Origin of the sequence: Halalkalibacter oceani (assembly GCF_023715605.1) — a bacterium.
Lineage (GTDB): Bacteria > Bacillota > Bacilli > Bacillales > Bacillaceae_D > Halalkalibacter > Halalkalibacter oceani.
This window is the reverse complement of record NZ_JAMBOL010000001.1, coordinates 57,672-516,604: the sequence shown is the minus strand read 5'-3', so window position 1 is coordinate 516,604 and position 458,933 is coordinate 57,672. Positions and strand designations below refer to the sequence as shown.

The 458,933-nt window shown below is 48.0% G+C and carries 452 protein-coding genes, 5 tRNA genes, 2 other RNA genes, 5 pseudogenes, 4 riboswitches and 2 other annotated features (1 of these 470 only partly in view); of the genes and pseudogenes, 112 read left to right on the top strand and 352 right to left on the bottom strand.

Annotated features, from left to right (window positions below; translation table 11 throughout):
* The first annotated feature begins 132 nt into the window (after positions 1-132).
* Entirely contained in the window at positions 133-999 is an 867-nt protein-coding gene (locus M3202_RS02605) for a sulfite exporter TauE/SafE family protein (RefSeq protein ID WP_251221793.1), read from the top strand.
* A gap of 61 nt (positions 1,000-1,060) precedes the next feature.
* Here the strand turns inward: M3202_RS02605 and M3202_RS02600 are convergent, their stop codons facing one another.
* The 3 genes from M3202_RS02600 to M3202_RS02590 form a co-directional block, all read right to left on the bottom strand.
* Positions 1,061-1,534 (bottom strand): spore coat protein, encoded by a 474-nt coding sequence (locus M3202_RS02600; protein WP_251221792.1) that lies wholly within the window; start codon positions 1,532-1,534, stop codon positions 1,061-1,063.
* A gap of 94 nt (positions 1,535-1,628) precedes the next feature.
* On the bottom strand, positions 1,629-1,946 hold the full coding sequence (locus M3202_RS02595) for a hypothetical protein (RefSeq protein ID WP_251221791.1): 318 nt from the start codon (positions 1,944-1,946) through the stop codon (positions 1,629-1,631).
* 222 nt (positions 1,947-2,168) lie between these two features.
* The gene (locus tag M3202_RS02590; protein ID WP_432805961.1) at positions 2,169-3,884 is read right to left on the bottom strand and encodes a BCCT family transporter; all 1,716 of its coding nucleotides are present in this window, start codon (positions 3,882-3,884) and stop codon (positions 2,169-2,171) included.
* A 178-nt stretch (positions 3,885-4,062) separates the two neighbouring features.
* On the opposite strand from M3202_RS02590, the gene M3202_RS02585 reads away from it, so the two are divergent.
* The 8 genes from M3202_RS02585 to M3202_RS02550 all read left to right on the top strand — a co-directional run bounded on the left by M3202_RS02585 (position 4,063) and on the right by M3202_RS02550 (position 10,175).
* Positions 4,063-4,272: a DUF1659 domain-containing protein gene (locus tag M3202_RS02585; protein WP_251194310.1), complete on the top strand. Its 210-nt coding sequence runs from the start codon at positions 4,063-4,065 to the stop codon at positions 4,270-4,272.
* Between the two features lie 41 nt (positions 4,273-4,313).
* On the top strand, positions 4,314-4,535 hold the full coding sequence (locus M3202_RS02580; protein ID WP_251194311.1) for a DUF2922 domain-containing protein: 222 nt from the start codon (positions 4,314-4,316) through the stop codon (positions 4,533-4,535).
* Positions 4,532-4,684 (top strand): YvrJ family protein, encoded by a 153-nt coding sequence (locus M3202_RS02575; protein ID WP_251221790.1) that lies wholly within the window; start codon positions 4,532-4,534, stop codon positions 4,682-4,684. Before M3202_RS02580 ends, M3202_RS02575 begins: the two co-directional genes overlap by 4 nt.
* 190 nt (positions 4,685-4,874) lie before the next feature.
* Positions 4,875-5,873 (top strand): DUF3231 family protein, encoded by a 999-nt coding sequence (locus tag M3202_RS02570; protein ID WP_251221789.1) that lies wholly within the window; start codon positions 4,875-4,877, stop codon positions 5,871-5,873.
* A gap of 3 nt (positions 5,874-5,876) precedes the next feature.
* Complete coding sequence (locus tag M3202_RS02565) at positions 5,877-6,347, top strand: hypothetical protein (RefSeq protein WP_251221788.1); 471 nt, start codon at positions 5,877-5,879, stop codon at positions 6,345-6,347.
* 92 nt (positions 6,348-6,439) lie between these two features.
* Positions 6,440-7,954 carry a spore germination protein gene (locus M3202_RS02560; protein ID WP_251221787.1) on the top strand — a complete coding sequence of 505 codons (1,515 nt, stop codon included), beginning with the start codon at positions 6,440-6,442 and terminating at the stop codon, positions 7,952-7,954.
* A 62-nt stretch (positions 7,955-8,016) separates the two neighbouring features.
* On the top strand, positions 8,017-9,102 hold the full coding sequence (locus tag M3202_RS02555; RefSeq protein WP_251221786.1) for a GerAB/ArcD/ProY family transporter: 1,086 nt from the start codon (positions 8,017-8,019) through the stop codon (positions 9,100-9,102).
* Complete coding sequence (locus M3202_RS02550; protein WP_251221785.1) at positions 9,099-10,175, top strand: Ger(x)C family spore germination protein; 1,077 nt, start codon at positions 9,099-9,101, stop codon at positions 10,173-10,175. The genes M3202_RS02555 and M3202_RS02550 overlap by 4 nt, the downstream gene beginning before the upstream one ends.
* A gap of 59 nt (positions 10,176-10,234) precedes the next feature.
* Here the strand turns inward: M3202_RS02550 and M3202_RS02545 are convergent, their stop codons facing one another.
* Positions 10,235-10,411: a hypothetical protein gene (locus M3202_RS02545; RefSeq protein ID WP_251221784.1), complete on the bottom strand. Its 177-nt coding sequence runs from the start codon at positions 10,409-10,411 to the stop codon at positions 10,235-10,237.
* A 141-nt stretch (positions 10,412-10,552) separates the two neighbouring features.
* On the opposite strand from M3202_RS02545, the gene msrA reads away from it, so the two are divergent.
* Positions 10,553-11,095, top strand: a complete 543-nt coding sequence (gene msrA / locus M3202_RS02540) for a peptide-methionine (S)-S-oxide reductase MsrA (RefSeq protein ID WP_251221783.1) — start codon at positions 10,553-10,555, stop codon at positions 11,093-11,095.
* On the top strand, positions 11,088-11,522 hold the full coding sequence (gene msrB, locus M3202_RS02535; RefSeq protein WP_251221782.1) for a peptide-methionine (R)-S-oxide reductase MsrB: 435 nt from the start codon (positions 11,088-11,090) through the stop codon (positions 11,520-11,522). Before msrA ends, msrB begins: the two co-directional genes overlap by 8 nt.
* Before the next feature lie 259 nt (positions 11,523-11,781).
* On the opposite strand, the gene M3202_RS02530 is transcribed toward msrB, so the two are convergent.
* Together M3202_RS02530 and M3202_RS02525 are read right to left on the bottom strand one after the other, a co-directional pair.
* On the bottom strand, positions 11,782-12,726 hold the full coding sequence (locus tag M3202_RS02530) for an SDR family NAD(P)-dependent oxidoreductase (protein WP_251221781.1): 945 nt from the start codon (positions 12,724-12,726) through the stop codon (positions 11,782-11,784).
* Between the two features lie 58 nt (positions 12,727-12,784).
* Positions 12,785-13,354, bottom strand: coding sequence for a TetR/AcrR family transcriptional regulator (locus M3202_RS02525; protein ID WP_251221780.1), 570 nt, complete (start codon positions 13,352-13,354; stop codon positions 12,785-12,787).
* A gap of 109 nt (positions 13,355-13,463) precedes the next feature.
* Here M3202_RS02525 and M3202_RS02520 point away from each other — a divergent pair, with 109 nt between their 5' ends.
* A complete protein-coding gene (locus tag M3202_RS02520) occupies positions 13,464-14,375 on the top strand; it encodes a DMT family transporter (RefSeq protein WP_251221779.1) in 912 nt (303 codons plus the stop codon).
* A 36-nt stretch (positions 14,376-14,411) separates the two neighbouring features.
* On the opposite strand, the gene M3202_RS02515 is transcribed toward M3202_RS02520, so the two are convergent.
* The 4 genes from M3202_RS02515 to M3202_RS02500 all read right to left on the bottom strand — a co-directional run bounded on the left by M3202_RS02515 (position 14,412) and on the right by M3202_RS02500 (position 18,103).
* Positions 14,412-15,416: an ABC transporter permease gene (locus tag M3202_RS02515; protein ID WP_251221778.1), complete on the bottom strand. Its 1,005-nt coding sequence runs from the start codon at positions 15,414-15,416 to the stop codon at positions 14,412-14,414.
* Entirely contained in the window at positions 15,406-16,281 is an 876-nt protein-coding gene (locus M3202_RS02510; protein ID WP_251221777.1) for an ABC transporter ATP-binding protein, read from the bottom strand. The genes M3202_RS02515 and M3202_RS02510 overlap by 11 nt, the downstream gene beginning before the upstream one ends.
* Positions 16,271-16,666, bottom strand: coding sequence for a GntR family transcriptional regulator (locus tag M3202_RS02505; protein ID WP_251221776.1), 396 nt, complete (start codon positions 16,664-16,666; stop codon positions 16,271-16,273). The genes M3202_RS02510 and M3202_RS02505 overlap by 11 nt, the downstream gene beginning before the upstream one ends.
* 216 nt (positions 16,667-16,882) lie before the next feature.
* Positions 16,883-18,103 carry a NupC/NupG family nucleoside CNT transporter gene (locus tag M3202_RS02500; protein WP_251221775.1) on the bottom strand — a complete coding sequence of 407 codons (1,221 nt, stop codon included), beginning with the start codon at positions 18,101-18,103 and terminating at the stop codon, positions 16,883-16,885.
* Between the two features lie 442 nt (positions 18,104-18,545).
* On the opposite strand from M3202_RS02500, the gene fumC reads away from it, so the two are divergent.
* A complete protein-coding gene (gene fumC / locus M3202_RS02495; protein WP_251221774.1) occupies positions 18,546-19,937 on the top strand; it encodes a class II fumarate hydratase in 1,392 nt (463 codons plus the stop codon).
* 220 nt (positions 19,938-20,157) lie between these two features.
* Here the strand turns inward: fumC and M3202_RS02490 are convergent, their stop codons facing one another.
* Positions 20,158-20,367: a helix-turn-helix domain-containing protein gene (locus M3202_RS02490; protein WP_251221773.1), complete on the bottom strand. Its 210-nt coding sequence runs from the start codon at positions 20,365-20,367 to the stop codon at positions 20,158-20,160.
* Positions 20,368-20,529: 162 nt separating this feature from the next.
* Here M3202_RS02490 and M3202_RS02485 point away from each other — a divergent pair, with 162 nt between their 5' ends.
* Entirely contained in the window at positions 20,530-20,850 is a 321-nt protein-coding gene (locus M3202_RS02485) for a helix-turn-helix domain-containing protein (protein ID WP_251221772.1), read from the top strand.
* Between the two features lie 85 nt (positions 20,851-20,935).
* On the opposite strand, the gene M3202_RS02480 is transcribed toward M3202_RS02485, so the two are convergent.
* The 5 genes from M3202_RS02480 to M3202_RS02460 all read right to left on the bottom strand — a co-directional run bounded on the left by M3202_RS02480 (position 20,936) and on the right by M3202_RS02460 (position 26,398).
* Positions 20,936-21,121 (bottom strand): hypothetical protein, encoded by a 186-nt coding sequence (locus M3202_RS02480; RefSeq protein WP_251221771.1) that lies wholly within the window; start codon positions 21,119-21,121, stop codon positions 20,936-20,938.
* A gap of 314 nt (positions 21,122-21,435) precedes the next feature.
* The gene (locus M3202_RS02475) at positions 21,436-21,987 is read right to left on the bottom strand and encodes a phosphatidylglycerophosphatase A family protein (protein ID WP_251221770.1); all 552 of its coding nucleotides are present in this window, start codon (positions 21,985-21,987) and stop codon (positions 21,436-21,438) included.
* 232 nt (positions 21,988-22,219) lie between these two features.
* Entirely contained in the window at positions 22,220-24,580 is a 2,361-nt protein-coding gene (locus M3202_RS02470; protein ID WP_251221769.1) for an FdhF/YdeP family oxidoreductase, read from the bottom strand.
* A gap of 128 nt (positions 24,581-24,708) precedes the next feature.
* Positions 24,709-25,071, bottom strand: a complete 363-nt coding sequence (locus M3202_RS02465; RefSeq protein WP_251194337.1) for a Na-translocating system protein MpsC family protein — start codon at positions 25,069-25,071, stop codon at positions 24,709-24,711.
* A 67-nt stretch (positions 25,072-25,138) separates the two neighbouring features.
* Complete coding sequence (locus tag M3202_RS02460) at positions 25,139-26,398, bottom strand: L-lactate MFS transporter (protein WP_251194338.1); 1,260 nt, start codon at positions 26,396-26,398, stop codon at positions 25,139-25,141.
* A gap of 439 nt (positions 26,399-26,837) precedes the next feature.
* Between M3202_RS02460 and fdhD the strand changes: the two genes are divergently transcribed.
* Positions 26,838-27,626, top strand: a complete 789-nt coding sequence (fdhD, locus tag M3202_RS02455; RefSeq protein ID WP_390189873.1) for a formate dehydrogenase accessory sulfurtransferase FdhD — start codon at positions 26,838-26,840, stop codon at positions 27,624-27,626.
* A gap of 227 nt (positions 27,627-27,853) precedes the next feature.
* Entirely contained in the window at positions 27,854-28,081 is a 228-nt protein-coding gene (locus M3202_RS02450) for a group-specific protein (RefSeq protein WP_251221767.1), read from the top strand.
* A 104-nt stretch (positions 28,082-28,185) separates the two neighbouring features.
* On the opposite strand, the gene mobB is transcribed toward M3202_RS02450, so the two are convergent.
* Both mobB and M3202_RS02440 read right to left on the bottom strand, forming a co-directional pair.
* Entirely contained in the window at positions 28,186-28,707 is a 522-nt protein-coding gene (mobB, locus tag M3202_RS02445) for a molybdopterin-guanine dinucleotide biosynthesis protein B (RefSeq protein WP_251221766.1), read from the bottom strand.
* Positions 28,671-29,951 (bottom strand): molybdopterin molybdotransferase MoeA, encoded by a 1,281-nt coding sequence (locus M3202_RS02440; protein ID WP_251221807.1) that lies wholly within the window; start codon positions 29,949-29,951, stop codon positions 28,671-28,673. The genes mobB and M3202_RS02440 overlap by 37 nt, the downstream gene beginning before the upstream one ends.
* Positions 29,952-30,215: 264 nt before the next feature.
* On the opposite strand from M3202_RS02440, the gene M3202_RS02435 reads away from it, so the two are divergent.
* Positions 30,216-30,950 carry an alpha/beta hydrolase gene (locus tag M3202_RS02435; protein ID WP_251221765.1) on the top strand — a complete coding sequence of 245 codons (735 nt, stop codon included), beginning with the start codon at positions 30,216-30,218 and terminating at the stop codon, positions 30,948-30,950.
* A gap of 42 nt (positions 30,951-30,992) precedes the next feature.
* Positions 30,993-31,415 carry a GNAT family N-acetyltransferase gene (locus M3202_RS02430; protein WP_251221764.1) on the top strand — a complete coding sequence of 141 codons (423 nt, stop codon included), beginning with the start codon at positions 30,993-30,995 and terminating at the stop codon, positions 31,413-31,415.
* Positions 31,416-31,579: 164 nt separating this feature from the next.
* Here the strand turns inward: M3202_RS02430 and M3202_RS02425 are convergent, their stop codons facing one another.
* Positions 31,580-32,644 (bottom strand): methyl-accepting chemotaxis protein, encoded by a 1,065-nt coding sequence (locus M3202_RS02425; protein ID WP_285890118.1) that lies wholly within the window; start codon positions 32,642-32,644, stop codon positions 31,580-31,582.
* 558 nt (positions 32,645-33,202) lie between these two features.
* Positions 33,203-34,309: pseudogene (urtA, locus tag M3202_RS02420) on the bottom strand (urea ABC transporter substrate-binding protein); the annotation flags it as partial.
* A gap of 241 nt (positions 34,310-34,550) precedes the next feature.
* Between urtA and M3202_RS02415 the strand changes: the two are divergent.
* The gene (locus M3202_RS02415) at positions 34,551-35,384 is read left to right on the top strand and encodes a cupin domain-containing protein (RefSeq protein ID WP_251221763.1); all 834 of its coding nucleotides are present in this window, start codon (positions 34,551-34,553) and stop codon (positions 35,382-35,384) included.
* A 213-nt stretch (positions 35,385-35,597) separates the two neighbouring features.
* Here M3202_RS02415 and M3202_RS02410 read toward each other — a convergent pair whose 3' ends face one another.
* The 4 genes from M3202_RS02410 to M3202_RS02395 all read right to left on the bottom strand — a co-directional run bounded on the left by M3202_RS02410 (position 35,598) and on the right by M3202_RS02395 (position 42,069).
* A complete protein-coding gene (locus M3202_RS02410) occupies positions 35,598-37,604 on the bottom strand; it encodes a peptidoglycan D,D-transpeptidase FtsI family protein (protein ID WP_251221762.1) in 2,007 nt (668 codons plus the stop codon).
* A gap of 24 nt (positions 37,605-37,628) precedes the next feature.
* Complete coding sequence (locus tag M3202_RS02405) at positions 37,629-39,632, bottom strand: penicillin-binding transpeptidase domain-containing protein (RefSeq protein ID WP_251221761.1); 2,004 nt, start codon at positions 39,630-39,632, stop codon at positions 37,629-37,631.
* A gap of 246 nt (positions 39,633-39,878) precedes the next feature.
* Positions 39,879-41,684: a BlaR1 family beta-lactam sensor/signal transducer gene (locus tag M3202_RS02400; RefSeq protein ID WP_251221760.1), complete on the bottom strand. Its 1,806-nt coding sequence runs from the start codon at positions 41,682-41,684 to the stop codon at positions 39,879-39,881.
* A gap of 1 nt (position 41,685) precedes the next feature.
* Positions 41,686-42,069 (bottom strand): BlaI/MecI/CopY family transcriptional regulator, encoded by a 384-nt coding sequence (locus M3202_RS02395; protein WP_251221759.1) that lies wholly within the window; start codon positions 42,067-42,069, stop codon positions 41,686-41,688.
* A 297-nt stretch (positions 42,070-42,366) separates the two neighbouring features.
* On the opposite strand from M3202_RS02395, the gene M3202_RS02390 reads away from it, so the two are divergent.
* On the top strand, positions 42,367-43,212 hold the full coding sequence (locus tag M3202_RS02390) for an AraC family transcriptional regulator (RefSeq protein WP_251221758.1): 846 nt from the start codon (positions 42,367-42,369) through the stop codon (positions 43,210-43,212).
* A 239-nt stretch (positions 43,213-43,451) separates the two neighbouring features.
* Here M3202_RS02390 and M3202_RS22525 read toward each other — a convergent pair.
* From M3202_RS22525 to M3202_RS02320, 15 genes and pseudogenes are all read right to left on the bottom strand, one after another.
* Positions 43,452-43,751 (bottom strand): annotated as a pseudogene (locus M3202_RS22525) (MTH1187 family thiamine-binding protein); the annotation flags it as partial.
* 78 nt (positions 43,752-43,829) lie between these two features.
* Positions 43,830-44,507, bottom strand: a pseudogene (locus tag M3202_RS22520) (DUF1385 domain-containing protein); the annotation flags it as partial.
* Positions 44,508-44,530: 23 nt separating this feature from the next.
* Complete coding sequence (locus M3202_RS02380; RefSeq protein ID WP_251221756.1) at positions 44,531-45,115, bottom strand: hypothetical protein; 585 nt, start codon at positions 45,113-45,115, stop codon at positions 44,531-44,533.
* 24 nt (positions 45,116-45,139) lie between these two features.
* Entirely contained in the window at positions 45,140-45,910 is a 771-nt protein-coding gene (locus tag M3202_RS02375; RefSeq protein WP_251221755.1) for an ABC transporter permease, read from the bottom strand.
* On the bottom strand, positions 45,910-46,620 hold the full coding sequence (locus M3202_RS02370; protein WP_251221754.1) for an ABC transporter ATP-binding protein: 711 nt from the start codon (positions 46,618-46,620) through the stop codon (positions 45,910-45,912). The genes M3202_RS02375 and M3202_RS02370 overlap by 1 nt, the downstream gene beginning before the upstream one ends.
* Positions 46,621-46,858: 238 nt before the next feature.
* Entirely contained in the window at positions 46,859-47,668 is an 810-nt protein-coding gene (thiD, locus tag M3202_RS02365) for a bifunctional hydroxymethylpyrimidine kinase/phosphomethylpyrimidine kinase (RefSeq protein WP_251221753.1), read from the bottom strand.
* An 18-nt stretch (positions 47,669-47,686) separates the two neighbouring features.
* The gene (thiO, locus tag M3202_RS02360; protein ID WP_251221752.1) at positions 47,687-48,799 is read right to left on the bottom strand and encodes a glycine oxidase ThiO; all 1,113 of its coding nucleotides are present in this window, start codon (positions 48,797-48,799) and stop codon (positions 47,687-47,689) included.
* A 24-nt stretch (positions 48,800-48,823) separates the two neighbouring features.
* Positions 48,824-49,603 (bottom strand): thiazole synthase, encoded by a 780-nt coding sequence (locus tag M3202_RS02355; protein ID WP_251194356.1) that lies wholly within the window; start codon positions 49,601-49,603, stop codon positions 48,824-48,826.
* A gap of 4 nt (positions 49,604-49,607) precedes the next feature.
* Positions 49,608-49,805: a sulfur carrier protein ThiS gene (gene thiS, locus M3202_RS02350; protein WP_251221751.1), complete on the bottom strand. Its 198-nt coding sequence runs from the start codon at positions 49,803-49,805 to the stop codon at positions 49,608-49,610.
* A complete protein-coding gene (gene thiE / locus M3202_RS02345) occupies positions 49,805-50,440 on the bottom strand; it encodes a thiamine phosphate synthase (protein ID WP_251221750.1) in 636 nt (211 codons plus the stop codon). The genes thiS and thiE overlap by 1 nt, the downstream gene beginning before the upstream one ends.
* Before the next feature lie 79 nt (positions 50,441-50,519).
* A riboswitch (TPP riboswitch) is annotated at positions 50,520-50,627 on the bottom strand.
* A 245-nt stretch (positions 50,628-50,872) separates the two neighbouring features.
* On the bottom strand, positions 50,873-51,985 hold the full coding sequence (locus tag M3202_RS02340; RefSeq protein WP_251221749.1) for a YqgU-like beta propeller domain-containing protein: 1,113 nt from the start codon (positions 51,983-51,985) through the stop codon (positions 50,873-50,875).
* A 172-nt stretch (positions 51,986-52,157) separates the two neighbouring features.
* On the bottom strand, positions 52,158-53,573 hold the full coding sequence (aspA, locus tag M3202_RS02335) for an aspartate ammonia-lyase (RefSeq protein WP_251221748.1): 1,416 nt from the start codon (positions 53,571-53,573) through the stop codon (positions 52,158-52,160).
* Positions 53,574-53,631: 58 nt separating this feature from the next.
* Positions 53,632-54,600 (bottom strand): ROK family glucokinase, encoded by a 969-nt coding sequence (locus tag M3202_RS02330; RefSeq protein WP_251221747.1) that lies wholly within the window; start codon positions 54,598-54,600, stop codon positions 53,632-53,634.
* Between the two features lie 12 nt (positions 54,601-54,612).
* The gene (locus M3202_RS02325; protein WP_285890116.1) at positions 54,613-54,798 is read right to left on the bottom strand and encodes a YqgQ family protein; all 186 of its coding nucleotides are present in this window, start codon (positions 54,796-54,798) and stop codon (positions 54,613-54,615) included.
* Between the two features lie 28 nt (positions 54,799-54,826).
* The gene (locus tag M3202_RS02320; RefSeq protein WP_251221745.1) at positions 54,827-55,339 is read right to left on the bottom strand and encodes a hypothetical protein; all 513 of its coding nucleotides are present in this window, start codon (positions 55,337-55,339) and stop codon (positions 54,827-54,829) included.
* Positions 55,340-55,475: 136 nt separating this feature from the next.
* Here M3202_RS02320 and M3202_RS02315 point away from each other — a divergent pair, with 136 nt between their 5' ends.
* Positions 55,476-55,889, top strand: coding sequence for a YueI family protein (locus M3202_RS02315; RefSeq protein WP_251221744.1), 414 nt, complete (start codon positions 55,476-55,478; stop codon positions 55,887-55,889).
* Between the two features lie 109 nt (positions 55,890-55,998).
* Here M3202_RS02315 and M3202_RS02310 read toward each other — a convergent pair whose 3' ends face one another.
* Positions 55,999-57,462, bottom strand: coding sequence for a spore germination protein (locus M3202_RS02310; RefSeq protein WP_251221743.1), 1,464 nt, complete (start codon positions 57,460-57,462; stop codon positions 55,999-56,001).
* Between the two features lie 142 nt (positions 57,463-57,604).
* Between M3202_RS02310 and M3202_RS02305 the strand changes: the two genes are divergently transcribed.
* On the top strand, positions 57,605-58,492 hold the full coding sequence (locus M3202_RS02305) for a hypothetical protein (RefSeq protein WP_251221742.1): 888 nt from the start codon (positions 57,605-57,607) through the stop codon (positions 58,490-58,492).
* Here the strand turns inward: M3202_RS02305 and M3202_RS02300 are convergent.
* The 11 genes from M3202_RS02300 to M3202_RS02250 form a co-directional block, all read right to left on the bottom strand.
* Complete coding sequence (locus tag M3202_RS02300; RefSeq protein WP_251221741.1) at positions 58,473-60,008, bottom strand: rhomboid family intramembrane serine protease; 1,536 nt, start codon at positions 60,006-60,008, stop codon at positions 58,473-58,475. The genes M3202_RS02305 and M3202_RS02300 overlap by 20 nt on opposite strands.
* 178 nt (positions 60,009-60,186) lie before the next feature.
* Positions 60,187-60,387 (bottom strand): sodium:proton antiporter, encoded by a 201-nt coding sequence (locus M3202_RS02295; RefSeq protein WP_251221740.1) that lies wholly within the window; start codon positions 60,385-60,387, stop codon positions 60,187-60,189.
* A 41-nt stretch (positions 60,388-60,428) separates the two neighbouring features.
* Complete coding sequence (locus M3202_RS02290; protein WP_251221739.1) at positions 60,429-61,070, bottom strand: hypothetical protein; 642 nt, start codon at positions 61,068-61,070, stop codon at positions 60,429-60,431.
* Positions 61,071-61,095: 25 nt separating this feature from the next.
* Positions 61,096-62,115, bottom strand: coding sequence for a ThiF family adenylyltransferase (locus M3202_RS02285; protein ID WP_251221738.1), 1,020 nt, complete (start codon positions 62,113-62,115; stop codon positions 61,096-61,098).
* A gap of 51 nt (positions 62,116-62,166) precedes the next feature.
* Positions 62,167-62,961, bottom strand: a complete 795-nt coding sequence (locus M3202_RS02280) for a DUF92 domain-containing protein (RefSeq protein ID WP_251221737.1) — start codon at positions 62,959-62,961, stop codon at positions 62,167-62,169.
* Positions 62,958-63,518 (bottom strand): 5-formyltetrahydrofolate cyclo-ligase, encoded by a 561-nt coding sequence (locus M3202_RS02275; protein WP_251221736.1) that lies wholly within the window; start codon positions 63,516-63,518, stop codon positions 62,958-62,960. Before M3202_RS02275 ends, M3202_RS02280 begins: the two co-directional genes overlap by 4 nt.
* A gap of 84 nt (positions 63,519-63,602) precedes the next feature.
* Positions 63,603-63,752: a 50S ribosomal protein L33 gene (gene rpmG / locus M3202_RS02270; protein WP_003323811.1), complete on the bottom strand. Its 150-nt coding sequence runs from the start codon at positions 63,750-63,752 to the stop codon at positions 63,603-63,605.
* 57 nt (positions 63,753-63,809) lie between these two features.
* Positions 63,810-64,532, bottom strand: coding sequence for a hypothetical protein (locus M3202_RS02265; protein ID WP_251221735.1), 723 nt, complete (start codon positions 64,530-64,532; stop codon positions 63,810-63,812).
* Positions 64,533-64,574: 42 nt separating this feature from the next.
* On the bottom strand, positions 64,575-66,728 hold the full coding sequence (locus tag M3202_RS02260) for a sugar phosphate nucleotidyltransferase (protein WP_251221734.1): 2,154 nt from the start codon (positions 66,726-66,728) through the stop codon (positions 64,575-64,577).
* 3 nt (positions 66,729-66,731) lie between these two features.
* Complete coding sequence (locus tag M3202_RS02255; RefSeq protein ID WP_251221733.1) at positions 66,732-69,527, bottom strand: 1,4-alpha-glucan branching protein domain-containing protein; 2,796 nt, start codon at positions 69,525-69,527, stop codon at positions 66,732-66,734.
* A 10-nt stretch (positions 69,528-69,537) separates the two neighbouring features.
* Complete coding sequence (locus M3202_RS02250; RefSeq protein WP_251221732.1) at positions 69,538-70,149, bottom strand: DUF4912 domain-containing protein; 612 nt, start codon at positions 70,147-70,149, stop codon at positions 69,538-69,540.
* A gap of 284 nt (positions 70,150-70,433) precedes the next feature.
* Between M3202_RS02250 and M3202_RS02245 the strand changes: the two genes are divergently transcribed.
* Together M3202_RS02245 and M3202_RS02240 are read left to right on the top strand one after the other, a co-directional pair.
* Positions 70,434-70,796, top strand: coding sequence for a hypothetical protein (locus M3202_RS02245; RefSeq protein ID WP_251221731.1), 363 nt, complete (start codon positions 70,434-70,436; stop codon positions 70,794-70,796).
* On the top strand, positions 70,796-71,257 hold the full coding sequence (locus tag M3202_RS02240) for a hypothetical protein (protein WP_251221730.1): 462 nt from the start codon (positions 70,796-70,798) through the stop codon (positions 71,255-71,257). Before M3202_RS02245 ends, M3202_RS02240 begins: the two co-directional genes overlap by 1 nt.
* 152 nt (positions 71,258-71,409) lie before the next feature.
* On the opposite strand, the gene M3202_RS02235 is transcribed toward M3202_RS02240, so the two are convergent.
* The 4 genes from M3202_RS02235 to M3202_RS02220 form a co-directional block, all read right to left on the bottom strand.
* Positions 71,410-73,500, bottom strand: coding sequence for a peptidoglycan D,D-transpeptidase FtsI family protein (locus M3202_RS02235; protein WP_251221729.1), 2,091 nt, complete (start codon positions 73,498-73,500; stop codon positions 71,410-71,412).
* Positions 73,501-73,588: 88 nt separating this feature from the next.
* Positions 73,589-73,770, bottom strand: a non-coding RNA gene (gene ssrS / locus M3202_RS02230) — 6S RNA.
* A 63-nt stretch (positions 73,771-73,833) separates the two neighbouring features.
* Positions 73,834-75,144, bottom strand: coding sequence for an MFS transporter (locus M3202_RS02225; protein ID WP_251221728.1), 1,311 nt, complete (start codon positions 75,142-75,144; stop codon positions 73,834-73,836).
* Between the two features lie 146 nt (positions 75,145-75,290).
* On the bottom strand, positions 75,291-75,899 hold the full coding sequence (locus M3202_RS02220; protein WP_251221727.1) for a superoxide dismutase: 609 nt from the start codon (positions 75,897-75,899) through the stop codon (positions 75,291-75,293).
* A gap of 236 nt (positions 75,900-76,135) precedes the next feature.
* Here M3202_RS02220 and M3202_RS02215 point away from each other — a divergent pair, with 236 nt between their 5' ends.
* From M3202_RS02215 to M3202_RS02205, 3 genes are all read left to right on the top strand, one after another.
* The gene (locus tag M3202_RS02215; protein WP_251221726.1) at positions 76,136-76,945 is read left to right on the top strand and encodes an undecaprenyl-diphosphate phosphatase; all 810 of its coding nucleotides are present in this window, start codon (positions 76,136-76,138) and stop codon (positions 76,943-76,945) included.
* A gap of 58 nt (positions 76,946-77,003) precedes the next feature.
* Positions 77,004-77,105: riboswitch (TPP riboswitch) on the top strand.
* An 89-nt stretch (positions 77,106-77,194) separates the two neighbouring features.
* Positions 77,195-77,971: an ABC transporter ATP-binding protein gene (locus M3202_RS02210; RefSeq protein WP_251221725.1), complete on the top strand. Its 777-nt coding sequence runs from the start codon at positions 77,195-77,197 to the stop codon at positions 77,969-77,971.
* Positions 77,968-78,720, top strand: coding sequence for an ABC transporter permease (locus tag M3202_RS02205; protein ID WP_251221724.1), 753 nt, complete (start codon positions 77,968-77,970; stop codon positions 78,718-78,720). The genes M3202_RS02210 and M3202_RS02205 overlap by 4 nt, the downstream gene beginning before the upstream one ends.
* Before the next feature lie 37 nt (positions 78,721-78,757).
* Here M3202_RS02205 and M3202_RS02200 read toward each other — a convergent pair whose 3' ends face one another.
* The 7 genes from M3202_RS02200 to M3202_RS02170 form a co-directional block, all read right to left on the bottom strand.
* A complete protein-coding gene (locus M3202_RS02200) occupies positions 78,758-79,330 on the bottom strand; it encodes a hypothetical protein (protein WP_251221723.1) in 573 nt (190 codons plus the stop codon).
* A 105-nt stretch (positions 79,331-79,435) separates the two neighbouring features.
* A tRNA-Ser gene (locus M3202_RS02195) sits at positions 79,436-79,528 on the bottom strand.
* A gap of 13 nt (positions 79,529-79,541) precedes the next feature.
* Positions 79,542-79,618, bottom strand: a tRNA-Ile gene (locus M3202_RS02190).
* A 5-nt stretch (positions 79,619-79,623) separates the two neighbouring features.
* Positions 79,624-79,699: transfer RNA gene (locus M3202_RS02185), tRNA-His, on the bottom strand.
* Between the two features lie 31 nt (positions 79,700-79,730).
* A tRNA-Met gene (locus M3202_RS02180) sits at positions 79,731-79,804 on the bottom strand.
* 4 nt (positions 79,805-79,808) lie between these two features.
* A tRNA-Asn gene (locus M3202_RS02175) sits at positions 79,809-79,883 on the bottom strand.
* Positions 79,884-80,311: 428 nt separating this feature from the next.
* The gene (locus M3202_RS02170; RefSeq protein WP_251221722.1) at positions 80,312-81,937 is read right to left on the bottom strand and encodes a Na/Pi cotransporter family protein; all 1,626 of its coding nucleotides are present in this window, start codon (positions 81,935-81,937) and stop codon (positions 80,312-80,314) included.
* A 235-nt stretch (positions 81,938-82,172) separates the two neighbouring features.
* On the opposite strand from M3202_RS02170, the gene M3202_RS02165 reads away from it, so the two are divergent.
* Positions 82,173-82,949: a DUF1189 domain-containing protein gene (locus M3202_RS02165; RefSeq protein WP_251221721.1), complete on the top strand. Its 777-nt coding sequence runs from the start codon at positions 82,173-82,175 to the stop codon at positions 82,947-82,949.
* Positions 82,950-82,970: 21 nt separating this feature from the next.
* Here the strand turns inward: M3202_RS02165 and M3202_RS02160 are convergent.
* The 6 genes and pseudogenes from M3202_RS02160 to M3202_RS02135 all read right to left on the bottom strand — a co-directional run bounded on the left by M3202_RS02160 (position 82,971) and on the right by M3202_RS02135 (position 89,365).
* Positions 82,971-83,947 (bottom strand): annotated as a pseudogene (locus M3202_RS02160) (ABC transporter substrate-binding protein).
* Positions 83,948-83,962: 15 nt separating this feature from the next.
* On the bottom strand, positions 83,963-84,997 hold the full coding sequence (locus tag M3202_RS02155) for a FecCD family ABC transporter permease (protein ID WP_251221720.1): 1,035 nt from the start codon (positions 84,995-84,997) through the stop codon (positions 83,963-83,965).
* Between the two features lie 3 nt (positions 84,998-85,000).
* Positions 85,001-85,993 (bottom strand): FecCD family ABC transporter permease, encoded by a 993-nt coding sequence (locus tag M3202_RS02150; protein WP_251221719.1) that lies wholly within the window; start codon positions 85,991-85,993, stop codon positions 85,001-85,003.
* A 365-nt stretch (positions 85,994-86,358) separates the two neighbouring features.
* Positions 86,359-87,006 (bottom strand): NfeD family protein, encoded by a 648-nt coding sequence (locus M3202_RS02145; RefSeq protein WP_251221718.1) that lies wholly within the window; start codon positions 87,004-87,006, stop codon positions 86,359-86,361.
* Positions 87,007-87,130: 124 nt separating this feature from the next.
* Positions 87,131-88,006 (bottom strand): DUF1002 domain-containing protein, encoded by an 876-nt coding sequence (locus M3202_RS02140; RefSeq protein WP_251221717.1) that lies wholly within the window; start codon positions 88,004-88,006, stop codon positions 87,131-87,133.
* A gap of 135 nt (positions 88,007-88,141) precedes the next feature.
* Positions 88,142-89,365 (bottom strand): MFS transporter, encoded by a 1,224-nt coding sequence (locus tag M3202_RS02135; RefSeq protein WP_251221716.1) that lies wholly within the window; start codon positions 89,363-89,365, stop codon positions 88,142-88,144.
* Between the two features lie 136 nt (positions 89,366-89,501).
* Here M3202_RS02135 and M3202_RS02130 point away from each other — a divergent pair, with 136 nt between their 5' ends.
* The gene (locus M3202_RS02130; RefSeq protein ID WP_251221715.1) at positions 89,502-89,861 is read left to right on the top strand and encodes a hypothetical protein; all 360 of its coding nucleotides are present in this window, start codon (positions 89,502-89,504) and stop codon (positions 89,859-89,861) included.
* Positions 89,862-89,969: 108 nt separating this feature from the next.
* Positions 89,970-91,079 (top strand): flavodoxin-dependent (E)-4-hydroxy-3-methylbut-2-enyl-diphosphate synthase, encoded by a 1,110-nt coding sequence (gene ispG, locus M3202_RS02125; RefSeq protein WP_251221714.1) that lies wholly within the window; start codon positions 89,970-89,972, stop codon positions 91,077-91,079.
* Positions 91,080-91,152: 73 nt separating this feature from the next.
* Here the strand turns inward: ispG and M3202_RS02120 are convergent, their stop codons facing one another.
* Positions 91,153-91,659 carry a DUF4190 domain-containing protein gene (locus M3202_RS02120; RefSeq protein ID WP_251221713.1) on the bottom strand — a complete coding sequence of 169 codons (507 nt, stop codon included), beginning with the start codon at positions 91,657-91,659 and terminating at the stop codon, positions 91,153-91,155.
* Between the two features lie 249 nt (positions 91,660-91,908).
* On the opposite strand from M3202_RS02120, the gene M3202_RS02115 reads away from it, so the two are divergent.
* Complete coding sequence (locus tag M3202_RS02115; RefSeq protein WP_251221712.1) at positions 91,909-92,481, top strand: hypothetical protein; 573 nt, start codon at positions 91,909-91,911, stop codon at positions 92,479-92,481.
* 160 nt (positions 92,482-92,641) lie between these two features.
* Here the strand turns inward: M3202_RS02115 and M3202_RS02110 are convergent, their stop codons facing one another.
* The 4 genes from M3202_RS02110 to M3202_RS02095 form a co-directional block, all read right to left on the bottom strand.
* Positions 92,642-92,866: a DUF1540 domain-containing protein gene (locus M3202_RS02110; protein WP_349775597.1), complete on the bottom strand. Its 225-nt coding sequence runs from the start codon at positions 92,864-92,866 to the stop codon at positions 92,642-92,644.
* Between the two features lie 73 nt (positions 92,867-92,939).
* The gene (locus M3202_RS02105) at positions 92,940-93,356 is read right to left on the bottom strand and encodes a Fur family transcriptional regulator (protein ID WP_251221711.1); all 417 of its coding nucleotides are present in this window, start codon (positions 93,354-93,356) and stop codon (positions 92,940-92,942) included.
* 12 nt (positions 93,357-93,368) lie between these two features.
* Positions 93,369-94,226, bottom strand: coding sequence for a metal ABC transporter permease (locus M3202_RS02100; protein ID WP_251221710.1), 858 nt, complete (start codon positions 94,224-94,226; stop codon positions 93,369-93,371).
* A 3-nt stretch (positions 94,227-94,229) separates the two neighbouring features.
* Positions 94,230-94,991, bottom strand: coding sequence for a metal ABC transporter ATP-binding protein (locus tag M3202_RS02095; RefSeq protein ID WP_251221709.1), 762 nt, complete (start codon positions 94,989-94,991; stop codon positions 94,230-94,232).
* Positions 94,992-95,201: 210 nt separating this feature from the next.
* Here M3202_RS02095 and ppx point away from each other — a divergent pair, with 210 nt between their 5' ends.
* Both ppx and M3202_RS02085 read left to right on the top strand, forming a co-directional pair.
* Entirely contained in the window at positions 95,202-96,761 is a 1,560-nt protein-coding gene (gene ppx / locus M3202_RS02090; RefSeq protein ID WP_251221708.1) for an exopolyphosphatase, read from the top strand.
* A 122-nt stretch (positions 96,762-96,883) separates the two neighbouring features.
* Entirely contained in the window at positions 96,884-99,004 is a 2,121-nt protein-coding gene (locus M3202_RS02085) for an RNA degradosome polyphosphate kinase (protein ID WP_251221707.1), read from the top strand.
* Positions 99,005-99,091: 87 nt separating this feature from the next.
* Here M3202_RS02085 and M3202_RS02080 read toward each other — a convergent pair whose 3' ends face one another.
* A complete protein-coding gene (locus M3202_RS02080; protein ID WP_251221706.1) occupies positions 99,092-99,793 on the bottom strand; it encodes a lytic transglycosylase domain-containing protein in 702 nt (233 codons plus the stop codon).
* A 325-nt stretch (positions 99,794-100,118) separates the two neighbouring features.
* The gene (locus M3202_RS02075) at positions 100,119-101,174 is read right to left on the bottom strand and encodes a two-component system sensor histidine kinase NtrB (RefSeq protein ID WP_251221705.1); all 1,056 of its coding nucleotides are present in this window, start codon (positions 101,172-101,174) and stop codon (positions 100,119-100,121) included.
* A gap of 213 nt (positions 101,175-101,387) precedes the next feature.
* On the opposite strand from M3202_RS02075, the gene M3202_RS02070 reads away from it, so the two are divergent.
* Positions 101,388-101,651, top strand: coding sequence for a DUF2624 domain-containing protein (locus M3202_RS02070; RefSeq protein WP_251221704.1), 264 nt, complete (start codon positions 101,388-101,390; stop codon positions 101,649-101,651).
* A gap of 242 nt (positions 101,652-101,893) precedes the next feature.
* Here the strand turns inward: M3202_RS02070 and M3202_RS02065 are convergent, their stop codons facing one another.
* Positions 101,894-102,805 (bottom strand): deoxyribonuclease IV, encoded by a 912-nt coding sequence (locus M3202_RS02065; RefSeq protein ID WP_251221703.1) that lies wholly within the window; start codon positions 102,803-102,805, stop codon positions 101,894-101,896.
* A gap of 24 nt (positions 102,806-102,829) precedes the next feature.
* Positions 102,830-104,185, bottom strand: coding sequence for a DEAD/DEAH box helicase (locus M3202_RS02060; protein ID WP_251221702.1), 1,356 nt, complete (start codon positions 104,183-104,185; stop codon positions 102,830-102,832).
* 416 nt (positions 104,186-104,601) lie between these two features.
* On the opposite strand from M3202_RS02060, the gene M3202_RS02055 reads away from it, so the two are divergent.
* From M3202_RS02055 to M3202_RS02045, 3 genes are all read left to right on the top strand, one after another.
* Positions 104,602-105,138 (top strand): YqfQ family protein, encoded by a 537-nt coding sequence (locus M3202_RS02055; RefSeq protein WP_251221701.1) that lies wholly within the window; start codon positions 104,602-104,604, stop codon positions 105,136-105,138.
* Positions 105,139-105,284: 146 nt separating this feature from the next.
* Complete coding sequence (locus tag M3202_RS02050) at positions 105,285-105,779, top strand: CarD family transcriptional regulator (protein WP_251221700.1); 495 nt, start codon at positions 105,285-105,287, stop codon at positions 105,777-105,779.
* A gap of 162 nt (positions 105,780-105,941) precedes the next feature.
* Complete coding sequence (locus tag M3202_RS02045) at positions 105,942-106,886, top strand: 4-hydroxy-3-methylbut-2-enyl diphosphate reductase (RefSeq protein ID WP_251221699.1); 945 nt, start codon at positions 105,942-105,944, stop codon at positions 106,884-106,886.
* Between the two features lie 55 nt (positions 106,887-106,941).
* Here M3202_RS02045 and M3202_RS02040 read toward each other — a convergent pair whose 3' ends face one another.
* The 29 genes from M3202_RS02040 to rpsU form a co-directional block, all read right to left on the bottom strand.
* On the bottom strand, positions 106,942-107,379 hold the full coding sequence (locus M3202_RS02040; RefSeq protein ID WP_251221698.1) for an NUDIX domain-containing protein: 438 nt from the start codon (positions 107,377-107,379) through the stop codon (positions 106,942-106,944).
* Between the two features lie 247 nt (positions 107,380-107,626).
* Positions 107,627-108,748, bottom strand: a complete 1,122-nt coding sequence (locus M3202_RS02035) for a Nif3-like dinuclear metal center hexameric protein (protein ID WP_251221697.1) — start codon at positions 108,746-108,748, stop codon at positions 107,627-107,629.
* Entirely contained in the window at positions 108,745-109,452 is a 708-nt protein-coding gene (locus M3202_RS02030) for a tRNA (adenine(22)-N(1))-methyltransferase (RefSeq protein ID WP_251221696.1), read from the bottom strand. Before M3202_RS02030 ends, M3202_RS02035 begins: the two co-directional genes overlap by 4 nt.
* A gap of 205 nt (positions 109,453-109,657) precedes the next feature.
* Positions 109,658-110,029 (bottom strand): cytochrome c550, encoded by a 372-nt coding sequence (gene cccA, locus M3202_RS02025; protein ID WP_251221695.1) that lies wholly within the window; start codon positions 110,027-110,029, stop codon positions 109,658-109,660.
* A gap of 145 nt (positions 110,030-110,174) precedes the next feature.
* Complete coding sequence (locus M3202_RS02020) at positions 110,175-110,729, bottom strand: hypothetical protein (protein ID WP_251221694.1); 555 nt, start codon at positions 110,727-110,729, stop codon at positions 110,175-110,177.
* A 101-nt stretch (positions 110,730-110,830) separates the two neighbouring features.
* A complete protein-coding gene (gene rpoD / locus M3202_RS02015) occupies positions 110,831-111,949 on the bottom strand; it encodes an RNA polymerase sigma factor RpoD (RefSeq protein ID WP_251221693.1) in 1,119 nt (372 codons plus the stop codon).
* A 55-nt stretch (positions 111,950-112,004) separates the two neighbouring features.
* Positions 112,005-113,804: a DNA primase gene (gene dnaG / locus M3202_RS02010; protein ID WP_251221692.1), complete on the bottom strand. Its 1,800-nt coding sequence runs from the start codon at positions 113,802-113,804 to the stop codon at positions 112,005-112,007.
* A 33-nt stretch (positions 113,805-113,837) separates the two neighbouring features.
* Positions 113,838-114,338 carry a YaiI/YqxD family protein gene (locus M3202_RS02005; protein ID WP_251221691.1) on the bottom strand — a complete coding sequence of 167 codons (501 nt, stop codon included), beginning with the start codon at positions 114,336-114,338 and terminating at the stop codon, positions 113,838-113,840.
* Positions 114,339-114,746: 408 nt separating this feature from the next.
* Positions 114,747-115,559, bottom strand: coding sequence for a pyruvate, water dikinase regulatory protein (locus tag M3202_RS02000; RefSeq protein ID WP_251221690.1), 813 nt, complete (start codon positions 115,557-115,559; stop codon positions 114,747-114,749).
* A 47-nt stretch (positions 115,560-115,606) separates the two neighbouring features.
* Positions 115,607-116,242: a transcriptional regulator CcpN gene (ccpN, locus tag M3202_RS01995; protein ID WP_251221804.1), complete on the bottom strand. Its 636-nt coding sequence runs from the start codon at positions 116,240-116,242 to the stop codon at positions 115,607-115,609.
* 96 nt (positions 116,243-116,338) lie between these two features.
* Complete coding sequence (gene glyS, locus M3202_RS01990; RefSeq protein WP_251221689.1) at positions 116,339-118,417, bottom strand: glycine--tRNA ligase subunit beta; 2,079 nt, start codon at positions 118,415-118,417, stop codon at positions 116,339-116,341.
* Entirely contained in the window at positions 118,410-119,297 is an 888-nt protein-coding gene (gene glyQ, locus M3202_RS01985; RefSeq protein ID WP_251221688.1) for a glycine--tRNA ligase subunit alpha, read from the bottom strand. Before glyQ ends, glyS begins: the two co-directional genes overlap by 8 nt.
* Positions 119,298-119,615: 318 nt before the next feature.
* Positions 119,616-120,371, bottom strand: a complete 756-nt coding sequence (gene recO, locus M3202_RS01980; protein ID WP_251221687.1) for a DNA repair protein RecO — start codon at positions 120,369-120,371, stop codon at positions 119,616-119,618.
* A 42-nt stretch (positions 120,372-120,413) separates the two neighbouring features.
* Positions 120,414-120,560 (bottom strand): YqzL family protein, encoded by a 147-nt coding sequence (locus tag M3202_RS01975; protein ID WP_251194211.1) that lies wholly within the window; start codon positions 120,558-120,560, stop codon positions 120,414-120,416.
* A 648-nt stretch (positions 120,561-121,208) separates the two neighbouring features.
* Complete coding sequence (gene era, locus M3202_RS01970; RefSeq protein ID WP_251221686.1) at positions 121,209-122,120, bottom strand: GTPase Era; 912 nt, start codon at positions 122,118-122,120, stop codon at positions 121,209-121,211.
* Positions 122,113-122,514 (bottom strand): cytidine deaminase, encoded by a 402-nt coding sequence (locus M3202_RS01965; RefSeq protein WP_251221685.1) that lies wholly within the window; start codon positions 122,512-122,514, stop codon positions 122,113-122,115. The genes era and M3202_RS01965 overlap by 8 nt, the downstream gene beginning before the upstream one ends.
* Positions 122,511-123,251: a DUF502 domain-containing protein gene (locus tag M3202_RS01960; protein WP_251221684.1), complete on the bottom strand. Its 741-nt coding sequence runs from the start codon at positions 123,249-123,251 to the stop codon at positions 122,511-122,513. The genes M3202_RS01965 and M3202_RS01960 overlap by 4 nt, the downstream gene beginning before the upstream one ends.
* Before the next feature lie 50 nt (positions 123,252-123,301).
* The gene (locus M3202_RS01955; protein WP_251221683.1) at positions 123,302-123,691 is read right to left on the bottom strand and encodes a diacylglycerol kinase; all 390 of its coding nucleotides are present in this window, start codon (positions 123,689-123,691) and stop codon (positions 123,302-123,304) included.
* Positions 123,675-124,145 carry an rRNA maturation RNase YbeY gene (gene ybeY / locus M3202_RS01950; protein WP_251221682.1) on the bottom strand — a complete coding sequence of 157 codons (471 nt, stop codon included), beginning with the start codon at positions 124,143-124,145 and terminating at the stop codon, positions 123,675-123,677. The genes M3202_RS01955 and ybeY overlap by 17 nt, the downstream gene beginning before the upstream one ends.
* On the bottom strand, positions 124,142-126,316 hold the full coding sequence (locus M3202_RS01945; RefSeq protein ID WP_251221681.1) for an HD family phosphohydrolase: 2,175 nt from the start codon (positions 126,314-126,316) through the stop codon (positions 124,142-124,144). Before M3202_RS01945 ends, ybeY begins: the two co-directional genes overlap by 4 nt.
* A gap of 34 nt (positions 126,317-126,350) precedes the next feature.
* Positions 126,351-126,473: a hypothetical protein gene (locus M3202_RS22270; RefSeq protein ID WP_285890064.1), complete on the bottom strand. Its 123-nt coding sequence runs from the start codon at positions 126,471-126,473 to the stop codon at positions 126,351-126,353.
* Between the two features lie 6 nt (positions 126,474-126,479).
* Positions 126,480-127,442: a PhoH family protein gene (locus M3202_RS01940; RefSeq protein WP_251221680.1), complete on the bottom strand. Its 963-nt coding sequence runs from the start codon at positions 127,440-127,442 to the stop codon at positions 126,480-126,482.
* 5 nt (positions 127,443-127,447) lie between these two features.
* A complete protein-coding gene (gene yqfD / locus M3202_RS01935) occupies positions 127,448-128,635 on the bottom strand; it encodes a sporulation protein YqfD (protein WP_251221679.1) in 1,188 nt (395 codons plus the stop codon).
* Between the two features lie 39 nt (positions 128,636-128,674).
* A complete protein-coding gene (yqfC, locus tag M3202_RS01930; RefSeq protein ID WP_251221678.1) occupies positions 128,675-128,965 on the bottom strand; it encodes a sporulation protein YqfC in 291 nt (96 codons plus the stop codon).
* A 212-nt stretch (positions 128,966-129,177) separates the two neighbouring features.
* Positions 129,178-129,720 (bottom strand): YqfB family membrane protein, encoded by a 543-nt coding sequence (locus tag M3202_RS01925; protein ID WP_251221677.1) that lies wholly within the window; start codon positions 129,718-129,720, stop codon positions 129,178-129,180.
* A gap of 38 nt (positions 129,721-129,758) precedes the next feature.
* Positions 129,759-130,754 carry a flotillin-like protein FloA gene (gene floA, locus M3202_RS01920; RefSeq protein ID WP_251221676.1) on the bottom strand — a complete coding sequence of 332 codons (996 nt, stop codon included), beginning with the start codon at positions 130,752-130,754 and terminating at the stop codon, positions 129,759-129,761.
* Positions 130,755-130,777: 23 nt separating this feature from the next.
* Positions 130,778-132,118: an NfeD family protein gene (locus M3202_RS01915; RefSeq protein WP_251221675.1), complete on the bottom strand. Its 1,341-nt coding sequence runs from the start codon at positions 132,116-132,118 to the stop codon at positions 130,778-130,780.
* 169 nt (positions 132,119-132,287) lie between these two features.
* Entirely contained in the window at positions 132,288-132,731 is a 444-nt protein-coding gene (locus tag M3202_RS01910; protein ID WP_251194224.1) for a GatB/YqeY domain-containing protein, read from the bottom strand.
* Between the two features lie 20 nt (positions 132,732-132,751).
* Positions 132,752-132,925, bottom strand: a complete 174-nt coding sequence (gene rpsU, locus M3202_RS01905) for a 30S ribosomal protein S21 (protein WP_003323311.1) — start codon at positions 132,923-132,925, stop codon at positions 132,752-132,754.
* 277 nt (positions 132,926-133,202) lie between these two features.
* Here rpsU and M3202_RS01900 point away from each other — a divergent pair, with 277 nt between their 5' ends.
* From M3202_RS01900 to M3202_RS01865, 8 genes are all read left to right on the top strand, one after another.
* Positions 133,203-134,132, top strand: a complete 930-nt coding sequence (locus M3202_RS01900; RefSeq protein ID WP_251221674.1) for a Na/Pi symporter — start codon at positions 133,203-133,205, stop codon at positions 134,130-134,132.
* A gap of 39 nt (positions 134,133-134,171) precedes the next feature.
* Positions 134,172-134,567: a DUF4395 family protein gene (locus M3202_RS01895; protein ID WP_251221673.1), complete on the top strand. Its 396-nt coding sequence runs from the start codon at positions 134,172-134,174 to the stop codon at positions 134,565-134,567.
* A 246-nt stretch (positions 134,568-134,813) separates the two neighbouring features.
* Positions 134,814-135,824: an ABC transporter ATP-binding protein gene (locus tag M3202_RS01890; protein ID WP_251221672.1), complete on the top strand. Its 1,011-nt coding sequence runs from the start codon at positions 134,814-134,816 to the stop codon at positions 135,822-135,824.
* Complete coding sequence (locus M3202_RS01885) at positions 135,821-136,612, top strand: ABC transporter permease (RefSeq protein WP_251221671.1); 792 nt, start codon at positions 135,821-135,823, stop codon at positions 136,610-136,612. Before M3202_RS01890 ends, M3202_RS01885 begins: the two co-directional genes overlap by 4 nt.
* Before the next feature lie 3 nt (positions 136,613-136,615).
* The gene (locus M3202_RS01880) at positions 136,616-137,401 is read left to right on the top strand and encodes an ABC transporter permease (RefSeq protein WP_251221670.1); all 786 of its coding nucleotides are present in this window, start codon (positions 136,616-136,618) and stop codon (positions 137,399-137,401) included.
* 291 nt (positions 137,402-137,692) lie between these two features.
* The gene (locus M3202_RS01875; RefSeq protein ID WP_251221669.1) at positions 137,693-138,361 is read left to right on the top strand and encodes a helix-turn-helix transcriptional regulator; all 669 of its coding nucleotides are present in this window, start codon (positions 137,693-137,695) and stop codon (positions 138,359-138,361) included.
* 374 nt (positions 138,362-138,735) lie between these two features.
* Positions 138,736-139,044 (top strand): PadR family transcriptional regulator, encoded by a 309-nt coding sequence (locus tag M3202_RS01870; RefSeq protein ID WP_251221668.1) that lies wholly within the window; start codon positions 138,736-138,738, stop codon positions 139,042-139,044.
* Positions 139,045-139,060: 16 nt separating this feature from the next.
* The gene (locus M3202_RS01865) at positions 139,061-140,248 is read left to right on the top strand and encodes a chromate transporter (protein WP_251221667.1); all 1,188 of its coding nucleotides are present in this window, start codon (positions 139,061-139,063) and stop codon (positions 140,246-140,248) included.
* 530 nt (positions 140,249-140,778) lie between these two features.
* Here M3202_RS01865 and M3202_RS01860 read toward each other — a convergent pair.
* The 25 genes from M3202_RS01860 to gpr all read right to left on the bottom strand — a co-directional run bounded on the left by M3202_RS01860 (position 140,779) and on the right by gpr (position 171,691).
* Positions 140,779-141,039 carry a metal-sensitive transcriptional regulator gene (locus M3202_RS01860; RefSeq protein WP_251221666.1) on the bottom strand — a complete coding sequence of 87 codons (261 nt, stop codon included), beginning with the start codon at positions 141,037-141,039 and terminating at the stop codon, positions 140,779-140,781.
* 147 nt (positions 141,040-141,186) lie between these two features.
* Positions 141,187-141,861: a deoxyribose-phosphate aldolase gene (deoC, locus tag M3202_RS01855; RefSeq protein WP_251221665.1), complete on the bottom strand. Its 675-nt coding sequence runs from the start codon at positions 141,859-141,861 to the stop codon at positions 141,187-141,189.
* Between the two features lie 214 nt (positions 141,862-142,075).
* Positions 142,076-142,591 (bottom strand): type 1 glutamine amidotransferase domain-containing protein, encoded by a 516-nt coding sequence (locus tag M3202_RS01850; protein WP_251221664.1) that lies wholly within the window; start codon positions 142,589-142,591, stop codon positions 142,076-142,078.
* 168 nt (positions 142,592-142,759) lie between these two features.
* Positions 142,760-144,028 (bottom strand): MFS transporter, encoded by a 1,269-nt coding sequence (locus M3202_RS01845; RefSeq protein ID WP_251221663.1) that lies wholly within the window; start codon positions 144,026-144,028, stop codon positions 142,760-142,762.
* A gap of 26 nt (positions 144,029-144,054) precedes the next feature.
* Positions 144,055-145,467, bottom strand: a complete 1,413-nt coding sequence (locus tag M3202_RS01840) for a M20 family metallopeptidase (RefSeq protein WP_251221662.1) — start codon at positions 145,465-145,467, stop codon at positions 144,055-144,057.
* Between the two features lie 40 nt (positions 145,468-145,507).
* Positions 145,508-146,812 carry a CapA family protein gene (locus tag M3202_RS01835; protein ID WP_251221803.1) on the bottom strand — a complete coding sequence of 435 codons (1,305 nt, stop codon included), beginning with the start codon at positions 146,810-146,812 and terminating at the stop codon, positions 145,508-145,510.
* Positions 146,813-146,846: 34 nt separating this feature from the next.
* Complete coding sequence (locus tag M3202_RS01830; RefSeq protein WP_251221661.1) at positions 146,847-147,833, bottom strand: ABC transporter ATP-binding protein; 987 nt, start codon at positions 147,831-147,833, stop codon at positions 146,847-146,849.
* Entirely contained in the window at positions 147,817-148,827 is a 1,011-nt protein-coding gene (locus M3202_RS01825; protein WP_251221660.1) for an ABC transporter ATP-binding protein, read from the bottom strand. Before M3202_RS01825 ends, M3202_RS01830 begins: the two co-directional genes overlap by 17 nt.
* Before the next feature lie 31 nt (positions 148,828-148,858).
* On the bottom strand, positions 148,859-149,791 hold the full coding sequence (locus tag M3202_RS01820) for an ABC transporter permease (RefSeq protein ID WP_251221659.1): 933 nt from the start codon (positions 149,789-149,791) through the stop codon (positions 148,859-148,861).
* Positions 149,792-149,810: 19 nt separating this feature from the next.
* Complete coding sequence (locus M3202_RS01815; protein WP_251221658.1) at positions 149,811-150,770, bottom strand: ABC transporter permease; 960 nt, start codon at positions 150,768-150,770, stop codon at positions 149,811-149,813.
* A gap of 98 nt (positions 150,771-150,868) precedes the next feature.
* On the bottom strand, positions 150,869-152,458 hold the full coding sequence (locus M3202_RS01810; protein WP_251221657.1) for an ABC transporter substrate-binding protein: 1,590 nt from the start codon (positions 152,456-152,458) through the stop codon (positions 150,869-150,871).
* 51 nt (positions 152,459-152,509) lie between these two features.
* Positions 152,510-153,760, bottom strand: coding sequence for a M20/M25/M40 family metallo-hydrolase (locus tag M3202_RS01805; RefSeq protein WP_251221656.1), 1,251 nt, complete (start codon positions 153,758-153,760; stop codon positions 152,510-152,512).
* A gap of 352 nt (positions 153,761-154,112) precedes the next feature.
* Positions 154,113-156,449 (bottom strand): RNA polymerase recycling motor HelD, encoded by a 2,337-nt coding sequence (helD, locus tag M3202_RS01800; RefSeq protein ID WP_251221655.1) that lies wholly within the window; start codon positions 156,447-156,449, stop codon positions 154,113-154,115.
* A 367-nt stretch (positions 156,450-156,816) separates the two neighbouring features.
* Entirely contained in the window at positions 156,817-158,166 is a 1,350-nt protein-coding gene (mtaB, locus tag M3202_RS01795) for a tRNA (N(6)-L-threonylcarbamoyladenosine(37)-C(2))-methylthiotransferase MtaB (protein WP_251221654.1), read from the bottom strand.
* 5 nt (positions 158,167-158,171) lie between these two features.
* Positions 158,172-158,924: a 16S rRNA (uracil(1498)-N(3))-methyltransferase gene (locus M3202_RS01790; RefSeq protein ID WP_251221653.1), complete on the bottom strand. Its 753-nt coding sequence runs from the start codon at positions 158,922-158,924 to the stop codon at positions 158,172-158,174.
* 17 nt (positions 158,925-158,941) lie between these two features.
* Positions 158,942-159,880 carry a 50S ribosomal protein L11 methyltransferase gene (prmA, locus tag M3202_RS01785; RefSeq protein ID WP_251221802.1) on the bottom strand — a complete coding sequence of 313 codons (939 nt, stop codon included), beginning with the start codon at positions 159,878-159,880 and terminating at the stop codon, positions 158,942-158,944.
* Positions 159,881-159,916: 36 nt separating this feature from the next.
* A complete protein-coding gene (gene dnaJ, locus M3202_RS01780; protein WP_251221652.1) occupies positions 159,917-161,023 on the bottom strand; it encodes a molecular chaperone DnaJ in 1,107 nt (368 codons plus the stop codon).
* Positions 161,024-161,356: 333 nt separating this feature from the next.
* Positions 161,357-163,198, bottom strand: a complete 1,842-nt coding sequence (gene dnaK / locus M3202_RS01775; protein ID WP_251221651.1) for a molecular chaperone DnaK — start codon at positions 163,196-163,198, stop codon at positions 161,357-161,359.
* Positions 163,199-163,242: 44 nt separating this feature from the next.
* Complete coding sequence (gene grpE, locus M3202_RS01770; RefSeq protein ID WP_285890061.1) at positions 163,243-163,806, bottom strand: nucleotide exchange factor GrpE; 564 nt, start codon at positions 163,804-163,806, stop codon at positions 163,243-163,245.
* Between the two features lie 175 nt (positions 163,807-163,981).
* Positions 163,982-165,013 (bottom strand): heat-inducible transcriptional repressor HrcA, encoded by a 1,032-nt coding sequence (gene hrcA / locus M3202_RS01765; protein ID WP_251221649.1) that lies wholly within the window; start codon positions 165,011-165,013, stop codon positions 163,982-163,984.
* Positions 165,014-165,109: 96 nt separating this feature from the next.
* On the bottom strand, positions 165,110-166,267 hold the full coding sequence (gene hemW, locus M3202_RS01760; protein WP_251221648.1) for a radical SAM family heme chaperone HemW: 1,158 nt from the start codon (positions 166,265-166,267) through the stop codon (positions 165,110-165,112).
* Between the two features lie 491 nt (positions 166,268-166,758).
* Positions 166,759-168,579, bottom strand: a complete 1,821-nt coding sequence (lepA, locus tag M3202_RS01755; protein ID WP_251221647.1) for a translation elongation factor 4 — start codon at positions 168,577-168,579, stop codon at positions 166,759-166,761.
* A 176-nt stretch (positions 168,580-168,755) separates the two neighbouring features.
* The gene (locus M3202_RS01750) at positions 168,756-169,094 is read right to left on the bottom strand and encodes a DUF3679 domain-containing protein (protein ID WP_251221646.1); all 339 of its coding nucleotides are present in this window, start codon (positions 169,092-169,094) and stop codon (positions 168,756-168,758) included.
* A 2-nt stretch (positions 169,095-169,096) separates the two neighbouring features.
* Positions 169,097-170,284 (bottom strand): stage II sporulation protein P, encoded by a 1,188-nt coding sequence (locus M3202_RS01745; protein WP_251221645.1) that lies wholly within the window; start codon positions 170,282-170,284, stop codon positions 169,097-169,099.
* A 285-nt stretch (positions 170,285-170,569) separates the two neighbouring features.
* Entirely contained in the window at positions 170,570-171,691 is a 1,122-nt protein-coding gene (gene gpr, locus M3202_RS01740; RefSeq protein ID WP_251221644.1) for a GPR endopeptidase, read from the bottom strand.
* Positions 171,692-171,907: 216 nt separating this feature from the next.
* Between gpr and rpsT the strand changes: the two genes are divergently transcribed.
* Positions 171,908-172,177 carry a 30S ribosomal protein S20 gene (gene rpsT / locus M3202_RS01735; RefSeq protein WP_251221643.1) on the top strand — a complete coding sequence of 90 codons (270 nt, stop codon included), beginning with the start codon at positions 171,908-171,910 and terminating at the stop codon, positions 172,175-172,177.
* Between the two features lie 74 nt (positions 172,178-172,251).
* Here the strand turns inward: rpsT and holA are convergent, their stop codons facing one another.
* Entirely contained in the window at positions 172,252-173,280 is a 1,029-nt protein-coding gene (holA, locus tag M3202_RS01730; protein WP_251221642.1) for a DNA polymerase III subunit delta, read from the bottom strand.
* Positions 173,281-173,727: 447 nt separating this feature from the next.
* Between holA and M3202_RS01725 the strand changes: the two genes are divergently transcribed.
* On the top strand, positions 173,728-173,865 hold the full coding sequence (locus M3202_RS01725; protein ID WP_251194249.1) for a YqzM family protein: 138 nt from the start codon (positions 173,728-173,730) through the stop codon (positions 173,863-173,865).
* Positions 173,866-174,013: 148 nt separating this feature from the next.
* Here the strand turns inward: M3202_RS01725 and M3202_RS01720 are convergent, their stop codons facing one another.
* The 4 genes from M3202_RS01720 to M3202_RS01705 all read right to left on the bottom strand — a co-directional run bounded on the left by M3202_RS01720 (position 174,014) and on the right by M3202_RS01705 (position 178,985).
* Positions 174,014-176,344, bottom strand: a complete 2,331-nt coding sequence (locus tag M3202_RS01720) for a DNA internalization-related competence protein ComEC/Rec2 (RefSeq protein ID WP_251221641.1) — start codon at positions 176,342-176,344, stop codon at positions 174,014-174,016.
* 30 nt (positions 176,345-176,374) lie between these two features.
* Complete coding sequence (locus M3202_RS01715) at positions 176,375-176,935, bottom strand: ComE operon protein 2 (protein WP_251221640.1); 561 nt, start codon at positions 176,933-176,935, stop codon at positions 176,375-176,377.
* Between the two features lie 79 nt (positions 176,936-177,014).
* On the bottom strand, positions 177,015-178,304 hold the full coding sequence (locus tag M3202_RS01710; protein ID WP_251221639.1) for a homocysteine synthase: 1,290 nt from the start codon (positions 178,302-178,304) through the stop codon (positions 177,015-177,017).
* A gap of 75 nt (positions 178,305-178,379) precedes the next feature.
* Complete coding sequence (locus tag M3202_RS01705; RefSeq protein WP_251221638.1) at positions 178,380-178,985, bottom strand: helix-hairpin-helix domain-containing protein; 606 nt, start codon at positions 178,983-178,985, stop codon at positions 178,380-178,382.
* Between the two features lie 66 nt (positions 178,986-179,051).
* Here M3202_RS01705 and M3202_RS01700 point away from each other — a divergent pair, with 66 nt between their 5' ends.
* Together M3202_RS01700 and comER are read left to right on the top strand one after the other, a co-directional pair.
* A complete protein-coding gene (locus M3202_RS01700) occupies positions 179,052-179,309 on the top strand; it encodes a DUF2533 family protein (RefSeq protein WP_251221637.1) in 258 nt (85 codons plus the stop codon).
* Between the two features lie 228 nt (positions 179,310-179,537).
* Entirely contained in the window at positions 179,538-180,362 is an 825-nt protein-coding gene (gene comER / locus M3202_RS01695; protein WP_251221636.1) for a late competence protein ComER, read from the top strand.
* 95 nt (positions 180,363-180,457) lie between these two features.
* On the opposite strand, the gene M3202_RS01690 is transcribed toward comER, so the two are convergent.
* Genes M3202_RS01690 through M3202_RS01650 form a run of 9 tightly spaced genes read right to left on the bottom strand, consistent with a single transcriptional unit; the run spans position 180,458 to position 186,398 of the window.
* Positions 180,458-181,198: a class I SAM-dependent DNA methyltransferase gene (locus M3202_RS01690; protein WP_251221635.1), complete on the bottom strand. Its 741-nt coding sequence runs from the start codon at positions 181,196-181,198 to the stop codon at positions 180,458-180,460.
* On the bottom strand, positions 181,195-182,055 hold the full coding sequence (locus tag M3202_RS01685; protein ID WP_251221634.1) for a CvfB family protein: 861 nt from the start codon (positions 182,053-182,055) through the stop codon (positions 181,195-181,197). Before M3202_RS01685 ends, M3202_RS01690 begins: the two co-directional genes overlap by 4 nt.
* The gene (gene rsfS, locus M3202_RS01680) at positions 182,055-182,408 is read right to left on the bottom strand and encodes a ribosome silencing factor (protein ID WP_251221633.1); all 354 of its coding nucleotides are present in this window, start codon (positions 182,406-182,408) and stop codon (positions 182,055-182,057) included. The genes M3202_RS01685 and rsfS overlap by 1 nt, the downstream gene beginning before the upstream one ends.
* A 45-nt stretch (positions 182,409-182,453) precedes the next feature.
* Complete coding sequence (yqeK, locus tag M3202_RS01675) at positions 182,454-183,023, bottom strand: bis(5'-nucleosyl)-tetraphosphatase (symmetrical) YqeK (protein ID WP_251221632.1); 570 nt, start codon at positions 183,021-183,023, stop codon at positions 182,454-182,456.
* Positions 182,992-183,588 (bottom strand): nicotinate-nucleotide adenylyltransferase, encoded by a 597-nt coding sequence (locus tag M3202_RS01670; RefSeq protein WP_251221631.1) that lies wholly within the window; start codon positions 183,586-183,588, stop codon positions 182,992-182,994. Before M3202_RS01670 ends, yqeK begins: the two co-directional genes overlap by 32 nt.
* A 14-nt stretch (positions 183,589-183,602) precedes the next feature.
* Entirely contained in the window at positions 183,603-183,896 is a 294-nt protein-coding gene (gene yhbY / locus M3202_RS01665) for a ribosome assembly RNA-binding protein YhbY (protein WP_251194259.1), read from the bottom strand.
* Positions 183,896-184,732, bottom strand: coding sequence for a shikimate dehydrogenase (gene aroE, locus M3202_RS01660; protein ID WP_251221630.1), 837 nt, complete (start codon positions 184,730-184,732; stop codon positions 183,896-183,898). The genes yhbY and aroE overlap by 1 nt, the downstream gene beginning before the upstream one ends.
* Before the next feature lie 31 nt (positions 184,733-184,763).
* Complete coding sequence (gene yqeH, locus M3202_RS01655; RefSeq protein WP_251221629.1) at positions 184,764-185,873, bottom strand: ribosome biogenesis GTPase YqeH; 1,110 nt, start codon at positions 185,871-185,873, stop codon at positions 184,764-184,766.
* A complete protein-coding gene (locus M3202_RS01650; protein WP_349775595.1) occupies positions 185,874-186,398 on the bottom strand; it encodes a YqeG family HAD IIIA-type phosphatase in 525 nt (174 codons plus the stop codon). It lies immediately after the preceding gene.
* A gap of 411 nt (positions 186,399-186,809) precedes the next feature.
* On the opposite strand from M3202_RS01650, the gene M3202_RS01645 reads away from it, so the two are divergent.
* A complete protein-coding gene (locus tag M3202_RS01645; RefSeq protein WP_251194263.1) occupies positions 186,810-186,950 on the top strand; it encodes a sporulation histidine kinase inhibitor Sda in 141 nt (46 codons plus the stop codon).
* Between the two features lie 78 nt (positions 186,951-187,028).
* Here M3202_RS01645 and M3202_RS01640 read toward each other — a convergent pair whose 3' ends face one another.
* Entirely contained in the window at positions 187,029-187,241 is a 213-nt protein-coding gene (locus M3202_RS01640; protein WP_251221627.1) for a hypothetical protein, read from the bottom strand.
* A gap of 344 nt (positions 187,242-187,585) precedes the next feature.
* On the opposite strand from M3202_RS01640, the gene M3202_RS01635 reads away from it, so the two are divergent.
* The 7 genes from M3202_RS01635 to mnhG are packed head-to-tail and all read left to right on the top strand — an operon-like array spanning position 187,586 to position 193,349.
* Positions 187,586-189,988 carry a Na+/H+ antiporter subunit A gene (locus M3202_RS01635; protein WP_251221626.1) on the top strand — a complete coding sequence of 801 codons (2,403 nt, stop codon included), beginning with the start codon at positions 187,586-187,588 and terminating at the stop codon, positions 189,986-189,988.
* Positions 189,988-190,413 (top strand): Na(+)/H(+) antiporter subunit B, encoded by a 426-nt coding sequence (locus M3202_RS01630; RefSeq protein ID WP_251221625.1) that lies wholly within the window; start codon positions 189,988-189,990, stop codon positions 190,411-190,413. Before M3202_RS01635 ends, M3202_RS01630 begins: the two co-directional genes overlap by 1 nt.
* The gene (locus M3202_RS01625; protein ID WP_251221624.1) at positions 190,413-190,754 is read left to right on the top strand and encodes a Na(+)/H(+) antiporter subunit C; all 342 of its coding nucleotides are present in this window, start codon (positions 190,413-190,415) and stop codon (positions 190,752-190,754) included. Before M3202_RS01630 ends, M3202_RS01625 begins: the two co-directional genes overlap by 1 nt.
* Positions 190,747-192,228, top strand: a complete 1,482-nt coding sequence (locus M3202_RS01620; RefSeq protein ID WP_251221623.1) for a Na+/H+ antiporter subunit D — start codon at positions 190,747-190,749, stop codon at positions 192,226-192,228. Before M3202_RS01625 ends, M3202_RS01620 begins: the two co-directional genes overlap by 8 nt.
* 6 nt (positions 192,229-192,234) lie before the next feature.
* A complete protein-coding gene (locus M3202_RS01615) occupies positions 192,235-192,711 on the top strand; it encodes a Na+/H+ antiporter subunit E (protein ID WP_251221622.1) in 477 nt (158 codons plus the stop codon).
* Position 192,712: 1 nt separating this feature from the next.
* Entirely contained in the window at positions 192,713-192,997 is a 285-nt protein-coding gene (locus M3202_RS01610) for a Na(+)/H(+) antiporter subunit F1 (RefSeq protein ID WP_251221621.1), read from the top strand.
* Entirely contained in the window at positions 192,975-193,349 is a 375-nt protein-coding gene (gene mnhG, locus M3202_RS01605; protein WP_251221620.1) for a monovalent cation/H(+) antiporter subunit G, read from the top strand. The genes M3202_RS01610 and mnhG overlap by 23 nt, the downstream gene beginning before the upstream one ends.
* A gap of 225 nt (positions 193,350-193,574) precedes the next feature.
* Here the strand turns inward: mnhG and M3202_RS01600 are convergent, their stop codons facing one another.
* From M3202_RS01600 to M3202_RS01585, 4 genes are all read right to left on the bottom strand, one after another.
* Complete coding sequence (locus M3202_RS01600) at positions 193,575-194,909, bottom strand: (Fe-S)-binding protein (protein ID WP_251221619.1); 1,335 nt, start codon at positions 194,907-194,909, stop codon at positions 193,575-193,577.
* Positions 194,906-196,318 (bottom strand): glycolate oxidase subunit GlcD, encoded by a 1,413-nt coding sequence (gene glcD / locus M3202_RS01595; protein WP_251221618.1) that lies wholly within the window; start codon positions 196,316-196,318, stop codon positions 194,906-194,908. Before glcD ends, M3202_RS01600 begins: the two co-directional genes overlap by 4 nt.
* Before the next feature lie 128 nt (positions 196,319-196,446).
* Complete coding sequence (locus M3202_RS01590) at positions 196,447-197,580, bottom strand: CdaR family transcriptional regulator (protein WP_251221617.1); 1,134 nt, start codon at positions 197,578-197,580, stop codon at positions 196,447-196,449.
* Entirely contained in the window at positions 197,577-198,365 is a 789-nt protein-coding gene (locus M3202_RS01585; protein WP_251221616.1) for a phosphatidylserine decarboxylase, read from the bottom strand. Before M3202_RS01585 ends, M3202_RS01590 begins: the two co-directional genes overlap by 4 nt.
* Positions 198,366-198,742: 377 nt before the next feature.
* Here M3202_RS01585 and M3202_RS01580 point away from each other — a divergent pair, with 377 nt between their 5' ends.
* The 4 genes from M3202_RS01580 (at position 198,743) to M3202_RS01565 (ending at position 202,821) form a co-directional block, all read left to right on the top strand.
* A complete protein-coding gene (locus M3202_RS01580; RefSeq protein WP_144450545.1) occupies positions 198,743-199,018 on the top strand; it encodes an HU family DNA-binding protein in 276 nt (91 codons plus the stop codon).
* A 369-nt stretch (positions 199,019-199,387) separates the two neighbouring features.
* A complete protein-coding gene (locus M3202_RS01575) occupies positions 199,388-200,824 on the top strand; it encodes a carbon starvation CstA family protein (RefSeq protein WP_251221615.1) in 1,437 nt (478 codons plus the stop codon).
* Between the two features lie 361 nt (positions 200,825-201,185).
* Entirely contained in the window at positions 201,186-202,064 is an 879-nt protein-coding gene (locus M3202_RS01570; protein WP_251221614.1) for an SDR family oxidoreductase, read from the top strand.
* Positions 202,065-202,325: 261 nt separating this feature from the next.
* Positions 202,326-202,412, top strand: a riboswitch (cyclic di-GMP riboswitch).
* A gap of 73 nt (positions 202,413-202,485) precedes the next feature.
* On the top strand, positions 202,486-202,821 hold the full coding sequence (locus M3202_RS01565; protein WP_251221613.1) for a hypothetical protein: 336 nt from the start codon (positions 202,486-202,488) through the stop codon (positions 202,819-202,821).
* A 106-nt stretch (positions 202,822-202,927) separates the two neighbouring features.
* Here the strand turns inward: M3202_RS01565 and M3202_RS01560 are convergent, their stop codons facing one another.
* The 6 genes from M3202_RS01560 to M3202_RS01535 all read right to left on the bottom strand — a co-directional run bounded on the left by M3202_RS01560 (position 202,928) and on the right by M3202_RS01535 (position 207,324).
* On the bottom strand, positions 202,928-203,488 hold the full coding sequence (locus tag M3202_RS01560; RefSeq protein ID WP_251221612.1) for an FAD-dependent oxidoreductase: 561 nt from the start codon (positions 203,486-203,488) through the stop codon (positions 202,928-202,930).
* A 258-nt stretch (positions 203,489-203,746) separates the two neighbouring features.
* On the bottom strand, positions 203,747-204,139 hold the full coding sequence (locus tag M3202_RS01555; RefSeq protein ID WP_251221611.1) for a YusW family protein: 393 nt from the start codon (positions 204,137-204,139) through the stop codon (positions 203,747-203,749).
* 143 nt (positions 204,140-204,282) lie between these two features.
* Positions 204,283-205,242, bottom strand: coding sequence for a methyl-accepting chemotaxis protein (locus M3202_RS22265; RefSeq protein ID WP_285890054.1), 960 nt, complete (start codon positions 205,240-205,242; stop codon positions 204,283-204,285).
* A 397-nt stretch (positions 205,243-205,639) separates the two neighbouring features.
* Entirely contained in the window at positions 205,640-206,248 is a 609-nt protein-coding gene (locus tag M3202_RS01545; protein ID WP_251221610.1) for an FMN-binding negative transcriptional regulator, read from the bottom strand.
* A 97-nt stretch (positions 206,249-206,345) separates the two neighbouring features.
* Positions 206,346-206,534, bottom strand: coding sequence for a hypothetical protein (locus tag M3202_RS01540; RefSeq protein WP_251221609.1), 189 nt, complete (start codon positions 206,532-206,534; stop codon positions 206,346-206,348).
* Positions 206,535-206,667: 133 nt separating this feature from the next.
* Positions 206,668-207,324, bottom strand: a complete 657-nt coding sequence (locus M3202_RS01535) for a potassium channel family protein (protein ID WP_251221608.1) — start codon at positions 207,322-207,324, stop codon at positions 206,668-206,670.
* A 78-nt stretch (positions 207,325-207,402) separates the two neighbouring features.
* Positions 207,403-207,549: riboswitch (cyclic di-AMP (ydaO/yuaA leader) on the bottom strand.
* Between the two features lie 279 nt (positions 207,550-207,828).
* On the opposite strand from M3202_RS01535, the gene sda reads away from it, so the two are divergent.
* Complete coding sequence (gene sda / locus M3202_RS01530; protein WP_251221607.1) at positions 207,829-207,993, top strand: sporulation histidine kinase inhibitor Sda; 165 nt, start codon at positions 207,829-207,831, stop codon at positions 207,991-207,993.
* 227 nt (positions 207,994-208,220) lie between these two features.
* On the opposite strand, the gene modB is transcribed toward sda, so the two are convergent.
* Positions 208,221-208,874, bottom strand: a complete 654-nt coding sequence (gene modB, locus M3202_RS01525) for a molybdate ABC transporter permease subunit (RefSeq protein WP_251221606.1) — start codon at positions 208,872-208,874, stop codon at positions 208,221-208,223.
* A gap of 1 nt (position 208,875) precedes the next feature.
* Positions 208,876-209,658: a molybdate ABC transporter substrate-binding protein gene (gene modA, locus M3202_RS01520; RefSeq protein ID WP_251221605.1), complete on the bottom strand. Its 783-nt coding sequence runs from the start codon at positions 209,656-209,658 to the stop codon at positions 208,876-208,878.
* Between the two features lie 176 nt (positions 209,659-209,834).
* Between modA and M3202_RS01515 the strand changes: the two genes are divergently transcribed.
* Positions 209,835-210,776 (top strand): substrate-binding domain-containing protein, encoded by a 942-nt coding sequence (locus M3202_RS01515; protein WP_251221604.1) that lies wholly within the window; start codon positions 209,835-209,837, stop codon positions 210,774-210,776.
* Between the two features lie 130 nt (positions 210,777-210,906).
* On the opposite strand, the gene M3202_RS01510 is transcribed toward M3202_RS01515, so the two are convergent.
* A complete protein-coding gene (locus tag M3202_RS01510; protein WP_251221603.1) occupies positions 210,907-211,122 on the bottom strand; it encodes a WYL domain-containing protein in 216 nt (71 codons plus the stop codon).
* 166 nt (positions 211,123-211,288) lie between these two features.
* Here M3202_RS01510 and M3202_RS01505 point away from each other — a divergent pair, with 166 nt between their 5' ends.
* The 3 genes from M3202_RS01505 to M3202_RS01495 all read left to right on the top strand — a co-directional run bounded on the left by M3202_RS01505 (position 211,289) and on the right by M3202_RS01495 (position 213,076).
* Complete coding sequence (locus M3202_RS01505) at positions 211,289-211,480, top strand: hypothetical protein (protein WP_251221602.1); 192 nt, start codon at positions 211,289-211,291, stop codon at positions 211,478-211,480.
* Positions 211,481-211,690: 210 nt separating this feature from the next.
* Complete coding sequence (locus tag M3202_RS01500) at positions 211,691-212,776, top strand: N-acetylmuramoyl-L-alanine amidase family protein (RefSeq protein WP_251221601.1); 1,086 nt, start codon at positions 211,691-211,693, stop codon at positions 212,774-212,776.
* Between the two features lie 132 nt (positions 212,777-212,908).
* The gene (locus tag M3202_RS01495; RefSeq protein WP_251221600.1) at positions 212,909-213,076 is read left to right on the top strand and encodes a hypothetical protein; all 168 of its coding nucleotides are present in this window, start codon (positions 212,909-212,911) and stop codon (positions 213,074-213,076) included.
* Positions 213,077-213,201: 125 nt separating this feature from the next.
* Here M3202_RS01495 and M3202_RS01490 read toward each other — a convergent pair whose 3' ends face one another.
* The 4 genes from M3202_RS01490 to M3202_RS01475 form a co-directional block, all read right to left on the bottom strand.
* Positions 213,202-213,828, bottom strand: coding sequence for an FMN-dependent NADH-azoreductase (locus tag M3202_RS01490; RefSeq protein WP_251221599.1), 627 nt, complete (start codon positions 213,826-213,828; stop codon positions 213,202-213,204).
* A 96-nt stretch (positions 213,829-213,924) separates the two neighbouring features.
* Entirely contained in the window at positions 213,925-214,368 is a 444-nt protein-coding gene (locus tag M3202_RS01485) for a MarR family winged helix-turn-helix transcriptional regulator (RefSeq protein ID WP_349775594.1), read from the bottom strand.
* A 146-nt stretch (positions 214,369-214,514) separates the two neighbouring features.
* Positions 214,515-216,221 (bottom strand): methyl-accepting chemotaxis protein, encoded by a 1,707-nt coding sequence (locus tag M3202_RS01480; RefSeq protein WP_251221597.1) that lies wholly within the window; start codon positions 216,219-216,221, stop codon positions 214,515-214,517.
* A 298-nt stretch (positions 216,222-216,519) separates the two neighbouring features.
* Positions 216,520-217,029, bottom strand: coding sequence for a hypothetical protein (locus M3202_RS01475; RefSeq protein ID WP_251221596.1), 510 nt, complete (start codon positions 217,027-217,029; stop codon positions 216,520-216,522).
* A gap of 133 nt (positions 217,030-217,162) precedes the next feature.
* Here M3202_RS01475 and M3202_RS01470 point away from each other — a divergent pair, with 133 nt between their 5' ends.
* On the top strand, positions 217,163-217,585 hold the full coding sequence (locus M3202_RS01470) for a VOC family protein (protein WP_251221595.1): 423 nt from the start codon (positions 217,163-217,165) through the stop codon (positions 217,583-217,585).
* Between the two features lie 614 nt (positions 217,586-218,199).
* Positions 218,200-218,907: an RNA polymerase sporulation sigma factor SigK gene (sigK, locus tag M3202_RS01465; RefSeq protein ID WP_251221594.1), complete on the top strand. Its 708-nt coding sequence runs from the start codon at positions 218,200-218,202 to the stop codon at positions 218,905-218,907.
* Between the two features lie 139 nt (positions 218,908-219,046).
* Here the strand turns inward: sigK and M3202_RS01460 are convergent, their stop codons facing one another.
* The 3 genes from M3202_RS01460 to M3202_RS01450 form a co-directional block, all read right to left on the bottom strand.
* Complete coding sequence (locus M3202_RS01460; protein ID WP_251221593.1) at positions 219,047-220,195, bottom strand: M20 family metallopeptidase; 1,149 nt, start codon at positions 220,193-220,195, stop codon at positions 219,047-219,049.
* 113 nt (positions 220,196-220,308) lie between these two features.
* A complete protein-coding gene (locus tag M3202_RS01455; RefSeq protein ID WP_251221592.1) occupies positions 220,309-220,845 on the bottom strand; it encodes a class F sortase in 537 nt (178 codons plus the stop codon).
* A complete protein-coding gene (locus M3202_RS01450) occupies positions 220,846-221,550 on the bottom strand; it encodes a DUF4397 domain-containing protein (RefSeq protein ID WP_251221591.1) in 705 nt (234 codons plus the stop codon).
* A gap of 425 nt (positions 221,551-221,975) precedes the next feature.
* Here M3202_RS01450 and M3202_RS01445 point away from each other — a divergent pair, with 425 nt between their 5' ends.
* Positions 221,976-222,599 (top strand): NUDIX hydrolase, encoded by a 624-nt coding sequence (locus M3202_RS01445; RefSeq protein ID WP_251221590.1) that lies wholly within the window; start codon positions 221,976-221,978, stop codon positions 222,597-222,599.
* Here M3202_RS01445 and M3202_RS01440 read toward each other — a convergent pair.
* The 3 genes from M3202_RS01440 to mtnN form a co-directional block, all read right to left on the bottom strand.
* Positions 222,596-224,095 carry an MDR family MFS transporter gene (locus tag M3202_RS01440; RefSeq protein WP_251221589.1) on the bottom strand — a complete coding sequence of 500 codons (1,500 nt, stop codon included), beginning with the start codon at positions 224,093-224,095 and terminating at the stop codon, positions 222,596-222,598. The two genes, M3202_RS01445 and M3202_RS01440, sit on opposite strands and share 4 nt — an antisense overlap.
* Before the next feature lie 222 nt (positions 224,096-224,317).
* A complete protein-coding gene (locus M3202_RS01435) occupies positions 224,318-224,557 on the bottom strand; it encodes a YrhC family protein (protein WP_251221588.1) in 240 nt (79 codons plus the stop codon).
* Positions 224,558-224,648: 91 nt separating this feature from the next.
* A complete protein-coding gene (gene mtnN, locus M3202_RS01430; RefSeq protein ID WP_251221587.1) occupies positions 224,649-225,344 on the bottom strand; it encodes a 5'-methylthioadenosine/S-adenosylhomocysteine nucleosidase in 696 nt (231 codons plus the stop codon).
* 114 nt (positions 225,345-225,458) lie between these two features.
* Between mtnN and M3202_RS01425 the strand changes: the two genes are divergently transcribed.
* The gene (locus tag M3202_RS01425) at positions 225,459-225,665 is read left to right on the top strand and encodes a DUF2536 family protein (RefSeq protein ID WP_251221586.1); all 207 of its coding nucleotides are present in this window, start codon (positions 225,459-225,461) and stop codon (positions 225,663-225,665) included.
* A gap of 66 nt (positions 225,666-225,731) precedes the next feature.
* Here the strand turns inward: M3202_RS01425 and M3202_RS01420 are convergent, their stop codons facing one another.
* The 29 genes from M3202_RS01420 to cymR form a co-directional block, all read right to left on the bottom strand.
* Positions 225,732-226,349, bottom strand: a complete 618-nt coding sequence (locus M3202_RS01420) for a YrrS family protein (RefSeq protein ID WP_251221585.1) — start codon at positions 226,347-226,349, stop codon at positions 225,732-225,734.
* Positions 226,350-226,563: 214 nt separating this feature from the next.
* Entirely contained in the window at positions 226,564-226,770 is a 207-nt protein-coding gene (locus tag M3202_RS01415; protein WP_251195037.1) for a hypothetical protein, read from the bottom strand.
* 74 nt (positions 226,771-226,844) lie between these two features.
* Positions 226,845-228,119 (bottom strand): CapA family protein, encoded by a 1,275-nt coding sequence (locus M3202_RS01410; RefSeq protein WP_349775593.1) that lies wholly within the window; start codon positions 228,117-228,119, stop codon positions 226,845-226,847.
* A 109-nt stretch (positions 228,120-228,228) separates the two neighbouring features.
* The gene (gene allB, locus M3202_RS01405) at positions 228,229-229,626 is read right to left on the bottom strand and encodes an allantoinase AllB (RefSeq protein WP_251221584.1); all 1,398 of its coding nucleotides are present in this window, start codon (positions 229,624-229,626) and stop codon (positions 228,229-228,231) included.
* Positions 229,604-230,563, bottom strand: a complete 960-nt coding sequence (locus tag M3202_RS01400) for a dihydroorotate dehydrogenase (protein ID WP_251221583.1) — start codon at positions 230,561-230,563, stop codon at positions 229,604-229,606. The genes allB and M3202_RS01400 overlap by 23 nt, the downstream gene beginning before the upstream one ends.
* Positions 230,560-231,345 (bottom strand): dihydroorotate dehydrogenase electron transfer subunit, encoded by a 786-nt coding sequence (locus M3202_RS01395; RefSeq protein WP_251221582.1) that lies wholly within the window; start codon positions 231,343-231,345, stop codon positions 230,560-230,562. Before M3202_RS01395 ends, M3202_RS01400 begins: the two co-directional genes overlap by 4 nt.
* A complete protein-coding gene (locus tag M3202_RS01390; RefSeq protein WP_251221581.1) occupies positions 231,345-232,604 on the bottom strand; it encodes a Zn-dependent hydrolase in 1,260 nt (419 codons plus the stop codon). Before M3202_RS01390 ends, M3202_RS01395 begins: the two co-directional genes overlap by 1 nt.
* 105 nt (positions 232,605-232,709) lie before the next feature.
* The gene (locus M3202_RS01385; protein WP_251221580.1) at positions 232,710-234,314 is read right to left on the bottom strand and encodes a PucR family transcriptional regulator; all 1,605 of its coding nucleotides are present in this window, start codon (positions 234,312-234,314) and stop codon (positions 232,710-232,712) included.
* Between the two features lie 30 nt (positions 234,315-234,344).
* A complete protein-coding gene (locus tag M3202_RS01380; RefSeq protein ID WP_251221579.1) occupies positions 234,345-235,616 on the bottom strand; it encodes a TRAP transporter large permease in 1,272 nt (423 codons plus the stop codon).
* Positions 235,613-236,101: a TRAP transporter small permease gene (locus tag M3202_RS01375; RefSeq protein ID WP_251221578.1), complete on the bottom strand. Its 489-nt coding sequence runs from the start codon at positions 236,099-236,101 to the stop codon at positions 235,613-235,615. Before M3202_RS01375 ends, M3202_RS01380 begins: the two co-directional genes overlap by 4 nt.
* 384 nt (positions 236,102-236,485) lie before the next feature.
* A complete protein-coding gene (locus M3202_RS01370; RefSeq protein ID WP_251221577.1) occupies positions 236,486-237,571 on the bottom strand; it encodes a TRAP transporter substrate-binding protein in 1,086 nt (361 codons plus the stop codon).
* 426 nt (positions 237,572-237,997) lie between these two features.
* Complete coding sequence (gene greA, locus M3202_RS01365; RefSeq protein WP_251221576.1) at positions 237,998-238,474, bottom strand: transcription elongation factor GreA; 477 nt, start codon at positions 238,472-238,474, stop codon at positions 237,998-238,000.
* 153 nt (positions 238,475-238,627) lie between these two features.
* Positions 238,628-239,263, bottom strand: a complete 636-nt coding sequence (udk, locus tag M3202_RS01360) for a uridine kinase (protein WP_251221575.1) — start codon at positions 239,261-239,263, stop codon at positions 238,628-238,630.
* Positions 239,263-240,525 carry a peptidase U32 family protein gene (locus M3202_RS01355; protein WP_251221574.1) on the bottom strand — a complete coding sequence of 421 codons (1,263 nt, stop codon included), beginning with the start codon at positions 240,523-240,525 and terminating at the stop codon, positions 239,263-239,265. Before M3202_RS01355 ends, udk begins: the two co-directional genes overlap by 1 nt.
* A 15-nt stretch (positions 240,526-240,540) precedes the next feature.
* Positions 240,541-241,473: a peptidase U32 family protein gene (locus M3202_RS01350; protein WP_251221573.1), complete on the bottom strand. Its 933-nt coding sequence runs from the start codon at positions 241,471-241,473 to the stop codon at positions 240,541-240,543.
* Between the two features lie 13 nt (positions 241,474-241,486).
* Positions 241,487-242,131 (bottom strand): O-methyltransferase, encoded by a 645-nt coding sequence (locus tag M3202_RS01345; RefSeq protein ID WP_251221572.1) that lies wholly within the window; start codon positions 242,129-242,131, stop codon positions 241,487-241,489.
* A gap of 246 nt (positions 242,132-242,377) precedes the next feature.
* Positions 242,378-243,517, bottom strand: coding sequence for an endolytic transglycosylase MltG (gene mltG, locus M3202_RS01340; protein WP_251221571.1), 1,140 nt, complete (start codon positions 243,515-243,517; stop codon positions 242,378-242,380).
* A 97-nt stretch (positions 243,518-243,614) separates the two neighbouring features.
* Entirely contained in the window at positions 243,615-243,902 is a 288-nt protein-coding gene (locus M3202_RS01335; RefSeq protein ID WP_251221570.1) for a DUF1292 domain-containing protein, read from the bottom strand.
* A gap of 16 nt (positions 243,903-243,918) precedes the next feature.
* A complete protein-coding gene (gene ruvX, locus M3202_RS01330) occupies positions 243,919-244,341 on the bottom strand; it encodes a Holliday junction resolvase RuvX (protein ID WP_251221569.1) in 423 nt (140 codons plus the stop codon).
* Complete coding sequence (locus M3202_RS01325) at positions 244,338-244,610, bottom strand: IreB family regulatory phosphoprotein (RefSeq protein WP_251195020.1); 273 nt, start codon at positions 244,608-244,610, stop codon at positions 244,338-244,340. Before M3202_RS01325 ends, ruvX begins: the two co-directional genes overlap by 4 nt.
* Before the next feature lie 79 nt (positions 244,611-244,689).
* Positions 244,690-247,329: an alanine--tRNA ligase gene (gene alaS, locus M3202_RS01320; RefSeq protein ID WP_251221568.1), complete on the bottom strand. Its 2,640-nt coding sequence runs from the start codon at positions 247,327-247,329 to the stop codon at positions 244,690-244,692.
* Between the two features lie 103 nt (positions 247,330-247,432).
* Positions 247,433-247,640: a binding site (T-box leader), on the bottom strand.
* Positions 247,641-247,687: 47 nt separating this feature from the next.
* Positions 247,688-248,749, bottom strand: a complete 1,062-nt coding sequence (locus tag M3202_RS01315) for an AI-2E family transporter (RefSeq protein WP_251221567.1) — start codon at positions 248,747-248,749, stop codon at positions 247,688-247,690.
* 346 nt (positions 248,750-249,095) lie between these two features.
* Positions 249,096-249,290 (bottom strand): YrzR-like zinc ribbon domain, encoded by a 195-nt coding sequence (locus M3202_RS01310; RefSeq protein ID WP_251195016.1) that lies wholly within the window; start codon positions 249,288-249,290, stop codon positions 249,096-249,098.
* Between the two features lie 11 nt (positions 249,291-249,301).
* Positions 249,302-249,769 carry a PRC-barrel domain-containing protein gene (locus tag M3202_RS01305; RefSeq protein ID WP_251221566.1) on the bottom strand — a complete coding sequence of 156 codons (468 nt, stop codon included), beginning with the start codon at positions 249,767-249,769 and terminating at the stop codon, positions 249,302-249,304.
* 441 nt (positions 249,770-250,210) lie between these two features.
* Positions 250,211-252,490 (bottom strand): SF1B family DNA helicase RecD2, encoded by a 2,280-nt coding sequence (recD2, locus tag M3202_RS01300; protein WP_251221565.1) that lies wholly within the window; start codon positions 252,488-252,490, stop codon positions 250,211-250,213.
* A 6-nt stretch (positions 252,491-252,496) separates the two neighbouring features.
* Positions 252,497-253,159, bottom strand: coding sequence for a tetratricopeptide repeat protein (locus tag M3202_RS01295; protein ID WP_251221564.1), 663 nt, complete (start codon positions 253,157-253,159; stop codon positions 252,497-252,499).
* 194 nt (positions 253,160-253,353) lie between these two features.
* A complete protein-coding gene (mnmA, locus tag M3202_RS01290) occupies positions 253,354-254,457 on the bottom strand; it encodes a tRNA 2-thiouridine(34) synthase MnmA (protein ID WP_349775592.1) in 1,104 nt (367 codons plus the stop codon).
* A gap of 11 nt (positions 254,458-254,468) precedes the next feature.
* Positions 254,469-255,629 carry a cysteine desulfurase family protein gene (locus tag M3202_RS01285; protein WP_251221562.1) on the bottom strand — a complete coding sequence of 387 codons (1,161 nt, stop codon included), beginning with the start codon at positions 255,627-255,629 and terminating at the stop codon, positions 254,469-254,471.
* Between the two features lie 280 nt (positions 255,630-255,909).
* Positions 255,910-256,329 carry a cysteine metabolism transcriptional regulator CymR gene (cymR, locus tag M3202_RS01280; protein WP_251195010.1) on the bottom strand — a complete coding sequence of 140 codons (420 nt, stop codon included), beginning with the start codon at positions 256,327-256,329 and terminating at the stop codon, positions 255,910-255,912.
* 322 nt (positions 256,330-256,651) lie between these two features.
* Here cymR and M3202_RS01275 point away from each other — a divergent pair, with 322 nt between their 5' ends.
* On the top strand, positions 256,652-257,920 hold the full coding sequence (locus tag M3202_RS01275; RefSeq protein ID WP_251221561.1) for a replication-associated recombination protein A: 1,269 nt from the start codon (positions 256,652-256,654) through the stop codon (positions 257,918-257,920).
* Between the two features lie 500 nt (positions 257,921-258,420).
* Here M3202_RS01275 and M3202_RS01270 read toward each other — a convergent pair whose 3' ends face one another.
* Entirely contained in the window at positions 258,421-259,191 is a 771-nt protein-coding gene (locus M3202_RS01270) for an SDR family NAD(P)-dependent oxidoreductase (RefSeq protein ID WP_251221560.1), read from the bottom strand.
* A 307-nt stretch (positions 259,192-259,498) separates the two neighbouring features.
* Here M3202_RS01270 and M3202_RS01265 point away from each other — a divergent pair, with 307 nt between their 5' ends.
* On the top strand, positions 259,499-260,122 hold the full coding sequence (locus M3202_RS01265) for an RsfA family transcriptional regulator (RefSeq protein ID WP_251221559.1): 624 nt from the start codon (positions 259,499-259,501) through the stop codon (positions 260,120-260,122).
* A gap of 78 nt (positions 260,123-260,200) precedes the next feature.
* Here M3202_RS01265 and M3202_RS01260 read toward each other — a convergent pair whose 3' ends face one another.
* Together M3202_RS01260 and ssrS (M3202_RS01255) are read right to left on the bottom strand one after the other, a co-directional pair.
* On the bottom strand, positions 260,201-260,962 hold the full coding sequence (locus tag M3202_RS01260) for a tRNA threonylcarbamoyladenosine dehydratase (protein WP_251221558.1): 762 nt from the start codon (positions 260,960-260,962) through the stop codon (positions 260,201-260,203).
* Positions 260,963-261,688: 726 nt separating this feature from the next.
* Positions 261,689-261,867: non-coding RNA, 6S RNA (ssrS, locus tag M3202_RS01255), on the bottom strand.
* A 147-nt stretch (positions 261,868-262,014) separates the two neighbouring features.
* On the opposite strand from ssrS (M3202_RS01255), the gene M3202_RS01250 reads away from it, so the two are divergent.
* Positions 262,015-262,320, top strand: a complete 306-nt coding sequence (locus M3202_RS01250) for a hypothetical protein (RefSeq protein WP_251221557.1) — start codon at positions 262,015-262,017, stop codon at positions 262,318-262,320.
* Positions 262,321-262,354: 34 nt separating this feature from the next.
* On the opposite strand, the gene aspS is transcribed toward M3202_RS01250, so the two are convergent.
* The 13 genes from aspS to M3202_RS01185 form a co-directional block, all read right to left on the bottom strand.
* Positions 262,355-264,142 (bottom strand): aspartate--tRNA ligase, encoded by a 1,788-nt coding sequence (aspS, locus tag M3202_RS01245; RefSeq protein ID WP_251221556.1) that lies wholly within the window; start codon positions 264,140-264,142, stop codon positions 262,355-262,357.
* A 1-nt stretch (position 264,143) separates the two neighbouring features.
* Positions 264,144-265,424, bottom strand: a complete 1,281-nt coding sequence (gene hisS, locus M3202_RS01240) for a histidine--tRNA ligase (RefSeq protein WP_251221555.1) — start codon at positions 265,422-265,424, stop codon at positions 264,144-264,146.
* 230 nt (positions 265,425-265,654) lie between these two features.
* Positions 265,655-265,877 (bottom strand) — a binding site (T-box leader).
* Positions 265,878-265,931: 54 nt separating this feature from the next.
* Positions 265,932-266,108 carry a hypothetical protein gene (locus tag M3202_RS01235; RefSeq protein WP_251221554.1) on the bottom strand — a complete coding sequence of 59 codons (177 nt, stop codon included), beginning with the start codon at positions 266,106-266,108 and terminating at the stop codon, positions 265,932-265,934.
* A 162-nt stretch (positions 266,109-266,270) separates the two neighbouring features.
* Positions 266,271-266,711, bottom strand: coding sequence for a D-aminoacyl-tRNA deacylase (gene dtd / locus M3202_RS01230; protein ID WP_251221553.1), 441 nt, complete (start codon positions 266,709-266,711; stop codon positions 266,271-266,273).
* A 21-nt stretch (positions 266,712-266,732) separates the two neighbouring features.
* The gene (locus tag M3202_RS01225; protein WP_251221552.1) at positions 266,733-268,919 is read right to left on the bottom strand and encodes a RelA/SpoT family protein; all 2,187 of its coding nucleotides are present in this window, start codon (positions 268,917-268,919) and stop codon (positions 266,733-266,735) included.
* 226 nt (positions 268,920-269,145) lie between these two features.
* Positions 269,146-269,661, bottom strand: a complete 516-nt coding sequence (locus M3202_RS01220) for an adenine phosphoribosyltransferase (protein ID WP_251221551.1) — start codon at positions 269,659-269,661, stop codon at positions 269,146-269,148.
* 83 nt (positions 269,662-269,744) lie between these two features.
* The gene (recJ, locus tag M3202_RS01215) at positions 269,745-272,093 is read right to left on the bottom strand and encodes a single-stranded-DNA-specific exonuclease RecJ (RefSeq protein WP_251221550.1); all 2,349 of its coding nucleotides are present in this window, start codon (positions 272,091-272,093) and stop codon (positions 269,745-269,747) included.
* Positions 272,094-272,207: 114 nt separating this feature from the next.
* A complete protein-coding gene (locus tag M3202_RS01210) occupies positions 272,208-272,561 on the bottom strand; it encodes a LapA family protein (RefSeq protein ID WP_251221549.1) in 354 nt (117 codons plus the stop codon).
* Positions 272,562-272,579: 18 nt separating this feature from the next.
* A complete protein-coding gene (locus M3202_RS01205; protein WP_251221548.1) occupies positions 272,580-273,530 on the bottom strand; it encodes a cation diffusion facilitator family transporter in 951 nt (316 codons plus the stop codon).
* Positions 273,531-273,626: 96 nt separating this feature from the next.
* Positions 273,627-274,574, bottom strand: a complete 948-nt coding sequence (secF, locus tag M3202_RS01200) for a protein translocase subunit SecF (protein WP_251221547.1) — start codon at positions 274,572-274,574, stop codon at positions 273,627-273,629.
* Positions 274,564-275,871, bottom strand: a complete 1,308-nt coding sequence (gene secD, locus M3202_RS01195) for a protein translocase subunit SecD (RefSeq protein ID WP_251221546.1) — start codon at positions 275,869-275,871, stop codon at positions 274,564-274,566. Before secD ends, secF begins: the two co-directional genes overlap by 11 nt.
* A gap of 177 nt (positions 275,872-276,048) precedes the next feature.
* Positions 276,049-276,330, bottom strand: coding sequence for a post-transcriptional regulator (locus M3202_RS01190; protein ID WP_251221545.1), 282 nt, complete (start codon positions 276,328-276,330; stop codon positions 276,049-276,051).
* 17 nt (positions 276,331-276,347) lie between these two features.
* Positions 276,348-276,833: a COG2426 family protein gene (locus M3202_RS01185; RefSeq protein WP_251221544.1), complete on the bottom strand. Its 486-nt coding sequence runs from the start codon at positions 276,831-276,833 to the stop codon at positions 276,348-276,350.
* A gap of 106 nt (positions 276,834-276,939) precedes the next feature.
* Between M3202_RS01185 and spoVB the strand changes: the two genes are divergently transcribed.
* On the top strand, positions 276,940-278,511 hold the full coding sequence (gene spoVB, locus M3202_RS01180; protein WP_251221543.1) for a stage V sporulation protein B: 1,572 nt from the start codon (positions 276,940-276,942) through the stop codon (positions 278,509-278,511).
* 202 nt (positions 278,512-278,713) lie between these two features.
* Here spoVB and M3202_RS01175 read toward each other — a convergent pair whose 3' ends face one another.
* Positions 278,714-279,358 carry a DUF421 domain-containing protein gene (locus tag M3202_RS01175; protein WP_251221542.1) on the bottom strand — a complete coding sequence of 215 codons (645 nt, stop codon included), beginning with the start codon at positions 279,356-279,358 and terminating at the stop codon, positions 278,714-278,716.
* A 125-nt stretch (positions 279,359-279,483) separates the two neighbouring features.
* Complete coding sequence (locus tag M3202_RS01170) at positions 279,484-280,854, bottom strand: ArsB/NhaD family transporter (protein WP_349775591.1); 1,371 nt, start codon at positions 280,852-280,854, stop codon at positions 279,484-279,486.
* Positions 280,855-280,968: 114 nt separating this feature from the next.
* Here M3202_RS01170 and M3202_RS01165 point away from each other — a divergent pair, with 114 nt between their 5' ends.
* A complete protein-coding gene (locus M3202_RS01165; protein WP_251221540.1) occupies positions 280,969-281,343 on the top strand; it encodes a TIGR04086 family membrane protein in 375 nt (124 codons plus the stop codon).
* Positions 281,344-281,568: 225 nt separating this feature from the next.
* Here M3202_RS01165 and yajC read toward each other — a convergent pair whose 3' ends face one another.
* The 12 genes from yajC to nadB all read right to left on the bottom strand — a co-directional run bounded on the left by yajC (position 281,569) and on the right by nadB (position 293,255).
* Complete coding sequence (gene yajC / locus M3202_RS01160) at positions 281,569-281,832, bottom strand: preprotein translocase subunit YajC (protein WP_251221539.1); 264 nt, start codon at positions 281,830-281,832, stop codon at positions 281,569-281,571.
* 32 nt (positions 281,833-281,864) lie between these two features.
* Positions 281,865-283,004, bottom strand: a complete 1,140-nt coding sequence (gene tgt / locus M3202_RS01155) for a tRNA guanosine(34) transglycosylase Tgt (RefSeq protein WP_251221538.1) — start codon at positions 283,002-283,004, stop codon at positions 281,865-281,867.
* Between the two features lie 29 nt (positions 283,005-283,033).
* Positions 283,034-284,059: a tRNA preQ1(34) S-adenosylmethionine ribosyltransferase-isomerase QueA gene (gene queA / locus M3202_RS01150; RefSeq protein WP_251221537.1), complete on the bottom strand. Its 1,026-nt coding sequence runs from the start codon at positions 284,057-284,059 to the stop codon at positions 283,034-283,036.
* Positions 284,060-284,140: 81 nt separating this feature from the next.
* Entirely contained in the window at positions 284,141-284,359 is a 219-nt protein-coding gene (locus M3202_RS01145) for a DUF2905 domain-containing protein (RefSeq protein ID WP_251195365.1), read from the bottom strand.
* Positions 284,356-285,357, bottom strand: coding sequence for a Holliday junction branch migration DNA helicase RuvB (gene ruvB, locus M3202_RS01140; RefSeq protein WP_251221536.1), 1,002 nt, complete (start codon positions 285,355-285,357; stop codon positions 284,356-284,358). Before ruvB ends, M3202_RS01145 begins: the two co-directional genes overlap by 4 nt.
* 43 nt (positions 285,358-285,400) lie before the next feature.
* Positions 285,401-286,000, bottom strand: coding sequence for a Holliday junction branch migration protein RuvA (gene ruvA, locus M3202_RS01135; protein ID WP_251195363.1), 600 nt, complete (start codon positions 285,998-286,000; stop codon positions 285,401-285,403).
* Between the two features lie 159 nt (positions 286,001-286,159).
* A complete protein-coding gene (locus tag M3202_RS01130) occupies positions 286,160-286,717 on the bottom strand; it encodes a BofC C-terminal domain-containing protein (RefSeq protein ID WP_251221535.1) in 558 nt (185 codons plus the stop codon).
* Between the two features lie 256 nt (positions 286,718-286,973).
* Positions 286,974-287,846 carry a YhcN/YlaJ family sporulation lipoprotein gene (locus M3202_RS01125; RefSeq protein WP_251221534.1) on the bottom strand — a complete coding sequence of 291 codons (873 nt, stop codon included), beginning with the start codon at positions 287,844-287,846 and terminating at the stop codon, positions 286,974-286,976.
* A 191-nt stretch (positions 287,847-288,037) separates the two neighbouring features.
* Entirely contained in the window at positions 288,038-289,483 is a 1,446-nt protein-coding gene (safA, locus tag M3202_RS22675) for a SafA/ExsA family spore coat assembly protein (RefSeq protein WP_432805960.1), read from the bottom strand.
* Positions 289,484-289,728: 245 nt separating this feature from the next.
* Positions 289,729-290,832, bottom strand: coding sequence for a quinolinate synthase NadA (nadA, locus tag M3202_RS01115; protein WP_251221533.1), 1,104 nt, complete (start codon positions 290,830-290,832; stop codon positions 289,729-289,731).
* A gap of 1 nt (position 290,833) precedes the next feature.
* On the bottom strand, positions 290,834-291,676 hold the full coding sequence (nadC, locus tag M3202_RS01110) for a carboxylating nicotinate-nucleotide diphosphorylase (RefSeq protein ID WP_251221532.1): 843 nt from the start codon (positions 291,674-291,676) through the stop codon (positions 290,834-290,836).
* A gap of 13 nt (positions 291,677-291,689) precedes the next feature.
* Positions 291,690-293,255 carry an L-aspartate oxidase gene (gene nadB, locus M3202_RS01105; protein WP_251221531.1) on the bottom strand — a complete coding sequence of 522 codons (1,566 nt, stop codon included), beginning with the start codon at positions 293,253-293,255 and terminating at the stop codon, positions 291,690-291,692.
* 116 nt (positions 293,256-293,371) lie between these two features.
* Here nadB and M3202_RS01100 point away from each other — a divergent pair, with 116 nt between their 5' ends.
* On the top strand, positions 293,372-294,508 hold the full coding sequence (locus M3202_RS01100) for an IscS subfamily cysteine desulfurase (RefSeq protein ID WP_251221530.1): 1,137 nt from the start codon (positions 293,372-293,374) through the stop codon (positions 294,506-294,508).
* A gap of 2 nt (positions 294,509-294,510) precedes the next feature.
* Positions 294,511-295,047 (top strand): transcription repressor NadR, encoded by a 537-nt coding sequence (locus tag M3202_RS01095; RefSeq protein ID WP_251221529.1) that lies wholly within the window; start codon positions 294,511-294,513, stop codon positions 295,045-295,047.
* 245 nt (positions 295,048-295,292) lie between these two features.
* On the opposite strand, the gene pheA is transcribed toward M3202_RS01095, so the two are convergent.
* From pheA to M3202_RS01075, 4 genes are all read right to left on the bottom strand, one after another.
* Positions 295,293-296,159, bottom strand: coding sequence for a prephenate dehydratase (gene pheA / locus M3202_RS01090; RefSeq protein WP_251221528.1), 867 nt, complete (start codon positions 296,157-296,159; stop codon positions 295,293-295,295).
* Between the two features lie 15 nt (positions 296,160-296,174).
* Complete coding sequence (locus M3202_RS01085; protein ID WP_251195353.1) at positions 296,175-296,621, bottom strand: ACT domain-containing protein; 447 nt, start codon at positions 296,619-296,621, stop codon at positions 296,175-296,177.
* 814 nt (positions 296,622-297,435) lie between these two features.
* Positions 297,436-298,719, bottom strand: coding sequence for a GTPase ObgE (gene obgE, locus M3202_RS01080; RefSeq protein ID WP_251221527.1), 1,284 nt, complete (start codon positions 298,717-298,719; stop codon positions 297,436-297,438).
* 11 nt (positions 298,720-298,730) lie between these two features.
* Complete coding sequence (locus M3202_RS01075) at positions 298,731-299,261, bottom strand: Spo0B C-terminal domain-containing protein (protein WP_251221526.1); 531 nt, start codon at positions 299,259-299,261, stop codon at positions 298,731-298,733.
* Positions 299,262-299,576: 315 nt separating this feature from the next.
* Here M3202_RS01075 and M3202_RS01070 point away from each other — a divergent pair, with 315 nt between their 5' ends.
* The 3 genes from M3202_RS01070 to M3202_RS01060 are packed head-to-tail and all read left to right on the top strand — an operon-like array spanning position 299,577 to position 302,147.
* Positions 299,577-300,422, top strand: coding sequence for an ABC transporter ATP-binding protein (locus tag M3202_RS01070; RefSeq protein ID WP_251221525.1), 846 nt, complete (start codon positions 299,577-299,579; stop codon positions 300,420-300,422).
* Positions 300,355-301,113, top strand: coding sequence for an ABC transporter permease (locus M3202_RS01065; RefSeq protein ID WP_251221524.1), 759 nt, complete (start codon positions 300,355-300,357; stop codon positions 301,111-301,113). Before M3202_RS01070 ends, M3202_RS01065 begins: the two co-directional genes overlap by 68 nt.
* Positions 301,114-301,136: 23 nt before the next feature.
* Positions 301,137-302,147, top strand: a complete 1,011-nt coding sequence (locus M3202_RS01060; RefSeq protein WP_251221523.1) for an aliphatic sulfonate ABC transporter substrate-binding protein — start codon at positions 301,137-301,139, stop codon at positions 302,145-302,147.
* 352 nt (positions 302,148-302,499) lie between these two features.
* Here the strand turns inward: M3202_RS01060 and M3202_RS01055 are convergent, their stop codons facing one another.
* The gene (locus M3202_RS01055; protein WP_251221522.1) at positions 302,500-303,486 is read right to left on the bottom strand and encodes an aldo/keto reductase; all 987 of its coding nucleotides are present in this window, start codon (positions 303,484-303,486) and stop codon (positions 302,500-302,502) included.
* 467 nt (positions 303,487-303,953) lie between these two features.
* On the opposite strand from M3202_RS01055, the gene M3202_RS01050 reads away from it, so the two are divergent.
* Positions 303,954-304,433 (top strand): hypothetical protein, encoded by a 480-nt coding sequence (locus M3202_RS01050; protein WP_251221521.1) that lies wholly within the window; start codon positions 303,954-303,956, stop codon positions 304,431-304,433.
* Positions 304,434-304,761: 328 nt separating this feature from the next.
* On the opposite strand, the gene hemY is transcribed toward M3202_RS01050, so the two are convergent.
* From hemY to hemE, 3 genes are read right to left on the bottom strand one after another with little or no spacing between them, the layout of a single operon-like run.
* Positions 304,762-306,153 (bottom strand): protoporphyrinogen oxidase, encoded by a 1,392-nt coding sequence (hemY, locus tag M3202_RS01045; RefSeq protein ID WP_251221520.1) that lies wholly within the window; start codon positions 306,151-306,153, stop codon positions 304,762-304,764.
* A gap of 6 nt (positions 306,154-306,159) precedes the next feature.
* A complete protein-coding gene (hemH, locus tag M3202_RS01040; protein ID WP_251221519.1) occupies positions 306,160-307,092 on the bottom strand; it encodes a ferrochelatase in 933 nt (310 codons plus the stop codon).
* Positions 307,093-307,104: 12 nt separating this feature from the next.
* Complete coding sequence (gene hemE, locus M3202_RS01035) at positions 307,105-308,163, bottom strand: uroporphyrinogen decarboxylase (protein WP_251221518.1); 1,059 nt, start codon at positions 308,161-308,163, stop codon at positions 307,105-307,107.
* Between the two features lie 267 nt (positions 308,164-308,430).
* Here hemE and M3202_RS01030 point away from each other — a divergent pair, with 267 nt between their 5' ends.
* Positions 308,431-309,666, top strand: a complete 1,236-nt coding sequence (locus tag M3202_RS01030) for an EAL domain-containing protein (RefSeq protein WP_251221517.1) — start codon at positions 308,431-308,433, stop codon at positions 309,664-309,666.
* A 480-nt stretch (positions 309,667-310,146) separates the two neighbouring features.
* On the opposite strand, the gene M3202_RS01025 is transcribed toward M3202_RS01030, so the two are convergent.
* The 7 genes from M3202_RS01025 to M3202_RS00995 all read right to left on the bottom strand — a co-directional run bounded on the left by M3202_RS01025 (position 310,147) and on the right by M3202_RS00995 (position 317,275).
* Positions 310,147-312,294, bottom strand: coding sequence for a transglycosylase domain-containing protein (locus tag M3202_RS01025; protein ID WP_251221516.1), 2,148 nt, complete (start codon positions 312,292-312,294; stop codon positions 310,147-310,149).
* A gap of 389 nt (positions 312,295-312,683) precedes the next feature.
* The gene (locus tag M3202_RS01020; protein ID WP_251221515.1) at positions 312,684-313,316 is read right to left on the bottom strand and encodes a response regulator; all 633 of its coding nucleotides are present in this window, start codon (positions 313,314-313,316) and stop codon (positions 312,684-312,686) included.
* Complete coding sequence (locus M3202_RS01015; RefSeq protein ID WP_251221514.1) at positions 313,291-314,367, bottom strand: sensor histidine kinase; 1,077 nt, start codon at positions 314,365-314,367, stop codon at positions 313,291-313,293. The genes M3202_RS01020 and M3202_RS01015 overlap by 26 nt, the downstream gene beginning before the upstream one ends.
* Positions 314,364-315,185, bottom strand: coding sequence for a cell wall-active antibiotics response protein LiaF (gene liaF, locus M3202_RS01010; protein WP_251221513.1), 822 nt, complete (start codon positions 315,183-315,185; stop codon positions 314,364-314,366). The genes M3202_RS01015 and liaF overlap by 4 nt, the downstream gene beginning before the upstream one ends.
* 26 nt (positions 315,186-315,211) lie before the next feature.
* Positions 315,212-316,072: a DUF4097 family beta strand repeat-containing protein gene (locus M3202_RS01005; RefSeq protein ID WP_251221512.1), complete on the bottom strand. Its 861-nt coding sequence runs from the start codon at positions 316,070-316,072 to the stop codon at positions 315,212-315,214.
* A gap of 136 nt (positions 316,073-316,208) precedes the next feature.
* Positions 316,209-316,853: a PspA/IM30 family protein gene (locus M3202_RS01000; protein ID WP_251221511.1), complete on the bottom strand. Its 645-nt coding sequence runs from the start codon at positions 316,851-316,853 to the stop codon at positions 316,209-316,211.
* Between the two features lie 23 nt (positions 316,854-316,876).
* The gene (locus M3202_RS00995; protein ID WP_251221510.1) at positions 316,877-317,275 is read right to left on the bottom strand and encodes a LiaF transmembrane domain-containing protein; all 399 of its coding nucleotides are present in this window, start codon (positions 317,273-317,275) and stop codon (positions 316,877-316,879) included.
* Between the two features lie 270 nt (positions 317,276-317,545).
* On the opposite strand from M3202_RS00995, the gene M3202_RS00990 reads away from it, so the two are divergent.
* Positions 317,546-318,262 (top strand): cytochrome c biogenesis CcdA family protein, encoded by a 717-nt coding sequence (locus tag M3202_RS00990; protein WP_251221509.1) that lies wholly within the window; start codon positions 317,546-317,548, stop codon positions 318,260-318,262.
* Between the two features lie 97 nt (positions 318,263-318,359).
* Here the strand turns inward: M3202_RS00990 and M3202_RS00985 are convergent, their stop codons facing one another.
* The 4 genes from M3202_RS00985 to M3202_RS00970 all read right to left on the bottom strand — a co-directional run bounded on the left by M3202_RS00985 (position 318,360) and on the right by M3202_RS00970 (position 321,880).
* A complete protein-coding gene (locus M3202_RS00985; protein WP_251221508.1) occupies positions 318,360-319,100 on the bottom strand; it encodes an EcsC family protein in 741 nt (246 codons plus the stop codon).
* A 41-nt stretch (positions 319,101-319,141) separates the two neighbouring features.
* On the bottom strand, positions 319,142-320,350 hold the full coding sequence (locus M3202_RS00980) for an ABC transporter permease (protein WP_251221507.1): 1,209 nt from the start codon (positions 320,348-320,350) through the stop codon (positions 319,142-319,144).
* On the bottom strand, positions 320,347-321,090 hold the full coding sequence (locus tag M3202_RS00975) for an ABC transporter ATP-binding protein (RefSeq protein WP_251221506.1): 744 nt from the start codon (positions 321,088-321,090) through the stop codon (positions 320,347-320,349). Before M3202_RS00975 ends, M3202_RS00980 begins: the two co-directional genes overlap by 4 nt.
* Positions 321,091-321,394: 304 nt before the next feature.
* The gene (locus M3202_RS00970; RefSeq protein ID WP_251221505.1) at positions 321,395-321,880 is read right to left on the bottom strand and encodes a PCYCGC domain-containing protein; all 486 of its coding nucleotides are present in this window, start codon (positions 321,878-321,880) and stop codon (positions 321,395-321,397) included.
* Positions 321,881-322,079: 199 nt separating this feature from the next.
* Here M3202_RS00970 and M3202_RS00965 point away from each other — a divergent pair, with 199 nt between their 5' ends.
* Both M3202_RS00965 and serC read left to right on the top strand, forming a co-directional pair.
* Entirely contained in the window at positions 322,080-322,505 is a 426-nt protein-coding gene (locus tag M3202_RS00965; RefSeq protein WP_251221504.1) for an HIT family protein, read from the top strand.
* A 266-nt stretch (positions 322,506-322,771) separates the two neighbouring features.
* The gene (gene serC / locus M3202_RS00960; protein WP_251221503.1) at positions 322,772-323,848 is read left to right on the top strand and encodes a 3-phosphoserine/phosphohydroxythreonine transaminase; all 1,077 of its coding nucleotides are present in this window, start codon (positions 322,772-322,774) and stop codon (positions 323,846-323,848) included.
* Positions 323,849-323,906: 58 nt separating this feature from the next.
* Here serC and M3202_RS00955 read toward each other — a convergent pair whose 3' ends face one another.
* The gene (locus M3202_RS00955) at positions 323,907-324,095 is read right to left on the bottom strand and encodes a hypothetical protein (RefSeq protein ID WP_251221502.1); all 189 of its coding nucleotides are present in this window, start codon (positions 324,093-324,095) and stop codon (positions 323,907-323,909) included.
* A 329-nt stretch (positions 324,096-324,424) separates the two neighbouring features.
* Between M3202_RS00955 and M3202_RS00950 the strand changes: the two genes are divergently transcribed.
* Entirely contained in the window at positions 324,425-324,982 is a 558-nt protein-coding gene (locus M3202_RS00950; protein WP_251221501.1) for an HTH-type transcriptional regulator Hpr, read from the top strand.
* 173 nt (positions 324,983-325,155) lie between these two features.
* Positions 325,156-325,698, top strand: coding sequence for a DUF3267 domain-containing protein (locus tag M3202_RS00945; protein ID WP_251221500.1), 543 nt, complete (start codon positions 325,156-325,158; stop codon positions 325,696-325,698).
* Positions 325,699-325,750: 52 nt separating this feature from the next.
* On the opposite strand, the gene M3202_RS00940 is transcribed toward M3202_RS00945, so the two are convergent.
* Positions 325,751-326,350, bottom strand: a complete 600-nt coding sequence (locus tag M3202_RS00940) for a YpmS family protein (protein ID WP_251221499.1) — start codon at positions 326,348-326,350, stop codon at positions 325,751-325,753.
* 151 nt (positions 326,351-326,501) lie between these two features.
* Here M3202_RS00940 and M3202_RS00935 point away from each other — a divergent pair, with 151 nt between their 5' ends.
* The gene (locus tag M3202_RS00935) at positions 326,502-326,681 is read left to right on the top strand and encodes a hypothetical protein (RefSeq protein WP_251221498.1); all 180 of its coding nucleotides are present in this window, start codon (positions 326,502-326,504) and stop codon (positions 326,679-326,681) included.
* A 103-nt stretch (positions 326,682-326,784) separates the two neighbouring features.
* On the opposite strand, the gene M3202_RS00930 is transcribed toward M3202_RS00935, so the two are convergent.
* Positions 326,785-326,871, bottom strand: a complete 87-nt coding sequence (locus tag M3202_RS00930; protein WP_251195374.1) for a YjcZ family sporulation protein — start codon at positions 326,869-326,871, stop codon at positions 326,785-326,787.
* Positions 326,872-326,938: 67 nt separating this feature from the next.
* Entirely contained in the window at positions 326,939-327,022 is an 84-nt protein-coding gene (locus M3202_RS00925; protein WP_251195373.1) for a YjcZ family sporulation protein, read from the bottom strand.
* 189 nt (positions 327,023-327,211) lie between these two features.
* Here M3202_RS00925 and M3202_RS00920 point away from each other — a divergent pair, with 189 nt between their 5' ends.
* Positions 327,212-328,123 (top strand): peptidylprolyl isomerase, encoded by a 912-nt coding sequence (locus M3202_RS00920; RefSeq protein ID WP_251195323.1) that lies wholly within the window; start codon positions 327,212-327,214, stop codon positions 328,121-328,123.
* Positions 328,124-328,398: 275 nt separating this feature from the next.
* Here M3202_RS00920 and M3202_RS00915 read toward each other — a convergent pair whose 3' ends face one another.
* The 9 genes from M3202_RS00915 to M3202_RS00875 form a co-directional block, all read right to left on the bottom strand.
* Positions 328,399-328,704: a sporulation YhaL family protein gene (locus tag M3202_RS00915; protein ID WP_251195322.1), complete on the bottom strand. Its 306-nt coding sequence runs from the start codon at positions 328,702-328,704 to the stop codon at positions 328,399-328,401.
* A 67-nt stretch (positions 328,705-328,771) separates the two neighbouring features.
* Positions 328,772-329,731: a 3'-5' exoribonuclease YhaM gene (gene yhaM / locus M3202_RS00910; RefSeq protein WP_251195372.1), complete on the bottom strand. Its 960-nt coding sequence runs from the start codon at positions 329,729-329,731 to the stop codon at positions 328,772-328,774.
* Positions 329,732-329,904: 173 nt separating this feature from the next.
* Entirely contained in the window at positions 329,905-331,293 is a 1,389-nt protein-coding gene (locus tag M3202_RS00905) for a sensor histidine kinase (protein ID WP_251195321.1), read from the bottom strand.
* Entirely contained in the window at positions 331,290-331,973 is a 684-nt protein-coding gene (locus tag M3202_RS00900) for a response regulator transcription factor (RefSeq protein ID WP_251195320.1), read from the bottom strand. Before M3202_RS00900 ends, M3202_RS00905 begins: the two co-directional genes overlap by 4 nt.
* A 447-nt stretch (positions 331,974-332,420) precedes the next feature.
* Positions 332,421-332,792: a hypothetical protein gene (locus M3202_RS00895; RefSeq protein WP_251195319.1), complete on the bottom strand. Its 372-nt coding sequence runs from the start codon at positions 332,790-332,792 to the stop codon at positions 332,421-332,423.
* A 150-nt stretch (positions 332,793-332,942) separates the two neighbouring features.
* Complete coding sequence (yidC, locus tag M3202_RS00890) at positions 332,943-333,704, bottom strand: membrane protein insertase YidC (RefSeq protein ID WP_251221497.1); 762 nt, start codon at positions 333,702-333,704, stop codon at positions 332,943-332,945.
* 30 nt (positions 333,705-333,734) lie between these two features.
* Entirely contained in the window at positions 333,735-334,004 is a 270-nt protein-coding gene (locus M3202_RS00885) for a hypothetical protein (RefSeq protein ID WP_251195317.1), read from the bottom strand.
* Between the two features lie 70 nt (positions 334,005-334,074).
* Positions 334,075-335,331 carry an ABC transporter permease gene (locus M3202_RS00880; RefSeq protein WP_251221496.1) on the bottom strand — a complete coding sequence of 419 codons (1,257 nt, stop codon included), beginning with the start codon at positions 335,329-335,331 and terminating at the stop codon, positions 334,075-334,077.
* Positions 335,324-336,223, bottom strand: coding sequence for an ABC transporter ATP-binding protein (locus M3202_RS00875; RefSeq protein WP_251221495.1), 900 nt, complete (start codon positions 336,221-336,223; stop codon positions 335,324-335,326). Before M3202_RS00875 ends, M3202_RS00880 begins: the two co-directional genes overlap by 8 nt.
* A 231-nt stretch (positions 336,224-336,454) precedes the next feature.
* Here M3202_RS00875 and M3202_RS00870 point away from each other — a divergent pair, with 231 nt between their 5' ends.
* Positions 336,455-336,634, top strand: a complete 180-nt coding sequence (locus tag M3202_RS00870; protein WP_251221494.1) for a YhzD family protein — start codon at positions 336,455-336,457, stop codon at positions 336,632-336,634.
* Between the two features lie 66 nt (positions 336,635-336,700).
* A complete protein-coding gene (locus M3202_RS00865; protein ID WP_251221493.1) occupies positions 336,701-337,177 on the top strand; it encodes a YobA family protein in 477 nt (158 codons plus the stop codon).
* Between the two features lie 547 nt (positions 337,178-337,724).
* Here M3202_RS00865 and M3202_RS00860 read toward each other — a convergent pair.
* Entirely contained in the window at positions 337,725-338,567 is an 843-nt protein-coding gene (locus M3202_RS00860; RefSeq protein WP_251221492.1) for a Cof-type HAD-IIB family hydrolase, read from the bottom strand.
* A gap of 161 nt (positions 338,568-338,728) precedes the next feature.
* Here M3202_RS00860 and M3202_RS00855 point away from each other — a divergent pair, with 161 nt between their 5' ends.
* Positions 338,729-338,914 carry a hypothetical protein gene (locus tag M3202_RS00855; protein WP_251221491.1) on the top strand — a complete coding sequence of 62 codons (186 nt, stop codon included), beginning with the start codon at positions 338,729-338,731 and terminating at the stop codon, positions 338,912-338,914.
* A gap of 89 nt (positions 338,915-339,003) precedes the next feature.
* Here the strand turns inward: M3202_RS00855 and M3202_RS00850 are convergent, their stop codons facing one another.
* Together M3202_RS00850 and M3202_RS00845 are read right to left on the bottom strand one after the other, a co-directional pair.
* A complete protein-coding gene (locus tag M3202_RS00850) occupies positions 339,004-339,357 on the bottom strand; it encodes a YlbF/YmcA family competence regulator (protein WP_251221490.1) in 354 nt (117 codons plus the stop codon).
* 105 nt (positions 339,358-339,462) lie between these two features.
* On the bottom strand, positions 339,463-340,602 hold the full coding sequence (locus M3202_RS00845; protein ID WP_251221489.1) for a DUF445 domain-containing protein: 1,140 nt from the start codon (positions 340,600-340,602) through the stop codon (positions 339,463-339,465).
* 129 nt (positions 340,603-340,731) lie between these two features.
* Here M3202_RS00845 and M3202_RS00840 point away from each other — a divergent pair, with 129 nt between their 5' ends.
* The 3 genes from M3202_RS00840 (at position 340,732) to M3202_RS00830 (ending at position 343,242) form a co-directional block, all read left to right on the top strand.
* Positions 340,732-340,899, top strand: coding sequence for a hypothetical protein (locus M3202_RS00840; RefSeq protein WP_251221488.1), 168 nt, complete (start codon positions 340,732-340,734; stop codon positions 340,897-340,899).
* A 230-nt stretch (positions 340,900-341,129) separates the two neighbouring features.
* Entirely contained in the window at positions 341,130-342,029 is a 900-nt protein-coding gene (locus tag M3202_RS00835; protein WP_251221487.1) for a PucR family transcriptional regulator, read from the top strand.
* Between the two features lie 115 nt (positions 342,030-342,144).
* Positions 342,145-343,242: an ABC transporter ATP-binding protein gene (locus M3202_RS00830; protein ID WP_251221486.1), complete on the top strand. Its 1,098-nt coding sequence runs from the start codon at positions 342,145-342,147 to the stop codon at positions 343,240-343,242.
* A gap of 136 nt (positions 343,243-343,378) precedes the next feature.
* On the opposite strand, the gene M3202_RS00825 is transcribed toward M3202_RS00830, so the two are convergent.
* From M3202_RS00825 to M3202_RS00760, 14 genes are all read right to left on the bottom strand, one after another.
* A complete protein-coding gene (locus tag M3202_RS00825) occupies positions 343,379-343,708 on the bottom strand; it encodes an NIPSNAP family protein (protein WP_251221485.1) in 330 nt (109 codons plus the stop codon).
* 73 nt (positions 343,709-343,781) lie between these two features.
* A complete protein-coding gene (locus tag M3202_RS00820; RefSeq protein WP_251221484.1) occupies positions 343,782-344,951 on the bottom strand; it encodes an iron-containing alcohol dehydrogenase in 1,170 nt (389 codons plus the stop codon).
* 71 nt (positions 344,952-345,022) lie between these two features.
* Positions 345,023-345,799, bottom strand: coding sequence for an SDR family NAD(P)-dependent oxidoreductase (locus M3202_RS00815; RefSeq protein ID WP_251221483.1), 777 nt, complete (start codon positions 345,797-345,799; stop codon positions 345,023-345,025).
* A 122-nt stretch (positions 345,800-345,921) separates the two neighbouring features.
* Complete coding sequence (locus M3202_RS00810) at positions 345,922-346,167, bottom strand: hypothetical protein (RefSeq protein ID WP_251221482.1); 246 nt, start codon at positions 346,165-346,167, stop codon at positions 345,922-345,924.
* Between the two features lie 64 nt (positions 346,168-346,231).
* Positions 346,232-346,444, bottom strand: coding sequence for an alpha/beta-type small acid-soluble spore protein (locus M3202_RS00805; protein WP_251195537.1), 213 nt, complete (start codon positions 346,442-346,444; stop codon positions 346,232-346,234).
* 194 nt (positions 346,445-346,638) lie between these two features.
* Complete coding sequence (locus M3202_RS00800; protein WP_251221800.1) at positions 346,639-348,516, bottom strand: AMP-binding protein; 1,878 nt, start codon at positions 348,514-348,516, stop codon at positions 346,639-346,641.
* Positions 348,517-348,591: 75 nt separating this feature from the next.
* Positions 348,592-350,115, bottom strand: coding sequence for an acyl-CoA carboxylase subunit beta (locus tag M3202_RS00795; RefSeq protein WP_251221481.1), 1,524 nt, complete (start codon positions 350,113-350,115; stop codon positions 348,592-348,594).
* Between the two features lie 11 nt (positions 350,116-350,126).
* Positions 350,127-350,906, bottom strand: coding sequence for an enoyl-CoA hydratase-related protein (locus M3202_RS00790; protein ID WP_251221480.1), 780 nt, complete (start codon positions 350,904-350,906; stop codon positions 350,127-350,129).
* Positions 350,903-351,814, bottom strand: a complete 912-nt coding sequence (locus M3202_RS00785) for a hydroxymethylglutaryl-CoA lyase (RefSeq protein ID WP_251221479.1) — start codon at positions 351,812-351,814, stop codon at positions 350,903-350,905. The genes M3202_RS00790 and M3202_RS00785 overlap by 4 nt, the downstream gene beginning before the upstream one ends.
* Positions 351,815-351,829: 15 nt before the next feature.
* The gene (locus M3202_RS00780) at positions 351,830-352,042 is read right to left on the bottom strand and encodes an acetyl-CoA carboxylase biotin carboxyl carrier protein subunit (RefSeq protein ID WP_251221478.1); all 213 of its coding nucleotides are present in this window, start codon (positions 352,040-352,042) and stop codon (positions 351,830-351,832) included.
* Positions 352,043-352,045: 3 nt separating this feature from the next.
* The gene (locus M3202_RS00775) at positions 352,046-353,395 is read right to left on the bottom strand and encodes an acetyl-CoA carboxylase biotin carboxylase subunit (protein WP_251221477.1); all 1,350 of its coding nucleotides are present in this window, start codon (positions 353,393-353,395) and stop codon (positions 352,046-352,048) included.
* A gap of 26 nt (positions 353,396-353,421) precedes the next feature.
* Positions 353,422-354,564: an acyl-CoA dehydrogenase gene (locus M3202_RS00770; protein WP_251221476.1), complete on the bottom strand. Its 1,143-nt coding sequence runs from the start codon at positions 354,562-354,564 to the stop codon at positions 353,422-353,424.
* A gap of 296 nt (positions 354,565-354,860) precedes the next feature.
* The gene (locus tag M3202_RS00765; RefSeq protein WP_251221475.1) at positions 354,861-355,106 is read right to left on the bottom strand and encodes a hypothetical protein; all 246 of its coding nucleotides are present in this window, start codon (positions 355,104-355,106) and stop codon (positions 354,861-354,863) included.
* A 90-nt stretch (positions 355,107-355,196) separates the two neighbouring features.
* Complete coding sequence (locus tag M3202_RS00760; protein ID WP_251221474.1) at positions 355,197-356,414, bottom strand: aminotransferase-like domain-containing protein; 1,218 nt, start codon at positions 356,412-356,414, stop codon at positions 355,197-355,199.
* A 378-nt stretch (positions 356,415-356,792) separates the two neighbouring features.
* On the opposite strand from M3202_RS00760, the gene M3202_RS00755 reads away from it, so the two are divergent.
* Positions 356,793-358,478: a DUF4127 family protein gene (locus M3202_RS00755; RefSeq protein ID WP_251221473.1), complete on the top strand. Its 1,686-nt coding sequence runs from the start codon at positions 356,793-356,795 to the stop codon at positions 358,476-358,478.
* Between the two features lie 641 nt (positions 358,479-359,119).
* On the opposite strand, the gene M3202_RS00750 is transcribed toward M3202_RS00755, so the two are convergent.
* From M3202_RS00750 to M3202_RS00700, 11 genes are all read right to left on the bottom strand, one after another.
* Positions 359,120-359,941: a PepSY domain-containing protein gene (locus tag M3202_RS00750; RefSeq protein ID WP_251221472.1), complete on the bottom strand. Its 822-nt coding sequence runs from the start codon at positions 359,939-359,941 to the stop codon at positions 359,120-359,122.
* Positions 359,942-360,348: 407 nt separating this feature from the next.
* Entirely contained in the window at positions 360,349-361,116 is a 768-nt protein-coding gene (locus M3202_RS00745; RefSeq protein ID WP_251221471.1) for a PepSY domain-containing protein, read from the bottom strand.
* The gene (locus tag M3202_RS00740) at positions 361,109-362,473 is read right to left on the bottom strand and encodes a HAMP domain-containing sensor histidine kinase (RefSeq protein ID WP_251221470.1); all 1,365 of its coding nucleotides are present in this window, start codon (positions 362,471-362,473) and stop codon (positions 361,109-361,111) included. The genes M3202_RS00745 and M3202_RS00740 overlap by 8 nt, the downstream gene beginning before the upstream one ends.
* Positions 362,470-363,168 (bottom strand): response regulator transcription factor, encoded by a 699-nt coding sequence (locus tag M3202_RS00735; protein WP_251221469.1) that lies wholly within the window; start codon positions 363,166-363,168, stop codon positions 362,470-362,472. The genes M3202_RS00740 and M3202_RS00735 overlap by 4 nt, the downstream gene beginning before the upstream one ends.
* Before the next feature lie 249 nt (positions 363,169-363,417).
* Positions 363,418-364,833, bottom strand: a complete 1,416-nt coding sequence (locus M3202_RS00730; protein WP_251195936.1) for a SpoVR family protein — start codon at positions 364,831-364,833, stop codon at positions 363,418-363,420.
* A gap of 115 nt (positions 364,834-364,948) precedes the next feature.
* Positions 364,949-366,685 carry a phospho-sugar mutase gene (locus tag M3202_RS00725; RefSeq protein ID WP_251221468.1) on the bottom strand — a complete coding sequence of 579 codons (1,737 nt, stop codon included), beginning with the start codon at positions 366,683-366,685 and terminating at the stop codon, positions 364,949-364,951.
* A gap of 132 nt (positions 366,686-366,817) precedes the next feature.
* Entirely contained in the window at positions 366,818-368,467 is a 1,650-nt protein-coding gene (locus M3202_RS00720) for a glycerol-3-phosphate dehydrogenase/oxidase (protein WP_251221467.1), read from the bottom strand.
* A 125-nt stretch (positions 368,468-368,592) separates the two neighbouring features.
* Positions 368,593-369,102 carry a FixH family protein gene (locus M3202_RS00715; protein ID WP_251221466.1) on the bottom strand — a complete coding sequence of 170 codons (510 nt, stop codon included), beginning with the start codon at positions 369,100-369,102 and terminating at the stop codon, positions 368,593-368,595.
* Between the two features lie 203 nt (positions 369,103-369,305).
* Positions 369,306-370,850 carry a bifunctional GNAT family N-acetyltransferase/carbon-nitrogen hydrolase family protein gene (locus M3202_RS00710; RefSeq protein WP_251221465.1) on the bottom strand — a complete coding sequence of 515 codons (1,545 nt, stop codon included), beginning with the start codon at positions 370,848-370,850 and terminating at the stop codon, positions 369,306-369,308.
* A gap of 351 nt (positions 370,851-371,201) precedes the next feature.
* Positions 371,202-371,660, bottom strand: coding sequence for a chemotaxis protein CheX (locus M3202_RS00705; RefSeq protein ID WP_251221464.1), 459 nt, complete (start codon positions 371,658-371,660; stop codon positions 371,202-371,204).
* A 23-nt stretch (positions 371,661-371,683) separates the two neighbouring features.
* Complete coding sequence (locus tag M3202_RS00700) at positions 371,684-372,382, bottom strand: DUF2225 domain-containing protein (RefSeq protein ID WP_349775590.1); 699 nt, start codon at positions 372,380-372,382, stop codon at positions 371,684-371,686.
* Between the two features lie 242 nt (positions 372,383-372,624).
* Between M3202_RS00700 and M3202_RS00695 the strand changes: the two genes are divergently transcribed.
* From M3202_RS00695 to M3202_RS00680, 4 genes are read left to right on the top strand one after another with little or no spacing between them, the layout of a single operon-like run.
* Positions 372,625-373,794: a glucose-1-phosphate adenylyltransferase gene (locus M3202_RS00695; RefSeq protein ID WP_285890083.1), complete on the top strand. Its 1,170-nt coding sequence runs from the start codon at positions 372,625-372,627 to the stop codon at positions 373,792-373,794.
* A 13-nt stretch (positions 373,795-373,807) separates the two neighbouring features.
* Positions 373,808-374,911, top strand: coding sequence for a glucose-1-phosphate adenylyltransferase subunit GlgD (gene glgD / locus M3202_RS00690; RefSeq protein WP_251221462.1), 1,104 nt, complete (start codon positions 373,808-373,810; stop codon positions 374,909-374,911).
* A gap of 22 nt (positions 374,912-374,933) precedes the next feature.
* Entirely contained in the window at positions 374,934-376,379 is a 1,446-nt protein-coding gene (locus M3202_RS00685; RefSeq protein WP_251221461.1) for a glycogen synthase, read from the top strand.
* The gene (locus M3202_RS00680) at positions 376,363-378,792 is read left to right on the top strand and encodes a glycogen/starch/alpha-glucan phosphorylase (RefSeq protein WP_251221460.1); all 2,430 of its coding nucleotides are present in this window, start codon (positions 376,363-376,365) and stop codon (positions 378,790-378,792) included. Before M3202_RS00685 ends, M3202_RS00680 begins: the two co-directional genes overlap by 17 nt.
* Here the strand turns inward: M3202_RS00680 and M3202_RS00675 are convergent.
* The 14 genes from M3202_RS00675 to M3202_RS00610 form a co-directional block, all read right to left on the bottom strand.
* The gene (locus tag M3202_RS00675; RefSeq protein WP_251221459.1) at positions 378,789-379,523 is read right to left on the bottom strand and encodes a glycerophosphodiester phosphodiesterase family protein; all 735 of its coding nucleotides are present in this window, start codon (positions 379,521-379,523) and stop codon (positions 378,789-378,791) included. The two genes, M3202_RS00680 and M3202_RS00675, sit on opposite strands and share 4 nt — an antisense overlap.
* 24 nt (positions 379,524-379,547) lie before the next feature.
* A complete protein-coding gene (locus tag M3202_RS00670; protein WP_251221458.1) occupies positions 379,548-380,165 on the bottom strand; it encodes a fumarylacetoacetate hydrolase family protein in 618 nt (205 codons plus the stop codon).
* A 335-nt stretch (positions 380,166-380,500) separates the two neighbouring features.
* Complete coding sequence (locus M3202_RS00665) at positions 380,501-381,292, bottom strand: SDR family oxidoreductase (RefSeq protein WP_251221457.1); 792 nt, start codon at positions 381,290-381,292, stop codon at positions 380,501-380,503.
* Between the two features lie 15 nt (positions 381,293-381,307).
* Positions 381,308-382,171 carry a fumarylacetoacetate hydrolase family protein gene (locus M3202_RS00660; protein ID WP_251221456.1) on the bottom strand — a complete coding sequence of 288 codons (864 nt, stop codon included), beginning with the start codon at positions 382,169-382,171 and terminating at the stop codon, positions 381,308-381,310.
* Positions 382,172-382,196: 25 nt separating this feature from the next.
* Entirely contained in the window at positions 382,197-383,153 is a 957-nt protein-coding gene (locus tag M3202_RS00655) for an NAD(P)-dependent oxidoreductase (RefSeq protein WP_251221455.1), read from the bottom strand.
* A 5-nt stretch (positions 383,154-383,158) separates the two neighbouring features.
* Entirely contained in the window at positions 383,159-384,217 is a 1,059-nt protein-coding gene (locus M3202_RS00650; RefSeq protein WP_251221454.1) for an Ldh family oxidoreductase, read from the bottom strand.
* 76 nt (positions 384,218-384,293) lie between these two features.
* The gene (locus M3202_RS00645) at positions 384,294-385,721 is read right to left on the bottom strand and encodes an SLC13 family permease (RefSeq protein WP_251221453.1); all 1,428 of its coding nucleotides are present in this window, start codon (positions 385,719-385,721) and stop codon (positions 384,294-384,296) included.
* Positions 385,722-385,811: 90 nt separating this feature from the next.
* Positions 385,812-386,495 carry a GntR family transcriptional regulator gene (locus tag M3202_RS00640; protein WP_251221452.1) on the bottom strand — a complete coding sequence of 228 codons (684 nt, stop codon included), beginning with the start codon at positions 386,493-386,495 and terminating at the stop codon, positions 385,812-385,814.
* Positions 386,496-386,606: 111 nt separating this feature from the next.
* Entirely contained in the window at positions 386,607-388,121 is a 1,515-nt protein-coding gene (locus M3202_RS00635; protein ID WP_251221451.1) for a tripartite tricarboxylate transporter permease, read from the bottom strand.
* A gap of 21 nt (positions 388,122-388,142) precedes the next feature.
* Entirely contained in the window at positions 388,143-388,589 is a 447-nt protein-coding gene (locus M3202_RS00630) for a tripartite tricarboxylate transporter TctB family protein (RefSeq protein ID WP_251194878.1), read from the bottom strand.
* 80 nt (positions 388,590-388,669) lie between these two features.
* Positions 388,670-389,689 (bottom strand): tripartite tricarboxylate transporter substrate binding protein, encoded by a 1,020-nt coding sequence (locus M3202_RS00625; RefSeq protein ID WP_251221450.1) that lies wholly within the window; start codon positions 389,687-389,689, stop codon positions 388,670-388,672.
* Positions 389,690-389,853: 164 nt separating this feature from the next.
* Positions 389,854-390,273, bottom strand: coding sequence for a PaaI family thioesterase (locus M3202_RS00620; RefSeq protein WP_251221449.1), 420 nt, complete (start codon positions 390,271-390,273; stop codon positions 389,854-389,856).
* 13 nt (positions 390,274-390,286) lie between these two features.
* A complete protein-coding gene (locus M3202_RS00615) occupies positions 390,287-391,072 on the bottom strand; it encodes an enoyl-CoA hydratase-related protein (RefSeq protein WP_251221448.1) in 786 nt (261 codons plus the stop codon).
* Positions 391,072-392,283: a CaiB/BaiF CoA transferase family protein gene (locus M3202_RS00610; RefSeq protein ID WP_251221447.1), complete on the bottom strand. Its 1,212-nt coding sequence runs from the start codon at positions 392,281-392,283 to the stop codon at positions 391,072-391,074. The genes M3202_RS00615 and M3202_RS00610 overlap by 1 nt, the downstream gene beginning before the upstream one ends.
* Positions 392,284-392,489: 206 nt before the next feature.
* On the opposite strand from M3202_RS00610, the gene M3202_RS00605 reads away from it, so the two are divergent.
* Positions 392,490-393,587, top strand: a complete 1,098-nt coding sequence (locus tag M3202_RS00605; RefSeq protein ID WP_251221446.1) for a polysaccharide deacetylase family protein — start codon at positions 392,490-392,492, stop codon at positions 393,585-393,587.
* Positions 393,588-393,726: 139 nt separating this feature from the next.
* Here the strand turns inward: M3202_RS00605 and M3202_RS00600 are convergent, their stop codons facing one another.
* Both M3202_RS00600 and nfsA read right to left on the bottom strand, forming a co-directional pair.
* A complete protein-coding gene (locus tag M3202_RS00600) occupies positions 393,727-394,914 on the bottom strand; it encodes a pyridoxal phosphate-dependent aminotransferase (protein ID WP_251221445.1) in 1,188 nt (395 codons plus the stop codon).
* A 395-nt stretch (positions 394,915-395,309) separates the two neighbouring features.
* Positions 395,310-396,050, bottom strand: coding sequence for an oxygen-insensitive NADPH nitroreductase (gene nfsA, locus M3202_RS00595; protein WP_251221444.1), 741 nt, complete (start codon positions 396,048-396,050; stop codon positions 395,310-395,312).
* 203 nt (positions 396,051-396,253) lie between these two features.
* Between nfsA and M3202_RS00590 the strand changes: the two genes are divergently transcribed.
* Complete coding sequence (locus M3202_RS00590; protein WP_251221443.1) at positions 396,254-397,432, top strand: DUF418 domain-containing protein; 1,179 nt, start codon at positions 396,254-396,256, stop codon at positions 397,430-397,432.
* Positions 397,433-397,581: 149 nt separating this feature from the next.
* On the opposite strand, the gene M3202_RS00585 is transcribed toward M3202_RS00590, so the two are convergent.
* The 13 genes from M3202_RS00585 to M3202_RS00525 all read right to left on the bottom strand — a co-directional run bounded on the left by M3202_RS00585 (position 397,582) and on the right by M3202_RS00525 (position 410,207).
* Positions 397,582-397,914, bottom strand: coding sequence for a DUF1048 domain-containing protein (locus tag M3202_RS00585; protein WP_251221442.1), 333 nt, complete (start codon positions 397,912-397,914; stop codon positions 397,582-397,584).
* Positions 397,911-398,264 (bottom strand): DUF1048 domain-containing protein, encoded by a 354-nt coding sequence (locus tag M3202_RS00580; RefSeq protein WP_251221441.1) that lies wholly within the window; start codon positions 398,262-398,264, stop codon positions 397,911-397,913. The genes M3202_RS00585 and M3202_RS00580 overlap by 4 nt, the downstream gene beginning before the upstream one ends.
* 208 nt (positions 398,265-398,472) lie before the next feature.
* Positions 398,473-399,222: an ABC transporter permease gene (locus M3202_RS00575; protein WP_251221440.1), complete on the bottom strand. Its 750-nt coding sequence runs from the start codon at positions 399,220-399,222 to the stop codon at positions 398,473-398,475.
* Complete coding sequence (locus M3202_RS00570) at positions 399,223-399,984, bottom strand: ABC transporter ATP-binding protein (protein WP_251221439.1); 762 nt, start codon at positions 399,982-399,984, stop codon at positions 399,223-399,225.
* Between the two features lie 185 nt (positions 399,985-400,169).
* Positions 400,170-400,508 (bottom strand): DUF1048 domain-containing protein, encoded by a 339-nt coding sequence (locus M3202_RS00565; protein WP_251221438.1) that lies wholly within the window; start codon positions 400,506-400,508, stop codon positions 400,170-400,172.
* Position 400,509: 1 nt separating this feature from the next.
* Complete coding sequence (locus tag M3202_RS00560) at positions 400,510-400,848, bottom strand: PadR family transcriptional regulator (protein WP_251221798.1); 339 nt, start codon at positions 400,846-400,848, stop codon at positions 400,510-400,512.
* Between the two features lie 426 nt (positions 400,849-401,274).
* Positions 401,275-402,033 carry an iron ABC transporter ATP-binding protein gene (locus tag M3202_RS00555; RefSeq protein WP_251221437.1) on the bottom strand — a complete coding sequence of 253 codons (759 nt, stop codon included), beginning with the start codon at positions 402,031-402,033 and terminating at the stop codon, positions 401,275-401,277.
* Positions 402,027-402,977, bottom strand: coding sequence for an iron chelate uptake ABC transporter family permease subunit (locus tag M3202_RS00550; RefSeq protein ID WP_251221436.1), 951 nt, complete (start codon positions 402,975-402,977; stop codon positions 402,027-402,029). The genes M3202_RS00555 and M3202_RS00550 overlap by 7 nt, the downstream gene beginning before the upstream one ends.
* Positions 402,967-403,920, bottom strand: a complete 954-nt coding sequence (locus M3202_RS00545; protein WP_251221435.1) for an ABC transporter permease — start codon at positions 403,918-403,920, stop codon at positions 402,967-402,969. The genes M3202_RS00550 and M3202_RS00545 overlap by 11 nt, the downstream gene beginning before the upstream one ends.
* Before the next feature lie 403 nt (positions 403,921-404,323).
* Positions 404,324-406,552 (bottom strand): YcdB/YcdC domain-containing protein, encoded by a 2,229-nt coding sequence (locus tag M3202_RS00540; protein ID WP_251221434.1) that lies wholly within the window; start codon positions 406,550-406,552, stop codon positions 404,324-404,326.
* A 110-nt stretch (positions 406,553-406,662) separates the two neighbouring features.
* The gene (locus M3202_RS00535) at positions 406,663-407,424 is read right to left on the bottom strand and encodes an SDR family NAD(P)-dependent oxidoreductase (protein ID WP_251221433.1); all 762 of its coding nucleotides are present in this window, start codon (positions 407,422-407,424) and stop codon (positions 406,663-406,665) included.
* Positions 407,425-407,556: 132 nt separating this feature from the next.
* Positions 407,557-409,059 (bottom strand): MFS transporter, encoded by a 1,503-nt coding sequence (locus M3202_RS00530; RefSeq protein ID WP_251221432.1) that lies wholly within the window; start codon positions 409,057-409,059, stop codon positions 407,557-407,559.
* A gap of 110 nt (positions 409,060-409,169) precedes the next feature.
* Positions 409,170-410,207, bottom strand: coding sequence for a LacI family DNA-binding transcriptional regulator (locus M3202_RS00525; protein WP_251221431.1), 1,038 nt, complete (start codon positions 410,205-410,207; stop codon positions 409,170-409,172).
* A 376-nt stretch (positions 410,208-410,583) separates the two neighbouring features.
* Here M3202_RS00525 and M3202_RS00520 point away from each other — a divergent pair, with 376 nt between their 5' ends.
* The 3 genes from M3202_RS00520 to M3202_RS00510 all read left to right on the top strand — a co-directional run bounded on the left by M3202_RS00520 (position 410,584) and on the right by M3202_RS00510 (position 416,106).
* Positions 410,584-411,186, top strand: a complete 603-nt coding sequence (locus M3202_RS00520; protein WP_251221430.1) for a YdhK family protein — start codon at positions 410,584-410,586, stop codon at positions 411,184-411,186.
* A 214-nt stretch (positions 411,187-411,400) separates the two neighbouring features.
* On the top strand, positions 411,401-412,879 hold the full coding sequence (locus tag M3202_RS00515; RefSeq protein ID WP_251221429.1) for a protein adenylyltransferase SelO: 1,479 nt from the start codon (positions 411,401-411,403) through the stop codon (positions 412,877-412,879).
* A 167-nt stretch (positions 412,880-413,046) separates the two neighbouring features.
* A complete protein-coding gene (locus tag M3202_RS00510) occupies positions 413,047-416,106 on the top strand; it encodes a hybrid sensor histidine kinase/response regulator (RefSeq protein ID WP_251221428.1) in 3,060 nt (1,019 codons plus the stop codon).
* Between the two features lie 383 nt (positions 416,107-416,489).
* Here M3202_RS00510 and M3202_RS00505 read toward each other — a convergent pair whose 3' ends face one another.
* On the bottom strand, positions 416,490-416,639 hold the full coding sequence (locus M3202_RS00505) for a hypothetical protein (protein WP_251221427.1): 150 nt from the start codon (positions 416,637-416,639) through the stop codon (positions 416,490-416,492).
* 307 nt (positions 416,640-416,946) lie between these two features.
* Between M3202_RS00505 and M3202_RS00500 the strand changes: the two genes are divergently transcribed.
* Positions 416,947-418,146 (top strand): trans-sulfuration enzyme family protein, encoded by a 1,200-nt coding sequence (locus tag M3202_RS00500; RefSeq protein WP_251221426.1) that lies wholly within the window; start codon positions 416,947-416,949, stop codon positions 418,144-418,146.
* Positions 418,147-418,175: 29 nt separating this feature from the next.
* Positions 418,176-419,597 (top strand): sigma-54 interaction domain-containing protein, encoded by a 1,422-nt coding sequence (locus M3202_RS00495; protein WP_251221425.1) that lies wholly within the window; start codon positions 418,176-418,178, stop codon positions 419,595-419,597.
* Between the two features lie 74 nt (positions 419,598-419,671).
* Here M3202_RS00495 and M3202_RS00490 read toward each other — a convergent pair whose 3' ends face one another.
* The 13 genes from M3202_RS00490 to M3202_RS00430 form a co-directional block, all read right to left on the bottom strand.
* Positions 419,672-419,809: a hypothetical protein gene (locus tag M3202_RS00490; protein WP_251221424.1), complete on the bottom strand. Its 138-nt coding sequence runs from the start codon at positions 419,807-419,809 to the stop codon at positions 419,672-419,674.
* Entirely contained in the window at positions 419,802-420,050 is a 249-nt protein-coding gene (locus tag M3202_RS00485; RefSeq protein ID WP_251221423.1) for a ferredoxin, read from the bottom strand. The genes M3202_RS00490 and M3202_RS00485 overlap by 8 nt, the downstream gene beginning before the upstream one ends.
* Positions 420,051-420,064: 14 nt before the next feature.
* The gene (locus M3202_RS00480; protein ID WP_251221422.1) at positions 420,065-422,302 is read right to left on the bottom strand and encodes a xanthine dehydrogenase family protein molybdopterin-binding subunit; all 2,238 of its coding nucleotides are present in this window, start codon (positions 422,300-422,302) and stop codon (positions 420,065-420,067) included.
* Positions 422,286-422,774 (bottom strand): (2Fe-2S)-binding protein, encoded by a 489-nt coding sequence (locus tag M3202_RS00475; protein ID WP_251221421.1) that lies wholly within the window; start codon positions 422,772-422,774, stop codon positions 422,286-422,288. Before M3202_RS00475 ends, M3202_RS00480 begins: the two co-directional genes overlap by 17 nt.
* Before the next feature lie 26 nt (positions 422,775-422,800).
* The gene (locus M3202_RS00470; RefSeq protein WP_251221420.1) at positions 422,801-423,760 is read right to left on the bottom strand and encodes a substrate-binding domain-containing protein; all 960 of its coding nucleotides are present in this window, start codon (positions 423,758-423,760) and stop codon (positions 422,801-422,803) included.
* 18 nt (positions 423,761-423,778) lie between these two features.
* A complete protein-coding gene (locus M3202_RS00465; protein ID WP_251221419.1) occupies positions 423,779-424,603 on the bottom strand; it encodes an FAD binding domain-containing protein in 825 nt (274 codons plus the stop codon).
* A gap of 13 nt (positions 424,604-424,616) precedes the next feature.
* Positions 424,617-424,928 (bottom strand): 2Fe-2S iron-sulfur cluster-binding protein, encoded by a 312-nt coding sequence (locus M3202_RS00460; RefSeq protein ID WP_251221418.1) that lies wholly within the window; start codon positions 424,926-424,928, stop codon positions 424,617-424,619.
* A gap of 2 nt (positions 424,929-424,930) precedes the next feature.
* On the bottom strand, positions 424,931-426,646 hold the full coding sequence (locus M3202_RS00455; RefSeq protein WP_251221417.1) for an FAD-binding protein: 1,716 nt from the start codon (positions 426,644-426,646) through the stop codon (positions 424,931-424,933).
* On the bottom strand, positions 426,639-427,433 hold the full coding sequence (locus M3202_RS00450) for a LamB/YcsF family protein (RefSeq protein WP_251221416.1): 795 nt from the start codon (positions 427,431-427,433) through the stop codon (positions 426,639-426,641). Before M3202_RS00450 ends, M3202_RS00455 begins: the two co-directional genes overlap by 8 nt.
* Positions 427,434-427,732: 299 nt before the next feature.
* The gene (locus tag M3202_RS00445) at positions 427,733-429,157 is read right to left on the bottom strand and encodes a UbiD family decarboxylase (protein WP_251221415.1); all 1,425 of its coding nucleotides are present in this window, start codon (positions 429,155-429,157) and stop codon (positions 427,733-427,735) included.
* A 9-nt stretch (positions 429,158-429,166) separates the two neighbouring features.
* Positions 429,167-430,207 (bottom strand): ABC transporter substrate-binding protein, encoded by a 1,041-nt coding sequence (locus M3202_RS00440; protein ID WP_251221414.1) that lies wholly within the window; start codon positions 430,205-430,207, stop codon positions 429,167-429,169.
* 22 nt (positions 430,208-430,229) lie between these two features.
* Positions 430,230-431,060: an ABC transporter permease gene (locus tag M3202_RS00435; protein WP_251221413.1), complete on the bottom strand. Its 831-nt coding sequence runs from the start codon at positions 431,058-431,060 to the stop codon at positions 430,230-430,232.
* A gap of 1 nt (position 431,061) precedes the next feature.
* On the bottom strand, positions 431,062-431,850 hold the full coding sequence (locus M3202_RS00430) for an ABC transporter ATP-binding protein (RefSeq protein WP_251221412.1): 789 nt from the start codon (positions 431,848-431,850) through the stop codon (positions 431,062-431,064).
* 420 nt (positions 431,851-432,270) lie between these two features.
* Here M3202_RS00430 and M3202_RS00425 point away from each other — a divergent pair, with 420 nt between their 5' ends.
* The gene (locus tag M3202_RS00425) at positions 432,271-432,624 is read left to right on the top strand and encodes a YhjD family protein (protein WP_251221411.1); all 354 of its coding nucleotides are present in this window, start codon (positions 432,271-432,273) and stop codon (positions 432,622-432,624) included.
* 362 nt (positions 432,625-432,986) lie between these two features.
* On the opposite strand, the gene M3202_RS00420 is transcribed toward M3202_RS00425, so the two are convergent.
* From M3202_RS00420 to M3202_RS00405, 4 genes are all read right to left on the bottom strand, one after another.
* Positions 432,987-433,448 carry a hypothetical protein gene (locus tag M3202_RS00420; protein WP_251221410.1) on the bottom strand — a complete coding sequence of 154 codons (462 nt, stop codon included), beginning with the start codon at positions 433,446-433,448 and terminating at the stop codon, positions 432,987-432,989.
* A gap of 183 nt (positions 433,449-433,631) precedes the next feature.
* On the bottom strand, positions 433,632-434,804 hold the full coding sequence (gene yhbH, locus M3202_RS00415) for a sporulation protein YhbH (RefSeq protein WP_251221409.1): 1,173 nt from the start codon (positions 434,802-434,804) through the stop codon (positions 433,632-433,634).
* Positions 434,805-435,195: 391 nt separating this feature from the next.
* Complete coding sequence (gene lepB, locus M3202_RS00410) at positions 435,196-435,732, bottom strand: signal peptidase I (RefSeq protein WP_349775589.1); 537 nt, start codon at positions 435,730-435,732, stop codon at positions 435,196-435,198.
* A gap of 241 nt (positions 435,733-435,973) precedes the next feature.
* Positions 435,974-437,869, bottom strand: coding sequence for a PrkA family serine protein kinase (locus M3202_RS00405; protein ID WP_251221408.1), 1,896 nt, complete (start codon positions 437,867-437,869; stop codon positions 435,974-435,976).
* A 208-nt stretch (positions 437,870-438,077) separates the two neighbouring features.
* Here M3202_RS00405 and M3202_RS00400 point away from each other — a divergent pair, with 208 nt between their 5' ends.
* On the top strand, positions 438,078-439,934 hold the full coding sequence (locus M3202_RS00400) for a transglycosylase domain-containing protein (RefSeq protein ID WP_251221407.1): 1,857 nt from the start codon (positions 438,078-438,080) through the stop codon (positions 439,932-439,934).
* A gap of 62 nt (positions 439,935-439,996) precedes the next feature.
* Here the strand turns inward: M3202_RS00400 and M3202_RS00395 are convergent, their stop codons facing one another.
* The 5 genes from M3202_RS00395 to queG all read right to left on the bottom strand — a co-directional run bounded on the left by M3202_RS00395 (position 439,997) and on the right by queG (position 444,600).
* Entirely contained in the window at positions 439,997-440,554 is a 558-nt protein-coding gene (locus tag M3202_RS00395; RefSeq protein WP_251221406.1) for a DUF5366 family protein, read from the bottom strand.
* A gap of 349 nt (positions 440,555-440,903) precedes the next feature.
* Entirely contained in the window at positions 440,904-441,377 is a 474-nt protein-coding gene (gene trmL / locus M3202_RS00390) for a tRNA (uridine(34)/cytosine(34)/5-carboxymethylaminomethyluridine(34)-2'-O)-methyltransferase TrmL (RefSeq protein WP_251221405.1), read from the bottom strand.
* A 278-nt stretch (positions 441,378-441,655) separates the two neighbouring features.
* On the bottom strand, positions 441,656-442,546 hold the full coding sequence (locus M3202_RS00385; protein ID WP_251221404.1) for an amidase domain-containing protein: 891 nt from the start codon (positions 442,544-442,546) through the stop codon (positions 441,656-441,658).
* A 314-nt stretch (positions 442,547-442,860) separates the two neighbouring features.
* Positions 442,861-443,391: a methylated-DNA--[protein]-cysteine S-methyltransferase gene (locus M3202_RS00380; RefSeq protein WP_251221403.1), complete on the bottom strand. Its 531-nt coding sequence runs from the start codon at positions 443,389-443,391 to the stop codon at positions 442,861-442,863.
* Between the two features lie 69 nt (positions 443,392-443,460).
* Complete coding sequence (gene queG, locus M3202_RS00375) at positions 443,461-444,600, bottom strand: tRNA epoxyqueuosine(34) reductase QueG (protein ID WP_251221402.1); 1,140 nt, start codon at positions 444,598-444,600, stop codon at positions 443,461-443,463.
* 117 nt (positions 444,601-444,717) lie between these two features.
* On the opposite strand from queG, the gene M3202_RS00370 reads away from it, so the two are divergent.
* Both M3202_RS00370 and M3202_RS00365 read left to right on the top strand, forming a co-directional pair.
* Positions 444,718-445,392, top strand: coding sequence for a B3/B4 domain-containing protein (locus M3202_RS00370; protein ID WP_251221401.1), 675 nt, complete (start codon positions 444,718-444,720; stop codon positions 445,390-445,392).
* 67 nt (positions 445,393-445,459) lie between these two features.
* Entirely contained in the window at positions 445,460-445,900 is a 441-nt protein-coding gene (locus M3202_RS00365; protein ID WP_251221400.1) for a Dps family protein, read from the top strand.
* A 93-nt stretch (positions 445,901-445,993) separates the two neighbouring features.
* Here M3202_RS00365 and M3202_RS00360 read toward each other — a convergent pair whose 3' ends face one another.
* Complete coding sequence (locus tag M3202_RS00360) at positions 445,994-447,400, bottom strand: NAD-dependent succinate-semialdehyde dehydrogenase (protein ID WP_251221399.1); 1,407 nt, start codon at positions 447,398-447,400, stop codon at positions 445,994-445,996.
* Between the two features lie 91 nt (positions 447,401-447,491).
* A complete protein-coding gene (locus M3202_RS00355; RefSeq protein ID WP_251221398.1) occupies positions 447,492-448,100 on the bottom strand; it encodes a DUF3298 and DUF4163 domain-containing protein in 609 nt (202 codons plus the stop codon).
* 190 nt (positions 448,101-448,290) lie between these two features.
* On the opposite strand from M3202_RS00355, the gene M3202_RS00350 reads away from it, so the two are divergent.
* Positions 448,291-449,100: a sensor histidine kinase gene (locus M3202_RS00350; protein ID WP_251221397.1), complete on the top strand. Its 810-nt coding sequence runs from the start codon at positions 448,291-448,293 to the stop codon at positions 449,098-449,100.
* A gap of 227 nt (positions 449,101-449,327) precedes the next feature.
* Here M3202_RS00350 and M3202_RS00345 read toward each other — a convergent pair whose 3' ends face one another.
* From M3202_RS00345 to M3202_RS00300, 10 genes and pseudogenes are all read right to left on the bottom strand, one after another.
* Positions 449,328-449,834 (bottom strand): ferritin, encoded by a 507-nt coding sequence (locus M3202_RS00345; RefSeq protein ID WP_251221396.1) that lies wholly within the window; start codon positions 449,832-449,834, stop codon positions 449,328-449,330.
* Between the two features lie 59 nt (positions 449,835-449,893).
* Positions 449,894-451,180 (bottom strand): MFS transporter, encoded by a 1,287-nt coding sequence (locus M3202_RS00340; RefSeq protein ID WP_251221395.1) that lies wholly within the window; start codon positions 451,178-451,180, stop codon positions 449,894-449,896.
* 35 nt (positions 451,181-451,215) lie between these two features.
* Positions 451,216-452,712, bottom strand: a complete 1,497-nt coding sequence (gene glpK / locus M3202_RS00335; protein WP_251221394.1) for a glycerol kinase GlpK — start codon at positions 452,710-452,712, stop codon at positions 451,216-451,218.
* Positions 452,713-453,009: 297 nt separating this feature from the next.
* Complete coding sequence (locus tag M3202_RS00330; protein WP_251221393.1) at positions 453,010-453,342, bottom strand: DUF3870 domain-containing protein; 333 nt, start codon at positions 453,340-453,342, stop codon at positions 453,010-453,012.
* Between the two features lie 81 nt (positions 453,343-453,423).
* Positions 453,424-454,683, bottom strand: coding sequence for a nickel pincer cofactor-dependent isomerase, group 22 (locus tag M3202_RS00325; protein ID WP_251221392.1), 1,260 nt, complete (start codon positions 454,681-454,683; stop codon positions 453,424-453,426).
* A gap of 237 nt (positions 454,684-454,920) precedes the next feature.
* Positions 454,921-455,904 (bottom strand): quinone oxidoreductase family protein, encoded by a 984-nt coding sequence (locus M3202_RS00320; RefSeq protein WP_251221391.1) that lies wholly within the window; start codon positions 455,902-455,904, stop codon positions 454,921-454,923.
* 199 nt (positions 455,905-456,103) lie between these two features.
* Positions 456,104-456,742: pseudogene (locus M3202_RS00315) on the bottom strand (ISL3 family transposase); the annotation flags it as partial.
* A 127-nt stretch (positions 456,743-456,869) separates the two neighbouring features.
* Positions 456,870-457,412, bottom strand: coding sequence for a hypothetical protein (locus tag M3202_RS00310; protein ID WP_251221390.1), 543 nt, complete (start codon positions 457,410-457,412; stop codon positions 456,870-456,872).
* 272 nt (positions 457,413-457,684) lie between these two features.
* Positions 457,685-457,972: a thiamine-binding protein gene (locus M3202_RS00305; RefSeq protein ID WP_251221389.1), complete on the bottom strand. Its 288-nt coding sequence runs from the start codon at positions 457,970-457,972 to the stop codon at positions 457,685-457,687.
* Positions 457,973-458,107: 135 nt separating this feature from the next.
* Positions 458,108-458,933: the 3' portion of an ABC transporter permease gene (locus M3202_RS00300; protein WP_251221388.1), read on the bottom strand. It continues 170 nt past the right edge of the window; 826 of the gene's 996 nt are visible here — the last part of the coding sequence; its start codon lies off the right edge, out of view; its stop codon occupies positions 458,108-458,110.

Below are 458,933 nucleotides of genomic sequence, written 5' to 3'. Positions count from 1 at the left end.
TCCCCTGTAAGAAATTTTAATTCGTTCTACTTCTATCCAGTAGTACTGGTGAGATTACTATTTGGTGTTAGTGAAATTTGGAGAATACACGAGTATTAGCGAGAAAATTAAACTTTATTGAGGGAGGTTTTTATGGACATTATTCTTTTTATTCTACTCGGCGGCCTGATCGGAATCTTTTCCGGTTTTTTCGGCATCGGCGGCGGGATCATTTTAACGCCGCTTTTGCTTTTACTCGGCTTCTCGCCAACCTTTGTAATCGGAACAAGCCTCATGCTTTCATTGGGAACGTCTATTTCAGGAGCGATTGCTCACTTTCGGATGGGGAATATTCAGTGGAAATACGTGGCGATTATTAATGTAATGGGAATTATCGGGACGCAGATCGCCCACCCGCTTATCACAAAATTGGAGTCGCTAGGCTATGCGGAAACAGCCATCTCTGTGTTTTACATAATGCTGCTCGGTTTTTTTGCCGTTACGTTATTAAAAAAGCAAAAAAACAAACAAGCAAGCAGACCGGCACCTGCTTTTCCCTTGTTGATCGCCGGACTTATCGGCCTTGGCGCAGGTTTTATTTCTTCCGCCTTAGGGGTTAGTGGCGGCTTTTTCATCGTTCCGTTATTAATCTCATTATTAGGATTAAAAGCGCCTCATGCCGTCGGGACGAGCCTGGCTTCTGTCGTCTTTATTGTCACGGCTGGCTTTATTTCATATAGTCTGTCGAGCACGTTGGATTACATTGCCGGCATTTCGTTGATTATCGGGACATTTCTTGGTGCTCCGCTCGGTGCTAAATCAACGCTTTTAGTGAAAGAGACGTTTATGCGGCTGTTGCTCGGAAGCCTTTATATTTGTATGATCTTGAGCGTTATCGTCAATCTCTTCCTCCCTTCCTTTATCGGCTTAATTATTATCGGCGCCTTTGCTTTGTTTTTCTTTACGACGCTTATTCGGCAAAAATGGCTCAGCAGAAAAGAGAAAGAAGCAGTCAGTTAATGTTTGACGTTCAAAAAAATGTCTCAACAGGTGAACGCCACCCGTTGAGACATGCCTGAGCTTAAAGGATATCGAGCCTCACAAGCAAAGCTAACAATATTTGCAGCAACAGTTGAATGTTAACGGCAATTTGTGTATCTGTTGTGCTGACATCGACATTTCGTGAATTTTCGACAACTGTTTTTTGATAGGTGATTTGTTTCATTTTCGTACTTTGCAGCAATTCCTGCGTAATCTGCTCCGCTCTTTCACTATCGGCAATCGAAATGCTGATCACGAGGGCGATCGCCGCCTGTAATGATGCCTGAAGCGACAATGCCGCTTTCGTATCGGTTGTATTGACCGTCACATCACAGGAATCTTTAATAAAAATATATTCCTCCGACAGCTGTAATGTTTTATTGACCTGATTTCCTTCCTGTGTCTCTCCCTCGGTGTTATTGCTTAATGGATGACAGGCCTGAGGATCGAGGGCTGACCACTTCGGCCTTTCTTCACTGCCTGCACTTGCTGAATAAAAGACATCTTGATTCATTGAATTTTTCCTCCCTTCCGTTCTACTTCACTGTATGCAAATTGTTCGCAAGTGCTTGGTCACTCGACCGATGGCTTATCATCCATTTTTTTCATTATCTCTTTTTATTAATAAACGTTTTGACATTGTGCACGTTGTTTGGACTTTGAACAAACGTTCTGCCAGGCTTCGCACCCCCGCTTTGACCAGGCTGTGGCTGCTCTTGCGACGGTGCTTCGTGAAAATCTTTATCGCTGATTTGCACGTTTTGATTAGCCAAAAAGTGTTCGACGTCCGCTTGCATTTTTTCAACGATTTCCTTCACTTTGTTACGCTCAGCTGACGTTAACTCCACCGAAGAGGTAACATTATACTTTTTTAATACTTTATTGACGACGATCTCCATTAACTGCTTCTGATATTGATCTGCCACTTTCCAACACCCTTTCCTTCTTTGATTCGTTTTTCGTAAATGGCATTACTACAATATGAAACAAGCACCACAAAGGTGTTAGGCAAGACAAAAAAATTAGAAGAGGCTGGTCGAAAGGTTTTTTTTACCTTTTGACCAGCCTCTAAGCAATGAGCGTAACCGGCGCGGGATTGTGTTAAGTGTTGTCTTTGCTACTTGCTACGCTCCACATTTCTACAATGCTTATTTTTTATCCTTATCAGAATTTAATTCGTCATAGAGGTCTTCCTTCAGTTCCTCATACATTTCTTCTTTCATTTCATCCTTCAGTTCCTCATAAACTTCTTCCTTCATTTCTTCGTATACTTCTTCCTTCATATCATCATAAAATTCGTCGCGTATTTCTTCCTTTAACTGCCTGATCCGCTTTTTGCGTGTTCGTTTGCCTTCTTTCTGATAATCGCTGCTAAACATGACGAGAATGGAAATGATCATTCCGATCATGATCGCCGCAAAAGGCAACGCGGCAATGATCGAAGCCGTTTGCAGGGCACTGAGTCCCCCGCCTCCGCTAACCAACAGGACGCTTGCCGTACCGGCAATCAAAAAGCCCCACAACATCTTAACAAATAAGCTCGGATGAAGACTGCCGTGTGACGTCATCGCTCCAAGGACGTAGGAAGCTGAGTCGGCTGACGTAATAAAAAAGATTAAAATGAGAATAACGGCGATAATACTCGTTATCGAGCTTAAAGGCAATTCCCCGAGCGTGGCGAACAAGGCGAGCTCGACATTTCCCATCACCAGCTCGCCAATGGGAGCTGCTCCGGCAATTTCCAGATTAAGCGCGGTGCCTCCAAAGGTCGTAAACCAAATTAATGCAAGCAACGAAGGGACGAGAAGCACGCCCGCCATAAATTCACGAATCGTCCGCCCTCGCGAAATTCTGGCAATAAACAGCCCCATAAACGGCGCCCAGGCAATATGCCATGCCCAAAAGAAAATCGTATTCGTACCAAGCCACGCACTTTCCGTAAACGGCGTCATCGTCAAACTCATCGCCGCCACATTCGTAATATAGCCCCCGAGTGTCGTCACAAAGCTTTCTGCAATAAACAGTGTTGGACCGACTGCGATGACAAAGACGAGCAACACAGCCGCAACAGCAAGGTTAATATTACTTAACACCTTGATTCCTTTATCAACACCCTTTGCTGCAGAAAACATAAACAGAAACGTGACAATAATGATGATCGTAATCTGGGTGAAAACAGAGTTCGGAATCGGTGAAATATAAGAGAGCCCGCCGGTAATCTGAAGAGCACTTAACCCGAACGTTGTCGCAACCCCGGTACATGTTGCAATAACGGCGAGAATGTCAATTGCCCGGCCGCCCCAGCCGTGAATCCGGTCTCCGATTAACGGATAAAAGGCGGAGCTGATCAACGCAGGCTGATCCTTGCGAAATTGCACATAGGCAAGCGTTAAACCGACAATCGAAAAGATCGCCCACGGATGAAGCGCCCAATGATAAACCGCATATCTCAGTCCAGCCACAGCGGCAGCCGGGGTTTCCGGTGTATAGCCTACAGGTGCATCATGGTAATACAATACCGGTTCAGCTACCCCCCAAAAAACAAATCCGACACCAATTCCGGCCGCAAACAGCATCCCGATCCACGAATACCATGTATACTCCGGCCGCTCATGCTGCTTCCCAAGCCTCAATTTACCGAATGGGCTAATGGCAATTACAAGGACAAACAACACAAAAAAAGCAGTGGACAGCATATAAAACCAGCCAAATGTTTCAATCATCCAGCCTAGTCCGACTTCTGCTGCACGCTCTAATGAACCTGGTGAAAGTGCCCCCCATAGAACAAATAATCCTACAATGATGGCGGAAATAATCAGCACACTTCCAGGACGATTTCTGTCTTTTTCTTCCATTTCAATCATTCTTTTTCTTCCCTTCTCTCCATCCTAGCTGACAGCTTTTTAGACAGTTTAGTTTACCCTCTTTTACCTCGGATTGAAACCTTTTTCTTGCAGGATGATTCTTTTTTCCTCCCCATGCTGACTTGTCCCACCTATTATGCTTCACTGCTTCTATTTATATAACGAAGGAGGTGATCATATGAACAATGAGCAGGAATCCCGTCTCACGTTAACATTTATTGTCGGGGTGAACGAGAATGGCGAGAACATCATTCGCCGAAAAGCGCTGGCCAATGTCAAAGGAGATGCTACGGATCAAGAGCTGATTGCGCTTGCCGAGGCCCTCGTCTCTTTGCAGGCATACCCGCTCGCCGAAGCAACACGAACGAATCATTATTCCCTTATGTAAGACCCACTGACAAAGACTAATCAAAAAAAGGAGTGAAACAAGTGAGCAAGCAACTTGAACTTTTGTTTGAAAACGAAACAGGACGCCAGGTGACCATCTCGCTTGATAATCCGCTTGAACCGGTGGATTCTGACGCCATTATTGAGGCCATGACAGCGATTGTCGAAGGAAATGTCTTATTCTCAAGCGGAGGAGATGTCGTCGCCATCCGCGGCGCCCGCCTCGTGGAACGCAATGTCGAGGACATTGAGCTTCCGCTATGACGCCCGTCGATCTATGGATTCCACTGCTCGCTGAATATGGCTTTCCTGTTGTGGTCACATTTTATTTGCTTCATCGTTTAGAGAAGAAGCTCGATAATGTCACAGTAGCAGTCGAACAGCTGCCGAGCAAGCTCAACCTATCAGACTGAACGTTGGAAGAGCCGCATCCGGTTTGGGAAACCAGACCCCGGATGCGGCTCTTTCTTGTAAAAAATAAGAATGCGTCGGCGCTGTGATTCAATAAAAAAATGATTCTTCCTGTATTTTACTGTTTTAGAAAAGGAATGTTCACGCACACTATCGATATGGAACTTCTATTACGATGACGGAGGAAGAGTGATGACGACAACTAATGTAAAACTGACTTCTTCAGAAATAAGCCTGCTATGGAATGATCGTCACAGTAATGATTTGACCAGCACCATGCTCAGTCAATTTTTGCAGCATGTGGAAAATCCGGTAATCGAACAGTTGCTTCAGGCGGCGAAAAGCAATTGCGATCATCAACTGTCAGAGCTTAACCAGCTCTATGAAGCAGAAGGCTTACCCGTTTCCGAAAGCTTGCAGGCGGAGCTGCATGACCATACTTCCAAATTATACTCCGACCAATTTTATTTGTTTTATTTGAACAACATCGCCAAATTTTCGATGCAAACCTATTCTTTAGCTTTAAGCAACGCTTATCGCCAGGACATTCGCCAGCTGATGCACCAGGCTTTGAACAAAGGTATCGAATTGCATGATCAAGTGGTGAAAGCGATGGCTGAAACCGGTGAGCTGATTCGTCCTCCTGCCATCGAGCCACCAGCCTCGATTTCCTATGTGCAAAAAGATACTCTTGTCGATCGTTGGACGAATGATAAACGCCCATTGACGGCGTTGGAGATTTCTAATTTTTTTAGCAATATTCAAAACAATGTGCTCGGACGCTCACTCCTGATCGGCTTCAGTCAAGTCGCCCAGGATACAGAAGTCCGCGACTATTTTATTAAAGGACGCGACATCGCCGAAAAACATTTGAAAATCTTTCGCGCCTTTTTGGACGATCATCATTTGCCAACTCCGGAAACATGGGATTGTGAAGCAACCTCTTCTACGAAGCCGCCATTTACCGACAAGCTGATGATGACTCATATTTTATACTTAAGTGCGACAAGTATTTCCAACTATGGTCTTGCCATTAGTAGTGAGGCGCAGAAAGAGACGATCGCCGCTTATACAAGACTCGCTGCGGAAGTTATGAAATTTGCTCAAGAGGGCACCAAATTGATGATAAAGCGAAATTGGTACGAGCAGCCGCCGGTTGGTCCTGATCGGAACCGATTTGCGAAACGTTAGCCTATGGAAAACGAACGCAAAGTGGAAGCGATTTTATGGAGTATTGCTTTTCCTGGCTTCGGCCAGCTTTTAAATAAGAAATACGTCAAAGGATTTATTTTTGTCACTCTTGAATTTGCCGTTAACGTTCAGGCGAGATTGAATGCAGCGATTATTCCCAGTTTTTACGGGCAAGGCCAGGCGGCTAATGACACCGTTAATTATCAGTGGATTATGTTTTACCCCTGTTTATATTTATTCTCGATGTACGATGCTTACCGTGATGCCCCGGGAGAGAGAATGCGCTATGCCGCCATTCCCTTTGCGGTGTCCGCCTATTGTGGAACCATCGGGGTGATTTATTCTCATCATTTTAAAATTGTCGGCTTTTTGCTTGGGGTCATATGGTCGCCGATCCTCTTTCATTTGACCGGTTTCCTCATTGGATTAGGGATACGTTTGATCGTCTTGACACTCGTGAAGCCACAGTCATGATCCTTCACCGCATGCTGTGGTTTTCGTTTCATACATAGTTTCCAGCTTCGAACTCATAATACTAGCAGGTTAAGTATCGGGAGGGAGATTTCGTGTCTTGGTTCACTCTAAAAAAACGGTTGGCGATTCCGACAAAGCAGACGGATCCCGAAGAGCCGATTACAACGATCATTCAACAAGCTATCTCTTCCAGTGACTTTTCCCATTACCAATTGCTCACACCATCACGTTCCGTGTGGCTGTCATTTTACCATACGTTAGTTGATAAGGATTCCTTACACGAAGAATTAATCAAAAAACTGCAGAGCAACCCGTTTTCCACATTGGAAGAAATCAAAACATTTGTGACATTAGGCACGCTGCAGCTGTCATCGGATGCCAAGCAGGTCAGCGACGCGTTAATGAGAGGACATGTCTGTCTTCAGTTTGAGGAATGTGATCCGCTCTGTTTGCTCATTCCAATTCCGACCGATACAAAGCGGGACATCTCGATTCCGGAAGTTGAATTCAGCGTTGTCGGGCCGAAGGAATCCTTTGTTGAATCACTTGATGTCAACATTTTTTTAGTACGGAAACGAATTCCCGTGCCGGAATTACGGACAACTGAATTTATCATCGGGAATCTATCAAGATCAAGAGTGTGCGTTCTTTATATTGAATCCATTGCCAACGAAGAAAATGTAAGGACGATGATTCAGCGGGTCAGTGACATTCAGTTCGATCAGGTGATCGACAGCTCCTTCATCAATCAGATGATTGAGGACAACTCAGCAAGCCCCTTTCCCCAATTTATTGATACAGAACGTCCTGACCGGGTGGCCGCCGCTCTTTCGGAAGGGAAAGTAATCGTCCTCGTTGACGGCTCTCCGCAGGCGATCACCGGTCCAACGACACTGATCGAGTTTTTCGCTGCTTTTGAGGATTACTTTATGTCCTGGCATATCGCAAGCGTCTTACGGTCGATTCGTTTGTTTTCCGTATGGTTCTCAATTTTCGCGACTCCGCTTTATGTATCTGTGCTTACTTATCATGCCGAAATCGTTCCACAGGATTTGCTGGCGACAATTATTCTTTCACGAAGCGCGATTCCGTTTCCGCCGATTTTAGAGGCACTCTTTCTTGAAGTAACGATTGAGCTGCTGCGCGAGGCGGGAGCCCGGCTTCCGACAAAGGTCGGGCAAACAATCGGTATCGTAGGCGGGATCGTGATCGGGACGGCGGCAGTCGAAGCCGGACTGACAAGTAACATCCTGTTAATTATTGTCGCCCTGGCCGCGCTGGCCTCCTTTACGACTCCCGTCTACCGGATGGGTAATACGATCCGTCTCCTCCGATTCCCGTTCATTATCGCCGCCCAGCTTTGGGGATTAATTGCCCTATCGGTACTGTTCTGCTTTTTGTTAATCCATTTGCTCACTTTATCTTCGCTCGGCCGTCCTTATTTAGCGCCGCTTTATCCACCAAGGCTCGCTGATTTCAAGGATGCCTTCTATCGCCTGCCGTTCAATTTTCAATCAGAACGGCCGCAACAACTACAAACGAAAAAGTCGAAACGCTTTAATGCAAAAAAAGCGAAAAAGAAAAAGGATATCGATGAAGGGCTGTAAATTAAAAAAGGACTGCCGTGAGCTGCGATCATGCTGACTTGCAGAAAAAAGGGGGAAAGGAAATGACTGAACACGCCAAACAATCCTTGCTTATCTCGCCTTTTTTGGTGTTTTATTTGATTCATTCGATGCAAATCGGGGTCGGCATCCTCGGATTCGCCCGCTACATTGCCGACGCGGCGGGTTTTCGGGCGTGGATCGCCGTCATTCTGACCGGCCTGATCTATCATCTCATCATTTGGATGATGTATTGCATTCTAAATGGCAGACAATCGCAAATCATTGAGATTAACCGCTTTTTATTCGGCACGCTATTCGGCCATGTCCTCAGCTTTCTTTTTATGATTTACCTGCTGTTTCTGTCAATTACTGTACTGCGAACGTACATTGAGGTCGTGCAGACGTGGGTTTTCCCCGATTTGCCGACCTGGGCGCTTTCTCTCAGCCTGCTTGTCGTTGTTTATTATGCGGTCACTCATGGCTTCCGTGTCGTTGCCGGCGTTTGCTTCCTCGGTGTCGTCGTGCCGCTATTCTTATTTTTAACAGCATTCTCTACGTTTGAGTTCGCTACTTATCGCAACCTGCTGCCATTATTTGATACATCCTTAAAAGTTCAGCTTGATGCTGCGATGACGATGACATTAAGCTATCTCGGTCCGGAAATTCTGCTCGTCTTTTATCCCTTTATTAAAGACGGTCAAAAGTCGCAAAAGTTTGCTCATTTTGCGATTCTGTTTACGACGTTTATTTATTTATTAATCGCCATTTTAACGTTCATTTTCTACAGTGAAAACCAGCTAAAAACGACTGTATTTCCTACATTGAGTGCATGGAAGGTCGTCGAGCTTCCCTTTATTGAACGATTTGAATATTTAGGGATCGCCACATGGATGTTCGTCATTCTGCCAAATATCACGCTTGGCATCTGGGCTGCGAGCCGCATGCTTAAACAGCAGCTGAATATCGCCCATCGCCTCACGCTCCCGGTTGTAACGATTGTTGCCTTTGCGATTTCCCTGCTCTTTGAAACCCGCGTGCGGATCGACGGCTTAAACAATGCGGTTGCGCTTGCGGGCAGATATGTGACCTATCTCTATATACCTGTCTTGTTTATTCTGATGAAATGGAGGACAAGGAAGAAAACATGAAACTCCGATTGATTTTATTATTTTGTCCGCCTCTCCTCTTAACCGGATGTGTCGAGACGTTGATCCTCGATGAGCTGCAGTTTATTCATTCAGTCGGCTACGACTATATTGATGAAGATAGGGTCGAAGGAACAGCGAGTGTACCGATTTATAAGATGGAGGAACAGGTTGGCAGTGAGACGATTTCCGCGGTTGCCTCGACAAGCCGTGATATCCGGCTGGAGCTGAATGCAAGATCATCAAAGCCATTGCACAGCGGGAAGATATCCTCGATTTTGTTCAGTGAGGAGATGGCACAAAAAATGGGAATCATGCAGATCCTTGATTCGTTTTCCCGCGATTCAGCAGTCGGGATGCGGAACTTCATCTGCATCACCAGGGATTCTCCGAAAAAAATGCTGGAGCTGTCATCCCCCTTGGAGATTGATATTGCTGTTTATATTAAGGAATTAATTGAACAGAATATTGAGCGGCAGAACATTCCGCAATCTAATTTTCATTTGTTTTTAAAGCGGTATTATGAGGACGGGCAGGATCCATTTTTGCCTTATTTAAGCTTAAAGGGAAACACGATTCAAATTGAAGGGGTCTCGCTCTTTCAAGGCGACCGTTATGTAGGTAAATTGAACTTAAAAGAAGCGTTTATGATGAAGATTCTGCTCGAACCGTTCGCAAATGGAACCTATGAAGTTTCGCTTCCCGAAGAAGGAGAGTATGCCGTACTCCGCAACATCCATTCAAAGGCCCATTATCATATTGAGCGGAATACGAATACGCCCGCAATCAAGATCGTCATTAATTTCACCGGAAAATTAAATGAATACTCCGGCGAAAAGCTTAATGAACAAAAACTCACTGAAATTGTCGAGACGTTAAAGCAGCAACTGGAAAATGATATTGTGGCGACAATCGGCCTGTTTCAAGAAAAAAACATTGACCCGCTCGGGATCGGCAGCCGGGTGAAAGCGCGTAATTACGGCTTTAAGCTTGACGAGTGGAAAGCGTATTATCCAAATGCTAAGGTTGATGTCACCGTAAACGTCAAAATTAAAGAAACCGGGATTCGCCAATAACAAAGCAAGTCAGACCCGGTCCGGAGTTTGTCTTACCGCTCTCCCGGCTACTTCTAGCCTTATCTTTGATCGGTTTCTTTTTCAGCAAGAAGCCGGTCAAGTTTTTTATTAATTTCAACGAGCTGCTCCACTTGTCTTTTGCGGTTACCAAAAAACGAGATGATGGCGGCGATAATCAGGACAAAAATAAGCAAATTGACCAGCTGATAAATGGCCGGCCCTATAGTTATATCCATGTGCGTTCACCTCTTTTCTTAGATTCATCATACCAATCTCGGTCAAAATGTGTAAACCTTAATCAGCGAATGCATATCAAGGAAAGATACCGGCGACGCGTGGTATACTACAAATAAGAAGCGGAAAAAGAGGTGAGAAAAATGACAGAGCCTGTTTATGAAAAAGCGACCTTTGCCGGAGGCTGCTTCTGGTGCATGGTCAAACCATTTGATCAATATGACGGAATCGTCTCAGTCATTTCCGGCTATACCGGCGGACATACGGAAAACCCGACCTATAAAGAGGTGTGCTCGGAAACGACCGGCCATTACGAAGCCGTGCAAATCACCTTTGACCCTGATATCTTTTCGTATCAAAGGCTGTTGCAAGTTTTTTGGCAGCAAATTGATCCGACCGATGCGGGCGGACAATTTTATGATCGCGGCTCTTCTTATCGGACGGCGATTTTCTATCATTCCGAGGAGCAACGAAAACAAGCGGAGCAATCCAAAGAAGAGCTAGCAGCAAGCGGACGCTTCACCAAGCCGATTGCAACGGAGATTCTGCCGGCTAAACCGTTCTACCCCGCGGAAGATTATCATCAGGATTATTACAAAAAGAATCCGCTTCATTACAACCGGTACCGCATCGGTTCAGGACGCGAAGCATTTATTCAAACACATTGGAGGTCTGATGATGAGTAAAGAAAGCAAAGAACAATTACAGCAGCGTTTAACGCCAATGCAATATAAAGTGACACAGGAAAACGGGACCGAGCCGCCGTTTCAAAATGAATACTACGACCTTGAAGAAGAAGGAATCTACGTCGACATCGTTTCCGGGAAGCCTTTGTTTTCGTCCCGCGATAAATACGATGCCGGCTGCGGCTGGCCAAGCTTCACCAAGCCGATTGCCGATGAAGAAATTTTGGAAAAACAGGACCTGAGCCACGGCATGCGCCGGATCGAAGTGAGAAGCAAGGAAGCGGACTCCCATCTCGGCCACGTCTTCCCGGACGGCCCCGGACCAAACGGCTTGCGCTACTGCATCAACTCAGCCGCCCTCCGCTTCATCCCAAAAGACCAGCTCGACGAAAAAGGCTACAGCGCCTATAAAAAGTTATTTGAATAAGACTTGTCCCAAAAGGTCGAGAGACAAAACTAGCTTTGGACCTACTGGCAATGGCTTCACACGCCACAAGCTCGTTGTGAGAAACCCACTCACAACGGGCTTTAAAAGATCGTGGCGGTTCCGCTCATTGCTTAGAGAGACTGGGAAAAAGGTAAAAAAACAACCTTTTGTCCCATCCCTTTTTGTGCAGAACGGAACCACCGTCTCATGTCTAACAGCCTTTTAAGTGGGGAATGACCGCCCCTCTTCCCTGCTCTCCTCACTTCTTCTGAAGCTGTTCACTTTCTACAACCGCCTTCAAGCCGGCTGCGAGCTTTGTTTTAGGCAATGGCCCGATTTTCTCCTCATATTTCGCGCCATTTAAATAAACCGGCTTTTCGGTCAGGACCATCATTTCGCCGACCTCGCGCATGAAGCCTGAAAACAACCCTGAAATTCGAATCATTTGACTGGTAATAACAAATGGCTTTTTCTTATTTCCTGTCAGCTCGCGTAAAATGTGAATGATCTCCTCCCCACTCGCCAGTTCTCCTCCTGGGATGTTCCAGCATTGCTGATAAGCATCGTGGTGCCTGGCCAGTGTAATCAATGCCTTTGCCCCGTCCGGTGTATAAATAAATTCACGCTTGTTCTTCAGCGGTCCGACAAACAGCGGCCGCTTCCCGCTCAGCATGGAGGTAATCGTCTGCTGAAGAATCGTATGATCCCCATAGGGACCGTAAAAATCAGAAAAATGAGCGATCAGAATCTCCGTTCCTTTGTTCTGCCACGCTTCCGCTTCCTGCAACAGCTGCTTTCGAAGCTGCCCTTTTTTCGTAACCGGCTCACGCGCTGTCTCTTCAGTCAGCCATTGGTCTTCCATGCTGTAGCTGTAAATATTATCGACAACCGCCAGCTTTGTTCCGGCTGCCTGTGCCGCTGAAAAAACATGGCCAAACAATGGAAGCAGCTCATCTTTCCAGTTTTGATAAGGAATATTAATGCTGATAAAAGCGACATCGACCTTTTCAAATATGTGCTGCAGCCGCCTCTCATCGCGCACATCACCTTTGACAATCGTCACATTTGTCATTCCTTGAAACAGCTGATCCGCCTTTTGTACGTTGCGGCAAACGGCGAAAACCTCCACCCCTTCCCGCTGCAATTCACTAACTAACGCATACCCCATTGCTCCTGTTGCTCCAATTACCGCTGCTTTTTTCATCCTTATTCTCCTCCTCATTTAAATTAACCACTGGTCAATTTTAACCGGACAGCTTGCTTTATGTTAAGCTGTCCGCAAGAAATTGCGCATGATGGTCGATCATTACCTTCAGCTCCTGAACGGTCTGCCCTCTCCGTTGGAAAAATGTCACAAATCCATGTAAGGCAAAGAGAGAAGACCAGGCATCCCGTTGAGAAATTTGCTTGACGGCAAGGTGTTGAATCGCTTCCCCAAATAGTTGAAAGCTTTCGTACGAAGCATGTACGGTATGCCTGAGTTCATCATCTTTCAGATGAAACATCGCTTCATAATGATGGGGGTACTCAATCCCAAACGTGAGAAAACGCCGAAATAGTTCAATCAATTTTTCCTCTTTCGTCAGCGACGTCTCTTCCATCACAGCTGTAAGCCGGGCATTCAAAAGCTGAAAGCCGCTCTCAATAAAAGCTGTGAACACCGCCGCTTTATTAGAAAAATGATAATAGATTGCCCCATGACTGCAGCCTAACTCCCTTGCCATACTGCGCATGCTGACCTGGTGATAGCCTTTTTCAGCAAAAAGCTTTTTCGCCGCATCAAGAATTTGAGCTTTCGTTAATTCATCCTCTGCTTTCCGCCTCGGTGCCATCTTTCGCTCTCCTTTATTAACCACTGTTCAATTAAAGAATACTGCTTCTTCCTTCCGAAGTCAAGAAGATGTGTTACGATTATTTTATCTTGCTATCGTGGAGGTTATTATGCGTTTGACTCATCCTTATCTTTTACTGACATTGGCGATGGTTTTCTTTTCGGGAAATTTCATCGTCGGAAAAGCCTTCGCGGGCGAAGTCCCCCCTTTTACGTTGGCGTGGGCTCGTTTTTTGATCGGCACCGTCGTGCTTTTGCCGCTCTGCTATAAAACGTTGATCCGCAACCGTCAGCTTTGGCTCGACAAATGGCTGCCGCTCACCGGAATCGCTTTCTTCGGCGTTTTTCTTTTTAATGTCGCCTTGTATGTATCCGTTCATTATACAACGACGATCAATGCTTCAATCGTCGATGCGCTCACTCCCGCCGTGGCGGCCGTTCTCGGTTATTTCTTTTTGAAAGAGCGGCTCACCCTGATCCAAATCAGTGGCGTCATCCTGTCATTTTGCGGAATCCTGCTGCTTCTGTCAGGAGGTTCACTGGCAGTGCTCCGCTCATTATCCTTTAATATCGGCGATTTAATTATGCTCGCCGGCATCATCTGCTGGGCCATTTATTCGATTTTAATTAAATTGTATGGTCATGAGTATCCTGTAATTGCCGGCTTAGTGATGACGTTTATCATTGGCGTCCTGATGCTTTTTCCATTTGTCTTATATGAATGGCGTGCCGGCCTGCCTTTTTCTTTCGAGCTGGCAACGATAGGCGCCTTTTTGTACGTTGGCATTTTCCCCGGCGCTCTCGCTCTATTATGTTGGTATCGCGGGGTAGCTGCCATCGGGCCGTCGAAAGCGTCTATTTTCTTTAATCTGGTTCCTGTTTTCACGACTCTTTTCGCGATTGTCCTGCTCGGCGAATCGGCAGGCTGGTTTCAATTGTTCGGCGGCACGATCGTCTTAGGCGGCGTCTATTTATCGACGATTCAGCCGAAAAAAGAAGAGGCGTCTGATCTCGTTACATAACCGATCAGACGCCCGCTCGTTTGGAAGCTGCTCTCTTTATTTGCCTTTAACCGTAATATTCATCCTAAACAATCGTTTTGTAAAAAAGAAGCTTAAAACAAGGAAAAGAAAAAACCCGAGCCAATAAAAGATGATCTTCGTCCCGACACTTAAGGTAAACGGAACGAGCCCTGAGACGATCATTCCGCCAAGTAGAGAAAAGCAAGTGACGATGCCAATCCTAAACAGCGTCTCCAAGTGTTTAAACAACAGAAATTCACCGTTATATTCACTTGGATTTCGCTCATAGATCCAGGCACCGATCCCGAGGAAAAGCACAATCGCAACTGCCGGAATCCAAAGATTCATGCCGTCATCCACACTGGCCAGCCCGGCAAAGTTGTAAATCGGCCAGACGAACTGCTGAAAGAAGAAGATGTCGAGCTTCTCGGGAAACACACCAGTATGAGTGGAAATAAAATTGGCCAGCAACGCGATAAAACCGATTGGGAAAATCGTAAAAATAAACGTTAACACAATTTGCGAAACCATTTCTCCTGTAATCGTGCCAATAAACAACGTAAATGAATACATCGCCACATAGCCAAGCCACGGTGTCAAAAACATTCTCCAGAACTGATAGCCTTCAAGATAACCGGCAAATTCAGAGCCCATAATGACCGCATAGGCAATCGTAAACGTGACAAGCATCGCCACCGTCACCGTCCCGACGCCAAGCAGCCATTTAACAAAGAACATCGTCCGTCGCTTGAATGGCAGGGCAAAGGCGAAATCATGCCGGCGTGTATTCCGTTCCGTACCAAGAAACTGAACCGCAAGCAATACAAGAAAAATCAGAATCATGATGCCGGTCATACTCACTCCGAAGATCGCCGGTACCTCATGCTGCGGAAAGAAATATTCATCGTTTATCCGTTCCCGCCAATCATTCAATCCTAAAAAAGTCCGCATCGGATATAAAAAGACAAACAATAACGTAATCATTGTCAGCAGAACCCACGACTGCTTCCATTCTTTCCTGAACAATGCTTTAACCGACAAAATCATCACCTCCCAATTTGGCAACAAACAGATCTTCGAGCGCAAGCGGCAGCTCTTCATAATACAGCGGTTCCGTCGCGCGGATTGCTGCCGTCTGCGACGCAAGATCTCCTTCAAGAAGCAGGATATACACCTTGCCTGTTTGCTGAAGCAGGACGCTGCATTCTTTTACAGAGGCCGGCAACCCTTCCGGAAAGACAACCTGAACCTTCTTGTAAGATTCTTTTAAGGACTCCAGTGAATAGTGTTCTGTGACGACCCCATCCTTCAGCATGATGATCGAATCAGCAAGAAACTCAAGCTCATCGAGCCGGTGCGAGGAAATAACAACAGCAACATGAAAATCAGCAACCGCCTCGATAATAAACTGCAGGATGCGTTTTTTCACGATCACATCAAGGCCGTCTGTCGGTTCATCAAGCAAAATATAAGCCGCTTTCGTCGAAAAGGCGAGAATCAGCGCAAACAGCGCCTTCATTCCCTTTGAAAAAGCACCGATTCTTCCATTGTGCGGCAATGAAAATTTATCAATCAGCTCATAAAACAACACCCGGTCAAAGCGTGGATAAATATCGCCATACAGTTTCTCAATCTCATTGACGCGGTAGCCTTTGAGCGCCTCGGTCGAATCCGGGACAAAAACAATGTCCTGCTTCAGCTCTGGATGCTGGTAAATGCTTTTTCCATCGAGCTTCACATCGCCGGCTGTCGGCTGAAGGATGCCGACCAACAAGCGCAGCAGCGTCGTCTTCCCGGCTCCATTCCGTCCAACTAATCCGGTTACCTTCCCCGGCTCAATCGTCAAACTAACATCCGTCAAGATTTTTTTCTGATGAATCGTTTTACTCAACTGCTCAATCTGCATGTTCCGTCCCTCCTACTTTCGCATATTCCTCTCTCACCCAGCCGGCAAAGGTCTTTTCCTGAATGCCCGCATAGGTCGCTTCAATGACAAGCTGCTGTATTTGCTGCTTAATCCGTTCCTGCTGCTTCGGGTCGACGACATAATCCTCCCTTGCGGCGACAAATGTTCCCTTCCCCCTCAACGTGACAATCACGCCCTGCCGCTCCAGCTCTTTATACGCTTTGCTGACCGTATTAGGATTGATCACGACTTGCGATGCCAGTTCACGTACGGACGGCAATTGTTCTCCCTCTTGCAGAATCCCTTTCGCAACCAGCTCCTTAATTTGCTGGGTAAGCTGCTCATAAAGGGGCGTGGTGCTTCTTTGGTTAATTTGAATGTACATGACTGAACCACCTCCCTTAATTGTATTATGACAAATAGTACAGTTCATTCAAACAAAGTGTAGCAAACTTTCCTGCCTTTGGCAATAGATCATCACGACAAAAAAGGCGAGGCCAAAGGTTCATTTTTTTCACCTTTGGCCCCGCCGCTAAACAATGAGCGTGATCGCCGATCAGTCAAATTCAATTTTGTCTCCTCCTCTTTCATTGAGACAGCATTACATCATCATTCCGGCAATCGCCGCGCTTAATAAGGAAGCGAGCATTCCGGACGCCACCGCGCGCAAGCCGAGCTTGGCAATGTCCGGACGCCGATCCGGTGCCAGCTTACCTAAACCGCCAAGCAGGATGCCGAGCGAGGACAGGTTGGCGAAGCCACACAGGGCAAAGCTGATCACCAGCACCGCTTTGTCACTTAATTGATCAATCGTTTCACTGAACGATAAATAAGCGACAAATTCATTCAGCACGAGCTTTTGCCCGATAAATCCGCCGGCGACGACAGCCTCACTCCATGGCACGCCGATCACAAAGGCAAGCGGTGCGAAAAGAAAGCCCAGTATCAGTTCAAGCGAGAGCTGTTCAAATTGGAACAAGCCGCCGACAAAAGCGAGAATTCCATTAATTAACGCAATGAGAGCGACGAAGGCGAGCAGCATCGCTCCGATATTGAGGGCTAGTGTCAAGCCGGTGCTCGCCCCGCGCGCCGCCGCATCGATCACATTGGCCGACTCTTCGTCCTTTGTTAATGTAAATTCACTGTCGACATCGGTTGTTTTCGCCACTTCCGGCACGATCATTTTCGCCATAATCAAGCCGGCCGGCGCCGCCATGAAGCTTGCAGCCAGCAAGTATTCCAGCGGTACACCGAGCAGCGAATAGCCGATTAACACCGAACCGGCAACTGAAGCGAGCCCTCCTGTCATGACCGCGAACAGTTCGGATTCCGTCATTTTACTTAAATACGGTTTCACGACGAGCGGCGCTTCGGTCTGACCGACGAAAATATTGGCCGCGGCCGACATCGACTCGGTTTTCGATGTACCGAGCAGCCAGGAAAGACCCCCTCCGATGATCTTAATAATCCATTGCATAATACCTAAATAATACAACACAGAAATCAAAGCCGAGAAAAATATCACGACGGAGAGTACATTGATTGCAAACACATACTCAATTCCGGTTCCTTCTTCAAAAAAACCGCCAAAGACAAACTGAATGCCTTCATTGGCCGAATTGATCACCCACTGCACCATATTCGTCAGCCCTTGCAGCAGCTCCTGCCCCCAGTATGTTTTCAAAATAAGCAAAGCAAACAGCATTTGGATCGCCAAGCCGCCAAGTACGGTGCGCAAGCGGATCACCCGCCGGTTCGCGGAAAGAGCAAAAGCGACAGCGAACACCGCGACAACACCCATCAGGCCCCATAAAATATTCATCTTCATTCACCTCAATTTCAATATGTATCGACGCGAAGCACCAACCATTCGAGTCATCCAATTTGTCCACTTTCCTACTAGCATGCACCATTTTGCGAAAAGATACCCACTCAGTCATGAGCGGAGCACCTCTTCTTGGAAGCAGCCCGTAAGCCGTTTGATGGAGGTAAACTGGTTTCTTTCAGACAGCTGCGTAACGCGCAAAGCCAACGTCTTTCCTCGCCTTAGCCCGAACATTTTCAAAGCTGCTTTGTAATTTTTAATGTCAGACGTCTTACTTCTCCGTAAACTATAACAAGCTTAATTTTAAAAGTAAATAGGGTTTATTTCTTCGCGAATCCGTGAATGAGACTCGTAGAGACAACGAAAAATAGATAAGGATACGTTGACTGCATCATTGTTCCGTTCCCTAAAAAATTGTAAATGAAACAGAGGTGCTACGATGAAAACAAGAGTGGAACGAGATACGTTAGGTGAGGTTCATGTCCCGGCCGACCGCCTGTGGGGCGCACAAACAGAGCGAAGCTTAACAAACTTTGCTATCGGCGAAGAAAAAATGCCGCAGGAGGTCATTCGGGCCTACGCTCATATTAAAAAGGCCGCCGCCTTCGTCAATCAGCAAAACGGCGATATGGCGAAGGAGAAGGCAGACGCGATTATTGCCGCCGCCGAACGCGTGCTGCGTGGTGAATTGGCCGATCACTTCCCCCTCGCTGTCTGGCAGACGGGAAGCGGCACGCAAACGAATATGAATGTCAATGAAGTGTTGGCCCGCGTAGCAAACGAACTGTTGGAAAAACAAGGCTCTGCCGAAAAAGTCCATCCAAATGATGATCTTAATCATTCGCAAAGCTCAAACGATACGTTTCCGACTGCGATGCATATTGCGGCAGCACTTGCGACTACCGAACAATTACTGCCCGTCCTTCAGGAATGCCGCCAAACGCTGGCGCAAAAAGCAGAGACATTTTGGGAGATCGTGAAAATGGGACGCACCCACATGCAGGATGCGACCCCGCTGACGCTCGGTCAGGAAATAAGCGGATGGTTGAGAATGGCTGAGAAAAGTGAAGAATTGATCGAGGAAGGGCTGAAGCATCTTTATCCATTAGCGATTGGCGGCACCGCCGTCGGTACCGGAATCAACGCCCGCCGGCGCTTCGGCCAACAGGTCGCAGCAAAGCTTGCCGAAGAACTCGCGCTTCCTTTTACCGCGTCGCCAAATTACTTCCATGCGCTGACAAGTCATGATGAGCTTGTTTATTTTCACGGAGCGTTAAAGGCGACAGCGGCTGATTTCTTTAAAATCGCCAACGATGTCCGGCTGCTCGCAAGCGGCCCGCGCTCCGGTATTGGAGAGATTACGATCCCGGCCAATGAACCGGGAAGCTCCATCATGCCAGGGAAAGTCAATCCGACCCAGAGCGAAGCGCTGACGATGGTCGCTGCTCAAGTTTTCGGAAATGACGCGACGATTGGCTTCGCCGCCAGTCAGGGGCATTTCCAATTAAATGTGTTTAAGCCGGTCATTATTTACAATACACTCCAGTCGATCCGGCTGCTTGCCGACGCGATCAAAAGCTTCCACGACCGGACGCTGCTCGGTCTCGAAGCAAATGAGCCGGTCATTAAGGAGCATCTTCACAACTCGCTGATGCTCGTAACTGCTTTGAATCCACATATCGGCTACGAGCGGGCCGCGGAAATTGCCAAGCTTGCCTTTAAAGAAGGTCTTACCTTAAAGGAAGCTGCCATTCGCAGCGGACATCTGACCGAAGAACAATTTGACCAGTTCATTGATCCTAAAGCGATGGCCTTTCCGAAGAAAGAGTAAAGGCCCCTACAACCGGAGGCTGGGACAAAAGGTTGTTTTTACCTTTTGCCCAGTCTCTAAGCAATGAGCAGAACCGCCACGATCTTTTAAAGCCCGTTGTGAGAAACCCACTCACAACGGGCTTTTGGCGTGTGAAGCCATTGCCAGTAGGTCCAAAGCTAGTTTTGTCTCAAGCTCTTTTTTCGTCTTTCTCTCTATGACGATGACCCAGTCTGAAGCTTTACTTTTCTCGGCGGGCAAAGCGAGTTGCTACAAAGATTTCTTCGCATTCACTATTGTAGATATGAGCAATTTGTTCCGCTCTATCGGCACTAATATGCCGCTGGCCATTTTCAATTTGTGAAAGGTACCCTGCTGAAATTCCAATTTTCTGGGCTGCCTGATCTAAGCTGTATCCCATCTTTATTCGCGCTTTTTTCGCTAAGCTCATCCCATCACACCCTTTTGAAGAATTTCTACATATTCTGTTATGATTTTACAACGCATATTGCATAATCGTCAATTCATTTCGCGTAAATTTTCGTTAGATGCTGACTGCTTGCATTACGCAAAGTATAATAGAAGCAGAATGCACGGAAATGAGGGAGTTAGCATGTTTTCACAACGCCTGCGAGCATTGCGATTAAAGCATGGATTAACGATGAAGGCGCTAGGAAAACAACTAAATGTCGCACCATCAACGATTTCTGGGTATGAAAATGGCAATCGCAAGCCGGATATGGAAACATTGCAAAAGCTGGCGGACTTTTTTCACAGCTCGACAGATTATTTAATAGGCCGAACAGACAATCCGGCACCATTAGAGCATCCAGAAGAGCTTAAGCTTTTTTATTCTGATACGATCACCGATGAAGAGATTAACTACTTGAAAGAATCACTGGCTGTCTTTCGAAAATATCGCGCGAAACAATAACGGGGATGTCCGAGCAGGTCTGATCATGACCTTTAGGACATCCCCGAAGCCGTTGGCCTTGGTTATAGTAATAGAAATGATTTGCTTACGTTAGTTCATCATACGTATAGCGCACGACATAGCGATTTGTTTTCAGCTTTTTAATTTCGACGACCGGCCCGATTTCGTAGCCATTGATCCAGTTGTCTTCGATTTTCGCTTTGACGCAGCCTGCCTGAAACTTCGATTGAAACACTTGCTTATAATAGACCCACTTCGGCAATTTCTTCATATCCGGCCCTTTCCTTTCCACTTTTTCGTTGTTCTGCTTGTCATTTGTGAATATATCAGGTAGAGATAATGGTATTATACTGGAATTTCATTAACAGCTTACAGCTATGATGGTGCACTGATTATAATTATATTTATTTTCAGCTTTTTTACAAATTATTCTCTTTTTTAAGCAAATGTTAATGATCAGAAAAGGATCGCGCTGTTCAGATATAAGGCTTGGCCAGAAACCGGGCTTGAGATAAAAACATCTCATGCTTTAAGCCCGGGCCAGGTGAAAAATCACCTGTTGACCCGGGCTCTCTCTTTTCCCTTTTATCCAATTAATTCTTCGTTTTCCCGTTGCTTGATATCCTCCAGGCGGCGGTTCTCTTCACGATCGCGCTGGCGGTGGGCCAGTCTGGCTGCGGCGCTCGCCGCGATACTTGCGACAAGATCGTCAAGGAACGTATCAATTTTCGGTTTCCGCTTGTCCAGTTCATCAATGATTCCGACCTTTTCCTTGTCAAGATAGCCGAATGTCGTCACAGCGATGCTGCCGAAGCCAAATACCGAACCGAGCGCGATCGTCTCATCTACACCGAACAAGCCTTCATCTGATTCGACGAGCGATTGCAGCGGCTCGGACAGCTTCTTTTGTTCAGCCAATGTATCCAATTCAACCCCAACGAGGATCGCATGCTGAATTTCGCGTTTGCGAAGAACGGCATCTGCGCTTTCGTAGCATTCCTCGATCGTTAATTCGGGATTATATTTCACTTGCAGATCATACACAATATTCGCAATATCCTGGACGGTGACGCCCCGTTCTGTTAACTTCTCTCGTGCGGCTTTCTCTACTGCTTCGCATGGCACTGGTTTCTTCATTGATTTCCCTCCTCTATCTATCTTATTTTACCATACCCGCCCTCACCCGTCTGGTAACAGGAAAAAAGAAGTCTTCTCGCCTATTTAAGATAAAAATAAACTACATCGACAAGGCTGGGAAAAAGGTAAAAAAACAACCTTTTGTCCCAGCCTATGGATCGTTGGCTTTTTTGTCCTTCTACTTGAAACGGTCAGGATGGTTCTGCCACAAGCATCCCGATCCTGCTGTTCATCAGCCTTCTGCTGTCTCTTCTAAATCTTCTATTCTTCTTTCGAGGTAGCTGACATCTTTGCGGGCGTTAAAGCGCTCGGCTTTTTCAACCTTGACGGCGATGTTGTAGCTCGGGATTTTCGCCAGATCCTCGTACACACCTTTTGGCAACAAGAAGTTTCCTTCAGGGAAATACAATTCAATATTGCCTCGGGCAATGTCGATAAAACGCGCCTTGCCGCTGAACACACCGTACTGGTTGTAGACGACGATATTTTCCCGTTCTGTGATGCTTAAATCCTTCGCGTCCTCCGCATTCATGAGCACGTCGTAGCGATCCGCATCATTATTCGGATCATTCTCGCTGTACACCATTGAGTTAAATTGCTTGCCTCGTCTTGTTGTGATATAAAAATCACCGGCTGTTTTGTTCAAGTCGGGAATGTCGACAGCGATTAAATTTCCTTTGCCGTCCGGTGTCGGACAAACGCCGTCCTCACAGAGCCAGGCTCCTCCCCATTGGAACACATCACCCTGCTCCTTTAAATGCTGAATGCCATCATAATTTGGATTCGCCAAAGCAATTTCGTCGCGGATCGCCTGACCGTCCGCAAAGTCGATCAACTCGGCATCTTCCGGTCTGACCCGCTTCGCAAGATCAAGATAAATTTTCCACTCGGAACGTGCTTCTTCAATCATCTGTTTGTTTCCATCAATCGGCGGAGAAAAGTAGACCATTCGTTCCGTTGAGGTTGACGTACCCCCGCCATCCTGTTCATAGCGCGTTTTCGCCGGAAGAACAATGACAGCCTCCTTCGCGTCGACGAGCGTCGACGTATTAAAAATAATATCCTGATGGACGCGGATTTCAAGCTCGGATAATGCTTTTTCAACAAAGACAGGATCAGGCATCGTTTCAAGGAAATTACCACCCGATAAATAATACAGCTTGATTTTCCGCTCATGGTCTTCAGGCAGTAAAATATTTTCAAGCGATACGCCGATTACATCACCCTGCCATTTCGGCAGTTCAAATTTCCAAAGCTTTTCGATTCGCTCGATATTGGCCGGTTCAAAGTCCCCTCCCGGAAGCACGAACGGATCAGCGCCCATCTCACCGCTTCCCTGAACGCCGGAATGACCGCGGATCGGCATGACACCGCAATGTTCTCTGCCTAAAAATCCGCGCAGCAAAGCAAGGTTTGCCACCTGGGAAATATTATCTGAAGCGAAGGTGTGCATTGTCAGTCCCATTGACCAGACAAACACCCCAGACTTGCTCTTGGCAAGCAGCTCAGCCAGCTCCGCGATTCTTTCCTGTGTTACCCCGGAAGAGGCAACAATCGCTTCCCAGGACTGCTCGGCGACCTTCGCCTTTAGTTCCTCATAGCCATTGACATGAGCCTCCACGAAAGCATGGTCAATCGCTGAACCCGGTTCTGCTGCTTCCATCTCAAACCAATGCTTCATAATCCCGTGCATAAAGGCAATATCTCCGCCAATATTCACCTGGTAAAAATCATCCGCGAGCTTTGTGCCAAATAAAGCCGACTCGCCAATGGACGGAATCCAGTATTTCTCCATCGATGGTTCGCGGTACGGGTTAATGCAAATGATTTTCGTTCCTTTTCGTTTCGCCGCGTACATGTATTTCGTCGACACCGGCTGATTATTCGCTGCGACCGAACCCCAGAAGACGATCACATCTGAACCGATCCAGTCTTTGTAGTTACAGCTTGAGGCCCCGATGCCGAGCGAGCGCTTAAGCGCTGTTTTCGATGGTGAGTGACAAATCCGCGACGCATTGTCAATATGGTTCGTTCCAAGAAATCTCGCTACCTTGGCAGCGACATAATAGGATTCATTCGTAATGCCTCGCGCCGTTAAATAGAAGGCGTAGTTTTTCGGATCGAGCTTCTTCATTTTATCAGCAATGAGGTCCATCGCTTCATCCCACTCAATTCGCGAAAAGCGACGCTCGCCCGGGCGACGGATGAGCGGATACGGAATTCGTCCCAGCTCGCGCAGCTCGGCGCTCGAATACTTGCGCAACTCATCAATATCAGCGTGGACAATCTCTTCCTTCATCGCCGGCATCGTATTGAGCCGCAGCACATTTAAACGGGTCGTGCAAAGATGCGGCCCGGCCAGCGTCTGATCATACAGCCCAGCAACGCCAAGGGCACAGCCGTCACAGACCCCTTTTGTAATAATGTTCTTCGCATATTGCAAATTATCTCGATTATTCCAGACGACCTTCATCGTATCGCGAATATGCTTCGGCTTAACCTTTCCTAAGCCGAATGGTACCTTGCTTGCCCACAGCTTCGGTGCCGGCGTATGCGGCAGTTTGATCGGTCCTGAATGCTTTGTTTTCCCCATAAACAGATCACTCCTTCTTGCATTTTCAGTCATTCTCGCAAAAAACCACCGCTTCTCCTTGCCAGAATCCAGGTAAGGGTAGACGGTGGTTGAGTCTTTTGCAGGTGCGCTACTAAGTGCCAAACCAATTATTTTTTTGAAAACTTCTCTTCTATATTATCATCAAATACGAAGATCGACATGCCAAAATCGCGTTCAATATCAATATCGACAAATAAATCAACAAACTTCGCCTGCAAAAACTCCTCCATTTCAACAGGACGGTTTTTGCGATACATCTCTTTCACCATTTCCGTACGCGCCGCACGCAGCATTTGCTTGCCTTCGTCGGCGGTCGCAATGAATTTCTCTACCGGAGAAAGGTTCCCCTGCATTTCGCAAATCGCCCAATTCTTACAAAATGTCGTATTAATTTGACTCGGTCCCTTTCCCATATGCTTTTTGCGAAAGGAACGGACTAAATTACTGAATTCCGCTTCGTATTTATTCATGTCTGTGGCCCTCGTTTACATGTTCTCTCTTAAAAGAGTAGAATGCCGCCATGAAAATGTCAATAAACTAGCTTGCTAAATTCGTCACAGCATTCTTTTTCTTAAGCTGCTTAATATCAATGCGAATGACAAGGGAGACAACCAATGCCACAATAAACATAAAGCCGAAAATATACAATGTGCCGGCATAGCTGTTTGTCGTTTCCCGAATCCATGAAGCAAGGATCGGGCCAACCAGACCAGCTCCCGCCCAGGCGGTGAGAATATAGCCATGTATCGCTCCAAGCTGCTTCGTGCCAAACAGATCACCGATGTAGGCCGGAATTGAGGCGAATCCCCCGCCATAGCAAGTCAGGATTAAAAACAATACGACTTGGAACAATACGGCATGGGTAATGCTCGGCAAGGCAAAAAAGGAAACGATCTGGATCAAAAAGAACAGCGTATACACATTGGCGCGTCCAAGATAGTCGGAAATCGAGGCCCAGCCGATACGGCCGAAACCATTGAAGACGCCCATAATCCCAACCATCGTCGCAGCGGCTGCGGCGGACAGGCCGGCAATTTCCTGCGCCATCGGCGAGGCAACGGACAAAATCGCAATCCCACAGGTAACATTGATAAAGAGCATCAGCCATAAATACCAAAACCGTCTCGTTTTCACCGCTTCGTTGGCAGTCAGCTGAGAAAGATCTGTGCTGACACGCTTCTCACCCGTTTCCACCTCTTCCATATACCCTGCTGGCGGGCGCTCAATGTATAATGCCGAGGCAAACATAATGACGAAATAGGCAATGCCTAATGTGAAAAACGTGTTGGCGATTCCGACTGACTGAATCAGACTGGCCATGATCGGACTGGCAATCATCGCCGCAAAGCCGAAGCCCATAATGGCAAGCCCCGTCGCAAGCCCGCGTCGGTCCGGGAACCATTTGACCAGCGTCGAAACAGGTGTAATATAGCCGACCCCCAGGCCGATCCCGCCGAGTGCTCCATACGTTATGTATAGCAGAATCAGGGAATCGATCGAAATGGCAAAACCGGCCCCGACAAGTCCAATTCCAAAAAAAGTCGCCGCCACTAAGCCGGAAACGCGCGGCCCGTACTTCTCAACAAAATGACCCATAAAAGCTGCTGACAAGCCGAGAAAAGCGATGGCGATACTGAATGTCAACGAAACGGCGCTTAAATCCCAGCCGTGCTGCTCGATAATCGGGTTCGTGAACACGCTCCACGCATAAACCGACCCGATTGAAATATGAATCCCCACAGCAGCGAGCGCGATTAACCAACGATTTTTTACTTTTTTCCCTTCCCCCATCTTCATCTCTCCTTTTTTCTGATCAAAATAAAAATCGCCGTGACTCGCTCAAAGGAACAGACAGATTCCTTTAAGAAGCACGACGATTAGTCTCAAGCAGGATTCGCTACTTTCGCACCAATAGTAATCGCTTTCATTACAACACTTAACACCGACGACAGGGTCGCTGCCTCGATCATTAAATGTTACAATTTATTGAATTCTATTCAATCATAACGTGTTTCTTGCTTCTTTTCAATATCTTTTCTCATACAAATTTCAAAAAATTGCTAACCTGAGCCAATTTAATCGCTTACAACAAAGGACGCTTCTTTCAAGCGGTATTTGTCAGTTCAACTTTTTTTATTCTCAAATAACAGTTTCTTTCCTCTTGTCAGTTGCCAAAGAGTGTGGTTATATGATAGTCATAAACGCAACAGATGGGAGAAAAGGAGGAGGGAACATGTTGACAGAGTCATTAAGCTTGAAGGAAGAGATTGTGAAGTATAAGGACAATACATTTACGTCCTGTGTCGATGAAATCGCGGTCGAATTTCCGTTAACGATTTTTATTAACCAGGTGGAATTTGCGACAATGGTCTGCAGCCCGGAGAATCTTGATGAATTGGTGCTCGGCTTTCTGGCCTCTGAAGGAGTGATACGTTTCAGAAAAGAGATCAAGGATATGACGATTGACCGCGATCAAGGCTTTGCGTATGTCGAGCTTTATAAGGACGACTTCATCAACCAGCAGTCCTTTTCAAAGCGCTTTATCGGCTCCTGCTGCGGCAAAAGCCGTCAGTTTTATTTCCAAAATGATGTCCGTACCGCGAAAACATCGATGGTCACGACGACCGTCACCGCCGCACAGTGTCTCAGCTTAATGAAACGCATGCAAGCCGACAGCCTTGTCTTTCAGAACACCGGCGGCGTTCATAATGCGGCGCTCTGTTCAACGGAAGAGCTGCTCGTCAGCCGCTCCGACATCGGCCGCCACAATGCGCTCGACAAGCTGTACGGGTATTCCCTCCTGAACGGCATCCCCGTCAAGGACAAAATTCTCGTTTTCAGCGGTCGAATTTCCTCTGAGATTTTGACAAAAGCCGCCAAAATCGGCGTCGGCATCGTTCTGTCCAAATCAGCGCCGACCGACCTGGCAATCCGCCTCGCTGAAGACTTAAACATTACGGCTGTCGGCTTTATCCGCGGCACGTCCTTTAACATTTATTCAAAGCCCGAACGGATTATTTTATGAGGATGGGCAAAAAGGTTGTTTTTACCATTTTGCCCATCCTCTAAGCAAAGAGCGGAGCCGCCACGATCTTTTAAAGTCCGTTATGAGTGGGTTTCTCATAACGGACTTGTGGCGAGCGAAGCCATTGCTACTGTATGCTACCGAGTTTTGTCTAAGCTCGGTAAGCGTCCTGCGAGCCGTTATATTCTTTTTATGAAATCCACTTAAACTAAAGGAGGAACCGACAAATGAGTTCATGTAAACTGGATCACCCGCCAGAAGATGTGCGAAAAAAACTGGAAACGCAAAAGCCGTTTTTGCCAAACGAGCTTTATCAGCAAAGCGCCGCCTTTCTCGCCGTAGAACCAACCCAGCCTGAGCTGAATGAACTGTTTCATCTCTTAAAAAAATACGACCTCGCTTCGGCTGAGGAGCAGCAGGAGCGGAATGAAAAGCTGGAGAAGCTTGTTTCTTAAGGCCTGAACAGAAGCTGGATTTAAGGTAAGATGACATATCCAGCAGCGGCTCTGCACAAAGCCCGCGTCATTAGGTGAAAATCAACCTTTTGACACGGGCTCTTTTATGTTGGCAGAACGAAATGAATGAATGAAGCGAGCTGTCGATCCGCCTCTTCCAGCGAAAAAACAGGATATGGCTTTGGCCCAAGCTGCAATCGTTGCCACGTAATGACCGCCCGGACATTCGTCAGCTCCTGTACTAGCTCCAGATCCTCTTCGCCCCGAAGCAGAACAAGTTTTGGATAAGGGGCTTTTTTGTAGCCTTCCACGACAATCAAATCGGGGGAAAACTGCTCGTAAAGAGCGAGAATCCCGTCCAGAGACCAGCTTTGGTTCTGGATATGAAGTTGCAGGGAGCCGCCGCCTTCCACTGCCGTAATCGCTGCACCCGCCTGCCTGTGCCGCTCACTATCCTTCAGGCCGGCTTCTGGTTTTTGCGGCGTATTGTGGCCGTGATGCTTAATCGTTGCTACGTCCAACCCAAGTTCAATTCCTGTTTTGATTAGCTTTTCCGCGAGAGTCGTCTTGCCGCTATTTTGAAAGCCGACTACTTGTAAGATCGGACGATGTCGTTCCACGGCCATTCACTCCCCTCGTCGTCTTCGAGTAACAGCACATCGACAACCATCCCTTTTTCGTATCCGCGTGTCCCGCTCGGAAGCACAATGAAGCAATCGGTTTCCCCCAACGAACTGACAATCCCTGATTTGTCTTTGCCGGAAGGAGCCGCGACCAGTTTTTCCGCCTGATGGGACAGCCGGGCGCGGACAAAGCGCATAAACGGGTTCGGCTTTGGAAAATCAGTACCGAGCACCGCCTGAACTTTGCGCAAATGAAGCTTGTCAGCTAATAATGCTTTGCGGATCATCGGCCGGACAAAGAGCTCAAAGCCGACATAGCAGGCAGACGGATTGCCCGACAGTCCGAAAATCAGCTTTTCCCCAACCGTCGCCGCCGTTGTCACACTTCCCGGTCTCATCCCGACCTTGTTAAATAGCACGGATGCTTTAATTTCCTGCAAAATCGCCGGCACATAATCGTAATCGCCGACCGACACACCACCGGAGATGACGAGGAAATCAACCTCAGTCAGCGCCTGCTTTACCGCTTTCAAACAGGCTTCAAACTCATCATCAAGCTTGCCGAAATACACCGCCTTTCCGCCGGCCCGTTCGATTTGGGCGATCAGCATATAGGCATTGGAGTTACGGATTTTTCCCGGAGTAAGAGGCTCGTCGACATCGACCAGTTCACTTCCTGTCGCCAAAATGCCGATGAGCGGTTTCACGGCAACCTTAACATGCCTGTAGCCAAAAGTCGCAAGCAAAGCGACGGCGCCCGGATTGATCGTCATCCCTCGTCTGACGAGCACCGTCCCTTTCTTCGTGTCTTCCCCCTGCCGGGAAATATTGGCGCCTTGCGGGAATGCGCGCTTAATCTCGATTTCGTCCCGGCTTATTTCCTTCGTCAGCTCGAGCATCACGACGGCGTCGCAGCCGGCGGGAATCGGTGCTCCGGTCATAATTCGCACGGCTTGAAGCGGTTTCACTTCTCCTGTAAAAAGCGAACCGGCGCCAATTTCACCGACCACTTTGAAACGAACCGGCTCGTCCTGGCTCGCATTTTGCGTGTCCGCGGCCCGCACGGCAAAGCCGTCATAAGGTGAGCGATCAAAGGCAGGCACATCGTGAGAAGCGTAAATATCTTCAGCCAGAATTCTGCCGAAGGACTGTTCAAGCGGAATTAACTCTGTTTTTCCAGACACATTCTGCGTGCTCAGGCGATGCACAGCCTCCCCTACCGGGACCGGTGTTCTCTTTTCAACCATCATGCTCACTCCGTCCTTTATGTATTGAAAATTGCTAGCTCTATAATTTCATAGATGAACAAGACAATGCAAGGACAATCTCTCGGCAGTCTCTCAATTGTAGCAATCTTTACTGGAATTAGGTAGAATGGAAATTGGATCTGTTACCTTGTTCGCGATTGTCAGAAAGTGTCGAAGTTTTTCATTGGAGACAATCTGAAGCGGCTCTATTTCACAGGGCTGTGTAACCGGCAGAGCCACTATCATAGAAAGGATTTGACCGCTATGACAAGACGTAACCTGAAGGGAACCGTTCATGACCATGTGATCAAAAGCCGGGAATTGCAGGAAGACATCCCTCTGCTTGTGTACACCCCTCCCGAGTTTACACCTTTGAATACATATGACGTCCTGATCTGTCAGGATGGCAACGACTATTTCCAATTGGGGCGAATCCCCCGCCAGGTTGAGTCCTTAATTGAAGAAGCAGACATCCGCGAAACGATTGTCGTCGGGATTCCATATCCTTCTGTCGATGAACGGCGCAGGCGCTACCATCCACAAGGAGAGAAAACAGATGCGTATATCCGTTTTCTCGCTCATGAGCTATTGCCGTTTCTCGATCAGCACTATCCAACCCATCAGCTTGCCTCAGCACGGACCCTTGCCGGGGATTCTCTTGCGGCAACCGTCTCGTTAATGACCGCCTTACTGTACCCGAGCCTGTTCGGGCAGGTGATGATGCACTCGCCTTATGTCGATGAACGCGTGCTTGCGGCGGTTGAGAACTATAACAAACCGACAGAACTGGCGATTTATCACGTGATCGGTCTGGAAGAAACAGCCGTAAAAACGACCGACGGACAAACGCTTGACTTTTTAGAACCGAACCGCCGGCTTCACCAGGCATTGCAGGAAAAACGATTTTCTTATTTTTACGAAGAGTTTGATGGGGATCATACGTGGAAATATTGGCAAAAAGATTTGCCACGGGGACTTATGACTCTTTTACCCTACTAACAAAGTTTTGGAACCATCTCATCTCAGAAAGGAATTGGAACAATGCAAGTGATGAAAGTCGAAACAAAGCAGCAATTAGACGATGCATTCCATATTCGTACCGAAGTTTTCGTCAAAGAACAAAAGGTGCCAATGGAAGAAGAAATTGATCAATACGAAGAGGAAGCAACCCATTTCGTCGTTTATGACGACGAGCAGCCCGTCGGCGCAGGCCGTTTACGCTTCGTGGACGGGTATGGCAAAGTGGAACGAATTTGCATCGCCGAATCAGTACGGGGCAAAGGAGTCGGCCGCCTCCTGATGGAAAAGATCGAAGCAACCGCACGGGGTGAAGGAGCCAAGAAAATGAAGCTCAACGCTCAGCGCCAGGCAGAGCGCTTTTACGAAAAGCTCGGCTATGAAACGGTCTCGGGAGAATTTCTTGATGCCGGCATCCCGCATGTTACGATGGTGAAGGTGTTTTAAAGAAAAAGAAATAGCAGCCTTCCGTTGAAGAGGCGCTGAGACAAAGGCTTCACTCACTACTACCCGTTGTGAGTGAAGCCTTTCGTCAGTATTTAAGTTTCAAGCGCGAAGCCGGCTTCCAAAGGATCGCTTGGCGCGGGCGAACTTGCCGAGCTTCACCTGCGTTATGTGCGGAAAGACGTCACCGTTTGTTGCAGCTTCTCGGCGATCCGGTACAAGGTGTTCGCGCTTGTCGCGATTTCTTTGATCGTCACGCGTTGCCGCCCGGCATTTTCAGCAACCTGGACAAAGGAAGCGGAGGCCTGTTCAGCATGGGTAACTTGATGCTCAGTCACGAGCAACACCTGGTCGGTTCCTGCCGACATTTCTTCAAAGGTAGCAGAGGCGTCTTCGATTTGCTGCGAGACTGAGCGAATCGAGGAGGAAATCGAATCAAACATCTCCCCTGCCTCGTTTACCGAAGCGACCGTTTCCTCTACTCCTTTATTAAGAACTTCCGCCACTTTTTCCGTATTCGTTCGTAGTAACATAATTAAATCATCAATCCGTTCCGCGGAAGTTTTCGACGTTTCGGCCAAGTTGCGAATTTCTTTGGCAATGACGGAAAACCCCCGTCCTTTTTCACCGGCGCGACTCGCTTCGATCCCGGCATTTAACGCTAAAATATTCGTCTGCTCCGAAATTTGATTAATTCCAGCGACAATTTCACTAATTTCTCCGGCTCTGTTTCGCATCGTCGTCACAAGCTCATTTAAGTCATCTGTCGCGCGGTTGACCTCATTGACCTGCTCGGTTGCGCGAGAAATGATTTTATGTCCTGAATCTGCCAAACTGGCACTTGCATTCGAGCTATGATTCACCTCACTGAGCAGATTGGCGTTCCGGTGAATGCCTGAAGCTATTTCCTTGATCGTAATCGCCGTTTCCTTCGCGCCAGTTTGCTGCTCCTTCGCCTGCTCCGCTGTGCTGCTGATGATCATGTCAATGTCGAGTGCTGCCTCCATTGTTGAAGTGGCTTCCTTTGATAAACGATGCGATTCGGCTGTCAGCTTCTCCGACGCTTCGGCAATTTGTTTGATCATCTCTTTTAGATGAGCGGTCATCCTGTTCACTGCACTTGCCAGTTCCCCGACTTCTGCCGCGTCTGAAACCGATAATGGGTTGGCATCTAAATTGCCGTTGGAGACATTGTTCATATAGCGGAGCAGCTTTTCAAGGGAACGGCTCATTCGTTTATCGTGAGTAACAGCGAGATAGCCGGCGATGAGCGCTGTAAGGAGGAACAGCAGCAAAAGAAAAATAGTTGTTACAGACTGAATCGTCTTGCCACTGTCCGGCTGCCCTTGAAGCTCAAGGATCAACGTATCAATCGCTGAGGATAATTCTGCCGCAGCAGGCCTGATCGACTCACTGTTGACAGTAGCCTGCCCGAGTAAAGCCGCAACGCTTTCTGCCTCGTCCTTTATCGCCTGAAGCAATGCTGGCTGTTCACTCGCCGCTTTCTCCACTAAAGCGATTTGCTCAAGCAATTCTTCCACCTCGTTCATCACCGTTCCCCCTCCTGCCGGCAAACCAAGCGAAAGCGCTTCAAGCCTCGTTGCACTTTGCTGCAGCTGATAGCCTGCTGTCAGCGCCGAATAGGATGTTTCATGCGCGCTGTTCATCCGATTCATTCCCACAATCGAAGCGAGCGAAGAAAGGAGCAGCGCGGCAATCAGCGCGAAGCTTAGAGTCAGCCATGCTGAGCTCATTTTTCTTTTCTTCTCCCGGGTGGCGGCCTCCTGATCACTGTTTGCCCAGGCATAGCTTTTTAAATAGGGGTCAGGCGCAATCGCTTCTTCTGTCCGCCACAGCTCGCGGATCATTCCGTCACGATTAATCTCGCCAACACGTGCTTTTTTATAAATGTGCTGTGTGTTTCGGTCAACAGACACCGTCCCTTCCGGAGCTGCCAAATCGATTTCACCGGCGATGCTGCGCAAAGCGTTTGTTTCCGTCGTTCCAGCTTTCTCTACCATTTTCGCCCATAAGTGAACGGCGACATAGCCGGCCTCGATTGGATCGGAAGTGACGCGGTCTTTTCCGTACGCGGCTTTATATTTTTTGACAAATGCTCTGTTTTCCGCTGTATTCACCGTCTGAAAATAATTCCACGCCGTTAAGTGGCCGGCTACTAACGGCGGTCCGATGCTGCGAATTTCTTCCTCCGCGACGCTGACGGATAAAACAGGAATATCATCCGGAGTAATGCCGGCTTCTTTCAGCTGTTTAAAAAAAGCAAGATTGCTGTCGCCGTTCAGCATATTGTAAATCACATCAGGACGCTTCGCTTTGATGTCCTTAACAATTTGCTGAAATTCCGTATGACCGAGCGGCGTATATTCTTCCTGCACAAGCTCACCGTCAAAGGCCGCAAGCTGTTTCTTGATAATCGTGCTTGCGGTTTGGGGAAAGATGTAGTCGGAGCCGACAATAAAAAAACGCCTTCCTTTGTTTTCTAATAACCACGTAACCGAAGGAATGATCTGTTGATTGGTTGTCGCTCCGATGTAAAAAATGTTCGGTGACATTTCCATCCCTTCATATTGAATTGGGTAAAACAGCAGACCATTCAATTCTTCAAAAACGGGAAGCATCATTTTGCGGCTGATCGATGTCCATCCACCAAAAACGACGGAAACCTGGTCCCGCTCCAACAGCTTTCGTGCTTTTGCGGCAAAGGTCGGCGCATCAGAAGCGCCGTCTTCTATCACTACTTCCAGCCGCTTATTCAGCAAGCCACCGGCGGCATTAATTTCTTCAATCGCAAGCATTTCAGCATCCTTCACTGGTGTCTCACTACCTGCCATCGTCCCGCTAAGCGAGTGTAAGATTCCTATTTTTATCGTATCACCAGCCATAAAGACCCCCTCCTTTTGTAATAAAGGTAACATAACCTAGTGCTTTTTATGGGTTTCATGTTAGATACGTTGACAACCGAAATGAGAAACCTCACGCTTCACAGAGGGGATCTCGTGATATGGCAGTAAGCAGCCAAGAAAACAGTTTTTTTTAAATCACTTGGAAAATAGCAGCATTTCTCCTGTATAGGCATATGATAGGGGGAGCAACTTTCAGAAAGGATGAACATGTAAGATGACCTACTCTTTTTCACCTGCGGACGTTAGCGCTGAAAATCAATCCCATTTATCTTTGCTTTCCGCCTTAAGCAAAAAGGCTTCAACCATTGATTTATACAGGCGATTAGCTGCTTCCGCTCCTAATAAGGAGCATCAAAATGAAATTCTACGTTTGGTAGAAGATGATCATGCTCAGCTGCGTCACATGCTGACCCTGTATGTCAACATGAGCGGATGCCAGCCTATCTATGATGTGCCGATCATTCCTTTTCAAAGTTATCGAGAAGGTTTGCAAAAGGCTTATCAAACTATGGTGCCGACCTACGAGCATGATACTCATTCTTCACTTCGGCATTCTTCCTACAATGGCTTGCCGAATGAACAAGAAAATTTGGCACGAATTCGCTTTTTATATGAGGATGCTTTCAAGCGAATCACCGACTTTGGACCGGAGCCATTTGCGGTTCAAATTGAAGAAGCGACTAAACAAAATCAGACGTTCCGTACGGCGTTGTGGACGGGGAAACATTTGCAAATTACGTTGATGAGTATTGAAGCAGGTGAGGACATCGGTTTAGAAATTCATCCGACACATGATCAATTTATCCGGTTGGAAGAAGGACAGGGGCTTATTCAAATGGGGGAGCGCAAGGATCATTTACCCTTTCAGCAAACGATTTACGAAGATTATGCGACCGTAATCCCCGCTGGAACATGGCATAATTTAACGAACACAGGAGACAAACCACTAAAACTGTATTCCATTTACGCGCCACCTCAGCACCCTCACGGAACAATCCATGAAACGAAGGCGATCGCGATCGCTGCTGAGGACCATCATCCTTACTAAAGCAAAGGAACGGAAGACGAGCTTGAGACAAAACTAGCTTAGAGGCTGGAGCAAAAGGGAAAAAACCTTTTGTTCCAGCCTCTCGATTTTTATTTACAGGACGGTTTTGACAGAAGTCTGAAAACCATTTTTACGACGATTGTCAGCAGACTGATCAACAGCAGTTCTGAGAGGGCCACGGTCATACTAAACATTCAGCATTCGTCTCCTTTCTCAGTCAAAATAAGCTTTGACGATTTCTCTGGCAATATGCTGCGCCATACCCGGTCTGGCGCCGTGGCGGTCAAGCTTGGCGTGCGGAACGACAACGGCAAAGGCAATTTCAGGATCGCTGTATGGCGCAAACCCTACAAACGTTTGCGTCTCACCATCGATGACTGTCTTTCGTTCTTCGCCAACGGCGATCTTCACTTGGGCAGTGCCTGTCTTCCCGGCCACTTCATACTGCGGTATCTCTGCAAATCTCGCGGCGGCATTTCCGTGCGTGACGACCCGGCGCAGGCCTGCCTTCACCCGTTCGAGATGCTCGTCGCTCATTTCAATTCGATTTAAGACAGCCGGTTCAAATTGCTGGATGACAGCGCCCGGCTCCTCAGGGTTCGTTGTCGGCTCGCGGACTTCCTTCACGAGAGTAAGTTTCATCCGGTAGCCGTCATTGGCAATCGTCGCGATATACTGGGCGAGCTGAAGCGTCGTATACGTATCATACTGCCCAATCATTAAATCAAGCAGCTTCCCACCATTCGTATTCTCCCCCTCCATACCGTTAAAATAGGTTGGGAGGTCGATTCCCGTATCGGTGCCAAGTCCGAATTGTGAAAAGCTATTGCGCACGGTTTGATAGGCTTCCGCGATCGTCTCGCTCGTCCAGCCGCATGGCGTATGAGGCGCACTGTAATAGCAATTAGCAAGTCTCATTCCGATTTCAAACATATACACGTTTGAGGATTGCTCAAGCGCATAAAGATCATCAATCCAGCCAAAGCCGGTTTTATTCCAAGTGCTTTTCGGCGGGGTCGACGGCAAATAAATCGTCCGGTCGTTAAACTGTGTCCCAGGCTGGGCAACCCCTTCATGAAAGCCGGTTAAAACCGAGGCCGCTTTAATCGAGGATCCCATTTCAAATCCTTTGTTGACCACCCCTAAATGATCGGCGCTGTTTGTCCCGTCTCCTGAATCGAGAAAGCCGGCCAGCGCCAGCACATCGCCGGACTTCGGATTGAGGATCACCGCATAGGCGGAGCGGTCCTCGATAAATGAATGACGGCCCGCATTGTTCATTTCATCTTCTATCATCTTCTCAAGCTTTTGCTGAAGCTCCATATCGATGGACAGAATCAAATCATTGCCTCTCTGCCCGGAGTGCTGTTGTCGCTTGCCGGCTTCACTTTGCGTACGAACCGCTTTTATTCCCTTCAGCATCTCCTCATACTGCGCTTCGAGATAGCTGACTCCTACGATCTCATTCCGCTGATAGCCTCGCGCGATATAGCCGTCGACCTTCTCGCCCGGTATGAAATTGACACTGCCGAAAATACTACGCAGCGAGCTGCCATACGGATAGGACCGCCGTGAATCAAGCTGAATATCAACCCCTGGCAGTTCAGCTAAATGCTCGATAATCAAATGCGCTTCTTCCTCCGTCACATTGCGCTTAATCCGCTGCGGTGCGGTAGCCGTTCCTTGACTCATTTCACGATAAACGGCGATGACCGCCATATCCTTTTCACTTAGCGCTTCCAGCTGCTCCTCTGTGATGGCGTCCAGCTCTAATTGATAGACATCCGCATTGCTCAGCTCATTATTTCGTTTGTCAGAGTCAAGCAGCTGGCGTCGCTCTTTTTCATCCATCGTAAGCAAAAGATAGTCCTTCTTATCCCGTTCAGTTACGTTGGACGTGTCAATCTCAAGAAAGGATTCCAGCTTTTGCGCGACGTCCAGTAGCACAGCCGAACTCGTATTGGTTGAAGGCATCATATACGTTAACGAGAATTCCACTTCATTATCGACGACAACCTTGCCGTATCTGTCGAGCATCAATCCTCTGGGCGCATCCGTTTGAATCGGCCGCTCCTGGGCCGAAGCTAGTTGCGCTTCAAATTGTTCCCCATGCAAAATCTGAACGTAGCCAAGCCGTACAATCAACAACGTGAATAAGAGAAAGACCGTGACAAACAAAATTTGCAGCCGCTGCTGATAATGCACTTTTCTTTTTTCCATTTTCGTCTCCTCTTCCTTACACCGCTATTGTTGGAACTGCTGTTCAAAAATCGCTCTCACCTTCGGCACGACATAGGAGCTGCCTCCGCGATTTTCGACATTTTCAATCATCATTAGCACGAGCAATTCCGGATTGTCCGCATGAAAGGCGATAAATCCACCATTTTCCTTTCCCGCTTCATCTTGAGATAATTTATATTCCGTCGTTCCGGTTTTTCCGGCAAGCGTAATAGCCGTCAGCCTGGAAGCAGCTCCTGTTCCTTCCGCGACAACCGCCGTCAAGTCTGCGACAATTTTGCCGGCATCCTCTGTTTCTATGACATCATCCTTCCAAACGGAAGGCCGTTCGTCCTTGAAAAGGAGCGGCTTAGGCATCTCTCCTGTTACAAACGGAGCATACATTAGCGCAAGATGCAAAGGAGTGACGAGCAGTTCTCCCTGGCCATAAGCGGTGTCCGCCAATTGAATGTCCGAGTTGATTCCGTTGTTCGCCACGGTCGACATCGCCATCCCGTACGGAAAAGGAATCTCTTCATTAAATCCAAAGGAGTCCAGCCCGCTGAGAAATGCTTCAGCTCCGAGCTCCAGTGCCATCTGGGCAAAGTAAATATTGTCAGAGTGGACGAGGGCATCGGTTAAATCAACATGATTGACTTCTTTGACGCGCGTAACTGCGTAATTTCCCCATGAGGAATCCTTCTGCCACTGCTTCCTGCTAATCTGTTTCTTCTCATTACCGTCCCAGTTATGAGCAAGCCCGATCGCCGCTGTCACCGGCTTCATGATTGATCCCGGCGCATATCTTTGGGTAAAGCGGTTCAGCAAAGGTTTAGCTTCAGCTTCATTGAGCTGTTGCCATGCTTCTGCCGTTAAACCGTGGATGAATTCGTTCGGATCATAAGCAGGAGAGCTGACAAGTGATAGTACTTCTCCTGTTTTCGGATTCAAGGAAACAGCGGTTCCCGGTTCATTGGAAAATTGCTCGTAAATCCTTTGTTGCTGACTGGCGTCAATTGTTAATTGGATACTCTCGCCATCGACCGCTTCCTTTCTGGCAATCTCGGCTTTTGGATTCCCCTGTTGATCAACAATGTAAATGACGCTGCCATCCTCGCCGCGCAGCCGGTGCTCCAATATTTTTTCAAGCCCTGCTTTGCCAATTTGATCGTGAGCTTGATAGCCCTTACTCTCCAATTGTTCTAGTTCTTCAGCTGAAATCGAACCTATGTAGCCAGTTAGATGAGCCGTCGCCTGTTTAAACGGGTAAACTCTGGCGCCGACCTCTCGGTAAGTCGCTCCGGCAATGTCCTGAATCTGCGCCACTGTTTCCTGCTGCTCCACCGGAATGGAGAGAATGGGTACAAACATGTCCGGCTTAATCCAATCCTGCTGCAGCGCCTCTTTCACCTGCTGCTGCGAGAGACCGAGAATATTTGCCAGTCGCTCGACTGTTTCCTCCACTGACTCGATCCGTTCCGGTACAATCCCGATTTCATACATCACACCGTTAACAGCTAGGCCGGAACGGTTTCGATCAAACAGTTCTCCCCGTTTCGCAGACAGCGTTTCGACCCGTACTTTATCTCCCTCCTCCAGCTCGGGAAAAATGAGCCCGGGAGTCCAATCGATCTTCCATGTTTTTGTCTCGTCATGAAAAACCAGTTCTGCCACGGCATCAGTTGTCACCTCTCCTGCTCTTGTCAGCATCCTCTGTGTAAAGGCAAGCGGGTAGCGTTCCGCTTTTGATCGTTTCGTTTCCTCGTCTATTTGATCAACTGTAATTGTTACCTCTTTTGCCTCAATACCCAGGTAAATCTTTTCGTACCGCTCAACAAACGCATTCGCCGAAATCACTTCTTTCGCAGAGTCTGTCAATAATTCATACATCTTTTCATAATTTCCTCGCTGCAAATGCGCGGCGAATTCGTTAAAAGCTTCCTCTGGTGTTTGCTCCTCTTTGCTGCAGGCGAAAAGCGAGAGACAAAGAAGAATTGATACACATCCGAGCATGATTTTTTTCGCATCCATTTTTTGAACCTGCCCTTCCATTCAGTAAGAAAGCGGCACGAGAGGACCGCCCCACCAATTTCTACGCTTTCTCAACCACAAAAAAGATTACACATGTAATATTTATTAATATTACATGTGTAATCTAAAAAGTCAAGACGGATTCAAAGAAAATGAGACTTCACGTAACGCAAGCTTTAGCAGATAGCTTAGGGGCTGGGCAACGGTTAAAAATAACCTTCAGGCCCAGCCCCTTTCACTACCGGTCTATTGCTCAACTGATTTGTATATCCCTTCCTGCTCCAAAATAGAGAGCGCGATTTCAGTGGCCGACCTTCCACCGGCCTCGGTCTCTCCTTCAATATGAACGGCAAAGAATTGCGGGGCTTCGTTCGTTTCGACAAATCCGATAAACCAGCCGCTAATATCCTCTCCGTCAAAAGAAAGCGTCCCGGTTTTTCCGTACAAGCGGGCATCCCCTGACTGCTCCAGCAGGATGGCGTCTTTTACTGTTTCAATATGTTCCTGCGCGAAGCCGGGCTGATTCTCATACAGCTTTCTCAGCATCTCAATCTGTTCTACTGGCGAGATCGTAAGCGAGGAATCGGCCCAGTAGTTTTCAAGGCTGCTCGATAATTCCGCATTGCCATAATGAAGCTGCTCAAAGGAACGCTGGAGGCTCTCTCGGCCCAGCTGCTCGTCAAGTCGCTGAAAATACCATGAAGCTGAGCTGGCCATCGCCGTGAACAGGTTGTGATCGCGATTCCACTCGTCGTATTGATACGGGGTCCCGTCCCACGCCATGTCTGAATCGTTTCTCGTAATCAGTCCCGCTTCAAGCGCCAATAAGGCACTGAAAATTTTATAAGTCGAGGCTGGCGCGTATCTCGTCGTGCTGACGTCCCGATTATAAACGGTATATTGGCCTGTAGCGGCGTCAAATAGCACGGCGCCGCCTGACACATTGGCAAAGAAGCGGCTGTAATCTTTATAAACTGCCTGTTCACCGGAGAAATCATATTGATCGGCGTTCACCGCGAACACCGAAAGTGTCGGCGTACTTAGTAACACAAGCGCTGTTATAGCCGTAAAAACAAGCGAGCTTTTCCGTTTAAGCTGCCGTGACTCCTGTTTGAAATCGACAATCGTTACAATTCTTCGTTTTACTTCTTTATAGGAACTGCTTATTTCAGAAGCGACAGCGAGCGGGGACGTCCGCTGCGAAAGCGAAGCGAATTTCAGAATCACCTCGGCATAGTGAAGATGCGCTTCCTCGTCGCCCTGCTTCAACACGGCATAATCACAGGATATTTCCATCTCTGTTTTCATTTCCTTTAAAAAATACGAGACGAATGGATTAAACCAGTACATCGTCCGAAACAGACAAATCAAATAATTGATGAGCATATCCTTCCGTTTACTATGAAACAGCTCATGCAGCAAAATGTATCTCAGCTCATCCTTTGTTAAGAGAGAACTATCTCTTGGCAGAACAATGTAAGGACGGATGAGACCAAAGGTGATTGGTGATGTAATTAATGCCGAATGTCCGAGCACGACCTTTTTATGAAAGCCGATCTTTTGCTGACAATGATCCAACAGATTGGACAGCTGTGGATCGTCGACGGCTTGCAGGCTTTTTTTAATGCTGAACATACGCCTGTTACTGTACAACGTCAGCAGCAGCATCACCGTCATACCGGCAATCCAGATCAGCAACAAGACAAAGTCGACTTGACTGAAGGACGACTGCTCCACCGTAACCGAGAAATCCTGCAGCCAGTTTCCGTTCTGCCATTCTCCTTCCGTTTGCGTGGTCGCAGCCTGGCCCCCGGCTGAACCAGGGTTAAACGCACGGTAACGGCTAACCCAATCAGCAAACGAGTTGATTTTCAAAAGATGAACGGGAAAAAATGGCGCCAGCAGAAGCAGGAAAGAGACTACACTGATCCGGTACAGCGTGTTGACCGTGACATGATGTTTCACCAATTTTTTTAAGCAGATCACGACAGCGAGCAGGAGGGAAATAAGAAGATTGCTAATAAGAAAAAGAGTAAAGAAAGAATGTTCCATGTTATTCCTTCTTTCTCTTACGTTCTTCTAAAATATCATATAGTTCATTAATCTCGTCTTCGGACAGCTTATCCTTTTCTAAAAAGTTCAACACCATTGAATTAAGCGTCCCGTTATAAAAACGATTTAAAAAGCTTTGGCTCTCGACTTCAATGTAGTCGCTCTCTTCCACATTCGGCACATAGACGAACACGCGCCCGTCTTTATAATGGTGCAGCGCCCCTTTTTTAATTAAGCGTAGCAGCATCGTCTGAATCGTCTTCGGACTCCATGTACTCGTTTTTGACAGCTTTTCAATGACCTGTTTCGTATTGCTGTGCGGATGCCGCCAGATGATCTTCATAACCTCTAGTTCTGCTTCGGAAATTTGCGGTAACTTTTTCATCTCTTACCCACCCTTAAACTTACCAATGTAATAGTTCAATTATAGGACCGCCCGCTGAGGAAGTCAACAGAGGAGAAAGCAGGCGAAGCCCTTGTCCGATTGTAAAAATTTTGTCCGGAGAGGATAAAGATAATAACATTTTCAGCAATCCGAACAGACTGCCGAAGCACTCATTTTTAAAATAAATGGTTATTTATAAGAGATACTTACACTGTCACCGACTGATAAAAGCATAAAAAGTCGGGTTGGCTGCCGATTCACCTGTTATGATAGGACAGGAGAAAGGGAGGTACATTCATGGAGATGTTAAAAGGAATGAACGAGGCATTAAATTATATTGAAGAAAATTTGAGTAACCACATTGATGTAAAGGAGGTAGCTAAAGTTGCCTTGTGCTCTGAATATCAATTCAAACGCCTTTTTGCTCTTTTATCAGGTATTACCATCTCAGAATATATTCGGAGAAGACGTTTGACATTGGCGGCATTGGAATTGAAGGATCCAAGGGTAAAAGTGATTGATGTAGCACTCAAATATAGGTATCAATCACCGGATGCCTTTTCACGCGTATTTCAAAACTACCATGGCGTTACTCCTTCAGCTGTCAGAAATACAGAACAGAACGTAAAAGCATTTCCAAGAATGAGCTTTCAATTAACGATCCAAGGAGGAACCGAAATGAATTATCGTATTGTTGAAAAAGACCCATTTACCGTGGTGGGGGTTAAATATGAAGTTGAGATGGTGAATGAGTTACTAACACCGACTTACGAAAGTATGATAGCTGCAATCAGTGATACCGAGATGAAAGAGCTGGAGTCCATCGCAAATAAAGAGCCTCACGGTATCATTCATGTTTCAGTAAATTACTCAGAAAATGATGAAGGGAAGGCAAGCTTTGACCAATATATCGGGGCAGCCACGTCACAAGAGCCGTTAGAAAAGTATTCCACTTTAGAAGTACCTGCCTTACTATGGGCAATTTTTGAAATAGATGGAGACTGGGAGCAGGTTGAAGGACATTGGCAACGGATCTATTCAGAGTGGCTTCCTTCATCATCCTATGAATTGGCAGAAGGTCCAGAAATACTAGCCAGTAAAGATCAAAAAAGTCAGATCTGGATCTCTATTCAGGAGAAGTAAATAAACGTGGATTATCTTCATGCTTTCCATGAAGGTTTCATTTAAAGTGGATGTCGGCAGCCATTTTTAGGGCTGAGACAGAAGGTTGTTTTTACCTTTGTCCCAGCCTTTGCCTTGTCGTATACATCCTCTTCACGTTTTGAATCCTGTGTATCGGGCTCCCGATCTCATTTTTGGAGTGGCGCAACGCTTTCTTCTGTCTGGTTTTTTTCAATGGCAGCCGGCTCGGTTTTCTCCGCCAGTTTTCCTTGCACGGCGGCGAGCTTGCCGTCCATCGTCGATACTTTGTCCCGTCTGTCGTCGATCCGGATATTGGTCGCGACGCGCTTCACTCCATGCTGGAACGGCACTTCATGAATCGCCTGAATCACCTCGAACAAAACAGGCAGCTCCCCTTCGATCAGCGTGCTCATCGGCGTCAGCTGATAAGTAATTTTTCCTTCGTATTGCTTCAGCACCTGGTGTACCTCAGCGACATGCGCGCTGACGCTTGGATCCTCTGTGCCAATTGGAATAATCGTTACATCGACAATCGCCATATGCTTCTCCTCCTTTATGCGGATTGGCCGCTTGACAACGAGCCTTTCCGGAAACTCTTTCGCAGCCAGCTTGCGATACGACTCGATCGAAGCAAGCAGGTGCTGATGCTCAGGCTCGGCAGTCGTGATATGAATCTGGAGCCAGTAGGAAATCCGCAAAATCAGGTTTTCAAGCCAGCGGAATCCTTTCTTCGTCATCAATGTCGCGACGACCGGAATCGCAGCGACCGCCATATACGAAGCAAGCGCCAATGACGGTTCCCCGACTCCATTAAAGCATGAAATCACAATCGTCAAAACGAGCACGCTGCTAAAATAGATGACTACCGTATTGGTCGAGCAATAACGGTTCGTGATCGCCGCCCGTTTGATTCGCGGCATCCCCGCCCGGCGAATGACGCCTTTCGTGCTGAACACTTTATGCTCGGCGCCATGGTAGCGGCGCAATTGCGCGGGGAAGATAAAGTGGGTGCCAAACATAAAATAAAGCAGCACATAATAGGGCAACCCTTCCCATCCGGCAAAAGAAGCCGCAAGCAGCTTTGGAATAAAGACACTGCCGAGCACGACCAGGCTGAGCAGCTTAAACCAGAGCGGCATTGAAAAGAAAATCTGCTTCCCCATAAGGAGCAGTGTTTTGGCGCTTAAAGGCTTCAGCCAGCTTTTCAGCCGTGACTTTTCATGATAGGCGCAGGCCACGTGCTGCTTGCCAATATAGAAGATTCCCTTTTGATAGGACAGCCCTCTTACCTTCATCGCGACATCCTTCCTTTTCTATGCTAGTAGCTCGTTACCCAATACGGCACATTCGCCGCTCCATCAAAGACGGGTTTTGTAAAAGCGGCATCCTCTTTTACGAGCGGGCTGTGCTCCACCCATGTATGCAAAAAGTGAAGCTCAATATGCTCCGGCTCAATCCCCGCCCCCAGAACTTCAACTGAAACAGAGCCGAGATTGCCATAGCTCATATTTTCCTCAACCTTGTTCGGAAAAGCAAAAATGATGCCATTATCGACGGCAACGCCCTCCGCTTCTTCAATCACTTGATCGCCATAGCGCAATTCAAGCAGTCCCTCTGCGAAGCTGAGATCATACCGCGGTTTGCCGGTTGCCGGATCGGTGACGGTTATCCCGATATAGTCCTCGCCATACATCCCTTCCTCCGGCATGGTCGTCCAATCCCAGTTCGCTTCAACCCGCACGCCATCGTCTGTCGGGGTCTTGTCAACCTCCATCTCCATCACTTCCGGAAGCTGTTCATTCGTAATCATCTCTTCCTGCTGCAAGAAATGATAGCCGCCGAGTATCATGACAACCATCAAAATTCCTGGCAATATTAAAACCGGTTTATTTCCTCGAAACATGTACAGCCGCTCCTTTATCGTCGATCAATCTGTTTCCATCCGGATCAATTGCATTTGCTGTGTATAAAAAGCCCGGTATGTAAAAACGGTCACAAGCATCGCGCTGATCGAGACCGCCACAAAAATACTAAGCGAAATCACAATCTGATAGCGAATCGCCACGTGCGGCGATACCCCGGCTAAAATGAGCCCGGTCATCATCCCCGGAAGCTGAACGAGACCGATCGTTTTTAATCCGTCCACATTCGGAATCATCGCTGCTTTGACGATTTTGCGGATCAGAAGCTGCGAAGCCTCCTTCGGTGTCGCTCCGAGGGCAAGCGCCGCCTGCAGCCGGTCGTGGTTTTGCCGAAACTCCTGCTTCATCCGCTCAAGCGCCAGCCCGATTGCGACCATGCTGTTGCCGATGATCATCCCGCTCATTGGAATAACCTGCTCCGCGGTGAAGGAAATCATATCGAAGCCGAGCCACATCGTCAGGACGACGGCTTCCACCGCACAGAGAATCAGCAGCACAACCGCCTGGACCGACGGAATACCGCTCCCTTTTTTTGCCGCATGTATGCCGGCCACCGTAATCATGACAAGCAGCATAAGCGGAATGCCGACGATCGGCTGCAAACCGAAGAGAAAGGTCAGCAAATATCCGATCAAAAACAGCTGGATCACGCCGCGCACGCTCGACCAGGTGATGCTTTTTTCTAATCCCAGCGAATAGAGATAGGAGAGCGAGAGAGGAATAAGAACAAAAACAATCAAAAATAGCATCGACGTATTCGAAATCTCCGGTGCCATCAGGCGCTCCCTCCTTCTTCATCCCGATAGAGAAACCGCCGTGCTTCCAGCGTCTCCGGATTGGCGAAAAAAGCAACCGACTCCTTTTGCTCAACGAGGCGTCCATTGTCGATGAAAAACGTCAGGTCGCCAAGCCGCTCGGCCTGCTCGAGATCATGCGTCACCATCAGAATCGTCTTCCCCTGCTTTTGCAAATGCTTGATCAGCTCCTCTACAACAGCGGCATTGCGCAGGTCCAAGGCGCTTGTCACCTCGTCCAGCAAGAGAACTTCGGGCTCATTGGCGAGCGTTCGCGCCAATGAAACCCGCTGCTGTTCACCGCCTGACAGCTCCTCGACCGGCTTCGCCAAAAAATCCTCCGTCAGGTGAACCGCTTCAAGCAAATCAAGCAGCCTGGCTTTAGACCAGTTGAGATTATGTAAGCGCGGTCCGTATAAAATATTGTCCTCGACCGTTCCTTCAAACAAAGCCGGGCTTTGAAACGCCATGCCGATCCGTTTGCGCAAATCCTTGATCGCATAGTCGGTGATTGGCTTGTCCCGATAATAAATCATTCCGCTCTTTCGTTCTTCCAGACGGTTCATCAGCTTTAGCAGGCTGCTTTTCCCCGCCCCGGAAGGACCGATGATCGTAACAAGCTGGCCCCCTTCAATTGAAAAGGTCATATCCGTCACCCGGTCGCTTCCGACGTTCTCCCACCGTATGTCCAAATTGCCACCCCTTTAGCTCTTGCTCCTGTTTTTTTATTATACAGGATTCGCCCCGTGAACGAAATGAAGAGGCGGGGATAAAAGGCTGTTTTTCCCTTTATCCCCGCCTCTAAGTAATAAGCGTAGCCGTTGCCTGATTTTGAAAGGCTTGCTACGAGTGGGGTTTCTCATAATGAGATTATGGCGCGTGAAGCCATTGCAAAAATGTCAAAGCCGGCTTCGTCCCAAGTCCACTGTGTTACGCTTCTCCCGCCAGTCGGCGGTAGGCCGCGTGATTCGTCGGGCCGATGCCGCCGCCGATCGCAAGTGAATGAGTAATCGCCGCTGTAATAAAAGCCTTCGCCGTTTGAATCGCTTCAAGCGGGGCAGCTTCTTTCGCAAGCTCGGCAGCAATCGCCGCGGCAAATGTACAACCGGTACCGTGCGTATGCTTTGTCGCAATCCGTTCTGTCTCCAGCTCGTGAAGCTCATGCCCATCATAGACGAGATCGATCGCCGGGCCGGACGGCAAATGACCGCCTTTCAGCACAATGTAGGCCGGCCCGAGCTGATGGAGCTTGACAGCCGCCTCCTTCATCTCGGCGAGCGTCTGCGGTTCCTCGCAGCCGACAATCTTGGCCGCCTCCGGCAAATTCGGGGTGATAACCATCGCCTGCGGCAGCAGCTCTTTAATCAGCGCTTGTACCGCTTCCTCCTGCAGAAGGGAAGCGCCGCCTTTGGCAATCATTACCGGATCAACGACGAGGCGCTTTACTTCATACTGCCGCAGCTTTCGGGCGACAAGGGTAATAATCTCCGCTGAAAACAGCATCCCCGTCTTCGCGGCGTCTGTGCCAATATCAGACAGGACGGCATCGAGCTGCGCTTCGACCGCTTCGAGCGTTTGCGGAAAAACGCCGTGAACACCGAGTGTATTTTGGGCCGTTAGCGCCGTTATGACGCTCGTCCCGAATGTATCAAGTTCTTGAAATGTTTTTAAATCGGCCTGAATGCCGGCTCCGCCCCCGCTGTCCGAGCCGGCAATCGTCAATGCTTTTGCAAGCGTCATCTTCCATTCCTCCAATTCCTAGTAACTAAAGCGTTCCGGTCTGCATGAAACGAGCGGCGCATAATTCTGCTTGCCATCAAGAATATCAGCGACAGCTTTAGCTGTCACCGGGCTGAGCAAAATACCGTTGCGGTAATGACCTGTCGCAAAGATGACATGCGGTGCTTCAAGCAGCGCTCCCAGTAAAGGAAAGCCGTCCTGCGTTGCCGGCCGCAACCCCGCCCATGTATGAAATGGCGTCATCTCCTGCAAAAAAGGGAAGATGTTTTTATTCCAATTTGTCAGGCGGTCAATTCCTTTTTTCGTCACCTCTGTTTGAAAGCCGGCAATATCCTCTGAAGCACCGTTGACGAGCGTTCCATTCGCCTTAGGCACGACGTAGCCCTGGCTCGTGTACACAATATGGTTGATCCGGCCAACCGGCAGATCATAGGCGCAGATTTGGCCGCGAATCGGATAAACAGGAATCCGGAGATCAAAAACATTCTCAAGCTCCTGCGCCCACGCCCCCGAACAGACGATCAGCCTGTCCCCCTGAAAGGTCCGGCCGGCCTTTGAGCGGAGAACGATCTCTTCCCGCCACCGTTCGACCGTGACTTCTTCAAGCTGCTCGGCAATCGTCACGCCCTGGCGCAAACAGGCTGACTCAAGCGCTTTGACATAATCGGGGGCAAACAAATGGCTTTCCTCCGGGTAATGCATCGCGGCGATCATCTGCTCCGATAAATCCGGCTCAAGCTGACGCAGACGATCTCCCGTAATGATCTCCGCCTCTACTCCGAACTGGCGCTGCCACGCCTGCCGTGTCTCCAGGCCGAGCAGCTCAGCCTCGTGATAGACCGCGTGCAGACTTCCACTTTCCGAATACTCGAAATCCAGCCCGCTTGCTTCCTTCACGTCTCTCTGCCAGCGTGGATAAAGGCGCAGGCTGTCAAGACAAAGCTGAAAAAAGTCATCCGGGTCCTCGCCAATTTCGGAAAAAGGAGCAAGCATCCCGGCTGCTGCTCCAGATGCTTGCCCACCGCATGACGCTTTCTCAACTACGGTTACGTCATACTCGCGGCGGCTCAGCTCAAAGGCCGTCGCAAGCCCGATTACCCCTCCCCCAAGAATGAGGATTTGCTCCTTCACATTGATTCCCCCTCGTTGTCTTTGCTAGTTTGAAATCAAGGATGTCAAACCGCTGCTTGCCGTCGCATATTTCTTTTTCGGAATGCGCCCGGCTTCATAGGAAAGTCTTCCGGCAGTGATCGCATGCTTCATTGCCAGCGCCATTTTCACCGGATCCTTCGCCTTGGCGACAGGTGTATTCATCAACACTCCATCAGCACCGAGCTCCATCGCCTGGGTGACATCCATCGCCGAGCCGAGCCCGGCATCGACGATAATCGGCACGGTCGCCTGCTCGACAATCAGCTGTAAATTGTACGGATTCAAAATGCCGAGCCCCGTTCCGATCGGCGCCCCGCCCGGCATCACGGCCGCCGCTCCGGCATTCTCAAGCTTTTTGCAAAGCACCGGATCGTCCGACGTATATGGGAGAACGACAAAGCCTTCAGCGGCCAGCACTTCCGTTGCTTTTAACGTTTCAATCGGATCAGGCAGCAATGTTTTTTCGTCAACGCTGATTTCGACCTTAATCCAGTCGCTTAAGCCTGACGCCCGGGCCAGACGGGCAATCCTGATCGCCTCCTCTGCCGTTTTCGCCCCCGACGTGTTCGGCAGGTACGTAAAGCTCATCCCGTCAAGATGCTGCAAAATCGCATCCTCATTTGGCGCCTCCAAATTAACGCGGCGAATCGCGAAAGTCAGCACTTCCGCCTCCGAAGCGCGAATCGCTTCATTTTGGACAAACGGGTTCGGGTAGCGGCCCGTCCCAAGAAAAAAGCGCGAGGACAGCTCCTTGCCGGCAATCGTTAATCGACTCTCCTTCATCTTCTCATCCCCCTCCGACAAATTGTACAAGCTCAATTTTCATCCCGGCTTCAAGCGTGGTCGTCTCCCAATCAGCCCGGTCAATGATCTGACCGTCCAGCTCTGTCACGACAAGCTGCGGCTCTAATTGAAAATGCTGAACGACATCGGCAAGCGTCGTTGCCGCCAGCTCATGTTGTTCTCCATTAATGATCAGCTTCATCAGACTTCCTCCTTATGCCGTTCAAGAATCGCCGTAAACTGCTCGCAGACAGCTTTTACATCCGCGGCGCCGACAATTTCACTAATCATGCAAATCCGGCTCGCCCCGGCCGCCAGCACCTGCTCGACGTTATGGAGCTTGATCCCGCCGATCGCGACAAACGGAATCGTAATTTCAGCGGCCACCTGCTGAATATAGGCAGTGGTCACCGGATCAACGACATCAACCTTGCTTTTCGTTTCAAAAATCGGCCCGACGCCGATATAATCGGCCCCTTCCGCTTGCGCAGCACGCGCCTCCTCGATCTGATGAGTGGAAATACCGATGATTTTATCCGGTCCGACAATCTTACGCGCCTCAGCGAGTGGAAGATCATCCTGTCCGAGATGAATCCCATCAGCATCTACCGCCAGCGCCACATCGATATGATCATTGACGATAAACGGGACACCATATTTCTTCGTCAGTTCGCGCAGTGCTTTCGCTTTCTGCAAAACGTCGCGCTTGCTGCTCGTTTTATCGCGAAGCTGGACAATATCAACTCCGCCGCGAATCGCTTCCTCCATGACCTCAATAAGATCACGGCCCGGGTGAAACGTTTCTCCTGTAATCGCATATAGCTGAAAGTCTTTCATTCAACCTCACCTTTCTTCCTTGCTTAGTCTGCAGAAAAGCCGTATCCCAACGAACGTGGAATACGGCTGCAATATAGATGATGAATTGCATCGACTTCCCTACGCTGGTATGAGCCAGATCAGGTACAAGGGTAAAAGGAACACCTTTTTCTCAGCCCGCTTTACGCAGACACCCCTAGTCTAAACATGCTGATTCTCTTTTCACTACTTTCATTATGACAGATCCACTTAAAAAATCAATTAAAAAAACCGCTGTGTGGTTTTTTTAGAAGCAGCGTGCGGAGCCGTTACAATCATTTAAGGCTGTCTGAAAACGGGGTTCTTTCAGACAGCCGCGTAACGTGCGAAGCCGCTGCCCCCTTGAACTCCCCCGTGACTTTTGTGCTTAGTAGCTATGCCAAAAGGTAAAAATCGACCTTATGGCATAGCTACTTATTCAAAAAGCTGGACAAGCACTTCCTGCTCTATGTCAAAAACCGATTCATAGCGGCTGCCAAGTAACAAATAGTTGCCATCCGGCGCAATTTGCATTGGCTCGTGGCTTTCTAATTCAGCCAGCTTATTCTCGGCATTCGTCCCAACATCATATGCGATTAATTCAAAGCCGTCAGTATAGCTTAAGAAGTCTCCGCTGTATTTGGGCCGGGCATAATAAAAAATCTCCCCTGCTGCATCATAGCTGTAAAACGGAATCCACCACTGCTCCGAATATGTGTTCAAAATCGGCATTTCAATCTGCTGCGCCAGCTCGCGTTCCCGAAAAAAACTGTACTTCGAATACAGATCATAGACGCTGTCAACCGTAACCATCAGCGACAGCCGTCCGGGAAAGCTCATGAAAGAAATCACGTTCTCCCGCCAAAGCTTCTTTTTGCCGTCCTCAAGATTGGCAATGTATAAAGGCGCCTGATAATTCGGTTCCAATTCATCCCATAACAGATAAGCAACCTCTGTTTCCGAGAGCCATTGAACGTAAGGCTGCTCCAGTTCCACCGGCTTCACCTCATTCGTCCCTACATCGACAAGGTAGCCGGCATACTCCCAATCAGGTAAAAACGCGACAGCAAGCATACGGTTCTGCACGTATGGATTCCAGAAAACCGAATAATCATCGCCAAGCCCCTCGATCGTCATCTGCGGCTCGCCTGCTGCGTCGAGAATCACTACTTCCGCCTCATGCTCCGGTGTGACCAGCTGAACAGCAAAGAGCGTGTAATCAACGTTGGGGGCGATATTGACAACCCAGCCGTCACGTTGAAAAAAATCAGCAGACTCCCCGGTAAGCAGATTATACGTATGTACGCTGGAATGCTCGCCATCTTCCTGCAAGTAAAAAACCGCGTCTTCCCTATACCAGCCTGTCACCTCTGTTATTTCCGTCTCTGAAAGGGGTACAACAGGGGAGCCGGTGAAAAAAGAATTAGGAACGTCGCGTTTTTCGGGCAGCTCTGTCAAGCGCTCCGGTGAAGGATGACTTTCCAGCTGCCCGGACGTACAGGCTGACATCATCAAGAGCATCATAAGACACAAGCATATTCTTTTCAAGCGGCTCTCCCCCTTTCCACTCATCATCATAAAACGCTCTCTCTATAAGACGTTCCAACTGGAAAAATGTTTCACCTTTCTCAAGAAAAATTTTAGTGAAGCGATTCACTAAGGGAGAGGGGGTGAGCCAAAAGGATTCCCTTCTTTTGACCCACCCCTGATAAGCAAAACATTATCCGTAAATAAAACGGGCTCCCGCTATCCCTGGATTCGTCATCTCCTTAGGATCGAGAATTTCATTAAGCTCCTCTTCTGATAAAATTCCTCTTTCCAGGCAAATTTCCCGAACCGGGCGCCCCGTTTGAATTGCTTCTTTGGCAATTCTAGTGGCGACCTCGTAGCCAACATGCGGATTAATCGCCGTAATGATCCCGACGCTGTGCTCGACAACATGGCGGCAATGCTCAATATTAGCCGTAATTCCTTCAATCGCGTATTTCCGGAAAACATCGATCCCGTTTTTGAGAATCGATAAAGACTGAAGCAGATTAAACACGAGGACAGGCTCCATCACATTCAGCTCAAGCTGGCCCGCCTCTGAAGCAATGCTGATCGTATGGTCGTTGCCGATGACCTGGAAGGAAATCTGGTTGACCACTTCGCACATAACCGGGTTGACTTTTCCCGGCATGATTGACGAACCCGGCTGGCGCGCCGGCAAATTAATTTCATTTAAACCGGTTCGCGGTCCCGAACTCATCAGACGCAAGTCATTCGCCATTTTCGAAAGATTGATCGCCATGATCTTCAATGCGCTTGAAACCTCTGTATAGGCATCGGTATTTTGCGTCGCATCGACCAAATCCTCCGCCGTCTTAAACGGATACCCTGTCAGGTCGGCTAAATACGTCGCTACTTTTTCAATGTATTCCGGCTTCGCATTCAGTCCGGTTCCAACCGCCGTCGCTCCCATATTGATTTCATAGAGGTGATCGACAGAGCGGCTGATCCGGCGCAGATCGCGGGTCAGCACGCGGCGATAGGCGCCAAACTCCTGGCCCATCCGAATCGGCACGGCGTCCTGCAAATGCGTCCGCCCCATTTTTAGCACATCATCAAATTCGATTTCCTTATCCTTCATCGCCTGAATTAAACGCTCCAGTTCTTCACGAAGCCCTTTAGCCAGTGAAAGGCAGGCAATATGAATCGCTGTCGGGAAGGCATCATTCGTTGATTGCGCCATATTGACATGCGTATTTGGGCTGACGCGCATATACTCTCCTTTTTCACCGCCGAGAATCTCGATCGCCCGATTGGCAATGACCTCGTTGGCATTCATATTGAAAGACGTTCCGGCGCCTCCTTGAATCGCGTCGACAATGAATTGATCCTGCAGCTTTCCATCAATGATCTCATCCGCCGCGGCCATAATCGCGTCGGCAATATTAGTCGGCAGCACCCCAACATCACGGTTGGCCATCGCCGCCGCCTTCTTGACATAGCCAAATGCCCGAATCAGTTCGGGATGGGGTGGATATCCCGTAATCGGAAAATTCTCTCGCGCCCGCATCGTCTGAATGCCGTAATAGGCATCCTTTGGTACTTCCTTCTCACCAATCAAATCTCGTTCCGTTCGATATGTTGACATCATCTTAGCTCCTTCATCTATATCAATGATTGTCCTTGCATTATCATATGTGAATCCATTATATCTGTTGACGGCTCTCTCGTGCCAGCCAAGCCCCGCCAATCACTCCGGCATCGTTTCCAAGCGTCGCTATTTTAAAACGCACGCCTTCCTTTACCCGCTTTAACGCGTAACATGAAAAATAATGTTCGATCACTGCAAGCAAAGGCTCTCCCGCTCGGGAAACACCACCGCCGATCACGATGATTTCAGGATTGAGCGCGTTGGCCAGGTTGGCAAGCGCCAATCCGAGATGAAAGCCGACCTCTTTCACAACTTTCTCCGCGGCTTCATCTGCTTCGGCATACGCCTTAAATACTTGCTTTGCCGTAAGCTTACCCGTTTCTTGCAAATGACGATGGAGCACGCTATCAGGTGCTGAAGCGACTTGTTCAATAGCCAGTCTGGCAATACCGGTCGCTGAAGCAATCGTCTCGAGGCAGCCTGTTTTCCCGCAGTTGCAAGGCGCTCCCCCTTCAGGTACAGCGGTAATATGACCAATTTCACCGGCCATGCCATTGACACCGTGAAGAATGCGGCCATTCGCGATAATTCCGCCGCCAACACCAGTACCGAGGGTCACACAAAGCAGATTTGCCGCCCCTTCGCCAGCACCGCGCCACATTTCACCGAGCGCCGCCATATTCGCATCATTGTCTACTGTGACAGGTAAGCCTGTCTTTTGTTCGAGCTCATCTTTCAAGGGAAAATTACGCCAGCCGATGTTCACCGCCTGATAAACAAATCCCGTCTCCATTTCAAAAAAACACGGAGCACCGAGGCCAAGGCTTGTGAGCCTGACATCCTGTTGTTTGTGTTTTTGCCATTTTTGCGCGATCTCATTCGCAATGTCCGTCGTAATATACTTGCCTTCCTCCTGTTTGTTTGTAGGTATCTCCCATTTCGTCACAATTTGACCCGTTGCTGTGATAAAAGCCATTTTAATCGTCGTACCACCAACGTCGATACCTACATACCACTCTTCCATTGTCGTCACCTTCTATTCCTTTCGTCCTGACGCTTCCTGCCGCAAGATGAGCAACGCTTGTTGAAATACTGTCTGATCAATCATTTTCCATTCATAAAGCTCCCGAAGCTCGTCTTCCATCAACGAAAGATCCAGGCCGCGATCTTTTGTATAAATGATCGTACCGTGTTTTTTCAGGAGCTGCATGACATCAAACATTGTTCTCACGATCCTCACCTCACCCTCATTATAACAGCTTCATAACGGTTACGAAAAGGAGCCAAACTAAAGGAGTGAAGGCAATATACGAATAGCGCCAGAGAATCTGCCGAATTTGAATTTGTATGAAAACTCCGAGAATAAGAGCAGCTGCAAACAGAGCGCTGACAAACAGTGTGAAAAACGTCCTAAGCTCTATTAATCCCCACTCGACCCCCATCAGAAAAAACAGCAACGCGAGCAGCGAGACGACAATCCGGTCCTCCGGATGAAAAAAGCCGAGCGTCGGATGAAAGCGCCTCATGCTTGCGACGATAAACAGGAGGGCAACGACAGCAACGAGATAATCCAGTAGCCATAAGCTAATCCATCCCGTTAAAAACATCCCCGTAATCATACCGAGATAGCATAAAAAAGTAAAACAGACCGTCAGCAAAACGAGTTGAACCGGCCGCACCTGTTCCTTCGGCGCAACGAGTAATCCGCCAATCGTAACTCCGATTGTGACGATAAAGATCAAAATGGTGAGAATAAACCACATGCTGATCTCCACCTCTCTTTATACTTTAATTTCTTCTGTCTCAGCCTTGTCAACAGATTCTTATGGTATGATATGTACGAATGGACAAATTAAGAAGAGCCGGATCAGCAGCCGATGGCACAAAAGGAGACTGAGCATGGAACAAAAAATGAAAGAAGTCATTGACCGGGCGTTGTACGGGGCGCCGGAAATCAAACCGGAGGAGCGGAATCTTTTTCTCTCCACTTTATTGGAACGGATCCACCTCGCCCTTACAAAAAAGCAGGTGATTAATAAAGGAATGTACAAAGAAGCCGTTGAGCTGATGAAAACGAAGCGCAACCTGCATCTTTATTTAAACGGCAACCTCGGCTATACTCATTTTTCCAACTATATTAAAGAAGCTGGAGCGCATGGCGTCAGCTTTACGTTTGTCACGCCGAAAAAGCTGACCCCATTCGGTCTGATCGTCGCCAATCAGACTGAGGCCATTGAAACGAAGCAGCTTTTCATTAAGGATGAACTGTTTGAGCTTGATATGGAGGAAAGTGGCGCCGATTTCTTATCGTAAGAGCACAGTGCTGTGCATAAAGTGCTTGAGACAAAACCAGCTTTGCCTGGGGGCTTGGCAAAAGGTAGAACAAAACAACCTTTGCTCCCAGCCCCGCTTTGCTTCCGCGCTAGCGATCCGGATCGTTCGGATGAATCGCGACCGGCCGGCGGTTTTTTAGTGGCATTGGCGCGCGGAAAATGACGTCCCGCAACGCGCGTCCGTTAAAGGGCAAAAACGGCCACATATAGGGTGTTCCAAGTACTTGAAGACGAACGAGCATTAACAGCCAGACCGTAATGCCGCCGACGAAGCCGGCGAGACCGAACAATGCGGTCGACAGCAGGAGGGCGACGCGGATCAGACGATTGGCGAGACTTAACTCATAGCTTGGCGTCGCAAATGTCCCGACGACGGCCACCGCCAAGTATAACACCACCTCCGCCGAGAACAGCCCGACATTAATCGCCACCTCACCGATTAACAGCGCGGAGACGAGCCCCAGCGCGGTCGCAAGCGGGTTCGGCGTATGGATCGCCGCCATCCGTAGCATTTCGATCCCCGCTTCAGCCACGAGAAACTGGGCGAACAGCGGAACAGCCCCTTCTTTTTCTGCGCCGATAAAGGACAGTAGCTCTGGAACAAACTGTTCATTCGTCGCGAGCAAGTACCAAAGCGGCAGTAAAAATAATGACGCCCACACCGCGCCGAAGCGCACGATCCGCAGGCTTGCCCCGACGACCGGCTTTTGCCTGTATTCCTCCGCATGCTGAAGATGGTGCCAGAACGTAGTCGGCACAATCATCGCACTCGGCGAACCGTCGACAAGCAGCAAAATATGCCCTTCAAACAGATGAGTCGCGGCCACATCGGGCCGTTCCGTATAACGAATTAACGGATAAGGCTGATAATGATGGCCGAAAATGAACTCTTCAATGCTTTTATCCGCCATTGGCAAGCCGTCCGTATCAATTTGATCAAGGGCTTCCTTCATTGCCTCGACATATTCCTGATCGGCAATATCAGCGAGATAAACAAGCGCCAGATCCGATTTCGAGCGCCGTCCGACTTTGTTATATTCGACGCGCATACTGCGGTCACGGACCCGGCGGCGGATCAGCGCCGCATTCATTACAAGCGTCTCGACGAAGCCATCTTTTGAGCCTCTGATTACCTGTTCCGTATCCGGCTCCTCCGGCCCCCGAACGGGATATTCCCTTGTATCTAAGAGGATGACCTGGTCAATCCCTTCAACGACCAAAGCCGCCGGGCCGGCGAGCACCTCATCAATCACCTCATCCAAATCGTCACTTTTCGCGATCTCGACATAGGGAATTTGATGCTGCATCAACGTATCAAGCGGATTTTCCTTTAATCCGTCCTCAGGCAGCCGGTTCAGCTCACGCTGAATTTGCGTTAATGCCGCGTCCTTGCCGAAGCCATCGACAAGAAAGAGCCCCATCCGCCGGCCGCCATGCTTTAGTTCCAAATGAATTAAGTCAAAGCTCGCCTCAACTCCGAGCTCGTCTTTTAAAAAAGCGATGTTCTTCTCAAAATCGCCCGAGACAGGGTGCTTTCTTGACTTCTCCTGCATGAAATGACCTCCATTTCACAATCCGTTGATTCCTTTCAAGTATTCGCCTGCGGCTCGATTTCCATGCATTCGCCAAGCATAAGATCAAGGCCGGCTGCATATGATCAAGCAACGGTTGTCCACGGAAAGGAGGGAAGGACGGATGAGAACATGGAAGCTAGCGCTCGCCCTGCTTGTCGGCTCATTTTGTGTTGGACTTTTTCTCGTTTTTCAAATTAAGCCTGAGCCATTTCGCGATGCGCTGATCTTTTTTCCACTTGATCCGACAGCATCGTTTTCTGAAGCAAGCTCAAATATTGAATTTCAAAAAATTGAAGACGAGGACGAATACATACTCAACTGGTCAGTCAGCTCCCTTTTAAATCAACAGGCCTATTTGCGCCAGGATGTTTCGCTATTATTTGAAGACGGTTATTTGAAGGATATGCTTTCAGCCTGGCGGGAAAACACTGACACGCTGCAGCTGGAAAAAGAGGTTCGCTCTGATGATAGCGGGCATTATCAGGTGATAACCTTTCATCACGCAGAGCTTCATTATCCCGATGATGTGATTAAAAGTGCGCAAACATTGAGCGTCGATGAGCTTTATGTCATTGATTCTCCCTTGCATCCGCTCCACTCGTTTACGATTCCGGCGACGGAGGAGGACGCTGAAAGCAAACGCATTCTTGACTATATTTTGTCACAGCAGCAGCTGTATGAATGGGAGTCCTTGCTTGAGCATTACCAGCTGGCAAAAGAAAACTACAGCCTGATCGCGCTGACAGACCTCGCCAAATATGAGCATGAACCTTTGCCCCATCTGACAGAAGAAGAGACCAGCCGTTTTCTCGGAGGTCTCTGGGAAGGACTTTATAAGCATTATGTATTGGGCATCGCCCGCCAGGACGGAGCGCCCCTGTCACCGATCGGTAGTACCGTGCCGCTCATTCTGCTTCCGCATACCGGTGATCATTTCTTTATTTTATTCCGCACCGCCGATGGCAAGCCTGTTCAGCTTCTGCAAACGATTACGTTGGAGGATCAGTAATTTGCTCGTACAAATCTTCGTACATCGGTTCATTCGGCTCTAATTGAATGGCGCGCTCTACTGAGGCTCTCGCTTCCTCTGTCTCTCCCAACTCCAGGTAGATGAGCGCCAGATTGTAATGAGCCTGATGAAAATCAGCCCGCTGTTGAATCACCTCAAGCAGAAGCTGTTTCGCCTCTTCGTAATTGCCGAACATCGCTTCTGCATAAGCAAGCAGGAATGGGGCCTCCGGCATGTCAGCTCCATTTTCGACCGCCTGCTGCAAGAAAGGATAGGCTTTCTCAAGCTCCTCCTGCTGCAAATATTCCTGCCCGATTTGTAAGGAAAGCAGGGCGGACGGGGCCTTTTGCTCATTAATCATTCCGTACCAGAGCAGCCCTCCAATACTAATAACGGTTAGGACAAAAGCGCCCAGCTGTCTGGCCGACTTCGCGTGCTTTGGCAAGTGAACGATGGCAGAAGCGAAAAAGCCGCCGATCAGTCCGCCGACATGGGCGCCATTGTCGATCATCGGCACCGTCAGACCAAAAATCAAATTCAGTCCGAGAACAAACAGCACGCTTTTCCCCATAGTCCGGAAAAATAATTTTTTGTGAATCGTGCCAAAATAGAGGAGAGCGCCAAAACAGCCAAAAATCGCCCCTGACGCCCCGGCCGCGACCTGTTCATTAAAGGCAAAGCTGGCGGCTGAGCCAAACACTCCGGCGATAAAGTAGATCACTAGAAAGCGGCCAGTGCCGTACATCCGCTCTACAGCGCCGCCTAAGTAAAACAAAGCAAGTGAATTCATGAAAAGATGCAGAAAGCCGATATGGAGGAACATCGCCGAGACGAGACGCCACCATTCCCCTTGGATAATTAACGGATTATACTTTGCGCCGAATTCAATTAATGTTAAGACGGACGTACTGCCGCCGTTCTGTTCCACCAGCCAGTACATCACAGCGATCAAAGCGAGCAGCACATAGATCATCCGCGGCTTTCCAAATAAAAAAAGCTGCCGCTCCTCGCGCTCGCGGCTCTGCGCCCTTTCGACCACTTCCTGCCGCAGCTGCTTGACGGTCAATTCGATTTCCTCAACCGAATTCATAGCCGTCGCTGCCGGCAGCACCAGTTCACGGACAGCCACCTCGCCGCCGGCAGCCGCTTCTCTAGTGACAAGTGATGTATAAACGGTTGTTTTCTTTTGTTTATTCGCTACAAAAGGCTTTTGCAGCTCCTCCCAGGAATCAACCGGCGGGTAAACACTTATGTAGAGATTTTCGCCGATCAGCTCATTAAGGCGGAGCTGACGCCGCAACAGCTCGAACCGGCTTACAGACGCTACAATATCGCGTTTTAACCAGTTCGCCCAATCGACATCCGCTCTAACAATTCGCAAAATTCGCCTCGGCTTCGACTCCTCGTCCTCCAGCCATGCCTCGTTTTCCTGCTGCTGAAGCAGGCGATAGCCTCGATTAACAATCAAATGGTGGATCACCTTCCAGTAATACGCATCGTGCTGTTCCGCTTCCACGATACCCCTCCCTCCAGCAGGCGCTTTTTCTTATAAGAAGAAGCCTGAACCAGTAAAAACAAGACCCGTTTTTGGCCTGGCCAGACTCCTCTTATCACTGAAGCTGCTGAAAAAGTACGATTTTCCCTTCTTCAAGTTACGAAAAAGGAAGTTTCTCAGTGGCCTCTTATCACTGCGCCTATTGATGTTGCGGCTGACGGCTTGATAAGACAGATCCCAATACTTTATCACGGATTGCCGGAATCTGCATCGCCATGCTGATCGCAACTTTTCTCAGCCAACGCTTTCCTAAAAAAGCGTTAATGACCCGATAACGGTACTTATACAACAAGTAGCAAGAAAAAACGAACGATACCATCGTAACGAAACGCTGTAACATCGTATCCCTCCTTTTTCTTACTATACGTCAGTGAAAAGAATTTATCCGAATGAATCTGATCTTGCCAATACTTGCAAGTATTGATCAATCTCCATGTACTTCCGTTTGCTTCCATAGGCTTCCGTTACCCCGTAAGGCCGCTCGGTCAGCCGGTTAACATGGACATCCAAATCGTGAACGAGCTGATACAAATACGTTAGCGCTGTTTTTTCCTGAAACACATAAGTGATACGGCTGAGCACAACCATTTTTTGCACATCATTCATCAGTTCATACGGCACCTGTTTCCCGTAAAAAAGCTCATTAACAGACTTTTGAAACAAGCGCCATTCTTTCGTTTCCAATAGTTCGATCCATTGATCGCTGTCCGCCTGCTCCACCATTGTCTCCAGGTATGTACGCTGCTCCCGGATGCTCGCTTTCATTTTTTCTCTTAATTCATGTAACGATTCTTCTGCAAATAGTTCTTCAAAATCAGGGAGCTCCCGTTCGGCGGCCTGCTCGGGCGGCTTCTCGTTCACAGCAGCTTCTTCCGGTTCGGTTGCTGCTTCTTTCGCCGCCCTCTCCGCTTCTGCCACTTGTATTCCTTGCTCGGGTGGTTGAATTTCTGCGAATCCAATTAGCGCTACTACTATGACTATGCCTGACAAGCCAATAAATAATCGCTTCTTTCCCCTAAACAAAGAGCGTTGTCCCTCCCTTTACCGATTAATCTCCAATATATTTGCTGTAAAGCGTCCTTGCTCTCGTCAAATCCTCCGTTCCCTGCACGAGCGCTCTTCCGTCAGGGAATAAGACGATCCGCTCTCCTTCTTCAAGCTCAATTCGTAAAAGAAACGGCGTTGCCTTCACTTGGGCGCTTCCGATCAGCCTCTTCTCCCAAAGCGCCAGATCAAACGGCTTTTGTCTGTTGATCTGCACCGTTTCCCGGCCACAGAGCGTCGTCACTTCCGTTTCATCGGCCGTTAAAGCCGGGAAGCGGCGCTGCTGACAGGTCGGACAATCGGCCTTCGCTTTTTCCATTTTCAAATCAAATTGATGGTTGCCCCACAGATCAAAGCTGCGTAACGTCCCACGTAACGCCCCAGTTTGCCCGACTAAATATTTCATTACCTCGACAACCTGATAAGAGGCAACAATATCGACAACCGGACTGATCACACCAACGGTATCACATGTTTCTCCACTGCCGCTCCCCTCGTTGATTAAACAACGGAGACACGGGGTTTTCCCCGGGATAAACAGCGCCGACATCCCCCGCGCACTCACCGCTCCGCCGTAGGCAAACGGAATTCCTTTTTGAAAACACATATCGTTTAATAGAAACCTGGTCCGAAAATTATCGGTTCCATCAAGAACAATATCAACATCTTCCATGAGGGCCGGCAAGGTTGAAGCCGTCACATCGGCAACCGTCGCCTCAATTTGCACAGCGGAATTAATTGCCCTCAGCTTTCGTTCAGCGGCGATCGCCTTCGGAAGACTTTCATTGACATCGCTTTCATCAAAAAGCATCTGTCTTTGCAAATTGCTCATCTCGACATAATCGCGATCCACAATCTTCACTTTGCCGACTCCGGCCCGCACTAAGTGGTTGGCCAGCACGGTTCCAAGCGCTCCGACGCCGACAATGAGCGCGACTTTTTCGGCCAGCGTCCTCTGCCCCTCTTCTCCTATCGGAGCGAAGCGCATCTGTCTTGAATAGCGTTCTATTGAATGTTTCTCCATCTCGATCCACCTTCAAACCTATTTTAAATCCATCCGCGGCTCACTTCCAGCTTAAAGAAGCAGCAAGCCGGAAATAAGACCGAGGATAGCCCCTGTAAAGGTACAGATTATATTAACACTATCATTATCGAGCCATTTCACGCCATATTTATGCTCTGTCGGCCTGTCGCAATGAATCGTCCGTTCGGTTTCCCTGCCGCATTGCGGACAATGGTAAACAACCTGACAGCTCGCCCCCATTAACGTATCAAAAAAGTTGCCGACAAACCCTGAGACAATCAGGGCAAAAAGAAGCAGATGGCTGTTATAATAACTGCCCCACCATAAGAAAATCGCCAGCACGACGATGAGAAAACTCCCGGCAAAGGCCGCCGCCAAGCCGAGCAGCGTCACCGCGCCGGAGGTTCCTGGGTCAACGCGCTTCCACTTGACAACATGAAACGGATGCTGCTTACTGAGCGAGCCGATTTCCGTCGCCCATGTGTCTGCAGTTGCCGCAGCAATGCTGGCTACAAAACCGCAAAGCAGCAATTCACTAGGAACGAAAAGGTAGGTCACGGCCAATAGCGCCGGAACGCCGCCATTGGCGATCACTTGCATCGCGTCGCGACAGTCGCTTTTTTCGACAATCTGATCGTCCTCTCGCCCCTGCTTTTGCTTGAATTTCCCTAATAATGTTGAGCTGAAAAAGAACAACGACAATAGCAGCAGACCTTGCAGCCCAAAGCCGAGCGCAATAAAGCCGCCGACGCCGACAGCCGCCACCCCTCCAGAAACAGTCAGCGCCCTTGCCTTTACCGCAAAGAAGGCGATCAGCACGACCCCGATTAACAGCACGGCGATCATCGAACAAACCCATCCGTTGTCACAATATGGTCAACTAGCTGATCGTGGGCTTCTGTCAGCAGCCGTGGATAGAGCTGACACGAAAAAGCGAGGGCCACCGTTTTCGTCCCAACGCGGGCCAGCAGCCGATCATAAAAGCCGCCGCCAAATCCGAGACGCGCGCCGCTCTGGTCGAAAGCCAGCCCCGGAACGATGATCAAATCAAGCTGTTCCTCCGCAACCGGCGTGCATGCTTCGGGCAACGGCTCCATTAAATCACTATATCTCTTTTCAAGCTGGCTGAAACTGCTCAGTTCGTAAAAACGCATTGATTTCTCATTTACATTCGTCCGCGGCACGGCTACTCTCTTTTTTTCCTTCCATGCCTGATTAATAAGTTGATATGTATCGACCTCTCTATGGCGTGAAATCGTCAAGGCAATCAGTTGTGAAGCCTGCCAATAAGAGGAGTTGACAAGATGTTCTGCAATTTGCCGGGAATCCCGAATATAGTCCTGATCGGACATCGCTTCCAACGCTTCTTTCGTCTTTGCTCGAATAAAATTCTTCTGATTCACAACACTCTCTCCCTTCCCCGAACGCCCCGGATGTGTCATGGCCATCTGTCAAAGAAAAAAGAAGCAGTGGAAAAATCCAGCTGCTTACTTTGTTTCGCGGTGAAGCGTGTGACGCTTCAATCTTGGGCTGTATTTCTTTAATTCAATACGCTCAGGATTTGTGCGCTTGTTTTTTGTTGTAATATAGTTACGGTCGCCTGTCTCAGTGCAAGCAAGAGTGACTTGTACGCGCATTCGTTATCCCTCCAAACTGTGCTTTCTTCATACTTGATTATGATAGCAAATCTTCCCTCAGTGATCAAGTGTTTTTTCTTTACAGTATGAATTGGCAAGAATTTGGCGCTGGTACGATGCCCAGACATCCTCTTCCGACTTCGCTTCCAGGTTCCAAAGCTGACCGCATGCTTCCTCATATCCGGTCATGACAAGCGGCATCAGCATCATACATTCTCCGCTCGTCTTTGAGAGCGGAGAAATCGCCAGCTTCCCGCTTTCCCCTTCCCAAATATCATCCTTGACTCCGACGGAAACCTGCGGCGCCGCCTGTTGAAAAAAGCGGGCTCCAACTAAACTTACCGCTTCCTTGCTATATTGCAAAATCACATGCTGGGACGGAGAAACGAAACTGAGCTCCGGTGGTGCGCCGGCTTGATCCGGCAAGTGAATCAGAAAACGCAGCTCCCTTATTTCATGCGATTGATTTTTCAGTGAAATCGTCGAAAGCGCAGCGGACTCCTCCGAATAGAGCAGAGTAATCTGCAGCTCCCATCTTGGGTGGTACGCCATAATATGAAGAGACTTAAGCGCTTCACACGGCAACATAAATACCTCCCATTCCTCTTCATGAAGCCAGATGCACTCCCCCTCCTTCCAAATAGCAAAGCGATATGGCAAGCCCAGCAATAAGCCTTTTGTCTGCTCACTTTGACGTTTTTGCGATGCTCGTTCAGCAAACATGCGCTGTCCTCCTTTTTTACTGCCAGGCTGTTGATTGGTGATTGAATACACTGGCATTACGCCTCCTTCATGATTGTCTTGTTTTTATGAAGCATTCAGTTACATAACGGATTTTCCGACTGTCGGCGGATAGACCAGCTCCGCCTGCAGCGTCTCTGTTAAATCAGTCAGAGAATAACCGGATGTGCTTAAATAATAGAGCGTCGAAAGGATGGCAAACGGCGCATCGTAGGCCATAACCTGCACCGTGCCTTCCGCTTCCATCATCGCCCTTGTCGACGGCTTCGTCCGCACAATCGTCCCGCCAAAACGGGCGGCAAGCATCTCAAGCTGGGCCCCGCCGAATAAAGGAGCGGCGAGCTTCGGATTTTGTTTTAACGCCAGCTGCACTTGTGCTGCCTGGAGCAGCTGCTCTTCATCTGAAAGAAGGAACCCCTCTTCCGTCATCCAGCTGACAAATTCTCCACTTTCCCCGATTAAGATGCCGAGGTCGGCCTGCTGATTGCGGACAAAGCTCTCCATCTGTTCAATATCCTGTAGATCGCGAACCTCCATCCATTCACACTGCAAATAATCAAAGAGAAAGGAAATCACCGGAAACTGTCCCTGTGTTTCATCATAAAGCGCAATCTTCCATTTCCGCTGACGAATCGCTGCCACATCAATCCGGGCAAGAAGCTCAGAGAGATAAGATGATTCTTGATCGCTCCTTGTCCGGTGCATGCCGCTCTGCCCATCTGGAACAAAGCGCCGGCAGCGCATGGCCAGATACTGCTGCAGCCGCTGCTGCCATTCTTTATTTATCGGCATCCCGCGCTCATCAAACAGCTCGATTATCAGTTTCTTCTTGCCATTACGCTCCGACTGGCGGATGTACAAACCGCCGGCCGGCTCATTCCTTTCGAGGCTGAAGCGGAAAACCGGCAGCAAAGTTGACTCGATTTCCACGACATTCACTCCCGTCGCCCGTAAGCATCGAAGCGCAATCTTCTTCAGCACGATCGAGCGGGGCTGATGGTCACTGGACAGATAAACAACCTGCCCGTGCCGGAGTAAGCTTCCATACGCCGAGGCAAGAGCGGCGGTCTGCTCCTCCGCGTTCGCAAAGGCAGCCGAAAGTCTGGCGCGGTGTCCTTTCAAGGCAGGACCCCACTCAACTGGTTGTCCAATCCTTTGGCCGGCTGCAGCCGCCCGAGGCGAAGAAAGAACCACTTCTTCCACAACAGTTCCGCTCGCAATCACAAGCGGCTCCTGAATCGTCATTCGTTCTTTGACGATAACCCCGTCTGCCAGCACCGCCCCTTTTAGTGTACTCCCCTGCTGAAGCACTGCCCGCGGCCAGGCAACCGTGCCTTCGACTGACGCCCGTCCGGCTACGGTAGAAGCGGCACCAACAACCGCTCCCGGGCCGATCGAAGCACCACGCTGTACCACTGTTCCAGAGCCGATGACGACAGGGGCTTTCAAGCTGACACCGGCTTCGATCATCACATCTTCCCCGACCCAGATGCCAGGCGCAACCTCGGTGCCGCTTATTTCCGCGCTCACATGGCCGTGGAGCAAATCCAGCTGTGCCTGATAATAGCGTGGCAGCGTGCCAATATCGGCCCAATAGCCCTCTGCCGGATAGCCATTCAACTGCTTACCGAGCCGGAGCAGCCGCGGGAAAATGTCGCGGCCAAAATCCGCCTTCTCGCCTTTCTCGATAGAAGCCAAGATCTCCGGTTCCATCAGATAAATCCCGCTGCTCACCGTCTGACCAAAAATTTCTTCTTCTTTCGGTTTTTCTAGAAAACGCGTAATCTGCCCCGCGTCATTCATTTGCACAACAGCGAAGTCAAGCGGAGACTCGACCTCTTTCACAAAGATCGTTGCAAGCCCACCCATCCTTTCATGGGCCGCGATGCCTTCTCGCAAATGAAAATCGCTCAACACATCGCCGCTCATCACGAGAAAAGGTTCATCTAAAAAAGCTTCAGCCTCCTTTACACTTCCAGCCGTGCCAAGCGGATTGCTTTCTTTAAAATAAGTCAAACTGACACCGAGGCCGCTCCCGTCACCGAAATACGCTTCAATTTTTTCCGCCATGTACCCGACCGTCACCGCTATCTCCGTAATGCCATGTTTCTTCAGCAGTTCAATGCCGTATTGCATCACCGGTTTTTCCGCCAGTGGGGCCATCGCTTTTGGCCTCTGCGCCGTTAAAGGCTGAAGCCTCGTCCCTTTTCCGCCTGCGATAATCACTGCTTTCATCGATCAAGCCTCCTTTTCGATCTTCAGTCCGTCATCCTTTTCCGTATAGCATCGTGAATATTCCTCTTCCGTTTGCCTGGCGATCGCCGGCCAGCTGTACGTCGTTTGCACATCCTGTCTTGCCTGCGCAGCCAGCCTCTCTCTTTTTCCGGGATTGCTGTATAGATCAAGAACTTCTGTCAACAGGCCTTCGGCGTCTTCAGGACGAAACGTTAACCCATTTATCTGATCGGCTATGATTGTCGCCAGACCCCCGGTCTCAGCAACAATTGTCGCGACGCCTGCTGCCATTGCCTCAAGTGCGACGATGCCAAATGGCTCATACAAGCTTGGGAATACCGCCGCATCACAGCGCTGCAACCACTCATTCCGTTCCTCATCACAAATGAAACCGAGAAAGCGGATATACTCCTCCAGGTTATTCGCCAATACCTGCTGTTCATACTCATGCAGCAGTGGCCCTTTCCCGGCGATCACAAACCGGATATCGAGCTGGCGTTCTTTCACGAGCGCCGCTGCTTCAAGCAGGGTGTGAAATCCTTTTTCCTTCACCATCCGCCCGATCGAGAAAACCGTAAACGGCTGCCCGCCGGCAAGGACATTTTCGGTTTCCGTCCGAATCAGCGCCTGATCGACCCCATTTGGGATGACGGTCAATTTTTCCGCCGGCAGACTGAAAATCGTTTGAAGCTCCTGCTTCATAAATTCACTGCAAACGATCACGCGGTCGGCGGCCGCGGTCAGCTCTTGTTCCTGCTCGTTAATCCGCTTTTGCAAATCAGTATGAATGCCGTTGTTGCGCCCATGCTCGGTCGCATGAATCGTCGCCAGCAGCGGAAGAGAGAGACGGGCTTTTAACGCAGTTGCGCATAGACCGACAAGCCAATCATGAGCATGAATCAGCGTAAAGGGATGGTTGCGGGCGAGCTTTCGCGCGTACTCGTACATGGCGATATTTAAGCTGCCGACCCAGTCGTAGAAGCTTTCGGCTCTTGGTTGAGCGCCCTTCACCCGGTGGACATGGACACCCTGATTGACCTCATAAGCAGGATAGCCGGGAAGATCAGCGGTAATCACATGAACGTCATTCCCCGCCTGCTGCAGCATTCTCGAAAGGTCAAACACATGCCTGGCAAGTCCGCCGACAATCAGCGGCGGAAATTCCCAGCTGAGCATCATAATCGTCTGCTTCCCCTGTCGTTGCTGGTTTCCGTACTGCTCTTCGATATAAGCATCATGAGGAGAATAGAACAAATCAGCATTTACATCAGCAAGAAATGGAAAGTCCTCCTCAATTTTCGTCAGCCATGTCTCCTCTACGGTCTGCTGCTGAAGTCTCTCCTTAATTTCATCGAAGCGCCGCAAATGGGTCAGGAAGCGCTCTTCGGCGTATTGTGAAGCTGTTTCACCGTCAAGGATAAAGGCCCAATCACTGCTCACCGCCAGCATCCATTCACGTACAAGCTGTTTACGCGCTCTTTCTTCAAGGGCGCCCTGCTTTCGGTAAAGCGCGCTGACTGAGGCAAGATCGCGTTCCATCCGGTGATGAGCGCGATACAGCATTTCATTTTTTTCATTTAACCAGACCGAGCCGTAGCCTTCTCTCCCCCATGTCGAAAACGAAACATGAACGGTTTCCAAATCGCGATAATGGCGATGGACATACGTTTCAGCTGTCAGTAATCTGTAGCCGGCTTGTTCTGCCCGCAGCACCGCTCCAAGCCATTCCGGCCCTTCAAACCACCAATGACCAAATAATTCGGCATCAAACGGCGTTACCATCATATAAGGAGGATCGGACTGGCCGCCATGTTGCGCGACCTCCGCCTGAATCGCTTCGACAAAGTCGGCGGCATGGCGGTGAACCTTTCCTTCGGCCCATTCACGTACATAGGTGGCCTTCTCTTCCTGCTGTCCGGTAATCCGCCTATGCTTAATGCCTGTATCGATGCGAATTCCTTCCGGATGGATGTAGGGCAGAATATAGCTTTCGTCCCGCTCGTAGGCAATATCGCGATAAAACTCACGATAATCAGCATCTCCGGGATAACCGAGCGTTGAGCTCCATACTTTGCCCGACAGTCGCGTATGTCGCGGAAAAAGCACAAGGCCGTGCGGCGAATAGACCGGCGCCCCGCTGCCTTTACCCGGCTGCGGATCAGCATAGAGCAGGGCATGCTCATCAACGAATGTATAGCGCACACCTTCCTCGACAAGGATCCGATCAATCCCCGGTGCAAAGGCGCATTCCGGCAGCCAGAAACCGGTTGGCCGATGGCCGAAGTGGCGCTCAAAGCAGGAGAGCGCCTCAACAATTTGCGAGCGGACGGCGGCTTTTGTTTTGACATATGGCAGGAACGCATGCGTTGCCGCGCTCGTGATGCAACGGATCATGTTCTGATCCTGCAGGGCGCGAAAACCGTTCAGAACGTTTTTATCCCAGCGGAGATAAAAACTCGTAATCTTCTGAAATCGCTTCTGATAGAAAGACGTGAGATCGCGTTCTTCCTTCGTGGCGGACGTCCGCTTCGCTTCCTTAACGAGAAGCTCTTCCGTTCGCGCAAGGTATTGCTCATAGCGGGTTTGCAGCAACGGATCGGCGAGCATTTCCATCACGGGAGGTGAGATGGAAATCGTCAGCGCTTCTTGAACCTGTGCAGCTTCAAGCTCCCAAAGCATGGGAATGTACGATTCTGTCAACGCTTCAAACAGCCAGCGCTCTTCCAGACGATCAGGCTCCCGGTGGCGCACATAAGGCAAGTGAGCGTGTAAAACGAGTGAGAAATACCCTTCTTTCACAAACTCCCTCCTATCGAATAACCTCGTAATAAGAATACGCACAAAACTGTTCAAGCCAGCTCGGCTCTTCGGCGCTGCCGTTCTTCCATTGCTCGACAGCTTCCGAATATTGGCCGGCATCGGGCGGCTGACAGCGCGCTGTACCGATCGCATTGGAACGAAGCAAGGTGAAAAATGTCCCTTCCCTCGTCCAGATGCCGAAATCGACAATATAGGAACGGTTTTCTTTCATCCCGCGAATAAACCAGTTATTCGTCATTTCCGGCAGCGGTATATCCTGTTCGTAATGGGCATTATGTCCATCAAAAAGCACGTCGGTACAATCATATATCCGTAAATACTTCTGCTGCTTCGCCCATGGCTGCCTTATATGCTGTTCGCTCATATTTCTTAGCATTTCACTTATTTCCCAGTAGGCATAGATGACATGCGGCCCTTCAGCAAGGAGTGTGATTTCATCTCTCTCTTCCTCTGTCGGGATAGCGGGTACCGCCGAACCAGTACATTGATCCTGCGCGTTTTGCCAACACGATCGAACCTGGCCGACGGTCGTATTCAGTTCTCTCGCAATTCTTTGAAAAGAGTGACCTCTGCGGCGCAGCATGACGATCTCTGACTTCATCTTCCATTCCCTCCCTGCCGATTCGCTTTGGTTTTATCATACATTCAGCCAACATTTGGAACAAGCAGACGTTTTTGTCTCTTTTTGTCAAAGTTGCGTCACTGCTCTTTTTATTCGCTGAAAAAAATCGTTCGTCTTTTTTCGCTAAGCTTTCTTGTCGTTACGATGCTGTCGAACGTTGAAGATCGGCATCGCACAAGCTTCCTTGCTGAAAAGTCTAGTAAAGAAGTCGGAAGTGGAGGTATAATGAAAAGCATGAGTTTTGTCGAAAGAGAGGGTTGCTTATGGAGGTTGCCATTATCATTTTATTTTCACTGGCGATTGTTTTATTTTTACTGTCGTTTTTTCGAAAAGACAGCAGCAAGAAGCTAGAACAGGAGCTTGAGACGTTATCGCTTACCCACCTGCAGGACATGTATCAGATCAAAAAACGGCTCGCCGTGCTCGAAGACGAATTGCTGATCAGCCAGCAGCGCTCACCATTTCAGAAAAAATCCCGCTCTCATCAGCTGATGCAGGAGGTCATTGCCCTTTATGAGCAAGAAATGTCAAGTGAAGAGATCGCCACAGCGACCGGACTGACCGCTGATGAAGTCGAACGGCTTCTCATCCCTTATTTGCAGGCGGAGAAGGAAGGTGGACAGTGATGGGCCACAAAGGGCTTCAAAGCTTTGCGGGCGGGTTATTTTTGGCTACGGCGATCCTCGGCGGAACCTATTACTATTCACATCATACGGCTGAAGAATCATCGCCTGAGATGATCGAGCTGTCGACAGAAGAAATGATGACGCGACTGACGGCTGCAGGCTATGCGGTGCTGACAGAGGCTGAACTTGAGGCTGTGCGGGACGAAGCAGCCTCCGCCACTGAACAGCCGGAAGATGGGCAAGAAGAACAGCAAATCATCTATCAAATGGTGCTGACGATTTCATCCGGAATGACGAGTCATCAAGTAGCCGAACAGCTCGCAGCCGGTCAAATTATCGAGGAAGTCGAGCCTTTTCTTGAATACCTCCAGAGCAATGGACTGACCCAGTCGATTCGCACCGGGCAATTTCTTCTGAGCAGTGAGATGACGGTGGAAGAAATCATCGCAGTGATTACGTAATTGAAAAAGCCTGGCTGCTTCCAGCGCATAAAAAAGGCCGGTCTCGCAAGGATCGTTTTCCTGGAGACAGGCCTTTTGCCTTGAGCAGATTTCGTTAAGCAGGAAGAAAGACACCCTTCTGCGCTCACCTTTAACACCAATCCGCACTATTCTTAGTTTTCTTCCGTATCCGGATCTTCGAGTACAGGGCTGTCGACCATTTCCGGACCATTTCGCTCTTCCTTCATATCAAAATATGCATCGAGCATCCGCTGGGCAATATTTTGCGCCATACCTTGTCTTCCCCCTCGTGACTCAAGCTTGACGTTAGGAACGACAACGGCAAATGCCACCTCCGGATTGTCAAATGGAGCATAGCCGACGAACGTCTGGTTATTTCCCTCGACTTCGTTCACCGTTACCTGAGCTGTCCCTGTCTTAGCAGCAAGCTGATATGGCCGGTCAATAAAGCGTGAACGCGCCGTTCCTCGTGTTCCGGTTACGACATCACGCAAGCCCTGCTGGACACGCTGAATATGGGCATCGCTCATATCAATCCGGTTCAGGACGGTCGGCTCAAATTTTTGGACGACCGCCCCCTGTTCATCCTTATCGGAGACAGGCTCGCGAATTTCTCTGACGAGTCTCGGCTTCATCCGGTAGCCGTCGTTGGCAATCGTCGAAATATATTGAGCAAGCTGCAATGGTGTATACGTATCAAACTGGCCGATCATCAAGTCAAGCAGGTTTCCCCCCGCCTGATAGCCTCCGTCCACTCCGAGCGCGGTCGAAGGCAGATCAATGCCTGTCTCTGTTCCTAGCCCGAACTGGCTGAAATTAAAGCGGGCCTCATCATACGCGGCATTAATCGAATTTCTGTTCCAGTTACAATTATTCGGGTAATGACAGCCGGCCATCAGCATCGCGATTTCAAACATATAAACGTTTGAGGACACCTCCAGCGCTTTTCTGTCATCGACCCAGCCGAAGCCGCCCGGGACGTATGATCTCTTGATCGGCGTTCCCGGAAGATCGATCGGCCGATCATAGAACGAATTTCCCGGCCAAGTAACGCCGGTTTGAAAACCGGTTAAAACCGAGGCTGCCTTAACAGCTGAACCCATTGCAAAAGCCTTAGTGACATTGCCGATATGGTCGGAATAATTGCCGCTGTCCTGTCCGGCAGGATCATTAAAACCGGCCATGGCCAGAATATCGCCCGTGCGTGGATCCATCATAACGGCGTAGGCCGAACGGTCAAGAATAAAGGAATTTCCGGCAAGGCGCATTTCCTCTTCAATGCTTTCCTCGACCTTTTGCTGGAGCTCCATATCGAGTGCGAGCACAAGGTCATTTCCACGCTGACCGAGCTTTTCATTAACCGAACGTTCAACGGTCTGGCTTCCGTGCGAGGTCGTGATGCTTTCCATCACCGCCTTTTGTCCACGGAGTACATCCTCATATTGCTCTTCTAAAAAGCTCGTGCCGACATAATCCGAGCGCTCGTATCCGCGCGACAAATAATAGTCCAAATGCTCCCGCGGGATCGGGCCTGTTGAGCCAAAAAGACTGCGGAACGAATCACCGTAGACATAGGACCGCCGTGAGTCACGCAAAATGTCGACTCCGGGTAGACGGTCAAGATTTTCACTGAGGCGGTGCGCCTCTTCCTCGGTTATACCGCGCTTAATTCGCTGCGGAGAGTTGGCATATCCGCGAGCCATTTCACGATAAATCGCCAAAATTCGCAAATCCTGCTCAGAAAGGCTGTTAATCGCCGACTCCGGCACCCGATCCACCTCGGCCCGGTATTCCTCGGAAGGATCATCGAATTGAGCCCGCTCTTCCTTCGACATAAGCTCATAGCGTTCTTCCTCCGTCATAGTCAGAAGAATATAGTCCTGCTTATCACGATCTGTAACACTGTCCGTCTCGACATCAATTAACTTTTCAAGCTCAGTGGCGACTTCAAGCATATGGGTGCTGCTTGTCGCTCTGGACGGATTCGTATAGGTAACGGATAATTCAAGCTCATTATCGACGACGACATTTCCGTAACGGTCATACATCAACCCTCTCGGGGCGTCAATTCGCGCCGTCGTATTGCTTGTCCGCTCAAGCTCCTTCACGAATTCTTCTCCCTGGACAATCTGCACCATCCCAAGCCTTAAAATCAAGGCCGAAAAAAGAATGAAAACGGCGAAAAACAGCACATTCAGCCGCGCCGGTAAATGATGCTTCTTCTTTGGTCGCGCTTTGCTCACAGCCTCTCCTCCTCCCTGTTCACCTAACGTTTCTATGTAAAATACATTAGAATAGGCACCTACAAGAGGTGCCTAGAAACATTCGCATTCATAACCCGCGTATGCCGTTGCTTCAGTTGTTTCATGAACCTACTCTCGTAGGTGGGTGTTCGCAGATTCCCGTTCAACGTCCAGAACAATGCTGGCATGTTGGCAGAGACTCAATGTAGAACTCCCTGAAAAAATGCAAGGTTCGAAACAAGGAGAAGCTGACTAACACGGCAGGCAAGCTTCGTTTATTTGTAAGCTTATTATATCATATCAGCGCTCTTTGTCAAAGCGAACCTTTTTCGCTTAGACGGATGTCTCGCCTGTGTCGCCTTCCCCTTTTTCCTGTCTGGCAAAGCTGTAGCTTTCCCCTCCTTTTTCTTCTTGAAAACGGATTCCCCTGACGAAAAAATAAATCAGAAAGTGGCCGCCTCCAAGCAGCATCAGAAGAATTGGAATCGCTTTATCTTCGGGAAAGAACGTAATCGTGAAAATAAACGTCAGCACCGAAAGAATACGCCCGCTATTTAAAAACAATTCACGGACGACGATATATTCAATTCGCATCTCCGCCGCCCGCCAGCTTTTGCCGATGACATCATAAGTTAAAGAAACATACGGCACGAGCAGCATCGGATAGGCAATGGAAATGACAATCCCATACATGATTAACTTGGCAAACGAAAGGTCGAACACAATTAAGAAAATAGCGGCATATAAAATCGTTCCGCCAATCAGAATCGAGGTTTTGCGAAAATGGGATTTCACCAATCGTGTCACCGTATAATAGCCGACAAACTGGACAGCAGAGGCGACGAGCCCGTATGTTCCAATCGCCAGCTCACTGCCTGTTGCTATGTATACCCAGACAACGATCACAAAAACAAACGTCCCTTCACGCAGCCCCTGAAAAAAGTGGGCATGAAGAACGCGCCGCCAGTTAATATTGCTTTTTCGTTCCTCGAGAATGCGGCGAAAATAGAACCTCCCCTCCGCCGATCTTCGCTGTAGCATGAAGCTGAGCAGCACGGCGACGACAAAGAGCGAAAGTGAAATCGAGAACATCACCGTGTAACCGGCGAACTTTTCCATTCTGGTGATCACGAGTCCGGATACAATCGGCCCGATCATCCCGGCAAAGGACGTTAGCAATCCGAGGAAACCGTTAAAGAAATCTCTCGTGTCCGGCTCTGTAATTTCAAAGGTCAGCACATTAAACGCCAGCCAGTAACAGCCAAAGCCGATGCCCAAAATGGCGCCCAGCACGAGCAGAAAGCGGTTTGCATTATCTCCCAAAAGCAGCACCGTACAGTAAAAGCTGGATAGAGAAATGACACCGAGCCTTAGCACGATCACGCGATCAATCCGTTTCGCCCATCTTCCGGCAAGAATAAAAGTAATTGGCTGCAAAATAACCGCAGCCAAATTGTAGAGAGCCAGATCAATAAATTGACCCGATTGCTTCCAAAGGTAAACATTTACAAATGTATTTGATAAGGCGACACTCAACGCATAGAGACCGCCGATCAATAATAAGATTGTCAAATCTCTTGTTAATTCCACATCTCCAATGACTTTTGAAATAAGCGATTTTTTCACCGACTCCACCACCCTCATCAGTAGTGTGTCTCTTGAAAATATCGTTATTCAAATTAATTCGCATCATGCTTGCAGAACGGAACAGCTCCGCTTGCTGTCCGAAGGCAAAATAAAAAAGAGCGGCAAAGAAAACTCGCTCCTTTTGCCACTCTTTTCCTCAGTTCTTATTTTGCTGCATCGTAACGCTTTGTCACTTCATCCCAATTGACTACATTCCAGAATGCGTTGATGTAATCAGGACGACGGTTTTGGTAATTTAAGTAATAAGCATGCTCCCAAACGTCAAGGCCAAGAATTGGCGTCTTGCCTTCCATTAAAGGAGTATCTTGATTTGGAGTGCTTGTGATCGCCAGCTTGCCGCCATCAACGATAAGCCAAGCCCAGCCTGAACCAAAGCGGTTAGCTGCGGCATTTGCAAATTCTTCCTTGAACTTGTCGAAGCTGCCGAATGCTTCGTTAATCTTGTCCGCTAATTCTCCTGTTGGCGTTCCGCCGCCGTTCGGGCTAAGAATTTGCCAGAACAAAGTATGGTTAGCATGTCCACCACCATTGTTGCGAACCGCGCCACGAATGTTCTCAGGAACAGCGTCTAAATTAGAAACAAGATCTTCAATGCTCTTACTTGCTAGCTCATCATGGCCTTCAAGAGCTGCATTCAGCTTTGTCACATACGTGTTGTGATGTTTACCATGGTGAATATTCATTGTTTGCTCGTCAATATGAGGTTCTAGTGCGTTTGCTGCGTAAGGTAATTGCGGTAATTCGTATGCCATCTTCAATCTCCTCCTAATTTGAATTGCCAGCGACTTTACCAACAGAAATGTTTAGTAAGTCCGCCAATACCTACATTACCAAAATTTACTCGAGGTTGCAATAAAGAAGCTTGTTCTTTTTTACGTCGGGCTCCAAAATTTAATGTACCCTTCCTACCCGCTATTCAAACCTCTTCTTCGGCATATTGATTCCTTTTTTTCCATACATATGTACAAACCATCAAAGGAGGGACAAAATGAACTGGTGGGAAGCATTGCTTATTGGCTTTATCCAGGGAATTTCTGAATTTTTGCCGATTTCCAGTACTGCTCATCTGCTGCTTGCCAGGCAGATTTTCGCTTTTGAGACGCAGGCTGACACCGAGCTTGTGCTTGAAGTTTTTTTACATGCCGCCTCCCTGCTGGCGGTCATTCTTTATTTTTCGCGTGATCTGCTGCGGATTGGAAAGGACTTTATCCTCTATCTCACAAATAAACAGCAGAAACATTACAACCATTACCGTTTCGGCTGCTTGTTGCTCCTGTCGACCTTTGTCACGATGGGCGCAGGAAAAGGGCTTGAGTATGTTCTTGGTGAGCAGCTGACGACAATTGCCCTGATTGGCGCCTCTTTGATTATTACCGGGATTTTTCTCGTACTGATTGAGCATGGTGTCGACAGAGGCATGCGAAAGGAGCTGACCTGGCGGGATGGCGTTCTGATCGGTCTCGGGCAAGCCCTCGCCGTCATCCCCGGCATCTCCCGTTCCGGCAGCACATTAATTGCCGCTCTTTGGTGCGGACTCAGCAAGGAGGTCGCCCTCCGCTATTCTTTTCTTCTCTCGATTCCGATTATTCTCGGAATCAGTATCATTAAGCTGCCGGAGCTCGCTCAAGGATTGTACAGCGATCAATGGCCTTCCTTGATGCTTGCCTTTCTTTCAGCATTTTTCTTTGCCTTACTCAGCATTAAATGGCTGATTGCGATGGTACAGAACAGCAAATTAACATACTTCGCCTGCTATTGTATCGGCCTCGGCCTGTTTTCATGGATTTTTCTCGCATAGGAAATCATTGATCTTACTTGGAGAGTATGCTATCGTAAACCAAAAGCAATTGAATCAAAAACACCACTAGGGGCGCTTTGTAGCTGAGAGAGGTTCCACCTCAACCCTTACTTGACCTGACCTAGGTAATGCTAGCGGAGGAAAGTGGCTGTTCTGACAAATGATGAGGATCGTAACCTGTCATGGCGCCACCTTTCTGCCGAATGGTGGTGTTTTTTCTTTTGCGGCGTAAATTCGGAGGCACATTCCATGACCAAGGTTTCACAGGAACTATTGCGTTTGAAGGAGCTGACCTTTCACTATTCCGACGATTTGGCTCCTGTCATCAAACAGTTAACTTTATCGATTGACAGCGGGGAAATCCTCACTGTCATGGCCCCAAGCGGAACGGGGAAAAGCACGCTGTTCAAATTGATTACCGGACTGGCCGAGCCAACTTCCGGCTCGATTGAGCTGTTGCAGGAAGGCTCAGCCCGGCGTGAGATTGGCTACATGCCGCAGCAGGATCTTTTATTTGAATGGCGTACCATTTTGGATAATGTGGCTCTCCCGCTCGAACTACAAGGAATCGGGCGGAAAGAGCGCTATGAGCGGGCAAGGGAACGAATGAAGACGTTTGGCCTTGCCGGAACAGAGCAGTCCTATCCTCATCAGCTCTCGGGCGGGATGCGGCAACGGGCCAATTTCCTGCGGGCAACGCTTTCCGGTGAAAGACTGCTCTTACTTGATGAGCCATTCAGCTCGCTTGATGCGATGACCCGTCTGTCGATGCAGTCCTGGCTGCTCAGACAATGGGAAGAGGCGACAGAGCGGCCGACGCTGCTCTTTATTAGTCATGATGTCGATGAAGCGCTCTATTTATCGGATCGGATCGCTGTCTTTTCAGGCTCTCCTTTATCGAACTATACCCTTTTCACCGTCCCTTTTTCCCGGCCGCGTTCACATGAGCAGCTTCTAGAAGCCGAGGGGGCTTCCTTAAAAAGAGAGATTCTTCGTCATCTTACGAAGGAGGTGACGCCGTCATGAAACGGATCACCAATTGGCTCTATCCATGGCTTTTGCTTTGTGTGCTGCTGCTTGTCTGGCAAATAAGCGCCATCGCAGTCGGGCAGCCGTTTCTTTTTCCGGCACCGACACAAGTACTGGCGAAAATGGTTGAGCTGAATGAAGCGCTGCTTTTTACTCATTTGCCGGCCACGCTCGCGATTATTGTAACAGGGCTTTCCATTTCCTTCGTGCTCGGCGTCGTGCTTGCGATTGCGATGTACAAGCTGCCGCTCGTCGAACGGGCTTTTTATCCGGTTTTAATCGCTTCTCAAACAATTCCGATTATCGCCCTGGCTCCATTGTTCGTCCTTTGGTTCGGCTACGGGCTAACGAGCAAGGTCGTCGTCACCGTGTTGATTACCTTCTTTCCAATTACCGTCAGCACGTTCGATGGCTTTCGTACGACGAAGAAAGACTATCTTGAGTTGATGAAAACGATGGGAGCGAGCAAGTGGCAGCTATTTTGCAAGGTCGAGGTGCCATCCGCTCTCCCTTCTTTCCTCTCCGGCATGAAGGTCGCCGTGACGCTGAGCGTGATTGGCGCGGCGATCGGTGAATGGCTCGGCGCCCAAGCCGGCTTAGGCTATTTCAGCCGGAGAATGATGACGCAATTTGACGGCGCCGGTGTGTTTGCCCCGATTGTCTGGCTGTCGCTGATCGGCATCGCGCTCTTTCTGCTGATCCGCCTGCTGGAAGCTTCGCTGCTGAAATGGCGGCAGACGAAATGAGTTAGCCGAATACTTTTGGCTAACTCATTTTTCGTTTTCACTCGAATTGGCCTTCCGCTGCCCGGGCAAATAACAGCTTATCTGCTAAGACATCGAAATAATATAAATCACGGTCAAATTGATGATTTAATTCAGTAACGGTAATCCCTAATGCTGCCGCATATTCCTCCTGCTCTTCAAAATAATGAGGGTCAACCATCTCTTCAATATAAGCCGTAACCTCTTCTTCCGTAACAGTTATGTCGTATTCATCCTGTGCTTCCGCTAGCAGTTTTTCAAACTCCCGCTTCCGTTCATTTCTTGCTTTGATTATTTCAGCCGTTGGACGGTTCGTACCGAATAAGTGATTATTAATCAGCGATCGGAATAGCATTTTTTCTTCATGAATTGGCTTATACTCATATAACACCTCAATACTTTTGGATGAAGAAAGCTCAGCAAATTGATCCAAGGCGAGTGTTACCGCTGTTTTTACATCCGTTTGGTAGCTGTCAATCTGATAGCCGTTATCACCCTCCTCTAGAGTTTCCCTCTCGCCCTCACCATACATGCATCCAGCTAATAGCACCAGACTACATGCCATCACCACACTGATAAACTCTTTTTTCATCCGTCTTCCCCCTGATTCGTTTGATCCGGATCAATCCCTTTATTTTCCTAATACCACTGTAACACAAAAAAAACTACCATGCTTGGTAGTGTGAATTTCGTTATATGGCGGAGGAAGAGGGATTCGAACCCCCGCGCGGTTTAACCCGCCTGTCGGTTTTCAAGACCGATCCCTTCAGCCGGACTTGGGTATTCCTCCATCAAATGACAGTTGGTGGACCCTGTAGGACTCGAACCTACGACCGATCGGTTATGAGCCGACTGCTCTGACCAACTGAGCTAAGGGTCCTTACATGGGGCGGCTGATGGGAATCGAACCCACGAATGTCGGAACCACAATCCGATGCGTTAACCACTTCGCCACAACCGCCACAAGATTGCCACGAATATGTAAAAAAAGATAGCGGCGGAGGGAATCGAACCCCCGACCTCACGGGTATGAACCGTACGCTCTAGCCAGCTGAGCTACACCGCCATATTGGCTCCACAGGTAGGACTCGAACCTACGACCGATCGGTTAACAGCCGATTGCTCTACCACTGAGCTACTGTGGAATATTCATTGTTGTTGTTCATTCGTACGCTTGTGGTACCTGTCTCTTCCTCTTACTAGCTTCGCTCCGTTGCCGGCTGCGTCGAGACAACTCGTTGCTTGTTCGACCAGGCTTTGGCTCGTCACTGAGCTACTATGGAATATTCAATGAAATTCTTTATTCGTTCACTTGCAGCAGCCCCATAAATCGATAAAGACAAGAATGATAATAACATTTCTTCACCTTCGTGTCAATACATACTTTCCCTCAGCCACTAAGCAAGCACTGCTTTCCCAACTTATCATATTTAGCTCTATTAGACAAGCCATTTTCTGTTAATAGCGGGGGCTTAGGACTAGGGGGGCAGCAAGCCTGTTCCTCGTTTTAAAAGCCCATGCCGAAATGAATTCGGCATGGGCTTTTCTCTAATCTTAACTTTCTTTTATAAAATCAATGGTCTTCGCTAATGACCGCTTCCGCAATATTAACAGCATGGTCACCGATTCTTTCGAGATTGCTGACAATGTCGACAAAGACGATGCCGGCAGAGCCTGAACATTGACCTTCATTGACACGCTGAATATGCTGCTTTCTCAGCTTTCGTTCCATCCGGTCAATCATTTCTTCTTTCTCGATCACGGAACGCGCCATGTCGCCATCGACTTTATCCAGGGAGAGAACAGCTTCTTTTAAAGTGGAAATCGTTAAATCAAACATCTCTTGCAAATCGGACATCGCGGTCTCCGATAAATTAACCTTGTTCGCTTTTTGATAATCCTTCAATTCAACAATGTTTTCGATATGGTCGCCGATTCTTTCAATATCTCGAACCGTATCCATCAGCATCGAGTGCATTTTTGAATCCGGACCTGACAGGGAGCGTGACGAAATTAAAATTAAATAGTCTGTAATTTTGCGATCTAAATTATTAATCGCCTCTTCAAACTGCACGGCCATTTCAGCATGGCGCTTCGTGCCGTTACGAAGATATTGACTGACCTCAAAAAGCCCTTTTTCCGAGAAATCAGCCATTCGTAATACTTCCTGCTTTGCCTGACCAAGTGCGATTGCTGGTGAACTACCAATAAATCTCGGGTCTAAATGCTTCGTCTTGTATTCAATGCTATATTCCTCACCCGGGACAAGCTTAGTTACAATCATAGCCAGTACAGCAATAAACGGCAACTGAATGATCGTATTCGATACGTTGAAGATCCCGTGGGCAAAAGCAATTGTCATTGGACGATTTAAGCCTAACTCGACCGCTAAAAATTCAATAAAATTCAAAAAGAATGGAAAGATAATTAAGACAAGTACGGTCCCAATTAAATTAAAAATGACGTGCGTTAAAGCTGCCCGTTTAGCAGCAACCGATGCCCCAATAGCAGCTAAAACCGCTGTTATCGTTGTCCCAATATTATCACCGAACAATACAGGCAACGCGGAATCCAACCCTATCGCACCTTGCTCATAAAGCTGCTGTAAAAGCGCAATCGCCGCACTGGAACTTTGCACGAGCACGGTAAATACCGTACCAATCAGTACCCCAAGCAAAGGCGTTTCACTCATGCTAAGTGTTAATTCTGTAAAGGCTTCAAGTTCACGTAATGGTTTCATTCCTTCTCCCATTAGCTCTAGTCCATAAAAAAGAGCACCGAAGCCAAAAATAACTTGTCCATAATTGTTGAATTTCTTATTTTTCAAAAAGAAAATCAAGGCAGCTCCGAGGGCAATAATCGGTAAAGAATAGGCAGATATATCGATCCCGATAATAAACGCTGTTACCGTCGTTCCGATATTCGCTCCCATAATGACACCGATCGCCTGCTTTAATGTCATAAAGCCGGCATTTACTAATCCAATTGTTAATACGGTTGTGCCGGAACTCGTTTGCAAAAGCACCGTTACAAACAGACCAGCTATCACCCCCATTAACGGGTTGGTCGTAAATTTATCGAGAAGATCCCGCAGGCGCTCCCCGGCAACCTTCTGTAATCCATCCCCCATGAATTTAATTCCGAACAGGAAAATCCCCAGACCCCCAAAAAACATGAACAAGAGTGATTGTAAATCCACAAATCCTCATCCCTTCATTTTCATAAGTCATCGTAAACTTTTGTCAAATTCGACAAAGCTCAACATCGACACCCTGTCTATTATTATTCATTTATGAACGGTTTGTAAATATGTATTTCGTATTTTTTCATATACGCTCTTTCTTTTAGTGATTCTTCCCTGAAATACATGGATCATACTCATAGTATTTTCTAGCGACATTCGTTAAAATAGGGAAGGGAAAAAGGAGGCAGTCATGAGTTTCTGGAAATGGTTTACAAAATGTTATGATCGGAAGGTAGTCGCCTATAGCCGGCTCCGCCCTATTACTTCGACAATTTGGCATGTTCTTTTTGTCATGCTTTTGGCCAGCTTTCCATTTGTCCTTTCGACAATGATAAGCGCAGTCGCTAATGTTGAACATCTGCAAGAGACGTTACAAGCCGATCTTCCCGATTTCCAGCTTGTTAACGGGGAATTAAGCATGGAACATGAAGAAGTCTATATCGCTGAACATACAAATGATTATCTTTTTGTGATTGATCCAAATCTCACCTATCCAAAGGAGGAATTGCCGGCACTTCACAATGGGGTCGTCCTGCAAAAACAGGAACTGATTATGATCGACGAAGGTCATCTCCAAACAGTCCCTTATCTTCTTCTTGGCGGCCAGCAGCTCTCTGGTGATCAGCTCAAAGCTCGGATTGATGACCTGGCCGGCTTTTTGCCAATTTTGCTCGGAGTCGTGAGCATCCTGATGTATGCGGCATTAGCAGGAACAGCCTTTCTCGGCATTACGGCCCTCGCTTTCATCGGCCTGGCCTTTCGTCAAAAGCAGCGTTTTCTTACTTACCGTCACTTATGGCTGATGACCGCTCATGCTTTCACGTATCCGGCAATTGTGCTATTTTGGATCGACACATTTTTATGGAAAGTTCCATTCACTGCTTTTGTACTAGCGACTTTTGTCTATTTATTGCTGGCAATGAAATCAATTCCGCTGCCAAAACAAAAGAAGCGAGTCGCTCCTTAGCGCTCGCTTCCCAAGATAATGTTATTGCTCCGTAAAGAGCTTCTCCGCATCATCCAATGCCATGTCCTGTCCGAGTGCGGAATAATCAAGCCATGTTTGGCCGTCGAGCGTGTAGACATGATTGTTCTTTACCGCTTCGAGATTATTCCAGACTGGATTTTTCGCCAGCTCGTCAAAACTTCTCTTCGCATCATCATCATTGTTGACGATCAAAAAGATCGCATCTGCCCCCAAATCAGGCAGCACTTCTTTTGAAATAACGGCAAATGGCTCGTCCCCCGTCATCTCTTCCAATCCATCAATCGGCGTTAACCCGAGGTCATCGAACATAATCGGCCCCATCGGACGGTTCATACTCATTACCCTCATTTCCTTGGCCGAGACGCGGATCGCCATCACTTTCGCCTCTTCACCAAGTTCATCGTGGATGAACGACTTCACCCGCTCTGCCTTTTCTTCGTATGCTTCGATAAACTGTTCTGCGACCTGCTCGCGTCCGACATATGAAGCCGTCTCCAGCAAATGATCGCGCCATGTCCCTTCATCGATATCCGTGCTGATGACCGGGGCGATTTTTTCCAATGTGTCGAGCGACTCCGCGCCGAAATGCGCATCCGTAAAAATGTAATCCGGCTCCAGCGCCAAGATGGCTTCCATATCAGGACTTGTTACAACGCCCAGCTTTGCGCTGCCCTCAAGCAAATCCGCGACATGCGGTAGAAAATCACCTACGCCCCACCAATTGCCGAACCTGCCGGCTTAATCCCGAGCGCCAGCAGATTATTCGTCATATGAATCGACATCGAGGCGATGACCGAATCCGGATCAACCATCGGCTCACCTTCGTCCGCCTCCGTTTCGTTGCCATTTTCCGTCACAACTGCGTCCTCGCCGGCAGACGATGTCTCGACGTCAGCTGTCGTTTCCCCTGTTTGTCCGCAAGCGACAAGCAGCATGATGAAAAGAAGCAGCAATAAAGGTTTGATAATAAATTTCATTGGTTCATTATCCTTTCATGATTCAAATTTATTTTTTCGCAGCAGCAAATAAAGAAAATAAGGACCACCTAAAGCAGCGACAATGACACCGGCAGGAATTTCATTAGGGCGAAAAAGCGAACGGCCGGCTGTATCGGCCATCACGAGAACCGCCATGCCGATCAATGCCGTTATAAGCAAAGAGCCGCTATGCTTTGGTCCGACAAGGCGACGCGCAATATGGGGAGCAGCCAGACCGATAAAGCTAATCCCTCCGGCGACTGAAACGCTTGCGCAGGACAAGGCGACCGCGAGCAGCAGCAACAGAAATCTGTTTTTTGTCGGTGAATTGCCGAGCCCTGTGGCGATCTCGTCGCCGAGACTGAATAAATCAAGCTTTCGCGATTGCATATAGATTAGCGGAAAGCAGAGCACTACCCACGGCAAAAGCGCCCAAACATGCACCCACTCTCTTCCCCAGACATTACCGGCCAGCCAGCGTGCGGCAAACGCATAGGTCGTGTCATCGAGCCTGAGCGACAGCAGCAGCGTTAAAGCGCTGAATCCAGCCGCCACCGCAATGCCGACGAGAATTAGCCGGATTGGCAGAAGACCGCGATAGCGATCATAGGAAAGCAGGAAAACAATAAAGGCCACAAGCAAGCCACCGGCAAAGGCAAACAGTGGAATCATTAGTGACATCGGTCCGTTCATTTCTAAAAAAAAGCTAATGTAGACGATTAAGCCAAACGCCGCTCCAGTATTCACACCAAGGATGCCGGGGTCGGCAAGCGAGTTGCGCGAAACGCCCTGAAAAACCATCCCTGCCACCCCAAGACCTGCTCCTGCAAGCATCGTAACGAGTATGCGCGGCAGCCGAAATTCGTACAGGGCCATCGTCTCGTACGGGGTGCCATAACCGAACAGCGTTTTCCAAACCCCTAGTGGAGAAATCGGCATCGAGCCAGTATGTAAGCCAATGAGAATGATAAGCAGAACAATCAAGACAAAAACAAGCGAAACGCCAAGGAGACGTTTTCTCCTGCTCCTGATGATTTCCTCCAGCTTCATCTGCTACAGCTCCCTCCTTTCCTTTCGTGCGATGTAAAGAAAGAAAGGAACACCGACGAGAGCAACCATCGCCCCGATCGCAAATTCCCTTGGCGGATTGACCATCCTCGAAGCAAAATCAGCCCAGACGAGTAAAGTCGCCCCAAGCAGGGCCGACATCAAAATTCGCTTCCGGTAATCGATCCCGACAAGCCAGCGGGCAATATGGGGGGCAACCAGACCGACAAACCCGATCGAGCCGGCGACTGCGACCGCTGAGCCTGCCAATAGAACGGCGGCCGTCATCCCTTGCAGCCTGACGGCATTAAGGGAAACGCCCAAGCTTACCGCCGAATCATCACCAAGAGACAAAAAGGTGATCGGGCGCCCTAGCATGACCGCCCAAACCGCGACGATGAAGACGATCGGCGCGAGGAGCCGCAAATGCTCCCAGCCAATTCCGCCTACTCCCCCCGCATACCAAAACGCCAGATCCTGACTCAGTTGAAAATAGATGGCGATTCCTGTGCTCAACGACTGCAAAATCGCCGCCACAACGGCCCCGGCGATCGTCAGCCTCAATGGCGAGTGAACGGAACCGAGCAGCATAATAAAGATAGTCGTCAGCCCCGCTCCGAAAAAAGCAAGTACAATTAATGTGCTGTATGAGACCGATGGGATAAATGCAAAGCTGAGCGCAACAACAAAGGCCGCTCCCGCGTTCACCCCCAAAATCCCGGTGTCCGCCATCGGATTACGCGTTATCCCTTGCATAATCGCTCCCGCAATGGCAAAGGCCATCCCCGTAACAGCCGCTCCAAGTACTCGCGGAAGGCGGATATCATGGACGACCTGGTGGGTCGTCCATTGTTCATCATAGTGGAAGACTGCAGCCCACACCGTCTCCAGTGTGACATCCTTAGCTCCATAGGAGACGCTGATAAAAAGGGTTGCCGCCAATCCAGTCAGGGCCGCAACAAACCATACTATTGTAATCAACCGCTTCGATCCAGCCATGACGATGTCTACTTCCTTCCCAACCCATTAATAATGATCATCATTCTCACTAAAAATCGAAAAAAAAAGCTGCGTGACCGCTTCCCCTTTGCCCCCTAGCAAACAAGAGGCCAAAACCTCCTCCTTTTTCCAGTGGAAATTGCTCATTATCCAAACAACCACTGATAATGATTATCAATATTAACAAAACTATGTACGCCTGTCAATTTCCATACCTCGGACTGGACCGAGCAATCCCGACAAGAATGAAAAGGTGAGATAAAACTAGCTTTGAGCTATTGGCGATCGCAGATTGTAGCAATTCCGCTCATGCTTAAGGGCTGGGCAAAAGGTAAAAAAACAACCTTCTGCCCAGCCCTCATACATTACTCGCTTTCCTTGTTTTCTTCGCGCTTCTTAACGACAATCCGCGTTCCGTCAACGGAAACAACTTCAATCGGTGCGCCCGCTTCAATCCATTGACCACCGCTTGTCGCGCTGTACTGGGCCCCGTCAATCTCAATCGAGCCAGTCGGGCGGAATGGCGTTAACGTTTTGCCTTCCTTGCCGACTAATGATGTGTAGCTCTCATTGATTGAGTTATAGCCGAGATCTCCCGTTAAACGATCCTTCAAGGTCATTTTCGCCCACAAATTACGCGATGGAAACACCTTCAGAAAAAGGGCGGAACCAAACCCTCCCAAGAGGAAGCCCATTGAGACAAACACTCCGTAAAGAAACGTTGGTGCAGGTACGGCCAAGCCAATAATCATCAGGATAATTCCGAGTAAAGCGACGGTACCATCCGTAATCACCTTGCCATCAATGATAATCAAAGCAAGCCCTACTACATAAAGAATGACAACCCAAAAACCGACTTCCCCTGACAAATGATAGGAGAAATACATCGCCATAATCGCGATCCCTAATAGTGCAAAAAGGCCCTTCGCCCGTACGAGCAGTTCGCCAATTAAAAATAACGTTCCGAGAAACACAACTAAAAATCCGATACTAGCTGAATCTAACCATTCCATAACCCCGTCCCCCTTTCCTATACATACGGCTAACCCCCATCACTTGGTTTCAGCAAAACGGAAAAAAGCATAAAATTCACTTTTATCCGTTTTGCCGGCGCCAGCGTGCACGAATCAGGTCCGGTTATGAACTGAAAACACCGCGCAGTGAATCAATCAGGCTGTTAATAAAATCAAGGAAGCTGCGAATAAAGCCTTGCGTCTCTTCCCGATTTAAAAATTCGCCAAGATTGTCGCGCACATTTGTAATTTGTTCCTGCACCTGATTCCAGTCAATGTTTAAGTCCTTCATTCGCATAAACAATGAGACAAGTCCATTCAGTTCTTCATCAGTCAACGTAATGCCAAGCTCCTCTGCAATCCGACGAATCAATTCACGCAGATCATCCTCTGTCTCCACAGGGTTGTTCGCAATTTCTTCTTTGACCCGGTTCATTAATTCCGTCGCCTGCTCTATACCAATTGACTCACTCAGTTCGGCAGTCGTCACCATTTCTTCATTGGCGATTTGCTTCTGTTCTTCAGGAATTTCAATCTCTGTTGCAATTTCATACGCCTTGATCAGACCGGTTAATGCCGCCGTTCCCGATACTTCGACCGGCGCCGTCACATAAATATCGGCATCCTCCACGCCGGCTGTAATCAGCGCATTGGCATACATCGCTTCCGACACCCATTTTATATTATGCGTTTCTACATTAATTCCCGCTCCACTTTCCTGCAACGTAATTTTCGAGGAGGAAAGCGCGCGTGTCCCAATTTGACTCGCACTAATATAGTCTCCTAAATATTGATGCTCTTCTTCATTTGTCACATATACAATCGGATCATTCTCCGTTGCTCCCATTTCATTTAGCAGTGCCTGCCGCTGTTCCGCGGAAAGAGAATCTCCAAGGGTCACGATCACGTCACCTGGAGCTGCGTCAGCGAAAACAAGCATCGGCATGAACAAACTAAAAACAAGTAAAAGCACCCAGCTTCTTTTTACATTTTTCATCATAATCGACTCCTTTTTTTGACGAGCTTTCTTTGATTTCTCTAAGCGCTCTGTCAACACTCTATGTAACGAGTGTTCTATACACAAGGAAACACATTTATTGAATAAAAGAAAAGGGCCTTTTGTCTCATTTACCGATCAGCTTAAAGGAAATGGGCGACAGCTTTTCCCAATTGGCAAACAAGACCAGCTGCTCATGAACAGAAGACCGACCAATGTTACACAAAAAAATGAAGTATACATCATTTGCTCAACATCGGCAACCCATTGAGCATATAACACCGGGCCAAAAGCCACCCCTAAAAAGCGCAGCATCGCATAAAAAGCAAAGACCGTCCCCCTTTCCTGCTCCGAGACAATGGAAGCGAGCGCTGCATTGGCGGAAGGAAGAACAATCCCAAAGCCCGCTCCAAATAGGAGAAGACCGGCGAGTACAACGGATAGCTCTGTTGAAAAAATCATACCGAAAATGCTGAGAATCATCAAGGCCGCGCCAGACAGCATCCCTCTTTTATAGCTGTCCTCCCTGCCGTGCAGCTTCTTTCCGGTCGTATAGGAAGACAGCGTCAAAGCAAGCAGCGGGATCGCCAGAAAAAGCCCGGCCCAGATCGGCGATGCCCATTGCTGTTCTTCTAACCGAAAGGACAAATAAAACAAAAAACCAAACAGCATGAACATCCCGAATGCACCAGCCGTAAAAATTGGCAGAAGCCAGCGCCACTCCCTTTGGAACAAAGACCGTAAACGCCGAAATTTAACCCAAATCGCCTCTTGGCCGCGGGCCTGATTTTTCTTACCCGGTAAAAAGAAGGCGATCCCGACAAATGCCAGCAGGGCAAATGCGAACAGCACAACGAAGCTGAGCGACCATGAATAGAGCAAAAGCAACGCCCCGATAATCGGGCTGACGACCTTCCCCGCGCCATTAAATACTTCAATTAACCCAAACGCCTGGTTGCGCTGCTGCCCCTGATACAAGTCACTGACGAGAGCCATTGCCAGCGGCGTGATGCTTCCCGCTCCGATTCCTTGCAGCACTCTGGCGACAAGCAGTAAAGCAAAGGAAGTTAGCGCACTGCTCGTCGCCACTGACGCAAGCAGCGCTCCTCCCATAATAAAGGGAAGTGCGGTCAATGCGACCTGCTTCCGGCCATAGCGGTCGGAAAGAACACCGCCTAAAGGGACAAACAAAGCAGCCGGAATCGAAAAGCTTGTCAGCAGCATCCCGCCCTGGAACGTGGTAATCATTAAGTCTGTCTGCATCATCGGCAGAAGGGGAATAAACATCGAATTCCCAATCACCATAATAAAAGGGAGCAACCCGATAAAAACAATCAAATAGACAGGCTGGCGCTCATTCATCCGAAAAAACCTCCTCAACGTTCAAGCAAAGTTGTCATAATTATTCCTTGTCCACATATACTGGATAATAGTAGAAACGGTAAAACGGCAGATGGCGTCTTCCATTACAGGCAGGCGCTAAAAGGAGGACAAGCTAATGAAACGACTCGTGACGATCGCGATAGTGTTGATGATTTTATACTGCACTTATTATGATCTTTCGATTGGAACTTTACCCAATGGGTTAACGAAGGCGGCTGAAGCCGAGCAGGAGGCACAGATCCAGCGAGAAGCCGAACAACCTTTGCCTCCTCCTTTAGCGCAAGCGCCTTATCAGGAGGTCATCGTTGAACCGGGCCATACCGTTTTGTCGATTGTTGAACATCTTCATGAAGGTCCAATCCCGGCTTCGATCCAGGAAATTGTCTATGATTTCAAAGAGCTGAATCAAGGACTTGAGCCGGAGGATATGCAAATTGGCAAGGTTTACCGATTCCCGCTTTATCATTCGCATTAAGTGAGTTTATCCTTGCCAAACCGTAAAGGTCATTGATAGAATGAAGACGATTGTCTAATCTGAGATTAGAAGAAGAGACTGTCTCTTCGATATAAAGGAGCGAGGTCAATGACCGAACGAACACATCGTACAAAAACCCGGCCGGTTAAGGTAGGTAATTTGACGATTGGGGGAAACAATGAGGTTGTCGTGCAAAGTATGACAACAACGAAAACACATGATGTTGAAGCTACCGTTGCAGAAATAAAACGATTAGAAGAGGCAGGATGTCAAATCGTGCGGGTGGCATGTCCCGATATGCGCGCCGCGGAAGCAATTGCGGATATTAAGGCGCAAATCTCGATTCCGCTTGTTGTTGATATCCATTTTGATTATAAGCTGGCTTTAAAAGCGATCGAAGGCGGCGCTGATAAAATCCGGATCAACCCGGGGAATATCGGCAAGCGTCATAAAGTGGAGGCTGTCGTCAAAGCGGCGAAAGAAAAAGGCATTCCGATCCGGATCGGTGTTAATGCCGGCTCGCTTGAAAAGCGGATATTAGAAAAATATGGCTATCCGACCGCTGACGGGATGGTCGAAAGCGCCCTCCATCATATCAGCATACTTGAGGAGCTGGACTTTCACGATATTATCGTTTCGATGAAGGCGTCCGATGTCAATTTGGCGATCGAAGCTTATGACAAAGCATCTCGTGCCTTTGATTATCCGCTTCACCTCGGGATTACCGAATCAGGCACACTGTTCGCCGGAACGATCAAAAGTGCGGCTGGACTTGGAGCCATTTTAAATATGGGCATCGGCAACACGTTGCGGATTTCTTTGAGCGCCGACCCGGTTGAGGAAGTAAAGGTTGCGCGCGAGCTGCTGAAGTCTTTCGGCCTGGCAGCCAATGCGGCGACGCTTATTTCCTGCCCGACATGCGGCCGGATTGAAATTGATTTGATCAGCATCGCCAATGAAGTCGAGGATTACATCGCCAAGATCAAAGCACCGATCAAGGTGGCCGTCCTCGGCTGTGCCGTCAACGGACCAGGCGAAGCGCGTGAAGCCGATATCGGCATTGCCGGCGCCCGCGGTGAAGGACTGCTGTTCCGCAAAGGAGAAATTGTCCGCAAAGTTCCAGAAGAGATCATGGTCGAAGAACTCAAAAAAGAAATTGACCAGATCGCCGAAGAATATTTCGCCAAGCAACAGGCTGAGCTTGCGTCAAAGGCTTGATTTTTTAAAAGAGGAAGGGGCTGGACAAAAGGTAAACTTTTGCCCAGCCCTTTTTTGTTCCCCGCCCTCCCCGTTAAAAAAACGGCGAGAAGAAGACGGTCATGAGAATCGAAACGGCCCCGATCCCAATCGCCCAGTTCCCGAGCGAAGTGGCGCCGTTACGACGTGATACAAAGCCAACTACGATCCCGGCTGCTCCAAGCAATACCGGGAGGAAAAACAGTGAGAGTATGGAAAGAACGATGGCGAATGTGCCGACGCCGCGACCTGCTGTCACGTCATCTTCGTTCATCTCCGCCGTCTCTTCGCTTTCAGCATCGCGCGCTCCACCAAGACCGCGGACTCCTGCCATTCCTTGAACAGGTGCATATTCTGCTGCGCTTTCCTCTTGGAAATTTGATGGAGGTGTATCAACGGTTGGCTGGTTCGACGGCATTCCCTCAGCTTCTGCTTCTCCTCTTAATCCGAGGTTGCGATCATCATCTCGCCCCTCAACGTGGTTATTGACAAGCGTCAAAGAACGATCGTCTTCATCCAATAACCTGATGGGTTCATCTTTTGGTTTTTGTTCATCTGCCATATGAATCCCTCACTTTCTTTATTTCGGGGAACAGTACTAGTATGACGCTTCCGCTTTGAATTATAGGTGACAATCATTTCTTCATCAGGAAAACTGACGTTGACCAGACTGCTGAAAAAAGATGGCGTTCCCTTTTGCAGCAGCCTCACGTTATCGGGAAGAACTTTTTTCAATGTCTTGACTAGACCGATATTCTAATTTCGTGTATGGTAATAAGATAAGTTTTGTTTTAATTTTGAGGTGATTTGAATGACAACAAAAAAAAGAATCGGACTGGATATCGATGGTACGATTACCGCTCCGGATACTTTTATTCCTTACTTAAACAAGCATTTCAATAAATCACTGACTTTAGATGATATTGTTGAATATGACCTGACCAATATTTTGGAGATAAGTGAGCAGCAGTTTTGGGAATGGATGGGGAAGCATGAAGGTATCATTTACGAACAGGCGCGCCTGGCCGAATATGCCGAACAGACGTTACATGAATGGACGGAGCAGCATGATCTGATTTACATTACGGCCAGAAGGGAACACTTGGCTTCCGTTACGAAAAAGTGGTTCACGAGCAGGTCGTTGCCGTTTGACCATATTGAATTAGTCGGAAAACACGACAAAATCGAGGCGATTCGCAGCCACCGGCTTGATATCTTTTTTGAGGACAAGCATGACAACGCCGTGGCGATTGCCGAAGAATTTAAAATTCCGGTTATTCTGATGGACACACCATATAATCGCCTGCCCGTACCTTGCAATGTGATTCGCGCTACAAACTGGCTTGAAGCAAAAGCATGGGTCGACAAATGGCTTGCGGAATGAGGCTGGGACAAAAGGTTGTTTTTTTACCTTTTGCCAGCCTCTAAGCAATGAGCGAAACCGCCACGATCTTTTTAAAGCCCGTTGTGAGTGGATTTCTCACAACGGGCTTGTGGCGTGTAAAGCCATTGCCAATAGGTTAAAAGCTAGTTTTGTCTCAAGCTTATTCATCCTTTGGCCGGAAGGTATGGCAGCATGTTTCTTTTTTCTGTGTTGCTTCATGATGGTATTCCGCCTCGCCGTAAGGTTCAGCTCCCGCCTCCATGTTGAAATCAGCCGTTGAATTGGCGTCAATCTCAACAAGGATCGCTTCGGCTTGACATTTGTTTCCTTCTCCCCAAAAGGTACAGTTTGCCACATTACATTTCACAAGTGGTTTTGCCATCATTCATCCCCTCCTACTGTTAGGATGGATGAATTCGCCACCGCCTACCCGAGCCAACACTTGGGATTTTAAGAAGCTATTCTTGACACTGTTCACATCTTCCATAGATTTCAAACTTATGGCCCGTCACCTCGAAATCAGGAAATGTCGCCTTTAGCATATCCATCGGACAATTGTGAATATGCTTCGTCGCACCACAATCGAGGCAGATTAAATGATGATGATGCTCGTCGGTCGAACAGCTGAACCGGAACCGTTTCTCCCCTTCGAGTTCAGTCGCTTCGAGAATTTCCATTTCTGTAAACAGCGATAAATTGCGATAAATCGTATCAAAGCTCATCCCCGGGTAATCTCCCTGCATCGACTCCAGCACTTCTTTTGCCGATAAATACCGCTTCTCATCAGCAAACAGCTTCAGCATATCCTCGCGCTTCCCTGTATGCTTGTATCCTTTTTCCTTCAATCGTTCCATTGCTTCATTCACATTCTTCATGTCCAAACCTCCCTACGAGCTGTACAAATGGCTGCTGAGCTTTCTCCAGGCCTTTTGCGCATAAATGGTCACCAGCAGAATGATCACCGCGATCATGACGATCATTCCTCCGGGAGCAACGTCCAGCTGAAAAGCCGAAATCAGACCACCAATGACTGCGATCTCGCCAAAAATGACCGAATAGATAAACATTTGCTTAAACCCTTTCGCGAGGCGCATCGCCGCGGCCACAGGTAACGTAATTAATGACGAAACAAGTAAGATGCCGACAATTCTCATCGAAGCCGCGATCACAAGCGCGACCATCACAATAAAAATAAAATGAATCAGTCTTCGGTTCAAGCCGGCGACCACCGCCTGCTCCTCATCGAATGACAGAAAGAACAGCTCTTTATAAAACAATAGTAGCACAATCAGAACGATAACTGTAATAACACTGATCGTCCAAAGGTCTGAACGGCTGACAGCAATCACGCTGCCAAATAAATAATTGAATAAATCATTATTAAAGCCGTCGGCCAGAGAAATGAACACGACGCCAAGTCCGATACCCGCCGACAAAATAATCGGGATCGCGATTTCCTTGTAGTACTTGTACACGCTCCGCAGCTGCTCAATCAAGAGAGAACCGCCGACTGAAAAGACCATCCCCATATACAATGGATTCATCCCTTGAAAAAAAGCAACATGCTTGCCGAGCAAAAGGCTTGCGGCGATGCCCGAAAGCGTAATATGCGACAATGCATCAGCGATCAGAGCCAGCCGTCTGACCATTAGAAAAACACCGAGCATCGGCGCAAGAAGGCCGATCATCATTCCTGTAAATAGCGCATTCTGAAGAAATTCATATCGTAAAAACGCATCAAGCATTTGTTAATGACCTCCATGACTATGATTATGGGAGAGCAGATGGACATCATGGCCGTAAAAGGAGGACAAATCCTGGTTTGCAGTGAATTCAGCTGTATTCCCGTGAAAATGCAAATGCTTGTTCAAGCAGGCTACATCCGTCACATGATCAGTCATCGCGCCAATATCATGGGTAACCATAATCAGCGTCATGCCTCTAGCCCTGTTTAATTCCTCAAGCAACCCGTAAAACTGGCGGACATTCGACACATCGACACCGACAGTGGGCTCGTCTAAAATAAGCAGCTCCGGATCGCTCACCAAAGCACGCGCGATAAACACACGCTGCTGCTGCCCGCCTGAAAGCTCGCCAATATTTTGATGAAGGTACTCTGTCATGCCGACCTGCTCGACGGCTTCGTACACTTTTTCCTTATGATGCTTATTCAAAAAACGAAACAAGCCGACCTTTCCATATAACCCCATCGAAACAACCTCATAAACGGTTGCCGGAAAACCGGAATTGAAGCTGTTCGCTTTTTGTGAGACAAAGCCGATCTTATCCCAATGCTTAAATTTATCGACACGCTTGCCAAACAGGCGCAGTTCACCTTGTTGCGGCTCAAGCAAACCAAGCATCAGTTTGATCAGCGTCGACTTTCCCGATCCATTCGGTCCGACAAGGCCTAAAAAAGCCCCTTTCTCAACCGTTAACGAAATGTTTTCCAGCACATTCCGATTTCCATAATGAAAGGAAACATCGTGAATCGCTACGACTTCCTCCATAGTACCACCCTCTTTATTTCCATTCTGATTCTCATAAGAATCATTACGATTTAAACGAATATCTTTTCTCATTATAATCGAATTTCTCGTTCTGTCCAGTCAGCCGCACATGAATTGCTGTTTTTGTTATAATGAGAGAAGAAGTTACCTCTTTTATTAATGGAACACATTGCTCTTTGTAACGTGATCTCAGTTAGGAGATGAAATGGTGTGATTGAAAATGATTTTGCCGTTATTGATATCGGCTCGAACTCGATTCGGCTCGTAATTAACCAAATCGATCATAACGGCTGCTATAAGGAATTACATAACTACAAAACCGTTGCCCGTCTAAGTGCCCATATGGATGAAAAAGGAGCATTTACGACGGAAGGAACCAGGATTCTGCTTGAAACCTTAACCCGCTTCAAGGAAGTTCTGCTCTTTCACCAGGTCCAGAAAGTCACGGCAGTCGCGACGGCCGCCATGAGAAAAGCGACCAACCGGAAAGAAATCACCGAGCTTGTCTACGAACGGCTCGGCTTCGAAATCCGCATTCTGTCAGAATATGAGGAAGCCTTTTACGGCTACTTAGCCGTCGTCAACTCCACAAACATTACCGACGGCATCACGATTGACATCGGCGGCGGAAGTACAGAAATCACCTTGTTTCAAGACCGTGAACTGCGCCACTATCACAGCTTCCCGTTCGGGGCGATCACGTTAAAGCAGCAGTTCATTTCCGGCTGTGAAGCGACGGAAGAAGAGCTGCAAACGATCAAGGCGTATATCCGCTCCCAGCTTTCCAGCCTCTCCTGGCTGCACGAATACCCCGACTATCCAGTGATCGGGATTGGCGGCAGCGCCCGGAACTTATCGTTGATCCATCAACGGCAAAAAGAGTACCCGCTAGCCGGCCTGCACCAATATGAGCTGCCGACGAAGGAACTGCGCCAACTAACGGACGCACTCGCTACCCTTTCGTATCAGGAAAGGCTGACGATCGATGGCCTCTCGAAAGACCGCGCTGATATTATCGTCCCGGCGGCTGAAGTCATTGCTTCGCTCGTCGAGCTCGTTCAGGCAAAAACATTTGTCATGAGCCGGAAAGGGCTGCGTGACGGAATCTTTTATGAAGAACTGCTGCGGACGATGGATACGGCCTGTTTTCCGAACGTCGCCGAGGAAAGCTTTTATCAATTGTCCCATAGCTATGAGGTTAATCTTGACCATGCCAACCATATTTCTTATTTGGCAACAAGGCTGTACGCCGAGCTTGCGGATCAATGTCAGGTGAGTCACCAGCGCAACGAAGCGCTGCAGCTCCTGCGTCAAAGCGCGCGCGTGCTGTATATTGGAGAATTTATCAACAGCGAAGCAAGCAGTCAAAATACGTTTTACTTATTAACAAATATGACAATTGAAGGTCTGTCCCATCAGGAGCGGCTGGCGATTGCCTTTATTTCGTCCTTCAAATCAAAGTCGCAGCTGTTGAAATACGCCAAGCCGTTCAAAAATCTGCTCGATAAAAAGCGGCTGAAGCTGTATGAGTTTTTAGGAGCGATTATGAAGCTCGCTTTTTGCCTCGATCGTACAAGAAGAAAAACGATTGTCGAAGTCGGCCGGCGCGCCGATGAAGACGGGCAGCTGGCCCTTCCCCTCTTCTACCAGGAGGATGCCCATTTTGAACAGCTTCAAGCGCAGAAACATAAAAAACATCTCGAAAAAGCAATTCGCCGACCATTAACGTTAACGTATCTCTCTAGTGATGCATTGAAAGCCGAATCTTAACATAAAATTTACAATCAACTGTTAAAATGAAAGGGTAAGACATTAGTCCCGTACGTCAATCACAGGACTTGTCTTCCCTTACTGGCAAAGATGAATTTAGAGAGTAGAGAGGTTGAATGCGAATGACAGAGCAAACAAACCAAAACCCGATTGACCTCAACAACCCCAATTATTACAACAATCGTGAATTAAGCTGGCTCGCCTTTAATGAGCGCGTGCTTGAAGAAGCGATTGATGAACGTAATCCTCTCTTGGAACGGCTGAAATTTCTGGCCATTTTCAGTTCAAATCTCGATGAATTTTTTATGGTACGGGTCGCCGGCCTGAAGGATCAGGTTAAAGCCGGCTTCAACCGCCCTGAAAATAAAGCAGGCCTCACACCGAAGCAGCAGCTGAAGAAGATCTCTGAAAAGAATCATGAGCTTGTCCGTCTGCAGGATTCTGTCTATACGGAAACGATTGTGCCGATGCTATATCATGCCGGCTTTCAGTTCCTCTCGATTGACGAATGCACGCCGGAACAGATTGAATTCCTGCGCGATCGTTTTCATCATTATATCTTTCCCGTGCTTACGCCGATGGCGATTGACGCGTACCGCCCTTTCCCAATGCTGTTAAATAAAAGTCTCAATCTCGCCGTTGTCCTTAGTAAATCAGAGGATAGCAAACGTCAGGAAAAGAACCAGCTGGCGATTGTCCAAGTCCCTGCTGTCTTAAACCGTTTTATCCAACTGCCGTCAGCGGAAGGTGTTGAACAGCTTATTTTACTGGAAAATGTGATCAGCCATTTTATCGGTGAGCTTTTTACCGGCTTTCATGTAAAATCCGTTTCTTCATTCCGGATCACAAGAAATGCCGACTTAACGATTCATGAGGAAAGCTCACGGGACTTGCTGCTGGAAATAGAAAAGGAATTGAAGAAGCGGAAATGGGGAGCGGCCGTCCGCCTTGAAATGCAAGAAGGGATGATGGACCCCAATGTCCTTAACCTGCTGCTTGATGTGCTTGAAATTCATAAGGACGACGTCTATTCCTTTAAAGGGCCGATCGATTTGACGTTCTTGTTTAAGCTTTACCAAAAGCTCGCCGCCTGGCATGAGCATCTCGCCAATGAAAACCTGATTCCGCAAACACCGGAGGATTTAATTGGGGAAGAAAATATTTTCCAGGCTATTTTGAAAAAGGATATTTTTTTACATCATCCATATGAATCGTTCCAGCCTGTCGTTGACTTTATCTCCCTTGCGGCTGAAGATCCGCAGGTGCTGGCGATTAAGCAGACGCTTTACCGTGTCAGCGGCGACTCGCCAATCATTCATGCCCTGGCGCTTGCCGCCGAAAATGGCAAGCAGGTGACGGTACTCGTCGAGCTGAAGGCGCGCTTCGATGAGGAAAATAATATTCAATGGGCGAAGAAGCTTGAAAAATCAGGCGTTCATGTCATCTACGGCATCACCTCGCTCAAGACCCACAGCAAGATCACGCTTGTCGTCCGCCATGAGAACGACCGGATTCAGCGCTTTGTCCATCTTGGCACAGGTAATTACAATGATTCAACAGCCAAGCTCTATACCGACATGGGGATTTTTACCGCTGATGAGCAGTTCGGCATTGATGCGACAAACTTTTTTAATTATTTAAGCGGATATAGTGAAAAACCCGCCTGGTACCATTTATCGACCGCTCCTTTTGAAATCAGGGAAAAATTTCTCGAATTGATTGACCGGGAAATTGAAGTGCATCAGGAGCGTGGCCAGGGAAGGATTATGGCGAAAATGAATTCACTGACCGATAAGCCGATTATTTTGAAGCTCTATGAAGCCTCCCAGGCCGGTGTCCAAATTGACTTGATTGTCCGCGGTATATGCTGCCTCCGTCCGGGAATCCCCGGTGTCAGTGAAAACATCCGCGTCCGCAGCATCGTTGACCGCTTTCTTGAGCATAGCCGGATCTTTTATTTCCACCACGGTGGAGAGGAACGGATTTTCCTCTCATCGGCCGACTGGATGACGCGCAATATGGAAAAGCGGATTGAAATTTTGTTTCCGGTCCTCAATGAACAAAGCAAAAAGCGCATCAAAGAAATCTTTAAAGTCACCTTGCAGGATAATACGAAAGCGCGCGAACAAATGAAGGACGGCACCTATCAATACATCAAGCGGCTCCCACATGAACAGCCGATCCAGAGCCAGCTTTACTTCTACGAACAGGCCGCCCGCTTCAGCGAAGGAGAAGACGACTGAAAAGAGGGTGACCTAAGATCTTTTAGGTCACCCTCTCTAAGCAGTGTGCGAAGTGCGCGCCTGATTTTATAAAAGCCGTTGCCTTCCTTAATTCACATACGCGACCCAATTGAACTTATCGGCCTTTTCCTGAATTTCAACCGCATACCAGCTTTCGGCATGGCCGTTTTCGCTCAAATACTTTTCCAGGCCGTACATCCCGCGATGATAGGCCGTTAAAGCGTGGTCCCAATCCTCGTATTCATGATAAAGAAAGCTCAAATATTCAACTGATAATTCAATTGAATACAAAGGATCAAATAATAGCTCATCCTCATACGGCAGCCCCGCCATTTCCGCAATCCACGGTGCTGTATTTTTCATAAACTGCGCCATTCCGTAGGCATGTCCGTAACGCGTTTCCGGTCCGACAAGCGTCGGATCAAATGTCCCGCCTGTTTCGGTTCGCAACAACTCATAGACAAGAAATGGATCGATATCACGCTGTTGGGCCATCTCTCCAAGAAAGACGCCCCATTCTTTTTTGAATTTCCCTTCACTGTCCTGATAAAGCTGATCGGCAACCTCTTTTGACCGAAGCCATGTGTCATAATTGGCCGGCGGCACTTCTGTTCTAGGCTGCTGCAAATAATAGAGCTGGATCTGTTCCATTTCCTGAACGGTACGAAGCTCTTCGTAAGCAAGCTCGTTTTCTGATATTGTATGATGAAGCTGGCGGTTTTCGACATAAAAAAAGCCAGCCGTGATCGTTAGTATCACAATAAGACTAGTCAGAAAGATGCGTTTCATCTCTCATTCCTCCTTTTGTTACCCTTGCAATTTCAACGAGAACTATCGTACCGAAATCAAAAGTCGAACACAACCAGGACCAATCGATAAATTTTGACATTTACCGTGTTTAGCGGATTTTGAAAGAACTGACCCCTGATTCTTCTTACCATTCCGCCTGCTTTTCTCCCTTTTCCTCTCAATTACGAAAAATGAAATGGAAGCAAATTTCAAGCATAGGTAAGATTATCCCTTTCTCTGCCACTTATCACCATTTTGATCTCCGCCCTAAATGGATACGTCACAAGAAAAAAAGCACCCTCTCAAAGGATTGAGAAGCTGCTTTTCAATGAAGGGGAAGCGTGACCGTCACGGTTGTTCCGACATTATATGTACTTTCAATTTTAAAACTTCCTCCATGATCTTCAATAATCTTCTTACAGAGCGGAATGCCAATACCTGTCCCGCTCTCTTTCGTCGTGAAAAAGGGCTTGCCGATTTGCTTCAATACCGACTCCGGCATTCCTTTTCCATTATCTTTGACGTAGACAACATAATGATCATTTTCCATTTTCGTACCGATCCAGAGCGTGCGGTTCTTATTGGCTTCCCCGTAAGCTTCAATCGAATTGCGCAAAAGATTGAGCATCACCTGCTTCACCATTGATTCATTGACATGAACGAGCCTTGTCGTTTCCGTTAATTCGATATTCAGTTCAACATCATGAAGCAAGCATTCCGCTTTAATAATTTCAATTAGCGATTCCATAATCTGAACCGGGGATTGCCTTTTCCTGTCAATCTTCTTCCGCGAAACGGAAAGAAAATCCTCGATGATGCCGTTCATTCGATTCAGCTCGGATAAGATCGTATCATAGTATTTTTCAAATTCATTCGTTAATTTAGCCAGTTGTAAAAATCCCTTTATAACAGATAAAGGGTTTCGTAATTCATGCGCTACTCCGGCAGCAATATGGGAAACGGCTTCCATTTGATGATGAAAGGTTAATAAATGCTCAAATTGCTTCTGCAGCGACCGGTCTTCGAGGATGATATAAAGGCTTTCCTCTGCGACATAAGGGGCGACCCGTATTCGATAATTCGCTTCCTCATCCTCGTAGTCATCTTCCTGCCGCTTTTTCGTCTGGATCGTCTCTTCAAGTAAATCAAGACAAAAAGCGAAGAAAGGTTCCCGCTCCGCCAACTGATCAAGTGTATAAGTTAAATCAGCCTCCTGTATCTTCGTTGCTTCAAGAAAGGCATGGTTCCACTTTTGTATATGTAGCTCCTCATCAACTTTCAAGTAGGGTATCCCTAATTCTTCTATTAAAAAAAACTGTTCAGCCAGGTCCTCCTGCTTCGAGGTTTGATAATTTATTTGTGATTGATAAACTGTATCCATCGAATTTCTCCCTTTGGGGCTTGGGGCTGTTTGTCTATTTATATCCTTCTCTCTCAATGCGCCCCACTCCTTTTGTTAAACTGCCTTTTCTGCATATTATCTCACCTGTGAACCTTATTTCGATAAGAAATGAAGGATTTCCTTTTTTTCTGCACATTTTCTTCCTGCGTTCATATACTGTCAGCATCTCACTTTGGAAAAAGGGGTGCTTCCATGAATGTCATCATGCAGCAATTAGTCAATAATAAGGTGAATTCACTGACACCATCAGAGCTTCTCCAACTCGCTAAGCAATATCAGATCCCTCTAACATCGGAACAAGCAGACAAGGTGATTGCCGTCCTTCGCTCTGAAGATATTGATGTGGCAAATCAAGCCCAGGTCAGCCGGATGATTCACCGCCTGCAGACAGAAGTTGACAGTCATGTTTCCGGCGTCATTCAACAGCTGCTCCAGCAATTCAGCCATTATCTTTAAGAGGATGAGTCTAACGTATGTTTGCCTGCATGAAGAGCCGAACAAATGAAAAATCAGTTGCCGGCTCCTGAGAGGAAACTCCGCTTTCCGCCGGATGACGGCGCCTTCCTCAAATCAGACCTTTAAAAAAAAGCCAGTAAGGAAAGCGCACTTTCCTACTGGCCGGCGCAACCTGATGGCACGCCCCTGCGGCGCCTCGTTACGAGAAATGTTCTCCCGACAGGCGGGCAGAGGCGGCTATTTTAGTTGATGCTGCTTTCGTGCGATGCTATTTTGTCCACTAATTCCGGGTCGAATTGTCCGCTGCGAAGCATGGCGATCTCATGCTTATACGGCGGCTTTTTGTTCTTTTTGTCTTCACCGACGAACGGCGTTTCCAATATCTTTGGAATGTTCGTTAGCTGCGGATGATGGGCGATCGCATGAAGCGTATCAAAGCCAAGATGACCGAAGCCGATATTCTGGTGACGGTCTTTCGCTGCGCCACGTTCATTTTTACTGTCATTCAAGTGAACGACCTTCAGGCGATCAAGGCCGATTATCCGGTCAAAACTGTCGAGCACCCCGTCGAAATCTTCGATCAGATTATAGCCGGCGTCATGAGTATGGCACGTATCAAAGCAGACAGAAAGACGCTCGTTATGCGTCACCCCTTCGATGATCGCTGCCAGCTCTTCAAATGTCCGCCCGCATTCAGAGCCTTTTCCGGCCATCGTTTCAAGGGCGATTTGCACATCCCGTTTTTCTTCAAAAACGAGGTTCAGGCCTTCGATGATCTTCTTAATTCCAGCTTCAGCCCCCGCGCCGACGTGGGCCCCCGGGTGCAAAACGATTTGCTTTGCACCGAGTGCTTCCGTCCGTTCGATTTCCGAGCGTAAGAAACGAACGCCTAATTCAAACGTTTCCGGCTTAGTCGTGTTAGCAATGTTAATAATATAAGGCGCGTGGACGACGATATCGGCAATTCCGTTTTCGGCCATATGAGCGAGACCTGCTTCAATATTCAATTCCTCTATCGCCTTACGTCGCGTGTTTTGCGGCGCACCGGTGTAAATCATAAACGTGTTCGATCCGTACGACGCCGCTTCTTCACTAGCTCCGAGCAGCATTTTTTTCCCATTCATTGACACATGAGAACCTATTTTTAAATCCATTTTTCCTCTCTCCCTTATTTATCGTTACTTCTTATTCTTCGCCGCGCTGCGTCGTTGCCTTTTCGCTTCCTTCTCCTGCTTGAAACGAGCTTTCTTTTTATAAGCCGGCTTTACTTTCTTCGCTTTGGCGACAGCCTTGCCTCCGGTCCGCTTTTGCGCAGGCTTCACACCGCTTTCCGCTGGTGCTTCTCCTTTATTGCGGCGCGGCTTGCGCTGTCCCGGCACTCCAAGCGGCGCTTTATCAAGCTTCGTCCATTTATTTTGTCTGAAATCATAAAAAGTAAAGTGAATGCCGCGCTTCTGCAGCTTGGCAACAGCATTTTGATCCTGCTCCTCATAAATCGTATAGGCGATGCCATCAGCTCCGGCCCGGCCTGTCCGTCCTACGCGGTGAATATAGAAATCCAAATCCTGCGGCAGCCCGTAGTTGATAATATGGCTAACCCCCTTCACATCAATCCCGCGCGCGGCGAGATCGGTCGCGACAAGGTATTGCACCTTGACATCGTTAACGAGCTTCATCACCTGTTTACGCTGTCTCGGCTGCAAGCCGCCGTGAAGTCGTTCAACATTCAGGTTAGCGGCAAGCATCGCGTCAGCGACTTCATCGGCCTGCTCCTTCGTATTCGTGAAAATAATCGCCAAATACGGATTTAACGATTGAGCAAGCTCGACGATGAAGCTCAGCTTCTCACGATGGCGGAGCGGGACGATCCTGTGCTCGATTTTAACAGCTGTCACATGCTTCGGTTCAACGTGCACATGGCGCGGATCCTGCATATATTTCTTTAAAAATGGCTGAAGCTTTTCCGGCACGGTCGCCGAGAAGACCATCATTTGCAGCTGTTCAGCCATCCGTGACGCTACCCGGTCAACCTCTTCGATAAAGCCCATATCAAGCATTTGATCAGCTTCATCGACAACGAGCATGTCTGCCGTATAAACCTTTAACGCGCCCTCACCGACGAGGTCGGCCAGTCTGCCGGCTGTCCCGACAACGAGCTGCGGCTGGGACTTTAAGCTTTCAATCGTTCGCGCCCGGTCGGTTCCGCCAACGAGCAGCTTCGCCTGAATGCCTGCCTGATCAAATTCAAGCAGCTTCTTTACCTCCTGAAACAGCTGAGAGGCTAGCTCACGCGTCGGCGCGGTGATGACGGCTTGTACTTCTGCTCTCTCCGGATCAATCCGATTTAACATCGGCAGTAAAAAAGCAAGCGTTTTTCCCGTTCCCGTCTGTGATTGTCCGATGACATCCCGCTTGTTCGCAATCGCCGGAATCAGCCTTTCCTGGATTTCCGTCGGCATGGAAAAGCCTTGCGCATCGAGTGCTTCTATTAAAAATGGCTTTAATTCAAATCGTTGAAAATTTTTTGAGATCATGTACCTTCCTACTTTCATTCATCATTTCGATGTTCCTTCCAGCTAAAACCGTAGCGAAATATACTGTTTGCAATGGTTCATTTTATCATAGTTTGCCATACTGTGGCTAATTTACTTATGAAGAGGCTTGTTTTTACCTTTTGGCTGGCCCCCGGGCAACGCTCGTTTTGTTTCGAGCCCTTTCCTTTTCTCATTTCCCTCACCACTTGAAGGGCTCGTGCATATGACTAGAGTGTAGACGTTTATAGCAGAAAAACCATGTAGCGTCCTTTCTAAGAAGCGGTGTGTGGAGCCGTTACAAGCTCTTTTGACATTGACCTGCGTAGCGCACGAGCCGGCACGTTTCTTCACATCAACCTGATATTTTCTTATATTTTCTGACCTTATAAAAAATGACGAAAGGAGGAAGGATCAGTATGCAGCAAGTTTTTGGTCCTCCTTTTGGCCCGATTCCAATGCAGCCTCCGCCTGCGATGGGCGGCATGATGTCACAGGCAGGCTCATTCGCGCCCGGCGCCGGCCAGTTCGGACAGTTCCCCGCTGCCGGTCTGATGGGAGGCGGGCAGGCCGTTAGAGGCGGCTTATTGGCGCGCTTATTCGGAGGTGGCGCGGGCGGAATAGGCGGAGCGGTCGGCTTAGGTCCAGGTTCTGCCGCAGCCGGGGGAATTAACTGGACGACGATGCTGACGAATGCGCAGCGCGTTCTCGGCCTGACCCAGCAAGTAGTGCCGATGGTGCAGCAATACGGCCCGCTCGTTCGCAACCTGCCGACCATTTGGCGAATTATGAGAAGCTCCTCTGATGAGCAGGAAACCGCTGCCGAAGAGACGACTTTACCGCTGGCGGTCGAAGAAGAGAAAGAAGAAACAGTACCCGTTACGCCGGAGCCAGCACCCAAGCAGCCGGAAAAGAAAACGATTGAAGGAATGCCGTTACCGAAGCTCTATATTTAGCGATTGACGGCAATTTCAGCTTCCTCTGAAATTTTAGCCCATTTTGCTTACTTTTTTATTGACAACCTTCAACCCGGAGTAGTAAAATTTTATTTTTGCTTTTTTTTGTGGTATACTATAACTACTACTCGATTGGAGGAATGCTCATGTTTAAAGTTGGTGACCATGTTGTCTACCCATATCACGGTGCCGGTACGATTCAAGATATTGAAGTGAAGGATGTCTTAGGTGAGACACATTCATATTTCGTTCTTGATTTCCCGCTCGTGGATGTAAAGCTTATGCTGCCGGAAAATCGCATTGGGGATTCCGGATTGCGTAAAGTCATAGATCCTTCGGAATTAGATGCACTTGTAGAAGCGCTGCAAAACGGACCGGAAATTCCGCCATCTACAAGTCACTTTTCACGTGATACGGAGAACCTTCTTAAAAGCGGCAGCATTATCGACGCCGCCCATTTGATTTCCTCTCTATCCAGAAAGCAGACTGAACGGGCAAACGGCCTCCATATTCAAGATCGAAACCATATGCAGAAAGCAAGACAAATGATTGCCAGTGAACTGATTCTGATGAACGATATGACCGAAGAGCAGGCCTACGAATTTATTGACTCGGCCCTGCAGGAAGTCAAACAAGCGTAATCATTGTCACGAAAAGCAATCTCTATTATACTAATTGAAGAAGACATAATAGACACCATTCGTTATCATAACGGATGGTGCTGTCATGTTCAGGGAATTTCTTAATGAACTGAACAGTCACAAGTATGCCCTGTTACGAACAGAGCGACTAGGAGGCCTACAATGAAAGTAAAAAAAATATCCCCGCGCGGCTATTGCTATGGTGTTGTTGATGCAATGGTGCTGGCACGTCAGGCTGCGGCCAACCTGGATCTCCCTCGTCCGATTTATATTTTAGGGATGATTGTTCATAACCAGCACGTGACTGATGCCTTCGAAGAAGACGGGATTATTTCACTAGATGGACCAAACCGGGTCGAAATTTTGAAGAAGGTTGAAAAAGGGACCGTGATTTTTACCGCTCACGGCGTATCGCCGGAGGTGCGGAAGCTGGCACGGGAAAAGGGACTGACCGTCGTCGACGCAACCTGCCCCGATGTAACGCGTACGCACGACCTCATTCGAGACAAGCAGGCTGAGGGGTATCAATTTATTTACGTCGGGAAAAAAGGCCACCCTGAGCCGGAAGGGGCGATTGGTGTAGCGCCGGATGCCGTCCATCTCGTCGAATCTGTCGCTGATGTCGAACAGCTCCAGCTGACAACCAACAAGCTGATTATTACCAACCAAACGACGATGAGCCAGTGGGATGTCAGTGAAATTATGAAAAAGGCGATGGAACGCTTTCCAACGGCCGAGGTGCATAATGAAATTTGCCTCGCAACCCAGGTGAGGCAGGAGGCCGTAGCGGAACAAGCAAAGGATTGCGACCTTGTGATCGTCGTCGGCGATCCAAAAAGCAATAACTCAAATCGTCTGGCGCAGGTGTCGGAGCAAATTGCCGGAACGACCGCATACCGGATCGGCGATGTGACCGAGCTGCAGCTCGAATGGCTCGAAGGCGTCGAGACCGTCGGCGTGACATCAGGTGCCTCAACCCCGACTCCGATTACAAAGGAAGTCATCAGCTTTCTTGAAAGCTATGACGAACATGACCCTTCAACATGGGTCCGTGAACGCAAAGTAACCCTTCAGAAAATTCTTCCGAAGGTAAAAGCGAAAAAATAATAATAATTTCAGAGATAGCGCACATCGTCTTTTTCACCTTGTGCGCTATTTTTTTTCAGCGGATAAACGCCGCTTCTTTGTTGGCGAGAGCGTCGCTGAGCCATTGTGGATGCATCGTCAGCAGCTGTTGAGGCAGCGCATCAGTTGGAAAATATGTTGCATCAATCGTCTCTTCCCCGTCGCCTTTCAGCTTTCCGCCGACAACCTTTGCTAAAAAGCAGACGGTAACAAAATGAACAGCCCGCTGATCCGGATAAACGAATACTTGAGATTCCGGCTCCGAATAGACACCGATCAGCCTGACAATTTCCACCTCAAGATTCGTTTCTTCTTTCATCTCCCTGATCGCCGCTTCCTCCACCGTTTCTCCGCGCTCGACATGTCCTGAAGGCAGCCCCCACAGGCCTACATCTCCCCGCTTCTGCAAAAGAACCTCGTTTTGCTCGTTGAACACGATCATCGCCACTCCCGGTCTAATATCGTCTATTCTCATCCTTCTCCTCCTCTGTCTCCCAATGATTCCACACTTCCTGCAAGCACGTTTTTGACACGACAAAAAAGGGGAAAGATCCCAGCGCATCACAAATACACTGAACCTTTCCCCTCGGACCTTTTATGTCAATAGGTGCCTTTTACGTTTTGCAAAAGATGCAGCCCTCGGTCACAGACCTTTCATCAGCGGAACCCTAGCTGCAGTTTTCCAGTTCGCTTTCATTATACATCATCCAGTCCTCATTCGACTAGACAAATGTAAAAGGATCGGTATTTCGGCTTGAGGCGATGACCGTCGTCTGATAGCCTTTCTCAGCAATGAAGCGCTCTAAATAGCGCTTGACGCCTTCCTTCATCACCTTCTCGACATTATGACCCGGATCGACAATCGCCAGCCCGTCCATCATCGCATCGTGGGCGACGTGGTAATACACGTCACCGGTTACGATGACGTCAGCTCCTTTAAAAATCGCATCCTTCATATACTTGTTGCCATCTCCGCCAAGCACGGCGACCTTTTGCACCGGCTTCGCCAAATCACCGACGACGCGAGCGCCGCTCACCTCAAAGGCTGCCTTTACCTGCTCCGCAAATTCACCGAGGCTGACCGCTTCCTCCAGCTTGCCAATCCTTCCAAGCCCGAGCACGTCTCCCTGATTATCGAGCGGGTAAATATCATAGGCAGGCTCCTCATATGGATGGGCTTTGATCAGCGCCTGAATGACGCGATTCTGACGCTCAGCGGGCACAATTGTTTCCAGCTTTAGCTCTTCGACATACTCCAGCTTGCCCTGTTCGCCGATAAATGGATTTGTCCCTTCCAACGGCTTGAAGGTACCGGTGCCCTCGCTTTGGAACGTACAATGGCTGTATGCGCCGATATGCCCTGCCCCAGCTTGGCTAATCGCCTGCCGAACTTGTTCAATATGGGTTTTCGGAACAAAGACGGCGATCTTTTTCAGCTGCTGGGTCTGAGTCGGGGCAAGCACATCTGTTTCCTTCAGGCCAAGCGCCTCTGCCATCATATCATTGACACCGCCCTTGGCAATGTCCAAATTTGTATGGGCGGCATAGATCGTAATGTCATGCTTAAGCGCCTTCTCAACGATCCGGCCATGCGCGGTCGTCAGATCAATTTTTTTCAACGGCCGGAAGAGTAACGGATGATGAGCGATAATGAAGTCAACCTGCTCTTCAATCGCTTCATCGATCACGTCTTCCAGCACATCGAGCGCGACCATTACTTTATGTACAGGCTTGTTTAACGTGCCGAGCATCAGGCCGATTTTATCTCCTTCAACGGCATATGCTTTTGGCGACCACGCTTCAAAATGCTGAATCAATGCTTGTCCATTAACTGCTTTTGTCATCCAAGAACCTCCTCTACTATGTTAATTTGGTTTTGCAGCTGCTTTTGCCTTTGCCGCAGCTCTTCGGTTTCGGTCGCGCGAGCCTGCTGGTCGAGAATTCGTTTCCAGTTCGTCAGCTCGTGACGCCATTTTTTTTGAAAGGCTTCGTTTTTCTGCTTAAGTAAATAAGGGCCGAGCAAAAGCTTCTTTTCGACGTCCCCGGCGTATAGGCCCGCATCATCGCCCCGTTCCGCGACAAGGATCTCGTACACCTTCTCATCTTCCTCTAAAATTTCCTCAGCGGTCAAAACCCACTGATTCGCTCTTAGCCAGGCCCGGATCACTTCCGCGGCGACGTTCGGCTGCAAAACGAGACGTGACACGCCTTCAAGCTTCTCCTTGCCCTCTTCCAAAATCGAAGTGATTAAACTGCCTCCCATGCCGGCAATCGTAATGACATCGGCTTCTCCGGGCTCAATGACTTCAAGTCCGTTGCCTTTGCGGACATCAATCCGTCCGCTTAAGCCCGTACGCGCCACCTGCTCCTTCGCCGATTGAAACGGCCCTTCATTCACTTCCCCGGCAATCGCTCTCGTGCCGGCATGCTGCAGGCATAAATAGCATGGCAAATACGCATGGTCAGAGCCGATATCCGCTACGGTTGCTCCTGGCGGGACATAATCAGCTACTTTAATGAGCCTATTTGATAATTGTCTTTCATTCATAGCATCACCTGTTGCTTTACTTGTTTTTTAAAAACAGAAAGGAATACTCCTCTCCTCCATTGTACTTGCTGTCTGGCCGTTTATGCAAAAAGGGATGTCTCAAAAGGCTCTCGTCCTTTTAAAACATCCCTGAGCAGGAATCTGTTTCTAACCGGGTACAGCAGCAAACAGCCTGCTCCGTATGACATTCGCCTTGCCGCAACCCTTATTCAGAAATTGATAATAGATATTGCGCGACCGCATCTGCTTCAACTTCGTTTAAACCAGTTGCAGGCATGCTTCCTTGTCCATTTTGAATAATGTTCGCAATCTCTTCAACCGTGTATGTCCCTTCAAGCGAGGTTAAAGCCGGACCTGCGCCACCGCTCAGGTCGCCGCCATGACAGGCGATACATGATTGTTCAGCCAACACTTGACCTTCTGCAATCGGATCTTCAAATTCTTCTATTTCTTCTGCTTCCTCACCGTCAGCGTTCATTTCAGCCCGCTCGTTTAGCCCGATGAAAGAGAGCGACACCATAAGAAGAATCCCGATAATGGCTGTGATCGCGAAAGGCATTAATGGTCTTCCCTTCATTCTTAAATCCTCCTTTAATCACCATACGTTCAACGCTTGTCGTCAAACAATTTTATGTAGACGCTTAAGATTACCCTTCTCATTTTACTTGAATTTGATTCCAAAAGAAAGGGCCTGCGGCAGATTTGCGTTTTTTGTCACTCTTTTAACGAAATATAAAGTAAAGCAGGAGCAGACCGCCAAGCAGGCTGGCAATCGTAAAGAACCGAAGCTTCCATTTCCAGCCGATCATAAACCACGCCAGGCAATGAATAAAGGTCGCCAGCGCAATGTAGAGCGTTTCCCCGGCAAACATTGTCACGACCGCGTGAATCGTCAGTAAAAAGAGAAGCACAGCGGCCTCCAGCAAATACAAATACGAAAGAGCAAGGGTCTGCCGTTTCGTTCGATTAGCCAGCAGAATAATGGCGATTGTAAAAAATATCCCAGTGGAAATTTGCAATCCCAATGGAAACTCTGTAAAATAAATGACAAGAAGAGCCAACAAGAACAACGCTTGCACCATGATACATATGAGAAGCGTCCGACTCGGCTGAAAGCGCAGGTGAAGCGAGCGTTTCTGTTCCGGCTCCGGTTCAATATCGTGCTCTCCTTCTGTGTAAAGCGTGAGTAAATAATCACAATACTGGTCCGGTAACAGCTTTGACTTTTTCCAGTATTTGATTTCATTGATAATCGTTGTTTTTCTTTGCTCGTTCATCCCTTCTCCTCCCAAGCCTTACCTGATAAGGGAACAAAAAAGGGCCGACTCTGACACTGCATTAGTCGGAATCTGACCCTTTTTACACAATTAGCAACATTCTATTCAAGAAAATCCTTCAGTCTCTTACTTCTGCTCGGGTGACGAAGCTTGCGTAAAGCCTTTGCTTCAATTTGTCTGATTCTCTCCCGTGTCACGCCGAATACTTTTCCGACTTCCTCCAATGTCCGCGTCCGGCCATCATCAAGCCCGAAGCGCAGGCGCAGTACATTTTCTTCTCGGTCGGTCAGCGTATCAAGTACATCTTCCAACTGTTCTTTCAGGAGTTCATAGGCCGCCGCATCAGAAGGAGCGAGCGCTTCCTGATCCTCGATAAAATCACCAAGATGGGAATCATCTTCTTCCCCGATCGGCGTTTCCAAAGAGACAGGTTCCTGAGCAATCTTCAGAATTTCACGCACTTTCTCAGGCGTTAATTCCATTTCCGCCGCCACTTCCTCCGGCGTCGGCTCTCTGCCGTAATCCTGGAGAAGCTGACGTTGAACGCGGATCAGCTTATTAATCGTTTCCACCATGTGAACCGGAATCCGGATCGTTCTCGCCTGGTCCGCGATCGCCCGCGTGATCGCCTGACGAATCCACCATGTTGCGTATGTGCTGAATTTGAAGCCCTTCTCAAAGTCGAATTTTTCAACGGCTTTGATCAGACCCATATTTCCTTCCTGAATCAGGTCAAGAAACAGCATGCCCCGGCCAACGTAACGCTTGGCAATCGAGACAACGAGACGGAGGTTCGCTTCCGCTAAACGGCGCTTCGCTTCCTCATCGCCCTGTTCGATCCGCTTTGCCAATTCAATTTCTTCTTCGGCAGAAAGCAATGGAACCCGTCCGATTTCTTTTAAGTACATCCGAACCGGATCATTTATCTTTATCCCTGGAGGCACGCTCAAATCATTCAGATCGAATTCTTCTTCATTTTTGACCGCCTGCTGAATATTCGGGACGTCATCTGATTCATTTAGTATTTCCACACCCTGTTCGCCAAGGTATTCAAAAAACTCGTCCATTTGGTCGGAGTCCTGATCAAACGCCGCCAGTTTCTCTGTAATCTCGCTATACGTTAAAACTCCTCGCTTCTTTCCTGTCTCGACTAATTGTTCTTTCACCTGATCGATCGACAACTCACCTTCCGCTAGTGGGCGTATTGGTTTATCTGCCATTCGATCCCCTCCTTCCATTGTTCACAACTAAAGCTACATGCCGGGGTCGATTCTTTTAATGAAGCTCCTGCTTCAGGCGATTGATTTCCATAAGAAGCCTGGCTGCTTCTACAGGATCCTCCAGCCGCTTCATCTCCAATTCCTTTTGCTCTATTTGTACCCTTTTTGGGTACTTTTCAATCTGAGCCATATAATCAAGCAATTCCTGCTCCTGGCAATTCTCATTTACAGGGAGCATGGCAAGCTCAGTTACGATGCGTTTCAGCCGCTCATCGGCCAGCTCTTGAATAAAGTGACCCGGATTCGGCGGATGGCCTTCTCCGTAATAAGCAAACAGGTACGCTGCAATTGCCTGGTGATCATCAATATTAAATTCACCGCCGATCCGTTCCTGGACGCGCTCGGCAATCTCAGCATCCCTCAGCATATGAGCCAACAGAAGCCGTTCGGCATTATGATAGGCCGGCAGCAGCTTTTTCTTTTCAAAATGCTTTGGAACAGGCTTTCTCTGCTCCGTCCGGTGCGCCTGCTCTTTCCTGCGTCGCGAGCGGTAAATCTGAATTTGCTCCTGCTTCAACGCTTCAAGCGACAGGGAAAATTCATCCGCCAGCTGTCTTAAATAGTGGTCGCGTTCGACGGCGCGCTGCAAGGTAGAAATCTCTGTCAGGACCTCTTCAATATAGCGCATTCGGTCCGCTTCGTGCTGTAGATTTTTCCCTTGACGAAGGTAGCGCATTTTAAAAGCCATCATCGTCAGGCTAGCCCCTATTACATTCGATTGAAACCGTTCAGCGCCGTAAGTTCGAATATAGTCATCGGGATCAAGGCCATCAGGCATTTGCGCCACTTTCACAAAGCAGCCTGCCTCCTCAAGCAGACCTGCCGAGCGAAAAGCGGCATCTGTGCCGGCCTGGTCGGAATCATAACAAAGGATGACCGTTTCAGCATTTCGCCTTAGCAGCCTGGCCTGTTCCTCTGTTAAGGCTGTGCCGAGCGTCGCGATTCCGTTGCGCACTCCGGCGCCCCAGGCGGCAATCACGTCGACATACCCTTCAAACAGCACCGCTGTCGATTCCTTGCGCATCGTCGGACGGGCTAAATGAAGGCCGTAAAGCGTTCTTCCTTTTTGAAAGATCGGCGACTCCGAACTGTTCAAATACTTCGGCTGCTCTCCGGAAACGGTGCGTCCGCCAAAGGCAATGACATTTCCTTGTCCATCCCAAATCGGAAACATCAATCGCTGCCGGAAGCGGTCAAAATGGCCGCCGTCCTGCTGGCGGGTGCCGAGCAGGCTTGCCTGCGCCATGATGTCGAGAGGAAACTGCCGCTTCGACAAGATCGTTGTCAGGGCATCCCAGCGATCCGGCGCAAATCCAATCTGAAAATGCTCGATCTGTTCTTTTGTAAAACCGCGCTCTGCGATATATTCCCGTCCGGCCTTGCCTTCCTCCGTTAACGTCAGGACATGGTGGTAGAGCTTCGCCGCCAGTTCATGGCCTGCCCGCATGATGCTTTGCGGACCGTTTTCCTTACTGTCAGCTCCTCGGTTTACGACGATGTCCGGCAAATCAATATTTGCCCTCTTTGCCAGCTGTTGTGCCGCTTCAACAAACGTCAGACCTTCCAGCTCCATCAAAAACGAAAAAACATTTCCTCCCGCCCCGCAGCCGAAACAGTGATAAAGCTGCTTATCGGCAGAAACAGAGAAAGACGGGGTTTTCTCGCCATGAAAAGGGCATAAACCGATGTATTGCCGTCCTTGTTTTTTCAGCTGGACATGTTCGCCAATCACCTCAACAATATCTGACGAGCGTCTTATCAATTCCACCTTTTCTTCAGGTATCCGAATGCTCATTGTGTCATCACCAACTTACATCTTCACAAGTCTTTAAACATTCGAGCTTTTTTGCGATCTTCCTGCTTTTTCTGCAAGAATTTCCTTAAGCTGCCGGGCAAATCGCAAACGATCTGTCTTTGTGAAAGCTTTTGGCCCTTTTGTCTTCGCCCCCATGCGTCTTTGTTTTTGTGAAACATAACGAGCATCAAGCATTTGATCAATCGTATCTTCTAAATAAAGATGACCGCGCGGCGATAATACAACAGCTCCCTTTGCCAATAAGATAGAAGCGAGTGCGTGATCCTGGGTTACACACAGGTCGCCTTTTTTTATGCGGTTCATCACATATAAATCCACCGCTTCTTTCTCACTGTCCACCGTTACGATTTTGACGAAAGACGGCGCCTTAATATGATGGGCGTAGGAAGATACGAAAATAACATTCAACTGAAAAGCCTGAGTCGTGTCAATGATTTCATTTTTCACCGGACACGCATCAGCATCCACATATAATGTTTGCAATGAAGGATTCATGGTAGTTGAATTCAACACCTCCTTCAAAAATCCTGCCCTAAAATAAAAGAAATGCGTTGATTTTTGTCGAACAAACCAATTTATTCCTCATTTGCTCTTATACCTTTACTATCATTTCCAAAAAACGAAGAAAAAGTCTTGACTTTTTAAATTTATTTGTTCTTTTTCAATTTATGCGTTTAAAATTCAATAAGAATCACAATTCTTTATTATACGCAACATTTCCTCCTTTGACTAGCAAAAAGATTAAGGGCTTGCTCCGAAAGGTTGAAATTTACCTTTTGGAGCAAGCCCGAAGCAATGTGCGGAGTCGCTACAGTATGTAAAAGACTAGAGAAGAGTGAAGTTCTCCTCTCTAGTCGAGTAGCGAACGGAGCCATTGCCATTCTCCGAGAGACATCTGATCCCTCCCCAGAGAACCCCCGCCTACTTCTGAAACATACTGGAAATCAGATTCGCCGTCTCCTCGACCGCTTTATTCGAGACGTCGATCACCGGACAGCCGATCCGTTCCATAATTTCTTCCGCATATTTCAGCTCTTCCTTAATCCGGTCCAGGTTGGCATAATTTGCCTGCGCCTTTAAACCGAGCGCTTTCAGACGCTCCGCCCGAATGTCGTTCAGCTTCTCCGGACTGATCTTCAACCCGACGCATTTTTTCGGCGCAATCGAAAACAGCTCCTGCGGCGGTTCCACTTCCGGAACAAGCGGGACGTTGGCCACCTTTAAGCGTTTATGGGCCAAATACTGCGAAAGCGGAGTTTTTGATGTCCGTGAAACGCCGATTAACACTAAATCCGCCCGGACAATGCCACGTGGATCACGGCCGTCATCATACTTGACAGCAAATTCAATCGCTTCGACTTTGCGGAAATAATCTTCATCGAGGCGGTAAATTAAACCTGGCTCATAGCGTGGTTCCTCATTCGTGATCACGCCGATCTTTTCCAGCATCGGTCCGATGATGTCGACTGTCTCGACATTGACTTCCTTCGCTTTTGCCAGTAAATAATTCTTCATATCCGGAACGACGAGCGTGAACGCGATCAACGCCCTTGCCTGCTGGGCGAGAATGATCACTTCTTCGATCGTTGCTTTATCTTCTACATAGGGAATACGTCTAACTTCCAAGCCTGCCCCGCTAAATTGGCTTGCTGCTGCTTTGACGACCAACTCTGCCGTTTCACCAACTGAATCGGAAACGACGTACACGACAGGACGTTGCTTTATTCCTTCCATCATGACCTCCCTCGCTTCTTCCAATAATTGATTGTCCGAGCCCTTCATTAAATCATTTCATCATTCGCCAAATCAACAAGAAGCGCGGTAATATTCGTCTTTGTAATCCGTCCGGTCACCTCAAAGCCCGAACCGTAATCAACCTCTGTCACGATCGGCAAACTGTCGATTTGCTTATCAATCAGCTTTTTGGCGACTTCGGTAATCAAATCATCTGCCTTGCAGACCGTAATATTCGGCATCCTCGTCATAATGATACTGACCGGGATCGATTCGAGACTCTGCTTCCCGAGGCTCGCCCGGAGCAAATCCTTTCGCGAGAGGACGCCGACGAGGGTCGCCTGCTTATCGACGACAAACAGGGAGCCGACATCTTCAAGAAACATCGTACAGATCGCATCGTAAACGGAAGCCGCTTCCTGCACGACAACCGGACGCGACTGATAATGCTTCACCGTTATATGCTTAACCTTCTCAGCTAACAGCTGAGTTCCGGACTTGCCTGTGTAAAAGTACCCTACTCGCGGTCTGGCATCCAAATATCCGGCCATCGTTAAAATGGCGAGATCCGGACGCAGCGTCGCTCTTGTTAACGAAAGTCGTTCTGCAATTTGCTCTCCCGTAATCGGACCATTATTTTTGACGATTTCTACAATAGTTTCTTGCCGGCTTGTTAGTTCGATAGCTACTCACCGTCCTTAGCACGCACCGTGCCCTTCTAATCTAAAATTATTATATATGATTATTCTCAGAAGTAAAACGATTGAGCCTCTTCCTCTTTACAACACGAGCGCCTGAAAATGAGCAAATGAACGAATTACTTCTGCAAAAGCATGCATTTGCGCAAGACGGTTTGCTTTAAGTGCCTCATCGTCCGCCATGACCATAATATGATCGAAATAACGGTGAATCACTGGTTCGCAGTCAGCAAGCAGCTGATAAGCCTGCTCCACTTTCCCTTCAGCTAACGCTTGTGGAACACCGTCTTTTACCGTCAAATAAGACGAATACAGCTCATTTTCTTCCTTTTTCTCAAATTTCTCTTCGTTGATCTCCCCAGTACCGCTCGCTTTTTTGGCGATATTGGTTATTCGGCTGAGCGCTTCAACAACCTTCTTGAAATCAGGCTGGTCGTGCTTTTCCCCGATGAGCAGCGCCTTGTTGATCAGCGTCGGAATATGACCGATCCGCTCGGCTAACACCGCATCAATCACGTCATAGGAGACGGCTTTTTCCTGAAGGGCGGCTTTTACCCGCAGCGCAAAAAATTGAACAAGCTCTTCTTTGAGTTCCTGACGCGGACGCTTCAGCAGCTTCTGCTCTTCGGCAACAGCTAAGGCGATTTCAATCAAATCTTCAAGCTCGACTTCCAATTGATGATCCGTAACCATTTGCACAACTCCCGCCGCCTGCCGTCTGAGCGCGTAAGGATCCTGGGAGCCGGTTGGAATCAGACCGATCGCAAAACAAGTCACAATCGTATCGAGCTTATCGGCGATGCTGACAACCGCTCCGGCAAGAGTTGCTGGACTCGCATCTCCGGCAAAGCGCGGCTGATAATGCTCATTAATCGCCTTGGCAACTTCCTTTTGTTCCCCCGCCAGCTCAGCATACACTTCCCCCATGCGGCCTTGAAGCTCCGGAAATTCATAGACCATCTGCGTCACGAGGTCAAATTTGCAAATTTCCGCTGTCCGCCGTGTCACCTCAGCTGTCCGGCTATCGGCCTCAAGAGCGGCGAGCAGCTTATCAGCACTTTCCTGAATCCGTCTAACCTTGTCGCCGATTGAGCCGAGCTCTTCGTGATAAACGATGTTCTCCAAACGCTTCAAGGCATCTTCAATCTTTACTTTTTGATCTTCCTGATAGAAGAAGTCGGCGTCAGCGAGACGGGCCCGCAGCACCTTTTCATTTCCGCGCGCGACATTGTCCAAATGCTTATGATCGCCATTGCGGACGGTGACGAAATAAGGCAGAAGCTCTCCCTGTTGATTCTCGACCGGGAAATAACGTTGATGCTCCCGCATCGAGGTAATCAGCACTTCCTTCGGCAAAGCGAGAAACTCCTCATCAAAGCTGCCGGAGAGCGCTGTCGGGTACTCCACGAGATGATGAACCTCTTCCAGTAAATCCTCGTCAATCGGAATGACCCAGTTTTTCTCCGCCGCCATTTCTTCTAGCTGACTGCGAATCGCCTGCTTTCTCTCCTCCGGCCGGCTGATGACGTATTCCGCCAGTAAAGCCTGCTCATACTCTTTCGGCGTTTTCAGTTCAATTTTCTTTCCGAGAAAACGATGGCCGTACGTTGTCGTTCCGGTTTCGATCCCCGTAATCTCAAACGGAATTACCTCGGTACCATACAATGCGATCAGCCATTGGATCGGACGGGCAAAGCGCAGCTCATGGCTTCCCCAGCGCATATTTTTCGGAAAATGAAGGCTTAAAATCAGCTCCTTCAGCGCCGGAAGCAGGTCACGCGTTTCTTTGCCGGCAATAAAGCGGTTGGCGTACACATACTCGACTCCTTTTACTTCTTTAAAGAAAAGTTGATCGGTTGTTACACCTTGTCCGCGAGCGAAGCCCTGGGCCGCCTTTGACCAGTTTCCGTCTTCGTCAAGCGCAATTTTCTTCGCTGGTCCCTTCGCTTCTTCCTCAATATCCGGCTGACAGTCAGCCAACCCCTCAATCAAAATCGCTAATCTTCGCGGCGTAGCGAAGGCCTGTATGTTTTCATAATCAAGCCGCTCGTCGGCAAGCCATTTTTCCATTTTCTCCTGCAGCTGCGCAATTGAGCTGGTGACAAAGCGAGCCGGTAATTCCTCGACTCCGATTTCTAACAGAAAATCCTGTTTACTCATGGCTTTCTCCCTCCTTCTTCAGCATTGGAAAACCGAGACGTTCCCGTTCGTCGTAATAAATCTTCGCCGCAGCCCGGGCGAGATTGCGAACACGGCCAATATAGCCGGTTCGTTCCGTCACCGAAATCGCTCCACGCGCATCAAGCAAATTGAAGGTGTGAGAGCATTTTAAAATATAATCATAGGCCGGAAAAACAAGGTTTTCGTCCAGCGCGCGCTTCGCTTCCTGCTCATACGTACCAAAAAGAGTGAACAGCATCTGACTGTCCGACACTTCAAACGTATATTTCGAATGCTCATATTCCGGCTGCTTGAAAATATCGCCATAGGTGAAGCCCTCGACCCACTCCAACTCAAAGACATTTTCCTTGTCCTGAATGTAGGAGGCGAGCCGCTCCAGTCCATATGTAATCTCCGCTGAAACAGGATTTGCTTCAAGTCCGCCAACCTGCTGGAAGTAGGTAAACTGAGTAATTTCCATCCCATCGAGCCACACTTCCCAGCCTAATCCGGCACAGCCGAGCGTCGGATTTTCCCAGTTATCCTCAACGAAGCGGATATCGTGCTCCAGTGGATCAATGCCAAGTGCTTTCAAGCTGTCAAGGTACAGCTCCTGGATGTTTAAAGGAGACGGCTTCATAATTACCTGAAACTGATGATGCTGATAAAGCCGGTTCGGATTTTCACCGTAACGGCCATCAGCCGGCCGCCGCGATGGCTCAACATAGGCGACATTCCACGGTTCAGGTCCAATCGTCCGCAAGAGCGTAAACGGACTCATCGTTCCGGCTCCTTTTTCGGTGTCATAGGCTTGCATAATCATGCAGTTTTGCTTTGACCAATACTGTTGCAACGTTAAAATCATCGTTTGTACATTCACAATAAACCCTCCTTGAAGTATCGAAAAGGCGCCAAGCGGCTCTTCTGTTCATACAAAAAGCCCCCACCCCTATGTCATGCGCATGACATAGGGACGAGAGCTTGTTTCCCGCGGTTCCACCCTATTTATTTAAACGGAGCTTCCGCTTAAATCACTTTACCATTCTGTGCTCGGGAGTGCCTTCCTTTATCAGGGTAAATCCCTAGCTCACACCATCCTAGGTTCGCTTTCTTTACTTGCTGACAAGTACTTCTTTCCTTCTTCGCACGTTATTCATTTAGTAGCATCATAACTGAACTTCCACTGCTCTGTCAATATTTATGAAGGCGGGAAATCCATGCGCTCAAGCTGTTCAAGGAACCGCTTTGATTTTAATTTCAACCCTGAGTATTCATCGTAGTAGCTGGAAATAATCGTTTTCAGCTGTTGTTTCGTCTCCGGCTTCAAGGAAATTTGTCCAAGCCGATCTAGCTCAATATAAAAAAACAACCGCAACAGCCTCGCTACTTGACTCGTCAACCGGTAGGCATGCGGATCGCGATACAAGCAGCGCTCACATAAAAATCCAGCCTCTTTAACCGAAAAAGCAGCCGGCTCATCGGCGCGGCCACAGCTTGCACATTGGTCAAGCTCCGGGCGAATTCCAGCTACGGCAAGCATTTTCATTTCAAAAATATACAGCAGGACGTCGCGGTCCATCCCTTCATCGATATAATGAAGCGTCTTCGCTAAAAGGTCAAACAGCGCCGGATTCGGCTGCTTTTCGTCCGTCAGCTTGTCGGTCATTTCGACGATGTAGGCCGCGTAGGCCGCCAAAAACAGATCATGCCTGACTTCTTTAAAGGAATCGATGATCTCCGCTTGCTGGAGCGTCCCGAGTCCGGTGCTTTTCTGAAAGAGAAAGGTTCCATAAATAAAGAGCTGCGACACCGCCGTTAGCCGGCTTTTCGGCTTTTTCGCCCCTCGTGCCATGACACCTATCTTTCCGAATTCCCGTGTATATAGGGTGACAATTTTGTTTGATTCTCCATAATCGGTTGTCCGTATCACAATTCCTTCTACTTTTTGCATCATTGAGGTTCACCACACGGTCTGATTGTGAGGTGTCAATACCTTTTAATGGGTTGGAGCGTCAAATGCTTCACTTTCCTCCGTGTCCTCTTGTCCAAACTGATCGTCCGACTCACGTTCAAGCTCTTTCATTAACAAGTACGTATCCAGATTACCCGTCATTGAAAAGATTTTCCAGGAAAAATCGAGCATACAGTTTCCACCTTTCGTCATAAACGTCAACGCTCTATACTTGTATGATGACCTTGTTTACCTGTAATCATGTTAAGGAAATATTGCTAATTGACCGCTCTTGACAACGACACAATGACAAATTTTTCTTGCTTTCTTTCATCATAATCGTTTTCTTTTAAAAAAACAATGGCCCTTCGCCCAGGCAAAAACGCCACAGGGATCGGGCGCCCTGTTTCCGAATTGGGAGCGGCTTCGCTCGCTCTTAGACCAAAAAGCCACAGGGATCGGGCGCCCTGTTTCTGAATTGGGAGCGGCTCCGCGGCGCAAGCCTGAGATAAAAAGGTTGGTTTTCACCTTTTTTCAGGCTTGAAGCAGCGTGCGAAGTCTGCGCCGATGTTTTACAGCCTGTACCAAAGCGTCTTACTTTGGTACAGGCTTTGCGCAGAACGAAGCCGCTGCCATCTTTTTCACTTTCGAGTTGGCGCCGGCTTCGCTCGCTCTTCGGCAAAAACGCCACAGGGATAGGGCGCCCTGTTTCTGAATTGGGAGCGGCTTCGCAGCGCGCGGGAAGAAGAAAAACGCTTCTCCCCTTTAAAATCTGGCGCCGGCTTCGCTCGCTCTTCGACAAAAACGCCACAGGGATAGGGCGCCCTGTGGCGTTTTTGCCTAATATTCGTCTTCGCGGAAGCCGAAGTCGCGGAGGTGGGTTGGTTTGTTGCGCCAGTCTTTTTGGACTTTGACCCAGAGCTCGAGATAGACTTTGGAGCCGAGAAGGGTTTCGATGTCGGTGCGGGCCCGTTTGCCGACCTCTTTCAGCATCGCGCCCTGTTTGCCGATGATGATTCCTTTTTGTGAGGTGCGCTCGACGATGATCGTCGCCCCGATGTAGACGGTATCGTTGTTTTCCCGCCGCTTCATTTGCTCGACATTCACTGCAACGGAGTGAGGGATTTCCTCTCTCGTTAAATGAAGTACCTTTTCGCGGATTAATTCAGCGACGACGAAGCGTTCCGGGTGGTCTGTCACCTGATCGCTCGGATAATACTGCGGCCCTTCATCAAGGTATTCCGTGATCTGCTCCATTAAAGCCGGAACGTTATTCCCCTGCAAAGCCGAAATCGGGATCACCTCTTTGAAATCATGTTTCGTCCGATACGTTTCAATCACACCGAGCAAATCGTCGGGTGAAATTTTGTCGATTTTGTTAATGACGAGAAAAACAGGGGTGGAGGCCGACTTGAGTCGTTCTATAATAAACTCCTCACCAGGTCCGAACGCTTCTGCCGCATCCACGACATATAAAATCAGGTCGACTTCACCGAGCGTATTTTGCGCGACCTTCATCATGAAGTCGCCCAATTTGTGCTTCGGCTTGTGAATCCCCGGCGTATCAATAAAAACAATTTGCGCCTCGTTACTCGTATAGACACCTTGAATTTTGTTGCGCGTCGTCTGCGGTTTGTCAGACATAATCGCGATTTTTTGTCCGACTACATAATTTAGCAATGTCGATTTCCCTACATTCGGACGGCCAATAATTGAGACAAAGCCTGATTTAAATGTTGTTTGATTACTCATCCATATCCTCCGCTGTAAATGCTCCGGGGAGCAATTCTGCCACCGTCATCTCGACGATGTCGTCTTTTAAATTGGTTAACACTACTTTCGTATCAGGAGGGCACAGTTCCACCATTACCTGGCGACATGCCCCACAGGGCGGAACGGGACGGTTTGTATCGGCGACGACGGCGATTGCCTTCACATCGCGGTTTCCTTCTGAATATGCTTTAAACAATGCGGTACGCTCTGCACAATTGGTAAGGCCGAAGGAGGCGTTTTCGATATTCGCCCCATGATAAATCGTGCCATCTGCCATTAAAAGCGCAGCTCCTACCGGAAATTTTGAATAAGGTACGTACGCTTGCTCGCGGGCACTCTTGGCTTCCGCGATTAACTGTCGGTCGGTGGTCATTCTTTTTCATCCTTTCGCTTGGAGCGCACATGAATGACCATGTTCGCTTCATCTACTTTTGTTTCCATCTGATCAACAACCGATCCCGGATCAGGAGGGACGACAACCCCGCCTGAAATAATAAACTTTAGTCCTTGTTCAACAGACATATTGAGCACAATGACATCCTCCTTCGGCACAAGGACGAGCCAGCCGGAGGTCGGGTTTGGTGTTGTCGGCAGAAAAATATTAATGCAGTCCTTCGCCGTCAGCCGTTGAACCTCGCCTTTTGACTCTCCCGTCTGAAAGCCCACCGTATAAAGACCTTTACGGGGATATTCCACCAGCACCACATTTTTAAACGAGGTTCGTTCCTGGGCAAACGCATGAATCACCTGCTCAACGGAAGTATAAATCGAATTGGCAATCGGAATTTTACGAAATGTCCGGTCAATCGAGCCGAAAATCCCTTTTCCCCTTCCCTGCAGCCGCATCGCTCCAACCCAGGTCACTAAAAGAATGGTCAAGACAAAACCGATGCCGAGAAGCCGTTCAGAGAAAGGGGTGTAGACGCCAAGAAAGTAAATGCGTCCATCATGCGTTGTGATAATATTTAACGCCTTCAGCACTCCTGTAATGAAGGAACCGAGAAAAGCATCCACCAGTCCAAACAGGAGCTGTAAGACATATATTGTTGCAATAGCCGGCAATAAAAAGATAATACCAGCAATAATGTTTTTCTGAAACCTCTTCCACACGGGAGGTTGCTCCTTTCGCTCAGACTCTTTGACACTCACGACAGCCCGTCCTATTTCAGCAGTCGAAGGATTGGTGGAAGAAACAGGATGATACCAATCACGACGGCAAACAAACAATACATGAAGACAGCACCGGCGGCAATATCCTTTGCCCGCTTGGCTAACGGGTGAAACTCCTCAGTGCAAAGGTCGACGACCCGCTCCACTGCTGTATTCATCATTTCCAAGGCAAAGACTCCAGCTATCACCAAGAGTAGAAGAACCCAGTGCAAAAGCGGGAGCCTTAATAAACCTGCCAGCGCAAGAACAGCGGCTGCGATGATCAAGTGAAGCTGCATATTCTTCTCATGGGTGACCACATCACGGACTCCCTGTAACGCAAAAGCAAAGGCTGCCAGTAACCGCTTGACTCCTCTTCTGTTTCTATCGCGAAAGTCCATAGGCGCTCAAGATATCCTCTTGGCGAGAGAACATGTCTTTCTCTTCTTCTTCAGTGAGATGATCATAGCCGAGCAGATGAAGCATCCCATGCACTGTTAAAAAGCCAAGCTCCCGTTCAAAGGAATGACCGTACTCCTCGGCCTGGGAACGGATATGAGAAACCGAAATGATGATATCCCCCAATACATTCGGAAGACCTTCAGCGACGACCTCAAGCTCTTCTTCATCCTGATCATTTAAGGCAAAAGAGATGACATCTGTCGGCAGATCCTTGCCGCGATAGTCACGGTTGATCTCCTGAATACGCTCAAGGCTGACAAATGTAACCGACACCTCGGTCTCCCCTTCCAGCTTTTCAAGTTCAGCGGTTTTTTTCAGCAGCTCTCGCACGAGGCTTTGCTGGGCTTCCGTGATTGTCGACGTTTCATCATTCATATCAACAGTTAGCTTCATTTTTTGTCTCCCTTTCCTTTTGCATCCTCCGGATATTCAATCCGCTGATGGAAGGTCCCTTTTAACGTTTCGCAGATGGAAACAGCAATTTTATCCAGCTCTTTCAGCGTAAGATCCGATTCATCGAATTGCCCGTCCTCCAGACGACTTTGGATGATTTTCCGGACAAGTGACTCGATTTTATCAGGTGTCGGCTTTTGAATCGTCCTGACAGCCGCTTCGACGCTGTCAGCAATCCCGACAATCGCGGCTACTTTCGTTTGCGCTTTCGGCCCCGGATAGCGGAATTGCTCTTCAGGCAATGGATGATCAGAATCCTGATTCGCTTTATGGTAGAAATATTTCAATAATGTCGTTCCGTGATGCTGCTCGGCAATATCAATAATTTCTTTCGGCATTTTGTATTCCCGCAGCATATCAGCCCCATCATACGGATGGGCGATAATAATCGTTTTACTAAGCTGTGGTGATATTTTATCATGCGGATTCTCCATCTTCATCTGGTTTTCAATAAAGAAATGAGGCCGCTTTGTTTTTCCAAGATCGTGATAATAGGAGCCGACCCGGGCGAGTAAACCGTTTTCGCCTATCGTTTCACAGGCCGCTTCTGACAAATTGCCAACGACGACGCTATGATGATACGTTCCCGGTGTCTCGACTAAAATTTTTCGCAGCAGCGGATGATTCGGATTGGATAATTCAATCAGCTTAGTCGTCGACAGAATGCCGAAGCCTGCCTCAAAGAACGGCAGAAGTCCGATTGTCAGCACGGCTGACGTGAAGCCGGACAAAAAGGCAAAGCCGACATGCATGCCCAGCTCGAACCAGTTGCTCTGCACAGTTTTCAAAAAGAGCAAGGATGCTACAGCGATAATATTAATCGCTGAAACAAACAGCCCCGCCAGTAAAATCCGCGAAATCCGCGTGGAACGACTTAGAAAATACGCGCCGGCGAACGAGCTGAACAGCATATAAAAGCCATAGGTGAAATGAAACGTTCCGGCGCTGTTCGGATCACTGTAAAGCACGCTGCCGATGACGGCAAATATGATGCTTGAAAAGATCGCAAGCCGGGTGTGGATCAGCAGCGTAATCAGCATCGCTCCCAAGGAAACTGGAACAACATAGCCAATCCCCTGAACTTGAAAGATTTCTAAAATACTTGTGACTCTAATCAACGAAACGGTCAAAATAAAAATCAGCGTAAACATCAGCAGATGACTGTTATTTCGTTGAACGGACGTCTGCGATTCATTCACATAATAAGCAAGCATGCTGATAATAAGCACGACGAGCAGAGCAAGTCCAATGTATGGATAAATGTTAAAGGAATCGTCCAACAGACCGACGAGGCGAAGCTGTTCATAGAGATCATGATTAATAATCTCTCCTTCTTCGACGAGCAGCTGCCCTTCGCGGATGATGACCGGCTCAACGCTTTCTGCCGCTTCCTGGCGCAGTCGTTCAGTCGCTTCGGCGTCATAAATGTAGTTTGGAATAATCGCAAATTGGGCGATTTCAATCATCGCTTGCAATAAGCGATTACTGACGGTGGAAATTGCAATTTGATTGCTGACGTTACTCTTTGCTTCAGTGAGATCCCGAATCGTGATCCGCTCACTCATTATCTCATATACGGCATTGGAAGTCGCTTCCCTGGCAATCTGCAGCTGCGTAGGCGAGGCAGCAAGCAACGTCAGCAATGTTTCCTCGCTCAGATCATTGCTTGTCCCATCAGAAAGCTCCTGCTCGACAAGAGCGAGCTGTTCATTCAGCTTCTCTTCCTGCGAAAGCTCTCGTTCCGTCTCGGCCTCCGCTTCAGCTGTCTCATAGTCATTTTTCACTTGAATGACAAGCTCAAAAATATCATTGACTTTGACGACCTGGTTTTGCGCATATTCACGTTTCTGGTCATAGACAGGAGAGATGGCATCAATCGCTTCATTTTGCCGTCGTTCCGTTTCCACTTTATTTTCTACGGTAATAGGAGACCGAATATCCCGATCAGCGATTTGCGAAAGGCGCACATCGAGCGTGTCCGGAATCACGCTGCCCAGCATAAGCAGGTAAAGAAGAATCCCCATGATAAAAAAAAGGATTGTTCGAATATACTGATGATCGCGAAGCTGTTTCCACCATTTTTGCTGATCTATCGGTGCGCGTCTTCTCATGATAATTCACCCCGGTTCCCCTTTAGTATCCCTTTTACTTTTGAAGAAAAGAGGCTGCCTCCGCATCATCTCCGCAAACAGCGCAAATGACAACCAGTTTCGAGTCAGCCTCTTCCGTATAAAGCGCCTCCTCTAAAAAGACGTCTTCTCTTTCCATTTTTCCTCACTCGTCCTCGCTTTGATCGTAGGCCTGGATAATTTGCTGAACAAGCGTGTGGCGCACGACATCAGACTGCTGTAAATAAATAAAAGCAATATCCTTCACTCCAGCTAAAATGTCAATCGCGACCTTTAATCCGGACTTTTTGCCCTTTGGCAGATCAATCTGTGTCAAGTCGCCATTAATCACCATTTTCGAGCCGAAGCCGAGACGGGTAATGAACATCTTCATCTGTTCCTTCGTCGTATTTTGCGCCTCATCCAGAATAACAAACGCATCGTCAAGCGTCCGGCCGCGCATGTAGGCGAGCGGAGCGACTTCAATCGTTCCTCGCTCCATTAAGCGGGTCGTCTGCTCGACGCCAAGGACATCGTGTAAGGCATCGTAAAGGGGACGCAAATATGGATCGACCTTTTCTTTTAAATCGCCGGGTAAAAAGCCGAGGCTTTCACCTGCTTCGACCGCCGGCCGCGTCAGGACAATCCGCTTGACCCGCCCTTCTTTAAGGGCAGTGACCGCCATTACGACAGCCAAGTAGGTTTTTCCTGTACCAGCCGGTCCGATTCCAAAAACCATATCCTTCTTTTGAATAGCCGACACATAGTGACGCTGACCGAGCGTCTTGGCCATGATCGGCTTCCCTTTAACGTTGACGGCAACTTTTTCATTATAGAGCTCATTCAGCTCATCAAGACGATCCGTCTCAGCAAGCTGTACCGCGTAAACCACATCCCGTTCGGATACAGTTATGCCTTTTCTAATCAGTTCAATCAAAGCTGCAAGAATAGAATGAACAAGCGCGACCTTTTCTGCATCACCTGTCACAAGGACTTCCTCTCCCCTTGTCACAAGCGTAACAGCAAGTAATTCTTCGATCCGCTTTAAATGTCGATCATGCGGACCGAGAAGTGCCTGGGTTTCACTCGCATTCTTCACTTCTAGCTGAATGGTTTTCGTTTCTGACAATAGACTCAATCTCCTTGAATAATCGGCTTCTCCGATGTAATATCTTCGAGTACTTGGTAATGAATCTGTAAGTTAACTTTACCATTCCCCAAGGCTTCGTGCAAAACTTTTTCGCCAAGTATTTCCGCTTCCTCTGGTAAATGCTTCACTAAATCGACACGAGCCCGTTCCTTTGCTGCTTCGATCGCTTCCTCCTTTGTATACGAGCGGGCATACTGATCTGTTTCATAATAATCAACTCGTTTATACGTTAACGGAAGCGTCCATTTCCAGATCCGAATTGGAGTTTCCTGCTCAAAAGGCTGATACTGCTCCAACGTTTGCCGCGAAAAGCCCCAGATCGGCACACTAACATCGGAAAATGTTACATAATGCTTTGTCTGTCTTTCGCCGGTCAATGTCGTGAACACCGTCTCAAGAGGAATGGAAACCGTTGACTTGTACCAAATTTCCCCACGTACAACCGCCTGTGCCGGCACAACTTCCGCCCGGCCTTCTTTACCAATATATCCGGAGACGAGAATATCGCCTTTGCGCACAAAATCATTCGGCTTGACCATCGCCTGGCCGTGCTCAACGAAAATGTCATGAATGACCGCTTCCTTTGTCGCAATCAGATGCCGCGGACTGTGACGCTCCGCTTCCTCAGGCAGCTGCTGCTCGACGACCTCGAACTCAAAGGTCGTCCCTTTTTTCCGGACGCCGACCCACGTCGCGCCGGCCACCGCTTCTGTTACATCGCGCTGAATTAATTCGACGCTCGGAAGCGAGAAATGAAATGCGCCCCGCTTGATGCCCATTTCCGTCATTACTTGGCGCAGTTCATGCTCAACCTGTGGAGAAGCACCCTTAATTTCGATATGCCAGATCATATTGGATAAGACGAACATCACGATAAAGAAGCCGCACAGGCCAGCGACAAAGCCGGAACGTCCAAGCATCCGCTTGAAAAAGAACGGTCCGCCGCGCCTTTGAATAAATCTCGCCTTACAGCTTGTCAGACGCAGCAGCGGCCTTAACCGCCTGACATCCTTTACATACATGTAGAAAACAATCCGATTCTCGCTAATGCGGCGAATGTGCCAAATTGTAATCTTTTCCTCGATGCAACGATTAAGCAATCTCTCCGGATAAGCACCATCGACGCTGACACGCACATAGCCGTGCATCAGGTTGATCATAGTCGCATTCATTGTTAATTGTCTCCTCCTTTAACGCTCGGTATACGTCACTTATGTATTGGTATCATCTATATACAGAACCTGATCAATTCTTCCTTCCAGCAACAATTCTTCAGGCAAAATTGTCTTGATGACAAAGTGATCTCCTTTGATTAAGAGGTGACCATTTTTCAAGAGCAATCTAAGCTCCTGATTCGAGAAGCGCAAGACCCCACGGTGATTCTCGATGTAAATATGAAGCTGTCCGATCATCGTAATCCGTGGCAGGTCCATCATGACATCAGCGGGAAGCTGCAATTGCTTTGTCATCCATGTTGTCAGCTGCTGCCTAACCTTTTTCATTTTATCCTGCACCCCCTCTCCTTCATCTTTATGTGAAAGCGGCGTAGGATAGCACTCAAATCTCATAAAGTGACTTCTCTCAATCGCCGGTCCTCCGCGCCGTTTCCACGGTGAAGGTGAAGTGCTTGACCCCTTTGTTAGAGCACCGAATCATTTCAACAAAAAAAAGCAAGCCTTACCGGATGCAATCCAGTAAGACTTGCTTTGTTGAATTAGCGGGGACGCTGAAACGTTTGATGCGGCTTGCGCGCCCGCGGTTGGCCAAGCACTTCGGCCCAGACAACAGCTTTCATCGCCTCATTGTTGGACAAACGGTTTAACTGAAGATCGAGCTGCCCGTTTTGTGGCGTTTGCTCGCTGCTCCTGGCCGCCTCAGCTGCCCGCTGCTGCCGGCGACGCGCCTCCTCGTAGCGCTTCTTCAGCTGCCGCTGCTCCTCTTCTATCTCGGCGATCGGACTCTCAAACTGCACCTCAGCTGTCTGCCGGGGCTGTTCTTCCTCCAAGCCACTTGGACCGGCATAGGTCGACCTGCGCGGACGTTCCGGCTTCGCTTCCTCCTGCTGGAAAATCTCACGCCAGTCGATTTTCCCCTGGCCCTGCTGCGGACGGCCGGACCGTTGCTGCTGCGGTCGTGATTTCTGCCGCTGCTGCTCATTCTGGTTGCCGCCTAAACGGCCGAGGAAGCTGATTATCCCGCCGATGATGATTAAGACGAGGAAGATATTTTCGAAGATTAGACTAAGCAAATTTTCCATTATGCGTTCTCCTCCTTATCATCTTGGGGAGACATCTCTTATTGATTTCTGTCTGCATGAGAATCGTTGCCATCTGTTGCTTTGCTGATCGAATCTCGCATGTCGGTATCAGCCATCACGTTTTGATAATTCATATAGTCCATGACGCCCATGTTGCCTTTACGCAATGCTTCTGAAAGCGCCATTGGTACTTCGGCTTCCGCTTCGACAACTTTCGCGCGCATTTCCTCGACCTTCGCTTTCATTTCCTGTTCCTTCGCTACGGCCATCGCGCGACGCTCTTCCGCTTTCGCCTGAGCGATCTTCTTGTCGGCTTCCGCCTGATCGGTTTGCAACTCTGCCCCGATGTTTTTACCGATATCAATGTCGGCAATATCAATCGAGAGAATTTCAAATGCCGTTCCGGCATCGAGCCCTTTTGCAAGGACGGTCTGCGAAATCATATCCGGATTTTCAAGCACCTTCTTATGGTTATCGGCCGAACCGATTGTCGAAACAATCCCTTCCCCGACGCGGGCGATAACCGTATCTTCACCGGCACCCCCGACAAGGCGGTCAATATTGGCTCGCACCGTAATCCGTGCTTTCGCCTTTACTTCAATCCCATCCATCGCCACACCGGCAATGAACGGTGTTTCAATAACCTTTGGGTTAACGCTCATTTGTACCGCTTCAAGCACATCACGCCCGGCAAGATCAATCGCTGCCGCACGCTCGAAGCTCAGATCAATATTCGCACGCTGGGCGGCGATCAGCGCATTAACGACGCGGTCGACGTTCCCTCCGGCAAGATAGTGCCCTTCAAGCTTTGACGTACTAAGATCAAGACCCGCTTTGACCGCTTTGATTAACGGATTAACAACGCGGGCTGGAATAACACGACGTAAGCGCATTCCAACAAGCTCGAAAATTCCGATGCGAACTCCTGCAGCTAATGCGGAAATCCACAGCATGACCGGTACAAATGTAAACAGCACCGCTAACAAAATGATAATGACTGCCAGCCCGATTAAAATCGTAATATCCAATGGCATCTTTCACATTCCTCCTCTTTTATTCATTCCTTTACTTCACGTACCACAATTCGAGATCCGGCGGTATAGACGATCTCTACTTGCTTTCCCTGTCCAATATAGCTTCCCTCGGTAACGACGTCAAGCCGTTCCTTGCCAAAAATCGCAGAACCCGATGGTCGAAGAGGAGTCAGCGTTTCCCCTTTGGCGCCGATCAGCTCTGATCTTGTCACATTGCTAATATAGCCTTTTTCGGTGCTGGTCGAATCGGTGTGGATCACCCTTTTCATCGGCCCTCTTTGTCCGAAATAGCGGAAAATAAAGAGAGCGGCAATCGCCGTTACAACAAAAGCAATCGCAAGAGAAATCAACATGAGCGTCGTCGAAAACGATGCCAGCAGCATCCCGCCGATTAGCGCTCCGACCCCGAGCAAACCGAAAATTCCAAACCCGGGAACAAAAATCTCAACCAAAATCAGGATAAAGCCAACGATAAACAGAATCAGTGCTTCAAGTCCGGCAAAACCGGCAAACATATGACCGAAGAAAAATAGCAGCAACGCTGAAATGCCCATAATGCCCGGAATCCCGAACCCGGGTGAATACAATTCGAGTACCAGGCCGAGACTGCCGACTGACAACAGGATCGGGATAACGATTGGGTGGGTAACAAAGCGCGCCAACTGTTCGGCAAACGTGATCTCCATCTCGCGTTCAACCGCATCTTCTAAGCCAAGATGGGCCAACAGTTCTTCGCGGCTCGTCACAATCGCTTCCGCATAGTCGATCTCCAACGCCTGATCGGCGGTCAAGGTTAACAGCTCTCCGGCGGGGGCGCCAAGTTCAGGCAGATCAATCCGCTCATCGGCCATCGCCGCTGCATAGACCGGATCGCGCCCGTTTAATTCAGCTGCTCCGCGCATTTCCGCAAGCCAGTATGACTGCGTTTTCTCTTCGGCTGCATTTCCCGCACCGTCAATAACCTTCGCTGATCCCATCGTTGCCCTCGGCGTCATAATGATTTGATCCGTATTCAGCGCGATGTAAGCTCCCGCTGAAATCGCCTTGCTTCTAACAAATGTAATGACAGGAATGTCCGTCTCCTGGATGAGCGTGGCGATATCTCCCGCTGCATCGACGGCTCCCCCCGGGGTATCCATTTCAAGCACCAAATGTGTCGCGCCCTCGGCAATCGCCGTCTCAAACGACCTCTTCATAAAAGCTTCCAGCCCGCGCTCAACGGTTTGTTCCACCGGGATATAATAAACGAGTGGTCCGTCTCCCTGCTCTTCATTGCTATGTACAGCTGATGCCGGAACAAGGAAGCAGCAGACAACGACAAACAGCAACAGGGACACAGCCAGCCACTGACGCCTTTCCCCCATACCTTCCCTCCTCTCTTTTTTTCTTACCTTCTTGTTACGAATAACCGGCATGGATGGTTTCACTTCTTTCAAAACTATTTTATCCTCTAGCTTTTTCTTTATCAAATCGCCTTACACAAAAAACGCTTCATCCCCCGTTTTGTAAGAGATGAAGCGTTTGTGTCATATGTTATGATAAGTGTTGTTGCACGAGACGATTCACAAGACCACCATCAGCTTTTCCTTTAACCTTCGGCATGATTGCTCCCATGACCTTACCCATATCTGCTTTGGTGGTAGCTCCGACTTCCTTAATCGTTGCTTGAACGATCTGCGAAACCTCTTCATCAGAAAGCTGCTCTGGCATATAGTCTTCAAGCACAGTAATTTCATCACGTAGCTTGGAAGCTAAATCTTCACGGTTTGCTTGTTCAAACTCATGGAGGGAATCCTTGCGTTGTTTCAGTTCGCGATTAAGCACCGTAAGGCTATCATCGTCTGTCAACTCACGTCCGAGCTTAATTTGCTCGTTTTGCAACGACGACTTTACCATACGGATGACCGAGAGTTTTTGCTTTTCCTTGTTCTTCATCGCAGTCTTCATATCCTGATTTAAACGTTCAAGAAGATTCAATGGAAACACCCTCTCACCAATTAGAACTTACGTTTTCTTGCTGCTTCAGATTTCTTCTTGCGTTTCACACTCGGCTTTTCGTAGTGCTTGCGCTTTTTAACCTCAGCCAACGTTCCTTCTTTAGAGAGTGATCTCTTGAAGCGACGAAGTGCAGCATCAATCGATTCGTTTTTGCGAACACGAGTTTCTGCCATTATATTTCCCTCCCTCCGAAACAACCAACTCAAGACATACACCTCTTCATGCACGTCTTATAGCATTATAATATAGAGAGATATGCTGGTCAACTTAAAATCAGGAAATAAGCGAAAAAAAAGGCGATTTCATCATCTTTATCTCCCTTTTATTCGTGAGTAAAATAATATCTTTTTTCGCGCCGCTCCTTCCATTCGCTGCTTCATAGATTTTTTTCCTTTTTTGTCATGCTTGTCAGCGATTGTCCATAGAGTGAAGAGAGAGGTGAGTGGCGTCATGAAAGAGTTATTTTCCTTGCTTGCTGTTTTTATTGCTTTATTTTTATTTGGGATGACTGTGATGCGCGCCGGATTGCTGCACCTGGGAAAAAGCAGGTTTCAATCCCTGCTTGAACGGATGACGCGCACAGCCTGGATGGGGCTCTTAATCGGGGCTTTCGCGACAGCGGTTCTGCAAAGCAGCTCGGCGATTATGGTGATGACGGTCGGCCTTGTCGCTGCCGGCTTGCTCAGCTTCCGAAACTCAATCGGCATCATCCTCGGAGCGAATATCGGCACGACGATGACAACCGAGCTGCTGGCACTTGACCTTACCCTCTTCATTGGGCCGCTCCTGCTTTTAGGCTTGCTTTTTTTGCTGTTGCCTCATTCTAACGCTTACTCATTTGGCTGCTTGTTTTTTGGCCTTGCCTGTATTTTTATTTCCATGAACGGACTGGAGCAGCTCGCCTATCCGCTGGCAACGATCCCGTTTGTCCATGCGTTTTTTGACTTAACGAATGAGTACGAGCTGTTAGGTATCGGCATCGGCACTGTGCTGACGGCGCTGATTCAATCAAGCACGGCGACTACCGCTATCGCGATGGGGTTCATGAATGATCATTTGCTGGAACTGTCGGCCGGCATTGCCATTATGCTCGGCGCAAACATCGGCACATGTATCACCGCCTATCTCGCCAGTATCGGTTCTGGTAAAAACGCAAAGCAGGTCGCCTATGCTAACATCTGGTTAAATGTACTTGGTGTGCTCCTGTTTCTTCCTTTAATCGGCTGGCTCGGTGAACTTGCCAGCAGCCTTACTTCAACACCGATGATGCAGCTGGCGCATGCGAGTTTAATCTTTAATGTCGTTTGTTCTCTCGTTATGCTATTTTTCGTCACACCATTTACCCGCTTTATCGAGTGGCTGCATGCTGATCTCCGTTAGCGAGACAGTCAAACCAGACAATCATAAGGAGGTGACATCTTGGGCATTCCAAAACCTCTCGTCCAATTGAACCAGCTTTTTATCGTGATCACCGTTACCGCCGGTCTGATTTTTTCACACTGGATCTTGCTGCTTCCTTTTCTGAATGGCGTCATTACTCTGCTGAGAAAGCGCAATCCACTAATTGAAGTCACAAGACCTTTTCTGAGAAAGCCTCTATTTTCCTATATTCAGGAGGACCGTCAGCAGCAGCTCTTCAACCAGTGGATCGCGACGATCTGCCTCGGGCTGGCGTTAATCAGTTCTCTTTTAAACGCTGGTCTACTCACTCTATTTTTTGGCATTGCCGTCGCGGCAGCTGCACTCCTTGCTCTTTTCGGCTTCTGCATCGGCTGCACGATCCGGTATCGCTACCTTATGTGGAAGAATCAGTAACATGCCAATCTGAATCAGTATGGGCCGTTTCAGCGGGGCCGGGTCAAAGGTTGTTGCCTTTTGCCCGGCCCCTCAGCTGGACAAGCGTTACTATCTTTTAAAGCCCGTTATGAGGAAAGCGATTGCTGCTATATGCCGCCAAGTTTTGTCCGATCGTCACGGAATCGGGCCAGATGCTTGCTGTCATCCTTCCTTAGAGGTAAACTATACTTTGTTTTAATAGAGTAAGAGCTTGGAGGAAGAGAAATGGACATCAAGCAAAATATTATACAGGTTACTAATTTACGAAAAGAGTTTAAATCGTATTCGAGCCGCTCCGGGCTGACTGGCGCCTTTCGCGATTTATTAACGCGGAATTATAAGGTGATGGCTGCCGTCGATGATATTTCCTTAACGATTAAGCAGGGGGAAATGGTCGGCTATATCGGCGAAAACGGGGCAGGTAAATCAACGACGATCAAAATGCTGACAGGCATCCTGACGCCGACATCAGGCACCGTGCTCGTGAATGGGATGAATCCGCACAAAGAGCGTGAACAATTCGTCAGGACAATCGGTGTTGTCTTCGGCCAGCGCTCTCAGCTCTGGTGGGATATTGCCGTGCAGGAGTCTTTCAGGCTGTTAAAGAAGGTGTACCGTGTCTCTGATGAAGATTACAACTCGCATATGAGCCATGTGATTGAAACCTTGGACATCGGGCCGTTGCTGGACAAGCCGGTCCGCAAGCTTTCTCTCGGCCAGCGCATGCGCTGTGAATTAGCCGCCGCCCTGATCCATAACCCGCCGCTCCTCTTTTTGGATGAGCCGACAATCGGGCTTGATGTGCTCGTCAAGCTGAAAATCCGGGAATTTTTAAAGGAAATCAATGAAACGTACAATACGACGATTTTATTGACTACGCACGATCTCAGTGACATCGAAGCGCTGTGTGAACGGGTTGTGCTCCTCGATGAAGGAAAAATCGTCTATGACGGGCGACTTGATCAGCTTCAGGCCGGGGCGGTCGAAGGGAAGCAGGTCGAGTTCGAGTTTATTGAACCCGTCGCGGCTGCCAATCTGCCCCAGCTTCCGCAAGTCTACTGGGAACAGAAAGACGCAACGACGTGGCTCGCTCAGTTGAATGGCGATGAGCGCGCTGTATCAAAGCTGATCAGCACCGTTATTGAGGCTAATCCGATCAGCAATGTCCGCATGAACAAAGTGTCAACAGAGGAAATGATCCGCAAGATTTATGAAGAAGGAATGGCGATCTCATGAATTCCTATATTGAAATGATTCGGATCCGCTTTTTGATGATGCTCGCCTACCGGACAAATTATTATAGCGGCATTTTAATCTACAGCATTAATATCGCCGCCTATTACTTTTTATGGACAGCGATTTATGGCGGCAAGGAAGACATTGAAGGACTGAGCGTGCTGCAGATGACGACCTATATCGCCGTAGCCTGGATGGCGCGCGCCTTCTATTTCAATAATATCGACCGCGAGATTGCGATGGAGATTAAAGAAGGGAAAGTCGCGATTGAAATGATCCGGCCCTACAACTATTTAGGGATGAAAACGATGCAGGCGCTCGGCGAAGGCATCTTTCGTCTGTTATTCTTTTCCGTGCCCGGAATGGTGATCGTCGCTTTGCTGTTTCCGGTCAGCTTTTCCGCCAGCGCGACGACATGGCTCTTCTTTTTCGTTTCTCTGCTGTTCAGCTTTATTGTCAACACACAAATCAATTTGCTGACGGGGATTTTAACGTTTTTCTTATTTAATAATTCGGGCTTGATTCGCGCGAAACGAGTCGTGATTGATTTATTTTCCGGCCTGCTTCTCCCGATTTCTTTTTATCCGCTGTGGGCCCAGTCGGTCATGATGTATTTGCCATTTCAGGCGATCAGCTATATTCCAAGCATGATTTTCACTGAAGGATTCAGCGGCAATGAAATGTATACCGCCCTCATGCTGCAAGCGTTTTGGGCAGTGGTTTTGCTGATCCCGCTTCAGCTTTTATGGATGTTGGCGAAAAAACAGCTGATCGTGCAAGGAGGTTAGCTGATGTTCTATTTATCGATTTTCTTTCAATATGCCTCACAATATTTAAAAACGCGGCTCACGTACCGCGTCGATACGGTTGTTGAAATTTTTTCGGACTTATTGTTTCAAGCGGTTAACTTTGTCTTTATTTTAGTCGTCTTCGGCCATACTACTTTGTTAAGTGGCTGGAACCGGGAGGAAATCATCTTTATTTATGGCTTTTTTCTCGTCCCGTACGCCTTCTTTAGCGCGTTTTTCAACATTTGGGATTTCAATGAGCGCTACATTGTCAAAGGCGAATTCGACCGGGTGCTGACAAGACCGATTTACAGCCTGTTTCAAATTATTTTGGAAAGGATGGAGCTTGAATCGTTATTCGGCGTGATTACCGGGATTGTGATCATGCTCTACGCCGGATCAACTCTCGGTTTGTCCTTTGCCTGGTATGACGCGCTCGTCTTTATTGCAATGGTCGGCGGTGGCACGCTAATTTACGCTGGTATTTTTATCTCAATTGCCAGCATCAGCTTCTGGTCGGACAGCCGCACTGATATTATGCCGATGATGTATAACATCGGCAACTACGGCCGCTACCCGGTCGACATTTACCACCGTGTCATCCGCTTCGTTCTCACTTGGATTTTGCCGTTCGCCTTCGTCGGCGTCTACCCGGCCGCTTATTTCCTCGAGCGGGAAGAATGGTATGGGTACGCCTTTCTGACACCGGTGATGGGTGTGATCTTTTTAACGCTCTCCGTCCTGCTCTGGAACGCCGGAGTGAAAAAGTACCGCGGAGCCGGGAATTGATGAGAAGTGGCGCCATTGCCAATCCTGCGGACATTTTGACACTTTCCCGAAGCGGAACCTAGTATTTAAATGTCCATCCTATAAATAAAGACGGTTTTTTTGAAGAGCATTGTTCCTACTTGAGGATCGTGCTCTTTTACTATTGTCTTGATCTGTGAAGAAAAAGGTTAAGAAACGCTGCTATATCAACGATGACAAGAATCTTGTCTCTGAAAAAATCAGGATGTGAAAGAGCTTATCTAGTCATTTCCTTCACTCTCAAATATTCTAATCTCAGAAAGGAGACAAATGATGAATTTATCACGAAAAATCAAAAAGCTAAGAGCAGACCACCATTTAACTCAAGAGCAATTAGCTGAAAAATTACAAGTGTCAAGATCAACGATATCAAGTTGGGAAACTGGGAGGAGCTACCCGGACTTAGAAATGGTCATTGTCCTTTGCGACTGCTTTCATGTTTCTTTAGATTTTTTACTAAGAGAGGATGAGAAAATGGTGCGAAAATTAAACTTCGGCCTTAAACAAAAAAAGATGTTAGTAAGTGTAGTAGTTATTTTAGCAGTATTGTTAATCAATACATTAGTAAGCACTACATCATTTCAAGCTAATGTAAACAGTCTGGAACTAAGTAATGTTAATCTGATCAGGGATATTAGTTACAATGGAGAAAATCCAGACAGAGATTGGAATACAACCATTCATGCAGATATAAAATCTAAAAATGTGTTCTTTAAACCTGTAGCGGATGATTTATTAGTTTTCAATGATAATGGAAAGTTAACTGTGCAAACAAATTGGTCATTCAGCATTTTCAACATTTTTGATACACAGCGAACGGTTCAGGCGATCCAGTCTGTTTTCATTAATCAACATGTAGCAAATGATGCTATAACGCTGAAATGGCACGGAGACAAATCGGATAAATTGATTCCGTTCCATATATCTGATATTAATAGCTAAATTGAATTATATTTCAGGAGTGGCGGATTACCCTTTTTTCATTTGTTCAGATAGTGATGTAGGTAAAATACTTTAGATCCACCCTCTAAGCAATGAACGTAGCCGCCGCGATCTTTTAAAGCCGGTTGTGAGAAACCCACTCACAACCGGCTTGTGGCGTGTGAAGCCATTGCCGACTTGTCAAAGCTCGTTTTGACTCAAGCTCTTCTTGTTTAAACCATCCCCTTTCTGCCTCCCTTCCTTCATCACTTCACTCCTATACATGTAAAGATTTTATTAAGAATGTTCCGGCGCCCTTGCGGAAAATAAAACGTTTTGTTAGATTCTCGATATCGGGTTTCGATATCACTAGTTACTGGAAGGAGGATGGTGCTTTGGAGGAAAAAGTGTTGCGCAAACTGTTTTTAGGTTTCATTCACATTCACATCCTCCATCATGCGAAGGAGCATCCGGTTTTCGGCCTGTGGATGCTGGAAGAATTGAAGGAGCACGGCTACCAGATCAGCGCCGGAACATTATACCCGATTCTGCACTCGATGGAGGAGGATGGACTTCTGGAGAAGGAAGAACAGAAAGTCGATGGAAAAATTCGCAAATACTACTCGATAACCGCTAAAGGGGAATTGGTGTTAAACGAAGCGAGAGCGAAAGCATATGAACTCTTTAAAGAAATAAACGAGTAAAAGGAAGGTGATCAGTATGCCTGACAACCGGACATCAACGTTCAAGTCCTTGCTGGAAATTTTGCTTGTTTCCACAAGGCTCGGTTTCACTTCATTTGGCGGTCCAATCGCCCATTTAGGCTATTTTCATGAAGAATATATTCGACGAAGGAAATGGATCGATGAGAAAAGCTACGCCGATTTAGTCGCGCTCTGTCAATTTCTTCCCGGTCCGGCGAGCAGCCAGGTTGGCATCGGGATCGGCGTGATGCGCGCGGGCGTATTGGGAGGAATTATCTCATTTATCGGCTTTACCCTCCCTTCGGTGGTGGCTCTTATCCTTTTTGCATTAGCTTTGCACCAGTTTGGATTAGGGAACAACGGCTGGATCCACGGTCTGAAAATTGTTGCTGTCGTCGTCGTTGCCCATGCTATTTTAGGAATGGCCAAAAATTTAACACCTGATGTCCAAAGAAGAACGCTCGCTCTCCTCGCGCTCGTTGTTACGCTGTTATGGCAAACGGCCTTTACCCAGGTCGGCGTCATTCTGGCGGCCGGGTTTGCCGGGTTCCTGCTCTATCGCCGGCAAACGATCGAACCTTCGGAGAGTGAAGGGACATTCCTGATTTCGCAACGGTTTGCCGCGGGCTGTTTAACATTGTTTTTCGCTTTACTCGTTGCTCTGCCTATTTTGCGGGAAGTATCCAGCCTGCAGGCGGTAGCGTTGTTTGACAGTTTTTATCGCGCCGGCTCACTTGTCTTTGGCGGAGGTCATGTCGTGTTACCTTTGCTTGAGCGGGAATTTCTGCCGACTGGCTGGCTTACGGAAGAGCAGTTTCTGGCTGGATACGGTGCCGCCCAGGCCGTTCCTGGTCCATTGTTCACGTTTGCCGCTTATATCGGCGCGGTAATCAATGGCTGGCAGGGAGGACTGCTCGCCACAGTCGCCATTTTCTTACCGGCATTTTTGCTTATTTTCGGGACTTTGCCGTTTTGGCAGTTATTGCGGCAAAACGCCACGATCAAAGGAGTGTTAATGGCGGTCAATGCGGCGGTTGTCGGGATTCTCTTTTCCGCTCTCTATCATCCAATCTGGACGAGTTCAATTCTCTCAGCAATTGATTTTGCCCTTGCGGCGATTTTGTTCGGCATGCTTGTCTTTTGGAAGCTGCCGCCATGGGTCATTGTCCTTACAGGAGCAGCAGGCGGATTTTTACTGGCGTAAGGCGTTAGACAAAAGTTTTTTTCATCTCTTATCTGTCCCGTAAAGCTGCCGCCTTTATTATCTCAAACTCAGCTTCTGTTCCGCCCTCAAGAAAAAAGGTGGTATAAGGATTTGTCCCGATCCAGAGCTTCGACCCCGCTCCCGGGATGGGGGGGCACGCTTTCCGCAGGAGGGCGTTGAACGAACCTGAAAGGGTTGGATGCAGGCGATGCTTGCTTTTGCTGAAAAAATGAGCCAACTGACCCTGGAGAAACACACATCCTCCAGTGTCAGTCACCAACCCAAAAGAGACAAAATAACGTAAAAGCGCCTTTGAGAGTCATCTCTCAAAGGCGTTTTGTCTACAGTCTGAGGTGGCGAGTGCCACCTTTTTTCTTGTACGGGGGTGCGGAATCCTGACAATCGGTTGACGATTTTCTGAACATGAGGGTCTTTCTCCTTCTTCCTCCCTTGGCAGGAAGAACCCGCCACTGCTCACGTTAACATCGACTCGCAGACTCACCCGCCTTTTCCCGCACTCTTGTAAACGATTAGCGGCTTTTGACAAGGAGCTGAATCGCCTGTTCAACGACATCCTCTGTCTCTTCGCCTTTTTCCACTTGTTCCAGCAGACAGTGTTGCATATTTTTGGCAACGATATAGGCCATCGCCTTGTCCATCGCTGATTTCGCTGCCGACATTTGCGTAATAACGGATTTGCAATCCTGTCCTTCTTCCATTAATCGCAAAACGCCTCTCACTTGTCCTTCTATCCGTTTCAAACGATTTTTCATCTCCGGCGTATATTCCATTGAGTCTCCCTCTCTTTCACGAAATATCGCGCTTCCTTAATCGGCACGTTAAGGTCAGGCTTGTCCTATGCCTTTCATACAGGCTCGGCTTTTCATTCATAATACTCACGTAAGCATATAATAAATCCCCAAAAACTGTCAATCGTCTTAATAGCCTGATTCGCCTTTTTCACCGTTAACAATCGCGACTCCCGCGCTCGCCCCGATTCTCGTCGCACCGGCTTCGATCATCGCCCGCGCTCCTTCTAAATCACGAACCCCGCCAGAGGCCTTTACCCCAATGTCAGGACCGACCGTTTCTCTCATCAGTCTGATATCTTCCACCGTCGCCCCACCGGTCGAGAAACCGGTAGATGTCTTGACAAAATCAGCACCGGCCCGCACCGCTATTTGACATGCTCTCTTTTTCTCTTCGTCCGTCAGCAGGCATGATTCAATAATGACTTTTGTTAAAGCTTTCCCTTTAGCGGCTTCGACAACCGTCCGAATATCGCGTTCAACGAATTCGTCGTTCTTCGCTTTCAACGCGGCGATATTAATGACCATATCGACTTCGCCTGCTCCGTTTTCAATCGCATTGACGGTTTCAAAATGCTTAACCTCCGCTGTCGAGGCGCCAAGAGGAAAATCGATTACCGTGCATACTTTTACATTTTCTTCATCCTTTAATAGCTCCGCAGCCAGCTTTACCCATGTCGGATTGACGCAGACAGAAGCAAATTGGTACGCTTTCGCCTCTTCACACAATGTGATGATCTGCTCTTTTGTTGTGTCTGCCTTCAAGGCTGTATGATCAATAAATGAAGCAATAGATTGAGTCATCGTTCTCATCCTCTTTTCTTTAAAAGTTGTCCGTACATCTTTTTTAATCCTAGCATAAAAGCGAAAGAGAAACGAGACTAACTTTTCGCCCTGCTATAAGAGCTTACCAACTCCCTTGAAATGGCTACATGGGTGGCTGGAATTTTATAAATTTTTATCCTTCGAAAAAAAGCGCACACTATCATAGCGATAGTGTGCGCCTTTTGCTCGATCCTTATTTCAATACATTGAGCGACTCGCGGTTAAAGGCAGGCAAATCGTCCGGCGTCCGGCTCGTGACGAGGTTTCCTCCACAAACGACAACTTCCTTGTCATGCAAGTTTGCCCCTGCATTTTCGAGGTCTACATGAATTGATTTATATCCAGTCACGTCTCTGCCTTTCAGCACTTTGGCTGTAATTAAAAGCTGAGGTCCATGACAAATAGCCATAATCGGCTTCTTGCTTTCGGCAAATTGCTTTGTGAACGTTACAAAGCGATCATCGGCGCGAAGCATGTCCGGAGAAAAGCCTCCCGGAATAAAGAGAGCATCGAAGTCAGCCGGTTTGACATCGTCAATGCCTTTATCAATCGTTACGGATGCTTCTTTGTTCTTCCCTGTGACGGTAGTCCCGCTTTCTTTTTCAATCGTCACAATTTCATGACCTGCTTCCTTAAATGCTTTGACAGGCTCCGTATACTCAGAATCCTCAAATAAGTCTGTTACGACAACAGCTATTTTCTTACTCACGTATATCACTCTCCTGTTTCAGTCTACTCTTACGATACCCCGTCCACGCAAAATAAAACATATGAATCGGTACAGAAAATGTCGAGTCATTCTTGAAAATAAACAAAGGATATGGCGTCGATTTTCCTTGCGCCATATCCCCTTCAGGTGGTTCGTAAAGAATCATTTTTACGGAGCCCGCACCCGCTTTTGCTGTTGTTTATTGGCCCCGTCAGCTGATGTCAATTTCAACTTTCGACTACTGAAAATCGAAAAGCCGCACATCGTGCTGACAAGAAAAATACCACCTGTATAAAAGGCAGCCGTCAGCCCTAACGTATGCCCTAACAAGCCGAACGCGGCGGGACTGATGACCTGTGAAAAGCGGTTCATCAGAAGCCTCAATCCCATGACTTTCCCCCTGTCTGCATCTTTCGTATGATTGACCATAATCATCATGCTGACAGGCATATTAATCCCGACAGCAGCTCCCATAACAAGCACCAAAAGAATGATGCTTCCGATATGAAAGCTGACCAATGGGGTAATCGCTACACATACAGCGGCAATCATTCCCGCCGTAATCAAGATGCGTTCAAGCTGCGCATGCTTCATCACCCATCCGAGCAAAAGCATCGCCAGGATACCGGATAAACCTTTTTCCGCGATAATGATTGAAATCATCCATGTACCATAACCTAGCTCATGCAAGTAAAGCGGCATAAAACTCATATAGATTGCTTGAATGTACATAATTAAAAATGTGCCGATCAGGCCAAATTGAACAGCGCGGTTTTTCGTCAGGTGAACACCGCTTACATAACTGTTGGCGACACCTTGTACCTTGAGGAGCTCACGCGGCTGAACGGCGGCTTTGGCAGGATCAGGATGAGGATAATAACGTGAAAGAACGATGGAACCAAACAACCAGATCGCGGCCACCGCCGTTGAAAAAAGAAAGGACATCCGATACCCGATTAAATCCGTAGCAAAAAGCGAGACGATTAAGCCTCCGAGCAGCGGACCAATCATTCCACCAGCTGACATCCCCATTGAGTATTTTTTAATATTGCCGTCGCGTTCGCGTTTATCACCTTCTGATACCATCACTTGAAAGGAAGAAGTCGTGATCACCATGCTTGCTCCTAATAATAGCTGCGAAAGAGCCAATGTCCACAGCCCTGTGGCGATAAACGTCGTAAACAAGGAAAGCACGAGTAAAAAACAACCGAATATCAGCATTTTCATCGGTCCAATTGAATCGATTAATTGACCAGAGGGAAGCGCAATAAAGATCGGCAGCAACGCCCGCAGTGTGACCATAAAACCAATTGCCGCCGTCGATGCGCCGATTTCCTGAGCGTACAACGTAAAGAAAGGCTGAACCATTCCATTAATCGCAAAAAACAGTAATCCGGCATAAATGGCATATTTTCTAAAAAAGTGGCTCGGCAGCATGGCATGGCCTCGATCGATGATCGTTTTTACGCCTTTCTAACCGGTGACGGCTTGGCATCAGCAGGGATTAACGATTCGTACTGTTTTCCGTTGAGCTGTTCACGGAATTCCCTTTTCGCTTCAATGATTAAATCCGGCTGTTCGATTAAATCAACCGCTGTTGCCGCCAGCACCTTGCCGGCCAGGAGCATCCCTTTATGAGCAATCGATGACTTTCCCTGGGTCACGAGCTGCCATGAATGAAACGGAGTCCCGTAGGCACAAGTGGTTGCGTAAATTTTGCCTGTCGGGACTTTCCAGCTGACGTCCCCGACATCTGTCGAACCCGGCATAAAGCCGAGCGTCGTTGAAAAAGGGGTGACGTCATTTGAAATAGCTTTATTCTGATTGCGGCGGACAACGTCCATCTGCTGTTCTGTAAAGCTTGCCTGTATCGTACGGGCGAAATCAATTTCCTCCTGCGTATATTGCTCAGTCCCGATCTTTTTGAAATTTTCAGCTAGCAAAGCGGCCAAGGCGGAGTTCGGGATCAGCTCGGCCGAGGATCCGTCAAATTGCAGCTCCATTTCCGTTCCGGTCATCAATGCCGCCCCCTTCGCGATATTTGTGATTCGCTCAATCAATTCTTTCACCTGCCCTGTTTCCGGCGCCCGCACTTTATACAGCACCTCCGCCTCAGACGGCACAATATTCGGGGCAAAGCCGCCTGTATTTGTGATCGCGTAATGGACTCTTGCTTCTGGAATAATGTGCTCCCTTACATAATTGGCGCCGACATTCATCAGCTCGACCGCATCGAGGGCGCTTCTCCCTAAGTGAGGCTTGGCGCCGGCATGAGAACTGACTCCTTTAAATTGAAAATAGATTTGCGCTGTTGCCAGCATCGTCGCATGATTTGCCTTATTTTCATCCATCGGATGCCATGTCAGTGCGATATCGACATCATCGAACAGTCCAGCCCGCACCATATACGCCTTTCCTCCGCCTCCTTCTTCAGCGGGACAGCCATAATAGCGGACCGTCGCCTGGATACGCTGCTCTTCCAGATAGTGCTTAACGGCGAATGCGGCCGCCAACGCTCCTACTCCTAAAAGATTATGACCGCATCCATGACCGCTTCCGCCAGGCTGAAGCGGTTCCTTGTCAGCTACCCCCGCTTTTTGACTAAGTCCCGGCAAGGCATCGTATTCCCCGAGCAGGGCGATCGTTGGGCCACCGCTGCCAAATGTCCCGGTAAACGCCGTCGCGACTCCTCCCGCATTGCGGACAACCTCAAACCCTTCCTCTTCCAATGCGAGACATAACCGCTCGGCGGACTGATATTCTTCAAATTTCGTTTCACAAAGCTCCCAAATGTCATCACTTAGTCCGATCAGCTTCTCCCGTTTGCTATCAATGATTTCGGCTAAACGCTCCTGATACGCTACAGATGGAATCATTTTTCATCATCTCCTACTATATTTTCATTTGCGTTGATTCTCAGACAAGCGCACTGGCTTTCAACACGACACGACCGACCTCATCTTCAATCTCAATCTCCGTTCCGTAAGGCTTAGAAAGCTCTTTTAATGTAAGCAAAATCTCCTTATTGCGATCAATCGCCGGATTTCCCTTGTTGTAGCGCGTTTTTTCAAAGCCGAGTTCAAGCGGATATAGCATCAGCTCCTTTACTTCGCCATTTTCCATTTTCCAATATGGCAAATACGAGGCCCAGATTTCCGGCTGCGTCACATAGCCTCTCGTATTTTGCAAGGATCTTGCATCAAGGGCGTCGGCAACCGTGTTGGCATGACTGAGCCCATATTTTTTGTAAAAATCGTCCGGTAAGTGAGTGACCGTTTCATTTTGGAAAATAAAGTTGCCGAGACTATAAAAGATCGGACGGTTTTTGTAGATTTCAATCGCTCTAATAATATGCGGACCGTGACCAATGACGGCGTGCGCCCCGGCGTCGATGCACAGGCGGGCAAATGTTTCAAGAAAATCAGCTGGCAGCTCCTTCGATTCCCCCTTCATTTCATGAGCATGAATGCTCAGCAGGACATAGTCCGCCTGTCTTTTCGCCTCCGAGATCGCCTTCGTGATCCGCTCAACGTCTTCCGCATTCGGAGCCGTTGCTTTTCCTTCCTGCTCAGACTCTTTGAAAAGGTATTGGCCAAACGGAAAGGTCCCATCGCGCTTTGCTACCTCATACCCATTTTTTATGCGGATATTACGCTCCGCGTTGATATCCACCGTGTCGGCAATCCGTTTCAGCTCATTCATTTTCTCCCTTGTGATGTGATGAACCGTGTGATAGCGCAAAGGGTTGACTCCGGGCCGGCCGACCATATCCGGCCGTTGCTCCCCTGCGGCCGCCGACTCATGAAAGCTCGATGTCGCCGCAATGAGCGCTACTCTTCCGGACGGTGTTTCCAAATAGCGCGGCTCACTGGCTTTCGCGAGGTTCTCTCCGACTCCGGCATGGACAAATTCATGTTCGTTCAAATACGTTTCCGTCGCGCGAAGACCGCCATGCGAATAATCAAGCGTATGATTGTTTGCCCAGGCGATGAGATTAAAGCCATAGTCCTTCAGCTCACGTAACACATAAGGCGGTGACATCGCCCACGTTCCTCCACTTACGGCTGCCGGAACCCCTTCAGCATGATGAGTCGTCGTTTCAAGATTCGTGAAGCGGACGTCGGCACTGTTGAGTAGAGCCGCCAGTTCCGTAAACGATGAACCTCTGTCCGCGATTTTTCTCGTAATAAAACTGTCACCTGTGGCGACAAACGAAACCATGAAACCACCTGCTTTCTTCATTTTTTGAAAACGATTAGTGATACAAATGACAGGAGACAAAATGATCGGCGGCGTTTTCAGTTCTTTGTGGTACTTCCGTCTTGCATTGTTCTTCAGCAAAAGGACATCTCGTATGAAAAACACAGCCTGAGGGTAAATCAAAGGGGGACGGGATTTCCCCCTTTAACATGATTCGCTCTCTTTTATAATCGGGATTGGCAACAGGGACTGCTGAAAGCAATGCTTTCGTGTACGGGTGGAGTGGATGCTGAAAGATCCGTTCCGTCGGCCCTTCTTCGACAAGATTTCCAAGATACATCACCCCTATTCGATCTGAAATATGGCGGACGACCCCCATGTCATGAGCGATAAATAGATAGGACAAGTTAAACTCGGCTTGCAATTCTTCCAGTAAGTTAATGATTTGCGATTGAATCGAAACGTCTAATGCGGAGACGGGTTCATCTAAAATTAAGATTTTCGGATTGACGACTAACGCCCGCGCTAACCCGACTCTTTGTCGTTGACCACCTGAAAGTTCATGAGGATAGCGGTAAAAGTGGTCAGCTTGCATCCCGACCTTTTCAAGCATGTCGCTCATTATTTCCATTCGCTCTTTTTTCGTGCCAATCGAATGAATGAGAAGCGGTTCCTCTAAAATCTGGCCGACGCGCTGCCGCGGATTTAACGAAGTGTACGGATCTTGAAAAACCATTTGCACATCTCTGCGGACATGGCGCAGTTCACTCCCCTTCAGCTGCAAAATATCTTTGTTGGCATATTTCACTTTGCCGTCGGTCGAGCTGATTAATTTTAAAAGGGTGCGGCTTAATGTACTTTTTCCACAGCCGGATTCGCCGACGAGTCCGTACGTTTCATTCTGATGGATCGTAAACGATACATTGTTAACCGCCTTGACAACTCCCTTCACCCCACCAAGCTTTCCGAACGACCCCGTCATCACAAAATGCTTTTTCAAGCTTTCGACTTCTAAAACCGGTGTGCTAGTTTGTAGCGACATATGTCTCCACCTCTTTTTGAGCACTTGCATGCCAGCACCTCACTTTATGACCATCATTTTGTGCCTCAAGAGCTGGCGCATGCTCAAGGCACGTCGCATCAGCCTGCGGGCAGCGGTCGGCAAAGCGGCAGCCGGTCGGAACATTGGTTAAAGACGGAACCGTCCCTTCGATGACATGCAGCTTTTCTGCCCTTTCCCCGTCCAGCTTCGGAATGGAATGTAAGAGTCCTTTCGTGTAAGGGTGCAGCGGCTCGGTAAATAGTGTTCGCACGTCGGCCTCTTCGACGACCTGGCCGAGATACATGACAATCACCCGGTTGCAAACCTGGGCGACCACGCCTAAATCATGCGTGATAAACATTACTCCCATGCCGATTTCCTGATTTAGCCGCACAATTAAATCCAATATTTGTGCTTGAATTGTCACATCAAGAGCGGTTGTCGGCTCATCGGCAATCAGCAACTTCGGCTCGCATGCCAAGGCCATCGCAATCATGACCCGCTGCAGCATCCCCCCGGATAATTGATGAGGATACTCAAGCGCCCTCTTTTCCGGCGAAGGGATGCCGGTCAGCTCCAGTAATTTGACTGCTTTCTGATAGGCTTCTTTTCTGGTAATATCCTTGTGCAGCAAAATGGCTTCGGCCACCTGACGCCCGATCGTGTAGACAGGATTTAACGAGCTGGATGGGTCCTGAAAAATCATTGAAATCTCGTTTCCGCGTATATCCTGCATTTCCGCCAATGTTTTTTCGAGCAGACTTTCCCCTTTAAACAGGATCGAGCCTTCATATTCGACCGAGTATTTCTCATCGAATAAACGAAGAATTGATTGGGAGGTCACACTTTTTCCACAGCCCGATTCTCCGACAACACCGACAATTTCTCCTTCTTCAACGGAGAATGAGATTCCGTCAACAGCGGTCACAACCCCGCGCTCCGTATAAAAATTCGTTTTTAGCTCCTGCACATCTAACAGTGATTGCTTCTTCATCATTCTTCACTCCCATTTCGATATTCGTCAATTAGCCAGCCTTTACTTTTGCCTTTTTCCTCTTGATTTTTTTGCTATTGCCAACATGAGGATCAAGTAAATCGCGCAGCCCGTCACCTAGTAAATTAATACTCAATACCGATAAAATAAGAGCGGCGCCAGGAAAAACAATCATCCACCAGGCATTATAGATCACCAGTTTGCCGTCAGCTAAAATATTTCCCCAGCTTGGATCCGGAGCCGGCACTCCTGCCCCGAGGAAGCTTAACCCCGCTTCCGTGATAATCGCGTCGGCAAAAATGAACGATGCCTGAACGAATAAAGGTGAGATGGTGTTCGGAGCAATATGCTTTAAAATAATCCGCCACGACCTTGCCCCCTGTGCTTTCATCGCTTCAATATACGTTTGCTCCCGGACGACCAATGCCGACGAACGGACAACCCGGGCGATATAGGGACTGAACACAATCGTTAAGGCGATGACGATGTTGATCGTGTTCGGTCCTAAAGCGGCCATGAAGGCAATCGCCAGTAAAATCGCCGGGATCGACATGAGCCCGTCACAGATCCGCATCAGAATATGATCCAACGTCCGGTAGTAGCTGGCATATAAGCCGACCACCAGCCCAATAATTGAGGAAAGGACCGCTACTGACAGTCCGACACCGAGCGATACTCGCGCCCCGATCGCCACCCGGTAAAAAATATCGCGGCCAAAATTGTCCGTCCCAAACCAATGATCAGCACTGGGAGGCTGCAGCCGGTCGCTGACCGACATTTCATAAGGACCATAGGGGGCGATCATCGGCCCGATCAAAGCAAACAGGACAAACATCGTTAAAATGACACTTCCGAATACAATCTGCTTATTGCCGAGCAGGCGGCGAACGAGCAAACTTCTTTGATTTTTCAGCAGCTGGCGCTGAACGTCAATGACTCTCCCGCTATTTTGAGCGATTTCCATGGCGATCTGACCCTCCTTTCTAGTTCTTTTCCAGCCGGACCCTCGGATTAATGAAGCCGTAGAGGAGATCGACGAATAAATTAATGCCGACATAGGCAATCGCGACAAAGAATATGACACCTTGAATGATCGGGTAATCGCGTCGTTCGATTGAATTAATCGTCAGCTGGCCGATACCCGGAATATTAAAGATCGTTTCCGTAATAACTGCACCGGCAATTAACCCGCCAAACGTTTGCCCGATTACAGTTAAAATCGGCAAAAAGGCATTTCGAAACGCATGGAAGTAAATAATCTGCCTTTCTTTCACCCCTTTCGCTCTGGCACTTTTAATATAGTTGTTATTTAATACTTCCAGCATCGAAGAACGGGTAATGCGCGTAATCAGCGCGGCCTGTAATGTTCCTAAGGAGACAGCGGGGAGGATTAAATATTTCATATGCTCCCAAAGTCCGGCGCTTAACGGGGCATAGCCGGCAACCGGCAGCCAGCGCAAAATGACACCAAACATCAGCATCGTCAGCAGGCCGAGAATAAAGTTAGGGACGGACATTCCTAATAAAGAAACACCCATCACCGATTGATCCGCCATTGTACCGCGACGTCTGGCGGCAAAAATACCAATTGGAATCGCGATTAAGAGCGCGATCATTTGAGAAAGAATCGTCAGTGAAATCGTCGGTCCAAGATGGTTCATGATTGCTTCGGTGACAGGTTCCCTCATGAAATAAGAAGAGCCTAAATCAACCTGAAGCGCACCAAGCACCCAATTCAAATACTGCTCGTGTAAAGGGAGATCAAGTCCGAGCTGTTGCCGGAGTTCCTCAACTTGCTCTGCCGTCGCATCCTCACCGAGCATCACGATTGCCGGATCTCCCGGCGTCATATGAATAATGAGAAAAACAATGACTGAGACGACAAATAATACAGGGATAAGGGACAGGACTCGTTTCGTCAAATATAGTAAATAATTTTTCATTTCGAAACTCCTTTATTCAACGTCATCTTTCGAATAAGTGGTGCTTCAACCAGGGCGACAGGGGTAAAGCAGATCGAAGCCCGCTTCCCCCGCCTCCGTTACTTATTTACACTTGTGTTCCATAAAATCGGCCCTTCGAGAATCGTCACTCCTTCGACGTTGTCTCTCGCTGCAATATAGTAGTAATAGTCACCGTGCTTCGTCCCCGGCAAATATTCCGTCCATAAATACGCCTGCAGATCATCCCAGATTGCCGTCCCCTCTTCCAATGTTGATACTGCTTCAATCTCCGCCAGCATTTGATGTACCGTCTCATCCTCCGTCCATCCATACCATGAGGCACTGAGAGACAAATGCTGGGAAGGCGTAGTGACCGTTGACAACCCAACCGCCAGTAAATCCCAGTTCGCCGAATTTGTCCGGCGTTCAGAATACGTCGCCCGGTCATATACATCAAGCTTGACATTCATCCCGAGCTGACTCAATTGCTCATGCAAGATCACTGACGTGTTATACAGCTCACTGTCATTGTTTGTCAAAATAACGACCTCCTCGCCGTTATAGCCGGCTTCTTCTAATAGCTGCGCCGCTTTATCCGGATCAGCCTGGTCATACTCGTCTGCGCCTGCCTCGCTGTACCACACTTGGCTTTCGCCCATGTAGCTTGAGTTGAGGCTGTACAAATCCGGATGTGACCAGCCGCCCAGCATAATTTCTTCATTGCTGACGGCAGCGTTAACCGCTTGTCTCATCTTGAAATCGGTGAAGATTCCCTCTTTTTTGTTAAAATGGTGGAAGGAATTCCCGTAAAGATCCGTCATCGTGTTAATCGCCGGATCATCTAACAGCTGTTCATAATTATCGTTCGGCAATGTATAGGCAATATCATATTGACCTGTTTGAATTCCGGCTAATTGTGTCGAGGAATCCGTGACGATGTCAAAGAACAGATCATCTACTATGGCGACTTTCTCTCCGGCCAGTCCGTCTGCCGGAAAATCAACCGGCTGATACTGCTCAAATTTTTCAAAATGAATGTACTGATCCTGCCTCCATTCCACGAATTTGAATGGACCGGTTCCGACATAATCGGTAATCCCGGTGGAATCAGCAGCCTCAATCACCTCTTTCGGCATAATGCCGGCGAATTGCTTCGGCGAAGCGATCGCGTCAATCGCTGTTAATCTCGCTTCCTCCAAATGCAGCGTGACGGTGTAGTCGTCTTCCTCCTGGAAATAAGCGTCTTCCCCCATAATCTGAGTCGCGACAGAGGATTGCTCCAGCCAGCGGTTCATCGACGCTGTCACATCTTCGGCTGTCATCTCTTTTCCATTGTGAAACTCCACGCCTTCTCGTAAATGAAAGGTATAGATCGTGCCATCATCGCTAATCTCCCATGATTCCGCCAGCATCGGCTGCGGCTGGAAGCTAGAGTCGGCGGCTAAAAGCCCTTCGAAAATATGTCTCGTCACATATTTGACCGTCGCGCCCGTACTCATATGCGGGTCAAGCGTTTCAGGCTGCTGACCGATCGCCGCCCGCAACTCGCCGCCGCTCACCTGTTCTTCATCCGTCCCGTCGCTCGGGCTGTTCTCATCATCTGTAGAGTCCGTCGTGCTTGAGCTGCTACAGCCGGCGATTACAATCGCCAGCATCATCATGAACATCGGCAGAAATAGTTTCTTCATACGCATGAGGACCCCCATCATTTTTAGTGATTTGCCTTGACTTCAGGCTCGTTAGCTTTTCACCGGCAGTAATGGCTCGATCACATTTTCCACGCCTGCCATTCCAAGTATCGTCAAGAAAGCCCGTTGCGGCCCGACAAATGAATCTGTCGGATCAAACCATTCCCCTAGCGTATGAGCACCACCGGCTTTGCCCCCTTTTCCGAGCGTAACCGCCGGGACCCCAAGGCTGATCGGGATATTCGAGTCCGTGCTGCTCGGCCCGGCCAAGCTTGGCGTAATTCCAAGCGCCTCAGTCGCCCCGGCTGCGATCCGGACAATTGGCGCATCATCGGGCTGCGAGCCTGCCGGACGATCACCGATTTTCTCCAGTGAGACCGTCATTTCCTTACTGTTCCATCTGATATTTTCCTCCTCTACAGCCTGCTGGACGATATCGAGAAACCGACTTTCCAATTTCATTAACTCTTCGGCATCATTGGAACGCAAATCGACAAGCATGTAAGCTTCTTCGGCAATCGCATTAACCGACGTGCCGCCGTGGATTTCGCCAATCGTAAATGTCGTCTTCGGCTCCGCATTCGTCTGAATATCGGCAATGGCTGCCGCCGCTCTTCCTAGGGCATGTGTGGCACTCGGCTGACCGAATGCGCCAAAGCTGTGGCCGCCCGGTCCTTTGTATGTAACTTTATATCTGTAGCTGCCGGTACCCATATAGCAAATTCGTGAAATTTCCGGGCCATCGATCGAGATAAAGCCGTCGATATCCCGGTTATTCAAAAAGAAAGCCCGCACCCCTCTCAAATTTCCTAATCCTTCTTCCCCGACAGTACCGCCAAAGACGATATCGCCGACTGTTTTGATATTGGTTTGTTTAAAAGCACGAACAACTGATAATAATTCAGCTAGGCCGCTCGTATCATCGACAATTCCCGGGGCATAGAGAATGCCGTTCTCTTCTTTCACCGTCGTATCGACCCCTTCCGGAAAGACCGTGTCCATATGGGCAGACACGAAAATTTTCGGTCCATTCCCTGTCCCTTTTAACGTTCCAAAGACGTTTCCTTCGTCATCGATCCGGCACTCTTCCAACCCAAGCTCTTTTAATCGCGCTAGCATAAACTCTGCTCTTTTTTGCTCCTTAAAAGGCGGCGCTGGTATTTCCGTGATCGTGATCTGCTCCTTGATCGTATTTTCATGATCGTCTTTTAAAAAGGCCAATCCTTTTTGCGTTACCACCTCTGCCAGTAACTTGTCATAGGCTTCCTGCACCCGTTCTGAAGTAGTTGTGCTAATCGTCATAAATAAAATCCTCCTTCGTCATTTTAAATGTGATTTTTTCCTATCCATCAAAAGATGTAGAGCGAATTAACTATACAGAAAACTACGACAATTTAGAATTGTCAAAATATTATAGTTGGAATCTTAGACCTCCACAAAAAACTTCACAACATTTTCGTTATAAAATCTAACAGACTTTTTGTGAGATCGCTCTGCTTAACTTGTCGGCCAGGCCATCTGCCACCCAAAAAGAAGAGCGTGAGCCAAAAGAGTAGATTTTTCCCCTTTTGGCTCACGCTCGAAGCAGCAGGCGCAGTACGAAGCCACTGCCATGTTTTTTCCTCACCCCGGCTTTTCAGCAAATGGAATTCAACTAAGCTAGAGTTCCTTCCCGTAAAGCCTCCCGTAAAAACGGGCTCGGCTCTCCGACACAGTAAAGCTGTAATTGATGCATCGCTCTCGTGCAAACGGTATAGAAAACTCGGCGCAGGCTTTCATCCCCATATACATGTTTCGACGCATTATAAATGATCACTGCATCGAATTCGATCCCCTTCGACAAATACGACGGAATGATCACGACTCCCTCCTCGTATTCGCCCGAGCTGCTTTTCACTAGTTTCACGTCAGCAATGCGGGTAGACAGAGCCTGATAGGCACATCCGCTCTCCTCAGCCGACTTGCAAATCACAGCAATGCTGGAAAATCCTTCGCTTTGTAAATCTGCGACTTTAGCCGCAATGCAGCCGTGCAGTTCGTCCTGACTCGTCAATTGTTTCACGGCAGGCCGTTCACCAGCACGCTCAAAAGGAATGATCCTTTCGCCATGAGGAACGAGATTTCGCGTAAATTCGATGATCGGTTTCGTCGAGCGGTAGCTTCGTGACAGATTGATGACGTCTGTTTTATCCGCGCCATAGAGGCTTGTAAGCGTGCTGAAATCAACCATTTCGTTGGCATGGGCGAATATCGCCTGATTAAAATCACCGAGCACCGTCATCTTAGCCGCAGGAAACAACCGCCGCAGAAACTCAAATTGAAACGAAGAATAATCCTGCGCTTCATCAACAACGAGATGTTTAATAGAACTGTTGATTTGAAAGCCTTGAATCAGCTCTTTTAATAGTAGAAAAGGAGTAGCATCCTCATAATACAGCTTCTCTTCGTCCAGCATTTCGAGCGTTAATTGACAAATTTCGTGCCATTCTTCCGGGATCTCTCCTTCCATCCAATGGTTGATTCGCCGCGGATCTGTAAAGAGCTGCCTGTACATCTCCTTTATGTTGAGGAAGCGAAGCGTCCTGATCTGCTTTTTCAACGGCTTTACTTTCTGCTGTATAATTAGTCGGGCAAGGGCTTCCGGCTCGATTTCGTAGTCGGCAACTGCCTCTCTTTGAAAGCCGCGCTTTTCCGCCAAATAGCGGTGTGCCTTATGATATTCTTCCTCGCTGAGCAGCTCGATCTCCTCCTCAACCCAAGGCTTAGTCCTTTCGACCTTCTGAACTTCTTTTATTTGCTTCATCAGCCAATCCTGCAAACGTTCAAGCCTGTTATGGAAGCGAAGGGATGTGTCATGACTGTAAAACCGCTCTGTCATTTGCTGTGCCGTGACGACCGGTTCCCCTCTGAACATGATATCCTTGAATTGCATTCCTGCTATTTCGAGAGATTGTCTGTATGATTGAAGCGCCTGAAAAAAGCGGGTGGATGCTTTACATTTGATCGCCGCAACCCGTTGCCTGTATGCAGGAGCATCCGTCTCGGTTAATACATATTCCAATTGCTCGTAAGGGGTCTCTACTTCGAATTCCTTGCTGAGCCGATGGTTCAAATATTGCTGGAAGGTGACCTGCTGCATATTTTCCTCGCCAAGCTCCGGCAATACATTGGATACATAGCTGCTAAACATCGAATTCGGCGAAAACAAAATGATTTGATCGGCATGTAACTGATCTCGATATTTATAGAGCAAATACGCAATTCGCTGCAGGGCGGCTGACGTTTTGCCGCTTCCGGCCGCACCGTGAACAATGAGCAGCCTTCCACGGTCATGACGGATGATCTCGTTTTGCTCCTGTTGAATCGTCGCGACGATATTGTGCATATGTTTATCGGTCCCTTTGCCAAGCACTTCCTGCAAAATCTCATCTCCAATGGTGAGACTCGTGTCAAACATCGACTGAAGCACGCCTTCGCGAATCAAGTATTGCCATTTTTTCTCCAGCATGCCGCCAATCGCCCCGCCCGGTGTTTCATAGACAGCCGGACCAGGCTGATAATCGTAGTAAACGCTTGAGATTGGCGCTCTCCAGTCATAAATAAGGAAATCTTCGCCACTGGCATCGCTGAGCGAAGAGATGCCAATATAAATTTGTTCTTGAGCCGAAGCACCTTCTTCCTTAAAATCGATTCGTCCAAAGTAGGGAATCTCACGCATCCGTCGCAACGTCGACAAACGCTTCGAAGCGAGCCGGTGACTGCTCTGGCTGACGGACAAAGCCTGAGCCTCCTGGCGCAAGCCGATAATCGTCTCCAGGTAATCATCAAACGTGTCTGTGTTTACCTTTACTTCATCCCAAAAGTGTTTGCGGATTTGAACGACTTCATTTTTTCGCCTCGATGTTTCCTCTTCTAAATGGCTGATTTCCTCTGTAATGATTTCCATTACACTGTCGACCCGTTTTTGCTCCTTTTGAAGTTCTCCATTCACGGCAAACACTCCTTAAAAAAAAGACTTGACGAACAACATGCGCACATCGTATAATTAAAATAGGGATAATACGTCTAAATTTAATTAAATGATGGGCATCTATATAACTTTAGCATAGGATCGGATGATTTTCAATCAAAAAAAGAGCTTGAGACAAAACTAGCTTTGGACCTACTGGCAATGGCTTCACACGCCACAAGCCCGTTATGAGAAACCCACTCACAACGGGCTTTAAAAGATCGTGGCGGTTCCGCTCATTGCTTAGAGAGGCTGGGAAAAAGGTCAAAAAACAACCTTTTATCCCAGCCTCTTTTTTACCAATCAAAGCTGGAGGAAAGCAGCGGCCTTCCTTCCAGCTTGAAACCGTTTAGCCGTTCACGACTTCCTTCAGCTCCTCATGATCCAATACGCGAACAAATTCCCCTTCATTGTATGGATAGCCAGCTTTTGTGATCTTCACTTTAATCAGCTCGCCAATCAGCTGGTCGTCGCCTTTAAATCTTACTTTTAAATAGTTATCCGTATAGCCGATGAAAACGCCACTTTCCGGATTTTCTTTCTCCCTTTCTTCCGGAATCATCTCTAATACTTCGCCTTCGAACTGGGAAGCATATTCCTTCGCCAGCTGGTTTGAAAGCTCGATCAGCCGGTGCACGCGCTCATTTTTCACCTGTTCGTCGACTTGGTCCTCCATCCGCGCCGCCGGAGTGCCGGTCCGCTTCGAATACGGAAAAACATGAAGCTCACTGAATTTATGCTTAGCGATGAATTCAAATGTTTCCTGAAATTCCTCTTCCGTCTCTCCAGGAAAACCGACGATGACATCGGATGTAACCGCAAGTCCAGGTAAAACTTCCTTCAGCCGCTCCAGCCGCTCGCCAAAGAACTCCATCGTATATTTCCGCCGCATCCGTTTTAACACACTGTTCGAGCCAGATTGCAACGGAATATGCAGGTGGCGGACAACCTTCTTTGAACGGCCGATGACCGAAATGACTTCGTCTGTCAGTTGACTCGCTTCAATAGAAGAAATTCGGATGCGCTTTAATCCGTCGACATGCTCCAAGTCTTCTAGCAGCCGGGCGAGGCTGTAATCTTTCAGATCCTCCCCGTATCCGCCTGTATGAATGCCCGTTAAAACAATTTCCTTATAGCCGGCATCGACAAGCTGCTTCGCCTGGCGCAGCACCTCTTTCGGGTCACGGGAGCGCATTAGCCCTCTGGCCCACGGAATAATGCAGAACGTACAGAAATTGTTACAGCCTTCCTGAATTTTAAGCGAAGCGCGCGTCCGGTCTGTAAACGCCGGAACATCAAGCTCTTCATAAACACGGGATTTCATAATATTACCAACCCCGTTAATCGGCTGGCGCTCCTGCTTGAATTGCTCAATATAATCAAGCATCTTCACACGGTCCTGCGTGCCGACGACAATATCAACTCCTGGAATCGCCATCACTTCAGCTGGCGACGTCTGGGCGTAGCAGCCCGTCACGCAAATGACAGCATCCGGATTTTTGCGGATCGCGCGGCGAATGACCTGACGGCTTTTTTTATCTCCTGTATTTGTCACTGTACATGTGTTAATGACATAAACATCAGATCTGGCCTCAAAATCGGTCTTTTCGTAGCCGGCATGCTGAAACAGCTGCCAAATGGCTTCTGTTTCATAATGATTTACTTTACAACCTAATGTATGAAAAGCAACAGTAGGCATTTTGTTCACCTCATTAATTCGAAATGGTACGAGATCGCAGCAAGTGCATAAAGCGCCGCTGTCTCCGTACGTAAAATTCGCGGCCCAAAGCCGCATGGCACTGCTCCAGCCTCTACGAATTGACTGACTTCTGCTTCCGTCAATCCGCCTTCGGGGCCGATCATAATCAAGATTGACTGACCGGGAGTGAGAGCTTGAAGACATTGGGCAAACCGCTGCTGTTCATTGGCTTTTGCCTCCTCTTCATAGGCAATGATCACCATATCAAACTGAGCGGCGAAAGCGGCAAGTCCGGCAGCGGACTTTACTGGCAGCACAGCTGGAATTTGTTCACGGTACGCCTGTTCCGCCGCTTCTTTGGCAATTTTCTCAAGACGCTCCACTTTTTTTTCGACCTTCTTCGGCTCCCATTTCACAACAGAGCGACTAGCTGAAAAAGGCTGAAAAGCAACAGCGCCGAGCTCCGTCCCTTTTTGGACGATGAATTCCAGCTTGTCTCCTTTAGGCAGCCCTTGCGCAATTGTCACCTTAACAGGAAGCTCGGTGTTTGGCTTCAGCTCTTCGATAATGCGCGCCGTCACTTGATTCTCGGCGATTTGTTCAATTTGACATTTCACTGTTCGGCCGGCTCCGTCACTGCAAATGATCAGATCCCCTGAATTCATCCGCATCACACGTGAGATATGCTTGACGTCCTCACCCGTGATGATCGCCGTCGTCGGTGAAAGCTGATCCTCTGTTACAAAATAGCGTTGCATCTTTTATCGCCCTCTATTCATCCCTGCTTTTCCGCCAGAATGGCGACCCAATCCTCCATTTCGACGACTTCGTTGATCGTAAAGCCGCCTTCAAGCAGCGCGTCCTTTACTTCTTGCTTCTTCCGCTTAATAATGCCTGATGTAATAAAGCTGCCGCCCGGTTTAAGTATCGCTGCCGCATCTTGAATACACTGGACAACGATTTCCGCCAAAATATTGGCAACGACAATATCAAATGTTCCGGAAATCCCTTGAAGAAGATTATTTTGTTTGACAGAAATTTTCGCTTCCAGCTGATTCAATGCTATGTTTTGTCTCGCGCTCACAACCGCGACATCATCAAGATCAAGAGCGAGCACCTGCTCTGCTCCGAGCTTTGCCGCAGCGATGCTTAATACCCCCGAACCTGTACCGACATCGACAACCTTCTCCCCGCCTTTCACCGTCCGGTCCAATGCCTGAATACAGAGCACCGTCGTCGGGTGAGTGCCCGTGCCAAATGCCATACCGGGATCAAGTTCAATAATCGTTTCCCCTTCCTGCGGGGTATACGTTTCCCATGTCGGCGTAATCGTGATCGACTTTGACACTTTAACAGGCTTATAATATTTTTTCCAGGCCGTTGCCCAGTCCTCTTCATCAACCTCGACTATCTGCACATGATTATGCCCTAGATCGAAATCGTAGACGAGCAGGCCATTTATCGCTTCTTTAATTTCCTCAATCGTTTCCGCCAAAAAACTATTCACCGGGAAATAAGCCTTAATTCGCACCCCTTCTTCAGGATAATCGTCAGGAGAGAGCTGGTAGATTTCGCCGTAATGAATCCCCCATTCCTTTACGAGGTCCAATGGATCTTCAATGACAACCCCGCTTGCACCCGCTTCATGCAGAATATTACATATCGGCTCAACTGCTTCCTCAGTCGTATGAATACTAAACTCCGACCATTTCATCATCTTTTCCAACTCCATCCTTTCAATTCCAGCCAATTATCCTTTAAAGGCCCGCTTCACTTTGGCAAAGAAATTATCATTTTGCTCGTCTGGCCGACCACCGCTCATTTGCGCGAACTCACGAATCAGGTCTTTTTCTTTTTCCGTCAGATTCTTCGGCGTGACGACACGGACTTTCACATGCTGATCTCCTTGCCCACGACCATGGACATTCGGCACTCCTTTGCCGCGCAGGCGGAAGTTTGTTCCCGTCTGGGTGCCGGCAGGGATTTTCAGCTTCACTTTTCCATTTAATGTCGGCACTTCGATTTCATCCCCTAATGCAACCTGGGCAAATGTTAACGGCATTTCGCAGTAAATATCGTCTCCATCGCGCTCGAAGAATTCATGCGGCTTCACATTAAAGACAACAAACAAGTCACCCGGAGGCCCACCATTCGTCCCGGCTTCCCCTTGCCCGGAAACGCGCAGCTGCTGACCATGATCGATGCCGGCAGGGACCTTCACATTAATTTTCTTACGCTTGCGAACTTTCCCCTTGCCGCCGCATGTTGTACATTTTTCCTTAATGAATTTCCCTGTTCCTTGACAATGATGACAAACGCGACGATTGACAACGCGGCCGAATGGTGTGTTTTGTTCGACGTTTAATTGACCGCTTCCGCCACAGTGCGAACATGTTTCTGGCTTCGTTCCAGGCTTTGCGCCCGAACCTGTACACGTCTGACATGTTTCCTCCCGCGGAATTTCGATCTCCGTTTCCTTGCCAAATACCGCTTCCTTAAATTCAAGCGTCATCGTATATTGCAAATCGGCTCCTTGCCGTGGCGCGTTCGGGTTCCGACGTCCCCCGCCGCCAAAGAACATATCAAAGATGTCGCCGAAGCCCCCGCCAAAATCGCCAGCTCCACCGAAGCCTTGATTTGGATCCGTATGGCCAAATTGATCGTAGCGGGCCTTTTTCTGAGGATCACTCAATGTGTCATAGGCTTCTTTTACCTCTTTAAACTTATCCTCAGCATCCGCTTCCTTATTGACATCCGGGTGATACTTGCGCGCCAATTTGCGGTACGCTTTTTTCACCTCATCAACTGAAGCATTCTTATCAACACCAAGGACTTCATAGTAATCTCGTTTACTCATGTCATCCACTCCCGACTCTATTCCATAACGTTCATCATACCATCATAACGTCTTTCCCTGCAAGCTGTACAAAGCAGGCTCAGCTTTCGTTTTTTCGCAGAAAAGGACTTGTTCCCAATCGGGACAAGTCCGCCGAAGGGGCCGCTTTTGAGACTGCCTCTTGAAAAAAGGTTGCCTAAAAAGGTGAATATCCTTTTTAGACAACCCCTAAGATCTTGCACAAGCAAGCAGGAAAGCACGTTCACCCCGTTTGTGCAGACTTCGTGCACCGCTTCGGGAATGTCTCAAAAGCAACGTTCACCCATCACCTGCAAGAAGGCTGTTCATCCTATCTTACTTCTTGTCATCCTCTTTTACTTCTTCATAATCGGCATCGACGACATTGTCATCCTGTTTGCCGGCATCTCCAGCTCCGCCTTCAGCCTGCTGGGAAGCCTGTGCTGCTTGAGCAGCCTGTTCGTACATTTTCGTTGAGAGAGCCATCACAATTTCCTGAAGCTCATCCTTCGCCGTGCGGATTTCGTCAATATTGTTTGATTCAATCGCAGCTTTCAGCTTATCCTTCGCTGCTTCCGCTTTATCCTTTTCCGCCTGGTCAACATTATCGCCAAGATCCTTTAATGTTTTTTCCGTTTGGAAGACAAGCTGATCCGCTTCATTGCGCAGTTCAACTTCTTCACGGCGCTTCTTATCTTCCTCCGCGTTCGCCTCGGCATCCTTCACCATCTGTTCAATTTCTTCATCAGACAAACCGGAAGATGATGTGATCGTGATTGACTGTTCTTTATTTGTGCCAAGATCCTTCGCCTTAACATTGACGATACCGTTCGCATCGATATCAAATGTGACCTCAATTTGCGGTACACCGCGCGGCGCCGGTGGAATGTCTGTTAATTGGAAGCGGCCGAGCGTCTTGTTATAGGCGGCCATTTCACGCTCCCCTTGAAGAACGTGAATATCAACAGATGGCTGGTTATCAGCCGCCGTCGAGAACACCTGTGATTTAGAAGTCGGGATCGTTGTATTCCGTTCAATTAACTTTGTGAACACGCCGCCCATTGTTTCGATTCCTAAAGAAAGCGGAGTGACGTCAAGTAAGACAACATCCTTTACATCTCCTGTAAGAACGCCGGCTTGAACAGCAGCACCGAGCGCCACTACTTCATCAGGGTTTACCCCTTTATGCGGCTCCTTGCCTGTCAGCTTCTTGATTGCTTCCTGTACCGCCGGGATACGCGTTGAACCCCCGACGAGAACAACCTTATCGATTTCGCTCGCTGAAAGTCCAGCGTCAGAAAGCGCATTGCGTGTCGGTCCAAGTGTCCGTTCAACAAGGTCTGCCGACAACTCCTCGAATTTCGCGCGGCTTAGAGAAAGCTCGAGATGCTTCGGCCCTGTCGCGTCAGCCGTAATGAATGGCAAAGAAATTTGCGTCTGCGTCACGCCGGAAAGGTCTTTTTTCGCCTTTTCCGCTGCATCCTTCAGACGCTGCATTGCCATTTTATCCTGGGAAAGATCAATGCCATTGTCCTTTTTAAATTGCTCAACAAGATAGTCGATGATCACTTGGTCGAAATCATCCCCGCCAAGCTTGTTGTCTCCAGATGTTGCTTTTACTTCAAAGAAGCCGTCGCCAAGCTCAAGAATCGAAACGTCAAACGTTCCGCCTCCAAGGTCATAGACGAGAATCGTCTGGTCCTCTTCTTTTTCAAGTCCGTATGCCAATGCAGCGGCAGTCGGTTCGTTGACAATCCGTTCTACTTCAAGCCCGGCAATTTTACCAGCATCCTTTGTCGCCTGGCGCTGGGAATCATTAAAATAGGCCGGTACTGTAATAACCGCCTTTGTGACTTTTTCCCCGAGATACGCTTCCGCATCAGACTTGAGCTTTTGTAAAATAATCGCTGAAATCTCTTGTGGTGTATAGTCTTTTCCTTCCACTGTTTCCTTATGGTTTGTCCCCATATGGCGTTTGATCGAAATAATCGTATTCGGGTTTGTAATCGCCTGACGCTTCGCAACTTCCCCGACAAGGCGCTCACCATCTTTAAACGCAACAACAGATGGAGTTGTACGGTTTCCTTCCGGGTTTGGAATAACTGTTGCTTCGCCGCCTTCCATTACGGCGACACAAGAATTCGTTGTCCCTAAGTCAATCCCAATAACTTTACTCATGGTTTATTCCTCCACTTCACGAATTATCATACATATGTAAAGGATCAAGCGTTAACCTTGACCATCGACGGACGCAGGACGCGATCCTTTAGCTTATAGCCCTTTTGTAATTCTTCCACAATTTGATTCGACTCAAACTCCGGCTCTTCCACTTGCATGACCGCCTGGTGCAGGTGAGGATCAAAAGTTTGCCCAACCGTTTCGATCACTTCGACCCCTTCGTTCTTCAACGTATCCTGAAACTGGCGGTAAACCATTTCCATTCCTTGAAGCAACGATTTCGCTTCATCTGTTTCCGGCTTTACAAGCAAAGCTCGCTCGAAATTGTCGATAACCGGAAGCAATGCCTCGATGACAGCCTGCGATCTATATTTTGCAGCCGCTTCTTTCTCTTCACGAGAACGGCGACGGAAGTTATCATAATCAGCCTGAGTCCGCAAAAGACGGTTCCGCAGATCTTCGATTTCCTTCTGTGCGGCCGTCCCTTCGTCCTCAGCAGCTTCCTCTTCGCTTTCTGCAGCATTTCCTTCAACTACTACTTCTTCTTTGTGCTCTTCTTCAGCCTGAAGCGTTTCTTCTTCGACAGCTTGCGATTCCTTTTCGTTCAATTCGTTCACCTCCTCATAAAATTAACAGATCTTATGTAAAATCAGGCGGGGGCTATCTCAAAAGCCCCCCTGAAAGGCAGCGGCACCGGTTCTGCGAAAGAGCCCCAGCCGGCCGCTTCACCCCCGGTTCAGGTTGAACCGAGCCTGTCATAACTAATTGTCAATATTACCACTTCTACCCTTGTTGATACAACCTTGTTAAGAGCTTCGTTAAATCTTTCGACACAGTATCAAGTACGCCAATCACTCTGCGGTATTCCATTCTTGTCGGACCAAGGATGCCGATCGTTCCCATATGCTTGCCACCTATTGAATATGAAGCCGTAATCAAGCTGCAGTTATCAAACGCTTCAAGCTTGTTTTCCTGGCCGATCTTCACTTGAATACCTGAATGCGGCGTGCGCAAAATCTGGTTCATCTTTTCATCTTCTTCGAGCATGTTCAAGAGAATACGGACTTTTTCAATATCGCGGAATTCGGGCTGCATCAGCAAATTCGTCTTCCCGCTGTAGAAAATCTTTTCCGTTTTTTCCAAATCGACAGAAGGCAGAAGCATCCCGATAATTTGCTCGTAGTTCTGGATATGGGCGCGCAGCACATGTCCAACTTCCGATTTTAATTTATGACGCAGCTGATACAGCGGAACCCCGACGAGCCGTTCATTTAAAATATTGACGGTTCGTTCAAGGTCGGACGCGTCAATGGACTCCGGTACAGAAATCGTCTGGTTCTCAACATGTCCTGTGTCCGTAACGAGGATTAAAATCGCCGACCCTTTACTAAGCGGGATAATTTGAATGTTTTTCAGCGTCGCCTCGAACATTTCCGGACCGAGCACAAGCGAGATATAACTCGTCATATTGGATAAAATTCTAGCTGAATGCTGAATAACCTCTTCCAGTTCCTGAATCCGCTCCGAGAAAATAGAACGGATATCGAGCCTTTCATCTGCTGTTAAGCGATGAGGCTGCAGAAGATGATCAACATAATAGCGATACCCTTTCTGAGAAGGAATACGGCCAGCGGAACTATGAGGCTTTTCTAAAAAGCCGAGCTCCTCCAAATCTGCCATGTCATTTCGTATCGTAGCTGGACTAAATGTTATATCTTCGCGCTTCGAAATACTTCTCGAGCCGACCGGCTCGGCGGAGCGGATATAATCATCAACAATAGCATGTAAAATGAGCAATTGTCTCTCAGTTAACATCCGTATATCACCTCTGTTAGCACTCAACATAAACGAGTGCTAAATCTAATGATAAATTATCAAATCGGGCGCCATTTGTCAATATCGAAACCTTTCTCATCCATTGATGTCTTCATCCAAAACCGCAATAAACTGCTCAAATACTTCATTGCCGAGAAGCAGCCCTTGTTCCGTCAGGACAATCCGCTCCGGCGTCGACTCCAGCAGCCCACGCTCCACCAGTTCATGAATTTGCCGGCCGAAGAAAGCTTCCAGCGTCCGGCCATACTTTTCCTCAAAATGGCTGCGGTTAATGCCGTCGCGTTTTCGTAGCCCCATAAACAGTTCCTCTTCGATCCGTTCGACCCGTGTTACCGGGTGGCTCACGAGAACAGGTGCTTCTTTCTGTCTGATCGCCTGCAAATATTTCGGCAGCGGCCCGTGATTTTGATGGCGGACGCCATCGACATAGCCGTGAGCTCCCGCGCCAAAGCCGTAATACTCTTCATTGTTCCAATAGACGAGATTATGCCTGCTTTCATAGCCTTCTTTGGCAAAATTGCTAATTTCATATTGCAGCAGACCGGCACGCGCCGTTTCACAGCGAAGCTGCTCATACATCGTCACTTCATCTTCTTCTGGAGGAAGCTGCAGCCCGCCTTTACGCTGGCGATTGTAGAAAACGGTTTTCTCCTCAATTTTCAGCGAGTAAGCGGACAGATGCGGAACATCGAGGCGCAGCGCTTCAGCAAGCGTTGCGGCAAATTGCCCGGGAGTTTGCGTCGGCAGGCCGAACATTAAATCGAGTGAGAGATTCGTTAACCCGGCTTTGCGGCTTCGCTCCACCGCACTGACGATGCTTTGGCGGGAGTGTGTTCTTCCGATTTCTTTTAACAGTCCCTCATCAAAGCTCTGTACCCCGAGACTGAGACGGTTAACCCCGCCCTCCATTAATACGGCGATCTTTTCGTCATTGAGGCTGTCGGGATTGACCTCGACCGTATATTCCTCAATGCCCGCCAGTGGCAAAATCTTTCGCATGCCCGTTAACAATCGTTGCAGCTGTTCAGCGGAAAGAGCAGTCGGCGTTCCTCCGCCAATGTAGATCGTGTTCAACCGGTCGGTCGGTTTTGCTTCCATCGTCTGTTCCATTTCCAACAGCAGCGCCTCAATATATTCATCGACTGGCTGATTTTTCAAGAAAACTTTATTAAAGTCACAGTAGTAACAAATATGCTCACAAAAAGGAATGTGGACATAAGCAGCAGTTCTCATTTTTCTCCTCCTTTCAAGGAAGCTGCTAAAAAAGGACGTTTTCCCCTTTTTCAACAGCTTTTTCGTAATGAGCGTAGGCACGCCACGCAGAGACGTTTCTTTTATGGAAAAAAGGAGATAAGCTTGAGACAAAGGGGAGAGCTTTTTCCCTTTGGTCTCAAGCTCGAAGCAGTGTGCCAAGTCTGCGCCTGCTTTAAAAGAGCTGGGACAAAAGGTTGTTTTTTACCATTTACCCAGCCTCTAAGCAATGAGCGGAACCTCCACGATCTTTTAAAGCCCGTTGTGAGTGGGTTTCTCACAACGGGCTTGTGGCGTGTGAAGCCATTGCCAGTAGGTCCAAAGCTAGTTTTGTCTCAAGCTCTTTGCGCAAAACGGAGCCACTGCCGTGTTCCTCTCAACTTCGACTTCCGTTTCAGTCTCATCTCCAAAGCAGCGCCCTCCGGAGCCGCTGCCTCGTTATTGATTCTTTCCTCAGATGCTCTGGCAGGGTGTTAGTCGTCCATGCGCAGCACGGCCATAAAGGCTTCCTGCGGCACTTCGACGTTTCCGACTGCCTTCATCCGCTTTTTACCTTCTTTTTGCTTTTCCAACAGCTTCCGCTTTCGTGAAATGTCACCGCCGTAACATTTCGCCAGAACGTTTTTACGCATCGCTTTAATCGTCGAGCGGGCGATAATTTTTTGCCCGATACTCGCCTGTACAGGGACTTCAAACTGCTGCCGCGGAATAAGCTCTTTCAGCTTCTCGACGATGATTTTGCCGCGGTCGTATGCGAAATCGCGGTGGACAATGACCGACAAGGCGTCGACCTTTTCCCCGTTTAACAGAATGTCCATTTTCACAAGCTTCGACGGCTTGTAGCCGATCAGCTCATAATCAAATGAAGCATAGCCCTTTGTATTCGATTTTAATTGATCAAAGAAATCATAAACGATTTCCGACAACGGAATTTCATAAATGATTTGGACGCGGTTCGCATCGAGATACTGCATATCAATAAAGATACCGCGCTTGCCCTGACAAAGCTCCATCACCGAGCCGACAAAATCATTCGGCACCATAATCGTCGCTTTTACATAAGGCTCCTCGACAACTTCAATTTTTTGCGCGTCAGGCATATTCGCCGGGTTATCAATGCGCAGGTCGTCGCCATTCGTCATTTTGACGTTGTAAATAACACTAGGCGCCGTCGTAATGAGCGTAATGCCGAATTCCCGTTCGATCCGTTCCTGAATGATTTCCATATGCAACAGGCCGAGGAAGCCGCAGCGAAAGCCGAAGCCGAGCGCCTGGGACGTTTCCGGCTCATACTGAAGCGAAGCATCGTTTAATTCAAGCCGCTCCAACGCCTCGCGGAGATCATTGTATTCATTCGTATCAATCGGATAAAGCCCGCAATAAACCATCGGATTCATTCGACGATAGCCCGGTAAAGGCTCCGGCGCGGGGTTGTCTGCCCCAGTAATCGTATCCCCGACGCGCGTATCGCCGACATTTTTGATTGCGGCCGACAAAAAGCCGACATCGCCGACGGTTAATTCATCGCGCTTTTCCGCTTTTGGAGTGAAGACGCCAAGCTCTGTCACTTCAAATTCCTTGCCTGTCGCCATCATTTTGATCTTTTGTCCCGGTTTTACCGTACCTTCGACAATTCGGATGTAGGCGACGACCCCGCGGTAGGAATCATAGAGCGAATCGAAAATCAGCGCCTTCAACGGCGCTTCCGGATCACCGGTCGGCGCAGGCACCTTTTCCACAACCTGCTCGAGAATTTCTTCAATCCCGATTCCATTTTTCGCCGAGGCGAGCACAGCGTCTGACGTGTCGAGGCCAATGACATCCTCGACCTCCTGCTTCACTCTCTCCGGCTCCGCGCTCGGCAAATCAATTTTGTTAATGACCGGCAAAATTTCGAGATCATTATCAAGCGCCAAGTAAACATTCGCCAGCGTCTGCGCCTCAATTCCCTGCGCGGCATCGACGATCAGCAACGCTCCTTCACAGGCGGCCAGGCTCCGCGATACCTCATAGGTGAAATCGACGTGCCCAGGCGTATCAATTAAATGAAAAATATATTCTTCGCCGTCCTGCGCTGTATATGTCAGCTGAACGGCATTCAATTTAATCGTTATCCCACGTTCACGCTCCAAGTCCATGGCGTCAAGGGTTTGCTCTTTCATCTCCCGTTCGGTGAGCGCGCCCGTTTTTTCTAAAATCCGGTCAGCCAAAGTTGATTTCCCGTGGTCAATATGAGCGATAATCGAAAAATTACGGATTTTCGACTGCCGCGCCAGCCTTTGTTCTTTATTCATGACTTGATCACTCCTACATTCTCGTCCAACGTGCACTATTTCTGATTATACCAATGGTTGTCCGCGCAAGCAACAGTGACCTCGCTACAGCGCTGAAACGACTTTTTTACGCTTTGAGCAAGCCCCGAAGCAACAACAGGCCGGCGCTGTTATTTCCTTTGGAGAGCGGCAGATTTTCACCCCGCCTCTTCGCCATTTAATCCTTGGCGGACAAAGGCCATCACCTGTGATAAAAACGAGCGGCTCAGCTTATTCATTCCGTCAGCCAGGGATGTCCCCATTTCCGAAAAGAAATTCAGGCGGCCTACCTCTTCCACACGCGCGTATTTGGCTGTCAGCTCCTGCCGGGAAAGAGAAGGAGCTTCCACCGCGGTTTCCTGCGCCACAATTTCCGGGCTGCTTAATGGCACAGGCTGGCTGATTCCAAGCTGCTCATTCATATATTGGACGCCCGCCAAGGCGCCGAGCAATAAAATCGTACCGATGACGATCACTTGAATCATAAGCCTTTTCACGATCACTCCTCTCCTTTCTCTGTACCGGCATCTACTGCCTCAGCCTGCCAATAATAGTCGGCAAACACATCAGCCACCGCCTCTGCCGTACGATACGTTTCCTCCAATGTGTTATCGACTCCGCCTACTTCCATTAGAATAGACTGATTAGATAAATCCTGATTAAAGCGGCCGTTCGTCGTCGCTCCTTCCTTAATAATGACACCGCGGCTTAATCCCGGATATGTTTCCTCCAGCATATTATGAAGCTCCTCCGCCATATGCAGATTATGCTTATAATTGCTGTTGTTGCCCCCGATAACAAAAATCGTCCGCGCATATTCGGCCCCATTTATCGTTACCGTCGTTCGGTCACGCGGCAATGAATCCCGGTGAATATCGAAGAAAAATTGGAGATCTTGATTTTGCGCCATCGCTTCCTCAACCATTTCTCTTGAAGCATCATACGAGCGCGGATACCCCCAGCCACGCTCCGTCAGGCTCGCCTGAATATCGCGCTGCTCCACTTCGGCGCCGATTCCTCTTTTTTCTAGCTCCTGAGAGAATTTTTCGCCGACTAGCGTAATATTGATTTTGCTATGATGAGCTTCATTCGGAACATCCGTTTCCAGCTCCGGCAAGAACGATTCATAGTTGTGCGAATGAATAATATGAACCACCTTCTTGCCGTTTGTGCTCTCGATCGCATTCGCATCTTCTTCCAACTGCTCCAGCATCGCCAAGCTCTCCTCTGTCGCTTCACGCTCTGCCATCAGCACTTCCATAGGCGGCGCTGATTCGATCGGTAAATTCGTGTAATCCGTTCCTTCTCCGGCAACGGCAATTCTGCCATCGAATAAAGCAAAGCCGGGCAGCTCCCTTCCAAGCAAACTCCGTGGATCATCGGGATTGATACTTGTTGCAACCCTGAAAGCGAGATTGGATACATGTAACGGTTCACTGTCCTCCGGCAGCACCTGGGCAAAATATTGATTCTCCATTGCCAGGACGTGGACGAAATGTTCCCCGGTAAATTCACTCGCCCATTCATGAACCTGTGTCGAAGCAAGCCCATATCCCGGTTCCACGGAAGTGAGCATACCGGCAAAAAGAAACAGGATTATGATTCCAGCTATGACGAGGGCCATATAACGTTTCAGGCTCGTCCGATTCAGCGTGACAGTAATTCCATGAAATTGCTTTTTTCGCATAGTCTCTCTCCTTCTCCTCTGGTGTAGCGGCTGCATTTGATACTTGTCCGATTCTTCTTCCGACTTTTAAAAAGGAGCTTTATTAACTTCTATGAGAGTGCAGGTGAAAATAGACATCGCTTTTCTCAGACAATAGACAAAACGCTGCTTGGAGCGGGCTTTTTTTAAAACCTCACAAAAAAAGACCTGCCCCAAAAGGTTAATTTCTACCTTTTTGGACAAGTCCAGTGTTGTATGCTGTTTCAATCTTTTTGGTCGACCCGCCTTTTGACCTGTCTGCGGCTGCTAACGCGTATAGGCGCCGACATTTCCCTGATCGACCTGGCGATGCAAGGCCGCATTTAGGCCTGAAGCGATGACATTGGCCATATCTTCAATAAAGACATCAACTTCCTTCGGTGTCACCATTAAATTGTGTCCAAGCGGCGCCAATACTTCGCGAATGAGCTGACGCTTTTCCTCCTCCGGCAAAGTGCCGACCATTCCCATTAACGTCCGGCGCTTTTCTTCTGCCGGCAAATCCTCTTCGGTCAGCTTTCTCGTTTCACCAAATGTCATGCCCGCGGGAGTCAGTGAACGCGAAGGCGCCTTACCTTCCTTCATTTCCCGGCCAAAATGCTTCAGCACATAGTCAATCGTGTCGCTCGTGATGGAAACCGCATCGACGACGGTCGGTATGCCAACGGCGATCACTGGAATACCGAGTGCATCCTTGCTCAATTCCTTCCGCTTATTGCCGACCCCGCTTCCGGGATGAATGCCGGTATCTGAAATTTGAATCGTCGTATTGACCCGTTCAATCGAGCGGGCGGCAAGCGCATCAATCGCAATCACAAAATCCGGCTTTGTCTTTTCAATAATGCCGTAAATCATGTCACTCGTCTCAATTCCGGTAATCCCCATCACGCCCGGAACGATCGCGCTGACCGGACGGAAGCCTTCCTGCACCTGCTCCGGAGCAAGCTCAAATAAATGCCGGGTAATCAACAGATTTTCGACCGCCAGCGGCCCGAGGGCATCCGGTGTCACATTCCAGTTTCCAAGTCCGACGACGAGGCATGTATCGGTTTCTTTAATGCCAATATCGGTCATAAAGGAATGAAACGCGTCGGCAAACACCCGCTCCATTTTTTCCTGAAGATCGGTATCCTTTCTTCGAATGCCCTGCGCTTCAAATGTCAAATAATGACCGGGCTTTTTGTTCATCCGCTTCGCCCCTACTTCGTCGACATGAACGTGAGTAAGCGTCACCCCTTCAATCGTTTCTTCCTTTATCTCTACACCGCTGACTTCTTCGGCGGCGACGCTCTCCTGCTTTTTCTGTTCCTCCTCCAATACCATTTCCCGTGCTTCTACAGCTAAATCCGTCCGGACCTGATAGCGCTCCAAATTTAATTCGTCAGCCATCTTGACCACCTCACTTCGGAATAATTATCTCGCACGTGTAGTGTTTCCACTCCTGTTTTTTTTCATTCTTCCGGAAATGGCGTCAAGAAAAAACCTTTCATCTCACTTTCCTCTATTGCAATTACGGGCCATTTTTGATAGAATGCAATTTGTTGTATAAACGAAGCAAAGCCGTTCCTCATTAAGGAATTGATGATCGATCAGGAGGTGAAAGATATGCCAAATATTAAATCAGCGATCAAGCGTGTGAAAACAAACGATAAGCGTCGCGCTCACAATGTAGCGATCAAATCTGCTCTTCGCACAGCTATCAAAAACTTTGAAGCAAAGGCTGCCGCAGGTGAAGTGGAAGCTGCAACTGCGCTATACTCAGAAGCTAGCAAAAAGCTTGATAAAGCAGCAAGCAAAGGACTTATTCATAAAAATGCTGCCTCTCGTCAAAAGTCCCGCTTAGCAAAGCAGCTTAACAGTGTTTCTGCATCATAAGAAAAACGCCTGAGGCGTTTTTTCTTAAAAGAGGGTGTTCCCAAAAGCGTTAGCTTTTCGGAACACCCTCTTTTTCATGCATGCTGGATCGAAGCGCTCGCCAGCTTTAACAGAAGCAGCTCTACTCCGAGCACCTTGTCCACCTTGCCGGATTTAATCGCGTAATCTGTATCGGCGCATTGCTTCAGCAAGGTTAACAGCTGCCGATCCTCGAAACGCCCGGCCTGCTGGCTGGCCAGCTTGACCACATATGGATGGAGCTTAAGCTGGGCCGCCATCTGCTTCTGCGAATAAGCGCGCCGCGTCAGCTCCTTCACCTGGTAATAAATTCTGAGCTGCCGCGCGATCAGCACAAGCAGCTTAAGCGGTTCTTCCTTTTTTTTCAGCAAATCATGGTATAAAAGCAGAGCTTCATGCGCTTGCTGCTTCACCGCCAGATCAAGCAGGGCAAAGACATCCTGCTCGAGCGACCGGGCGACGAGCAGCGCGACGACATCCTCGTCAACCTGGCCGTTCTCCCCGACATATAAAGCGAGCTTCTCGATTTCCGAGGCGAGCAGCAGAAGCTGTGGGCCGACCCGCTCCAACAGATGCTCTTTTCCCCGGCCGGAAAACTGAAATCCTTTTTCCCGCGCCTGATCTTCGAGCCATTCCTCGGTCATTTTCGCGTCGAAAGGTGCACAGTCAACGACCGCCGCATGCTCTTTTAACGCTTTTGTGATTTTTTTTCGTTCATCAAGCTTCTCATATGGACTGACGAGGAGGAGGATCGATTCCGGCAAAGGTGAGGTGAGATAGCGCTCCAATCTGCTCAGATCATGCTCGATTTTCCCTTCCGGTTTCTGGCTCGTCACAAAAAAGAAATCCTGAACAATGACGATTTTCTTTCCGCCAAAAAACGGGAACGTTTCGGCTTCTTCTACCGCGAGCTCAAGCGGCGTATCGAGTAAGCTGTATGTAATGACGTTTTCCTGCTCCACCGCCGCTTTGGCGATCACCTGCTGGGTAATATCCTCCATTAAAAACGTTTGCGTGCCATGCAAAAAATACACACGGTCTATGCCGCCCTGCTCAAGCTTTTTTTTACTTTTAATGTATGACATGACGAACCTTCCTCTTTTTTCCTGCATTTTCTTTCGGCCGTTCGGGTATGCTTACAGTATCTCCTGTTCTTCTAGCTTACCCAAGCTATGTCCAGAAAACAAGGGAAAGAAAGCGAACATAAGGGGTGGAGTCCCTCAGAACCACACCCCATTTATGATAAACGCCAAGCAGCAAGCTCCCGGGTGCGCCTGCCCTCGACGATAACCATAACCGCCTTCAGTTGTTATGATATCCTATTCCGGCGTAAACTATAGGTGACAACTCTTTACAATCAAGCCAGTCGATTGTTCATAAAATAGTTGTTTTTTCCTTTTTCCCCTTACAGCGCTTGCCGCGAAGCTCCGCTTTCAGGAATCAACGTGGACAGCCGGCGGTGTTCCGCTTTTCCGTCTAGCTTTTTAAAGGCTCATCCCGTATACTATAGGTTGAACAAGGAGGGGTGCCAGATGAATCATTTTGAAAAAGACGTACAAAGCAAACGTAATGATGCGATTGATTCTGGTGTGGCCTTTGTCGCCTCTTTCGGTTTCTTTGCACTACTTTTTATCATTGCTAATCTCGTCGATGTATTTAGTGCATTTTAAAAAAACCAAAGTGAGGCCACCAGGCCAAAAAGAGCTGATTTCCACTTCATGTGTGAATCGGCTTCTTTTTTTTGAAAAACATGGTTGAGAAGAAACGATACGGAGACCAACCAGGGCTTTTGGCGATACGCTTGGCCTTCCTCCGCTTCTACGGAAGGTCTTTAGGCGTTTTTCGCGCCCGGGTTACCTTTATTTGTCCATCCTTTAGTTCGAGCCGGACAGCTCCCTGGTTACTTTGCCATACCCCGACATGATGGGTCGCCAAACGTGTCAGCACTTCGGGATGCGGATGGCCGAAACGATTGTTGCGTCCGGCAGAAATGAACGCCGCTTTTGGCTTAAGCTGATCGACAAACGCTTCCGTCGTCGAGGTTCTGCTCCCATGATGACCGACTTTTAAAATATCGGCCTTCAGCTCCGGGTACGCCGCAAGCAGGCGACGCTCCCCGCCCTCCTCAAGATCACCGGTAAAGAGAAACGAAACACCCTCGATTTCCGCGTACAGCACAATCGACCGTTCATTGACGTTCGGATCAGCAGCCGCTTGTTCGTCCGGCGCTAAAATGACAAAGCGATTCTCGCCGACCGCCCAGCTCTCTCCTTTCCCGACAACGCGAATCGGCGCCTGGCGCTGCAACGCAGTCAAAATCTCCCTTTCATGCTCTTCAATGTCCGCACTGCTGTAAAGCACTTCCTTGATGCTGACCGCCTCATTCAATGCCAAGGCCCCGCCAATGTGGTCGAGGTGACCATGCGATAAAATGAGACGGTCGATTTGGCGAATACCGCGTGCTTTTAATTCAGGAACGACAATATCAGCTCCTACATCAAATGGCCGACGACGTCGACGCCATTCATCATCAAAATAAGTGACCGTCCCGCCCGTATCAAGCAGATACACCTCCTTCCGATAAGGCAATTCAAGCAAAAAGCTGTCTCCCTGTCCGACATCAAGCATCGTCACCTTTGCCCGGCCATCGAAATACGGGGCAAGTATTTGGACAGCCAGCAGGATACCAAGAACGCACACCGGCATCCGCCACCAGCCCGTCTTGCCCCGCTCCCAGGCAAGACAGCCATAGAGAAGCACTCCGTAGAAAACGATAACGAACGAAAACGACGGTTTCCCGGTAATGATCATCGTCCAGCGCTGCTGGGCCAATTCAACTAAGCCGGAATGCGCGAGGTTCACTCCCCATTCCAACAGAGCGAGGCAAATATTCATAGATGCCGGGAGCCAAAGTGAGAGAAAAAAGCCAAGAAAAACGAGCGGCAGGACGCAAAACGAAATAAAGGGGACATAGAACAAGTTAACGAGTATGCTGATCCAGGAAATTTCGTAAAAATGGAAAAGAAGAAGAGGCATAGCGATTAGCTGTGATAAAGTCGTTATGCTGAGGAGCTGGGCAAGCGGATGATCATAACGACGCTGAATCAGGGGAGCTGATAGAAGCAGGGCAAACGTGATAAGAAAAGACAGCTGAAAGCCAAGCTGAAACAGGGCTGCCGGCTGGATCAGAAGATAGATCATATAAACCGCCGCTACCGCTGCCAAAGGAGGCATCCTGAGCTTGAAACGCAAGCAGACGAGAACGATCATCGTCATGCAGGAAGCCCGAATGACAGAAGGGGCCGCACCGGCGACAATCATGTAAAGCGGGAGGAAACAAAACAGCACGTCAAAGGCCCGTTCACGGGTGATCCCGAAACGAATCAATCCGTAAAAGCCCGCTGCTGTGATGAGACCGACATGCAAGCCGGAGATCGCCAAAAGATGAATAACCCCCAGCTGCTGATAAGCATGGAGAATATCCTCATCAATTAACAGCCGCTCGCCGAATAAAAGAGCAACCATGATGCCGGCCAGCTCTGGAGAAACGGTTTCCTCCATCGCGTCCATCTGTGTCTGCCGCCAGCGCTGGAGCATCGTTCTGACCGTCGTGCCTGTCTGATGACAGTCGATTCCTCCTTGTTTGGCGCGGACAATCCAATAAATATGCTGTTGTTCCATCAAATATTGTCGGTAATCAAATTGGGCAAAATTTGTTGGGGGTAGGGGGCTGGTGAGGGCGCCGTTGATCACACATTTATCACCGGGAGAAAAGCGTTTAAAGAAGCGTTGTTCGCTTTCGCTTGTCAGATAGGCCTGGACGAGAAGCTTTTCACCAGAAGAGGCTTTTACCCGCATCGTCAAACGGTCACCATCGACAACGGGAATATCGGAGATCGTCGCCAGGAGTGTCTGATTGCCGGCCGTATGAACCGTTTCGTGGCGTTCAAGTTCACTAAGCCCGATGAGATAATAAAAGGTAAAAACTGCCGCCACGCTGAGGAACAGCAGACGAAACCTCGTTCGCTGCCGGCATACAAAGAAAAGAAAGACGACTGTAAAGAGGCAGTATGCAAAACTTGGACCGCGTAAAGCTAAAATAAGGCCCAATGACGCCGCAATGGCGAAGAAAGGAAGCAACCTCGTCAAAGACTCACCTCCCTGCTTCCCTTTGCCTCATCAGGAAAAGAGCTTGTCAGCCTCGGCTTGGAGCCTTTGCAATTCCTCTTCGTCAGCTCCTGCCTGCTTCAGGCGTTCAAGCAGCCCTGTGGCAAAGGCTTTTTTTTGAAGCTGCTCCTGCTCATTGTAAAGATTATGATAAGGAACTTGCACAACGGTCACACCCGCTTCGGCGAACATATCGATCGCGTATGGATGGTTTTTGTAGTCTTCGGCATAATAGACCGTTTTGATCCCGGCTTGGATAAGCGCTTTCGAACAATGAACACACGGGAAATGCGTCACATAAATTTCCGCGCCGTTTGTCGGTACGCCAAACTTGGCACATTGCAGCAGCGCATTAATTTCAGCATGGACCGTGCGAATACAATGATTATCAACGACATAACAGCCTTCATCAATGCAGTGCGCGCCACCAGTCACAGAACCATTGTAGCCGCCGGCGATAATCCGTTTTTCCCGCACAATGGTCGCACCGACCATTAAACGCGTGCATGTGCTGCGCAAAGCGAGCAAATGACTTTGCGCCATAAAATACTGATCCCAGGAAATTCTCTCCACTTCATACACTCCTCTTTCTGTTTGAAAGGAGTTGTCCCAAAAGGACCTCTCGGGGCAACTCCGTTTTTACCGCGGAAGCCTAGGCCTGGCTTTTCTGCAAAGCCTGCTCCAAGTCGGCGATAATATCTTGAATTCCTTCAATCCCAATCGAGAGCCGGATAAGCTCCGGTGAAACTCCTGCCGCTCTTTGGTCGGCTTCACTTAATTGCTGATGGGTCGTGCTCGCCGGATGAATGACCAATGATTTTGCATCGCCGACGTTTGCTACATGTGAAAACATCTCCAAAGCATTAATAAATCGTTTGCCTTCTTCCAGGCCGCCTTTAATGCCAAACGTTAAAATCGCGCCCTTGCCTTTTGGAAGATAGCGTTCCGCGCTTTGATAGGAACGGTGAGAGGAAAGTCCGGCATACGAGACCCATTCCACTAATTCATGCTTATCCAAATATTCTGCCACACTCTGCGCGTTTTCGCAATGACGTTCCATCCGCAAATGCAGTGTCTCCAGCCCTTGCAGCATCAGGAACGCGTTCATTGGCGCGATTGCCGGACCAAGATCCCTCAACAGCTGAACGCGTGCTTTAATAATATAAGCGAGCGGGCCGAGCGCTTCTGTATAGACAAGACCGTGATAGCTTGGATCCGGCTCTGTCAAGCCCGGGAATTTGCCATTATTCCAGTCAAACTTGCCACTGTCAACAATGATCCCCCCGATCGACGTCCCGTGCCCTCCGATAAATTTCGTCGCTGAATGAACGACAATATCCGCCCCATGTTCAATCGGCCGGCAAAGCGCCGGCGTGACAAACGTCGCGTCAACCATCAACGGCAGATTATGACGATGGGCGACGTCAGCAACGGCTGCGATGTCAAGCACATCCCCGTTCGGATTGCCGATTACTTCGGCGAAGACTACTTTTGTTTTTTCATTGATGGCTTCCTCGAAAGCCTCCGGCTTCATTCCGTCCACAAGGCGGACGGTGATGCCAATTTTTTTAAACGTGTGGACAAATAGATTGTACGTCCCTCCATAAAGCGAGCTTGAAGCGACAACCTCATCCCCCGCTTCACAGATGTTCAAAATCGCCAGGTGGATCGCCGAGCTGCCACTCGCTGTCGCCAGCGCCCCAATTCCTCCTTCAAGCTCGGCCATCCGCTTTTCAAAGACATCCTGTGTCGGATTCATAATTCGCGTGTAAATATTGCCGAACTCTTTTAAAGCGAACAGGTCGGCGGCATGCTCTGTATCTTTAAACCCGTAAGACGTCGTTTGATAAATCGGCACCGCTCTTGCCTGCGTGGCTGAATCCACTCCTTGCCCTCCATGAACAGCGATCGTCTCGATCGACCAGCTTCTCTTTTCTGTCATTTCTTTCTCCTCCCAATTAAACGGAATAATCGTACAGACTTATTTTATCAGAATATTCTTTTAGTTGAAATGCTTTCATTTGACACTGATATGCTCTCGCAGCTGTTCAAGCGTCTTCGCCCCGATACCCGGCACGTCAAGCAATTGCTCGACATCGCTGAATCGTCCTTGTTCCTCGCGATAAGCGATAATCGCTTCCGCCTTCGCCGGGCCAATTCCCGGCAGCTGCTCGAGCTCCGTGGCGTCAGCCTGATTGATCGCGATTTTACCAGCCCGATCCGCTCCGTTACTTGTCGGCATCTCCTCCGTTTCCCCTTCTGTTGGAACATAAATCATCATTTCATCATAGATGCGTTCGGCCAAATTAAGCTGTTGCTCCGCCGCATCCTCCCGAAATCCTCCGGCGCGTTCGATCGCATCATAAACCCGGCTCTCTTCCTCAAGCTTATAAAGGCCGGGTGCCTGCACCGCTCCCTTTACATCAACGATAATCACCTGCTCCGCCGGCGTCTCTTCCTCTGCGGCTGCCTCATTCTCAACTTCAAATAAAAAATCATTACCCGCCTGGGCGACCTCATCTATTTGAGCGTTGCGAAAATGTTGAAAGAGGACTACACTTACTAAAAGAGCTACGACGCCGACAAGAGCAAGCTGTAGCCGATTAGACTTTACTGTTTTCACGGGGATCACTCCTGTTCTAAAATCGGATTTTCGTTCGTGAGAATAAGCAACAAAGGAGAGAAAACAATGGCAGTCCATTTACAAATCAGCGAACAAGTGAAAAAACACCGGCACGCCCAACAGCAATTCCGGGAACTGGATGCAAAACGCGAACAAGCGATTGAATATGCGCTTGCTGAGGCGAAGGCGGGACAGGCGATCAACGTAATCGAAATCAATCGGATTACAAATGAAATGAACCAAATTGCGACGCGCTTTCACTTTCCTGTAAGAAAAACCGTCACAATCGACATGGTCAAGGACGTCATTCAGCGCAGCAAATAAGTTCCGGGGGCTGGGACAAAAGGTTGTTTTTTTACCTTTTGCCCAGCCCTTAGCAATGAGCGAAAAAAGAAGTTTTTCAGTAGCCTTGGAGAGAGTCGGTTTTTTACAACAGGCCTGTGGCAAGTGCTGCCATTGCCACTATGAAAAAAGAGGCATATTGACGGTTGTTCTATCATACACTTCGTCATAACGGTGTTCGTGTGAAAATGAATTGAAGGAGGGGGCATCATGAAAATCGGGATAATAGGGACAGGAAGCATGGGGACCATTCTGCTCGAATCGTTCATTGACTCCGGCCAAATCGCAGCCGAACAAGTAATCATTACGAACCGGACAAAGCAGAAGGCAGAAGCGCTTCAGGCTCGGTTCCCGGATCTGAATGTGGCCGAAGATGGGACGGCTGTCGTCAAGCAGGCCGATGTCACGTTTCTTTGTGTTAAACCGCTACAGTTCCCCGAACTGCTTCGGCAGCTTGCACCCCATTGCCGACCGGAGAAAATCCTCATTTCAATTACAAGTCCGATTGCGGTAAAGGAATTGGAGCATATGGTGGACTGCAAGGTCGCGCGCGCGATTCCGAGCATTTTAAACCGGGCGCTGACCGGCTCTTCGCTTTTAAGCTTTGGCGAAAGATGTACGCATGAAGATCGCCGGCTCGTCACACAAATTATGCGTTCGATCTCGGAGCCTCTGTTGATCGAGGAAGACATTACCCGCGTTTCCTCGGATATCGTCAGCTGTGGCCCGGCTTTTTTCAGCTATTTGGTTCAGCAGTTTATTGAAGGGGCTGTGCGGCAAACAAAAATTTCGAAGGAAGATGCCACTATTCTGGCGACAAATATGCTGATCGGTATGGGGAAATTACTGGAGAAAGAGCATTTCACCTTGCCATCGCTGCAGCAAAGAGTGTGTGTACCCGGGGGCATTACGGGAGAAGGAATCAAAGTGCTGGAAGAGGAAGTGGGACAGATGTTTGATCATCTGTTTCAGCAAACGCAGGAAAAATATGCCGAAGATAAGGAGCTGCTTACAACGGCCTTTGCCAATAAATAAAGCTTCGCACAGCACGCAGCCTCAGAGGTAGATCACGGGAAAGCAGGTAACCCGTTTGATCTACCCTTTTTTTCGCCATTTGCTTGTAAAATCCTTTATTTTTTTGCACAAAAAAAGATTCGCTCGCTGCCTTCATGCGGTGGCGCTTCTTTGAAATCAGCCGTAATGCTTTCTACCGTAAAGCCGGCTGCAGCCAGCCATGCTTCGTATTGCCTGATTGCGAACGTCCGTTGCTTATGCAGCTCTTCCTTTTTAATATAATAAGGAGGCTGATCCTGGATAAAAAAGGTCAGCTCATGCTCGACGCTGGCCTGATGCTCTCCAGGAAAGGCGGTCCAAATGTAAGCAATGTCACCTTCATCATCGGCGAACGTCTGACCGATATACCCTTCTTCAATCTTATGAACGGAATGAACATCAAACAGGAGAAGTCCCCCCGTATGAAGCCGGTTGTAGGCGCTTTCGAACGTAGCCTGAACATCGCTTTCCTGCTCAAGATAATTGAGTGAGTCACAAAAAATCGTGATCAGATCGTAGCTCTCTTCACTAACAAGTCCGGTCATCGACTGCTCCAGCAACGTCGCCCGCACTCCTGCCTTTTCACATTTTTCATTGGCGATCGCCAGCATTTCCGCGGAAAGGTCGACGCCTGTCACCTGGGCTCCTTCAAGCGCAAGGCGGATGAGCAGCTCTCCCGTGCCGCAGCCGACGTCCATCACCGCTTTGTTTGCCAGCTGGCCATCACCAAGCTGCCGCTTGACATATGCGAGCCACTCATCGTAGGGAGCTTCCTTCATCAATTGATCATATAACGTCGCAAATACTTGATAACTCATGATTGCTCCTTCGCATACGTCCAGCCATCGCGCTGTTCAATTTTGTTTTCTTTCATCAGCTTCCCTAATGCTCGTTTAAAAGCCGCCTTGCTCATTTGAAACCGCGCCTTAATGTCTTCCGGCGGTGTTTTATCCCAATAAGGCATCGAGCCTCCCCGTTCAACTAAATAAGCATAGATCCGTTCTGAATCCTCCTGCTGACGCTCCGAGCGTAACGGTCGCGCAGTGACGTTCAGCTTGCCGTCTTCCCGAACAAAAATAACACGCCCCTGGACATATTCGCCGTACCGCGGCTCAGAATTCATTTCGTCCTGATGCAAAAACGCGATATAGCCTTCATCGGTAAATAGCCTTACTCCTTCATCAAGGAAATGGTAGGCATACCCGCCAACCTCCTCCTTCAGCATCTCAGCTGGCGCCGGCTTCGCCATTTTTTCAATCGGTTCTCCCCGGACGATTCGGGCCATTAAACGTCCTTTTTTATCCCACGTTAAAGAGAGTGGCAGCTTATCACCGGGCTGCGGCCAGCGCTCACGGTCATACGGAAGTTCATCCATTGACAGGAACAGATCACGGGCGATCCCGTTATGAAAAAATACTCCATGCCCTGTTCGCACGGAAACCGCTTCAAGCCAGGCAATCTCTCCGACCTTGAGCAAAGGCTCTTCCATCGTCGCCGACAGTCGCCCCTGATGATCATGATAGAGATACACCTCCACGTTATCGCCTACCTGAACGCCTTCTTTCGCTTCTCGTTGATGAAGAAGAACGTCGATGTTTCCATCGCTTAAAAAGAAGCCGAAGCTCGCCTGACGTACGACCTCTAATGTTACGACAAATCCGGGCTTTAGCTCCATTATCCTAAAACTCCTTCTAACTCAATAATTGGCGCGTCGCCCCACAGCTTTTCCAAATTGTAATACAAACGCTCATCCTTATGAAAAACGTGAACGACAACATCGCCGATATCGATGAGCACCCAGCGTGCCTGGTCGTAGCCTTCCAAACGCTTAATATCGATATCCTGCTCCTGCATGACCTTTTTGATTTCATGGGCAATCGCCTGCACCTGCTTATCAGAATTCCCGTGACAAATGACGAAATAATCGGCAATCAAGGAAACCCCCTTCATGTTCAGGGCCACGATATTTTCCGCCTTCTTATCATCCATTGCTTTTACTGCTAACGATAGCAGGGGGGAATGACTCATTCTCTCACATCTCCTTTTTCATTTTAAGATTTATTAGTTGAAGCACTATGCTTTCTTTGCTTCGGCAATCAAGTGATTATACGTGTCAATCGTTTTTGGATAAACGAGCTGCCCACGCTTCAGCAAAAAGGTTACCGTGTTCGCCAACGCGGCGACAATCGCCCTGTCGAGATCCTTTTGGGCGATTTCCCGTACTTCCTCTACTCCTTTAAATACCCGTCCCGGCTCAATGTAATCGGCCAGGAAGATAATCTTTTCCAGCAGGCTCATCCCCGGTCGGCCGGTCGTGTGGTAACGAATTGCATTCAGGATCTCTTCATCGGTAATCCCCACCTCCTGTGCGACATAATAGGCGCCACATGGAGCATGGAGAAGCTCATCCCCGTAGTCGAGTATACTCTTATCAGATAGTCTTTCCTGAACGAGCGCTCTCATTTCCTCTTTATTACGAAATTTAGCGTAATCGTGAAAAATCGCCGCCAGCTCCGCTTTTTTTTGATCCGCGCCATAGCGTTCAGCGAGTAGGAGCGCGCTCTCGAGCACCCCTAATGTATGCGCATAACGGTGCTCCGTTAAATGCGGTTTAATCCGTTGAAGGGCTTCTTCTCGCTTCATACAATCCTCTTTCCTTTATGATTTTTTCAACCTCATCAGGAACCATATATGTAATCGGCTTCCCTTCCGCCACCCGTTGCCGGATCAGCGTGGAGGAATAATCAACCTGCACCATGTCCAATAGCTCGACTGCTCCTGAATAAGCGGAAGCCGACGTTGAGCCGGGACGCTTCGTGCCGATAAAAGTCACCAATGTCATCAGCTCATCAATCCGATGCCAGTGCGGCAAATAATCGATCATATCACCGCCGATTAAAAAATAAAACATCACATCCGGATAGCGCTTTTTTAACAGCTTCACCGTATCGACCGTATAGGAAGGACCTTCCCGCTCCACTTCAATCGTGGAAACGGAAAAGGTCTTATGCCGCTTCGTCACCTTCTTCAGCATATCAATCCGGTCCTTGTTTGACGCCAATTCATCGCTTTCCTTATGAGGAGGTACATTGACAGGGATGAACCATAGTTCATCAAGCTCATAAGCTAAACACGCTTCCTGCGCGAATAGCATATGGCCAAGATGCGGCGGATTAAACGTTCCGCCAAACAAGCCTATTTTCTTCACGGTTACACCTCCTCTTAGGAAGGGAGAATCAGCTCTTTATGTTCTTTTGATTCTTTGTACAGCACGATCGTATGACCAATGATCTGAACGACTTCGGCTCCCGTCGTTTTCGCCAAAGCGTCCGCCACTTCCTGCTTATCATCCTCACAGTTTTGTAAAATACTCACTTTGAGAAGCTCGCGCGCTTCAAGTGCTTCCGCCACCTGCTTGCTCATATTTTGATTGACGCCGCCTTTTCCGACTTGAAAAATCGGATTTAAATGATGCGCTTTTGAACGCAAAAATCGTTTTTGTTTTCCGGTTAACATCATGACCCTCCTAATTTTTCCAATACAATGTTCTTCATCCGGTTCCGGTCCGGCTGCTGCTTCGTCCAATGCTGAAACGAAAGTGCGGCCTGATTGACAAACATTCCTACACCATTGACCGTTTTCGCTCCCCGCATTGCCGCTTCTTTTAACAGCTTCGTCTCCAGCGGATTATAAATTAAATCACTGACAACCTGATCGCTCGTAATTCGTTCAAGCGACAGTGGAATCTCTTCGACATTTGGACTCATCCCAATTGAGGTTGAGTTAATGATAATAGTAAATTCAGCGAGGCGCCCTTCCGCCTCCTGCTTGTGAATCGCTTCCGCATCTGTCGCGAACTCGCGCGCCAGCTGAAGAAGCGGCTCTGTCTTCTCAAGCGTCCGGTTTGTCATCGTCAGCTTGCCGATTCCTTCGCGCAACAACGCAGTTACGACCCCGCGGGCCGCTCCGCCGGCTCCGATCATCAGCACATGCTTATCGGCTAAAGCGTTCGTTTCTTCCAGCAGTGATTCGACATAGCCACGCCCGTCGGTATTATAGCCGATTAAACAGCCGTCCTCGTTCACAATCGTATTCACGGCTCCGATCTGTTCAGCTTCCTCATCAATTTTATCCAAATGAGGGATGACCGCCACTTTGTGAGGAACGGTGACATTACAGCCTGCAATGCCTAAAGCTCTAATCCCCTCTATCGCCTCTTTCACCTGATCCGGCCTTACATCAAACGCATGATAACTCGCGTCAATTCCTAAAGAGCGAAACGCATCATTATGAATAAGCGGCGACATCGAGTGTCCGACCGGATGGCCAAGCAACCCAAAGACTTTCCCCATCTTTCTCCCCTCGCTTTTTTCCAGACATATGTTAGATAAGTGACTCGCGGATCGACACCTCAACGCCTTTTGGCGCATAGGCTTCAAGCACAATATGTGTGCCGTTCACCGTTACCCAGCCAAGGCCGGAAAAGACGATGTCAACCTTCTCTTCCTTCACACGAAAGCTATGCTTCACGAGCGGCGGCAGGTCCGACTTCGTCTCCGGGCCCGGCGGTGTCAACAGGTCTCCGAGATGCTCCTCATACAGCTGATCGGCTTTTTCCTGTTTCGTGCGATGGATATGAAGTTCATTTGAACAATAGCATGTAAAGGACGTTCGGTCGCCTTTCAGAAAATCAAAGCGGACGAGCCCGCCCAAAAATAACGTCTGTCCCTCGTTAAGCTGAAAATTCATCGGTTTGATCTCTTTTTTCGGGGTGATGATCTTCAACTCCTGCTTATCTACATGATGCGCCATTTGATGATGGTTAATAATCCCCGGCGTATCATACAATGTGCTTCCGTCATCAAGCGGAATGTCGATCATATCAAGGGTCGTTCCGGGAAAATAAGAGGTCGTAATCAGTTGCTCGGAATCTCCGCCAAACGCTTTAATGATCTGATTAATAAAAGTCGATTTCCCGACGTTCGTACAGCCGACAACGTAGACATCCTTCCCTTCGCGCAGTTCATCAATCGCAGCTGCCACCTCTTCCACACCCTGATTCTTGTCTGCGCTCATCAGCATGACATCAACCGGCTTTAGTCCGAGCTCCTTCGCTGATTTTTTCATCCAGTTCACTAACCGGTTTTGGTTTAGCGACTTCGGTAACAAATCGACTTTATTACCGACGAGGAGAACCGGATTCCCACCGACAAAGCGGTGCAGACCCGGAAGCCAGCTTCCCGTAAAATCAAAAATGTCAACAATCTTGACGATCAGCGCATCCGTCTTGCCAAGTCCGTTTAATATTTTTAAAAAGTCGTCATCCGTCAGGGCGACGTCCTGCACTTCATTGTAGTGCTTCAAGCGAAAACAGCGCTGGCATGTAATAACGTCGCGTTCCAAGGCAGAAGGCGGCGCATAGCCCAAGCCTGTTTTGTCCTTAGTCTGTACGGCTACTCCGCAACCGGAGCATATGATTTGTCGTTCTTCCATCTATTCATCCTCCCACTGAATCATTCCACGTCTTTTCATCCAATTCAATACAATCCGTTCCATTCTTCTGTTCAGCCTCGTTGCCCATCCATCAGAACTTGAGACGGGGACGACGAGAATCGTATGCAGCCCGGCCCTGTTACCTCCCAGTACATCAGTAAAAATTTGATCGCCGATCACGACAACTTCATCCTTTGCCAACTCCATCGCTTGGCAAGCCTGCCGAAACGCTCTGCGCTGCGGCTTTCGCGCTGCATGAATAAATACAATACCCTCCGGCTCCGCAAATGCTTTTACACGCTTACTCGTATTATTCGAGACAATCGTCACCTTCATTCCTGCTTCTCTCAGCTGCTTCAACCAGGCTCGTACTTCCGGCGTTGCGTCAGGGCGGTCCCATTCCACTAATGTATTATCAAGGTCGGTAATAACTCCTTTGATGCCTTTTTTGCGCAAAGCATCCAGGTCAATATTATAAATGCTTTTTTCATATTGATTTGGAAGCAGCTTGTTCAACAAACGCACACACCTCCTTACTGTTTTCTGCACGGACTTCTAATCAAACTTTAACTATACCTGTCCTGCCCAAGATTTTCAATTGATATCCATATTTTTATAGCTCGTTAATGCAAATCATTAAAAATTTTTCGACAAGATCAGATGGCAATCAACACTGTGGATAACTTTATACACGGCTAAAAGGTATGCGCTATCAAGCTTTCTTAAAATTATGTACAAGCAATTAACAAGTTATCCACGTTTCTATGTGGATAAATCGAACAGTTGTTCTATTTTACAACTCATGGTAGGATAGGAAGTACAAAGGATCTGAACAACTTACTACCATATGAAATGACGGAAATAAATATACCTGTTTTCTACCATCTATATTAAAGGAGGTGAAACCTGCTCTGACTAACCTGGGCAGGATCCAAAATGGACAACCTTTCAAACGAATTGCTCCTTGAGACATATTTCAAAGCGATTGATTTAGAACTTAACGAAGACTTTATCGAGTTAATTTATCAGGAAATTGTAAAGCGCTCCCTTACCGATAAAATTAAAATGTCCTCTTAAAAGAAGGTGTCCTGAAAGCATTGGCTTTCAGGACACCTTTCTTTGTTTCGCCGCGCGCCCCAGAATAAATGAAGCTGACTAACGGGGGCCGATGCGAATATATTCTCTTGGTTTAAAAGGAACTGCTTGCGGAACCTCTCCTTCCTGCCTGCCCTGGATAATCACTCCATCAGACGGGTCCAATCCTTTTTCATCTATTATACGCTGGTTCCATTCATTTGCTATCCACCCTACTGCAATCAGCGTCGTAAAAATGCCTGCTGCAATCGTGCCTTTCTTTTTATTGCTCATAGTCCGTCACTCCTGTTGGAAGAGGTAAATGCTCTCCTCATAGGATGGCGCTTTTTATGGCAAAATATACATATACAGCTGCAAAGAAGCCCGCCAGCTAAACTGTAAAAAATTCTTCACATTTTTTATTATCAGAAAAAAAATCTTGGATTTTTTCGTTCTTTTTCTACATATTTAACTGAACAAAAAAACAGCGAAAAGCAAATAGAGACGAAGGGTGCATGTCTATTGAATTTAGGTTATAATTTGTTTTAGTTCTCACGGTGGTTCTATCTAGTAGTCCGTCATGGAGAAAAGAGCCTTGCATTACATTCTATTTATCGACGTTGAAGGAGGTATGTCAGTTGACGGTTTTACATTGGGCTACAATCTCTCCATTTTTGTTAGCTATTTTGATTCCGTTTTTGTATAAGTACGCAAGATCGATACATACAGGGTGGTTTGTTTTAATCTTGCCACTTGTTTTGTTTGTTTATTTTATTCGCCAACTCCCGATCACTTCTAACGGGGGGACGGTCGAGCATACGGTTCCTTGGGTGCCTTCACTTGGCATTCATTTTAATGTTTATCTTGATGGGCTGAGCTTATTGTTTGCCTTGCTTATCACCGGGATAGGAACGCTCGTTGTTCTCTATTCCATTTATTACTTATCTAAAACGAAAGAAAAGTTGAATAACTTCTATGTGTATTTACTGATGTTCATGGGAGCGATGCTCGGCGTTGTCCTGTCGGATAACCTGATTGTCCTTTATGCCTTTTGGGAGCTTACAAGCCTGGCTTCTTCCTTATTAATCAGTTACTGGTATCACCGGAAAAAATCAACATATGGCGCGCAGAAGTCAATGCTGATTACAGTCTTTGGCGGATTTGCAATGCTCGCCGGGTTCGCGTTGCTCTACTTAATTACCGGAACATTCAGTATCCGTGAAATTATTGCCAGCGTTGATGTCGTCGCCGCCAGCAACCTGTTCCTGCCGGCAATGCTTCTGATTTTGCTTGGTGCTTTCACAAAATCGGCTCAGTTTCCGTTCCATATTTGGCTTCCTGACGCGATGGAAGCTCCGACTCCTGTCAGCGCCTATCTTCACTCTGCTACTATGGTAAAGGCCGGTATTTATTTAGTTGCCCGTTTGACGCCTGTATTTGGCGGGGCGGCTGAATGGTTTTGGCTGTTGTCCGGCTTCGGGATTATCACCTTATTCTGGGGCTCTCTCTCCGCGGTCAGACAGAAAGATCTGAAAGGGATTTTAGCCTTTTCCACGATTAGTCAGCTTGGCCTGATTATGTGCTTGCTCGGCCTCGGTTCAGCTTCCTTATACTTTAGTGATGGGACGAATACGGAGATGTATACAATCGCCGTCCTGGCGGCCATCTTCCATTTAATTAATCACGCGACCTTTAAAGGAAGCCTGTTTATGACAGCCGGGATTATCGACCATGAAACCGGAACGCGCGATATCCGGAATCTCGGCGGCTTGATGACAATCATGCCGATCACCTTTACAATCTCTTTAATTGGTCTCGCTTCAATGGCCGGTTTACCGCCGTTCAATGGGTTTTTAAGTAAGGAGATGTTTTTTACAGGTGTTCTAAATGCGACGGAGCTGGGCATTTTCAACATGCCGACATGGGGTTTATTATTCCCGATCCTCGCCTGGGTTGCGAGTATTTTTACCTTTGCCTACTGTGCGATCCTCTTTTTCAAAACGTTCACAGGGCCGTTTAAGCCTGAGAAGTATGATGTGAAGGTTCATGAGGCGCCAATTGGCATGTTAATCAGTCCAATCGTGCTCGGCTCTCTTGTCGTGATCTTTGGTTTCTTCCCAAATCTACTCGCCTATACGCTCATTAATCCGGCGATGGAGGCCATTCTGCCGACATTGCTTGCGGAAGGCGAAGTGTTTAAAATTGATATTTACCATTGGCACGGTTTTAACCTTGAGCTGTTTATGACCATCGGTGTTATCATCTTAGGTTCATTGGTTTTCCTGACGATGAAGAAATGGGCACAGATGTCATTTTACTTAAGAGAGCGCGATCCAATTAACTATTTGTATGACGGAGCGCTTGCCGGTATTAGCACAGGAGGAAAAAGACTGACTTCCACCTACATGACGGGAAGCATCAGACACTATTTAATTTACATCTATTCTTTCATGGTGCTGTTTATCGGTTATATGTTCTTTAAACTGGATGGATTTGCGTTTGGCGGTGAAGCCGCGCCAATCACCTTCTTTGAAACGTTAATCGGCGTCGTGATGGTAACGGCTGCCCTCGTAGTCATGTTCGCCAAGACACGTTTAACGGCAATTGTCGGGCTGGGAGCCGTCGGCTATTCACTGGCCACGTTCTTCGTCTTCTTCCGGGCACCGGATTTGGCTTTGACTCAAATGGTAATCGAAACCGTTTCGGCCGTTCTGTTTTTACTGTGCTTTTACCACTTACCTGTCTTTAAGCAAAAGTTTGAAAGTACTTCGTTTAAAGTCGGAAACTTTATCGTCAGCTTAGGAGTCGGCATACTAATAACATTGCTTGCGATCTCGTCTCATAACTCGAAGTTCTTTGAGTCGCTCAAGGATTACTTCGTCCAGGCAAGCTATGATGAGGCCGGTGGTAAAAACATGGTGAATGTCATCCTCGTCGATTTCCGTGGATTTGATACGCTGTTTGAAATTCTCGTATTGGGAATTGCCGCACTCGGCATTTATTCCATGATTAAATTAAGACTGGCAAAGGAGGATCACTAATGCGCACAAATGATGTCATTTTGAAGACAGCGACTCAGCTGATCATATTTATTATCATCATTTTCTCCATTTATGTTTTCCTTGCCGGTCACCATAATCCGGGCGGCGGATTCATCGGCGGGCTCATGACAGCTGCGGCCTTTGTTCTGCTCGGGTTGGCTTTTGATATTGATACCGTCAAAAAAACGATTCCGATTGATTTTAAAATGATTACGGCATTAGGACTGCTGATCGCGGTCCTGACGGGGGTAGGCGCTTTTGTGTTCGGGGCGAACTTTTTAACGCACACATTCGACTACTTTATGCTGCCTCTGCTCGGGGAAACGGAATTGGCTACTGCCCTGCTGTTTGATATTGGCGTCTATCTCGTCGTCATTGGCGTCACGCTAACGATTATATTTTCAATTGGGGAGGATCAAAAATAATGGAAATTGTTATCTCCATCGTTGTGGGTATCCTCTTTATGATAGGAACCTACCTTATCCTTTCAAAAAATGTCACGCGGATCATTATCGGGACTGGCATTCTGAGCCACGGCGTCCATCTGCTGTTATTAACGATGGGCGGCTTAAAGCAGGGGGCGGCTCCTCTACTCGGTCAAGAGGCAGCTGCCTATTCTGACCCTTTACCGCAAGCCCTTATCTTAACAGCGATCGTTATTAGCTTCGGGGTGACATCATTCTTCCTGGTCCTTGCTTACCGGGCTTATAACGTTCATGGGACAGATGATATGGAACAAATGAGAGGGTTGGAATCCGATGAATAATCTTATAATTGCACCATTACTCATACCATTGCTTACCGGGGTTATTTTACTCTTTTTGCGGAAGCATATCGTGGCACAAAAAGTGCTCAGTATGCTATCGGGATTGGCGATTATCGCTACGAGCGGCGTTCTGCTTGGCGACGTGCTAACGAACGGGGTCGGCTCTTATCAGCTTGGCGGCTGGCAGCCTCCTTTTGGCATCGTGCTCGTCGCTGATTCCCTGTCCGTATTGCTCGTATTATTTTCCAGTATCATATTAGTTGCGACGACTTTGTTTACATACAAGGGGCTTGATTTGGAACGCAAGAATTACTACTATTATCCCCTCGTCCAATTTTTACTGACTGGTATTATTGGCGCCTTTTTAACCGGGGACCTCTTCAATCTGTTCGTCTTTTTTGAGGTTCTGCTTATGTCCTCTTACGCCTTGATCGTCCTGGGAGGAACGAAGACACAGCTCGGGGAGTCCATCAAGTATGTGCTTGTCAACGTGATTTCCTCCGCTTTGTTTGTCACAGCCGTCGCCTTTTTGTATTCAATGACAGGCACTCTGAATATGGCCGACCTTTCCCAGCGGATTGCCGAAATCGGTCAACCGGGACTCGTTACCGTCGTGGCCTTGCTCTTTTTAATCGTCTTTGGGATGAAGGCCGCAATTTTCCCGCTGTACTTCTGGTTACCGGGCTCGTATTCTGCACCGCCTCCGGTTATTTCGGCGATATTCGCCGGGCTGTTGACAAAAGTCGGGATTTACGCGATTTACCGGGTGTTTACGATCATCTTTTATCATCACCCTGAAATTACTCATCAAATCATCGGGATACTCGCAACGATTACAATGATCGTCGGGGTAATCGGTGCTGTCGCGTACAATGATCTCCATAAGATTCTCGTCTACAACGTTGTAGCTGGAGTCGGCTTCATTTTACTAGGGCTGTCTTCTTTCAATGAAGATGGATTATTCGGCGGCATTTTCTATTTGCTCCATGATATGATGATTAAAGCAGCGCTCTTCCTGCTGGTTGGAGCCATTATCGCCATTACGCAGACAACGAAAATGAATCAGGCAAGCGGGATTATAAAGCATTATCCGCTGCTCGGCTGGTCGTTTTTAGTCGCAGCCTTGTCGCTTGCGGGGGTACCTCCATTGAGCGGGTTCTTTGGAAAGCTCGCCTTGATCCAGGGAGGCTTTCTCGCCGAGCAATACGTCTTTGTCGGTGTCCTTCTCTTGTCCAGCTTGCTCGTCCTGTATTCAGTGATGAGAATCTTCTTTCTCGTCATTTTGGGAGAGGATCGCCTGCCTGAAACTCATAATAGCGGACAAATTAAAGGGCTGGTTTATCCGAGCGTCTTCCTGCTCGTCTTATCCTTCTTGATGGGAATGGGAGCAGAGTTTGTTTATCCATATGTCGCCGATGCTACCTTCACCCTGCTTAACCCTGAAATTTACATTGAAGCTGTACTAAAGGAGTAGGTCATTATGGCTTTTCAACTTTTACTGAATCTCATACTCACGTTTGTCTGGATGTTTCTTTATAGCTCGTGGGACTTGCCGACATTTATTATCGGTTTCCTCGTCGGGATGCTCATTCTCATTATTGTGAGACGTTTTTTCCCAGGTCCGCTCTATGTTCAGAAGCTTTATGCTGTGCTGAAGTTAACGTTTATCTTTTTAAAGGAGCTTGTGATGTCCAATATGACGGTCATCAAACAAGTGCTTCAGCCAAAGCTGTCGATTAAACCGGGAATTTTCGCTTTGCAAACAGAACTGAAGGCAGATTGGGAAATCACACTTCTGTCATCGCTGATCACCCTTACTCCTGGAACTCTCGTCGTGGATGTATCCGACGATCAGCGCACGCTTTACATTCACGCGATGAATATTGATGATATTGACGAAGCGATTTCGTCCATTAAAAACAGCTTTGAAAAAGCGATTATGGAGGTGAGCAGCTAACGTGTTTACTACAATACTGGTTGTCGCCTTATCCCTTCTTTCCCTTTCATTATTGGGCAGTATTTACCGCGTTATTAAAGGTCCTTCGCCGGCAGACCGGGTCATCGCTCTTGATACGGTCGGGATCACGATGATCGCAATGGTAGGGGTTCTCTCCATGCTGCTTCGGACATCGGCATTTTTTGAAGTCATTCTGCTCGTCGGTGTTCTTGCTTTTATCGGAACAGTCGCCTTTGCCAAATTTATTGAGAGGGGTGTTGTTCTTGAACGAAAACGAGATCATTAATACGATCGTGGCGATTCTCGTGCTCAGCGGGACTTTCCTAAGCTTAGTCACAACGATCGGCTTATTCCGGCTTCCCGATATTTATTCCCGCGCTCACGCCGCTTCAAAGAGTGCAACACTCGGGGTAATGCTCATTTTACTGGGAGCTTTAGTTTATTTTTATCAGGATCACGGCTTAGATGCCCGTCTTATCCTCGGTATTCTTTTTGTCTTTATTACCTCTCCGGTGGCGGGGCATCTGATTTCAAGATCGGCTTACTACTCCGGTGTCCAGCTTTGGGAACATAGCGTTCAGGACGAGCTGAAGCCCGTTGTCGAAAAGAAAAAGAAAGCAGCCGCTGAGGCAGAATAAAGAAGAGGATGCTTTGACATCGTCGGCATTAGCGTTGCGCGCCGTGCTTCGAGACACCCGCTCGTAGCAAGGCCTTTCAAAATCGGGCAACGGCTATGCTCATTACTAAAAAGCCCACTGAAAATCGTCCTTTTTCAGTGGGCTTTAAGCATTCGCCAGGGCTGGGAAAATGGTCAAAAAACAACCTTTTTCCCAGCCCTAATGTTAGTATGTTTCTTTTCCTCTCTACACAGGCTCTGCTTCCTTTTCCGCCTCTCGGACCGCTGCAGCGAGCAAATCCACAATATGAACCGCTTTGACGCTGTCTGACAGCCCTTCACGCTCAATTCCGACCTTCATTTGCAGCAGACACCCTGGATTGGCCGTGACGATTGTCGTCGCTTCTGTCGCCTTGGCATGGACCATTTTATGGTCGATGATTTGCATCGACATCTCCGGCTGGACGATGTTGTAGATCCCTGCTGAGCCGCAGCAGCGGTCGGCTTCCTTCATTTCCCGGAAGGTGACGCCTTCAATTTGCTTTAACAGCGTCCGCGGGGAAGCCGCTCCTCCCATCACATTGCGCAAATGACAGGAATCCTGGTAGGTGACGACCTGCTCTGGCAGCTTCATCGCCGGCAGCCCCAGCTCCAGTAACACCGTCGAAATATCTTTCACCTTTCCAGCAAAATGCTGCGCTCTTTCCTTCCACTCCGGATCATCGCCAAGAAGATGATCATATTCCACTAACAGCGCGCCACAGCCGCCTGCATTGGAAATAATATAATCGACCTGCTCTTCTTCAAATGCGCGAATATTCTTTTTGGCCAGCTCCTTCGCCGTTTCCTTTTCACCGGAATGAGCGTGCAGCGCCCCGCAACAATTTTGCGACTGCGGGATCACAACCTCACAGCCTGCTTTCTCCAGCAAATATAACGTCGAATCATTTGTTTTCATAAACATTGTATCCATCAGACAGCCGGAAAAGAATGCGACTTTCTTTTTCACCGTTCCGGCCGGTTTAATATGCCGCGGACGATTTTTCAGCTCCTTTGGTGAAGCGATCTCCGGCAGCACCCTTTCCATTGTCGCCATTTCTCCAGGCATGATGTTCAGCAGCTTCGTTCCTCTGACCACCTTTTGCAGCCCGCTCTTTTGATAGAGCCAGAGCATATTGTTCACCGAGCGCATCCGGCTTTGATGAGGAAACAAACCGTCAAACACCGTTTTACGCAGCATCCTGGCGGGCAGGCTTTGCTTTTTATGCTCATTTAAAATATCGCGCGCCTCTTCGAGCAGATGGCCGTATTTCACGCCTGACGGGCACGCAGGCTCACAGGCGCGGCATCCGAGACATAGATTAAGCTGACGCTCAAAATCCTCGTCAGGGGCCTTCTTGCCGTCGACAACAGCCTTCATCAAGGCAATTCTGCCGCGCGGGGAAGCCGCTTCATTTTGATCGGTTTCTCCATACGTTGGACACGCTGGCAAACAAAAGCCGCATCTCATACAATTCATCAGTTCATCGTAGTCCATCCGTTCCTGAAACGCTTTTACCGTTTCTTCCTGCTTCGTCGTCATCGTTGCACCACCACCCGTTTCTTTGTCTCCTTGGCGAACATTTTTCCAGGATTCATAATATTATTCGGATCAAAAGCGAGCTTCAACGTCTTCATCGCCTCCACGCCTTCCTCCCCGAGCTTCCAGGCCAAATACGGAGATTTCATCACGCCGACTCCGTGTTCACCCGTAATCGTCCCGCCAAGCTCAATCGCCTTGGCAAAAATTTCTGCAAACGCTTCTTCGACACGATGGATCTCCTCTTCATTGCGGGCATCGGTCATACAGGTTGGATGGAGGTTGCCGTCGCCCGCATGTCCGAACGTACAAATTTCCACCTCATATTTCTCAGCGATCTCATTAATCGCCCTGACCATCTCCGCCACCTTCGAGCGCGGCACAGTCGCATCCTCAAGAATGGTCGTCGGCTTCTTGCGGGCAAGAGCGGATAGCGCAGAACGGCGCGCCGTCGTAAGGGCCAGCCCTTCCTCCGGTGTTTGCGCGACCTGCACGGAAAGCGCATGAGACTGCTCACAAATCGCGACAATTCGTTCTATATCGCGCTCGACGACCTCCAGCGGCCCGTCCTGCTCAATTAACAGCACCGCCCCTACATTGGTCGGCAGGCCGATCTTGGCGAACTCCTCGACGACTTCCAGCGTCCCCTGATCGAGAAACTCAAGCGTTGCCGGAATGATCTTATTGGAAATAATCGCCGAAACCGCTTCCCCGGCTCCCTCCAGGCTGTCAAACAGAGCGAGCATCGTCTTCTTCGTCTCTGGAATCGGGATCAACTTCAACGTCGCTTCTGTGATGATTCCCAACGTGCCTTCAGCGCCGACCATCAGACGGGTAAAGTCATAGCCAGCGACATCCTTTGCCAGCTTCCCTCCTGTCCGGATCAGCTCGCCATTTGGCAGGACAAACTCCAAGCCCATCACATAATCACGTGTCACGCCATATTTCAGTCCGCGCAGTCCGCCTGAGTTTTCGTTAATGTTGCCCCCAATCGTCGAGATTTTCATTGAGCTGGGATCCGGCGGGTAAAAAAGCCCCTTCTCCTCCACCGCCTCAATTAAATTGAGCGTAATTACACCCGGTTGAACCGTGACCGTCAAATTATCCTCGTCAATTTCCAAAATATTGTTCATATAAGTGAATAGCAGAACAATTCCGCCTTCAAGCGGACAGGTTCCGGCGCAAAGATTCGTACCCGATCCGCGCGGTACGATCGGCACTTTATATTCGTTGCACACTTTCACAATCTTCTGAATTTCATATTTATCTCTCGGTTTCACGACCGCATCCGGCATCGCCTGAAAATTCGGCGTCGCATCATAGGAATAAACGACAAGATCCTCTTCTGAATCGAGCACATTCGTTTCTCCGACAATGTCGATCAGCTTCTGTTTGACTTCTTCCTGCAGCATTTCTTCACTCTCCCTTGATCAAGCAAAGCAGCTTGAATGGTTATACCTGTATTATAAAGAAAAAGAACCGCCTCTTCTATGTTCAAAGACACAAAAATAAAGCGGTTACTAAACATTTCATTGTATTATTATCTAATTGATTGCTCTTTATAGTACCATAATGCGATAAAAAGCGCGACGAGATCCTTCGTTTCCTTTAACTGACAGCCAGACAGCTCTTGAATTCGTTTCAGTCTGTAATGAAGAGTATTAATATGAATATGCAAGGCAGTTGCCGTTTCCTTGATGGAAAGCTGATGGGCGAAGTACGCCTGTAACGTCTCAATTAATTCTGTTTCCGCCTGAAGCTGTCCAAGAGCTTTGTCGATGATATGCTGCCTCGTTTCCGGCTTCGCTTCCGCGAGCACGACCTCAAGAATAAACGTATCGTAGAAAATAATCGGCTCTTCCGCCTTTTTGACCGCCAGCGCCTGCTGGGCTTCACGGTAGGCGAGGTTCATCTGCAGCGGGTCAGGCTGCTGGCGGCTGATTCCGGCCCGTAAGCCGAGATGGTATTTTTCCTTTATTTTGCGTGCTAAGGTTACCAGCTCCTGCGCAAGGCCGTGACGACTATGCTGTTTGGCGGAAGCAAGCAGGGCAAACCGCCCTCTCCCCCAGCGGACGAGAACATCCTTTTGTTCATTCGGAAAAACAGAGCGGATCGTTTCCAGCACATCAATTTCAACACCCGGCTCCAATGCTTCCTCCTGCTGCTGCCAGAGCTGCAACAGTACACAGTAACGCGCTTCGCTCATTTCAATACCGAGAATATAGCCGCGATCCTGCAGCTCGGCTGTCACCGTCTCTGTATGCAACCATTCATAGACAAATGTTTCTAGTCCGCGCAGCTCAGAGTCAAGCTTCTCCGCTGCGTAGGCCTCTTCAATGATTAATTCCGTCAGCCGCTGGATCAGCTCCCCGTGCAAAGCCGCGCCCGATTTCGAGCCGGTAATGCCAACAGCGCCGATCACCTTTTGCTGGAAGCGGATCGGCAAATTAAGACCAACCTTCACGCCTTGTAAGCGCTCGGTTTCTTTTTCGGTGATAAGCAGCTTCTGCTCTGTCATGATCACTTCTTTTCCACCCTGATGAAAGGAGCCGATCCGACTCCGGTCACTTGCGGCGATGATCGTCCCTTCCCGATTCATCACAATTACTTCTTCGGAGAGGACTTGGTTGACTTCATTGACGATTCGTTGGGCGACATGGGTTAGCAGTCTCATCGGTCGCTTTCCTCCTTCATCGCCAGCCTTGCTCCCATTTGAATGCTGCCGGCATCAGCCACGCTGTCCGGATCGAGCAATCCCTTTTCAGCCAGCAGAACGACCGTCGAGCCGAAAGAAAAATAAGCGATCTCGTCCCCCTTCTTAATCTCAGTTGACCGATGGGTCCATTCAATCGTATTAATGTTCATCGCCCCGACCTTGACGATGGCCAGATGCTTGTCTGTGACCTGCAGCTCTGTGATCATACGATAATTCCTTGAGAGCGGCCTCCTGCCATAACGCAAACCTGCTTCATTAACAGGATAGGACCGGCCGCCCAACGACCATTGCTTCCTCACCAGCCCATCGACAGGACTGTGAATGCGATGATAATCCTTCGGGCTTAAATATAAGATGATGTAAAGCCCGTCGCGATACCGGGCCGCCTCCTCCTGGCCGCCAAGCATTTCGGCAACCGTATACATTTGTCCTTTCACAGAAAAGCTTGTGTTCTCCTCCAGCTGACCAGCCTGGGCAATCGCTCCGTCGACAGGACTGATCACGCTTTTAGGGTCAGGATCAACCGGCCGCGCCCCTGGCTTTAACGTCCGAATGAACAGATCATGGAGATGGGTGTATTCAGAAACCGGCCGTCCCATTTCCTTTTCGTTCAGCTGATACGTTTTAATAAACGACGGGATCAGACGACGACTTATTTTAGAACGCGAAAATGCACGTAGAATCCTTGATAATAAACGATGATTCGTCAGTTCGATACATGCTTGATAAAACAGTTTCTTCACATTGTCCTCCACTTTCTATGACGGGGTTAGGTAATCATACTAAAATGTATCACAAACAACTAGATTCTTTCTAGCGATCAGGTCAGATCGTTATTTAGCGGTCTATTAATTTGAAATATATGGAACCTATTTTCGGTTTGCTACCTTTAATAATCGCAAAAAACCCCCTCAAATGTCAAAAAGCGTGAAAATTATGGGTTAAAATGCTTTAATTTCTATTCAAAGGCTTGACACTACAAGGCTTTCATGAGTAAATTTAGTTGCGGCGCTTTATAGTTTATCTACATAAGAGTAAGCTATAAAAAAACGAAGAATAAATACTTCTTCAAATTATAAGGAGTATTTTTCAAAACAAGGTATGAAAGGGAGTTTTTTTCGTGAACAAAACAGATCTAATTAATGCAGTTTCTGAGCAGGCAGACCTTTCTAAAAAGGATGCGTCAAAAGCAGTAGACGCAGTATTCGACAGCATCACAAACGCACTTGTTGAAGGTGGCAAAGTGCAGCTTGTTGGCTTCGGTAGCTTTGAAGTACGTGAGCGTTCTGCTCGTAAAGGTCGCAACCCGCAAACTGGGCAGGAAATTGAAATCCCTGCTACAAAGAACCCGGCATTCAAGCCTGGTAAGCAATTAAAAGACGCAGTAAACGAATAAGGCTTACACCGGATGAGATGTGGTAAGGCTCTTTCCTTGAACACATCCTGAAGCAGCGAGTAACACCTGTACATAGCTGGCGAACAGGGAGCAATTCTCCCCTGTCCGCTGTGTTGTGCAGGATGGAACCGCTGCTTTTTATTTGGCTTAACACTTATGAACACTCCGCCTAAAAAACTGCAGAGCTTCAAAACAGGCATTTTTTGCTTTATTTATATAATATTAGTTTCGTGAAAACGCTTCTATTTATTTGTAAGCGTTTTTATTTTTGTCACTCTTTCTTTTTTCTGAAATAGCATTGCACTGTTTGTCAGATATCGTTACAATACTATTACTGTTCATTTTTCAGAAAAATTGGAGGATTCTATTATGGTCACGTTTCTCGCTTCTATTATTCTATTAGTGGTAGGGTATCTCGTGTACTCTAAAGTCGTTGAGCGTGTGTTTGGCATCAATGACGAGACCCCTACCCCTGCTTATACAAATCAAGATCCTATCGACTATGCTCCGATGAGCTGGTGGAAAGGAAACCTGATTCAACTGTTAAATATCGCCGGTCTGGGCCCGATTTTCGGCGCTGTCTCCGGCGCTTTATACGGCCCTGTCGCTTTTATTTGGATTGTCATCGGCTGCCTGTTCGCCGGCGCCGTGCATGATTACTTCTCAGGAATGCTTTCCCTTCGGCACAATGGCGCTCAATTCCCTTCGCTTGTTGGCCGTTATTTAGGTGACGGGATGCGCCGTATCATTAATATTGTCTCGATTGTGCTGATGATCCTCGTTGCAGCTGCCTTTACAGCGGGACCCGCCCAACTGATCGCACAGATTACGCCACTGTCATTTTCTGTCGCATTAGCTGTTATTTTTTTATATTTTATCGCTGCGGCTGTTTTGCCGATCAATCGAATCATTGGCAGAATTTATCCGTTTCTTGGCGCGATTTTGCTGTTCATGGCGGCGGCAATCGGCGTTGCATTATTGTTTTCTGATCATTCGATCCCGAATCTGACGCTGCAAAATCTTCATCCCGAAGAGCTGCCGATCTGGCCTCTGCTCATGGTGACGATTTCCTGTGGCGCCATTTCCGGCTTTCACAGTACACAGAGCCCGATTATCGCTCGGACCTTAAAGCGTGAATCAGACGGGCGGAAAGTCTTTTATGGCGCGATGGTGCTCGAAGGGGTGATTGCCTTAATTTGGGCGGCTGCCGGAATGACGTTCTTCGGCAACACCGGCGGTTTGCAGGAAGCGCTGGCTGCCGGTGGACCAAGCGGGGTTGTCAATGAAATTTCAACGAGCCTTCTTGGTACATTAGGCGGAATCCTGGCCATTCTCGGGGTTATTATTCTGCCAATTACAACTGGAGACACCGCCTTGCGTTCGTCCCGAATGATGCTCGCTGAACTGCTCGGCAAATTGATGAAGGGGACCGGCAGAAAAGGGATCCTGCTCGCTTTAATTCCTGTGGCGATCCCAACGGTCTACCTGGCGACAATTGACTACTCCTTCCTCTGGCGCTATGTCGGAGCGACGAACCAGCTTGTCGCAACGGTCATGCTTTGGACGGGAGCGATGTATTTGCTTCGGGAGGGAAAATGGCATTGGCTCTGTGGCGTGCCGGCTCTCTTTATGACCGGCGTCGTTTCCACATACATCTTCTATGCCCCAGAAGGCTTTGCCTTGCCTTATCAGCTTTCCTTGCTCATCGGCGGCGCGATTACGCTTCTAACAGCCTGCTGGTATGCCCGGAAAATCCTTTTGGCGCACCGCCATTCGGCTAACAACTCCAGCCAAACAGCAGCGTAACAGCCGCTCAAAAAAGGGAAGTTCGCCCTTTTAACCCGCTCTGCTCGTTGCTCGGTCAGGTCGAGAAACCCACTCGGCCTAACCTTTAAAACCCGGCAACGGCTTGACGGGGCTTTTGGAGGTTGATCACAAGACCAGCTTCGACCTATTGGCAATGGCTGCACTCGCCACAAGTCCGTGGTGAGAAACCCACTCACCCCGGACTTTAAAAGATCGTGGCGGCTCCGCTCATTGCGTAAGGACTGGAACAAAAGATAAAAAACAATCTTTTGTTCCAGTCCTACGTTTATCTCTTTTATTTTCGGTTATTTATCCTCTTATAAGACATTCTAAGGGTAATGATGAAGAGGAGTGATGAACAATGGACTATCGTAAGGTTCACAGTTTGCAGAAGGAGGGGCAGCCAGCTCAGGAGCAGGAGCGGCAGCCAGGATTCGAGCATGAGATGACACCTGCTCCTGTTTATGACGACCGAAACTATAAAGGCAGCGGCAAGCTGCTGAATAAAGTTATTCTCCTGACTGGCGGAGACAGCGGAATCGGTCGGGCCGCGGCGATTGCCTGTGCGAAAGAAGGTGCCGATCTGGCGATTGTTTATCTTGACGAGCATGAGGATGCAAATCAAACAAAGGCCGCCGTCGAGGGCTATGGCCGCTCCTGCCTGCTCATTGCCGGAGATGTCGGCGATGAACAATTTTGCCAACAGGCTGTCACCCAAACAATCGAGCAATACGGCAAGCTTGACTGCCTGATTAACAACGCGGCAGAGCAGCACTTCCAGGAAAAAATCGAAGACATTAGCACCGCGCAAATGGAGCGTACGTTTAAGACTAATATTTTCTCGATTTTTCATTTCATTAAAGCAGCCATGCCTCACTTAAAAGAAGGCAGTACAATCATCAATACCGCTTCCATTACCGCCTACCGCGGCATGCCGGTACTGATGGATTATGCCGCAACAAAAGGAGCGATCGTCGCCCTGACCCGCTCTCTCTCCGAAAACCTCGTCTCTAAAGGAATCCGCGTTAATGCGGTCGCTCCCGGGCCGATTTGGACGCCGCTGATCCCGGCCTCTTTTCCGGCAAAGCAGGTGACAACATTCGGGACAGACAGTCCGATGGGACGCCCCGGACAACCGGCGGAGCTTGCTCCGAGCTATGTCTACTTAGCGTCCGATGATTCCTCCTATGTCTCCGGACAAGTGCTCCATGTCAACGGCGGGGAAATTATAAACGGATAATCGTTACGATCTATCGCGGAGATCTCGAAAGCGCCAGCTGAGGTCTCCTTTTTCTTTTCAATTGCCCTCTTCATCCGTTTTTTCCTGTCGACTCGATTAAAAAAGGTCATTTAGACTCACTTTTGTGCCAAATACTATCAATATATACAATCAATAGTTCATATTCGATAGAAGGGATTGTTTTTTTTTGTCGAAACTATAGATTTTTTCGAAAATAAATTCTATTATTATATCAAAAGAACTACTAGACTTTTCCTTTTCATAAGATAATGGCAAACTTACTGAAAAGTAAGGACGCAAAGCTAAAGGGACTAATGGAGTAAAATCCGATGTCAGCCAGCTGCCTTAATCAATAACTCCTTTTTTCTTTTTCGCAACCAGGATTTTTTGAGGCAGCATTAAGATGTAAGGAGCTATTGGAATGATGAAGCATAATGAATCGGAACTCAGCGCATTGCTGAAATATTTTGACAAGCTCTTACAAGAATATCCGGATGAAGCAAATTCGTTTTTTGCTTATAAAAATTTTCTGAAAATTCTAGTAGATCATCCGGACTATAGCCGGCTCTGGCCTGCCGCTGAAGTTGTAACAGTCATAGCCCATAAAAAACCTCATCTCTTTAATTTGTTGAAAAAACAGTCATCTGACAGAACGTATTTTTACTTTCTGCAAGCAAAGGACCGCGATTACGACCAGGCAGAAAAGCGCTTATCCCATTTTAAAGCGCTTCAAAAAGACAAGAACCCGATTTGCTAAGTCCTTGTCTTCTATTTCCCTGAGACAAAATTAGCTTTAAAGGCTGGGAAAAAGGTAAACAAAAACCACCTTTGGCCCAGCCTCTACTAATGGCAGTATACTTTTCTTATTTAAGCAGGTCGTGATCCACATAGCGCTCGCCATTTAGTTCACTGATGACGTTAATCGCGGTTTTGGCTCCATCACCGGCAGTAATAATCGTATGTACGCTCACCCCGGCGCACGTCCCGGCTGCCCAAATTCCATCTACATTGGTTTTCCCGTCCGGCCCTGCCTTGATAATTTTCTTGATCCGCGGTTCTGTTCCTTCTGTCGTTTCGACTCCGATCTTTTCGGCGAGATCGACTAAGGCCCCCGTTGCGAAAATGACCTGGTTGCTTTCATAGCTGCCGCTGTCCGTTTTGATCAGAAAGCCCTCTTCCTGCTTCTCAATCGCTTCGACAGTACCCGTGACCATCTCCGCACCGAACTTTTCAGCCTGTTTTTTCCCGACAGCAAGCAGATCAGGACCCGTCGTCTCCATGACTCCGTAATGATTTTCCACCCATGCCCGCTTCGTCATGCTTTTATCACTATCTGCTAATAAAGTCTTCTTTCCCGCCTTTGCCGCAAAAATAGCAGCGCTTGCTCCGGCAGGTCCTGCTCCAATAATAGCAATATCAAACATTGCACAGTCCTCCTTCTTTTGGATTCGCTTTCATTATAACAGAATGTTGGAAATAGTATAAATAATATCCTCTGCGGCGCCACCGTTTCCTCAGCCGGCAGCCTGTTTATTCGACCATGAAAATCACCTTCCTCTCTTTCCATCTCCCCCACACAAGAACGTACGTTTGTTATTCGATCTTTAAAAAAGCCTCTATAGAATAAATCCGTTCCATAGAAGCCTTTGCTCTCTTATTGTCGAAGGCACACTGCGAGGAAATCAGCCTTTAACCTCAATGTCGAGTTTCTTTCCATCAGCAAACTCAACGTCAATATCCAGCTCGGCCACTTCGGCTTGATTGACGTTCAACTGCGAAAGCACCTGATCGATCACCTGCTGCTCAGTGATGTCAGGCGTTAAAGCGAGCGCATCGATAAATGCTTTTGCTTTCGGCGCCGCCTCCTCGCCGGTAAGGACAGCTTCCCCCGGTGCTTGGTATTTCGCTTCGATCCGGCCTGCTTTGCTCTCATACTCAATATCATATTTAGCGTTGCTTTTTAGTTCCAGCTCCAGTTCAAAATCGGCAACCTCCGTTGCGGCCAGTCCTCCTGTTGCAAAAGCAGTCAAACAAAGCAGCAACACAAAAGCCATTGTGACCCATCTCAATTTCATGCTTATCATCCCTTCCTAATTAGTAATTCATCGATACTATTTCCCCCTTTGTGAAAACTATGCAAAAAAACTGACTTGTAAGGGGCTGGACAAAAGGTAAAAAGCAACCTTTTGTCCAGCCCCCGGCTTTCATTCATATCTAGTTATGCTTCTTCAATTTCGCGGAACTGTTCAATGCCTTTTTCTAATTTCTCGTCTACCCGTTTCGCGTCATCAATATGCTGAACAATTAACTCGTTGGCATCCTCAAATAAACGGGCCGTCCCTGTAATTTCTTCCATAACCTCCCCGGTATATTCTTTTTGTCCGGAGATCGTTTCCAACACTTCGTGAACCTCGGCTTGGACGGCTTTAATATGAGAGAGGACCGCATCGATTTTTTCGGTCGTTTTCGTGCTCATACCGATCCCTTCATGCACCAGTTCCGTGCTTTCCGTGATGGAGTGGAGCGAGTCTTTAATTTCGTGCTGAATCGTCTTCGTCAGGGAATTAATCGTATCCGTGCTCTTCCCCGTATTTTCTGCCAGCTTTCTTACTTCCTCCGCTACAATCGCGAAGCCCTTTCCGTGCTCTCCTGCTCTTGCCGCTTCAATCGAAGCATTCAACGCCAGCAAATTTGTCTGATCGGCAATTTCTTTAATGATTTGCACGATGTTTTCAATTTCCTGAGATTGCAAGCTTAATTGATTCATCTGTGAAGATGTCGCTGCGAGCTGCTCACTCAACGTTTGGACAACTTTCTCCACTTCGCTCACGCGTTTCTTTCCCTCTGTCGCTTCGGCTACCACTTCATTCGTCGAAGTAATCAAAATACCGCCTTTTTCATGAAGTGAGAGCGAGTTTGAATTCGTTTGTTCACTTAGCTCATTCACGCGTTCGAATTTTCTTTTGATCTCTTCCACCAAATTGCCTAATACATCGTGCTGACCGTTAACGAGTTCATGCTGTTCAATAATATGTAAAAGGTTGTCGTGCAGTTCTTTCGCCGATTGATGAAAATGCTCTTCTTTTTCCTTGTTGATTCTTTCTGCTTCCGCAAGCTGCTTTTTCAGCTGCTCGACTTCATTTCTTAATGCCTTTGCTTCCCTTGCGCCTTTAAACATCGTTTTTCCTCCTAAAAAATATGATTCTCCTAAATAGATTCTATCATACACTCGTTTAGGTTCACGACTTTGTATTCAAAATTATATCATATTTTTACAAAATAACAGAAAATACGCAGATTTTCTCCCGAATTTTTTGTAGAAAAACGAGCATAAATTGCGAAAATCGTTTCATACTAGGCATAACAAAATGACTATAAAGGATGATACTGATGCTGACTTCTCCACCGTATGTACTCCTCATTCTCACCGTCGGGGTTCTCGTGTTTATTTGCATTGCCCTGATCATTTGGGGCCGCAAACAATACAAATCAAAGTAAAAAGAGGCTGCTGAAAAAGGGATCGTTTCACTTTTTCAGCAGCCTGTCTACATCGGTTTCCAAGCAAAATGGAAGCATCAGGGCAAATTTTTTTGCATGAGCAGGGCGATGCGCTGCTCATCTTCCCGTGAACTTTTTTTCAATTCGGTTATGACTCGTTTTTGCCGGTCAATCGGATGGTTTTGACTTAGCTTCGCCTTCCCTTCCAGCTTGTTTATTTTTATGGTAAATCCTTGAACGCCTTTGTTCATATTCGCGAGAAACGAGGGATCGACATCCTGTAAGCGATAAGAACTGTCAGGAGCTTCAAATGTTGAAACCATTCTTTGTAATGAATCAGCCAGCTCATCTTCCTCTTCAACAAGCTCTACTTCTCCATACACATGAACGGTGACATAATTCCATGTCGGAACAGCTTTATTCGTTTCATACCAGGAGGGGGAAATATAGCAATGAGGTCCATGAAAAACCGCCAGAACCGTCTGTCCTTCAATATCTCTCCATTGGGGATTCGGGCGGGCGAAATGCCCATATAAACGGCTGTTCTCTTGATCGAGAAGCAGGGGCAAATGAGTGGCAAAAGGCATTCCGTTATGCTGGGAAAAAAGCGTCGCAAAACTATGCTCTCTTATCATTTTTACGATCACCGCTTCATCGGAAATCGTAAAGTGCGAAGGAATATACATCAAGGAATAGCTCCTCTCTATCTGTTTCTTCTTACCTATTCGATTTAAGGGCAGCCGCTCCCTGCCAGCAAATAAAAAAGCCCCGAGAAGGGCTTTTTTAATGGACGAGACGCCTGTTTTGCAGCCGCCTTTTCACTTCATATCCGGCAATTCCCGCTGCTACATCTTCATTTAGACATTTTTTTTCAAACACTTTTTCCGCAACACCATTTACTTCTCTAATCACTTCGGCATACCAGCCATCAGGGCGCTTTGAACGCTTCGCGACATACTTGACATCATTCATCAGCATCACTCCCTTACCTTACCCATTCGACATGAAGTGGAAGCTCCCTGCAAGAACCTGCCCCTGCTCCGACAATTAGTGCAAAAGCATCAGTAGTAAACCGCTTCTATTACCAACATCAACTACACAATGATTACAATCCCTCATCTTCAAACCGCTTCAAATCATTTTTATGGCCAATCACGATCAGGACATCGTCTTTTTCCACCTGATCTGTCGGTACAGGCGCAATATTAATCTCTTCCCCGCGCTTGATTCCGAGGATCGTGCAACCGTATAACGCCCGGACATTCAACTCAACCAATGACTTCCCGGCCACTTTCTCCGTTGCCAGCAATTCGACAATGCTGTAATCAGCGGACAGCTCGATGTAGTCGATGATTTTTTCTGACGTAATGTGCTGCGCAAGGCGAATCCCCATATCCTGCTCAGGATGAACAATCCGATCCGCGCCAATTTTCTCCAGCACCCGCTGATGATAATAATTTTGTGCTTTTACCCACACCTTTTTCACCCCGAGCTCCTTTAACAGCAAGGTCGTGAGAATACTTGATTGAATATCGTCGCCAATCGCGACAATAACATAATCAAAATTCCGTATTCCCAATGACTGCAAGGCCTTTTCATCGGTTCCATTGGCAATGACACTGTGCGTCGAATATGGGGTGATATCATTCACCTTTTCTTCCTGATGATCAATTGCCAGCACTTCATGACCTAATTTGTATAATTCCTTGCATACGCTCGTTCCGAATCGTCCTAGTCCAATTACAGCAAATTGTTTTTTCATTCTTGTTGTTCCTTTCCTCTACCAGACACCAAAAAAGACCATCACGAACAGAATGGTCCCAGCGAAAACCTGGACCTTTCTCCCGGTTACATAACGCTTACGAGGTTAGCTGTCGGATTAGGGATTGAGAGTATCCCTTCTTATATCAATAAGATTCACCCCATGATAGAAAACTATTCCATCGAATTTGGTTCCCCCGCTCTCTAGATTCAGCGACTAAAAAGGTGTTCAGGTTATTTAGTTTTTTTACGTTCTTAAATGTACTCCTCTCACTCTTAATTGTCAATTGCCAATAGATAAAATAAGAAAGGACGCGAAAAACACCGCTTGGATATGTACAGTAAAAACAGGAGCAGCTTTTGGCGGGGATCCACACGTTATAACATCATATATTACATTTCTATTACATACAGATAGAGTTCTAGTAAATTTCAAATAAATATTATAAAATTTACAATTGTGTGGTGATAAAAAAGTTGACATAAAATGTGAGGTGAAAGAGCTATGCTGAGACATTTAGATAATGAAACAATAATAGAAGCTTATTTTCGGGCGATTGAATTAAATGTCAATGAAGACTTTCTCTTATTACTAAAAAAAGAACTGATTAGAAGAGATCTATTTAACACGTCTTTTTCAGCCCTTTCTTCATCTCGCCCTCGCGTTTAGATATCCATTCAATCAGTTTCATTTCGTCAATCGTCAAATTTCTTTCCAGTTTCATAGAAAAAAATCCCTTGAGCACGTTACTATTCAATGATTACCATCCCCTAACCAAGGTCTATACTATCTATTTTACTTACATTCTGCAAAATTGCAAGCGCTCTCATTTTTTTGGCATGGCGATAAAGCGCCACAACAGTCGCGTCATGGCACTTTTAGCATTCGCTCTCTCCCTACTTAAGTCGCTGAACAAATAGTAGCAAGAAGAAGGAAAAGACCATAATCGATCCTACCCAATAATAAGCAAGCATCATGTGACCGGACTCAACGGCCACGAATATAGCCGTTGACATCGTTTGCGTGCGTCCAGGAATATTACCAGCAAACATTAATGTCGCTCCGAATTCTCCCAACCCGCGGGCAAAACCGAGCATAAATCCGGTTACGACCGCGCGCCATGCCAACGGTAATGTCACATACCAGAACAGCTGATATTCCTTCGCCCCCATTTGTCGCGCAGCCTGTTCTAATTCACGGTCGACCCCTTCAAAACCATTTTGCAGCATTTGATAGACAAGCGGAAAGGCTACCACAACCGCGGCAGTGACGGCAGCCCAATAAGAGAAGACAAGTGGTTGAGAAAATAGCCATTCAAATGCGCGGCCGATCCAGCTTTGCCGTCCGAGTAAAACGAGAAGGCCAAAGCCAATCACCGTAGGAGGCAGAACGAGCGGCAGCATCAAAATCGTTTCAACAACCACTTTTCCTTTAAACGATTTTCTCGTCATAAACCAGGAAGCCAACATGGCGAGAAGAAAGGCAATGACGCTCGCCACACTGACGACCTGCAAGGAAACAATAACCGGAGACCAAAAGCCAGCTCCCATATCAGATACCTGTGAACCCGTATTTTTCAAAGATGGCTAGCGCTTCCTCAGTTTGCAACCATTGGTAGAAACGCTCTGCTTCTTCAGGGTGATCTGCGCCTTCGAGCAAGCCGACCGGATACATAATTGGTTCCGCTGTTTCCGCCTCAGCGACAATTTTCACCTGATCAGACAAAATAGCATCCGTTTGGTAAACCATTCCTGCATCGACATTCCCTGTCTCGACATAGGTTAATACTTGCCGGACGTCACTTCCGTGTATTAGTTTGTCCGAAAGCTCTTCATAGATCCCGAGCTCTTCCAACACCTGCCTGGCGTACTCCCCGGCTGGAACCGTTTCCGGCTCACCGATCGCGACCTGGTGAACTTCCTCCTGCAGAAGATCTTCAAACTGTGTCACTGCAAGATCTGAGTCTTCCGCCGTAACAAGAACGAGTTCATTGCGCAGCAAATCAGCCCGCTGCGCAATCTCCCCTTCCTCCTCCAATTCATCAATCCATCTGACGGCAGCCGATAAGAACACATCGGCAGGCGCTCCTTGGGCAATTTGCGACTTTAAAGTCCCGGATGAACCATAGTTCGGCACCAAAGTGACATGCTCATGCGCACCTTCATACATCTGCTTGAGTTCATTCATGGCATCTGTCATACTTGCAGCTGTCATGATATGCAATTCTACTTCCTCACCAGCTTCATTTGATGGCGACGAGCAGCCAGCAAACAGGATGGTGATAAGAAGAATCATGCCATATGTAAAAACTTTTTTGCTCTTCAAGAAATCCACTACATTCACTCCCAGCTATGTTTATTTATACTACATTAATTAAAATGATAGATTTATCTTATCATAAGATATAATTAGTTATAAATAGATATATCTAATTTAATTTTTATTTTTCCTTTTTTTCTATTACAATGATTAAAAACCACTGTTTGAGATCAAATGCAGGAGGGGAATAAATGGACGATCATTCATACACAACAGAAGAGGTTGCTCGCTTGCTGAAAGTCTCGAAGCTAACCGTTTATGATCTGATAAAAAAAGAAAAACTGCCGGCTTTTCGCGTCGGCAAGCAAATGAGAATCGACGCCAGGGATTTAGAGCTTTTCAAATCCCGGACGAAAAGAGGCGAAACGCGCGAGGCGACACCACCTCCGCCAGGCGAAAGTCAAAGCGCTCCACTATCTTCTACCGCCGATAACTCGATTATTATTAGCGGCCAGGATATGAGTCTTGATATTTTGGCGAAATACCTTGAAGGACGCGAGGAAAAATTTCGCCCTTTGCGCTCCTATGTCGGCAGCTTGAACAGCTTGTTCTCGCTTTTTAAAGAAGAATGCGATATCGTCAGCGTGCATTTGTATGATGGAGAAAGTGGAGAATATAATATTCCGTACGTTAAACGCGTTTTAACGGGCCATGACTATCTTGTCGTCAATCTGATCAGACGTCAGGCCGGATTATACGTGCCGGGCGGCAACCCGAAAAATATTCAATCGTGGGATGATTTAAAAAAGCCCGGTCTGCGGCTGATTAATCGGGAAAAAGGGGCCGGCGCCCGCGTTCTGCTTGATGAGCAGCTGCGTTTACTCGGGGTGAAGGGAAGGGATCTTACCGGCTATGATCAGGAGGAGACAAGCCATCTCGGCGTTGCCGGGGCCGTACGCAGCAACAGAGCCGATGTCGGCGTTGGGATTGAAAAAGCCGCAAAGATCGTCGGTACAGGCTTCATTCCGCTTATCCAGGAACGATATGACCTCGTTCTTCTTAAGAAGCCGGAAAACCAGCCATTGATCGCTCAGACTCTCGCTATTTTGCAGTCAGAGACGTTTCAAAGAGAAATTCAGTCGATCGGCGATTATGATCTTACGCTTACCGGCCAAGTGATGTATGAAACATAAGAGCTTGTTTTGTTCTGAGCCTGAGAAGTCTGCCAAAGCATGCAGGTGTTGTTTTTCTGCTTGCTTGGCAGAGCGAACCGGCCGCTTTTCGAGTTACGATTTCAGGGCCTCCAGCGATGGGCCCCTCCCCCTATCCCGTCTCCTTCTTCCCCGCTGCTGCTAAAATATTGTCCCGTTTAAACATCCGTGTTTGCCTGCGGTAATGGCAGTATCCAATGACATGCGTTTCATTAAACGCTTTTACAGTCACATCCCTTTGCGATAACTCTCCATTTGCCGCCATATATATGATTTGAATGCGTTCGTTCTTTTCGATGCTCTGCTCCAATATCCGTTTAAGACGCATGTTGGCTCTCTCCTCAAGTAAGTTTGTTTTCATTATATACGAACATACATTCCGATTTCAAGACTTTTGTACGAATGCACGTTCGCGCATAATCGGAGTAAGATGACGACACTTGCAAGGAGGACACCGGTGAAGTAATACAAGAATACGCCAGGAAAATCGCTATATGAGAAAGCTCGCGGATGATGCTGAATTTACGGTGGTGGACGGATTGTGCCAGAGCCTGATGCTACGCCTTGTTTATTGGGATGACGGTTCTTTTCAGGAAATAACCGGCGTAAATGGCTGGATGAGGAGAGAGTTATCATTCTCCTGTATCCATATTGGTATCAAAAAAATCTCGATGACAGCAGAATGAGTCCGTAGCTTCGACTTTCCAGCCTGCTGAATCTTTCGGCTGAACCGATTCTACCTACTATTTTTACAGTTTAAAGGCAAACTCATACCTTCGTATTGTCTTCGGATAAAACCCATATTTTTCGTTGAACCAGACGTTGCTTCAATTGTAAAATGTTAACTAGGCACGACCAGACGGCAAAGCTATTAAACTAGGAAGGATTGAAGCCATGTGACACAGTTTCATAGAAGGACAGCTTTTATTCTGATTCTTTTTTTCATGTTCGCTCTATCACCTTCTTTTGCGGGCGCTGAAGGAGCGAAATGGGGTACCGTGACATCCGATTCTTCGTTATTAGTAAGAGAGCAGCCTGGTCAGCAAGGAAATATTATCGGCAAATTAAATCCTGGTGAAAAAATTGAGTACATCTCACACACCAATGGCTGGGCGCAGATTACATACAAAGGCAGGATGGGATTTGTCAGCCTTGACTATATTAGTGAGGGTACAGAGCAGCCACGCTCAAACGGTGAACAAGCCGCTTCATCGAAGTCAGCGGCAAATCAGGCAGGAACCGTAACAGCCGACACTTTGCTCGTCCGCTCTGAGCCAGGCAGATCAGCCGCGATCATTGGTCAGTTGCACGCTGGACAAGCAGTCGATTATACGCCTCTTCCTTACGATTGGGCGCAAATCAGCTACAATGGACAGATTGGGTACGTCAGTGAGATTTACCTCGCCAGCCAGCACGCTCCTGCGCTGCAGATCGCTTCAACTGAGTCAGACCGCTCGTCCGGTCCGATTCAAAAAGTGATGATTGATCCGGGGCATGGTGGAAGTGATCCGGGTGCGATTCTCGGAACAACCTATGAAAAGGATCTTAATTTAGAAATCGCCTTACAAATTCAGAAAGCGCTGGAGGAAGGCGGATTTACAGTCGATATGACGAGGACGACGGATTCTTTTGTCAGTCTGGAAGAGCGGGTGTTGAGCGCGATCCGGGCAAATGCCGACCTGTTTATTAGCGTCCATGCAAACAGTCATTACAACCGGACGATTAAAGGACTGGAAACCCATTATTATGGCTCACAGGAGCTGGCGACGATCTTGAATCAAGAACTGCAAGCTGTAAACGGGAGCGGTCTGCGCGGCCTCTATCAATCGGACTTTTATGTTCTCCGCAACACGACCGTCCCTGCATTTCTCATAGAAGCTGGTTATCTGTCAAATGAAGAGGATCTCGCTTTGCTGCAATCCCCGTCTTACCATGTAGCCCTTGGGGAGGCCGTTAAACGCGCTGTCCAGAAAATGAATTAAGCGAAAAAAGGAGTTATCTGGCATGAGGCCACGGATAACTCCTTTTTTCAATGTCTCGTTTCATAATTTGACGCATAGGGTAAATAGAAAGCATCAACGCATTTCCATTACTTATATGAAAGGGGGATTATCATGCATTATGACGGCCAGAAAATTGAAAGCGCTTTCGGAGAAATACAATTGAAAAACGGCTGGATCGCCAAGCCGGAAAACGTTGCTGTTTATTGTCCTTACCCCTATTTTCCACCGCAGCAGCAACTAGCACAGCGAAAAGAAGAGCAGAATATCCGTCAATCCTAAGTCCTACTGCGCTTCGGCCGGAGGAGGGAAAAAAGCGTTTCCTCCGGCTTGAAACCTTTGCGCAGATGCTGCTTCGGATGCCGCAAAAGGGGTAAAACCTTTTTGCGCTCGCTCAAGTCAGCTTTTTAAAATTCCTTCGCGACAGCTGCTGCTTGATCAAGACCAGCCTGAATAATGTTCTCAGCTTCATCCGGGAATTGGTTGTGTCCTTCGATGATCACTGTGTTAATATCTTTGACACCCCAGAAGCCAAGCATCGTCTGAACGAAAGTTACAGCCATTTCCGCAGCCTGAGCAGGACCTTCAGAGTATACGCCGCCTCTTGCATTAAGAAGCACGACTTTCTTGTCAGGAAGAAGACCTACCGGACCTTCAGCCGTGTAACGGAACGTTTTTCCTGCTTGCGCCAAGTAATCTAAATAGGTGTGCAGCACAGCCGGTACGGTGAAGTTCCACAATGGAAAAGCAAAAACAACTTTATCTGCCGCAAGGAACTGATCAAGATACTTTGTCACAAGAGCAGTTGCTTCCTCTTCCTCTTTCGTTAATTCCAAACCGTTTGCAAGCTTGAACATTCCATTAATCTTAACGGCATCATAGTAAGGCAAATTTTCCTTAAAAAGATCCAGTTCTGTAATGTCATCCTCTGGGTGGGCAGCTTGATAGTTTTCTAAAAACGTGTGATAAAGCTTTACGCTTACTGCTTGCTCGATTGGTCTTGAATTTGCCTTAATAAATAATACCTTTGCCATCTGAATAAAACCCCCATCATTTCAATGTAATTAACGGTCGCTATAGCAACCTCCTGTTTTAGTGATGTTGTCATAGCAACTAAAAAGCGAAGACAGCTACTCTTTTGAAGTCGTAACATTCTTGTTAATAATGGAAAGCAATCGGTCCAACTCAGCCAGCTCTTCGTTCGACAGTCCCTCGCAAACGGTTTTGTCAAACTCCTCCGCAATCGGCATCACCTTTTCACCAAGCTTTTTCCCGCAAGGTGTTAAGTAGAGCTCCAAGGAACGACGATCATCCGGGCAATGCGTTCTCCGGATAAATCCTTTTTGTTCCAAGCTTGAAACCATGCGCGCGATGTTCGTTTTATCCTTATGAAGGAACGTCGCAAGCTGATTTTGAGTCAAGCCATCCCTTTCCCAAAGCAGCATCATAATCAAATTTTGCTCTGGAGCCAGATTAAACTTATCAAGTCTCGCTTTAATATAACTTGTCAAATTTAAATCCGTTTTATGAATTTTAATGCTGATATAGTCCTTGAATGTTAATTTCAAAGGCATCCCCCGCAAAATGGTTACTTAACAATTCACTTACATTTGGTAAGTATAGTAGAAGAGCATCTCTTTGTCAAATAAAAAGGAGCTTTGCCAGCCTCACTTGCAACATTCCCATCGAAGCTGGCAAAAACACCTGTTATAACAGCCCTTTAGACGCGGGCCGCCTCTGTTTGTTTTATTTTAAATGTATCGATCGATGCTTGTAAATCCTCGGCTAGCCTGGCCAGCGTTTCTGAGGCAGTGGAAATCTCCTCCAGCGTCGCATACTGCTCTTCGGTCGCCGCCGATGTTTCCTGGATAGCCGTCGTCGTTGTTTCTGTAATCTGGCTCACCTCATCAGTAGCGTGGGCAATTTGATTGCTCTGCTCGGTTATTTGCTGAATCGATTCGGTCACTTCGTTGACCTTGTCACGGACCGCTTCAATCGAGATCGCAATTTCTGCAAACGATTGATTGAGCTCATCTGCCGTTTTCAAGCCGAGCGTCACCGTTTGCGTCCCCTCTTCCATCGAGAGAACCGCCTGTTCAATTTCCGCCTGAATTTCCTTAACGAGAGTAACGGTTTGCTGGCTTGATTGCTGAGACTGCTCAGCAAGCTTGCGGACTTCATCGGCGACAACGGCAAATCCTTTGCCATGCTCCCCGGCCCGCGCCGCTTCAATCGCCGCATTCAACGCTAATAAATTGGTCTGCTCGGCAATCGCTGAAATCATACTCATAATCTCTTCAATCGCCAATGATTTCGCCGATAATTGCTTAATCGATGTCGCTGTATAATCTGTTGCAGTCGAGATCGCGCGCATCTGTTCACTAACCATCTCAACGGTGTCCCGCCCTTGTTCCGTTCTCTCAAGTGAGTAATCAGACAAGGCCGACATCTCATCACTGTGAAAGGCAATCTGCTTCACACTTTCGGACGTTTGCCGGATCGACTCAGTAATTTCATTCATTTTCCACAGCTGATTCTCAGCCCCTTCCGCTGTTGCCTGCGATACTTGGGCCATTTGCTGAATCGATAACGTGCTTTGGTGCGTCCCTGCCGTCAACTCCTCGGAAGCGGAGGCAACTTGCTGGCTCGCCTTATTAGTTTGCAGCACTAAGGAATGCAGACTTTCCTTCATTTTATTTAAGCTGTTTGCAAGCAAAGAAAGTTCATCTTTCGATTTCACCTTGAGATCGCTTCCCGTTAAATCACCTTGCGCCACAGCCTCCATTTGCTTGACGACTTTCTTGATGTTGCTTGTTAAATAAGAGCTGAACATCAGACTGATAATGATGGACAGGATAATCGCCCCAATCGCCACAACTAGCATAAGAAGCTCTGAACGTTCAGCATCACGCTGATTTTCGTCTACTAGCCTGTCCGCATTTTCCTGATTAAGGTTCGCCATGTTTTCCAGATCAGCCGTCGCAGCAAGAAAGAGTGGCCCGCCGATCTGAATTCCTTCCCGTGCTTCCTCATAGCGTCCTTCTCTAATTAAGCCGATATTTAGTTGAACCCTATCTTCAAACCGGGCCCAGTTTTCCATAAAGTCAGTAAAAGCCTCACGCTTCTGTTCTGTCATTGTAAAGCCGCTGTACTGATCGGTTAGCTGCTGTACGAGCTCAAGGTTTTGCTGAGCTTTTTCGGTTGACGCCGGATCTTCATTAAAGGCTGCCTCAAGCATATTCCCCCTCGTATTTTCGGTCAGTTTCATCAACGTTACCAATTCAGCCGTCGGCAGCAGAGCATCTTCATAAATCTCCATTGTATTCTCATTCATCGCCCGCAGTTCTATAAATGAAATAACACTTCCGACAATTAGTAAACCGACGACGGTAAAGAAAGATAAAAGAACCTTAAACCGTAATGTCATCCTACCCACTCCAAACTATTAAAATGTTCTATTTTTCTTACTATACCACATAAGATAAGAATAAGGTCCTAAGCCGAATTGATGACATATATTTTTTTCTTTAGTGCGGAAAAGACAAACAGCATGCCGCTAAAACGGCTCATTCAGTTTACGGCCACGGGTTCCATTCAACCGTTTGATAGGCTTGAGACAAAACTATCTTTGGACCTATTGGCAATGGCTTCACACGCCACAAGCCCGTTGTGAGAAAACCCACTCACAACGGGCTTTAAAAGATCGTGGCGGCTACGCTCATTGCTTAGAGGTTGGGCAAAAGGTTTAAAAAAACAACCTTTTGTCCAACCTCGTTTTTAAATTCCGGCGTCAACTCAAAATAGCGGTTAGTCTCAATATGAAAGGAGTCCTGATCTTCTCCATAGTGCATCACAAACAACTGTCTGTCCCGACCTTCATAAAGGTTTCCGAGCACAAATACTCGGTATTGAATGCTACTCTCATCATAAACAGCGTCAGGGTCAATCATGTCCTCTACTTCCTTAGCTCGATCCAGATGACCAAGCAGCTCCCCTACCACTTCCTCGTCCGTCATTCGTTTTGAATACAAATACGGTGTGTCAGAAGAGGAGAAATCCCGCTTCTCCACATAAATACTAACCGGCTTTTTAAAATCTTTGAATGAATAAGTATGCTCAGCAACGACCCCATCCGGATAGGAAAATGGAGTATAAAAATAGTTTTGATTCATCCATATGACAACTCCTACATCCAGCACAATCAGCCCGCCAATCGCAATAAGCCATTTTTTCATTGATCTCCCTCCTCTACTTGCACAAATCCATTATCCAATCTTTAACAGCGGACAGCAACATAATTTTGACACCAGCAACCATTCAACTGCCGCCATTGGTATAATAAAGAAAAATGGCGAGGAGGCGTATGAGATGAAGCCACGAGTAACAGTCATTACTTTAGGAGTCGACCACCTTGAAACAGCGTTACAGTTTTACCGCGATGGGCTTGGACTTCCTACTGAAGGAATCATCGGCGAAGAATTTGAGCATGGAGCAGTGGCGTTCTTCGACTTGCAGCCCGGCTTAAAGCTGGCGATTTGGAACCGCAAAGACATCGCTCATGAAGCAAAAGTAGCGTTAGCTCAACCGGGCGCCACTGAATTCACATTGGGACATAATGTCAATAGCAAAGCCGAGGTCGATCAGGTGATGGTTCAAGCTGAAGCTGCCGGTGCGACGATCACGGATCCGGCACATGACACGTTTTGGGGCGGCTATTCTGGCCATTTCCAAGACCCCGATGGCCATTTATGGGAAGTCGTTTGGAATCCACAATGGGACACAATCGAATAACCGATCAGCGTTGAAGAGGCAGGTCAAAAGGATAAAAAAACAACCTTTCAACCTCCCTCTATTTTTATCTTAAGCTCTTTGTTCAATCGCATCCTTCTCCATCTCAAAAAACGCTATTGTGGCTGAATCTTCGAATAGAATATGTTGTAAAAGGAATATTTTACTATCCGCACATGATTGTTATGACTAATTTATAAATGGGTGAGAGTACATGCTTATTGGATTGATGCAAGGAAAAGGTATTTTTTTTAGTGGATGTGGTTTATTTGGCCAGTTGTCTTTATCTTTTCACACGTTCACGCCATTATAACGATCATCCAGGACGAACACGCTTCATTAAAAAGTACTGTCGTCGCTTCCCTTTCGCTTTTGGTTATTTTAGCCGGCATTACGGCTGTTCAGTTTTCATTATCAAGCCTCTTCCCCTTTTCCCCCGAGCCTCTGCTTGAACAACATCCGCTTTTTCTTTGGCCTTCCTCCCCTTTCAAACGAGCAGCTGTGCCCCTTTTTTTAAGCGACGACTGAACTGGTACAACATCTTTTTGACATGTACAGACACAAACGAGCCCAATCCGACATATGGTTGGAGTATGGAACAAAATGGGGGTGTTTTCGTGTCTGGCATACTCGCTGCTCTTTCATACTTTGTTAAAGAAGTCATTGTTTTCGTCTCCTATGTCAAAAACAATGCGTTTCCACAGCCTCTGAAAAAGGAGGAAGAACGGAAATATTTAACACTGATGCAAAAAGGAGACGCAGAAGCCCGCAATCTGCTGATTGAACATAATCTGCGCTTAGTAGCGCACATCGTCAAAAAGTTTGAAAATACAAGAGAAGACACCGAGGATCTAATTTCGATCGGCACAATCGGCCTTATTAAAGCGATTGAAAGCTACTCGGACGGCAAAGGCACAAAGCTGGCGACCTACGCGGCCCGTTGTATTGAAAATGAAATCCTGATGCACTTGCGGGCGTTAAAAAAAGTCAAAAAAGATGTCTCCCTCCATGATCCGATTGGGACGGACAAGGAAGGAAATGAAATCACCTTAATCGACGTTCTTCAGGAGGAAGGGGAGGACATCGTTGATGTGATTCAGACGAAGATGGAAAAGAAACAGATTTATGAATACATTCATGTGCTCGACGAGCGGGAAAAGGAAGTGATTGTCGGACGTTTCGGCCTTGACTTGGAGGAAGAACGGACCCAGCGCGAGATCGCTAAGGAATTGGGGATCTCGCGCAGCTATGTATCGCGGATTGAAAAGCGGGCGCTGATGAAGCTGTTTCATGAGTTTTACAAGCAGAGCCAGGGGAAAGGATAGCGCAAATTGAAGCAAAAGGTGAACTTGGTTCCGCTCTTCTTCGATTTTTGCTCTGTTTGAGAGGACTATAGGAACGCACTTCCGCATACAGTTCCAGATGTTCTTTCATGACGTTCCAAAACAAAAAGGAGCTAATCGATCAGCTCCTTTTTGTTTTGCGGTCTTCCACAAGTTTTTCAATGACTTTGGCGAGCAATAGCGTGCGCTCGGTCAAGGACGGAATGTCCAAATATTCCTTTTCGCTGTGGGCGTTTCCGCCGACCGGGCCGAGACCGTCGATCGTTGGAATGCCCATTGCTGCGGTAAAGGAAGCATCTGAACCGCCGCCGGTTTTCGTATCCTTCAGCTCGATGCCAAGCTCCGCCCCTACCTTCTTCACGACTTGAAAGAGGCGGGCGATTTTTTCGTTTTTGACCATTGGCGGTCTGCTGATATCTCCGGTCAGTTCAATTTCCGTGCCGCTGACATCGGAGGAAGCGCACATCGTTTCAATTTTATGCTCCATCTCTTCGGCCTGCTCTTCCGTCGCGACGCGGACATCAATGTGACCAATCGCCGTGGCGGAGACGGTATTGACGGCATTGCCACCCTCGATAATGCCGACATTAACGGAAATCCCGTGCTCATGATCATTCAGCTCGTGAAGCTTGACAATTTTATGGGCGAGCTCCTCAATCGCGCTGCGCCCTTTTTCCGGCTCGATTCCCGAGTGCGCTGCCTTGCCGTGTACCTCAATCGTGAAGCGGCCATTACCGCGCCGTTCCGTCACGACAGAGCCGTCGCGGCGCGCCGGCTCCATTACGAGGGCGTAGGCTTTTCCTTTCGCTGCTTCCTCTATCAGCTGACGCGAAGTCGATGAGCCGATTTCTTCGTCACTGTTTAACACCAGTTCAACATGCTGATAGGCATCTGAGCCGTTTTCTTTTAAATAACGGAGCGCATAAATGACGGAGACGAGACTTGCTTTCATATCAATGACACCCGGCCCGTAAGCACGCGTTCCTTTGATTGTAAACGGCCTCTCGTTTGCCGTCCCCGGCTCAAATACCGTATCCATGTGGGCGACGATTAAAATCGAAGCCTGCCGCTGAGTGGGGTGGATGATCCGTAAATGATCGCCCACCGTTTCCTGGGAAATCGTCGTAACGTGAAAGCCAAGCTGCTCAAACAATGGAATCAGCTCCTGAGCGACTTGATCAACGCCAGCTTTATGTGAAGAACCGCTGTCTATGTTTACGAGCTTTTCCAATAATATAAGCATCTCTTTTTCCTGCGAATGAACATCCATCTTTCGTTTCCCCTCTACGCTTGCTATATCTGTATCATATGCATGGTCTTCCTCTTATTTTCAGCGATTTCAGCCTATTTTGCAAGCAAAGAAGCAGGAGAGGGATGCTGCTGCTAAGAAGAAGCTTGATATGGGTAGGAATTACCGCGTTTCTTCGCCTGGACGATAAGACGGTGAGAATGTGTCTGATCAGAACGCCGATAGATGCCTGAGCATGTGACAAGCTGCAAGCCGGCGTCATGATTAACGGTAAACACGTCCTCGACGGAGCCGGCCTCTTTCGGAAACGACAGAACCGCTTCGACCTGATAGGTTGAAACGAGGCCGCCCCCATCAACAAGATAGATGAGATCCCCCTTCTGTAATTGAGCAAGCTGATAAAACACAGCCGGCCCTTCGTAATCATCATAATGCCCAGCGAACACAGCACTGCCACGATCACCCGGCGTCACACCGTCTTTGTACCAGAAAACCTTTGAACCGTCTGGCGGCAGGGCTTCCATTTCCGTCCGGGTCAATCCTTCCACCTCGGCCTCAAGCGAGAGGGCGGGAATCTTTAGCAACAGCGGCTCACGGTCGGCCGCCTCTACTCCGCTCCCGGCATAAACGAAAAGAAAGACGAACGCGAGGACAGCCGTTTTCTGCTTCATTTACATCGTTGGCGAAGCGCCGCCCAGACCCGTTTTCGGCAGCTCAGCCGGCAACGGCATATAATCAGTAAGCAAAATCACCGTTACCCCCTCTCCCGCGGCGTTTGCACCGACTGCCAAGGCCGTATAGACCGTATCTGGCTTTAATTCTGCTTCGACCAGTTCAAGCAGGGCGGCAGGCTCCTTTATTTGTAACGAATAAGAGCCGGGCGTCACTTCAAGATAAGAGGCTGTCGTTGGAAAAATCAGCTCAGGAAAGAGTACTTCGCCCTCAGTTGTCGTCACGGAAAGAGCCGGTGACAATGGTGAAAAATGAGCGACGCGAAGCTTTGTTTTGCCTGCCGAGGTTGTTTGGTCATCAACCAGCTTGGCGATGGACATCGCTTCAACCTCCCCGATTGCCGCCAATGTGTAATGATGACCGGCTTCCACCGTCACCTCATCTGTGACTAAGGCGGTATCCGTATCTCCTTCAGGGAAAATAGAAAGAGTATGCAGCCCCGGACTTAATGAGATATACTGCCCCGCTTCGGTGAAATCAAGCGCTTTTACGACTAACACTTTATCAAGATAAACATCGACCTTTGGCGCATCAGGTGTTGCATGGACGACTCGTGCCTGTGCTTCTGCTTCACTATCGGCATAGACGGGAGCGCCCACTGCCAGAACAAGCAGCAGCAAAACGACAACTCCAGCTTTTTTCATGATCTTCATCTCCTTTCAAGGTACATTCTTTACTAGAATCCCCTTCGTAAAGTTTGAACTATTCAAAAACAGCACGAAAAAAACTGGAAGTATCAGCCAGCCATATCCGGGTGCCCGGTCCGTGTCGTCACATTCGCAGTGCAGGAAGCTGCTGATTTTTACAGCAAAAAAAGAGAGCGATTCGACAAACGAATCGCTCGCAATGGGGGAGAGTAGAGAGAACATTTTGGAAGCTAGGTCAATGACCTTTCCTGATACTAATGTACACCACTGCTGACATCGTTTCAGCTTCTTTGGCATATCTTCTTACATATAAATTTCATTTATTTTGAAAAGACCCCTTCATCCCGGAAGCATCCCCAGCTAAGAACGCTGATAATCTGTGGTATACTTTCCTATAACGATAACCTACTGGAGGCATTATCATGAGAGACCTATCTGAAATTGAAGCCAAGCTTGCTGGCAGATCAGCTAGCGTGCTCACTCAAAAAGGCAGTATGAATGCCGCTGTCATTTTGCCGCTCGTCTACGAAAATGGAGAATTGTCGATACTGTTTGAAGTACGCGCCCATCATCTGAACAGCCAGCCGGGAGAAATTTGCTTTCCGGGCGGACGGATTGATTCGGATGATCCGACCCCGCAGCTGGCGGCGATTCGTGAAGTTACCGAAGAGCTCGGCCTTAAACGAGAGTACATTAAGCCTCTCGCGCCGCTCGATATCCTTGTCACGCCATTCCGCGGTATCATCTATCCATTTGCCGCTATTTTGGAAAATATCGAAAGCATTACACCGAATCAGGCTGAGGTCGATCATATTTTTACCGTCCCTCTTTCCTTTTTGTATACATACGAGCCAAAACGGTATGAGATGAAGCTCCATTTTGAGCCGGATGAGCATTTTCCACTCGACCAGATTTCAAACAGCAGAACGTATGCGGCACGGACAAACACGCTAACTGAATTTTTTTATTACTATAAGCAATACGTCATTTGGGGTCTGACGGCGCGAATTTTGACCCACTTTCTTGATCTGACAAGGCCGGACTAATTTTCCTGCTTTTCCACCTGATCCTTTGGCAGAAGCAAAATAAAGAGAAAGCTGAGGACGGCGAGAACCACTAGCGCGAGAAAGACCGCGGCCAGACTGGAAGAGAGTCCCGTCTGAAGAAGGCTCTGCTCCCCTTGGCTGAGCAGGGCCCGTTCTTCTGCTTCAAGCAGGCGGTTAACCGCTTCGATTGACGGTTCAATCGAAAGGGCTTCTCCTTCTCGTTCAAGAAAAGCACGAAGGCGGCTGTTCAAAATGCCTCCTAATAATGCCACCCCGACAGCTCCGCCAAGCAGGCGCATAAATAAATTCATCGCCGTCGCTTCCCCTCTCGCCTTCCAATCTACACTGGACTGAATCGACACGACAAATGTCGTTGTCGAAAAACCGAGACCTGCCCCAAGCATAAACGAGCTAAAACCAGCCCACCACGGATTCGGCAGAAAAGCCGTCAGCAAATAATAGCCGAGCGCCCCTGCTAAAAGACCGAAACCACCAATTAAAGCCGTAACCCGAAAGCCGGTTTTCAGCATCATTTTCCCGGCAATTGTCGAGGCGATCGGCCAGCCAATTGACATCGCCGTCAACGTTAACCCGGCGATGAGCGGAGTTTGCGCAAGCACCCCCTGGACATACGTCGGCAAAAAGCTCGATACGGCCATCAGCATCGCCCCTGACGTGAAGGAAGCCAAATTGGCATACCGTATTTCCTTCTGCCGCCAAAGAGAGAAGGTGACGATTGGCGCAGTCACTCGGCGCTCATGATAGAAAAACCAGATCAGGCAGACAAGCGACAAACTGACGAGCAGGAGAAGCTCTGTTTTGGAAAGAATCATCGTCCCGTCGAATTGAACAAGAACGACCATCAGCGCGCTGATTGAAACGAGTAAGAGCGCCGCTCCGCCAAGGTCAAGCGACTTCTGTTTCTTTTCCACGCTTTCATGCAGAAAAAAGATCACAATCCCCATCGACACGATCCCGAAAGGCACGTTCATCCAGAACACCCATGACCAATTGACATACTCCATGAAAAAAGCACCGAGCAACGGGCCGATAATGGCCGACACGCCCCAAATGCTCGCCAAATAGCCCTGAATGCTGGCTCTCTCTTCCTTCGTATACATATCGCCAACAATTGTCGTCGCGATTGGCTGGACGGCCCCGGCTCCCAGCCCTTGTAAAACCCGGCTGATAATGAGCATTTCCATCGTAAAAGAAAATCCACAAAGCAGCGAACCAATTAAAAAAATAATGATCCCGATTGAAAAAATGAGCTTTCTTCCATAAAGATCGGCCAGCTTTCCATATAACGGAATCGCAACAACCTGCATTAAAAGATAGGAAGAAAAGACCCAGCTGTATAAAGAAAAGCCCCCCAGATCTGCGACAATCCCGGGCATCGCTGTTGCGACAATCGTTGCTTCCACAGCCGCCATAAACATCGCCAGCATGACAGCAGCCAGGACAAGCGGTCTATTTGTTCGCTTCTGTTTGTCCATTCCACACTCTCCCATTTTTACAGTTACTCTGACAAAGACTCTTTTGTCATTTTAATACAAATTGGCATTCCATCAAAGAAAACTTTTCGCTAACAAGCTGACCAAACGCTGAAACTATTTTCAAACCGGGATAGAAAAAGGAAGGACCATGCCCGGAGATCATTTATTTGAAGGCAAATAAAAAAGCCGCCCCTCATCTTATGAAGCAGCAGCCTGACAGATTTATGATTGTTGATCTTCCTGTAATTGCTTTTCAGCTTTCATCGCAATGCGGTGAAAGAAGGCGGCGAGCGCCAATGTAAGAAAAACAGCCGCAATGAACAGCTCCGGGTGATGCAAAGCGAGCCCTTGAGCCGGAACGAGCAGGCCGATAAAAAGAAACATGCTTAACGCTACTAAAATAAAGCCGAAGCGCTTATAATCTGCTACTTTATCTTTTAATACTTTTTGCTGTTGATCCATCTCTGACTTCCCCCCCATCCTCCTTCAATTCTATCATGAATCATCAGGAGGATCGCATGTAATCTCCGTTAATGGAGGGAGACGCTACCAATTATTCAGCCAATGCCTCGACCATTAACAGCACCTGCTTCGCGGAATGGACGGAAGCTGTTTCCAGAAATTGATCATAGGACACTTTCGCATCGCTTCCGGCGATGTCAGACAGTGAGCGGATAATAACAAAAGGCATGCCGAATTGGTAGCAAACTTGAGCGATCGCTCCTGCTTCCATTTCCGCACAATAAGGATGATTGAAAATCTGCTTTAACTCCTCGACCCGCTGATGATCGCTCATAAACGAATCGCCGGATACGATCAAGCCTGTCACGGCATGAATGCCAACCTTTTCGGCCGCCTTTTGCGCCACTTCGACAAGCCTTTGATCCGGTGTGTAGTAAGCCGGCATTCCCGGCACCTGACCAAACTCGTAGCCAAAGACGGTCGCTTCCACGTCGTTGTAACGCACCTCAGTTGAAATAACAATATCGCCGACCTTCAATTGCTCATGAAAGCCGCCGGCTGATCCTGTATTAATAATGCATGTCGGCTCAAACAGCTGAATCAAAAGCGTCGTGCCAACCGCCGCATTCACTTTACCAATCCCTGATTTCAGCAGGACCACTTCTGTGCCGTCCAGCTTCCCTTGATGAAACTCACATCCGGCAATCGTTGTATCCTGACGATTATCCAGCTTTCCTTTGATTAATTCCACTTCTTCGTCCATCGCTCCAATAATCCCAATTCTCACGCGTAACACTCCTTATCCATATCATCAAACCTATTATACAGGTTTCATTTTCATTTGCACGCATCTTTGCTAAGATAATAAAGAAAAAACGCATAGCGAAAAAGGAGAATAGAGATGGCGATTCAATTAGACCGTATCGGAGACAAAATTGAATTCTATGAAGCTTTTGATCTGCCCAAACTTGAAGCCTTGATAAACGACAAAATCGAACAGAACAAAGCATTGCTGCTGCGTGTCCACTCCGTCCAGCACAGCGTCCATATTCATCCAAAAACGGAGAGGCCCGTCTACACGGCTGTAGTCCACTACAAAGAGCCTTAGAAAAAAGGTAACTATCAACCTTTTTTCTAAGGCCCAAAACAGGGCTTCCTTTCATTGCTTCTGTTCTTATCCTCTGCGGTATGGATTTTCGGCAAGCTGCTGCTTGTCAACCGGCATCCAGCCTCTTCCATCGACCCATTCAATAAACACTTCATACGGCTGTTCCTGGCTGTCCGGAGCACTGACGACGCCGCGCGCTCTCGTAGGGCTTCCTCCATTTTCAAGACGCCAAACGATCATATTTTCATCAAGACCTGTTGCATAGCGCAAAGCTCTCTCCATCTCATTCCAATTTGTGCTTCCTTGGGTAAAATCAGGAGCGAACTCACCTGTCTGCGATGTGCCGACCGGCTCCCATTCACCGTCCGGGACGGGTTCCAAATCGCGTTCTGCGTCGCTATCATTCTCTTGCTCATCTATCTCATTTTCCTGATCCACCGGCTCTCTTTCCTCTGCCGGTTCATCCGGCTGTTCTACAGGCTCAGCTGGATCAGTAATGGCTTCTCGCTCTGGTTCTTCCTCGACAGACTCCTCTTGGTCAAGTGCTGCTTCCTCAGAGGGAGATGATCCAAAAAAGATCTGTGCTCCAAATACAAGGATCAGAAGGACAACGACCCCAATCGCTATGTTTAGTATCCGATTGATTCGCTGCTTTTTGCGTTGCTCAAAACGATACCCTTGCATAACTCCACTCTCCTTTTCCTATCTCTCATCCGTATTATACAAGAACTTTCTCCAATTGGCGAGGTAGGCTTTACAACCATGTCTATTTAACCATGATGCCAATCCCCGGCCAACGGCTTACTTTTCTTGCGTCATTTTAGCGAAAAAAGGATGCATCAGCAGGCTTTGATCACCTTTTGATACATCCTCCCAGGGGCGTCAGCGGATCCCTGTCTTAGTTATCGGTAAAGTCACTCGGCTCCAGCAGGTCAAATTCCTTTTTTAAGGCTTCATAATCCAACTCGAGCAGCTCGCAATACTTTTTTACATTTTCAAAGAAATTTGCCGTTTCTTCATCGACTACGAGATCGCGTTTGTAAGAATATAAATTGATCAGCTTATAAAGCTCACTGAAATAACTCACTCTTTCCACTTTACTCATCATCTCACCTCATTCTTTGCGACATTGTGTATGAATTCTATTATCGCATAAATTTGCCATGAAGAGAATGGGGATTACAGAGATACGTGGCCAACGCCGTCTTTAATCGTGATTTTCGTCCCGTAAGGCTCCGATAAACGCTGCAAATCATAGAGAACATCGAGATTGGCAGACAGCTTCGGCCAGCCGCGCTCATAGCGGGGCAATCCGAAACCGAGCTCAATCGGATGCAAACGTAAGCTTGTCAGCTTGCCATCCTCCATCTCCCAGAGCGGGACGACGGACTCCCAAACTTTTTTATTAACGCCAAGCCCTCTCGTTCCATTTGCGCTGCGGATATCAAGAGCGTCCGCGACCGTCGCTTCGCCTTCGATTCCATACTGTTCATAAAAGTCATGCGGCAAGGTTGCCACGGTGTCATTTTGAAAAATAAAATTGCCCAAGCTGTAGAAAATCGGACGGTTTTTATAAATTTCGATCCCGCGGACGATATGAGGACCATGCCCAATGACGGCATGCGCTCCTTCATCGATACAGAGGCGGGCGAAGTCTTCGAGAAAATCAGGAGCAACATCCTTACGCCCCTCGCCCATTTCATGCGTATGGATGCTCATTAACACGTAGTCGGCCTGACGCTTTGCATTGGCGATCGCCGCTCTAATTCTTTTTACATCGCCTTCATGCAAATGACGTTTCATTCCTTCTTCTTCACTCAGCTCAAAGGAATAATCGCCGAATTTATATTGGGCGCCGGCCAGAGCGAAGCCTTCTTTGACGGCTAACTCATGCTCGGCATTAATGCCGGTCACAGCGGCTACCTGTTGAAGGTGCTCCATATTTTTCTGATTTAAATAAAATGTCGTTTGATAGCGGAGTGGATTGACGCCCGGGCGTCCGAGGCTGTCTCCACGCTGCTTGCCCGCTCGCCAAAACTCGTGGAACGTGGAAGTGGCACCAATGATCGCGATTCTTCCGGCAGGGCTTTCCAAATATTTTGGCGCCGCCGCCGCATCAAGATGCTTGCCGACACCGGCATGAACGAAACCAGCCTCGTCCAAATAGCGTTCCGTTGCCTCAAGCCCGCCGTACAAATAATCCAATGTATGATTATTCGCCCATGTGACGCAGTTAAATTGATAATACTTCAAATCGCTTAGGACGGTGGGAGGCGCGATCGCCCATGTACCGCCGCTCATCGCTGAAGGGTAGCCTTCGTAATGATGGGTTGTCACTTCGAGATTCGTAAAGCGGCAGTCCGCCTCGCCGATTAACGACATTAAGTCTTGATCCTGTTCTTTTTCCGTCATTCTTCTCGTAATAAAACTGTCTCCGGTAGCTACAAAGCGCACTGTCGTCTGCTCCTTTTGTACATAATGATGAAAAGAGGTTGTCGCAAAAGGCCGTTACCCGGACTTTTGTGACACCTCTACATTAAGACCTGCCTGTCAGCAAAGCCTGTTAAATCGTTCTTGGGTTAATCAATTGGCCAACCGGCGTCGTAGTCAGTTCACCATCGGCCATCACGACATGGCCACGGACGATCGTATAAACCGGCTTGCCCTTCACCTCAAAACCGTCATAAGCGGTTACTTTGCTTTTGCTATGCAAAGCTTCGCGTCGCAGCGTATATTCCTGCTCCATATCAACGATTGTAATGTCAGCATCCGTTCCGACACGTAAAGAGCCTTTCTTCGGATAAATATCGAACAGCTTTGCCGGCGCTTCCGCGAGCAGGCTCGTGACATCCGTGCGGGAAATCGTGCCTTTCGCCGCGGCGTCAAGCATTAACGGGGCAAGCGTCTCTACCCCGCACATGCCTGCCGGAATCGACCAGAGATCGCCGTCTTTTTCCTCCTCGGTATGCGGAGCATGGTCTGAGCAGACAAAGGAAATCGTGCCATCCTTAATGCCTTCCCACAACGCTTCCTGATCCTTCTTATATTTAACAGGAGGATAAACCTTCATCTGCGGGCCGACCTTATCATAATCTTCAGCCGACAGGAACAGATAATGCGGACACGTTTCCGCTGTAATTGGATAGCCTTCCTGCTGCGCCTGACGGATCGCTTCAACAGCCTCTGCCGTGCTGACATGGAGGATATGAAGACGGGCGCCAGTCTGCTTCGCCATCGCAATGCCGGAGTGAACTGTGAGCTCTTCGGCCAAATTAGGACGTCCTTCAAGCAGATCCTCGTAAGTGCGACCGCCGCGCGCTTCGACTTTATTTGTTAAATGCTGAATCAAATCATTGTTCTCAGCATGAATCGCCAGCATCTGGCCTGTTTTCGCGACTTCGACAAACATGTCATAGACATCGCCGTCGCCGAATGGTGGAATGACATCTTCCATCCCCGTTTTGTAGTTATACATCAGCTGATACGTTTTCGCATGGACGGCATATCCCCAGAAAAACTTAAAGCCAATCACACCCGCTTCATGCAGAGAAGAAAGCTTATCAAGATTTAAATGCCCGAGACAAATCGCCCAGATGCCATAATCGACAAAGGCTTTGCTTGCTAAATTGTCGACCTGCTTTTGAAAGTTTTCAGGATTGTTAATCGGCGGATTTGTGTTCGGCATTTCAAAGACGGCTGTAATTCCGCCGGCCGCTGCCGCCAAGGAGGAATGATAGAAATCTTCCTTGTAGGTTGCACCAGGATCACGGGAATGTACATGGGTATCCATAAAGCCCGGGAATACATATTTCCCGGCAGCATCGATCGTATCCGCCGCTTCACCAGGCAGCTCCTCAGCGGTAACGGCCTGAATGATCCCGTCTTTAATAAAAAGATTCGCGCGAAACTCTTCCTGATTTGTGACAACCGTACCGTTTTTAATAACTAAGTCCCATTTCATTTAGCTCCACTTCCTTTATCTCTTTTTGAATGTGAACCTGACCAATTAACTCCTGAATATCTGGAATATGATGACGCTCCATGTAGGCTTTGACATCCCGCAAAATATCGATCATCGCTGTCGGCTGAATGAAGCTTGCCGTACCGACCTGAACCGCGCTCGCTCCGGCAAGCATCATTTCAATCGCATCCTCGGCCGTTGCGACTCCGCCACAGCCGATAATCGGAATGTTAACCGCCTGCGCCACTTGGTAAATCAGGCGGACGATAATCGGTTTAACCGCCGGACCGGAGAGACCTCCCATTACATTGCCGATCTTCGGCTTTCTTGTCTCTACATCGATCGCCATCGCCAGCAGCGTATTGGCTACATTTAAAGAATTACTGCCGCCTGCCTCTGCCGCTTTAGCGATCTCCTGAATGCTTGTCACATTTGGCGTCAGCTTGCTGATAATCGGTTTATCCGTAACAGCGCGTACTTTCTGGACGAGCTTATACGTTAAGTCGGCATCCATTCCGAACGCCAGACCATTTCCTTTTAAATTCGGACAGGAAATGTTTAGTTCAAGCGCATCAATCCGGCTATCGGCAGCAAGGATGTCAGCCAATTCAGCAAACTCATCGACCGAGCCGGCTGAAAGGCTGGCAATAAGCGGCGTATCAAACTGGGCGTAATAAGGTACATAATGCTCCATGTAATACTCAATTCCCTTGCTTTGAATCCCGATTGAATTAATCATTCCTGCCGTTGTTTCACAAACGCGCGGCGTTGCATTTCCCGGTCTTGCTTCAATCGTGATGCTCTTTGGCACAAGCGCGCCAAGCTGATTAAAGTCGATGATCTTATCCATCTCAGGACCGAACGCACCCGATGCCGGCATGATCGGATTTTTTAATGTTAGGCCGCCAATATCAACTGCTAATTTTAATTCGGTCATGCTAACACCACCTTTTCTAACGGGAAAACAGGCCCTTCATGGCAGACGCGGACACTTTTCACATCATCGCCTTCCCGAATATCACAAACACAGGCAAAGCAGACGCCCATTGCGCAGCCCATATGCTCTTCAAGCGCAATTTCTCCCGGAAGCTGATGCTTGATCGCCAGTCTTTGCATCAGGCGGGACAGCCGCTTTGAGCCGCATGTGTACAGAGCGTCAATCGCCTGAGCGCCCATAATGTTCCCGATCAACGCTTCGACTTTTTCAACATCGCTCGTGCCTGATTCATCCGTTACTTTATAGACGCTCACGCCAAGCCCTTCAAGAAAATCAGCAGCAAGCAAATCATTTTCACTGCGAGCACTGAGAATCGCATGAACCTTCTTCCCCTTTTGTGCCGCCTCAAAGGCGAGTGCTGCCAACGTCGCGACTCCTACCCCTCTGGCCAGCAGCAAAATTGATTCGTACTCCTCCTTCAGATCAAAGCCGACCCCAAGTGGACCGAAGATATCAATCTTCTCGCCTGCCTTGAATTCTGTCATTTTTGTTGTGCCGAGTCCTTTTACGAGGTAGAGAAATTCAAGCGTATTTGCCTCATCATCAATGCGGTACACACTGAGCGGTCTTCTTAAAAAAGGATAGACGCTTTGTTCACAAAGAATATTAAAAAACTGGCCCGGATGCACCTTCTCGGCGATTTCACTCGTATCGACTGTCATATGCCAATAGCGTTCACTCACTTGTACATTTGTCAGGATCGTGACTTGTTGTGCTTTCATTATGCTTTTCTCCTTTTACTCTTGTTGTTAACTTCAATGGCATACGCTAAAACAGCTTCCTTCATGACACCAATGCCTGTCATGATATCGCCAGCCTCTGTAAATTCATCCGGGTGATGGCTCAGACCGTCAACGGAAGGAACAAACAGCAGTGCAGTCGGCCAGCGTTTCGCCATGTACATCGAGTCATGGCCCGCCCCGCTTGGCAAAAAGGAATAGGGGATACGCCGGTTTTCACAAATGGTCGCCATTTTCTTGACGAGCATCTCATCCATCATCACCGGCTCTTCTTCTGTTTGCCAATCAATCGTCACCTTTACGTTGCGTGACTGCTCCACTCTTTCGATTTCCTGCTTAATCGCGGCAAGGACGCGCTTTCTTGATTCCCCATTCGTGCTGCGGATGTCAATCTTGAGCGATGCTTTCCCCGGGACGACATTCATAGCCCCAGGCAAAACATCGACAACACCCACGGTTGCGACCGTTTCATACTGCTCTTCGGCAAGTGCTGCTTTTTCCACAATCAGTGACAATTCGGCCGCTGCCAAAAAGGCATCGCTCCGGTTCTTCATCCCTGTTGTACCCGAGTGAGAGCTTTTTCCGTCAATGGTAAGTGATAGTCGCATTGGGGCGGCAATCCCTGTCACAACGCCGATCGTCTTGTTACGATCGATTAATTTACTGCCCTGTTCAATATGAAGCTCAAGAAAGACTTTAATATCTTCTTTGCTCCGGGCCGCGTTCGTCATGGACTCAAATTCCAGCCCCTGCTCTGCTACTACTTCTTGGATTGAACGATCATCCTTATCCTTCAAGGACCGAAGCGAATCCAAATCAAGAAAACCTGTCATTGCTTTACTGCCGAGCGTTGAAGCATTAAATCGCGCCGATTCCTCACAAGCAAAGGCAATCAGTTCAACGGGATGCAGCGTATTGATTTCCTCCTCTGCCAGCATTCTGACGATTTCCAGCCCGGCAATCACACCAAGCGTTCCGTCATACTTCCCGCCATTATAGACGGTATCGAGATGAGAACCGACCGCTACAGCCGGCAGGGACGGGTCAATGCCTTCCTTACGGGCAATGAGATTTCCTGCTTCATCTTCTCTCACCGTCATCCCAAGCTGTTCACATTGCTCGCGCACAAATTGCTTGGCCTGTCTTTCCGCCTCAGAATAGGCAATCCGCTCCATGCCATTAGCGGTGGCGCCTATTTTGCTAATTTTTTCTAACGTTTGAACCACTCGAATTCTATTCATGCAAAACCACCCTCAATTTATTCATAGTTGTTCTCATGCTGTTATACATTCCGTTTTAAGCGGTGGTTAACCTTTGTTCATTTAGATAACAATCTGATTTTTTCACTATCTAAATCGACAGTCACTTTCCAGATAGCGATGTATTTTCAATCCCATATTCAGCATTAGCTTTTCCTCTGTTTTTTGGAGGTTCAAGCCTGAAATGGCTTTTATTTTCTGAAGCCGGTATTTCAGTGTGTTGACGTGAATAAACAAATCCTTCGCCGTTTCCGTTAATGATTCATTATGCTTAAAATATTGTTCCAGCGTTTCAACAAGATTCAATTCGCTGTCCAAATCATTTTTGGCAAGCGGGCCGACTGTTTCATCATAAAACTGTTCCAGTTCATCCCTGTTTTCAATCAGGGCAATTAAGCGATAAGCCCCAAGATTGGTGAAATAGATAATCGGCTGATCCTTCCAGAAGACCGGACCAAACACGACCGCTTGCTCAGCTTCCCGAAAGCTTTTACGCAATCCGTCTACTCCACTGTACGTTCGGCCGACTCCGAGAGACACATCTATCTGCACCACTTGTTTAATTCCAGTCGCGAACTGACCGATCATTTTCTTAAGCTCCGGCTTTGTTCTGCCTTTTACGGGCAACAGGACGTACAAAGAATGGCGGACGGCACCGACTACGACGTCTTCCTCAACCTGGGTCAGCACACTTTCAATTCGGCCAAGCGCGGAAGCAAACAGCTTGCCGTCCTCCACCTCCTTGCCGCTGACAGAGATGCAGACATAGGCTTCCTCCGCCTGATAGCCGTACATTTTCCCTTTATCAATCAAATCCTGTTTGTTAATAAATTGGTTGAAAAACAAATCACGGAAGAAGTCGTTGCGATATTGCTGCTCTATGTCGTATTTTACTTTTTTCCGCAGAAACTCTAATGACAATAGCATCGATGCCTTTTCTAAAATTGCCAGCTCCATCTCGATGTATTCAGAACGAGAATGGAAGCTTGAAACCGTCCCTTGCAACTCCCCATCAATAATGATCGGAGAGACAATGCAATCTTCCAGTTCTTCGCCCTGCTTCCTTCTTGGCATCCGCACAGCGCGCTGGACAACCTTTAATTCATTGACTTGTTGGGTTGTTAAAGGAGCGAGCTCATGCTTTTGCGGGGGAACTTCAATATAAGGGGCCAACGCCTCCAAATAAACCTCTGTTTTCGTCAGCAGCGCCAACGTATCCATAAAGCTGCTTAACCCATTTTCATACAGGGAAATTTCACTTAATAAGTGACTTGTTTGATCGAGATCCTCTTGAAGAACTACCTTTTCATCGAAAATGACATTCATGGCCGGTGAGAGAATATCCAGGTAGGAGATTTCCTCCGGGATTTCCAGAAGAGGCATCCCGTATTCGTCAGCCTTTCTTTTCATCTCGTCCGGAATCGCCCCGATAAAACGGTTTGGTTTCACCGCCACCGCCGTTGTCCCGACTTCATACAAGCGATCAATCAGTTCAAGCTGGGCGGCAGGATCGTCCTTAATCGGATATAAACTCGTGAGCAGCAATTCGTTTCCCTTTAACCAATTAATAATATCCGGGACTTCCATCACCGTCACATAAGATACGCTTTTCTCAAGGCCTTGATGGCCGGCAACCACCTTACAGTGGCGCAGGCCGCCAATTTTCAGTAATTTTTTCAATGAAGTGGCCATTTTTCGATCCTCCCCTGTTAGCGAGATACATTACAACAGACGCAGCAAGAATAAAGATGCATCCGGTACATACGTAATGACGAGCAAGGCAAGGACATTGACCGCGAAGAAACGGAGTAAGCCCGGCATCATTTCGCCCATTTTTAATCCGGTTATCCCCTGGGTGACGAATATATTGATTCCAAACGGCGGAGTGTACATGCCGATTGCCAAATTCGAAATCATAATAACCCCTAAATGAACAGGGTCGATTCCCATTGCCATTGCCGTCGGGAAAATAAGTGGAGCGACAATAATAATAGCTGCGACGCCTTCCATAAACATCCCGAGCACAAGTAACACAACATTTAGAATCATTAAGAACATAAATGGTGACTCGATCGTACTCGTCATCCAGCCGGCAATTGTTTGCGGCACCTGACCTCTCGTCAGCATCCAGCCGAGCACTTGGGCCGCGGCGACAAGAACGAGTACCTGGGCCGTTAAAATCCCGGAGTCGATACAAACGCGGTATAATTTCTTTACTGTCATTTCCTTATAAACAAACATACTGATTAATAACGCATATACCGCAGAGACACCAGCTGCTTCTGTCGGAGTGAAAATCCCGCCGTAAATCCCGCCAAGAATAATGACCGGAATCAGCAAAGCCCAGCCGGCTTTATAAGTCGTGCTCAGCAGTTCCTGCCTCGTTGCCCGCTTATCACGCTCAAGATTATGCTTCCGGGCGTAGAAATAAATATAAATAATAGAGGAAAGCCCATAAATGAGACCCGCTCCGATACCGGCGATAAAAAGCTGTCCGACAGAGACACCTGTCACGGAACCGAAGATGATTAACGTGATACTTGGTGGAATAATAAGGGAAACCGAACCGGCTGAAGCCAAAAGTCCCGCCGCAAACCAGTTATGATACTTTCCTCTGATCATTTCAGGGTACATAATCTTTCCGATCGCGACGACTGTCGCCGGACTCGAACCAGAAAGCGCCCCAAAGAACATACTCGAAACCTGACTCGTCATCGCCACTCCACCGGAGATATGACCGACCATCGCACGAGCCCAATCCAAAATCCGTTTTGACAAACCGCCGACTTCCATAATATTGGCTGCTAAGATGAAAAACGGCAGCGCCATTAACGCAAACTGATCCAGTCCGCCAAACAGACGCTGTATCAAAATCATCGGGTTAATGTCCGTTGTCAAAAGCACCGTTGCAAAAGAAGCCAATCCAAGCGACACAAAAATCGGAGTACTTGAAAACAGGAAGATAAAAATCAAAACAATCAATACAGTAATCATGGTTGTTTCTCCTCTATCGTGTTAGATTGCAGGTCTTTAAACAGCTTGAATGTATGAACGACCAAATGAATAAGTGAAAGGAGCGCCCCTATCGGAATCGCTAAATAAATGTAAAACATCTTAATTTGCAGCGAAGGTGTAATTTGTCCGGAGTCGATGCTGAACTTCACTAATTCAATACTGTAGTAAAAAATAAACGCCATAAAAACGATGGAAAGCAGGTTGACGACTAACGCTATAATCGCGCCCCATTTCTTTGATAAATAATCGAGGAAAAAATCAATCCCTACATGAAGACCTCGCCGGAAACAAACCGCGGCTCCGATAAATGTAATCCAGATCATGCCATACCGAATAACCTCTTCCGCCCAGTTCGTATTTGCACTGAAGCCGAAACGAAGCACAATATTCACAAACAAGACAATCGTCACAGCAAGTAAACAAATGCCAACAAAAGCTTCCTCAATCCGATTGATCCACTTCATTGTTCATTCTCCTTTTACTAAAAGTCTTACGCGGAGTCTTTGCCCTTCTTTTAGTATGATGAAACGTCATTACACACCTTATCTAAAAGAACAGGGGATGCCTTTGAAGGATCACTTTTGCACCTTTAAAGACAACCCCATACAGCAAGCGTCGTCCTCCTTCTGTCGGCCCGCTCATTCATCCTTGAGCCGCCGGCAATGCGGAATGTTCTGACGCATCTTTTTTTGTGCAAGCGGAGTTATCCTATCAACTCGTTATCCACCTGCCAGGAGCAGAACCGCATATTGCTTAGAGAGGGTGTCCCGAAAGCTTCTGGGACACCCTCTTCAACGTGGCAAGCGATATACGGAGCCACTACGGGCTTTTAACTTTTTCGTTACGTCCTATTCATTACCTGCTACTTGGTCAATCGCTTCATATAGCTTATGAAGCAGTTCAAGTTGTTCAGGTGTGTTGTACACTTCCTCATGCATAGGCAGTGACGCTTCACGGAAGCTTTCGATTTCTTCTTCCGTTAATTCATAATAGTTCGCACCAGAATCAATAATCGCTTGACGGTACTCGTCTTCCACTTCGCTTAATGCTTGGCGCGCAGCAGTACGTCCTTCTTCTTCAGCTTGGGCAATTACTTGCTTCAACTCGTCAGAAAGTCCTGCATACCAGCCTTGGTTAGCCATTAACACATATGTCATTGTGCCATGGTAGCTTTCAATAATATTATCCTGAACTTCATGATAATTATTTAAGTAAATTGTTTGTAATGGATTTTCTTGTCCATCAACAACACCTTGCTGTAAAGAGTTATACACTTCAGCGTAAGGCACAGGAATCGCATTTCCGCCCCATGTTGCATATTGCTCAATTAAAAGCGGGGATTCCATAACACGCATCGTTAAACCTTGGAAGTCAGCCGGCTCATGAATTTCCTTGTTTCCTGTCGTGAACAATTTAAAGCCGCCAGGCCAGTAACCTAGTCCTTCAAATCCACCTTGACCAAGAGTTGCTAAAACTTCTTGTCCAACTTCTCCGTCAAGCACTTCATACGTTTGCTCTGTATCTGCAGGCCATAAGTATGGAAGATCGATTACTTTAATGTCATCAACAAACGGACTAACGACAGCAGTTGGCTGCATTGTAATATCGATTTCACCCATTTGTGTTCCTTCAACTTGTTCACGTAAGCTTCCAAGCTGCGAAGCCGGGTAAACATCGACTGTTACTTTTCCGCCAGTTTGCTCTTCTACTACTTCTTTAAACTTTTCAGCCCCAATGTGCTCTGGGCTTTCAATTGGTTGATTATGGCTAAAGGTAATAACCAATTCTTCAAATTCAGCATCTCCAGCATCTCCAGTTGCTTCTTCACCTGGTGCAGCGTCATCAGTACCTTCATTTGTGTCGTCCGAGCCGCCACATGCTGCGATAACAAACAAGAATAACGCAGACAGTAATAATACGAGTAATTTTTTCATACTTGATACCCCTTTTTGAATTTTTTAAAAATTAGTTACACACAGTGTACCCGCTAACTATTTGTCCATTCGGCTAAATCTCCTTTTGTAATTATGTCCAAAAGAACAAATAAATTTGCGACATAATGAAATTAATTTAACATTCTCCTTTCTTCATCTGTGACTTATTCTCTTACATTATATGAAAAACTTTTCTAAAATTCTATACCTTTGTGAGAAAATCTAACAATAAACTTTCTGAATATATGACGAATTTATGTCAGATAACTGAAAACGCTTTTAATTTTTATGTTAGATAATCTATAATATTTTACCAAAATACTTAACTAACTTATCTTTTTGTTATATTAGAATAATATTTGAAAGCAAAAATAAAAGCTTGCCTACCGGTCTCCATTACGAGACAGGCCGACAAGCCGGGCGTTCTTAGCGAATATCAACAATTTGAATTTCCATCTCTCCACCAGGGGTATTTACCATTACCTTGTCATTGATTGCTTTTCCAAGTAAGCTTTGCGCCATCGGAGAATCATTGGAAATCTTTCCTTCAGCCGGATCAGATTCAGCGCTTCCAACAATCGTATACTCTTCTTCATCGCCATCTGGAAGTTCGATGAACTTCACCGTCTTCCCAAGCGTTACAACGTTTTCTGAACCTTCTTCTTCTTCAATCATCACCGCATTGCGAATCATTTTTTCTAGCTGAATAATCCGCCCTTCGACAAACGCCTGCTCTTCTTTCGCTGAATCATATTCGGAGTTCTCCGAAAGATCGCCGAAACTGCGGGCAATCTTAATGCGTTCCACTACTTCTTTGCGCCGTTCCGTCTTCAAATATTCGAGCTCTTCCTCCAGCTTGCGTTTTCCTTCCATTGTCATATAATGTTTTTTCTCTTCCGCCATTGTGACTCACTCCTCATCTGCTTGTTCAAATAAAATATAATTGCTTCACATATGTAGACTAAGAACTCGGCAGTTTCCGAGTTCTTAGTTGCTTACATGTATGAAAGAAAGTAAGGCTTACCCCTAAAATGCAACCTCACTTTCCCTATGCTATTACAAAATCGCTTTTTCTTCAATAATTGTGCGTATTTTAGTCACCATTAGATCAATCGCGACACGGTTTTGTCCACCTTCGGGAATGACGATGTCGGCATAGCGCTTCGTCGGTTCAATAAATTGCAGGTGCATCGGCCTGACAACCGACGTATATTGATCAATGACCGACTCAATCGAACGACCTCGGTCACGAATGTCACGAAGAAGGCGGCGAATGATGCGAATATCGGCATCCGTGTCCACAAATAGCTTAATATCCATCATCTCACGAAGCCGCTCATCCTCTAAAATCAAGATTCCTTCCACGATAATGACATCCTTTGGCTCAATGATCACGACTTTATTTGAGCGGGTATGTGCTTTATAGTCGTAAACCGGCTTTTCAACTCTCTTTTTCGCAGCGAGCTGCTGAAGATGATGAAGCAGCAGATCATTATCAAAGGCCAGCGGATGATCGTAATTCGTTTTCAGCCGTTCTTCAAAGCTAAGTCCACTTTGATCTTTATAATATGCATCCTGCTCAATCAAGACGATCGATTGCTCATTAAATTGCTGAAAAATTTCTTTCGCAACCGTTGTTTTGCCGGAGCCCGTCCCCCCGGCTACCCCAATTATAATTGGTTTTGTTGCCATTATCTTACCTCTTTGCGCATCATGTTTTGCGGATGAACCGGCTGATCGACTTTAAAGCGGACAATTTGCAGCGGATGACGCGCCGCATCAAGTTCCTGTCCATCTTCATCCCAAATCGTCTCGATTTTTTGCATGAAGTTGCTTATTTCCGGGCCGAAAAATTCCACTTCGTCTCCTGGTTTAAAGTGATTGCGCTGCTGCAATGTAACGATTGATGTTTCCGGATCATAATCGAGCACCAATCCGGCGAAGTCATACTTTGTCCGCTTCGGATGACTGCCGTACATTTGCTCTTCAAATGTTGGTTCGCCTTCGAAAAACTGTGGAGCGAAATCGCGATTCGCGCATTTTTCCAGTTCATCCAGCCATGCCTTATCGATCTGAAAATTGTCAGGATCGGCACAATAAGCATCAATAACCTTGCGATATACACTTGTAACGGTCGCGACATAATGGATTGATTTCATTCGCCCTTCGACCTTCAAGCTGTCAATTCCAGCTTCAATCAGCTTAGGAATCGCCTGAATTAAATTCAAATCTTTCGGACTCATCGTATATTGCGGATCGTTTTCCGAGAACAGCGCTTTTTCGCCCTGCTCATTCGTTTCATATAAGTCGTATTCCCAGCGGCATGATTGACAGCAGCCTCCGCGGTTGGAATCACGCGCTGTCATATGGTTGCTCAAGACACAGCGGCCGGAATATGAAATACACATCGCGCCGTGAACAAAGCTTTCAATTTCAATATCAACATTTTTCTTCATCTCAAGCATTTCTTCAAGTCCTACTTCGCGGGCAAGAACGACACGGTGCAGTCCTTCTTCTTTCCAATACTTGACCGCCAGCCAGTTACTCAGCGACTGCTGGGTGCTTAAATGCACCTCAACTTTTGGAGCAACGCGTTTACATGTTTCAATAATGAGCGGGTCGGCGACGATAATCCCGGTCACGCCGACATCCTGCAGGGAGCGTAAATATTCCTCAAGCCCGTCCATATTTTCATTATGAGCGTAAATATTCGTCGTCACATATACTTTGGCGCCGTATTTGCGGGCAAATTCTACGCCCTCTCGCATTTCTTCAAGCGAAAAATTATCGGCATTTGAGCGCAGGCCGAATTCCTGGCCGCCAATGTAAACCGCATCCGCGCCATAATGAACAGCAACTTTTAATTTTTCGAGACTTCCAGCCGGCGCGAGCAGCTCCGGTTTTTTCGTAATGATCCGTTTCCCTTCACTTGTACGTTCTGCAATCGTTGACATCCCGTTTCCTCCTTTCTAATAGACCGTTTCTTTAAAGAAAAAGCCGGTATCCAATTTTCGATTCTGCGGCTGAAGCGCTTCGGCCTCTGCCAGTAACGCCTCTTTTTTCTCCGCGTATTGCTCTGGTTCGTCGGCGCAAAGATCAATCGCCTCTCTGTAAAGAGCCGTTACCTTTTCAAGGTAGTCCGTCTCCTTAAGGATGCCGTCAATTTTAAAGCTGTCTACGCCTGCTTCGATCATCTCTTCCAGCTCATCGATGATGCAAATATCATTCGGGCTCATAATATGCGTTCCGTTCTCGTCTTCAAAAATCGGATAACGCGCCTCACGCTCGGCATCGTATAACCATAATTGCCGGTCCTTTGTCCGGCGCTCGACGGCGAGATTCTTTCCTTGAAATTGCATGTAATTCCCGATCAACGTCCGCTTCGACTGGAACATACAGGTCATTCCATGAACCTGCACTTCAATCTCGACTTCGGCATTCTCGTTGATTTCCACAATTTCATCCATGCTCAATTCACGGGCGAGCACAGCCCGGGCTGCGCCTTTCTTCCCCCAGTAATTGGCTGTATACCAATTCGTCGCGGTCGTTTCCGTATTCCAATGCAATCTCATGCCCGGAGCGGCCTGACGCACCGTCATCAAGACAGCCGGATCTCCGAATACAATCGCATCGACGCCTGCCTCTTGCAAAAAGGCAACATAGTCAGCAAGCTCCCCCACTTTATCATTATGAAATATCGCATTCATTGCTACATAGACCCGTTTTCCCTGTTCATGGGCAATCGTGACAGCTGCTCGTATATCAGCGCGGGAGAATTCGCCGGCTAACCGCAGCCCGTAGCGTTCTTCGCCAATGATGACCGCATCTGCCCCCGCTGCAAAAACCCGCGATACAGCGTCAAGGTCTTTAGGGGTCACTAGCAACTCTGGCTTCTTGTTCATATCTATCCCCTTCCTACTCTTCCTTTTTCACGCTTACAGCAAGGCCGTCACCGACCGGGATAATGGTCGTATCATAATCAGATCGGGACATGAGCCAGCTGTTATACGTTTTAATTTTATTCGTTAATTGGCGTAATCGTTTATTTTCAATATGGTCAGCAGCAACAAGGCCGCGAAACAGGACATTATCCGAAAAGATCACGCCGCCTTTTTTCACATATGACCCATACATCTCAAAAAATCGTTTGTATTGACCTTTAGCGGCATCAATAAATAATACATCAAAAAGGGACTCGAATTCAAGTTTTTGGCTCAATTCCAGGGCATCGCCATGCCATACTTCAATCCGATCCGTCAAATTCAGCTCCTGCACATTCGCCAGCGCCTGCTCATAACGCGTCTCATCGCGCTCGATGGTGACAATCACAGCTTCAGGCAACGCCAGCGCCATTCTGCTTGCTGAATAGCCGATTGCCGTGCCAATTTCCAAAATCCGCTTCGGCTTCACCAGCTTAAGCTGCTGGAGCAGGCACTCCATGCCGACCAGATCCATGATCGGAACATCATGCTCCGCAGCAAAATGTTCCATCTCGACAATTTTGTCAGGTCGGGCCGGCAACAGTGAATGAAGATAATGCACTACTTCTTTTTCGCTCATTCCGTTCCTCCAGTCTGAAGCTGGGACAAACTGTTCTACCTACAAGGTATCGGCCAAATGGCAGAGGGCGTCCCTGCACCGCTGCATGATTCTTCGTTTGACATGTTCGTTCTATCCCAGCATCCTCTATTCCAGTAAGAGAGGGTGTGCCTAAGGAAAACCCTTTTGGCACACCCCGGTTGATTATTGAAAAGGCTTTGACGAGACGCAGCCGGTGAAGCTCAAAGTGGGTCAACCTGCTGTTCCCTATTCTTCACTTTCTGCTTCAATCCATTCATCACGATACATTTGATGGGTTTGATTATGCCCTTCATATGTCTCATTATAAATCACTTCGCCATTATAGCGCGCATAGAAGTAGACGTAATCCGTCTCCTCCGGCTGGAATGCGGCCCGGATCGAGTCGCTGCCCGGACTGGCGATTGGCCCGATTGGAATGCCTGGATACAAATACGTATTGTAAGGCGAGTCCACTTCCAAATCATTGTAGGTTGTCATATAGCGATGCTCGCCAAGCGCGTAAGACACTGTCGGATCAACCTGAAGTCTCATCCCCTGCTCAAGCCGGTTATACAAGACCCCGGAAATTAAGTAGCGATCCTCGGAATGCTGCGCTTCCCGTTCAATAATTGAAGCGAGCGTGAGGATGTTATGTAGCGTATACTCCCCATCCTCGACTTCGGCGAGAAACGGGTCAACTTCGGCTTCCGTCCGGTCAAGCATCGTCTCGATGATTTCTTTAATCGGCGGGTTGTCCTCAAGAAAGTCATAGCGCGCCGGAAATAAATACCCTTCAAGCGGATAACGGATCCCTTCCTGCAACACTTCATCTGTCAGCATCGCATAGCGGTGAATCAGGCTTTCAATATACTCGCGATCATTAAGCACTTCCATCACTTCTTCAACAGAATGCTCTGTATTCTCAGCTATGATTCCGGCGATATCTTCAAGCCACAATCCTTCTGGCACGGTGAAAACGAGCTCCGCCTCCTGAATCACGCGTCCATCCTTTAAGGCTGCGATCATTTCATCCATCGTCATCGCAGTGGAAAGGACATAGTCTCCAGCCTGGAATCCACTCTCATTGTTGTAGCGGACAAAATAACGGAATAACGCCCCATTGCGGACAAGACCTTCTTCTTCTAAAATGGTTCCAATTTGACTGGCAGATGAACCGATTGGAATCGTGACTTCAACTTCCTGCGGATTTTCTTCATTCATTGGGCCAAGTGCATTTTTTATATAAAAATACCCGCTTGTAAGCAGGATGGTTCCAATTAGAATGAATCCGATGACACAAAAAAAGACGATCTTTCTCACGACTTTCGCCTGAGAAACCCGTTCTTCATATAGATCATTTCGTGGTTTTTCGTTGGAATCAGACATCCTTCTCCCCCTTCCACCGTCTTATTATACTACATTTTCAAAAAAAGAGAACATCCTTAGATCAAAATCTGATCCTTTTGGATGTTCCCGTTCCTTCTTATTGATCTTCTTCCGAAAACGTGTTGAGCATCTCTTCAACGATTTCCCATTCAGCGTCGGTTTCGATCGGGAAGAGCGCGATGTCGTTTTCTTCCTCGTCACGGTCTTCATAACGAAACGCGAATACTTCTACCTCTTCATCCTCATCGGCCTCTTCGCCAACGGGTGTAACAAGAATATAGGATTTCCCGGTTTCGTCCACCGTAAATTTAAACAACTCATCAAATAAATGTTCATCCCCGTTTTCATCGGGAATCACAATACGATCTTTTTCTTCTTGCGTCATCGTCGCACCTCTTTTCCTAGTTTCCCTTATGATCAAGATAGCCTTGCAGGATCATAACGGCAGCCATTTTATCAATGACCTTTTTTCGTTTCTTTCGACTGACATCAGCTGAAATCAGCATTTTCTCCGCAGCGACAGTCGTTAGACGCTCGTCCCACATTTTCAGCTCGCAGTCCGGTACATGCGTCTGCAGCTGCTCGGCAAACTGCTCGCTCCGTTCACCGCTTGGGCCGATCGTTCCATTCATATTCTTCGGCAGTCCTACTACGATAGTGTGAACATCATATTGCTCCACCATGCGCTTTATTGTTAAAAAGTCCTGGTCTGGCTCCTCTTCGCTTCGCTTAATCGTTTCCAGTCCCTGCGCCGTCCAGCCAAGCTCATCGCTCAAAGCCACGCCAATCGTCTTCGTTCCGACATCCAACCCTAATGCTCTCATTCATTCTCCTTACGGTGCTGTGATAAATAGGATTTCACTAACTCTTCAATCAGCTCATCGCGCTCAAGCTTGCGAATGAGGGTACGCGCATCTTTATGCCGGGGAATGTACGCAGGATCTCCAGAGAGTAAATAGCCGACAATTTGATTGATGGGATTATAGCCTTTCTCCTCCAGCGCCCCATATACAGAAAGGAGTACCTCTTGGACATCAACATCGACCGAATCATCCGGAAAATTAAACTGCATTGTCTTGTCCATAGAGCTCATCACAAACACCTCTTTCATTTTGCAATAAAAACGTTCTCTATTGCTTGTTTACCTTTCATTGTACACCAAAAGCAGGAAATTAGGAAATCGTATGAATATATTCTTGCACATAAGCAAGCGCCTGTTCAAGCTGCTCCGGATTCTTTCCGCCAGCCTGCGCCATATCCGGACGGCCGCCACCGCCACCGCCGCAACGAGAGGCGACTTCCTTGACGATCTTTCCTGCATGGTAGCCTTCTGCTACTAAATCCTTTGTCACTCCGGCACTAATGTTTACCTTGCCGCCTGTCACAGCGCCGAGGACAATCACTCCTGAACCAATGTCCTGCTTCAGCTTATCGACTATCGCGCGCAGGCTGTCCATATCCTTCGCTTCAACCTTTTTCGCCAGCAGCTGGACATCGTTCACCGTAATAGCTTCATCGACAAGACTTCCCGCTTCAAGGTTGCTTAATTTTTGCGTTAACGATTCGTTCTCACGCTGCAATTCCTTGATTTGCTGCTGTGTCGCTTCGATTCTTGCCGGCACATCGACAACGCGCTTTGCCTTTAAACTGGCAGCGGCCTGTTTCAACAGCTGAAGCTGGTCATTCATATAGTGATAAGCCGCCTTGCCTGTCACTGCTTCGATCCGTCTCACGCCGGCCCCAATTCCGGATTCCGTCACGATTTTGAACAGTCCAATTTCCGCCGTATTTCTGACGTGACAGCCACCGCACAGCTCAAGGCTGTAATCGCCGACTTTTACAACGCGGACGATATCGCCGTACTTTTCGCCGAATAGGGCCATCGCGCCCATCGCTCTCGCTTCGTCAATATTTTTTAGAGAGATATCGACTTGAAGAGAATGCCAGATCTGTTCATTGACAATCGCTTCGACCTTGGCGATTTCCTCTTCATTAACTTGGCCAAAATGCGAGAAATCGAAACGGAGTCGTTCCTCGGAAACGAGGGAACCGGCCTGGTTAACATGCTCGCCAAGCACATCCTTAAGCGCTTGATGCAGAAGATGTGTGGCGGTATGGTTTTTGACAATTGCCGTCCGCTCCGTTTCTTCGACGACACAGCGCACCTCTGCCCCCTGCTTTAGCGTCCCTTCCTTCACCGTCACATGGTGAAGATGCTGGCCGTTCGGCGCTTTGCTGACATCCGTCACTTCAGCGAGGACACCGTCGCCGCGGAGGACGCCTTTATCAGCCACCTGTCCGCCACTTTCGGCATAAAAAGGTGTTTCGTTTAAGATAAGCTGCGCCTGTTCACCCGCTCCGACGATGTCGACCTTTTGCTTATCATGAATAAGCACTTCGACCTTCGCCGTCGTCGCCAGCGTATCGTAGCCGACAAACTTGCTTTCGTCGACAATCTCGCCGAGCAATTCGTCCTGCACCTGCATCGAGCCGGATTCCTGTCTTGCCGAGCGTGCTCTTGAGCGCTGACCTTCCATCGCCTTCTCGAACCCCTCACGATCAATCGTTAAGCCTTTCTCCTCTACATATTCCTCCGTCAGGTCAATTGGAAACCCGTACGTGTCATAAAGACGGAAAACATCCTCGCCGGCAATTGTTGTTTTCTTGGCGGCTATCGCATCATCAAGAATTTTCTCAAGAATCGTCAATCCTTCATGAAGCGTTTCGTGGAAGCGCTCTTCTTCGTTTTTAATGACCTTCTGGATAAAATCGTTTTTCTCTTTGACCTCGGGATAAAAATCAACCATGATTTCTCCGACAACCGGCACGAGCTGATACATAAACGGCCGGTCAATCCCGATCAGCTTCGCATAGCGGACAGCGCGGCGCAAAAGGCGGCGCAGCACATAGCCTCGTCCTTCATTTGAAGGAAGCGCTCCGTCCCCAACGGCGAATGTTACCGTACGAATATGGTCGGCGATCACCTTAAAGGCGACATCTTTTTCTTCCTCCTGTCCGTAGTGAACAGATGTCTGCTGCTCCGTCGCGCGAATGATCGGCATAAATAAATCCGTCTCAAAGTTCGTCGGCACATCCTGAATAACGGATACCATCCGCTCAAGGCCCATCCCTGTATCAATATTCTTTTTCGGAAGCGGTGTATAGCTTCCGTCAGGATTATGATTGAACTGTGAAAAGACGAGGTTCCATACTTCTAAATAGCGGTCATTTTCTCCCCCTGGATAAAGCTCGGGGTCATTGGCATCGTCGCCGTAAGACGGTCCACGGTCATAGAAAATTTCCGTATTCGGTCCGCTCGGTCCTTCACCGATGTCCCAGAAGTTGCCTTCTAAGCGAATGATGCGCTCTTCGGGAATGCCGATCTTTTCCTTCCAGTATACATAAGCCTCATCATCCTCAGGGTGCACCGTGACGGACAGTTTATCCGCTTCAAAGCCGATCCAGCGTTCACTCGTTAAAAATTCCCACGCCCATTCAATTGCTTCTTCTTTGAAGTAATCGCCGATTGAGAAGTTGCCGAGCATTTCAAAAAACGTATGATGGCGCGCCGTCTTACCGACATTTTCAATATCGTTCGTCCGAATCGATTTCTGAGCGTTTGTAATCCGCGGGTTATCCGGAATCACTCGACCGTCAAAGTATTTCTTTAGCGTGGCGACCCCGCTGTTAATCCAGAGCAAGCTCGGATCTTCATGGGGAACAAGCGACGCACTCGGTTCGATATCGTGACCTTTCTCCTTAAAAAAGTCTAAAAACATTTGTCTTACTTGGGCAGATGTTAAAGGTTTCATCTTCTATCATCTCCTTATTTATATGTATGTAAAACGAAAACACACGCTGGGCCTAATCGCTTCCCCACTGTGGGCCGGGCATCAAAAAAACTCCCTTTCCCGGATAAGGGACGAGAGTTATGTCACGCGGTACCACCCTATTTATAGACAACGACGGCGTCTATCACTTTCGACCATAACGCGGTTAGACGGCAGAATTTGCCTGCACTCAGGAGCAGCTTTCTGAAACCCTTCGTTTCAGGCATCTTCCAGCCATGGATGCCTTTCTCTGTAAACGGACTGTTTCATACTCGTTCCTTCAACGTATTCTTACTATGTTTATATGCCCTTTTCATTATAGGAAGCCGCTTGACAAATGTCAATCGTTCATCAGATGAAGGCGCAAGTGCCAGAGCGTAACCTTGGCGATCGCCAGCATCGGTACGGCGACGAGTAGGCCGATCACTCCTCCTGTCTGAATGCCGACAAGGAGGGCGAGAATGATCAGCATCGGATGAAGATGCAAGGTTTTGCCGACGATAAACGGGCTCAGCACATTTCCTTCCACCTGCTGGATGACGATTAAAAGAATCGCCGTAAAGATCGCCAGCTGCCATGATTCCAGCAAAGCGACGATGATCGCCGGAGCAGCGCCGATAAACGCGCCGAAATACGGGATCAAATCCGCCGCGCCGATAAACAGCCCGAGCAAAATCGGATACGGGACACCGAGCAGCCATAAGCCGATGATCGAAAGCACCGCCACCGACAGTGAGACGAGGAGCTGACCGCGGATAAAGCTGCCGAACGTCTGATCAAGATCCTTCAAATAGCGCTGCAACGGCTGTCTCCATTTACGCGGGGTTACATACCAGGCCGTCTTTTCAACGAGATCATAATCTTTCAGAAAGTAAAACACTAAAAAGGGAATAACGAGAAAAGCGAAAACGGAATGCAGCAAAAAGACCGCGACCTTTTCTACCTGGTCCAATGCTTTTCCACTCCACGCTTCGAGCTGGACGGTCCATTCCTTTGACTGGGACTGAAGCGGTTCAGGTAACGAATTGAGCTGATCCTGCAGCCGGTTGACGAGCACTGTTAATTCGTTTATTTTTCCCGGGAGCTGAGCAAAGGCATGCTGAACTTGAGCGATCAAAAACGGCAGGCCGATCATCACAACAAAACTGATCAGGCCAATCACCGCCAGAAAAATGAGGGAAACCGCCCACCTTCGTTCCATGCCATTTTGGTGAAGTTTTTCAACGAGCGGATGAAGAAAATAGCTTAACAACGCAGCAATTCCAACCGGTAACAGCAGCGCCTTTCCAATGAGCAAAAACGGTTCTGCAAGGAAGGCTACCCGCGACAGCATATATAAAATGAGTAAGATCAGCAAAACAATCAATAAACGCGCGATCCACTTTTGTTGAGTCTGTCCCATCTCTGCCCCTCCATTTAAAAGAGAGATTGAGACAACGGGTCGTTTGCCCTTTTGTCTCAATCTCGAGGCAGCGCGCGAAGTCTGCTCCTGCGTTTAAATCCCCTACCGAAGAAATCCGCTTCAGTAGGGGATTTGCGCAAAACGGCGCCACTGCCATGTTTTTTTCCTCTCAACTTCGGCTTCTGTCCCAGCCTCTCTATTTATGCTTTAATGATATTCATCGTAGGTGTTTCCATGATTTTTTATCGGTTAATGATGTCATAAAGGAATCGAATCTTTCTTCGTTTTTCGATCAGTCAGTGAATATGCGGCTGCACCGATCCCGAATGCAAGGACATGAACTTACTTACGTTCCATCGAGCTGAAGATCCTGTTCCTCAAACAAATCATCGAGTGAACTTAAAGAACCATCCTCTTCAACTTGATGAAGAGACAGCTTTCCTTGAGAAATGCTCATTTCAACAAAACAGTTCCAGCAATAGTACTGATTCGTGCCGATTTTTCCAATATCTTTGCTTTGGCAATTTGGACAACGCATCATAGGGCTCCCTTCTATTCCGTCAGGATTGCGCGCCCTCCTCCAATTGTCAGCTTCGCCTCACTTTTGACAACCTTTCTTCCTTCGAGGATGTCAGCGACCAATCCTTCCGTCACTTCGTACCCTATGATTGTCCCCAGTTCCTCATGAAAATATACATCTTCTACCAGTCCGAGCTTCTCTCCCTCTTTTGTGAGCAGAGGCGTCCCCTGAAGCCGCTTACGACCTGATTTCAGCACCGCTGCCCCGGACTTGTGAAAGGGCTGCAAAACGTCACTGTCGGTGACCATTACTCCATCCTCGCCAAAGCTTTCCACTGCTTCAAGCGGCAGCATCATGGCGCGCCTGAACCAGCCTTTCACATCAATAACAAGACCAGCTACCGCGCCATCCTCATACAGCAAATCAACAACGTGTCCACACTCTTCTCCCGTTGCCAAAGAGAGCACAGGCAATCCCTCAATCGTTGCAAATGTTCGCAAAGCTCTCGCCACCTTTCCGAACATTCCTAGTGTACCGCACTCCCAAACCCACTATGTGAGTGATTAATTTCCATAAGAAAACCGGCTACGCGGTTTTCTTTAAAGCGTCGTGCAAAGCCGTTACATTCTTTTAAAGGCTGGCTGAAAGCGGGGTTCTTTCTGACAGCCGCGTAACGCGCGAAGCCGACGCACTTCCTTGAAGCATCCCCAATCATACGTTCTTATAAAAACAGCCTGAGCGGAACCGCCACGATCTTTCAAATCCCGTTGTGAATGGGTTTCTCACAACGGGATTGTGGCGTGTGGAGCCATTTTCTAACCAGTTATGTTCCATCACTTCAACCCGCCGTGCAAAGCCGTTACATTCTTTTAAAGGCTGGCTGAAAAAAGCCCGATGGAAAGGTTCTGCTTTCCATCGGGCTTGTAACGTTCCGCCGTACATCACTCCGGAAACTTACTCGGGGAAGAAAGCTGCCGGAGTTTTTCCTTCAGCATCGAATGGCGGAGCACCTCATCCTTTTCCGTAATCGCCGCATACATCGTCCGTAATTCCCCGCACAGCAATAAAAACTGCTTCGCCCGCGTAATCCCTGTATATAACAGGTTGCGCCGCAGCATCCGTGAGTAGCTGCGGACGACAGGCATGACAACGATTGGAAATTCACTTCCTTGCGACTTATGGATCGAGCAGCAATACGCATGCGTAATCTGGTTAAGATCTTTTTTCGGATACACGACCTCTGTTCCATCAAAGGAAATAACAAGCTGGTCCTGGCGTTCTGCATTTTCCTTCGCGTAAAAAATCGCGACAATTTCTCCCCTGTCACCGTTATAGACGTTTTCGTCCGGGTTATTGACGAGCTGGAGGACAATGTCACCGGTGCGGTAGACGACCTCGCCAAAGCGAAGCTCACGCCTTTGTTCCGTCGCCGGATTGAACAGCTCCTGCAGCATGACATTTAACGCCGAGATACCGGCGGGCCCTTTATACATCGGGGCAAGCACCTGAATGTCTTTCGGCGTATAGCCCTTTTTCAGCGCATTTCCGCAAATTTGAGCGACAACATGCTGAACTTGATCGCTGCGGCACGGAAAAAAGCGGCGATCCGGCTGCGGTTCAGGGAGATTGGAAGGCATCTTTCCTTTTTTCATCTCATGAGCAAGCTCGATGATCGAAGAGCCTTCCGCCTGACGGTAAATATCGGTTAACGGGACGGTCGGAATCATTCCGGAATCAAGGAAGTCGCGCAGCACCTGCCCCGGCCCGACGGATGGCAGCTGATCCTGATCGCCGACCAAAATGACCTGCATTCCTTTCGGCACGGCCTTTAACAATTGATTCATTAACCAAATATCGACCATTGAGCTTTCGTCAACGATGAGCAGCTCCCCTTCAAGCGGCTCGTCATCGCCTTTTTCAAAGCCTTGCCCGCCCTTCCAGCCGAGCAGCCGGTGAATCGTCGTGGCAGGCAGCTCGGTTGCTTCACTCATCCGTTTCGCTGCCCTTCCCGTCGGCGCGACAAGTAAGATCGGGAACGGATTGCCTTTCGTATACGCGCTTGGCTCAAGCGCCAGGCCATGCAGACGGCCATACAGCTCAACAATCCCTTTGATCACCGTCGTCTTTCCTGTTCCCGGCCCCCCTGTCAAAATCATGAACGGGGAGGATAAAGCAGTTTGAATCGCTGTTTTTTGCGAGGGGGCATATTCAATCTTCATCTCTTCTTCAAGCTGACCGAGCGCCTTCAAAAACTCGGCCTCCGGAAATTCATCCTTGCTGTCTTCACTTAAGAGCTTGCGCACGCTTGTGACAATCCCTTTTTCAGCGAAATAAAGCGACTTTAAATAAAGCCGGTCTTCCTCTTCCACTATATGTCCTTCTTCATCCATCACGAGCAGCTGTTCAGCAATCTCTTCAGCTGAGATTTGGCAGTCATATGAGGAAAGAAGACGGCTCGCCTCTTCACATAGTGTCTCCTTTTTCAAAAAAACATGCCCTTCCTGCAAACAAAGCTCCTGAAGCAAAAACAAACAGCCGGCACGAATCCGCTCTGGATGATTGCCCGTTAAGCCGATTGCCGCGCCAAGCTGATCGGCGCGGCGAAAGCCGATTCCTTCGACATCCGTGATCAATTGATATGGATTTGTCCGAATAATATCAAGGGCCTGCAGTCCATAAGCCTGATAAACCTTCATGGACAGCTCGACGCCAAAGCCATGCTCGGAAAGCGTCATCAATACTTGCTCCACACCTTGCTGATCAATCAGCTGACTGTACAAAGCATCAGCCTTCTCTTTTGACAGCTTCGGAATTTGATTGAGAGACGCGCGGTCTTCGACAATCTTTGTAATCGCCCGCTCACCGAGTATTTCGACAATCGCCTGCGCCGTCTTCTCGCCGACACCTGGAAAACGGCTGCTCGACAAATACTGAATAATGCCATGCTTCGTTTGCGGCAAGTCGCGCCGGAATTGGTCGACCTGGTATTGGAGGCCGAACTTCGGATGCTCTGTCAGCGAACCGAAAAACAAAAACGTCTCCTCCACTTCCAGCTTCGGCAAAAGGCCGACCACGGTCACTTTCTTTTCCTTTATCTCTTCATTCGTAGCTTGAATCTGAATATAGGCGACTGTATAATGATTTTCTTCATTCTGAAAGACAATGTGGGAAACCGTTCCTTTTATGTAGCCCTTCTCAACCTGGCCATGTTCCTCCGTCACGATCGCTCACCCTAACCCAAGTGCCTTTTCAATCGTCTTCTTCCCATTGGCGGCAAGAGCATGATCCGGCTGAATAGCAAGCGCGCGTGTAAATGCCTCAAGCGCGTCCGTCGTCCGGTCATGATAGGCGTACGCCACTCCAAGATTGAAATAAGCATCGGCGTGCTGTTCATCTCGCTCCACAACCTGCTCAAGCTCGTCAATCGCTTCATCAATATATTCAAGCTGTGCGAGACAAAGCCCGTACTGAAACCGTCCTTCGACATCATCCGGCGCCAGCTCGACGGTTCTCTTGAACGAAGCAAGCGCGTGCGGCAACGCTCCAAGCTGATAATAGCTCATCCCGAGCATGAAATGGACATCACTTTCATCAAGCTTGGCGATAATGGCCTGCTTGAACATTTTTGCCGCTTCTTCAAACTGATCCTGCTTGTAATAAATCGTCCCCGCGCCATAATAAGCGGTCGCCGCCGTTTCATCCAAGCCGATCGCTTTGTCAAAAAAGGTTAACGCCCGTTCATATTCCCCGACAACACCGAGCAAATTGCCGAAATTAATAAAGCCGGTCGGGTCATGAGGATTTTCTTCAATCGCATCATTAAACATCTTCGCCGCTTCTTCATACTTGCGCTCATTCATATAGGCAATTCCTTGTTCATTCAAGCTCATCTTCCAACCTCCTCCTAACGATAAGAAAAACGCCACAGCATCTTTTCTTAGAAGCGGTGTGCGGAGCCGTTATCATCGTTTTATGGGTGACTGAAAACAGGGCTCTTTCAGCCATCCGCGAACAAACGCGAAGCCGACGCCCTGCCCTCAAATCATCTCTGAAGAAATATCCGCTGTTTTCTTTCTCTTCGGTCTCACCACTTTTTTATTACTTGATCAATCGTTCCTCCGCCGAGGCAAACCTCGCCATCATAGAGGACAACAGCCTGACCAGGTGTAATCGCCCGTTGCCGCTCATGGAAATAAACCTTCGCCGTGCCATCCGCCCGCGGATAGACCGTCACCTTTTGATCAGGCTGACGATAACGGAACTTAGCCGTACAGACGATTTCCTCCTGCAACGGCTCTTTTGAAATCCAATTCATGCCTATTGCTTCAAGGCCCTCTGAATAAAGCCCTTCATGGTGGAAGCCTTGGCCGACAATGAGCACGTTCCGCTCAAGATCCTTGCCGATGACAAACCACGGCTCTCCTGAACCGCCGATACCAAGCCCTTGCCGCTGACCGAGCGTATAATACATCAACCCGTCATGATGACCTTTTACCTCGCCATCCACGGTTTGCATTTCCCCGCGCTGGGCTGGCAGGAATTCACTTAAAAACTCTTTAAAGTTGCGTTCCCCGATAAAGCAAATGCCGGTACTGTCTTTTTTCGTCGCCGTCGCCAGCTCCGCATCAAGTGCTTTTTGCCGGACATCGCTTTTCGGCATATCGCCGATCGGAAACATCGTTTTTGAAAGCTGCTTTTGCGAAAGAGCATTCAGAAAATAGGTTTGATCTTTGTTATCATCGACGCCGCGCAGCAGGTGGAATTCCCCATTTTGTTCCTCGACGCGAGCATAATGTCCGGTTGCGACATAATCCGCGCCAAGGCTCATTGCATGATTCAAAAAGGCCTTGAACTTAATTTCTTTATTGCACATCACATCGGGATTCGGTGTTCTTCCCGCTTTGTATTCGTCGAGAAAATAAGTGAACACTTTATCCCAATATTGTTTTTCAAAATTAACTGCATAATAGGGAATGCCGATTTGATTGCAGACGCGGATCACATCCTCGTAATCCTCCGTCGCCGTACAAAACCCGCTTTCATCGGTATCGTCCCAGTTTTTCATAAAAATGCCAATGACGTCATAGCCTTGCTCTTTTAATAGAAGCGCGGTCACAGAGGAATCGACGCCACCTGACATCCCGACAACAACCCGCGTATCCTCCGGTCTTTTTTTCATCTTATTCACCACCTTTGTCTCTAGCTGATAAACTCCTGCTGCTGTTTTAATCGATTTACTATTTTTGCGGTCTCCTCGGCAACATACTTGATTTGCTCTTCTGTATTGTCAAAGCCGAAGCTAAAGCGCACCGCCGCCTGCGATCTCTCGCTATTCTCACCGAACATCGCGACAAGAACGTGGGACGCCTCAACCGAACCGGCCGTACATGCTGAGCCGCTTGAGGCGGAAATGCCGGCCATATCCAAATTCATCAATAACGATTCAAGATTAACGCCAGGGAAGCTAATGTTGACAATATGCGGCAAGCGCTCCGTCTGATGGCCGTTCACATAAAAATCAACTTGTTTTTCCGTCCACGTATCAAGCAGTGTATGGGTAAAACGCTGATACTTGTCGTGCCGTTCTTTGATGGTAGCATTGGAAATCTGCAATGCTTTGGCAAAGCCGACGATCGAGGCGACATTTTCCGTGCCGGCCCGGCGTTTCCGTTCCTGCTCCCCGCCATAGAGCAACGGACGTAACGTAAGTCCGTTCTTTATATAAAGCAGGCCGATTCCTTTCGGGCCATTCAGTTTATGAGCTGAAATCGAAAGCATATCAACAGGTAGCTCTGCGATCTTTACTTCGAGCGCGCCGCAGGCTTGTACCGCATCTGTATGAAAAACAGCCTGGTGATCCTTGAGCAGTTCCCCAATTTCCACGATTGGCTGGACTGTACCGACTTCATTGTTGCCATACATAATTGTCACAAGGATTGTGTCATCACGCAAAGCCGCTTCGATATCCTTCGGGTTCACCTGTCCGTATTCATCAACCTTGACGTACGTCACGTCATAGCCGCGTTCTTCCAGCTCTTTACAGGCATGCAGGACGGCATGATGCTCAATCTGTGAAGTAATGATATGCTTGCCTTTGTCGGCATGTTCAAGCGCATAGCCAAGAATAGCCATGTTATCGGCTTCCGTTCCTCCACTTGTGAACACGAGCGTCTGCTCCTTAACTGCAAGAGCGGCGGCTATTTGAGCCCGGGCCTGATCAAGCCCCTGACGCGCCTGTCTGCCACGCTGATGAATGCTTGACGGATTCCCATAATTCGATTGCAAATACGGCAGCATCGCGTCAAGCACTTCAGGATGAAGCGGAGACGTAGCGGCATGGTCCACATACACCATTTCCACCTTTATTCACCTTCTTTATTGTTCTCGAGCTGTCTGCGACAGCTTTTTTATATTGCAGCGGCTTCGTCCTGCGCACGCATGAAGGGAGAAAAGCGTTCCCTTCTTGCTTTACAACCTTTGCGCAGACTACGCTCGCTGCTTCGGAGCTGTCTGCGACAGCCTTTTTATATTGCAGCGGCTTCGCTCTGCGCACGCATGAAGGGAGAAAAGCGTTCCCTTCTTGCTTTACAACCTTTGCGCAGACTACGCTCGCTGCTTCGGAGCTGTCTGCGACAGCTCCTTAAATATAAAACATATAGTATTCTTGTTCGCCGTCGTCTTCGTAGGTTGCGAGGTCGTGGAGGGTTGTGTGGTCGAGTACGTCTTTTACGGCGTCACGGATTTTGATCCAGAGGTTGCGCTTCGCCGGTTCCTCATCATCCAATACCTCAACCGGGCTGATCGGCCCTTCGAGTACGCGGATAATATCTCCCGCCGTAATTTCTTTCGCGTCTTTCGCCAGCATGTATCCTCCGTAAGCACCACGAACGCTTTTTACAAGCATCGCATTGCGCAATGGCGCAATTAATTGCTCTAAATAATGCTCGGAAAGATCATATTCCTTGGCAATCGATTTTAACGAGACAGGTCCTTCACCTGATTTTTTTGCTAATGCCATCATAATGGTGAGACCGTAACGTCCCTTCGTTGAAATTTTCATGTCTTGTCCCTCTTTCTATGATAAAGTCAACTAAGTTATGGCATTGGCGCAGAGTATATCCTACCACGGACGCCAATCCCAAAGCAAAGAAGCCGCTTCTGCCTTACAGAATCCTCCGGGCGGCAGCTCTCTGCATCCCGAAGTACTCCTCCTCTTACCGTTCATCTTCCATCTCATACGATACTAAGTCTTTGCTATTATAGCACGAAAAAACACAACGTTTATAGTTGAACGGAAAATGAATCCGAATAGTTGGCTTTTCCCAACAGTTCGATTACACTTGTGGGTAGGACAAATCCGCAAAAAAGAAGGAGGAATTTGCATGAAGCGACAACCGCTCGCCTACAGAATGCGTCCTCAAAAAATTGAAGATCTGATCGGCCAAAGGCATCTGATCGGGGAAGGCCAACTCCTGAAACGGATGGTCGATGCGGACCGGCTCTCTTCGATGATTTTATATGGCCCGCCAGGAATCGGAAAGACGTCAATCGCCCATGCGATTTCCGGTTCAACGGGTACGCCGGCAAAAATGCTCAACGCGGTCGTTAATAATAAAAAGGATATGGAAATCGCCGTCGCTGAAGCGAAAATGCACGGTCAGCTCATTTTGATTTTAGATGAAGTTCATCGTTTAGATAAAGCAAAGCAGGACTTTCTCCTGCCGCATCTTGAGAAGGGGCTGATCATCCTGATCGGTGCGACGACCGCAAATCCATTCCATTCGATCAACCCGGCGATCCGCAGCCGCTGTCAAATTTTTGAGCTTGAGCGCCTGAAGGTGGAGGATATTGAGCTTGCCCTTCGACGGGCATTAAAGGACGAGGAGCGCGGACTTGGAAAAGAAAAGGTGTCGATTGCCGATGAGGCCATCCGCCATCTTGCTGAGGCATGCGGGGGTGACGTTCGTTCAGCTTTGAACGCCCTTGAGCTTGCCGTCCTCTCCACGTATCCGGATGCTGACGGAATGAAGAACATCACACTGAAAACCGCTGAAGCGAGCATTCAAAAAAAGAGCTTTCAGCATGATAAAGATGGAGACGCCCATTATGATGTGCTTTCTGCTTTTCAAAAGTCGATCAGAGGAAGCGACGTCAATGCCGCTCTCCATTATTTAGGACGACTGCTTGAAGCCGGCGACTTGATCAGCATTGGCCGCAGATTGCTTGTCATTGCGTATGAAGATGTTGGCCTCGCCAGTCCTCAGGCCGGCGCCCGGACGCTCGCCGCGATCGAAGCGGCTGAACGGCTTGGCTTGCCCGAAGCCCGGATCCCGCTTGCGAACGCTGTGGTCGAGCTTTGCCTGTCACCTAAATCAAACTCGGCCTATGTTGCTATTGATGCCGCACTTGCCGATATCCGCAAAGGAAAAATCGGCGACGTGCCAAAGCATTTGCAGGATGCGCATTACCAAGGGGCAAAGCAGCTCGGCCGCGGCCAGACCTACAAATACCCGCATGATTACGAGCACGGCTGGGTCGAGCAGCAATACTTGCCTTCCGTGTTAAAACAAGCCCGCTACTATGAACCGAAGCAGACGAGCAAATTTGAACAAACGCTCGCCGACGTTTACGAGCGCCTGCAAAAGCGATAAGTTTAGCCTCCCAACCAAAAAAAGATGTGCCACTGCGGCACACCTTTCAGCCTGTCGACAAAGTCTCGCAAAAGCGAGACGGTCGACAGGCTTTTTTGGTAGAAGGATTTGTCACGATCCTGAGCTTCGAACCCGCTCCCGTGAGTACAGCTCCAATCCGAGTGTGGGTCAGAACTGTCCTCGAAACAAATTCCATGCAGGCGATGCTTGGTTTTGCTGCCATGTACCCGGAAAACCATACGAAAAATGCAACTACTGTATTTACCTGAATGTCGAGCGGATGAAATAGACGGAGACTCAAAAAGCAACGGTGAGACCCCACAGGGCGGTAGCCCGAGGAGGCTCACCAGCTTCCCGCGGAAAGCGAAGTCTATTTCAGGAGCGACGGATTCCCCTCTCTTTTCATTTGTTCGGAATAGTCCTATAGAAAATACGTTTGACCCAGCTGCGTTTTGCGAGACTTCGCACACCGCTTACTGAAGAGGGGTATCCCCTCTTCCTTACCAAGCCGTCCAGCCGCCGTCGACCATCACGGTGTGGCCTGTTACGAAATTAGAGGCGGGGCTGGCGAGGTAGACGACCGCTCCGACGACGTCTTCCGGGGTGCCAATTCGCTTAATTGGTGTCCGGTATAAGACATCCTCACGAAATTCATCATTGGAAAACAGCTTTTCCGTCAATGGCGTCAGCAAATAGTTCGGACCGACGGCATTGACGTTTATGCCGTACTCCGCCCAATCGATCGCCAGCACTCGCGTCAAGTTGACGATGCCGGCCTTGCTTGAGCAATAAGCCGCCCGCTCATAAAAGCCGACGACTCCATTAATCGAAGCGATATTGACGATCTTCCCGCCTCCATGCTCCTTCATCACCTTAGCGACCTCCTGGCTCGTAAAGAAGGTACCTTTTAAATTCACATCGTGGACTTTATCCCAGTCCTCTTCCGTGACTTCGAGCGAAGGCTTGCGGATAATAATGCCGGCATTGTTGACGAGAATATCAATCCGACCAAAATGAGCTTCCGCTTCGCTGACCATTTGGCGAATTGTCTCAAGCTTTGTTACATCAAGCGTCGCAACGAGCGCCTGCTGTCCGAGTTTTTCAATTTCAGCAGCGGTTTCCCGCGCCGCTTCCTCCTTGCCCGGCAATTCCGTGACGACGATGCTGGCACCGCTTTCCGCCAGCCCGAGGGCAATCGTTTTTCCAATTCCCGAGCCGCTGCCCGTCACAATCGCCACTTTGTTCGTTAAATCAAAGCTACTAAGTACCATCTTCTTTTCCTCCATTTCATTCAGTCATCTACTAGCTTCTCCATCAATCGCCAAATTTCCTCCCTGAGAGAATGATAGAAAAACGCAGCACGAGCCGCATGTATGCGCTTATTTCACTTTTGCGGCTTTTCGAGAATACTAGTGTGAATCAGGACACAACCGACAACGACTTCGGATAGTTGCTTTTAAAACCAAGCGAAATGTTTCCACATTGGTTCGAGCTCTATCATCCTTGTATAAAACAAAGGATTTCTGGAAATGATTTGTAGCAAGACGTTTTTAGTGATAAAAAAAGGAGATGAACAGAATGAAAGTTAGACAAGATGCCTGGTCGCATGAAGATGATGTATTGCTTGCTGAAACCGTTTTGACCCATATTCGGGAAGGAAGCACACAGCTGCGCGCATTTGATGAAGTGGGAGATGAATTAAACCGGACGTCGGCCGCTTGCGGATTCCGCTGGAATGCGGTCGTTCGAAATCGCTATATAAAAGAGATCGCAGAAGCGAAAAAGGAAAGAAAAGAACGGAAACGGGCCGCTTCCTTTTCTTATTATCCGCCTGTGCGGACGATGTGGAACCCTGCGCCCCCATCCCAACCGGCCGGTTCACTAGATAGCGAGATGTCGCTCGAGAAAGTGATTGATTACTTGCAGACGCTGACCCACACCAATCAGGAAACGGCTGCCCTGCAGAAAAAAATTGAACGTTTGCAGCAGGAGAATGAGAAGCTGCAGGAACGGAATCAGGAGCTGGAAAAAGAGCTTCAGAAAATGAAACAGGATAGTAGTATTATTGAAGAGGATTATCAATCTCTTATTCAAATTATGAATCGGGCAAGAAGAATGGCCCTGCTTGAGGAGGAAGAAGGGTTACCGGCTTCCACGTTCAAAATGGATAAGAACGGTAATCTGGAAAGAGTGGCAAAATAATTTTCTTTAGAACAGCAAGTAAGTCTGCGCCATGCCGGCCGAGGCTCGTGCGCAGAACGAACCTGCTGTTTTTTTGCTTTAGCGGTTAATCTCAATCCCGTCCAGAAGGCGGGTAATCACATGACCTGCCATAATAAGCCCGGCGACAGACGGAACGAACGCGTTGGAGGAAGGTGGCATCTTCGCTTTACGGATCGGGCCTTGTTCAGCCGCTTCCGGCACAATTTCCTTGCGGATGTCCTCTCTAATCTTGATCGGCTGCTCGTCGGAAAAGACAACCTCAATTCCTTTGCGAATCCCGTCTTTCCTCAGCTTCGTCCGAATGACCTTCGCAATCGGATCATAGCTCGTTTTAGAAATATCTGCAATTCGCAGTCGGGTCGGATCCATTTTATTCGCCGCTCCCATACTGGAAATAATCGGAATGTTTCGTTCGAGACATTGTTTCATTAAGTGAATCTTATAAGAAATCGTATCACTCGCATCGATTACATAATCAAGTCCATACTCAAAAAACTGCTGATACGTCTCCTCTGTGTAAAACATCTTTAAGGCGATCACTTCACAATCGGGGTTGATATCTTTAATACGCTCTTCCATTAATTCAACCTTCGGACGGCCGACCGTGGAAAGCAGCGCGTGTATTTGCCTGTTCACATTTGTAATATCAACATCATCCTTATCGACAAGGACGAGGCGGCCTACGCCTGAGCGGGCTAAAGCTTCCGCCGAGAAAGACCCGACCCCTCCAATGCCGAGCACGGCTACCGTGCTTCCTTTCAGCACCTCCAGCCCGTCATGGCCGATAGCCAATTCATTTCGAGAAAACTGATGTAGCATGTCATTACTCCTTCCGTCTCACTAGCAAACGTTTATCGAAAATGACTATACCACAGCAAAATGCGGAAGCGCAAGGCTGCCTTGGCATTTGGCAACCGAACAATCGACAGCAGATCGACCTGCTGTCGCTCGTTGAACTAACCGGCAAGCCGGTGGATTTCAACCTGCCCTTCCCTCCTGCAGGAGTCGACCCTCCCATCCCGTCCGCTTTTTTTAGTGGGACCAAATAAAGACAGGTATTCAGTTTTTTTATCATATAAGTGGTCCAACGCCACATGGCAGGATGCGTTGGACGATCCTGAAGGACACGAAAAAAATTCCATGCAGACGATGCTTGTTTTTGCTGCCATGAATCTGAAAAAAACTGACCAACGTGGCACTGGAGGAATACCACACCGACAGGACTATCTCCGGAAAATCAAGTCTCAAAGCCGTTTTGTCTGATGAGCTTGAGACAAAACTAGCTTTGGATCTACTGGCAATGGCTTCACACGCCACAAGGCCGTTGTGAGAAACCCACTCACAACGGCCTTTAAAAGATCGTGGCGGTACCGCTCATTGCTTAAAGGCTGTGACAAAAGGTAAAAAAAACAACCTTTTGTCACAGCCTCTTGTTCGGATATTCATAGTTGAAATACTTATGTCCCTTCCTTCTTACACAAAGAAGATGCCTCAAAAGGTTTCAAACGCTTTTGAGGCATCTTCCGCACCATTCCTATGTAGAGTAAGAATCCCGAAAATGCCGTTTGATCCTTTAGCTTTGAACCTGCGTCGGCAGGTGGGTGCCATGTGCTTACCTTTTTACGTCCTTGCAGACAAGGCATGTAATCCAGTACTCAACGGTGGCTCCCGTTCAAAAAGTGTTGGCTCAAAACAGTCAGTCTTCACGTACATCTCAGGACTCTTACCGATTTAATGATATCTTAGCAAGATCTTAACACTCTGTCAATATAATTTCAGAATTTTCCACAAATGAATCATTTGGACGATTTTCATTCCTGTGGTAAAGTGATAGATAGCCTATATGTTTAAGAAAGGAAACTGGTGACCTTATGACTCTTCTTGCCGTTCAGCGCTGCATTGAAGTCCGCCAGGAAATTGGCTGGACAGAAAAACGCATTGTTGAGACATCTTTTGATATGAAGCTATTTGAGGATCAGATCACCGTCAAAAATGATACGTTCCCCCTGACCTCCGTATTTGATATTTCATTCCGCAAAAAACCGGACAAAGACGCATTCGGCTTTCTCTATTTGCATACAAGCCAGGGCGTGCGCACCTTTTATATTAAAGAAGAGCCGAAACAGCTCGTTCAAGCTTATCAACAATTAAAGGCTGAGCGACCTGAGCTGCGTTAATGCAGCCCGGGTGCCCAGCCTTTTTTCCTTTTACTTACACATTGACCTTTTCAGCTTTTTGACCGATGACAGATAAATTCAAGTCAATCAGTTGTTCAACGCTTACTTCTCCCGGCGCCTCTGTTAAAAGACAGCTCGCGCTTGCTGTTTTCGGGAAAGCAATCGTGTCACGTAAATTCGTCCGACCGGCAAGCAGCATAATCAATCGGTCGAGACCGAGTGCTATTCCGCCATGCGGTGGTGTTCCGTATTCAAAAGCATTTAGAAGGAAGCCGAATTGCTCCTGCGCTTCCTCCTTTGAGAAACCGAGCGCATGAAACATTTGCTCCTGAATGTCACGCTTATAAATCCGCTGGGAACCTCCACCAAGCTCATAGCCGTTTAACACTAAATCGTAAGCGTCCGCACGTACGCTGTCTGGATCGCTCGCCAGCAGCTCGAGATCCTCTTTCTTCGGACTTGTGAACGGATGATGCAGGGCGACATAGCGTTTCGCTTCTTCATCATATTCGACCAATGGGAAATCAACGACCCAGAGGAAATTGAATTGCGATGAATCAATTAAATCAAACTGCTTGCCGAATTTTAAGCGGAGAGCGCCTAAGCTGTCAAACACAACCTGCTTTTTATCTGCCCCGAAGAATAAAAGATCTCCCGGTTCGGCTCCCATCGCCTCACGCAAAGCCTGTTCAAGCTCGCCTTCAAAAAACTTGGCAATCGGTCCTTTCAGGCCGTCTTCTTCGACCTTGAGCCAGGCAAGACCTTTTGCTCCATATTGTTTCACGAAATCTGTTAACGCATCAATCTCTTTACGGGACAGCTTGTCTGCTCCCCCTTTCAGATTAAGGCCTTTTACGATTCCACCGGCAGCAAGCGCCCCTTGGAATACTTTAAACGGAGAATCCTTGACGATCTCTGACAACTCAACAAGTTCCATATCAAAGCGCAGATCAGGCTTGTCCGAGCCAAAACGGTTCATCGCTTCTTCATATGTTAAACGCGGGAATGGCAATGTCAGCTCGACATTCTTTGTTTCCTTAAGAATGCGGGCCATCATCTGCTCTGTCATCGCCAGCAAATCTTCTTTGTCCATGAAGGATGTCTCAATATCAACCTGAGTAAACTCCGGCTGACGGTCGGCGCGCAAATCTTCATCGCGGAAGCAGCGGACAATTTGATAATAACGTTCAAACCCGGAAACCATCAGCAATTGCTTGAACAGTTGCGGAGATTGCGGCAATGCGTAAAACTTGCCGTGATGAACCCGGCTTGGCACTAAATAATCACGCGCTCCTTCAGGCGTGCTCTTCGTCAGCATCGGCGTTTCGATTTCCATAAAAGCAGCTTCGTCCAGGAAGTCACGGATCAGTTTCGTTGCCTTATGACGCAGCTTGAATGTCTCCTGCATGTCAGGACGACGCAGGTCGAGATAACGGTATTTTAAGCGGACATCCTCTGAAGCCTCCGTATCCGCTTCAATTTGAAACGGGAGCGCTTTAGCGGCATTGAGAATGTCCACCTTATGAGCCTGAACTTCAATCGTCCCTGTTTCGATTTTCTCATTGACTGTATTAGGATCACGCTCTACAACGGTGCCTTCAATATCAATGACATACTCGCTGCGAATTCGCTCGGCCGTCTCAAGGGCGCCCTTGTCCACTTCCGGACTGAACACGACCTGGACAATGCCGGAACGGTCACGAACATCAAGAAAAATCACCTGGCCTAAATCGCGTCTCGTCTGAACCCAGCCTTTCAGCTGAACCTTTTCACCTACATGCTCGGGGCGAAGCTCGCCACAATGATGTGTTCTTCCAATCATCTTAATTGCCTCCCTGTGTATGCTGTTTCATATATTGAATAAAGGATTCGAGTTCGACTTCCTCTTGTTCACCTGATTCCATCTGCTTGACAACAATCAAGCCTTTCTCCAGCTCATCATCGCCGAGAATCGCCGTATAACGAGCGTTTAGCCGATCAGCAGCCTTCAGCTGGGCTTTCATTTTTTTGTCGAGGTAATCTTTGTCGCTGGAAATGCCGGCAGCGCGCAGCTGATAGAGCAGTTCAACCGCTTTTGCCTTTGCTTTTTCTCCTAAAGAAACGACGTAACAGTCAAGCTCCGTGCTGACAGGCAACGGAACTTTCTGCGCCTTTAAGGCCATAATGACACGCTCGATACTGAACGCAAAGCCGATTCCCGGTGTCGACGGTCCGCCGATATCCTCGACAAGCCCCGTATAGCGTCCGCCACCGCAAATTGTCGTAATCGCGCCGAAGCCCTCGCCGTCGATCATCACTTCAAATGCTGTATGGTAGTAATAATCAAGACCACGGACGAGAGTCGGGTCAACGACATACGGAATATCGAGCGCATCAAGATACGCTTTCACCTGGGTAAAATAGCTTTGTGATTCTTCATTTAAGTAATCAAGAATCGATGGTGCCGTCCCCATCAGCGGATGTTCGCGGTCCTTTTTACAGTCCAGGATGCGAAGAGGGTTTTTCTCCAACCGTTCCTGGCAGTCACTGCAAAATTCCGCTATGCTCGGCTTGAAATGATCAACGAGTGCCTGGCGGTGTGCCTGACGGCTTTCTTTATCACCAAGGCTGTTAATGACAAGCTTGACGTTCTTTAACCCAAGCTTGGCGTAAATGCTCATCACAAGCGCCAGCACCTCAGCATCAATCGCCGGATCAGCACTTCCAAGCGCCTCGACGCCAAACTGGACAAATTGTCTCATCCGTCCGGCCTGTGGCCGCTCATAGCGAAACATCGGTCCTTGGTAAAAGAGCTTCGTCGGCTGATTCGCCTGGCCGTAAAGCTTCTTCTCAACATAGGAACGGACGACTGCGGCTGTCCCTTCAGGACGCAATGTAATGCTCCGTCCACCACGATCCTCAAATGTGTACATCTCTTTTTGCACAATATCAGTCGTATCACCGACTCCACGCTGAAATAAATCAGTATGTTCAAAGATCGGCGTGCGGATTTCGTGATAATTATACTGACGACACACTTCCTTGGCCGTCGCCTCAATATGCTGCCAAATTTCTACTTCACCGGGGAGAATATCCTGGGTTCCCCGTGGAATTTGAATGCTCATTGCCTTCCTCCTTTTAAGAAAACCGCGCAGCGGCTTTTCTTAAGAAGCGACGTGCGAAGCCGTTACATGGGGTTGTGCTGGACGAAAAGCGGGTTTCGTTTCGTCCAGCATGTAACGCGTGGAGCCGTCGCTCTTCTTCGATTTAACCCGCATACTTTATACTTTATAAGAAAACCGCGCAGCGGCTTTTCTTATAAAGCTAAAAAAACTCCCATCCCTGATGATTAATCATCAGGGACGAGAGTTATACCCGTGGTGCCACCCTAATTGGAGCCAAATAATCGCTCCCGCTTTACACAGTTAACGCCTGTCTACGTCTTTTCCTACTAGTTTCCGTTCAGAAAAACTCCTCAAAGGTGTTCATCACTAAGCAGATAGGGAAGGCTTTCAGCCACGGCCTCTCCTCTCTTTACTACCTGTTCTCTTAACGACATGCCTTGTCCTCGGAATGGTTTTACATATAAGTTCATACCAATCATACGGATGTTCGGGATCGCTGTCAATAGCTTAATTGCGGTTCAATTTCTTTTTAAGAAGCTGTACCTCCCGTAATGATAATCCGAATTCATTTGCCAGTTCGATATGACTGGCCTGTTGTTCTTTATCAAGAAAGCTGTGATAATCAATAGAAAAAATCGCATGCTTCTGATTGGCATGCATTTGTTGACGGTGATTCGCTCGCACGTCTATTCACCCTCTCCTTGACTTTTTCTATTATCATGGCCAATAACAGCAAAAATCTTACATGGAGAATAGACGAAAGGTGCGTAATTATGAGGCCACTGAATAACTTCCTTTTTCGTAACTCGAGAAAATGAAAATCGCACTTTTTCAGCAGCTTCGTATTTATCTGCTTTCGAGAATCAACGTAACCGGGCCGTCATTGACGAGCGCGACATTCATCATCGCTCCGAAGCTTCCCGTTTCGACATGAAGCCCGCGTGACTTAAGCGCATTGTTGAAATACTGATAAAGCGGCTCAGCCTGGTCCGGTTTGGCCGCTTCCATGAAGTTAGGTCTTCTTCCTTTCCGGCAATCGCCGTACAGCGTAAATTGAGATACCGACAAAATTTGTCCGCCCGCTTCCAGAATAGAATGATTCATTTTCCCGTTTTCATCTTCAAAAATCCGCAAATGCGCAATTTTCTCCGCTAAATAATCGGCATCCGCATTCGTATCTTCGTGGGTGATCCCAACGAGCAAAGTCAGCCCGGCCTCTATTTTCCCGACCACTTCATTGTTTACTTCGACAGAGGCCTGCTTCGTCCGTTGCAGCACAACTTTCATCTTACCAATCCTCTCATTCCATTAATGCATCACGCGCCGTACGGAATAAATATCCTGAAGCTGCTTAATCTTCTCGACGACTTTATGAAGATGATCAATATTACGAATGGATATCGACATATGAATCATCGCCAGCTTCTGCCGGTGATCGGAACGCCCGGAAACTGCATTGATAATCGTGCGCGAATCCGTCACTGCGTGAAGCACTTCATTTAAAAGACCGTTACGGTCGTAGCCTGTAATCTCAATATCCACATTATAGGACTTGTTTTGTTCAGACGTTCCTTCCCACTCGACCGGGAGCAGACGGCCTTTTACATCCTCATGTTGCACGTTCGGACAGTCAGCGCGATGAATGGAAACACCTCGCCCTTTCGTAATGTACCCGATAATGTCATCACCGGGTACGGGCGTACAGCAGCGGGACAGCCGAATCAGAAGATTATCGACCCCTTTTACGGTGACGCCCGAGTTGACTTTTTTCTTCGGTCGGTACGTCGTTTGCACATCCGATAATGCTTCGGCCAGCGACTGGTCATCCTGCTCCTGGTCAAGCTGCTTGCGGAGCTTCTCCGTCAGGCGGTTAACAATTTGCTTGACGCTGATGCCGCCGTAGCCGACCGCCGCAAACATATCTTCCTCGCCGGCAAAGCTGAATTTGTTTGCCACCTCTTGAATCGCTTCGGCGGTCAGCACCTCCTTCGGCTCAAAATCAAGCGCTTTGATTTCCTTTTCGATCATCTCCCGGCCTTTTTCTACATTCTCTTCTCTGCGTTCTTTTTTAAACCATTGCTTTATTTTATTTTTCGCATGCGATGATTTCGTAATTTTCAGCCAATCCTGACTTGGTCCGTAGGAATGCTTAGATGTCAAAATTTCAACGATATCACCCGTCTTCAGCTTATGGTCGAGCGGAACCATTTTTCCGTTCACCTTGGCGCCGATGCAACGGTTGCCGATTTCGCTGTGAATGCGGTAGGCGAAATCAAGCGGAACAGAGCCGGCCGGCAGTTCGACGACATCCCCTTTTGGGGAAAAGACGAAAACCATATCCGAAAAGAGATCGAGCTTGAGTGATTCCATAAATTCCTGGGCATCATTCGTCTCGGTCTGCTCGATCACATCGCGAAACCAGCTCAGCTTGTCCTCAAATGTGTTTTTATTGGGCGATACCGTTTTGCCTTCCTTGTAAGCCCAATGCGCCGCGACCCCGAACTCGGCGATGCGGTGCATCTCTTCCGTCCGTATTTGTACCTCAAGCGGATCGCCGTGAGGGCCGACAACGGTCGTGTGCAGCGATTGATACATATTGGCCTTCGGCATCGCAATATAGTCTTTAAACCGGCCAGGCATCGGCTTCCAGCACGTATGAATTACCCCTAAAACGGCATAGCAGTCCTTGATGCTTTTGACGATAATTCGCACAGCGAGCAGGTCATAGATTTCATTAAACTGCTTGTTTTGCAATACCATTTTCCGATAGATGCTGTAAATATGCTTCGGACGCCCGGACAATTCCGCTTCGACATGGACATCTGCCAAATGATTCGAGATCGTCTCCATTACTCCTGATAAATATTCCTCGCGCTCGGCCCGTTTGCGCTTCATTAAATTGACAATCCGGTAATATTGCTGGGGATCAAGATAGCGCAGAGCGATATCCTCCAATTCCCATTTGATCGTTGAAATCCCGAGACGATGGGCGAGCGGTGCGAATATTTCCAGCGTTTCATTCGAGGTGACACGCTGTTTTTCAGGCGGCATGAACTTCAGCGTTCTCATATTGTGCAGTCTGTCCGCCAGTTTAATTAGGATGACGCGGATATCCTTCGCCATCGCAATCAGCATTTTCCGATGATTTTCCGCCTGCTGCTCTTCTTTGGATTTATATTTAAACTTCTTCAATTTGGTTACGCCATCAACGAGCATCGCAACCTGGTCATTAAAGCACTCTGTAATTTCTGCGATCGTGACGTCTGTATCTTCTACGACATCATGAAGAAAGGCTGCCGCTACCGTATTCGGATCGAGCTCAAGCCCGACAATGATGCCCGCCACCTGGATCGGGTGCAAAATATAAGGCTCTCCCGATTTCCGGTATTGTCCTTCATGGGCCTTTTCCGCATATTCATAAGCCTTTCGTAAAAAAGCGACATCTTCATCATTTAAGTAAAGACTCGCTTTCTCCAACACTTGATCTATCGTCATGGAATCACCTATTTACGATTCAATATTTCCTTATATTATGGGTAAGTTTTCGCTGTATGTAAAGGGGAAAGAACGAAAATTGTCGAGAGAGACATGCTAATTCAGCCAAATTCTAGCAAGCTCGTCTGTTTATCTTGATCCGGCCATCAGAAAAAGGCTGTCCCGCCAGGTTAAACCGCAACCTTGAAAGACAACCTTGAAAAAAAATTATATTCCTGCTTCGGCCTTACTGAAACGTCATTAACGAATACACATCGTACTTATCCAGACGCTGTCTTCCATCAAGATAGCCGAGTTCAATCAAAAAGACAATCCCGACAACGATCCCGCCAAGCTGTTCAACAAGGTTGATCGTCGCTTCAATTGTTCCACCCGTTGCCAGCAAATCATCGGTAATCAGCACGCGCTGTCCTTTTTGAATCGCATCGGCGTGAATCGTTAACTGGTCTTTGCCGTATTCAAGTCCGTAATCAACGGAAATTACATCACGCGGCAGCTTGCCGGCTTTGCGGACAGGAACGAAGCCAACTTCAAGCGCGACGGCCATGGGACAGCCGACGACAAAGCCGCGCGCTTCGGGTCCGACGATCACATCGACCTGCTTGTCGCGGGCAAATGCAGCCATTTCGTCAATCGCCGCTTTATAGACCGGGCCATTTTGCATTAAGGTCGTAATATCCTTAAAGCGGATTCCTTCCTTCGGATAATCTTCTACAATCGTAATATGTTGTTTGAAATCCATCTATACCGTCTCCTTGCTTCTCTTCTTTTTCGGGTCAGTTCTTCTTGCGTATCTCGTTCAAAGCCGTTCATCGCTCTGCTCGATTATAAGACTACGCTCTCTTCCTTCACTTGCGCCAATGCCTCTGAAAACCACTGTCTCAGCTCTTCATAGGAAGAATAAACAAGCTCATTTTCAATCTCGGCCTCTTCCTGCTTCTGTCTGAACGTCTCCGATGCTTCCAAACTTTTCTTCTCCGGATTTGCTGCGACAGAAACAATCCCGTCCGTTACCGTAACAAACCCGAGCTCCGTAAACACCTTTGTCATAAAGTCAATCGTATGCTTCGACCAGCCTTTATAGCCGGCGAGCTCCTGACTATGCTTCGTTACATCGAACGTTTTCCGTTTGGCGAGAAAAGCATAATACCATTTAAATTGCTCACGATTCGGCTGGGTTGTAAAGAATGAATCACTGTCCTGAAAGAAAACGGTATAAATCCGGCTCGGCTTCCCATGCTGGATAAGCAGCTGTCTAAGCTGCTCCGGTGTTTGCGGGACGTCAAGCAGGACGAGAAAGCGCTCGCCGCAAGCAGGCAAGGAACCGTCCATTGCATTATACACGTCTTCTCCGATCAGTCTGAGCTTTGACGGTGTGTCACGCTTAAACGCCGCAAGAATCCTCCTGTCAGCCGGAAGTGTCTTCAGCTTATCCGCCAGTCTCTCCTTCTGAACACTGCGCCAATCGAAGAGCTGCCAGTCTTTTATCGCGATATCCTCCAGCACGAGCTGCGGCTTCACATGACCGTTCCACTCATTGACAGACAGCGTACCAACGGCCGACACCTTCGCCTGGTTGGTCATCTCATCGTGCAAGTAACCACATTGAAAGCCGATTGCTTCCAGCTGAGCGCCACGCTGGGCAAAGCTGATTTTTAAATGGTTCGCCTCGGCGCCGATTCTTCTCATTTCCTGAATGTGCACATCCTCAAGGAGCACCTTCGGCTTCGGGTTAGCGACACCGAACGGGGCGAGCTTTTCCAGCTGCTGAATGACCGGGACGGAAATGTCTTCTATGGCCGCGACGATATCAATCGTCGTCAGCGGCTTGAAGTCATCCGGCGAGAGCACCTCTTTCGCTTGGGCGCAAAGGCGGGTACGCAGCGTATCGACATCCTCTATTTTCATCGTCAAGCCGGCCGCCATTGGATGCCCGCCAAAGTGAGGCAAAATGTCGCGGCTTTTCGAAAGCTCTTTGAACATATCAAAACCGACAATGCTGCGAGCCGACCCCTTAGCCAGCCCTTTCTCCGAATCAAGGCTGAGGACGATCGTCGGCCGGTAAAAGCGCTCGACCAACCGGGAAGCGACGATGCCGATCACTCCGGCGTTCCAGCCCTCGCCGGCAATGATCAAGACATCATTATCCTCAGGCGGGAATTGCCGTTCAACGACGGCAATCGCTTCCTCTGTAATCGAGGCGACAACGGTCTGTCGCTCGCGGTTCAAGCCGTCGATTTCCGTCGCCAACAGCTCCGCTTCTTCTTCACTTGCCGTCAAAAGCAGCTCGACAGCCGGATCAGCGGATTCGAGCCGGCCGGCGGCGTTAATCCGCGGACCGATCCCGAAGCCGACATGATCAGCCTGAACCTGGTCCTGAATGCTGCATTTTTTCTTTAACGCGACTAATCCCGGCTTATCGGTTGCCTGCAACGCATGTAGCCCTTCCATGACAAGCAGCCGGTTTTCATCAACAAGCGGCACAAGGTCGGCAATCGTGCCGATCACGGCAATATCAAGCCATTCAGCCGGCAGCCGTCCGAGCAGCGCATGGGCAACCTTAAAGGCGACACCGACTCCGGCCAGCCCTTTAAACGGGTATGGACAGCCCGGCTTTTTTGGGTTGACGATCGCATAGGCGTCGGGGAGAATGGGAGGCGCTTCATGGTGGTCGGTAATAATGAAGTCAAGACCGATTTCCTTGGCGACCTCAGCCACCTGTACTGCGGCAATTCCGGTATCAACCGTGACAATCAACCCGTAGCCATCCTCTTTCGCCCGTCTGATCGCCGGCTCATTAGGACCATATCCTTCTGTGAAGCGATTTGGTATGTAGTAATCGACCTTCGCTGACAATGACACGAGCGCGTTGTACATGAGCGCTGTGCTGCTCACACCATCGGCATCATAGTCACCAAAAATAAGGATTTTCTCTTTATCGGCAATCGCCGCCTTGATCCGTGTCACAGCCTGCTCCATCCCATTAAGCAAAAAAGGATCATGGTAGCTCATTTCCTCTTTAAAAAGAAAACGCTTTGCCGTGTCAACCGTCTCCAAGCCGCGATGAACCAATAGTGTCGCGACTAACGGCGATATGTGTAACTGTTCGACGAGCTCATCAATTTGATCTGAATGTTGCTCTTTTATTTTCCATCTAGCCTTAGGCTTTAACATAAAATAACACCCCTCGACCTTCCCATTATACAGGAGCAATCTAGGGGTGACAATCACAAACTCATCTCTTGCTGCTGCGTTGGCGGGGCGCCGGGCGCCAGCAGCAAGAGACATTTACTGATTCGATTCTTTTCTGAATTGGGCCCGCGTTTTTGGCGTTTCTTCCGGAAACTCATGCTTCTCTTTCGCCGCCGATATCTCGTCCGTCTGCTCTTCGCTGAGCGCTTCATTTGCTGTCCCTGCCCGCAAGCGGCGCAATTCAGCCTGCAAACGGTAAATCCGTACCATTCCTAACGCGCCGGCAATAATCGCCCCCATAAAAACAGAGCCTAAAATCACAAGAATGAGCGGCCATTCTGCTGTTCCAAACAAGTAATTGACTCTCACTCCATCAACATTAATCACCGCAAACACCGCAATAATAATAGCAGCAAGCAACCCAAAAATAAGTCCTGTTTGTCCTTTCATCAACCTGCTCCTCCCTTCTTATTTCTCTTTATATGGATTAATATGAACAAGGACATCCTGTACATACTTTTCCTCAAGCAGACGCTCTTTCACTTTCTTGCCGATGGTATGACCTTCTTCGACCGAGATGTCAGGGTTTACAGCGACCTTAATATCAATAATGACGTAGTGGCCGTGCTCCCGCGCGAAAAATTCATCAATATTCAGCACGCCGTCTACGTTGCTGGCGGCACGCTTCATCTCGACCGTATCTTCTTCATGAAGCACATGGTCCAGCGCGTTATGAATCGACTGCTTGCCGAGGCTCCAGGCCATCTTTCCAATTAAAAAAGCGACAAAGGCACTCGCTGCCGCATCCCCGTAAACGAGCCAGGAGATTTGCAAATAGTCTCCGAGCAAAGCAGCTCCGATACCGATTAAAGCCGCAATCGAGGAAAAGACATCTGAGCGATGATGCCAGGCATCCGTCATTAACGCATCGCTTTTATACGTTTTACCCAAATGATATTTATAACGAAACATCAGCTCTTTTGCAAAAATAGAAAAGAGCACTGCGTAAATCGCCAGCACTTTCGGCACTTCTACCGGTTCAAAGAACGACCGTCCCGCGCTTAAAGCAATTTCAAATCCGACTAAAAACAGCAGCACGGAGACAATGATTGCAGCAACAGATTCTGCTTTCCCGTGTCCGTACGGATGATCCTGATCGGGAGGTAATTTCGCTGCCCGTACTCCGATCAGCACGACGACCGAGCCGACGACGTCGGAGGCTGAGTGAACAGCATCGGCGATTAAAGCACGGCTGTTTGCCATAATGCCGACTACGGCTTTGATGATTGCCAGAATGACATTGCCGACAATCCCGACCCAGGCGGCAAAACGGACCTTTCGATAACGTACATCTGCTTCCGTCACTTCAACACCCACTTTGTTGTTATTTGATGAATGCTGTCCTTTTAAGTTTACCATTATTTACACCCGTCATTCACCTTTTTTATATGCACGAAACGGCAAAAAAGGCGTGCCAAAAGGAGAAACATCTCCTTTGGCACACCCCTTCAAGCTTTACACAGTCGGTTCGCTTTCAGGCTGCTTTGCTGTTTGAAATTTCTTTTTCGCAAGCTGTTTTGATTTCCAAATCAGCCATAGCTGCGAAGCAAGGAACATCGAAGAATAGGTTCCGGCGACAAGACCGATTAATAGCGCCAACGCAAACGAGCGAATCGCTTCCCCACCGAAAATAAAGATGGCCGCAGCGGCAAACACGACGGTAAGAACGGTGTTGATTGACCGGGCCAGCGTCTGTATTAAGCTTTTGTTGACAATCGCCGCCAAATCATCGAATCCTTTCACCCGTTTCGCAAGCTTCATGTTTTCCCGAATCCGGTCAAAGGTAACAATCGTATCGTTAATGGAATAACCGACAATCGTCAGCACAGCGGCAATAAACGGGACATTTACCTCGATTTGCAGCAAACTGAAAATGGCAATAATGAAAAAGGCGTCATGCAGCAAGGCAACAATCGCCGCGATTCCGTACAACAATTCAAAGCGAATCGTCACATAAATAACGATCCCGACCGAAGCGATAAGCACCGCGATCAAGGCGTTGCGCGCCAGCTCCTGTCCAACCGTAGGCGAGACGGTGCTGACACTCGGCTCCGAGCCGGTCGTTTCCAGAAAATGAGATTGGATCTCTGAAATTTCATCAGGACCGAGCACACCAATAAACCCGACACTGGCAATCTGATTATTATCGGCAAATGTAATGTCATCCGGTACATACCCATCGCCGATACTGGCAAATTCCTCGGTAATCTGCTCTGCTGTTACAGTCTCTGGAGAAGCTACCGGCACCTCTACACGCGAACCGCTCAGGAAATCAATTCCAAGATTCAGTCCCATTGTTAACAACAAAATCAAGCCAATAAGTGTAGAAGCGGAAGAAAAAATAAAAAACTTTTTCCGATGTTTTACAAAGTCGATGTCTTTTTCTTGGAAATTAAAGCTCATTTATTTCACCTTCCTTTACACCAAACAAGCGGTACTTTTTATTTAAAGCACGGCTGTTCACCCATAGACCGAGCAGCACCCTTGAGCCATATACCGCTGTAACAAAGCTTGTCAAAATACTGACAATCAGCATAACGGCAAAGCCCTGTACCGAGCTTGTCCCATAAGAGAATAGAACAGCCGCCGCCAAAATCGTTGTAATATTGGCATCAAGAATCGTCGATAAGGAACGTCGGCTTCCCGCCTTAAAGGCAGACATGATCGACTTCCCGGCTCGGATCTCTTCTTTTACCCGTTCATACGTAATAATATTGGCATCGACTGCCATCCCGACTCCGAGAATTAACGCGGCAATACCAGGGAGCGTTAAAACTGCATTCATCCAATTAAAGATAAGCAGAACGAGATAAATGTAGGTTGACAATGTGATAATGGCGATCATACCCATAAAGCGGTAATAAAACAGCATGTAAACAAAAATTAAAGCAATACCGATAAAGCCGGCAAAAACGGTCTTTTCCATCGCCTGCTCACCTAAGGATGCACCGACGGAATTATTGTAAAGCTCTTCAAGCTGCACCGGAAGCGAACCAGCATTCAGCACCTCGGCCAGAAACTGCGTCTCTTCCACGGTAAAGCTCCCCGAAATCGTCGCTGTATTTGAAGGAATGACTTCTTGCACGACAGCGGCTGATAAATATTTCGGATCCGGCTTGCCGACTTCATTTGCATAGGAGTCGACACCCTCTTCAAAATCAAGCCAGATGACAAGCAGATTTTCTGAGGACGGACGTGACAGCATCTCACGCGTAATTTCCTCCATCTTTCTCGCATCGGCAAGCGTTAAGGAAACAATCGGCTCATTTGTATCCGCACGGAAAGAGGCGCTCGCCCCGTTTTGGCGCAAATCGCTTCCATCAACGAGCACATTATCATGAACGTCACGAATCGTTAAATCCGCTTCCGTCGCCAACAGTTCCCGCGCCGTTTGCTGATCTTCTACACCGGCGAGCTGGACGCGAATCCGGTCATCGCCCTCGATACGAATATTAGGCTCCGATACCCCGAGTACATTGACCCGTTGATTGAGCGCACTTACCGTCGCCCGCAACGTTTCATCGGTAATCTCTTCCCCCGTATCCTCGGCAGGCTTTACTTGATAAAGGATCTCAAATCCGCCTTGAAGATCGAGTCCCAGTTTAATTTCTTTTGTAATTCCCATCGCTGTTTGCCCGATAATTCCAGCAAGAATCGCGACAATCACAAAAAAAGCGACAATCCGCCCTTTTTTAACCATGTTCCTTTTCTGCCTCCTTCATATCCCCGCCGCCGGCCGCCTTCATGCCCGGCTGGCAGCAGGTCTTACCAACTGCAAAGCATCATAATGGCAATAAACATCAAATATACAATAGAGCCATTATAGCTTTTTAATGAAATACCAGTCAATTTTCTCACTAACATTTTGAAAATTTGTCTATTTTTCCGTCTCAAATTCCGCGAACCAATCAGCAGGCTCCTGATACGATTTGACCGTAAGCCAATTCATATACGTTTGCGGCTTCAACGTCATCACTTGATTGACAAACGCATGGAAATGAAGAAATCCCTTTTGCTTACGGAGCTGATAAAGCACGCATTCCCAGATTTCTTCAATGGTGACACGTTCATACCCGAGAAAATGAAATTCATCTAACTTGCTGATCAGGGCCGGTTCCACATCTTCGCGCCATACTTCAAATTGCTGTTTTTCCTTCATGCATCATCCGCCTCCTTTTAGAAAATCGCATACATCACACTCGTGACCCCAAAGCCGGCAATGACGATCCCTGCCAAAATGGCCAAAAAAGCAGATTGGAGCGGGATAAAAAATAAAATCGCCGCTAAACAGGCCGAGTAAGCTCCTGTTGTCGGCAAAGGCACTGCTGTGAACAAAAGTAAGCCGAGCGCGCCAAACTTCTCGACATTGTCACTTTTTTTCATTGTCCGGTCATAAAGCCAATGATAGAAACGCTGATAAACGTCAAAGCGCAGCATCCATGTGCTGACCGGTTGAAACAGCAGCAAAATCGGGATGATCGGCAAGATATTGCCAATGACACCATACAGCAATGCTTCAAAATAAGAGAGTCCAAGCTGGTGCGCCACGACGATTCCGCCGCGCAGCTCTAAAATCGGCATCGCTGAAATGAGCAAAACAATGAGTTCGGCAGGCAAAAAGCTGAACGTTTGCAAGAGAAACTCCCTCATATCATCAGACAAAATTCTTCGCCCTCTCTCTATGATTCTCTGTCATGCTTGGCCCACTACTAAGCATATAGATAATAACAGAAAATATCCATCATTTTTTATGAAAGTAGGGCTGTTCATGACGAAGCAAACCTTCCTGAAAGGAACGCTGATTCTTATTATAGCAGGGCTGATCACTAAATTTCTCGGCTTCGTGAACAGAATCGTCGTGGCAAGAATCATGGGGGCGGAAGGAGTCGGCCTTTATATGATGGCTGTGCCGACTCTCCTTCTTGTGATCACCATTACGCAATTAGGACTACCTGTGGCGATCTCCAAACTGGTCGCTGAAGCTGAAGCTAAAAATGATCAAACGCGGATCAAGCGGATTTTAGTCGTATCGCTGGCGATTACGAGTGTCTTAAGCGTTGTTTTTACGATAGCAATGGTCGGCTTTGCTCCGTTCGTCGCCCATACGCTGTTAACGGATGAAAGAGCCTATTACCCACTGATTGCGATCTCGCCAATTGTGCCGATCGTCGCTTTATCCTCGATTATGCGCGGCTATTTTCAAGGGAAACAGAATATGAAGCCAACCGCGTATTCTCAAGTGCTGGAGCAGGTCGTCCGCATCACCCTCGTCGCGGTCATGACGAGCGCCTTCCTTCCATTAGGAGTGGAGTATGCGGCGGCCGGGGCGATGATCTCAGTTGTGTTTGGCGAGCTGGCTTCCCTCGTTTATATGATCATCTTATTTAAACGGAATAAGTCTTTTCGGGTGCGCCGCCGCTTCTTTCACTATGCGAAGGAAGGACGCCATACGCTGCGCGACTTGCTGTCGATTGCTTTGCCGACGACGGGAAGCCGCTTAATCGGCTCGCTTTCCCTTTTCTTTGAGCCTATCGTCGTCGCGCAAAGTCTGGCTTTGGCCGGAGTTACGACGATCCTCGCCACAAAGCAATACGGAGAGCTGGCCGGCTTTGTCATTCCTCTTCTCCTCCTGCCAACATTCATTACGAATTCATTATCCGTTTCGCTCGTCCCGGCAATTAGTGAAGCTTCGGCCCGCAAGCATTATAAAACGATTCACTACCGGCTCAATCAGGCACTGCGGCTTGCCCTTTTGTCCGGCGGAATGGCTGTCGTCGTCCTCTATGTCCTGGCGGAGCCGATCATGTCTTTAATGTACAATGCGCCTACCGTCGCCACATATGTAAAACTGATGGCCCCGTTCAGCATCTTTCTTTACTTCCAGGGCCCTCTTCAAGCTACTTTACAGGCGCTGAATCTCGCAAAGGCGGCGATGATGAACAGCCTGTTCGGAGCCGTGATCAAAATAGCTGCGATTTTCGTGCTCGCTTCACAGCCGGCGCTCGGCATTATGGGGGCGGCGCTTGCCGTTGTGATCGGAATGGTGCTTGTTACCCTGCTTCACTTTGCGTCTGTCGTGAAGACGATCAGCTTTACGATTGAAACGAAAATGTTCATCAAATCAGTTTTTCTGATTGTGACGACAGCCGCGCTTGGTCTTTTCCTGAAGAACCATTCGTTTTTCACATTACCACTAATTGCGGAAACGCTCGTGTTGATCGCGATTCTTGCTTTTTTCTATACACTGCTGATGCTGCGCCTCGGTTTAATTAAACGCGAGGAGCTGCTTCGCCTCCCGCTTATCGGAAAAAGCCTGCTATTCCTTCTTCCACGAGCATAAGAAAACCGCAAGGAAGGCTGTCACCGGCCTCCTTTCCCGCTGGCTTTAAAAGATCGTTTAGGTGATGCCCCACCCTTTTATTGCGACGGTTCCGCTCTGAGACAAAACTCGCTTTGACCTAGGGGCAAATGGCTCCACTCGCCACAAGTCCGTTGTGAGAAACTCACTCACAACGGACTTTAAAAGATCGTGGCGGTTCCGCTCATTGTTTCAGGTCGACGAAGAATGTGTCTTGGTCTTTTAGGGCGCAGTAGGATATTTTTTTTATGTCGCGATAGCCGAGCTTGCGCATTTGCTGGCGCAGCCAAAGGGAGGTCTGGTTAATTTGTTTGAGGTGGTCTTCCTGCACCTTGCCGTCCAGGATGAGGGGCAGCGGCATTACGGGCTCATCCTTATCGGGCTTCTTTTCAATGACCGACAGCTTTCCGGACGGCTCTAAAATGGCAAACTCGACATCAGAGAGCTTGCTTACCTTCTGCTGCCTCAACTGAATGAGCAAATCATCGAAATTATAGCGCTGCTTCCGCATTTCTTTCTCATCAATTTCCCCTCCATTGATCAAAACAGACGGTTTTCCGTCGACGAGCTTCCGAATCCGTTCACTTTTTAAGGAAAAGATCGCCAGCACAAGTTGAATGATCGACAGGATGACGATCGGCAAAATCGTATGAAGCATCGGTGCTTGAATATTTTCAATTGAAATGACAGCAAGCTCGGCAATCATAATAGAGACAACAAAGTCCAGCACCGAAAGCTGCCCGATTTCGCGCTTGCCCATAAAGCGCAGCACAAAGAGTATGATGAAGTAAATAAATATCGTCCTCAGGATAATCGTGCCATAATCCATCTTGCTCCTCCCATTCCCTTTTTTCTCTTCTTAGTATGACCAGGGAACAGCAGCTCATGATTTTTAAAAAAAAGGCCGGGCAAAAGGTCGAAAAAATCACCTTTTGTCCCAGGCCCGAGGCTGTCTTAAATGAAATCAACCAAATAACGCAAATATAAATAAATCGTCGAGATGACAAATGAAATCAAGGCTACCGGGAGGCCGATTTTTAGAAATTCCAAATAGCTGAATGATTGCTTCGCTTTGACAGCCAGACCAGCGACAATCACGTTGGCCGTAGCACCGATGATCGTCGCATTGCCGCCAAGACAGGCGCCTAATGCCAAAGCCCACCATAACGGTTCCAAATTATGCATTCCAAATTCCTGGAACTCTAATATAACGGGAATCATCGCCGCGACAAACGGAATATTGTCAACAAACCCGGACAAGATACCGGAGCCCCATAGAATAAAAAGAGCTGTTTTCGGCAAATCCCCCTCGGTATAATAAATAATCGATTTCGCCATTTCATCAATAATGCCGACTTCCTTTAAGCCGCCGACGAGCATAAACAGCCCAATAAAAAAGAACAGCGTTACCCATTCGACCGAACGAAACACTTCTTCCATATCCTGTTCCTCATGCGTTAGCAGCATCAGCAGCAGGGCGCCCGTCATCGCGATGCTCGTCAATTCCGTGTGGATGAATGGCTGGACGATAAAACCGAGCGTTGTCAGCGAGAGGATGGAAACCGACTTCACCAGCAGCTTGCGGTCTTTAATATAGGTGGATGGAACAATTTCCAGCAATTTTGCCCGATCCTCCTTCGAAACGATCAGCTGCTTTTTGTAAATCAAGACGAGACAAGCCATAACGACAAGGAAAATCAGCAGCACAACAGGACTTAAATGAATCAGAAAGTCGTTAAAGCTTAAATAATCAACAGCTTGGCCGATCATTAAATTAGGCGGATCTCCAATCAAGGTCGCCGTCCCGCCAATGTTTGAAGCCATGACGATCGACAGCAGAAAAGGCACGGCAGGCAGCTTTAACAGCGACGTCAGCGTAAAGACAATCGGCACAATGAGCAGCACCGTTGTCACATTATTTAAAAAAGCCGAGCCAAATGCCGTTAAGGAGGAGATCGCAATCAACAAAGGCAGCGGACGCCCCTTTACCCATTTGGCGAGCGAGACGGCAACATACTCAAAAAAACCGCTCTGGCTTGTAATGGAAACAAGAATCATCATCGCTAATAATAAGGTGATCGTGTGCCAGTCAATATGGTGGAGAAAAGCAGCATTGATTTCATAAACGTGAAAGATCAGCATTAAAACGCCGCCAAAACAGGCAATGACGGCCCGGTTCATTTTTTCCGTGATAATGAAGAAATAACTGAAAATAAAAATCACAATTGCCAAGGGGACCCCCATAGCTGCACTCCTCTCCTTCCCACTACTACATCCTATGTCCTCTTTTTCAGAAACATGTCCAATGCCAAAAAGTCTGTCCATGATTTCATCAAGAAGGAAGGGCCGGCATGAAGATTGAAATTTTTACGTCTATTTAAAACAAGCCTGAATAAGCTGTAGTAAAGGATTTTTGTCCATTTGAAAGGAGAGGTCTATATGGCAAATCGGGGATTTATGCCTGCTGTTTTATTTGGGCTGTCGACTGTTCTCGTCATTGCTCTTTCATTTAGTCTCGTCATCTCGTTGTTCTTATCGTTTACTTCCTTTACCGAGCGCTCTGTCGCATGGCTGATTACGAGCGTCGCGTTTTTAGCGATGTTTCTTGGAGGAACGATTTCCGGAGCAAAATCGAACCGCCGGGGCTGGCTGGCCGGGGCGGCGACGGCTTTCATCTTTTCGCTCCTAACGTTTCTCGTCCAGTATTTAGGCTATGATAGCAGCTTCACGAAGGAACAGTACCTTTATCATGGTGGCTATATGCTTGTCGCTGCATTCGGCGGCATGATCGGTGTTAATTTGTCGCGGGATTAAAGAAAAGAAAAACACAACAAGGGGCTGGGACAAAGGTTGTTTTTTTACCTTTTCCCAGCCCCTTAAGCTTAAGCAATGAGTGGAACCGCCACGATCTTGCTCATCGAGAATATACCCACTGTTACTCCATGCTCACTCTTTTTGTGTCTCAAGCTCTTAAATAGATCCAAAAAAAGAGTCGTCTCAAAGCCTACGCGTTGGGACAACTCTTTTTATGTATGCTCGTTAATCCGGATTGACAACTTCTCTTACGGCAGCGCGATCATACGTCAGCTTACGGTTATCATTAACAAGGATGACAATTGTGTCCTCGTCGATTGAATCGATAACACCGTGAAGTCCGCCGATCGTAATAATTTTATCGCCACGCTGTAATGAGTTGTGCATATCGCGAATGGCTCTTTGCTTCTTCTGCTGTGGCCTGATTAACAGGAAGTAGAAGATCGCAAACATTAAGATTAACGGAAGCAATGTTCCAAATAGCTCCATCTATTTTCCCCCCTTTCTTTACTCAAAGCATGCTAGAAATTTTTGGCATTGGGCTTATTAAAGCCATATTGTTCAAAAAATTCTTCTCTAAAGTCAAGAAGCCGATCTTGTCGTATCGCCTCTCTTACCTTTTCCATTAAGTTTAACAGGAAATAGAGATTATGATAAGACGTTAATCGAAAACCGAACGTTTCCTCACATTTAATTAGATGACGAATATAGGCTCTTGTGTAATTCCGGCACACGTGGCAATCGCAATTTTCATCCAGCGGACGAAAATCGCGGGCATATTTGGCGTTGCGCACGACAAGCCGTCCTTTGCTCGTCATTAGCGTTCCATTTCGGGCAATACGGGTCGGAAGCACACAGTCAAACATGTCAATCCCGCGGATCGCCCCGTCAATCAAGGAATCAGCAGAGCCTACTCCCATTAAATAACGCGGTTTGTCCTCTGGCAAATGAGGCGTCGTAAATTCAAGCACGCGATTCATGACATCCTTTGGCTCGCCGACCGATAATCCGCCGACAGCATAGCCCGGAAAATCAAGCGAAACTAAATCCTCCGCGCTCTGCTTGCGCAATTCTTCATACTCGCCTCCCTGGACGATGCCGAACAGCCCCTGATCCTGCGGGCGCCCGTGCGCTTCGAGACAGCGTTCAGCCCAACGGCTCGTCCGCTCGACCGACTTCTTCATATACTCATATTCTGCCGGGTATGGCGGGCATTCATCAAAGGCCATCATAATGTCCGATCCGAGCGCATTTTGAATTTCCATCGCCTTTTCTGGGCTTAAAAAGAGCTTGTCCCCATTTAAATGATTGCGAAAGTGGACGCCTTCCTCTTCGATTTTGCGCAGGTCGCTTAAGCTGAAAACCTGAAAGCCGCCGGAATCGGTTAAAATCGGACGCTCCCAGTTCATGAACTTATGCAGGCCCCCTGCTTCTTTAATAATGTCATGGCCCGGTCTTAGCCATAGATGATACGTGTTGCTCAAAATAATTTGCGCGTTCATATCGTATAAATCTTCCGGACTCATCGTTTTTACCGTTGCCAGTGTACCGACCGGCATAAAAATTGGCGTTTCAAACGTCCCGTGAGGCGTATGGACCTTCCCGAGCCGGGCGCCGGACTGTTTACATGTTTTAATATGCTCATATGTTATCGCTGACATTTCCTTTTTCCTCCTTGAGCGTGTACGGGTCAACGAATCAGCATCGCATCTCCAAAGCTGAAGAAACGATAGCGTTCATTGACGGCATGCTGATAAGCCTTCATGATGTTCTCTTTTCCCGCAAACGCACTGACGAGCATCACGAGTGTCGACTTTGGCAAGTGAAAGTTCGTCACCATCGCATCAATCGCTTTGATCACATAGCCTGGATAGATAAAAATTGAGGTCCAGCCCGAGCATTCGCGAAACTCGCCGTGCTCCTGGATAATCGTCTCCAACGTCCGGACCGATGTTGTACCGACAGCAATAATTCGCTTGCCGTTTTCCCTCACACTCGTCAACAGCCGCGCTGTTCCTTCACTCATTTGATAAAACTCGGCATGCATTTGGTGCTCTTCGATCCGCTCTACGCTCACCGGGCGAAATGTCCCGAGACCGACATGCAGCGTTACAAAGGTCACATGGACCCCTTTTTGCTGAATTCGTTCAAGCAGTTCAGTTGTAAAATGAAGTCCGGCCGTCGGTGCAGCCGCTGATCCGCGATGCTTGGCGTAGACGGTCTGATAGCGCTCCTGATCAGCCAATGTTTCCTTAATATAAGGGGGGAGCGGCATTTCTCCCAATTCATCAAGAATTTCATGGAAGATGCCTTCATATTCCATTTGCAAAATCCGCCCGCCATGATCGGCTTCCCGGACACAGGTCGCGCGCAGCCGGCCATCGCCAAATTGAATAACCGTTCCTGCCTTGACGCGCTTCGCCGGTTTAATCAGCGTTTCCCACTGATCATTTTCCAGCTGCTTCAGCAACAGGACTTCAATTTGAGCGCCGGTATCTTCTTTCACTCCGAATAGTCTTGCCGGAAGAACCCTCGTATCGTTTAAGACGAGGCAGTCCCCTTCGTCCAATTCGTCGATCATATCGGAAAACGTTCCATCTTTAATTGCACCCGATTCCCGATCTAAGACAAGCAAACGAGACGCCGTTCGATCCTGAAGCGGCGTCTGGGCAATTAATTTCTCTGGTAAATTAAAATCAAAATCGTCTATTTTCATCGTCATGTCGTCACCTTTTCACATAACCGTTCCTGTCATATCCCTATCATCATACCGAAAGTGCTTCATCCATGCAAGAGATTAGCGAAAACGTCCAAACAAGAAAAAAATAAGCGACAGCACTACGCTAATAATCAGACAGGTCATAATCGGCATATATACGGTCATATTCTCGCGTTTAATAAAGATGTCACCTGGCAGGCGCCCAAGTGGCAGAACGCGTCCAATAAAGAACCAGAGGACGCCAATGATGATAAAAGCAATGCCGATAAGGATCAAGATCTTTGGAAATGAATTCACTGCTCTGGTCCCTCCAATTGAAAATGCTCATAGCATGCCGGGGTTACAACTCTTCCCCGCGGCGTTCGTTGGATAAAGCCAATCTGTAGCAAATACGGTTCATACACATCCTCGATCGTTTCCGGTTCTTCGCCGATCGTCGCAGAAATCGTCTCCAGACCTACAGGACCGCCGCGATAATTCTCAATCATCCCATACAATAATTTATGGTCAATATGATCCAGTCCTAAACGGTCGACCTGCAATTGCTGAAGCGCATCCACCGCCACGTCCAGTGAAACCGTCCCGTCTCCTTTAACCTGGGCAAAATCGCGCACGCGGCGGAGCAGGCGATTGGCAATCCGCGGCGTGCCTCTTGAGCGGCGTGCGACTTCAATCGCGGCCGCGTCTTCAATCACGGTATCAAAAATCTCAGCCGTGCGCTTGACGATCAACGCCAGCTCAGCCTCTGTATAATATTCCAGCCTGGCGAGAACGCCAAAGCGGTCGCGCAACGGGGCCGATAGCATCCCTGCTCTTGTCGTCGCTCCGACCAGCGTAAACGGAGGCAGATCGAGACGTACGGAACGCGCAGCCGGTCCCTTGCCGATCACAATATCGATGCAAAAATCCTCCATCGCCGGATAAAGCACCTCTTCGACGACGCGGTTCAGCCTGTGGATTTCATCAATAAACAGCACATCTCCCGGTTCAAGAGCTGTCAAAATCGCCGCCAAATCACCGGGACGTTCAATCGCCGGCCCCGATGTCGTCCGCATCTGCACACCCATTTCCGCAGCAATAATCCCGGAAAGCGTCGTTTTTCCGAGACCGGGCGGCCCATAAAGAAGAACATGATCGAGACATTCCTCTCTCATCTTCGCCGCTTCTATAAATACATCGAGATTTTTCTTTACTTTTTCCTGTCCGATGTATTGCGCAAGCTGCTGCGGACGAACGCGTTGCTCAATTGAATCATCCGCGCTCTGCATATCCGCCGATACCATCCGTTCTTCCATCCCTTGTCACCTCTTTCCCACATCCCGCATTCGCGCAATTCATTTACAGCATCAGCTGTAACGCTTTTTTAATATAGCCATCGGTCGTCAGCTCCTCTTCTTCCAAAAGAGGGCGAACTTTCTTCAGTTCCTTTTCGACATAGCCCAACGCCTGTAAAGCTTCAAGCGCTTCTTTCAACGCTGTATTTGCCGGCGTTTTCTCAACTGTTGTCGCCTTTTCCTGTTGCAGCAGATTCGGCACAAAGTCATCGAGCTTTCCTTTCAAGTCAAGAATGATCTGGCGGGCTGTTTTTTTGCCGACACCCGGAAATTTCACTAAAAAGGCTTCATCCTCTTCCTCAATCGCGTAGACGACATTCTCCGGCTGGCCGGACGCCAAAATGGCGAGCGCCCCCTTCGGCCCGATGCCCGAAACATTTAACAGCTTTTCAAACAGCATCCGCTCCTGCTTCGTACGGAAGCCGAACAGACGAATTAAGTCTTCCCTGACATGCTGGTATGTATAAATTTGCACCGTTTCTTCAAGCTTTTCCTGAAAAACAAACGGGTTCGGGCAATAAATCTGATAGCCTAAGCCATGATGGTCGACCACCACATATTGCAGCTCCACTTCCACTACTTTCCCTTTAACATATTCAATCACAGCCCGTTCTTCCTCTCTCTATGCGAACATTTATTTCTATTTTATCATAAGCCCCCCTTTCCGTCATTTCTCTTTCCAGCTGCAAAAAGCAAAAAAAGCAGCGCTGGATCCGCCCGGAAGGAATTTCCCTCACGATTCACGCTGCTTTGAAGAATCAATTCAATTTTGATATTGGCGAAAGGCTTCTAATACTTCTTCATAATGATGCCGATCTTTGACCGGAATCCCTTTTTCAAGCTCCGAATGCTGTTTGCTTTCGAGCTTGCTCGTATCCAGCTGAAAAAAGGAATGGATGATCTTTTGCTGATCCGGCTCTCCTTCGTAAATGGACAGAATCCCTTCGTCCGTTAAGCCAAAGTACCCGTTGATTTTCATTAGTGGCGAGATATCATTGACCGATTGCCGGAAAACCATTTCGTCTTCATTTTGGTCCACCAGAGTCCAGCCATCATATTGCGCCCAAAAATCCTCCATCGACCAAATCGTTTCTTCAATGATCTCTTCGCTTGTTTCTCCGTCCAAATATACTCTTTCCAACGTAATCTGTACGGTTTTTGGCTGCATGACCTCAACGGCCTCCGCCTCTTCCGCTTGAGGCTGTTTTCCACCAACAACGAGCGCACTGCAAATGAAAAGCGCGGCCAAAAGAAGACCGATTCCGACAATAACGGAAAGACTATGCTTTTGCGGGACCTTTTGGTGTTCCCTCATCTCCATCATCACCACCATATTTTATCCATATTTAAGCAACTACGCTAAGGATGCCCGAAAAAACCTTATTTGATTCAAAAGCTGCTGAAAAAGGATGTTTTTCCCTTTTTCAGCGGCTCATTGTCCGCCAATTATTTTCGCTTAATGAGTTCCCTCAGACAACGCCAAAGCCCGTTGTGAGAGATCTCTCACAACGGGCTTGGCAGCTGGTTTAAAGGCCCGGCGAAAGGGAAACCTTTTGGCCCCGGCCCCATTCCATTTATTAACGAGAGCGCTCAAACGGACGTTGAACGGCTCGTCCTAAATCATTTACCATATCGGTAAATGTTGCTGCGACTTCATCGAATGCTGTTCCTGACCGCAAGCGGTCATCCATCGTCCGGATACGGTTAACATGATCTTCATCCGTCACAACGCGGACTTGCTTATTTTTTGCCATTTTTTGCACAGCTTGTTCTACTTGTTGTTTAACCTGGTTTGTATTTTGGTTCGTTTCAACCCCAACAACAATGTGGTTATCATCGACAATGACACGGCAGTCCTCGACTCCGTTTATGCGCTGCACACGATTGGCAACATGCTGCGCTGTTTTGCTGTCATAATCTTTATGATAGTTGACATTTTGTTGGGTATACTGGTTACGAGTCGCTCTGTTTGAACGGTGAATACCGCTTTGTTGGTTGGTAATCCGCCCATTTCCGACTCGATCACCGGTAAATTGCTGACGATAGGTGCGCGTTCTATCACGCAGTAATCCATCTTCATCAACCATTCCAGGACGGTTATTCCCTGTCAAGCCGGTACGTCCCATGCCCGGAGTACGCTGGGTCGCTCCGAAGCCGTTACGGTTTCCATGCGTACGGTTTGTTTGAAAGTTATTTAAATGCGTACGCGTACGTTGTCGATCAAGCTGACCATAAGTACCGCCACCACGATAATCAGGTGTCATCATATCGGTGACAGGACCTTGTCCACGGTAACGTGAGTGGGTATAAGCACCGCTCATATCCTGTGACTCAAAGCCAGTTTGACGATAGTTATTCGCGCCCATTCCCTGCTGATTATCTGCACCACAAGCTGCTAATCCACCAACAAGCATTGTCGCTGCTGCAATTGACATCGCAATTTTTTTCATATTTGAATTCCCCCTTTCACCACTTAATGTGGCTGATTGGAGGCCTCTTTACACTGTTAGTTACTGGGCATTGTACCACCTGAATCCGACATAAAAAAGCGCGGGACAAAGGTCTTTTTCACCTTTTCCCCACGCTTACAGCAAAGCTTCTTTCGTAACGGCTTTACGATGGACTGTTGAAGTGGTTGTTATTAGTCGTCGTAATCGTCCGTTTCCTGATAATTATTTATTTGCTCATTCCGTTCAAAATCTTTAACGGACATCATTTGCCCATTTGGTCCGTACATAATTGGTTCCACGGGACCGCATTGAACACAATCACTTCCCATTTGCACTGGCGGTATATAAGCAGGCAGCGTTTGTGGCGCCTGATACAATGGCCCATTTAAAGGTCCCATTGGCGCACAGCCATTACCGTAGCCCGTCATAAGCGGTCCGACTGGCTGAAAATATGGAGAAGGCATGTCAAACGCCCCCTGCATCATTGGCAGCGGCTCCGGATGGTGAGCGTATTGCTCAAATTGCTGCGGCATCATTTGCGGTGACATCTGGTTCGGCTGGCTCTGCGGCATCATTTGCGGCGGCATCTGGTTCGGCTGGCTCTGCGGCATCATTTGCGGCGGCATTTGGTTCGGCTGGCTCTGCGGCATCATTTGCGGCGGCATTTGGTTCGGCTGGCTTTGCGCCATCATTTGCGGCGACATTTGGTTCGGCTGGCTTTGCGCCATCATTTGCGGTGGCATTTGATTCGGCTGGCTTTGCGCCATCATTTGCGGCGACATTTGGTTCGGCTGGCTCTGTGGCATCATTTGCGGCGGCATTTGATTCGGCTGACTCTGCGGCATCATTTGCGGCGGCATCTGGTTCGGCTGACTCTGTGGCATCATTTGCGGCGGCATCTGGTTCGGCTGACTCTGTGGCATCATTTGCGGGGCCTGCTGGTTTGGCTGCCCATTTGCCGCTTGCGGAGCCTGATTTGCTTTTGGTGGCTTTGGCGCTTTTGGAATCGGCGACTGCATGGGCTTTGTTTGTGGCTGGTATAAGTGCACATCGTATTTCTGACTATGCTGAGGCATAGAAGGTTGTGATGTCGGTGCTTGTAAAATTGGCTGATTCATTTTCGACGGTGCCTTTGGCATTTCCGGCTTCGGCTGTGGTTGATGCATTTTCGGCGGCGCTTTCGGCATTTCCGGCTTCGGCTGTGGTTGATGCATCTTCGGCGGCGCTTTCGGCATTTCCGGCTTCGGCTGTGGTTGATGCATCTTCGGTGGTGCTTTCGGCATCTCCGGCTTTGGCATTGGCTGATTCATTTTCGGCGGTGCTTTCGGCACCTCCGGCTTTGGCTGCGGCGCCGGCTGCGGTGTTTCTTTAGCTGCAGGCGTGGTCGTCGTTGGTGGAGGCACAGGGCCTTCCTTCTGGTATAGTTTCTGCTGTTCCTTCACTGGGGCATTAGCTGCCTGCTGAGATTCTTTTTTTACAGGTACGCTTCCTGTTGGAATTTTTATTTTCATACCGGGCATAATCATATCTGGGTTTGCGAGTTGTGTATTAGCGGCTTTTAACTGTTCAAAATCAACACCGTATTTTTTGGCGAGCTTCCAGAGCGTATCCCCTTTTTGGACAATGTGAATTTTCACGATCTCATTCCCTCCTCTTTACCTTTTTCGTACATCTTATGATGTTGTAGGCGAATTGACACGGTGCGTTAAATTGACAAAATAGATAAAAATGGGATAAAGCCTAATACCCAAAGGGTCTCAGCAAATCTTATGAGATAACAAATAGGTTTATGCCTAAGAAAAACGCCTAGCGTCCTTTCTTATCTTTTAAAAAAACCGGCTTAACAGGAAATGCTCCTGCTAAGCCGGTTCTCTTCCGATGATTAAGCGCGTTCCAGCATGCGCTGCAATGCCAAATTCGCTTCTTCGGTCGTTAACGGATCCACTTTTATTGGGAAATGTAACTGCCCCGCCTCCAGTTCTTCCAGCGACCAAAGCAAATGATCAAGATCAATCCGGTTCATCGTTAAACATGGACACATGATCGGATTTAATGATGTAATCTCCTGCTCAGGATGCTGCTGGCTTAAACGGTTCACCAAATTCATTTCCGTCCCGACCGCCCACTTCGTACCCGGAGCTGCCTTTTTAATCGTCTCGATTATAAAATGGGTCGAGCCATTTTCGTCTGCCGCCTGGACGACCTCATACGTGCATTCTGGGTGCACGATGATTCGTGTTTCAGGAGAATTCTTTCTAAGCTGCTCAATTTGCGCTACAGTAAATTTTTCATGAACCGAGCAATGTCCTTTCCAAAGAATCACTTGCAGATCATCGAGGTTCCCTTCATAGTCAAGGCGACGCTCAATCGGATCCCAGACCGCCATCTTCTCCAAAGGGACACCAAGATCATAGGCGGTATTTCTTCCTAAATGCTGATCAGGCAAAAACAAGATCCGTTCCTTTTGCGTGAAGGCCCACTCGACCATTGCTTTTGCATTCGAGGAAGTCACCGTCGCTCCCCCATTGCGGCCGCAAAAGGCTTTGATCGCCGCTGTACTGTTGACATAGGTTAATGGAAGAATCGTATTGCCAAGCAGCTCCTGCAGCTCTCCCCACGCATATTCGGTTTGCGCGATCGTCGCCATATCGGCCATTGAACAGCCTGCCTTCAAATCAGGAAGAATGACGTGCTGCTCCTCGCTTGTCAGCATATCGGCCGTTTCCGCCATGAAATGCACGCCGCAAAAGACGATGAATTCCGCCTCGCGATTAGCCTGCGCCAGTTGGGCCAGCTGAAGGGAGTCACCAATTGCATCAGCAAATTCAATGACCTCGTCCCGCTGATAATGATGACCCGGAATGTATAAACGCTTGCCAAACTGCTGCTTAATTTCCCAGATGCGCGCCCGTTTTTCTTCTGTCGTCATTTTTGCGTACTGTTCCGGTACACGTTTGACTTTTGAAATTTCTTCAAGAAAACTCATCTTATTCTCCCTCCGCTTCGAGTAAAAAACTAATGTCTTTGGCTTTGACGGAATGCGTTAAACAGCCGAGTGAGAGATAATCGACACCACAGCCGCGATAAGAAGCAATCGTCTCCAGAGAAATATTGCCGGATGCTTCGGTCTTAATCACGGAAGGGACGAGCTTGACATATGACGCGATTTCCTCCGGCGTCGCATTATCGAACATAATCACATCCGCTCCGGCTTCAACTGCTTCAAGCACTTCTTCCTCGTTTGTCGTCTCAACTTCCACCTTGACCATATGACCTACTTTTTCTTTTACCGCCTGAAGTGTTTTCGTAATTCCGCCTCCGGCCAGTAAATGGTTTTCCTTTAATAAAATGGCATCACTTAATCCAAACCGGTGATTAAATCCCCCTCCGCAGCGAACGGCATATTTTTCAAAAATACGTAAGCCCGGCGTTGTTTTCCGCGTATCGCAAATGCGGATCGATGGGTCATCAAGACGTAAAACCGCATCTCTGGCCATCGTCGCAATCCCGCACATCCGCTGAAAAATATTCAGCAAAACCCGCTCGCCGGCGAGCAAGGAAAGATAAGACCCTTTCATGCTCACTAAAATGTCCCCCGCCTGAAAAGGTTCTCCGTCAGCGACGTGAATGGTAACCTCCACCTCTTCATCGACGCATTGATAGCCAAGCCGGACGATTTCCCCGCCGGCCATTACACCCGCTTCCTTTGCAACCATATTTCCTTGCCCTCTTTTGCCAGTGGCAATCACCGTTTGACTCGTCAGATCGCCCTCGCCAATATCCTCCATCAAAAAAAGTTGCAGCCGTTCCTTAATTGCCAGCTTATTCATATTCTCCCTCTCCTTAACGCCGAAGCGGTATTATTCTCCCACTTGCTTTTTCTTGTTTTATGATCCCATCCGTCTGTGAAATGGCGACGGTCGCCCCGTCCCATCCTTCCTCATCCTTTGCCGGGTAATCGCTGCGGTAATGACCGCCTCTGCTTTCTTTCCGCAGCAGGGCAGCTTCGGTAATCATCCAGGCGACGAGAACCATATTCTTTCGTTCCAGTTCCTCGCGTGACGTGCTTCCACCCGGATAAAGCGCTCCCATCATATACGGTTCGAGCCAGCGCTTCATTTCCTGCAAGCCGTATTCGTCGCGGTTCATCCCGACATAAGCTGTCATGTTTGCCTGAATAGCCGTTTTCGTTGGCGGACAGCCGCTTACCAATGGCGGTCCCTCCTCGACGAGCTGCGCCTCCCTCCCGTCAAACAAAGGAACCTCACGCAAATAGGTGGCGACCTGCTCGGCAAAGACAAGCCCTTCCAGCAGCGAATTGCTCGCCAGTCTGTTTGCGCCATGAACGCCGGTACAGGCAACTTCCCCAATCGCATACAAGCCTGGAAGCGAGGTTTGGCCGTTGGCATTCGTTTCAATGCCGCCGCTCATAAAGTGAGCACCCGGTGCGACCGGAAGCAGAGGCTGATTTTGGTCAATTTTCGCCTGTTGACAGCGCTTTATCAAACCCGGAAAACACTGGGCAAAATTTTCGATAACGCGACAGTCGAGAAAGATTTGCTCTCCGCGATGCAGTGCCTGCTCAATCGATCTGCTGACGACGTCGCGCGGGGCAAGGTCTTTTAACGGATGCCAGGCCATCAGCCGTTCTCCATTTTGGTTGACAAGAAACGCTCCTTCACCGCGAACGGCCTCGCTGATCAGTCCATATGTTTGCCCGGCGCGGACAAGCAATGTCGGATGAAATTGGACAAATTCCATATCAATCAGCCGCGCTCCCGCCCGATAAGCAAGCGCGAGTCCATCGCCGGTTGCTTCAGGTACATTGGAGGTGTGTGTAAAGAGCTGCCCGGCTCCTCCTGTGGCGAGAATCGTCGCCTTGGCACGGACCACGCCGCGATCTGTCTCGACGCCTCCTACCCCAGCATCGGTGAGCAGTAGATTTTGCACCATTGTCTGCTCAAGCAGCTGTACGCGGTGCTGCACTTGCCGAATGAGAGCGGCGGTTATCGCCCGGCCTGTCTGATCGCCCTCGGCGTGGACAATCCGACGATGACTGTGCGCCCCTTCCATGCCGAGCTTCAGCCTGCCATATTGATCACGGTCAAACTCCACCCCGAGTTCTTCAAGCTTTTTCACAATAAGCGGCGCCCGCTTCACCAGCAGTTCAAGATGATCAAAATGATGATGGTGATGGCCCGCCTCAAGCGTGTCGGCATAATGGCTGCTCCAGCTGTCAAGCGGATCGATCGCAGCGGCCATGCCTCCCTGAGCAAGGCTGGAATTGCTTTGTGCCACATTTGACTTTGTGATAATCATCACATTCAAGTCATCAGCTAAAAGATGGGCCGTCATTAATCCGGCAATGCCGCTTCCAATAATAACCACGTCTACCGCCTTATCAGCCATGATCATTCCTCCATGTAATTTACAGTTGTCTTGTCACCTATCTTTACATAAAATAAGAATTGTGACAAGAGATTTTTCGAAAGCGCACGGAAATTGAGTAGGAAAAGGAGCCGATTATGCTTTATTTTGATTACAGTGCCACGACCCCGATGTCCGACTATGCGTTAGACACCTATCAGCGTATCGCGAGGCAGTATTACGCCAACAGCCAAAGCCTGCACACGCTTGGCCAGGAGGCGGAGGATGTTCTGGCCATTAGCCGGCGGACGATTGCGGCAAGCCTTCCACCAGCACGCCCGGACGACATTTATTTTACCGGCTCAGGATCGGAAGCGACGTTTTTAGCGCTAACCGGTTTGGCCATTGCCCATAAAGCGAAAGGCAAAACGATTTTGACGACAGAAGGAGAGCATCATTCCGTCCATCAAGCTCTTGCCTTTCTTCACGATCGCGAGGGGTTCCACATTCGTTATCTTGACGTCAATCAATATGGACAAGTAACGGAAGAGGAGCTGCGTTCCGCAATCGATGAGGATACGGTTCTCGTGACGATCGGCCACGCGAACAGTGAAATCGGCACCGTACAGGATCTCGCTGCCCTTGGAAAGATTCTCGCCGATCATGCTATACTGTTTCATAGTGATTGCGTGCAAACCTTTGGCAAGCTGCCGATTCCGCTCGACGTGCTGACAAGCGCCAGCTTTTCTGCCCATAAATGCTACGGACCAAAAGGAGTTGGCGCCGCTTATTTGCAGCATGCCGTCGGCTGGGCTTCGTTTCACCACGGGACGACTCATGAAAATGGCTTCCGGGCCGGCACGGTCGATGTTCCTGCCATCGCGGCGTTTGCTGCGGCGGTAGAAGAGATGAGCGCCAATGCACACGAAGAAATGAGCCGGCTTGCAGACTACCGGGACGAATTTATAAAGGCATTTGCCGGGCATGCTGAGGTGTGCTTTGAAGGCCATCCGACCGCGCGGCTGCCTTTTCATATCGCGCTGCGGGCGAAAGGAATGGAAGGACAGCTGCTCATGCTGGAATGTAACCGCAAAGGCTTCGCCATCTCAACCGGTTCAGCCTGCCGGGCCGGACAAAGCTCTCCTTCACGAACGCTGATCAGCCTTGGCCGTTCGGCCGAAGAAGCGCATGAGCTTGTCAGAATTACGTTTGGCAAGCACACGACAAAGCAGGACGTTACACAGCTGATTAAGGCAATCAAAGAAATTTTGCTGACCTATAAAGGGGATGAATAGATGTGACAAATGGCAAGAAAATACTTGGCGAGGAGCGTCGGAATCTACTGATTGACTGGCTGCAAACAAGCGACAAGCCATTAACAGGAAATGAGCTGGCCAAACGAACCAATGTCAGCCGGCAAGTAATCGTCCAGGATATATCGATCTTAAAAGCGAAAAAGCATCCAATTTTAGCGACCGCTCAAGGCTATATGTATGTCAAGACAGAAAGGCCGGCAAAAGCGAGCCGGATTATCGCCTGCTGCCATACGCCCGCCGAGACGAAGGAAGAGCTTTTTCTCCTCGTCGACCACGGCGTGACTGTGCGCCAAGTGATGGTCGAGCACGCCCTGTACGGTGAGCTGTCTGCTTCCTTGATGGTCTCAAGCCGTCAGGATGTCGAGCAGTTTTGCGCTCATTTGCAATCGACAAAAGCGGCCTTATTATCCGAGTTGACAAATGGCGTCCACTTGCATGAAATCGAGGCGCAAACCGAGGAACAACTGGACAGCGCCATCGCCGCCCTTGACCGGCGGGGCTTCATTTTAAACGACTAAGAAAAACGCGCAGGTCTGTCTGAAAGACCCCCGCTTCCAGACAGACCGCCTAACATGGGAAGCCGGCCCATCACTTGAATGGCCCAGCTAAAAGAGGCTATGAGCGGAACCGCCACGATTTGTTAAAGCCCGTTGTGAGTAGATGTCTCACAACGGGCTTGTGGGGTATGAAGCCATTGCCAATAGGTTCAAAGCTAGTTTTGTCTCGCCCTCTCAAGCTCAGAAATCCGCTTCCCACTTTGTCCTCAGCGGATTTTTTCCGCCTGGGGAACTAATTGATAGCACGGATAGCTTCCAAGAATATCGACCCCACAGCCTAACGCTTCCAGCTCTGAAACTGCCCCTGGAATCAGCACATCATCAGCCAGGCCATCGACGTCAATTAGAAAGAAATAATTGCCTAAGCCGGTTTTTGTCGGTCTCGATTCAATTTTCGTTAAATTCAGCTTGCGCCACGCAAAGGCGGACAGCACCTGATGAAGCGCGCCGGAAAAATCGGACGGCAATGTCACCATCAAGCTCGTTTTATCAGCGATATGCTCCGGCTCTTGCAAGTGCAGCATATCAAGCGTCCGGCTCAGAACGACAAAGCTTGTACGGTTATGGGAATAATCGTGGATATTTTCATGCAGCGGTACAAGCTGATATTCTTCAGCGGCCAGTTCATTGGCGATCGCCGCGATTTTCTGTTCGGGATGGCTCGCGACAAATTCAGCCGCCGCTCCGGTCGAATTCATATATTCCCACTCCGCCCCGCTCAGCTTCGCTTGAAGGAAATCATGACATTGGGCAATCGCGTGTGGATGAGAAACGATTTTCTCAATCGGCTGCTGTCTGTTTTCCGGATGGACAAGCAAATGCTGGGCGATCGGTACAGTGACGCCGCCAATAATTGGCAGGCGCTGTTTATGAATCAAATAATCAAGCGTCATATTTACCGATCCTTCGATTGCATTTTCAATTGGCACGATCGTTGCATCGACTTCCCCGGCAGCGACGGCATCCATACAGAAAGGAATCGTTTGATAAGGAACAAGCTCCTGCTCTTTAAACAGCCCTCTCGCTGCCATTTCTGTAAATGTTCCTTTTGGTCCTAAGTAACTTATTTTCATGCTGCTCTCTCCTCCCTAAGATCCCGAGCCGACCATTTCGACTTTTTCCACTACTTCAAGCCCTTCCAGCCACTCCATTACTTCATCAAATTCAAGCTTCATCGGGGCCGTGTCTATCGTTAATGTCATATGGGCGCGTCCCTGCAATGGAATCGTCTGGTTAATCGTTAGCACGTTTGCCCCTGTTTCAGCAACCTTCCCGAGTAGCTGTGACAATGAACCAGACCGATCTACTAAAATAATCGAAAGTGTGATGATTTTTTCTCTTACCATTGTATGAAAAGGAAAAATTCCATCCTTGTATTTATAAAAGGCGCTGCGGCTTAACCCGACCTTATGTACAGCCTCATTGATTTTTTTCACTTTGCCGGAATGCAGCAGTTCTTTCGCTTCCAGTGTTTTTTCCATCGCGTCCGTAAGCATATCCTCACGCACGAGATAAAATGATTTACGCGAAGCCATAGCATGGTTCACCTTCTTTCAGTAGATCATTATCTTCCCATTATAGAATTCGCAACCCCTTTTGACAACATCATCCCCCAAATTTGTCCCTTACTAATGAAAACCTGTCTCCCACGAAGAGACAAGAAGCTGCTGAAAAAGTACGATTTACACTTTTTCAGCAGCTTTTTCGTAATGAGCGTAGCCGTTGCCTGATTTTGAAAGCCTTGCTACGAGTGGATTTCTCGAAGCAAGGCGCGCAACGCGCGGAGCCATTACTCTTCTTCGAGTTACGAAAGCTCCCGCTCTTCGCTACGACAAGAACCCCCAGCCAAGGGCAGGCTGACTCTGCTCCGGCTCGCTCGCTGCCCGTCCTCAAGGAGAAACCCGTTCCTTGCGGACTTCAAAACCTCGCAGCGGCTTCGCTCTTCGCTACGACAAGAACCCCCAGCCTTGGGCGGGCTGACTCTGCTCCGGCTCGCTCGCTGCCCGTCCTCAAGGAGAAACCCGTTCCTTGCGGACTTCAAAAAACCCCGCAGCGGCTTCGCTCTTCGCTACGACAAGAACCCCCAGCCTTGGGCGGGCTGACTCTGCTCCGGCTCGCTCGCTGCCCGTCCTCAAGGAGAACCCCGTTCCTTGCGGACTTCAAAACCTTGCAGCGGCTTCGCTCTTCGCTACGACAAGAACCCCAGCCAAGGGCGGGCTGACTCTGCTCCGGCTCGCTCGTTGCCCGTCCGCAAGGAGAACCCCGTTCCTTGCGGACTTCAAAACCTTGCAGCGGCTTCGCTCTTCGCTACGACAAGAACCCCAGCCAAGGGCGGGCTGGGGTTCTTGTCTAGTCTATAAATTCAAATTCGAACTTCAGGATGCGGACGAGGTCGCCGTCTTTGGCGCCGCGTTGGCGGAGTGCTTCGTCGATTCCCATGTGCCGCATTTGGCGGGCGAAGCGGCGGACCGATTCGTCTCTTGAGAAGTCGGTCATTTTGAAGAGGCGCTCGATTTCCGGCCCTGAGATGACAAAGACGCCATCATCATCACGCGATAGCACAAACCGGGCTTCCTCCTTCTGATGCTTGTAGACAACCCGGGTTGATTCCTCTGTTTCCTCATGAAGCGGAAATTCCGGCGTCTGCTCAATTTTATCGGCGATCGTTAAGAGCAGCTCCCGTACGCCCTCTCTCGTAATCGCTGAAATCGGAAATACAGGGTGATCGTCCTCAAGCTGTTCCTTGAAGCGCTTGAGGTTTTCTTCCGCCTCGGGCATGTCCATTTTATTGGCAACAATCAACTGCGGCCTCTCCAACAGACGTAAATTGTATTGCTTCAATTCATCATTAATCAGCACATAATCCTCATAAGGGTCGCGCCCTTCAAGAGCCGACATGTCAATCACATGAACGATGACGCGCGTCCGCTCGATATGACGCAAAAACTGATGACCGAGGCCGACTCCTTCATGCGCCCCTTCGATTAATCCAGGCAAATCAGCCATGACGAAGCTTCTGTTATCCTCTGTTTCGACGACGCCCAAGTTAGGCGTGATCGTCGTAAAATGATAATCGGCGATTTTCGGCTTGGCCGCCGAGACGACCGAGAGCAATGTTGACTTACCAACGCTCGGAAACCCGACAAGGCCAACATCAGCGAGCACCTTCAGCTCAAGAACGACTTCGCGCTCTGTTCCCGGCTCGCCATTTTCCGCGATTTCGGGTGCGGGATTGGCAGGCGTCGCAAAGCGGATGTTTCCCCGGCCACCACGGCCGCCTTTGGCGATAACAGCGCGCTGACCATGTTCGGTTAAATCAGCGATAACCTGTCCTGTTTGTTCATCAACGACCGTCGTTCCCGGAGGCACCTTGACGACCATATCCTCCGCATTTTTACCATGCTGACCTTTCGGGCGGCCATGCTCTCCCCGATCCGCTTTAAAATGCCGGTTATAACGAAAGTCCATCAACGTTCGCAGACCTTCCTCCACTTCAAAGACGACGCTTGCGCCTTTTCCGCCGTCACCGCCGGCCGGGCCCCCATCGGGCACGTACTTTTCTCGACGGAACGCAACCATTCCATTTCCTCCGTCGCCACCTTTTACATAAACCTTGACTTTATCGACAAACACCTTTCTTCACCTCAGCTTCTTGTAAAACGAGTTAGTAGGACACATTCCTGTTTACTAACTTCCACGAGTTCGACAGCCGGCTCCCGAGCCGCATACTCAACGAGAGACTGCCCTTCTTGCTGTAATGTTCCCTGATAATCAAACGTTAACTCACACTGCTGATCGGTAAATAAAAAAGTCAGTAGCAGATGGTTTTCTGTGTCCAATGTGCTTTCACGAGCTAAGCGCTCTATAATTTGCTTGCAGATGCGTAACAGCTCCTGCTCCTGCTTTGCCAAAGAAAAGACATCTCCCGCCACATCCATCTCTAATTTCATCTCGCGGCAGAACCAATTAAACGTCAACAAAAAATAGGACACACTCGGGGCTTGTATATTTGAAATTTCACTTTCACTACTCGACTGGCGCGCCACCTCGTCAATAATATCAGCAATTCGATCATAGCGTTTCAACGCCAGATTTCCTTTAATGAGCTGCATAATATTCAACCAGTCGTGACGTGCATGACGAAGCGCCTCTACTACATCAAAATGATTCGTCATTTCGGCTCTCCTTGTCTTTGCCCATTTCTTTTCCCACTATCAAGTGCATTACAACGCCTATCTTACCATATATTTGTTCCCTTGAGAAAGTTGCCCGTCATCATTTCCCTTTTTCCGTTTTAATTCTTACCTGCGTACTGAGCTTTTTGCTATCGAATGACCGCTGTTCTTTTCATGCTGATCCTCTATATACCACGCTGTTTTGCGAAAAAAGAATTGACAGCATCCGCCCCTCTACATATACTAAAATGAATAACCGACTATTTTTATAAGATTTATAAAAATATTTTCTTTCAGGGAAGGAGGCTGGCAAACATGTCTGACATTCAGATTCAACAAGTTGGGAAAACATTTGAAAACAAGCAGGAAAACACCTCCTACACTGTTTTTGAGCATATAGATTTGCATGTAAAGTCTGGTGAGTTCGTTTCCTTATTAGGACCATCCGGATGCGGAAAGTCGACTTTACTTAATATTGTCGCAGGTTTAGAAAACGCAAGCACGGGGACGGTTCTTGTCGGGAACCGCGAAGTAAAAGAACCCGGAGCGGATCGAGGCGTTGTGTTTCAGGAGGCTGCTCTCATGCCATGGATGTCGGTTCTCGATAATGTAATCTTTGCGATCAAGAAGCAATATTCCAAGCAGGAAGCAAAGGAGAGAGCACTCGAATACTTAAAGCTTGTTCATCTCAGCAAATTCGTCGACGCCTATCCTCATGAGCTTTCCGGAGGAATGAAACAACGCGTTTCGATTGCGCGCGCTCTGGCGATGGACCCGGAAGTGCTGCTGATGGACGAACCGTTTGGCGCGTTAGATGAACAGACGCGCTCGATGCTGCACAAAGAAGTGCAATATATTTGGGAGCAGACAGGCAAAACGATTTTGTTTGTCACTCACAACATCCGCGAGTCGATCCTGCTTTCCGACAGAATCGTCTTAATGGGAGTCCGCCCCGGAGGCATTGTCAACATTTACGACGTGCCGATGGCCCGGCCGCGCAAATCATCGGACCCGGTCTTTGCCGCGCTGGAAGAACAGATCAGCCAGCAATTGGCCGGCGAGATCGAGAAAGTCATGAAGGAGGAGATGGGTGATGATTACCGTAGTCAGAAGGCTACTCTTCTTTACAGCTCTCATCGTAATATGGGAGACCATATATAGACTTGACGTTTTCGGCACCGAAATGTTTCCCTCTCCTCTTCTTTCCTTTGTGCAACTGTATAAAGGATTTTTTGAAACAGGGATCTTAACGGCCGCCTTGACGACAAGCATCGGCCGGATCGGACTCGGCTTTTTGCTCGCCGTCCTCATCGGTTCGATTTTAGGCATTATTCTCGCCACTTCAAAGCTCGCTGATGAAACATTAGGCTCGCTCGTCGTTGCGTTACAGTCCGTTCCGAGCATCGTCTGGCTGCCGCTCGCCCTCGTGATGTTCCAGGGAGGAACCGGGGCGATCCTGTTTGTGATTGTGCTTGGTGGTACATGGCCGATGACGATGAATGTCCGGATGGGCATCAAGAACGTCCAGCCGCTCCTGATCCGCGCCGCGCGGACGATGGGCTACAAAGGCTATGAGTTAATTTGGAAAGTGATGATTCCCGCTTCGATTCCATCCGCGCTTACAGGGATTCGCCTCTCATGGGCTTTTGGCTGGCGCGCGTTAATGGCGGCGGAATTGCTCGGACGCGGCGGGCTCGGCAGAACATTGCTTGATGCACGTGACTTTTTCAATATGGAGCTTGTCATTGCGATTATGATCATCATTGCGATCATCGGTCTTATTGTTGAATATTTTATTTTTAATCCAATTGAACGAAAGGTCCTCACCCGCTGGGGATATGCCAAATCATAAAAAAATAAAGGGGAGAAACAACGATGAAAAAATGGTTAAAAATGACGGGAGCTGCTTTACTGCTGGCGACGATAACAGCATGCGGAGCCGGCGGCACGGGCAGTTCCTCTACGGAAGACGGTCCTGTAAGAATCGGTTATTTTCCTAATCTCGATCATGCCGCGGCAATTGTCGGCAAAGAGAAAGGCTTTTTTGATCAACAGCTCGGGGACAGAGGAGCGGAATACACTCATTTTCCTAATGGAAATGATTTTATTGATGCGCTGGAAACAGGAAATCTGGATATCGGCTATGTAGGGCCTGGTCCGGCAATTAACTATTTCCTCGCGGGAGGAGATATTGTCATTCTCGGCGCTGCGGCCAACGGGGCGACATTAATCGTCTCACGTGAAGATTCAGGGATTGAAACGTTGGAGGACTTTGGCGGCAAATCATTCTGTACCCCTGGTAACGGCTGCACTCACAACGTTCAGCTTGAAATTATGCTGAAGGATATCGGACTAGAATCAAACCGCGTCGGTGGAACGGTCGAGCATCAGTCCCGTATTGCGCCGGCCAATATGGTCGCGATGTTTGAACAAGGACAAATTGACGCCGCTGCTGCTCCTGAGCCTTGGGGAACATTCCTTGTCGAAGAGCATAATGCCAATGTCGTCGCCGAATGGGACCAGGTTTTCTTAGGCGAAACATTGCCTAGTGTCGTCGTGGTTACATCAAAGCAATATCTCGAAGAAAATCCGGAAGCGGTGGATGCTGTTCTCCGTGGTCATAAGGAAGCGGTCGACTATACAGAAGCGGATGTCGCTGATACGTTGACGACCATTAACGATCATTTGTATGATCTGACGCAAAACCGCCTGCCGGAGCCAGTGCTTGAAAAAGCGTGGAATCGGATGAAGGTGACGACCGAAACGTACCCAGATGCCCTACAGGAATGGGCAAACGCATCCTATGAGTTAAAATTTATGGATCAGGACCCTGACTTAGACGGACTCGTCGACACATCACGGCTTGATGAGATTTTAGCAGAATAAAAAAGACAAGAGGCTGAACAAAAGGTTGTTATTACCTTTTGTCCAGCCTTGTATATTAAGCACAAGAGGTTCGCTACCTCTAGTGCTTTTTTTAGTATCGTTTTTTATACTAAAAGCAACGCTGTGGATTAGTAGTCCAGCCTACAGTACTTTTTAGTAACTGGTTTTATAGAGAATCTAACCACAGCTCTTTGTTTATCTGTTAATGAGTTAGTTAACGCTAACTTTATTCTACTAGAAAAGCGCTTTTATTCATTTACACAAACTATTTTACGCTATCGTGCAGTGCCCATCTTTTAGAAGTAGCTTAGGCTTTATGAAAATGTCCTTTACAAAGGTACACTTTATTCCTTTACAACGGCAAAGGTGCGACTGCTGAAATGAGTTGTTTTTCAATTAATTCCTGCCAGAATGCTTCTGGGATTTTCTCTCGCAAGGCTTCGAGGTCTTCCTCAATGCGATCGGGTCTCGTTGATCCAGGAATGACCGCAGCTACAGCTGGATGCGCTGTTGAAAACTGTAGCGCTGCTGCTTTTAGACTGACGCCGTGAGACTCTGCTACTTCTGTTAATTTGTTAATTTTCGTTTGAACGTCTGGTGGGATCTCACCGTAGTTATAGTGATCTCCGCCAAGCAGGGCTCCCGAGCTATACGGTGCACCTACAACAATGGCTGATTTTGATTGCTCGACTTCAGGCATCATTCTGCGAAGAGTATCTTCATGATCAAGAAGTGTGTATTGGGTTGCTTGTAAGCAAATAGTTGGATGTACTTCTTCAAGTTGAAGGGCAAGCTCGATTGGAATTGTTGTGTTTACGCCCAGCCCCCATCCTTTTATGACGCCTTGTTCCTTTAAGTCATCAAGAACAAGGAAGGCACCTGTTCGCGCTTCTTCAAATTTGGCGATCCACTCGTCTCCATGAAAATCAGGTGAGAGGTCGTGCACAAATACAAAGTCCAGTCGAGTGGTTTGCAGTCTTTCCATGCTTTGGTTGATGGAGGCATGGGTCGCTTCTGCAGAGTAGTCTGTCGTAACTTTATTGGTTCGGCCGTACTCAAAAAGTCCTTCTTTTTCCTCGGTTTCATCTTCAATGACACGACCAACTTTTGTACTTAAAACATAATCATCACGGTTTTTGTTAGAAAGAAATGTACCTAAGCGAAGCTCGGCCAGTCCTGCCCCGTAAAATGGTGCTGTATCATAATAACGAATCCCGGCATTCCAGGCCGCTTCGATCGTCGCTTGTGCTTCTTCTTCCGGCACTTCACGAAACATATTGCCAAGTGGTGCTGTTCCAAGTCCTATTTTTTGAGTCAGTAATGCTTTTATGTTATCCATGTCATTCTCCTCCTGTTTCATTCATAATCATCTTTTACCGTTATCATCTTTTACCGTTCATCTTAAGGTTTAAACCTCTCATAAGTAGGATAACCAATATCAGCAAGTGTCCTAATCGATGCTACTATAATCTGTTCTCCTCTAGCTTCTGCTACTAAGGATTGTTTCTCTACCAACTTTTAACCCTCAAGCATACATTCCATCAGCCCCCTTTCTGGATTGCGATGATGTTACTTTTGATCACTATTTACAGCAAACGAAAACGATTAAAACTGGCACTGGATAAATAAATCGCTTTAGGATGAATACGGATTTTTTAGACTTTAAAACGGACCGGCACACTCCATGCCGGTCCGCCACCATTTACCCCATTCAATTTTACAACTTTCCATAAAAAAAGAAGATTATTTTTGGATACGGTTGGCAATAGAAGAAAACAGTTCATTGTAGCAAAGGAGGAAAATGAGATGTTTACACTTGCGGATATTCCAATTTTTCTTGTTTCGCTACTCGTAATTTTGCCGCTGATCTCCTTAATCCATCAAGCTGGTCATGTGTTTTTTGTTTGGCTATTCGGCGGGAAATTACAGTTTTCCCTCGGTGCAGGGAAACGGTTATGTAAAATTGGCTGCTTTGAAATTCGCCGGATCTATTTTTGGCATTCCTTCTTCCAGTATGAAAAGCTGAAAAAGGATACGACCTTCTCTCATATTATGATTTTTCTTGGCGGGTCTCTCTTTAATATTATTTCGATCTGTATCGTGAACGGGCTGATTCACAGCGATGTTCTCCCTCCACATATCTTTTTTTATAACTTTGTCTATTTTTCGATTTACTTTGTCTTTTTTTCTCTGTTTCCGGCAAGGTATTCCGATGACCATCCAAGTGATGCGATGGCGATTTATGACCTGCTGAAATACGGTAAAAAGGTCGATCCGCTCGATTAAGATTCTCAGCTTTGCTGCGTTATAAAAAAAGCCCTCCTCCACCATCAGGCAGAGAAGGGCTTTTGAGAAAAGTTATTATCTTTCCATCATTTTATCGACGCGGGCACGCAGCTCGTTATACTCGGTTACAATATCTCTGATTGTAGCGAAAAGCTTTTTCACTGAAATAACCTTCTTTCCTTTGCTTAAGATACTTTTATTATCGTACTGACGTGACCTTTTGGCAAAGTCTTCATTATTTCAAGAAAGCGATAACAATCCGTATGAAAGCGTCTTTCATTTTCATCTATCTTCCGTTTTCACAGAATTTTGCTGCTTTTCGCATACATTACGATGTTTGGATAATTCGGGCGACCGCGGCTTCTCCCTGGTCAATGCAATCCGGCAGGCCAACCCCTTCAAAAGCAGCTCCGCAAAGATGAAGACCAGGCAGGTTTCGCGCGACGTCTTCTTTGATTTTGGCGATTTTAAATGTGTGACCGACATGATATTGCGGCATTGATTGTCTCCAGCGCGTCACCCGGAAAAATTCGGGCTGCCCTTCAATCTCCATAATCTGCTTCAGGTCATGAAGCACGGTTTCGACAATTTCCTCATCGCTTTGCTCCACAATCGAAGAATCATCCGGTCGTCCGACATACGAACGCAAAAGCGCGTATCCCGGCGGAGTGGAATGCTGCCACTTCTTATGAGTCCATGTGCATGCCGTGATCGTATACGGGCTTTTTTTCGAAGCGACGAAGCCCGTTCCTTCATAAGGATTGTGAACAGCTTCTTCCTTAAAAGCGAGCGCCACCGTCGCCACGGTTGTCGCTTCCATCTCCCGCAAGTAATCAAAGTACGGATACGCCGAAAGCAGCTGAGCGGTCACATGCGGCGGAGTCGTCATAATAATATGATCGAATGATTCACTTGTTCCATCCGCCAGCCCGATAAGGTAGCGCTCCCCTTCTTTGCGAATGAAGCTTAGATCGGCATTTTTGCGGACAGAGGCCGGATCAAGCTGCTGTTCAATCGCATGAACAAATGACTCCAGCCCTTGTCTGAAGCTGAGGAACATCCCTTTGGACTTCTTGTCCATCGCCTTTGGCTGCGGCGTCCGTGTCGCTTTTATTCCGCGAACGAGGCTGCCGTACTTCTGCTCAAGCTGCTGAAAGTGCGGAAAGGTCGCCTTCAGGCTCAGCTTGTTTAAGTCGCCGGCATAAATTCCCGACAAAAGCGGCTCTACTAAATGATCCACAACTTCATCGCCAAGCCGCCGGCGGAAGAAATGGCCCAATGAAATGTCCTCATTTCCTTTGACCGTTGGCGATAAGAAAAGATCGCGCGCCGCCCGCAGCTTACCGGCGGTTGAAAAAAGGGACGTGCTGAGAAACGGCTTGATTTCTGTCGGAATTCCCATCACAGCGCCCCCTGGAATTGGGTAGAGCCGCTCACCCTTCAATACATAAGCCTGCCCCGTATCATTGGCAAGCAGCTCGGACTCCATGCCGACTTCACGCGCCAGCCTAGACATGCTTTCTTTCCGGGCGAGAAAGGAGTCCGGGCCACGCTCAATGACAAAGCCGTCGACAAGCTCGGTTTGAATTTTGCCGCCGAGGCGGTCAGCCTTTTCATAAAGCTGATACTCCACCCCTTCTGCCTGCTCGAGCCGGTAGGCAGCCGCAAGCCCTGTGATTCCTCCGCCAATGACAGCAATTCTTTTTTTCGCATTTGACATCTGCTCTCACTCTTTCTCTGCAAGCTTTTTCTGCACAACGGCTGCGAGACAGCGAATGAACTCCGGCTTGGCGTTCGGCATTTCTGGCCGGAAATAGTCGATCCCGAGATCATCACATACGACCTTGCATTCATAGTCGTTATCATACAGCACTTCTAAATGATCGGCGACGAAACCGACCGGGCAATAAATGATGGACGTATAGCCATGTTTGCCGTACAGCTCCCGGGTTAGATCCTGAACGTCGGGGCCGAGCCACGGGTCTGGCGTATTGCCTTCACTTTGCCAGCCGATTGTATAATGGCGGATTCCGGCTGCTTTTGCGATCAGATCGGCTGTTTCCTGGAGCTGCTCAGGGTATGGATCGCCCATTTCGAGAATTTTTTCCGGCAGGCTGTGCGCCGAGAAGACGACACACGCCTTTTCTTGATCGGCGATTTGCGCCATCGTCTGCTTCAGCTGCGTCGCCCAGTATTCGATAAAGAGCGGCTCTTTGTACCAGCTTTCAATCGTCCGAATTCGAGGCCCGCCGATTCTCTCTGATTCCTGCTCAGCCCGGCTGTTGTAGGACTTGACACTGAACGTCGAATAATGAGGAGCGAGAACAAGGCTGACCGCCTCCTCAATCCCGTCCGTTTTCATATCGGCGACCGCATCTTCAATAAACGGGTGAATATGCTTCAAGCCGAGATAAGCTTTAAACTCGACGTCGTCATTGCTTTCATTTAAATACTTCTCCAGGCTTAACGCCTGATCTTCAGTAATTTTTGCCAGCGGGCTGATGCCGCCGATTGCTTCATAGCGCTCAGTCAGCTCCTCCACCGCTTCCGCCGACGGCTTGCGCCCATGACGAATATGCGTATAGTAAGGCTCAATTTCTTCCTTCGTTCTCGGAGTTCCATAGGCCATCATCAACAGGCCTATTTTTTTCTTTGCCATTTGTTTTTCACCTCAACGTTTCATTTTACTAGCGGAATAATCATGGACGAACGCGGTCAGCCGCTTTAATGTCTCAGGCTGCACTTCTGGAAAAACACCGTGACCAAGGTTGAAAATAAAATTCGGACTTTTCATTCCCTCATCCAGAATCGCTTTCGTTCTATCTTCAATCACTTCCCATGGAGCAAGCAAAATCGCCGGATCGAGATTTCCCTGAACCGTCTTCTTCACTCCGGCCTCGCGCGCTTCAGCCACTGACAGACGCCAATCCAGACCGATGACATCAAGCGGGAGGTCATTCCATTCATGGATCAGATGACTGGCTCCGACGCCAAACATAATAAGCGGAATGTTTTCTGCTTTGAGCGCTGTAAAAATCTTATTCATCACCGGTTTGACAAACGTGCGGTAATCAGCGACATTCAGCGTCCCAACCCACGAATCAAAAATTTGAATCGCCTGAGCTCCGGCAGCAACCTGAGCTTTCACATATGTAATCGTCATCTCCGCCAGTTTATCCATTAATAAATACCAGGCCTCTGGCTCGGCATACATAAATGCTTTCGTTTTATTGTAGTTTTTTGAAGGCCCACCTTCAATAATATAGCTCGCCAGCGTAAATGGCGCGCCGGCAAAGCTAATAAGCGGAACCGTTAATTGAGTCCGAAGCAGCTTAATCGTTTCCAGCACATATGGGACATCGGCTTCCGGGGTAATGTCGCCAAGCCGTTCCACATCCTGCCTCGAGCGTACCGGATCGGCAATGACGGGACCAATGCCGGATTTGATCTCGACATCAATGCCAATCGCCGGGAGCGGGGTCATAATATCCTTATACAAAATGGCGGCATCATTTTGATACTGATCGACCGGAAGCTTTGTGACATAGGCACATAATTCTGGCTGATGGGTAATCTCAAACAATGAATACTTTTCCTTAAGCTCTCTATATTCCGGCTGTGAACGCCCCGCCTGTCTCATATACCAGACCGGCACATGGCTATGAGCCTCTCCACGACACGCCTTTAAAAACTGATCATTAAATTCCACGTAGTTACACCCTCTCTTCATTTCTGTCGTTCTCGACAGATTTCAAACATTCCACTACACTGCTTCTTTATTTTACTGTAATCTCTTAATAAATTACATCGCATCTCCTACTATAATGACCCAATTTGGCCCTGTATAGCCATCTTGGCAAACTGTCATAAAATTGATGAATGTCATCTGATCGGAAACCTTGTCAGGTAATCCTCCACAGTTCCGTTTCCCTTTTTCAGAAACTGATAAAATAAAGGTATCTAGATAGACAGACGGACGTTGACAAGGAGGAGAGCGATGAAGACAGAAGCGACGTATTCATATGAGGAAGAACATATCCTTCCCTACTTTCAGCCTATTGTCGGAGCCGATCAGCGGACGATTGTCGGCTATGAAATACTGGGCCGTTACCGGGCCGGAAAGAATGTCATCAGCCTTGGACCATTCTTTCATCAGCCAACGGTCGACAAAGAAAGAAAGCAGCGCGTTGATCGTCACATTCGGACAAAAGCGTTAAAAGCGATTCATCACCATGCCGGCCTGCAGAAATCTTATTTTTTCAATCTTGATTCGGATATTTTTACCGAAGAAGAGGATGCTCTCTTTTACGAACAGCTGACTGCCCTTCTTGATACTCATCCTGTAATCAAGCCTTTGCAGTTTGTACTGGAAATTACCGAAACGGATTTTTCTACGAATGTTCCCGCTTTTTTAGAGCGTTTACAAAAATATCGCCAGCTTGGCTGCCGAATCGCCGTCGATGATTTAGGAAAGGGATTCAGCAACCTTGAACGAGTCGCCCTGCTTCAGCCCCATATTTTGAAGGTCGATTTAAATCTCGTCAAAAAAAGTGCCAACAGCCAGTCGCACCGTGACGTTCTTCATGCCCTTTCAATTCTCTCCCAGCGCCTTGGCGCCCAGCTGCTCTTTGAAGGGATTGAAACGCTTGATTTGCTTGAAAATGCCTGGAAAAATGGCGCTCAGTATTATCAGGGCTTTCTTTTTTCAAAACCACAGCCGACGCTGATTGAAACCGTCCGTTCTGTTGAGAACATGCACGATCAGCTGGAGCGAATGATTCAGGCGGAGATAGAACGGCTGAAAAAACATTATTCTTTTGAGGAAGAGCTGAATCATCTTCTGCAGCAATCGCTGCCGACCACCCCTTTCTCCGCCGATTATGACCAATATGTGCAAGAAATTTGCGCCACTCTTCCGGAGCACTGCTTCCGCGCTTATATGTGCAACCGGCTTGGCTATCAGCTTTCCGGCAATCACCAGCGCCACTCCCGCTCCGATTGGACAGTGCTTCATCATTACCGGCAAAAAAACTGGAGCTGGCGGCCCTATTTTCTGAAAAACATCGTTCAAATGGAGCTGAATCAAAGAGGCATACTGTCTGAGCCTTATACTGATCACGATCCAAACGAGATGATTCAGACCTTCTCCTATCCCGTCTGTGAGGACACTTACCTGTTTATCGACCTTACCCTCCCTCTGGCAGACAATGAAAACAAAGCGGCCTGTCACTAGGCCGCTTCAGACCGTAGACAAAAAATCGAAGCTGGTCAAACGTATTTCTATATGACGATCCGAACAAATGAAAAGAGAGAAATCCATCGCTCCTGAAATAGACTTCGCTTTCCGCGGGAAGCTGGTGAGCCTCCTCGGGCTACCGCCCTGTGGGGTCTCACCGTTGCTTTTTCTCCCGCAGGAGTCTTCGTCTATTTCATCCGCTCGACATTCAGGCAAATACAGTAGTTGCTTTTTCGTATGGTTTTCCGGCTACATGACAGCAAAACCAAGCATCGCCTGCATGGAATTTGTTTCGAGCCCCTTCACGTTCGTCCAACGCATCCTGCCAAATGTGGCGTAAGATCAGCTTCTTATGGTTTTTGTTTTTGGTACAGGAACGTGATTCCGTTCCCAGGCAAAAAATAGTGGGTAATTCCCCTTTTGACCGTTAATCGCGGAATGACGTTCCTCTTTCCTCTCCCGGCACCTTACCTGCTGCTAATGAAAGCCGAAACGAAAATGAACGTCGGCGACATTGGACGGCTGCCCGGATTGTTCCGTCGTTGAATCATATGGAACAACCTGATAGCGTTTTTTCGAGAATGGATTGAGTGAGCCGACGAAATAATGATTCTCGTTCACAACGGTAGCGATCCGGGTTCGCTCGCCGCCATCCACCTCGTAAATTTGATAATAGATCCGCTCATCAGCCAGCGCCGACCAGAGCAGCTGAACACTCATCATCCCGCGGCCGCCCATCGCCATCGTCGCCTCCAAATCGTTTATCACCGGCAAATCAACAGGCGGGTCGAGCTCCTGAACCTCCATTGGCTTCTCGAAAGCAACGTCGCGCATCTCACCAGGAAGCTCATTAATAATTTCCTTGAACAAGACAGTCGGGTAGCTGCTGCCACCATGCAAATAATGATCCGTCGAGGTGACATCATAACCCATCCACGCCGCACCGACCACGGTCGGCGTATAGCCGACAAACCAGGCGTCCATCGTCGCCCCTTCGACATCCGGGTAAGTCGTCGTCCCGGTCTTTCCGGCAAGCGGGCTATTGACCGTACCATTTGTTCCCGTGCCTTCCTTCACGACGGATTCAAGCATTCTCGTCATATACCAGGCTGTTTGCGGAGAAACGACCGCTTCTTCCTCGACGGGAGCCTCACCGATTTGATGGCCATTCCGATCATAGATGGCCTGAATAAAATATGGCTCGACCCGTTTTCCTTCCTCGGCAAACACACGGTAGGCAGCAGCCAGATCGAGCGGTGTCACGCCTTCCTGCAAGCCTCCGAGCGCTATCGCCAGTCCACGATCCGGCAGCTCAAGGCCAAATTGCTTTAGCAATGGCAACGCCTGCTCAATGCCGATTTCATTTAACAGCCAGACAGCCGGCGCATTGACAGAATGGGTCAACGACTCATACATCGTCCGGTTTCCCGCATATTCATTTTGATAATTGCGCGGTGTATAACCACCTTCATATTCAAGTAATTCATCTTTCAGTAAGGAATAAGGATGATAAATGCCCGTTTCCAATGCCGGCGCGAAGACCGATAAAGGCTTTAAGGCCGAGCCGGGCTGCCGCTTCACATTAACCCGGTTTAATCCTTTTCTGACATATTCGCGTCCTCCCTGAACGGCAAGAACACCGCCCGTCTCTGCGTCGAGCAGGACAAACGCCGCTTCCGCATCCTCATTTCCTTCCGGGAAAAAACGGTCTTCGCGAATCTTTTGATAAACGGCTTCCTGAACGTGGCGGTTCATCGGGACAACGATCGTATAGCCGCCTTCAAGAACCTCTTCATTCGTCAATTGATAGCGCTCTTCAGCTTCATTCAACACCATATCAATATACGTTAAATACGCTTCATTTTCAGAAATGCTGTTATGATCCACCGCTACCGTCCGCCCTTGCAGCCGGACTGCTTCTTCAGCGCTTATATAGCCCTGCCGTTCCATCACCGTCAGGACGAGGTCCCGCCTCTGCTTGCTTCTCTCCGGATCAACAAGCGGGGAATACGAGTTCGGCGCTTTCGGAAGTCCTGCGAGCAGCGCCCCTTCATCCACGGTCAACTCAGTGACAGGCTTGTTGAAATAAAGCTTCGAGGCAGCCTGAATGCCATAGGCGCCATGCCCGAAGTAAATGCGGTTTAAGTACATTTCCAAAATCTCGTCCTTGCTGTACTGCCGCTCGAGGTTCATCGCGATTAACACTTCTTTCGTTTTGCGGAGCCATGTTTTGTCGTTTGACAGAAAAGCATTTTTCGCCAATTGCTGCGTAATCGTACTCCCGCCTTCCACCTTCGCCCCGGCGAGTATATCCCGATAAAGAGCGCGGCCGATTGAACGGAAGTCGATCCCAAGATGTTCACGGAAGCGTGTGTCTTCAATGGCGATGAATGCCTGCTGCACCTGCTCTGGTATCTCTTCGATTGAGACGAGCTCACGGTTCTCGATAAACAGCTGGGTCAGCAGATGACCTTCCTGATCAACGAGCGAGGTCGTCGTTTTCATGACGAGACTTTGGTCGTTGACGACATACTGACCTGCCAGAATAATAATAAGATAAATAATAAGAGCCAGAAGAACCATTGCCAACAGAGCAGAAATGCCAAACACGAGCTTTTTCTTCATTCGCAGCCACCCCCTTTCCCTTCTTTATACGTATAAAATGCCAGTTTTGTTTCACGGTTGTCTGGAAATGTCGATTTATGCTTTAAGAGTAGCATATTATATTAGTAAAAATAAAATCGCCTCGTTTCTCCCCCTCTTAAGTCAGGCTTTTTTTGTTTTGACGCAGAAAACGGTCTTTCCTGCCGGACAAAGCTGCTGTCATTCCTGTAACACGGTAAAAGGCCGGATCAAAAGGTTGTTTGCCCTTTTGATCCGGCCTCTCAGCTATCTTCTTAATGCCCGTTGTGAGGAAGCTGCTGAAAAAGGAAGTTTTTCAGGGAGAGCCGGTTTCTGACAATCCGACGGGTGAAGATCAAACTGCCCAAAACAAAGCCGATGCCTTCTCTCCGTTATTTGACGAGACCGCAACGGTGGGCGTAGACCGCAATTTGCGTCCGATCATCAAGCTCAAGCTTCTGCAAAATATGACTGACATGCGTCTTTACCGTTTTAATCCCGATGTAAAGTTCATCGGCAATCTCCTGATTGCTTTTGCCCTCGCCAATCAATTGCAAAACTTCAAGCTCGCGCGGGGTCAGGGAATCATGAGGCTGCTTTTCCTTCGCGCCTCTCATCCGCTGCATCATCTTATTCGTCACCTTCGCTTCGACGACCGCTTCGCCTTTTGCTGCGCTGCGGATCGCGCTTGCAATCTCGGCAGCCGATGATGTTTTCAGCAAATAGCTGAATGCCCCTGCTTCAATGACGGGATAGACCTTCTCATCATCGATAAAGCTTGTCAGCACGATTACCTTTACATCAGGCAGCTTCTTTGTAATCGCCGCTGTCGCCGCGATCCCGTCCATTCCTTCCATCACCAGATCCATTAAAATCACGTCCGGCTTTTGTTCGACCGCCAAATCAATCCCTTCCTGCCCGTTGCTTGCCTGCCCGGCGATGTCAATGTCCGGCTGAGTCGACAAGTAAGCTGAGAGCCCCATTCTTACCATTTCATGATCATCCACTAACAGAACCCGAATCATTGTCTACCCCCTCCTTCCATGTAACCGGAATGTTGGCTTCCACCTGCGTGCCCTTTCCTGGTACCGAGACAATGTGAAGCGTACCGCCAATTTCATTCATTCTTTCCCTCATCGTATGCAAACCGTAGGAGCCTTGCTGAACCGTTTTCGGATCAAAGCCGACCCCATCATCAATTAATTTCACCTTCAGCTCACGCGCCGACTGTCTGATTTGCATGTCAAGCCGACTTGCCTTCGCATGGCGCAGCACATTGGAGATCGCTTCCTGGACCATCCGGAACAGTTGATCCTCGATCCCCTTCGGCATATGCACATCCTCATCCATCACCATCCGCACCTTGATTTTATATTTTTGCTCAAGCTCGGCAAGCAGCGCTTCCACTCCTTCATGCAAGCTTTTCCCTTCAAGATGCGCGGGGCGCAGGTGAAGCAGGAGGGCGCGCATTTCAGCCTGGGCGGTGTTGGCCATTTTTTCAACTAAGGCGATTTGCTGGGCGGCCGCCTCATCGGCACTCAGGCTCTCTTTAATGGCGGCCGTCATCATCGAAATCGCAAACAGCTGCTGGCTCACGGCGTCATGCAAGTCGCGGGCCAGACGCTGGCGCTCCTCAGTGACGGCGGCTTTTTTCACCGATTCCTGCAGCTGCACACGCTCTGCGGAGAGGCGCTGTAAGGAGGCGACCTGCTCTTCAATATGAGCAGCCATCCCATTCATTCTCGCCGCCAGTTCCGCAATCTCGTCTTCCCCCTCGACCTCGACCCGATGAGAGAAGGTTCCGCGCTCATAGCGCGTTGCTCCATGCACGAGCTGATCAATCCGGCGCCGCAGCGGAGCAGCCTGCAAATAGCCGCTGATCATTCCGGTCGTAATGATCAGCAGAAGCATCCAGACGATGATCGGAAAGCCGGCCAGCTGGCGGTCAAACACAAGCAACAGACCGCGTTGATCCTCATATGTAATAAAAAACAGAAAAAAGAAGGAGATCAGCGAAGTAACGATCACGCTATGACGAATAAACTGCCATTGCAATAAGGCCAGTCGCTTCCTCATATGTCCCTCACCTTCACTTCTCCAATCACGGTGGACAGCACAAGCTTCACCCGCCGCGGGGCGCTTTTATACCCTTTCGTCGCAATCGCAAGCTGGGAATTAAGCCCCTCGTGCTTTTCATGAAATAAAGAAACGGAACCGAGGAGGGACGATGCCTGGATACTCGTAGCAAGATCATTCGGTACATAAAAGTCAACCTGGCAAATGCCGCCCTGAACGATGATCACTGTTTCCCCTTCCGGAATAATCGCCCGCGACAAATCGATCCGTACATCGCCAATTCCGTTCCAGATGGTCAAATCACTTAATTCAAATGCTTCCCCTCGATAATGAATGTCACCGATCCAGCTGCGGCGCACGGTCGCGGTGAAATATTCTTTGCCGGCTTTCTCCTGAGACGCAAGCGGGGCCGGACTCTGTTTTTCTTCCCGCACAGCAGCCGGTTCCCTTCTTTCACGAAAGCCAGCCGGCTCCTGCTGTTCTGGTTCCTGCTCCCTCTTTCGGCGCTTCTTCTTTTCTCTTTTTTCTTTCTTTTTGTAGCTTGGTGATTTCACAAGCTTGACCCCGTAATATAAAATCACGGCTGCAACAAGCAGCCCCATGAAGTTCATGCCAAGCACGAGATCAAACAAAATACTGACGCTGATGATGAAAAAAATCACGCTTAAAAACGTATGCTTTCTCTGGTAAAAAAACATCCCGAGGACAAAGAAAATGAGCGGTGCAACAAAAGAAGCCGTTGAAATGCGCAGCGCATGAAATAAAAGATTTAACCCAATGATGACGATGACCAACCCGAATAAGGTTTGTTTTTTCATGCTTCCGCTCCTTTCCCTGTTACGGTTTAATGAAGATCAATATCACCTGATGTAGTTGAAATAAAAAACGGATGCTCTCCCTTGCCTATTTTACCAGAAATCGCTTTTGATTGAAGAGATGAATCAAGCAGTTCGGCATTGATCTGAATATCGCCGGACGTCGTCTTCGCTTCGATCTCGGCGTTACCGTCCGGCAACCATACTTCGACATCACCGGAGGTCGTCTTAAGTTCAGCGGCTTGATTTTCAGCGACATAGTCGACTTCAATATCACCTGAAACGGTTTTGGCATTTATCGCCCCATGTAAGCGGCTTACTTCAATATCGCCGGACGTGCTGTTCAAGGTTGTGCTTGCCCCATCCAACCCGTTAATCTCGATATCACCGGACGTTGTCGCCACACTGACATCAGGCGCAGTCACCGGGCCTACCACAACATCTCCTGAAACCGTGCGAACGTCAAGGCTCGTCAGCACCTGTTCCCCATTCATATTCAAATCGCCCGACACTGATTTTATGTTCAGTTTATCCTGATAGGATGCCGGAATTTGGACAACTGCTTTCGTCGGCTCTTTCATGAAGGAAAAGGATAAGAAACGAAAACGCTCCTCTTCTACTTTAACCTCAAGTCTTGACTGTAGTTCGGCAGACTGAAGCTGCACGCTTCGATTCTGATTCTCGAGGCGGACAAGCAGCTCCGTGCCTGAATATGTCTCGATTTCCCAATCAACGGCGGTGCTTGTCAAAATTAAATCCTCAACCTGCGTCAAATCAAACTGCCCCTGTTCTCCTACTGCCTCTGAGGTGGAAGGTAATACAGCCGGCAGCGAAGCGATTAAAATGACGATACCCGTAATAATCAGGGCGAACCCAGCTAGTTTTTTCATTGCTCTCTCCCTTCAGCTTGCCTGGGGATTGACTGGAAGCGAAGCGGCAGCATGCTTCGCCTCCAACGTCCGACCGCGCTCTGTCCTACTTATCTTATCGTGAGGCAGAGCGCAGAACAAGCTCCCAATGCTCTGTTCATTGATTTGCCTTCTGTTTCAGCTGCTCCAGTTCAGCTTGAAGCTCTTCATCATCCACAGCAGGAAGATCGCTCACGACAGCCGATCTGCCGCCGCTTTTCCATTCGAGATCAGTCACTTTATCTTCCATTCTCTCAAATTCATTTTCAATGATGCTTTCCTGCTGGCGGTATTTCCGCTTCGTATCTTTTATTTGTTCGCTCGCTTTTACAGCTTGCACGCGCAGCACAAGCTCAAGCTTGCGGTCGCGCAGCTGGTTGTACTTCTGCTCAAGCTCGGCGAGCGTTTGTTTCTGCGCCTCAATTTGCAGCTCATTCTTTTCCCGCAAGGCTGCGAAGCGATTCATCTGCTCCCAGGCTTCCTTCTTGCTTCTAAGCGCCATTTTCGCCAGCTCATCGTTTTCCTTTTCCACCGCCAGACGCGCCTGCTGCTCGCGGCGTTCAACCAGCTCCTTCGCTGTTTGCCAGTTTCTTTTTAGCGTTTCATCAAGGCGGAGATGCTTTTCAATTGTCGCCTGCTGCTTCCCAATATCAGCCTTCATGTCGCGCATATATTGCTTCACCATGACAACCGGGTCTTCCAGCTTTTCCAATCCTTCGTGAAGATATGCTTTACAAAACCGGTTCAATCTCTCCATTACCATATTGATCACCCTCCAAAATTGGTTTATTTATGCTCGTTTAATAATTTTTCAAATTCCTTGTCAATCACATCATATGTTGTTTTCACCGGCGCTAAGTCTTCTTCTTCCTCTAACTCTTCACCAGCTTGATCCTTCGGCTTCAGAAGCCGGTACCCGAAATAAACGAGCACTACTCCGATGGCGAGCGATATCACGCCGCCGATTCCTCCAAGGGCGATCAGCGCGCCGACAATTAGCAGAAGAACGCTCGAAAAAGACCATTTCCCCTGCTCCTGCCACTTCGCATATCCCCAGTAAAGGAGCCATGCGCCAATCGCAAGGCCGATAATTCCGCCAATATGGATGCCGATCATGCTAAACAAAATACTCGCTCCGATCAGCATGAGCAGAATTCCACCAAATAGTTTGCCTGGATGCTTCATTATGTTTCCCTCCTTTAATTGAACTATCTTCAGTTTAGGAGGAAACGCGATCATTTACGCCGCTCTGGAGCCGGTTTTTCTCTCCGTCTCCAGACTGATCTTTCTCTCAGCCTTATGTCCTTTCCGTGAACGTTGAGCCTCCTTGCTTTTGCAGGCGCAAAGATTTCGTTATAATAGAACCAGCTTTAAAATTGGATTCATACATATTCAGTTTGTTTGAATAGATTGTAGTATTGTCCGATGATTTCAGATTTGTTTGGAGGTGTCACCTTGGCTGAAGTAACGATATGGCTTGCCTTCTTCGCCGGTATTGTTTCGTTTTTATCGCCCTGTATTTTTCCATTAGTTCCCGCCTATCTGGCCCAATTGACCGGAACTTCGATTGCCGATAATCAGGTGGCCGCAAGCCGGAAGCTGATTCTTTCGCGCAGCGTCGGCTTTATTATCGGTTTTACGTCAATTTTCTTATTGCTCGGGGCTTCCTCGACTTTTATCGGCCAAGCATTTTGGAGCAACCGGCAGCTGCTGGAGCAGATCGGTGGGATTATCATCGCCGTTTTCGGCCTGCAAATGATGGGCATTATTTCCATTCGGATGCTGATGAGTGAAAAGCGTTTTAACGCGAAACCAAGAAAGACGACGAGCTTTGCCAATTCCGTTCTGCTCGGCTTTCTTTTCGGGACTGGCTGGTCGCCATGTATCGGCCTTGTTCTGACGTCGATTCTTCTTCTTGCCGGAAACGCTGAAACGATGTGGTCGGGAATCTCGATGCTCTTCATTTATTCGATGGGACTCGGCGTGCCATTTCTTGCCGTCGCCTTGCTCTGGTCACGCTCGCTTAATAAGATGCGGAGACTCAATAAATGGTTGCCGACGATTCAAAAAGTGAGCGGAGGGATTATGATCGTGCTGGGCATTCTGCTGTTCACCGGCCAGTTCAGCGTCATTTCCGCTTATCTCGCCCGCTTCGTTCCGGGGTATTTTTAATTATCGGGACAAATCCACAGCAAGGGGCTGATCAAGAGGTAAAAACACAACCTTTTGACCAGCCCCTTATTCTTTTCCATTATTGTCGAAACCACTCTTACCCCTCTTCGTCTCCACCGTGAAACCAGCGGCTTCGATAGCCGTTTTTCGCCGTTTCGCTAAGAAGGTCAAGAAAGTGATAGTTTGCCGCTGCGCCAACGACTGCGCCAAAGCCGGGAATCAGCTGCAGCATCTTGACAAGGTCAATAAAATCGCGATAATCGAGCTGAAATTCCTTCCAATCAACAGCGTCGAGATAGTCTTTCCTTCGTGGAAGCGAAAGGCGCTCCTCCTCCCAGTTTTCCAAACGTTTTAAAAGATCCGGCCGCTTCTCCTCCCGGGCGAATGCCAGCTGAAACAGCAGAAGGACAAATAAACGCTCGCGGTAGTCTTTCACATCGTAGCCGTAGGCAGAAGCAGCATCAAATAAAAATTTCATTTTAATGCTTAGTAGCAGCGGAAAATCGGCCGCCCCAAGAAGCAGTCCTCCTGCTCCGGTACCTGCTCCCTCAAGCGCGGCAGTCTTCCGATATTTCTTTGTCAGCTCCTCGATCATTTGCTCGCGCTCTCGTAACGTTAGCCCCTCTTCCGGCTGCTTGGCAGCTGTATACTCCGAGCCGATCAAGGTCGCATGAACCATATTTTTAATGCTTGTCGTCACAATCGTATGCACCTTTTCCGGAATGAGATGATTCATCTTCGCCTGCAGGCTCTTCGTGTAGCGTCCGGCAATCGATGGCCGTTTTAACAGCTTACGCTTCCAGCGGTCGTACTCTTCGCGTGCTTGATCTTCATACATCGCAGTCAGCTCCTTCCATTTTCACTTTCCTGAGCAGCAGTTTATTTTTTACGCTGATGAATAAACATCTGGCTGCCGAGATACGTGTAAAGCGCGCCGACGCCCAAGGCTGCCAGCGCAAGCGGCCCGGTGGAAATGATCAGCAAAAGTCCGGTCAGGCATGCTGTCATACATGCTAACAAGCGAAAAGCGAGCTGGGAAATCGCTTGTTCTTTCAGTCCGTCCTCGACCGGATACAAATCGACCCACATCGTTGTATCATAATGATACCAAAGGGTTGAGAGCTGTTTCGTAATCAGATGCATAAACAGGACAAGGACGAGAATCTGAATCCAGCCGGTTGGCAGAACGATGAGAGCCCCTGCGCCTATAAGCAAAAGACGGAGATAGATTCCAGCATAATCATTCGCCCGTAAAAAAGAGCGGACGAATAAATAATGGTACACCGACGCCTTACTATCCATCAATATGCCAATCAGCCAATTGAAAGCCCGTCTTTCTTTCACTTTATTGCGCAGCTGCGGGACATCGGTAAAAGCATTGGCAATCCGGTAAAAGAAAAGCAGCATTCTTTCCTCGACTTCAATTAAATGCGGCCATTTTAACGACAGCCGTCCGGCCAGCTTGCGATAGTAGAACAAATAAAGCACGAGCATTAGCACCAGGATAGCTAGAAGAAACAGTCGATTCGCTCCGGCAAACAGTAAGTATGTAAAGACGAGATTAATCAGTCCCCGCAGCAAAAAGTGGCTTCTTCTGTCTGCCTCGCTTTGGAAACGCTGCTCCTCCCAGCTTGCCAGGACATTCCAGCCTTTGGCGGCAAGCAGCCAGCCAAAAATCAAAACTACACTTCCGGCTTCATCCAGTCTCGCCTGATACAACGGAGCGAAAACAATCAGCACGAGCAGGATTACTCCGCTTTGCAAAGCAAATGAGTACCACTTTGACGCTTTAAAATAGCTCCCCAGCTGCGATTCATAAGGGAGGAGAAAAACAACATCGGCCGGTTTGACAAAGGTACGGATCTGTCCCCTCGTCAGGAAGTGGGCAAAGACGGCGACAAAGACCCAAATAACCGGGAAAGAAGCCGGAAGCCAGTCAATGAAGACGCTGTAATAATAACTGCCAATAATAATCAAGACGTAAACGGTAAAAAGAAATCCGCTGTTGCCGATCAGCCGCAAATAACGAATCGCCTCGTTCCAATAAGCTTGCAGACGTTCGCGCCAAATCGTCAGTCCATCCTTCATAGCGCTTCTTCCTTCGTCATTTCAATATAAATATCATCAAGCGTCGCCTGTGGCAGCCCAAGCTGCGCCCTCATCTCCGCCAGCGTTCCGGACATGACAACCCGGCCATGATGCAAAATGACGAAGCGGTCACAATAGCGCTCAGCCGTCGCGAGAATATGAGTCGACATGAGGACAGCGGCGCCGCGCTCCCGCATGTCGACGAGCAGATTAAGAAACGATTGAATACCGAGCGGATCCAGGCCGACAATCGGCTCATCCACGATATAAACAGGTGGCTCGATTAAAAAGGCGCTCATAATCATCACCTTTTGCCGCATTCCTTTAGAAAAATGACTCGGATACCAATGCTTCATTTTTTCCATTTTAAATTCAGCAAGCAGACGTTCGGCCCGCTCAGCAAACAATGATTGATCGAGCCCATAAGCGAGCGCAGTCAGTTCAAGATGCTCCCAGAGCGTGAGTTCGTCGTATAAAATCGGGGTCTCCGGTATATAAGCGTAGGAACGGCGATACTGATTGACATCATCCTCAAAGCGGATGTCCTCGACTTTCACCTCACCCTTTTGCGGCTGAAGCAGTCCAAGAATATGCTTAATCGTTGTACTTTTTCCGGCACCATTTAAGCCGATTAACCCGACGATTTCTTTATGATTGACGTCAAACGTCACGTCGTGGAGAACGGGCTTCCGCTGGTGATACCCCCCCGTTAACCCTTCTATGTTTATTCCGTTTGCCACCATTACCACTCTCCTTCAAAGCTTATCTTATCAAATTACTGTCATCCGCGACCACTATCGTAGCGAAAACCCGGCCTGGTTACAGAACGAAGCCATGGCTTTAGTCACAGCCTGTTTCAGGCTCAGTTGTCCAAGAAAAGAAGAGAGCCCCGGATAAAAGGCTCGTTTTCTCCTTTTGTCCGAGGCTTAACACAGCGAGCGAGTTTGCACGACCAAAAAGTGAATCTCTGCTTATTTTATGCAAAACGGACCCGCTGTATCTTTTGATCGAGTTTTTTTTATCAGCTTCTACATGAATTCACAATTAAGAGGCAGCCGCTTCAGGCTGTGGCGTAGGAGTCGGCTTGGCAAAGCCTTCCTCGTAACGCTCATCGACAAATTGCCGAATTTCGCTAAGAGACGCTCCGCCATCATATAATTCCATTGAAAAATGAGCGATTTCCAGGCAAACGCCGCACCTCGCCCCGTGATCATCCCAGACGAGTCCGCCATCCTCCTGATGCTCATAAATAAAGCAGTCATAGCTGCTGCGATGACCGGCAGATTCCCCGCATCCGCAGTAGCAAGGCATCTGTTCGAGCACGTTCTGATAGTCCGGAACCCGGGCATAAATAGCTCCAATCGGCTCTGCATAATGAGTGAGAAACTCAGGCATACTATCGGGCGAAACCGTTGCTTCCCGCACATCACCAAGTTCATTTGTGTGTATGCTATGGCTCTCTTCTGTACTTTGACAGCCGCCGAACAGGAACAGCGTGGCAGCCGCGAGCACAAATCGGGCTTTCTTCATCTCATCACCTCCGGACAATGCGTCGATGCTTTCATTATAGCATTCTTCCAAACTTCTCAAATACGACGAAATTGTGAAAAAAGGCCGGGCTTCCTTGTCTTTTCCTACAAAAAAAGCACGATTCTTATTTCTCAACTTGCCACAATTGTCGACCTTCGTTATAGTGGTTAAAAACATGTTCTAGAAAGGATGACGGAAGATGTCTGAAGCAAACTGTATTTTCTGCAAAATTGTGAAAGGCGACATTCCAGCTGCAAAAATATACGAAGACGAGCATGTACTGGCCTTCCTTGATATTAGCCAGGTAACGGAGGGCCACACACTCGTCATTCCAAAAAATCATCACCGCGATCTGTTTGAACTTCCATCTGAACAAGCCAGTCAGCTGTTTTCTGTTATTCCTACAATCGCGAATGGACTGAAAGCTGCATTTCAGCCAAAGGGTCTGAATATGGTTAATAATAATGGCGAAGATGCCGGTCAAACTGTCTTTCATTACCATGTCCATTTAATTCCGCGTTACGGGCAGGGTGACGGCTTTGGCGCCGTCTGGAAAGACCACAGCTCACAGTACAACGGTGAAAAGCTGCAGGAGCTGGCGAAAGCGATTTCCAGTTATTTATAAGCACCAAGATTATTTTCATTATATAATGATGTCTCGCTCGATCAGTAGCATCAGTTGAGCGAACATGACGCAGCATGAAACAGCCGTTTCACCCGGTGTTCAGACTAAAAAAAGGGGAGCTATCCACCTTTTGAAAGCATACCCTTTTTTTAACTCTTGAACATTCTGAAAATACATAAAAAACTAAGCATTTTTTGGTGAAACTATGGTACGATAATCATATCTAACACCTATTAATGTGGTGAAGAGTTAAAGGAGTGGAGAAGATGCAAGATGTTTTTAACTTTAATGCTGGCCCCTCAGCTTTGCCAAAAAGCGTCTTAGAGAAAGCGCAGGCTGAATTAACAAATTTCAATGGTACTGGCATGTCCGTGATGGAATTAAGTCACCGCAGCAAAGATTTTGAAGCTGTTCATGAAGAAGCAATCGCCTTACTCAAGGAACTGCTTGCTATTCCCGATTCATATAAGGTGCTCTTCCTACAGGGCGGCGCCAGCCTCCAATTCGCGATGGTCCCGCTGCAATTTTTAAAGCCCGGGAAGATCGGAAACTATTTGTTAACAGGCTCGTGGTCCGAGAAAGCGCTAAAAGAAGGAAAGCTGCTCGGGGAAACGGCTGTCGGTGCTTCTACGAAGGAGACGCAGTACCGCTCCATTCCGGCGCTCGATGCTATCACCTACAACGAGAATGACGCTTATGTTCACCTTACTTCCAATAATACGATTTTTGGAACGCAATGGAAGGAATTTCCGACCGTCACGCATGCCCCGTTAATTGCTGACATGTCGAGTGATATTCTTTCACGGAAAATTGAAATTGAAAAGTTCGGTATGATCTATGCCGGCGCTCAGAAAAACCTCGGTCCTGCCGGAGTGACGATCGTTATTATTCGTGAGGATCTTCTTGAGGAAGAAGTTGATCATGTGCCGACACTGCTACGCTACCGGACGCATAGTGAGACGAATTCCCTTTATCATACCCCGCCGACATTCTCGATTTATATGCTAAATCAAGTGCTGCAATGGGTCAAAGACCAGGGCGGAATTGACGCGATTGAAAGAAAAAATGAAGAAAAAGCGAAGCTGATCTATGACGCAATCGACGAAAGCGACGGATTCTATCGCGGGCATGCCGAAAAAGAATCACGCTCTCTCATGAACATAACGTTCAACCTGCCTAGTGAGGAAGAGAATAAACGCTTCCTTGCCAAGGCGAAGGAACTCGGCTTTGTCGGTCTAAACGGACATCGTTCCGTCGGAGGCTGCCGCGCCTCCACTTATAACGCTGTTCCGCTGGAAGCCTGTGTCGCGCTGAGTGACTATATGAAGAATTATCGTCGTTAAAATGGGGACATCCGGTATTGCACAATAATAAGAAGCCGGTTCTTTCGCCTTATCGTTCTTATGGAAGAACGAGCCAAGTGGCGCTTGAGCCGCTCAATACGGCGAGGAACAACAGGATGACAAACGTCTTTTTAAATTGTGACTTTTCCTCCTGCTTCACTTTCCGAAGCAGCCGGTAAGCCACATATATAAAACCGTATATGGAAAGTAAACAAACGGAAATCAGTAATAAAATAAATGCTTCCATAAAACCCCTCCTTGCCTATTAGATATATGAAGAAAGCAAGGAAAGATGACTCGTTTTTCGCTCTTACGTGATAAACAAGAAGAAAAAGCACGAATGAATGTGAGCATTTCCGGAAGATGTCTAAAGGGAAGCTTTTCCTTTAAAGACATCTCCGGTTTTCCCTTTTAAAGAGCGTTAAGCACCGTTTCAAATCACGGCTTTTCATTGCTTCACGCTAAGTCATTCACCGCCCATTTCTTGTATAATAACAGCAACAAACTATTCTTAAATAGTTTTTTTGACTTGGACAGATTGAAAGGGATAATCAACTTTACGATGGGGGGAGAAAGATGGATCACCAAATACCTTGCTCCTTAAAACAATCTGTTATGTTTAGCCATAAGGTAGCGCAGCTAAGTAAAGCATTGTGGAAATCAGTAGAGAAGGACTGGCAAACGTGGATTAAACCATTTGACCTTAATATTAATGAGCATCATATCTTATGGATAGCCTATCATCTGGATGGAGCCTCTATCTCAGATATTGCGAAATTTGGTGTGATGCATGTCTCGACTGCCTTCAACTTCTCGAAAAAGCTGGAAGAAAGAGGCTTGCTCGTTTTTTCTAAAAAAGAAAACGATAAGCGAAATACCTACGTCTGCTTGACGAAGGAAGGTCAGGAGTTATTTTTGCAAACGCTTGAAGCGTACGAGCCGACGACCTATGGCGTATACGAAGGAGCTTTGCCAATTCGGAATCTTTACGGTAAATTCCCTGAATTCTCAGAATTAATCAGTATCGTCCGCCATATTTACGGGCCTGATTTCGTTGAAATGTTCGAAGAGACCTTGCACAAATTCGATGAAGAATTTACCGAACAGGAAGGCAAGTTAGTGAAAAAGAAATAAAAGCTGCCTGCTTTGGAGCTGCTTCAAAAGGGAAACTACCCCTCTTTTGAAGCAGCTCCTTTTCCATGAAAGCGTTTTTTATTGTCGAAATCCTTTTATTTTTCATCAGCCTCTTGATTTTTTGGCAAAACAGGCGTAAATTAAGCAATTAGATTGAGGAGGTGGCACCCACTATGAATTGCTGGAAAACGATTCGCATTACACAAGATTACGGAGCACTGCGCCTCGTGTTCTATTCAGCATGTACGATGCTTTTTTCTTTCCTGTTGTACTATTTAGCTGTGAGTTCCTTTGTCGAACCATCACAATTAACCAATATAAGTCTTTTCTTATTTATTCTCAGTATTCCAGTACTCGTCCTGACCCATAAAGTTTTGCATATGATTCCGATCTGGCTCTGCGGGAAAAGAGTGCTGCTTAAAGTAGAACGTCTTTCCCTGATCCCGACGCTCGCGGTTAAAATGGCAAAGCCGCTGTCTCGCGATTTATTTTTAATTTCACTGTTGATGCCACTGATCGTGTTAACAGCAGTCGGTGCTGTCGCGGCCATTGCTTTTCCCACTTATATTGCCTATATTTCGATCATGAGCTCGATCCATTTCGGACTCGCATTTTTCGACGTCATTTACGTATCGTATCTCATGAAAGCTCCAAAGAACAGCTATGTTGAAAACCGCGCAGACGGGTTTCATATTTTAGTAAAACAGGCTGCATAGCCCGAGGGTGTCAGACCAAACGATTCCGTTTTGTGACACCCTTTTCTTATCGCTATTTTTCATTCGCGATCATTTCAAGCTCAATCCGGTCATTCGGCAAATCAAAGGTAACCATCCGGAACGAAAACACTTCATTTTCGCCAACTTCGAGTTCGGTAATGCCAACCTCGACCAGCCTCTCCCCCGGATAAATATTCACCCAATCGGGGCGCTCCACCCAGGCATCAACCAGTTGAAGCACCCGTTCCACGGGAAGTTGCAACAGCCCTACCGCGACACTTCTCACTTCCAGCAGCAAGTCTCCATTTTCCGCAACTGCCGGAAAAAAGTTCATTTCAATCGGCACGTTCTGGCCCATGATCGGCAAAGATGACCGAAATTGCACAACTTCATCCGTCAGTTCAATCAAATAAGACATCTCGCTCTCCTGCTCCTGTAAATACTTTTCCAAGTATGTATTTAACCGGCTCCGATCCGTTTGGATCACAAAGCTGGCCTCTTCTGCTCCACGCTCTTTTGGAACAAAATAATCTTCCTCTGCATCAGGAAAGAATCGCACGATCATGATCATGCAGGCAAGACCAAGGCAAATAAGCAGGCCAAGCAAAGTGAAAAACGCGATCTTCCAGTTAACCTTGTCCATTTTTTTCATAGTTCCCTCCTACGGAACGAAGTCTTCCATCGCCCTCTTTTCCTCTTATGACAAAATTATAAACACTCCAGATAAATTAAGCTATTTTCCTATCTTTTTCAGTCAACTTTTGATAAAGTTTAACTATCATTGTCCGTCAGGAGGCAGAGACATGGTCTTCTTTATTATTTTATTTGCGCTTTTCATCCTGTTCATGATTAACTCGATGACAGATGCTCTGTGCATCAAGCGCGAGATCCCGATTGAAAAGCAGCCGAAGCTTTTCCGCACAATCAATATCCTTATAACGATTTTACTTACTTCTACATATGTTAAAATTTTATTTACATAGGCAGGATGTGAGCAGGTCCCAAAAGAAGAGAAAAGCAGCTTGTCCTTAGCTGTCGGAAGTGTCTCAAAAGGCTTTTCAGCCTTTTGAGACACTTCTTTTGCTATTAGAACCACCAGGAGGCCCCAATAATCACTAACAAGATAAACAGGACGACCAATAGCGCAAAGCTGTTATTGTAGCCGTGACTCATATTGCTTTCCCTCCTTGATTTAGTGTGGAGCTGCTCTATCCCGCAAAGGCGTTGGATCCTTGCTCATTTATAGCCAAGCAGCACCTACAATGACTAATAAGATGAACAATACGACGATCAACGCAAATCCACCTTGGTATGCGTTAGACATAGTAACACCTCCTCCTTACTTGGTTAGAATATTCTATGCACGTCATGAGGATAAGTACTGGGCCTTTTTCCCAATTACGTTTTACAGGAACTTATTTGGCCTCTTTATCTCTACTAAGGAACTATGGTATAGTTATCTTTATGAAGAGACAGACTTTTACGTTTCGTCAGAAGTTGAGGAGTGAATCGAATGAAAAAGCATTTATTGGCCGCTGTCGGCCTCTGTTGCATAACCTTGTTAGCTGCCTGTAATGATAATGAAGCAGCGGATGACCAGACAGCAGTAGCTGTAGTGAATGGAACAGAAATTACCGAAAGTGAATTTGTCAATACATTAAAGCAGCGCTACGGTGAGGCTACACTGGAAGAAATGATTCGGCGCGATATCCTGCTGAAAGCAGGAGAAAATATTGAGTTGACAGATGAAGAAATCCAGGCAGAGCTTGATAAGTTCCGGACCAATTTGGGCGTTCAGGATGATGAAGAATTGCTCAATGTCCTGCGTTCACAATTTAACATCGAAGCAGACTCTTTGGATACTTTTACTGAGGAATACATTATCCCTCCTCTCATTTTACAGCAGCTGGCTTCAGCCGATGTGGAAGTGACGGAAGAAGCTAAGCAGGCTTATTATGAGGAAAACAGCGAGCAGTTTTCAGAGCAGGTTGAAGCAAGCCACATTTTAGTGGAAGATGAAGCAACCGCACAGGAAGTATTGGACAAGCTAGAGGCTGGCGAAGACTTTGCGGCACTTGCCGAGGAGTATTCGATTGATGGATCGGCGGCAAACGGTGGAGAACTTGGCTATTTCGGCAAAGGACGGATGGTTGCGCCTTTCGAAGAAGCGGCCTTTTCACTTGAAGTCGGGGAAATCAGTGAGCCGGTTGAGTCCGATTACGGCTTCCATATTATTAAAGTAACGGGGCAAAAGGCAAGCTATGAAGATTTCGCTGCCGACATTGAACAAATTTTGATCCAGGAGCAGTCCAAATCAACGGAAGAAGTGATGAATGAACTGCTTGAGCAATCTGACATCGATATCCGCGATCAGCAGTTTTCTGATTTATTCACTTCTGACGCAAGCGAATCAGCGGCTGAATAAAAAAAGGGGCCGGGAAAAAGGTTGTTTTTTCACCTTTTTCCCGGCCCCTTAGCAATGAGTGGAACCCCTACGATCTTTTAAAGCCATTGCCAATAGGTTCAAAGCTAATTTTGTCTCAAGCTCTTTTTGTTTCGTAGTCAGGGGTCCGGCTCTTCGGCCTCGCTACCGGGATGGGGGGCACGCTTTCAGGAGCGGCGGCTTCCCCTCTTTTCCTTTGTTCGGATAGTCATGTAGGTGAAATACTTTTGACCCGCTCTCGTTTTTTTCATCCGTCTTTAGAGCGTGTTTTTCGCCTTGGAGACAGCTTCTTTCATATGATTTCTCCGATCCTTTTCGGCCGCCATCCGCTCAAGGTAGACCTTGCCTTCACTTTCAATCCATTCCTGCTCGTACCGTTTGTCCTCCAACGTATATTTCAGCGAGAAATAGCCACTGACGATAATTCCGATGATGACAAGATAAACCCACCAGGGACTTGAAAAAAGGATCATACCAAGTCTTGTTTGAGTCAAGAGAAATGCGAGTACTAAAACAGCTAACAACCATAATGCCCGTCGTGTGTTTTTTTGTTTTGTTTCCATTTCCTTCCCTCCATGCAGCTTGTACTACTGTATATCTATGTACAAGCCCGGAGGTTTAGAACTAGAATTAAAGATCAAGCGGCGCTTCATGAAAGCTCGGTTTATAGAAGGTTCTGTTTTCCATTGGCATGATCCGCTCGGAAAATTCTCCCGGCTGAACCCGCTCAAGCGCGCGATCCATCATATTCATTTTCGCATCAATGTTATCAATCATATGGAGAACTTCCGCTTCACGCAGCACAGGCGCCTTTGGACTGCCCCATTCTCCTTTGCCGTGATGGCTCAGAGCGATATGCTGCAGCATTAACACTTCTTCCCCTTCAATTCCAAGCTCCTTTGCGGCTTCGGCAATTTCATTGACGATAATCGAAATATGACCAAGCAGCTTTCCCTCTAATGTATACGTCGTATCAATCGCCCCGGAAAGCTCGCGTACTTTTCCTAAATCATGGAGAATAACCCCGGCATAGAGCAAGTCGGTATCAAGGCTCGGATAAAGCGCAGCAAGGCTTTTGGCGACATTTAACATGCAGACAACGTGATAAGCAAGGCCCGAGGCAAATTCATGGTGGTTTTTCGTCGCTGCCGGTGATTCGAGGAAAGCCTCCTGATGCTTTTTCAGAAGATGGCGGGTAATCCGTTGAATATTAGCATTCTTCATTTCAAAAATATATTGCGTGATTTGCTCCAGCATTTCAGCAGGAGCCATCGGAGCGGAGCGAACAAAATCAGCAACCTTCACCTGGTCGATCGCGCTCGTTGGCCGGATACTGCTAATTTTCATTTGCAGCCGGCCTCTATATTCCGTTACTTCCCCTTGGATATGTACGATGACCCTGCTTTTAAACGTCGCTTCATCTTCAGGGGAAGCGCCCCACAGCTTCGCTTCAATTTCCCCTGTATGATCACAAAGAATGAGCGTTAAAAAAGGTTTATTGTTGCTCGCAATCCCTTTTGTCGCCGATTTAATTAAATAATAGGTTTCAACGCGGTCGCCGACCTGTTGAAAACGAATCCCTTTTCCCATTAATTCATCAACCTCTCCTTCATCGCTAATCGTCTCTTTTCTATAAGTATAGCATAGAGGGATGTGCCAAAAGGTTGTTTTTCCTTTTGACACATCCCCTGATTTTGAGAAGGCTCATTCAGTTGACAGGCTCGCTCTCCCCGTCCCGGATCTTCAAGTAACAAGCGCCGCGTCTAAGCCTTCCTTTTATGCCGGCGCGCCGCCTTGCCCTGCTCAGTTTCCTGCTTCGGAATCGTCACGACAAATCTGACGCCAACATCGCTGTTTTCGACTTTCGGATAGCCATTGTGCAGCTCTGAAATCCGTTTTACAATCGCCAGCCCAAGACCAAACTTCCCTTTGTTCCCCTTATAAAATGGATTAAAAAGCTGTGGCAAGTCGCTGGCCGGGATATGCTCCCCGTTATTCTCAACGATAATTTTCGTCCGCTGTTCATCTGCTTCGGCTTTAATCCAGATCGTATCTTGCGCATAGCGTAACGCATTTTCAACGAGGTTCTCAAGCAAAACCTCCAGTTGTTCACGGTCCCCTTTGAAGCGCGTATCCGCTCCTTCAACGAGAATCTTCACATCCTCTCGCTGGACGCGGAAGCGTTCTTCAATTTGAAAGGCAAGGTCGCCAAAGACAAGATCCTCATGCTTCGGCGTTTCTTCCTTGAGTGAGTCAAGCTTCGTATAATAAAGCATATCAATCACGCGGCGCTCCATCCGGTTCGCTTCTTCAACTATGACGTCCATCGTTTTTTCCATATTTTCCTTCGGCATAATGCCATCTTTTACCGAATGAGCGTAGCTTTTAATGACCATAATCGGGGTTTTTAATTCATGAGAAGCATGCTGAATAAAAGTCTTTTGCGCGTGATCGTACAAATTTAAGTTTTGTCGCATCTTCTCAAATTGGTCGGACAGCCGTTGGAAATCTTCATCGCCCTTCCATTTCAACGGTTCCTTCCAATCCCGGTTCGCAATTTGATCCAAATGGTTTCCAAGCACGATCAGCGGCTGGCGCAAATAGTGCTTCAGCCAAATTGCCGGCAGCAGGCTGAGACCGCTTGTAATTAACAGAATATAGACGAGACGTTCCCAGAGACGGTTGACCATTTCATCGCGGTACGTGTCCCACATATACGTAATATGATAAGCCGGATTCCCGGAAATTTGCGCCTTGGCAATTACATAGAAAACCGTCGCTCCACCGTATTGGATTTCATAGCGACCGCGGCTCGCCTCCTGGTTGTATGCGTTTTGTGCCATTTCCTGTAAAACCTCTGTCGGCGGCGGCTGTCCCTCCGGAGACCGGCCAAGCGTATCATAAATAAAGAAATGTCCGACCGAGCCAGCTTCACGCCGCTCAACAAAGCCCGGCTCATCCCGCCTCGGGCTGATCAGATCAAGCAATGGATACGCATAGCGAAGCTGCTCGTTCTCAATGATGCGATACGTTTCCTCTGTTAATGTACCTTTAATTGAAATCGGATAAATAATAATAATAGAAAGACCGACGAGGACAATTAATGAAATAAACGCAAGCCAGATCCGCTGCGTTAAATTCACTTTAATCATGAAGATAGAACCCTGTAGCCGTAGCCATAGAGCGTTTCTAAATGAATGCGTGGCATTTTCTTCCTGACGCGGCGGACGACATCATCAACGGCCCGCTCTGAGCCGAAATAGTTTTCTCCCCACACATGCTCGATAATACTTTCGCGTGAAAAAGCCTTGCCGATTTCTCCCGTAAGCAATAAAATTAAGTCCATTTCCTTTGTCGTTAAATCAACAAGCTTTTCCCCGTCTGCTTCTTCATCAATAACCGTCCGTCCAACTGGATCAATCGTATATTGATTCAACTCAATTTTTTTCTGATCTTGAGTGGATGCCCCGTAAACACGGTTTAGCAGTTTTTTCGTTCTAATAATCAGCTCCTGCGGTAGGAATGGCTTAGCTAAATAGTCATCACTGCCCATTTCCAGTCCGAGCACGCGATCCAAATCCTGATCCCGCGCGGAAATAAAGATTACCGGTGTATCAGTTTCTTCTTTAATCCCTTTTAATAGCTGATAGCCATCTGTCCCAGGAAGCATGATATCAAGGATCCAGAGATGAGGCTTGTCCGTAATCGCGTCCCGGGCCGCATCTCCATCATTAAAGACACGAACCTCCCAGCCTTCTTTTTCTAAATAAGCTTTTAATACTTCAGACAAATTTTCCTCATCTTCCACCAAATAAACGAGATATTGCTTCATCGCTCATTCCTCCTTCTCTATACCTCATATTGTACCGTATTTTCCCGCTTGAAACGAGCTTCACACCATTTCCTAGAAAAAGTTATGCAGAAATACAACTTTTTTCATAATATCACTGCATTTTTTCTTTTCTCCTGCATTCGTTATAGCTATTATTTCCCGGGGAAGCCAAAAGGAATACGGGCTTCTTTTCTTCCTGCTGTGCGCAGTGGGGAACGCCGCCACTCTTTTGAACAAATCCTTAAAAGACGACTTTCCTTTTCTCCGAAAAAAGAGCTTGAGACAAAACTAGCTTTGGACCTACTGGCAATGGCTTCACACGCCACAAGCCCGTTGTGAGAAACCCACTCACAACGGGCTTTAAAAGATCGTAGCGGTTCCGCTCATTGCTTAGAGCCTGGGAAAAAGGTAAAAAAAACAACCTTTGTCCCAACCTCTGTCATTCTGTTAAAGAATCGCCAGAGCCGTTAGGGCCGCTAATGGGAGGACGAGGCGATTCCAGCCAAAAGGGCGCGGCGGGTATGGGTAAAACGGATACGGAGAAAAGTATGGATTGTACGGATAACGCGCTCCCATCTGCTGTCTCATCATCGGCTGAACAGCCTGGTTTGCTCCATTTGGGTGCATCGCATTCATATTCATCGTTGCCAGGTCAAGGTATTGTCCGTTTTCATCAACAGGGACCATTAAATAAACATATTCATCATCAACGTGTTCAACGACTCCGTTATAGCCATGCTGACCATTGACCTCAACATGGACCGCCTGGTTGATACATTGCTGGCATTGCATTTTGATTTGTTCAAGCTGACTCGTCATTTGCTCTTCCCTCCTCTTCACTCTACCTTATTCAGCAAAGGCAAAATAGGTGAATGTCTATGGCACACTTTTCCGGTTTGGGCGCAAATAACAGAAAGAGCCCGGGAAAAGGATAATCTCAACCCTTTTCCCAGGCTCTGCTGTCTCACTTTATGAGTTGCTTACTTCCGCCCGCTTCTGCTCAAATCTTGTCACGGTAAAATATGTTTGAATAATCATGAAGATGTTGCCCACTACCCAATAAAGCGATAAGGCCGAGGGAAGTGTAATACCGGCGACGATAATCATGACAGGCATAATATACATCATCACTTTCATCTGATCCTGCAGCCCTGTAGCGGTCATTTTCACTTGCAAAAATGTCGTAAAGCCGGCAATGAGCGGCAGCAAGTAAAAAGGATCAGGCTGTCCTAAGTCAAACCATAGAAACGTATGGAGCGCAATTTGCTCCGTCCGCATAATTGCAAAGTAAAACGCCATCAGAACCGGCATTTGAATAAAGAGCGGCAGACAGCCGGCAAGCGGATTGACGCCATGTGTCTGGTAGAGACCCATCAGTTCCTTTTGCATCTCCTGCTGCTTCTTTGGATCTTTATCACCGGCTTTGAACTTTTTCTGCAAGGCTTCCATTTCCGGACGCAACGCCTGCATCGCCCGCGCGCTCTTCTGTTGTTTCAATACGAGCGGCAGCAATAACAGCCGAATCGCAATCGTGACAACGATAATTGAGAAGCCATAGCTGCCATCAAACAGCTCCGCGACTTGAATCAATAACCACGACATCGGGAAGACAAAGAAGTGATTCCAAAATCCTTCCGTCTCCATCGTAATCGGAGCCTGGTTCGCCGCTCCACACGCACTTAAAAGGGCGACCAGCCCAATCATCATCACTAGCAGTAATCGTTTTTTCATTCATAATCCTCCTTGTTGTTTTCACTAATGTCAGCAAACAACAAGGGAAGGATCTTCCTCATCTGATTTATGGTGATCGGCCCGGTTCGGAATCTTCGGCCGATAGCTGCTTCGTTGGGAAGGGATAAGGAGCATCCCTGGAGGCTGACCGCCTTCCAGCTTCAGCCATTGTCTCCGTGAACTCATCCGGAGCTCCCATTCCATCAGTACGATATTCGCTTTTGCAAAAGCTGTGACGAGCCATACTGTTAGAATGACACTGTACCAAAGCATCATCATCTCCGAAATCACTTCCAGCATCCTTACCCACCTCCTCTTTCATTCATTAGTTTACCATACAAACAGCCTGCCACCAAATGGAGGCTCTCTTTTACCGTTCCTGCTTCGACAGCTGAAACGCCTTTTTTAAATCCTTAAGTGCCGAACTCTTGCCATACATCAGCACGCCCCCTTTAAAAATACGGCCTCCAATCGCCGCCAGCACCGCAATGGTACCAAGAAGAATTACAAGGGCCAAAATGACCTCCCAGAGCGGAACAGGCAGCATGCCGACACGGAGAAACATCAGCATCGGTGTAAAAAACGGAATGAAGGACGCCACGGTCACGACCGTCGACTCAGGCGCGTTCAGCCCGAACATCGCCAGGAAAAAGGCGCCGATCACGAGGAAGTTGACCGGCCCGAGCACTTGATTGACATCCTCCACCCGGCTGACAATTGAACCGAGTGTCGCTGACAGCGTCGCATAAAGGAAATAGCCTAATAAAAAGAACAGGATGGCATAACCGAGTAAATCAAGCGGCAGCTCCTCTGACAAAAAAGCACCCGCCAATGAGCTTCCGTCGGCCTGCATCATCAAACTGACAGCACCGACCAGGAACAACAAACCATATTGCGTCAGCGCCAGCAAGCCAATGCCGACGATCTTACCGAACATTTGCGTGATCGGTGAAACCGTCGATACAAGAATTTCCATCACACGTGATGATTTTTCGGTGACAACCTCCGTCGCGATCATGTTTCCAAATAACAGCACCGTAAAATAAATAACAAATAACAGCACATAGACGATCATCTGCGCCTGCATTAATTCACTTTCTGATTTAGCCGTTTCACTGATCGTCGTCAGTTCAAAGGAGATCGGCTGGTAGATCCGCTCCAGTTCGACCGGGCTGAGGCCAAGTTCGACCGTCAAGCGCGTCTCCTTCACATGCTGCAAAGCCTGCTGCAGCTGGTTGGGCGCGAACGTTTGTGTTAAAGAATCAGAGAAATACTCTCCTTCGAGCTGCCCCTGTTGATCATAAGAGATCCTCAGAGCCGCATCATAGTCTCCTGCTTCGACGCTCTGACGGGCTTCTTCCAGCGTCTCCGCTTCTCCGGCCAAAATAATCCGCTCGGTAAACGGCTGCAGCTGGTCCCTTAACGGCTCAATCAGCTCATCCGTTTCATCGACGACAATAATATGAGTGGCTGCCTGCTCCGCATCCTGCTCGAACATCGTAAAAATCCGCTCCATATTCATGAAAAAGAGGACGAAGAGAAGCGTAATCGCCGTCGTAACGAGAAAGGTTTTCGTAAGCAGCTTCTTTGTATACGTATGGCCGACGATAATCCAGAAATTACGCATAGCTCTCCCCTACCTTTTCGATAAAAATATCGTGCAAGCTCGGCTCTTCCACTTCGAACTTGCGGACAAAGCCTTTTTCAGCAATAAATTGAAAGACATCTCTCGCGACATCCTCATGCTCGACCTGGAGACGCACCCCTTCTGCTGTCTGGCGATACTTCAGCACTCCAGCCTGGTCGGCTAATGATGACAAATCGTAATCGCTCGCAATAAAGACGTTTTTCTTGCTGAACGATTTCTTGATCTCGCGCAGCTTTCCGTATACGACCGGCTTTCCGTGGTGAAGAATACACAAATGCTCGCACAGCTCCTCCACATGCTCCATCCGGTGACTGGAAAATAAAATCGTCGTACCGTTTTGTTGCAGCTCCATTACGGCCCCTTTTAATAATTCAACATTGACCGGATCAAGTCCGCTGAAAGGCTCATCAAGAATGAGAAGCTCCGGTTTATGAATGACGGCGGCAATGAATTGGATTTTCTGCTGATTTCCCTTTGACAGCTCTTCAATTCGCTTTGTCGCATATTCCGGTACTTTAAACTGCTCAAGCCATTTTTCCATTTCAGCTAAAATCGTAGCCTTGTCCATCCCCTTTAGACGCCCTAAATAAAGAAGCTGGTCTTTCACCTTCAATTTCGGATATAACCCGCGTTCCTCCGGCAAATAGCCGACCTCATTCGTGCGCTGATAGGTGATTTCTTCGCCCTTCCAGCTGATTTTCCCTTCAGTCGGCTGCAGCAGCCCGAGCAGCATGCGGAATGTCGTCGTTTTCCCGGCTCCGTTTGCCCCGAGCATGCCAAACATTTGCCCTGCTGGAACGGTAAGCGTCAGATCATCGACAGCGGTGAACGCGCCAAAGCGCTTCGTCACATTTGTTATATCAAGTCCCATCCATAGCCCTCCTTGCCCATTCGTCTCTCTTTAGTCATACGATTCAGCGGCGTTGTCGTTTCATTTTCTTCATCAAGCTTCATTTTAGCACGAGTCATCAGCCGGAATCACTCAAACGCGGATTCCATTTTTTACAAATCAATAATGCGTTTCCGGCAAAAAGCCTTTTTCGATTGATTATTAGCCGGCTCCGTTTTAAACTGAACGTAAAAAGGGAAAGGGCTGACAGAAATGGAGTATACATTGACCGTTTTTAACGAAACAGGAGAGCTCGTTTTCGAGAATCGCTTCGAGGCAGAGACGGACGAAGCCGCCAAAGCGCTTGCGGAGCAGGATCTGCATGAACGTCAGTACTATAATCAGACGCACCGCTTGACCCGTTCTGGAACGCTGCTTTTATTTCATCGCTAGCAAAAAAGGAGAGGAGGTCACATAAAAAAAATAATCTTCATCCATTTCACGATACTATTGATTTGTATGCTGAGCTTCGCTTTATTTAAAAATCACGTGACAGGATCATTAGAAAAAACAGTCAATTTTAATGGCGGGGATTTTGAAGGCTATGCTGTTAAAACAGAGGGAAACCGGCTGTTACTCACCAATTATCTGGATGGAGACAGCTCCGGAGTTTGGCTCTCCTCTCAAGAGCCTGTCCCTATTGAACTCGGGCAATATGTCAGAGTATGGTTTAAAAATGGGCAGGCTCTCGGTACTCAACCGCTAAGAGCGGAACTTGACAGATTTGAAGTCGTGACGATCGCGCCACCAGGCCATTCAGACTTGACCGAGATCGAGGCAATACAAAAAGCCTTAAATCAAATAGAAGACGATAAACACATGCAAGTTCCCGCGATAAAATCGATTATTTTTCATGAAGAGGACAAACGATGGTCGATTGAAATGCTTAGTATGTATAACGATGATCTGATAACAATTAAAGTTGATGAAACATAAAAAAGCGTGAATAAATACACGCTTTTTTATGTTTCTAAGAGTAGTAGAAGGAAAGGAAGGTCGATCAGCCCCTCGGATTACTTTAAATCCGTATTTGAAGCGACAGTGATTTATTCAAAGTTTCTACATAATTACGGGCATACTTGTCGCATGAATCCTCTTGTAGCGAGCCTGAAAATGGCTTCCGTGCGTTATCATAATTAAGGTGTTTACCTAGACTCTTGACCAAGACACTATCGAAGCGGAGGAAATAGACGGAGACTCCTGCGAGAGAAAAAGCAACGGTGAGACCCCACAGGGCGGTAGCCCGAGGAGGCTCATCAGCTTCCCGCCGAAAGCGAAGTTTATTTCAGGAGCGGTGAACTTCCCCTCATGTAGGTAAAACACTTGATCTCCCCTTCATAAACTTCAAATGAAAGAACTTGACTAATCGTAAGAAGGATCTGAACCAAAACGAGTCAACGAATTTTCTTTGACCACCATCCAATGAGATCAGGGTGTCCCAAAAGGACGACGAACTTCCTTTTTGGCACACCCTTCGTTTATGTTATAATTGCACGCGTAGCTGCTTGCGGAACACCTCTCTGATCATGTACGAGACACCATTCTGCTCATTGGAGCGTGTCAACCAGTCGGCTGCTTCTTTGACCGCCGGAGTCGCATTGCCCATCGCTACGCCGAGGCCGGCCTGGGAAATCATTTCGACATCATTGTCGTAAGCGCCGATGGCGACCATTTCACTAGGCTCAATGCCAAGATGCTGCCCCAGTACGCTCAGCCCCCGCGCTTTTGAGGCTTCGGCATGGATGAAGTCATAGCGCCCCGCCCCTGTTTCCATCACATGGATCCCTTTTACCTGTTTTTTGATTTGCTGGATGGCTTTTAACTCCTCGCTGTCATGAAAGAACTGTACTTGTATTTTAGGAGGCGGACTCGCATCCTTTAACAATTGCTCACTGACAGAATCAACAAATGAAATCGGATAGTAAAGCGGATCACCGACCCCGACCGTCATTTTGGCAATTAAATTGCTTTTTTGGCGCACTCTGTTCCCGGTCGCATGATCTTCATGCAGAACGCGGATGTGACATTCATATTGCTCGAGAAAATCGGTAATCTGGATCGCAATTTCCGTCGGGATCGCTCTGACAAACAGCGGCTCTTTGTTCGAAGAGGCGACAAATGCCCCATCATTTGTAATCAAATAACTCGATAATTTTAATGATTTCGCTACCTTTTTGGCCGATGGAAACGGCCTTGACGTCGCCAATGTCACATAGACCCCTTTTTGTTTAACATAGTCAATTGCATCCTTTGTCTGCCTTGCTATTCTGGCATTTGCTTTTAGCAATGTTCCATCGATGTTCAGGGCTAGCAAGCGGTATGTCATCTTCCGTGTCCCCCTTTTCTCGTTGTCCATGATAAAAATATGGATTCACTCTTCTCCCTTAGCTTATGAGAAATGCCGTCAAGATAGAACTTCTCATTCTATTGAAAACCCTTCCTATCCGCTATATACTTTTTAATAACATCCAAAAAGGAGTCTTGACTGTGAAAAGATTGTTATCGTTTTATTTATTTCCTCCATTGATTCTAATTCTTTTATCTATATCGAGCATGGAACGGCCTATTGCCAACATTGGCATGACGATTCTCGCTTCCACTGTTCTCGGTCTGTTTGCAGGCTTTATTTTTCATATAGCCACCCTGATTGGCAAAAAACTGACGAAACATTAATCAATAAAAACAGGCAGCCCTGAGAGGACTGCCTGTTTCGACGCCATGGCGTATATGTTCACTGGTGAGCTTCGGCATCGCTTCAGCGCTTATTGCTGTTCCGGGTTGCCGTAAATCGCTTCAAGCGGTTCGGTAATGATCTTGTTGATATCGCCGATGATCACACTCAAACGCTGCTCTGCTTCCATCAACTTTGAAATCAGATCATGCTGCTGGATCACTTCAAATTGTTGTTGAGCCTGCTGCGCTTCTTCCTCGGTGATCTGAACTCCCTGCATTTGCTTCTGCTGAAGATCAAGCTGAAGTCGGCGGAAGTTATCAAGCATTTTCTTCGCAATCTCATCTGCTTCAATTTGCTCATGCAATGATTTCAATGTCGTAAACTCTTCACTTTCCGCTAAACCGCGCTTTAATTCCTGAGCCTTATCGTATACATTCGACATAAGGTAAGTCCTCCTAAAAAACATAGTCTTTTCGACTATAACATGTTCACTCCGACATTGCATCCCCTATAGCGAAATGAAGCAAATACTACAGTCGCTTTTCCTTTACCCGAGCATCAGCACAATAAAACTTTGAATCAGCCCGATCACACCGCCTAAAAGCGCCCCGAGATAAGTGATCATTTTAAATTCGCGCCTTGAAATTGATAAAACCAGCTCCTCGAGACGCTCGACAGAAAAGGCTTGTACTTGTTCGCGGACAATGTCGTCCAAATGAAAGCTCGCCAGTAATGTTTCTAAATGAAGCGCAAGCCACTCGGTGAGCAGGTCAACCCCTTTCGGAATGATTGCCGTCGTAACCGCTTCTTCATACTTCGGCGCCCATTCGTTCAGCGGCAGCTCAAGCCACTGATAAACCGGTACCTGCTGTTCGGCTGTCTGCACGAGCCAGGCGACAGTCTGTTCTTCATTTAAAAATTCTTCAAGCTCTCCGAGACGCTTTTGCTTGATATTATGCCATTCCTGGTTGAGCAGGTTTTCGACGAGCTGGCTTGTCCCTTCATCGCGGAAAAATTTGATCAGTTCAGGCTGGACTTTATCGACAAGCCGCTCATTTCCTAAAAACATCGACACCATATTTCCGATCGTCCCTTTTTGCGCGAGAAACCGATCAATCATCATACTGAGCCTTTCTTTTCCCTCTGGCTGCTGGAGAAAATGTTGGCCGCGCTCCAACAGATAAGCGGTCAGCTTTGGAATTTGCTGCTCTACCGCTCCCATTAAGGGGACCGGCAGGATCTGCTCCAGCGTTGTCTGCTGATGCTGATCAAAAAAAGCGCGGTATTTTTGCTGGATAAAGCGCTCAGTGCGCTCCACCGCCAGCTGCTTTGGCTCCTTTATGTCTGTATGCTCTTTCAGCAGCTGCGCAATGCTGACTTCACTCGCTGCCAGCTTCTTGACCTCACCCTGAAGCCAGCTCGTCATGCCGCTTGTAAAAGCAGAGCTTTTGAGCTTCTTTGCCAGTCCTTCTGCTGTCAATAAATAATCGACGACCATTTTGCCAAGCTGAGAGGCCAATTCATCATGACGCTTTGGAATTAATCCCGGCGTAAACGGCAAACGCCATCCCCTAATTTTTATCTCCCGGTACGGGCGAAAGAGCATTTTTATCGCTAATGAGTTGGTCACACCGCCGATAATCGCGCCAATGATGACCATAAAACCAATCAATCCTACTGTTTGCAACCGTGTGTCACTCCTTCAATGTTCTCTACGATAGCTCTAGTATACGATACGTTGTGACATCAAGCCAGCTTCGCTCGATGTATAAAATCATCCTCTCTCCGCCACGCTAGCAGTAAAGGAGTGGTGCAGATGGCAGATAAAAAAGATTCTCAGCACGAAGGACGAGATAAGTACTTTGTCGATGTTGACCGGATGATTAACGAAGGGCTTGGCGGCGGCACCGTCAATGACCACCATGCCGGAAAAATTGAACAAGCCCGTGATTTCAAGGAGGAGGATCCACCAGGCGAACAGTAATTAAGTCTAATCAAATAGCAAAAACGTTCCTTCAAGCCTAACCAAATGGTCAAAAACCTTCCTCCTTTCGGAACGGCTTCGCTCGCTTTGCCCGCTAATAAAACCGATTATCGGGCTTTTGGAAAGCGGCTTCGCTCGTTCCTTCAAGCCCAACCAAATGGTCAAAAACCGACCATTTGGTTGGGCTTTTTGGTATACTGTTGGAAACGTGTGTGGGAAGGGGATTGAGGATGATTGAGAAGGTGAAGCGGCAGTTTGCCGGGGCGATTTTTCCAGGGTCTTATCAGCCGGATGCGGAGGGTGTATTGTGGTTTGAGGGAGAGGATGAGAAGCCGCTCGGATTTGTGAAGGCGAAGCTGACGGAAAATGAGCAAATGCTGTTATCGCTCCTGCTGGAGGCTTATCGGCCTTTGCCTCTGCCGAAGTCGCTTTCGGAGAAGCAGTGGGCGGATTGGCTTTTTCATCAGGGCAAACCGCCTACTCAGCCTGAGTCGGTGCAATTGATTCACTTTCTGCTTGAAAAGCAGATTGAGGACGTCGCCGCTTTTCAGCAAATTTGGGAGAGCGAGTTTGATTTGTCGATGACCTTTTTGTGGATCAGTCCGACAAGAGGAGTCATTGTTACGGACGCCGGGCAGCAGGACTATGAATCACCTGATTATTTGAGCTTTTGTGAAGCTCTTTCGACCGATTTCTATGTCGATGTTACTCTTCTGATCGGAGCGAGTCAGCCGAGATCATTGGCAAAATCACAATTTCAGTGGGAGTCGGCCTGCTTTGACCGCTTCGTTGCGCCTAAAAAACGAAAGCGCGTTTATTACGAATATGAACTGATTCCTTACTTTTGGCTACAGTCCTTGTCAGCTCAGGAGCGAAGTCAATTTATTAGCCGGATTTTCGACAAAGAGCTGCTCGCGGATCAAGAGCTGTTAAAAAGTCTCCGCTTCTATTTCGAATCGAATCTCAATATTTCCGCCGCCGCCAAAGCCCTCCATATGCACCGCAACAGCCTGCAATACCGGATTGATAAATGGATGGAGCGGACGAGCTTTGATATCCGCCAATTCCCTCAGGCGGTCGTCGTCTATGTGGCGCTGCTTTTACTTGAGGAGGGCGTTTATCCTAAATAAGTGGTGCCTATTTGTCATTGTGCACAGCGGTTCCATAAAAGTTTGTGCAACGTTGCCATAGCTCTTCTTTCTCAAAAAACTTACAATTCAAATAAGTTAATGAGGAGGGACAATGATGGCAGAGATTCAATTAAAGAATGTGTACAAGGTATATGATGGGGATGTCACCGCTGTGACCGATTTTAACCTCGATATTGAGGATAAGGAGTTTATCGTGTTTGTCGGTCCTTCCGGCTGTGGAAAATCAACGACCTTGCGGATGATTGCCGGGTTGGAGGACATTTCAAAGGGTGATTTGTATATCGGCTCAAAACGTATGAATGATGTCGCCCCAAAGGATCGCGATATTGCGATGGTGTTCCAGAATTATGCGCTCTATCCTCATATGAATGTTTATGACAATATGGCGTTCGGGCTTAAGCTCCGCAAGTTTAAAAAAGATGAAATTGACCGGCGGGTGAGAGATGCCGCCAAAATTCTCGGCTTAGAGGAAATGCTCGATCGAAAACCGAAAGCGATGTCGGGCGGACAGCGGCAGCGCGTCGCTCTCGGACGGGCGATTGTCCGCGACCCGCAAGTGTTTCTTATGGATGAACCGCTTTCCAATCTCGATGCAAAATTGCGCGTACAAATGAGAGCGGAAATTATTAAGCTGCACAAGCGCCTGCAAACAACAACGATTTACGTCACGCATGACCAGACGGAAGCGATGACGATGGCGACACGGATTGTCATTATGAAGGACGGCTTTATTCAGCAGGTCGGCTCGCCAAAAGAAGTGTATGACAACCCAAAAAATATTTTCGTCGGGGGTTTCATCGGCTCCCCGGCAATGAACTTTCTCCAGGGTCGGATTGAGGGCGACTCGTTCCAGGCGGGCAATATTGCGATCAAGGTTCCAAGCGCCCGCTTAAAAGTGCTAAAGGAGAAAGGCTATGATGGGGAAGAACTGATTCTCGGCATTCGCCCTGAGGATGTTCATGATGAACTGGCGTTTATTGAGGCTTCGCCTGGCACAAAGATCACGGTGCAGGTTGATGTGGCGGAACTGATGGGAGCGGAAACGATTCTTTATACAACGATTGAAGGACAGGAGCTCATCGCCCGTATTGATTCCCGCACAACGGTGGCGAGTGGCGATTCAATTGATCTCGCCCTTGATATGAACAAAGTCCATTTCTTTGACAAAGAGACTGAGCTCGTCATTAAATAAAGACGGCTTATCTCGCGTAAGAGCCTGGAAAAAGGGAACTCGAAGAAGAGTAATGGCTCCGCTCATCACGAAAAAGCTGCTGAAAAAGTGAAAATCATACTTTTTCAGCAGCTTCCTTTGTCCCAGGCTCCTGTCATTATGACTTGTTTTTTCCGCCAATTGGGGAAAAGTCGGCGGCATAGAGCAGCTTCGACTCCTGCTTTTCAAGCATCGGAAAAGCGGTCGGCACAAATTTTTCAATCCAGTCGGGATCCTGATAAAGCTGTCTTCTTTTCACAGCGCGGTCATCCATGCTTTCGTATTCCCAGACGTGAATGACCTGGTTTAGTTCGCCAATATCCGTGTACCACCAGGCGACAAGCTTGGCATATTTCGTAATAACCGGAAGACCATTTTCCTCAAAATGCTTTAAATACTCCGGGACTTTCCCTACTTTAATCGTGTACGTTCTCATTTCATAAAACATGTAATCATCTCCTTTTTTGTAGTATCGTTTCTACCATCACTGTACGGATCAATGACCGGTATGTAAAGAGGGATCAAAGCTCCTCAGTGGCGTAAGCGCGTTCGATAATTGCTGCAATATCTTCGGCCCGTGTCAGGCGGGGATTTGACAGGACATTTGCGCTTCTCATCGAATCTTCGACCATTTGCGGCAAGTGGTCAAGTGAAACGCCTAACTCTTTAATATTATTTGGTATATTCAAAGATTGATTTAACCGTTTGACAGCCTCAATTGCTTTCTCCCCTGCCTGAAGCGTATTTAACCCCGTCACATTTTCCCCGAGCGCAACGGCAATATCCTTCATTTTCTCAGCGCAGGCCGGAAGATTAAACTCCATGACAAATGGCAGCAGCGTCGCATTGGCGATTCCGTGCGGAATGTTGAACACGCCGCCGAACGTATGAGAAATCGCATGTACATTTCCTAAACGCGACTGCGAAAAGGCGACTCCGGCCAGCATCGAGGCAACGAGCATATTTTCCCGGCTCTCCACATCCGTGCCGACGAAATAGGTTTTCTCTAAATCAGTGGCGATCATTTTAATCGCCTGAATCGCCAGCGCGCGACTCACAGGCGTCGCATCCTTCGACACGTAGGATTCAATCGCATGGGTTAGGGCATCCATTCCTGTGGCCGCTGTAATGCCTTGTGGCAGCTGCAAAATCAAGTCCGGATCTAAAAAGGAGACCTTTGGAAAGAGATGAGGGCTGATAATGACCGCTTTAAACAGCGTCTCGCGGTCTGTAAAAACGGTTGAAGCTGTGGCTTCACTGCCTGTTCCCGCTGTCGTGGGGATCGCAAACAATGGCAGAGTCGGGTTCGGCAGCTTGCCAATCCCTTCATAGTCAAGAATGCTTCCGTTATTTGTTACCATCGCCGCGATCCCCTTCGCCGTGTCGAGACTGCTTCCTCCGCCGATGCCTAGCACCGAATCACATTGCTCGGCGTTGAGAAAAGAGACCCCTTCCTCGACCAGCTCCGCCTTCGGATTCGGCTCTACGTCATTATAAATGGTATAATCAATCCCGCTGCTGCGTAAGGAGGCTTCAATTTTTTCCAGCAAATTCGCCTGTCTGACTCCTTTGTCCGTGACAATTAACAGCTTCTTAAGACGATAGCTTTTCAATGTTTCTCCAATTTGAGCGGAAATACCCCGACCACATTTGATGATCGTTGGAATTGAAAATTGATAATTTTTCCCCATTTTCTCCTCCCTCTCTTTGTAAGCGCAATCATTTTTTTCATTAGGAATGATGGTCTGACCATAATAAATAATTATGATTGTGGTGGAACAAAGGAAGGATGACCGGCAAGGAATCCGCCATCAACCGCTAAAATATGGCCGGTGATAAAACTCGCCCGCTCCGATACAAGAAACTCAACGGCTTCCGCGACTTCTTCCGGTGTTCCGAAGCGCTGCTGAGCTGTTTGATTGAGCAGTTTTTGGCGGTAATCCGGTTCCTCCAGTGTTCTTCGCGTCATTTCCGTTTCAATAAAACCTGGGCTGACGGCATTCACTTGAATATTATGCTTGCCCCATTCAACGGCTAGCAGCTTCGTATATTGGACAAGTCCACCTTTCGCTGAAGCATAGGCACTTTGGTTCGGGGTAACGATATGAGACTGCATCGATGTAATATTTAATATTTTACCTGACTGCTGTTGAATCATCTGCTTACCGACTTCCTGACACATCCGGTACGCCCCGCTTAAATTAATATTTAATACTTTCTCCCAATCCTCTTCCTGATAGTCCTCAGCTGGAATGCGGATATTAATTCCGGCACAGTTAACGAGAATGTCAATCCGGCCAAACCGATCGATCACTTCATCGACAAATTGCTGAACAGACTTCCGTTCGGAAACGTCAAGCACAAGTCCATGAACTTCTCCGATTGAGGAAAGCTCCGTTACAGTTTGCTTACTATCGGCTTCCGTACGGCTGCCGAACACAACGAGATGCCCTGCTTGAAGAAGCCTTTTGACGACCGCTTTTCCAATGCCGCGGCTCCCTCCTGTCACCACTGCAATTTTTTGTTGTTCCTCTACCACAGTCTATTCCCCCTGTTAACGTTTTTATCCCTTCAATAACAAAGGAATATGCTTCACATTATATAGTCTTTCTCGATATTTTTGCAAGAAAATTCGCTAAATTAGGAGGAAAAGGAGGGGGCTTACTGTTCTTTTACTTGATACACAAAAGAGCTCGAACAGGCGGGACAAATCATATAATGAGGACAAAGCTGTTCTTCCCGGTCATTTGCGATGCCGTTGGCGGCCTTCGCTACTTCAATTTCTTCATAGGGCTTGTAGCTGTCTTCGTAATCCATAATTTTGCCAAAATCAACAGTGCGTACATGACAAGCTGGGCATGTGTAATCAATTTGACTCATGCCGTTGCAAACCGTACAGATTGCCATTTCGATACCTCCCCATTGTTTAAAGGGTGCCCTAAACGGACACCCTCTTTTTAAAGCCATTTCATTATTGTTGTTTAAATCCGCCCATTTGCTGTTCAGCCATTTGGACAAGGCGCTTCGTGATTTCTCCACCTACAGAACCGTTAGAACGAGAAGTCGCATCAGCTCCAAGCTGCACGCCAAATTCTTGCGCAATTTCGTATTTCATTTGATCAAGCGCTTGTTGTACACCAGGTACAAGAAGTTGGTTTGAATTTCCGTTATTGTTGCTAGCCATTTGATTCACCTCCTTCTGTACTTCTAGTGTGGTTTTTTTAGAGGCAGATATGTACGCACAAGCTGTGTAATAAATGGAAAAAGAGCTTGCGACAAAAGCCTTTGTCGCAAGCTCGAAGCAATGAGCGGAACCGCCACCATCTTTAATATCCTGTGGCGTGTGAAGCCATTGCCGTGCTTTTTCATCCCCCTAGGTTATTTCGGGCGCAGTGCTTTGATCTCATTTACGATCTCGGGATTTTCAAGTGCCGTTTGGTTGCCGACCTCTTCGCCTGCATAGGTGGCCTTCAAAATGCGCCGCATCACTTTTCCATTTTTTGTTTTTGGCAAATCAGGAATAAAGTGAATCGCCTGCGGGATGAACGCTTTTCCCAACGTCCGCGCGAGATGAGTCTTTAGCTCCTGTTTCAATGACTCATTTGCCGACACATCCCCGTGGAGAACAACAAAGCAGATCGCCGCCTCTCCTTTTATTGGATCGGGAATGCTGATTGCCCCCGCTTCATGAACGGCGCTATGACTGACCAAAGCCGTTTCAAATTCATTTGGTCCGATCCGCTTTCCGGCAATCGTAAACGTATCGTCCGAACGTCCGCTGATTCGCCAATAGCCCGACGCGCTGCGGACAGCGGTATCACCATGCACCCACACGGATGGCCAGCGGGACCAATACGTCTCAATATAACGTTCCGGCTCGTTCCAAAACCCGTTTGTCATCCCGACCCACGGCTTTGTCAAAATCAGCTCACCGGCTTCTTCTATGACCTCTTTCCCTTCCGCCGAATACACGGCCGCCGCCATTCCCGGCAAGGCGGCATTAAACGTACTCGGCTCAATCGGCCGGATCAGAATATTTCCTAAAATCCCGCCGGCAATTTCCGTGCCGCCTGAATAGTTGATGATCGGCAGCCGGCTTTTGCCAACATGGGTAAACAGCCATTCCCACGGTTTATCATTCCACGGTTCACCTGTTGAGGCCAGCACCTTTAATTCAGACAACTCATGCCTCTGCGTCCACTGTTCACCATACTTCATCAGCGCCCGCACCAAGGTCGGTGAAAGACCGAAATGAGTCACCTTGTACTCAGTCGCCAGCTGCCAAAGCCGATCGGGGGCCGGATAGTCGGGAGCGCCTTCATAAAGCACAATCGCGGCACCATTAAGCAAGGCACCGAACATAAGAAAAGGTCCCATCATCCAGCCGAAGTCAGTATACCAAAACATGCGGTCCTTCTTGTTCACGTCCATGCAAATCCCGGCATCAAACGCCGCTTTCAACGGAAAGCCGCTATGAGTATGGACGGTGCCCTTCGGCTTGCCGCTCGTTCCCGACGTATATAAAATCATCAACGGGTCGTCGCTGTTCATCGTTTCTGTTTTTTTAAGCGGCGGCGAGTGAAGAAGTGCTGTCCATTTTACATCGCGTCCCTCTTTCCACGAAACTGCCGTTTTCAGCCGCTCAACGACGACGACATGCTGAACAGTCGGGCACAAGGCTAATGCCTGATCAAGCTCCTGCTTCATCGCAATTTCCTGCCCTTTGCGGAAGTAGCCGTCAGCGGTGATGACAGCCACCGCCTCAGCCGCTTGAAGCCGCGTTGCGACAGCCTCGTATCCATAGCCGGAGAAAATCGGGGAAAAAATCGCGCCGAGCTTCGCTATCGCCATCAGCGCAATCACCGTTTCCGCTAGCACCGGCATATAGATCATCACGACATCTCCACGCTTCACACCGAGCTTCTTCAACCCGGCGGCGATCCGCTCCGTTTCCTCCGTCAGCTCCTGAAAGCTCATGCTCCGCTTTTGCCGATCCTCACCTTCCCAAAAAAGGGCCGGCTGTTGACGATATTCTGCCGTGGCGCTCCATTTTTCAATCGCATTATAGCTGGCGTTAAGCAGACCGCCACGGTACCAAATCGGCCATTCGATCCCCCTGGCCGGGTCATAAGCCCTCTCATAGCGCCTATACCAGCTGATTCCCAGCTCTTTTTCCGCCTGTTCCCAAAACCAGCCGGGATCGGTAATCGAGCGCTCGTAAAACTCCTCATAATCAGTAAAACCGAGTCTTTCCATCCATTGATAAAGCCTTGTTCTTTCGATTTCGTCCACTGAAGGACGCCAGCTTTTTTCCACGGCTCTACTCCTTTCTTACACGGGATACACCGGGTGCTTCCGTTCGCTAAACGTTCTTTCCTGTCCTTCATAAGCGGAAAAGCGTCGGGTCAGCTCCTCCCGCAAATCATCGCCTTCTACGATCCCGTCAACGACCATTTCGGAGGCAAGATGATAAATATCAATATCCTGCTGATAAGCGTTGCGACGCTCCTCGATAAAAGCGGCTCTTTTTTCCGGAGGAAGCTCGGCAATTTTTTTCGCATACACGGCCTGCACGGCCGCTTCCGGCCCCATGACGGCAATTTGTGCCTGTGGGAGGGCGAGACAGCAATCCGGCTCGAACGCGGGACCGGCCATCGCGTACAGCCCTGCACCATATGCCTTGCGAATAATTACGGAAATCTTCGGGACAGTCGCTTCGGCCATCGCGGCGATCATTTTCGCGCCGTGGCGAATAATCCCGGCGCGCTCGACTTTCGTTCCGATCATGAAACCCGGAATATCGGCGAGAAAAAGCAGTGGAATATGAAAGGCATCACAGAGCGTCATAAATTTTGCCGCCTTATCGGCTGAATCGGGAAAAAGCACGCCTCCTTTTACCTTTGGCTGATTGGCGACGATTCCGATCACCCGTCCGTCCAAATGGGCGAATCCGGTAATCAGCTCGGGCGCGAACAGCTTCTTCCATTCAAAAAAGGAGTTCTCGTCGATCAGCCGCTCAATCAGCTGATACATATCAAAAGGGGCATTTTGATTGGCCGGAATCAGCTCATCTATCGAGCCGGGAACGGACGGCCGCGGCTCAGCCCGGCGAGGCCGCTCCTTATAGCTCGCCGGAAAATAACGCAAATAATCGCGGGCAAAACGGATAGCCTCCTCCTCTGTCGCCCCCAGAATATCGCCGCAGCCCGACACTTGACAGTGCATCCGCGCTCCTCCCATTTCTTCAAGCGACACTTTCTCGCCAATGACCATCTCGGCCATCCGCGGTGAGCCTAAATACATCGACGCATTGCCGTCGACCATTATTACCGTATCGCAAAAAGCAGGAATATAGGCGCCGCCGGCGGCGGACGGTCCGAATAGAAGACAGATTTGCGGTACCTTGCCCGACAGCTTGATCTGCTCGTAAAAAATCCGGCCTGCCCCGCGTCGTCCCGGGAACATCTCAACTTGATCGGTAATTCTCGCCCCGGCAGAGTCGACTAAATAGAGCAGCGGGACGTGGAGCTTTTCAGCGGTTTCCTGCATTCGTATCATTTTTTCGACCGTCTTGGCTCCCCACGACCCGGCCTTGACGGTCGAATCGTTGGCGATCACGCACACGGTCTGTCCATTTATCTTGCCTATTCCCGTGACAACACCGTCAGCCGGCAGCCCTTCCTTTAACGCATTGGCAAACAATCCGTCTTCCAGCGCCAGACCATCGTCCAAAAGCAGCTTGAGCCGTTCGCGGACGAACAGCTTGTTTTGCGCTTTATTGCTGGCATGGTAATGCGGCTTTCCTCCGGCGCGCAGCTTCTCCGTCCGCTCATGAAATGTATCTTCCTGCGTCATTTTTCTCCCTCCTACTCACCTTTATAATGTGGCTTGCGCTTTTCCTGAAAGGCGCGCAATCCTTCAAGCCGGTCCTTTGTCGACAGCGTCCGCTCATAGGCGAGCTGTTCAATCGTCAGCGCCGTCTGCAGATCAAGATCATAGCCGGCGTCGATTGCCTGCTTCGCCTGCTGAACCGCGATCGGCCCTTGTTCAGCGATTTTACCGGCAAGCTGCAACGCCTCTTCCACAACCTTTTCCTGCGGAACCGCCTTTTCTGCCAGCCCGATTCGTTCCGCTTCCTTGCCGGAAATCCGGGCAGCCGTGTAAATCAGCTCTTTCGCTTTTCCTAAGCCGATTAATCGCGCCAGACGTTGCGTTCCACCCGCCCCCGGAATAATCCCTAATGACGTCTCGCTCAAGCCGTATAAACTCGTGGCGCCGACAACGCGCAGATCACAGGCTAATCCGAGCTCCAGTCCTCCGCCAAAGGCATGACCGTTCATCGCGGCGATCGTCGGCTGCTTCACTGCCGCCACCGCTTCAATCGTCGCCCGGATGAACGAGAGCGTCCGGCGCACTTCAGCTTCCGTCATCTTCACCCTTTCCTTCAAATCAGCCCCGGCGCAAAAGACATTCTCTCCTTCGCCTCTGAACAAGAGCACGCGAGGTTCTCTCTCCACCGTTTCGCGCAGCACCCGCTGCAAATCGACAAGCAGCGCGAGTGATAAAGCATTGGCGCGTTCCGGCTGACGCAGCGTAATCAAAACGATTCCCTTGCCTCTATTCTCAACAGCAATCAACGCGCTCACAAGCACCGCCCTTCCTCTTTGCTCAGCTGTAATTGACTGCTCGGCAACGGCCGCCCAAGCCGCTTTTCAATCCATTGTGCCGAACTTGTCAGCCGGACAAGATCATTGCCGGTCTTTGCGCCGAGCGTTTGCATCAAGTACACAAGATCCTCTGTCGCGACATTTCCGGAAGCGCCGCGGGCGTAAGGACAGCCGCCAATCCCTCCCGTCGAGCCGTCAAAGCGGCGGATCCCGAGCTGAAAAGCAGCATAGATGTTCGCGAGTCCTGTCCCATAGGTATTATGAGGATGAAGAGCGAGCCGCTCAAGCGGAATCATGCGGCCAAGCCGGCTGATAACAGCCTCAATTTGCTTCGGTCCGGCAATGCCAATCGTATCGCCGAGTGACAGCTCCGTTACTCCCATTTCAAACAGACGCTCCGCCAGCCGTTCGACCTCGTCGACCTCCACCTTGCCTTCATAAGGGCAGCCGAATGCCATCGAAAGATAGCCGCGCACCGCCTTCCCGGACTGCCGCGCCTCCTCGGCCACCCGGCTCAAACGGGCAAGCGCCGACTCCGTATCGGCATTGATGTTCTTCTGATTATGCGTTTCACTTGCTGAAAGAAAAATCGCGACTTCATCAATATTAGCAAGCAAAGCCCGTTCAAGTCCCTTTCTGTTCGGGACGAGCGCGGCATAGGTAACCCCGGGACTTTTCTTAAGCGTGCGCGCCACCTCGTCCGCATCGGCCAATGCCGGAATCCACGACGGGGAGACAAAGGAGGTGATCTCGATATACGTCAGCCCGGCTTCCCCCAGCTGTTCGATCCAGTTCAGCTTATCGGCCGTATCCAGCCATGTTTGCTCATGCTGGAGTCCGTCTCTCGGTCCAACCTCACGGACATACACTTGACTGCTGTCAGTCATCCTGCTCCTCCTTCCTCATGTCATTTCCATCAGCACGTCGCCTTCGTTGACAAACTCACCTTCCTCCTTCAAAATCGCCGTCACCGTTCCACTGCTTGCAGCTTCTATCGAGATTTCCATCTTCATCGATTCAAGTATCGCGACTTGCTGCCCGACCGTCACCTCATCGCCAACCTGAACGATAATCTTCCAAACATTCCCTGCCATCATTGCTTTAATTTCAGCCATATTTCAACTCTCCCCGTTGTCGATATGTTCCATAATAAACTTCGTTGTGACGTTCCCTTTTGAAAACTCGTGATGATTGATCACCTTCCTTAAAAGCGGGAGGTTTGTTTTGATGCCTTCAATCTGATAGCGGCGCAGGGCGTACTTCATCCGCTCGATTGCTTCCAGCCGCGACGAGCCGTTAACGATAATCTTCGCGATCATCGGGTCGTAAAACGGCGAGACGACACTTCCTTTTGAAACGGCGCATTCATGGCGAATATAAGGCTCCTGCGGCTGCAGCAGGCCGGTGATTTTTCCGGGAGAAGGCAGAAAAGTCTCCGGGTCTTCGGCATAAATCCGCGCCTCAAGCGCATGCCCTGTGCAGGCGATCTCCTCCTGCCGCAGCTCCAGTTTTTCTCCGGCGGCAATCCGCAGCTGCCACTCGACAAGATCAAGCCCTGTCACTTCCTCCGTTACCGGATGCTCGACCTGGAGGCGCGTATTCATCTCCAAAAAATAGACGTTTTGCTCCTGATCGACTAAGCATTCTATCGTACCGGCATTCGTATAGCCAAGCTGCTTCGCCGCTGTAACAGCCAGTTCGGCGATTTTCTCCCTTAAAGGTCCGATGATCGACGCGGCCGGCGCTTCCTCGATCACTTTCTGATGACGGCGTTGAATGGAGCAGTCCCGTTCAAACAAATGAATGACATGACCATCATGATCGGCTAAAAGCTGAATTTCAATATGCCTGGTGCCTTCCAGAGCTTTTTCCAAAAACATTTCGCCGTTTTTGAAAAAGCGCGAGGCCCGCTGCCGAGTGGCGTCGAACGCCTGCTTCAGCTGAATCGGATTGCGGACAAGCTCCATTCCGATTCCCCCTCCACCTGCCGCCGCCTTCAGCATCACGGGAAAACCGATTTCAGCCGCGGCGTCGACCGCTTCCTCTTCGTTTTTCACGGCTTCCATCGTTCCCGGAATTACCGGAAATCCGGCTGCTTCCATCGCCTTTCGCGCCGCAATTTTATCTCCCATTAAAGCGATAATCTCCGGCGAAGGTCCGATGAAGACAAGTCCCTCTTCCTGACAACGGCTCGCAAATGACGCCTGTTCGGATAAAAAGCCGTAGCCCGGATGGATCGCCTCCGCTTTCGCTGCTTTTGCAATGCTGATCAGTTTTTCACCATTTAAGTAGCTTTCGCTCACTGGCGCCGCCCCGAGCAAATAGGCTTCATCCGCAAGAAAAACATGCGCCGCCGTCCGGTCAGCCTCGGAATAGACGGCAACCGTTTTAATGCCGAGCCGCCGGCACGTACGAATTACCCGGACGGCGATTTCTCCACGATTGGCAATCACTATTTTCGTAAACACCGTCTGCACCTCCCTCCGATTTTGCTTTAGCAGCCAAGCTTTCTTGCGATGACGAGCCGCTGGATTTCAGAGGTCCCCTCCCCGATTTCCAGCAATTTGGCGTCACGGAGCATCCGCTCAACCCCGTACTCCCGCATATAGCCGTAGCCGCCGTGAATTTGCAGCGCCTGATTGCAAACGCGCGTCGCCGCCTCGGAGGCAAACAGCTTGGCGAAGGCTGCTTCTTTAGCAAATGGCTTGCCCTCATCCTTGAGCCATGCTGCTTTAAGCACCATATTGCGCGCCAGTTCAATGTCAAGCGCCATATCAGCCAGCTTAAATTGAATCGCCTGAAACGACGAAATCGCTTTGCCAAACTGCTTGCGTTCCTTGGCATAGGCGAGCGCCTTGTCAAATGCGGCCTGGGCGATGCCGACAGCGAGCGCGCCAATTGAAATCCGTCCGCCGTCAAGCGTGAGGAGAAACTGTTTAAAGCCTCCAGCCGGATCGCCGAGCACGTTTTCCTTCGGCACGCGAACATCCTCGAGCAATACTTGACATGTGTTGGACGCGCGTACCCCCATTTTTTTGTACTGGCAGCGGATCGTTACACCCTTCTGATCCGTCGGGACGATAAAGGCCGAAATCACCTTTCTTCCTTGCACATCACGGGCCGTCACCGCCGTAATCGTGATAATTTCGGCAATGCCGGCGTTCGTAATCCAGCATTTTTCCCCGTTGATTACGTACTCCTCGCCATCAAGCACTGCCGTCGTTTGCGTTCCTCCAGCATCCGAGCCGGCGTTAGGCTCCGTTAAGCCAAATGCCCCGAACGCTTCCCCTTTTGCCAGCGGTGGCAAATATTTCTTTTTTTGTTCCTCCGTGCCGAAATAATAAATCGGACTGGCGCCAAGCGACACCGCCGCCGCATAGCTTAGCCCCGTCCCGCCGCAGGCCCGCCCGATTTCTTCCACGGCAAGCGCGTAGGAAATCGTATCGGCGCCGGCACCGCCATATTGTTCGGGAAAGGGCAAACCAAGCAGACCTAGCTCGCCCATTTGCGCAAATTGTTCAGCCGGAAATTCCGCTTCGTCATCGAGCCGTTCCGCCAATGGAGCCAGTTCTTTTTGAGCGAAATCACGAACGAGATTGCGGATCATCCGCTGTTCCTTTGTCAACTCAAAATTCATCAGAAACCTCCTTTTACTCCGCTGAACAAGCGCTCATTTTCAAAGCGCATATTATGAAAGCGCTATCATAACTTCTCTTTACGTTACCCAAAGCCCGCCGTTAAAGAGAAGCTGTGAAAAAGGACGATTTTCACTTTTTCAGCAGTTTCAATGGCCTCCCGTTCAGCCAGGGTGTTCGAACAGTAGCATGGTAAAGCCTCTGTTCAACGATCTTTATATCTTTATTCAAAAACACCACTAACAATGTCAAAGAAAAACCGCGTAGCGGCTTTTCTTTAAAGCGGCGTGCGAAGCCGTTACCATTTTTTAAGGATGACTGAAAACGGGCTTCCTTCAGGCAGCCGCGTAACGCGCGAAGCCGACGCCCTTCCTCGATTCTCCCCTGTAAATGTTTGATTTCGTAAATGAGAAAAACCGCCAGACGGTTTTTCTTTAAAGCGGCGTGCGAAGCCGTTACCATTTTTTAAGGATGACTGAAAGCGGGCTTCTTTCAGGCTGCCGCGTAACGCGCGAAGCCGACGCCCTTCCTCGATTCTCCACACATCTCCCCGGCGAATCATTATTCAAAAAGACTAAAAAAAGCCGCCCGCGGATGAAGTCCCCGCAGACGGCTTTGATTGAATCTGTATTTTTTAGTAGCTGCCGATTTCTACCGGCTTGTTTTTCGTTTCCGCCTGCGCCGCCAAAAGCTCCACGAGCAAGCCCATCCCCTGTTCAATTTTTTCCGGGGTGGAGTGCGTATAATTCAGACGCATCGTGTTTTTCTCAGGTTTTCCGGCATAGAACGGCTCACCCGGCACATAGGCGACTCCCTTTTCCACCGCTGTATTGAGCAGCGTCGTCGTGTTAAGCGACTTTTCAAGCTCGACCCAGAGGAACATCCCGCCTTTCGGTGTGACGAAGCGCAGGTCCGGCAAATCGGCCCGCTCCAGACAGTTCACCATCACTTCCATCCGGCTCTTGTACACCTTAACTAGGTTTTGGATATGGCCGTCCAAGTCAAAATGGCGGCACAGCTGATACAGTGCCTGCTGCGACAGTGAATTGGAATGAAGATCATTCGCCTGCTTCGCCTGGGCCATCATCCGAATGACCTGGAATGGACCGACAACCCAGCCTGTCCGCAATCCCGGCACCGCCGTTTTGGAAAAGGTACTCGTATATAACACATGCGTCCCATCATCAAGCGCGGCAAGTGGCGTATACGTTTCCTCCGGTCTGAATTGGATCTCTCCATACGGATCATCCTCAAAAATGACTACCTTGTATTTATGAGCAAGCTTAACGAGCATCTTGCGCCGTTCCAGTGACCAGACGCGGCCCGCCGGGTTGGAGAAAGTCGGCACGACATAAATGCTTTTCGGCTTAAACAGCTTCAGTTTTCTTTCTAAATCTTCAGGAAGCATGCCATTGTCATCCGAGTCGACAGCGATTACCTCAGCCTCATAGGACTTAAACACCTGGAGCGCAGCCAAATAGGTCGGGTCCTCCGTTAAAATCACATCGCCAGGACTCAGCATGATTCTTGAGAACAAATCAATCGCTTGCTGCGACCCGGTCGTCAAGAGAACCTCATCGGTTGAAAAGCCGCTCACTCCCTTTTTGCTCATTCTTTCAAGAATCACTTCACGCAGCGGACGATAGCCCTCTGTTTCCATATATTGCAACGCCCCTTTTCCTGACTCAAACACGCGGGAAAAGGCTTCTTCTATCCCTTCAATCGGAAATAAGTCATCATCCGGCAGCCCACCGGCAAATGAAATAACATTGCCCTGTCCGACAACCTTAAGAATGTCCCGCACAGCGGAGGATTGTAAATGACGAACGCGATTTGCAAAGGCATATTTCATAACTTGCACCTCTATTACTCTAAAAGTTTTGAATATTATACATACTAACTCATTTCACTTAAAAGTCAATCCCAAAAATCAATTCCATCCGAAGCTTTTGTGACAGCCAAAGGAACTGCTCAGAAACCAGGTCCACTTTCACTTGGATCATCTTCTTCGCATACTACCATTTTCCCCAATTCACAGCTAAAAAACAGAAAAACGATCGAGGGGGCAACTCCAAATATGACGCATTGGCCGTGAACTGCTCGTCCGCTTTAAAAACCGGCTTTCGGCAGAGGTCAAAAGGATGATGAAATCCTCCTTCTCTTTTGCATAGGGATGACTAAGCGCGACTTTTTCACGCGCTGCTACAAAGAGACAAATGGAGGGGTTTGAATGGGGAGAATTCTGTATGTACCACTTGATGACAGACCGGTCAACACTGACGATGTGATCATGCAAGGAAAATCAGCGGGGATTGAGGTTATAACCCCAAACACAGCGTCAATCAGGAACCGGTTAGATTCGCAGCTACTCGCTTGTGGCTCATCAATAACAAGCACGTATTCACCGACTTTCGGAAATCCGGCGGATATCCGGCAGTTTATTGTCAACCATGCAGATTCGGTTGATGGCTTTATTATTTCGATTGATATGCTCGTGTACGGGGGTCTGATCGGCAGCCGCCGCCTCCGCCCGACAAGCGGAGGAACATACCCGCATTACGATTCAACCGTAACCGGCCTGCTCGATACGCTGAAGCAAATCAAACAGCGTTATCCGCATAAACCTATCTATGTGCTCGATACGGTGATGCGTCTCGCCACTACTCCGTTCGTCGAAAGTGAGACGCAAGATTCTTATACTGAATCGAGAAGCTTTATGCAGCAAACGCGAAAAACGGAAACGGAGTTCGAACCGATTCTAAACGGCTATGATCTCCGTCCAGACGGTACAGCCTTTGGCGATCCTGTTCACTTCAATAAAGAGCAATACTACCACGCCCGCCGTCATAAGTTTAAAACGAATCGCTATGTCCTTGAACAGCTGGCGAAACAGCAGGTGATCGACTTTCTGGCGATTGGTGTCGATGATGCCTCGACCGAAGGCGTGCAGATGAATGAAATCAATTGGATCGAAGCCCGGATCAATGAATGGCTCGACGGAACAAACGGACAAAACCGCGAGCGGGCAATTATACTGCCGGATGCTGACGGCCTCGGCCATTGCCTGCTGGCGCGTATGGTGAACCATTTGCAGCACGGCAGTTCAACGCCCCGCTTTCAGACACGCTACTACGGGCCGCACGGTTCCACCATCATCAACCCATATGAATATATGAATATTGAAGACAATATTCGTCATCACGTCGAGATAACAGGCGGGGACTATGTAACGAGCGGCCCATATGACATCGAAATCATTTCGATAACGAGCTCCGCTGAAGCTGAAAATGCGGCAAGGCGGATGGCAGCAAACGGAAAAAAACAACTTCCGACAATCGTCATTGATTTCGTTGGAGCTGGTCCCGCTGATCCGACCGTTACCCACTCCTTGCTGGCAACCCCGTTTACAGGACGTATTCTCGGCTACAGCGGCTGGAACACAGCTGGAAATAAAATCGGCATTGCCGTCGGAATGGGGCAGGCGCGTTACGATTTTTTAAAGAGTGAAACCGAAGCAGAGGCGCTGAACATCGCGGTCAACGCCCACGGCTCCTTATTGTTCAAAAGATTTCTCAAGGATTATTATTACAAGCGGGAAACGATCGGAGACATCCGCGCCATTTCAGCGGAACGCTCTGCCTATACAAATGTCGCTCCCGATCAAAATATGCTGCTGTTCAACACGAGCAGCGACTACTTACAGCTGACTGCCGTTCTCCGCGAACAAATGCAGGCGTATACAAGCACTCTCGCCGCCGAGCCCGCTTTCTGCGCTTCCTATAATATCCGACAAATAAACGGCTCATCGTGGAACCTTTCTGCTTACCGCAGCGCCTCCCTCGCTTATGGAAACCCTGAATTTTCCTGGGGGCGGGCTTTTGAAATTACGCTTAATCCAACCGTCACGCTCGGGTAAAACGCTTGAAAGTCTGTTATTGTGCAGTAGGAGTCTTTTACCACGATACAAGATTCAACTAAGCCAAAATTTGCCGATTATTGTGTAATAAAGCTGTTTTAGTTTTTATTGCAATTTCTCGGATAACCTTACAGCCAGTTGGGGTTAGGTTTTATAAATCTTAGATTTAAAAAGACCTGCGTCAAAACTGGTGCAGGTCTTTTAATCACATAAGGAGTTAGTGAATTCACGATCAATACAACGGAATCTTGACCAATCACACCACCATTGGATTCTTTTAACTTAAGTTTCAACTTATGTAAAGAGGCAAAACAAAAAATGGCAAGTATTGAGATGCACCTATACTTGCCATTAGCTATTTGACTGCAATAATAAATCGTCTATATTTATGACTGCCTTTATATTTTACCATGATAACGCCATGATGGAATAACACAAACATCTTCTTATACTAATTAAGGTTAAGCCCCCGTTAGTGAAACAAAAGCTGAAAGACAATTAATAAAAATATGGGTCCAAATACGATAAACTCACCAAGAGTAGGACTTCCATAAAATGCTCTGTTGAAATTATCATCAGCCCCTCTTTACTCACGTCCAAAAAAGCCAAGGCAATAAAGCCCCGGCTCTCTTTGCTAATGCTTAATCCCAATCGACGTGGAGAATTTCGCCGGTTAGGGCATCAATGATCAATTCAACGTCATCTCCACCGGACTGCTCAATCTCGATTTCATAAACGAGTCGGCCATTTTCGCGGTCAAGATCAGCGTCATCTACTCTTCCTTGCCCGACATGAGCGAGGGCGATGTTTTTCGCTTCTTTCACACTCAGGCGCTCAGCTGAGTCAGCCTGCTGCGTGCGCTGTGACTGGGCCTCGGCTCCGCGCTTATCGTTGCCTGAAGCCAGCACCTCCCCTGTATTGGCGTCGACATACCAATCATCATCGTCGCCGTGGACCTTGACTTCAATTTCATACATATACGTGCCTCTGTTTTTCTCCAGCTCAATTTCCTTGATCCGTCCTTCTCCCACTTCGTCAAGCACAGCTTGCTTTGCTTGCTCCGCCGTGATCTCCATTTTATCGGCCAGCGGCGTTCTTAACAGATTTCCATCGATATTCAGCACTTCCCCCGTCGCCGCGTCAATATCGAAATCATAATCTTTTCCTTCATACTTCAATTCAATTTCATAATAACGGTGGCCATCATCGGAATCCTGCTCGATTTCTTTCACCTTGCCGGGAAGCACCTGCTGGGCGATCGCAATCGCCTCTTCCTTTGTGATCGTTTCATCGTTGGCTGGGCTGTTTTCGTTTTCCGTTTGAGCAGGCTGAGCGGTTTGCGTATTTAACACGACGGCCGATTCATCGACAGATACCTTTCCATTGTCCGTAGCACCCGCTACTCCAATAGCAGCGCCCCCTGCCAGTAATAAGCTTGTTGCGATCGTTGTCCATTTGTTCATTGTTGTTTCCTCCCTTTTCTTATTCTGCTTTCAGCATACAGCTCCTTTCTGAAAACACCCTTAAAGAAAAATGAGAATTTGATGAGAAAAGGGCTGGAACAAAAGGTTATTTTTTCGTACCTTTTGTCCAGCCCTTAAGCAATGTGCGGAACCGCCACGATCTTGTAAAGTCCGATGTGAGTGGGTTTCTCACATCGGACTTGTGGTGTGTGGAGCCATTGCCAATAGGTCAAAGCTAGTTTTATCTCAAGCTCTTACAGCAGTGTGCGAAGTCTGCGCATGTTTTAAAAAGCTAGAAGGAAAGTGAGTTTCTTTCCTTCTAGCTGCGCGCAGTACGAAGCCACTAGCCTCCTCGAGTTACGCTCAAAAAAATAGGGCTGGGCCAATCTTTTTTTGTCCAGCCCCTGCTAGTCCTCCCAAATAATCGTGATCACTTCGCCCGTTACGGCGTCAATTAATACGGTCGCTTCATCGCCGTCCTGACCTTCGATTTCGATCTCCACCTCATAGAGGAGACGGCCATCCTCGTCCTCAAGGTCAACATCCTCGACATGTCCGGACACTTGCTCCAGCGCAATTCGTTCAGCCTCCTGCTTCGTAATCGTCTGGGCAGGCTGTTCATCGCCCGGGCGCCCTTTTTCTGGCTCCTCTTCAACCTGGTAGTTCAACACCTCGCCCGATATCGCGTCGATTTCGATTTTTCCACTTCCTTCACGCTGCTCGATCACAACAGCATAAAAGGGGCGCTCATTCCTCTGCCTTTGTTCGATTTCAACAATCGTCACGTCTTCCTCCACCATACCAGCGATCAGTTCCTTCACCTGCTCAACAGAAAGTCGGCTGTTCCCGGGTGCATTTCCTTCATTCTCTCCCGGCTCAATCTGCTTACGGTCGGCCAATTGCTCCAAGGAGAGAATCTCTCCTGAATAAGGATCGACCAGAACCCCGTAGAGCCCGGCCTCGGTTAAAATGGTGACCTGGTAAACCTCTACGCCATTCTGCTTCGTATGGACGAAAGCTTGAATCGTTCCGGCAAACTGCTCGCCGATCGATGCCCTGACTTCTTCCTCGGCGAGAGCCGACTGAGATGGCTTCAGGAAAGTAAACGCCAGCACAGTAACGACCAGAACTCCTCCGATGACCACTGCCCATTTTCTCCATGTCGCTCTACCCATCGCTTTTCACCTCAATTTCCCCTCTTCGCGGCAAAGTGACCGTAAAGGTCGTTCCTGCTCCCTCTTTGCTCGTCACGACGATCTTTCCTTGATGCGCGTCAACGATCGCCTTGGCAATCGACAGCCCGAGACCGCTTCCTCCCGTTTGCCGGCTTCGCGCTTTATCAACGCGAAAAAAACGCTCGAATACATGAGGAAGATCTTTTTTCGGAATGCCGATCCCTTTGTCGGTAACGTTCATCTCCACACTGTCCTCGTGATTCTTCAAGGAAATGATGACATCATCTTCACTATATTTCAAGGCATTTTCACAGAGAATGAAGAGCAGCTGCTTCAGCCGTGGCTCATCACCAAAGACGATGCACGCCTCCGCCGCTTCGACATGGAGCTTTCGCTCATAGGCCTGCTCTAGCTTTTTCGCAGTCTGTTCGGCAAGCACATCGATCTGAACCCGGCGAAGCTCCAATGTCCGATCAGGCTCTCCGGTGGCCAGTGCGAGCATCTGCTCCGTCAGTCCCTTCATCCGCTCTGCTTCTTCGGCAATCGCGTGAATTGCTTCTTCAAGTCGTTCCGGATCTTTCTTTCCCCAACGCTGCAAAAGACGTGCATAGCTTTCGATCACCGTTAAAGGCGTTCTCAGTTCATGGGAGGCGTCGGACACAAATTGCTGCTGCTTTTCATAGTTTTTCTCGAGCAGCTCAATCATCCCGTTAAAGGTCGCCCCCATTTGATCAAGCTCATCCTTCGGTTCAGCCGGTACCTCAATCCGCTGAAAGCTGCCACTTCGTCTAATATCCTCCATCGTTTCCTTCAAGGCTTGAATCGGATAGAGGAGGAGGCGACTTAACGCCCGTCCTGCAAGGAAAGCCGGCAGAAGGATAAAGAGGGAAGCGATGACGAGGACGAGCCGTAGCGTCGCCAATGTCGATTCATACGATTCCATCGGCTCAATAACTTCAAGCGCGACGACAGAGCCGTCATTCCAAATAAGCGGAAAGCGGGCGACAGCCATCCGTCTCTCCTGAGCGTGCAGCTGCTCCTTTTCCTGACCTGTCGTATACGAATGAGGAATCGCCCGCAGCTCGGGGTATTTCGTTACCGTAACCGCCTCACTGCCGTTCTCTCTGATAATCCGGACCATCCCGTCTCTCGGCACATAAGCAGCGAGCAGATTGGCCGCGTTTCCTTGATCGCCCCGGAGCGCCTCGGCAATCGTTTCAGCCTGTGACATAATCCGGTCAAGCTCTGTTTCTGCCGTCCGGTGAGCGAACAAAAAGTAAACGCCACTATTGACAATCACTAAAAGGACAAAAAGCCAAACCGTTGAAAACCATGTTATCCGGCGGGAAATTCTCATTTTTTCGCTACCTTCATCACATAGCCGACTCCGCGCACCGTCTGAATGAGCGGCTCGTCAAACGGTTTATCGATTTTTTGCCGTAAATAGCGGATGTACACATCGACGACATTCGTATCGCCGAAATAGTCAAAGCCCCAAACATGCTCGAGAATTTGTTCACGGCTGAGAACCTGCTCGGCGTGGCGCAATAAAAAGACGAGCAGATCAAATTCCCTCGGTGTACACTCAATCAACGTGTCACCCCGTTTTATGTCACGTGTTGAAAGCTCAACCGTCAAATCTGCCATCGCTAAAACTTCCTTCGCCGATTGTGGCTCAGCCGCTGTCTGCACTCGTAAGCTTGCGCGAATTCGCGCGAGCAGCTCTTCAATATCAAATGGTTTTGTTACATAATCATTGGCGCCCTGATCAAGCCCCATTACTTTATCAACGACGGTATTTCTCGCCGTTAAAAGAATGACAGGCGTCTGGTCGCCCCCTGCTCTCATTCTCCGCATGACCTCCATCCCGCTCATAACCGGCAGCATTACATCGAGGAGAACGAGTGACCAGCTGCTTTCCTCCAGCCGGGCCAGCGCCTCCTCGCCATCACGGGCAACCGCTGTCTTATAGCCTTCATGCTCCAGTTCCAGCTCCAGCACCCTCGCAATATTTGCTTCATCTTCGACAATTAATATACGCGCTTTATTCATAGCCATCCTCGCTGTCTTTTTTTTAAAAGTGTACATGAATTACCGCCCTGGAGTAAACAAGCAGCAGCTCCCGGATCGTTTCTCCTATTTTTTCACTAGTAAGAAAGGACAATCCGCTGGAATCCAGATACGTGCTCCTCTGCTGAAAGAAGGAAAGCCAAAGAAAAAAGAGCTGTGAACGACAGCTCTGCATTCCTCGTTATGTTTTTAGCGGTTTTGCTTTTTTCACCGAAGCCGTTAAGAAGGGGATTAGACATATTTGCGATGAACCTTCTTCCCGTCATAAATAAAAATGATTGCCTTATCGTTGACGACGGATTCAAGATGGACCGGGCGGCCCCAGAGCTGGTACATATAGGGAAGCACCTTTTCTAAATAGCCAACATCGAGCTCCGTCCCTTCATAATTATGGGTAATATACAGCTCGCCGTTTTTCAAATAGTCTCCATCGGTAACGACTAAATAAGGAAAGCCGCCGTTGACCCGTGACGAGGCAAGCTGATCGCGAATATGCTCCCATTCCTTATCGACGATTTTATAATCGGCCCCCTGCTTCTGGAACAAATACATATCCTCGCGCATTACGAGATCTTTCGTGAGATAATTGCGGATGAAGGAAATATCTGATTCAATCTCCCGCACTTCAAACATTTTTTCCCTGCCGCCGCCGGATTTGACGCCTTGACGCTCCTGCATTTCCTTTGTCGGATTATTATAGCGCTCTTCAATGTCTTCAAAAATCTTCAGCCCTAAATAATACGGATTAATCGACGTCTTTGACGGCTGGACGACACCCGCGTTCAGCTTGGCGAATTCAATCGTTTCCTCGCTGCTCAGCTCCATTTCCCGCAGGATCCGCGAATGCCAGTAGGAAGCCCAGCCTTCATTCATGATTTTCGTTTCCAGCTGCGGCCAAAAATAGAGCATTTCCTCGCGCATCATCGTCAGCACGTCACGCTGCCAAGGCTCCAGCTCGCGGCTGTATTCCTCGATAAAGAGCAAAATATCCTTCTCAGGATTCGGAGGGAAGCTTTTTTTCTTCCGCTTCGGTTCCTCTGGTTTCTTTTTCTCATCAAGTCCCCATAAATCGTCATACTCGGACCGTTTTGCTTCCGACTTCGGCTGCTCTTCGTCATCGGTCAGGCTCCAGTTTAATTTTGGCCGGACGATGCTCGGATCGATATGCTCTTGAATCGCCAGCACCGCATCGAGGAACTGCTCTACTTCCTCCTTGCCATAAACATGCTCATAATGGGCAATCCGTTCAGCCGTCGCACTCATGCTTTCAACCATATCTCGGCGCGTATTGGAAAAGCGCACATTGTTTTTGAAGAAATCACAATGAGCGAGCACATGAGCAACGATCAGCTTATTTTGAACGAGTGTATTGCTGTCGAGCAAAAAGGCATAGCACGGATCTGAATTGATCACGAGCTCATAAATTTTGCTTAACCCAAGATCGTATTGAAGTTTCATTTTATGAAATTGTTTCCCGAAGCTCCAATGGGAATAACGAGTTGGCATCCCGTAAGCACCGAACGTATAAATAATTTCAGCCGGACAAATTTCATAGCGCATCTCATAAAAATCAAGCCCGAAGCCTTCGGCGATTTCCGTTATTTCCGCAATCGCCCGCTCCAGCTCTTTCCATTCCACAGCTGCCATAGATCTCCCTCCCAGACAATGCTTTATACATCATATGCGGGAAGGAGAAAAAAAGACGTCGCTAACGAGGGAAGACCGTAAGCGCAAGCAGCCTTGACCGTTTGCCGGCAAGCGGTTAACGAAATCCCTCCACCCGCTCCAGTACCTCGTCCTGAAGAGTCTTGAGCCTCCGCCTGCTGTCGGCCGCTGACGTGCCTTTGACGCCGAAGTAAAACTTGATCTTCGGCTCGGTACCTGATGGGCGTACACAGAACCAGGAGCCATCCTCAAGCTTGTATTTCAGCACGTTTGACCGCGGATAGTCAAGATTCGCCGTCTCTCCCGTCAACGGATTTAACGCGGACAGCGCCTCGTAGTCTTCAATCGTCGTCACACGCTTTTCAGCAATAAAATCCGGGGGAGATTGGCGGAAAGCATCAAGGATTCCTGCCATTTTTTCAAGTCCTGATTTGCCCTTCAATGTGACCGAGGTTAGGCTCTCTTCAAAGTAGCCATGCTTTTCATACAAAGCGTGCAGACCTTCGTAAAGGCTCATCTGTCTCGCTTTATAAAAAGCGGCGAGTTCCGCTGTTAAAAGACACGACTGGACAGCATCTTTGTCACGGACAAAATCACCGATTAAAAAGCCATAGCTTTCCTCATAGCCGAATAAAAAGGTATGCTCTCCTGTTTGCTCGAATTCTTTTATTTTTTCGGCGATAAATTTAAAGCCCGTTAACGTATCGAGTGTCGTGATGTCATAGGAGTCGGCAATCGCCCGGCCGAACTCAGAGGTGACAATCGTTTTAATGACAGCTCCGTTTGCCGGCAGTCGCTGCTGCCGCTTTTTTTCGGAAAGGAGATAATCAAGCAGCAAGGCTCCAATTTGGTTGCCCGACAGGCAACTATAATCCCCGCTCCCGTCCCTGACGGCAACGCCCATACGATCCCCGTCAGGATCGGTCGCCAGCAGCAGCTCGGCCTGCTCTTTTTTGCCATATTCGATCGCCATGGCAAATGCCTGCTCTTCCTCCGGGTTTGGCGAGACAACGGTCGAAAATTCAGGATCAGGAAGCTGTTGCTCGGCGACGACGGTCAGCCCTGAAAAGCCGGATTCCGCGAACGCTCTTTGAACAAGGAGATTGGCGGCTCCATGCAATGGGGTAAAAATTATCTTGAGCTGCCCACTCCACTCCTTCACCAGCCCGGGTTGAACAATCAGGCTTTTTACTTGCTCGAGATAAGCGGCGTCAACATCTGCGCCAATCATCCGCAACAGCTGCTTTTCCTTCATTTCAAGCTCGTCTGTCACCTCAATCGCCAGCTCATTTTCGACCTCGTGGACGCAACGAACAAGCTCATCGGCCGGACCAGGCGGCAGCTGACCGCCATCAGGGCCGTACATTTTAAAGCCATTGTATTGAGGCGGATTGTGGCTTGCTGTAATCATAATACCAGCCTCAGCTTTCAGGTAGCGTACGGCAAACGAAAGCTCCGGCGTCGGCCGCAGTTCCTTAAACAAATAAGTCCGGATCCGGTGCCTCCCTAACGTTAAGGCGGCCTCCATGGCGAATTCTTTTGATTGATGACGGGAATCATAGGCAATCACGACACCCCGTTCTTGCGCCACTGCTCCTTTCGCTGTTAAAAAGCGGGCAAGACCTTCAGCCGCCCGCCTCACCGTGTAACGGTTCAGCCGGTTAGGCCCAGGCCCCAGTTCACCGCGCATTCCTCCGGTGCCGAATTCCAAATGCTTGTAAAAGCAATCCTCCAATTCTTCTTCCTTGCCCGCCAGCTGAGCCAGCGCCTCGCTCATCTCTGGCTCAAGTCCGGAAAAAGAGCTCCATTTTTCGTATTGTTCCTTCCACTCCAAAGGCTTCCCCTCCTGCCATCTCACCTCTTTCTCATTATGTATTCTTTCTCCAAAAAATTGATGCCTCCTCTTTCTAATTGAAAAGAGAGGCTGGACCAAAGGTTAAAAAACAACCTTTGGTCCAGCCTCTGTCTAATTAATTGGATTTTTCGCGAAATACAGCTCGGTCGCCAGCTCCTGAATTCGCTTCGCTGTTTCTTCCTCCGACCATTCAAATGTGTCGCGCATATAGCGGGTAACCGGCTCCATCCATGTCTCCACCCATTTGATATTGAAGAAAAGCGCGCCCGTGCGGCGCTGAAAGAAATCAAGCGGAGTCTCCACCATTTCCTCTTCGATCCCATAACGCAATTCAGCATACAGGGAAGCTGGCAAATGAAAGGCCTGCGCCTGCTTGCGGAAGGCGCTCATTCGCGAAAAAATATTTTCAACATTTGATCCGTACCGTATCGCCAGCTGACGCGCTTCGTCCTCTGACAACCCTAAAGCGACTCCATCGGAAATTTTCTTTTTCAAAAAGCTCTCAAAGCCTTTCGCCCCGCCGACATGCCCGCCTGAGAGAGTAATATCCTCTGTTTCACAGCCATTCTTTACCCCCAGTTCCTTACAGACGACATCGACAACGCGCTCCGCCATTTTCCGGTAGCCTGTTAATTTCCCACCGGCGATGGAAATCAGACCGGAATCTGACATTAACACCTCATCCTTACGCGACAGCTCGGAAGCGGTTTTTCCTTCCTCATAAATGAGCGGACGCAAGCCGCTCCAGCTCGATTCAACATCTTCCGGTGACAGCTTAAGAGAAGGAAACATATAATTGGCGGCACGTAAAATATAATTGAGATCTTCCTTCGTCATCCGCGGGGTTGCCAAATCACCCTCATAAAAGGTATCCGTCGTTCCGATATAGGTTTTGCCATCACGGGGGATCGCGAACATCATCCGTCCGTCTTTTTCCGTATCAAAATAAATCGCCTGCTGCAAAGGAAAACGCTTCCCGTCGATCACAAGATGAACCCCTTTTGAAAGCTTAATGTTTTTTCCTTTTTTCGAACGATCCTGCTCTCTGATCGTATCGACCCACGGACCGGAGGCGTTGACAATTTTCTTCGCCAGTACCTTATGCGCTTCCCCGGTAAGCTGATCAACGACGAGGGCGCCAACCGCTTTTTCCCCTTCATACAGCAATGATTCAACTTTCAGATAATTCAAGGCACAGGCTCCCCGTCTGACGGCCTCCTTCAGCACTTCGATCGTTAACCTGGCGTCATCCGTCCGGTATTCGACGTACATCCCGCCACCCTTTAACTTTTCAGCCCGCAAAAGCGGTTCATGCTTCAACGTTTGCCGTCTTGTCAGCATATCACGGCGCTCGTGCTTCCCGACATCCGCTAACCGGTCATACAGCTTCAGGCCGACGGAAGTCGACAGCTTGCCGAAGGTTCCATCTTTGTAGATCGGCAGCAGCATTTTAATCGGCGTTGTTACATGTGGAGCATTTTCAAAGACAATCGCCCGTTCCCGACCGACCTCGGCGACCAGCTTCATTTCAAACTGCTTCAAATACCGTAACCCGCCGTGAATGAGCTTCGTCGAACGGCTCGACGTCCCTGCGGCAAAGTCCTGCATTTCAACGAGCCCTGTTTTCAAGCCACGAACCTGGGCGTCAAGCGCAATCCCGGCACCAGTGATTCCTCCGCCAATAATAAGGACATCAAGCTCTTCCCGTTTTAACTGTGCGATGTAGTTCCATCTTTTTTCACTTGAAAATGTATGTCCCACTCCGGTTCCTCCTTGCCCTCTCCGATTCTTTCTACTTTCTCCATCTTACGAAAATTTTCTTTCTTCTACAAGAAAGAGTCAGCTTTCTTAGGTTTCTTTTTATGCCTAAGAAGCCGACTCACTTACTACTTAAATACAGGCAGTTCGAGCAGCTGCTTCAATTCTTCCGGCAAAGGCTGCTCCAGCGAAAAATGATCGCCCGGATCACGGTTTTGTTCACCGATAATCGGCCCCTCCACTTCAAGCAAATATTGATTGCGGTAAAAATCGCGTCCTTTTTTGACCTCCACCATCACAACCCATGTCCCAGGAACAGAAAAGATGACCTCTGTCTCATACAGGCCATCCCCAAGATGATGGAATGTTTTTTCAATTTGATGAACCGTTTCAGGCCGGTCAAAGACAGCCTCCACACTTGCTCCCTCGATAAGCTGCTCTTGCCCGTCCTCGACAAACAGCTGGAAATCAATCGCCTCACCGGTTTGAAATGTTTCATTGACGGCAAGCGTAACGCCCCAGTCTGCCCGCAGCTCGGCTGAACCCGCATAGACGATTGTGCCGATTGCTCCAAGAAAGAACGTAAGCAGCAGGACATTCGCCATGTAAGAGGGATATGAATGTTGTTCAAGTTTCACCCTATGTAGCCTCCTTCTCGTTGTCTATTCAAGCTTTGCCAACGAGAAGGAGAGATAAACATAAGAAAAACGCGCAGCGGCTTTTCTTAAGAAGCGGCGTGCGGAGCCGTTACAATCTTTTAAGGCTGGCTGAAAACGGGCTTTTTTTCAGCCAGCCGCGTAACGAGTGAAGCCGCCGCCCTTCCTCGAATCACCTCGAAAAACTATCTCTGCTTATAATTGATTTCATAAATATCGTGACGACGGTCGCGCAGCTGGTTGACGCTGCCGGCTCGGCGATGGCGGCGGAGAATTTCAAGATCGACATCGCCGACAACGACGGTTTCAATATTCGGGTTACATTCGCCGACAATTCCGTCGCGGGCAAAGGTGAAATCAGACGGGCTGAAAATACCGGATTGCGCATATTGAATATCCATGTTTTCAACATCGGTCAAATTGCCAACCGTACCAGACAGTACGGTATAAACTTGGTTTTCAATCGCCCGGGCCTGCGAGCAGTAGCGCACGCGTAAATAGCCTTGGCGATCATCTGTACAAAATGGGGTGAAAATAATATTGGCGCCTTTATTGACAGCGATTCGCGCCAGCTCCGGAAACTCAATGTCATAGCAGATCTGAATCGCGATTTTGCCGCAATCCGTATCGAACACATTGACGTTGTCCCCGCCGCTGATCCCCCAGAACTTGCGCTCATTTGGCGTAATATGCAGCTTATATTGCTTCTCAATCGTCCCATTGCGGCGGAACAGATAGGCGATGTTGTAAATCTTTCCTTCTTCTTCAACAAAGTGCGAGCCGCCGATAATATTTACATTGTACTTTACCGCCAAATTGGTAAACAGCTCGATGTAGTCCTCGGTAAATTCAGTCAGGCGGCGAATCGCCAAACTCGGACTTTTTTCCGGCAGGAAAGACAACAGCTGCAGCGTGAAAATCTCCGGGAAAACAGCAAAATCCGAATTGAAGCTTGCCGCCACGTCCGTGTAATATTCACACTGGACGGCGAACTCTTCGAATGAGGAAATTTTCTTCATCGCATATTGCACCGTCGTAATCCGAACCGGAAAAGCCGTTTTAAATTGCCGCTTCGGTGACGTTGGCCGATAATCAATGTTATTCCATTCCATCAACGTCGCATAACGCAGGGAAGCGCGATCATCCTCCAAATAATTATGGTTGATCCGCTTCAGCGAAAAGCCGTTCATGACCTGAAACGTCAAAACCGGATCGTAAATATTGTGCATCGTCACTTCTTCAACATACTTCCGCGGAGTCATTTCCTTGGCATATTTGTAATAGTTCGGAATTCTTCCGCCGATGATGATGCTTTTCAAATTGAGATTGCGGGCCAATTCCTTCCGCGCCTCGTACAGTCGGCGTCCGACCTTCATCCGGCGGTATTCGGGATGAACCATCACCTCGATGCCGTAAAGGTTATAGCCTTCATAATCATGGTTTGTAATATAGCCATTGTCGGTGATCTCATCCCATGTATGCTGATCGTCATACTCGTCGAAGTTAATAATTAAGCTTGAGCAGGAACCGATCACCTTCCCGTCATACTCCACGCAAAACTGACCTTCGGGGAAGATTTCGATATGGCTTTCAAGATGCTCTCTTTTCCACGGCTCCATATTCGGGAAGCAGAGCTTTTGCATATTTATAATTGCATCGAAGTCTTTCGCTTCGATGTTGCGGATAATCATTTTCTTTTCAAATTTAGACATATCAATCTTTTTCGACATGTTGCCAACTCCTTTCCTACCACCTTGAAGTGTAACCTTTTTTAGCGAAAATGAACACTATTTTTCCTTGGCTTATAATGAAATTTCTGTTTCTATTTTTTCCCGTGTTATCGCAAAGCAATTTCGTAAAAACAGCAAAAATTGCCTCCCCGTTTTGGCGTTCCTGTCGCCACCGTTCCAGGAAGAGGCAATTTCCATATAAGCAGCTTAACGAAGAAAGCCGTTCTACGCAAAAGGGCTGGGCAAAAGGTTATTATTTACCTTTTCCCAGCCCTGCTAATTCGTTTTGTCTCATCCTCTTCATTCCAACAAAATGGAGGAATGCTTCCATAATCGGAAAAGCCGCCTGTCCTATTCTTCCTTAACAGAAATATGGACGTCAATTAAGCCGATATTGCTTTCAAGCGGAACCGTCACAAACGGATTCGCTGAATGGAATCTCGACTCCCCTTCATTAATGATCGGCGGGGTGACATCAATGACACACGATTCCTTGGAAAGCTCAGTCGCAGTCGTACCGGCGACCCAGTTTCCAAACTCCTGAACAGCACTTAAGCCCATTTCATCGAGCTTCTCAATCTCCATTCCGCCCATCATCACACTGACAATCTTTTTCGCCGTGCCGGATGAGAAGGAACATACAATCTGACCGGTCAATTCCCCCTTCACCCCTAACACAACAGCAATTTCATTGGAAGGCACTGTCCCCGTCCCTGCCGAAGGGGCCATTGGCGTAACGGCCAATCCAAAATGATTCGTTAATATTTCCTTTGTAGCTCGACAAATCGCATTTACATGTTTGACGTTCAATCTCATTCCTCCAAGCTTTTCCTTTATTGGCTAGCAACCGTTTCTTCTTGACTCCGAATGATATACCACTGTTCTCTTGCCATTTCGACCAGCTTCTGTTCAAATGCTTTGTTCTTATGTTGAATGACCCGAGAAAAATAACGTATTGCTTCATCGATATTACCCACTCTCCTCGCCAGTTCGCCAATCAGATACAATATCCTCATTTCCGACATTTGCGTGCTGACGAAATCTGCCTGTTCATAGGAAAGCTGATAGTGGTTCAGAGCCTGATGAAGAAATCTGATTTCCTCTTCTTCCCGATCCTCAAGCCGATAAATCCAAGCGAGGCGAAGACACAAACCGGCGATGACGACATGCTTTTCTTTTTTTAATACAGCTGACAGTACCCCTAATTTTAAAGCACGAATTGCCTCATCGCTTGTCCGTTCCTTATTAAAATCCTGCTTATTCCATTGCTGGAACTGCTGCTCGATCACCGCTTTAGTCCCTGGTGGAAACCCGGGCGAAAACGTATCTGCCGCTGCAAAGCCGCAAGAAGGACAAACATCTATCTCATAAAAATAAGGATTCAAAGACGGATTTTTATACTCTATATAAAAATCAGGATGTACTTTTTGAACTCTGAGAAACCGTGAACGCACCTTTCTCGTGTGAAACGACTTTTCGCAATTCAAACAACGGACTTCTTTCTCATAAAATGGAGTCAACGTTTCAGTCACGAGCACCACCCTAGTCTTTTAGTTTAGTTTTATTTTAGTCTAAAAGAACCTATAAAACTAGAGTTTTTTTAATATATTACGAAAAAACAAGGAATAATTTCTTACGTTCTTTTCTTGAAAACGGGATCATTTTCCTCCAACAGACAATTCCAGGAATGGTAAACGCTTTCAGTCACATAGACTACTAGCGCCATGAAAAACACAAGACCGTCACGACTGGAAGCGAGGAGAGGACGATGACAATGGAAAAAGAGTGTGTCGCAATGCTGCTGGCTGGTGGAGAAGGAAAGCGTCTAGGAAAGCTGACTGATCAGCAAGCAAAACCTGCAGTATATTTCGGTGGTAACTATCGTATTATTGACTTTCCTTTAAGCAATTGCGCGAATTCCGGTATGGATACAGTCGGTGTTTTAACCCAATATGCTCCGTTAACCCTGAATGCCCACTTAGGAATCGGCTCGCCATGGGAGCTCGACCGCTCTCAAGGGGGCCTGACCTGCCTGCCACCCTTCACTGAAAAACATGGCGGTTCGTGGTACCGGGGTACGGCTGATGCCATTTATCAGAACTTGCACTTCCTTGAGCAATTCAACCCTCACTATGTTCTGATCCTTTCCGGTGATCATATTTATAAAATGGATTACCGAAAGATGCTCGCCTTTCATCAAGAACGACAAGCCGAGGTAACAATCTCTGTCATTGAAGTCCCCTGGGAGGAAACGAGCCGCTTCGGCATTATGAAGACGTCAGAAACGGGAGAGATTTCACAATTTGAGGAGAAGCCGCTCCATTCCAGCAGCAACCTGGCCTCGATGGGCGTATATCTGTTTAACTGGTCGCTGTTGCGGACGTATTTAACCCGCGACGCGGCAAGTCCCACATCCAGCCATGATTTCGGCAAGGATGTCATTCCGGCGCTGCTCGCCGATCAGCGCCGATTGTTTGCCTACCCTTTTACAGGCTATTGGAAGGATGTCGGGACAATTGAAAGCTATTGGCAGGCGAATATGGATTTGCTCGACAATGATCCACCGTTTTCCCTTCATCAGCCGGACTGGCCGATTTACTCCGTGAATCCGAATCAGCCGCCCCATTATCTTGCTCCCTCGGCGAAGGTGACAGACAGCTTCATTAATGAAGGCTGCATCATAAAAGGCCGAATAAAGCGCTCGATTCTGTTTCATCAAGTTGAGATTCAGGAAGGAAGCAGCGTTACGGAATCCATTCTCATGCCCCGCGTAACACTCGGCAAGCATGTCACGCTCAATCGGGTGATCGTCACAGAAGGCGTCACCATTCCTGATCATACAACATTGCAATCGCCGAACGGCGATATTCTCGTCATCAGCTCGGATGAAGATCTAACGAAACAAAAGCAGTTTTCGATGATGCTACAGCAAAAAATTTTATGATTGGGGCGAGCAGATGAACAGATTGATCGGAATAATTCACTTGGATAAAGAGCAGGACTTTCTCAACGAATTAACCGCTTTCCGTTGCGGAGCCGCCGTCCCGTTTGGCGGGCGCTATCGCGTCATTGATTTTGTCCTGTCCAATATGGCCAACGCCCGGATTAAGAACATCCTCATCTTCGCCCAGCAAAAATACCGCTCACTCGTCGATCATGTAGCTACAGGGAAAGCGTGGAATTTGGAGCGCAAAAGGGGAGGCTTATCCATCCTGCCACCGGATTGGCATGAGCGCGCTGAACAGCCGAATGGTGATTTGCAGCATTTTCACCGCAACCGTCACATTCTTGAGCGGGACGGAGCGGAATATGTTCTGCTGACGGGCACTCAGCATATTTGCACGATAGATTATGAGAACGTGTTTTACGAACATCTTCACTCCGGTCACGATGTGACTGTTGTCTATCAGCCGCTCGCCAAGCAAGGCAGCGAGCACGAGAACGAAAGGAAGCTTGTTCTGACGGACGACGGGCTCGTCAGCGGCGCCGTCATCGACCCGGCCAATCGTAATGTATACATGGGGATGCTGATTTTAAAAAAATCCCTTCTATTGGAGCTCGTTGACGATTGCCTTTCCCGGAATAGGCAAAGCTTTTTCGAGGGCATCATTGCTCATCTCGAACGGCTCACAGTTGGGACGTACCGCTACACGGACTATTTATCTGTCATTAATTCGATAGAGAGCTATTATAAGCATAGTATGGCCCTGCTGGAACCGGCGACGTACAAAGAACTCTTTCACGCACTTCAAACCGTCTATACAAAGGGGAAGGATGAGCCGCCGGCGCGCTTCGGCACACGGGCAAGGACGAGCGGCTCCCTGATTGCAAACGGTTGTATTATCGAAGGAACGGTGGAAAACAGCATTCTCTTTGGCGGGGTCCACGTCAAGCCGCATGCCAGCGTCCGCAACTCGATCATTATGCAGCGCAGTACGATTCATGAAGGAAGCCACGTGAGCCGGATCATCGCCGACAAAGATGCACATATTACATCGAAGCGCATCATTCGCGGCACCGTTCACCGCCCTTATGTCATCGCCAAGCGCAAAGTCATGTAAACTTCGCCAAAGGAGTCCGCCTATGAATATAGTCATGGTTGCTTCAGAATGTACCCCCTTTTTTAAAACAGGGGGACTCGCCGATGTTATCGGCTCTCTTCCATCCGCTTTGGCCGAACGCGGGCATACGCTCTCCGTTTTCTTGCCAAAGCACGCCTCCCTCCCCGCTGAACTTACCGAACATGCCACCTTCCTGGAATCGTTTGATGTTCGGGTAAAGTGGCGAAAACAGTATGGCGGGCTCTATCTCTATCAAAAGGAAGAGATCAGCTATTATTTCATTGATAATGAATACTACTTCAACCGCCCGGCCCTTTACGGAGAAAACGATGACGCCGAGCGCTATGCCTTCTTTACTCATGCCTGCCTGGAAGCCTTTGATCGTCTCCAGCTTGCAATTGACATCCTTCATTGTCACGATTGGCAAACCGGGCTGCTTCCAGCCTATCTTCACCAGCACAGAAGCGGACGGCTGCCGAAAACCGTCTTTACCATTCATAACTTAAAATATCAGGGCGTGTTCCCGCTTTCTGTTTTTGACGAGCTGCTTCATTTTAGAGAGAGCGACCGATCGCAGCTCGAAATGAATGGAGCGATTAATTTCATGAAAACCGCCTTGCTTTACGCTGACTGGATCACGACCGTCAGTCCAAGCTACGCGAGGGAAATTTTGCAGCATCCGTTCGGGGAAGGCTTGGAGTCGATTCTGGCGCAGAGACAGCCTATGCTAAGCGGCATTCTGAATGGCATTGACGAAAAGAGCTACCATCCGGGTCGGGATCAGGCTCTGTACCAAACGTATACCCGCCAGCCGGCCCGCAAGCAGCTGAACAAAGTCCGGCTTCAGCAGGAGCTGGGGCTGCCGGTTCTGACCGAAGCGCCACTTTTCGTGATGATCAGCCGGCTTGTTGAGGAAAAAGGCATCCCGCTCTTGCTGGCGGTCGTCGATCAGCTGCTTTCCTCCGAAACGATGCAGCTCGTCATTCTTGGAGAAGGAGATCCGCTTCTGGCCAACGCCTTACAAAATGTCGCCGCCCGCTACCCTGATTCCTTCCGCTTTATCGGGGAATTTAACGAATCATTGGCGCGCAGGCTTTATGCCGGCTCCGACTTCCTGTTAATGCCGTCCAGGTTTGAGCCGTGCGGATTGAGTCAGTTAATTGCTCTCCGCTACGAAACGGTGCCGATTGTCAGAGAAACCGGCGGACTTAAGGATACGATTCGTCCTTTTAATGAATGTAGCGGGGAAGGAAATGGCTTCTCCTTTACTCATTACCGGGCCGATGATTTTCTTCACACGATTCGCTATGCCATTCACCAGTACGGCCGGCCGGAAAAATGGCGGCAGCTCCAGCTTACGATGTACAACAGTCGTTTAGGCTGGAATCAGTCGGCTGGCGCTTATGAGCAATTGTACAATCAACTACTTTCGGAGGAGGCGGACACATACGATGAAGAATCAGGCTGAACAGCTGGAGCAGGAGTTAACGGAAAAACTGACACTTACCTTTGGAAAGCAGCTGAAAGAAGCAACAACGAAGGACATGTTTCAAGTCGTCTGCCTCGTCATGAAGGAATCGATTCATGCCAACTGGCAAAAAACGAAGCAGCTTTACCGCGAGACAAACAGCAAGCAGGTTTATTATTTTTCGATGGAGTTTCTGTTAGGCCGGTTAGTCGAAAGCAATTTATTAAATATGGGACAACTCGAAACCTATCAGCAAGCCCTCCGCTCTCTCGGCTTTGATCCGGAGCGCGTCTTTATGGAGGAGCATGATGCCGGGCTGGGAAACGGCGGGCTTGGCAGACTCGCGGCCTGCTTCCTTGACTCCCTTGCGTCCCTTCAGCTACCCGGAAATGGAATGGGAATTCGCTACAAATATGGGCTGTTTCAGCAAAAAGTGGTGGATGGCTATCAGGTTGAACTACCTGACTACTGGCTCAAGGATGAATACATGTGGGAAACGAAACGAAGTGACCGGACAGTGGAAGTCCGCTTTGGCGGAACGGTGGAAACGTCCTTTGAGCATCATAAACTGCAATTCCATCATCATGATTATGAGCGCGTGCTGGCGATTCCTTATGATGTACCAATTGTCGGTTTTCAAAATGAGACCGTCAACACGCTGCGCCTATGGAGCGCCGAATCGACCGCCAACCACTTCCACTTCCATTCAAGCAGGGGACATGACTATTATCATTATCTTGACTATAAACGTTCCGTCGAAAAAATTTCTGAATTCCTTTATCCCGACGATTCCACCTATGCGGGAAAGGTTTTGCGGCTGAAGCAGCAATATTTTCTCGTGTCGGCCGGACTGCAAAGCATCTTACAGCAATGCAAGCAGAAAGCTCTGCCAATGGAACAACTTTCCCGGCATGTCGTCCTCCAAATCAATGACACCCATCCAAGCCTCGTCGTTCCGGAGCTGATGCGGCTCTTACTTGATGAAGAAGGATTGGGCTGGGACGAAGCCTGGGCCATCACAACCGAAACAGTCGCCTATACAAATCATACGACGTTGAATGAAGCGCTTGAAACATGGCCAAAAGACATGATCGAAATGCTTTTTCCGCGCATCTATTTAATTATCGAGGAAATCAATGAACGCTTCTGTCAATCGCTCTGGCATGACTATCCTGAATTACGGGACAAAATAGCGGAATTGGCGATCATCTCCTACGATCAAATCCATATGGCCCACTTGGCGATTGTTGGCAGCTTCAGCGTCAACGGGGTCGCCGAGCTGCATACACGCATTTTAAAAGAACGGGTGATGAAGTCGTTCTATACGATCTTCCCGGAACGCTTTACGAACAAAACAAATGGGATCACCCACCGTCGCTGGCTGATGAATTGCAACCCCGGCCTTGCCCGGCTGTTGACAGAAGCGATTGGCGACAGCTGGATCAAGGACGCTGATCGACTCGCTGACATTATTCCATTTTCGTCCGACAGAGGCTTCCAGGAAGCAATCGCTGAAGTGAAGCATGACAACAAGAAAAAACTGGCCGCCTATATTTACCAGCATGCCCGCATTCCAGTGAATGAACAATCGATTTTCGATGTCCAGATCAAGCGGCTGCACGGCTATAAGCGCCAGCTGTTAAACGTCTTTCATATTATCCATCTCTATCAGCGCTGTCTGGAGAACCCGGCATTGGAATTCACGCCACGGACTTTTATTTTCGGCGCAAAGGCCGCTCCCGGCTATACGTTCGCCAAGCACGTCATCAAATTGATTAACGCTGTTGCTGATAAAGTGAATCATCATCCACTCGTCAAAGAAAAGCTCAAGGTCATCTTTTTAGAAAATTATCAGGTGAGCCTGGCAGAACGGATTATTCCCGCCGCTGACATCAGCGAGCAAATTTCCACCGCGAGTAAGGAAGCCTCGGGAACCGGCAATATGAAGCTGATGATGAACGGCGCCTTGACGATCGGCACCGAGGATGGCGCCAACGTCGAGATCCAGCAGCTTGTCGGCGAGGAGAACATCTTCACTTTCGGACTGACCTCCGATGAGGTTTTTGCGCTGCAGCAGCACGGAAGCTACCGGGCGCGTGATTATTATAATCAGGACCGGCGCCTGCAACAAATTCTCGACCTGTTTGTCAATGAGCATTTTACAAGCGATGATGTCGAATTTAAAGATATCTTTTACTCGCTGCTCTACAACAATGACGAATTTTTCGTCCTGAAGGATTTCGACAGCTACGTTCACGCCCAGCGCTGCGTTGACGCAACATACCGCAATCAGGAGAAATGGCTTGAAAAAAGCATTATCAATATCGGCCGCTCCGGCACCTTCGCGAGCGACCGGACGATTCGGGAGTATGCCGCAGACATTTGGAACATCCACCCGCCTGCTTCCCGTTAACCTTCATATTTTTTTCGAAGCTGCAAAGCCATCACCGGATCATCGGTAAACAGCCCGGCGCAGCCCCATTTCACGAACATTTCAACCCAATAAGGATCATTGACCGTGTAGGGACGAAGCTGCACGCCATGCTGCTGCAGGCGTACCGCTTCCTCCTGCAACAGAAAAGGGACGCGAAAATGATAGCCGCGCACGCCGATGTCCCGCAAATAGCGCTCCGGTTCATGGAGAGCCGCCGCGACGAGAATCGCCGTCTCCAGCTGCGGCTCCTGCTTTTGAATCTCATAAATGAGCCGATGGTCAAATGAAGAAAAGATGACCCGCTCCTGCAGCTCATGCTCGAAAACGAGCGGCAGAACAGCTTCCTTAAGCTGACTCCGCTCCCATACTTGTCCCTTCAGTTCAATATTGAGCAGCAGTTGATTGCCTTTTGCCCAAGTAAGCACATCAGCAAGAGCCGGAATCGTTTCATTGGCAAATGGCGGCGCAAACCAGCTGCCGGCATCAAACTCCTTCAGCTGCTGCAGCTCATACTCCTTCACAAAGCCGGTCCCTGTCGTCGTCCGCTCCAGACTGTGATCATGAATGACGACAGCCTGGAGATCTTTGCTTAGCTGCACATCAAGCTCAATCCCATCCGCCCCGGCATCCGCGGCGGCTTGAAAGGCGGCCAGCGTATTTTCAGGATACTGGGCTGATAATCCCCGGTGCGCAAACATACATGTTCCCAACTTTTTCAGCCTCCTTATGAAGGATTATCGTACGCGGAAGGAACCCTTTTCTTCTTCTCCCCAGAAAAGCTGGCACGTATCCCCCGATGTCAGCGGCCCGACTCCTTCAGGCGTTCCTGTATAAATCAGGTCTCCTTCCCCTAGTCCGAAGCAGTCCGCGCATTCATCGATAATCGTTTGAAAATCAAAGATCATATGACTGATATTGCCTTTTTGCACGACTTCTCCATTTTTGACAAACGAGAAATCAACCTGCTCGCAGTCTTCCACGCTCGTAAATTCCCAAAAAGAGCCGACGATGGCCGATTGCTTAAAGCCTTTCGCCCGCAGCCACGGGTGGCCCTTTTTCTTGAGCGCCGATTGGACATCACGCAGCGTTAAATCAACGCCTAAAGCGATTGCCCCGACGACGTCAGCAACGCGATCGCCAGCTTTCACTTCTCGCTTCATCTGCAACACAATTTCAAGCTCGTGATGGATCTCCCCTTTATCCTGCGGAAGGGTAATCTCCCGGCCATCTGCCTGCACAAGAGCATGCGTCGGCTTTGAAAACAACAGTGGCTCCTCTGGAACCGCATTGCCGAGTTCCTCCGCATGCTTCACATAATTTCGACCAATGCAATAAATGTTTCCTACGTTCATCGTCATCTCTCCTTTGTTGTTTGAAAAACTGGACAATTGATGAGTCGTGGGGGAGATTGGTGCCTTGGTTAGGAACCTCTTTCCGCTATTGACGTTTCAGCACCCTTTTTCCAAGATGAAAGGAACCTCCTTCCGCTATTGGCGATTACAAGGAGGCTATTCCGCTTGTTCTGGCTTAATTGCGGAATCTCGTTCCTGTTTTTGCGCAAATAAGCATCATAATAGCGGGATAGCGGAATCTCGTTCCACTTCGCCTGAAGGAGGGGCGCTGCCGTTCCACTTTCCCCACATGCTTTAAGAGAAGGCGCCCCCACATGACAGGGACACCTTCTCTCCTACAACGCTTTGACTAAGCCGCCGTCGACGAGAAAAGATTGGCCAGTGATATACGTATTGGCGCCAGAGCCGAGAAAGACAACGATACTGGCAAATTCATCCGGATTGCCGTAGCGCCCGATTGGAATCGATTGCTCGGTTTGCTTGCGCAATTCCTCATAGCTTTTTCCTACTTTGTCGGCGCGGATTTGATCCAGCTCGGCAACGCGGTCTGTGGCAATTCTTCCCGGACCGACCGTATTGATTAAAATATTGTCCGCAGCCAGCTCCTGAGACAGGCTTTTCGCCCAGCCGACAATTCCGGCGCGGAATGTATTGGAAAGAATCAAATTGTCGAGCGTCTGCTTGATTGAAGAAGAGGCAAAATTAATGATCCGGCCTCCCCCTGCTTTTCTCATATGCGGCAGCACCTCGCGCGTCAGACGAATAAAGCTTAGCAAATTCAGTTCAAACGCCTTGTACCAGTCCTGATCGGAAAATTTTTCAAAGCCGCCGGCTGGAGGTCCCCCGGCATTATTAATGAGCACATCGACCCGGCCAGTCCAATCGACCGCTTCCTGAACGAGGTTCTTAATCGATGTTTCATCCGTAATATCACAAACGGCATAACGGACTGATTCATTTCCTGTTGCTGCTTTAATTTGCTGAACCGTCTGCTCTAATTCTTCCGCGTTCCGGCTTGAGATAAGGACATTCGCCCCTTCCTTCGCAAAAGCAAGCGCGCTCGCTTTCCCCAAACCTTTACTGGAAGCGGTAACGATGACTGTTTTCTTATTTAGCTGTAAATCCATCTTATCAGGACTCCTTTATGCGTTTTTTACTTGATTGACAAGCGGCGTAAAGCCATTGATCTCGCAGCTGACAACATCGCCGTCACGGATCACGACAGCACCCGGCGTCCCGGTTGAAATGATGTCGCCCGGCAGCAGCGTCATCACTTTCGAATGGAAGGAGACGAGATTCCATGGTGTAAACGTCATGTTTGAGACGACGTTTTTCCGATGAAGCGAGCCGTTAATCATCGTCGAGACTTCGAGCTTCATGACATCGTCAACCTCATCAGGCGTCACCAATTCCGGACCGAAGCTAAAAAAAGTGTCAAAGCTTTTCGAACGCGTTAAGTAACGCGGGTTTTTCTCGAGAATGTCTTCCGCTGTCATATCAATAATCGTCGTGTAGCCGGCGACATAATGGATCGCATCCTCTTCCTCGACATTCTTGCATTCTTTCCCGATGATCACGCCAAGCTCCGCCTCGGCTGTCGTCCGCTTTGATTGTGGCGGCAGCAAAATCGTATCCTTTTCCCCAATAATCGTTGTGTCCGGTTTCATAAAGCTCGCCGGTTCGGTGTTAGGCGCCTTTTCACTTAAATCCGCAGCATGCTCTACATAGTTCAGCCCGATTCCCCAAATTTTGCGGGGATGGCGGTAAAGCGGGCCACACTCCACTTCCGTGCGGGCGGTCCCATCCAGCTTGGCGAGCACCTCCGCTCCTTCTGAGTCATACCACTCTTGAAGGCGGCTAATATCAGCTGTCGTAATCAGCCCGAACAGATCCTCTGCCCAACTATGCTGAAAAGTGCTGTTGATATCCTTCACCGAGTAAACTCTTCCGTCATGTACAACCGCTGCTCTTTCTTCACCGTGCTGCTTAATTGTCGCTAAACGCATGATATCAATCTCCTTTTTTCGACTCTTATATAGATACAAGATTACTAGCTTGATTTCCTGCTTCGATTTTCTCAATATTTGAGAAAGCAATTTCCAAAACCCGCTTTAGCGTATCTTTCGTACCAGCTCCAATATGGGGCGTGGCAATCACTTGATCCAATGCAAAAAGCGGATGATTACGTTCCGGCGGCTCACTGCTCCATACATCGATTCCGGCTCCGCTTATTTGCCCTGCCTGCAGCGCAGCCGCCAATGCTTCTTCATTTACCGTGCCGCCGCGCGACACATTGATGAGTACAGCCGTATGCTTCATCAGCTCGAATTCGGCCTTGTCAAGAAAATGTCTCGTTTCAGGCAACAGTGGAAGATGGAGGCTGATAATATCGGCCTGCCTGAGCAGTTCCTCTTTTGCGACATAGACCGCCCCTAGCGCTTCCTCCTGCTCACGGCTCGCGCGCTGAACGTCATAATAGATAATCGTCGTTCCGAACGCTTTTGAGCGTCGCGCTGTTTCCTGACCGATCCTTCCAAAGCCGAACAAGCCGTGAACCTTCCCACTTACTTCATAAGAGGAAAGGCGATGCTTCCACATCGGCCACTCTCCTTGCTTCGTTTCCCGGTCTAAAAGTAGCAGCCTGCGATACAACGCCAAAATCATCAGCATTGACAGCTCTGCCACCCCGTTGGCATTGGCTCCGGGTGTATTGGCCACCGTAATGTTGCGCTCCTTGGCCGCCTGCAGGTCAATATTGTCAACTCCGACGCCCGTTTTTTGAATGTGGACCAGGCGGGGAGTCCGTTCCAGTAAGGACGCCGATATCTCCGCTGTCGCCACGACGAGATAGTCGGCTTGCGCAAAGGCAGTTTCCCGGCGGTCAGAGTCAAGCTCGGCGCTAAATGACAGCTCAGCCCCCGGCGGCTTCATCTCAAGCAAAAGCTGCTTTAATTCCGGTGATACCGGATCGACATAGACGATATTCATTCCGCTCACCCCACTGGACTAAATTGCTCGGTTTTAATGCCGAGCTGATCGCTGATCGCCTGCAATGTCTCGAGCATTTGCGCGGAAACCGGAATGCCGTTTTGTCTCAGCTCGCGCGTCCGCTCAAATTCAATTTCACCAGGCAAGTAAATTCGGTCCACTCCCTGCATCCGTTCAATTCCTTTGATTTCTTGCGCCATTTGATCGACTCTCGCTTTAAAAACATCCAACTCCTGAAAAAGATCGGCTCTCATCACAAAGAAAAACTGGCCGACATTCTGCTCATGCTCAAAATCATCGAACAGACTGCCGATATACGGTCCATACGCCGCTCCTGTAAATAAAGAAGAGAGCGTTTCCACTAAAAAGGAGAGACCATACCCTTTCGGCCCTCCGACCGGAAGAAGCAGCCCTTCAAGCGCTTCTTTCGGATCGGTTGTTTCTCTGCCGTCCTTGGAAATGGCCCATCCAACCGGAATCGACTTGTTTTCCTTTTCGGCAAGGACGATTTTTCCTTTTGCGACAGTGGTCGTTGCCATATCAAATACGATGTTCATCTCCCCGCCTGTCGGAATGCTGTAAGAAATCGGATTCGTTCCAAAGAAAGGCGTTCTTCCTCCCCACGGCGCCATCACCGACGGCGCGTTTGTGACCGCAATCGAAATGCAGTCATGCTGCGCGGCGTAATCCGTATAAGCAGCCAGCATCCCGGCATGGTTGGAATGCGAAATGCCGACAATGCCGACGCCGACCTCCTTCGCTTTCTGAACCGCAAGCTTAATCCCTTTCGTCGCCAGTGAAATCCCCATACTGTTTTCACCATCGATCAGGGCACTGACGGGAGTTTCCTTCGTAATATGAAAATTCAGTTTTTTGTTGACAATCCCTTTTTCCAGACGTTTGCAATAGACGTCGATCTTACTGATTCCGTGCGAATCAACCCCGCGTAAATTCGCCAGCACAAGATGCTCGGAAATCATTTGAGCCTGCTCCTGATCCAGACCGCTCCCTGTTAAAATTTGACCAATCCATTCTGTCAGTACAGCTTCCTTTATCCGGGTCATCAAGCTGCCCCCTCCTTTTGTCGATAAAACACCATATATAAGATTTAATTTAAAAAATTCCGACTACTCCTTCTATTTACCGGTACGGACTCAAGCCGATAAGCGGCCAATAGAAAAACGCAAACAGAAACATGATCGGTACCGTCACGATGAATAAGACGATGCCGACTTGAAACAGATCTGCCTTTGAATAGCGGTTTAAAGCGAAGGTCATTAAATTCGCCGGACTCTGCGTCGGAAGAAAATAGCCAAACGAGCAAGTAATAATGACGATTTGCGCCAGCCAAACCGGATTGATCGCCAAAGCCTCGGCAAGGCTGATCGTCAGCGGAAGAAAGACTGCCGTTACGCCAAGCATATTCGCAAACCCAAGCCGGAAAACGGTTACAAGGACGAGCATCACAATCGCGGCGAGCAGTGGGCTTTGCGGCGGGATATAGGCGACCAAGCCTTGGGCAATCCAATCTGCTGTTCCGTTCGTCTGCATCGCATCAGCTAGCGCGTATGCCGCACCGAACAAAATAATAATGTTCCAATTAATTGCTGAACTTGCCTGTTTCCATTGCTGTACGCCGAAAAGCGGCAAGCAGCTCAGCACCGCGCTGAACATCGCCACCATCGCGACGGAATAGCCATGGAACGGCTCTGTCATCCAGCCGGCCAGCATGAAGAGGCTAATCGTCAGCAGCTTTTTCTCATTGATAGTAACGCTTCCCATTTCACCAAGCTTCTCCTTAATATAAGCCCTGCCCTTGCTCCAATGATCGAGCTTGATTGGATAGCGCCACATTAAGACGAGCCAGAGAACGAGCAGCATCGTCAGCGCGAGCGGAACATTGACGATAAACCAGTAAAGATAGTTCCAATCGAAACCCGTCATCAGCTGAATCGTGGAAGCGGCATATACAGATGAACTGGAGCCGGTGATCAAAGCGAACGACATGAAGGACGAGGTGAACGTCACGCCGAGAAGCACGCTTTTTGCGTAGGCCGGATTGTCGCCATTTTTTCGCACAACTTCAATCAGTCCGACGCACACCGGCAAAATCATCGCGATTCTTCCGGCTCCGGTCGGGATGAGAAAGCTTAAGATGGTCAAGGCCAAAATCACAAGTCCGATACTCGCTGTCGCGTTTCCCTTGACTATCGAAAAAATCGAAAGCGCAATCCGTCTTCCCAAGCCTGTCGACTCAAAGGCCGATGCGATGATGAACGTCGAGACGAGCAGCCAGACAAACGACTGGGCGTACCCTTCCAGCCCTTGCGCAAAATCAGAAATGCCGACAAGCTCCAAATACAATAATATGCCGAGAGAAATAATGGGCTGCGGCCATGTTCCGAGCGCCCAGCCACTTAAGGCGAAGACGAGCACAACAAACATCAGCGCGTGCTCGATCGGTAGAAAAAAGAGCAATAACCAGCTTACACTGTTACTAAGATAAAAGACGAGATCGGGACGAAACGACTTCAACGCATGTTTCATTTGCTGCTTCGTTTCAATCACACAAGCTGCTTCTCAGCTTGCTTGTTTTCATTCGGACGATCCAAGCCATGTTATGCACAAACGGTGTGCTTTCCTTCAACCGATTGAACATTAATTCCCCTCCTCATCGCCTGGAAGCTGATGAAGATTATATTCTGCTGATTTCCAGGCTTTATGGATATGCATTTCCGCCCGTTCTCTCGCCAGTTTCTTATCCTTGGCAATAATCGCTTCAATGATTTGTTCGTGCTCGCGAAACACCTCCTGCTTTCGATCATGATTGATCCAAGAAGTCGCGCGGATTAAGGCGATCGGATGAGCCAGCGTTCTCCTCATCTTATCGAGCACTTCATTTCCAGCTAATTGAAAAATAAAATTATGAAATTGATCATTGAGTTTAATAATATTCTCATCGCTTTGCGGACCGACATCCTCAGCAAGCGTTTTCTTCATCTCTTTCAGCAACTGCCGGAACTGCTCTTCCGCATCCGCCGTGACATGCTCCGCGGCCAGCTCTGCCCCCAGTCCTTCCAAAACAGCTCTCGTCTGGTAATAATCCTGAATGTTTCGCTGCGTTAATTTCCGGACAAACACCCCTTTATGAGGTTTCAGAACAACCAAGCCTTCTTCCTGCAAGCGAATCAGGGCATCACGAATCGGAGTGCGGCTGACTTCAAGCTCTTCGCTTAATTCTTTCTCCAATAGATGGTGACCCGGCTTATACTTTCCTGATAAAATATCTGACTTCACTCTTTCATACACGGCACCTGTTATTGTTTTCGCTTTTATCGTCATCGCTTTCAACCTCACAGTCCCTCTCTGTATTCCTGTCGCTACAGCTTTTTTAATTGTCTCATTATATCATGTTTAAGCGACTTCCTTAAATATAGAGAGCCTACTTAGCAACTAATTGAGTCCTTTTCGCCTGATCCGTCTGTAAATCCATTTCGCAATCGGATAAGCAATCAGTACAGCAATAAAAATGACCAGGGCAAGGGAAATTGGCCGTGAAACAAAGATGTTGAATGAGCCTTCAGAAACAAGTAATGATTGTCTGAGCGACCGCTCAGCCATCGGCCCCAGTACCAGCGCCAAAACGAGGGCAGCAGGGGAAAACCCATACAGTCTCATGAAGAAGCCGATCAAACCGAAGACGAGCATAATCCATGTTTCGATCATACTGCCATGTAAACTGAACGTTCCAATCGTACAAAGAATCATAATCACCGGCACGAGTAATTTATAAGGAACCTCCATTATTTTCACAAAGACCGGAATCGCGAAAATATTAATCGCAATTAAAATGATATTCCCTAAATACATACTTGCAATTAGCCCCCAGGCAAACTCAGGCTCCTGTTCCATTAAAAGCGGCCCCGGCTGCAGCCCCCACATCAGAAAGGCTCCGAGTAAAACGGCCGTCGCTCCCGAACCCGGGATCCCGAGCGTCAGCAGCGGAATCATCGCTCCGGAAGAAGCCGCGTTATTCGCCGATTCAGGAGCGACAAGACCAGGCATATGACCTTTCCCGAACTTTTCAGGCGTTTTTGATACTTGCTTTTCAAGTGAATAGGACATTAAAGATGCAATCGTCGCTCCAGCTCCTGGCAGGATTCCGACGACAAACCCGAGAAACGAGCCCCGCAGCAGGGTGAACTTGCTTTCGACAAAGTCGTGTGCATTCGGCCAAAAGCTTTTTTTGTCGTCCAGACGGATGATTTCTTCTTTTTCTTTCTTATGCTGACCGGAATAAAGCGAATAAAAAAGTTCCCCGATCCCGAACAACCCGATCGCTACAGGTAGAAAGTAAATGCCGTTAATTAATTCGGCCTCTCCAAAGGTGAAGCGCTGTGCTCCTGAGATGACGTCGACACCGACGACAGAGATCGCCAGACCAATCAGTGCCGAGATCACGCCGTTAATTTTGTTATCTCCCATAATCATGACCAATGTCAGCAACCCGCCGACCATCACGAGAAAATACTCAGGTGAGCCGAACGCTCCCGCGGCCATCGCAAAATAAGGAGCAAATAAAGTGATAAGCAGAACGCCGATCGTTCCCCCTACAAAGGAAGCGACCGCCTGCATCACCAGAGCCGGACCGACGCGGCCGTTTCTCGCCAGCGGATAGCCGTCAAATGTACTGGCAACCGTCGCCGACTCACCGGGAGTGTTAATCATGATCGAAGTGATTGTTCCCCCGTACATCGATCCGTAATAAATTCCGGCGAGCATGATAACGGCTGTAACCGGCTCAAGCGAGAAGGTCAGCGACAGTAAAATTGCGATTCCCGCTGTCGGGCCAAATCCGGGAATTAAGCCGACGACCATACCAACAAAAGCGCCGATCATTAAAAATAATATATTAATAGGGGTGATTGCCACCGAAAGTCCTAACCAAAGATCTGAAAGTATTTCCACTATTTTCTCCTCCCTTCTCCGTTAGAAGCCGAATATTCCTTCTGGAAAGCCGGCATTCAGCCAGACATCCAGCAAATAGTAGGTTCCTAAAGGCACTAAGATGGAAATCAACGTATTTACGACCATTCTTTGACGGTTAAGGACAAACAAGACGGCAAACGTATAAAGAATCATTCCGATTACGGCCCCTATAATTTGCAAAGTTCCAATAAAGAGAATCGTTAACACAATCATAATGATCATCGTTCTTACATTTTCCGTGATGGCAAAGGATGGCTTATTCTGCAGATGAAGCTTAAGATCTTTCGCAAAGGTAATAGCTGTAAAGACAATTAACAGACCACCAAGCCATAATGGGAAAAACCCCGCCCCCACCTGTCCCGAGCTGGTGACGTATTCATATCTTGTGCCGTACACGGTGAAGAAAATAGATGTGGCAAGCAATATTCCTGAGAATATAACTCTCATTTCGCTCCTCCTTAAAGTGAAAGGGGGACTCTCAGGTGCATGAGTCACCCTTTCTTGTCTACCTATCTATCATTATCCAGCTAGCCAATGACACCGAGTTCAGTCAAAATCTCTTCAAATGTGCTTACCGTCTCCTCCAAATAATTCGAAAAGTCATCGCCATACAAAATGTATTCAGATAAGTGATTTTTCTCGATATACTCTTTCCATTCCGGCGTTTCGGCAATCTGCTTCATCGTATCAATCCAATACTCACGCACCTCATCCGGCACATCCGGCGGCAGAATGACCCCGCGTGGCATCGAAATGTTGACATCTAAGCCTGATTCAATAAAGGTCGGGATTTCCTCAAACTGGCCGGGCAATCTTTCCTGCCCTGAAAATGCGAGCGCTTTCAATTCTCCTGCTTCAAGCTGTCCGAGCACGTCTCCAGGATTCGATACGACAGCATCCAACGTCCCTGCCAACATATCCGCCAGCTGTAAGCCGGTGTCATCATATGGAATATATTCATAATTTTCGACTCCTGCTTCCTCCGCAAAAGTGGCGACAATCATTCTGTCCACGTTGGCAACACCGATCCCGCCGAAATTCAACCGGTTGGCTTTCGCATGTTCAATAAAGTCTTCCAACGTCTCAAATTCTGAATCTCCCGGCACGACGAGGAACATGTCATCCGTTGCCATTAAAGCGACATGGGTGAAGTCTTCATACGTCCAGCCTGGATCAGATTGCAATGGAGTCGTAATAAAGCTTCCGCTCGTTGTCGAAATATCGCTGTCTGAGCCTGCTTTGCCCATTAAATAACCCCAGCCGACTGCTCCGCTTCCCCCTTCACGATTTTCAGGAACGATTGATTCCGGATAAAGCTCATACTGTTCAATGATCTTAATCATGCTTCTTGCCATGACATCATTTCCGCCTCCCGGTCCAAAAGCAATCGTCCAATCAAGAGGGCCGGACGGTTCAAATTCAGCTTCTCCTTCCGCTCCCGCTCCTTCAGCAGCTCCGCCTCCTTCTTGACTCGTTTCATCAGAACCACACGCTGCGATCATTCCCATTACGACTAACATCAGGACAAGTAATAAAAATCTCTTCATCAATAAATCCCCCTTAAGTAAACGCTTTCATTTACTTTTATTATTTTAAGAAAACCTCGTAGCGATTTTTCTTAACAGATTGGCAAGGTTCTTACTTTGTTTCAGAATTAGATAGAGATTGACTACTTTTCAGTTGATCCCAAAAGGTCCTCGCCTTTTGGGATTTACTCGATGTTATACCAGGTCGATGTCGCAACAGCAGCCAGTTTTCCCTCTTCATTGTATAGCTTTGATTCTAAGAAAATGACGTTGTTTCCCTTCTTCGAAAACGAAGACGTACACGAAATCGTTCCTGTGCGAACCGGACGGAGAAATTGCGTTTTAAGTTCCAAGGTGATAGCCGCCCCAAGAAACCGCTTACATAAATGTCCCATCGAAACATCCAGAATAAATGAAATGACACCACCATGCAACGTACCTTGGGGATTAAACATAAAATCTTTGCTTTCCAGCTCGATTGTGCATGTATCCTCCCCATATGAAAACGATAATCCAAAAAGCTTAGCTAAGAAAAATTGTTCAAATTCCGGCTTATGTTCCTGAAGTGCGCGTTCAAAGCTTTCTCTTGCCGCTTTTTCATTCATATTTCTTCAGTCCTTAAGAGTACGTGAATTTTGGCTTTCTCTTCTCAAGGAACGCTTGCACCCCCTCTTTATAATCATCCGTATCAAACGAGATCGTTCGTAAGTACTCTGTTCTCTCACTTTCCTCGGTTTGACCGGAAGTGATCAATGAAATAATCTCTTTCATGCTGCGAACGGTGAACTGCGCCTTTTCACAAAGTCCTTGGGCAAACTCATACGTTTTTTCGACGATTTCCTCCGGCTCATAAACAACATCAACGAGCCCGACGCGCAGCGCGTGCTCAACATCAAGAATTTGTCCGGAGAATAAAATATATTTTGCCGTGGACGGACCAACGAGATCAACGAGTTGCTTTGTTGCCGTTAAGCCGTACACAAGGCCAAGCTTCGCTGGAGTAATTCCAAACTTTCCATTCGTATCCGTGAAACGGAAATCGCAGGCAAGCGCAATTTCCAGTCCCCCGCCGATACAAAACGATTGAACCATCGCGATGCTCGGCTTTGTCATCGTGGCTAGGGCGCGCTCCGCTTTATGAGTAGCGGCGTTGTAAATCTTCGCCCCTTCCGCATCAGCCCGCAGCGTCTTAAATTCGCTTATATCTGCTCCGGCAGCAAAGCTTGTTTCATCTGCCCCTCGCAAAATAAGTACTTTAATGTTCTTATCATTTTCCACATCTTCGACGAGTGAAGGAATTTCCTTCCACATTTCGTGCGTAAGCGCATTCCTTTTTTCGGGACGATTGAAAATAATCGTAGCAATTTCACCCTGCTTTTCTAAAACAAGATCCTTTTTTTCCATTACACCTCTTCCTCTCTATATTTATTATAAATAACCTCTTCTTCATACAATTTGGCAATTTCCGCTTCATCCATGCCGATTTCTCGCAGCTTTTCTGCTGTGTTCTGACCTAACCACGGCGCAGCCGAACGAATTTGCAGCGGCGTTTTCGAATATTTCACCGGAACGCCGATTGTTTTAATCTGGCCGAGCTTCGGATGCTCCATCTCGACAATCATCTCTCGCGCCTTAATATGAGGATCATTGAGCGTCTGATCATAGGTGTACACAGGCCCTGCCGGCACACCTGCCGCATCTAATTTTTCAACCCAATAAGCGGTTGGGTGCTCCTGCAAAATCGCTTCAATGTCTTGTTCCAGCTCATCAATGTTATCCATCCGCTTTTGCAAGTCAATGTATTTTTCCGCCGTGATCCATTCCGGCTTTTCAACGACGTGCTGACAAAACTTCTCCCATAAACGCTGGCTTCCAGCCCCGACCGTTACATAGCCGTCCTGTGTGCGATACGATTGGTACGGCGTGGATCGTCTATGTCTTGTTCCCGTTGCCTCCGGTACTTCGCCTTTCCCGAAATAGGCAGCCGATTCCCAAATCGTCCACGCTAATCCTGCATCGACCAATGACGTTTCAAGATATTGTCCCTCGCCTGTGTTTTGCCGATGAATATAGGCTCCGAGAATACCATAGATAGCCGACGCTCCGGCAGCGATGTCGTTAATCGCAATCCCGACTTTGGCCGGTCGCCCGCCAGGTTCACCAGTCATTCTCATAAAGCCGGTCACACCTTGAGCAATGATATCAAAGCCGCCCTTTTGACTGTACGGTCCAGTTTGGCCGAAGCCTGAAATGGAGCAATAAATAATATCAGGCTTGACTTCTTTAATTGTTTCATAGTCGATATTCAGCTTCTTTGTGACGCCCGGGCGGAAATTTTCAATAATAATATCAGCCTCGGCGGCGAGCTTATGAAAAATCTCCACTCCTTTTTCCGATTTCAAATCAAGAGCGAGACTTTTCTTATTACGGTTTGCCATTGCAAAGCAATAGCCTTCGTCATTTATAAACGGGCCCAGTCTCCGTGAATCATCTCCTCCCGGGAAGCGTTCAATTTTTGTAACTTCCGCCCCCATATCGGAAAGAACCATCGTACAATAAGGCCCGGCGAGAAATTGTGTTAAGTCCAGGATTTTCACACCATCTAAAGGTAGCATGATACCCCTCCCTCTCGTATATTGTGTACAATATACAATATACTCGTTAAATTGGGCGATGTCAACAAATATTCCGAAAAATCATAAATAAAAGAATAGTGTGTTGTCTTTGTCCTTCCATGCTAGCTAGTTTTGTCTTATCCTCGGGCAAGAGTAAAAATCAACCAGTTGGAAAAGATATAATACTGTATAGAAAGGAGGATGTGATGATGATTTCCAAAAAGCTCTCCTTTTTGACCTTTGTCGTCAGTATCGGGCTGTTTACTACCATTCCAGTCCAAGCGGAGCATCCTGATTTTCCCTCGACAATCCAGGAAACGACGGTTTATGTTGACAATAAGGCTGTGACGACAAATTACATAAGCCATGAAGGTCATATGTACGTCCCGGCCTTATTTTTCAAGCATACGGGTACTTATGTTGATTGGCTGGAACATGAACAAGCGGTTCTCTTTAGAGCGAAAGAAAAAGCAATTACAGTTCCGGCCGGCAAACCGCGTTCAAATATCTTTGATCGCGCGCTCGGCTTCTTACGCATGACCGATCATGGAAAGCATGCTCTTTTTTTTAACGAAGAAATATTTGTCCCACTGGAAGAAGTGGCGCGTAACCTGGCGATGGTAGTCCATTATGATTCAGTTAAAGCGAAAACGTTTATCACGACAAATATCCCCGCTCCCTTCCATTCAATCGGGAAAGTGAACACGGAAGAAAAGCTTGTCGCCTTAACATTTGATGATGGCCCTGACAATATTTACACGCCGCAAATACTCGATATTTTGAAAGAAAAAAAGGCGGTCGCCACCTTTTTTCTCGTAGGCAAAGAAATACAAACTCATCAGGATATGGTCAGGCGGATTGTTCAGGAAGGACATGGACTCGGGAACCATACGTGGCAGCATCCGAATCTTGAAACGCTCTGGACTGAAAAGGTAAGGGAAGAAATCAAAGAAACCCAATTAGCGATGGAGGCAGCAGTGGGGAGACAGCCGGATTTATTCCGCCCTCCCTACGGTTCGATAACGAAAGCGGATATGGCCTTATTACACGAAATCGGTCTGCGAAATATTTTGTGGTCTGTGGATACGCTCGATTGGAGCGGGTTAACAGCGGATGACATCCTCCTGATCGTTCACGAAAATATTTCTAAAGGCGGCATCATCCTGCAGCACAGTTTCGGAAGCAAGGAGCATGTATTGGATGGCACGATCGAGGCGCTGCCTAAAATCATTGATGAATTAAGAGAGGAAGGCTATACCTTTGTGACGGTACAAACTTTATTGGAGGCGGACAGCCTGGAGTAAGTGAAGGAAAGTTGATCGATCGGAGAGAGCGACATGGCAGCGGAGCTAACATGGCTGTTTATCCTCTGCCGCACTGTCAAGCATTAAAAGCCCCGCTTTCCGAATGTATGTCCGGCAAGCGGGGCTTCCTGTTCCTCTATCATGAAGCCGGCTGAGGAAAAAGCTGAAGCTTTTTAATTCGGTCCATCGCTTCCTGGAGGACGTCCTCATCGCATAGGAGGCCGATTCTGATATATCCCTCGCCATGCTCGCCAAACCCTCTTCCCGGGGCGATCACGACCCGTGCCTCCTCCAAAACTTTATCGGCAAACTCTTCCGACGTATAGCCGTTTGGCACCGGGAACCAGGCAAAGAAAGAGCCTTTTGGGGCGGTAACCTCCCAGCCCATGTCATGCGCTGCCTTGACCAAAACATCCCTGCGGCGTTCATACATCGCGACAAGCTCAGTGACGCCTGATTGATCGCTTAGTAAAGCGTGAGCGGCCGCTTCCTGGATTCCGCCGAAGATGCTGCAATAATAATGATCCTGCAAAAGCTCAATCGCTTCGATGACGCTTCGATTTCCAACGGCGAAACCAACCCGCCATCCTGCCATATTATACGTTTTCGACAGGGTCAGCATTTCGACGCCTACTTCTTTTGCGCCTTCCATTTGCAGGAAGCTTAACGGCGCCTTCCCATCAAATCCGATCGCCCCATAAGCAAAGTCGTGGACGATGCACACGTCATGCTTGTTCGCCAGCTCAATCGCTTCCTCAAACAAGGCCGGCGTCGCGACCGCTCCGGTTGGATTATTGGGATAATTCAAAAACATCAGCTTAGCTTTGTCAATTACTTCAGCCGGAATCGCGGAAAAGTCCGGCAGAAACCGGTGCTCCGCTACGAGCGGCATCGGATGAATCTCAGCGCCGGCTAAGGCGATACCGGATAAATAATCGGGATAGCCCGGATCCGGAAGCAACGCGACATCACCTTGATTGAGCAAACATTGGCTGATTTCAACAAGTCCCGTTTTCGTTCCTGCCAATACGGCAACCTCGGTATGCGGATCAACCTCAACGCCATATTCCCGCTTATAATAGGCCGCGACGGCTTCCTTCAAAAAGAAATATCCTTCAAACGGAGAATATTTATGATAAAGCGGATTTTCCGCCGCCTCTTTCAGCTTCTCAATAATATGCACCGGCGTAGGCTGGTCCGGGTTTCCCTGGCCGAGATTGATAACATCATCATACTCCGCCTTTAATTTTGTTACCTTTTGCACCAGCTTTGAAAAAAATTGGTCAGGTAAACGGTTTAATGCTTCCGCTTTTGAAAATTGCTTCATTCTCTCCACCCTCTATCCTCTACTAACTTCTCCTACGAAAACGGTTCAAGCGCCGCACCTTGGACATACGTCACACACCTAGCCGAGGCCTTCCCCGATTCCATCTGCAAATCTTTCAAAAAGAGGCCGCCCCAAAAGGGAAATGAACCCTTTTGGCGACGACCTCCAGCACGAGGCAGAATGTGCCGTTTAGCTTGGCCAGGAACGACATGGTGTCATCCGCCTGCGCTTGACACCATCCCGCTGCTTTCTCTTTATCATTTGGCAAGCAGCTCTCTTACCAGGCGTTACCGAACGTCAATGCCTGATCTCTCAGTCACGGTTGATTACATATAAAATTAGTCCTATGCCCAGCTTAGTAGAAAGCAGGAATGTTGTCAATACAAGGCTGCGGACTATTTCAGGAAGCCTTGTTTGCGAATAAATACTTCCACTTCCGGCCGATTCGGTTTGGCGAAATAATTTGCCATTTGCTGCGACCATTTGTCCTGGCGCTTCCCTTCGGATCGTGACTGATAATAGCGCTCTGTAATCTCGTCATAGCTGGCAAGCGCCTCGTCCATCACCGAGGTATCGTATTTTTCATAATGAACAACAGCCCGCTCCGGCAGACGCGGCTTCTGCTCGGGCTGCTGCGCTGGATAACCGACGCAAAGTCCCATTACAGGAAATGTATACTCAGGCAAATCAAGCAGCTTGGCAACCGCCTCCTGATTGTTGCGAATTCCGCCAATCATCACGCCTCCCATTCCGAGCGAGCGGGCAGCCAAAAGCATATTCTCCGCCACAAGAGCCGCATCAACAGCGCCGACGATCACCTGCTCCAGCTCCGATGCTTCAAATGGCTGGCCACACTTTTCACTTGTATATTTCAGACGATAATAATCCGCGCAAATGACAAAAAAGACCGGGCACGTCTCCACATACTTCTGGTTGCCGGCATAGGCTGCAAGCTGCTTTTTTCTATCCTTGTCGCGAACGACAATAATGCTGTATGCCTGGACATGATGCGAGGATGGCGCCCACCTTCCTGAAGTGACAATTGTCTCAATCGCCGACTCGCTTACCTCCTGCTCCGTGTACGCCCGAATCGAACGATGGCTTTGAATAAGATCAATCATTTCAGAATGTTCCATATTATTTCCTCCTACAGTAACGTTTGTATTCTTAAGTGTACACAAGATCGCCTGTAACCAAAAGCAAAATGTCTGCCCATCTGTTTAGCCGATTAGACAAAATTCCTTTCCCTGAACTGGACGGCAGCTGATAAATTGTTCATAATGTGTATGATTAATCATTCCAGTTATGCACAAATAGAATAGGAGGTTTTTCGAACCTTATGACAGCCCGACAACCGCTGCCGGAAAAAAACCGCATTCTCTCGCTCGATATGATGAGAGGGCTGGCCTTACTCGGTATTTTACTGGCAAATAGTATGCATTTTCAATTTGGTTTATTTTTAATACCTGATCTGTACGATTATTACCCGCTCGGTGCGCTCGACCGCGCTGCAGAAATGTTTATCGTCTTATTCGCCCAGGCAAGCTTTTATACGCTCTTTTCCTTTTTGTTTGGCTATGGGATGGCGATGCTTAAAGAAAGACTTGAACAACAGGAGCTGCGCTTCGGCGTCGTCTATTGGCGCAGAATGCTGATTTTACTTGGTGTCGGCTATGTGCACGGAGTTTTCATTTGGGATGGAGACATTCTTTTTGTTTATGCGCTCACTTCCTTTGTGCTATTCTTTTTCCTGAAACTAAAGGAGAAGGCACTTTTTATGTGGGCGATTATTTTGCTGCTGCTCATGGCCAGCTCGATCGCGACGCCCGAGGATGACTCGACCTTGCTCCTTGATCAGCAGCTCGCTCACTATTCCGCTGAGGAAAAAGAGGTTCTTTCCGCTGGAAGCTACCCGGAGGTCGTCTCCTTCCGGATGAATGCCGATCCACTCGGCATGGGTATCATCGGCGATATCATCATGGACCTTTCTGCGATGGTCAGTGTTCTCGGCATGTTTTTGCTCGGTTCCTTCGTCGCCCGTAAAAAATGGCTCGAAGACGTTGCAGCGTACCGCCCGCTCATTAAGCGGGTCTGGTGGACGACGCTGCTGGTCGGCTTTCCGTGTAAGCTCGCATTTGTGCTTCATGACTCGTATCAAAATGAAATGCTTCATACGACGGTCGGAGGGCCATTTGTCGCGATGTTTTACGCATCAAGCATCGCCCTGATTGCCTCCACTGAAAAAGGACAGCAGGCACTGATGCCGCTCGCTTATGTCGGACGCTTGTCGCTGACGAACTATCTCGCTCAATCGATCATCTTTACGACGCTGTTTTATGGCTATGGGGCCGGACTTTTCGGGGAAATCGGCTTCTTTTTCGGAATGGCGGCAGCCTTCGTCTTCTTTGCAATTCAAATTCTGGCCAGCAAATGGTGGCTTCACCGCTTTTATATCGGGCCATTTGAATGGTTCTGGCGAATGGGAACCTACCTGACCGTCCCACGTTTGAAACGCTGAATAACGCAAGCAGGAGGGCCGCGTTTCTTTAGGCTCTCTTGCTGCTTCATCTATTTAAAGGGTGGTGGAGGATCATACCAAAAAATACGTACCTTTTTTATTGTCTTTGCTCAAAATAAGAATCCGTTAGCTTAAATTTACACGTTAACTCATTCTTTCATAGCCTTATCGACTTTTTGATTGACCGATTCTTGATAGAGATCATCGTATGTTGTTGAATCTTCAATCAGCGCATCACAGAAAGCAGCAACGTCTGTTCCGGTGACTTCTAGCGCACCTTTTTTAGCCGCTGCGCCTTCTTCAAAGAAGCAGAGAATGTCCGAGAGCAGTCCGATACCTTTGTTTAACTCAACAGGACCGACTTTGAAGAGATATTTTTGGATCTCTTTATAGACAATTTGATAATCTTGTGGAAGTGCTTTGACACTTGAAACATGAGTTCTCCATTCTTTTTTGCCTTCGATGATTTTTTTGATACTCATTTCAGGCCTCCTAATTTTTTTGCTACGTTCTTGTTAAGTTGGTCACGCCATTTATCTCTATAAGTTTTGGCGCCTTCATCACCAACAAGCGCTGCGCAAAATCCTTTGATATCATCTCCTAGCACTTCTTCGACGCTCTGGCCGTCTGCTGAGGTGAGTTCAAGCAGTTCAAGAGCATTTTCAAGTATCGGCATTAGATTACGACCGGTGAAATCTCCGTGAATCCAGAGATTGCTTAGAATTTCTTTCCAAGCAGTTTGATATTCAGTTGGCAAGGCTTTTGCTCGCACTTCAAATTCTTTCATCTCGTTAGTCATATCGCTACCGGTTATTTTTTCTAAAAAGTTCATTGTAGTCTCCTCCTTTAAGATACTTAGCTGTTCAGCAAAGTTCTATTATTTAATTGCATCGTTGAGTTATTTTATTGGTTAACAAAAACCAAAACCATTCTTCATTAATCAAAACATAGTAAATTCCTCTTTATTAACACGGACATGTCTTTATGTTTAGCCTCAAACAATTTTCGGTCAAACAATTTTTTCGCATTCTCTAGTATTCTTACCCTAACTGGCGTTTAAATGCTTTAATGGCGATCAAGTAAGTGATAACCATAATGCCGATGCACCAGGCAAGTGCAATCCAGATATCGTGGCCAACTGTTCCTTCATTCAAGAGGGAACGAATCGCATTCACGATTGAAGTCACCGGCTGGATCTCAGCGAATGCACGGACAATTTTAGGCATCGTTTCGGTAGGGACAAAGGCAGAACTGATAAACGGCAAGAATATCAGCGGGTACGAGAAGGCCGTTGCCCCTTCCATAGTCTTTGCTGTTAATCCAGGAATGATCGCCAGCCATGTCAGCGCTAGTGTAAACAGTCCAAGTATTCCAGCTGCCGCAAGCCACTCCTGGATATTAGCGCTGGAACGGAACCCCATCAAGAGAGCGACGAGTATCACCACCACGACAGTAAGCGCATTGGAAACAAGCGATGTCAACACATGAGCCCACAATACCGACGAGCGCTTGATCGGCATGGTAATGAAACGCGCCATCAGCCCACTCTTTATATCCCCGAACAACCGGAAGGAAGTGTAAGAGACACCAGATGCGATAGCCATTAGCAAGATTCCCGGCAATAAATAATTGACGTAGTTGTCTGTTCCTGTGTCGATGGCGCCACCAAATACGTAAACAAATAGCAACATCATCATAATCGGCGTAATCGCCACCGTGATAATTGTATCCGGGCTGCGCATGATGTTGCGCATTAAACGTCCTAGTAATACTCCTGTATTACTTTTCATTTACATCTCCTCCTTTTTGCCGATGATCGCTAGAAAAATTTCCTCCAATGTCGGCTGCTTCTCGATGTATTCCACTTTCGTTGGCGGGAACATCTCCTTGAGTTCGGAAAGAGTACCGGTCGTGATGATTCTTCCGCCATGCAGGATGGCAATACGGTCCGCCAGTTGTTCGGCTTCCTCCAGATACTGGGTCGTCAGCAAGATGCTCGTGCCGCTGCCGGCAAGTTCCTTCACGGTATTCCAGACTTCAATTCGCGCTTCAGGGTCAAGTCCTGTCGTCGGTTCGTCAAGAAAAATGACCGCTGGACTCCCGATCAAGCTCATGGCAATGTCAAGTCGGCGCTTCATCCCGCCGGAATATTGGTCCGCCCGGCGATTGGCCGCGTCGTGCAGGCTGAATTTTGCAAGTAGATTGTCGGCGACTTGAGCGGGATTGGAAACTCCCCGCAACTTGGCGATCATCATCAGGTTTTCCCTTCCAGTGTGCATACCGTCTAAAGCGGCAAACTGCCCTGTCAGGCTAATGCTTTTGCGAACATGATCCGGTTGCTTCTGAACGTCAAAGCCGCAAATACCTACTTCGCCACCATCGGGCTTCATTAGCGTCGAGAGAATATTGACCGTCGTCGTCTTTCCAGCGCCATTTGAGCCAAGCAGTGCGAAAACTTCTCCATGTCGCACCTCAAAATCCACTCCCTTTAAGACTTCATTGTCTTTAAAAGATTTTTTTAATTCTTTTACAGAAATCGCTGTATTACTCATATTTTTTCCTCCTTATAATAGCGAGCAAGGCTCTCTACTTAGTAAGACTGATATTCTGTAATACTTACTACCAGGGTAAAATTTGAACTGAATAGTGGAGATGACCATTTCATGTATAGCCAGCTATTCAGTCGGGATCGGTTGCTCCGTATAAGGTTAAATGAAAATTCTCTATAATTTCTCCATTAGTCACGACCAATCGTATCATTCAACTTCTGGCGATATTTGTCTTTCCATGTCTTCGCGTCCCTCACTATTTCTTCACAGAAAGTGGCCACATCTTCCCCCGTAAGGTCAGTGACTTTTTTGCCTGCAGCTGCACCTTCCTCAAAAAGTTCGAGTATGCCACCAAAAATACGGCTCATGTCCTTCCAGTCGGTGAGGCCACCAGCAGTCCATATATAGTTTTGGATAGCTTTATAAGCGTTATGATACTCACCTGGAAGGGCCTTCGCACGTGCTTCCATCGTCTTCCATTCCTGCTTGTCGTCCAGCCTTCCGATCATTTTTTCAATAAAACTCATTTTACCTTCTCCTTTTGATTTCTTTAGTTTTGAGTTCATTCATTTTGCTTGAGATAAAATCCCATTTTATCCAAAAAATTTCAAGCTGCTTTTGACCTGCTGCATTGAGTGTGTAAAATTTTCTTGGCGGTCCCACAGTGGATCGCTTTTTCTCAATGTCCACCAGACCGTTTTTCTCAAGCCGCATGGTAATCGTGTAAACAGTGCCTTCAACCACATCACTGAAACCAAGTTCTCGCAGCTGCTGTGTGATTTCATAGCCGTAAGTTTCGCCACGACTGATGATCTCAAGCACACACCCCTCGAGCACCCCTTTGAGCATTTCTGTGATATTTTCCAATTTCATCACCTATTGTATTCCCTTAAATTTTTTTCAGTACTCTGTATTACCGGTATTAAGTATCACCAACTACCAGTATATAGTAACGCAGAATAGCGTTGCATGTCAAGCACAAATCTTTTCTTCAAAAAGCATGTTATTATGGGCGCGTAGGCGCTTTTTTTGTGAAAATGCTTGTTACGCAGTATTTAGTCTACTATGTAGTAAGAACCACCAACAAACGCTAATTCGGTAGAAAAAAAAGCCGCAACCGAAGGCTACGTGATTGCTTTGAACAGTATTTCAGTTAAACACTTTAGTATGTCCATTCTAGTGTGCACAATCTTGGATTTCACCACACGATCTTAATGCGCTTTACTCAAATAACAAGGTCGCCTCAAAGGAAATAAACCTTTGACGACGACCTCTCTTTTACTCATTATTCTGCTACGTGAAATAGACACAAATCTTGCAGTTGTTAATATCGTTAATCGGAATATCCATATCGTAAATTTCTTTCAGCACTTCTCTGTTAATAATTTCCGGAGTCGTTCCCTGCTTGACAACCTTCCCGTCCTTCAAGGCGACAATATGATCGGAATAACATGAAGCAAAGTTAATATCATGCAGCACGATCACGATCGTTTTGCCAAGCTCATCGACCATCCGTCTAAGCACCTTCATAATTTGCACAGAGTGCTTCATATCTAAATTGTTAAGCGGCTCATCCAGTAGAATATATTCGGTATCCTGGGCAATGACCATCGCGATATAAGCCCGCTGGCGCTGCCCGCCACTTAACTGGTCAAGAAATTTATCCTGAATATCCTCAAGCTCCATATAGGCAATCGCTTCGTCAATATGCTTCTTGTCCTCTTTTGTTAAGTTCCCCTGCGAATAAGGGAAACGTCCGAACGAGACAAGCTCTCTTATCGTTAACCGCAACGAAATATGGTTGGTTTGCTTCAAGATCGAGATTTTCTTTGCCAGATCCCGGCTTTTTGTTTTCGTTATATCAACATCATCGATCCGTACATCTCCTGAATCCTTGGCAATCAAACGGCTGACAATCGAAAGGAGCGTACTTTTTCCAGCACCGTTCGGACCAATGAACGAGGTGATTTGCTGTTTTTTAATGCTGACTGTGACATGGTCGACGACATTTTTCGTTGCATATTGCTTCGTTACATCAATGACTTCTACCATTTTTTACTCTCCTTTAACAATAAATATAGGAAATAAACTCCGCCGATGAAGTTGACAATGACGCTAAGTGTCGTTGAAAACGTAAAGACCCGTTCCACGATTAACTGGCCACCGACAAGGGCGATAATACTAATAAAGATCGCTGCAGTAATTAAATATTTATGCTGATATGTTTTCATGAATTCGTGCGCGACATTGGCCACGAGCAGCCCGAGGAATGTAATCGGACCGACAAGCGCCGTTGCGATCGAAACGAGGATCGCGACGATGAACAGCAGCCGTTTAACAACATAATCATAATCGACTCCTAAATTAATCGCCTGCTCCCGGCCGAGCGAAATCACATCCAAATATTTAATAAAACGATAAAAATAGAGACTTAATAACAGAATCAGAACAATAGATATCCCAAGCAAATCGGTATTGACATTATTGAAGCTGGCAAACATCCGATCCTGCACGGTCATGAACTCGTTTGGATCGATCAGCACTTGCATGAAGGTCGACAAGCTTGAAAACAAGGTCCCGAAGACAAGCCCGATCAAGAGCAGCAAATAAATATTTTGCCCTTCTCTTTTAAAGAGAAGCTTATAAAGAACTCCCGCGAACACGACCATCAATGTGACGGATAAGAGAAAGTTGACATATGGATGAATCAGTGTAAAACCGATTGAACCAAAGGCAAAAATCATAAATGTTTGTAACAGCAAATAAAGAGAATCCAGTCCGATGATACTCGGCGTCAAAATCCGGTTGTTCGTAATCGTCTGGAAAATAACCGTTGAAAAGGCAATCGCCGCTCCGGTGATGACAATCGCCAAAACGCGGAATCCTCTTCTCGGCAAAATGTATTCCCAATTTCCATTGGCGCTGATCGTCATAAAGACCGCGATTAAAATGACGGACAGGACAGCTAGAGCAATAATTTTCGACTTAAAACCCATATGATTTCCTCCTTAGTAGCAAATAGAGGAAAATCGCGCTTCCGATCACACCAACCATCAAACCAATGACAATCTCATAAGGGTAAATGATAAGTCTGCCCAAAATATCACACGCCAGGACAAAGATGGCTCCTAATAAAGCGGTATACGGAAGATTATCCCGCAGGTTGTCACCGCGGTAAATCGTCACAATATTAGGGATAATTAAACCGAGAAAAGGGATCATTCCAACCGTTAACACGACAACGGATGTAATCAGCGCAACGATAATAAGTCCTAAATTGACGACCCGCCTGTAGTTTAATCCGAGATTGACGGAGAATTCTTCTCCCATCCCTGCCACCGTAAAGCGGTTGGCGAATAAGTAAGCAAGAATAAGTCCAGGAATACTTATGTAAAGCAACTCATAATTACCTTTAATAATTGTGGCGAAATTACCTTGTAACCAGGCGGACATATTTTGGATCAGATCATGACGGTAAGCAAAAAATGTCGTGATCGAGCTGACAATATTTCCAAACATTAATCCTACCAGCGGAATAAAGATCGTATTTTTAAATTTGATCCGCTCTAAAATTTGCATAAAAATAAAAGTACCCGCCAGCGCAAAAGCGAAGGCAACCAGCATTTGTTGCAGCGGCGTTGCCGAGCTGAACAAAATTAACGAGACAAGAATACCAAGCCTGGCAGAATCCATCGTTCCGGCCGTCGTCGGTGAAACGAATTTATTTCTTGTGAGCTGCTGCATAATCATCCCGCAAATACTCATGCTGACACCTGCAATCAAAATACTCACCAGACGCGGGAACCGTACGAGCCACATCGTCTGAGCCTGCTCCTCATTCATCGAGAAAATGTCGAGTGGCGAAATATCACGGACACCAATGAATAAAGAAACAATGGATAACACAATTAACAGAATCACTAAATATCTTTTCTTCATTAAAAATTCCCGCTCTTTCTATTGGCTAAGGGTTTTTTCAATACGTACAATCGCTGATGGCGTAATCAAAAATGATAATGGTTATCAACACCATGTAAAAAGAAAGCTTTCCAGCGAGAGATATTATATTGATAATGATTATCGTTCCAGCCTCATTTTACCTTTCTTCACCGTTGATTGTCAATGTTTAATCGACAATGCTGTCTCTTTTTCATCGCCGTGAAAGAGCGGTATTCACTTGGAAAGGGAGATCAAGTAGTTTACCTCCATGACACTCCTGACATACACGTCGCTTTCTGTGGGAAGCTGTCTGTTTTAAATACGGATTTTAAATGATTTTAGGGGCTGGGGAAAAAGGTAAATAAACCTTTTCCCCAGCCCCCTAGGATGATTCTTCCGATTATTAATAGAATCTTTGATTTTGTTCGGCAGCTTCTCTCGCCAGACGGAAGCTTGAAACAGCTAATTGAGCATATGTTGTTTCTTCCTTTGGACGGAACTGGTTCTGACTGGCGGTTAGAAGATCTAACGCATTCGCCAGAGCGACATATCCGCGATATTCCTCCGTCACGAGGTTTGTATCGGCAAAGCCTAATTGATAGATTTCATCATGCTTGCCCGCCGCTTCCAATCCGAGCGCTTTAATGTACCAGACAGCCAACTCTTCGCGTGTAAGCGGCTCATCAAGAGCAAATTCCCTTTCATCCGTATCAAGCACGCCGTAATTCACAGCCTGCTCTACAACTTGAAAGAGCGGATGATCCGGCCCGATATTGTCAAAGGACTGAGCGCGATCATTCTCTCCCGGGAATGGAGGATAAATATACGTGAGTGACTTCATTGTGACCTCTAGTGCTTTTCCTTTCGTAATCTTCTCATCAGCATTGAAGTTTTCTGGATCATCAACGGTTAAAATACCCGCCTGAAGCAAATGATTCAGTTCCTCCTCCGCCCAAGGGTGAGAAACTTCTGGAAGCACGCGATCTTCTCCGGTTGCCCACTGGCCAGTTAAGGCATCCAGATAAGCGTAGCCCTTGTCAGAGAATGCCGGAACATAGAGCAAATGATAATGCTGATCCTGATCCTCTCTATAATCTCTTACGTAAGAAAGCGAGACTTGAAGAGCCTCATTAAATCGTTCAATCGCCTCCTCTTCAGAGATTGCTTCTGCTGCATTAGGCCATTGATCAATTTCCTCGAATTCAGCGGCAAGATTAATCAATTCGCCGTCCGGTGAGACGGTTACAAACAACTGATTGCCTACTACTTCAAGTCCGTTTTCAATCCGTGGAAAGACAAAGTTGAATTCATTATTATAGGAATAACCATTCTCTTTCACCGGGTAAGCATAGTGATGCAAATATGATGGTGCATATTCCTCTAAATAATCGACTGCCTTCGTCAATGCTTCTTCCTCGGATAACGTACGTCCAAGGTTTGGCTCCTGCCCGATTTCGTTCAGGACGTCCCGCTTAATATTGTAATAATTCACAATTTCGCCCGTTTGTGCATCTAGCTCAAGATTCGTTCCGTACCCGCCATTGCGATACTCATACATATAGTTGACGCTAATTACTTCACGTCCACTATAGCTGTTGTCCCTCCGTTCGACCGATTCAATACGGAGCTTCACTTCATCTGAATCAATCGCCAGCAGTTCTTCAGCAAAACGGCGCGCTGCTTCCAGCGTTATTTCGTTCCCGGCGGATTCCAGCGGCTCATCAGTGAGCATCGTGAATTCACCAAGGGTAGGCACTTCTTCACTAAAGGCGGCTGCTGTCTTCCAGTCACCTGACAAAGCGTGAACGCCTGTTACGAGAGGGAAAGGAGAATAGACGAGCTCTACTTTTTTACTATTTGGTTCATCGTAACGAATTTGATAGTGTAGCTGTAAATGAATGTTTTCTTTTATTTTCTCCACTACATTTTCTTCATCAATCACAGCATCGGCCGCATCATAGCTGTGGTCCTCGCTGCCATTCTCAATCTTATAAAAATCAGTCACGACGCCATTGGCCAGTACGGTAACCTGCAAAGATTGATCCGCCACTGGTACCCCGTTATGCAGACGATTAAATGTGAAGTGATAACGAATCGGTTCCGTTAATGTCTGGTTGCCGTAATAAAAAAGTTGATCGTCTGATAATTGATAAGAGCTACCATCCGGATACCGTCCGAGAAGCTCCAAAGCGATCTCTTCGGCTTCTTCCTTTGTTATCTTGCCAGGGAATAAGGCATCAGACAGATCTGCTGGCTGGTAGTTAAATTGCTCAATATGTAAATCTTCCCCGACAAAAAGCGCATTCCCGTACACATACTTGCCGTTACCCATTTCTTTATCGAAATCCAATGCATAGCGAACGACATCCTCATCCTCGCCGCCATAACGAAAGCCACTTCCCATCTGGAAATCATCAGCACTTAGAAAATCAAATGTACCTGGGAATAATTCTTTTAGCTTATCAATCAGCTGCTGTTTTTCAACAATGTTTTCCGCAGAAGATATTTTAATCTCAACAGGCTGAGCCCCCTCTTGGACCGGAAGCGCGCTCGCCCCCGCCACGGGGGCAAAAGTCCCCAATCCAACTACAGCCGCCAATGATAAAATACCTAATCTTTTGCTACTTCTCAAAATATCCCTCCTAGAAAATATCCAAAATTTTTTACTTCTCCGTATAAATATATTACAATTTCTAATATTTTGTATATAGTTCCCAAGATTTTTCATAATTTAGCTTCTTTTTATTTTGCCAGGGCTCCCCCATCGATCGATAAGACCGCTCCGGTGACATACTTGTTGTCCGGCAGAGCAAAATAAACACATGCTTCAGCAATTTCTTCAGCTGTTCCTAACTGCGGCGTAACGCGGCGGCTAAAAAACTGCTCCATCAGCTCCTCCGGCTGCGGGTGCTTAGCGAGCATTTCTTTTATCATTGGCGTTTCAATCGTCCCGGGACAAATGCAATTTACCCGCACGCCATCTGCCGCATGGTCAACGGTCATCGCTTTTGTCATCCCTACGACGGCCGCCTTCGCTGCACAATAAGCTGCCCGGTTGGCCAATCCTTTCAACCCTGCTTCTGACGAAATATTAATGATAGAGCCGGACTTTTGCTTGATCAGATGTGGCAGGCTGTAATGGCTGACCAAATAAGTAGAGGTAACATTGACGGCAAAAACCTCATCCCACTCTTCCTTTTTCACCGTTGCCACGCTGCCTGGGATCACGACACCGGCGTTATTGACGACGATATCGAGCTTGCCGAACTGCCGGCTGACCGCCTCAATCATCGCTTCCACTTCTGCTTCAACCGTGACATCTGCCTGAAAGAACTCGGCCACGCCACCTTTCTGTCGGATGTGGGCCACTACTCCTTCGCCACGCTTCTGATTCCTTCCTACGACAGCCACCTTCGCTCCTTCTTCGGCCATTCTTTTCGCTATCGCTTCCCCAAGGCCAGAAGTTGCTCCTGTCACGACAGCCACCTGTTCTGCTACTCTCATTCTATCTCCTCGCTTTCTCGTAAAATCAAAAGAACTTTACCACCAATAGTAAAAATAGTCAATTGAATATTCTGAAAACTTTTCGTTTTATTCCAGTCTTTACACGCTCAGCCTAAGCGGCTCAGCAGCCGCTTACTGCTGCTGAGCCGGCGCTTCTTCAGTAAGAACGCTTGCCTTGCGCTCCTGATAAAATGCGAGTCGGAAACCGATTAACGCCAGCAGGATGCTGACCATAATAATATTTTTGCTGCCATCGAAAATCGTGCTTGCATCAAGGTTGCCCCCTCCCCCGCTTCCGTGGCCGTGAATTTGTAAAGAAACGTCGCTGCTCATGACGCCCAACGTCATCGCAACGGCTGAAATGGCCGAAGCAAACGTATGACCCATTTGCCTGGTCGTTTCCAGCATTCCTGAGGCAAAGCCTTGGTAATTTCCCTTGATTGAATTCATGATGACATTGTTATTAACCGACCAGAATATCCCCATTCCCGCGCCAATCCAGGCACCGACCAGAATATACGGAATAAGCGAGGTCGAACCGAGGACAAACCAATAAATGATAAAGCCTGAAAGAATGATACCCATCCCGATGGGCCGAATGGCGTTTGAGCCTGTACGATCATAAATTGCTCCTCCGATCCGTGGAAAGATTGCATTCATGAATTCCACCGAAATGAGCACAATCCCGGCATAAACCGGCGCCATCCCCAAGCCGTCCTCGACTAAGAACGGGACAAAGAAAGTAACATTGATCATCGCCAGGTGAAGAATAAAATTCGCGCCTAGCGACGAAACGAATAACTGATTTTTAAATTCATGCAGAATAAGGATCGGCTGTTCCGCCTGCCTTTCCACTTTGATCAGCAAAAGCGTCAACCCGATTAGGAATAAAGGCACGACAAACGGGAACAGAGGCTGACAGGTAAGGGCCTGCATTCCTCCCGCAGTCGGACTGCAGCTGCCGAAATCAGGAATCGCGCTTACATAAAAAACGGTCGAAACGATAATGACATAAATCAGCAAAGCTCCGCGCAAATCAATTTTCGCCGATGTGGCCTCTACTTTCTTTTCCTTAATGGTATACACGAGACATAGAACGAGAATCGCCATCGGAATCGTAATCCAGAAAATAAGGCGCCAACTAAAAAACTGAAGAAAGATTGTACTAATGCAAATGCCGATCAGCGAACCGAATGCCGCAGCGGACGTCACCTTGCCAAAAGCGCGCGCCCTCAACCCGCCCTCCGGAAACAGCTTTGAAATGATCGAAAGCGCGTTGCCTGACATGAGCGCAGTACCGATCCCTTGCAGAGCGCGAAATAAAAACAGCTGCATGTAAGAAGCTGCAAACCCACAAGCAATGGACGCCACTAAAAAAATAACCGTTCCGGTTGTAAATACTTTTTTGTCGCCAAACTGGTCACCAATTCTCCCCGAAATCAACAGCAGCCCGGTTAAAGATAATAAATAGATGGCCATAATCCAGCCGCTTTCGGTCATCGTCAGCCCAAGATCCCGGCTGACGCTTGGCAGCATCGCCGCCACTGGGACGAGGGCAAACTGCACCATAAAATATCCTAATATGACGGTATGTAACCCTTTTTTTTGCTCCGGGGACATCTTTTCTTTTGACATGACATCTCCCCTCCTTTTCCATAACATCATTATTCTTTAATTGTAAACGGTTACAAAATACGACATGCCTTTCTTCGAGCTATCCCCTCCTTCCTCTCAGTTTTTTTTGATTAAGTTCTTGCTTTTTTGGAGCCGCATGAATTTCTGATCACTAACTCCGGCTCTAATGTAATACGAAACGGCAGCGAATTAGACGCCGAAGAAGCTCTGTTTTTATCTTCGATTTTTTGCATTAGCTTTTCCGCCGCTAATTGAGCCATCTCTTCTGCCCGTATGCCGACGGTCGTTAATTCGATTAAGCTGTGCCCCGACAAGCTGATATTGTCGACGCCGATCAGCGCGATGTCATCCGGGACGGCGACATGTTGCTTTGTTAAATAATTAAGGGCATCGAGCGCAATATGATCAGCCGTTGTGAAAATAGCTGTCGGCTTCACTTTTTTGCTGCGCATTTCATCCAATACCTTTGGCACTTCGGTTTTCGTATTCGTAAAATCAACCGAGCGGATAAAATGGTCGTAAGCCTTCAAACCGTATTCATTTAACGCTGCATAATAACCGGAGATCCGATCCTGCACCGTATTAAACTTATTGGGCCCATGAATGATGCCGATTCGCTTATGCCCTAATTGGATCAGATGCTTTACCGCTGTATACGCCGCTTTAAAGCTGTCATGGATCACGTAATCAGTATCATCCTGATCCGTTTTGCGGTTATAAAGGATATAAGGAATGTTGTTTTTTTCCAGATTCTCAAACGACGTGTCTTTAAAAGCAGCACCAATAATGACCCCATCTACTCTGCGATTGACGAGAAGGTCGATATACTCCGTCACTTTTTCTTTTTTCTCATCGGTTACATATACATTCACATGGCAATTGTAGCGTTCGACAATTTTAATAATGACTTCCGCCGTCTCCGCAAAAAACGGATTGCCGAGATTGCCGACAATTAAGCCAACGGTGAACGTTCTTTTCATCACCATGCTTCGTGCAATCAAATCTGGTTGATAATCCAGCTCTTCAATTGCCTGTAATACTTTCTTCTTCGTACTTTCCTTCACAAAAGGATTGTTGTTTACCACTCTTGATACTGTCGCTGTCGAAACGCCTGCCTTCACCGCTATATCTTTAATCGTCACCTGCACTTAAATCGCCTGCCTCAACTGATGTTTACATGTTTATTTTTTCCATTGTACACGTTTACAATATCAAGGAATGCAAAAAAGTCAAAAACACTTGAGAATAGTTTATCATTCCCAATCCCCGCGGTCAATAAAATTCTGAAAATACGAATAATTACTCCGGATGCAAACGGATTGACAGCTTAGCTGCGCCAAACCCATGTATCGCCGTGCCGAGTACGACTTGTCGATTTTTCCACCCACTTGCGACTGGACATGTCATCCCCTGTTCTTCCTTCTGTTTTTAATGAAAATGTCATACTTCCTGCCCAATTTCTGCCTATCCAGCCTATTTACCGGGTAAACTACTTATAACATAGAAAAGAAAGAGGGATAATAAATGAGAGAAAAACAAGTTAGAATCGCAATAGTAGCTGTTTTCACTGTCTTAACGCTGACAGCGTGCGGCGACAATCCGAATGAAACAGTGCCGGGAGACAATGAAGATCATATTGAAAGGAGCGATAACACCGAGGAGCCGGCATCTCATGATTCCCACGCTGAAATGAATCATTCAAGCTCAGGGGAAGTTCCTGACAATTTACAGCCCGCCGAAAATCCAGCTTATGAAGTGGGCAGTCACGCTATTCTTCAAACCGATCATATGGCGGGAATGCAAGGGGCAGAAGCAACAATCACCGGCGCTTACGACACGGTTGCTTACGTCGTCACCTACACTCCGACAACCGGGGGCGAGCCTGTTGAACATCATAAATGGGTCGTTCATGAGGAAATCGAAGACGCGGCTGATGATCAGGTGATGGCGCCGGGAACAGAAGTAGTTTTGCTGGCCGATCATATGGAAGGAATGGAAGGGGCAACAGCAACGATTGAGGCCGCCGAGGAGACGACTGTTTACACGGTCACCTACACGTCAACGACAAGTGGAGAAGAAGTGGAACATCATAAATGGGTGATAGAAAGTGAACTTGCTGCTGAATAGAGATCACGTGACAGCGGCAATCCATTTTCTCTTCATTTAAAAGTGGACTGGATGGAACGGAAGCTGCTGAAAAAGAGAAAATCGCCCTTTTTCAGCGCCTTATGAAACAGCCGTTTTTTTTTTGACACTGTCCCTGATCTTTCTAATCTGCTTTGCTGCCATGATATAATATGCTAAAGTTTCTTTTGAAAATGAAGCCGAAAAGGTGATGATCATGAAGACAAACAACGAATTTCCGCATCAAGGATGGAATCTCGACAATAGCTATGCGCGCCTGCCGGAGAGCTTTTTTACTCAGCTGACTCCCTCTCCTGTATCCTCACCGGAGCTTGTGATCTTCAACGATTCCTTGGCTTCGGCTCTGGGGTTTCAAAGCAAGGAGCTGCAAAGCAAAGAAGGAATCGAAATCTTTGCAGGCAACAAAATGCCCGAGACTGCTTATCCGCTCGCCCAGGCTTATGCCGGCCATCAATTTGGACATTTTACAATGCTCGGGGATGGACGGGCTCTGCTAATTGGAGAACAGCTGACGCCGGCAGGTGAGCGAGTAGATATTCAGCTCAAAGGCTCCGGGCGTACACCGTTTTCACGCGGCGGTGACGGACGCGCCGCTCTCGGGCCGATGCTGCGCGAGTATGTGATCAGTGAAGCGATGCACGCGCTTGGCATTCCTACGACCCGCAGTCTCGCAGTCGTCGCAACGGGGGAAGTCGTGTATCGGGAAACCGAACTGCCGGGCGCTGTTCTTACCCGTGTCGCCGCCAGTCATTTGCGTGTCGGCACCTTTCAATATGCGGCCAGATGGGGTTCGAAAAAGGATCTGCAAGCACTGGCTGACTATGCCTGGGACCGCCATTTTTCTGATCTCCCGGCCGTTCAGAACCGTTATTTGTCTTTGCTGCAGCAGGTTGCCGCACGCCAAGCCCAGCTAATCGCCAAATGGCAGCTCGCCGGCTTTATTCATGGCGTTATGAACACGGACAACATGACGATCAGCGGGGAAACGATCGATTATGGACCATGCGCCTTTATGGACACCTTCGATCCGAAAACCGTATTTAGCTCGATTGATGTCCAAGGCCGTTATGCTTACGGCAACCAGCCGCGGATTGGCGAATGGAATCTTGCCCGTTTTGCGGAAGCGCTCTTGCCGCTGCTTGATGACGATGAGCAAGCAGCCGTCGATCAGGCTCAGGACGTCATTTCCAATTTCGCCTCACAATTCCGCCAAGAATGGCTAAACGGAATGCGGGCCAAACTCGGAATCACCAACGAAGAAAAACAGGATATCTCGTTAGTGGAAGACCTGCTCGGTATGATGCAGCAGGAAAAAGCGGACTACACCAATACGTTCCGCGCCCTGACGCTTGGAGAATATCCAGCAGATACCGCTCTTTTTGCCGGCTCAGCGTTCAAACAATGGGAAGAACGCTGGCAATCGAGACTCGGCCGCCAGACTTGCCCGGAAGCGGAGAGCAAGCAGCTTATGAAGCGCCATAATCCAGCGATTATTCCACGCAATCACCTCGTGGAAGAAGCATTAGCCGCCGCAGTTGATCATGGAGACTATGACGTGCTGCACCGCCTCCTCGCTGCTCTGGCCGATCCATACGCCTACTCGCCCGAGCAAACCGCGTATGCCGTCTTACCTCCCCCGCCCTCCCAGCCTTATCAGACGTATTGCGGCACATGAATGTGCAAGGCAGCAGGCTTAGCCAAAAGGGAAAATTACCCCTTCCGGCTAAGTCTCTTGCTTTTTTCTAAGTTTTCTTGCTTTTCCGGCAACAGTTGTATCATAATACGAGTAAAAAAACGTTATCGTTTAACTAGCAATCTAGCTGATTGCGAAATGAGGATTTCATGAAAAAAACTAAGTTATTTCTCTATATTACGATTTTTTTCATTGTATTGGCTTGTATCCGGCTATTTTGGCTCACCTTCCATGTTATTCCGGATGAACGCTACGCTAATGATGGCGTTCTTGATCTGCGCAGCGAGAACATGCCAAGTGATGACGTTATTACATTAAGCGGAGATTGGTCTTTTTACCCGAACCAGCTGCTTCATCAAACAGAGGACCTCGAATCGTCCGAAAAGCGTTATCAGTCTGTTCAAGGCGAATGGGAAAAGGGAAATGAACAAGCTTCCCTCCAATACGGTACCTATCATTTACGGCTTCTATTAAACGAAGCAGATACCGAAAAGCCTTACGGGATACGAATTCCGTCGATCCGTTCAGCCTCCCATGTTTACCTGAACGGGAAATCACTCGGACAGGCCGGGGTTCCAGCTGCTGATCAGTCGGATTTTATTTCTCGCAATGTTCCGTATTATGTATATTTCTATGCGGATACGGAGGAAATCGACCTGTTCATTCAAGTCGCTAATTTGCCTGATACTGGTCCCGGCAGTGTTGAACAGCACATCACGCTTGGTCATATGGACGTTCTTAAACGGGAAGAGCTGATCTCGCTTATCAGCGAGATTATGGTCGCAATCGTTTTTCTGATTCATTCTCTTTATGCCGGACTCATTTATCTGTTAGGGATCAGGCAAAAAGAATTAATCTTTTTTATGTTGCTTACGCTTCATGCCACGTTAATGATTTTGGCATCAGACAGTAAGCTTCTCTATGTATTTTTGAACGTCCCTTACGACTGGCAAATGAAAATGACGTATTACATATATTCAGCGGTGATGCTGTTCTTACTGCTTTATTTTAAGTATTTAATACCGGACTATATGAACAACCGGCTTTTCCGGCTCATGCGTCTGGGCTGTCTGGTCTATCTCACTTTTATTATCCTCGCACCGGTTTCGATGATATTGAGCGTCAAATCACTGTTGCTGCTTGTCTTGCTGATTCCTTCGCTGATTATTACGATTCAGCTGATCCGTGTGACGTTCCACGGAATGGCGGACAGCGTTTATATTATGTTAGGTGTAACAGCAGTAACGAGCAATGTCGTCTGGCTTGTATTAAGTCCAAGAATTACTCCTGTGTATGTGTTTTACCCGTTCGACCTCCTGTTTGCGATCATAATTTTCTGTATCTTTTGGTTCAAACGCTACTTTCGCAATGTCGAACGGACAAAGCTGCTATCAGAACGGCTGAAACGGGCCAACAAGAAAAAAGATGAGTTTCTCGCCAATACATCCCATGAATTGCGCAATCCGCTTCATGGCATTGTCAATATCGCCGAACATGTGTTAAAAACCGAACGAGCGGCGATCAGAGCCGAAAGCAGGCATGATCTGGAGCTTCTGCTGACAGTCGGTCGCAGAATGGAGCTCCTTATTAACGACCTTCTCGATATGACGCAATTAAAGGAAAATCAGATCAGACTTCAGCTAAAGCCAGTCGATTTATCAGCAGTTGTAAAAGGAGTGCTTGATATGCTGCGCTTTATGGCTGCCGGAAAGCCGATCCGCTTCATATCGAAAGTAACCGGCGATTTTCCTGCTGTGAAGGCTGATGAGAATCGTTTACTTCAAATTCTGTTCAACCTTGCCCATAATGCAGTGAAGTATACGGAAAACGGCTCTATTACCATTCACGCGTCAGTTGTTGGCACGAAAGCTTATATTAGCGTAAGTGATACCGGGCCGGGAATCGATGAAGATGTGCAAAAGCGGATGTTTGAACCATATGAACAAGGCGATCCAGGAAAAGCTGCTTCGGCCGGAGGAATCGGGCTCGGGCTGGCAATATGCAAGGAGCTTGTCGAGCTTCATGGCGGCGAACTGACCGTCACCTCATCCAAAGGAAACGGCTCCTCCTTTACTTTCTTCCTGCCTATAGCAGATGAAATTCCTGAAAGTCTTGAACAGAATGAGCTGTTTATTGAACATGAGCAATCCGGAGCCTCGATTCAGGCTTCAGAGCCAGCAAATGAAGAAAATCTGCCGGCTGTGGCGAATATTTTAATTGTCGATGATGATCCCGTCAATTTGCATATTATGGACAAAACAATTTCAACAGAGCATTATGCCATTACAACTGCTTTAAGCGGAGAGGAAGCGCTGGAAAAATTGACAGATCCGAATTGGGATTTGGTCATCAGTGATGTGATGATGCCGCAAATGTCCGGCTATGAGCTAACCGAAATAATTCGTAAACGCTTCACGATTTCCGAGCTTCCGGTTTTATTGCTGACGGCGCGCAATCGTCCGGAAGACATTTATACCGGCTTCCAATCCGGCGCAAACGACTATATTACAAAGCCTGTTAATTCTTTAGAGCTGCGAGCGCGCGTCCGGACATTGGTTCACATTAAGCAAACGACTTCCGAGCATTTACGGATGGAAGCGGCATGGCTGCAGGCACAAATCCAACCGCACTTTTTGTTTAATACACTGAATACGATACTTGCTTTAATGGAATATGATCAGCAAAAAATGAGAGCTGTCTTTGAAGCCTTTATTGACTATTTGCAGTCAGGCTTTGATTTTGAAAACTCAAAACAGGCGATTCCGCTACAGCAGGAGCTTGCGGTCGTTCGCTCCTACTTATTTATTGAACAGGCAAGATTCGGTGATCGCTTAAACGTGATTTGGGAAGGAGAAGAAGAGATTGAGGTTGACGTTCCTCCTCTTTCGATCCAGACATTGGTGGAAAATGCCTTGAATCACGGGATTTTAAAGCAGGCTGAAGGGGGAACGATCCGACTTGCTATCATCAGAGACGAACAGGAAGTGACGATATCGATCTCTGACGACGGGGTAGGAATGCCTGCAGAAATAACCCGGGGAGCGTTCACTCAAGCCAAACCGGGAAAGGGCGTTGGTCTGTACAACACCGACCGGCGGCTTAAACAGCTGTACGGACACGGATTGGTCATCCAAAGCACTGCAAACAAGGGGACAACTGTTTCCTTCCATGTTCCGTTGCAAAACACTGAAGGACTGGGCAAAAGATAAAAAAATCTTTTGCCCGGCCCCTCGCTCGTCCATTTTCAATTATCTCTTTTCGATCTTCGGGAGCAAACAACAGCTGCATGTTGCTGTTCAAGTGAAATAACTTTTACTAATGCAGATCGGCTGTTTTTTTACGTTTCTCAACGCTTTTCAGCAGTCAGTAGCAGAAAAAGCCGAACAGCATGAACGAAAATCGTGAGACTAAACAGGCCAATTAATGTAAGATCAAAAACAGCAGGTGTCTGAAAATCAACAAAAAGCATCATAATTGCCAATCCTATTCCAAGCATCAATAGATTCATATACCCAAATTTTTCAAGCATCAGTAGAAGTGGATGTGAGATTTATCGTTTAGCGGGAAGGCAAGGAAACATCCTCCCTCTTCATTAGCGGCGGCGTTTCTTCTTAGGGGGAGAACGCCGTTTTTCATTTTTTCGTTCTTGTTTTAACTCGTATAAGTCCTTCACACTTGAAATAATCGCTTTGAAAGCTCCAGCGATAAGAGCGAAAAGCGCGATGAGCTTTTCGACATCCACTGATTCGCCTCCTTCCTACTATCATTATAATGTTTCAAAAGGAGGCGATGAATAGGTGTGATGATTATTTTCAAGCAAAATGTGCATGTATCATTGAAAATAGGCGGGATTTTTATAGAAAATGAAAATCCATTATCTAATTCGCAAAAAATCACAATTCATTTGATACATTTCATTACAAGAATATTGAGATTTTTTAAAAAATACGATTAAATGAAAACAAGGAAAGAAAATAATTCCCGATTATGATAATTTCCACGTTAACAATTCCCGTTCTTAATAAATCTTTAATCTGCAGGAGGCTTGTATGAAAAACTATCGGTCTATGGACACAGAGCTAATTCATGCTATGGTACAGCCTGATGAAAAAACTGGGGCGATCGCCCAATCAATTGTTCCGGCAGTTGCTTACGCTTTTCCTGATTGCGAAACTGCTGCCGATGTCGTAACAGGAAACAAAGAAGGAATCTACTATGGCAGATATGGAAATGCGACGATTAAAACGTTAGAAGATAAAATCGCCTATTTGGAAAATGGTGAAGCCGCTCTCGGTGTCAGCTCCGGGATGGCCGCGATCAGCATTGCCATTCTTGCTTACGTCAAGCACGGAGAGCATGTGCTTGTGACGAAGGATGTCTATGGAGGTACTCATAAATTTTTAACAACACTGGCGCCGCGCTTTGGCATCTCTTATGATTTTGTTGACTGTACATCAATGGACGTTATTGAACAGGCGATCCAGCCGAACACAAAAGCGATTTATATCGAGACGCCTTCCAACCCTTGTCTTACAGTCTTAGACATTAGGGACATTGCCAAAATTGCTAATTTGTATAACATCCCCTTGATTGTTGATAACACCTTTATGTCCCCTTATTTACAAAAACCGCTGGAGCTTGGAGCCAATGTCGTTGTCCACAGCGCGACAAAGTATTTAAACGGTCATGGCGATGTCCTTGCCGGCTTTATCGTCGCCAAGAAACAGGACATCCATCATATGCGGAAAAATGTGATGGGCGATCTCGGTCAAGTGTTAAATTCATGGGACGCCTTCCTCATCCTGCGCGGCCTGAAAACATTGGCGCTGCGCGTTCATCGCCATTGCGACAACGCGCATGCAATTGCTCACTATTTAGAGACACATCCCGGCATTGAAAAAGTCTATTATCCCGGCCTGCCCTCTCATCCGCAGCATGCGTTAGCAAAAAAACAAATGAGGGCGATGGGCGGAATTGTTTCTTTTGAAGTGAAAGGCGGTTATCAGGCTAGTAAGCAATTTATCAATGCTTTAAAATTAGCGATGATCTCCTTCAGCTTAGGAGATCCCGAAACATTGGTACAGCACCCGGCGACGATGACTCATTCATCCGTTCCGGCATTCGAACGGGAGAAGTTCGGCATTACCGATGGATTAATCCGGCTTTCTCTCGGCTTGGAAGAAGCTCAGGATATTATCGCTGATTTAGAACAAGCGTTGGCCCAGCTCTCTCAGAATATCACTACATGACCTAACCGTGCATTTTAGGGGGGAATACGATGAATCATGCTTCTTATTTAACGGCCATTGAACAAGAGCTGCAACGTTTTTTAGATGTTCTCGCTGAACTAATCGACTTAGAATTTACCGTTGTCAACGACAAATTAGTCAGAATTGCCGGCACTGGCTCTTACAAAGAGCAGATTGGCAGCATCGCCCCGGAAGGTTCCCTTTTTCAAAACGTGCTGGAAACAGGGATCCCCCGGTTTATTTTAGATATTCAAAACGAAGAAGAAAACTGCCGAAACTGTGTCTTTAATCGACATTGCCGGGAGCTTTCGACGATGGGGTACCCGATCATTCTCGATAACCGTCCAATCGGCGTCATCGGAATTATCGCTTTTTCCCCGCAGCAAAAAGAAAAAGTCGTCGAGAACTTATCGACGTTGTGGGATTTGCTCAAACAGACCCACCAATTTATTGAAAATAAAATCGCCCTGTTCGAGACTGCGGATTCACCAAAAGCACTGCCTCCCGCTGAACCGGTTCAAAACGCGATCATCTTTCAAGACATCATCGGGTACGACACTTCATTAAAAGATATCGTGAAAAGGGCCGAGCGGGTCACTTCCAGCCCTTCAGCCGTTCTCATTCAGGGTGAGGCCGGCACAGGGAAGGAACAGCTGGCGAAAGCTCTCCATTACGGGGGAAACCGGGCGAGCGCTTCCTTTATTCCAATCAGCTGTTCAGCGGTACCAGCCGAGGTGCTGGAACGTGAGCTTTTTGGCTATGGAGATGACGAGCCAGGATGGTTGGAGAAAGCCGCGAACGGGACAGTCTTCTTTGATGAGATTGGCGACCTGCCTCTTTCCCTGCAGGCAAAACTGCAAAGGGCACTGCAAGTGGGAAGCATCTATCGCGTAAATGGCAGCAGGTCCCTTTCCATTAATGTGAGGATCATCGCGGCAACGAGCAAAAACCTTGAACAGATGATCCAGGAAGGGATGTTCAGAGAGGATTTTTATTACCAAATAAATGTCCTCCCTTTTACGTTACCGCCGCTAAAAGAGCGAAAAGAGGACATCCTGAAATTGTTTACCTTTTTCTTAAAAAAGCACGGCGAGCGTTTGAACAAACCAATGATGAAAGTAGAGCCTATTGTCGAGCAATGGCTGCTGCACCATCAGTGGCCGGGCAACATTAGACAGCTGGAAAATGTCGCCGAATACCTTGTTAATTTTGCTCAAGATGACGTAATTACAAGCGGAGACTTGCCGGACTCCTTTTTTCAGAAAGAGAAAGTGCTGCATCCTGACAAAGTAAGAAGCCTCGATGAACTCGTCGCTGAATACGAAAAAACGATTCTACAACAATTACTGGAATCCGCTCATTCCACCTCTGAAAAAGAAAAAGTCGCCAACGACTTAAACATCAGCCTCTCCACCCTCTACCGCAAACTAGAAAAATACCAGATTTCATAGAGGCTGTGACAAAAGGTTGTTTTTTTACCTTTTGTCACAGCCTTTAAGCAATGAGTGGAACCGACACGATCTTTTTAAAGTCCGTTGTGAGCAAGCTGCTGAAAAAGTACGGTTTTCACTTTTCCGGCAGCTTTTTCGTAATGAGCGTAGCCGTTGCCTGATTTTGAAAGCCTTGCTATAAGGAACCAGCTTGTCCCGACCCTCTTATTCATATTTTAAAGGGTCTCCATCAAACGGCTGTTCCGCGACTTTAATGGATTCCGTCGGACAGCCTTCCAGCGCATCGATGACATCGTCAATCAAGTCTTCGGCGATGATGTTCATTCCTTTATTCTCATCAATCACGACATAGGCAATTCCTTCATCGTCATAATCATAAATATCAGGAGCGGACGCGCCACAGGCACCGCAGGCGATGCAAGTCTCTTGATCGACAATCGTATAATGAGCCATATGTAACCTCCTCTTTATTTGCTTTCCTCTGTATGAAGCAAAGTCCAAACTTTCTCCGGTGTGAATGGGAGCGAATACCCGCGTTTTCCTATCGCATGGGCAATTGCATTGGCGATCGCCCCCGGCACAGGGTCTAACGCGACCTCCCCAACAGATTTGGCCCCGAAAGGACCGTGCGGGTCTTCTCCTTCAATAAAGCTTACTTGTATGTCTGGAATATCCGCCGCCCCCGGCATCCGATAATCCATGATGCTCGGATTCATCACCCGCCCCTCTTCAAGCTTCAATTCCTCCATCGTCACCCAGCCGATTCCCTGAGCGACAGCCCCGTTCACCTGACTGATCGCCCCGACTTCGTTCAAGATCGTCCCGGAATCATGTGCCGCCCAGTACCCAAGCAGCTTTACTCGGCCTGTATCAGGATCCACCTCAACCTCCGCCACATGAGCGGCAAACGGATAATTAGGCGACGGATTCCCGTAATATGTGTGGTCCGGCAGCTCCGTATTTGGGACATATGTGCTGCGAACGAGCAATTCCTCGCCGGCATTCTTCATTCGAAAAAGCGTGGCAATCTCTTTGAAAGAATGTGCGGTTTCCCCAACGACGATAAACCGTTCATCCCACTTCCCTTCCGTCCCGTATAGCTCTTTCATAAAGGCAGACAGCTTTCGCTTGAATTCAGCGGCCGCTAATTGAACGGCGTTGCCTCCCATCACCGTGCTTCTTGATGCCAATGTCCCGATTCCAAATGGGTGACGAGCGGTGTCTCCCGATTTGACAATGATCGCCTGATCACTGATTCCCAATTCACGCGCGGCAATTTTCGCATAGGTTTGGCTCAATCCTTGGCCGAGGTCAATTTCTCCGGTTTCGACCTCGATGTCTCCCGTTGCTTTCAAGCGAAGAACCGCCGTTGAGCCGTCGAATCTTGGATCAATGCCACGAAAGCCGGACACATGATTGCCGAGGGCCAGACCGAGACCGCGATTTTTCGGCAGGCTGTCGCGTCTTTGCCAATTGGCCATCTTCTTCACTGTATCGATGCATTCTTCAAGCTTGCAGCTGTCGAGCTGATAGCCGTGAGCCGTTCTCTCATTTTGATGGACAATATTCATCCGCCGCAGCTCAGCCGGATCGATCTTCAGACTATCGGCGATCTCGTCGATGATGCTTTCCACCGCGAACAGCATTTCCGCGTTTCCGAAGCCTCTCATGCATGTCGTTGGACTATTGTTTGTATAGCAGAGGTTCCCTTCAGCTCTGACATTGTTAAAATGGTAAATTCCATCAGGACGTGTGCAGGCGGTGGCGACAATATTCGGACTCCAATAAATCCGCGCGCCGGCATTGGCGTAGACGACCACATCTTTATAAACAAATTTACCATCCGCTGTTGCCCCGATTTCAACATCCATCTTCAATGGCACGCGCGGATGAGCGCTGATCATATCCTCCTTACGGTCGAATACCATTTTGACAGGCCTTTTTGCTTCCATACTCAAAGCGGCTGCGATAATATGCATTTTCAACACATATTTCGCGCCAAATGACCCTCCGATTGGCGGCACGATGATCCGGACTCTGTCTTCCGGCAAGCCGAACGCCGCCGCGTACGTTTCACGGGCCCGATACGGAATATGGGAACCGGCCCACAGCGTTATGCCCTCCTCCTCCGACCAACTGGCAAGCGCGGCAATCGGCTCGAGATGCCCCTGGTAAATCGGGTTAATCACATACCGGCCGCCGCGGACGATTTCCGCATCCTTTTTAGCCGTCTCCACATCCCCGCGCTCAAGCTGTAAATGCATCGGGCGGTTCTGCTCCGTCTGTGGATAAAGCAGCGGACTTTCAGGGGAGAGCGCCTCCTCCGCGTCGAAAACGGCCGGCAATCCTTCATAGTGCACATCAATCATCTGCAGGGCGGCTTGAACGAGCTCTTTTGAGTCAGCCGCGACAGCCGCGACTTCATCCCCGATAAAGAGTACCTCCGATTCCGCGAAAATGTTCCAGTCCTTATACTTCGTCGGTCCATAGGCAAGCCTTGGAACATCGGCCGCCGTCAGTACTGCATGCACGCCTTCTATTTCCAGAGCTTTCGTTGTGTCTATGTTGACGATTCGCGCATGAGCGTGCGGGCTTCGTAAAATACCGCCTGCCAGCTGGCCAGGTAAGCTGATATCTTCGACAAATCTCGTCTCGCCGGTTAGCTTTTGAACATGAGCATGAGGTGATTTAAACGTGCTGTTCACGATCGCTCTCCTCCTTTTCGATCTTTTCAACAGCCTGGATGATACCTCGGTAGCCTGTGCAACGGCAAAGATTATTTTTCAACGCCTGTGCTACATTTCCATTGAATGGAGCGGGGGCATTGACATAAGCGGTTACTGTCATCATGATGCCTGGCGTGCAAAATCCACATTGGACACCGCCATGTACAATCATTGAATCGGTCAGCCTTTGAAAGATGTCATGCTGCTTGATTCCTTCAATTGTTTCCACGTGCGCCCCCTGCACAGCCGCTGTTGGTAAAATACAAGAGACAACAGGCTTGCCGTCCAGTAACACCGTGCAAGCTCCACATTCCCCCGTTTTACAGCCGATTTTCGTCCCTGTTAACCCTGCTTCTTTCCGAATATAGTCCACTAAAGGCTTCGTTGGTGACCCGTGCCAAGTCTGCTGCTGTCCATTCAGTTTCAATTGAACTGTTTCTCCGCTCGTCATAGCTGCCCTCCTGACATTCCTGTTTCTTACGTTGTTAAGACAGACTCGTGAAACATCTCTTCTTTCGTAAATGTTCTTGAGATCAGGCCGTCTTCTTTTAAAAACTCGATAAACTGCGCAATTTGCGGCCAGTTCTTTTGCAGCCCGTAAGGCCAGAGGTCGTTCTTCATTAAGGCAGCTGAACGCTCCGCCGATTCCCAGACCCACGGCACAATTGATTGATTGCTGATCGTTTCAAACGTGCTTTTCATCATTTCATTTTTTTGGGTAAGAAAGCGCTGATACAGTTGTTGCGGTAATGCCGGATAGGCTTTCACCGTTTCTTTTTTCAGTGAGACAAGATGCATGATTGGAAAAACATTCGTTTCCTGATAATATCTCTTTTCCTCCTCCCAGGCATCGGGAAAGAGGCGACGAATCTTCCCTCCCTCCCCATCCAAAGGAAAATAGTGCTCCGGTGGACGTCTGACAGTCATAATGGCATCGACCTCCCCCTCGACGAGAGCATCGAAAATATTCGCCGTCTTAGCTGCTGTTGCTGGCGTATCAATCGGGATCCGTTCCGGGCGAAACGTCACCCAGTCAATCTCATCTGTCTGCACGTCCCACAGATGACGGAAATAGGCTCTTATCCAAACGGCCGCGGTCATTTGATATTCAGGAAGACCGACGCGAAGACGCTTTAGCTCTGACGGGTGCTTCCACGGTGAATCCGCGCGGACATAGAGCGTATTATGGCGGAAGGATCGCGAAAGAAAAACCGGAATCGCCGTCAGCCGCTGATCGCCCCGATCAAGGCCAATGAGATAGGAGGCAAGGGAAAGCTCCGACAGATCATAGCACGCTTCCGATACTTGCTTCTCAAAAATCTCTTCTATATTCGTGCTTTTCAGATTGAATTGAAAGGAAGGAAGCTGTTCTTCCCCGGAAACAATCCAATTCGTGCGACTGCTGATTGACACCGCTGTGCTTACTTGTGCTTTCACGGTTAGCGTTCTCTCCTTTCATGTGAGGGCAAGCTTCGTCAAAGCCTTCTTAATAAAAACGCTGACCATCGCCTGACGATACGCCGCGCTCGCCCTGACATCGGTGATCGGCTGACATTGAGCGGCAACAAGCTCTGCCAGCCGCGCGATGGCGGTTTCATTGCTTTCGACATCATGAAACGCCGCGAATACCGGCTTCCCATTCGCGGCACCGACAGCGACATTGAGCCAGTTCACCCGCCGGCTGCTTTCTTCCAGCACGACCGCAACGGAAACGAGCGAAATATCTGTTCCACCGCGCTGATCGTGCCGTAAAAATGTTTGCGGAAGACCGCTCACTTTATCAGGTATGAAAATAGCTGTAATCATTTCATTCTTTTCAAGGGTTGTTTTCTTAGGTGCCGTTACAAAATCAACAAGTGGAACGATGCGCGTCCGCTCTTTGCTTTTCAGCGTCACGGTCGCTTCATAGGCGACTAAAGGGATAATCAGATCAGCGGCCGGGGACGCATTCGCGAGATTGCCGCCGATCGATGCCCGGTTTTGGATTTGCCAGCCGCCGATGACACGGCTCGCCTCCTGAAGGGCGGGCAATTCTTCCAGCAGCGTACTTTGCCATATCTCGGAAGCTGTCACCGCCGCTCCGATTTCAATCCCGCCTTCCACTCGCCTGATCTGCCGTAGCTCTGGCAGATGTTGAATATTGAGCCATGACCGATTTCGCAGCTCCTGTTCCGCTTGAAAATTGACAAATAAATCCGTTCCTCCGCAAACAATTTGCGCTTGCTCCTCCTCAAGCAGATTCAAAGCTTCTTCTAAGGTAGAGGGGCTGTGCCAACTCATTTACGCTTCACCTCTATTCAATCGACGTAACCAAATCTTTCAGCCATGGCCTTGCTGCTAAAGGCTCAATGCTAAACTCGGCATTCTCTTCTGCGCGCAAGCTGCATAAATAGCCGGGCTTCTCATTGACGACGGCCATGCATTCCTTGCACGCGTTTGCCGAGCGGCAGGAATAGCGAACGGCGATCGACGGATCTTTATGTTCCCTGATCCAAAAAATCGCATCAAGCAAGCTCATTCCTTCGATGAATGGAACAGTATGTTTTTCAACTGCCCTTTCGCTTCCTTGCTGACCACGGACAATTTGTAAGCTGAATTCTGCCATCGTTATGACCCCTTTCCTACTTTTGCTTCCAGCACGAGTCTGTCCAGCTTCCATTCCTTCTCTTCCTCTAGGAAAAAGCGGCTGCTGTAAGCCTCGTCAAGCTGTTCCGGATAATCGAGCCGCACATGGGCTCCTCGCGACTCCTTCCTCTCAATCGCCCCTGTAATAATCGCTTCACCTAACAATGTCATATGGTAGGCTTCGATTTTTTCAACGAGAGAAAGTGCATAGTCTTCCTGGGGCTGCAGCGCTGTCCTTTCAATTTCCGTCCGAATCGCTTTGATCTCCTTCAGCGCCTGCACCAGTTCTTCCTCAAGCCGCAGCGGCCCTGAGCCTTTCCATAACGTTCTTTGTATATCGCGCCTTAACGCCAGCATTGACTTTTCGTCCTGCTCCACCTCGCGCGGATGCCAAAACTGCTGCAGCCTCTCCCATTCCCGTTCAAGCTCCTCAGCTACGATATCATCAGCCCGGGCCACAAGCCGATCGGCCGCCTGCTCTCCGGCGATTTTTCCCGTCACGAGCGCTTCCGTTATCGCGTTGCCTGATAACCGGTTGGCCCCGTGCATGCCGTAAATAAGCTCTCCACACGCATACAGCCCTTCGACAGTCGTCTTCATGGAAGTGTCAACCCGTACACCGCCGAGCATAAAATGGGCCATCGGCGCGACCTCGACTAAATCCTTCGTCAAATCGACTCCCTGTGATTTTAAAATATCGATCACCGGGCCGAAGCCTTCTTTCAGCTTTTCCTCCGGCACCATGCGGAAATCGAGATACGCCCCGCCATGCTTGGAGCCTCGTCCCGCTTCGACTTCCTTAAAAATCGCATAGCTCGTTAAATCTCTCGTTGCGGTATATTTACCGGCGACTTCTCCAGCATATCGTTCCATGAACTCTTCTTCATTGCCATTTAATAACCGCCCGCCAAGCTTATAGCGGAACGGGTCCCACATAATCGGATCAATCCCGACAAGCGGCGGATACAGATGGGCAATCGGGAAAAACTGCACCATCTCCATATCGCGGAGCTCACAGCCTGCCTCCGCCGCTAAAATATGACCGTCACCCGTCATATTGGAGGAGGCGCTATTGCGTTCAAACACCTCGGTCAGTCCGCCTGTCGCCAAAATCGTCTGCGAAGCTGAAATGCTGATTGGCTGCATCGTTTCCATTGAAAAACCAAGCGCTCCGGCAATTTGTCCTTCGTGCTTGACAAGGCGGGTAATCATAACGTTTTTTAAACGCGTCACCTTCTCATCACGCCAGATCGAACGCTTTAAGCCATTGGCCGTTGATTCACCCGTCTTTAGAATATCGACATAGACGCAGCGCTTCCGTGAATGGCCCGGCGAAACGACCTGAGACCGCTTGCCGTCTTCGATTTTGGCCCATTTGACGCCATATGTTTCGACTTCATTGATCACTTCCGGGCCGCGTTCGACAATCGCCCGGACAATTTCCGGATCGGCTAATCCGCGGCTGCCGGCCATCGTGTCTTCAAAGTGCAGATCTGTGCTGTCATCGTCCGCTTCCCCGAGCGCGACCGCGACCGTCATCTGGGCAATAATCGTCGCCCCGCCACGGCCAATCAAGCTTTTGTCCGCAATAACGACATTCGCGCCCTTATCCGCGGCGGCGCGTGCCGCCATCATTCCGGCTGCTCCTGCTCCGATCACTAGCACATCCGTTTGCAAGTTTTCAACCGCTTTAGACATTTGTCGCCTCTCCCCTCTCTTTTTTCATCTGACCGATGGCCTTCACTTCAACGTTGGCCTGTTCCAATTCATTTCTTATCTTTTTGGCAAAATGGAGGGCATTCGGACCATCTCCATGAATACAGATCGTTTCCGCTTCAATCCCGACATCCATCCCTTGCCGGGACAAGACTTTCTTCTCCTTAATCATCCGAATTACTTGCCGGACCGCCTCTTCTTCATCCTCAATCATCGCATCGGCAAGCCGCCTTGACGTTAATGTCCCATCCTGCTGATACGTTCTATCGGCGAAAACTTCGCTCGCTGTCCGCAGTCCGATCCGCCGCCCCGCCTTCAGCAGCTCTCCGTTGGCGAGTCCGAACAAAATCAGCTCAGGGTCGACCTTATACACTGCTTCAGCAATCGCTTCCGATAACGCACTATTTATCGCGGCCATATTATAAAGCGCCCCGTGGGCTTTCACATGCTGAACATTTCCGCCTTCCGCTTTGACGAATGCCGAGAGAGCACCAATTTGGTACACAACCAGGTCATACGCTTCCTGCGGCGAAATATCGATATTTCTTCGGCCGAAGCCGATTAAATCTTGTAATCCGGGGTGTGCCCCTATTCCAGCTCCACGTTCTAAAGCGAAGCCGACTGTCTTTCTAATCGTTGCCGGGTCACCGGCATGAAACCCGCAAGCGATATTCACTGAGGTCGCATACTGAAGCAGCTCTTCATCGGCTCCGATTTTGTACGCGCCAAAGCTTTCACCCATATCACAATTCAAATCAACGACATTCATACGCCCCTGCCTCCTGCTTATTTTTTTCTTCGCCATGAAAAAGAAAGCCTCATTCCGCTTCCAGCGCCTTCTCCACAGACAATTAGGAACCCTATTCCGCTATTGCGAGCTACAAGGGACTGCCTCCACGAATTTTGCCTGCGAACGAAATCTCGTTCCTCTTGTCATGGAAATGGGCATCAAAATAGAGGCATAACGGAATCCAGTTCCTCTTGAACTGCCCTTTTCTCCCCTGCTCCGAGGCGCGATCTTTAAGCTTCGCCCAGCTTAAGGCTGGCTTATCTTGCGCCGCACTGCTCTTAGAACCATCTGCTTTTTTCCTCGTCGTTGAATGAACGCAGCTTGTTCGTCTGAATTTGTTTCACATGTTCTTTTGGCACAACGGCCCGCGCCGGATACGGAACAGGCGGAGCCGGCTTTGTCGCATCAACGATCACCGCGCTAGACATTCTCGCTGTATGGCTGCCATCCTGATGATAATCCCAGTTTGTCGGCAGCAATCCGCCCGGGCCGTTCCATTTTGGAATCGTCAATAAATCCCGTTCAGCGTCAAACCTCGTTCCAATCGCCCAGGCGACCTCCTCTCCATTAAAGACGTTAATATCCTCATCCACGACGACGATATGACGCAAATTTTCCTGTTCTGTATTTAACGCCGTAAAAGCGGCTTTTTTCACATCGGCATCCCGTTCCTTGTTGAGGGAAAGATAGCAGTGCATTCTTGCGTAATGAGGAACATTGACGGTTTTCAAGCTCGGAACAACTGATTTGACTGCACGATAAATACTGCCTGACCGCGGCACAGCTCCGACAACTAAGTGCTCACGGCTCGAGGCGACAATATCCTGGAAAATCGCATGCTTGCGGTGCGTGATGCCTGTCACCCGAATGACAGGAACGGAGCCGCCGCCTAAATAATGCCCCGGCCACTCCCCGAACGGACCCTCCGGCGCTTCTTTGTCAGGAAGGATCTCCCCTTCGATAATAATTTCGGCGTCTGCCGGGACCATTAAATCAGAGGTTTCCGCTTTTACTAAACGAAGCGATTCACCGATCAACGCTCCCGCGGCTTCATACTCGCCGCCGATTCCTTCGATTCTTGACACCGCCCCCATTAAAAAGCCCGGATGGTGTCCTAAAACAATCGCAACAGGCGCCGGCTTGCCCGCCTTTTTGTATTTATTGTAAATAAGCCCTCCATGATGAGCGCCTAAAAACCAGACGCCCATTTCGTCCTTCCCGTAAATATGATGACGATAAATACCGGCGTTGATTTTCTCGCTTTCTGGATCTCTAATCACCATCACACCCGCTGATAAGTACGGTCCGCCGTCCTGCTCATTGTGAACGGGGATCGGCAATCGATTTAAGTCCGCTTCTTCGCCAGTAAGAATCACTTCTTTCACAGGCGCCTCCTCTGGTTCAACAGCTGTCGGAGGAATGGAATTCAAGATTTTCTCGCCGAATACCCGCGGAATGTCCTGCACGTCACAATCGAGAAACAGCGCGATCCGCTCATAGGTCGTAAGCAAGTTTGACATGCAGGCAAGCGAGGCTCCCTTCACATTATGAAAAATCAATCCCGGATACTCTCCTTTTGCGGCGAGAGCAGCGGCATGCCCCGTAATATCAAAACGGGGATTCACCTCCTGCTCCACCACCTTCACACTGTCCGGGTATGCTTCATTAAGCTGCTTCAAATAACTTCTTAAGTCTTTTCCCATGCTGGCCTCCTATGGCAAATATGATAAATCAACCGCTTCTTCATACGAGACAGGCTGTTCAATAACGCCAAGCTCGATCGCCGTTTCAACGACATTTTCCGCCCCAGCCTCGGTAACTCTCAACCCATCAGGCACTTTTGAAAGCTGGGCTTCAATCGCCATTTGCAGCACATCCGGCGGCACTTCAGGAAAGTTTCCTTGCATGACCTCGACGACTGAGGCCGGGTCCTCTACGGAACGCTCGTAAATGTCGAGCATCACTTTCAAAAATGTCTCCATCTCCCGACTGTGCTCATCGACCCAGTCAGCCATCGACATCACGACAATTCCCGCATAATCAAAATCAGGATCATATAAAACACGGTAATCGCCTGTCGCCACCATTTGTGAAACCGTAGGCTCTGACACCATTCCGCCGGCAACCTGATTATTTTCAATCGCTGCGAGCATCGTTGCCCCGCTGCCGCTGCCGATAATTTCGACGTCGCGGTCAGGATCAATATCTGTGCCTTCAAAGCCTTTTCGCAGCGCCGTATCAGAAAGACTGCCGGCTCTTGTGACCGCTATCGTTTCGCCCGCCAGTTCACTAATGTCCTGAAACGGGGCATCCTCTTTTACAACTAGAGAATAACTGGCACCGTTGTAAAGCTGACCATAGGTTTTGACATCGAGTTCATTATCGGCAAATCGCAGCACATGTTCATAGGAGCCTAAGTTGGCATCAATACTGCCGCCGACTAAAGCTTGGACCGCATCAGCACCGGAGCTAAAACATATCTCTTCCACTTCCAGCCCTTCTGCCGCAAACGACCCGTCGTTGATCCCGATTTGCGCTAAAAGCGGCGTCATCCCCCCACATACGAGACCAACCTTCATCGTTCCAAGCGGTTCCGTTGCGGCTTCGTCATTTTCTTCCGCTGCCCCTTGCTGTTCCGCAGGCTGATCATTTGGCTCAGGAGCGCTTTGTTCCGCTTCATTTCCGCCACTGCACGCTGCCAGCATTACTAGGAAGCCAATCGTTATGAGCAACACAGAGCTTTTTACTTTCATCGATTTTCCCTCCAGCTTCATATTATCGATACTTCAACAATCTTTTTTCAGATTGAACAATGAGCTGCTCCAAGATCACAGCAAGAATCATAATCAAGACAAGCCCTGTAAACACCCCTGTAATATCAAGCAGACCCGAAGAGTAAGTAATATAGTAACCAAGCCCGCGGTTGGAGCCGATTAATTCGGCAATCACCGCGCCGATGAGCGCCATGCCGATATTTAACCGTAAGCTTGTTAACAGCCAGACCGTAATCGACGGCAAAATGACCCATGTGAACACTTCACGCTTTTTCGCTTTATGGGTTTTCATCATATCGAGCAGGTCTTTATCAATGTTTTTCACTCCTTCATAAGCGTTGTAAAAGGCGACGAAGATCACCATTGCAATGACCATGATGATTTTCGATGACATCCCGATGCCAAACCAGACAACGAATAAAGGGGCTAACGCGACACGCGGCAAGCTATACAGCGCCATCATGTATGGATATAACAATTTATCCATCCAGTTGCTTGAAGCAAGCGCAATTCCAAGAAGCGTCCCTAAAACCATCCCGATAATTAAACCGATCAACGCCTGCTGCAACGTAAAACCGACATGAAACCACAAATCACCAGAAATTGACAACGTGACGATCCGCTCAATGATCGCGGACGGCTTACTAATCCAAAAATCATTAAATAATGTTCCCGACGTCAATTCCCAAATGAGCAGAACGATCAGCCCGACAGCTACTCTTCCGCCCCAGACAAGCAGCGATTCACGATTAACTTGAAGCTTGTTCGCCGAAACACTCGCACGCTTTGCGGCCGTACTGATTTTCACTTTGCTTTCTTCCGTGCTCAGCATGTTATACACCTACTTCCTTTTTTGAATCAGCTAACGCTTCCCAAATCTCTTTTTGCAACCTCTGAAAACGAGGATCAAAGCGCGTTTCATAAAATGGTCGGGGCCGTTCAATATCAACCTCAAATTCAGCGCTTATCCTTCCCGGCCGATTTGACATCACAACAACTTTATCCGACAACGCAATCGCTTCTTCAATGTCGTGAGTAATAAACAATACACTTTTGCCAACCTGCTCCCACATTCTTAAAAACTCTTCGCCGATGATCACCCTCGTTTGCGCATCAAGCGGACCAAATGGTTCATCCATCAAATAAAGTGATGGATCATAAGCAAAAGCGCGGGCAAGCGCGACACGCTTTTTCATCCCCCCGGACAATTGCTTCGGATAGAACTCTTCAAACCCTGTTAATCCAACCATGTTAATGTACTTTCTCGCAATCTCTTCCTGCTCCTCGCGTGATTTATTTTTCACAACAGACGGCAGCCTGACATTGTCGAGCACGCTCTTCCACGGAAGGAGCGCATCGTTTTGAAACACCATGCCAACCTCGTTCGGAATTCCTTCGATTACCTCGCCATCAAGCAATGCCCTCCCTTCCGCCGGCTTAATCAAACCTGATACAACTTTTAAAAGCGTTGATTTCCCACAGCCACTAGGACCAACCACCGCGACAAACTGACCATCCTCAATTGTTAAATCGACCTCTGTTAATGCAAGCGTGCTTCGTTCCTTGGAATGATACCTTACGGACAGATTTTGAATTTCGAGCTTCGGCTTTCTTTCAGTCATACGTTCTCCTTTCAGAAACTGATTTTGGCAATGTCATGGATCAACTGTTTTTTCTCAAGTGAGAATGAATTTTATCAAAATTAAGAATTTTCTTGTTTCTTGACATTTATGTTAGGCGAGAACTAACTTCCTTTCAATCATCTCGTAACCAAATCTTACACAGAATAATTAAAATATTTTTAAATCTTATAATATAATTAGATTTTTCTTATTTACAAAAATAAATTTCTCACAAACGATAAAACTTCTTTACCTTTCTGCGCCAACTGGTTCATTTTTCCGCTAGTATAACGAACGTATATTCGCATATAATAAATAACAAAACCGCTGTGCGGTCTCGTTAGAAGCGGCGTGCGAAGCCGACTTCCTTTCTCGAACAACCTACTAAATTTGAACTTAAAAAAAAGAAAGGGTGATTAGATGAGTATCCTCCATGAAGAGCAGATTCAGCAGCTTGTCCACCAGTTCATCTTTTTGCCGCTGACCCGCACCGTTCTTGAGCGAGATCGACAAAAGATTGAGCAGGCCAGACTTAAAATCCCTTTCCCGTACATGCAAATGATCGATGCTGCGATTGCAAAAATTACGCTTGACCTGAGAAATCTACGAAGAGAAGCGAGAAGAAGCGGTCTTACCATATACAAAGAAGAACAAAGCTACCTTGTCGTATGGCGGGGATACCGCAGTGAGGTCCGTTACACCCCTGACGCCATGCGCCGGCACGTAACAGATATGATGAGTGATTATTTAAAGCGGACGCTCATTCAGAAATGAGCATACGACATGTTACCCAAGCAAACTTGCGCTGCCGATAATAAACAACAAAATGAGCAGGAGTAGTACATTTAGGATCACCGTCAGTAAGCTTCTAATGATGATCTTTTTCGCGTTAAAAAAGGGAGATCCTTCAATCCTGTCAATTCTAAAAACAAAGCTGCACTTATGAGAAAAAGGAGTATATTGAAGGGGTGTATATGAAAGGTGCTCACAAAAAACGAAATGAAAGGAAACTTGCTAAAACTAAAAATAAGCAGGACACCCCAACAAAACAGGGAGAGGTAGAATCAATACTGATTTATTTTTAAAGACAAAATGACATCTCCTTTCTAAGGAACAAAATCACGAGCATCGGCGGACTAATTTCCTGATACTACGGCAAATGGCTCTTCCTCACCATTTCTAAATCCTATTACGTTTTCATACGCTTTGTTCAATTGAATTTTATATAGCCGCTGAAACTTGACCGGCTTGTCTGAATCAAGCGCCGCTCCTTCCGTACGATATAACACATTCAACGTATCTCCATCCTCTTCAACAGAAAAGTCGGTATAAGAAACAGGCTGTACACCGACCTCTACTGCTGCTTCGTTTAAATAAACATAAATCGCATTCTGTCGGTCAAAATACAAATGGGCGCCATTTTTCTCTTGAACCGTCTGGATAAACGATGCCACATCCTGATTTGCTTCTTCTTTCTCCACTTCATTAAAAGAAATCGCTTTATGGAAAGGTGTGAAACTTTCCTGATTTCCTATAAACAAAACGGAGACCACTATAACAAGCCCCCATAGAAGTTTCTTCATTTTCATTTGTCCCATGCCCGTAGCACCTTCCTCTTCCAGCTAGTATCACGTAAATTATCATATCATGACAATAATGAAAGTGTAATCAGCAATAAAAAAACGACGAAAGCAGGCGCTAATCCCCATCTATTTCCTGCTTTCTAAAAACAGACAAGCAGGAAGACACCCTCTCCCTGCTTGCGTTCATTTGGTTAGACGTTACCGGACAGCCACGCCTTCCTCTTCTTTCTTGAAAAATGTCTTCATCGCGTGGTACACATCGCCTTTTTCCTTGAGGATGTGGTAGCGGAAGCGCGGGTCGTCGATGTTTTTGTAGGCGCTCATAAGGGTTGAATGGCGGCTGTACTGATTGACCTCGCCGTAGCCAAACATGCTTGATACTTCCATCAGCTTTTCAACGAGCTTCAGACAGCGGGCGTTGTCGGAGGTCAGGTTGTCGCCGTCGGAGAAGTGAAACGGGTAGATGTTGTAGCGTGCCGGGTCATATTCGGCTTCGATTCGTTCGAGCGCTTTGCGGTAGGCCGAGGAGCAAATCGTCCCGCCGCTTTCTCCTTTGGAGAAGAAATCTTCCTCTGAGACGACTTTCGCTTCGGTATGGTGGGCAATGAATTCAATGTCGACGGTTTCGTACTTCGTCCGTAAGAAGCGTGTCATCCAGAAAAAGAAGCTGCGAGCCATATACTTTTCCCAGCGTCCCATCGAGCCGCTCGTATCCATCATCGCCAGCACGACAGCCTTTGATTCGGGGCGGATGATTTCATTCCATGTCTTAAAGCGAAGATCATCATTTTGAATCGGAATGAGGCCGGGGCGTCCTTCCAGCGCATTTCGTTTAATCGCCGATAAAATCGTCCGGCGCTTGTCGATGTTGCCCATCAGCCCTTTTTTGCGGATATCATTAAACGAAATATCCTCAATCACGATTTCGTCTTCTTCCTTCTTTTGCAAGTTTGGCAGTTCGAGCTGACGGAAGAGGATTTCTTCGAGCTCCATAATCGATACTTCAGCTTCAAAATAATCCTCACCCGCCTGGTCGCCGGCTCCTTGACCTTTGCCTGGACCTTGCTGCTTCGCATTCGGATCGCGGGCGACGACATCTCCAACCTTGCTTTCTCCTTCTCCCTGACCAACATGTTTATTTTTATCGTAGTTATAGCGGATTTTGTATTCATCGAGGGAACGAATCGGAATACGAATGACGTCACGTCCGTTTGACATGACGATGCTCTCCTCACTGACAAGGTCGGGCAGGTTTTTCTTAATCGCTTCCTGGACCTTTTCCTGGTGGCGGCGCTGGTCCTGATATCCCTTTCGATGCAGACTCCAGTTTTCTTGTGACACAACAAATTGGCGCTGGTCCTTGCTTGTCATGTACTTTCCCTCCTCTTTTCTTGCTTTTTCCGTCACATCCCTATAAAAAGAATGATCATGCAACTGACCATGTTATAAATGATTCACTCTTTTGAGCCGGTTGAATATAATGGTCTCGAGCCATATCTAAAATGGCTTACTCTATCCTATGCAGACAGGTCAGAGAGTTGCTAATAAATTCTGACAAATAGAGGGAAAATAAGCGGACAAGCATGGAGAACTCACCATGTCTCCTTTAGCTAAAAGATAAAAAAGAGCTTGAGACAAAACTAGCTTTGGACCTACTGGCAATGGCTTCACACGCCACAAGCCCGTTGTGAGAAACCCACTCACAACGGGCTTTAAAAGATCGTGGCGGTTCCGCTCATTGCTTAGAGAGGCTGGGTGGATATTATTCCACGACACCAGCTTCCGTCAAAGGCCAGAAACGCAAGTCAACCTTGCCGACAATCTGGTCAATCGGAACCGGTCCGATACGGCGGCTGTCAAGGCTGTTAGGCCGATTGTCGCCAAGAACAAAAACATGACCTGGAGGAATTTCCTCAGGGAAAGCGAAGTCATTTGTGTAAAAGCCAAACTCATATTCCTGCTTTTTCTGTTCAAGAAATGGTTCTTCTACCGGTTGATTATTAATATAGAGCACATCTTCTTTCACCGCTACTGTATCCCCCGGCAAGCCAATGACGCGTTTAATATAGTCCTCTGATTCTGTCGCATGGAAGACAATCAGATCAAAGCGGGACGGTTCTGTAAAACCGTAGCCGATTTTATTAATAATAAACCGCTCTCCATCATAGACATTTGGCATCATTGATTCACCTTGTACTTCATAACTCGTAAACAAAAAAGTCCGCACGATTACGGCAAGAATGACAGCAATCATAATTGCTTTTGTCCACTCAAGCCACTCATTTTTCTTCGTCTCCACGGTAGCTCCTCCGACCTTTTTTCTTATTAACTTAACACTGTTTTCGGACAAGCTCAAGTCCCAGAGGCATAAACAAAAGTTAGCTTTCCCTTTTGTCTGTGCTCAAAGCAGTGTGCAGGGTCGTTTCAAGGTCTTTGCTCTCCATAAGGGTGAGGCATGCTACACGCGTGGCCGCTGCCTTTCCTTTTAAAAAAGGCTCCTCCTGCCAGAGAATGTACCGGCGGGAGAAGCCTTGCTTGTTTTACCGATTTAACAGGCTGCCTACATAGCGGAGCAGTTCATTGGCCGAGACGGAATTATAGCCGTGTTCGTCAATAAGACGGGCAATGACTTCATTAATCTTTTTAAGCTGGGATTCGTCCGGTGTTTTTGTTGATGTTGTAATTTTGACGATGTCTTTCAGGTCGGCAAACAGCTTTTTCTGAATCGCTTCGCGCAGACGCTCATGCGAGTTGTAATCAAATCGTTTCCCTTTGCGGGCGTAGGCGGAAATTCGAATTAAGATTTCTTCACGGAACGCCTTCTTCGCGTTTTCTGAAATGCCGATTTGCTCCTCGATCGAGCGCATCAGTTTTTCATCAGGTGTCATTTCCTCGCCGGTTAATGGATCACGTAGCTTATTTTTATTGCAATAGGCTTCTACGTTGTCTAAATAGTTATCCATCAGCGTTTTCGCCGATTCATCATACGAATAAACAAAGGCCTTCTGCACTTCTTTTTTAGCGATTGTATCATATTCCTTGCGCGCGATTGAGATAAAGTCCAAATAGCGTTCACGATCTTCCTTGGAAATCGACGCATGCTGGTTCAGTCCCTCTTTAATCGAACGCAGAACATCAAGTGCGTTAATCGACGTGAGCTGCTTGCGCACGATCGCCGATGAGATCCGGTTAATGACGTAGCGCGGATCGATTCCGCTCATTCCTTCATCCGGATATTCCTGCTTTAACTCCTCCAGGTCCTGCGAATTATAGCCTTCCACACTTTCTCCGTCATAAAGACGCATCTTCTTCAGCAGATCGACGCCCTGCTTTTTTGGCTCCTGCAGCCGGGTCAATATCGTGAAGATCGCCGCTACTTTTAAGGCGTGCGGAGCGATATGGACGTGAGACAGATCACTTTCGGCTATCATTTTCTTGTAAATTTTCTCTTCTTCGCTAACCTTTAAATTGTAAGGAATTTTCATGACGATAATGCGTGAATGGAGCGCTTCATTTTTTTTGTTTGAAATAAAGGAGCGATACTCCGACTCATTCGTATGAGCGACAATCAACTCGTCGGCACTGATCAAGGCGAAGCGTCCCGCCTTAAAATTTCCCTCCTGTGTAAGCGAAAGCAAATGCCAAAGGAATTTCTCATCACATTTGAGCATCTCCTGAAATTCCATCATCCCCCGGTTCGCTTTGTTCAGCTCGCCGTCAAAACGATACGCTCGCGGGTCAGACTCAGAGCCGTATTCCGCGATTGTGGAAAAGTCAATACTCCCGGTTAAATCAGCAATGTCCTGCGATTTCGGATCGGACGGGCTGAACGTCCCGATCCCGGTTCGCTTATCTTCCGAAAAGAAAATCCGCTCGACGAGCACATCCTCAATCCGGCCGCCATACTCTTCTTCCAGCCTCATCATGTTCAGCGGTGACAGATTTCCTTCAATTTTAACCCCGTATTCTTCATAGAAATCCTGGCGAAGATGATTCGGAATTAGATGGAGGGGATCCTCATGCATCGGACAGCCTTTGATTGCGTAAACGGCGCCTCTCTCCGTCTTGGAATATTGTTCAAGCCCGCGCTTGAGCATCGTGACGAGCGTTGACTTCCCCCCACTGACCGGCCCCATCAGCAGCAAAATACGTTTTCGGACATCGAGACGCTTTGCCGCGGAATGGAAATATTCCTCAACCAGCTTCTCAATCGAATCCTCTACTCCGTAAAGCTGTTCACTAAAGAAGGCATATTTCTTTCTGCCATTTTCCTCCTCGACACCAGCATCCTTAATCATATGATAAACACGGGAGTGAGCGGTTTGGGCAATCCATGGCTTCTCTTTTAGAAGATCTAAATAATCAGCAAAGGTTCCTTCCCATTTCAAACGTTCTTCTTCTTCTCTAAAGTCCTCAATCTTTTTTAAAATACTCATGTGGCGAATACCTCCATCCTCGTGTTCAAGAGCGAGATTACTACACTTTATGCGCCAACTAAGGCGAACATGCATCTCAATTCCATTTCACTCCCCCGAGGCTCACCGATCTAAGATAGAACCAGCGCGCCAGCGGGAAGATTTTTCCCACTGTTTCTTCTGATTTGGTGTACAATGAGAGCGAGAACGAAGAAGTGAGTGTGAGTATATGTTAAAACATGCTACAGGCTGGATAATGACTGCCGGGTTTCTGTTCATCTTTATTTTCCTTTTAGCCGAAGTCACCGCAGAAGTCGGGGATGTTCAGTCTCTTTCCAGTGCGCTTGAGCAGCACGTCAAAATAGAAGAAGTCACGCTCTCCTCCAACAGTACGATGTATGATCGAAACGGGACATTAATTTCCGATATATACCGCGATGAAAATCGAATCTACCTCCCGTATGAAGAGATTCCTTCATTGATTGTACAAGCCTTTATCGCCACTGAGGATCAGCGTTTCTTTGAGCATAACGGTTATGACACGATCGCGATCGCCCGCGCGATGATAGCCAATGCCAAACAGCAGGGAATCGAAGAAGGGGCGAGCACGGTGACCCAGCAGCTGGCGCGCAATCTTTTTTTGTCACATGAACAAACCTACAATCGCAAAATGAGCGAAATTCTTTATGCTCATGAACTTGAAAAACGTTATACGAAAGAAGAGATCATTGAGCTTTATCTAAATACGGTCTATTTTCATAACGGAGTTTACGGGATTGAGGCAGCTTCCACATTTTATTTCAGCAAGCCGAGCCGCGAGCTTTCTCTCGCCGAAGGGGCTTTTTTGAGCGCCGTACCGAACAATCCGACGCATTACGATCCATTGACCCGAAGTGAACAGACAAAGCTCAGACAGGAATGGATTTTGCAAAAAATGCTCGAAGCAGGCTATATTTCAACCGAACAATATGAGGACGCTCTTGCCGAAGAAATCAAGCTGCAGGTACGTCAGCGCGTCGACCGTTATCCGGATTACGTCACCTATATTCATCACGAGCTAACCGAGCTGATCGCGACGAGCGAAGACTACGACCAGCGGCTGCGTCAGGCTGCCTCCGAGACAGCGAAGGAGCAAATTAAGCTTGAGCTGGAAGCAAGGGTACAAGAAATATTGGAGCAAGGCGTTCGAATTGAAACGGCGCTCGATCCGGAGAAACAGGCGCAGGCTGTGCAAACAGTCCATCGCGAACTGCCCCGCTCCGATATTGAAAGTGCCATTGTCATGATTGATCACGAACAGCATGAAATTGTGGCGATTACCGGCGGGAAAGATTATAAAAAATTTAATTTCCACCGCGCCTTTCAAAGCTTCCGTCAGCCAGGCTCGGCAATCAAGCCACTGCTCGTCTATGCGCCTTATATAAATGAATATGACGTTTCGTTGCAAAGCACGATAAACGCCAACGATGTCTGCCGCGGCGATTATTGTCCGCGAAACTTCGGCGGGGGACAATATGGGATGGTTTCACTGGAAACAGCCTTTAAGCATTCTTATAATACGCCCGCTATCCGGATTATGGACCGGGTCGGGGTTGAAACGGCCTTTTCTTATTTGGAGCAACTGCCTTTTACAAGGATTGTTCCGGAAGATTACCGGCTTCCGGCTGCTTTAGGAGGCTTCACCTACGGGGTTTCCCCGCTTGAGCTGACCTCTGCCTATACAACGTTCGCAACAGGAGGCGCTTTTACCCCCTCCTACGGAATACGTCAGGTGACCAATAAGGAAGGCAAGGTGCTATATAGCTGGGAGCAGACGGAGACACAACTATGGAGAGAGTCAACCAACGAACAAATGCGAAGGCTGCTCGCTGCCGTGCTTGAGAGCGGCACCGGACAACGGGCTCGGATTGAGGGCGGTTACGCCGGGGGCAAAACAGGGACGACCAATGACTTTTATGACCTGTGGTTTGTCGGTTTGACCGACACGTATACGACCGGGGTATGGGTTGGAAAGGATACGCCAGCTGACCTGTCTGCCATTTACCGCGAGGCGCCGCATTTGCATATTTGGAGAAAGCTGCAGTAGACGGCTGAAGCGGCTCTGTGCTTGAAGTCGCTTCCTTTCGACCTTCCTTTTGATGAGGCCTCCTACAGCGGCAAACTGGCGATAAAGCTGTTATACAGCTTGAGTCCAGCATAGGCAACAGCAAGCACAAAGGCACTCCAAAAAATCATATGAAAGAAAATCATTCCGATCAGTCCTGCCGGATGAAAGGCATCCGTTAGTTTATAAACAAGGTAAATAAAATAAATAAGACTGGCTCCAAGAAAGATAATAATCATGAAAAGAAGCTCGCTCGACAGCAAAAGCGCTATAATGCTCGCAACTAAGTAAATCGCGGACCCCGCTTTTGCCTTATTAAGCTCATTGCCTTCCTCATCTTTGGAAAAGAACAGCATCGAGAGCTCGATTGTCGTATCGGCGATTAATTTTAATGCGGAAAAAACCATAAAAAAGAATAAAACGAGTAAAAAAAGTAACGTCAGTTTAATGCCATTCTCCGAAAAAAATTCACGCATTCCCTCGTAAAGGCCAAGCTTGGCCAGCTCATTTAAAATGAGGGTTTGGCTATACATGGCAAAGGCAAGGCTGAATAAAACGATTGAAATAAGCGGAAAATGACTTGTAATATATCGATTTGACATGCGGTGGCGCTCCTATCTCCTGATCGCGTTGTAAGCCGTTGATAATTCATTGACTTTTCATTTCTTTTACGATGAAGTTCGTTTATAATGAAATTATGATTGTCACAAGGAGGAAATTATTATGGGTACTTTACTCATCCTTGGTGTTTGTGTTGTATTCCTTGCGGCTATCTTTACAGCCGGCTACGAGGACAACCCTCACAAGCATTAATGAAGAGGCTGGGACAAAAGGTTGTTTTTTTACCTTTTGCCCAAACCGTCACGATCTTTTTAAAAGCCCGTTGTGAGAAATGCACTCACAACGGGCTTTTGGCGTGTGAAGCCATTGCCAATAGGTTCAAGCACTTTATTATGACAAACCGGGAAAGCCTTGCTGCCGAATCGCTTCGTAAATGACAATCGCCGCCGTATTTGATAAATTCAACGAGCGGATATGCTCCGTCTGCGGAATGCGAAAGCAGCGCTCTTTATACTGTTCGATCAGTTCAGCCGGAAGTCCGGTTGTCTCTCTGCCGAACACGAAGAAATGATCCCGCTCCTGGTTCGAATAATCAAACTCACTATAGTTTTTCGTTCCAACCGTCTCAATAAAATAAAATTCCCCTTGCGGATAAGTCGAAAACAGCTCGTCCACCGAGTCATAATAGCGGATCGTCACACTCGGCCAATAGTCACAGCCTGCCCGCTTCAGCATGCGGTCGTCAGTGGAAAAGCCAAGCGGCCGGATCAGATGAAGCGTCGTATTCGTTCCGGCACAGGTTCTGGCGATATTTCCTGTATTCGCTGGAATTTCCGGTTGATAAAGCACGATATGTAAACCCACACCCATGCACCTCTATTTCTGCATCACTTTTGTCGATATCGTCAACTCCCGTATTATACCACCTTCTCTCTTTTCAAAAAAGAGAGGGGCTGGGACAAAGGTTGTTTTTTTTCACCTTTTGCCCCAGCCTTTAAGCATATGAGCGAAACGGGCTTGTGGCGTGTAAAGCCATGCCGATAGGTTCAAAGCTAGTTTTGTCTTAAGCTCCTCAAGCTGCACCATTTCACAGCTTGAGGCATCCACGACTAAGTTTCTGCGGCTGTCTTCGTCCATAGCAGCTACGCATCGTCGATAATATGAAAAAACTTGTAGGTAATTTGCGGCGTCCAGGCTGTAGAATCTTCGTACGACCAATAGCGCATCCGGCTGTTTGAAGACTGGGCATTGACCAACGGCTCGCCATTGGCATCCTTTGCTACGACAATTGTAGAATGCTGCCAGCGGCCATCCCCATCAAAGTCATAGCAAATCACATCCCCTGGCTCCAGCTCCTTTGCCGATTGTCTTTCCTCTCCCCGCAAGCCGTCCTTTGAGCCGCTTAAATGCCAGCGCAGAGAGTGGGCGACAGACCAGCTGAAACTCCAATTTCCTCCTTGATACCACCAGCCTGTTGCCCGGTTCGGATAACCGGTCATTCGTGCTCCTCCGGCATAAAGACATTGAGAAATAAAATTCGTACAGTTGTCCGTGAAACGATGATAGGCCGGATTATAGTCATCCCACCAAAGTTCAGCATACCGCACAGCTTCACGTCGATTATACGCATTCTTTCCTTTTTTAGATTGTCTTACGTCAGCAGAATCTCTCGCCTGCGCCTTTTTTTCCGGGAGATGAAACAGCTCCTCATCGCTTTTCACCTGTTTATCTTCAATCGTCGCCCTTCTGAATTCCAGCTTTTCCTCCATATATACCGTGTCCTTCAAGGCAATTAACTGTTCACAGTGAAGAAAATAATCGATGATTTGCCGCGTCCCGACACGGATTGTTCGCAAAACATCCCCTTCCACATAAGAGCGGACGATTTTCGCTGACCGTTTTTCATGCATCTGAACTGTTCTTTGCGCCCGTTCAGCCGATAATGATGTTCGGTCAAGCTGTGGTGGCTCGACAAAGGCTTTGTTTTCTTTTTCAATATGATGATGGAGCATCCTGACAATTGAGTTGTTCATCCTGCTACTCCTTTCTCGTAACGCCGCAAAAGGATTCGATGTACGGAGCAAATGGGAATAAATCTTCTACTATAAAAATCCTATGCCTTGCCCTTTGTCCTTCATACATAAGAAAAACCGCATAGCGGTTTCTTAGAAGCGGCGTGCGCAGCCGTTACCATCATTTAAAGCTGGCTGAAAACAGGCTTTTTTCAGCCAGGCGCGTAACGTGCGATGCCGACGCCCCGCCCCGAATCAACCCGAAGATTGTATACTTTCTTACTCTATTGAAAAAAGATGCCCCTGACTTTTCCGGGACATCCTTATTGCGTTTGTTATGAAATTTGTTCGATGGCACCCTCAAGGCCAAGCAGGATTTCTTTTTTATCGAGGCCGCCTCCATACCCAACCATGTTTCCATTGCTACCAATAACACGGTGACAAGGGATGATGATTGGCAGCGGATTCTTGTTGTTGGCTCCACCAATCGCCCTGATCGCTTTCGGGGCCCCTATTTCCTGGGCAATCTGCTTATAGGACTTGGTCGTTCCATATTGAATCGTTCGCAGCGCATTCCAAACCTTCTTTTGAAAAGGCGTACCACACAAGTCAATCGGAAGGTCGAACTCAAAACGCTTCCTTGCAAAATAATCCTCAAGCTGCTCACAAACCGGGCGGATATGTTCTTTCGAACGGAGCAGTTCGCCTTTTCGGCCATTTTTCTTTAACCATGTTTTTATGTTGACCATACTTGCTTCCAGTTCGCCAAAATGGATGTGACAAACGCCTTGATCCGATGCAACGATTGTAAGTTTACCAATGGGACTATCCATTTCGTCAACAAAATGTGTCAGTTGCGTTGTCATGATATCCCTTCCTTCCAATTGTCAAGCTTGTTCTAATCTTACCTTACCCTTTCATGAATTGCTCGCGGCTTACTGTTTATTTTCTAACAAAATTATCGCATTTTCCAGCTCTCGCGCGACTTCCTCGTCTGTTTCGCTGTTTTTCGCTTTTTCAAGCTCGTTTTTCTCTTTTATCGTCCCTATTTCTCCAATCGCCCAGGCTGCTGTTCCTCGAATGACAGGGCGCGGATCGTCCGTAAGCAGCGTGTTTAACAAGGGCAACGCCTTTTCGTCTTTGAAATGGGCAAGCGCGATAATCGCATTGCGCTGAATCGGTTTTTTTCCACGCCAAGAGCCGGAAACATGACCAAACTTCTCTTTGAACTGCCGATTCGTCATCGTTAGCAACGGCAACAGCTTCGGCTTAGCAATCTCTGGATCGGGCTCCATTTCCTCATGTATATGAAAATCTTTTCCTTTGTTTTCAGGACAGACCTGTTGACATGTGTCACAACCGTAAAGCCGGTTTCCCAGCTTCTTGCGATATGGCTCCGGGAGGAAGCCTTTTGTTTGTGTCAGAAAAGCAATGCACGACTGGGCATTCAACTGTCCCCCCTGAACGAGAGCACCGGTCGGACAAGCATCAATACATTTTGTACACGAGCCGCACTGCTCCGTGATCGGCACATCAGGCTCGATCGCCAGCGTCGTAATAAGCTCGCCCAAGTAGACATAGCTTCCGAATTCCGGCGTGATAATCGCGCAATTCTTTCCACTCCAGCCAATGCCCGCCCGCTCGGCGACAGCCCGGTCAGCCAGCTCACCTGTATCTACCATTGAAAGCGTCCTTTCATCTGGAAAGCGTGACTGAATGAATTGTTCAATTTTCTGCAAACGCTCACGCAACACATCATGATAATCTTTCCCCCACGATGCCCGGCAAAAAATGCCGCGCCGTTCTTCCTTTGTGCTCTTAGGAGGATTTTTCATTTTTGATGGATAAGCAAGCGCAATTGAAATAATCGTTCGGGCTTCCGGCAAAACCCGCCTTGGCTCGACCCGCTTTTCAATATCCGGCTCTTCAAAACCAGACTGGTAGCCAAGCTCCTGTTGCGTTTGCAGGCGGTCCTTCAGCTTAAGAAAGGGGTCAGCCGTCGTAAACCCAATCTTATCCACTCCTATTGACTTACTATATGCAATAAGCTCATCCTTAAATTGGGCGTTTGTCATAGCCCTCACCTTTCTTCTATCTTTTTCTATTATTATGCTACAATAGGCGATGTAGCCACTATCTTCCTACATATAACGGACCAATCCAAACCAGCAAATAAAGGAGGTTCTCTTTCTGTGATTCATGTACATATTCACCAATCACTCAGTCAAATCCTTTCCGGCTTTAAAATCGGGGTCGTCCACTACGAGGATATCGTCGTTAGTGACTCGCCGCAAATGTTAAAAGGACGTTTACAGTTTTTTCAAGAGACGATCCGCGTTGATTTAGAAAACAAGTCCTTATCCGATGTTACTGGAATTTCTGAGTGGAGACAAGTCTTCAGGCAGCTCAAAATTGACCCGGGACGCTACCGTCCGTCTCACGAAGCGCTTTACCGCCGCATCGCTAAAGGACAACCGCTGCCACTGATTAATTCAGCTGTTGATTTAAATACGTTTTTTTCATTAGAATATGCGATCCCGCTCGGGATTTATGACCAAGCCCATCTTAACGGCGACGTGACGATCCGGATCGGCAACGAAACGGATCACTATGAAGGAGTCAATGGCCGGGACAATCAAATGGCCAACAAGCTTGTCAGCGCCGACGAGCTTGGAGCGTTCGGAAGCCCGATCGTTGATTCAAAACGAACGATCGTGACATCGGCGACGACATCGGCGTTGCAGCTCTTTTATTTACAGCCGAGTACACCGATAGAAGAGGGCAATAAGCTGCTGACGGCGGCAGGGAACATGTTCACCCAGATTCATGGCGGTGAATGTTCAACAACTGTCATCGGCCAGGATTAAATAATGTTTAGAATCATTATAAATAGGGAAATAGTATAACTGAAGACAATAAAAGGAGGACTTTCTCATGAGTCAAGAAAAAGTAGCAGCCATTCTAAACAAACAAATTGCCAATTGGAGCGTCCTATTCGTTAAACTTCACAATTATCACTGGTATGTGAAAGGCCCTCAGTTTTTTACTCTACACGAAAAGTTTGAAGAACTCTACAATGAAGCCTCAGTCCATATTGACGAACTGGCTGAGCGTCTGCTTGCCTTAAAAGGACAGCCTGTCGCTACAATGAAGGAATACTTGGAGACTGCTTCCGTCAAAGAAGCACCGGGCGGCCAGGATGCCGAAGCAATGGTTGCCGAGCTTGTTTCCGATTTTGATACATTAATCGAAGAGCTAAAAGGCGGTATGGAAGCAGCCGATTCACTCGGTGATGAAACAACAGCCGATATGCTTTTATCAGTACACCAATCACTCGAAAAGCACAATTGGATGCTTCGCTCATTCTTGAAATAAGAGCTTTGAACACAAGCAGGAAGGATAGATCCTCCTGCTTGTTTTTTGTGCTTCGGCTTGTGCTGAAGGGAAAAACTCCTTCAGCACAAGCCTTTAAAACGCGACGGAGATGTATTTGACTTCGACGAATTCTTCCATTCCGTGGTGTCCGCCTTCTCGGCCGATGCCGCTTTCTTTCCAGCCGCCAAATGGTGCCTGGGCGGAGGATGGGACGCCATCATTGATGCCGACGATGCCGTACTCCAGCTTTTCACTTATGCGGATCGCGCGCCCGATATCGCGGGTGAAAAGATAGGCGGCGAGACCGTACGGACTATTGTTGGCGCGGCGAATCACTTCCTCCTCTGTTTCAAAGGTGGAGATCGGAGCAACCGGGCCAAAGGTTTCTTCCTGCATGCATTGCATCTCTTCCTTCACCCCGCTAAGCACAGTCGGCTCAAAAAACAACCCATCGATTTTCTTTCCACCGACTAAGACAGACGCCCCTTTTTCGGTCGCATCTTTAATATGCTCTTCAACCTTGTTCAGCGCATCTTCATCAATCAATGGGCCAAGGTCATTTTCCTCCATCCCGTTTCCAGTCTTCAGCTCACGCACAGCGTTGGCGAACTTCTCGGTAAACTCATCCTTTACCGCTTCCGCGACGTACAAACGATTGGCGCAGACGCATGTCTGCCCGGCATTGCGGTATTTCGAGGCGATTGCCTGCTCGACAGCGAGATCAAGGTCAGCATCATCCATGACAATTAGCGGGGCATGTCCGCCAAGCTCAAGGGAAATTTTCTTCACCGTCTTTGCCGCACCGTTCATTAAATGCTTCCCTACTTCGGTTGAGCCTGTGAACGTTAATTTCCGTACCCGTTCATCCTCCTGCCACGCATCGACGATCTCGCTTGATTTTCCAGTCACAACGTTGATCACACCGGCTGGAATTCCGGCTTCCTCCGCTAATTCAGCCAATCTTAACGCGGTGAGTGGCGTTTGACTCGCCGGCTTAATGACAATCGTGCAGCCTACCGCCAGAGCCGGGGCGACCTTCCGCGTAATCATCGCCGCCGGGAAGTTCCATGGCGTCACCGCCGCGACGACACCAACCGGCTGACGCTGGACAAAAATCCGTTTATGCTTCGCCGAAGCGGGTATCGTTTCACCATAGAGCCGCTTCCCTTCCTCGGCATACCACTGAATAAAAGCATTCGCGTAATTCACTTCGCCTCTTGCTTCCTTCAACGGCTTCCCCTGCTCTGTTGTCATCAGCTCGGCAAGCTCCTGCTCATGTTCTTTAATCAATTGAAACCAGGCCATCAGTAGCTCACTACGCTCATTTGCGGTTTTTCCCGACCAATCCGCAAACGCCTCATAAGCAGCATCGACAGCCTGTTGCGCCTCCTTCTTCCCACCATTTGGAACACGATCAACCACTTCTCCTGTCGCCGGGTTAAGGACGTCCTTTTGCTCTAACTCCTCACCAGTCCACTTTCCATTAATGAACAACTTCATGCAAAAATCCTCCTTTAACCATGATGTGATCCTTTACCACTTGCGCGAAAAAATCAAACCTGCCCCGGCCTCTTCTTGACGAACCAACAAGTCAGCCGATCATTCTTCCTAAAGGTCCATCCTCTGCGACAATATGCTCAAGCTCATAGACAGGAATGACAAAATAAGGAATGCCCGCAGCATAAGGAAGCAGTTCGTACAATTGAAAATAAAGAACGAGCGCTTTATCGGCAATATAAAAATATTGATTCGGCGCAATTCCTTTAAATTCAGTTAATAATGGCAAATCCCTTTCTTTTATTTGCCGTCTAATTATCGCATTTAACGCTTTTGAATAATTTGCCCCCGGCTTAAATAAATCCTTTAACGTATAAATGTCACCAGTCACCGTATTCATCGTCAGTGAGCGTTGAATCGTTAAACCGTGCGCCCCACCTGAGTAGGCATAATGGTTGTTTGTTAAGCTGATGATATCGCGTTGATTCGTTTTCACTTCAAACCCGCCCGTAATTACCGTCTGCGGCTCCTTTTCATAGCCCTGCTTCTTAATCATCGTCATAACCTGTTTTACAATTCTTCTATTAAGCTTTTCCTGAACCTGCTGATTCGCCAAACCTGATAGTTCAGGGTAATAAATATCAAGGCGCGGTTGAACAAGTTGGCGAGCAATAACCTGCACAGGTAATTGCCAAGTATTCATCTCACGTTCCCTCCTCCTGTCGATTCTCTAATATATATGACAGACAAACGACCTGTAGGTTTAATTTTTTTTCTAATTAGGAAGGAAATTGGCAAATCAACTAGAATTTAATATAAGTGAGAACGTTTATTCCATATGACTCTTTTCTAACTGGAACGATTATTATTCAAGTAGGAGCGACACAACTTCAATGAACCTATCATTTATAAAAAAATGGTTTTCCAAAAAAAGTGAGAAGCAAGATCACAAGGAAAAACATGACGAAAAGCAAAGTGACACTTCCTCAAATGAATCAGCGCAGCCCGCAAACGAGAACTATCACGCCGTCATCGGCAGAATGTCTGCTTTTTTCGCCCACGAAATTCGCAATCCATTAACATCAATTATCGGGTTCGCAGAGTTTATGGAGCAGCATCCCGCCATTAAAGCCGATCCTAATATCGCTCACTATACGTCGATTATTCGCGAGGAAGCATTGAAAATGGAGCTGCTGATCCAGGAATTATTAAGTCTGTCCAAATCACATTTGGATCACGATAATCTCTCCATTATCGATGTCAAACAAAGCGTAAACAAAATCATCACCATTTATACGATGAAAGCCGATAAGCAAAACATTACCTTCCAAACTCACATTGAAGAAGATGTATACATAACCGGGAATGCCAGTCGATTTGAACGAATGATTATCAATTTAATCAATAATGCGATCGAAGCAATTCAAGAGGAAGGCACCATCGAAATCCGGATCGTCAAAGAACATAAGCATGTTTACATTTCGATCATTGACAGCGGTCCCGGGATCGACCCTGATCAGCTGGAGCAAATCTTTTATCCTTTTTACACAACGAAGGACGAAGGCACCGGAATCGGACTGCCAATTTGCAAAACGATTGTTGAAACCTTAAATGGAACGATGGATATTACAAACCACCCGACAAAGGGCGTTCACGTAAAAATGAAAATCCCCTACAGCGAACACGCCACCCGTAATAACTGAATGGAGCTGAGCAAAAGGTTATTTCACCTTTTGCCCAGCTCCTAAGCAATGAGCGGAACCGTTACAATCTTTTACGGATGTCTTTAAAACGAGTTACATTCAGTCATCCGCATAATGCGCGGAGCCGGTGCCCTTCCTTGAATCAAGCTGAATATTTTTATACTCTCTAAAACAAGCAATGCCAGCAAGGGAAGCTCCCTTCACTGACATCACCCTCATCTCCTTGATTAATCATCGCTTGCCGTAAAAGAACGCTTGGAAAATTCATTATCCAGCATAAAAAAGGCGTTGCTGTCATCGTCAATGCGTTTCAGCTTCTGAATGATGCTGTCGAATAAATCCTCCTCTTCAACCTGCTCCTCAATAAACCATTTCAAAAAGTTAATCGTCGCATGCTCTCGCGCGTCCCACGCCAAATCTGATAAGTGGTAAATTTTCTTTGTCACTTCTTTTTCCTGAGCAAGCGATTTTTCAAAAGCATCGAGAACAGAGGAAAATTCATTATTCGGGGCGGGTAGCGCCTGGATCACCGCTCTCTCCCCAAGAACATTAATAAAATTATAAAACTTCATCGCATGAAACCGTTCCTCTTCGGCCTGGACGAGAAAGAAATTGGCAAATCCATCAAGGCTTTCGTCAGAGCAATACGCGGCCATCGCCAAATAGGAATGGGCGGCATAGAATTCGTAATTCATCTGATCATTTAAAGCCGTTAGCAGCTTATCATTTAACATGTTCGTCCTCCTTTATTTTTTCTTAGGTTAACTGTTACATTACCCACTTCTTTTTATTTCTAAACCTGGCCTGCTTTCTCCTGCTTCGGGAGGAGAAAGCTCATGCATGAGGCGAGAATACAAAGCGCAATCGCCATGTAAAACGTAATATCATAGCCACCAGTCAAATCAAAGAGCACTCCTGGGACGTACGCTCCTAAAGCCGCCCCCACCTGATGGCTGAAGAAAAACAAGCCGATAATAAAGCCGAGTGCCTGCGGTGGAAAATAAAGGGACGCCAGCTTCATCGTCGGCGCAACGGTCGAAAAGTCTACAACGCCAAACGAGACTGAGAACAGCATCAATAAGAAGGAATGGCCAAGGGCAAAACCGAACAGAACAGGATCATAAATGATCACTAATAAAATGACGATCGTCAAAGCGCGTATACCATATAATCCGCCAAGCATGTAGCGGCTGTCCCATTTGTCAGAGAGATAGCCCGAAAGAATCGTCCCCCCAAAATTAAACAGAGCCAATGTGCTCACCGCCGTCCCGGCTATCGCCGCGGAAAACCCGCAAAACTCGGCGAATGGAACGAGATGCGTATCAATTAAGCCACTCGTTGTAAAGCCGCAGACGAAAAAAGGAAGCAACAGGAACAAAAACGCCCGTCTCCTGAATAACCCGCCAAGCACGGCAAAAAGAGAAGGCCGCTCTTCCTCCTCCATTCCTGCTTGGCGTGGATCAGTGTGCTCTCCCGTGCCGCCATAGGGATCGAGTCCCCTTTCCTCCGGCAAAGAGGCATAAAAGAAATAAATAACCGGCACCATGACGACCAACAGCAGCAGCCCTAACATCATAACGGCTTGACTCCAGCCAAAGAGATGAATCAGGACAATCGATAACGGCACGATCAAAAACTGCCCCGACGCGGTTCCCGCCGTCATCATGCCGATCGCCAACCCTCGCTTCGCCGAAAACCACTTTGTCACGACGACCGTCCCTAACACATTCGACGCCCCGCCAAAACCGACCGAGGCAATAATTCCATAAATGAGCATTAAATGCCACGGCTTCGTCGCCAACGCTGTTACAAGCATTGAAAGCGAGACGACGAGCACACTGAGCATTAATACCTTCTTGGCCCCGATTCGATCAATCAAACGGCCGATAAAAGGCTGAAAGAGACCGAATACGAGATAGCTGACGAGCGCGACTGCCGATATTTCAGCGCGGCTTGACTGGAATGCTTCCTCCCATGGCGTCAAAAAGGCCCCGAAGGAAAGGCGGATCCCCTGTGCCAGCATAAGGGAAGCGAAGGTAATCAGCAAAATGATCCACGCATAATGTATATTTTTTTTCATACGTTCTCTCCTGTCTTTTCCTCTTCAGAAACGCTCTATGATTTAAACACCATCGCCGCTTTCACAGCCTTTTGCCACCCTTGATAAAGCGCTGACCGCTCCGCCTCCTCCATCTCCGGAGAGAAGGTCCGCTCCACCGCCCATTGCTGCGCGATTTCGCTTTTATCCTTCCAAAAGCCGACGGCGAGCCCCGCCAAATAGGCTGCCCCGAGCGCGGTCGTTTCCTGGATCATCGCCCGTTCTACCGGAACATTGAGCAAATCACTTTGAAATTGCATCAAAAAATGATTGGCGACCGCCCCTCCATCGACGCGCAGCGTCTTCACCGCTATGCCCGAGTCGGCCTCCATCGCTGTCAGCACATCCTTTGTCTGATATGCCAGTGACTCTAGCGTTGCCCGGATAAAATGCTCCTTACTCGTACCGCGCGTCAAGCCGAAGACGGCACCGCGGACATCACTGTCCCAATAAGGAGTGCCGAGACCGACAAAAGCCGGCACCACATAAACCCCGTCAGTCGACGTGATCCGCGTCGCATATTGCTCACTATCCTTCGCTGCTTTAATCATCCGCAGCCCGTCCCGAAGCCATTGAATCGCTGAACCGGCGACAAATACGCTTCCCTCCAGCGCGTATTCCACCTTACCATCAACGCCCCATGCCAATGTCGTCAGCAGTCCGTGCTTCGACGTAACCGCTTTTTCCCCCGTATTCATCAGCATAAAGCAACCTGTCCCATACGTGTTTTTCGCCATTCCCTCTTCAAAACATGCCTGCCCGAACAAAGCCGCCTGCTGGTCCCCGGCAGCGCCGGCAATCGGCACCTCAAGTCCGAAGAAATGATAGTTCACAGTCTTGCCATAAATCTCGGAGGAAGGCCGGACCTCCGGCAGCATAGCTTCAGGTACATCAAGCATGGCGAGCAGATCGGCATCCCATTTCCGCTCATAGATGTTATACAGTAACGTTCTCGAAGCATTTGAATAATCCGTCACATGCACCTTTCCGCCCGACAGCTTCCAGATCAGCCACGTTTCGACCGTGCCAAAGAGAAGCTGCCCTTTCTTCGCCTTTTCCCGCGCCCCTGTGACATGATCCAAAATCCACTTCAGCTTCGTTCCCGAAAAGTACGCATCAATAAGCAGGCCGGTTTTTTCTTTGACCATCTGCTCATGGCCCTGCTGCTTCAACTGTTCACAGATTGCCGCCGTTTGCCGCGACTGCCAAACAATCGCCTGATAAACCGGCTGACCTGTTTCCTTATCCCAGACAATTGTCGTCTCCCGTTGATTGGCAATCCCGATTGCTGCGATTTCATATTCCCTGACATTCGCTTTTAGCATGACCCCTGACATCACCGCGAGCGTCGAAGCCCAAATCTCATTCGCATTTTGCTCGACCCAGCCCGGCTGCTGATAGATTTGCTTAATTTCCTTCTGCTCCACTGCTATTTTCCGACCGGATTGATCAAATAAAATAGCGCGAGAGCTTGTCGTTCCCTGATCCAATGCCAAAATATATGACTTTTTCATTTCCTTCCTCCCATCTACGTAAGAAAAAAATTCCATGCAGGCGATGCTTCGTTTTACTGCCATGAGCCGGAAAACCATACGAAAAAGGCAACTACTGGATGTCGAGCGAAGTCTTCAGGAGCGACGGATTCCCCGCTTTTCATTTGTTCGGATAGTCAGATAGAAAATACGTTTGACCCCGCTTCGTTTTTTCTTAGATCGAATCATCACGCAAATTTTTATCCTTTCGAAATGAACCATGTGAAAAAGCTATTAGCAGAGCGCGATTCTTCGCTAATAGCTTTTTTCATTTCCCCTTTATTGGGTTGTTTCCTCTATTTGCAGCTGCACAAACTGCTTATGTAAATCTTTTATCGCTGCCACGAGCGCATTCGTCGCTTTCCCTTTATAGTGGCGTACAATCAGCTCGACCGGCTCCTCAACCCCATCCTTCAGACTGACTCCCCGCAGGAGGCGGTCAATGTATTGACGACTATGCTCCGTCGCCAACGTACAGGAAGCCTGAATAATGACCCCATATTTCCGATCAACTTCGGCGGTGATCGTTAGCGTCTCGAATACACTTTTCGCTGCCATCCCTTGCGGCAGCCGGGCATGACCGGCAATAAATATCGTATTAATCGTGATCATCACTCCACCTTTTCGTTGTCCTTCTTCTTACTATCGCTATTTCTACATAGCGATTTCCATTTCCTGCTTGCCAGACGAAATTTAAACAGATGTCAGCTTATATGCAAGCATCCCTTCATCATTGAAGCGTAGCTGTCTCCTTGCTTCGATTTCAAACTGCACAGCGGACTTTTCCATTTGTTCAAGCACCGGCTTTGAAACAAGAAGACGGTCAAGATGCAAAGTATTTGGTACTTGCACCAGCTTAACGCCCGTAAGATCAACATCCGGCCCTAAGCTGCCGCAGGCGCTTTCAATCGCTTCCTGTTCATGATCGTAAATAAACGGCAGCATCGCCCTTTGTAAATACGTGCTCGTAATCGAATTGGTATATGTCGCTTGCCGGTCAATCCGGTTCACGAGCCGCTGGGTCGTAAAATCAGCGAGCCCGACCCCCTGGGCATTGCCGAAGGATTGTTCCGCCAGGTCGAGCACTACGATCCGTTTCACGTCAGGTTTTTCCGGCTCCGGCACGCCCTCAATCCGCCAGCGCCCGATAATGTTTGGATCCATTCCCGTCCCACTGAAAATCTTCCCCATCTCTTCGACAATTAGCACATCAATCGTATCGACGGGAAGCCTCGGCATCATTTCTTTTGAACGCTTCAGCAGTTCGGCTTCGACCTCGAACCACTTTTCCGTTCCAACCCCGACAATGTCAGCCGTCTGATCATAGCCATTCTCAATAATCGCCAGCCCCATCACAATCGGTGAATGCCGGAGCGCGCTGGCGCAGACGGTCTCAATGTTTCTCGCCATATGCAAGGCACCATTGGCATGAACAAAGCTGGCACCTCTTCGCTTTCCCAGTCCGATCGTCACCATTTTGCTAAGTCCGCTCTCTACCCGTCCGCGAAAAGCCGTATGCGCTTTGATCCGGTTGATGACAATGACACCGTCCGCCCCGTAAGCATGCTTATCCATATACACCGGCACGCCGTCGTCCGTCTCGGCGATTTGCTCAACTTCCATGGAAGAACGGATTTCAGCACCGACAGATTCGCTCGTTATCCCGAGATGATGAAGCACCTCCACCTGGCCATCCGCCGTCGCTCCACCATGACTGCCCATCGCCGGCACAATAAAAGGCCGATACCCAAGCCCCTTTAACGTCGAAACCGTCTCCCGCAAAATCAGCACAATATTGGCGATCCCCCTGCTCCCCGCGGTAATCGCAACCTCCGCTCCCTTTGGCAAAGCAGTCAGGGCTGAATTGTTCATCAGTTCTCTTTGAATCGTCCCGCTAATATCCACAAGCTTGTCATCGCGAAATTTTTGCCGTATTTCATACATTTCCATCATCTTATCAGCCCCTTTCCAGCTGGCAGGAGGACTGTTTCAAAGGTCATCGAAGGATACCTAATCGCCTCCTCACGTCTTGCCCAAAGAGATGAATCCACAGTCCTTAGCTCTAAAAAAGTTCATACTCTCACTTATCTTAGGAGCTCTACCAGCTATTTTAACATGAGAAGCTACTTTACAATTTATCTCTATAGCTGTTACAAAGGCAACCCATCACGATAATAAAACGCTTACATTTTAGGGGATGAGCAAGATTTTCCCCGTACTCTTTCTACTTTCAACATGAGCCTGAGCCTCGCCGGCTTTCTCCAGCGGAAAACGCTCGGAAATTTGCATCTGGAGTTTCCCCCCGACTAATAATTGAATCAATTGTTCAGCACTGTCGCGCAGAAAAGCCGGTCTTCTTTTCCGATACGTCCCGGTACTGTAGCCTATCACCGTCCGGCAGCTCGAATGAAGGGCGTTCGTCTTCACTTCTCCAGGGTGAGACCCATCATTGGCGTGACCGAAATTAACAATCCGACCGAAATGGCTTAGACACTCCATACTCCGGTTGAAGTTGTCGCCGGCAACCGTATCGAGAATCACATCCACTCCTTCTTCCTTCGTCAGCTTCATCACTTCATCGACAAAGTTCTGCTCGCGGTAATTAATGACGTGATCAGCTCCAAGCGATTCCACAAGTTGTTTCTTTTCGTCACTGCCAACCGTGCCGATAATTGTCGACGCCCCGTACAGCTTTGCCAGCTGAACAGCCGTCGTTCCAATCCCTCCCGCCGCCGCGTGAATCAAAATCGATTCACCTTCAACAAGCCTTGCCATTTTTTTTATCACATTATAGGCGGTAACCCCGACTGTTAATGAAGCGGCAGCCGTTTCGCTATCCAATTCATCCGGAAGCGCGTAGGTCAAAATAGGGTCAGCCTTCACATATTCCGTATAGGAGCCGCCTTTTGGAAACGCCATGACCCTTTGCCCTTCTTTTAAACCCCGGACCTCCTCCCCCGCCTTGACGATCACCCCGGCACAATCAAGCCCGGGAGTAAAAGGGAATCCAGTCTGTCCATGATACTCTCCTACCCGCGCTTTAATATCAGCGAAGTTGACACTGATCGCTTCAACCTTAATCAATACCTCCGTTGGCGAAATCTCAGGAATCTCCCTCTCTTCCACCCGCAACACATCAGGTCCGCCGTGCTCCGCCACAACAACCGCCTTCATCCTTTTCACCCTTTCCGGTTTTTTCAGTCTATTCAATTGTAAGTATAGCGGTTATTATTCTGAAAATAAAGCACTTTCAGAATACACAATCTATCCAGGACAGCGTACAAGTTTTTTCTAAAAAAGGTTCTCCGTCAAATGTTAGGGTGAAGGATGCCATATCCCTTACCAAAAGAAAAGGGAGACTCTATCATCCAAGCTAAAGCATCATCCAGCGTGAACGTCCAAAATTTCTAAAACCAAAGGCATTTCGTTTCAATACCTTTGTTAAGTTGTTAATTCCCTTCAGAAATCCATTTGAATAGTTAAATGAAAAGCTGTTTACAATTTCTGTTTGCCAATTTCTAAATGTACCAATGGCCCGGTTAAACTCAGGTAGCCCTTTTGCTTCAACGAGTTCATAAAACAGTAAGAGATCTTCTTTTGTTTGAAGGACACTAACAAGTCCCTTTTCTTTTGCTTTCTCAAACCATGTACAGTAGGCTTCCTTGAGTTCATATGCCTTGCGGAGTTCTTCGGACATGGTTAAATAACGGTTTAAATACCAGCGGTCTTCATCTGTCAACTTCTCACTTCTTTTATGAAACACATAACGCAACTTCTTACATTTCTTTCTGTCATAATCGTTTCATGAAGACTGAACACGTCTTCTAACACCATCCATTGCCCAATAAATATAACGACAAAAATGAAAGCGGTCCACAACGATAACAGGCTTTCCTAACGCTTCTTTCACAGCCGCTTTAAAACTTGAACTCATATCCATGACAACGATTTGGACCTTTTTACCGTGTTTTTGCAGATAGTCTTTAATCGTTTTCTTCTTACGATTGGCAATTCCTTCACGTCAGAGATCTCCTTAGATGCCATTAAATCAAAACGACGAACGATCGATCATGGAAGAGGACGCCCCATACTGTCCGCCAACTTCTGATAAATCTGTATTTTTTAGCCCCCCTTTTTAATTACTCTTTTTCTATCAAATCTAATATTTTTTCATGCATTAAATGAAAAATATTAGATAAGTCTTCGTAAGTGCTAGCGCTAAAAGATTTTGATCGATAAGGATTAATCTTATTTAGTTCAACTTTAGTGTCACTGAAAATAAGTGCTAAGTTTTCAGTGAATTCTTGTTCAGGATTATTAAGCAAGGTGTTAATTATTCCTGGATTAACTTCACTATCAAATAGTACATCTGCTAGATGATGAGTATCATGGAAGGTTGCTTCAAATGTTCTAATCGTTGAAATATTAAAATCTAACTGTACTAAGTTATTTTGTACAAGCTGTTGTAACAACATAGTCTCTCCTTCGTTAAAGTTGTTTTCATACATTAGTAGTGCATTAGACATGTTTTCTAAAAGAAAGGCACTCTGGTCAATATTATTTGTAAAAGCAATAGTTTCTACAAAACGAAGATTACCTTCTTGTGATTGTTTTTGCGTAAATTGGAATATAATTATCGTTGTTAGTACAACACAAATCAATAACCAATATCTTTTTTTCAAATTTCTCACCTCAAAATTATAATATATCAAAATGGACAAATTTGGAATGGATATCTGATTCTTACACTAGATAGGTCTCGAATGTAAAAGGACCTTCTTATGCATCAAGAAGGTCTCTAGATATCCTTTATATTACTCCGGCTTCATTTTTTTTGATCAACACATCTTCTGATCTTGGGATATTCATGTTAAAATTCATTAACATTTAGTATAGAGCCTAAAAAAGAGGACATCCCATCAGCCACAGCCGATTAGAACATCCTCTCTTTCATTTAATTAACATGCGTCATCTTATCTTCAATTGAAACGCCATCGGGATTGTAGTGTATCTTAATGTTCGTCAAAACCTCTGAGGCACCAAGCTCGACCCCTAACTCCTGGGTACGTTTCAGCAAGCTAAAGACCTCATCAATGTTACCTTCAACGACCGTCTCCATCGGTCCGACGTGATAGCGCAGTCCCGACTCCTTCACCACTTCAACAATTCGCGGAATCATCCCATTCGTATCGACATCCTGACCATTCGGCAGTACTTGAAAACCGGCTGTCACATTATTCATCTTCATCGCTTCCTTTCTTAGGAATAAGAAATGCTCTATTATACCGTTTCCTTTCCGCCGTAAAATTAAACATTCACTCCGTTCAAGATAAAAAAGCTATTCCTGCAATGGTTGAGCGGAATAGCCTTTTTATCTTTAAAAGCGTAAATACCTTGTCTTTAACGCATCAACCATAACGGCAACAAAAATCATCGCCCCTCCGACCATCGTGACAAAATAGGAGGAAATGCCAAGCACTTGCAGTCCAACCTGGATTACCGTTAACAACAGGACGCCTCCAAGCACGCCGGAAATATTGCCACGTCCGCCGGTCAGGCTGACGCCGCCGATAACCGCCGCAGCGAGTGTATACATTAAGAAATCCTGACCAAACGTCATCGTTACGGCACCCATATAAGCAGCGAGCAAATAGCCGGAAAAGCCGGCAAGCGTCCCGGAAATTGTAAAAGCGTAAATTTTGATGCGGTCGACCGGAATTCCACTTACATGAGCGCTTGTCGTATTGCCTCCCGTCGCAAACAGACTGCGGCCGAAGACGGTTTTTTTCCAAATGAAATAAATGAGCACATAGCAAAGCAAAAAGGGGATCGGCAGCACCGGCATGCCTAAAATAGAGCCTTTGCCGATCCACGTAAAGGCTTCAGGAAAGTTAACAATCGAACGCCCCTGCGTCAAGGCCATTAATGCTCCTTGAAGGATCAGTCCCATCGCCAATGTCTCAATCAACGCCGCTGCTTTCAGCTTCGCTATCAAAATACCGTTAATCAGACCGATTAGCAGGCCGAAGAGAACGATGACGATAATAGCAATAAACCAGGGTAAGCCATTATTCATTAAAAAGGTTCCCAGCCCTGCACTGAAAGCCAGCACGCCGGTAACCGACAAATCGATTTCACCGATAATTAACACGTGGGCCAGACCGGCGGTTAACACTCCTAAAACGGCGGTTTGCACCAGAATG

Coding starts and splice junctions, on each gene's coding strand:
- M3202_RS01480 (WP_251221597.1), bottom strand. CDS start 216,221: ATGACATTACGGTTTAAGGTTCTTTTATCTTTCTTTACCGTCGTCGGT.
- M3202_RS02435 (WP_251221765.1), top strand. CDS start 30,216: ATGACAAGACGTAACCTGAAGGGAACCGTTCATGACCATGTGATCAAA.
- glyS (WP_251221689.1), bottom strand. CDS start 118,417: ATGAGTAAACAGGATTTTCTGTTAGAAATCGGAGTCGAGGAATTACCG.
- M3202_RS00535 (WP_251221433.1), bottom strand. CDS start 407,424: ATGAGAGTAGCAGAACAGGTGGCTGTCGTGACAGGAGCAACTTCTGGC.
- nadA (WP_251221533.1), bottom strand. CDS start 290,832: ATGAGTTTTCTTGAAGAAATTTCAAAAGTCAAACGTGTACCGGAACAG.
- M3202_RS02030 (WP_251221696.1), bottom strand. CDS start 109,452: ATGAATGAAAGACAATTATCAAATAGGCTCATTAAAGTAGCTGATTAT.
- yqeK (WP_251221632.1), bottom strand. CDS start 183,023: ATGAAGCGAGAAGAAGCCCTTCAACGGATTAAACCGCATTTAACGGAG.
- cccA (WP_251221695.1), bottom strand. CDS start 110,029: ATGAAGGGAAGACCATTAATGCCTTTCGCGATCACAGCCATTATCGGG.
- dtd (WP_251221553.1), bottom strand. CDS start 266,711: ATGAAAGTTGTGCTGCAACGGACGAAGCAGGCCTCTGTCGAAGTAAAC.
- secD (WP_251221546.1), bottom strand. CDS start 275,871: ATGGTTAAAAAAGGGCGGATTGTCGCTTTTTTTGTGATTGTCGCGATT.
- secF (WP_251221547.1), bottom strand. CDS start 274,574: ATGAGCTTTAATTTCCAAGAAAAAGACATCGACTTTGTAAAACATCGG.
- thiS (WP_251221751.1), bottom strand. CDS start 49,805: ATGAAGCTGATCATTAATGGAGAACAACATGAGCTGGCGGCAACGACG.
- gpr (WP_251221644.1), bottom strand. CDS start 171,691: ATGGCTGACGAATTAAATTTGGAGCGCTATCAGGTCCGGACGGATTTA.
- hemW (WP_251221648.1), bottom strand. CDS start 166,267: ATGAGAACTGCTGCTTATGTCCACATTCCTTTTTGTGAGCATATTTGT.
- hemH (WP_251221519.1), bottom strand. CDS start 307,092: ATGGCAAAGAAAAAAATAGGCCTGTTGATGATGGCCTATGGAACTCCG.
- M3202_RS00460 (WP_251221418.1), bottom strand. CDS start 424,928: ATGGCAGAATTCAGCTTACAAATTGTCCGTGGTCAGCAAGGAAGCGAA.
- M3202_RS00385 (WP_251221404.1), bottom strand. CDS start 442,546: ATGAACAACTCAATTGTCAGGATGCTCCATCATCATATTGAAAAAGAA.
- aspS (WP_251221556.1), bottom strand. CDS start 264,142: ATGATTGGAAGAACACATCATTGTGGCGAGCTTCGCCCCGAGCATGTA.
- M3202_RS01825 (WP_251221660.1), bottom strand. CDS start 148,827: ATGAAGAAGCAATCACTGTTAGATGTGCAGGAGCTAAAAACGAATTTT.
- M3202_RS00485 (WP_251221423.1), bottom strand. CDS start 420,050: ATGGCTCATTATACGATTGTCGATCAAGAGACTTGCATCGCCTGCGGT.
- M3202_RS00630 (WP_251194878.1), bottom strand. CDS start 388,589: ATGAGAGTTATATTCTCAGGAATATTGCTTGCCACATCTATTTTCTTC.
- M3202_RS01055 (WP_251221522.1), bottom strand. CDS start 303,486: ATGGATAACATAAAAGCATTACTGACTCAAAAAATAGGACTTGGAACA.
- M3202_RS00600 (WP_251221445.1), bottom strand. CDS start 394,914: ATGAAGCAATTTTCAAAAGCGGAAGCATTAAACCGTTTACCTGACCAA.
- M3202_RS01625 (WP_251221624.1), top strand. CDS start 190,413: ATGGAAATTGTTATCTCCATCGTTGTGGGTATCCTCTTTATGATAGGA.
- M3202_RS00825 (WP_251221485.1), bottom strand. CDS start 343,708: ATGTTTTATGAAATGAGAACGTACACGATTAAAGTAGGGAAAGTCCCG.
- M3202_RS01645 (WP_251194263.1), top strand. CDS start 186,810: ATGGACAACCTTTCAAACGAATTGCTCCTTGAGACATATTTCAAAGCG.
- M3202_RS02140 (WP_251221717.1), bottom strand. CDS start 88,006: ATGATGAAAAATGTAAAAAGAAGCTGGGTGCTTTTACTTGTTTTTAGT.
- mtaB (WP_251221654.1), bottom strand. CDS start 158,166: ATGCCTACTGTTGCTTTTCATACATTAGGTTGTAAAGTAAATCATTAT.
- rpoD (WP_251221693.1), bottom strand. CDS start 111,949: ATGGCAGATAAACCAATACGCCCACTAGCGGAAGGTGAGTTGTCGATC.
- M3202_RS02150 (WP_251221719.1), bottom strand. CDS start 85,993: ATGGCTGGATCGAAGCGGTTGATTACAATAGTATGGTTTGTTGCGGCC.
- M3202_RS01860 (WP_251221666.1), bottom strand. CDS start 141,039: ATGGAATATACGCCGGAGATGAAAAATCGTTTGAAACGGATAGAAGGA.
- M3202_RS01085 (WP_251195353.1), bottom strand. CDS start 296,621: ATGGCTTCGCGTAAATCATTTTATCTCGTGCGTGAGGATATGCTTACG.
- M3202_RS00355 (WP_251221398.1), bottom strand. CDS start 448,100: ATGAATACTTGGCAATTACCTGTGCAGGTTATTGCTCGCCAACTTGTT.
- dnaJ (WP_251221652.1), bottom strand. CDS start 161,023: ATGAGTAAACGAGATTACTATGAAGTCCTTGGTGTTGATAAGAATGCT.
- comER (WP_251221636.1), top strand. CDS start 179,538: ATGAAAATCGGGATAATAGGGACAGGAAGCATGGGGACCATTCTGCTC.
- M3202_RS01875 (WP_251221669.1), top strand. CDS start 137,693: ATGAATTTATCACGAAAAATCAAAAAGCTAAGAGCAGACCACCATTTA.
- hisS (WP_251221555.1), bottom strand. CDS start 265,424: ATGAGCATTCAAATTCCACGGGGAACCCAGGATATTCTCCCCGGTGAA.
- thiE (WP_251221750.1), bottom strand. CDS start 50,440: ATGAAAGACTTTCAGCTATATGCGATTACAGGAGAAACGTTTCACCCG.
- M3202_RS00615 (WP_251221448.1), bottom strand. CDS start 391,072: ATGGAAAAAAAGGATCTTGTTTTAGAAAAGCAGGGTGAAATTGCTACG.
- M3202_RS02155 (WP_251221720.1), bottom strand. CDS start 84,997: ATGAAGCTGGAGGAAATCATCAGGAGCAGGAGAAAACGTCTCCTTGGC.
- M3202_RS00550 (WP_251221436.1), bottom strand. CDS start 402,977: ATGGGTTTTAAGTCGAAAATTATTGCTCTAGCTGTCCTGTCCGTCATT.
- M3202_RS00870 (WP_251221494.1), top strand. CDS start 336,455: ATGGAGTATACATTGACCGTTTTTAACGAAACAGGAGAGCTCGTTTTC.
- M3202_RS01745 (WP_251221645.1), bottom strand. CDS start 170,284: ATGCGAAAAAAGCAATTTCATGGAATTACTGTCACGCTGAATCGGACG.
- M3202_RS00800 (WP_251221800.1), bottom strand. CDS start 348,516: ATGGAAAGACTCGGTTTTACTGATTATGAGGAGTTTTACGAGCGCTCG.
- M3202_RS00780 (WP_251221478.1), bottom strand. CDS start 352,042: ATGGCTGAAATTAAAGCAATGATGGCAGGGAATGTTTGGAAGATTATC.
- M3202_RS02465 (WP_251194337.1), bottom strand. CDS start 25,071: ATGAATAAATACGAAGCGGAATTCAGTAATTTAGTCCGTTCCTTTCGC.
- M3202_RS01495 (WP_251221600.1), top strand. CDS start 212,909: ATGCATTATGACGGCCAGAAAATTGAAAGCGCTTTCGGAGAAATACAA.
- M3202_RS01840 (WP_251221662.1), bottom strand. CDS start 145,467: ATGATTCCATCTGTAGCGTATCAGGAGCGTTTAGCCGAAATCATTGAT.
- M3202_RS02105 (WP_251221711.1), bottom strand. CDS start 93,356: ATGAAGAATGTGAATGAAGCAATGGAACGATTGAAGGAAAAAGGATAC.
- M3202_RS00590 (WP_251221443.1), top strand. CDS start 396,254: ATGACAGCCCGACAACCGCTGCCGGAAAAAAACCGCATTCTCTCGCTC.
- M3202_RS02250 (WP_251221732.1), bottom strand. CDS start 70,149: ATGAAGTCAGAGATCGTCATGCTGCGCCGCAGAGGTCACTCTTTTCAA.
- M3202_RS01325 (WP_251195020.1), bottom strand. CDS start 244,610: ATGAGCTCTATGGACAAGACAATGCAGTTTAATTTTCCGGATGATTCG.
- M3202_RS00835 (WP_251221487.1), top strand. CDS start 341,130: ATGATTGAGAAGGTGAAGCGGCAGTTTGCCGGGGCGATTTTTCCAGGG.
- M3202_RS02500 (WP_251221775.1), bottom strand. CDS start 18,103: ATGAATATTTTATGGGGCCTGATGGGTGTTGTCGCGGTGTTCGCTGTC.
- queG (WP_251221402.1), bottom strand. CDS start 444,600: ATGACAAACGCCCAATTTAAGGATGAGCTTATTGCATATAGTAAGTCA.
- M3202_RS01380 (WP_251221579.1), bottom strand. CDS start 235,616: ATGATTACTGTATTGATTGTTTTGATTTTTATCTTCCTGTTTTCAAGT.
- M3202_RS01790 (WP_251221653.1), bottom strand. CDS start 158,924: ATGCAACGCTATTTTGTAACAGAGGATCAGCTTTCACCGACGACGGCG.
- M3202_RS02225 (WP_251221728.1), bottom strand. CDS start 75,144: ATGAGGGTGGTGGAGTCGGTGAAAAAATCGCTTATTTCAAAAGTCATT.
- tgt (WP_251221538.1), bottom strand. CDS start 283,004: ATGTCAGCGATAACATATGAGCATATTAAAACATGTAAACAGTCCGGC.
- M3202_RS01475 (WP_251221596.1), bottom strand. CDS start 217,029: ATGAAAAAATGGCTTATTGCGATTGGCGGGCTGATTGTGCTGGATGTA.
- yidC (WP_251221497.1), bottom strand. CDS start 333,704: ATGAAAAAACGATTACTGCTAGTGATGATGATTGGGCTGGTCGCCCTT.
- yhaM (WP_251195372.1), bottom strand. CDS start 329,731: ATGGGAAAAGGGATTCGTTTTCAACAGGTCGGCGACCGCGTTGAAACC.
- M3202_RS00420 (WP_251221410.1), bottom strand. CDS start 433,448: ATGGGACAAATGAAAATGAAGAAACTTCTATGGGGGCTTGTTATAGTG.
- M3202_RS00880 (WP_251221496.1), bottom strand. CDS start 335,331: ATGCGTAATTTCTGGATTATCGTCGGCCATACGTATACAAAGAAGCTG.
- M3202_RS00970 (WP_251221505.1), bottom strand. CDS start 321,880: ATGAAGAAAGCCCGATTTGTGCTCGCGGCTGCCACGCTGTTCCTGTTC.
- M3202_RS01640 (WP_251221627.1), bottom strand. CDS start 187,241: ATGAGCAATAAAAAGAAAGGCACGATTGCAGCAGGCATTTTTACGACG.
- rpsT (WP_251221643.1), top strand. CDS start 171,908: ATGCCAAATATTAAATCAGCGATCAAGCGTGTGAAAACAAACGATAAG.
- M3202_RS00750 (WP_251221472.1), bottom strand. CDS start 359,941: ATGAACAAATGGACAACGATCGCAACAAGCTTATTACTGGCAGGGGGC.
- M3202_RS01810 (WP_251221657.1), bottom strand. CDS start 152,458: ATGAAGAAACTATTTCTGCCGATGTTCATGATGATGCTGGCGATTGTA.
- M3202_RS02505 (WP_251221776.1), bottom strand. CDS start 16,666: ATGTACATTCAAATTAACCAAAGAAGCACCACGCCCCTTTATGAGCAG.
- M3202_RS01615 (WP_251221622.1), top strand. CDS start 192,235: ATGGCTTTTCAACTTTTACTGAATCTCATACTCACGTTTGTCTGGATG.
- M3202_RS02405 (WP_251221761.1), bottom strand. CDS start 39,632: ATGGATGCGAAAAAAATCATGCTCGGATGTGTATCAATTCTTCTTTGT.
- M3202_RS02075 (WP_251221705.1), bottom strand. CDS start 101,174: ATGGATACAGTTTATCAATCACAAATAAATTATCAAACCTCGAAGCAG.
- yqeH (WP_251221629.1), bottom strand. CDS start 185,873: ATGGAAGAACGACAAATCATATGCTCCGGTTGCGGAGTAGCCGTACAG.
- M3202_RS01725 (WP_251194249.1), top strand. CDS start 173,728: ATGAATCATTTTGAAAAAGACGTACAAAGCAAACGTAATGATGCGATT.
- M3202_RS01815 (WP_251221658.1), bottom strand. CDS start 150,770: ATGAAAAATTATTTACTATATTTGACGAAACGAGTCCTGTCCCTTATC.
- M3202_RS00510 (WP_251221428.1), top strand. CDS start 413,047: ATGAAAAAAACTAAGTTATTTCTCTATATTACGATTTTTTTCATTGTA.
- yqfD (WP_251221679.1), bottom strand. CDS start 128,635: ATGAATGCGACTATGATCAACCTGATGCACGGCTATGTGCGTGTCAGC.
- M3202_RS02330 (WP_251221747.1), bottom strand. CDS start 54,600: ATGGAAGAGTGGTATGTAGGTATCGACGTTGGTGGTACGACGATTAAA.
- M3202_RS00940 (WP_251221499.1), bottom strand. CDS start 326,350: ATGAAAAAAATGGACAAGGTTAACTGGAAGATCGCGTTTTTCACTTTG.
- M3202_RS01415 (WP_251195037.1), bottom strand. CDS start 226,770: ATGAGTAAAGTGGAAAGAGTGAGTTATTTCAGTGAGCTTTATAAGCTG.
- M3202_RS01275 (WP_251221561.1), top strand. CDS start 256,652: ATGAAGCGACAACCGCTCGCCTACAGAATGCGTCCTCAAAAAATTGAA.
- M3202_RS02480 (WP_251221771.1), bottom strand. CDS start 21,121: ATGAAGAAATTGCCGAAGTGGGTCTATTATAAGCAAGTGTTTCAATCG.
- M3202_RS00860 (WP_251221492.1), bottom strand. CDS start 338,567: ATGACATACCGCTTGCTAGCCCTGAACATCGATGGAACATTGCTAAAA.
- M3202_RS00605 (WP_251221446.1), top strand. CDS start 392,490: ATGATGATTTCCAAAAAGCTCTCCTTTTTGACCTTTGTCGTCAGTATC.
- holA (WP_251221642.1), bottom strand. CDS start 173,280: ATGTCATACATTAAAAGTAAAAAAAAGCTTGAGCAGGGCGGCATAGAC.
- liaF (WP_251221513.1), bottom strand. CDS start 315,185: ATGAAAAAACAAACCTTATTCGGGTTGGTCATCGTCATCATTGGGTTA.
- M3202_RS00840 (WP_251221488.1), top strand. CDS start 340,732: ATGGCAGATAAAAAAGATTCTCAGCACGAAGGACGAGATAAGTACTTT.
- M3202_RS00915 (WP_251195322.1), bottom strand. CDS start 328,704: ATGGAAACAAAACAAAAAAACACACGACGGGCATTATGGTTGTTAGCT.
- M3202_RS00980 (WP_251221507.1), bottom strand. CDS start 320,350: ATGAAGGATGGACTGACGATTTGGCGCGAACGTCTGCAAGCTTATTGG.
- M3202_RS02095 (WP_251221709.1), bottom strand. CDS start 94,991: ATGGAGGAAGTCGTAGCGATTCACGATGTTTCCTTTCATTATGGAAAT.
- M3202_RS00490 (WP_251221424.1), bottom strand. CDS start 419,809: ATGAATAAGAGGGTCGGGACAAGCTGGTTCCTTATAGCAAGGCTTTCA.
- M3202_RS02240 (WP_251221730.1), top strand. CDS start 70,796: ATGGGCCACAAAGGGCTTCAAAGCTTTGCGGGCGGGTTATTTTTGGCT.
- M3202_RS02510 (WP_251221777.1), bottom strand. CDS start 16,281: ATGCAGATTGAGCAGTTGAGTAAAACGATTCATCAGAAAAAAATCTTG.
- M3202_RS00680 (WP_251221460.1), top strand. CDS start 376,363: ATGAAGAATCAGGCTGAACAGCTGGAGCAGGAGTTAACGGAAAAACTG.
- M3202_RS02260 (WP_251221734.1), bottom strand. CDS start 66,728: ATGAAAGCAGTGATTATCGCAGGCGGAAAAGGGACGAGGCTTCAGCCT.
- msrA (WP_251221783.1), top strand. CDS start 10,553: ATGACAGAGCCTGTTTATGAAAAAGCGACCTTTGCCGGAGGCTGCTTC.
- M3202_RS01395 (WP_251221582.1), bottom strand. CDS start 231,345: ATGAAAGCACAACAAGTCACGATCCTGACAAATGTACAAGTGAGTGAA.
- M3202_RS01000 (WP_251221511.1), bottom strand. CDS start 316,853: ATGGTAATGGAGAGATTGAACCGGTTTTGTAAAGCATATCTTCACGAA.
- alaS (WP_251221568.1), bottom strand. CDS start 247,329: ATGAAACCTTTAACATCTGCCCAAGTAAGACAAATGTTTTTAGACTTT.
- M3202_RS01890 (WP_251221672.1), top strand. CDS start 134,814: ATGGACATCAAGCAAAATATTATACAGGTTACTAATTTACGAAAAGAG.
- ruvX (WP_251221569.1), bottom strand. CDS start 244,341: ATGAGAGCATTAGGGTTGGATGTCGGAACGAAGACGATTGGCGTGGCT.
- M3202_RS01205 (WP_251221548.1), bottom strand. CDS start 273,530: ATGGTAAACTTAAAAGGACAGCATTCATCAAATAACAACAAAGTGGGT.
- M3202_RS00745 (WP_251221471.1), bottom strand. CDS start 361,116: ATGGGTAGAGCGACATGGAGAAAATGGGCAGTGGTCATCGGAGGAGTT.
- M3202_RS01385 (WP_251221580.1), bottom strand. CDS start 234,314: ATGGCCACTTCATTGAAAAAATTACTGAAAATTGGCGGCCTGCGCCAC.
- M3202_RS01075 (WP_251221526.1), bottom strand. CDS start 299,261: ATGACGAATCATTTTGATGTAGTAGAGGCGCTTCGTCATGCACGTCAC.
- recO (WP_251221687.1), bottom strand. CDS start 120,371: ATGATGCAAAAAGTAGAAGGAATTGTGATACGGACAACCGATTATGGA.
- M3202_RS00515 (WP_251221429.1), top strand. CDS start 411,401: ATGAAGACAAACAACGAATTTCCGCATCAAGGATGGAATCTCGACAAT.
- M3202_RS02165 (WP_251221721.1), top strand. CDS start 82,173: ATGAGTTTCTGGAAATGGTTTACAAAATGTTATGATCGGAAGGTAGTC.
- M3202_RS00740 (WP_251221470.1), bottom strand. CDS start 362,473: ATGAGAATTTCCCGCCGGATAACATGGTTTTCAACGGTTTGGCTTTTT.
- M3202_RS00360 (WP_251221399.1), bottom strand. CDS start 447,400: ATGAAGTTGTTCATTAATGGAAAGTGGACTGGTGAGGAGTTAGAGCAA.
- M3202_RS02525 (WP_251221780.1), bottom strand. CDS start 13,354: ATGGCACCGAGGCGGAAAGCAGAGGATGAATTAACGAAAGCTCAAATT.
- M3202_RS01435 (WP_251221588.1), bottom strand. CDS start 224,557: ATGGATCAACAGCAAAAAGTATTAAAAGATAAAGTAGCAGATTATAAG.
- M3202_RS00575 (WP_251221440.1), bottom strand. CDS start 399,222: ATGAAAAGTAATACAGGAGTATTACTAGGACGTTTAATGCGCAACATC.
- M3202_RS00710 (WP_251221465.1), bottom strand. CDS start 370,850: ATGTCGAAAAAGATTGATATGTCTAAATTTGAAAAGAAAATGATTATC.
- M3202_RS01955 (WP_251221683.1), bottom strand. CDS start 123,691: ATGGACTTTCGCGATAGAAACAGAAGAGGAGTCAAGCGGTTACTGGCA.
- M3202_RS02295 (WP_251221740.1), bottom strand. CDS start 60,387: ATGTTACAGCGTTTCGTTACGATGGTATCGTTCGTTTTTTCTTGCTAC.
- M3202_RS01425 (WP_251221586.1), top strand. CDS start 225,459: ATGGCGATTCAATTAGACCGTATCGGAGACAAAATTGAATTCTATGAA.
- M3202_RS02065 (WP_251221703.1), bottom strand. CDS start 102,805: ATGGATTTAAAAATAGGTTCTCATGTGTCAATGAATGGGAAAAAAATG.
- serC (WP_251221503.1), top strand. CDS start 322,772: ATGCAAGATGTTTTTAACTTTAATGCTGGCCCCTCAGCTTTGCCAAAA.
- M3202_RS01505 (WP_251221602.1), top strand. CDS start 211,289: ATGAGAAAGCTCGCGGATGATGCTGAATTTACGGTGGTGGACGGATTG.
- M3202_RS01310 (WP_251195016.1), bottom strand. CDS start 249,290: ATGATGCGTTGTCCAAATTGCCAAAGCAAAGATATTGGAAAAATCGGC.
- M3202_RS22265 (WP_285890054.1), bottom strand. CDS start 205,242: ATGTTTAAAGGCGCAAGGGAAGCAAAGGCATTAAGAAATGAAGTCGAG.
- recJ (WP_251221550.1), bottom strand. CDS start 272,093: ATGTTAAAGCCTAAGGCTAGATGGAAAATAAAAGAGCAACATTCAGAT.
- nadC (WP_251221532.1), bottom strand. CDS start 291,676: ATGAATAAGCTGGCAATTAAGGAACGGCTGCAACTTTTTTTGATGGAG.
- M3202_RS00305 (WP_251221389.1), bottom strand. CDS start 457,972: ATGAATAATGTGACAGCCGGTTTTCAAGTACTGCCGAATGGTCAGGAT.
- M3202_RS00640 (WP_251221452.1), bottom strand. CDS start 386,495: ATGACGATAAAAGCGAAAACAATAACAGGTGCCGTGTATGAAAGAGTG.
- M3202_RS02285 (WP_251221738.1), bottom strand. CDS start 62,115: ATGGAGAAACATTCAATAGAACGCTATTCAAGACAGATGCGCTTCGCT.
- M3202_RS00545 (WP_251221435.1), bottom strand. CDS start 403,920: ATGAAGAAAAGATATTTAGTGATTCTGTTAATTGTGTTATCCATTGTT.
- msrB (WP_251221782.1), top strand. CDS start 11,088: ATGAGTAAAGAAAGCAAAGAACAATTACAGCAGCGTTTAACGCCAATG.
- M3202_RS00850 (WP_251221490.1), bottom strand. CDS start 339,357: ATGTCGAATGTATACGATAAGGCTCAGGAATTAAAGCGCGGTTTAGCG.
- M3202_RS02035 (WP_251221697.1), bottom strand. CDS start 108,748: ATGACAAAAGCAGTTAATGGACAAGCATTGATTCAGCATTTTGAAGCG.
- M3202_RS00650 (WP_251221454.1), bottom strand. CDS start 384,217: ATGACCCGGATAAAGGAAGCTGTACTGACAGAATGGATTGGTCAAATT.
- M3202_RS02130 (WP_251221715.1), top strand. CDS start 89,502: ATGAAACGACTCGTGACGATCGCGATAGTGTTGATGATTTTATACTGC.
- M3202_RS01630 (WP_251221625.1), top strand. CDS start 189,988: ATGCGCACAAATGATGTCATTTTGAAGACAGCGACTCAGCTGATCATA.
- M3202_RS00995 (WP_251221510.1), bottom strand. CDS start 317,275: ATGAAGCATCCAGGCAAACTATTTGGTGGAATTCTGCTCATGCTGATC.
- M3202_RS00455 (WP_251221417.1), bottom strand. CDS start 426,646: ATGTCTAAAGCGGTTGAAAACTTGCAAACGGATGTGCTAGTGATCGGA.
- M3202_RS00350 (WP_251221397.1), top strand. CDS start 448,291: ATGAACCTATCATTTATAAAAAAATGGTTTTCCAAAAAAAGTGAGAAG.
- M3202_RS02100 (WP_251221710.1), bottom strand. CDS start 94,226: ATGCTTGATGCGTTTTTACGATATGAATTTCTTCAGAATGCGCTATTT.
- M3202_RS00875 (WP_251221495.1), bottom strand. CDS start 336,223: ATGGGACTTGATATAACAAATGTGACGAAGCGCTTTGGCGCGTTCACC.
- M3202_RS01540 (WP_251221609.1), bottom strand. CDS start 206,534: ATGAATGATGTCAAGTATGTCGCGAAGCGTTCAAAGCGCCCTGATGGC.
- M3202_RS01685 (WP_251221634.1), bottom strand. CDS start 182,055: ATGGAGCTAAAGCCCGGATTTGTCGTAACATTAGAGGTCGTACGTCAG.
- M3202_RS02215 (WP_251221726.1), top strand. CDS start 76,136: ATGAACTGGTGGGAAGCATTGCTTATTGGCTTTATCCAGGGAATTTCT.
- M3202_RS02470 (WP_251221769.1), bottom strand. CDS start 24,580: ATGGGGAAAACAAAGCATTCAGGACCGATCAAACTGCCGCATACGCCG.
- M3202_RS00500 (WP_251221426.1), top strand. CDS start 416,947: ATGAAAAACTATCGGTCTATGGACACAGAGCTAATTCATGCTATGGTA.
- M3202_RS01445 (WP_251221590.1), top strand. CDS start 221,976: ATGAGAGACCTATCTGAAATTGAAGCCAAGCTTGCTGGCAGATCAGCT.
- M3202_RS02050 (WP_251221700.1), top strand. CDS start 105,285: ATGTTTAAAGTTGGTGACCATGTTGTCTACCCATATCACGGTGCCGGT.
- M3202_RS01450 (WP_251221591.1), bottom strand. CDS start 221,550: ATGAAAAAAGCTGGAGTTGTCGTTTTGCTGCTGCTTGTTCTGGCAGTG.
- M3202_RS01900 (WP_251221674.1), top strand. CDS start 133,203: ATGAAAGAGTTATTTTCCTTGCTTGCTGTTTTTATTGCTTTATTTTTA.
- M3202_RS02135 (WP_251221716.1), bottom strand. CDS start 89,365: ATGAATGAGCGCCAGCCTGTCTATTTGATTGTTTTTATCGGGTTGCTC.
- M3202_RS02320 (WP_251221745.1), bottom strand. CDS start 55,339: ATGTGGTTTATTCTCACCATTTTGATCTTTATCGTCACAATCGGAGTT.
- M3202_RS00395 (WP_251221406.1), bottom strand. CDS start 440,554: ATGTCAAATCGATATATTACAAGTCATTTTCCGCTTATTTCAATCGTT.
- M3202_RS00580 (WP_251221441.1), bottom strand. CDS start 398,264: ATGAACTTTTTAGAAAAAATAACCGGTAGCGATATGACTAACGAGATG.
- M3202_RS02080 (WP_251221706.1), bottom strand. CDS start 99,793: ATGAAACGCATCTTTCTGACTAGTCTTATTGTGATACTAACGATCACG.
- M3202_RS00785 (WP_251221479.1), bottom strand. CDS start 351,814: ATGACTGACAGCAGTCAAGTGTATGTCCGTGAGGTTGGACCGAGAGAC.
- yqfC (WP_251221678.1), bottom strand. CDS start 128,965: ATGAAAAAGGTTAGGCAGCAGCTGACAACATGGATGACAAAGCAATTG.
- M3202_RS02585 (WP_251194310.1), top strand. CDS start 4,063: ATGAACAATGAGCAGGAATCCCGTCTCACGTTAACATTTATTGTCGGG.
- M3202_RS02550 (WP_251221785.1), top strand. CDS start 9,099: ATGAAACTCCGATTGATTTTATTATTTTGTCCGCCTCTCCTCTTAACC.
- M3202_RS00320 (WP_251221391.1), bottom strand. CDS start 455,904: ATGAAGGCGGTTGTTGTGGCGGAGCACGGCGGACCTGATGTGTTGCGG.
- M3202_RS00610 (WP_251221447.1), bottom strand. CDS start 392,283: ATGCTACCTTTAGATGGTGTGAAAATCCTGGACTTAACACAATTTCTC.
- M3202_RS01690 (WP_251221635.1), bottom strand. CDS start 181,198: ATGAGTTATCAAGTATTTGCGACGTTATATGATCAATTGATGAAGGAA.
- M3202_RS02040 (WP_251221698.1), bottom strand. CDS start 107,379: ATGAGAATAGACGATATTAGACCGGGAGTGGCGATGATCGTGTTCAAC.
- M3202_RS02490 (WP_251221773.1), bottom strand. CDS start 20,367: ATGAGCTTAGCGAAAAAAGCGCGAATAAAGATGGGATACAGCTTAGAT.
- M3202_RS00670 (WP_251221458.1), bottom strand. CDS start 380,165: ATGAACGTAGGAAACATTTATTGCATTGGTCGAAATTATGTGAAGCAT.
- M3202_RS02390 (WP_251221758.1), top strand. CDS start 42,367: ATGGAGATGTTAAAAGGAATGAACGAGGCATTAAATTATATTGAAGAA.
- M3202_RS01975 (WP_251194211.1), bottom strand. CDS start 120,560: ATGCTCGATTTTTCCTGGAAAATCTTTTCAATGACGGGTAATCTGGAT.
- M3202_RS01545 (WP_251221610.1), bottom strand. CDS start 206,248: ATGTATATTCCTTCGCACTTTACGATTTCCGATGAAGCGGTGATCGTA.
- M3202_RS00465 (WP_251221419.1), bottom strand. CDS start 424,603: ATGAGTTGGCACAGCCCCTCTACCTTAGAAGAAGCTTTGAATCTGCTT.
- M3202_RS00620 (WP_251221449.1), bottom strand. CDS start 390,273: ATGAATGAAAAAGCGGCAAGAGAAAGCTTTGAACGCGCACTTCAGGAA.
- M3202_RS00330 (WP_251221393.1), bottom strand. CDS start 453,342: ATGATCACGATTAATACGATATTTATTGCCGGTCATGCCCGGCTGCCG.
- prmA (WP_251221802.1), bottom strand. CDS start 159,880: ATGAAATGGTCGGAGTTTAGTATTCATACGACTGAGGAAGCAGTTGAG.
- yhbH (WP_251221409.1), bottom strand. CDS start 434,804: ATGACAAGCAAGGACCAGCGCCAATTTGTTGTGTCACAAGAAAACTGG.
- M3202_RS02315 (WP_251221744.1), top strand. CDS start 55,476: ATGGAACAAAAAATGAAAGAAGTCATTGACCGGGCGTTGTACGGGGCG.
- M3202_RS00435 (WP_251221413.1), bottom strand. CDS start 431,060: ATGCTGAGCACGGAAGAAAGCAAAGTGAAAATCAGTACGGCCGCAAAG.
- nadB (WP_251221531.1), bottom strand. CDS start 293,255: ATGGCTGATAAGGCGGTAGACGTGGTTATTATTGGAAGCGGCATTGCC.
- aroE (WP_251221630.1), bottom strand. CDS start 184,732: ATGGGGAAAGTCTTTGGGTTGCTTGGCCATCCGGTCGGACACTCGATG.
- era (WP_251221686.1), bottom strand. CDS start 122,120: ATGAGTAATCAAACAACATTTAAATCAGGCTTTGTCTCAATTATTGGC.
- hemY (WP_251221520.1), bottom strand. CDS start 306,153: ATGTCAAATGCGAAAAAAAGAATTGCTGTCATTGGCGGAGGAATCACA.
- M3202_RS00475 (WP_251221421.1), bottom strand. CDS start 422,774: ATGACGAGCGGAGAAACAGTTCAATTGAAACTGAATGGACAGCAGCAG.
- M3202_RS02375 (WP_251221755.1), bottom strand. CDS start 45,910: ATGGCACCGGAGATTTCGAATACGTCGATGCTATTTTTGATTGTTTTT.
- M3202_RS02605 (WP_251221793.1), top strand. CDS start 133: ATGGACATTATTCTTTTTATTCTACTCGGCGGCCTGATCGGAATCTTT.
- M3202_RS01355 (WP_251221574.1), bottom strand. CDS start 240,525: ATGTCAACGATTGCAGAACGTACAAGTGAAGGGAAACGGATCATTACG.
- greA (WP_251221576.1), bottom strand. CDS start 238,474: ATGGCGGAAGAGAAAAAACATTATATGACAATGGAAGGAAAACGCAAG.
- modB (WP_251221606.1), bottom strand. CDS start 208,874: ATGGGAGCTGGCTTTTGGTCTCCGGTTATTGTTTCCTTGCAGGTCGTC.
- M3202_RS02020 (WP_251221694.1), bottom strand. CDS start 110,729: ATGAACGAGCAAAGAAAAACAACGATTATCAATGAAATCAAATACTGG.
- M3202_RS01575 (WP_251221615.1), top strand. CDS start 199,388: ATGGTCACGTTTCTCGCTTCTATTATTCTATTAGTGGTAGGGTATCTC.
- M3202_RS02395 (WP_251221759.1), bottom strand. CDS start 42,069: ATGAAAAAGTTACCGCAAATTTCCGAAGCAGAACTAGAGGTTATGAAG.
- M3202_RS00950 (WP_251221501.1), top strand. CDS start 324,425: ATGGATCACCAAATACCTTGCTCCTTAAAACAATCTGTTATGTTTAGC.
- M3202_RS00900 (WP_251195320.1), bottom strand. CDS start 331,973: ATGAAGCAATATCTCGTTTATTTGGTGGAAGATGAGGAAAATTTGTCT.
- M3202_RS02305 (WP_251221742.1), top strand. CDS start 57,605: ATGAGAACATGGAAGCTAGCGCTCGCCCTGCTTGTCGGCTCATTTTGT.
- ruvB (WP_251221536.1), bottom strand. CDS start 285,357: ATGGAAGAACGGATGGTATCGGCGGATATGCAGAGCGCGGATGATTCA.
- M3202_RS01600 (WP_251221619.1), bottom strand. CDS start 194,909: ATGACGACGAAGCAGGAAGAAACGGTAAAAGCGTTTCAGGAACGGATG.
- M3202_RS01485 (WP_349775594.1), bottom strand. CDS start 214,368: ATGCCTTTGAAATTAACATTCAAGGACTATATCAGCATTAAAATTCAT.
- M3202_RS00735 (WP_251221469.1), bottom strand. CDS start 363,168: ATGAATAAAGCGCGTATATTAATTGTCGAAGATGAAGCAAATATTGCG.
- M3202_RS02120 (WP_251221713.1), bottom strand. CDS start 91,659: ATGGCAGATGAACAAAAACCAAAAGATGAACCCATCAGGTTATTGGAT.
- M3202_RS01590 (WP_251221617.1), bottom strand. CDS start 197,580: ATGAGACTGCTAACCCATGTCGCCCAACGAATCGTCAATGAAGTCAAC.
- M3202_RS01250 (WP_251221557.1), top strand. CDS start 262,015: ATGACTCTTCTTGCCGTTCAGCGCTGCATTGAAGTCCGCCAGGAAATT.
- M3202_RS01100 (WP_251221530.1), top strand. CDS start 293,372: ATGCTTTATTTTGATTACAGTGCCACGACCCCGATGTCCGACTATGCG.
- rpmG (WP_003323811.1), bottom strand. CDS start 63,752: ATGCGCGTACAAGTCACTCTTGCTTGCACTGAGACAGGCGACCGTAAC.
- hrcA (WP_251221649.1), bottom strand. CDS start 165,013: ATGTTAACTGAGAGACAATTGCTCATTTTACATGCTATTGTTGATGAT.
- M3202_RS01470 (WP_251221595.1), top strand. CDS start 217,163: ATGAAGCCACGAGTAACAGTCATTACTTTAGGAGTCGACCACCTTGAA.
- M3202_RS01295 (WP_251221564.1), bottom strand. CDS start 253,159: ATGAGCTTGAATGAACAAGGAATTGCCTATATGAATGAGCGCAAGTAT.
- rpsU (WP_003323311.1), bottom strand. CDS start 132,925: ATGGCAGAAACTCGTGTTCGCAAAAACGAATCGATTGATGCTGCACTT.
- M3202_RS02410 (WP_251221762.1), bottom strand. CDS start 37,604: ATGGAAAAAAGAAAAGTGCATTATCAGCAGCGGCTGCAAATTTTGTTT.
- M3202_RS01440 (WP_251221589.1), bottom strand. CDS start 224,095: ATGGACAAACAGAAGCGAACAAATAGACCGCTTGTCCTGGCTGCTGTC.
- M3202_RS00935 (WP_251221498.1), top strand. CDS start 326,502: ATGGTCTTCTTTATTATTTTATTTGCGCTTTTCATCCTGTTCATGATT.
- M3202_RS00530 (WP_251221432.1), bottom strand. CDS start 409,059: ATGTCAAAAGAAAAGATGTCCCCGGAGCAAAAAAAAGGGTTACATACC.
- M3202_RS02200 (WP_251221723.1), bottom strand. CDS start 79,330: ATGAAAAAAGAGTTTATCAGTGTGGTGATGGCATGTAGTCTGGTGCTA.
- M3202_RS01565 (WP_251221613.1), top strand. CDS start 202,486: ATGATGAAGCATAATGAATCGGAACTCAGCGCATTGCTGAAATATTTT.
- M3202_RS00920 (WP_251195323.1), top strand. CDS start 327,212: ATGAAAAAGCATTTATTGGCCGCTGTCGGCCTCTGTTGCATAACCTTG.
- M3202_RS00730 (WP_251195936.1), bottom strand. CDS start 364,833: ATGGCAGCTGTGGAATGGAAAGAGCTGGAGCGGGCGATTGCGGAAATA.
- allB (WP_251221584.1), bottom strand. CDS start 229,626: ATGAAATGGGACTTAGTTATTAAAAACGGTACGGTTGTCACAAATCAG.
- M3202_RS00945 (WP_251221500.1), top strand. CDS start 325,156: ATGAATTGCTGGAAAACGATTCGCATTACACAAGATTACGGAGCACTG.
- M3202_RS02485 (WP_251221772.1), top strand. CDS start 20,530: ATGTTTTCACAACGCCTGCGAGCATTGCGATTAAAGCATGGATTAACG.
- M3202_RS01020 (WP_251221515.1), bottom strand. CDS start 313,316: ATGATTCGGGTTCTGTTAGTGGATGATCATGAAATGGTAAGAATGGGG.
- M3202_RS02400 (WP_251221760.1), bottom strand. CDS start 41,684: ATGGAACATTCTTTCTTTACTCTTTTTCTTATTAGCAATCTTCTTATT.
- M3202_RS00985 (WP_251221508.1), bottom strand. CDS start 319,100: ATGTATGAAGATCAAGCACGCGAAGAGTACGACCGCTGGAAGCGTAAG.
- mobB (WP_251221766.1), bottom strand. CDS start 28,707: ATGGCCGTGGAACGACATCGTCCGATCTTACAAGTAGTCGGCTTTCAA.
- M3202_RS00760 (WP_251221474.1), bottom strand. CDS start 356,414: ATGAAATATGCCTTTGCAAATCGCGTTCGTCATTTACAATCCTCCGCT.
- sda (WP_251221607.1), top strand. CDS start 207,829: ATGCTGAGACATTTAGATAATGAAACAATAATAGAAGCTTATTTTCGG.
- M3202_RS01260 (WP_251221558.1), bottom strand. CDS start 260,962: ATGCTACATCAGTTTTCTCGAAATGAATTGGCTATCGGCCATGACGGG.
- M3202_RS01945 (WP_251221681.1), bottom strand. CDS start 126,316: ATGAGAAGACGCGCACCGATAGATCAGCAAAAATGGTGGAAACAGCTT.
- M3202_RS01315 (WP_251221567.1), bottom strand. CDS start 248,749: ATGGGACAGACTCAACAAAAGTGGATCGCGCGTTTATTGATTGTTTTG.
- rsfS (WP_251221633.1), bottom strand. CDS start 182,408: ATGAGTCATTCCCCCCTGCTATCGTTAGCAGTAAAAGCAATGGATGAT.
- M3202_RS00665 (WP_251221457.1), bottom strand. CDS start 381,292: ATGGATTTACAGCTAAATAAGAAAACAGTCATCGTTACCGCTTCCAGT.
- M3202_RS00885 (WP_251195317.1), bottom strand. CDS start 334,004: ATGCTGGAAGTGATTTCGGAGATGATGATGCTTTGGTACAGTGTCATT.
- M3202_RS02475 (WP_251221770.1), bottom strand. CDS start 21,987: ATGAAGAAACCAGTGCCATGCGAAGCAGTAGAGAAAGCCGCACGAGAG.
- hemE (WP_251221518.1), bottom strand. CDS start 308,163: ATGAAGAGAGGGTGTAACTACGTGGAATTTAATGATCAGTTTTTAAAG.
- glpK (WP_251221394.1), bottom strand. CDS start 452,712: ATGAAAAAGTCATATATTTTGGCATTGGATCAGGGAACGACAAGCTCT.
- M3202_RS00625 (WP_251221450.1), bottom strand. CDS start 389,689: ATGAAGAGATTTTTATTACTTGTCCTGATGTTAGTCGTAATGGGAATG.
- lepA (WP_251221647.1), bottom strand. CDS start 168,579: ATGAATAAAGAACAAAGGCTGGCGCGGCAGTCGAAAATCCGTAATTTT.
- M3202_RS02570 (WP_251221789.1), top strand. CDS start 4,875: ATGACGACAACTAATGTAAAACTGACTTCTTCAGAAATAAGCCTGCTA.
- thiD (WP_251221753.1), bottom strand. CDS start 47,668: ATGACGCTTGCAAAAGCATTGACGATTGCCGGCTCGGACAGCGGGGGC.
- M3202_RS00520 (WP_251221430.1), top strand. CDS start 410,584: ATGAGAGAAAAACAAGTTAGAATCGCAATAGTAGCTGTTTTCACTGTC.
- fumC (WP_251221774.1), top strand. CDS start 18,546: ATGAAAACAAGAGTGGAACGAGATACGTTAGGTGAGGTTCATGTCCCG.
- M3202_RS01345 (WP_251221572.1), bottom strand. CDS start 242,131: ATGAGCGAAAAAGAAGTAGTGCATTATCTTCATTCACTGTTGCCGGCC.
- M3202_RS01620 (WP_251221623.1), top strand. CDS start 190,747: ATGAATAATCTTATAATTGCACCATTACTCATACCATTGCTTACCGGG.
- M3202_RS00325 (WP_251221392.1), bottom strand. CDS start 454,683: ATGATGGAAATGTATGAAATACGGCAAAAATTTCGCGATGACAAGCTT.
- M3202_RS00655 (WP_251221455.1), bottom strand. CDS start 383,153: ATGAATATCGTCTATGTCGATCCGGTATCACCGGAATTAAAGCAGCTT.
- M3202_RS01170 (WP_349775591.1), bottom strand. CDS start 280,854: ATGGACAGACTTTTTGGCATTGGACATGTTTCTGAAAAAGAGGACATA.
- M3202_RS00895 (WP_251195319.1), bottom strand. CDS start 332,792: ATGACGAGTCAGCTTGAACAAATCAAAATGCAATGCCAGCAATGTATC.
- M3202_RS01965 (WP_251221685.1), bottom strand. CDS start 122,514: ATGACCACCGACCGACAGTTAATCGCGGAAGCCAAGAGTGCCCGCGAG.
- M3202_RS01420 (WP_251221585.1), bottom strand. CDS start 226,349: ATGCAAGGGTATCGTTTTGAGCAACGCAAAAAGCAGCGAATCAATCGG.
- M3202_RS01190 (WP_251221545.1), bottom strand. CDS start 276,330: ATGAAGGAAAAACAGCAATTTGAAGTATGGCGCGAAGATGTGGAACCG.
- M3202_RS02205 (WP_251221724.1), top strand. CDS start 77,968: ATGAAACGGATCACCAATTGGCTCTATCCATGGCTTTTGCTTTGTGTG.
- M3202_RS02440 (WP_251221807.1), bottom strand. CDS start 29,951: ATGGTTGAAAAGAGAACACCGGTCCCGGTAGGGGAGGCTGTGCATCGC.
- M3202_RS01225 (WP_251221552.1), bottom strand. CDS start 268,919: ATGACGATAGATCAAGTGTTGGAGAAAGCGAGTCTTTACTTAAATGAT.
- M3202_RS01065 (WP_251221524.1), top strand. CDS start 300,355: ATGATTACCGTAGTCAGAAGGCTACTCTTCTTTACAGCTCTCATCGTA.
- M3202_RS01130 (WP_251221535.1), bottom strand. CDS start 286,717: ATGGAGATGAGGGAACACCAAAAGGTCCCGCAAAAGCATAGTCTTTCC.
- M3202_RS02575 (WP_251221790.1), top strand. CDS start 4,532: ATGACGCCCGTCGATCTATGGATTCCACTGCTCGCTGAATATGGCTTT.
- M3202_RS01555 (WP_251221611.1), bottom strand. CDS start 204,139: ATGAAATTGAGATGGGTCACAATGGCTTTTGTGTTGCTGCTTTGTTTG.
- M3202_RS01375 (WP_251221578.1), bottom strand. CDS start 236,101: ATGAAGTGGATCAATCGGATTGAGGAAGCTTTTGTTGGCATTTGTTTA.
- M3202_RS00660 (WP_251221456.1), bottom strand. CDS start 382,171: ATGCGTTTAGCGACAATTAAGCAGCACGGTGAAGAAAGAGCAGCGGTT.
- M3202_RS01490 (WP_251221599.1), bottom strand. CDS start 213,828: ATGGCAAAGGTATTATTTATTAAGGCAAATTCAAGACCAATCGAGCAA.
- M3202_RS01060 (WP_251221523.1), top strand. CDS start 301,137: ATGAAAAAATGGTTAAAAATGACGGGAGCTGCTTTACTGCTGGCGACG.
- M3202_RS02280 (WP_251221737.1), bottom strand. CDS start 62,961: ATGATCGCCGTGCTGTTAATCGGGGTCGTGCTGATCGCCTTCTTTGCG.
- M3202_RS02060 (WP_251221702.1), bottom strand. CDS start 104,185: ATGATCTCAAAAAATTTTCAACGATTTGAATTAAAGCCATTTTTAATA.
- M3202_RS00440 (WP_251221414.1), bottom strand. CDS start 430,207: ATGAAAGTAAAAAGCTCTGTGTTGCTCATAACGATTGGCTTCCTAGTA.
- floA (WP_251221676.1), bottom strand. CDS start 130,754: ATGCCATTGGATATTACGATTTTAATCGGGCTGGCAGTCATTATCATT.
- M3202_RS01570 (WP_251221614.1), top strand. CDS start 201,186: ATGGACTATCGTAAGGTTCACAGTTTGCAGAAGGAGGGGCAGCCAGCT.
- M3202_RS01210 (WP_251221549.1), bottom strand. CDS start 272,561: ATGAAAGGACAAACAGGACTTATTTTTGGGTTGCTTGCTGCTATTATT.
- M3202_RS01830 (WP_251221661.1), bottom strand. CDS start 147,833: ATGTCGCTACAAACTAGCACACCGGTTTTAGAAGTCGAAAGCTTGAAA.
- M3202_RS01015 (WP_251221514.1), bottom strand. CDS start 314,367: ATGAGGAAGCGACTGGCCTTATTGCAATGGCAGTTTATTCGTCATAGC.
- M3202_RS01370 (WP_251221577.1), bottom strand. CDS start 237,571: ATGAAAAAATTACTCGTATTATTACTGTCTGCGTTATTCTTGTTTGTT.
- M3202_RS01460 (WP_251221593.1), bottom strand. CDS start 220,195: ATGGATGTTCATTCGCAGGAAAAAGAGATGCTTATATTATTGGAAAAG.
- spoVB (WP_251221543.1), top strand. CDS start 276,940: ATGACGAAGCAAACCTTCCTGAAAGGAACGCTGATTCTTATTATAGCA.
- M3202_RS02545 (WP_251221784.1), bottom strand. CDS start 10,411: ATGGATATAACTATAGGGCCGGCCATTTATCAGCTGGTCAATTTGCTT.
- M3202_RS02110 (WP_349775597.1), bottom strand. CDS start 92,866: ATGATGGCAAAACCACTTGTGAAATGTAATGTGGCAAACTGTACCTTT.
- M3202_RS01835 (WP_251221803.1), bottom strand. CDS start 146,812: ATGGTTTCGTTTGTCGCCACAGGTGACAGTTTTATTACGAGAAAAATC.
- M3202_RS01880 (WP_251221670.1), top strand. CDS start 136,616: ATGTTCTATTTATCGATTTTCTTTCAATATGCCTCACAATATTTAAAA.
- M3202_RS00495 (WP_251221425.1), top strand. CDS start 418,176: ATGAATCATGCTTCTTATTTAACGGCCATTGAACAAGAGCTGCAACGT.
- M3202_RS00695 (WP_285890083.1), top strand. CDS start 372,625: ATGGAAAAAGAGTGTGTCGCAATGCTGCTGGCTGGTGGAGAAGGAAAG.
- yajC (WP_251221539.1), bottom strand. CDS start 281,832: ATGGAGCTATTTGGAACATTGCTTCCGTTAATCTTAATGTTTGCGATC.
- M3202_RS01865 (WP_251221667.1), top strand. CDS start 139,061: ATGCCTGACAACCGGACATCAACGTTCAAGTCCTTGCTGGAAATTTTG.
- M3202_RS00755 (WP_251221473.1), top strand. CDS start 356,793: ATGGGGAGAATTCTGTATGTACCACTTGATGACAGACCGGTCAACACT.
- M3202_RS00345 (WP_251221396.1), bottom strand. CDS start 449,834: ATGTTAAATGATAAGCTGCTAACGGCTTTAAATGATCAGATGAATTAC.
- M3202_RS00450 (WP_251221416.1), bottom strand. CDS start 427,433: ATGAATGTCGTTGATTTGAATTGTGATATGGGTGAAAGCTTTGGCGCG.
- M3202_RS02045 (WP_251221699.1), top strand. CDS start 105,942: ATGAAAGTAAAAAAAATATCCCCGCGCGGCTATTGCTATGGTGTTGTT.
- M3202_RS01560 (WP_251221612.1), bottom strand. CDS start 203,488: ATGTTTGATATTGCTATTATTGGAGCAGGACCTGCCGGAGCAAGCGCT.
- M3202_RS02590 (WP_432805961.1), bottom strand. CDS start 3,884: ATGATTGAAATGGAAGAAAAAGACAGAAATCGTCCTGGAAGTGTGCTG.
- yhbY (WP_251194259.1), bottom strand. CDS start 183,896: ATGTTAACCGGAAAACAAAAACGATTTTTGCGTTCAAAAGCGCATCAT.
- M3202_RS01025 (WP_251221516.1), bottom strand. CDS start 312,294: ATGAAGAAAAAGCTCGTGTTTGGCATTTCTGCTCTGTTGGCAATGGTT.
- M3202_RS00820 (WP_251221484.1), bottom strand. CDS start 344,951: ATGGGGAAAAATTATCAATTTTCAATTCCAACGATCATCAAATGTGGT.
- M3202_RS00565 (WP_251221438.1), bottom strand. CDS start 400,508: ATGAGTTTTATTGAAAAAATGATCGGAAGGCTGGACGACAAGCAGGAA.
- M3202_RS01400 (WP_251221583.1), bottom strand. CDS start 230,563: ATGACCGAATTAAAATTAGCAGTTGATATTGGCGGCCTAACATTAAAA.
- M3202_RS02085 (WP_251221707.1), top strand. CDS start 96,884: ATGACAGAGCAAACAAACCAAAACCCGATTGACCTCAACAACCCCAAT.
- M3202_RS01270 (WP_251221560.1), bottom strand. CDS start 259,191: ATGGTACTTAGTAGCTTTGATTTAACGAACAAAGTGGCGATTGTGACG.
- M3202_RS01535 (WP_251221608.1), bottom strand. CDS start 207,324: ATGAAAAAACAATTTGCTGTAATTGGACTAGGACGATTCGGAACGAGC.
- M3202_RS00865 (WP_251221493.1), top strand. CDS start 336,701: ATGCTGAGCTTCGCTTTATTTAAAAATCACGTGACAGGATCATTAGAA.
- M3202_RS02600 (WP_251221792.1), bottom strand. CDS start 1,534: ATGAATCAAGATGTCTTTTATTCAGCAAGTGCAGGCAGTGAAGAAAGG.
- glgD (WP_251221462.1), top strand. CDS start 373,808: ATGAACAGATTGATCGGAATAATTCACTTGGATAAAGAGCAGGACTTT.
- nfsA (WP_251221444.1), bottom strand. CDS start 396,050: ATGGAACATTCTGAAATGATTGATCTTATTCAAAGCCATCGTTCGATT.
- M3202_RS02000 (WP_251221690.1), bottom strand. CDS start 115,559: ATGGAAGGAATAAAGCAACGTCCTGTCGTGTACGTCGTTTCCGATTCA.
- M3202_RS02430 (WP_251221764.1), top strand. CDS start 30,993: ATGCAAGTGATGAAAGTCGAAACAAAGCAGCAATTAGACGATGCATTC.
- M3202_RS02530 (WP_251221781.1), bottom strand. CDS start 12,726: ATGAAAAAAGCAGCGGTAATTGGAGCAACAGGAGCAATGGGGTATGCG.
- deoC (WP_251221665.1), bottom strand. CDS start 141,861: ATGACTCAATCTATTGCTTCATTTATTGATCATACAGCCTTGAAGGCA.
- cymR (WP_251195010.1), bottom strand. CDS start 256,329: ATGAAAATTTCAACGAAGGGACGTTACGGTCTCACCATTATGATGGCA.
- dnaG (WP_251221692.1), bottom strand. CDS start 113,804: ATGAGCATTCGGATACCTGAAGAAAAGGTGGAATTGATAAGACGCTCG.
- queA (WP_251221537.1), bottom strand. CDS start 284,059: ATGAAAATAGACGATTTTGATTTTAATTTACCAGAGAAATTAATTGCC.
- M3202_RS00445 (WP_251221415.1), bottom strand. CDS start 429,157: ATGGGAAAAGACTTAAGAAGTTATTTGAAGCAGCTTAATGAAGCATAC.
- M3202_RS01885 (WP_251221671.1), top strand. CDS start 135,821: ATGAATTCCTATATTGAAATGATTCGGATCCGCTTTTTGATGATGCTC.
- M3202_RS02325 (WP_285890116.1), bottom strand. CDS start 54,798: ATGTTTGATGTCATGCAGCTCCTGAAAAAACACGGTACGATCATTTAT.
- udk (WP_251221575.1), bottom strand. CDS start 239,263: ATGGCAACAAAACCAATTATAATTGGGGTAGCCGGGGGGACGGGCTCC.
- M3202_RS00340 (WP_251221395.1), bottom strand. CDS start 451,180: ATGAAAAAAAATATACATTATGCGTGGATCATTTTGCTGATTACCTTC.
- M3202_RS02220 (WP_251221727.1), bottom strand. CDS start 75,899: ATGGCATACGAATTACCGCAATTACCTTACGCAGCAAACGCACTAGAA.
- M3202_RS00795 (WP_251221481.1), bottom strand. CDS start 350,115: ATGACGCAGGAAGATACATTTCATGAGCGGACGGAGAAGCTGCGCGCC.
- M3202_RS00805 (WP_251195537.1), bottom strand. CDS start 346,444: ATGGCTAGCAACAATAACGGAAATTCAAACCAACTTCTTGTACCTGGT.
- glcD (WP_251221618.1), bottom strand. CDS start 196,318: ATGCTGCAGGAAGAAGTCAAACAGAAGCTGATCGACATTGTCGGAGAA.
- M3202_RS02210 (WP_251221725.1), top strand. CDS start 77,195: ATGACCAAGGTTTCACAGGAACTATTGCGTTTGAAGGAGCTGACCTTT.
- M3202_RS00430 (WP_251221412.1), bottom strand. CDS start 431,850: ATGACTGAAAGAAAGCCGAAGCTCGAAATTCAAAATCTGTCCGTAAGG.
- M3202_RS01710 (WP_251221639.1), bottom strand. CDS start 178,304: ATGACAGAAAAGAGAAGCTGGTCGATCGAGACGATCGCTGTTCATGGA.
- M3202_RS02265 (WP_251221735.1), bottom strand. CDS start 64,532: ATGCCAGTGTATTCAATCACCAATCAACAGCCTGGCAGTAAAAAAGGA.
- mltG (WP_251221571.1), bottom strand. CDS start 243,517: ATGTCTGATTCCAACGAAAAACCACGAAATGATCTATATGAAGAACGG.
- M3202_RS01335 (WP_251221570.1), bottom strand. CDS start 243,902: ATGACGCAAGAAGAAAAAGATCGTATTGTGATTCCCGATGAAAACGGG.
- M3202_RS01050 (WP_251221521.1), top strand. CDS start 303,954: ATGTTTACACTTGCGGATATTCCAATTTTTCTTGTTTCGCTACTCGTA.
- M3202_RS00930 (WP_251195374.1), bottom strand. CDS start 326,871: ATGAGTCACGGCTACAATAACAGCTTTGCGCTATTGGTCGTCCTGTTT.
- M3202_RS01925 (WP_251221677.1), bottom strand. CDS start 129,720: ATGGAAAATTTGCTTAGTCTAATCTTCGAAAATATCTTCCTCGTCTTA.
- M3202_RS00400 (WP_251221407.1), top strand. CDS start 438,078: ATGTTAAAACATGCTACAGGCTGGATAATGACTGCCGGGTTTCTGTTC.
- M3202_RS02415 (WP_251221763.1), top strand. CDS start 34,551: ATGACCTACTCTTTTTCACCTGCGGACGTTAGCGCTGAAAATCAATCC.
- dnaK (WP_251221651.1), bottom strand. CDS start 163,198: ATGAGTAAAGTTATTGGGATTGACTTAGGGACAACGAATTCTTGTGTC.
- M3202_RS01510 (WP_251221603.1), bottom strand. CDS start 211,122: ATGCGTCTTAAACGGATATTGGAGCAGAGCATCGAAAAGAACGAACGC.
- M3202_RS00425 (WP_251221411.1), top strand. CDS start 432,271: ATGAGTATCCTCCATGAAGAGCAGATTCAGCAGCTTGTCCACCAGTTC.
- M3202_RS01005 (WP_251221512.1), bottom strand. CDS start 316,072: ATGAAAAAACTAGCTGGGTTCGCCCTGATTATTACGGGTATCGTCATT.
- M3202_RS00685 (WP_251221461.1), top strand. CDS start 374,934: ATGAATATAGTCATGGTTGCTTCAGAATGTACCCCCTTTTTTAAAACA.
- M3202_RS02520 (WP_251221779.1), top strand. CDS start 13,464: ATGCGTTTGACTCATCCTTATCTTTTACTGACATTGGCGATGGTTTTC.
- M3202_RS02070 (WP_251221704.1), top strand. CDS start 101,388: ATGAATGTCATCATGCAGCAATTAGTCAATAATAAGGTGAATTCACTG.
- M3202_RS00830 (WP_251221486.1), top strand. CDS start 342,145: ATGGCAGAGATTCAATTAAAGAATGTGTACAAGGTATATGATGGGGAT.
- M3202_RS00570 (WP_251221439.1), bottom strand. CDS start 399,984: ATGAGTAATACAGCGATTTCTGTAAAAGAATTAAAAAAATCTTTTAAA.
- M3202_RS01390 (WP_251221581.1), bottom strand. CDS start 232,604: ATGAATAGAATTCGAGTGGTTCAAACGTTAGAAAAAATTAGCAAAATA.
- M3202_RS01845 (WP_251221663.1), bottom strand. CDS start 144,028: ATGCTGCCGAGCCACTTTTTTAGAAAATATGCCATTTATGCCGGATTA.
- M3202_RS01265 (WP_251221559.1), top strand. CDS start 259,499: ATGAAAGTTAGACAAGATGCCTGGTCGCATGAAGATGATGTATTGCTT.
- M3202_RS02245 (WP_251221731.1), top strand. CDS start 70,434: ATGGAGGTTGCCATTATCATTTTATTTTCACTGGCGATTGTTTTATTT.
- M3202_RS01030 (WP_251221517.1), top strand. CDS start 308,431: ATGAAGACAGAAGCGACGTATTCATATGAGGAAGAACATATCCTTCCC.
- M3202_RS22270 (WP_285890064.1), bottom strand. CDS start 126,473: ATGGAAAGAGAAGACGTCTTTTTAGAGGAGGCGCTTTATACGGAAGAG.
- M3202_RS00810 (WP_251221482.1), bottom strand. CDS start 346,167: ATGGCAATCTGTACGGTTTGCAACGGCATGAGTCAAATTGATTACACA.
- M3202_RS01350 (WP_251221573.1), bottom strand. CDS start 241,473: ATGAACAAGAAGCCAGAGTTGCTAGTGACCCCTAAAGACCTTGACGCT.
- M3202_RS02055 (WP_251221701.1), top strand. CDS start 104,602: ATGCAGCAAGTTTTTGGTCCTCCTTTTGGCCCGATTCCAATGCAGCCT.
- ispG (WP_251221714.1), top strand. CDS start 89,970: ATGACCGAACGAACACATCGTACAAAAACCCGGCCGGTTAAGGTAGGT.
- M3202_RS02565 (WP_251221788.1), top strand. CDS start 5,877: ATGGAAAACGAACGCAAAGTGGAAGCGATTTTATGGAGTATTGCTTTT.
- ybeY (WP_251221682.1), bottom strand. CDS start 124,145: ATGAAGCTAACTGTTGATATGAATGATGAAACGTCGACAATCACGGAA.
- M3202_RS00365 (WP_251221400.1), top strand. CDS start 445,460: ATGAGTCAAGAAAAAGTAGCAGCCATTCTAAACAAACAAATTGCCAAT.
- M3202_RS01805 (WP_251221656.1), bottom strand. CDS start 153,760: ATGACGATTAGCACAACTACTTCAGAACGGGTGCAGGAAGCCTATGAC.
- M3202_RS01915 (WP_251221675.1), bottom strand. CDS start 132,118: ATGGGGGAAAGGCGTCAGTGGCTGGCTGTGTCCCTGTTGCTGTTTGTC.
- M3202_RS01820 (WP_251221659.1), bottom strand. CDS start 149,791: ATGGAAATCGCTCAAAATAGCGGGAGAGTCATTGACGTTCAGCGCCAG.
- M3202_RS02460 (WP_251194338.1), bottom strand. CDS start 26,398: ATGAAGATGGGGGAAGGGAAAAAAGTAAAAAATCGTTGGTTAATCGCG.
- M3202_RS01125 (WP_251221534.1), bottom strand. CDS start 287,846: ATGAAAAAAATTGCGATGTCAATTGCAGCAGCGACAATGCTTGTTGGT.
- M3202_RS00380 (WP_251221403.1), bottom strand. CDS start 443,391: ATGACAACGCAACTGACACATTTTGTTGACGAAATGGATAGTCCCATT.
- M3202_RS02355 (WP_251194356.1), bottom strand. CDS start 49,603: ATGAAGGAGAGTCGATTAACGATTGCCGGCAAGGAGCTGTCCTCGCGC.
- M3202_RS02310 (WP_251221743.1), bottom strand. CDS start 57,462: ATGCAGGAGAAGTCAAGAAAGCACCCTGTCTCGGGCGATTTTGAGAAG.
- aspA (WP_251221748.1), bottom strand. CDS start 53,573: ATGTCAACATATCGAACGGAACGAGATTTGATTGGTGAGAAGGAAGTA.
- M3202_RS02380 (WP_251221756.1), bottom strand. CDS start 45,115: ATGTTTCGAGGAAATAAACCGGTTTTAATATTGCCAGGAATTTTGATG.
- M3202_RS00770 (WP_251221476.1), bottom strand. CDS start 354,564: ATGAATTTTGAGTTGACAAAGGAACAGCGGATGATCCGCAATCTCGTT.
- M3202_RS01175 (WP_251221542.1), bottom strand. CDS start 279,358: ATGGATTATGGCACGATTATCCTGAGGACGATATTTATTTACTTCATC.
- M3202_RS00965 (WP_251221504.1), top strand. CDS start 322,080: ATGTCTGAAGCAAACTGTATTTTCTGCAAAATTGTGAAAGGCGACATT.
- M3202_RS02115 (WP_251221712.1), top strand. CDS start 91,909: ATGACAACAAAAAAAAGAATCGGACTGGATATCGATGGTACGATTACC.
- M3202_RS01070 (WP_251221525.1), top strand. CDS start 299,577: ATGTCTGACATTCAGATTCAACAAGTTGGGAAAACATTTGAAAACAAG.
- M3202_RS00585 (WP_251221442.1), bottom strand. CDS start 397,914: ATGAGTATCAAAAAAATCATCGAAGGCAAAAAAGAATGGAGAACTCAT.
- M3202_RS01220 (WP_251221551.1), bottom strand. CDS start 269,661: ATGGATTTCAAACAACATATTACGATTGTAGAAGATTATCCGAAGGAA.
- M3202_RS00955 (WP_251221502.1), bottom strand. CDS start 324,095: ATGGAAGCATTTATTTTATTACTGATTTCCGTTTGTTTACTTTCCATA.
- M3202_RS02145 (WP_251221718.1), bottom strand. CDS start 87,006: ATGGAATGGTTAGATTCAGCTAGTATCGGATTTTTAGTTGTGTTTCTC.
- pheA (WP_251221528.1), bottom strand. CDS start 296,159: ATGAAAATAAGTTACTTAGGACCAAAAGGAACATTTACAGAAATGGCA.
- M3202_RS00405 (WP_251221408.1), bottom strand. CDS start 437,869: ATGAGTATTTTAAAAAAGATTGAGGACTTTAGAGAAGAAGAAGAACGT.
- M3202_RS01165 (WP_251221540.1), top strand. CDS start 280,969: ATGGCAAATCGGGGATTTATGCCTGCTGTTTTATTTGGGCTGTCGACT.
- M3202_RS00555 (WP_251221437.1), bottom strand. CDS start 402,033: ATGGTAGAAGTCATTGATGTAACGAAGCAATATGCAACGAAAAATGTC.
- M3202_RS02555 (WP_251221786.1), top strand. CDS start 8,017: ATGACTGAACACGCCAAACAATCCTTGCTTATCTCGCCTTTTTTGGTG.
- M3202_RS00905 (WP_251195321.1), bottom strand. CDS start 331,293: ATGATTAAAGTGAATTTAACGCAGCGGATCTGGCTTGCGTTTATTTCA.
- M3202_RS02450 (WP_251221767.1), top strand. CDS start 27,854: ATGAGTTCATGTAAACTGGATCACCCGCCAGAAGATGTGCGAAAAAAA.
- M3202_RS02425 (WP_285890118.1), bottom strand. CDS start 32,644: ATGAGCCGTTCCCTTGAAAAGCTGCTCCGCTATATGAACAATGTCTCC.
- M3202_RS00925 (WP_251195373.1), bottom strand. CDS start 327,022: ATGTCTAACGCATACCAAGGTGGATTTGCGTTGATCGTCGTATTGTTC.
- M3202_RS01455 (WP_251221592.1), bottom strand. CDS start 220,845: ATGAAGCAGAAAACGGCTGTCCTCGCGTTCGTCTTTCTTTTCGTTTAT.
- M3202_RS01515 (WP_251221604.1), top strand. CDS start 209,835: ATGGACGATCATTCATACACAACAGAAGAGGTTGCTCGCTTGCTGAAA.
- M3202_RS01700 (WP_251221637.1), top strand. CDS start 179,052: ATGGCAGTCCATTTACAAATCAGCGAACAAGTGAAAAAACACCGGCAC.